The sequence below is a fragment of the Streptomyces sp. NBC_01551 genome (assembly GCF_026339935.1).
Taxonomy (GTDB): Bacteria; Actinomycetota; Actinomycetes; order Streptomycetales; family Streptomycetaceae; genus Streptomyces.
Genome location: NZ_JAPEPX010000001.1, coordinates 3,160,354 through 3,613,508 on the forward strand (window position 1 = coordinate 3,160,354; position 453,155 = coordinate 3,613,508).

At 71.8% G+C, this 453,155-nt stretch carries 410 protein-coding genes, 4 tRNA genes, 6 pseudogenes and 1 riboswitch (2 of these 421 only partly in view); of the genes and pseudogenes, 192 read left to right on the plus strand and 228 right to left on the minus strand.

Going from position 1 to position 453,155, the window contains the following annotated elements:
- Positions 1 to 171, plus strand: partial view of a tetratricopeptide repeat protein gene (locus tag OG982_RS14125; protein ID WP_266786853.1) — the final stretch only. Its footprint begins 2,871 nt before the window's first position; the window shows 171 of its 3,042 coding nt (coding positions 2,872–3,042); its start codon lies beyond the left edge, outside the window; it ends in the stop codon at positions 169 to 171.
- 53 nt (positions 172 to 224) lie between these two features.
- Here the strand turns inward: OG982_RS14125 and OG982_RS14130 are convergent, their stop codons facing one another.
- Positions 225 to 1,127, minus strand: a complete 903-nt coding sequence (locus OG982_RS14130) for an LLM class flavin-dependent oxidoreductase (RefSeq protein WP_266786851.1) — start codon at positions 1,125 to 1,127, stop codon at positions 225 to 227.
- A gap of 150 nt (positions 1,128 to 1,277) precedes the next feature.
- Between OG982_RS14130 and OG982_RS14135 the strand changes: the two genes are divergently transcribed.
- Positions 1,278 to 2,159 (plus strand): Cof-type HAD-IIB family hydrolase, encoded by an 882-nt coding sequence (locus tag OG982_RS14135; RefSeq protein WP_266786849.1) that lies wholly within the window; start codon positions 1,278 to 1,280, stop codon positions 2,157 to 2,159.
- 35 nt (positions 2,160 to 2,194) lie between these two features.
- Here the strand turns inward: OG982_RS14135 and OG982_RS14140 are convergent, their stop codons facing one another.
- Genes OG982_RS14140 through OG982_RS14155 form a run of 4 tightly spaced genes read right to left on the minus strand, consistent with a single transcriptional unit; the run spans position 2,195 to position 10,175 of the window.
- On the minus strand, positions 2,195 to 3,985 hold the full coding sequence (locus tag OG982_RS14140; protein WP_266786847.1) for a GAF domain-containing sensor histidine kinase: 1,791 nt from the start codon (positions 3,983 to 3,985) through the stop codon (positions 2,195 to 2,197).
- Positions 3,986 to 4,009: 24 nt separating this feature from the next.
- Entirely contained in the window at positions 4,010 to 7,612 is a 3,603-nt protein-coding gene (gene cydD / locus OG982_RS14145) for a thiol reductant ABC exporter subunit CydD (RefSeq protein WP_266948661.1), read from the minus strand.
- A gap of 37 nt (positions 7,613 to 7,649) precedes the next feature.
- A complete protein-coding gene (gene cydB / locus OG982_RS14150; protein WP_266786843.1) occupies positions 7,650 to 8,651 on the minus strand; it encodes a cytochrome d ubiquinol oxidase subunit II in 1,002 nt (333 codons plus the stop codon).
- 18 nt (positions 8,652 to 8,669) lie between these two features.
- Entirely contained in the window at positions 8,670 to 10,175 is a 1,506-nt protein-coding gene (locus tag OG982_RS14155) for a cytochrome ubiquinol oxidase subunit I (protein WP_266786841.1), read from the minus strand.
- Between the two features lie 212 nt (positions 10,176 to 10,387).
- On the opposite strand from OG982_RS14155, the gene OG982_RS14160 reads away from it, so the two are divergent.
- Entirely contained in the window at positions 10,388 to 10,756 is a 369-nt protein-coding gene (locus OG982_RS14160) for a cyclophilin-like fold protein (RefSeq protein ID WP_266786839.1), read from the plus strand.
- Positions 10,757 to 10,795: 39 nt separating this feature from the next.
- Here the strand turns inward: OG982_RS14160 and hisC are convergent, their stop codons facing one another.
- Positions 10,796 to 11,878: a histidinol-phosphate transaminase gene (gene hisC, locus OG982_RS14165; RefSeq protein ID WP_266786837.1), complete on the minus strand. Its 1,083-nt coding sequence runs from the start codon at positions 11,876 to 11,878 to the stop codon at positions 10,796 to 10,798.
- A 362-nt stretch (positions 11,879 to 12,240) separates the two neighbouring features.
- On the opposite strand from hisC, the gene OG982_RS14170 reads away from it, so the two are divergent.
- From OG982_RS14170 to OG982_RS14180, 3 genes are all read left to right on the plus strand, one after another.
- Complete coding sequence (locus OG982_RS14170) at positions 12,241 to 13,356, plus strand: LacI family DNA-binding transcriptional regulator (RefSeq protein WP_266786835.1); 1,116 nt, start codon at positions 12,241 to 12,243, stop codon at positions 13,354 to 13,356.
- A 246-nt stretch (positions 13,357 to 13,602) separates the two neighbouring features.
- Complete coding sequence (locus tag OG982_RS14175; protein ID WP_266786833.1) at positions 13,603 to 14,853, plus strand: metallophosphoesterase; 1,251 nt, start codon at positions 13,603 to 13,605, stop codon at positions 14,851 to 14,853.
- Between the two features lie 149 nt (positions 14,854 to 15,002).
- Positions 15,003 to 15,821, plus strand: a complete 819-nt coding sequence (locus OG982_RS14180) for a hypothetical protein (RefSeq protein ID WP_266786831.1) — start codon at positions 15,003 to 15,005, stop codon at positions 15,819 to 15,821.
- A gap of 82 nt (positions 15,822 to 15,903) precedes the next feature.
- Here OG982_RS14180 and OG982_RS14185 read toward each other — a convergent pair whose 3' ends face one another.
- Complete coding sequence (locus tag OG982_RS14185) at positions 15,904 to 16,962, minus strand: aldo/keto reductase (RefSeq protein ID WP_266949915.1); 1,059 nt, start codon at positions 16,960 to 16,962, stop codon at positions 15,904 to 15,906.
- A 191-nt stretch (positions 16,963 to 17,153) separates the two neighbouring features.
- On the minus strand, positions 17,154 to 18,941 hold the full coding sequence (gene thiC, locus OG982_RS14190; RefSeq protein ID WP_266786829.1) for a phosphomethylpyrimidine synthase ThiC: 1,788 nt from the start codon (positions 18,939 to 18,941) through the stop codon (positions 17,154 to 17,156).
- Positions 18,935 to 19,081, minus strand: a riboswitch (TPP riboswitch). It overlaps the preceding gene by 7 nt.
- Before the next feature lie 39 nt (positions 19,082 to 19,120).
- Here thiC and OG982_RS14195 point away from each other — a divergent pair.
- Complete coding sequence (locus OG982_RS14195; RefSeq protein ID WP_266786827.1) at positions 19,121 to 20,533, plus strand: YibE/F family protein; 1,413 nt, start codon at positions 19,121 to 19,123, stop codon at positions 20,531 to 20,533.
- Positions 20,534 to 20,666: 133 nt separating this feature from the next.
- On the opposite strand, the gene OG982_RS14200 is transcribed toward OG982_RS14195, so the two are convergent.
- The 4 genes from OG982_RS14200 to OG982_RS14215 all read right to left on the minus strand — a co-directional run bounded on the left by OG982_RS14200 (position 20,667) and on the right by OG982_RS14215 (position 22,955).
- Positions 20,667 to 21,116 (minus strand): SsgA family sporulation/cell division regulator, encoded by a 450-nt coding sequence (locus OG982_RS14200; RefSeq protein ID WP_266786825.1) that lies wholly within the window; start codon positions 21,114 to 21,116, stop codon positions 20,667 to 20,669.
- A 97-nt stretch (positions 21,117 to 21,213) separates the two neighbouring features.
- Positions 21,214 to 21,960 carry an IclR family transcriptional regulator gene (locus tag OG982_RS14205; protein WP_266786823.1) on the minus strand — a complete coding sequence of 249 codons (747 nt, stop codon included), beginning with the start codon at positions 21,958 to 21,960 and terminating at the stop codon, positions 21,214 to 21,216.
- Positions 21,961 to 22,241: 281 nt separating this feature from the next.
- Positions 22,242 to 22,469, minus strand: coding sequence for a DUF5326 family protein (locus OG982_RS14210; protein WP_266786821.1), 228 nt, complete (start codon positions 22,467 to 22,469; stop codon positions 22,242 to 22,244).
- Positions 22,470 to 22,637: 168 nt separating this feature from the next.
- Complete coding sequence (locus OG982_RS14215; RefSeq protein ID WP_266786819.1) at positions 22,638 to 22,955, minus strand: cupin domain-containing protein; 318 nt, start codon at positions 22,953 to 22,955, stop codon at positions 22,638 to 22,640.
- Between the two features lie 89 nt (positions 22,956 to 23,044).
- On the opposite strand from OG982_RS14215, the gene OG982_RS14220 reads away from it, so the two are divergent.
- The 5 genes from OG982_RS14220 to OG982_RS14240 all read left to right on the plus strand — a co-directional run bounded on the left by OG982_RS14220 (position 23,045) and on the right by OG982_RS14240 (position 26,831).
- Complete coding sequence (locus OG982_RS14220; protein WP_266786817.1) at positions 23,045 to 23,425, plus strand: phage holin family protein; 381 nt, start codon at positions 23,045 to 23,047, stop codon at positions 23,423 to 23,425.
- 9 nt (positions 23,426 to 23,434) lie between these two features.
- On the plus strand, positions 23,435 to 24,010 hold the full coding sequence (locus OG982_RS14225; protein ID WP_266786815.1) for a low molecular weight protein-tyrosine-phosphatase: 576 nt from the start codon (positions 23,435 to 23,437) through the stop codon (positions 24,008 to 24,010).
- Positions 24,011 to 24,024: 14 nt separating this feature from the next.
- Complete coding sequence (locus OG982_RS14230; RefSeq protein ID WP_266948663.1) at positions 24,025 to 25,188, plus strand: cystathionine gamma-lyase; 1,164 nt, start codon at positions 24,025 to 24,027, stop codon at positions 25,186 to 25,188.
- Between the two features lie 198 nt (positions 25,189 to 25,386).
- Complete coding sequence (locus tag OG982_RS14235; RefSeq protein ID WP_266786812.1) at positions 25,387 to 26,292, plus strand: LysR family transcriptional regulator; 906 nt, start codon at positions 25,387 to 25,389, stop codon at positions 26,290 to 26,292.
- A 59-nt stretch (positions 26,293 to 26,351) separates the two neighbouring features.
- Positions 26,352 to 26,831 carry an NUDIX domain-containing protein gene (locus tag OG982_RS14240; RefSeq protein WP_266786810.1) on the plus strand — a complete coding sequence of 160 codons (480 nt, stop codon included), beginning with the start codon at positions 26,352 to 26,354 and terminating at the stop codon, positions 26,829 to 26,831.
- Positions 26,832 to 26,879: 48 nt separating this feature from the next.
- Here the strand turns inward: OG982_RS14240 and OG982_RS14245 are convergent, their stop codons facing one another.
- Both OG982_RS14245 and OG982_RS14250 read right to left on the minus strand, forming a co-directional pair.
- Positions 26,880 to 28,286, minus strand: a complete 1,407-nt coding sequence (locus tag OG982_RS14245; RefSeq protein ID WP_323139254.1) for a globin domain-containing protein — start codon at positions 28,284 to 28,286, stop codon at positions 26,880 to 26,882.
- Positions 28,210 to 28,860: an HAD family phosphatase gene (locus OG982_RS14250; RefSeq protein ID WP_266786808.1), complete on the minus strand. Its 651-nt coding sequence runs from the start codon at positions 28,858 to 28,860 to the stop codon at positions 28,210 to 28,212. The genes OG982_RS14245 and OG982_RS14250 overlap by 77 nt, the downstream gene beginning before the upstream one ends.
- Before the next feature lie 198 nt (positions 28,861 to 29,058).
- Between OG982_RS14250 and OG982_RS14255 the strand changes: the two genes are divergently transcribed.
- Genes OG982_RS14255 through OG982_RS14265 form a run of 3 tightly spaced genes read left to right on the plus strand, consistent with a single transcriptional unit; the run spans position 29,059 to position 31,661 of the window.
- Positions 29,059 to 29,952, plus strand: coding sequence for a GNAT family N-acetyltransferase (locus OG982_RS14255; RefSeq protein ID WP_266786807.1), 894 nt, complete (start codon positions 29,059 to 29,061; stop codon positions 29,950 to 29,952).
- Between the two features lie 17 nt (positions 29,953 to 29,969).
- Entirely contained in the window at positions 29,970 to 30,431 is a 462-nt protein-coding gene (locus OG982_RS14260) for a GNAT family N-acetyltransferase (RefSeq protein ID WP_266786806.1), read from the plus strand.
- 54 nt (positions 30,432 to 30,485) lie between these two features.
- On the plus strand, positions 30,486 to 31,661 hold the full coding sequence (locus OG982_RS14265; protein ID WP_266948665.1) for a winged helix DNA-binding domain-containing protein: 1,176 nt from the start codon (positions 30,486 to 30,488) through the stop codon (positions 31,659 to 31,661).
- A 26-nt stretch (positions 31,662 to 31,687) separates the two neighbouring features.
- Here OG982_RS14265 and OG982_RS14270 read toward each other — a convergent pair whose 3' ends face one another.
- Both OG982_RS14270 and dnaB read right to left on the minus strand, forming a co-directional pair.
- Entirely contained in the window at positions 31,688 to 33,073 is a 1,386-nt protein-coding gene (locus tag OG982_RS14270) for a serine hydrolase (RefSeq protein WP_266786805.1), read from the minus strand.
- Between the two features lie 9 nt (positions 33,074 to 33,082).
- On the minus strand, positions 33,083 to 34,546 hold the full coding sequence (gene dnaB, locus OG982_RS14275; RefSeq protein ID WP_243629416.1) for a replicative DNA helicase: 1,464 nt from the start codon (positions 34,544 to 34,546) through the stop codon (positions 33,083 to 33,085).
- Positions 34,547 to 34,998: 452 nt separating this feature from the next.
- Between dnaB and OG982_RS14280 the strand changes: the two genes are divergently transcribed.
- A complete protein-coding gene (locus OG982_RS14280) occupies positions 34,999 to 36,336 on the plus strand; it encodes an MATE family efflux transporter (protein WP_266786803.1) in 1,338 nt (445 codons plus the stop codon).
- 132 nt (positions 36,337 to 36,468) lie between these two features.
- Here OG982_RS14280 and rplI read toward each other — a convergent pair whose 3' ends face one another.
- From rplI to rpsF, 4 genes are all read right to left on the minus strand, one after another.
- Positions 36,469 to 36,915 (minus strand): 50S ribosomal protein L9, encoded by a 447-nt coding sequence (gene rplI, locus OG982_RS14285; RefSeq protein WP_266786801.1) that lies wholly within the window; start codon positions 36,913 to 36,915, stop codon positions 36,469 to 36,471.
- A gap of 18 nt (positions 36,916 to 36,933) precedes the next feature.
- Entirely contained in the window at positions 36,934 to 37,170 is a 237-nt protein-coding gene (gene rpsR / locus OG982_RS14290) for a 30S ribosomal protein S18 (RefSeq protein ID WP_005315025.1), read from the minus strand.
- A 43-nt stretch (positions 37,171 to 37,213) separates the two neighbouring features.
- Complete coding sequence (locus OG982_RS14295; RefSeq protein WP_266786799.1) at positions 37,214 to 37,810, minus strand: single-stranded DNA-binding protein; 597 nt, start codon at positions 37,808 to 37,810, stop codon at positions 37,214 to 37,216.
- A gap of 72 nt (positions 37,811 to 37,882) precedes the next feature.
- Positions 37,883 to 38,173 (minus strand): 30S ribosomal protein S6, encoded by a 291-nt coding sequence (gene rpsF, locus OG982_RS14300; RefSeq protein ID WP_004950685.1) that lies wholly within the window; start codon positions 38,171 to 38,173, stop codon positions 37,883 to 37,885.
- A gap of 249 nt (positions 38,174 to 38,422) precedes the next feature.
- Here rpsF and OG982_RS14305 point away from each other — a divergent pair, with 249 nt between their 5' ends.
- The 3 genes from OG982_RS14305 to OG982_RS14315 all read left to right on the plus strand — a co-directional run bounded on the left by OG982_RS14305 (position 38,423) and on the right by OG982_RS14315 (position 41,088).
- Positions 38,423 to 38,728 carry a hypothetical protein gene (locus tag OG982_RS14305; RefSeq protein WP_266786797.1) on the plus strand — a complete coding sequence of 102 codons (306 nt, stop codon included), beginning with the start codon at positions 38,423 to 38,425 and terminating at the stop codon, positions 38,726 to 38,728.
- A gap of 138 nt (positions 38,729 to 38,866) precedes the next feature.
- Positions 38,867 to 39,985 (plus strand): peptidoglycan bridge formation glycyltransferase FemA/FemB family protein, encoded by a 1,119-nt coding sequence (locus OG982_RS14310; protein ID WP_266786795.1) that lies wholly within the window; start codon positions 38,867 to 38,869, stop codon positions 39,983 to 39,985.
- A gap of 71 nt (positions 39,986 to 40,056) precedes the next feature.
- Entirely contained in the window at positions 40,057 to 41,088 is a 1,032-nt protein-coding gene (locus OG982_RS14315) for an alanine racemase (RefSeq protein WP_266786793.1), read from the plus strand.
- 30 nt (positions 41,089 to 41,118) lie between these two features.
- Here the strand turns inward: OG982_RS14315 and OG982_RS14320 are convergent, their stop codons facing one another.
- Both OG982_RS14320 and OG982_RS14325 read right to left on the minus strand, forming a co-directional pair.
- Positions 41,119 to 42,597, minus strand: a complete 1,479-nt coding sequence (locus tag OG982_RS14320) for a glycosyltransferase family 87 protein (RefSeq protein WP_266786791.1) — start codon at positions 42,595 to 42,597, stop codon at positions 41,119 to 41,121.
- A gap of 87 nt (positions 42,598 to 42,684) precedes the next feature.
- The gene (locus OG982_RS14325) at positions 42,685 to 45,327 is read right to left on the minus strand and encodes a transglycosylase domain-containing protein (protein WP_266786789.1); all 2,643 of its coding nucleotides are present in this window, start codon (positions 45,325 to 45,327) and stop codon (positions 42,685 to 42,687) included.
- Positions 45,328 to 45,602: 275 nt separating this feature from the next.
- Between OG982_RS14325 and OG982_RS14330 the strand changes: the two genes are divergently transcribed.
- From OG982_RS14330 to OG982_RS14340, 3 genes are all read left to right on the plus strand, one after another.
- Entirely contained in the window at positions 45,603 to 46,205 is a 603-nt protein-coding gene (locus tag OG982_RS14330; RefSeq protein WP_266786787.1) for a PadR family transcriptional regulator, read from the plus strand.
- 49 nt (positions 46,206 to 46,254) lie between these two features.
- A complete protein-coding gene (locus tag OG982_RS14335; protein WP_189737960.1) occupies positions 46,255 to 47,337 on the plus strand; it encodes an inositol-3-phosphate synthase in 1,083 nt (360 codons plus the stop codon).
- A gap of 107 nt (positions 47,338 to 47,444) precedes the next feature.
- Positions 47,445 to 48,713: an MFS transporter gene (locus OG982_RS14340; protein ID WP_266786785.1), complete on the plus strand. Its 1,269-nt coding sequence runs from the start codon at positions 47,445 to 47,447 to the stop codon at positions 48,711 to 48,713.
- A 97-nt stretch (positions 48,714 to 48,810) separates the two neighbouring features.
- Here the strand turns inward: OG982_RS14340 and OG982_RS14345 are convergent, their stop codons facing one another.
- Entirely contained in the window at positions 48,811 to 50,277 is a 1,467-nt protein-coding gene (locus OG982_RS14345) for a CCA tRNA nucleotidyltransferase (protein WP_266786783.1), read from the minus strand.
- 184 nt (positions 50,278 to 50,461) lie between these two features.
- On the opposite strand from OG982_RS14345, the gene OG982_RS14350 reads away from it, so the two are divergent.
- The 7 genes from OG982_RS14350 to trxA all read left to right on the plus strand — a co-directional run bounded on the left by OG982_RS14350 (position 50,462) and on the right by trxA (position 59,957).
- Positions 50,462 to 52,723, plus strand: coding sequence for a DUF6049 family protein (locus OG982_RS14350; RefSeq protein WP_266786781.1), 2,262 nt, complete (start codon positions 50,462 to 50,464; stop codon positions 52,721 to 52,723).
- Positions 52,724 to 52,769: 46 nt separating this feature from the next.
- Positions 52,770 to 54,947 carry a murein biosynthesis integral membrane protein MurJ gene (gene murJ / locus OG982_RS14355; RefSeq protein ID WP_266786779.1) on the plus strand — a complete coding sequence of 726 codons (2,178 nt, stop codon included), beginning with the start codon at positions 52,770 to 52,772 and terminating at the stop codon, positions 54,945 to 54,947.
- 117 nt (positions 54,948 to 55,064) lie between these two features.
- On the plus strand, positions 55,065 to 56,783 hold the full coding sequence (locus OG982_RS14360; RefSeq protein ID WP_266786777.1) for a protein kinase family protein: 1,719 nt from the start codon (positions 55,065 to 55,067) through the stop codon (positions 56,781 to 56,783).
- Between the two features lie 23 nt (positions 56,784 to 56,806).
- The gene (gene sigM, locus OG982_RS14365; protein WP_266786775.1) at positions 56,807 to 57,520 is read left to right on the plus strand and encodes an RNA polymerase sigma factor SigM; all 714 of its coding nucleotides are present in this window, start codon (positions 56,807 to 56,809) and stop codon (positions 57,518 to 57,520) included.
- Positions 57,517 to 58,482, plus strand: coding sequence for a hypothetical protein (locus OG982_RS14370; RefSeq protein WP_266786773.1), 966 nt, complete (start codon positions 57,517 to 57,519; stop codon positions 58,480 to 58,482). The genes sigM and OG982_RS14370 overlap by 4 nt, the downstream gene beginning before the upstream one ends.
- Positions 58,483 to 58,606: 124 nt before the next feature.
- Entirely contained in the window at positions 58,607 to 59,566 is a 960-nt protein-coding gene (trxB, locus tag OG982_RS14375) for a thioredoxin-disulfide reductase (RefSeq protein ID WP_266786771.1), read from the plus strand.
- Positions 59,567 to 59,615: 49 nt separating this feature from the next.
- Positions 59,616 to 59,957, plus strand: a complete 342-nt coding sequence (gene trxA / locus OG982_RS14380) for a thioredoxin (RefSeq protein ID WP_266786769.1) — start codon at positions 59,616 to 59,618, stop codon at positions 59,955 to 59,957.
- A gap of 69 nt (positions 59,958 to 60,026) precedes the next feature.
- Here the strand turns inward: trxA and OG982_RS14385 are convergent, their stop codons facing one another.
- From OG982_RS14385 to rpmH, 9 genes and pseudogenes are all read right to left on the minus strand, one after another.
- Positions 60,027 to 60,644: a GNAT family N-acetyltransferase gene (locus OG982_RS14385; protein WP_266786767.1), complete on the minus strand. Its 618-nt coding sequence runs from the start codon at positions 60,642 to 60,644 to the stop codon at positions 60,027 to 60,029.
- Between the two features lie 108 nt (positions 60,645 to 60,752).
- Positions 60,753 to 61,859 carry a ParB/RepB/Spo0J family partition protein gene (locus tag OG982_RS14390; protein WP_266786765.1) on the minus strand — a complete coding sequence of 369 codons (1,107 nt, stop codon included), beginning with the start codon at positions 61,857 to 61,859 and terminating at the stop codon, positions 60,753 to 60,755.
- On the minus strand, positions 61,852 to 62,946 hold the full coding sequence (locus tag OG982_RS14395; protein WP_323139255.1) for a ParA family protein: 1,095 nt from the start codon (positions 62,944 to 62,946) through the stop codon (positions 61,852 to 61,854). The genes OG982_RS14390 and OG982_RS14395 overlap by 8 nt, the downstream gene beginning before the upstream one ends.
- A gap of 274 nt (positions 62,947 to 63,220) precedes the next feature.
- Complete coding sequence (gene rsmG, locus OG982_RS14400; RefSeq protein ID WP_266786763.1) at positions 63,221 to 63,937, minus strand: 16S rRNA (guanine(527)-N(7))-methyltransferase RsmG; 717 nt, start codon at positions 63,935 to 63,937, stop codon at positions 63,221 to 63,223.
- A 104-nt stretch (positions 63,938 to 64,041) separates the two neighbouring features.
- Positions 64,042 to 64,554 (minus strand): R3H domain-containing nucleic acid-binding protein, encoded by a 513-nt coding sequence (locus OG982_RS14405; RefSeq protein ID WP_266786761.1) that lies wholly within the window; start codon positions 64,552 to 64,554, stop codon positions 64,042 to 64,044.
- A 15-nt stretch (positions 64,555 to 64,569) separates the two neighbouring features.
- On the minus strand, positions 64,570 to 65,673 hold the full coding sequence (gene yidC / locus OG982_RS14410) for a membrane protein insertase YidC (RefSeq protein WP_266786759.1): 1,104 nt from the start codon (positions 65,671 to 65,673) through the stop codon (positions 64,570 to 64,572).
- Between the two features lie 30 nt (positions 65,674 to 65,703).
- Positions 65,704 to 65,958: pseudogene (yidD, locus tag OG982_RS14415) on the minus strand (membrane protein insertion efficiency factor YidD); the annotation flags it as partial.
- Positions 65,955 to 66,329 (minus strand): ribonuclease P protein component, encoded by a 375-nt coding sequence (rnpA, locus tag OG982_RS14420; protein WP_266786757.1) that lies wholly within the window; start codon positions 66,327 to 66,329, stop codon positions 65,955 to 65,957. The pseudogene yidD and the gene rnpA, both read right to left, overlap by 4 nt.
- Positions 66,330 to 66,350: 21 nt before the next feature.
- Complete coding sequence (rpmH, locus tag OG982_RS14425; protein WP_008741645.1) at positions 66,351 to 66,488, minus strand: 50S ribosomal protein L34; 138 nt, start codon at positions 66,486 to 66,488, stop codon at positions 66,351 to 66,353.
- 360 nt (positions 66,489 to 66,848) lie between these two features.
- Here rpmH and dnaA point away from each other — a divergent pair, with 360 nt between their 5' ends.
- From dnaA to OG982_RS14480, 11 genes are all read left to right on the plus strand, one after another.
- Positions 66,849 to 68,636, plus strand: a complete 1,788-nt coding sequence (dnaA, locus tag OG982_RS14430; RefSeq protein ID WP_266786755.1) for a chromosomal replication initiator protein DnaA — start codon at positions 66,849 to 66,851, stop codon at positions 68,634 to 68,636.
- A gap of 903 nt (positions 68,637 to 69,539) precedes the next feature.
- Positions 69,540 to 70,670 carry a DNA polymerase III subunit beta gene (gene dnaN / locus OG982_RS14435; RefSeq protein ID WP_266786753.1) on the plus strand — a complete coding sequence of 377 codons (1,131 nt, stop codon included), beginning with the start codon at positions 69,540 to 69,542 and terminating at the stop codon, positions 70,668 to 70,670.
- Positions 70,671 to 70,884: 214 nt separating this feature from the next.
- A complete protein-coding gene (gene gnd, locus OG982_RS14440) occupies positions 70,885 to 71,763 on the plus strand; it encodes a phosphogluconate dehydrogenase (NAD(+)-dependent, decarboxylating) (protein WP_266786751.1) in 879 nt (292 codons plus the stop codon).
- Positions 71,764 to 71,868: 105 nt separating this feature from the next.
- Complete coding sequence (gene recF / locus OG982_RS14445; protein ID WP_266786749.1) at positions 71,869 to 73,032, plus strand: DNA replication/repair protein RecF; 1,164 nt, start codon at positions 71,869 to 71,871, stop codon at positions 73,030 to 73,032.
- Positions 73,029 to 73,556, plus strand: a complete 528-nt coding sequence (locus OG982_RS14450) for a DUF721 domain-containing protein (protein ID WP_266786747.1) — start codon at positions 73,029 to 73,031, stop codon at positions 73,554 to 73,556. Before recF ends, OG982_RS14450 begins: the two co-directional genes overlap by 4 nt.
- Positions 73,557 to 73,914: 358 nt before the next feature.
- Entirely contained in the window at positions 73,915 to 75,975 is a 2,061-nt protein-coding gene (gene gyrB, locus OG982_RS14455) for a DNA topoisomerase (ATP-hydrolyzing) subunit B (protein ID WP_323139256.1), read from the plus strand.
- Between the two features lie 44 nt (positions 75,976 to 76,019).
- Entirely contained in the window at positions 76,020 to 78,644 is a 2,625-nt protein-coding gene (gyrA, locus tag OG982_RS14460; RefSeq protein ID WP_266786745.1) for a DNA gyrase subunit A, read from the plus strand.
- Between the two features lie 2 nt (positions 78,645 to 78,646).
- Positions 78,647 to 79,402 carry a DUF3566 domain-containing protein gene (locus tag OG982_RS14465; RefSeq protein ID WP_266948668.1) on the plus strand — a complete coding sequence of 252 codons (756 nt, stop codon included), beginning with the start codon at positions 78,647 to 78,649 and terminating at the stop codon, positions 79,400 to 79,402.
- 95 nt (positions 79,403 to 79,497) lie between these two features.
- A tRNA-Ile gene (locus OG982_RS14470) sits at positions 79,498 to 79,571 on the plus strand.
- Between the two features lie 214 nt (positions 79,572 to 79,785).
- Entirely contained in the window at positions 79,786 to 79,920 is a 135-nt protein-coding gene (locus tag OG982_RS14475; RefSeq protein WP_208809277.1) for a DLW-39 family protein, read from the plus strand.
- A 121-nt stretch (positions 79,921 to 80,041) separates the two neighbouring features.
- Positions 80,042 to 81,352: a hypothetical protein gene (locus OG982_RS14480; protein ID WP_266786743.1), complete on the plus strand. Its 1,311-nt coding sequence runs from the start codon at positions 80,042 to 80,044 to the stop codon at positions 81,350 to 81,352.
- A gap of 61 nt (positions 81,353 to 81,413) precedes the next feature.
- Here OG982_RS14480 and OG982_RS14485 read toward each other — a convergent pair whose 3' ends face one another.
- Together OG982_RS14485 and OG982_RS14490 are read right to left on the minus strand one after the other, a co-directional pair.
- On the minus strand, positions 81,414 to 82,700 hold the full coding sequence (locus tag OG982_RS14485; protein ID WP_266786742.1) for a serine/threonine-protein kinase: 1,287 nt from the start codon (positions 82,698 to 82,700) through the stop codon (positions 81,414 to 81,416).
- A 36-nt stretch (positions 82,701 to 82,736) separates the two neighbouring features.
- Positions 82,737 to 83,285 carry a DNA-binding protein gene (locus OG982_RS14490; RefSeq protein WP_266786741.1) on the minus strand — a complete coding sequence of 183 codons (549 nt, stop codon included), beginning with the start codon at positions 83,283 to 83,285 and terminating at the stop codon, positions 82,737 to 82,739.
- Between the two features lie 161 nt (positions 83,286 to 83,446).
- Between OG982_RS14490 and OG982_RS14495 the strand changes: the two genes are divergently transcribed.
- Both OG982_RS14495 and OG982_RS14500 read left to right on the plus strand, forming a co-directional pair.
- Positions 83,447 to 83,519: transfer RNA gene (locus OG982_RS14495), tRNA-Ala, on the plus strand.
- A 341-nt stretch (positions 83,520 to 83,860) separates the two neighbouring features.
- A complete protein-coding gene (locus tag OG982_RS14500) occupies positions 83,861 to 84,418 on the plus strand; it encodes a LysM peptidoglycan-binding domain-containing protein (protein ID WP_266786740.1) in 558 nt (185 codons plus the stop codon).
- A gap of 78 nt (positions 84,419 to 84,496) precedes the next feature.
- Here the strand turns inward: OG982_RS14500 and OG982_RS14505 are convergent, their stop codons facing one another.
- The gene (locus OG982_RS14505) at positions 84,497 to 85,183 is read right to left on the minus strand and encodes a DUF5324 family protein (protein WP_266786739.1); all 687 of its coding nucleotides are present in this window, start codon (positions 85,181 to 85,183) and stop codon (positions 84,497 to 84,499) included.
- A 176-nt stretch (positions 85,184 to 85,359) separates the two neighbouring features.
- Between OG982_RS14505 and OG982_RS14510 the strand changes: the two genes are divergently transcribed.
- Positions 85,360 to 85,893, plus strand: coding sequence for a peptidylprolyl isomerase (locus tag OG982_RS14510; RefSeq protein WP_266791956.1), 534 nt, complete (start codon positions 85,360 to 85,362; stop codon positions 85,891 to 85,893).
- Between the two features lie 206 nt (positions 85,894 to 86,099).
- A complete protein-coding gene (locus OG982_RS14515; protein ID WP_266786738.1) occupies positions 86,100 to 86,972 on the plus strand; it encodes a rhomboid family intramembrane serine protease in 873 nt (290 codons plus the stop codon).
- Between the two features lie 129 nt (positions 86,973 to 87,101).
- Here OG982_RS14515 and crgA read toward each other — a convergent pair whose 3' ends face one another.
- Positions 87,102 to 87,356, minus strand: coding sequence for a cell division protein CrgA (crgA, locus tag OG982_RS14520; protein WP_037797883.1), 255 nt, complete (start codon positions 87,354 to 87,356; stop codon positions 87,102 to 87,104).
- Positions 87,357 to 87,447: 91 nt separating this feature from the next.
- Between crgA and OG982_RS14525 the strand changes: the two genes are divergently transcribed.
- The 6 genes and pseudogenes from OG982_RS14525 to OG982_RS14550 all read left to right on the plus strand — a co-directional run bounded on the left by OG982_RS14525 (position 87,448) and on the right by OG982_RS14550 (position 91,383).
- Positions 87,448 to 88,236, plus strand: a complete 789-nt coding sequence (locus tag OG982_RS14525) for a DUF881 domain-containing protein (protein WP_266786737.1) — start codon at positions 87,448 to 87,450, stop codon at positions 88,234 to 88,236.
- The gene (locus OG982_RS14530) at positions 88,193 to 88,918 is read left to right on the plus strand and encodes a class E sortase (RefSeq protein ID WP_266786736.1); all 726 of its coding nucleotides are present in this window, start codon (positions 88,193 to 88,195) and stop codon (positions 88,916 to 88,918) included. Before OG982_RS14525 ends, OG982_RS14530 begins: the two co-directional genes overlap by 44 nt.
- 93 nt (positions 88,919 to 89,011) lie before the next feature.
- The gene (locus OG982_RS14535; protein ID WP_266786735.1) at positions 89,012 to 89,188 is read left to right on the plus strand and encodes a hypothetical protein; all 177 of its coding nucleotides are present in this window, start codon (positions 89,012 to 89,014) and stop codon (positions 89,186 to 89,188) included.
- A complete protein-coding gene (locus tag OG982_RS14540; RefSeq protein ID WP_266786734.1) occupies positions 89,185 to 89,823 on the plus strand; it encodes an aminodeoxychorismate/anthranilate synthase component II in 639 nt (212 codons plus the stop codon). Before OG982_RS14535 ends, OG982_RS14540 begins: the two co-directional genes overlap by 4 nt.
- A 128-nt stretch (positions 89,824 to 89,951) precedes the next feature.
- Positions 89,952 to 90,638, plus strand: a pseudogene (locus OG982_RS14545) (class E sortase); the annotation flags it as partial.
- Between the two features lie 13 nt (positions 90,639 to 90,651).
- The gene (locus OG982_RS14550; RefSeq protein ID WP_266786733.1) at positions 90,652 to 91,383 is read left to right on the plus strand and encodes a class E sortase; all 732 of its coding nucleotides are present in this window, start codon (positions 90,652 to 90,654) and stop codon (positions 91,381 to 91,383) included.
- A 163-nt stretch (positions 91,384 to 91,546) separates the two neighbouring features.
- On the opposite strand, the gene pknB is transcribed toward OG982_RS14550, so the two are convergent.
- The 6 genes from pknB to OG982_RS14580 form a co-directional block, all read right to left on the minus strand.
- Entirely contained in the window at positions 91,547 to 93,586 is a 2,040-nt protein-coding gene (gene pknB / locus OG982_RS14555) for a Stk1 family PASTA domain-containing Ser/Thr kinase (protein WP_266786732.1), read from the minus strand.
- A gap of 199 nt (positions 93,587 to 93,785) precedes the next feature.
- Positions 93,786 to 95,252 (minus strand): penicillin-binding protein 2, encoded by a 1,467-nt coding sequence (locus tag OG982_RS14560; RefSeq protein ID WP_266786731.1) that lies wholly within the window; start codon positions 95,250 to 95,252, stop codon positions 93,786 to 93,788.
- Entirely contained in the window at positions 95,249 to 96,673 is a 1,425-nt protein-coding gene (locus tag OG982_RS14565; RefSeq protein WP_266786730.1) for an FtsW/RodA/SpoVE family cell cycle protein, read from the minus strand. The genes OG982_RS14560 and OG982_RS14565 overlap by 4 nt, the downstream gene beginning before the upstream one ends.
- Positions 96,674 to 96,704: 31 nt before the next feature.
- A complete protein-coding gene (locus OG982_RS14570) occupies positions 96,705 to 98,168 on the minus strand; it encodes a PP2C family serine/threonine-protein phosphatase (protein WP_266786729.1) in 1,464 nt (487 codons plus the stop codon).
- Between the two features lie 138 nt (positions 98,169 to 98,306).
- Positions 98,307 to 98,810, minus strand: a complete 504-nt coding sequence (locus OG982_RS14575) for an FHA domain-containing protein (RefSeq protein ID WP_266786728.1) — start codon at positions 98,808 to 98,810, stop codon at positions 98,307 to 98,309.
- A 10-nt stretch (positions 98,811 to 98,820) separates the two neighbouring features.
- Positions 98,821 to 99,645 carry a DUF3662 and FHA domain-containing protein gene (locus tag OG982_RS14580; RefSeq protein ID WP_266786727.1) on the minus strand — a complete coding sequence of 275 codons (825 nt, stop codon included), beginning with the start codon at positions 99,643 to 99,645 and terminating at the stop codon, positions 98,821 to 98,823.
- A gap of 293 nt (positions 99,646 to 99,938) precedes the next feature.
- Between OG982_RS14580 and OG982_RS14585 the strand changes: the two genes are divergently transcribed.
- From OG982_RS14585 to OG982_RS14610, 6 genes are all read left to right on the plus strand, one after another.
- Positions 99,939 to 100,021: transfer RNA gene (locus tag OG982_RS14585), tRNA-Leu, on the plus strand.
- Positions 100,022 to 100,348: 327 nt separating this feature from the next.
- Positions 100,349 to 102,034 carry a sensor histidine kinase gene (locus tag OG982_RS14590; protein ID WP_266786726.1) on the plus strand — a complete coding sequence of 562 codons (1,686 nt, stop codon included), beginning with the start codon at positions 100,349 to 100,351 and terminating at the stop codon, positions 102,032 to 102,034.
- A gap of 20 nt (positions 102,035 to 102,054) precedes the next feature.
- Complete coding sequence (locus OG982_RS14595) at positions 102,055 to 102,702, plus strand: response regulator transcription factor (RefSeq protein ID WP_266791954.1); 648 nt, start codon at positions 102,055 to 102,057, stop codon at positions 102,700 to 102,702.
- 68 nt (positions 102,703 to 102,770) lie between these two features.
- A complete protein-coding gene (locus OG982_RS14600) occupies positions 102,771 to 104,345 on the plus strand; it encodes a DUF2252 domain-containing protein (protein ID WP_266786725.1) in 1,575 nt (524 codons plus the stop codon).
- A gap of 72 nt (positions 104,346 to 104,417) precedes the next feature.
- Complete coding sequence (locus OG982_RS14605; RefSeq protein WP_266786724.1) at positions 104,418 to 105,260, plus strand: hypothetical protein; 843 nt, start codon at positions 104,418 to 104,420, stop codon at positions 105,258 to 105,260.
- A 206-nt stretch (positions 105,261 to 105,466) separates the two neighbouring features.
- On the plus strand, positions 105,467 to 105,811 hold the full coding sequence (locus OG982_RS14610) for a rhodanese-like domain-containing protein (protein WP_266786723.1): 345 nt from the start codon (positions 105,467 to 105,469) through the stop codon (positions 105,809 to 105,811).
- A gap of 6 nt (positions 105,812 to 105,817) precedes the next feature.
- On the opposite strand, the gene OG982_RS14615 is transcribed toward OG982_RS14610, so the two are convergent.
- The 6 genes from OG982_RS14615 to paaA form a co-directional block, all read right to left on the minus strand.
- Positions 105,818 to 106,960, minus strand: a complete 1,143-nt coding sequence (locus tag OG982_RS14615) for an acyl-CoA dehydrogenase family protein (RefSeq protein WP_266786722.1) — start codon at positions 106,958 to 106,960, stop codon at positions 105,818 to 105,820.
- A 132-nt stretch (positions 106,961 to 107,092) separates the two neighbouring features.
- Positions 107,093 to 108,238 carry a 2Fe-2S iron-sulfur cluster-binding protein gene (locus OG982_RS14620; RefSeq protein ID WP_266786721.1) on the minus strand — a complete coding sequence of 382 codons (1,146 nt, stop codon included), beginning with the start codon at positions 108,236 to 108,238 and terminating at the stop codon, positions 107,093 to 107,095.
- Complete coding sequence (gene paaD, locus OG982_RS14625; RefSeq protein WP_266786720.1) at positions 108,239 to 108,748, minus strand: 1,2-phenylacetyl-CoA epoxidase subunit PaaD; 510 nt, start codon at positions 108,746 to 108,748, stop codon at positions 108,239 to 108,241. It lies immediately after the preceding gene.
- The gene (paaC, locus tag OG982_RS14630; RefSeq protein WP_266786719.1) at positions 108,742 to 109,476 is read right to left on the minus strand and encodes a 1,2-phenylacetyl-CoA epoxidase subunit PaaC; all 735 of its coding nucleotides are present in this window, start codon (positions 109,474 to 109,476) and stop codon (positions 108,742 to 108,744) included. Before paaC ends, paaD begins: the two co-directional genes overlap by 7 nt.
- Entirely contained in the window at positions 109,473 to 109,757 is a 285-nt protein-coding gene (gene paaB, locus OG982_RS14635) for a 1,2-phenylacetyl-CoA epoxidase subunit PaaB (RefSeq protein WP_266786718.1), read from the minus strand. The genes paaC and paaB overlap by 4 nt, the downstream gene beginning before the upstream one ends.
- Positions 109,754 to 110,722: a 1,2-phenylacetyl-CoA epoxidase subunit PaaA gene (gene paaA, locus OG982_RS14640; protein ID WP_266791952.1), complete on the minus strand. Its 969-nt coding sequence runs from the start codon at positions 110,720 to 110,722 to the stop codon at positions 109,754 to 109,756. The genes paaB and paaA overlap by 4 nt, the downstream gene beginning before the upstream one ends.
- Positions 110,723 to 110,950: 228 nt before the next feature.
- On the opposite strand from paaA, the gene OG982_RS14645 reads away from it, so the two are divergent.
- The 3 genes from OG982_RS14645 to OG982_RS14655 all read left to right on the plus strand — a co-directional run bounded on the left by OG982_RS14645 (position 110,951) and on the right by OG982_RS14655 (position 114,057).
- Positions 110,951 to 111,625, plus strand: a complete 675-nt coding sequence (locus tag OG982_RS14645) for a DUF5819 family protein (RefSeq protein ID WP_266786717.1) — start codon at positions 110,951 to 110,953, stop codon at positions 111,623 to 111,625.
- Complete coding sequence (locus OG982_RS14650) at positions 111,622 to 112,824, plus strand: HTTM domain-containing protein (RefSeq protein ID WP_266791950.1); 1,203 nt, start codon at positions 111,622 to 111,624, stop codon at positions 112,822 to 112,824. The genes OG982_RS14645 and OG982_RS14650 overlap by 4 nt, the downstream gene beginning before the upstream one ends.
- 462 nt (positions 112,825 to 113,286) lie before the next feature.
- Complete coding sequence (locus tag OG982_RS14655; RefSeq protein WP_266786716.1) at positions 113,287 to 114,057, plus strand: RNA methyltransferase; 771 nt, start codon at positions 113,287 to 113,289, stop codon at positions 114,055 to 114,057.
- On the opposite strand, the gene paaN is transcribed toward OG982_RS14655, so the two are convergent.
- Positions 114,054 to 115,736, minus strand: a complete 1,683-nt coding sequence (gene paaN / locus OG982_RS14660) for a phenylacetic acid degradation protein PaaN (protein WP_266948670.1) — start codon at positions 115,734 to 115,736, stop codon at positions 114,054 to 114,056. The two genes, OG982_RS14655 and paaN, sit on opposite strands and share 4 nt — an antisense overlap.
- 167 nt (positions 115,737 to 115,903) lie before the next feature.
- Between paaN and OG982_RS14665 the strand changes: the two genes are divergently transcribed.
- Positions 115,904 to 117,418, plus strand: coding sequence for a 3-hydroxyacyl-CoA dehydrogenase (locus OG982_RS14665; RefSeq protein WP_266786714.1), 1,515 nt, complete (start codon positions 115,904 to 115,906; stop codon positions 117,416 to 117,418).
- Positions 117,415 to 118,002: a TetR/AcrR family transcriptional regulator gene (locus OG982_RS14670; protein WP_266786713.1), complete on the plus strand. Its 588-nt coding sequence runs from the start codon at positions 117,415 to 117,417 to the stop codon at positions 118,000 to 118,002. The genes OG982_RS14665 and OG982_RS14670 overlap by 4 nt, the downstream gene beginning before the upstream one ends.
- 13 nt (positions 118,003 to 118,015) lie before the next feature.
- Here the strand turns inward: OG982_RS14670 and OG982_RS14675 are convergent, their stop codons facing one another.
- A complete protein-coding gene (locus tag OG982_RS14675) occupies positions 118,016 to 118,555 on the minus strand; it encodes an Lrp/AsnC family transcriptional regulator (RefSeq protein ID WP_266791949.1) in 540 nt (179 codons plus the stop codon).
- Positions 118,556 to 118,748: 193 nt separating this feature from the next.
- On the opposite strand from OG982_RS14675, the gene pdhA (OG982_RS14680) reads away from it, so the two are divergent.
- From pdhA (OG982_RS14680) to OG982_RS14690, 3 genes are read left to right on the plus strand one after another with little or no spacing between them, the layout of a single operon-like run.
- Positions 118,749 to 119,882, plus strand: a complete 1,134-nt coding sequence (gene pdhA, locus OG982_RS14680; protein WP_266786712.1) for a pyruvate dehydrogenase (acetyl-transferring) E1 component subunit alpha — start codon at positions 118,749 to 118,751, stop codon at positions 119,880 to 119,882.
- A 38-nt stretch (positions 119,883 to 119,920) separates the two neighbouring features.
- Positions 119,921 to 120,889, plus strand: a complete 969-nt coding sequence (locus OG982_RS14685) for an alpha-ketoacid dehydrogenase subunit beta (RefSeq protein ID WP_266791948.1) — start codon at positions 119,921 to 119,923, stop codon at positions 120,887 to 120,889.
- Entirely contained in the window at positions 120,889 to 122,190 is a 1,302-nt protein-coding gene (locus tag OG982_RS14690) for a dihydrolipoamide acetyltransferase family protein (RefSeq protein ID WP_266948672.1), read from the plus strand. Before OG982_RS14685 ends, OG982_RS14690 begins: the two co-directional genes overlap by 1 nt.
- A 75-nt stretch (positions 122,191 to 122,265) precedes the next feature.
- Here OG982_RS14690 and OG982_RS14695 read toward each other — a convergent pair whose 3' ends face one another.
- From OG982_RS14695 to OG982_RS14740, 10 genes are all read right to left on the minus strand, one after another.
- A complete protein-coding gene (locus OG982_RS14695) occupies positions 122,266 to 123,243 on the minus strand; it encodes an NAD(P)H-quinone oxidoreductase (RefSeq protein ID WP_266786710.1) in 978 nt (325 codons plus the stop codon).
- A 28-nt stretch (positions 123,244 to 123,271) separates the two neighbouring features.
- A complete protein-coding gene (locus OG982_RS14700; RefSeq protein WP_266786709.1) occupies positions 123,272 to 124,372 on the minus strand; it encodes a TrkA family potassium uptake protein in 1,101 nt (366 codons plus the stop codon).
- The gene (locus OG982_RS14705) at positions 124,360 to 125,745 is read right to left on the minus strand and encodes a molybdopterin molybdotransferase MoeA (RefSeq protein WP_266786708.1); all 1,386 of its coding nucleotides are present in this window, start codon (positions 125,743 to 125,745) and stop codon (positions 124,360 to 124,362) included. The genes OG982_RS14700 and OG982_RS14705 overlap by 13 nt, the downstream gene beginning before the upstream one ends.
- Positions 125,742 to 126,611: an NTP transferase domain-containing protein gene (locus OG982_RS14710; protein WP_266948673.1), complete on the minus strand. Its 870-nt coding sequence runs from the start codon at positions 126,609 to 126,611 to the stop codon at positions 125,742 to 125,744. Before OG982_RS14710 ends, OG982_RS14705 begins: the two co-directional genes overlap by 4 nt.
- A 376-nt stretch (positions 126,612 to 126,987) precedes the next feature.
- Complete coding sequence (locus OG982_RS14715; RefSeq protein WP_266786706.1) at positions 126,988 to 127,524, minus strand: bacterial proteasome activator family protein; 537 nt, start codon at positions 127,522 to 127,524, stop codon at positions 126,988 to 126,990.
- Between the two features lie 82 nt (positions 127,525 to 127,606).
- On the minus strand, positions 127,607 to 130,360 hold the full coding sequence (locus tag OG982_RS14720; protein ID WP_266949919.1) for an ABC transporter permease: 2,754 nt from the start codon (positions 130,358 to 130,360) through the stop codon (positions 127,607 to 127,609).
- Between the two features lie 101 nt (positions 130,361 to 130,461).
- Positions 130,462 to 131,193 (minus strand): ABC transporter ATP-binding protein, encoded by a 732-nt coding sequence (locus tag OG982_RS14725; RefSeq protein ID WP_266786705.1) that lies wholly within the window; start codon positions 131,191 to 131,193, stop codon positions 130,462 to 130,464.
- Between the two features lie 24 nt (positions 131,194 to 131,217).
- Positions 131,218 to 131,916: a PadR family transcriptional regulator gene (locus tag OG982_RS14730; protein WP_266948674.1), complete on the minus strand. Its 699-nt coding sequence runs from the start codon at positions 131,914 to 131,916 to the stop codon at positions 131,218 to 131,220.
- A 117-nt stretch (positions 131,917 to 132,033) separates the two neighbouring features.
- Positions 132,034 to 132,654 (minus strand): hypothetical protein, encoded by a 621-nt coding sequence (locus tag OG982_RS14735; protein WP_266786703.1) that lies wholly within the window; start codon positions 132,652 to 132,654, stop codon positions 132,034 to 132,036.
- A 243-nt stretch (positions 132,655 to 132,897) separates the two neighbouring features.
- A complete protein-coding gene (locus OG982_RS14740) occupies positions 132,898 to 134,556 on the minus strand; it encodes a protein kinase (protein WP_266786702.1) in 1,659 nt (552 codons plus the stop codon).
- 240 nt (positions 134,557 to 134,796) lie between these two features.
- On the opposite strand from OG982_RS14740, the gene OG982_RS14745 reads away from it, so the two are divergent.
- A complete protein-coding gene (locus OG982_RS14745; RefSeq protein ID WP_266786701.1) occupies positions 134,797 to 136,503 on the plus strand; it encodes a protein kinase in 1,707 nt (568 codons plus the stop codon).
- Positions 136,504 to 136,580: 77 nt separating this feature from the next.
- Here the strand turns inward: OG982_RS14745 and OG982_RS14750 are convergent, their stop codons facing one another.
- Both OG982_RS14750 and OG982_RS14755 read right to left on the minus strand, forming a co-directional pair.
- Positions 136,581 to 137,036, minus strand: a complete 456-nt coding sequence (locus OG982_RS14750; RefSeq protein WP_266786700.1) for a pyridoxamine 5'-phosphate oxidase family protein — start codon at positions 137,034 to 137,036, stop codon at positions 136,581 to 136,583.
- A 111-nt stretch (positions 137,037 to 137,147) separates the two neighbouring features.
- The gene (locus OG982_RS14755) at positions 137,148 to 137,810 is read right to left on the minus strand and encodes a response regulator transcription factor (protein WP_266786699.1); all 663 of its coding nucleotides are present in this window, start codon (positions 137,808 to 137,810) and stop codon (positions 137,148 to 137,150) included.
- 325 nt (positions 137,811 to 138,135) lie between these two features.
- Here OG982_RS14755 and pdhA (OG982_RS14760) point away from each other — a divergent pair, with 325 nt between their 5' ends.
- From pdhA (OG982_RS14760) to OG982_RS14775, 4 genes are all read left to right on the plus strand, one after another.
- On the plus strand, positions 138,136 to 139,329 hold the full coding sequence (pdhA, locus tag OG982_RS14760; protein ID WP_266786698.1) for a pyruvate dehydrogenase (acetyl-transferring) E1 component subunit alpha: 1,194 nt from the start codon (positions 138,136 to 138,138) through the stop codon (positions 139,327 to 139,329).
- Positions 139,329 to 140,309: an alpha-ketoacid dehydrogenase subunit beta gene (locus tag OG982_RS14765; RefSeq protein WP_266786697.1), complete on the plus strand. Its 981-nt coding sequence runs from the start codon at positions 139,329 to 139,331 to the stop codon at positions 140,307 to 140,309. Before pdhA (OG982_RS14760) ends, OG982_RS14765 begins: the two co-directional genes overlap by 1 nt.
- A 12-nt stretch (positions 140,310 to 140,321) precedes the next feature.
- Positions 140,322 to 141,779: a dihydrolipoamide acetyltransferase family protein gene (locus OG982_RS14770; protein WP_266786696.1), complete on the plus strand. Its 1,458-nt coding sequence runs from the start codon at positions 140,322 to 140,324 to the stop codon at positions 141,777 to 141,779.
- A 176-nt stretch (positions 141,780 to 141,955) separates the two neighbouring features.
- Positions 141,956 to 142,732, plus strand: coding sequence for a hypothetical protein (locus OG982_RS14775; protein WP_266786695.1), 777 nt, complete (start codon positions 141,956 to 141,958; stop codon positions 142,730 to 142,732).
- Between the two features lie 9 nt (positions 142,733 to 142,741).
- On the opposite strand, the gene OG982_RS14780 is transcribed toward OG982_RS14775, so the two are convergent.
- The 6 genes from OG982_RS14780 to OG982_RS14805 all read right to left on the minus strand — a co-directional run bounded on the left by OG982_RS14780 (position 142,742) and on the right by OG982_RS14805 (position 149,184).
- Entirely contained in the window at positions 142,742 to 143,158 is a 417-nt protein-coding gene (locus tag OG982_RS14780; protein ID WP_266948675.1) for a PPOX class F420-dependent oxidoreductase, read from the minus strand.
- 106 nt (positions 143,159 to 143,264) lie between these two features.
- Positions 143,265 to 144,494, minus strand: a complete 1,230-nt coding sequence (locus OG982_RS14785) for a DUF1266 domain-containing protein (RefSeq protein ID WP_266786693.1) — start codon at positions 144,492 to 144,494, stop codon at positions 143,265 to 143,267.
- Positions 144,495 to 144,603: 109 nt separating this feature from the next.
- Complete coding sequence (locus OG982_RS14790; RefSeq protein WP_266786692.1) at positions 144,604 to 145,365, minus strand: SDR family NAD(P)-dependent oxidoreductase; 762 nt, start codon at positions 145,363 to 145,365, stop codon at positions 144,604 to 144,606.
- 68 nt (positions 145,366 to 145,433) lie between these two features.
- Positions 145,434 to 146,915 (minus strand): MFS transporter, encoded by a 1,482-nt coding sequence (locus OG982_RS14795; protein WP_266948676.1) that lies wholly within the window; start codon positions 146,913 to 146,915, stop codon positions 145,434 to 145,436.
- A gap of 51 nt (positions 146,916 to 146,966) precedes the next feature.
- Positions 146,967 to 148,649 carry an FAD-binding oxidoreductase gene (locus OG982_RS14800; RefSeq protein WP_323139257.1) on the minus strand — a complete coding sequence of 561 codons (1,683 nt, stop codon included), beginning with the start codon at positions 148,647 to 148,649 and terminating at the stop codon, positions 146,967 to 146,969.
- 79 nt (positions 148,650 to 148,728) lie between these two features.
- Positions 148,729 to 149,184, minus strand: a complete 456-nt coding sequence (locus OG982_RS14805; protein WP_266786689.1) for a cupin domain-containing protein — start codon at positions 149,182 to 149,184, stop codon at positions 148,729 to 148,731.
- A 270-nt stretch (positions 149,185 to 149,454) separates the two neighbouring features.
- Here OG982_RS14805 and OG982_RS14810 point away from each other — a divergent pair, with 270 nt between their 5' ends.
- Both OG982_RS14810 and OG982_RS14815 read left to right on the plus strand, forming a co-directional pair.
- Positions 149,455 to 151,344 (plus strand): C1 family peptidase, encoded by a 1,890-nt coding sequence (locus OG982_RS14810; RefSeq protein WP_266786688.1) that lies wholly within the window; start codon positions 149,455 to 149,457, stop codon positions 151,342 to 151,344.
- A 17-nt stretch (positions 151,345 to 151,361) separates the two neighbouring features.
- On the plus strand, positions 151,362 to 151,664 hold the full coding sequence (locus OG982_RS14815) for a protease inhibitor I42 family protein (RefSeq protein ID WP_266786687.1): 303 nt from the start codon (positions 151,362 to 151,364) through the stop codon (positions 151,662 to 151,664).
- A 12-nt stretch (positions 151,665 to 151,676) separates the two neighbouring features.
- Here the strand turns inward: OG982_RS14815 and OG982_RS14820 are convergent, their stop codons facing one another.
- The gene (locus tag OG982_RS14820) at positions 151,677 to 152,873 is read right to left on the minus strand and encodes a S8 family peptidase (RefSeq protein ID WP_266786686.1); all 1,197 of its coding nucleotides are present in this window, start codon (positions 152,871 to 152,873) and stop codon (positions 151,677 to 151,679) included.
- A gap of 396 nt (positions 152,874 to 153,269) precedes the next feature.
- Here OG982_RS14820 and OG982_RS14825 point away from each other — a divergent pair, with 396 nt between their 5' ends.
- The 3 genes from OG982_RS14825 (at position 153,270) to OG982_RS14835 (ending at position 155,712) form a co-directional block, all read left to right on the plus strand.
- Complete coding sequence (locus OG982_RS14825) at positions 153,270 to 153,635, plus strand: protease inhibitor I9 family protein (RefSeq protein WP_266948677.1); 366 nt, start codon at positions 153,270 to 153,272, stop codon at positions 153,633 to 153,635.
- A gap of 83 nt (positions 153,636 to 153,718) precedes the next feature.
- Positions 153,719 to 154,390, plus strand: a complete 672-nt coding sequence (locus OG982_RS14830) for a GntR family transcriptional regulator (RefSeq protein WP_266786684.1) — start codon at positions 153,719 to 153,721, stop codon at positions 154,388 to 154,390.
- The gene (locus tag OG982_RS14835) at positions 154,387 to 155,712 is read left to right on the plus strand and encodes a nitrate/nitrite transporter (protein ID WP_266786683.1); all 1,326 of its coding nucleotides are present in this window, start codon (positions 154,387 to 154,389) and stop codon (positions 155,710 to 155,712) included. Before OG982_RS14830 ends, OG982_RS14835 begins: the two co-directional genes overlap by 4 nt.
- A gap of 32 nt (positions 155,713 to 155,744) precedes the next feature.
- On the opposite strand, the gene OG982_RS14840 is transcribed toward OG982_RS14835, so the two are convergent.
- Complete coding sequence (locus tag OG982_RS14840; RefSeq protein WP_266786682.1) at positions 155,745 to 156,569, minus strand: maleylpyruvate isomerase family mycothiol-dependent enzyme; 825 nt, start codon at positions 156,567 to 156,569, stop codon at positions 155,745 to 155,747.
- A gap of 137 nt (positions 156,570 to 156,706) precedes the next feature.
- Here OG982_RS14840 and OG982_RS14845 point away from each other — a divergent pair, with 137 nt between their 5' ends.
- Entirely contained in the window at positions 156,707 to 157,483 is a 777-nt protein-coding gene (locus OG982_RS14845) for a carbon-nitrogen family hydrolase (RefSeq protein ID WP_266786681.1), read from the plus strand.
- A gap of 145 nt (positions 157,484 to 157,628) precedes the next feature.
- Complete coding sequence (locus tag OG982_RS14850) at positions 157,629 to 157,940, plus strand: hypothetical protein (RefSeq protein ID WP_266786680.1); 312 nt, start codon at positions 157,629 to 157,631, stop codon at positions 157,938 to 157,940.
- On the opposite strand, the gene OG982_RS14855 is transcribed toward OG982_RS14850, so the two are convergent.
- A complete protein-coding gene (locus tag OG982_RS14855) occupies positions 157,912 to 158,460 on the minus strand; it encodes an LURP-one-related/scramblase family protein (protein ID WP_266948678.1) in 549 nt (182 codons plus the stop codon). The two genes, OG982_RS14850 and OG982_RS14855, sit on opposite strands and share 29 nt — an antisense overlap.
- A gap of 32 nt (positions 158,461 to 158,492) precedes the next feature.
- On the opposite strand from OG982_RS14855, the gene OG982_RS14860 reads away from it, so the two are divergent.
- From OG982_RS14860 to OG982_RS14875, 4 genes are all read left to right on the plus strand, one after another.
- Entirely contained in the window at positions 158,493 to 159,299 is an 807-nt protein-coding gene (locus OG982_RS14860; protein WP_266786678.1) for a hypothetical protein, read from the plus strand.
- 30 nt (positions 159,300 to 159,329) lie between these two features.
- Positions 159,330 to 159,854 (plus strand): DUF4240 domain-containing protein, encoded by a 525-nt coding sequence (locus tag OG982_RS14865; RefSeq protein WP_266786677.1) that lies wholly within the window; start codon positions 159,330 to 159,332, stop codon positions 159,852 to 159,854.
- A gap of 150 nt (positions 159,855 to 160,004) precedes the next feature.
- Positions 160,005 to 161,540: a recombinase family protein gene (locus OG982_RS14870; protein WP_266948679.1), complete on the plus strand. Its 1,536-nt coding sequence runs from the start codon at positions 160,005 to 160,007 to the stop codon at positions 161,538 to 161,540.
- Positions 161,541 to 161,658: 118 nt separating this feature from the next.
- Entirely contained in the window at positions 161,659 to 163,488 is a 1,830-nt protein-coding gene (locus OG982_RS14875; RefSeq protein ID WP_266786675.1) for an NHL domain-containing thioredoxin family protein, read from the plus strand.
- A 12-nt stretch (positions 163,489 to 163,500) separates the two neighbouring features.
- On the opposite strand, the gene OG982_RS14880 is transcribed toward OG982_RS14875, so the two are convergent.
- The 4 genes from OG982_RS14880 to OG982_RS14895 form a co-directional block, all read right to left on the minus strand.
- Positions 163,501 to 164,337, minus strand: a complete 837-nt coding sequence (locus OG982_RS14880) for an alpha/beta fold hydrolase (RefSeq protein ID WP_266948680.1) — start codon at positions 164,335 to 164,337, stop codon at positions 163,501 to 163,503.
- 133 nt (positions 164,338 to 164,470) lie between these two features.
- The gene (locus OG982_RS14885; RefSeq protein WP_266786673.1) at positions 164,471 to 165,763 is read right to left on the minus strand and encodes a M18 family aminopeptidase; all 1,293 of its coding nucleotides are present in this window, start codon (positions 165,761 to 165,763) and stop codon (positions 164,471 to 164,473) included.
- Positions 165,764 to 165,865: 102 nt separating this feature from the next.
- Positions 165,866 to 166,606 (minus strand): hypothetical protein, encoded by a 741-nt coding sequence (locus OG982_RS14890; protein WP_266792362.1) that lies wholly within the window; start codon positions 166,604 to 166,606, stop codon positions 165,866 to 165,868.
- Positions 166,607 to 166,847: 241 nt separating this feature from the next.
- Positions 166,848 to 168,677, minus strand: a complete 1,830-nt coding sequence (locus tag OG982_RS14895; protein WP_266786672.1) for an acyl-CoA dehydrogenase — start codon at positions 168,675 to 168,677, stop codon at positions 166,848 to 166,850.
- Between the two features lie 185 nt (positions 168,678 to 168,862).
- Between OG982_RS14895 and OG982_RS14900 the strand changes: the two genes are divergently transcribed.
- Both OG982_RS14900 and OG982_RS14905 read left to right on the plus strand, forming a co-directional pair.
- Positions 168,863 to 169,324, plus strand: a complete 462-nt coding sequence (locus tag OG982_RS14900) for an SseB family protein (RefSeq protein ID WP_099890461.1) — start codon at positions 168,863 to 168,865, stop codon at positions 169,322 to 169,324.
- A gap of 173 nt (positions 169,325 to 169,497) precedes the next feature.
- Positions 169,498 to 170,460, plus strand: coding sequence for a pirin family protein (locus OG982_RS14905; protein WP_266786671.1), 963 nt, complete (start codon positions 169,498 to 169,500; stop codon positions 170,458 to 170,460).
- A 24-nt stretch (positions 170,461 to 170,484) separates the two neighbouring features.
- Here OG982_RS14905 and OG982_RS14910 read toward each other — a convergent pair whose 3' ends face one another.
- Together OG982_RS14910 and OG982_RS14915 are read right to left on the minus strand one after the other, a co-directional pair.
- Complete coding sequence (locus OG982_RS14910; RefSeq protein ID WP_266786670.1) at positions 170,485 to 171,546, minus strand: AI-2E family transporter; 1,062 nt, start codon at positions 171,544 to 171,546, stop codon at positions 170,485 to 170,487.
- A gap of 82 nt (positions 171,547 to 171,628) precedes the next feature.
- The gene (locus tag OG982_RS14915) at positions 171,629 to 173,872 is read right to left on the minus strand and encodes a SpoIIE family protein phosphatase (RefSeq protein ID WP_266786669.1); all 2,244 of its coding nucleotides are present in this window, start codon (positions 173,870 to 173,872) and stop codon (positions 171,629 to 171,631) included.
- A 192-nt stretch (positions 173,873 to 174,064) separates the two neighbouring features.
- Between OG982_RS14915 and aspS the strand changes: the two genes are divergently transcribed.
- Entirely contained in the window at positions 174,065 to 175,891 is a 1,827-nt protein-coding gene (aspS, locus tag OG982_RS14920) for an aspartate--tRNA ligase (RefSeq protein ID WP_266786668.1), read from the plus strand.
- A gap of 90 nt (positions 175,892 to 175,981) precedes the next feature.
- Here aspS and OG982_RS14925 read toward each other — a convergent pair whose 3' ends face one another.
- Entirely contained in the window at positions 175,982 to 177,718 is a 1,737-nt protein-coding gene (locus tag OG982_RS14925) for a VWA domain-containing protein (RefSeq protein ID WP_266948681.1), read from the minus strand.
- 407 nt (positions 177,719 to 178,125) lie between these two features.
- Between OG982_RS14925 and OG982_RS14930 the strand changes: the two genes are divergently transcribed.
- Complete coding sequence (locus OG982_RS14930) at positions 178,126 to 180,207, plus strand: PhoX family phosphatase (protein ID WP_266786666.1); 2,082 nt, start codon at positions 178,126 to 178,128, stop codon at positions 180,205 to 180,207.
- An 81-nt stretch (positions 180,208 to 180,288) separates the two neighbouring features.
- Here OG982_RS14930 and OG982_RS14935 read toward each other — a convergent pair whose 3' ends face one another.
- The 4 genes from OG982_RS14935 to OG982_RS14950 all read right to left on the minus strand — a co-directional run bounded on the left by OG982_RS14935 (position 180,289) and on the right by OG982_RS14950 (position 185,232).
- Complete coding sequence (locus OG982_RS14935) at positions 180,289 to 181,548, minus strand: HAMP domain-containing sensor histidine kinase (protein WP_266948682.1); 1,260 nt, start codon at positions 181,546 to 181,548, stop codon at positions 180,289 to 180,291.
- 14 nt (positions 181,549 to 181,562) lie between these two features.
- Complete coding sequence (locus OG982_RS14940; RefSeq protein WP_266948684.1) at positions 181,563 to 182,273, minus strand: hypothetical protein; 711 nt, start codon at positions 182,271 to 182,273, stop codon at positions 181,563 to 181,565.
- Between the two features lie 39 nt (positions 182,274 to 182,312).
- Complete coding sequence (locus OG982_RS14945; RefSeq protein ID WP_266786663.1) at positions 182,313 to 184,331, minus strand: FUSC family protein; 2,019 nt, start codon at positions 184,329 to 184,331, stop codon at positions 182,313 to 182,315.
- 73 nt (positions 184,332 to 184,404) lie between these two features.
- Complete coding sequence (locus OG982_RS14950; RefSeq protein WP_266948686.1) at positions 184,405 to 185,232, minus strand: hypothetical protein; 828 nt, start codon at positions 185,230 to 185,232, stop codon at positions 184,405 to 184,407.
- Positions 185,233 to 185,443: 211 nt separating this feature from the next.
- Between OG982_RS14950 and OG982_RS14955 the strand changes: the two genes are divergently transcribed.
- Positions 185,444 to 185,854, plus strand: coding sequence for a hypothetical protein (locus tag OG982_RS14955; protein ID WP_266948687.1), 411 nt, complete (start codon positions 185,444 to 185,446; stop codon positions 185,852 to 185,854).
- A gap of 80 nt (positions 185,855 to 185,934) precedes the next feature.
- On the opposite strand, the gene OG982_RS14960 is transcribed toward OG982_RS14955, so the two are convergent.
- The 7 genes from OG982_RS14960 to OG982_RS14990 all read right to left on the minus strand — a co-directional run bounded on the left by OG982_RS14960 (position 185,935) and on the right by OG982_RS14990 (position 190,028).
- Complete coding sequence (locus OG982_RS14960) at positions 185,935 to 186,141, minus strand: hypothetical protein (protein WP_266949999.1); 207 nt, start codon at positions 186,139 to 186,141, stop codon at positions 185,935 to 185,937.
- 58 nt (positions 186,142 to 186,199) lie between these two features.
- Positions 186,200 to 186,562 carry a hypothetical protein gene (locus OG982_RS14965; protein WP_266786660.1) on the minus strand — a complete coding sequence of 121 codons (363 nt, stop codon included), beginning with the start codon at positions 186,560 to 186,562 and terminating at the stop codon, positions 186,200 to 186,202.
- Between the two features lie 115 nt (positions 186,563 to 186,677).
- Positions 186,678 to 187,397, minus strand: a complete 720-nt coding sequence (locus OG982_RS14970) for a class F sortase (protein WP_266948689.1) — start codon at positions 187,395 to 187,397, stop codon at positions 186,678 to 186,680.
- Positions 187,398 to 187,606: 209 nt separating this feature from the next.
- Positions 187,607 to 188,668 (minus strand): CdaR family transcriptional regulator, encoded by a 1,062-nt coding sequence (locus OG982_RS14975; RefSeq protein WP_266948691.1) that lies wholly within the window; start codon positions 188,666 to 188,668, stop codon positions 187,607 to 187,609.
- 86 nt (positions 188,669 to 188,754) lie between these two features.
- Positions 188,755 to 189,000 carry a hypothetical protein gene (locus OG982_RS14980; RefSeq protein WP_266786657.1) on the minus strand — a complete coding sequence of 82 codons (246 nt, stop codon included), beginning with the start codon at positions 188,998 to 189,000 and terminating at the stop codon, positions 188,755 to 188,757.
- 19 nt (positions 189,001 to 189,019) lie between these two features.
- Positions 189,020 to 189,778: a CbtA family protein gene (locus OG982_RS14985; RefSeq protein WP_266786656.1), complete on the minus strand. Its 759-nt coding sequence runs from the start codon at positions 189,776 to 189,778 to the stop codon at positions 189,020 to 189,022.
- A 34-nt stretch (positions 189,779 to 189,812) separates the two neighbouring features.
- Positions 189,813 to 190,028, minus strand: coding sequence for a CbtB-domain containing protein (locus OG982_RS14990; RefSeq protein WP_266786655.1), 216 nt, complete (start codon positions 190,026 to 190,028; stop codon positions 189,813 to 189,815).
- Between the two features lie 254 nt (positions 190,029 to 190,282).
- Between OG982_RS14990 and OG982_RS14995 the strand changes: the two genes are divergently transcribed.
- A complete protein-coding gene (locus tag OG982_RS14995; protein WP_266786654.1) occupies positions 190,283 to 190,816 on the plus strand; it encodes a histidine phosphatase family protein in 534 nt (177 codons plus the stop codon).
- A gap of 29 nt (positions 190,817 to 190,845) precedes the next feature.
- On the opposite strand, the gene pucL is transcribed toward OG982_RS14995, so the two are convergent.
- The 3 genes from pucL to OG982_RS15010 all read right to left on the minus strand — a co-directional run bounded on the left by pucL (position 190,846) and on the right by OG982_RS15010 (position 194,421).
- Positions 190,846 to 191,763 (minus strand): factor-independent urate hydroxylase, encoded by a 918-nt coding sequence (pucL, locus tag OG982_RS15000; protein WP_266786653.1) that lies wholly within the window; start codon positions 191,761 to 191,763, stop codon positions 190,846 to 190,848.
- Between the two features lie 230 nt (positions 191,764 to 191,993).
- The gene (locus OG982_RS15005) at positions 191,994 to 193,346 is read right to left on the minus strand and encodes an aspartate aminotransferase family protein (RefSeq protein WP_266786652.1); all 1,353 of its coding nucleotides are present in this window, start codon (positions 193,344 to 193,346) and stop codon (positions 191,994 to 191,996) included.
- A gap of 238 nt (positions 193,347 to 193,584) precedes the next feature.
- Positions 193,585 to 194,421: a SigB/SigF/SigG family RNA polymerase sigma factor gene (locus OG982_RS15010; protein WP_266786651.1), complete on the minus strand. Its 837-nt coding sequence runs from the start codon at positions 194,419 to 194,421 to the stop codon at positions 193,585 to 193,587.
- A gap of 325 nt (positions 194,422 to 194,746) precedes the next feature.
- On the opposite strand from OG982_RS15010, the gene OG982_RS15015 reads away from it, so the two are divergent.
- Complete coding sequence (locus tag OG982_RS15015) at positions 194,747 to 195,154, plus strand: SHOCT domain-containing protein (protein ID WP_266786650.1); 408 nt, start codon at positions 194,747 to 194,749, stop codon at positions 195,152 to 195,154.
- A 70-nt stretch (positions 195,155 to 195,224) separates the two neighbouring features.
- On the opposite strand, the gene OG982_RS15020 is transcribed toward OG982_RS15015, so the two are convergent.
- From OG982_RS15020 to OG982_RS15075, 13 genes and pseudogenes are all read right to left on the minus strand, one after another.
- Complete coding sequence (locus tag OG982_RS15020) at positions 195,225 to 196,301, minus strand: CE1758 family FMN-dependent luciferase-like monooxygenase (RefSeq protein WP_266786649.1); 1,077 nt, start codon at positions 196,299 to 196,301, stop codon at positions 195,225 to 195,227.
- 65 nt (positions 196,302 to 196,366) lie between these two features.
- Positions 196,367 to 196,786 carry a type II 3-dehydroquinate dehydratase gene (gene aroQ / locus OG982_RS30985; RefSeq protein ID WP_323139295.1) on the minus strand — a complete coding sequence of 140 codons (420 nt, stop codon included), beginning with the start codon at positions 196,784 to 196,786 and terminating at the stop codon, positions 196,367 to 196,369.
- A 42-nt stretch (positions 196,787 to 196,828) separates the two neighbouring features.
- Positions 196,829 to 197,935 (minus strand): annotated as a pseudogene (gene aroB, locus OG982_RS15025) (3-dehydroquinate synthase); the annotation flags it as partial.
- Positions 197,932 to 198,465, minus strand: coding sequence for a shikimate kinase (locus OG982_RS15030; protein WP_266786647.1), 534 nt, complete (start codon positions 198,463 to 198,465; stop codon positions 197,932 to 197,934). The pseudogene aroB and the gene OG982_RS15030, both read right to left, overlap by 4 nt.
- Complete coding sequence (aroC, locus tag OG982_RS15035; RefSeq protein WP_266791944.1) at positions 198,462 to 199,646, minus strand: chorismate synthase; 1,185 nt, start codon at positions 199,644 to 199,646, stop codon at positions 198,462 to 198,464. Before aroC ends, OG982_RS15030 begins: the two co-directional genes overlap by 4 nt.
- 60 nt (positions 199,647 to 199,706) lie before the next feature.
- Positions 199,707 to 200,372: an SDR family NAD(P)-dependent oxidoreductase gene (locus OG982_RS15040; protein WP_266786646.1), complete on the minus strand. Its 666-nt coding sequence runs from the start codon at positions 200,370 to 200,372 to the stop codon at positions 199,707 to 199,709.
- Complete coding sequence (locus OG982_RS15045; protein ID WP_266786645.1) at positions 200,369 to 201,550, minus strand: 3-hydroxybenzoate 6-monooxygenase; 1,182 nt, start codon at positions 201,548 to 201,550, stop codon at positions 200,369 to 200,371. Before OG982_RS15045 ends, OG982_RS15040 begins: the two co-directional genes overlap by 4 nt.
- A gap of 6 nt (positions 201,551 to 201,556) precedes the next feature.
- Positions 201,557 to 202,837, minus strand: coding sequence for a 3-phosphoshikimate 1-carboxyvinyltransferase (gene aroA, locus OG982_RS15050; protein WP_266949921.1), 1,281 nt, complete (start codon positions 202,835 to 202,837; stop codon positions 201,557 to 201,559).
- A 430-nt stretch (positions 202,838 to 203,267) separates the two neighbouring features.
- On the minus strand, positions 203,268 to 203,618 hold the full coding sequence (locus OG982_RS15055; protein WP_266786644.1) for a hypothetical protein: 351 nt from the start codon (positions 203,616 to 203,618) through the stop codon (positions 203,268 to 203,270).
- A complete protein-coding gene (locus OG982_RS15060) occupies positions 203,615 to 205,516 on the minus strand; it encodes an anthranilate synthase family protein (protein WP_266786643.1) in 1,902 nt (633 codons plus the stop codon). Before OG982_RS15060 ends, OG982_RS15055 begins: the two co-directional genes overlap by 4 nt.
- Entirely contained in the window at positions 205,513 to 206,157 is a 645-nt protein-coding gene (locus tag OG982_RS15065) for an isochorismatase family protein (RefSeq protein WP_266791940.1), read from the minus strand. Before OG982_RS15065 ends, OG982_RS15060 begins: the two co-directional genes overlap by 4 nt.
- 46 nt (positions 206,158 to 206,203) lie before the next feature.
- Positions 206,204 to 206,974 (minus strand): 2,3-dihydro-2,3-dihydroxybenzoate dehydrogenase, encoded by a 771-nt coding sequence (locus tag OG982_RS15070; protein WP_266786642.1) that lies wholly within the window; start codon positions 206,972 to 206,974, stop codon positions 206,204 to 206,206.
- A gap of 17 nt (positions 206,975 to 206,991) precedes the next feature.
- Entirely contained in the window at positions 206,992 to 208,197 is a 1,206-nt protein-coding gene (locus OG982_RS15075; protein WP_266786641.1) for a 3-deoxy-7-phosphoheptulonate synthase, read from the minus strand.
- Positions 208,198 to 208,393: 196 nt separating this feature from the next.
- Between OG982_RS15075 and OG982_RS15080 the strand changes: the two genes are divergently transcribed.
- Complete coding sequence (locus OG982_RS15080) at positions 208,394 to 209,365, plus strand: transaldolase family protein (protein WP_266786640.1); 972 nt, start codon at positions 208,394 to 208,396, stop codon at positions 209,363 to 209,365.
- 45 nt (positions 209,366 to 209,410) lie between these two features.
- On the opposite strand, the gene pabB is transcribed toward OG982_RS15080, so the two are convergent.
- Positions 209,411 to 211,603: an aminodeoxychorismate synthase component I gene (pabB, locus tag OG982_RS15085; RefSeq protein ID WP_266948693.1), complete on the minus strand. Its 2,193-nt coding sequence runs from the start codon at positions 211,601 to 211,603 to the stop codon at positions 209,411 to 209,413.
- A gap of 36 nt (positions 211,604 to 211,639) precedes the next feature.
- Positions 211,640 to 212,248 (minus strand): class I SAM-dependent methyltransferase, encoded by a 609-nt coding sequence (locus tag OG982_RS15090; RefSeq protein WP_266786638.1) that lies wholly within the window; start codon positions 212,246 to 212,248, stop codon positions 211,640 to 211,642.
- Between the two features lie 405 nt (positions 212,249 to 212,653).
- On the opposite strand from OG982_RS15090, the gene OG982_RS15095 reads away from it, so the two are divergent.
- The gene (locus OG982_RS15095) at positions 212,654 to 214,567 is read left to right on the plus strand and encodes a helix-turn-helix domain-containing protein (protein ID WP_266786637.1); all 1,914 of its coding nucleotides are present in this window, start codon (positions 212,654 to 212,656) and stop codon (positions 214,565 to 214,567) included.
- On the opposite strand, the gene OG982_RS15100 is transcribed toward OG982_RS15095, so the two are convergent.
- Positions 214,543 to 215,751, minus strand: coding sequence for a transposase (locus OG982_RS15100; protein ID WP_266948694.1), 1,209 nt, complete (start codon positions 215,749 to 215,751; stop codon positions 214,543 to 214,545). The genes OG982_RS15095 and OG982_RS15100 overlap by 25 nt on opposite strands.
- A 399-nt stretch (positions 215,752 to 216,150) precedes the next feature.
- On the opposite strand from OG982_RS15100, the gene OG982_RS15105 reads away from it, so the two are divergent.
- The 4 genes from OG982_RS15105 (at position 216,151) to OG982_RS15120 (ending at position 220,594) form a co-directional block, all read left to right on the plus strand.
- Positions 216,151 to 216,981 (plus strand): CPBP family intramembrane glutamic endopeptidase, encoded by an 831-nt coding sequence (locus tag OG982_RS15105; RefSeq protein WP_266786634.1) that lies wholly within the window; start codon positions 216,151 to 216,153, stop codon positions 216,979 to 216,981.
- A 26-nt stretch (positions 216,982 to 217,007) separates the two neighbouring features.
- Positions 217,008 to 218,348 carry a sensor histidine kinase gene (locus OG982_RS15110; RefSeq protein WP_266948695.1) on the plus strand — a complete coding sequence of 447 codons (1,341 nt, stop codon included), beginning with the start codon at positions 217,008 to 217,010 and terminating at the stop codon, positions 218,346 to 218,348.
- On the plus strand, positions 218,312 to 218,956 hold the full coding sequence (locus OG982_RS15115; RefSeq protein WP_266786630.1) for a response regulator transcription factor: 645 nt from the start codon (positions 218,312 to 218,314) through the stop codon (positions 218,954 to 218,956). The genes OG982_RS15110 and OG982_RS15115 overlap by 37 nt, the downstream gene beginning before the upstream one ends.
- 93 nt (positions 218,957 to 219,049) lie before the next feature.
- A complete protein-coding gene (locus OG982_RS15120) occupies positions 219,050 to 220,594 on the plus strand; it encodes an alpha/beta hydrolase (RefSeq protein ID WP_266948697.1) in 1,545 nt (514 codons plus the stop codon).
- A gap of 23 nt (positions 220,595 to 220,617) precedes the next feature.
- Here the strand turns inward: OG982_RS15120 and OG982_RS15125 are convergent, their stop codons facing one another.
- The 17 genes and pseudogenes from OG982_RS15125 to asnB form a co-directional block, all read right to left on the minus strand.
- Positions 220,618 to 221,049, minus strand: coding sequence for a MazG nucleotide pyrophosphohydrolase domain-containing protein (locus tag OG982_RS15125; RefSeq protein ID WP_266791939.1), 432 nt, complete (start codon positions 221,047 to 221,049; stop codon positions 220,618 to 220,620).
- Positions 221,050 to 221,421: 372 nt separating this feature from the next.
- A pseudogene (locus tag OG982_RS15130) lies at positions 221,422 to 222,300 on the minus strand (acetyl-CoA carboxylase biotin carboxylase subunit family protein); the annotation flags it as partial.
- 80 nt (positions 222,301 to 222,380) lie between these two features.
- Complete coding sequence (locus tag OG982_RS15135; protein WP_266786626.1) at positions 222,381 to 223,142, minus strand: PIG-L deacetylase family protein; 762 nt, start codon at positions 223,140 to 223,142, stop codon at positions 222,381 to 222,383.
- Complete coding sequence (locus tag OG982_RS15140; protein WP_266948699.1) at positions 223,139 to 224,461, minus strand: MFS transporter; 1,323 nt, start codon at positions 224,459 to 224,461, stop codon at positions 223,139 to 223,141. Before OG982_RS15140 ends, OG982_RS15135 begins: the two co-directional genes overlap by 4 nt.
- Before the next feature lie 4 nt (positions 224,462 to 224,465).
- Positions 224,466 to 225,776 (minus strand): hypothetical protein, encoded by a 1,311-nt coding sequence (locus OG982_RS15145; RefSeq protein ID WP_266948701.1) that lies wholly within the window; start codon positions 225,774 to 225,776, stop codon positions 224,466 to 224,468.
- Complete coding sequence (locus OG982_RS15150; RefSeq protein WP_266948703.1) at positions 225,773 to 226,855, minus strand: aminotransferase class I/II-fold pyridoxal phosphate-dependent enzyme; 1,083 nt, start codon at positions 226,853 to 226,855, stop codon at positions 225,773 to 225,775. Before OG982_RS15150 ends, OG982_RS15145 begins: the two co-directional genes overlap by 4 nt.
- Positions 226,852 to 227,697 carry a diaminopimelate epimerase gene (gene dapF, locus OG982_RS15155; RefSeq protein ID WP_266948705.1) on the minus strand — a complete coding sequence of 282 codons (846 nt, stop codon included), beginning with the start codon at positions 227,695 to 227,697 and terminating at the stop codon, positions 226,852 to 226,854. Before dapF ends, OG982_RS15150 begins: the two co-directional genes overlap by 4 nt.
- Before the next feature lie 10 nt (positions 227,698 to 227,707).
- Positions 227,708 to 228,766 (minus strand): iron-containing redox enzyme family protein, encoded by a 1,059-nt coding sequence (locus OG982_RS15160; RefSeq protein ID WP_266948707.1) that lies wholly within the window; start codon positions 228,764 to 228,766, stop codon positions 227,708 to 227,710.
- Between the two features lie 21 nt (positions 228,767 to 228,787).
- Positions 228,788 to 229,480, minus strand: a complete 693-nt coding sequence (locus OG982_RS15165; protein ID WP_266786614.1) for a 2OG-Fe dioxygenase family protein — start codon at positions 229,478 to 229,480, stop codon at positions 228,788 to 228,790.
- A gap of 78 nt (positions 229,481 to 229,558) precedes the next feature.
- A complete protein-coding gene (locus OG982_RS15170) occupies positions 229,559 to 230,644 on the minus strand; it encodes a diiron oxygenase (RefSeq protein WP_266786612.1) in 1,086 nt (361 codons plus the stop codon).
- 42 nt (positions 230,645 to 230,686) lie between these two features.
- Positions 230,687 to 231,505 (minus strand): ABC transporter permease, encoded by an 819-nt coding sequence (locus OG982_RS15175; RefSeq protein WP_266786610.1) that lies wholly within the window; start codon positions 231,503 to 231,505, stop codon positions 230,687 to 230,689.
- Entirely contained in the window at positions 231,502 to 232,515 is a 1,014-nt protein-coding gene (locus OG982_RS15180) for an ABC transporter ATP-binding protein (RefSeq protein WP_266786608.1), read from the minus strand. The genes OG982_RS15175 and OG982_RS15180 overlap by 4 nt, the downstream gene beginning before the upstream one ends.
- A gap of 2 nt (positions 232,516 to 232,517) precedes the next feature.
- Positions 232,518 to 233,321 carry an ABC transporter permease gene (locus tag OG982_RS15185; protein WP_266948709.1) on the minus strand — a complete coding sequence of 268 codons (804 nt, stop codon included), beginning with the start codon at positions 233,319 to 233,321 and terminating at the stop codon, positions 232,518 to 232,520.
- Positions 233,322 to 233,324: 3 nt separating this feature from the next.
- Entirely contained in the window at positions 233,325 to 233,609 is a 285-nt protein-coding gene (locus OG982_RS15190; protein WP_266786604.1) for a PqqD family protein, read from the minus strand.
- 3 nt (positions 233,610 to 233,612) lie between these two features.
- On the minus strand, positions 233,613 to 234,398 hold the full coding sequence (locus OG982_RS15195; protein ID WP_266786602.1) for a nucleotidyltransferase domain-containing protein: 786 nt from the start codon (positions 234,396 to 234,398) through the stop codon (positions 233,613 to 233,615).
- Complete coding sequence (locus OG982_RS15200; RefSeq protein WP_266948711.1) at positions 234,395 to 235,195, minus strand: CPBP family glutamic-type intramembrane protease; 801 nt, start codon at positions 235,193 to 235,195, stop codon at positions 234,395 to 234,397. Before OG982_RS15200 ends, OG982_RS15195 begins: the two co-directional genes overlap by 4 nt.
- A complete protein-coding gene (gene asnB, locus OG982_RS15205; RefSeq protein WP_266949923.1) occupies positions 235,195 to 237,399 on the minus strand; it encodes an asparagine synthase (glutamine-hydrolyzing) in 2,205 nt (734 codons plus the stop codon). The genes OG982_RS15200 and asnB overlap by 1 nt, the downstream gene beginning before the upstream one ends.
- A 441-nt stretch (positions 237,400 to 237,840) precedes the next feature.
- On the opposite strand from asnB, the gene OG982_RS15210 reads away from it, so the two are divergent.
- The 9 genes from OG982_RS15210 to OG982_RS15250 all read left to right on the plus strand — a co-directional run bounded on the left by OG982_RS15210 (position 237,841) and on the right by OG982_RS15250 (position 244,039).
- Positions 237,841 to 238,917, plus strand: coding sequence for a hypothetical protein (locus OG982_RS15210; RefSeq protein WP_266786598.1), 1,077 nt, complete (start codon positions 237,841 to 237,843; stop codon positions 238,915 to 238,917).
- 18 nt (positions 238,918 to 238,935) lie between these two features.
- Entirely contained in the window at positions 238,936 to 239,619 is a 684-nt protein-coding gene (locus tag OG982_RS15215) for a hypothetical protein (protein WP_266786596.1), read from the plus strand.
- Complete coding sequence (locus tag OG982_RS15220) at positions 239,619 to 240,350, plus strand: hypothetical protein (protein WP_266786594.1); 732 nt, start codon at positions 239,619 to 239,621, stop codon at positions 240,348 to 240,350. Before OG982_RS15215 ends, OG982_RS15220 begins: the two co-directional genes overlap by 1 nt.
- The gene (locus tag OG982_RS15225) at positions 240,347 to 241,093 is read left to right on the plus strand and encodes an alpha/beta hydrolase (RefSeq protein ID WP_266948713.1); all 747 of its coding nucleotides are present in this window, start codon (positions 240,347 to 240,349) and stop codon (positions 241,091 to 241,093) included. Before OG982_RS15220 ends, OG982_RS15225 begins: the two co-directional genes overlap by 4 nt.
- Positions 241,090 to 241,890, plus strand: coding sequence for a formyltransferase family protein (locus OG982_RS15230; RefSeq protein WP_266948714.1), 801 nt, complete (start codon positions 241,090 to 241,092; stop codon positions 241,888 to 241,890). Before OG982_RS15225 ends, OG982_RS15230 begins: the two co-directional genes overlap by 4 nt.
- The gene (locus OG982_RS15235; protein WP_266786588.1) at positions 241,887 to 242,909 is read left to right on the plus strand and encodes a nucleoside-diphosphate kinase; all 1,023 of its coding nucleotides are present in this window, start codon (positions 241,887 to 241,889) and stop codon (positions 242,907 to 242,909) included. The genes OG982_RS15230 and OG982_RS15235 overlap by 4 nt, the downstream gene beginning before the upstream one ends.
- Complete coding sequence (locus OG982_RS15240; protein WP_266948715.1) at positions 242,906 to 243,580, plus strand: HAD family phosphatase; 675 nt, start codon at positions 242,906 to 242,908, stop codon at positions 243,578 to 243,580. Before OG982_RS15235 ends, OG982_RS15240 begins: the two co-directional genes overlap by 4 nt.
- Positions 243,567 to 243,767, plus strand: coding sequence for a (2Fe-2S)-binding protein (locus OG982_RS15245; protein WP_266786584.1), 201 nt, complete (start codon positions 243,567 to 243,569; stop codon positions 243,765 to 243,767). The genes OG982_RS15240 and OG982_RS15245 overlap by 14 nt, the downstream gene beginning before the upstream one ends.
- A 95-nt stretch (positions 243,768 to 243,862) precedes the next feature.
- Positions 243,863 to 244,039 (plus strand): hypothetical protein, encoded by a 177-nt coding sequence (locus OG982_RS15250; protein ID WP_266786582.1) that lies wholly within the window; start codon positions 243,863 to 243,865, stop codon positions 244,037 to 244,039.
- 62 nt (positions 244,040 to 244,101) lie between these two features.
- On the opposite strand, the gene OG982_RS15255 is transcribed toward OG982_RS15250, so the two are convergent.
- Positions 244,102 to 245,112, minus strand: coding sequence for a LuxR C-terminal-related transcriptional regulator (locus OG982_RS15255; protein ID WP_266786580.1), 1,011 nt, complete (start codon positions 245,110 to 245,112; stop codon positions 244,102 to 244,104).
- A 170-nt stretch (positions 245,113 to 245,282) separates the two neighbouring features.
- Between OG982_RS15255 and OG982_RS15260 the strand changes: the two genes are divergently transcribed.
- Together OG982_RS15260 and OG982_RS15265 are read left to right on the plus strand one after the other, a co-directional pair.
- Positions 245,283 to 246,662, plus strand: a complete 1,380-nt coding sequence (locus tag OG982_RS15260; RefSeq protein ID WP_266948716.1) for an aminotransferase class III-fold pyridoxal phosphate-dependent enzyme — start codon at positions 245,283 to 245,285, stop codon at positions 246,660 to 246,662.
- Positions 246,663 to 246,807: 145 nt separating this feature from the next.
- Entirely contained in the window at positions 246,808 to 247,857 is a 1,050-nt protein-coding gene (locus OG982_RS15265; RefSeq protein WP_266786576.1) for a serine hydrolase, read from the plus strand.
- Positions 247,858 to 247,979: 122 nt separating this feature from the next.
- On the opposite strand, the gene OG982_RS15270 is transcribed toward OG982_RS15265, so the two are convergent.
- From OG982_RS15270 to OG982_RS15335, 14 genes are all read right to left on the minus strand, one after another.
- Positions 247,980 to 248,219, minus strand: a complete 240-nt coding sequence (locus tag OG982_RS15270) for a hypothetical protein (protein ID WP_266786574.1) — start codon at positions 248,217 to 248,219, stop codon at positions 247,980 to 247,982.
- Between the two features lie 11 nt (positions 248,220 to 248,230).
- A complete protein-coding gene (locus tag OG982_RS15275; protein WP_266786572.1) occupies positions 248,231 to 249,598 on the minus strand; it encodes a WhiB family transcriptional regulator in 1,368 nt (455 codons plus the stop codon).
- 130 nt (positions 249,599 to 249,728) lie between these two features.
- Positions 249,729 to 250,346, minus strand: a complete 618-nt coding sequence (locus tag OG982_RS15280; RefSeq protein WP_266786570.1) for a hypothetical protein — start codon at positions 250,344 to 250,346, stop codon at positions 249,729 to 249,731.
- Positions 250,343 to 251,365, minus strand: coding sequence for a hypothetical protein (locus OG982_RS15285; RefSeq protein ID WP_266786568.1), 1,023 nt, complete (start codon positions 251,363 to 251,365; stop codon positions 250,343 to 250,345). The genes OG982_RS15280 and OG982_RS15285 overlap by 4 nt, the downstream gene beginning before the upstream one ends.
- A 5-nt stretch (positions 251,366 to 251,370) precedes the next feature.
- A complete protein-coding gene (locus OG982_RS15290; protein WP_266948717.1) occupies positions 251,371 to 251,988 on the minus strand; it encodes a hypothetical protein in 618 nt (205 codons plus the stop codon).
- Between the two features lie 30 nt (positions 251,989 to 252,018).
- Entirely contained in the window at positions 252,019 to 252,633 is a 615-nt protein-coding gene (locus OG982_RS15295) for a hypothetical protein (RefSeq protein WP_266786564.1), read from the minus strand.
- 12 nt (positions 252,634 to 252,645) lie between these two features.
- Positions 252,646 to 254,907 carry a hypothetical protein gene (locus tag OG982_RS15300; protein WP_266948718.1) on the minus strand — a complete coding sequence of 754 codons (2,262 nt, stop codon included), beginning with the start codon at positions 254,905 to 254,907 and terminating at the stop codon, positions 252,646 to 252,648.
- Between the two features lie 132 nt (positions 254,908 to 255,039).
- A complete protein-coding gene (locus OG982_RS15305) occupies positions 255,040 to 255,573 on the minus strand; it encodes a hypothetical protein (RefSeq protein WP_266786560.1) in 534 nt (177 codons plus the stop codon).
- A 43-nt stretch (positions 255,574 to 255,616) separates the two neighbouring features.
- Complete coding sequence (locus OG982_RS15310) at positions 255,617 to 256,135, minus strand: hypothetical protein (protein ID WP_266786558.1); 519 nt, start codon at positions 256,133 to 256,135, stop codon at positions 255,617 to 255,619.
- 83 nt (positions 256,136 to 256,218) lie between these two features.
- A complete protein-coding gene (locus tag OG982_RS15315; protein ID WP_266786556.1) occupies positions 256,219 to 256,761 on the minus strand; it encodes a hypothetical protein in 543 nt (180 codons plus the stop codon).
- Between the two features lie 46 nt (positions 256,762 to 256,807).
- The gene (locus OG982_RS15320; RefSeq protein WP_266948719.1) at positions 256,808 to 259,813 is read right to left on the minus strand and encodes an ATP-binding protein; all 3,006 of its coding nucleotides are present in this window, start codon (positions 259,811 to 259,813) and stop codon (positions 256,808 to 256,810) included.
- A 7-nt stretch (positions 259,814 to 259,820) separates the two neighbouring features.
- Entirely contained in the window at positions 259,821 to 260,360 is a 540-nt protein-coding gene (locus OG982_RS15325; protein ID WP_266786552.1) for a hypothetical protein, read from the minus strand.
- A 103-nt stretch (positions 260,361 to 260,463) separates the two neighbouring features.
- The gene (locus OG982_RS15330) at positions 260,464 to 260,724 is read right to left on the minus strand and encodes a hypothetical protein (protein WP_266786550.1); all 261 of its coding nucleotides are present in this window, start codon (positions 260,722 to 260,724) and stop codon (positions 260,464 to 260,466) included.
- Positions 260,725 to 260,810: 86 nt separating this feature from the next.
- Positions 260,811 to 262,526 carry a conjugal transfer protein gene (locus OG982_RS15335; RefSeq protein WP_266948720.1) on the minus strand — a complete coding sequence of 572 codons (1,716 nt, stop codon included), beginning with the start codon at positions 262,524 to 262,526 and terminating at the stop codon, positions 260,811 to 260,813.
- A 273-nt stretch (positions 262,527 to 262,799) separates the two neighbouring features.
- Between OG982_RS15335 and OG982_RS15340 the strand changes: the two genes are divergently transcribed.
- The 7 genes from OG982_RS15340 (at position 262,800) to OG982_RS15370 (ending at position 270,433) form a co-directional block, all read left to right on the plus strand.
- Complete coding sequence (locus OG982_RS15340) at positions 262,800 to 263,270, plus strand: hypothetical protein (protein ID WP_266786546.1); 471 nt, start codon at positions 262,800 to 262,802, stop codon at positions 263,268 to 263,270.
- Positions 263,271 to 263,309: 39 nt separating this feature from the next.
- A complete protein-coding gene (locus OG982_RS15345) occupies positions 263,310 to 263,945 on the plus strand; it encodes a hypothetical protein (protein WP_266786544.1) in 636 nt (211 codons plus the stop codon).
- Between the two features lie 37 nt (positions 263,946 to 263,982).
- Entirely contained in the window at positions 263,983 to 264,375 is a 393-nt protein-coding gene (locus OG982_RS15350) for a DUF4913 domain-containing protein (RefSeq protein ID WP_266786542.1), read from the plus strand.
- A gap of 190 nt (positions 264,376 to 264,565) precedes the next feature.
- Complete coding sequence (locus OG982_RS15355; RefSeq protein ID WP_266948722.1) at positions 264,566 to 265,252, plus strand: hypothetical protein; 687 nt, start codon at positions 264,566 to 264,568, stop codon at positions 265,250 to 265,252.
- A gap of 6 nt (positions 265,253 to 265,258) precedes the next feature.
- Entirely contained in the window at positions 265,259 to 267,328 is a 2,070-nt protein-coding gene (locus tag OG982_RS15360) for a peptidoglycan DD-metalloendopeptidase family protein (protein ID WP_266948723.1), read from the plus strand.
- A 22-nt stretch (positions 267,329 to 267,350) separates the two neighbouring features.
- On the plus strand, positions 267,351 to 268,697 hold the full coding sequence (locus tag OG982_RS15365; RefSeq protein WP_266948724.1) for a PQQ-binding-like beta-propeller repeat protein: 1,347 nt from the start codon (positions 267,351 to 267,353) through the stop codon (positions 268,695 to 268,697).
- 2 nt (positions 268,698 to 268,699) lie between these two features.
- Positions 268,700 to 270,433 (plus strand): type IV secretory system conjugative DNA transfer family protein, encoded by a 1,734-nt coding sequence (locus OG982_RS15370; protein ID WP_266786534.1) that lies wholly within the window; start codon positions 268,700 to 268,702, stop codon positions 270,431 to 270,433.
- Here the strand turns inward: OG982_RS15370 and OG982_RS15375 are convergent.
- The 17 genes and pseudogenes from OG982_RS15375 to OG982_RS15455 form a co-directional block, all read right to left on the minus strand.
- Positions 270,393 to 270,899 carry a DUF5990 family protein gene (locus OG982_RS15375; protein ID WP_266786532.1) on the minus strand — a complete coding sequence of 169 codons (507 nt, stop codon included), beginning with the start codon at positions 270,897 to 270,899 and terminating at the stop codon, positions 270,393 to 270,395. The two genes, OG982_RS15370 and OG982_RS15375, sit on opposite strands and share 41 nt — an antisense overlap.
- 17 nt (positions 270,900 to 270,916) lie before the next feature.
- Positions 270,917 to 271,159, minus strand: a pseudogene (locus tag OG982_RS15380) (TetR/AcrR family transcriptional regulator); the annotation flags it as partial.
- A gap of 60 nt (positions 271,160 to 271,219) precedes the next feature.
- Entirely contained in the window at positions 271,220 to 271,390 is a 171-nt protein-coding gene (locus OG982_RS15385) for a hypothetical protein (protein WP_266786529.1), read from the minus strand.
- A 145-nt stretch (positions 271,391 to 271,535) separates the two neighbouring features.
- Positions 271,536 to 272,147 carry a hypothetical protein gene (locus OG982_RS15390; protein ID WP_266786527.1) on the minus strand — a complete coding sequence of 204 codons (612 nt, stop codon included), beginning with the start codon at positions 272,145 to 272,147 and terminating at the stop codon, positions 271,536 to 271,538.
- Between the two features lie 31 nt (positions 272,148 to 272,178).
- Positions 272,179 to 272,439: a hypothetical protein gene (locus OG982_RS15395; RefSeq protein ID WP_266786525.1), complete on the minus strand. Its 261-nt coding sequence runs from the start codon at positions 272,437 to 272,439 to the stop codon at positions 272,179 to 272,181.
- A gap of 86 nt (positions 272,440 to 272,525) precedes the next feature.
- Positions 272,526 to 273,425: an EamA family transporter gene (locus OG982_RS15400; protein WP_266948726.1), complete on the minus strand. Its 900-nt coding sequence runs from the start codon at positions 273,423 to 273,425 to the stop codon at positions 272,526 to 272,528.
- Positions 273,426 to 273,428: 3 nt separating this feature from the next.
- Complete coding sequence (locus tag OG982_RS15405) at positions 273,429 to 273,935, minus strand: flavin reductase family protein (protein WP_266949925.1); 507 nt, start codon at positions 273,933 to 273,935, stop codon at positions 273,429 to 273,431.
- Positions 273,936 to 273,978: 43 nt separating this feature from the next.
- Positions 273,979 to 275,289, minus strand: a complete 1,311-nt coding sequence (locus OG982_RS15410) for an MFS transporter (protein WP_266786521.1) — start codon at positions 275,287 to 275,289, stop codon at positions 273,979 to 273,981.
- Positions 275,286 to 276,368, minus strand: a complete 1,083-nt coding sequence (locus tag OG982_RS15415) for an LLM class flavin-dependent oxidoreductase (protein ID WP_266948728.1) — start codon at positions 276,366 to 276,368, stop codon at positions 275,286 to 275,288. Before OG982_RS15415 ends, OG982_RS15410 begins: the two co-directional genes overlap by 4 nt.
- Entirely contained in the window at positions 276,365 to 277,648 is a 1,284-nt protein-coding gene (locus OG982_RS15420) for an acetyl-CoA carboxylase biotin carboxylase subunit family protein (protein ID WP_266786517.1), read from the minus strand. The genes OG982_RS15415 and OG982_RS15420 overlap by 4 nt, the downstream gene beginning before the upstream one ends.
- Complete coding sequence (locus OG982_RS15425) at positions 277,648 to 279,000, minus strand: acetyl-CoA carboxylase biotin carboxylase subunit family protein (RefSeq protein ID WP_266948729.1); 1,353 nt, start codon at positions 278,998 to 279,000, stop codon at positions 277,648 to 277,650. Before OG982_RS15425 ends, OG982_RS15420 begins: the two co-directional genes overlap by 1 nt.
- 35 nt (positions 279,001 to 279,035) lie before the next feature.
- Positions 279,036 to 280,412, minus strand: coding sequence for an acetyl-CoA carboxylase biotin carboxylase subunit family protein (locus OG982_RS15430; RefSeq protein ID WP_266948731.1), 1,377 nt, complete (start codon positions 280,410 to 280,412; stop codon positions 279,036 to 279,038).
- Positions 280,413 to 280,532: 120 nt separating this feature from the next.
- Positions 280,533 to 281,297: a hypothetical protein gene (locus OG982_RS15435; RefSeq protein WP_266786511.1), complete on the minus strand. Its 765-nt coding sequence runs from the start codon at positions 281,295 to 281,297 to the stop codon at positions 280,533 to 280,535.
- A gap of 62 nt (positions 281,298 to 281,359) precedes the next feature.
- Complete coding sequence (locus OG982_RS15440; protein ID WP_266786509.1) at positions 281,360 to 281,659, minus strand: 2Fe-2S iron-sulfur cluster-binding protein; 300 nt, start codon at positions 281,657 to 281,659, stop codon at positions 281,360 to 281,362.
- A 47-nt stretch (positions 281,660 to 281,706) separates the two neighbouring features.
- Entirely contained in the window at positions 281,707 to 282,789 is a 1,083-nt protein-coding gene (locus tag OG982_RS15445; RefSeq protein WP_266948733.1) for an NAD(P)/FAD-dependent oxidoreductase, read from the minus strand.
- A 1-nt stretch (position 282,790) separates the two neighbouring features.
- On the minus strand, positions 282,791 to 283,822 hold the full coding sequence (locus tag OG982_RS15450; protein WP_266786505.1) for a 2-dehydropantoate 2-reductase: 1,032 nt from the start codon (positions 283,820 to 283,822) through the stop codon (positions 282,791 to 282,793).
- Positions 283,823 to 284,021: 199 nt separating this feature from the next.
- Positions 284,022 to 284,186 (minus strand): hypothetical protein, encoded by a 165-nt coding sequence (locus tag OG982_RS15455; protein WP_266786503.1) that lies wholly within the window; start codon positions 284,184 to 284,186, stop codon positions 284,022 to 284,024.
- 229 nt (positions 284,187 to 284,415) lie between these two features.
- On the opposite strand from OG982_RS15455, the gene OG982_RS15460 reads away from it, so the two are divergent.
- From OG982_RS15460 to OG982_RS15485, 6 genes are all read left to right on the plus strand, one after another.
- The gene (locus OG982_RS15460) at positions 284,416 to 285,396 is read left to right on the plus strand and encodes a hypothetical protein (protein WP_266786501.1); all 981 of its coding nucleotides are present in this window, start codon (positions 284,416 to 284,418) and stop codon (positions 285,394 to 285,396) included.
- Between the two features lie 168 nt (positions 285,397 to 285,564).
- A complete protein-coding gene (locus OG982_RS15465) occupies positions 285,565 to 287,184 on the plus strand; it encodes an MFS transporter (RefSeq protein WP_266786499.1) in 1,620 nt (539 codons plus the stop codon).
- An 88-nt stretch (positions 287,185 to 287,272) separates the two neighbouring features.
- A complete protein-coding gene (locus OG982_RS15470) occupies positions 287,273 to 287,749 on the plus strand; it encodes a cupin domain-containing protein (RefSeq protein ID WP_266786497.1) in 477 nt (158 codons plus the stop codon).
- Between the two features lie 482 nt (positions 287,750 to 288,231).
- On the plus strand, positions 288,232 to 290,394 hold the full coding sequence (locus OG982_RS15475) for an MMPL family transporter (RefSeq protein WP_266786495.1): 2,163 nt from the start codon (positions 288,232 to 288,234) through the stop codon (positions 290,392 to 290,394).
- A 16-nt stretch (positions 290,395 to 290,410) separates the two neighbouring features.
- A complete protein-coding gene (locus OG982_RS15480) occupies positions 290,411 to 291,604 on the plus strand; it encodes a sensor histidine kinase (protein ID WP_266786493.1) in 1,194 nt (397 codons plus the stop codon).
- A gap of 80 nt (positions 291,605 to 291,684) precedes the next feature.
- Positions 291,685 to 292,293, plus strand: coding sequence for a response regulator transcription factor (locus tag OG982_RS15485; RefSeq protein WP_266791933.1), 609 nt, complete (start codon positions 291,685 to 291,687; stop codon positions 292,291 to 292,293).
- A 93-nt stretch (positions 292,294 to 292,386) separates the two neighbouring features.
- Here OG982_RS15485 and OG982_RS15490 read toward each other — a convergent pair whose 3' ends face one another.
- The 3 genes from OG982_RS15490 to OG982_RS15500 all read right to left on the minus strand — a co-directional run bounded on the left by OG982_RS15490 (position 292,387) and on the right by OG982_RS15500 (position 295,709).
- A complete protein-coding gene (locus tag OG982_RS15490; protein ID WP_266786491.1) occupies positions 292,387 to 293,166 on the minus strand; it encodes an SDR family oxidoreductase in 780 nt (259 codons plus the stop codon).
- A 54-nt stretch (positions 293,167 to 293,220) separates the two neighbouring features.
- A complete protein-coding gene (locus tag OG982_RS15495; protein ID WP_266786489.1) occupies positions 293,221 to 294,117 on the minus strand; it encodes an RNA polymerase sigma-70 factor in 897 nt (298 codons plus the stop codon).
- A 71-nt stretch (positions 294,118 to 294,188) separates the two neighbouring features.
- Positions 294,189 to 295,709: a helix-turn-helix transcriptional regulator gene (locus OG982_RS15500; protein ID WP_266948735.1), complete on the minus strand. Its 1,521-nt coding sequence runs from the start codon at positions 295,707 to 295,709 to the stop codon at positions 294,189 to 294,191.
- Between the two features lie 329 nt (positions 295,710 to 296,038).
- Between OG982_RS15500 and OG982_RS15505 the strand changes: the two genes are divergently transcribed.
- A complete protein-coding gene (locus OG982_RS15505) occupies positions 296,039 to 296,758 on the plus strand; it encodes a DUF4232 domain-containing protein (protein ID WP_266948737.1) in 720 nt (239 codons plus the stop codon).
- A 300-nt stretch (positions 296,759 to 297,058) separates the two neighbouring features.
- Positions 297,059 to 297,844 (plus strand): hemolysin III family protein, encoded by a 786-nt coding sequence (locus OG982_RS15510; RefSeq protein WP_266948739.1) that lies wholly within the window; start codon positions 297,059 to 297,061, stop codon positions 297,842 to 297,844.
- A gap of 67 nt (positions 297,845 to 297,911) precedes the next feature.
- On the opposite strand, the gene OG982_RS15515 is transcribed toward OG982_RS15510, so the two are convergent.
- Positions 297,912 to 298,256 carry a PRC-barrel domain containing protein gene (locus OG982_RS15515; RefSeq protein WP_266948740.1) on the minus strand — a complete coding sequence of 115 codons (345 nt, stop codon included), beginning with the start codon at positions 298,254 to 298,256 and terminating at the stop codon, positions 297,912 to 297,914.
- A 522-nt stretch (positions 298,257 to 298,778) separates the two neighbouring features.
- On the opposite strand from OG982_RS15515, the gene OG982_RS15520 reads away from it, so the two are divergent.
- Positions 298,779 to 299,987, plus strand: coding sequence for a PP2C family protein-serine/threonine phosphatase (locus tag OG982_RS15520; protein WP_266791929.1), 1,209 nt, complete (start codon positions 298,779 to 298,781; stop codon positions 299,985 to 299,987).
- A gap of 36 nt (positions 299,988 to 300,023) precedes the next feature.
- On the opposite strand, the gene OG982_RS15525 is transcribed toward OG982_RS15520, so the two are convergent.
- Positions 300,024 to 300,362 (minus strand): MerR family transcriptional regulator, encoded by a 339-nt coding sequence (locus OG982_RS15525; protein ID WP_030755667.1) that lies wholly within the window; start codon positions 300,360 to 300,362, stop codon positions 300,024 to 300,026.
- Positions 300,363 to 301,358: 996 nt separating this feature from the next.
- Here OG982_RS15525 and OG982_RS15530 point away from each other — a divergent pair.
- Positions 301,359 to 301,718, plus strand: coding sequence for a hypothetical protein (locus tag OG982_RS15530; protein ID WP_030755669.1), 360 nt, complete (start codon positions 301,359 to 301,361; stop codon positions 301,716 to 301,718).
- 107 nt (positions 301,719 to 301,825) lie between these two features.
- Here the strand turns inward: OG982_RS15530 and OG982_RS15535 are convergent, their stop codons facing one another.
- The 5 genes from OG982_RS15535 to OG982_RS15555 all read right to left on the minus strand — a co-directional run bounded on the left by OG982_RS15535 (position 301,826) and on the right by OG982_RS15555 (position 306,119).
- Positions 301,826 to 302,137, minus strand: coding sequence for an SCO5918 family protein (locus tag OG982_RS15535; RefSeq protein ID WP_266786480.1), 312 nt, complete (start codon positions 302,135 to 302,137; stop codon positions 301,826 to 301,828).
- A 51-nt stretch (positions 302,138 to 302,188) separates the two neighbouring features.
- A complete protein-coding gene (locus OG982_RS15540) occupies positions 302,189 to 302,593 on the minus strand; it encodes a CBS domain-containing protein (protein ID WP_266786478.1) in 405 nt (134 codons plus the stop codon).
- 46 nt (positions 302,594 to 302,639) lie between these two features.
- Entirely contained in the window at positions 302,640 to 304,154 is a 1,515-nt protein-coding gene (locus OG982_RS15545; RefSeq protein WP_266948741.1) for a DEAD/DEAH box helicase, read from the minus strand.
- Positions 304,155 to 304,440: 286 nt separating this feature from the next.
- Positions 304,441 to 304,644 carry a cold-shock protein gene (locus tag OG982_RS15550; RefSeq protein ID WP_030647895.1) on the minus strand — a complete coding sequence of 68 codons (204 nt, stop codon included), beginning with the start codon at positions 304,642 to 304,644 and terminating at the stop codon, positions 304,441 to 304,443.
- 1,404 nt (positions 304,645 to 306,048) lie between these two features.
- Positions 306,049 to 306,119 (minus strand) — tRNA-Gly (locus tag OG982_RS15555).
- A 455-nt stretch (positions 306,120 to 306,574) separates the two neighbouring features.
- Here OG982_RS15555 and dcd point away from each other — a divergent pair.
- Complete coding sequence (gene dcd / locus OG982_RS15560) at positions 306,575 to 307,162, plus strand: dCTP deaminase (protein WP_266786441.1); 588 nt, start codon at positions 306,575 to 306,577, stop codon at positions 307,160 to 307,162.
- The gene (locus OG982_RS15565; RefSeq protein ID WP_266786439.1) at positions 307,159 to 307,659 is read left to right on the plus strand and encodes a phosphoribosyltransferase; all 501 of its coding nucleotides are present in this window, start codon (positions 307,159 to 307,161) and stop codon (positions 307,657 to 307,659) included. Before dcd ends, OG982_RS15565 begins: the two co-directional genes overlap by 4 nt.
- 112 nt (positions 307,660 to 307,771) lie before the next feature.
- On the opposite strand, the gene OG982_RS15570 is transcribed toward OG982_RS15565, so the two are convergent.
- Entirely contained in the window at positions 307,772 to 308,704 is a 933-nt protein-coding gene (locus OG982_RS15570; protein ID WP_266786437.1) for a Yip1 family protein, read from the minus strand.
- 281 nt (positions 308,705 to 308,985) lie between these two features.
- On the opposite strand from OG982_RS15570, the gene OG982_RS15575 reads away from it, so the two are divergent.
- Complete coding sequence (locus tag OG982_RS15575) at positions 308,986 to 310,005, plus strand: hypothetical protein (RefSeq protein WP_266786435.1); 1,020 nt, start codon at positions 308,986 to 308,988, stop codon at positions 310,003 to 310,005.
- Positions 310,006 to 310,708: 703 nt separating this feature from the next.
- On the opposite strand, the pseudogene OG982_RS15580 reads toward OG982_RS15575, so the two are convergent.
- Together OG982_RS15580 and OG982_RS15585 are read right to left on the minus strand one after the other, a co-directional pair.
- Positions 310,709 to 312,910: pseudogene (locus OG982_RS15580) on the minus strand ((Fe-S)-binding protein); the annotation flags it as partial.
- Positions 312,911 to 313,101: 191 nt separating this feature from the next.
- The gene (locus tag OG982_RS15585; protein ID WP_323139258.1) at positions 313,102 to 313,677 is read right to left on the minus strand and encodes a sugar transferase; all 576 of its coding nucleotides are present in this window, start codon (positions 313,675 to 313,677) and stop codon (positions 313,102 to 313,104) included.
- A gap of 288 nt (positions 313,678 to 313,965) precedes the next feature.
- Here OG982_RS15585 and dnaK point away from each other — a divergent pair, with 288 nt between their 5' ends.
- The 4 genes from dnaK to OG982_RS15605 are packed head-to-tail and all read left to right on the plus strand — an operon-like array spanning position 313,966 to position 318,177.
- Entirely contained in the window at positions 313,966 to 315,810 is a 1,845-nt protein-coding gene (gene dnaK / locus OG982_RS15590; RefSeq protein ID WP_266786433.1) for a molecular chaperone DnaK, read from the plus strand.
- Entirely contained in the window at positions 315,810 to 316,493 is a 684-nt protein-coding gene (grpE, locus tag OG982_RS15595; protein WP_266786431.1) for a nucleotide exchange factor GrpE, read from the plus strand. Before dnaK ends, grpE begins: the two co-directional genes overlap by 1 nt.
- Before the next feature lie 39 nt (positions 316,494 to 316,532).
- A complete protein-coding gene (dnaJ, locus tag OG982_RS15600) occupies positions 316,533 to 317,711 on the plus strand; it encodes a molecular chaperone DnaJ (protein ID WP_266786429.1) in 1,179 nt (392 codons plus the stop codon).
- Position 317,712: 1 nt separating this feature from the next.
- On the plus strand, positions 317,713 to 318,177 hold the full coding sequence (locus tag OG982_RS15605) for a helix-turn-helix domain-containing protein (RefSeq protein ID WP_266786427.1): 465 nt from the start codon (positions 317,713 to 317,715) through the stop codon (positions 318,175 to 318,177).
- A 93-nt stretch (positions 318,178 to 318,270) separates the two neighbouring features.
- Here OG982_RS15605 and OG982_RS15610 read toward each other — a convergent pair whose 3' ends face one another.
- Positions 318,271 to 319,299: a helix-turn-helix transcriptional regulator gene (locus tag OG982_RS15610; RefSeq protein WP_266786425.1), complete on the minus strand. Its 1,029-nt coding sequence runs from the start codon at positions 319,297 to 319,299 to the stop codon at positions 318,271 to 318,273.
- Between the two features lie 102 nt (positions 319,300 to 319,401).
- Here OG982_RS15610 and OG982_RS15615 point away from each other — a divergent pair, with 102 nt between their 5' ends.
- Both OG982_RS15615 and OG982_RS15620 read left to right on the plus strand, forming a co-directional pair.
- Complete coding sequence (locus OG982_RS15615) at positions 319,402 to 319,656, plus strand: hypothetical protein (protein ID WP_266948742.1); 255 nt, start codon at positions 319,402 to 319,404, stop codon at positions 319,654 to 319,656.
- Positions 319,656 to 319,970 (plus strand): (2Fe-2S)-binding protein, encoded by a 315-nt coding sequence (locus OG982_RS15620; protein WP_214931074.1) that lies wholly within the window; start codon positions 319,656 to 319,658, stop codon positions 319,968 to 319,970. Before OG982_RS15615 ends, OG982_RS15620 begins: the two co-directional genes overlap by 1 nt.
- A 170-nt stretch (positions 319,971 to 320,140) precedes the next feature.
- Here OG982_RS15620 and OG982_RS15625 read toward each other — a convergent pair whose 3' ends face one another.
- Entirely contained in the window at positions 320,141 to 320,572 is a 432-nt protein-coding gene (locus OG982_RS15625) for a pyridoxamine 5'-phosphate oxidase family protein (protein ID WP_266786418.1), read from the minus strand.
- Between the two features lie 113 nt (positions 320,573 to 320,685).
- Between OG982_RS15625 and clpB the strand changes: the two genes are divergently transcribed.
- Positions 320,686 to 323,271 carry an ATP-dependent chaperone ClpB gene (gene clpB, locus OG982_RS15630; RefSeq protein ID WP_266786416.1) on the plus strand — a complete coding sequence of 862 codons (2,586 nt, stop codon included), beginning with the start codon at positions 320,686 to 320,688 and terminating at the stop codon, positions 323,269 to 323,271.
- A 71-nt stretch (positions 323,272 to 323,342) separates the two neighbouring features.
- Here the strand turns inward: clpB and OG982_RS15635 are convergent, their stop codons facing one another.
- On the minus strand, positions 323,343 to 323,807 hold the full coding sequence (locus OG982_RS15635) for a hypothetical protein (RefSeq protein WP_266786414.1): 465 nt from the start codon (positions 323,805 to 323,807) through the stop codon (positions 323,343 to 323,345).
- Positions 323,808 to 323,925: 118 nt separating this feature from the next.
- On the opposite strand from OG982_RS15635, the gene OG982_RS15640 reads away from it, so the two are divergent.
- Entirely contained in the window at positions 323,926 to 324,474 is a 549-nt protein-coding gene (locus OG982_RS15640; RefSeq protein WP_266786412.1) for a YbjN domain-containing protein, read from the plus strand.
- A gap of 10 nt (positions 324,475 to 324,484) precedes the next feature.
- Here the strand turns inward: OG982_RS15640 and OG982_RS15645 are convergent, their stop codons facing one another.
- Both OG982_RS15645 and OG982_RS15650 read right to left on the minus strand, forming a co-directional pair.
- Positions 324,485 to 325,612, minus strand: coding sequence for a hypothetical protein (locus tag OG982_RS15645; protein WP_266786410.1), 1,128 nt, complete (start codon positions 325,610 to 325,612; stop codon positions 324,485 to 324,487).
- Positions 325,609 to 326,796 (minus strand): pyridoxal phosphate-dependent aminotransferase, encoded by a 1,188-nt coding sequence (locus tag OG982_RS15650; protein ID WP_266786408.1) that lies wholly within the window; start codon positions 326,794 to 326,796, stop codon positions 325,609 to 325,611. The genes OG982_RS15645 and OG982_RS15650 overlap by 4 nt, the downstream gene beginning before the upstream one ends.
- 657 nt (positions 326,797 to 327,453) lie before the next feature.
- Here OG982_RS15650 and OG982_RS15655 point away from each other — a divergent pair.
- The 10 genes from OG982_RS15655 to OG982_RS15700 all read left to right on the plus strand — a co-directional run bounded on the left by OG982_RS15655 (position 327,454) and on the right by OG982_RS15700 (position 337,429).
- A complete protein-coding gene (locus OG982_RS15655) occupies positions 327,454 to 327,996 on the plus strand; it encodes a DUF2617 family protein (RefSeq protein ID WP_266786406.1) in 543 nt (180 codons plus the stop codon).
- A gap of 102 nt (positions 327,997 to 328,098) precedes the next feature.
- Positions 328,099 to 329,739 (plus strand): polyamine aminopropyltransferase, encoded by a 1,641-nt coding sequence (locus OG982_RS15660; RefSeq protein WP_266786404.1) that lies wholly within the window; start codon positions 328,099 to 328,101, stop codon positions 329,737 to 329,739.
- 78 nt (positions 329,740 to 329,817) lie between these two features.
- Positions 329,818 to 330,651, plus strand: coding sequence for an SRPBCC domain-containing protein (locus OG982_RS15665; protein ID WP_266948743.1), 834 nt, complete (start codon positions 329,818 to 329,820; stop codon positions 330,649 to 330,651).
- Positions 330,652 to 330,682: 31 nt separating this feature from the next.
- Entirely contained in the window at positions 330,683 to 331,468 is a 786-nt protein-coding gene (locus OG982_RS15670; RefSeq protein ID WP_266948744.1) for an aldose 1-epimerase, read from the plus strand.
- A 21-nt stretch (positions 331,469 to 331,489) separates the two neighbouring features.
- Positions 331,490 to 332,029, plus strand: a complete 540-nt coding sequence (gene pyrE, locus OG982_RS15675) for an orotate phosphoribosyltransferase (protein WP_266786398.1) — start codon at positions 331,490 to 331,492, stop codon at positions 332,027 to 332,029.
- Between the two features lie 182 nt (positions 332,030 to 332,211).
- The gene (gene fbaA, locus OG982_RS15680; protein WP_266786396.1) at positions 332,212 to 333,234 is read left to right on the plus strand and encodes a class II fructose-bisphosphate aldolase; all 1,023 of its coding nucleotides are present in this window, start codon (positions 332,212 to 332,214) and stop codon (positions 333,232 to 333,234) included.
- Positions 333,235 to 333,370: 136 nt separating this feature from the next.
- Positions 333,371 to 334,102 (plus strand): ScbR family autoregulator-binding transcription factor, encoded by a 732-nt coding sequence (locus OG982_RS15685; RefSeq protein WP_266948745.1) that lies wholly within the window; start codon positions 333,371 to 333,373, stop codon positions 334,100 to 334,102.
- A 70-nt stretch (positions 334,103 to 334,172) separates the two neighbouring features.
- Complete coding sequence (locus OG982_RS15690; protein WP_266786392.1) at positions 334,173 to 334,850, plus strand: AfsR/SARP family transcriptional regulator; 678 nt, start codon at positions 334,173 to 334,175, stop codon at positions 334,848 to 334,850.
- An 87-nt stretch (positions 334,851 to 334,937) separates the two neighbouring features.
- Positions 334,938 to 337,010: a helix-turn-helix domain-containing protein gene (locus OG982_RS15695; RefSeq protein ID WP_266948747.1), complete on the plus strand. Its 2,073-nt coding sequence runs from the start codon at positions 334,938 to 334,940 to the stop codon at positions 337,008 to 337,010.
- Between the two features lie 143 nt (positions 337,011 to 337,153).
- Positions 337,154 to 337,429 carry a hypothetical protein gene (locus tag OG982_RS15700; RefSeq protein WP_266786388.1) on the plus strand — a complete coding sequence of 92 codons (276 nt, stop codon included), beginning with the start codon at positions 337,154 to 337,156 and terminating at the stop codon, positions 337,427 to 337,429.
- Positions 337,430 to 337,731: 302 nt separating this feature from the next.
- On the opposite strand, the gene OG982_RS15705 is transcribed toward OG982_RS15700, so the two are convergent.
- Together OG982_RS15705 and OG982_RS15710 are read right to left on the minus strand one after the other, a co-directional pair.
- Positions 337,732 to 338,946 carry a transposase gene (locus OG982_RS15705; protein WP_266948749.1) on the minus strand — a complete coding sequence of 405 codons (1,215 nt, stop codon included), beginning with the start codon at positions 338,944 to 338,946 and terminating at the stop codon, positions 337,732 to 337,734.
- A gap of 123 nt (positions 338,947 to 339,069) precedes the next feature.
- Entirely contained in the window at positions 339,070 to 339,489 is a 420-nt protein-coding gene (locus OG982_RS15710; protein WP_266786384.1) for a DUF3151 domain-containing protein, read from the minus strand.
- A 273-nt stretch (positions 339,490 to 339,762) separates the two neighbouring features.
- Here OG982_RS15710 and OG982_RS15715 point away from each other — a divergent pair, with 273 nt between their 5' ends.
- The 5 genes from OG982_RS15715 to OG982_RS15740 all read left to right on the plus strand — a co-directional run bounded on the left by OG982_RS15715 (position 339,763) and on the right by OG982_RS15740 (position 344,537).
- Positions 339,763 to 340,608 (plus strand): tryptophan 2,3-dioxygenase family protein, encoded by an 846-nt coding sequence (locus OG982_RS15715; protein WP_266786382.1) that lies wholly within the window; start codon positions 339,763 to 339,765, stop codon positions 340,606 to 340,608.
- Entirely contained in the window at positions 340,601 to 341,797 is a 1,197-nt protein-coding gene (gene kynU / locus OG982_RS15720) for a kynureninase (RefSeq protein WP_266786380.1), read from the plus strand. The genes OG982_RS15715 and kynU overlap by 8 nt, the downstream gene beginning before the upstream one ends.
- Positions 341,798 to 342,031: 234 nt before the next feature.
- Complete coding sequence (locus tag OG982_RS15725; protein ID WP_266786378.1) at positions 342,032 to 342,931, plus strand: S9 family peptidase; 900 nt, start codon at positions 342,032 to 342,034, stop codon at positions 342,929 to 342,931.
- Between the two features lie 530 nt (positions 342,932 to 343,461).
- Complete coding sequence (locus OG982_RS15735) at positions 343,462 to 344,298, plus strand: helix-turn-helix transcriptional regulator (RefSeq protein ID WP_266786376.1); 837 nt, start codon at positions 343,462 to 343,464, stop codon at positions 344,296 to 344,298.
- Entirely contained in the window at positions 344,295 to 344,537 is a 243-nt protein-coding gene (locus OG982_RS15740) for a DUF397 domain-containing protein (RefSeq protein WP_266948751.1), read from the plus strand. Before OG982_RS15735 ends, OG982_RS15740 begins: the two co-directional genes overlap by 4 nt.
- 7 nt (positions 344,538 to 344,544) lie before the next feature.
- Here the strand turns inward: OG982_RS15740 and OG982_RS15745 are convergent, their stop codons facing one another.
- Complete coding sequence (locus OG982_RS15745; protein WP_266948753.1) at positions 344,545 to 345,285, minus strand: polysaccharide deacetylase family protein; 741 nt, start codon at positions 345,283 to 345,285, stop codon at positions 344,545 to 344,547.
- Positions 345,286 to 345,849: 564 nt separating this feature from the next.
- Between OG982_RS15745 and OG982_RS15750 the strand changes: the two genes are divergently transcribed.
- Positions 345,850 to 346,215 carry a hypothetical protein gene (locus tag OG982_RS15750; RefSeq protein ID WP_266948754.1) on the plus strand — a complete coding sequence of 122 codons (366 nt, stop codon included), beginning with the start codon at positions 345,850 to 345,852 and terminating at the stop codon, positions 346,213 to 346,215.
- A gap of 42 nt (positions 346,216 to 346,257) precedes the next feature.
- On the opposite strand, the gene OG982_RS15755 is transcribed toward OG982_RS15750, so the two are convergent.
- The gene (locus OG982_RS15755) at positions 346,258 to 346,680 is read right to left on the minus strand and encodes a heme-binding protein (RefSeq protein ID WP_266786370.1); all 423 of its coding nucleotides are present in this window, start codon (positions 346,678 to 346,680) and stop codon (positions 346,258 to 346,260) included.
- A 116-nt stretch (positions 346,681 to 346,796) separates the two neighbouring features.
- Here OG982_RS15755 and OG982_RS15760 point away from each other — a divergent pair, with 116 nt between their 5' ends.
- The gene (locus OG982_RS15760; protein ID WP_266786368.1) at positions 346,797 to 347,225 is read left to right on the plus strand and encodes a MarR family winged helix-turn-helix transcriptional regulator; all 429 of its coding nucleotides are present in this window, start codon (positions 346,797 to 346,799) and stop codon (positions 347,223 to 347,225) included.
- A 485-nt stretch (positions 347,226 to 347,710) separates the two neighbouring features.
- Here the strand turns inward: OG982_RS15760 and OG982_RS15765 are convergent, their stop codons facing one another.
- Together OG982_RS15765 and OG982_RS15770 are read right to left on the minus strand one after the other, a co-directional pair.
- Positions 347,711 to 349,021, minus strand: coding sequence for an LPXTG cell wall anchor domain-containing protein (locus OG982_RS15765; RefSeq protein WP_266786366.1), 1,311 nt, complete (start codon positions 349,019 to 349,021; stop codon positions 347,711 to 347,713).
- A 290-nt stretch (positions 349,022 to 349,311) separates the two neighbouring features.
- Entirely contained in the window at positions 349,312 to 350,595 is a 1,284-nt protein-coding gene (locus tag OG982_RS15770) for an adenylosuccinate synthase (RefSeq protein WP_266786364.1), read from the minus strand.
- Positions 350,596 to 350,779: 184 nt separating this feature from the next.
- Between OG982_RS15770 and OG982_RS15775 the strand changes: the two genes are divergently transcribed.
- Positions 350,780 to 351,571, plus strand: coding sequence for a diacylglycerol kinase (locus OG982_RS15775; protein ID WP_266791926.1), 792 nt, complete (start codon positions 350,780 to 350,782; stop codon positions 351,569 to 351,571).
- 172 nt (positions 351,572 to 351,743) lie between these two features.
- On the opposite strand, the gene OG982_RS15780 is transcribed toward OG982_RS15775, so the two are convergent.
- Positions 351,744 to 352,241 (minus strand): GbsR/MarR family transcriptional regulator, encoded by a 498-nt coding sequence (locus OG982_RS15780; RefSeq protein WP_266786362.1) that lies wholly within the window; start codon positions 352,239 to 352,241, stop codon positions 351,744 to 351,746.
- Between the two features lie 75 nt (positions 352,242 to 352,316).
- Here OG982_RS15780 and OG982_RS15785 point away from each other — a divergent pair, with 75 nt between their 5' ends.
- Positions 352,317 to 353,234 (plus strand): ABC transporter ATP-binding protein, encoded by a 918-nt coding sequence (locus tag OG982_RS15785; RefSeq protein WP_266786360.1) that lies wholly within the window; start codon positions 352,317 to 352,319, stop codon positions 353,232 to 353,234.
- Entirely contained in the window at positions 353,231 to 354,826 is a 1,596-nt protein-coding gene (locus OG982_RS15790) for an ABC transporter permease (RefSeq protein ID WP_266786358.1), read from the plus strand. Before OG982_RS15785 ends, OG982_RS15790 begins: the two co-directional genes overlap by 4 nt.
- 4 nt (positions 354,827 to 354,830) lie before the next feature.
- Here the strand turns inward: OG982_RS15790 and OG982_RS15795 are convergent, their stop codons facing one another.
- Together OG982_RS15795 and OG982_RS15800 are read right to left on the minus strand one after the other, a co-directional pair.
- Complete coding sequence (locus OG982_RS15795) at positions 354,831 to 356,033, minus strand: cytochrome P450 (RefSeq protein WP_266786356.1); 1,203 nt, start codon at positions 356,031 to 356,033, stop codon at positions 354,831 to 354,833.
- 58 nt (positions 356,034 to 356,091) lie between these two features.
- The gene (locus OG982_RS15800; RefSeq protein WP_266786354.1) at positions 356,092 to 356,643 is read right to left on the minus strand and encodes an EF-hand domain-containing protein; all 552 of its coding nucleotides are present in this window, start codon (positions 356,641 to 356,643) and stop codon (positions 356,092 to 356,094) included.
- 137 nt (positions 356,644 to 356,780) lie between these two features.
- Between OG982_RS15800 and OG982_RS15805 the strand changes: the two genes are divergently transcribed.
- On the plus strand, positions 356,781 to 358,403 hold the full coding sequence (locus OG982_RS15805; RefSeq protein WP_266786352.1) for an aldehyde dehydrogenase: 1,623 nt from the start codon (positions 356,781 to 356,783) through the stop codon (positions 358,401 to 358,403).
- A gap of 19 nt (positions 358,404 to 358,422) precedes the next feature.
- Here the strand turns inward: OG982_RS15805 and OG982_RS15810 are convergent, their stop codons facing one another.
- From OG982_RS15810 to OG982_RS15835, 6 genes are all read right to left on the minus strand, one after another.
- A complete protein-coding gene (locus OG982_RS15810) occupies positions 358,423 to 359,082 on the minus strand; it encodes a response regulator transcription factor (RefSeq protein ID WP_266786350.1) in 660 nt (219 codons plus the stop codon).
- Positions 359,079 to 360,371: a sensor histidine kinase gene (locus OG982_RS15815; RefSeq protein WP_266786348.1), complete on the minus strand. Its 1,293-nt coding sequence runs from the start codon at positions 360,369 to 360,371 to the stop codon at positions 359,079 to 359,081. The genes OG982_RS15810 and OG982_RS15815 overlap by 4 nt, the downstream gene beginning before the upstream one ends.
- A gap of 136 nt (positions 360,372 to 360,507) precedes the next feature.
- Positions 360,508 to 361,179 carry a response regulator transcription factor gene (locus OG982_RS15820; protein ID WP_266786346.1) on the minus strand — a complete coding sequence of 224 codons (672 nt, stop codon included), beginning with the start codon at positions 361,177 to 361,179 and terminating at the stop codon, positions 360,508 to 360,510.
- Entirely contained in the window at positions 361,176 to 362,519 is a 1,344-nt protein-coding gene (locus OG982_RS15825; RefSeq protein WP_266786344.1) for a sensor histidine kinase, read from the minus strand. The genes OG982_RS15820 and OG982_RS15825 overlap by 4 nt, the downstream gene beginning before the upstream one ends.
- 22 nt (positions 362,520 to 362,541) lie before the next feature.
- Positions 362,542 to 363,747, minus strand: coding sequence for an acyltransferase (locus OG982_RS15830; protein WP_266786342.1), 1,206 nt, complete (start codon positions 363,745 to 363,747; stop codon positions 362,542 to 362,544).
- Positions 363,740 to 364,693, minus strand: coding sequence for an alpha/beta hydrolase (locus OG982_RS15835; RefSeq protein ID WP_266948756.1), 954 nt, complete (start codon positions 364,691 to 364,693; stop codon positions 363,740 to 363,742). The genes OG982_RS15830 and OG982_RS15835 overlap by 8 nt, the downstream gene beginning before the upstream one ends.
- Before the next feature lie 223 nt (positions 364,694 to 364,916).
- Here OG982_RS15835 and OG982_RS15840 point away from each other — a divergent pair, with 223 nt between their 5' ends.
- A complete protein-coding gene (locus OG982_RS15840; RefSeq protein WP_266786338.1) occupies positions 364,917 to 365,396 on the plus strand; it encodes an HIT family protein in 480 nt (159 codons plus the stop codon).
- Between the two features lie 46 nt (positions 365,397 to 365,442).
- Here OG982_RS15840 and OG982_RS15845 read toward each other — a convergent pair whose 3' ends face one another.
- From OG982_RS15845 to OG982_RS15860, 4 genes are all read right to left on the minus strand, one after another.
- Entirely contained in the window at positions 365,443 to 366,051 is a 609-nt protein-coding gene (locus tag OG982_RS15845) for a LysE family translocator (protein WP_266948757.1), read from the minus strand.
- A gap of 5 nt (positions 366,052 to 366,056) precedes the next feature.
- Positions 366,057 to 366,452 carry a nuclear transport factor 2 family protein gene (locus tag OG982_RS15850; protein ID WP_266786334.1) on the minus strand — a complete coding sequence of 132 codons (396 nt, stop codon included), beginning with the start codon at positions 366,450 to 366,452 and terminating at the stop codon, positions 366,057 to 366,059.
- A gap of 607 nt (positions 366,453 to 367,059) precedes the next feature.
- Positions 367,060 to 367,527 (minus strand): MarR family winged helix-turn-helix transcriptional regulator, encoded by a 468-nt coding sequence (locus OG982_RS15855; protein ID WP_266786332.1) that lies wholly within the window; start codon positions 367,525 to 367,527, stop codon positions 367,060 to 367,062.
- Positions 367,520 to 368,152 (minus strand): DJ-1/PfpI family protein, encoded by a 633-nt coding sequence (locus OG982_RS15860; protein ID WP_266786330.1) that lies wholly within the window; start codon positions 368,150 to 368,152, stop codon positions 367,520 to 367,522. Before OG982_RS15860 ends, OG982_RS15855 begins: the two co-directional genes overlap by 8 nt.
- 191 nt (positions 368,153 to 368,343) lie before the next feature.
- Here OG982_RS15860 and OG982_RS15865 point away from each other — a divergent pair, with 191 nt between their 5' ends.
- The 3 genes from OG982_RS15865 to OG982_RS15875 all read left to right on the plus strand — a co-directional run bounded on the left by OG982_RS15865 (position 368,344) and on the right by OG982_RS15875 (position 371,308).
- Entirely contained in the window at positions 368,344 to 369,696 is a 1,353-nt protein-coding gene (locus OG982_RS15865) for an aspartate aminotransferase family protein (RefSeq protein ID WP_266786328.1), read from the plus strand.
- Positions 369,697 to 369,803: 107 nt separating this feature from the next.
- A complete protein-coding gene (locus OG982_RS15870; protein ID WP_266786326.1) occupies positions 369,804 to 370,472 on the plus strand; it encodes a GntR family transcriptional regulator in 669 nt (222 codons plus the stop codon).
- A gap of 185 nt (positions 370,473 to 370,657) precedes the next feature.
- Complete coding sequence (locus OG982_RS15875; RefSeq protein ID WP_266786324.1) at positions 370,658 to 371,308, plus strand: hypothetical protein; 651 nt, start codon at positions 370,658 to 370,660, stop codon at positions 371,306 to 371,308.
- 427 nt (positions 371,309 to 371,735) lie between these two features.
- Here the strand turns inward: OG982_RS15875 and OG982_RS15880 are convergent, their stop codons facing one another.
- Positions 371,736 to 372,482 carry an SLATT domain-containing protein gene (locus OG982_RS15880; protein WP_266786322.1) on the minus strand — a complete coding sequence of 249 codons (747 nt, stop codon included), beginning with the start codon at positions 372,480 to 372,482 and terminating at the stop codon, positions 371,736 to 371,738.
- 271 nt (positions 372,483 to 372,753) lie between these two features.
- Here OG982_RS15880 and OG982_RS15885 point away from each other — a divergent pair, with 271 nt between their 5' ends.
- The 7 genes from OG982_RS15885 (at position 372,754) to OG982_RS15915 (ending at position 378,875) form a co-directional block, all read left to right on the plus strand.
- Positions 372,754 to 373,104 carry a YbaB/EbfC family nucleoid-associated protein gene (locus OG982_RS15885; RefSeq protein ID WP_266786320.1) on the plus strand — a complete coding sequence of 117 codons (351 nt, stop codon included), beginning with the start codon at positions 372,754 to 372,756 and terminating at the stop codon, positions 373,102 to 373,104.
- Positions 373,105 to 373,151: 47 nt separating this feature from the next.
- A complete protein-coding gene (gene recR / locus OG982_RS15890; protein WP_266786318.1) occupies positions 373,152 to 373,751 on the plus strand; it encodes a recombination mediator RecR in 600 nt (199 codons plus the stop codon).
- Entirely contained in the window at positions 373,744 to 374,400 is a 657-nt protein-coding gene (locus OG982_RS15895; RefSeq protein ID WP_266786316.1) for a DUF5063 domain-containing protein, read from the plus strand. Before recR ends, OG982_RS15895 begins: the two co-directional genes overlap by 8 nt.
- A 108-nt stretch (positions 374,401 to 374,508) precedes the next feature.
- The gene (locus tag OG982_RS15900; protein ID WP_266786314.1) at positions 374,509 to 375,783 is read left to right on the plus strand and encodes an aspartate kinase; all 1,275 of its coding nucleotides are present in this window, start codon (positions 374,509 to 374,511) and stop codon (positions 375,781 to 375,783) included.
- The gene (locus tag OG982_RS15905; RefSeq protein WP_266786312.1) at positions 375,780 to 376,853 is read left to right on the plus strand and encodes an aspartate-semialdehyde dehydrogenase; all 1,074 of its coding nucleotides are present in this window, start codon (positions 375,780 to 375,782) and stop codon (positions 376,851 to 376,853) included. The genes OG982_RS15900 and OG982_RS15905 overlap by 4 nt, the downstream gene beginning before the upstream one ends.
- Positions 376,854 to 377,022: 169 nt before the next feature.
- The gene (locus tag OG982_RS15910; protein ID WP_266786310.1) at positions 377,023 to 377,736 is read left to right on the plus strand and encodes a SigE family RNA polymerase sigma factor; all 714 of its coding nucleotides are present in this window, start codon (positions 377,023 to 377,025) and stop codon (positions 377,734 to 377,736) included.
- On the plus strand, positions 377,733 to 378,875 hold the full coding sequence (locus OG982_RS15915) for a hypothetical protein (protein ID WP_266786308.1): 1,143 nt from the start codon (positions 377,733 to 377,735) through the stop codon (positions 378,873 to 378,875). The genes OG982_RS15910 and OG982_RS15915 overlap by 4 nt, the downstream gene beginning before the upstream one ends.
- On the opposite strand, the gene OG982_RS15920 is transcribed toward OG982_RS15915, so the two are convergent.
- The 5 genes from OG982_RS15920 to OG982_RS15940 all read right to left on the minus strand — a co-directional run bounded on the left by OG982_RS15920 (position 378,872) and on the right by OG982_RS15940 (position 386,669).
- On the minus strand, positions 378,872 to 379,675 hold the full coding sequence (locus OG982_RS15920; RefSeq protein ID WP_266786306.1) for an SURF1 family protein: 804 nt from the start codon (positions 379,673 to 379,675) through the stop codon (positions 378,872 to 378,874). The genes OG982_RS15915 and OG982_RS15920 overlap by 4 nt on opposite strands.
- A gap of 78 nt (positions 379,676 to 379,753) precedes the next feature.
- On the minus strand, positions 379,754 to 381,559 hold the full coding sequence (locus tag OG982_RS15925) for a prolyl oligopeptidase family serine peptidase (RefSeq protein ID WP_266786304.1): 1,806 nt from the start codon (positions 381,557 to 381,559) through the stop codon (positions 379,754 to 379,756).
- Between the two features lie 4 nt (positions 381,560 to 381,563).
- Positions 381,564 to 382,742 (minus strand): acyltransferase, encoded by a 1,179-nt coding sequence (locus OG982_RS15930; protein WP_266786302.1) that lies wholly within the window; start codon positions 382,740 to 382,742, stop codon positions 381,564 to 381,566.
- On the minus strand, positions 382,742 to 384,835 hold the full coding sequence (locus OG982_RS15935) for a PIG-L family deacetylase (protein WP_266786300.1): 2,094 nt from the start codon (positions 384,833 to 384,835) through the stop codon (positions 382,742 to 382,744). The genes OG982_RS15930 and OG982_RS15935 overlap by 1 nt, the downstream gene beginning before the upstream one ends.
- A gap of 16 nt (positions 384,836 to 384,851) precedes the next feature.
- A complete protein-coding gene (locus OG982_RS15940) occupies positions 384,852 to 386,669 on the minus strand; it encodes a stealth family protein (RefSeq protein WP_266786298.1) in 1,818 nt (605 codons plus the stop codon).
- 290 nt (positions 386,670 to 386,959) lie between these two features.
- On the opposite strand from OG982_RS15940, the gene OG982_RS15945 reads away from it, so the two are divergent.
- The 7 genes from OG982_RS15945 (at position 386,960) to OG982_RS15975 (ending at position 396,126) form a co-directional block, all read left to right on the plus strand.
- Complete coding sequence (locus OG982_RS15945) at positions 386,960 to 387,949, plus strand: hypothetical protein (RefSeq protein ID WP_266786296.1); 990 nt, start codon at positions 386,960 to 386,962, stop codon at positions 387,947 to 387,949.
- Positions 387,949 to 390,783 (plus strand): stealth conserved region 3 domain-containing protein, encoded by a 2,835-nt coding sequence (locus OG982_RS15950; RefSeq protein WP_266786294.1) that lies wholly within the window; start codon positions 387,949 to 387,951, stop codon positions 390,781 to 390,783. Before OG982_RS15945 ends, OG982_RS15950 begins: the two co-directional genes overlap by 1 nt.
- Before the next feature lie 93 nt (positions 390,784 to 390,876).
- Entirely contained in the window at positions 390,877 to 392,211 is a 1,335-nt protein-coding gene (gene codA, locus OG982_RS15955; protein ID WP_266786292.1) for a cytosine deaminase, read from the plus strand.
- A gap of 6 nt (positions 392,212 to 392,217) precedes the next feature.
- Complete coding sequence (locus tag OG982_RS15960; RefSeq protein ID WP_266786290.1) at positions 392,218 to 392,811, plus strand: HD domain-containing protein; 594 nt, start codon at positions 392,218 to 392,220, stop codon at positions 392,809 to 392,811.
- Positions 392,812 to 393,588: 777 nt separating this feature from the next.
- Positions 393,589 to 394,137 (plus strand): DUF5956 family protein, encoded by a 549-nt coding sequence (locus tag OG982_RS15965; RefSeq protein WP_266786288.1) that lies wholly within the window; start codon positions 393,589 to 393,591, stop codon positions 394,135 to 394,137.
- Positions 394,138 to 394,698: 561 nt separating this feature from the next.
- Complete coding sequence (locus tag OG982_RS15970) at positions 394,699 to 395,130, plus strand: hypothetical protein (RefSeq protein ID WP_266786286.1); 432 nt, start codon at positions 394,699 to 394,701, stop codon at positions 395,128 to 395,130.
- 135 nt (positions 395,131 to 395,265) lie between these two features.
- Complete coding sequence (locus OG982_RS15975; RefSeq protein ID WP_266948759.1) at positions 395,266 to 396,126, plus strand: helix-turn-helix transcriptional regulator; 861 nt, start codon at positions 395,266 to 395,268, stop codon at positions 396,124 to 396,126.
- A 10-nt stretch (positions 396,127 to 396,136) separates the two neighbouring features.
- Here OG982_RS15975 and OG982_RS15980 read toward each other — a convergent pair whose 3' ends face one another.
- The 3 genes from OG982_RS15980 to OG982_RS15990 all read right to left on the minus strand — a co-directional run bounded on the left by OG982_RS15980 (position 396,137) and on the right by OG982_RS15990 (position 399,303).
- Entirely contained in the window at positions 396,137 to 397,216 is a 1,080-nt protein-coding gene (locus OG982_RS15980; protein ID WP_266948761.1) for a ParB N-terminal domain-containing protein, read from the minus strand.
- A gap of 324 nt (positions 397,217 to 397,540) precedes the next feature.
- Positions 397,541 to 398,380: an ABC transporter permease subunit gene (locus tag OG982_RS15985; protein WP_266786280.1), complete on the minus strand. Its 840-nt coding sequence runs from the start codon at positions 398,378 to 398,380 to the stop codon at positions 397,541 to 397,543.
- Positions 398,377 to 399,303 carry an ABC transporter ATP-binding protein gene (locus tag OG982_RS15990; protein ID WP_266786278.1) on the minus strand — a complete coding sequence of 309 codons (927 nt, stop codon included), beginning with the start codon at positions 399,301 to 399,303 and terminating at the stop codon, positions 398,377 to 398,379. The genes OG982_RS15985 and OG982_RS15990 overlap by 4 nt, the downstream gene beginning before the upstream one ends.
- Positions 399,304 to 399,531: 228 nt before the next feature.
- Here OG982_RS15990 and OG982_RS15995 point away from each other — a divergent pair, with 228 nt between their 5' ends.
- Positions 399,532 to 400,275, plus strand: coding sequence for a gamma-glutamyl-gamma-aminobutyrate hydrolase family protein (locus OG982_RS15995; protein ID WP_266786276.1), 744 nt, complete (start codon positions 399,532 to 399,534; stop codon positions 400,273 to 400,275).
- A 135-nt stretch (positions 400,276 to 400,410) separates the two neighbouring features.
- The gene (locus OG982_RS16000) at positions 400,411 to 400,863 is read left to right on the plus strand and encodes a carboxymuconolactone decarboxylase family protein (RefSeq protein WP_323139259.1); all 453 of its coding nucleotides are present in this window, start codon (positions 400,411 to 400,413) and stop codon (positions 400,861 to 400,863) included.
- A gap of 66 nt (positions 400,864 to 400,929) precedes the next feature.
- On the opposite strand, the gene OG982_RS16005 is transcribed toward OG982_RS16000, so the two are convergent.
- From OG982_RS16005 to OG982_RS16020, 4 genes are all read right to left on the minus strand, one after another.
- Positions 400,930 to 402,318: an NDP-hexose 2,3-dehydratase family protein gene (locus tag OG982_RS16005; protein WP_266948762.1), complete on the minus strand. Its 1,389-nt coding sequence runs from the start codon at positions 402,316 to 402,318 to the stop codon at positions 400,930 to 400,932.
- Positions 402,315 to 403,295 (minus strand): dTDP-glucose 4,6-dehydratase, encoded by a 981-nt coding sequence (gene rfbB, locus OG982_RS16010; RefSeq protein WP_266786270.1) that lies wholly within the window; start codon positions 403,293 to 403,295, stop codon positions 402,315 to 402,317. The genes OG982_RS16005 and rfbB overlap by 4 nt, the downstream gene beginning before the upstream one ends.
- Positions 403,296 to 403,515: 220 nt before the next feature.
- Complete coding sequence (locus tag OG982_RS16015; RefSeq protein WP_266948764.1) at positions 403,516 to 405,909, minus strand: excinuclease ABC subunit UvrA; 2,394 nt, start codon at positions 405,907 to 405,909, stop codon at positions 403,516 to 403,518.
- 153 nt (positions 405,910 to 406,062) lie between these two features.
- Positions 406,063 to 406,419, minus strand: a complete 357-nt coding sequence (locus OG982_RS16020; RefSeq protein ID WP_266786266.1) for a VOC family protein — start codon at positions 406,417 to 406,419, stop codon at positions 406,063 to 406,065.
- Between the two features lie 165 nt (positions 406,420 to 406,584).
- Between OG982_RS16020 and OG982_RS16025 the strand changes: the two genes are divergently transcribed.
- On the plus strand, positions 406,585 to 408,126 hold the full coding sequence (locus OG982_RS16025) for an alpha/beta hydrolase (protein ID WP_266786264.1): 1,542 nt from the start codon (positions 406,585 to 406,587) through the stop codon (positions 408,124 to 408,126).
- Positions 408,127 to 408,195: 69 nt separating this feature from the next.
- On the opposite strand, the gene OG982_RS16030 is transcribed toward OG982_RS16025, so the two are convergent.
- Positions 408,196 to 409,506 (minus strand): activator-dependent family glycosyltransferase, encoded by a 1,311-nt coding sequence (locus tag OG982_RS16030; protein WP_266786262.1) that lies wholly within the window; start codon positions 409,504 to 409,506, stop codon positions 408,196 to 408,198.
- 286 nt (positions 409,507 to 409,792) lie between these two features.
- Here OG982_RS16030 and OG982_RS16035 point away from each other — a divergent pair, with 286 nt between their 5' ends.
- The gene (locus OG982_RS16035) at positions 409,793 to 411,544 is read left to right on the plus strand and encodes an FAD-dependent monooxygenase (protein WP_266786260.1); all 1,752 of its coding nucleotides are present in this window, start codon (positions 409,793 to 409,795) and stop codon (positions 411,542 to 411,544) included.
- Positions 411,545 to 411,640: 96 nt separating this feature from the next.
- Here OG982_RS16035 and hemG read toward each other — a convergent pair whose 3' ends face one another.
- The 3 genes from hemG to OG982_RS16050 form a co-directional block, all read right to left on the minus strand.
- On the minus strand, positions 411,641 to 413,119 hold the full coding sequence (gene hemG / locus OG982_RS16040; RefSeq protein ID WP_266948766.1) for a protoporphyrinogen oxidase: 1,479 nt from the start codon (positions 413,117 to 413,119) through the stop codon (positions 411,641 to 411,643).
- A 130-nt stretch (positions 413,120 to 413,249) separates the two neighbouring features.
- Positions 413,250 to 414,713, minus strand: coding sequence for an FAD-dependent monooxygenase (locus tag OG982_RS16045; RefSeq protein ID WP_266948768.1), 1,464 nt, complete (start codon positions 414,711 to 414,713; stop codon positions 413,250 to 413,252).
- A gap of 32 nt (positions 414,714 to 414,745) precedes the next feature.
- Entirely contained in the window at positions 414,746 to 416,224 is a 1,479-nt protein-coding gene (locus OG982_RS16050) for an FAD-dependent monooxygenase (RefSeq protein ID WP_266948770.1), read from the minus strand.
- Between the two features lie 168 nt (positions 416,225 to 416,392).
- Between OG982_RS16050 and OG982_RS16055 the strand changes: the two genes are divergently transcribed.
- The 3 genes from OG982_RS16055 to OG982_RS16065 all read left to right on the plus strand — a co-directional run bounded on the left by OG982_RS16055 (position 416,393) and on the right by OG982_RS16065 (position 418,421).
- Complete coding sequence (locus OG982_RS16055) at positions 416,393 to 417,124, plus strand: SDR family oxidoreductase (RefSeq protein WP_266786252.1); 732 nt, start codon at positions 416,393 to 416,395, stop codon at positions 417,122 to 417,124.
- Between the two features lie 34 nt (positions 417,125 to 417,158).
- Positions 417,159 to 417,428: an acyl carrier protein gene (locus tag OG982_RS16060; protein WP_266786250.1), complete on the plus strand. Its 270-nt coding sequence runs from the start codon at positions 417,159 to 417,161 to the stop codon at positions 417,426 to 417,428.
- A gap of 138 nt (positions 417,429 to 417,566) precedes the next feature.
- Positions 417,567 to 418,421 carry an NmrA/HSCARG family protein gene (locus OG982_RS16065; RefSeq protein WP_266786248.1) on the plus strand — a complete coding sequence of 285 codons (855 nt, stop codon included), beginning with the start codon at positions 417,567 to 417,569 and terminating at the stop codon, positions 418,419 to 418,421.
- An 8-nt stretch (positions 418,422 to 418,429) separates the two neighbouring features.
- Here the strand turns inward: OG982_RS16065 and OG982_RS16070 are convergent, their stop codons facing one another.
- Both OG982_RS16070 and fabG read right to left on the minus strand, forming a co-directional pair.
- A complete protein-coding gene (locus OG982_RS16070) occupies positions 418,430 to 419,047 on the minus strand; it encodes a DsbA family protein (protein WP_266786246.1) in 618 nt (205 codons plus the stop codon).
- A gap of 33 nt (positions 419,048 to 419,080) precedes the next feature.
- Positions 419,081 to 419,863 (minus strand): 3-oxoacyl-ACP reductase FabG, encoded by a 783-nt coding sequence (gene fabG / locus OG982_RS16075; protein WP_266786244.1) that lies wholly within the window; start codon positions 419,861 to 419,863, stop codon positions 419,081 to 419,083.
- Positions 419,864 to 420,083: 220 nt separating this feature from the next.
- Between fabG and OG982_RS16080 the strand changes: the two genes are divergently transcribed.
- From OG982_RS16080 to OG982_RS16105, 6 genes are read left to right on the plus strand one after another with little or no spacing between them, the layout of a single operon-like run.
- Positions 420,084 to 421,112 carry a methyltransferase gene (locus OG982_RS16080; protein WP_266948772.1) on the plus strand — a complete coding sequence of 343 codons (1,029 nt, stop codon included), beginning with the start codon at positions 420,084 to 420,086 and terminating at the stop codon, positions 421,110 to 421,112.
- A 56-nt stretch (positions 421,113 to 421,168) separates the two neighbouring features.
- Positions 421,169 to 422,686, plus strand: a complete 1,518-nt coding sequence (locus OG982_RS16085; RefSeq protein ID WP_266948774.1) for an FAD-dependent monooxygenase — start codon at positions 421,169 to 421,171, stop codon at positions 422,684 to 422,686.
- Positions 422,683 to 423,642 carry an aromatase/cyclase gene (locus OG982_RS16090; protein WP_266786238.1) on the plus strand — a complete coding sequence of 320 codons (960 nt, stop codon included), beginning with the start codon at positions 422,683 to 422,685 and terminating at the stop codon, positions 423,640 to 423,642. The genes OG982_RS16085 and OG982_RS16090 overlap by 4 nt, the downstream gene beginning before the upstream one ends.
- Positions 423,639 to 424,838 carry an FAD-dependent monooxygenase gene (locus tag OG982_RS16095; RefSeq protein ID WP_266786236.1) on the plus strand — a complete coding sequence of 400 codons (1,200 nt, stop codon included), beginning with the start codon at positions 423,639 to 423,641 and terminating at the stop codon, positions 424,836 to 424,838. The genes OG982_RS16090 and OG982_RS16095 overlap by 4 nt, the downstream gene beginning before the upstream one ends.
- The gene (locus OG982_RS16100; RefSeq protein ID WP_323139260.1) at positions 424,814 to 426,301 is read left to right on the plus strand and encodes an FAD-dependent monooxygenase; all 1,488 of its coding nucleotides are present in this window, start codon (positions 424,814 to 424,816) and stop codon (positions 426,299 to 426,301) included. Before OG982_RS16095 ends, OG982_RS16100 begins: the two co-directional genes overlap by 25 nt.
- Positions 426,302 to 426,340: 39 nt before the next feature.
- The gene (locus OG982_RS16105; protein ID WP_266786234.1) at positions 426,341 to 427,081 is read left to right on the plus strand and encodes an antibiotic biosynthesis monooxygenase; all 741 of its coding nucleotides are present in this window, start codon (positions 426,341 to 426,343) and stop codon (positions 427,079 to 427,081) included.
- Between the two features lie 76 nt (positions 427,082 to 427,157).
- On the opposite strand, the gene OG982_RS16110 is transcribed toward OG982_RS16105, so the two are convergent.
- The 6 genes from OG982_RS16110 to OG982_RS16135 form a co-directional block, all read right to left on the minus strand.
- Complete coding sequence (locus OG982_RS16110) at positions 427,158 to 429,044, minus strand: hypothetical protein (RefSeq protein WP_266786232.1); 1,887 nt, start codon at positions 429,042 to 429,044, stop codon at positions 427,158 to 427,160.
- The gene (locus tag OG982_RS16115; RefSeq protein WP_353961816.1) at positions 429,041 to 429,274 is read right to left on the minus strand and encodes a 4Fe-4S dicluster-binding protein; all 234 of its coding nucleotides are present in this window, start codon (positions 429,272 to 429,274) and stop codon (positions 429,041 to 429,043) included. Before OG982_RS16115 ends, OG982_RS16110 begins: the two co-directional genes overlap by 4 nt.
- A gap of 141 nt (positions 429,275 to 429,415) precedes the next feature.
- A complete protein-coding gene (locus OG982_RS16120) occupies positions 429,416 to 430,210 on the minus strand; it encodes a DUF3050 domain-containing protein (protein ID WP_266948776.1) in 795 nt (264 codons plus the stop codon).
- A gap of 48 nt (positions 430,211 to 430,258) precedes the next feature.
- Positions 430,259 to 431,764, minus strand: coding sequence for a glutamine synthetase family protein (locus OG982_RS16125; protein ID WP_266786226.1), 1,506 nt, complete (start codon positions 431,762 to 431,764; stop codon positions 430,259 to 430,261).
- Between the two features lie 2 nt (positions 431,765 to 431,766).
- Positions 431,767 to 431,955, minus strand: a complete 189-nt coding sequence (locus OG982_RS16130) for a hypothetical protein (RefSeq protein ID WP_266786224.1) — start codon at positions 431,953 to 431,955, stop codon at positions 431,767 to 431,769.
- Between the two features lie 2 nt (positions 431,956 to 431,957).
- Positions 431,958 to 433,262: an amidase gene (locus OG982_RS16135; RefSeq protein ID WP_266786222.1), complete on the minus strand. Its 1,305-nt coding sequence runs from the start codon at positions 433,260 to 433,262 to the stop codon at positions 431,958 to 431,960.
- 295 nt (positions 433,263 to 433,557) lie between these two features.
- On the opposite strand from OG982_RS16135, the gene OG982_RS16140 reads away from it, so the two are divergent.
- Genes OG982_RS16140 through OG982_RS16150 form a run of 3 tightly spaced genes read left to right on the plus strand, consistent with a single transcriptional unit; the run spans position 433,558 to position 435,276 of the window.
- Positions 433,558 to 433,983 (plus strand): carboxymuconolactone decarboxylase family protein, encoded by a 426-nt coding sequence (locus tag OG982_RS16140; RefSeq protein ID WP_266786220.1) that lies wholly within the window; start codon positions 433,558 to 433,560, stop codon positions 433,981 to 433,983.
- Positions 433,984 to 434,001: 18 nt separating this feature from the next.
- Positions 434,002 to 434,664 (plus strand): sulfotransferase family protein, encoded by a 663-nt coding sequence (locus tag OG982_RS16145; protein ID WP_266786218.1) that lies wholly within the window; start codon positions 434,002 to 434,004, stop codon positions 434,662 to 434,664.
- Between the two features lie 18 nt (positions 434,665 to 434,682).
- The gene (locus tag OG982_RS16150) at positions 434,683 to 435,276 is read left to right on the plus strand and encodes a dTDP-4-dehydrorhamnose 3,5-epimerase family protein (RefSeq protein ID WP_266786216.1); all 594 of its coding nucleotides are present in this window, start codon (positions 434,683 to 434,685) and stop codon (positions 435,274 to 435,276) included.
- A 93-nt stretch (positions 435,277 to 435,369) separates the two neighbouring features.
- Here the strand turns inward: OG982_RS16150 and OG982_RS16155 are convergent, their stop codons facing one another.
- Positions 435,370 to 436,386, minus strand: a complete 1,017-nt coding sequence (locus tag OG982_RS16155; protein WP_266786214.1) for a Gfo/Idh/MocA family protein — start codon at positions 436,384 to 436,386, stop codon at positions 435,370 to 435,372.
- Positions 436,387 to 436,582: 196 nt separating this feature from the next.
- Here OG982_RS16155 and rfbA point away from each other — a divergent pair, with 196 nt between their 5' ends.
- Both rfbA and OG982_RS16165 read left to right on the plus strand, forming a co-directional pair.
- Complete coding sequence (rfbA, locus tag OG982_RS16160; RefSeq protein WP_266786212.1) at positions 436,583 to 437,452, plus strand: glucose-1-phosphate thymidylyltransferase RfbA; 870 nt, start codon at positions 436,583 to 436,585, stop codon at positions 437,450 to 437,452.
- Between the two features lie 57 nt (positions 437,453 to 437,509).
- The gene (locus tag OG982_RS16165; RefSeq protein ID WP_266786210.1) at positions 437,510 to 438,586 is read left to right on the plus strand and encodes a glycosyltransferase; all 1,077 of its coding nucleotides are present in this window, start codon (positions 437,510 to 437,512) and stop codon (positions 438,584 to 438,586) included.
- 203 nt (positions 438,587 to 438,789) lie between these two features.
- Here the strand turns inward: OG982_RS16165 and OG982_RS16170 are convergent, their stop codons facing one another.
- Complete coding sequence (locus OG982_RS16170; RefSeq protein ID WP_266786208.1) at positions 438,790 to 439,971, minus strand: glycosyltransferase; 1,182 nt, start codon at positions 439,969 to 439,971, stop codon at positions 438,790 to 438,792.
- 256 nt (positions 439,972 to 440,227) lie between these two features.
- Between OG982_RS16170 and OG982_RS16175 the strand changes: the two genes are divergently transcribed.
- The 3 genes from OG982_RS16175 (at position 440,228) to OG982_RS16185 (ending at position 442,213) form a co-directional block, all read left to right on the plus strand.
- On the plus strand, positions 440,228 to 440,491 hold the full coding sequence (locus OG982_RS16175; protein WP_266786206.1) for a hypothetical protein: 264 nt from the start codon (positions 440,228 to 440,230) through the stop codon (positions 440,489 to 440,491).
- Positions 440,492 to 440,556: 65 nt separating this feature from the next.
- On the plus strand, positions 440,557 to 441,846 hold the full coding sequence (purB, locus tag OG982_RS16180; RefSeq protein ID WP_266948778.1) for an adenylosuccinate lyase: 1,290 nt from the start codon (positions 440,557 to 440,559) through the stop codon (positions 441,844 to 441,846).
- Positions 441,812 to 442,213, plus strand: coding sequence for a GNAT family N-acetyltransferase (locus OG982_RS16185; RefSeq protein ID WP_266786202.1), 402 nt, complete (start codon positions 441,812 to 441,814; stop codon positions 442,211 to 442,213). Before purB ends, OG982_RS16185 begins: the two co-directional genes overlap by 35 nt.
- Positions 442,214 to 442,270: 57 nt before the next feature.
- Here OG982_RS16185 and OG982_RS16190 read toward each other — a convergent pair whose 3' ends face one another.
- The 7 genes from OG982_RS16190 to OG982_RS16220 form a co-directional block, all read right to left on the minus strand.
- Entirely contained in the window at positions 442,271 to 444,208 is a 1,938-nt protein-coding gene (locus OG982_RS16190) for a multicopper oxidase family protein (RefSeq protein ID WP_266948780.1), read from the minus strand.
- Positions 444,209 to 444,331: 123 nt separating this feature from the next.
- On the minus strand, positions 444,332 to 446,113 hold the full coding sequence (locus OG982_RS16195) for an ABC transporter ATP-binding protein (RefSeq protein ID WP_266786198.1): 1,782 nt from the start codon (positions 446,111 to 446,113) through the stop codon (positions 444,332 to 444,334).
- Between the two features lie 23 nt (positions 446,114 to 446,136).
- Entirely contained in the window at positions 446,137 to 447,357 is a 1,221-nt protein-coding gene (locus OG982_RS16200) for a ketosynthase chain-length factor (RefSeq protein WP_266786196.1), read from the minus strand.
- Positions 447,354 to 448,628, minus strand: a complete 1,275-nt coding sequence (locus OG982_RS16205; protein WP_266948782.1) for a beta-ketoacyl synthase — start codon at positions 448,626 to 448,628, stop codon at positions 447,354 to 447,356. Before OG982_RS16205 ends, OG982_RS16200 begins: the two co-directional genes overlap by 4 nt.
- Positions 448,625 to 448,951 carry a TcmI family type II polyketide cyclase gene (locus tag OG982_RS16210; protein ID WP_266786192.1) on the minus strand — a complete coding sequence of 109 codons (327 nt, stop codon included), beginning with the start codon at positions 448,949 to 448,951 and terminating at the stop codon, positions 448,625 to 448,627. The genes OG982_RS16205 and OG982_RS16210 overlap by 4 nt, the downstream gene beginning before the upstream one ends.
- 429 nt (positions 448,952 to 449,380) lie before the next feature.
- Positions 449,381 to 452,074, minus strand: coding sequence for an FAD/NAD(P)-binding protein (locus OG982_RS16215; RefSeq protein WP_266786190.1), 2,694 nt, complete (start codon positions 452,072 to 452,074; stop codon positions 449,381 to 449,383).
- Positions 452,075 to 452,078: 4 nt separating this feature from the next.
- Positions 452,079 to 453,155, minus strand: partial view of a sulfate adenylyltransferase subunit 1 gene (locus OG982_RS16220; protein ID WP_266948784.1) — the 3' portion only. It continues 285 nt past the right edge of the window; 1,077 of the gene's 1,362 nt are visible here — the last part of the coding sequence; the start codon falls outside the window, past its right edge; the stop codon is at positions 452,079 to 452,081.

Below are 453,155 nucleotides of genomic sequence, written 5' to 3' on the forward strand. Positions count from 1 at the left end.
TTCCAGTGCCTGAACGGCGCGGCCTGGACGGAGCGGGAACTCGGCCGCCCCGAGGAGGGCGCCGCCCGGATCTCGGCTCTGGTCGAGGAACTCCGCACCTGGCCCGAGGGCGCGGCGGCGGAGTGGATCCTGCCCCACGCGGAGCGGACCGTCGAGCATCTGACGGCCTGATCCGGGGAGACGGGTCCGGCCCCCACCACCGCAGGGGTGGCGGGGGCCGACCGTCAGCCCAGCTGGGCGAGCCCCTCGGTGGCGATCTTCTCGAAGACGTCCTCGTCGGCGGCGAAGTCGGAGTCCGGGATGGGCGCGTGGATTGCCAGCTCGGTGAAGCCGAGCTCGCGGTGCCGTCCCGCGAAGTCGACGAAGGCGTCCACCGAATCCAGCATGGTGTTGCGCTCCGGGGTGAACCCGGTCAGCAGGATCTTCTCGATGGACTCGGAGTTCCGTCCGGCGTCCGCGAGGGCCTTGTCGAGCTTGGCGAGCTGGCCGCGGATGGCTTCCAGGGAATCCGCGGGCGTGCCGTTCTCGAAGACCTTCGGGTCGCCGGTGGTCACCCAGGCCTGGCCGTGCTGGGCGGCGAGCTTGAGCCCGCGCGGTCCGTTGCCGGCGACCGCGAACGGCAGGCGCGGTGTCTGCACGCAGCCGGGGATGGTGCGGGCTTCGTCGGCGGAGTAGAAGGTGCCCTGGTGGGTGACCGCGCCTTCGGTCAGCAGCCGGTCCAGCAGCGGCACGAACTCGGCGAAGCGGTCGGCGCGCTCACGCGGGGTCCACGCCTCCTGGCCCAGCACGGTCGCGTCGAAGCCGTCACCACCGGCACCGATACCGAGGGTGACACGCCCGCCGGAGATGTCGTCGAGGGAGATGAGCTCCTTCGCGAGGGTCACCGGGTGGCGGAAGTTCGGCGAGGTGACCAGCGTGCCCAGGCGCATCCGCTCGGTGGCGGCGGCCGCGGCGGTGAGGGTCGGCAGCGCCCCGAACCACGGGCCGTCACGGAAGGTCCGCCAGGAGAGGTGGTCGTAGGTGTAGGCGGTGTGGAACCCGAGCCGCTCGGCCCGGAGCCACTGGTCGCGGCCCCCTTCGCGCCACGGACGTACCGGGAGGATCACAGTGCTCAGACGCAGACTCATGCCGTCGAGCCTACGGCGCGTCCCGCACGAACCTCGTCTCACACCGGCGATGTTTCACGTGAAACACGCGTCGGGGCAGCGACTGTTTCACGTGAAACATCGGCCGCCGGGAAGGGATCTTCCCGACACTGGTCCGGGTGGTCGGGGGCCATGGGCGAAGATGGAGCCGTGACCTCGGCTCCCCAGCGCCCGGACGGGCAGACCCCCGCGCCCCGGCTCATCGCCACCGACCTCGACGGCACCCTGCTCCGCGACGACAAATCCGTCTCGCCCCGCACGGTCGCCGCGCTCGCCGCAGCCGAGGAGGCCGGGATCGAGGTCTTCTTCGTCACCGGCCGCCCGGCCCGCTGGATGGACGTGGTCGCCGACCATGTGCACGGGCACGGCCTGGCGATCTGCGCGAACGGCGCCGCCGTCGTCGATCTGCACGCCGGCCGGGAATTCGTGCAGGTCCGGGAGCTGCCCCGGGACACCGCGCTGACCGTCGTGGACGCCCTGCGGGCCGCCGCACCCGGTACGTCCTTCGCCGTGGAACGGACCGACGGCATCAACTACGAGCCGACGTATCCGCCCTTCTTCCAGGATCCGGGCGCCACCGTCGCGACCGTCGAAAAGCTGCTGCGCGAGGAGCCCGACGCCTCCGCACCCGTGCTGAAGCTGCTCGCGCACCACGCCGAGCTGTCCCCGGACGAGTTTCTGATCCTGGCCCGGTCCGCCGCCGGCGCGTACGCCTCCATCACCCGGTCCAGCCCGACCGCCCTGCTGGAGATCAGCGGGCTCGGGGTGTCGAAGGCCAGCACCCTGGAGCTGTGCTGCGCCGAGCGCGGTATCTCCCCGGCGGAGGTCGTGGCCTTCGGGGACATGCCGAACGACGTGGAGATGCTCCGCTGGGCGGGCACCTCGTACGCGATGGGCAACGCCCATCCGGATGTGATCGCGGCCGCGTCCGGCCGTACCGTCGCGAACAACGAGGACGGTGTCGCCGTCGTCATCGAGCGCATCATCGCCGAGCGGACCGCGGCCCGGCCGTAACGGCGTCCGCCGCGGGCCTACGGCGACGACAGGGCCTAGAGCGGGGCCTCCCAGACCAGGGTGGTCCCGCCGCCGTCCTCGCCGATGCCGGGGCCGTACGAGCTCGAACCGCCCAGCGATTCCGCCCGGCGGCGCAGGTTCCGCAGTCCGCTGCGCCGGCCGCCCTCCTCGATGCCCACGCCGTCGTCGGCGACCTCCAGCCGCACTCCGGGCCGGCCGTCGGGCAAGGTGACCGTGGAGTCCAGGACCACCTCGATGCGGGACGCCTCGGAGTGCCGGAACGCGTTCGAGAGGGCCTCGCGCAGCGCGGCGATCAGGTTCTTGCCGACCAGCTCGCCGACGGCGGCGTCGATCGGGCCGAGGAACCGGTGCGCGGGCTTGAAGCCCAGCGGCACGGCAGCCATGTTGATCTCCCGTAGCACCCGGGTGCGCAGCCCCGACGGGGCTTCCGCCGGGCCCTGCTGGAGCGCGAAGATCGCCGTTCGGATCTCCTGGATCGTCACGTCCAGCTCGTCCACCGCCTTGCCGACCCCGTCCACCACCTCGGGGACGATGGACCGGCGCTGGGCGCCCTCCAGCATCATCCCGGTGGCGAACAGCCGCTGGATGACCAGGTCGTGCAGGTCGCGGGCGATCCGGTCACGGTCCTCGAACACCGCGAGCCGCTCCCGGTCGCGCTGCGCCTCGGCCATCATCAGCGCGAGCGCCGCCTGCGAGGCGAACTGGGTGGCCAGGGTCCGCTCGGCCTCGCTGAACGGCCGCGCGCCGCGGGCCCGGGGCGTGACGAGCGCACCCAGCACCCGCCCCCCGCTCTGCAGCGGGAGCATCATGCAGGGCCCGTACCGGTGGGTCAGCCGGCCCATCATCCGGGGGTCCGAGGCGGCGTCGTCCACGAAGATCGGCTCGCCCTGGAGCAGCTTCCCCACGACCGGGCTCTCGGCCGGAATCACCACCCCCAGCGAGGTGGCAGGGTCCTCGGAGGAGACGGCCACGATCTCCATCCCGCCCTCTTCAGCGGGCAGCATCACGATCCCGGCGGAGGAATCGGCCAGATGGCGGGCCTGCTCGGCCACGACCGCGAGCGCGTCGTCCGCGTCCCCGCCCGACAGCAGGGCGGTGGTGACGGCCACCGAGCCGTCGATCCAGCGCTCGCGCTGGGTGGCGGCCTCGTACAGCCGGGCGTTGCCGATGGCGATGCCGGCCTCGGTGGCCAGCACCCGCACCATGTGGACGTCGTAGTCGTTGAACTCGCCGCCGCCGTTCTTCTCCGCCAGGTAGAGGTTCCCGAAGATTTCCCCCTGCACCCGGATGGGGACGCCGACGAACGTCTTCATGGGCGGGTGGTGCGCCGGGAAGCCCGCCGAGCGCGGGTCCTTCGTCAGGTCGGCCAGCCGCACCGTGTCGGGGTGGGAGATCAGGGCGCCGAGCAGACCCCGCTTGCCGTCGGGGCGGTGCCCGATCTGGCGGGCCAGCTCGGGGCTGATGCCGTGGGTGACGAAGTCGGAGAGTCCGCGGCCCTCCGTGTCGACGACGCCGATCGCCGCGTAGCGGGCGTCCGCCAGCTCGGCCGCGGTTTCGCAGATGCGGTCCAGGGTGGAGTGCAGTTCGAGGCCGGTGCCGACCGATCGCATGGCCTCCAGCAGCTGGGGCACCCGGGCGGTGAGTTCGGTGGACAGCCCCTGAAGGCTCCGGGTGGCCTGAGTGGCGGCGTCCAGTGCACCCTGCGTCCCCACCACATCCGAAGTGCGCCCCGCCACCAACGCACCCGGCGAATCCGGTGAGCCCGGTGAAGGCTCCGGTGATTCCTGCGACTCCTGCACTGACATGCCCTTGAGCGTAGTTAGTCCCTTTTACAGGGGAAAGTCGGCCAAAGTCCTGTCCGCAGCGCGTTCACGCTCCAGCAGACTCCGCAGCGGCCCCTCGACGGCGGCCAGCTCCTCGTACGCGCCGCGCTGTACGACCTCACCATGATCCAGCACGATCACCTCGTCCACCGCCTCCAAACCAGCCAGCCGGTGCGTGATCAGCACGGTGGTGCGGCCCTCGGTCGCGGCCAGCAGATCCGCCGTCAGGGCGTCGGCGGTGGCCAGGTCCAGGTGCTCGGCCGGCTCGTCCAGGACGAGGACGGGGAAGTCGGCGAGCAGCGCGCGGGCCAGGGCCAGGCGCTGGCGCTGCCCCCCTGAGATCCGCGCACCGTGCTCCCCGACCAGGGTGTCCAGCCCGTCCGACAGCCCGTCGGCCCATTCCAGCAGCCGGGCCGCGGCCAGCGCGTCCCGCAGCTGCTGCTCGCTCGCTCCGGTCCGGGCGAGGCGCAGGTTCTCCCGTACCGAGCTGTCGAAGATGTGCGCGTCCTGGGCACAGAGCCCCACGAACCGGCGTACGTCGTCGCTGTCGAGCCCGCGCGCCTCGGTCCCGCCCAGGCAGTACGAGCCTTCGTGCGGGTCCAGGAAGCGCAGCAGGAGCTGCGCCAGCGTGGTCTTGCCCGAGCCCGAGGGGCCCACGACAGCGATGCGCCGGCCGGCCTCCAGCGTCAGGTCCAGCCCGTGCAGCGCGTCGCGCTCCTGACCGGGGTACCGGACGGCGATTTTGCTCAGCCGCAGCGGGAACGGCGACCCGGGCGTCTCCTGGGCGCGCTCCGGCTCGGCGACGGGCACCGGCGCGTCGATGACCTCGTAGACCCGCTCGGCACTGCGGCGTACCCGCTGCCGGTACTGGACGGCCAGCGGAAGTCCGTTGACGGCTTCGAAGGCGGCGAGCGGAGTCAGCACGACCACCGCCATGGCCACCCCGGAGAGCCGGCCGTCGACCACGGCGCCCGCCCCGGCGGCCGCGGCGAGCACCACGGTCAGCCCGCACACCAGGGCGGTCAGCCCGCTGCCGAGCCCGGTGGCGGCCGCTCCACGCGCGGCGATCGCAGTCAGCGTGCGGTCGCTCTCGCGGGCCCGGCCCTTCCGGTCCTCAAGCGCACCGGCGACGGTGAGCTCGGCGGTGCCGGTGAGCAGGTCGGCCACCCGGGTGGCGAGTTCGCCGCGGGCTGGCGCCAGCCGCCGCTCCGCCCGGCGGGCACAAACCCCGCTGACGAGCGGCACCCCGACCCCGGCGGCGAGCAGCCCGACGGCGAGGGCGGCCCCGGCCTCGGGCAGCAGCCAGGCGGTGAAGGCGACCGAGCCGGTTGCGACGATCAGCGCGGTGCCGACCGGCAGCAGCCAGCGCAGCCAGTAGTCCTGGAGGGCGTCGGCGTCGGCCACCAGCCGGGCCAGCAGGTCTCCGCGCCGCTGTTCGCGCAGCCCGGCGGGGGCGATCCGCTCCAGCCGGCGGAACACCGCGACCCGAAGATCGGCGAGCATCCGCAGCACCGCGTCGTGCGAGACGAACCGCTCGGCGTACCGGAAGACGGCCCGCCCGATCCCGAAGGCCCGCGTGGCGGTGACGGCCATCATCAGGTAGAGCACCGGCGGCTGTTCGGAGGCCCGCGAGATCAGCCACCCGGACACGGCCATCAGTCCGACACTGCTTCCGACGGCCAGCGCCCCGAGCAGCAGCCCAAGCCGGAACCGCCCCTGCCAGGCCCTGGCCACGTCGCGGACCCTGCGGAGCGGATCGCCCGCGCCCGAGGCGCTCCCCGCGGCCCGCTCCGCCTGCTCCGGCGCCGACCCGAGGATCCATTCCCCGGGATCCTGCACAGAGCCCGCAGACGCGGCCCTGAGCGCCCCGCCGGCCGTGGGCAGGGACGCACCCGCCGCAGCCGGGGACGCGCCGACCGGAGATACGGCGGGGGAGTGACCCGCAGGGTCCGCGACCGCCGCCAGACCCACCGTCACCACCCGGTCGGCCACGGCCAGCAGCGCCGGCCGGTGTACGACCAGCAGCACGGTCCGCCCCACGGCCAGCCGCCGGACCGCATCGACGACCCCGGCCTCGGTCTCCCCGTCCAGCGCCGCCGTCGGCTCGTCCAGCAACAGCACGGGCCGGTCCGCGAGGAACGCCCGCGCCAGCGCCAGCCGCTGCCGCTGCCCTGCGGACAGCCCGACACCGCCCTCGCCCAGCGGGGTCTCCATGCCCCGGGGCAGCGCGGCCACGAAGGCCGATGCCCCGGCGTCCTCCAGCGCCTCGGCCACCTCGGCGTCGGACGCCCCGGGCCTGGCCAGTCGTACGTTCTCGGCGATCGTCCCCGCGAACAGGTGCGGCCGCTGCGGAACCCAGGCGATCCGCTCCCGCCACTGCTCCGGCGACAGCTCCGCCAAGTCCACGCCCGCGACCCGGACCAGCCCCGCCGTCGGCGTCACGAACCCGAGCAACACGTGCAGCAGCGTGGACTTGCCCGCCCCGCTCGGCCCGGTGAGCGCCACGCACTCGCCCGGCTCCACGGTCAGCGACACCGGCCCGGGCGATGCCTCGCCGCGCCCGTCGTAGCGGACGGCGACCCCGTCCAGCTCGATCCGCAGCGGCGCCCCGGCCGGCAGGACAGCCGTGCCGCCCGTACCCGCTGCCGGGGTCTCCAGCACCTCGAAGATCTCTTCGGCGGCCGCCAAGCCCTCGGCGGCCGCGTGGTACTGCGCACCGACCTGGCGCAGCGGCAGATACGCCTCGGGCGCCAGGATCAGGATGACGAGCCCGGTGTACAGGTCCAGTTCCCCGTGGACGAGCCGCATGCCGATGGTCACCGCCACCAGCGCGACCGACAGGGTGGCCAGCAGTTCCAGCGCGAACGACGACAGGAACGCGATGCGCAGCGTCCGCATCGTGGCCTGCCGGTAGTCATCGGTGATCTTTCGGATCGACTCGGCCTGCGCCTTCGCCCGCCCGAACACCTTCAGCGTCGGCAGTCCGGCCACCACGTCCAGGAAGTGCCCCGACAGCCGCGACAGCAGCCGCCACTGCCGATCCATCCGGGACTGGGTCGCCATGCCGATCAGGGCCATGAAGAGGGGGATCAGCGGCAGCGTGACCACGATGATGGCCGCCGACACCCAGTCCTCGGTGACGATCCGGGCGAGGACCGCGGCCGGGACGACCACCGCGAGCCCCAGCTGGGGCAGATAGCGGGAGAAGTAGTCGTCGAGCGCGTCCACACCCCGGGTGGCCAGAGCCACCAGGGATCCCGTCCGCTGCCCGCTCAGCCAGCCGGGCCCCAGCTCCGCGGCCCGGTCCAGCAGCCGCCCCCGTAGCTCCGACTTGACCGCGGCGCTCGCCCGGTGGGCGGCCAGCTCGGTCAGCCACGCGACCAGACCCCGCCCGAGCGCCACCACCGCGAGCAGCAGCAGCGGTGTCCGCAGCGCCTGCCCGTCCAGCCCCTCCTCGAAGGCGCCGACCACGATCTCGGCGATGAGCATCGCCTGGCCGACGACCAGCCCCGCCCCGGCCAGCCCGAGGACCACCACCGCCGCCAGGAAGAGGCGGGTGGAGCGGGCGTACCGGAGCAGGCGCGGGTCGATCGGTTTCACGTGAAACATCCCCCGAAGCTGGGTGAGGCAGAAGGGTCAGGCGGTCTCAGTGCGCGTCGGCGATGTGCTGCGTGCCGATCCGCTTGCGGAACACCCAGTACGTCCAGCCCTGGTAGAGCAGGACGACCGGGGTCGCCACGCCCGCGCACCAGGTCATGATCTTCAGGGTGTACGGGCTGGACGAGGCGTTGGTGACGGTGAGGTTCCAGGCGTCGTTCAGCGAGGACGGCATGACGTTCGGGAAGAGCGTCAGGAACAGCATCGCGACGGAGGCCGCGATCGTGAGCCCGGACAGGGCGAACGACCAGCCCTCACGGCCCGCCAGGTTGCAGCCGAGGGCGCCGAGCAGGGCCGCCACGGCGACGATCATCGCGATCAGGCTCCAGCCGTCACCGCGCGAGACCTGGGTCCAGACGAGGAAGCCGAGGGCCAGCACCGCGGTGACCACGCCCAGCCGGGTGGCCAGGGCGCGCGAGCGGTCCCGGATGTCACCGACCGTCTTGAGCGAGGTGAACACCGCGCCGTGGAAGGTGAACAGGGTGAGGGTGACCAGCCCGCCGAGGAGCGCGTACGGGTTCAGCAGGTCGAAGAGACTGCCGACGTACTCCTTGTCCGCGTCGATCTTCACCCCGCGCGTGATGTTGGCGAAGGCCACGCCCCACATGAACGCGGGGATCAGGGAGGTCCAGAAGATCGCGTGTTCCCAGTTGGTCTGCCACTTGTCCTCGGGCCTCTTGTGCCGGTACTCGAAGGCGACGCCGCGGATGATCAGGCAGACCAGGATGAGCAGCAGCGGCAGGTAGAAGCCGGAGAAGAGGGTGGCGTACCACTCGGGGAAGGCGGCGAAGGTCGCGCCGCCCGCGGTGAGCAGCCAGACCTCGTTGCCGTCCCACACGGGTCCGATGGTGTTGATCAGGACCCGCTTCTCCTTACGGTCGCGGGCCAGCAGCTTGGTCAGGACGCCGACTCCGAAGTCGAAGCCCTCAAGGAAGAAGTAGCCGGTCCACAGGACGGCGATGAGTACGAACCAGACGTCGTGGAGTTGCATGGTGTGGTCTCCTCAGCCTCAGTACGAGAAGGCCATCGGCCTGTCGGCGGTGTTGTCGTCGCCGCCGATCTTGGTGGGCGGGTTGAGGTCGGCCTCCGTGAGCTCCGGCGGGCCGGCCTTGACGTACTTCACGAGGAGCCGGACCTCGATCACCGCGAGCACGGCGTACAGCAGGGTGAAGACGACCATCGAGGTGATGACCTCGGCCTGGGAGACGCCGGGCGAGACCGCGTCCCGGGTGCGCAGGACCCCGTAGACGACCCACGGCTGGCGGCCCATCTCGGTGAAGATCCAGCCCCAGGAATTGGCGATCAGCGGGAAGCCGAGGGTCCAGATCGCGGTGAGCCAGTACAGCCGGGTCAGACGCGGGCTGAGGGCCTTGCGGAAGGGGACCAGGTGCGGCCGCTCGTCCTCACCGGTGCGCAGCGCCGGCGGCAGCAGGAACTTGCGCCGGGTCAGCCACAGCCCCACGGCCCCGATGGTGAAGGAGGCCATGCCGAAGCCGATCATCCACCGGAAGCCCCAATACGCGACGGGGATGTTGGGCCGGTAGTCGCCGGGGCCGTACTTCTCCTGCTCGGCCTTGTTGACGTCGTTGATGCCGGGCACGAACGAGTCGAAGGTGCTGTCCGCCAGGAAGGACAGCAGACCGGGCACCTCTATGGCGACCTTGTTGTGGCCCTTGTCCACGTCCCCGTAGGCGAAGACCGAGAAGGGCGCGCTCTTCTCGCCGTCCCACAAGGCCTCGGCTGCGGCCATCTTCATCGGCTGCTGCTTGAACATGACCTTGGCGAGGGTGTCGCCGCTGATCGCGGTGAGCAGGCCGCCGATGACCACGGCGACGAGGCCGAGCCGCAGCGAGGTGCGCATCACCGGGATGTGCTTCTTGCGCAGCAGGTGGTAGGAGGCGATGCCGACCATGAAGGCGCCGCCGGTCAGGACGGCCGCGGTCAGGGTGTGGAACACCTGCGCGAGAGCGGTGTTCTGGGTGAGCACGTGCCAGAAGTCGGTCAGCTCGGCGCGTCCGGTCTCCTTGTTGATGCGGTACCCGACGGGGTGCTGCATCCAGGAGTTCGCCGCGAGGATGAAGTACGCGGACAGGACGGTGCCGATGGAGACCATCCAGATGCAGGCCAGGTGGATCTTCTTCGGCAGCTTGTCCCAGCCGAAGATCCACAGCCCGATGAAGGTCGATTCGAAGAAGAACGCGATCAGCGCCTCGAAGGCCAGCGGCGCCCCGAAGATGTCACCGACGAACCGCGAATAGTCGGACCAGTTCATGCCGAACTGGAACTCCTGGACGATGCCGGTGACGACACCCATCGCGATGTTGATCAGGAAAAGCTTGCCCCAGAACTTCGTCGCCTTGAGGTACTTCTCCTTCTCCGTCCGCACCCACGCGGTCTGCAAGATCGCGACCAGCGCGGCGAGCGAGATCGTCAGAGGAACGAAGAGGAAGTGATAGACGGTCGTAATGCCGAACTGCCATCGCGCCAGGGTCTCCGGCGCCAAAGCCAGATCCACGTCGTCGTCTCCTTCAGGTCGCCACGGTCACAGCCGAAGTTTGCCTGTGATGTCCTGCCCGATACGGCACAAAACAGGACACGCTTGTGAACGCGTTCACATTCACAAGCATTATGGCGCACAGCGTTTTCGATCTTTTGGGCGGGGGGGGGTCCCCAAGGGCAGGCCAGGGCCCTCTAGCCAAGAATTTCAACAGATTGTTGAATGAAGCCATGCAGATACGAATCTCCTGGCCCTCCGGCCAGCTCACCGCGACCCTCGACGAGACTCCGACCAGCAAGGCCCTGGCCGCCGTCCTCCCTCTCTCCGCCTCCGCCAATACCTGGGGCGAGGAGGTCTACTTCGACACCGGCGTCTCCGTGGCGCTGGAGCACGACGCCCGCCAGGTCGTCGACCCGGGCACGGTCGCGTTCTGGACCGAAGGGGACGCCCTCGCGCTCCCCTACGGCCCGACGCCCATCTCGCGCGGAGGCGAGAGCCGCCTGGCGAGCCCGTGCAATGTGCTCGGCTCGTTCGACGGCGACCCCCGCCTGCTGGCCACCGTCCGCGACGGCGACCCCATCCGCGTGGAGCTGGCGTAACAACCAGCCCCTGAAAAGCCCCTCCGGGGCCTGGAGCTCCTACAGCTCCTTGAAGAACGCCGCTGCCGTGTGCAGGAAGAGGTCGTTCGCCTCGGTCTCACCGATCGTGACCCGCAGGCCCTCACCCGCGAACGGCCGGACCACCACGCCGGCCTTCTCGCAGGCCGCCGCGAACTCGGCGGTCCGCTCCCCCAGCCGCATCCACACGAAGTTCGCCTGCGTCTCGGGGACCACCGTCCAGCCCTGGGCGAGCAGCGTCGCGTGAACCCGCGCGCGCTCGCCCACCAGCGACCCGACCCGGCCCATCAGCTCGTCCTCGGCACGCAGCGAGGCGACCGCCGCGTCCTGCGCGAGCTGGCTGACGCCGAAGGGCACCGCCGTCTTGCGCAGCGCCGCGGCCACCGGCTCGTGCGCCACCGCGAAGCCGACGCGCAGGCCGGCCAGCCCGTACGCCTTGGAGAACGTGCGCAGCACGCAGACGTTCGGGCGGTCGCGGTAGAGCTCGATGCCGTCCGGCACGTCGGTGTCGCGGACGAACTCGCGGTAGGCCTCGTCCAGCACGACCAGGATGTCCGACGGGACCCGGTCCAGGAACCGCTCCAGCTCGGCCCGGCGGACCGCGGTGCCGGTGGGGTTGTTGGGGTTGCAGACGAAGATCAGCCGGGTCCGGTCGGTGATGGCGGCGGCCATCGCGTCCAGGTCGTGCACATCGCCGTCGGTCAGCGGGACCTGTACGGACGTCGCACCCGAGATCTGCGTGATGATCGGATAAGCCTCGAAAGACCGCCAGGCGTACATGACCTCGTCGCCCGGGCCGGCCGTCGACTGGATCAGCGACTGCGCCACACCCACCGAACCGGTGCCGGTGGCGATGTGCTCGACCGGCACGCCGAACCGCTCGGCGAGCTCGTTCACGAGGCCGGTGCAGGCCATGTCGGGGTAGCGGTTGAACTGGCCGGCCGCGGTGACCGCGGTCTCCAGCACCCCCGGCAGCGGCGGGTAGGGGTTCTCGTTCGAGGACAACTTGTACGCCACGGCCCCGCCCGCGGCCGCGGGCTTGCCCGGCTTGTAGGTGGGGATGCCGTCCAGCTCGGCGCGCAGCTTCGGGCTCTTCTCGCTCACCGCAGGTCCTCCTCGACCGTCCCGTCCGACGTCGCCGTCGACTCAATACTGCTCACCTTATGAGGATTCCGCCGTTCGGAGAATGGAGGGCGCCAGGAATGCGGGGGAGCGCACGCATATATGCGCGCGCCGGTGGCCCGCGCCGTGGCGCGCATCCCTCGTGCAGGTGAGTTGAGACCGGCCCGAAACCGCTCCGTTTTGGCATGCTCGGACCCGCCGACAAGCCCCCCGATCACCCTGGGCAACGAAAAGCCTTTGTTTCCAAGGTCATTGGGGGTGGCGAACCATGCAGAAACGTGCCTGTCAACGCGTGCATATGCACCCGGACCACCCACCCCACCGAGCCCTACTATCGGCTCGCCATGACAGCAGCAGGGAAGCATCAGGTGAGCCGGACCGAGACCACCCGGCGGGCCGCCGGCCGACAGGGCCGGGCAGGCATCAGGGACGTGGCCGCCGCAGCGGGCGTCTCGATCACAACCGTCTCCGACGCGCTCAATGGCAAGGGGCGGCTGCCGGACGCCACCCGCCGCCACGTTCGCGAGGTCGCCGACCGACTGGGCTACCGCCCGTCCGCGGCGGCCCGCACCCTCCGTACCGGCAAGTCCGGCCTCATCGGCCTGACCGTGACCACGTACGGGGATGAACCTTTCACCTTCACCGAATTCGCGTACTTCGCCGAGATGGCCAGGGCGGCCACCTCCGCGGCGCTCGCCCGCGGCTACGCCCTCGTCATCCTCCCCGCCACCTCCCGACACGACGTCTGGTCCAACGTGGCCCTCGACGGCACCGTCGTCATCGACCCCTCCGACCACGATCCCGTCGTCACCGAGCTGGTCCGCCAGGGCCTGCCGGTGGTGTCCGACGGCCGACCGGCCGGCTCCCTCCCCGTCACCGCCTGGGTCGACAACGACCACGAGGCCGCCGTCCTCAACCTGCTCGACCACCTCGCCGCTGCCGGCGCCCGCCGTATCGGGCTGCTGACCGGCACCACCACCGACACCTACACCCGGCTCTCCACCACCGCGTACCTCAGCTGGTGCGAGCGCGTCGGCCAGGACCCCGTGTACGAGTCCTACCCCGCCCACGACCCGTGCGCGGGCGCCGTCGCGGCCGACCGGCTGCTCGCCCGCCCCGACCGGCCCGACGCCGTGTACGGGCTCTTCGACCCCAACGGCACCGATCTGCTCGCCGCCGCCCGGCGCTACGGCCTGCGCGTCCCCGAGGACCTGCTGCTCGTCTGCTGCAGCGAGTCCACCGTGTACGCCAACACCGAACCGCCCATCACCACCCTGTCCCTCAAGCCCCGTCGCATCGGAACCGCCGTCGTGCAGCTGCTGATCGACGCCATCGAGGGAGTCGACACCGGACGGCCCGTCGAACAGGTCGTCCCGACCGAACTGATCATCCGTACCTCCTCCCAGCGCAGGCAGCCCCGTACGACCGTCAGCCCACCGCGCTCCCCGGCGCAGGACTGATCACCCTCACCGACCCGGATTTGGGCACCACAACGGCGGGGCCGACGGCCCCGCCGAGATTTCCGCAGGGCCGATATCGGGAGAAATCGGCAGGAACGATCGGCTCCGGCCAGGATTCACCACCCCTGGTGCGTCACAGAGCGCGAGCCGCATTCCTATGATGGGCGCACGACATCACGGACCCTCCGACCCGGAGGTCAGGAGGGTCCGCAGGTGTACGGCAGCGCGACGGTGGTGGAGGGGTCGATGACTCAGGGGGCCGGTCAGGGACCCGCGATGCGGACGGAGACGCTGCGGGACTTCCGGGTTCCGGTCACCGAACCCGCCCCGTACGCCGTGCCCGTCGGCCTGGACGGGGAGACCCCCGGCTACGGCGAGTACCCCGCGTACTACGAGGAGGGCGCCGTCGTGCCCCCGCGACCCGCCTACGCCGCAGGCGTGGTGCCCCAGCAGCCCGCGCCCGCGCGGGCGGTACCCCCGCAAGCCGTACCCGCGCAGGCCGTGCCCCCGCAGCCCGACCACGCGCCGCCGACGCCCGGTCCGGAGCCCGAGGACGACAACCTCGACCAGGGCTACACCCCCACCCAGCGCGACCTCCCGATCATCGGCCGCGGCGGACCAGGGGACACCGTCCAGGTCCAGTACGTCCCCCAGGAGACCGTCGCCGCCGGCCCCGGGCCGCTCTACGTCGTCGGCGACGTGCACGGCTACCTGGACGAACTCGTCACCGAGCTCCGGGCTCAGAACCTCATCGACGCCGACGGCCACTGGTCGGCCGGCAACGCCCGGCTCTGGTTCCTCGGCGACTTCACCGACCGCGGCCCCGACGGCATCGGCGTCATCGATCTCGTCATGCGGCTGTCCGCCGAGGCCGCCGCCTCGGGCGGCTACTGCAAGGCCCTCATGGGCAACCACGAGCTGCTCCTCATCGGTGCCAAGCGGTTCGGCGACACCCCCGTGGTCTCCGGTGCCGGCACCGCCACGTTCCAGGCCGCCTGGCTCCTCAACGGCGGCCAGCGCACCGACATGGAGCGCCTGGAGGACGTCCACCTCCAGTGGATGTCCCGGCTCGACGCGGCCGTCCTGGAGGACGGGCACCTGCTGCTGCACTCCGACACCACGGCCTACCTCGACTACGGCGACTCCATCGAGGACGTCAACGACACCATCCACGAGCTGCTCAACCGCAACGACGCCGACATCACCTGGGACCTGTTCCGCAAGTTCACCAAGCGGTTCGCCTTCCGCGACGAGGAGAGCGGCCCGCAGGCCGTACGGGAACTCCTCGACACCTACGGCGGCGGCCGTGTCGTGCACGGGCACAGCCCCATCCCCTACCTGCTCGGCGAGGTCGGCACCGAGGACGGCGACGAGCCGCGCGGCCCGGAGGCCGTGGACGGCCCCCACGTGTACGCGCAGGGCCTCGCCATCGCGATGGACGGTGGTGTGACGATGGCCGGGAAGCTGCTCGTCGTACAACTCCCCCTCAACGACTGAGCGTCACCAGAGCGGGCTATTTCCGGAAAGCCCCTGTCACCGCGTGGCAAGGTCGCTCTACCATCGCTCTATCCGTAGCAGGCTCTCCTCCGTTTGTGCCGGTGCCCGGGTTCTACGCGGGAATACCGGCTCGTACGGAGCATCGGGGGATGCACATGACCAGCGCTCCGCACCTGCTGTCCGAAGACCGACCGGAGTTCGATCGGCTCCTCGAAGAGGCGCTGCGCACCGCGCACGACCGGCCCGAGCTCGCCACGCTCGGCGAACGTCTGAACGCCGAACAGCTGCGCACCATGGCCCTGGGGGCCCGCGCCCTGCTGACCGCCGCCGCGGCGGCCGAGTACGACCACTACGTGAAGGTCCGTGAGGACCTGCGCGATGAGGCCCTCTCAGCCCCCCGCACGGCGGGGGACGAGGACAGCGGCCAGGACACGGGCGGTGGAGCGGGCGCCGGCGCCGTCGTCGCGGTCCTCGCACCGGTTCTCGCCGGCACCGCGATGCTGATCTTCCTGCTGATCGGCTACAGCCTGAAGATGATCGAGCCCGAACCCGCCTTCGCCGAGACGATGCTGACGGCGGGTTGGCTCTTCGGCGCGCTCACCGTGGCCGGACTGCTCTTCGCGGTGATCGGGCTGCTGGTGACGGCCGTCCGCAACGGCGCCACCGAGGTGGCGGCGGACGAGACGGTGTCCATACCCGAAGAGCTCTCGCGGGCCCGCGAGGCCTGGCGCAACGCCCTGCTGGAGCGCGGCATCATGCCGTTCCTGCGGGACGCGCTGGCCGACCCGAGCGCGGGGCCGGGCTACCCGGTGCCGCGTACGCCGAGGGCCGGGCGCATCCCCGATCTGGGATACACCCGGCCCGACTTCACCAGTCCGGGATCCGCCTCGCAGGGACCCCGGACCGGCTATACCCCGCCGGACTTCACGAGCCCGGACTTCGGCGGCCCGGAGCACCACCCGGAGTAGGTCCTCGGGTTGTCGGCCGGTCGCCACCGTCCCTGTTTCACGTGAAACATCGAAGCGGCAGCTCCCCAGGAGGGCGCGACCCCTAGGCCGCCGGGCCGGCCGATCGGTCCCCGAGCGGCCTGCGCCTCTGCGCGGGGTCCGTCAGGGACTGCGGCCGCCAGACGCCATCAGGGCGGTAGAGGTTCGTGCCCGGAGGCACGATCTCGTCGATCCGGTCGAGAACCGCGTCGTCGAGGACCAGATCGGCGCCCTTGAGCAGTGATTCCAGCTGCTCCATGGTCCGCGGGCCGATGATCACCGAGGTGACGGCGGGGTGCGCCACCGGGAACGCGACGGCCAGCTCCGGCAGCGTACGGCCGATGGACTCGGCGAGTTCGACCAGCCGCTCCGCCGCTTCCAGCTTCGCGACGTTGCCCGGGATCGCCGGGTCGAAGCGCGCCGGCGTCAACGCTGCCCGCCCCGAGGTCAGGTCAACGGGGCCGCCGAGCCGGTACTTGCCGCTGAGGAACCCGGAGGCGAGCGGACTCCAGGTCATCACGCCCATCCCGTAGCGGCGGGCGACCGGGAGCACGTCGGCTTCGATACCGCGCGCGAGGATCGAGTACGGAGGCTGCTCGGTCCGAAACCGCGCGAGCGCCCGCCGCTCGGCGACGTGGTGCGCCTCGACGATCTCCTCCGCGGGGAACGTCGAGCACCCGAAGGCACGGATCTTCCCGGCCCGCACCAGATCGCCCAGGACGGACAGGGTCTCCTCGACGTCGGTCGAGTGGTCCGGCCGGTGCACCTGGTAGAGGTCGATCCAGTCGGTGTCCAGCCGGCGCAGGCTGTCCTCGACGGCGCGCGTGATCCAACGCCGCGAGTTCCCGCTGCGGTTGCGTCCCTCCCCCATCTGGAAGTGGACCTTGGTCGCGAGGACGACGTCGTCCCGGCGCCCCTTGAGCGCCTTCCCGACGATCTCCTCGGACTCCCCGGCGGAGTACATGTCCGCGGTGTCGACGAAGTTGATGCCCCGGTCGAGCGCGGTGTGGATGATCCGGGCGCACTCCGCATGGTCCGGGTTCCCCACCGCCCCGAACATCATCGTGCCCAGGCAGTGGGCGCTCACCTCTATGCCGGTGCCGCCCAGACTTCTGTATCGCATGGTCATGGGCCCGCACTGTAGGAGTTGGAGCACACTCCAGCGCAAGGGATTACTCGCACCGCGCCGCACCGCACCGCACTGCATCCCGCCGACCCGCGCGCCGCACCCCACCCCCGCGCATGCGGAAGCGCCGCTCTGGGGAACCCCCTCCTCCTCCCCAGAGCGGCGCGACCGCGAGACGGCCGGCCGGGTCAGTCGGCCAGCGGCAGGTACACCCGGTTGCCGCTCGCCGCGAACTCGGCGGACTTCTCCGCCATGCCCGCCTGGATCTCGTCGGCCTTCAGGTCACCACCGTGCTCACGGCGGATGTCCTGGGAGATCTTCATCGAGCAGAACTTCGGGCCGCACATGGAGCAGAAGTGCGCGGTCTTCGCCGGCTCGGCCGGGAGCGTCTCGTCGTGGAACTCGCGGGCCGTGTCCGGGTCGAGGGCCAGGTTGAACTGGTCCTCCCAGCGGAACTCGAACCGCGCGTCCGAGAGGGCGTCGTCCCACTCCTGCGCGCCCGGGTGCCCCTTGGCCAGGTCCGCCGCGTGCGCGGCGATCTTGTACGTGATGACGCCGGTCTTCACGTCGTCGCGGTTCGGCAGGCCCAGGTGCTCCTTGGGCGTGACGTAGCAGAGCATCGCGGTGCCCCACCAGGCGATCATCGCGGCGCCGATGCCCGAGGTGATGTGGTCGTACGCGGGCGCGACGTCCGTGGTCAGCGGGCCGAGCGTGTAGAACGGCGCCTCCTCGCAGATCTCCTGCTGGAGGTCGATGTTCTCCTTGATCTTGTGCATCGGGACGTGGCCCGGGCCCTCGATCATGGTCTGCACGTTGTGGCGCTTGGCGATCGTGTTCAGCTCGCCCAGCGTCTTCAGCTCCGCGAACTGCGCCGCGTCGTTGGCGTCCGCGATGGAGCCGGGGCGCAGGCCGTCGCCCAGCGAGTACGTGACGTCGTACGTCGCGAGGATCTCGCAGAGCTCCTCGAAGTTCGTGTAGAGGAAGTTCTCCTTGTGGTGCGCCAGGCACCACGCGGCCATGATCGAGCCACCGCGCGAGACGATGCCGGTCTTGCGACGGGCGGTCAGCGGCACGTACGGGAGCAGCACGCCGGCGTGGACCGTCATGTAGTCGACGCCCTGCTCGGCCTGCTCGATGACCGTGTCCTTGTAGATCTCCCAGGTCAGCTCCTCGGCCCGGCCGTCGACCTTCTCCAGCGCCTGGTAGAGCGGCACGGTGCCGATCGGCACGGGCGAGTTGCGCAGCACCCACTCGCGGGTGGTGTGGATGTTGCGGCCGGTGGAGAGGTCCATGACCGTGTCGGCGCCCCACTTGGTCGCCCAGGTCATCTTGTCGACCTCCTCCTCGATGGAGGAGGTGACGGCGGAGTTGCCGATGTTCGCGTTGACCTTCACCAGGAACTTCTTGCCGATGATCATCGGCTCGATCTCCGGGTGGTTCACGTTCGCCGGGAGCACCGCGCGGCCGGCGGCGATCTCCTCGCGGACGACCTCGGGGGAGACGTTCTCGCGGATCGCGACGTACTCCATCTCCGGGGTGATCTCACCGCGGCGGGCGTACGCGAGCTGCGTGACGGCGGCGCCGCCGCGGCCCCGGCGGGGCTGGCGGGGGCGGCCCGGGAAGACCGCGTCGAGGTTCTTGAGGCCACCGCGCGGCGAGGTGTGCTTGATGCCGTCGTCCTCGGGGCGCACGGGACGGCCCGCGTACTCCTCGGTGTCGCCGCGGCTGATGATCCAGTTCTCGCGCAGCGGCGCGAGGCCCCGGCGCACGTCGGTCTCGATCTGCGGGTCGGTGTACGGCCCGGACGTGTCGTAGAGCCTCACGTCCTTGCCGTTGGTGAGGTGGACCTGGCGGACCGGCACCCGGATGTCGGGGCGGGAGCCCGCGACGTAGCCCTTGTGCCAGCCCGGCTGGCGCTCGGTCTGGCCGTCGGCGTCCTGGCTGACGGCAGGCGTGCGTGCGTCCTGAATGGTCATGAGACCTATCTCCCTACGCCGGCATTACCCGGTAACAGGTTCGGCGGTCGGCGCAGCCTCTTCCCGTATGCGTCTGTCGACGCGCCTACGGTGATCAGCGCCCTCTCAGCCCGGTGCTCCGAGCTCCCGCGTTGTGCAAAGGTGCCCCCACGCTAGCGTCATCTATGGCGTGCTGAACAGTGGGCCCCCTCATCTCTTGCGATGATCAGGCAGTGACGTCCTCGCCGCAGCCCCCCATCCAGCACGCCGAACCCGCCGACCACTCGGGCCACTCGCACTCCGGTCCGGGGCACGGCCACGGGCATTCCCACAGCCACAGCCACGGCCCGGCGGCCCCTGTCTCGAAGCACCTGCGCAAGGTCATCGCGGCCGTGCTGATCCCCTTCGCCACCGCCGTCGTCGTCGGCCTGGTGGTGCTCTGGCCGGGCGGCGCTCCCGCGCACGAGCGCTCCGGTGTGGGGTTCGACCGGCAGACCCAGCAGGGCAAGGTCGTCTCCCTGGAGCAGGTCGACTGCAAGTCCGTGAACGCCGGGCAGGTGCCCTCCACGCCCAACCCCTCCACCCCCGAGGGGCGTGAGGCCCAGGCCGCGCAGACCGGCGAGTGCAAGAAGGCCACCATCGAGGTGGGCACCGGCCCGGAGAAGGGCCGGACCTTCGTCGAGATCGTCCAGCCCGGCGCACCGCGCCAGTTGGAGGACGGCCAGGGGGTGGTGGTGGCGTACGCGCCGGACGCGCCCCGGGACCTCCAGTACTCCGTGATCGACGTGAACCGCAAGCTCCCGATGGCGGTCCTGGCCGGCATCTTCGCCGTGGCGGTCGTCCTGGTCGGCCGGATGCGCGGCTTGTTCGCGCTGATCGCGCTCGCCGTCAGCTTCGCGGTGCTGACCCTCTTCATCCTCCCGGCGATCCTGCAGGGCTCGAATCCGCTGGTCGTCGCGGTCATCGGGGCCAGTGCCATCATGCTGATCGCGCTCTACATGTGCCACGGGCTGACCGCCCGCACCTCGGTCGCGGTCCTCGGCACGCTCGTCTCGCTGCTGCTCATCGGGCTGCTGGGCTCGGGGTTCATCGACTGGGCGTTCCTCAGCGGGAACACCGACGACAACACCGGGCTGATCCACGGGCTCTACCCGAACATCGACATGAGCGGTCTGCTGCTCGCGGGCGTCATCATCGGATCGCTGGGCGTCCTCGACGATGTGACGGTCACGCAGACGTCGGCGGTCTGGGAACTCCGCCAGGCCGACCCGACGATGGGGCCGCGCGCCCTGTACCGGGCGGGCATCCGGATCGGACGCGACCACATCGCGTCGGTCGTCAACACCCTGGTCCTGGCCTACGCGGGCGCGGCGCTTCCGCTGCTGCTGCTGTTCTCCATCGCCAACAGCAGCATGGGTTCGGTGGCCAACAGCGAGCTCGTCGCGGAGGAGATCGTACGGACGCTCGTGGGTTCGATCGGGCTGGTGGCCTCGGTCCCGGTGACAACGGCGCTGGCCGCGCTGGTGGTTTCCGCCGACCGGCCGGGTCTCCCGGACGCCGCGCCGGCCTCGGGGCCGATCCGCGGCGGCCGGGGCCGGCGGCGCAAGCGCTGAAAGCGGGCCCGGGACGAGCCGGCTCCGGCTCCGGCCAGCCCTGATCAGCCCGGGCCCAGCCAGGTCACCCAAAGGCCCAGCCAGGTCAGCCTGGTCCAGCCGGCCCAGTCCAGGTCCAGTCGGCCCGGCCAGGTCAGCCCGCGTTCTGCTCGTTCTGGCGCGACTCGGCGAGGATCTTGCCGAGCGCCACGTCCAGGGTCTCCTCGAAGTCACCGAGGTTGCGCTCCTGCCCCAGCGGGACCAGCCGGTCGGTGCGGTCGAGGAAAGCGACGAGCGGCGCCGCGCTCGCGCGGAACAGCGCCCTGTCACCGCCGACCTGGAGGCGAATGTGGACATCGGACAGGTCCTCGGGAGTGGTCGGCGCGATGTGCACATCGCCGTCACCGCATGGCTTGTTGATGCCGTCGAGGAGGAGTTCCCGACCGAACGCCCAGGTCACGGGCGCGTCTCCGGGAAGGTGGAAGGTAAGGCGGACCGCGTAGGGGTCACGGGCGTCGTACCCGAGTTCCACGGGAATCCGGAACGCGAGCTCCTCGGAAACGAGGAAGCTCATCATGACCTCTGCCTGTACCGACTCGCGCATTGCCTACCCCGCTGTAGTGGAAGTGGCCAAGATTGATCCCCCCAGGCTCTCTTGACAAGAGTGGTGGAAGCGCGAGCAGATCACAAGGAGTGAGTTTTCAGATACTGATAGAGAACGAGAGGGTGCTCAACAGCGCGCCTACTTCACTCCGTAGTCGATCGACTACATACAGCAATCGCTCTTCCTGGTGCAGGGGTAGAGAAATGGCCATGGTCGCGGCGGTGTCCCCGGCGGTGATCGGGATGGCCGCGCACACCGTGCCGAGTGCGTATTCCTGCCGCTCGACCACGGGCCGCATCCGCCCCATGGCGGCGATCCGGTCCTCCAGGGAGCGCGGGTCCGCCACCGTGTGGGGCGTGATGGCCTCGACCGGATGACGGTCGTAGTGGTCCTTGCGCGCCTTCTCGTCGAGCTGGCCGAGCAGGCACTGCCCGATGGCGTGCGCGTGACCGGTCGCGCGGAAATCGGCCCACTCCTCGCAGGCCGGGCCGGCCGGGGTGTCCGAGACGGCCACGATCTCGATCTCACCCTCGCGGTAGACCGCGAAGTAGACGGGAGCCCCGACCGCGTCCCGGAAGTGCGCGAGCGAGTCGACGATCATGCTGCGACGTTTCTGCTGGAGTCCCCCGTCGGCGAGCCTGCCGGCGGCGGGACCGAGCACGAAGACTCCGCCTTCCCGGCGCAGGTAGCCCTCGTGCGTCAGGGTGCGCAGCAGGTGGTACGCGGTGGGAAGCGGGAGCCCGGCTTCGCGCGCCAGCTGCTTCGCCGGGGCTCCCCCGCTATGGGAACCCGCCGCTTCGAGCAGCCTCAGCGCCCTCTGCACCGAACCGATCAGGGTCGGCACACCGTCATTGTGAACCGCAGCCAAAGCTCACCCCCAGGCGTGGCGGCGGGCCTTGGGGCCCACCCTGCGGGGGCCGCCCCCGCTCATGCCGCGGCTCCTGGGGGGTCGTTCTCGCCAGCTGCTCTGTACAACCGCAGGTCAGGGGCGGTGATACCGACTTCTCGGTGCCCAGGGATCGGCACAGATCGGCACTCTATCCACCGGTTCCCGGCCTGTGAGGCCTTTAGCCCCTCACGTTCCCTCACCTGGGTCAATCCCCGGACCGCCCGGACCGGGCGGGACTACCACTCCCCGGAGGAGGACTTCGTGCCGCCGCCGGTGAACTTCTTCACGATGAAGATCAGACCGCCGACGAGGGCCGCGAGCAGCAGCAGCTTGAAGACGAACCCGATCAGCGCGCCGATGATGCTGGTGATCACACCGCCGAACACGAAGAGCACGAGCAGCGGCACGGCGACCCACTTCACCCACCAGGGCATGCCCGCGAATATCTGCCGGATCCCGTCCATGTCCACTACCTCTTCCTCGTCCGTGACTTCCTGCTCTCGATGCTAGGAGGCCACCGGCTCGAGCGGGGGCCCGCGAGCCCCCGCACTCCCCTGATCCACCCCCTAGGGGGGCCGGGGGCCGACCCTCACTCCCAGGTACTCCCCGGCCCGGGCAGGCTCTTCGCCCGCTCAGCTCTCCGGCGGGGAGAAGACCACCATCACCTTCAGGTTCTCCGTGATGTGGTGGAACTTGTGGGGCACGCCGGCCGGTACGTAGACCACGCTTCCGTTCGCCACCGTCGTCGTCTCCTCCCCGACCGTGATCGAGGCGCGGCCGCTCACGACGAAGTACACCTCGTCCTGGCCGTGCGGCTGCTGGGGGTCGATCTGCCCCGCGTCGAGCGCGTAGAGCCCGACCGACATGTTCCGCTCCCGCAGGAACTGCAGATAGGCGCCGTCGTTGGCGACCCGCTCCGCTTCGAGCTCGTCCAGCCGGAAGGCTTTCATCCTCGTTGTGCCCCTTGTGCTCTCTTGTGCCGCGGCATCCGCTGATCTGCTGATGTCCCGCCGGGATCTTCTCTGCCACGATCAGACACATGACGAATTTCCTAGTCAAGACGCTCGCCAACGCGGCGGCCCTGGCCGTCGCCATCTGGCTGCTCGCGGGTATCACCCTCGACGACGGCAGCAGCATGGGCCGCCGCACCCTGACGCTGATCCTGGTGGCGCTGGTCTTCGGACTGGTCAACGTCATCGTCAAGCCCGTGGTGAAGCTGCTCTCGCTGCCGCTGTTCATCATCACCCTCGGGCTGTTCACGCTGGTCGTGAACGCGCTGATGCTGCTGCTGACCTCGTGGCTGGCCTCGAAGCTCGACCTCAGCTTCCACGTCGACGGCTTCTGGACCGCCGTCGTCGGCGGCCTGATCATCTCCATCGTTTCCTGGGCCGTGAACATGGTCCTGCCCGACAAGAGCTGACCGGCCGCCGTGTACCGCGTCTGTTTCGTCTGCACCGGCAACATATGCCGCTCGCCCATGGCCGAATCCGTCTTCCGCGCCCACGTCACCGAGGCGGGACTCGACGGCCTCGTCGAGGTGGACAGCGCCGGCACCGGCGGGTGGCACGAGGGGGACGGCGCCGACCCGCGCACCATCGCCGTCCTCGAAGCCGCCGGGTACGAGCAGGACCACCGGGCCCGGCAGTTCCGGGCCTCCTGGTTCGACCGCCTCGACCTCGTCATCGCACTCGATGCCGGACATCTGCGGGACCTCCGGGCCCTCGCTCCCACGCCCGAACACGCTTCCAAGGTCCGGCTGCTGCGGTCCTACGATCCGGCCGTCGCGGGCGTCTCAACCCCCTCGGCGCCCTCAGCGCCCTCAGCGCACTCGGCCCGCTCGGCCCCCTCGGCCCCCTCGTGCGCCGAGACCGACGTACCGGATCCGTACTACGGCTCCCTCGACGGGTTCGAGGAATGCCTGGAGCTGGTCGAGGCCGCCAGTCCCGGACTGCTCGAAGCCGTACGCGAGGCCGCGCTGGCAGCCGTGGAGTCCGCCACGCCGTGAAGGAGCACCTCCCCGTGACCGACCACACCCCCGACCCGGCCCCGGCAGACCGGATCGGCGACGGCACCCGCGCCGTGCGCGCCGGACTGCCCGAGCCCGTCAAGAACGAACCACCCCTGCCCGGGCCCGTCTTCGCCGCGCACTTCCACCTCCCGGGCGACGTCGAAGGCCCGTACACCTACGGCCGCGACACCAACCCCACCTGGACCCTGCTGGAGCAGGCCATCGGCGAGTTGGAGGCGCCCGGCCAGGACGGTGCGCAGACCGTCGTCTTCGCCTCCGGGATGGCCGCGATCTCCGCCGTCCTCCTCTCCCAGACGCGTACCGGCGACACCGTCGTCCTTCCCGACGACGGCTACCAGGCACTGCCCCTGCTCCGCGAGCAACTGGAGGCGTACGGGGTCCGCGTACGCACCGCCCCGACCGGCGGCGACGCCCAGCTCGCCGTCCTCGACGGGGCGCGGGTGCTGTGGATCGAGACCCCCTCCAACCCCGGGCTCGATGTCTGCGACGTGCGCCGGCTGGTCGAGGCCGCCCACGCCGGTGGCGCCCTGGTCGCCGTCGACAACACCCTCGCCACCCCGCTCGGACAGCGGCCCCTGGAACTCGGCGCCGACTTCTCCGTGGCCAGCGGCACCAAGGGCCTGACCGGCCACGGCGATCTGCTGCTCGGCTACGTCGTCTGCCGCGACCCGGAGCTCGCCGCCGGCATCCGCCGCTGGCGCAAGATCGTCGGGGCCATCCCGGGGCCGATGGAGGCCTGGCTCGCCCACCGCTCGCTGGCCACCATCCAGCTGCGCGCCCAGCGCCAGTGGGCCAACGCCCTGGCCGTCACGGAAGCGCTGGCCGGCCGCGCCGAGGTCACCGGGCTGCGCTACCCCGGGCTGCCCTCGGACCCCTCGCACAAGACGGCGGCCCTTCAGATGACCGGCTTCGGGTCGATCTTCTCCTTCACCCTGCCCGACCGCGGCCACGCGGAACGGTTCTTGAGCGCCCTGCGCCTGGTGGAGGACGCCACCAGCTTCGGCGGCGTTCGGTCCACCGCGGAGCGCCGCGGGCGGTGGGGCGGCGACGCCGTGTCGGAGGGGTTCATCCGCTTCTCCGCCGGCGCCGAGGACACCGAGGACCTGGTCAGGGACGTACTGCGGGCCCTGGACGCGGCGGGCCCGGCCGCCTGACGGGTGGGCCCGCAGGCGCCGCGGACAAGCGGACGGGCGATCCGAGCCTCCCCCCTAGTGGCTCGGACCGCCCCGGGTTCCGCGCGTGAAGAACCACGCGCACAAGGCTAATTGACTCTCTGTCAGAGTCCAATCACGGTAACGACAGGGGCCTATCGACATATTTATAGTTGTAGGCCCCCACCGAGAGGGGCCGCCATGGACCTGGCCCTGCTGCGCACCTTCGTCGCCGTGCACCGGGCAGGCTCGTTCACCCGGGCCGCGGCGCTGCTCGGGCTGTCCCAGCCCGCCGTCACCTCGCAGATCCGCACCCTCGAACGTCAGATGGGCCGGCCCCTGTTCCACCGCCGGGCGCGCGGCGTCACCCCCACCGCCGTCGGTGACGAGCTCGCCCACAAGGCCGCCCCCCACCTCGACGCGCTGCTGCGCATCACCGAGACCGAGCGGGAGGCCGTGGGCGCGCCCCGGACCCTCCACATCGCCGGACCCCCCGAGTTCCTGTCCCTGCGCGTGCTCCCCGCCCTCGCGCCCCTCGTAGGCCAGGGCCACACCCTGCGCACCGCCCTGCGGGCCGGATCCGAGGAGCTGCTCGACGCACTCGCCGCCGGCCACCACGACCTCATCGTCACCACCGCCCGCCCGCGCCCCGCGCTCTTCACCGCCACCGCCCTGTGCGACGAGGAGCACGTCCTGGTCGCCGCTCCCTACTGGGCCGCCCTCGTCGACCCCGACCGGCTGCGCGACACCGGTCCGACCGCCCTCGACGGCATCCCGCTCGTGGAGGTCCACGAAACGCTGCCGCTGGTCACCCGCTACTGGGCCGCCGTCTTCGACAGCCGGCCCGATACCCGGCCCGACGCCGCCACCGTCGTCGCCCCCGACCTGCGCGCCGTACTGGAATGCGTCCGGGCCGGCGCCGGACTCGCCGTCCTGCCCCGCTACCTGTGCCAGGACGCGCTGGGCCGCGGGGAGATCGTCGCCCTGCTGGAGCCGGCCGTACCGCCGCTGCGCACCTGGTTCCTCGTCGCGCGCGCCGGGAGTCTGGCCCTCGCCCACGTCTCCCGCGCCCACGACCGGCTGCTGCGCGCCGCCGCGCGCTGGTGAGCCCCCGGTTGTGCGGCCCGGCGCGTTTCAGAAGCGGAGTACTGGGCCACTCTTCTCCCATGACCGAACGTCCCGTGGTCAAACGCACCGCCCGCGCGATCCTGCTCGACGGTGACGACCTGATCCTCATCAAGCGCACCAAGCCCGGCGTCGATCCCTACTGGCTCACCCCCGGCGGGGGAGTGGAGGCCTCGGACGCCACCGTCATCGACGCCCTCCACCGGGAGGTCCACGAAGAACTCGGCGCGAAGATCACCGATGTGGTGCCGTGCTTCGTCGACACGGTCGAGCACATCGCCGCCGGCGGGGTGACCGGCGTGAAGGTGCAGCACTTCTTCGTCTGCCACCTCGAATCGATGGACCCCAGCCAACGGCACGGACCCGAGATCGACGAGCCCGAAGGGGAGTACGAGATCGTCCGGGTGCCCTTCAGCCGGGTCGGCATCGCCGCCGTCCATCTCGTCCCGCTGTCCCTGCGCCACTACCTCGACGGCAACATCGAGGGCGTACGCGCCATGCACGCCCCCGACCTGGGCTGATCCCTGTCCCGACCCGGGTACGTCTGAGGCCGGCGGGGGCCGCCGGCCTCAGCCCGCGATGCCCGCCAGCTCCTCCACGGCGTCGTGCCGGATCCGGTCCCCGGGGATCCCGATCCGCTTGAGGGCGTCCACACCGCTGCGGATCATCGCCGCAGGCCCAGAGATGAACGCGTCGTACGAGCTCCACGGCCCGTGCTCCCCGACCGCGTGCGGCAGCTGGCCGGCCAGCCCCCCGCCGATCACCGGCCGCACCGACAGCCACGGGTGCGAGCGCTGCAACCCCAGCAGGGTGTCCTTGTCGTACAGGTCGTTGTCACTGCGCGCTCCGACGAACACCTCCACCGGGCGCCGTTCGCCGTGCTCGGCGACGTCCTCGATCAGGGCCTTGATCGGGGCGATGCCGGTTCCGCCCCCCAGGCAGAGCATTCCGTTGTCGGTGCTGTGGTCCACGACCATCGATCCGGCCGGCGGTCCCAGGCGCAGCACGTCGCCCGGCTGGGCGTGGCGCACCAGGGCGTTGGAGACCCAGCCCGCCGGTACCGCCTTGACGTGGAAGGACAGCAGCCCGTCGGCGCGCGGCGCCGACGCGAAGGAGTAGTGCCGCCACACGCGCGGCCACCACGGGGTCTCCAGGCTCGTGTACTGGCCCGCGAGAAAGCTGTACGGCTGGTCCGGGCGCACCGTCAGCACGGCGATGTCCGGGGTGCGCAGATCGTGGGAGACCACCTCCGCGTGCCACCAGGCCGGGGCCTTCAGCTCGTCCTCCGCGGCGGCATCGATCATGATCTGGGAGATCGCGGTGTACGCGCGGACCCACGCGGCCTGGGTCTCCGGCCCCCAGGTCAGCTCCGAGTACCGCGCCAGCGCTCCGATCAGCGCCTCGCCGACCGCCGGATAGTGACCCGCCATGGTGCCGTACTTGCGGTGGCCGGTGCCCAGCCTGCGCAGATAGGGGATGAGCACGTCCGGGTCGTCGATGTGCTCGGCGGCCGTGAGGAGGGCCTTCAGCAGCCGGTCGCGCTGCACGTCCATGGCCGCGGGAAACATGCCGCGCACTTCCGGGTGCCCACTGAACACCAGGGCGTAGAAGTACGAGGTCACCTTGTCTGCGACGGGTCCGATCTCCGCCAGGGTCCGGCGGATGAGCAAGGCATCCGGGGAAGGCTCGATCTCACCGCCCCGGGAAGGTATCCGGCCCGTCCTCGGTCTTGCCGATCTGGTGGGCGCAGCGTCCATGCGGTGCCTCGCTTCGAGCATCTCGGTCGGGTCTGCACGCGCCACGGCCTCGTATCCGTGGTTCCGGATTTCACAGCGTGCCAGCCGACCGAGAGGCCTGCGGGGGAATGCGGAAATTCCGCGTTTCGAACCTCCTTTCCTCTTAAGATGTCTCAACTTCCGGGCGCGCCAACCCCAGGAGCTGGTATGCCTCCCGAAGGTCCCGCCCCTCATAGACATACGTCGCGCGCTCCGCCAGATACGGCCGCGCGTTGACCGCCACCGACTTCGGCACCGCTTCGAAGAGCACCGAGTCGGTCAGGGAATCCCCGTACGCGACGCAGTCGGCCCGGGTCACCCCGAACCGCGCGCAGAGCCGGTCCGCCACGTCGACCTTGCCCTCGGGCGTCAGGATCCCCGCCACGTCCAGCGGGCCGGTGAACGGCACCGTCGGGTAGACCGACCCATGGGCGGCGTGCGCTCCCCACTCCAGGAGCAGCTCCACGAAGAACGACGGCGACAGCGAGATCACCGCGCAGTAGTCCCCGCGTGCGTGGATCTCCCGCCACACCTCGCGGATCCCCGACAGCCACGGAGCCCCCTCGAACGCCGCCCGGACATGCGCGGGCGTCAGCTCCGCCCACAGCGCGTGTGCCGCGATCGAGAACTCCTGCGGTGTGAGCTCCCGCGCCGCGAACGCGCGCTCCAGCTCGCCGATCTCGGTGCTCACGCCGAGCTGACGGGAAATCTCGACCGGCGCCGCCGAGCCGTACATCAGCGTCCCGTCGAGGTCAAAGAGGTGGAGGAGAGTCATAACAGTGGAGGCTAACCCGTGCCTTTATCGGAGTCACCGCCCGGTCTCGGCTGCGGGAGAAGCAGCGTGTTTCACGTGAAACATCGAGCCCTTACGAACCATTTCGAGCCTTTCCAGGGAGGCGGGTGGATGATTCACGTGAAACATCCACCGCCAAATCCTCTGGACGGCCCCCGACCAATGATCCACTCTGGGGCCGTGACACCACCACACCTCACCGACCTGCCGATCCGCGCGCTGACGCCGGAGGACCTCCGCCACTGCGCCGACCTGTCCCAAGACCGCGGCTGGCCCCGCGAGGAGCACAAGTGGGGACTGCTCATCGCCGCCGGTGACGGGTACGGCATCGACGCCCCCGACGGCCAAGGCCTCGCGGCAGCCTGCGTCGTCACCCGGTACGGGCACGACCACACCGCGCCGGACCTCGCCGCCATCGGCATGGTTCTCGTCGCCGACCGCTACGCCCGCCAAGGCCTCGGGCGCCGCCTGATGACCCATGTCTGTGACGACGTCCTCAAGGGCACTCCGCTGACCCTGCACGCCACCCCGTACGGCCGACCCCTGTACGAGGAACTCGGGTTCGACACCACGGGCCGGGCCGAAATGCTCCAAGGCGCGTTCAGCCCCGATCCCGCGACCACCGGCCCCGCGCGGGATGCCGTCCAGGTCCGGTCGGCCACCGCCGAAGACCTCCCCCGGATCCTGCGCCTGGACGCCGAGGTCTTCGGCTCCGACCGGACCCACATGATCACGCGGCTCCCCGCCTTCGCGGACCGGCTCGTCGTCGCGGAAGACCCGGCCGGTGACCTCATCGGCTACGCCGCCCTCTGGCCCAACATGGAGACCCATGTCCTCGGCCCGCTGATCGCCCGCGACACCGCCGGCGCCCGGGCACTGGTCACGGCCCTCGCCACCACCACCGAACGGCCGCTGCGGACCGACGTCGACGTACGCCACGAGGAGCTCCTCGGCTGGCTCAAGGACCGCGGCCTCGGCTCCGTCGCCTTCAACGCCGTGATGACCCGTGGCATCCCCGGCCTGCCGGGCGACTGGACCCGTCGCTGGGCACCGATCACCGTGGCAGCCGGCTGAGAAAGGACATCCCCGCCATGACCGACACCCCCGAACTGCTCATCCGACCGGCCACCGAGGACGACCTGCCGGCCATCGTCGCCATGCTCGCCGACGACCCCCTCGGCGCCACCCGCGAATCCCCGGACGACCTCACCCCGTACCTGGCGGCGCTGAAGCAGCTGGCGGAAGACCCCCATCAGCACGTGGTCGTCGCCGTCCGCGCGGACCGGGTCGTGGGCACCCTCCAGCTCACCATCGTCCGCGGGCTGTCGCGCAAGGGAGCCACCCGCGCCATCATCGAAGGCGTCCGCGTCCACGCCGACGAACGCGGCAGCGGCCTCGGTACCCGGTTCATCGAATGGGCCATCGACCGGTCCCGCCGCGAGAACTGCCAACTCGTACAGCTCACCTCGGACGCGACCCGGACCGACGCCCACCGCTTCTACGAGCGGCTCGGGTTCACCGCCTCCCACGTCGGCTTCAAACTGCAGCTCTGACAGGTGCCCCGGCAGGCCGGGCCGCCGGCAGCGGCCCGGCCTACGATCCGGAGGATGAGCCCCAGCCTCCCCCTCGTCACCACCGCCGAGCGCCGCCACCGGCTCGGACGTCGACACCGCCTGGCTCCCTCCGCCCGCGCCACCACCGTGGCCCGGGCGGCGGACGCCGTCGTCGCCCTGCACGCCACCGACGCGGCGACGGTCTACCTCTCCGCCCGCGCCCGCCTCACCGAAGGCAGCCCGGCCACCATCGAGCAGGCGTTCTACAAGGACGTCAGCGTCGTCCGACTGCTCAGCATGCGCAACACGCTCTTCGCCGTCTCCGCCGAACTCGCCCCCTACGTGGACGCGTCCACCGCCCGGGGCATCGCCGCCAAGGAACGCCGGGCGTTCCTCAAGCACCTCGACGAGGACGGCCAGAGCCTCGACGCCGACTGGCTCGCCCGGGCAGAAGCCGCCGCGCTCGCGGCCCTCGACCTCCAAGGCGCCTCCACCGGCAGCCAGATCTCCGCCGCCGTACCCGCCCTGCGCCAGAAGATCACCATCGGCCGGGGCAAGAAGTACGAGACCGAGACCGGCGTCGCCACGCGCGTCATCCGCCTCCTCGCCGCCGACGGCAGGATCCGCCGCGACCGGCCCCGCGGCTCGTGGACCTCCAGCCAGTTCCGGTGGGTCCACACCCAGCCCCGGCCCGCCCTGCCCGCTGCCGAGGCCCGCGCCGAGATCGCCCGCCGCTGGCTGCACGCCTACGGTCCGGCCACCGAGGCCGACCTCGCATGGTGGACCGGCTGGACCCTCACCGACGTCCGCAAGGCCCTCGCCGCCGTCGGCCCCGACCAGGTCCGCCTCGACAACGGCAGCACCGCGCTCGTCGGCCCCGGCGACACTGGGCCCGAACCCGCCCCGGAACCCTGGGCCGCCCTCCTGCCCGGCCTCGACCCCAGCGGCATGGGCTGGGCCGACCGCTCCTTCCACCTCGACCCCGCCTACCGGCCCGCCCTCTTCGACTACGCGGGCAACATCGGCCCCACCGTGTGGTGGAACGGCGAGATCGTCGGCGGCTGGGCGCAGCGCCCCGACGGCGAGATCGTCTGGCGCCTGCTCGGGGCCGCCGGGCGGGCCGCCGAGACGGCCATCAGCGCCGAGGCCGCCCGGCTCGCCCAGTGGGTGGGCGACGCCCGCGTCACCCCACGCTTCCGTACCCCGCTCGAACGCGAACTCGTCGTCTGAACGCTCCGGGACGGACCGGCGGAGGCCTAGCCGATGCCCCGCCAGCCCTGCGGGTCGACTCCGCCGGGCACCGGGGCCTGGGCGTCGTACGGCTCCCGGGTGAAGACGAACGAGCCCAGATCGAGGTGGCTCACCGAACCGTCCTGCCGGCGCACGGCCCGCAGCGCCTCCCCCGCGTAGTAGCCGGACAGCCCCGTCCAGGTGCCGTCCGGCTCCGCACGGAACCGGGCGGCCCGGCCCGCCGCGCCCACCGGGCGCAGTTCCAGCAGTCCGTCCGCCGACAGCGTCACCACCTGCGCCGACGTACCCCAGTACCAGGGGCCGCACAGCTCCAGCGCCACCGGATCCGCCTCCCGGAAGGGCCGCCACGGCTCCGGGAACCGCGGCTCCGCGTCCGCGACGATCGCCACCAGGTCCGCGGCCAACGCCGTGGCGGGCAGTCCCGACGTGCAGTTGGCCAGCACCACCGCCGCCACGTCGTCCGCCTCGCTGAGCCACAGCCCCGCGACGAACCCCGGCAGCGAACCGCTGTGCCCCACGAGCCGGCGCCCGTCGCTGTCCATCAGCTGGACGCCGAGCCCGTAGCCGAGTTCGGCGAGGCCCGGCTCCGGCGGAGCGGCCGACGTCCGCATCTCCCGTACCGAATCCGCGTTCAGCACCCGCTCGTCACCACGCGCCAGAAACACCGCGAAGCGCGCCAAGTCCCTGGTCGTGGACCACAGCTGACCGGCCGGAGCCATCAGCCCCAGGTCCTCCAGGGGCTCCGGCATCATCACGTCCGCCCACGGATGCACCGCCCAGCCACCGGCGTGCGGGGCCTGCGGCGACAGGCTCGTACGGTCGAGCCCCAGCGGCTCCAGCACCTCGGCCCGCAGCACCTCGCCCCACGGCTTCCCGCGCACGGCCTCGATGAGCGAACCCAGCAGCGTGTAGCCGGGGTTGGAGTAGTGGAACCGCCGCCCCGGCCCGTGCCGGAACGGCTCTTCCCCCAGGACGTCGGACAGTTCCGGCCGCAGCGCGGCCGCGGACCGCTCCCACCACTGGCCCGGGGTCTCCGCGGCCAACCCGCCGGTGTGGGCCAGCAACTGGGCGACGGTCACCTCTCCGGCGCCCGTCCCCGGCAGGTGCTTCTCCAGCGGATCCCCGAGCGCCAGCAGGCCCTCGTCCCGCAGCCGCATCACCAGAACCGCCGTGAACGTCTTGCTGATCGAACCGATCCGGTACTGCACGTTCCCGTCGGGCCCGTGGCCCTCCACGGAAGTCCGGGAACCCTCCCAGACCACCTCGCCGCCACGCGCCACGGCCGCCACCACCGACGGCGCCCGCCCTTCGCTCTGCGCGACGGCGATCCGGTGCCTCAGCGCCCTCCGGGTCGCGGGCAGCAGTTCAAGATCCTCAGATACGGCATCCATGAGCGGATGCTACGTGTTGGCCATGTCCACGAACCGTGAATAGTGGCCCTGGAAGGCCACCGTGATCGTCGCCGTGGGGCCGTTACGGTGCTTGGCCACGATCAGGTCGGCCTCGCCCGCGCGCGGTGACTCCTTCTCGTACGCGTCCTCGCGGTGCAGCAGGATCACCATGTCGGCGTCCTGCTCGATCGAACCCGACTCACGCAGGTCGGAGACCATCGGCTTCTTGTCGGTGCGCTGCTCGGGACCACGGTTCAGCTGGGACAGCGCGATCACCGGGACCTCCAGCTCCTTCGCCAGCAGCTTGAGGTTTCGGGACATGTCCGAGACCTCCTGCTGGCGGCTCTCGGGACGGCGCGAGCCGCCCGACTGCATCAGCTGGAGGTAGTCGATGACGACGAGCGAGAGGTCGTTGCGCTGCTTGAGCCGGCGGCACTTGGCCCGGATCTCCATCATCGACAGGTTGGGGGAGTCGTCGATGTACAGCGGGGCGGCGGACACGTCGGGCATCCGGCGGGCCAGCCGGGTCCAGTCGTCGTCCGTCATGGTGCCGGAGCGCATGTGGTGCAGCGCCACCCGGGCCTCCGCCGACAGCAGGCGCATCGCGATCTCGTTGCGGCCCATTTCGAGGGAGAAGATGACGCTCGGCAGGTTGCTCTTGATGGAGCAGGCCCGGGCGAAGTCCAGCGCGAGCGTCGACTTGCCCATCGCGGGTCGGGCCGCGATGACGATCATCTGGCCCGGGTGCAGACCGTTGGTGAGGGAGTCGAGGTCGGTGAAGCCGGTCGGGACGCCGGACATCTGGCCGCTGCGCGAGCCGATCGCCTCGATCTCGTCGAGGGCGCCTTCCATGATGTCGCCGAGCGGCAGGTAGTCCTCGGAGGTCCGCTGCTCGGTGACGGCGTAGATCTCGGCCTGGGCGCTGTTGACGATCTCGTCGACGTCGCCGTCGGCCGCGTATCCCATCTGCGTGATCTTCGTGCCGGCCGCGACCAGCCTGCGCAGGACCGCCCGCTCGTGGACGATCTCGGCGTAGTACTCGGCGTTCGCCGCCGTGGGCACCGACTGGACCAGGGTGTGCAGGTACGAGGCCCCGCCGACCTTGCTGATCTCGCCGCGCCGGGTCAGCTCGGCGCCGACCGTGATCGGGTCGGCCGGCTCGCCCTTGGCGTACAGGTCGAGGATGGCCTGGTAGATCGTCTCGTGCGAGGGGCGGTAGAAGTCGTGGCCCTTGAGGACCTCGACCACGTCGGCGATCGCGTCCTTCGACAGCAGCATGCCGCCGAGGACGGACTGCTCGGCGTCGAGATCCTGCGGCGGGACGCGCTCGAAGCCGCCCCCTCCACCGTCCCAGGAGCCGCCCTCGCGGCCCCGGTCCTGCTGGTCGTCCCCGCGGCCGCGGCCTTCGCTGTTACGGCGCGGGCGGGCGGGCAGACGGTCGCCCGGACCGCTGTCGGCCCAAGGGTCGTCCATGGGCTCGGGCATACTCACCGGGCCGCCTCCTCCCGTCCGCAACGCGGACCTCGCCGTGCCACTCTTTCTACGACACGGCTCTGACATTTGGGGCGCCCGAATCGGCTCTCGGCGCGTCGGGCAACGCCCAACGGTAGGGCCGTTGGCGACGTCAGCCAATCTTGTTATCCACAGGGTGTGTGGATGAGATGTGGATGACGGCGCCAATGCTGTGGGTAACTCCTCCGAAGCTGTGCACGGACCAGGGGACGGGGCTGTGGACAAAATCACCTACCCCACCCTCCCACCCATCCTGACCTGCGATTCCTCCTTCCACCGAGTGTGGGGGAGAAAATTCTTGGCCACGGTCTCAAGATCGCCTCCAACGGGGTGCGGAGAACGCCCAAGTCAATGCGTCGGTAAGGATTGAAAGACCCTTGCATCTATTACCTGTGGAAGATTAGATTGAGCGCATGACTCAGGCCCCCGCAGCACCGAAGGCTGCCCCGAGACGGCACGACCGCGAGATACTCGCACTCGCCGTCCCCGCCTTCGGCGCCCTCGTCGCCGAGCCCCTCTTCGTGATGGCCGACAGCGCCATCGTGGGGCACCTCGGCACCCCCCAGCTCGCGGGTCTCGGCATCGCCGCCGCCCTGCTCACCACCGCCGTGAGCGTCTTCGTCTTCCTCGCCTACGCCACCACCGCGGCCGTCGCCCGCCGCGTCGGCGCCGGCGACCTCCAGGCCGCCATCCGGCAGGGCATGGACGGCATCTGGCTCGCTCTGCTGCTCGGCGCGGCCGTCATCGCCGTCGTCATGCCCCTCGCACCCTGGCTCGTCTCCCTCTTCGGGGCCTCCGACACCGTCGCCCCGTACGCGATCACCTACCTGCGGATCTCCGCCCTCGGCATCCCGGCCATGCTGATGGTGCTCGCCGCCACCGGCGTGATCCGCGGCCTCCAGGACACCCGGACCCCGCTCTACGTGGCCATCGGCGGATTCGCCCTCAACGGCGTCCTCAACGTCGCCCTCGTCTACGGCGCGGGCCTCGGCATCGCCGGCTCCGCCTGGGGCACGGTCATCGCCCAGTGCGCCATGGCCGCCGCGTACCTCTTCGTGGTCGTCCGGGGCGCCCGCGAGCACAACGCTTCCCTTCGCCCCGACGCGGCGGGCATACGCGCCTGCGCCCAGGCCGGCGCGCCCCTGCTCGTGCGCACGCTGTCCCTGCGCGCGGTGCTGATGATCGCCACGGCCGTCGCGGCCCGGCTGGGCGACGCCGACATAGCCGCCCACCAGATCGTGCTCGCCCTGTGGAGCCTGCTGGCCTTCGCCCTGGACGCGATCGCCATCGCGGGCCAGGCCATCATCGGCCGCTACCTGGGAGCGGGCGACACCCAGGGCGCCAAGGCGGTCTGCCGGCGCATGGTTCAGTGGGGGATCGTCTCGGGCATCGTGCTCGGCCTGCTGGTCGTCGTGGCCCGCCCGGTGTTCATTCCCCTGTTCACCAGCGATCCCGCCGTCGAGGAAGCCCTGCTGCCCGCCCTGCTGGTCGTGGCGGTCTCCCAGCCGGTCTCCGGCATCGTCTTCGTCCTGGACGGCGTCCTGATGGGCGCCGGTGACGGCCGCTACCTCGCCTGGGCGATGCTGCTGACCCTCGCCGTGTTCACCCCGGCGGCCCTGCTCGTCCCGACCCTGGGCGGCGGCCTGACGACCCTCTGGTGGGCCATGACGCTGATGATGCTGGTCCGGATGGCCACCCTCCAGCTGCGCGCCCGCTCGGGTCGCTGGCTGGTCGCGGGGGCCACTCGCTGAGCCGGCGGCTACCCACCGACCGATGTTTCACGTGAAACACGGCGAGGGGCCCGCTCGTGTTTCACGTGAAACATCGCCCGACAACGACGAAGGGCCGCACCCCATCGGGGTGCGGCCCTTCATGCGCAGCCCTTAGGCGGCGACGACCTCGATGCCCACGTTCGCGGCGACCTCGGCGTGCAGACGCACGGAGACCTGGTACGAACCGAGGGTCTTGATCGGGGAGCCCAGCTCAACGCGGCGCTTGTCGACCTTCGGGCCACCGGAAGCCTCGATCGCCGTGGCGATGTCGGACGGGGTGACGGAACCGAAGAGGCGACCGGCGTCACCCGCGCGGGTGGCCAGACGGACCTTCACGCCCTCGAGCTTGGCCTTGACCTCGTTGGCCTGCTCGATGGTCGCGATCTCGTGGATCTTGCGGGCGCGGCGGATCTGCGCCACGTCCTTCTCGCCACCCTTGGTCCAGCGGATCGCGAAACCACGCGGGACCAGGTAGTTGCGAGCGTAACCGTCCTTGACGTCGACGACATCGCCGGCGGTGCCGAGGCCAGAGACCTCGTGGGTCAGGATGATCTTCATTATTCGGTCACCCTTTCCTTATCGCGCGGTGGACGTGTAGGGCAGCAGCGCCATCTCACGGCTGTTCTTGACGGCCGTGGCGACGTCACGCTGGTGCTGCGTGCAGTTGCCGGTAACGCGGCGGGCACGGATCTTGCCGCGGTCGGAAATGAACTTCCGCAGCATGTTCGTGTCCTTGTAGTCCACGTACGCGGTCTTGTCCTTGCAGAACGCGCAGACCTTCTTCTTAGGCTTGCGCACAGGCGGCTTCGCCATTGTGTCTCTCCTGTGTGATCAAGAAGTTTGGATGCGAGCTGCCCTAGAAGGGCGGCTCGTCCGAGTAGCCACCGCCGGAGCCGCCGGAGCTTCCGCCCCAGCCGCCCCCGCCGCCGCCCTGCTGCTGGCCGCCGGCCGGCGCGCTGGACGCCCACGGGTCGTCGGAGGGAGCTCCGCCGCCCTGCGGGGCGCCGCCGCTGGGGGCTCCGCCCCAGCCGCCGCCACCGCCCTGCTGCTGCTGACCGCCGCCGCCGTATCCACCCTGACCGCCGCGACCGGTGGTCTTGGCGACCTTGGCCGTGGCGTTCTTCAGGCTGGGGCCGACTTCCTCGACGTCCAGCTCGTAGACCGTGCGCTTGACACCCTCACGGTCCTCGTACGACCGCTGCCTCAGCCGGCCCTGCACGATGACGCGCATGCCTCGCTGGAGGGACTCAGCGACGTTCTCCGCCGCCTGCCGCCACACCGAGCAGGTCAGGAACAGGCTCTCGCCGTCCTTCCACTCATTGGTCTGACGGTCGAAGGTGCGGGGGGTGGACGCGACACGGAACTTCGCGACCGCCGCACCCGAGGGGGTGAAGCGCAGCTCGGGGTCGTCGACGAGATTGCCGACGACCGTGATGACGGTCTCGCCTGCCATGGATGAACCTCTCGGCGGGGATTGCTGCTGGGCTGCTGTGCTACTCGATCCCGATTACCGCTGAACCGAAGTTCAGTGGGTCTCGGGGCGAAGGACCTTGGTCCGGAGAACCGACTCGTTCAGGTTCATCTGTCGGTCAAGCTCCTTGACGACCGCAGGCTCGGCCTGAAGGTCGATGACCGAGTAGATGCCCTCGGGCTTCTTCTTGATCTCGTAAGCGAGACGACGACGGCCCCAGGTGTCGACCTTCTCGACCTTTCCGTTGCCCTCACGGACGACGGAGAGGAAGTTCTCGATCAGCGGGGAGACAGCGCGCTCCTCGAGATCGGGGTCGAGGATGACCATCACTTCGTAGTGACGCATGTGGAACCCACCTCCTTTGGACTCAGCGGCCACGGTCGTTCCGTGGCAGGAGGGTCGTGATGCGTGGCACGGCGCCTGAGAACAGACACCGCGCAGACCGTACAGACTACCTGCTCGACTCCTTCCGGTTGAAATCCGGCAGCAGGAGGCCACAATCTGTACTCAACGGGTGTGCTCGGTGCTATGCCCCCGGCCCCTTCCGGAGGCGGCCCGGCTCACCGCTCTGCTTCAGCCAGGAGGTGCCTTCCGATGGCACAGGCAATGCGACGCCAGTCCTCCATCTCGCTCTTCGCGACCGACGGCAAGCCCCACCCCCTGCAGGACACCCTGCTGGCGGCCACGCTGGTCCTCGGGGCCGTGGCGTTCGTCACGGCGTTCTTCCACAATCTGCACCTGCTCAGCTCGTGGACCGGGCTGATCGGGATCCTGACCGGCGCGTACGGACAGTTCATCTCGGAAACGACACGCGAGCGCTTCGCACTGATCATCGGCCTTGGCGCCTCGGCCATCGGCTTCTACCTCGGCATGGCGCACGGCGGACTCTTCGGGGGCTGAGCGGGCTGCCCGGGAGTCTCCGCGACAAGGGCGCCGGCCTCCGCCGGCACGGCACGGCCCGTCCCCCAGATGGGTGGCGCCCTTGTCGCAGTAGGCTTCGCGCCATAGCCAGCGAAGCCGCCGGAGGAGACGCCCCGCATGAGCCTGTCCCTGAGGACCATCAGTCGAGAGCAGCATCTGGATTACCTCCAGAGCCTGCCCTCGGCGAGCCACTGCCAGGTCCCGGCGTGGGCCGACGTGAAGAACGAGTGGCGCTCCGAGAACCTCGGATGGTTCAACGAGTCGCAAGAACTCGTCGGCGCCGCCCTCGTGTTGTACCGCCAGCTGCCCAAGGTGAAGCGCTACCTCGCGTACCTTCCCGAGGGCCCGGTCATCAACTGGTACGCCCCGAATCTGGAGGAGTGGCTCCAGCCGATGCTGGCCCACCTCAAGCACCAGGGCGCCTTCACCGTGAAGATGGGCCCGCCCGTCGTGATCCGCCGCTGGAACTCGGCGGCCATCAAGGCCGGTATCCAGGACCCCGACGTCAAGCGCCTGCGTGACGTGGAGGCCTCGGTCATCGAGCCGCGCGCGTTCGAGGTGTCCGACAAGCTGCGCCGCATGGGCTGGCAGCAGGCCGAGGACGGCGGCGCCGGATTCGGCGACGTGCAGCCCCGCTACGTGTTCCAGGTGCCGCTGGCCAACCGCTCGCTGGACGACGTCCTCAAGGGGTTCAACCAGCTGTGGCGCCGCAACATCAAGAAGGCCGAGAAGGCCGGCGTCGAGGTCGTCCAGGGCGGCTACGACGACCTGCCGACCTGGCAGCACCTGTACGAGATCACGGCCGAGCGCGACAAGTTCCGCCCGCGCCCGCTCAGCTACTTCCAGCGCCAGTGGACGGCCCTCAACTCCGAGGACCCCAACCGGATGCGGCTGTACATCGCCACGCACGAGGGGGAGCCGCTGGCCGCCGCCACAATGCTCACCGTCGGCCAGCACGTCTGGTACTCGTACGGCGCCTCGGCCAACCACAAGCGCGAAGTGCGGCCCTCGAACGCGATGCAGTGGCGCATGCTGCGCGACTCGTACGCGCTCGGCGCGAGCGTGTACGACCTGCGCGGCATCAGTGACACCCTGGACGAGAACGACCACCTGTTCGGCCTCATCCAGTTCAAGGTCGGTACGGGCGGCGAGGCCGTCGAGTACGTCGGCGAGTGGGACTTCCCGCTGAACAAGATGCTGCACAAGGCCCTCGACATCTACATGTCGCGGCGCTGACCCACACCGCCCCACCCCCACACACCGCACCGCTGCACAGGCAGCTGTTTCCAGAGAGGCTCCGGACGGGCATGGCGCTCACGCTCTACGTCGACACCGCGCGCTGGCGTGCGCACCAGAAGCAGATCCAGGACCAGTTCCCCGGGCTGATCCCCGTCTGCAAGGGCAACGGCTACGGCTTCGGCCACGAGCGGCTGTGCGAGGAGGCGACCCGGATGGGCTCCGACATCCTGGCCGTCGGGACCACGTACGAGGCCGCGAACATCAAGGACTGGTTCGGCGGGGACCTGCTGGTCCTCACCCCGTTCCGGCGGGGCGAGGACCCGGTGCCGCTGCCGGACCGGGTCATCCGCTCGGTGTCCTCGGTGGACGGCGTCCGCGGTCTGGTCGGCGCCCGGGTGGTCATCGAGTGCATGAGCTCGATGCGCCGCCACGGCATCTCCGAGCAGGACCTGGGGCAGCTGCACTCGGCGATCGAGGACGTCCGCCTGGAGGGCTTCGCCCTGCACCTGCCCCTCGACCGCCCGGACGGCACGGACGCCGTCGAGGAGGTCATCGGCTGGATGGACCGGCTGCGCGCAGCCCGGCTGCCGCTGCACACCATGTTCGTCAGCCACCTCAAGGCCCAGGAGCTGGCCCGGCTCCAGCAGCAGTTCCCGCAGACCCGCTTCCGGGCCCGGATCGGCACCCGGCTCTGGCTGGGCGACCACGAGGCCACGCAGTACCGCGGCGCGGTCCTCGACGTCACGCGCATCTCGAAGGGCGACCGGTTCGGCTACCGCCAGCAGAAGGCCGCGTCCGACGGCTGGCTCGTCGTTGTCGCCGGCGGCACCTCGCACGGCGTGGGCCTGGAGGCCCCCAAGGCCCTGCACGGGGTCATGCCGCGCGCCAAGGGCGTGGCCCGGGCGGGTCTGGCCACCGTGAACCGCAACCTGTCCCCGTTCGTCTGGGCGGGCAAGCAGCGCTGGTTCGCGGAGCCGCCGCACATGCAGGTGTCGATCCTGTTCGTGCCCTCGGACGCCACCGAGCCGAAGGTCGGGGACGAACTGGTGGCGCACCTGCGGCACACCACCACGCAGTTCGACCGGGTGCTCGACGCCTGATCCACCGGGTGGGCGTGTGGCGGGGGCGGGTCAGTCCCTGAGGTCCGCGCCCCACTCGACCCGCTGACCCTCAGAAGGCGCCGCGTACTGCGGCGCCTTCGTCGTGTGCGCCAGCGTGAACACGTCCTCGGCGCCGTCCAGGACGCCGCCGGAGGGGTCGTCCGAACCGTCCCGGCGCACGACGTCCCGGTCGGGGAGCAGGATGTCGCGGACGACGACGGCGCACAGGTAGAGCGTCGCGATCAGGTGGGCCGCGATCGCCAGCTGGTAGCCCTCGACGGGCAGGCCCTGGTGCTTGTCCCCGCTGGTCGTGTAGGCGAGGTAGAACCAGATCCCGAGGAAGTACGCGATCTCGCCGGCCTGCCAGATCAAGAAGTCCCGCCAGCGCGGCCGGGCGAGCGCCGCGAGGGGGATGAGCCACAGCACGTACTGCGGCGAGTAGACCTTGTTGGCCAGGATGAACGCGGCGACGACGAGGAAGGCCAGCTGCGCGAAACGGGGGCGCCGGGGCGCCATCAGGGTGAGCAGGCCGATGGCCGCGCACAGCAGCAGCGTCAGGACCGTCGCGTACGTGTTCGCGCCGTCGAGGGGGTTCCCGGAGCGCTGGGAAATCAGCAGCCACACGGAGCCGAAGTCGATGGGCCGTTCCTGGCTGAAGACGTAGAACCGCTTCCAGCCGTCCCAGGCGGCGATCATGACGGGCCCGTTGACCAGGAGCCAGGAGCCGGCCGCGCCGAGGACGGCGGCGCCGAACGCCCGCCACTTGCCGGCCCGCCAGCAGAGCACGAACAGCACGCCGAGCAGCAGGACGGGGTAGAGCTTGGCGGCCGTGGCCAGGCCGATGAGCACGCCGAAGACGACCGGGCGGCCGCGGGACCACATCAGCATCGCGGCGGCGGTCAGAGCGACGGCCAGCAGGTCCCAGTTGATCGTCGCGTTGAGGGCGAAGGCGGGTGCGAGGGCGAGGAGCAGCGCGTCCCAGGGCCGGCGGCGGTGGGTGCGGGCGACGCAGTAGGCGATGACCGCGGCGCAGACCATCAGCATGCCCGCGTTGACCATCCAGTACATCTGCTCGCGGTGCTGGATCGAGCCGCTGCCGGGGGTGAGCCAGGACGCGACCTGCATGAAGGCCCCGGTGAGGACCGGGTATTCGACGTACTGCATGTCGCCGTACTTCGGGTCGCCGTCGGGGAACCGGTCGAAGTACGGGACGAGGCCGTCGGCGAAGCCGCGCGCGGAGTACAGGTGCGGGATGTCCGAGTAGCAGGCGTGGGTGTACTGCGAGCCCGCTCCCTGGAACCACGCCCAGTCGTAGCAGGGCAGCTTCTGCACCATGCCGAGGGCGAACATCCCGAGGGCGACGAGGACGACGACGCGCACAGGGCTGAGCCAGTGGCCGCCCAGCCGGGCGTGGCGGCCGAGCGGGCCGCCGATGAGTTCGCTGCCGGCCGCGGCGACCTCGTCCTGCTGGGTGGGCAGTACGGGCCGTTCCTCGTGCACCTTCGTCATGCGCACATCCTGCCGTACGGGGGCCGGGCATGAGGGAGGGCCGTCGCACGGGGTGCGACGGCCCTCCTCGGTGCGGTGCGGGGTGGGTCAGTTCCCCATGCCGGTGTCCGTGCCCGTGTTGGTCCCGGTACCGGTGTTGGTGCCGCCCCAGCCGGTGATCCCGCCCGGGCGGCCGGGCCTGCCGGTCGGGGGCTGCGACGGGCCCCCGGTGGTTCCGCCGTCGGTGGTCCCGCCGTTGACGCCGCCGTTGTCCTGCCCGCTCGTGTTGCCGCCGCTGGTCGTCGGGTCGTAGCACACCCGCCACGGCTTGCAGGAGGGCTTGCCGCCGTTGGACGGGGACGGGGAGACCGACGGCGAGGTGCTCGGCGACGGCGAGGTCGATGGCGACACGGACGGCGACGGGACGATCGAGGGGCTGGGGGACGGGGCGCCGGACGCGTCCGCGGTGACGCCGATGTCGTCGGGCTCGGGGAACTGCTTGAGCGGGGTCCCCTTCAGCGCCTCGCGCATGTACTCGGTCCAGATCGCGGCCGGGATGTCACCACCGTGGATGGAGTCGACACCGCCCACGTGGTTCATGGACATCAGCTTCTTGTCCGCCGAGGTCGGGTCGGTACGGAACAGGGTGACCGCGGTGGACAGCTCCGGGGTGTAGCCGACGAACCAGGCCGACTTGTTCTTGTCGGTGGTGCCGGTCTTGCCCGCGGCGGGCCGGCCGAGCTTCTTGGCCTTGGTTCCTGTGCCGTTCTGGACGACGTTCTGCAGGACCTTGGTGACGTTGTCGGCGATGGCGTTGTCCATGGCGCGCTGCGCCTTGGGCGCCTCGAAGCCGGTCAGCTCCTTGCCGTCCTTCTCGACCTTGGTCACCGAGAACGGCTCGTGGTGGGTACCGGAGGCGGCGAAGGTGGCGTACGAGTCCGCCATCCGGATGGCGCTGGGGGTGGAGGTTCCCAGGGCGAAGGAGGCGGTGTTGTCCGGGTCCATCGACTCGGTGAGGATGCCCGTCGACTTGGCCACCTCGCGGACCTTGCTGTGGCCGACGTCGAAGACGAGCTGCGCGAACGGCACGTTGATGGACTTCTCCATCGCCTCGTTCAGCGTCACGTATCCGTAGGGGGTCGTGCTCTCGTTCTTCTGCCGGAACGGCTTGCCGTCATTGCCGGTCAGCGGCTTGCCCTGCCGGTTGTTGATCACGGTGAGGTCGTTGGCGGGGTACTTGCTGTCGACCGAGATGCCCGAGCCGCTCGAGTTCTGGGTGCCGTACTCCAGCGCCGCCGCCAGCACGTACGGCTTCCAGGTCGAGCCGACCGGGACACCGATGGTGTTGGCGTTGTTGGTGAAGTGCTTCTTGTCCCAGCCCGGACCGCCGTACATGGCCACGATCGCGCCGCTCTTCACGTCCACGGAGGCGGCGCCGAACTGCACGAAGGTGTCGTACTCAGGGCGCTTCTTCTCGTCGAGGAAGTCGTCGCGGGTCTCCTCGACGGCCTTGACCAGGGCGTCCACCTTCGGCTTCTGGAAGGTGGTGTGGATCTGGTAGCCGCCCAGGGCCATCTTCTCGGCGGTGATGTCCTTGGTCTTCATCACGTACTGCTTGGCGGTCTCGACCAGGTAGCCGGTCTGACCGGACATGCCGCGCGCCAGCTCGGAGTCCACCAGCTTGGGGAAGTCCTTGACCTGGTCCCGGTCCGCCTTCTGCATCCGGCCGACCTCGACCTCGCGGTCCAGCACCCAGGCCCAGCGCTTGCGGGCGCGGTCGGTGTTGGCCTGCGGGGTGGCGGCGGTACCGATGCCGCCGTCCGGGTTGTACAGGTTGGGGCCCTTGAGCACGGAGGCGAGGAAGGCGCTCTCGGACGGCGTGAGCTCCTCGCAGTCCTTGCCGAAGTAGGCGCGGGCGGCCGCCTGGATGCCGTAGGCGTCCCGCCCGTAGTAGGCGGTGTTCAGGTAGCCGGCGAGGACGTCGTCCTTCTCCGCGCTCACACCCAGCTTTATCGCGATGAAGAGCTCCGTGACCTTGCGCTTGAGCGTCTGGTCGGAGTCCAGGTACGTGTTCTTCACGTACTGCTGGGTGATCGTCGAGCCGCCCTGGGTGGAACCGCCCTTGGCCATGTTCCACACGGCGCGGGCGATACCCATCGGGTCGACGCCCTTGTCGGTCTCGAAGGACTCGTTCTCCGCCGAGATCACGGCGTCCTGCATCGAGCGGGGGATCTTGGAGATGGGCACGATCTGCCGGTTCATGGAACCGCCGGTCGCGACCATCTGGGTGCCGTCGGCCCAGTAGAAGACGTTGTTCTGGGCCTGGGCCGCCAGGTTCGGGTTCGGCGTGTTCACCATGGCGATGCCGATGCCGGCCCCGGCCGTGATGATCGCGAAGAAGCCCAGGGCGGTGCCGCCGACGAACTTCCAGGACGGCACGAAGCGCTGCCAGCCGTCCTTGTCGGACCGCGGGTAGTTGATGAGCCGCTTGTCCTGGCGTCCCGCGCCCCTGCCCGCCTGGCCCGCGCCCCGGCCTCGGGATCCGGGCCCGCGCTGGGCGGCTCTGCGGGCGTCTGCGCGGCTGCCATGGCCGGGCCTGTCGGTGTAAGGGACGCTCGCGGACGCGGTGGGCACGTCGCGTCCGGCGCCGGGGGCGCCCCGGCCGGGGCGCTGCTGGGCAGCCCGGCGGGCCGCGGCGCGTCCGCCGCCCTGGGGCTCGGGCTCGGGCGGTTTACGGCGGTGCTCGCTCATCGAACGACTACTCCTCGGGCAGGCGAGTGGCCTGGAAGCGGCAGTTGAGTTCCGGTTCCCCCCGGTGTCATGGCGCACAGACTACGCACGCTCAAAACCCAATCAGTGCCGAAGTTCACCCCAAATCAGGCAACTTGCCTCGTACGAATTGGTGATGTGATGCCGGTCACTACGTCACCCCTTGTCGCCGACGGCCGCCCGTTCTATCGTCTGGATGTATCGAGTCGATACATCAGCTCGACATAAAGACTCAGGGGCGGAGGAGAGGCAGGCGGATGAGCAGGCGCTCAGGCATCCTCGAGTTCGCCGTCCTCGGCCTGCTTCGCGAATCCCCCATGCACGGCTATGAGCTGCGCAAGCGGCTCAACACCTCACTGGGGGTGTTCAGGGCGTTCAGCTACGGGACGCTCTATCCCTGCCTCAAGACGCTGGTCGCCAACGGCTGGTTGATCGAGGAACCGGGCAGCGCCCCGGAAGACGCTCTCGCCGCTTCACTCGCAGGGCGCCGCGCCAAGATCGTCTACCGGTTGACGGCCGCGGGTAAGGAGCACTTCGAGGAGCTCCTTTCCCACACAGGGCCGGACACCTGGGAAGACGAGTCCTTCGCCGCCCGCTTCGCCTTCTTCGGCCAGACCGAACGCGAAGTGCGCATGAGGGTGCTGGAGGGCCGCCGCAGCCGGCTGGAAGAGCGCCTCGAGAAGATGCGGGCCTCGCTCGCCCGCACGCGGGAACGCCTCGACGACTACACGCTTGAGCTGCAGCGACACGGAATGGAATCCGTGGAGCGCGAAGTCCGCTGGCTGAACGAGCTGATCGAGAGCGAGCGGGCGGGACGGGACAAGAGAAACCCCGGTCCGCCCGACGAAACTACAAAATGAGGTCTGCATCTCGCAGACCTCGTCCGAGAACAAACAGGGAGCAACCGGAATGGGTTCGGTTCGCGTAGCCATCGTCGGCGTGGGCAACTGCGCCGCCTCGCTGGTGCAGGGCGTCGAGTACTACAAGGACGCCGACCCGGCGGCCAAGGTCCCCGGTCTGATGCACGTCCAGTTCGGCGACTACCACGTGCGTGACATCGAGTTCGTCGCCGCGTTCGACGTCGACGCGAAGAAGGTCGGCCTCGACCTCTCCGACGCCATCGGCGCCAGCGAGAACAACACCATCAAGATCTGCGACGTCCCGAACGCCGGTGTGACCGTTCAGCGCGGCCACACCTACGACGGCCTGGGCAAGTACTACCGCATGACCATCGAGGAGTCCGCCGAGGCTCCGGTCGACGTGGTCCAGGTCCTCAAGGACCGCGAGGTCGACGTCCTGATCTGCTACCTGCCCGTCGGCTCCGAGGACGCGGCGAAGTTCTACGCGCAGTGCGCCATCGACGCCAAGGTCGCGTTCGTCAACGCCCTCCCGGTCTTCATCGCCGGCACCAAGGAGTGGGCGGACAAGTTCACCGAGGCCGGTGTCCCGATCGTCGGCGACGACATCAAGTCGCAGGTCGGCGCGACCATCACGCACCGCGTGATGGCGAAGCTGTTCGAGGACCGCGGTGTCCGTCTTGAGCGCACCATGCAGCTCAACGTCGGCGGCAACATGGACTTCAAGAACATGCTCGAGCGCGACCGCCTCGAGTCGAAGAAGATCTCCAAGACGCAGGCCGTCACCTCGCAGATCCCCGACCGTGAGCTCGGCGAGAAGAACGTCCACATCGGCCCGTCCGACTACGTCGCGTGGCTCGACGACCGCAAGTGGGCCTACGTCCGCCTCGAAGGCCGCGCCTTCGGCGACGTCCCGCTGAACCTCGAGTACAAGCTCGAGGTCTGGGACTCCCCGAACTCCGCCGGTGTCATCATCGACGCCCTGCGCGCCGCGAAGATCGCCAAGGACCGCGGTATCGGCGGCCCGATCCTGTCGGCGTCCAGCTACTTCATGAAGTCCCCGCCGGTGCAGTACTTCGACGACGAGGCCCTGGCCAACGTCGAGAAGTTCATCAAGGGCGAGGTCGAGCGCTAGTCGATCCCCAAGGGTCCGCTCAGGACACCTGGACTTCGACTGTTCTTCCGCGGAGGGTCCCCGGGCAATGCGCCCGGGGACCCTCCGCGTATGTGACCCTTGCCCTCATGCCTGTCGTACGTGATCTGCGCGTACTCCTGCGCTTGAGGGATTTCCGCAACCTGCTCGCCGTACGGCTGCTCTCCCAGGCCGCGGACGGCGTGTACCAGGTCGCGCTCGCCACCTACGTGGTCTTCTCCCCGGAGAAGCAGGCCTCGCCCGCGGCCATCGCCTCGGCCATGGCCGTCCTGCTCCTGCCCTACTCGGTGATCGGCCCCTTCGCCGGCGTGCTCCTGGACCGCTGGCGCCGCCGCCAGGTGTTCCTCTACGGCAACCTGCTGCGCGCGTTCCTCGCCTGCGTCACCGGCATGCTCATCGCCGCGAACGTCCCCGCCTGGCTCTTCTACGCCTCGGCCCTGTCCGTGACCGCCGTCAACCGCTTCGTGCTGGCCGGGCTGGCCGCCTCGCTGCCCCGGGTCGTCGGCCCCGACCAGCTGGTCACCGCCAACGCCCTCTCTCCCACCGCCGGGACCCTCGCGGCGACCGCCGGCGGGGGACTGGCCTTCCTCGTACGGCTAGTGGCCTCCGACTCCAATGCCCTCGTCGTCCTGCTCGGAGCCGGGCTCTACCTCGGCGCCGCCCTGATGTCCCTGCGCCTGGCCATCGGGCTCCTCGGGCCCGACCACCCCCGGGGCCAGTCCCACCCGTCCCTGACCGAAGGGGTCGCCCTCACCGTCCGGGGCATGGCCGAGGGCCTGCGGCACCTGGCCGAACGACGCGAGGCCGCCCAGGCGCTCACCGCGATGACCGCGATGCGGTTCTGCTACGGGGCCCTGACCGTCATGCTGCTCATGCTCTGCCGCTACTCATGGTCGGACAACGAGTCCGACGGCCTGGCCCTGCTGGGCCTCGCGGTGGGCGTATCCGGCGCCGGATTCTTCACCGCCGCCGTCATCACACCCGGGGTCGTGAGCCGCCTGGGCACCCGCGGCTGGATCACCATCTGCTCCGCCGGCGCCGCCGTCCTGGTACCGGCTCTCGGCTTGTTCTTCACCCCCGGCCCGATGCTGGCCGCCGCCTTCGTTCTCGGCCTCGCCACGCAGGGCGCCAAGATCTCCACCGACACCGTGGTGCAGTCCCGGGTGGACGACGACTTTCGGGGCCGCGTCTTCTCCGTCTACGACGTGCTGTTCAACGTCGCGTTCGTCGGCGCCGCCGCGGTCGCCTCCCTCATGCTCCCCACCGACGGACAGTCCGTCGTACTGATCATGAGCGTGTCCGTCGTCTACGCCGTGACCGCGGCGCTCCTGCTGCGGCAAGGACGACGTTTCACGTGAAACATCGCCGGGACCGACCCGCTGCGCGATGTTTCACGTGAAACGGGGTCGATGTTTCACGTGAAACATCGACCCCGCCGACCACCGCGCGCCTGTGTCAGGCCTGGGCGGCCCACCACTCCTTGAGGGCCGCGACTGCGGCGTCATGCCCCATCGGACCGTTCTCCAGGCGCAGGTCCAGCAGGAACGCGTACGCCTTGCCGATCACCGGGCCGGGGCCGACACCCAGCACCTGCTGGATCTCGTTGCCGTCCAGGTCGGGCCGGATCGCGTCCAGCTGCTCCTGCTCCTTGAGCTGGGCGATGCGCTCCTCCAGACCGTCATAGGTCCGGGAGAGCGCGTTGGCCTTGCGCTTGTTGCGGGTGGTGCAGTCCGAGCGGGTCAGCTTGTGCAGCCGCTCCAGCAGCGGACCGGCGTCACGGACGTAGCGCCGCACCGCGGAGTCGGTCCACTCGCCGTCCCCGTAGCCATGGAAGCGCAGGTGCAGCTCCACCAGCCGGGACACGTCCTTGATCATGTCGTTGGAGTACTTCAGCGCGGTCATGCGCTTCTTGGTCATCTTCGCGCCCACCACCTCGTGGTGGTGGAAGGAGACCCGGCCATCGCTCTCGAACCGGCGGGTCCGGGGCTTGCCGATGTCGTGCAGCAGGGCAGCCAGCCGCAACACCAGGTCCGGACCGTCCTCCTCCAGGGCGATCGCCTGCTCCAGCACGATCAGCGAGTGATCGTAGACGTCCTTGTGCCGGTGGTGTTCGTCACTCTCCAGCCGCAGCGCGGGCAGCTCGGGCAGCACATGGTCAGCCAGCCCGCTGTCCACGAGCAGACCCAGACCCTTGCGGGGGTTCTCCGACAGCAGCAGCTTGTTCAGTTCGCCCTGCACCCGTTCCGCGGAGACGATCTCGATCCGGTCGGCCATCGCCGTCATCGCGGCCACGACCTCGGGAGCCACCTCGAAGTCCAGCTGCGCGGCGAACCGGGCCGCGCGCAGCATGCGCAGCGGATCGTCCGAGAACGAGTCCTCGGGCGTGCCGGGGGTCCGCAGGACACCCGCCTCGAGGTCCTCCAGGCCGCCGTGCGGATCCACGAACTCCTTCTCGGGCAGCGCGACGGCCATCGCGTTCACCGTGAAGTCACGGCGGACCAGATCCTCCTCGATCGAGTCGCCGTAGGAGACCTCCGGCTTGCGCGAGGTCCGGTCGTAGGACTCCGAGCGGTAGGTGGTCACCTCGATCTGGAAGTTCCGGTGAGCGTCTCCGCTGCGGGCCACCTTCTGCGCGCCGACGGTGCCGAAGGCGATCCCGACGTCCCACACGGAGTCGGCCCACGGCCGGACGATCTTCAAAACGTCCTCGGGGCGGGCGTCCGTGGTGAAGTCGAGGTCGTTGCCGAGCCGCCCGAGCAGCGCGTCGCGGACGGACCCGCCGACCAGGGCGAGGCGGAATCCGGCCTCCTGGAAACGGCGGCCGAGCTCGTCGGCGACAGGCGCGACCCGCAGCAGTTCACTCACCGCGCGGCGCTGCACCTGACTCAGGGCACTGGGGTTGTCTTCATTGGCGTTCGGCACAACAGAAAAGGGTACGTGCCCGGCCCGGCGAGGGCTCCCTCGTTTGTTACCACCCCGGCACACTTCGGCGGCGGTGTGGCCCCGATCATGTGGAGCAAGGCGCGGCACTCGCGCCCAGCGGGTCTCGTTACCATGCGTGGACGCACAAACGACGACCACTGACACTTCGAGGACGGGCGGGCGCGTGGCCGAGGCGGCAGACAACCAGGGGGCAGTACCGGCCCCTGCCCGGCGTCGCTGGCTGCGGCGCGCGGTCGTCCTGCTCGCCGGGACGCCGGTGCTCGCCGCCCTGGTCTATGCCCCCGCCCCGCCGGCCCAGGCCGCGGACGCCGCCGTCGATGTCCAATTGGACACACTGACCCCTGCGGCTCCGGTCAAGGGCGACACCCTGACGATCTCGGGGACGGTGGTCAACAACACCCGCGAGGCGATCAACGACGCGCACGTGGGCCTGCGGGTCGGATCCCCGCTGGGGGACCGCAGCGCCATCGACGAGGTGGCGGACCGCACGGGCTTCCGGCCCGGCACGGACCCCGCGGAGATCGACTCGGCGTACGCCGTGAAGATCGACTCGCTGCCCGCGAAGGGCGCGCAGGCGTTCACCATCAAGGTTCCGGTGAACAAGCTCCCGCTGGACAAGGACGGCGTCTACCAGCTCGGCGTCTCCCTGTCCGGAGAGAGCGCGAACCGCCCGTACGAGCAGGTCCTGGGCATCGAGCGGACCTTCCTGCCCTGGCAGCCCGAGGCCGCCTCCAAGCGCTCCCACCTGGCCTACGTGTGGCCGCTGATCTCCACGACGCACCTGACGGCGGAGACCGGCTCGGACGAGACCCAGACGCCCGTCTTCCTCGACGACAACCTCGCCGACGAGCTGAAGCCCGGTGGCCGCCTGGAGCAGATGGTCACGCTCGGCAAGGAGCTGCCCATCACGTGGGTCATCGACCCCGACCTGCTCTACACGGTCGACGCGATGACCAAGGGCTACCGGATCCGCACCCCCGACGGCCGGACCGTGCAGGGCAAGAACAAGGCCGTGGCCGAGCAGTGGCTCAGCTCCCTGGAGGCCGCCGTCCAGGGCAAGAAGGTCGTCGCGCTGCCGTTCGCCGACCCCGACATCGCCTCCCTCGCGCACCGCGGCAAGGACGTGTCGGGCACCCTGGGCCAGCTGCGCCCGGCCACCGACAAGGCGAAGCAGGCCGTCGAGACGGTCCTGCACGTGCCCGCCTCCACCGGTTTCTCCTGGCCGGTGGCCGGCGCGATCGACCCGTCGATCGTCAACGTCGCCACCTCGGCCGGCGCCCACAACGTCCTCACCCGCAGCGACAGCCTCCGCGAGACCGGCTCCCTCGGCTACACCCCCTCGGCGGCCCGGCCCATCGGCGCGGGCAGCACCGCCGTCGTGGCCGACGCCGGCCTCTCCACCGCCTTCGAGGGCAACATGCTCAGCGCCGGGAACTCCACGCTCGCCGTGCAGGAGTTCCTGGCCCACAGCCTCGCCCTCAACCTGCAGGACACCGGCGAACAGCGCAGCTTCGTGGTCGCCCCGCAGCGGATGCCGTCGTCCAGCCAGGTGCAGACGATGGCCGCCGCCCTGCGCGGCCTCCAGAGCGGCCGCTGGACGCAGCCCACCGACCTGGAGGCCGCGGCCGCCGCGAAGCCCGACCCGGGCGCGGCCACCCAGGTGCCGGGGGCCGGTCAGTACCCCGAGTCCCTGCGCAAGCAGGAGCTGCCGGTGTCCGCGTTCGAGAACATCCGCACCACACAGAACACCCTCGACCACTTCAAGGTGATCCTCTCCGCGCCGGACCGCGTGGAGATCCCGTTCGGCAACACCATGAACCGCGAGATGTCCTCCACGTGGCGCGGCCGCCCGGAGGAGGCCAAGGTCTACCGGGACCAGGTGCAGCGGTACCTGATCGGCCTCACCGAGAAGGTCAAGGTCATCCCGAAGTCCGACGCCACCCTGTCCGGGCACAGCGCGACCCTTCCGGTGACAGTGCAGAACAGCCTCGTCCAGGACGTCCACGACCTGGTGCTGCGGGTGAAGTCCGCCAACCCCACCCGCCTGATGTTCGACGACAGCGGCACGGCCCAGCAGGAAGTCACCGTCCAGGCCGACCACAGCCAGACGCTGAAGTTCACCGCCAACGCCACGGCGAGCGGTCCGGTCGAGGTCACGGCGCAGCTCTTCACCAAGGACGGCGTGCCCTACGGCAAGGAACGCAAGTTCACCGTCGACGCCACGGAGATCACTCCCACCGTCATGCTGGTGATCGCCGGCGGCGTGCTCCTCCTCGTTCTGGCAGGCGTGAAGATGTACGCCAGCCGCAAGCGCGTAGCGGCCCGTGCGGCCGCCGAGGAGAGCACGCAGCCGAGTGACGAGTCCCCGGACACCGGACCGCAAAGCGCGAGCGGGTCCGGCACGAGTGAGACAGTGGACCGTTGAGCGAGCCGTGGCCGGTCGGGCCTGGGGACGATGAGGTGGGGTTTCGATGAACGCGCCGTACAACGGTGACCGCGCGCAGGGCACTGGCGGGCCCGCGCCCTCCCAGGGCACTGCCCCGGGCACACCGGTGCCCGGGCAGGTTCCCGCGCCTGCGCCCGCGCCGGATCACGACCCTTATGTCCAGGACGCCTACGATCACGACCCGTACCGGTCGCAGGACCTCTCGGCCCAGGACCCGGTGGCGGAGGTGCTCTACGACCGCGCCTCCCACCCCCCGCCGCCGCCCGGCACCTTCCAGGAGCCCGGCCCGCTCTACGCGGCCCCGGCCGCGCCCGTGCACGGCCCCGACCCGCGGGTGTGGGCCCAGACCCCGCCGCCGGAGCCCGACGGCCCGTCCCGCCACCTGCCCTACGGGGACCACGCCACCACCACCCAGTTCGTCGGTGTCGACTCACTCGTGACCAGCGCGGCGGACGAGCGGGCCGAGCCCGACGCGTTCGCGCACCTCTACCGGGACCAGCAGGCGGCGCCCCGCACCCCGGCCGAGGACGCCCCCGTCGCCGCCCCGGCACCGAGCAAGCCCGCCGGGCGCGCCGCCGGCCTGCTCAAGTCCAGCGCCCTCATGGCCGCCGGCACGATCGTCTCCCGCATTACCGGCTTCCTGAGGACCCTGGTCATCGCCGGCGCGATCGGCGTCGCCACCCTCAACGACAGCTACCAGGTCGCCAACACCCTGCCGACGATGATCTACGTCCTGGTCGGCGGCGGCGCCCTGAACTCCGTCTTCATCCCGCAGCTGGTCCGCGCAATGAAGAACGACGAGGACGGCGGCGAGGCCTACGCCAACCGCCTGCTGACCCTCGTCATGGTGCTGCTCGGCGCGGTCACCACGATCTGCGTCCTCGCGGCCCCGCTGTTCATCGGCATGATGTCGCAGAAGATCGCCGACGATCCGCAGCGGATGGACGTCGCCGTCGCCTTCGCCCACTACTGCCTGCCGACCATGTTCTTCATGGGCGTGCACGTGGTACTCGGTCAGATCCTCAACGCCCGCGGCCGGTTCGGCGCGATGATGTGGACCCCCGTCCTCAACAACATCGTCGTCATCGCCACCTTCGGCGCCTTCATCTGGGCCTTCGGCGGCTTCACCGCCACCGGCGTGACCGAGGGGAGCATCACCCCAGAGGGCGTCCGCCTGCTGGGCCTGGGCACCCTGCTCGGCCTCACCGTCCAGTCCCTCGCGATGGTCCCCTACCTGCGCGACGCCGGCTTCAAGCCCCGTCTGCGCTTCGACTGGAAGGGGCACGGCCTCGGCAAGGCGGCCGGCCTGGCCAAGTGGACGTTCTTCTTCGTCCTCGCCAACCAGCTCGGCCTCGTCGTCGTCACCCAGCTCGCCACCTGGGCGGGCCAGGTCGCCGCCAAGCAGGGCCACGGCGGTACCGGCATCACCGGCTACAACTACGCGCTGCTGCTGTGGCAGATGCCGCAGGCCATCATCACCGTCTCCGTCATGACGGCCGTCCTGCCGCGCATCTCCCGCTCCGCCCACGACGGGGACGCCGCCGCCGTCCGCGACGACATCTCCTACGGCCTGCGCACCTCGGCCGTCGCGATCGTGCCCTGCGCCTTCGCGTTCCTCGCGCTGGGCGTCCCGATGTCCACGCTGCTCTACGCCGGCTCCGGCACGCAGAGCGCCCAGAACATCGGCTTCATCCTGATGGCCTTCGGCCTCGGACTGATCCCCTACTCCGTCCAGTACGTGGTCCTGCGCGGCTTCTACGCCTACGAGGACACCCGGACGCCCTTCTACAACACCGTCATCGTCGCCGCCGTCAACGCCGGCGTCTCCGCCCTCGCGTTCTTCGTCCTCCCGGCCCGCTGGGCCGTCGTCGGCATGGCCTTCGCCTACGGCCTCGGCTACGCCGTCGGCGTGGGCGTCGCCTGGCGCCGGCTGCGCACCCGCCTGGGCGGCGACCTCGACGGCGCCCACGTGATGCGCACCTACACGCGCCTCATCGGTGCCTGCGTCCCGGCCGCGGCCGTCGCCGGCGCCGCCGCGTACGGGGTCACCCAGTGGCTGGGCAGCGGAGTCCTCGGTTCCGTCGTCGCCCTGGTGGCCGGACTCATCGCCTTGGCCGCCGTGTTCCTCGCCGCCGCCAAGCGCATGCGCATCGAAGAGCTCAACGCGATGGTCGGAATGGTCCGCGGGCGCATGGGGCGCTGATGCGCACAACCGTTGCCCCTCTTCGCGTGTCGTGCATAGCGCCAGACTGTGGGCACAATTGGCATGGCTTCGCAGACTGGCCGACAGCGCGCAACGGATGGGGAGGCAGGGACGACGGTGGCGGAACGTAGCACGGCTGCCGTCGACGTGGCCGACAACAGCGGCGACGAGCCGCTGGCCGCAGATGCGGCCAAGGCCACGGCCGACGGGGTGGACACCCAGAACCGACAAGCCGCGGACGGACCCATGCCCGAGAAGGACGGCGAACGCGCGAGCGCGGCCTCCTCGGCTGCGCCCGAACTCCACAGCGGCCACAAGCTCGCCAGACGCTACCGGCTCGAGGAGTGCGTCACCCGTCTGGACGGATTCAGCAGCTGGCGCGCGATGGACGAGAAGCTGCGGCGCGCCGTGGGCGTCCACCTGCTGCCCGCCGACCACGCGCGGGCCCGCTCCGTGCTGGCCGCGGCCCGCTCCTCCGCCCTCCTCGGCGACCCCCGGTTCGTCCAGGTCCTCGACGCGGTCGAGGAGAACGACCTCGTCTACGTCGTCCACGAGTGGCTGCCCGACGCCACCGAGCTCACCGCGCTCCTCGCGGCGGCACCCCTGGAACCCCACGAGGCCTACCAGCTCGTCAGCCAGGTCTCCCAGGCCATGGCCGCGGCCCACCGCGAGGGCCTGTCCCACCTGCGCCTGACGCCCAGCGCGATACTGCGCACCTCCACGGGCCAGTACCGCATCCGCGGCCTCGCCGTGAACGCCGCCCTGCGCGGCATCACCAGCGAGACCCCGCAGCGTGCGGACACCGAGGCCATCGGCGCGCTCCTGTATGCCGCCCTCACCCAGCGCTGGCCGTACGAGAGCGACGCCTACGGCCTCACCGGCCTGCCCAAGGGCGTCGGCCTGATCGCACCCGACCAGGTCCGCGCCGGCGTCCACCGGGGCCTGGGCGAGCTCGCCATGCGCGCCCTCGCCAACGACGGGGCCACCGCCTCCCGCCAGGAGCCCGCCTGCACCACCCCCGAGGAACTGGCCAAGGCCGTCGCCGCGATGCCGCGCATCCGGCCGCCGGAGCCCGTCTTCACGGCCCCGCCCGAGTACCAGCACACCACCTACCAGCAGGGCAGCTACGGCCGTCCCACGCCTCCCGGCGTACCCACCGCACAGCGCCTCGCCGTCGCACCCCCGCCGCCCCCGCTGCAGAGCCGTACCGGCCGGGCCCTCAAGTGGAGCGTCGCCGCCCTGCTCATCGCCGCCCTCGGCCTGGGCAGCTGGCAGCTCGCCGACACCCTGCTGGAGCGCACCAACCGGAACAGCGACAACCAGCACCAGCAGACGACGCCGGGCGACGACGCACCGCAGAAGAAGGAACCCGCGCAGATCGCCATCAAGCGGGCCGAGGAGTACTACCCCGACGGCACGCCCCAGGACCTCGACGGCGTCTCCAACACGTACGACGACGACAAGTCGTCCTTCTGGCGCACCCGGACCTTCTACGACGGCCCCGAGGTGAAGGTCAAGGACGGCCTCGGCATCGTCTACGACCTCGGCTCCGAGCGGGACGTCAGCGCCGCCTCGATAGCGCTGAAGTACGCCGGCAACCACACCACCGTCACGCTGTACGCGACCAAGAACATGTCCTCGCAGACACCGGTCTCGTCCATGAAGAAGATCGTCGGGGCCGCCACCTCGGAGAACCAGCTCAAGCTGACCACCGAAAACCCGGTCAAGACGCGCTACGTCCTGCTGTGGATCACCGCCATGCCGCAGGCCGGAGCGGACGACTACACCAAACCCGGCTACAAGCAGGCCATCACGGATGTGCAGTTCGCGGGCTGACTCAGCAGGGGAGGGGCTCACCGTTGGACGACGCCGCAACCGGCGGCCGCAGCGACCAGGAACTCCTGGCCCTGCACGCCGCCGGAGACCCCGACGCGTTCGGTGAGCTCGTCCGCCGCCACCGGGACCGGCTCTGGGCCGTAGCCCTGCGCACCCTCGGTGACCGCGAGGAAGCCGCCGACGCCGTCCAGGACGCCCTCGTCTCCGCCTACCGGGCCGCCCACACCTTCCGCGGCGAATCCGCGGTCACCACCTGGCTGCACCGCATCACCGTCAATGCCTGCCTCGACCGGGCCCGCAAGACGGCCTCCCGCAAGACCTCGCCCCTGGACGACACGGAGCGCCTGGAGCGCCTCCTGGAGCCCCACGAGTCCGCCGAGGCGCCCGCGGAGCGCCAGGACCTCCACCGCCAGCTCCTGGCCGCCCTCGGCACCCTCCCGGCCGAGCAGCGGGCCGCGCTCGTCCTCGTCGACATGCAGGGATACCCGGTCGCCGAGGCCGCCCGCATCCTCGACGTACCCACCGGCACCGTGAAAAGCCGGTGCGCGCGCGGCCGGGCGAAACTCCTCCCGATGCTCACCCATCTACGCACGAATGCCGGGGATAACACCGCCACCGAGCGGGGAAGGAACCGGACGCCGGGGACACCCGTCCCACCAGCGGCAAGCCCCATGCATCCGGCCCCGCATCCGGCCCCGGACCCAGACGCTGTGAAGGGCGGAGGTGGACGAGCGTGACTCCCACAACCGGCACGATCCGGCACCCGGACGTCTCGGAGATCTCCGACCTGACCGAAGGACTCCTCTCCCCGGTCCGTACAGCCGAAGTGCGCCGCCACCTCGGCGACTGCGTCCTGTGCGCCGACGTCCGGGCGTCCCTCGAAGAGATCCGCGCGCTGCTGGGCACCCTCCCGGGCCCGCCCCGCATTCCCGCCGACATCGCGGGACGCATCGACGCGGCCCTCGCCGCCGAGGCACTACTCGACGCCACCACCCCCCGCGACGAGCAGACGCCCGCCGCACGGGACGACCGTTCCGCTGATTCACCGGAGGCGCCCCCAGCGGCAGCCGGGGGAGGCACACCGGCCGCGCCGCCCACCGCGGGCGCCGGATCCGGCGGACAGCGGCCCGCCGGTCACCCGGTCGGCGCAACCGGCCCCGGCCGGCGTCGCGCCCGCCGACGGATCGCCATCGTCACGGGCCTCGCCGGAGCGGCCGCCTTCGCCCTCGCTGTCTTCCTGCTCAACGGACCCACCGGCACGCCCTCCCACGACACCGCCACCCGCGGCAGAACCGAGAGCAGCGCCGCCGCCCAGCCCTCGACCGACACCTACACCTCCGAGGGCCTGCGGAGCAGCGTCCAGCACCTCCTCGCCAACTCGGAGAGCCCCAAGGCCGCGACCAGCGAGGGCAACAGCACCTACGGCCTGGAGAACACCTCGCCGGCTCCCGGAGTCGCCCCGCAGGACCGCCGGGCCGCCTCCGTCCCGCCCTGCGTGCAGGACGCCACCGGCCGGCCGGAGACCCCGCTGGCCACCGAACGCGGCAGCTACCAGGGCGCCCCCGTGTACCTCCTCGTCCTCCCCCACCCCGGCGACCCCGCCCGGGTGGACGCGTATCTCGTCGGCGCCGGCTGTGCGGACACCCCCACGAGGGCCCCCGGAAAACCTCTGCTGACCAGCACCTACCCGCGAAGCTGACGCGTTCGGGACCTCGCGCGGCCAAGTGGGGAATGTGTGCGCCGTAGGATCCGTTGGGTGGGGTGAGAGTCCGCACCGGCCCCCGGTAGGCAGCACGCAGTCCGCAGAGACGAGGAAAGAACCCGTGAGCGACGTACGAAACGTGATCATCATCGGCTCCGGGCCGGCCGGTTACACCGCCGCCCTGTACACCGCACGCGCTTCGCTCAAGCCCCTCGTCTTCGAGGGTGCCGTCACCGCCGGCGGCGCGCTGATGAACACCACCGAGGTCGAGAACTTCCCCGGGTTCCAGGACGGCATCATGGGTCCTGACCTCATGGACAACATGCGTGGCCAGGCCGAGCGCTTCGGCGCCGAGCTCGTCCCCGACGACATCGTCTCCGTGGACCTCACCGGCGACATCAAGACCGTCACCGACACGGCCGGCACCGTGCACCGCGCGAAGGCCGTCATCGTCACCACCGGCTCGCAGCACCGCAAGCTCGGCCTGCCCAACGAGGACACCCTCTCCGGCCGCGGTGTCTCCTGGTGCGCGACCTGCGACGGGTTCTTCTTCAAGGACCAGGACATCGCCGTGGTCGGCGGCGGCGACACCGCGATGGAGGAGGCGACCTTCCTCTCCCGCTTCGCCAAGAGTGTCACCATCGTCCACCGCCGCGACAGCCTCCGCGCCTCCAAGGCCATGCAGGACCGCGCCTTCGCCGACCCGAAGATCAAGTTCGCCTGGGACAGCGAGGTCGCCGAGATCCACGGCGAGCAGAAGCTCTCCGGTCTGACCCTGCGCAACACCAAGACCGGCGAGACCTCCCCGCTCGCCGTGACCGGCCTCTTCATCGCCGTCGGCCACGACCCGCGCACCGAACTCTTCACCGGCCAGCTGGACCTGGACGAGGAGGGCTACCTCAAGGTCGACGCCCCCTCCACCCGCACCAACCTCACCGGTGTCTTCGGCGCCGGCGACGTCGTCGACCACACCTACCGTCAGGCCATCACCGCCGCCGGCACCGGCTGCTCCGCCGCCCTCGACGCGGAGCGTTTCCTCGCCGCCCTCTCGGACGCCGAGCACGCCCACGCGGCTGTCTGACCCCTCAGATCACCCCCACACCACACCCCGCAGGAAGAAGGAGGCCGCTGTGGCCGGCACCCTCAAGAACGTGACCGACGCTGACTTCGACACCGAGGTCCTGGCCAGCGACAAGCCCGTACTGGTGGACTTCTGGGCCGCCTGGTGCGGTCCGTGCCGCCAGATCGCGCCCTCGCTGGAGGCCATCGCGGCCGAGTACGGCGACCAGATCGAGATCGTCAAGCTCAACATCGACGAGAACCCGGCCACGGCTGCCAAGTACGGCGTCATGTCCATCCCGACGCTGAACGTCTACCAGGGCGGCGAGGTCGCCAAGACCATCGTCGGTGCCAAGCCGAAGGCCGCCATCCTGCGCGACCTCGAGGGCTTCGTCCAGGCCAAGGCCGTCTGACGCACCCCCGCTTGTTTCACGTGAAACGGGGCCGCCCCTTGTGGGGGCGGCCCCGTTTCACGTGACTGCTCACAGCGGACGCAGCACCGGTTCCTTCCGCGCCGCACCGAGCAGGCGATCCAACGCCAGCTCCACGTCTTCCTTCCACGACAGCGTCGAGCGCAGCTCCAGGCGCAGGCGAGGATGCACCGGATGCGGCCGCACCGTCTTGAAGCCCACCGACAACAGGTGGTCCGCCGGAAGCAGACAGGCCGGCCCCTCCCAGCGCGCGTCCCCGAACGCCTCGATCGCGCGGAAACCCCGCCGCAGCAGATCCTTCGCCACCGTCTGGACCATCACCCGCCCCAGGCCCTGCCCCTGATAGCCCGGCATGATCCACGCCGTGATCAGCTGCACCGCGTCAGGAGAGACCGGGCTGGTCGGAAACGCCGTCGAACGCGGCACGTACGCGGGCGGCGCGTACAGAACGAACCCCACAGGGACCTCGTCCACATAGACGACCCGGCCGCACGAACCCCATTCCAGAAGGACGGCGGAGATCCACGCTTCCTTCTCCAGCTCCGGAGTTCCCGCCTTCACCGCCGCATCGCCGCTGACGGGATCCAGCTCCCAGAACACACAGGACCGGCAACGCCGGGGCAAGTCCTGGAGGTTGTCCAGCGTGAGGGGTACCAGCCGACGGCCCATGACCGCATCGTATCCAGAGCTCGAATCAGGTGAAACCGCAGCAAGGCAAAGGGGCGGACCGCACCGGCTCGCACCGGCACAGCCCGCCCCCACGGCGGATCCAGGGCATCACTCCCCGGAGAGACCCTGCTCCAGCACCCGGCCCTCGCCCGGCGCCAGCGTCCCCAGGATCCGCTCCAGGTCCTCCATCGAAGCGAACTCGACGGTGATCTTGCCCTTCTTCTGACCCAGGTCCACCTTCACCCGCGTCTCGAACCGGTCCGACAGCCGCGTCGCCAGCTGACTGAGCGCCGGAGCCACGCGGGCACCCGCACGCGGACCCTTCGGCTTCACCGCGCTCTCCGGCTCCGAGGACATCAGCGCCACGATCTCCTCGACCGCGCGCACCGACAGCCCCTCGGCCACGATCCGGTGCGCCAGCTTGTCCTGGGTCTCGGAATCGTCCACCGACAGCAACGCCCGCGCGTGCCCCGCCGACAGCACACCCGCCGCCACCCGGCGCTGCACCGATGCCGACAGCTTCAGCAGCCGCAGCGTGTTCGACACCTGCGGACGCGAACGCCCGATCCGGTCAGCCAGCTGATCGTGCGTGCAGTTGAAGTCCCGCAGCAGCTGGTCGTACGCGGCCGCCTCCTCCAACGGGTTCAGCTGCGCCCGGTGCAGGTTCTCCAAGAGCGCATCCAGCAGCAGCTTCTCGTCGTCCGTCGCCCGGATGATCGCCGGAATGCGCTCCAGCCCGGCCTCCCGGCACGCACGCCACCGGCGCTCGCCCATGATGAGCTCATAGCGGCCCGGCGCCGACTGCCGCACCACCACCGGCTGGAGCAGGCCCACCTCCTGGATGGAGGTCACCAGCTCCGCCAGCGCGTCCTCGTCGAACACCTCACGCGGCTGCCGCGGATTCGGGCTGATCGAGTCCATCGGAAGCTCCGCGAACGTCGCCCCCGCCACCTCGTTCACCGGCGCCGAAGCCACCGGAGCCGTCGCCGGCTCCGACTCGCCCGGCGAAGGAACGGCGCCCAATGTTTCACGTGAAACATCAGCCTGCGCCAGCGAAGCCAGCTTCGCCGCCGCGATCCCCCGCTCCGACGTCAACACCGGCACCGCCGACGGAGACGTCGACCCCGCCCCCGTCGCCTGCGGAGTCTTCTCCTGCGGAGCGGCGGGAATCAGCGCGCCGAGCCCCCGCCCCAGACCCCTACGTCGCTCACTCACTGTGGATCCCCTCCGCCATGCTCTGCGTGCTGTTCATGCCCGCGCCCAGATGGGCCTGCGAGGCGTCGTACGAAATCCCGGCCCCCCGCAGCGCGATCTCCCGCGCGGCTTCGAGGTAGGACAGGGAACCACTGGAACCCGGATCATAGGTGAGCACCGTCTGGCCGTAGCTCGGCGCCTCGGAGATACGCACCGACCGCGGGATGCTCGTGCGCAGCACCTCCTTGCCGAAGTGCGTACGCACCTCCTCCGCCACCTGCGAGGCCAGCCGCGTCCTGCCGTCGTACATCGTCAGCAGGATCGTCGAGACGTGCAGCGTCGGGTTCAGATGCGCCCGCACCAGATCGACGTTGCGCAGCAGCTGGCCCAGGCCCTCCAGCGCGTAGTACTCGCACTGGATCGGGATCAGCACCTCCGCGCCCGCCACCAGAGCGTTAACCGTCAGCAGCCCCAGCGAGGGCGGGCAGTCGATCAGGATGTAGTCCAGCGGCTGCTCGTACGCCTGGATCGCCCGCTGCAGCCGGCTCTCCCGTGCCACGAGCGACACCAGCTCGATCTCGGCACCCGCCAGGTCGATCGTGGCGGGAGCGCAGAACAGGCCCTCCACATCCACCACCGGCTGGACGACCTCCAGCAGCGGACGGCTGTCCACGAGCACGTCGTAGATCGACGGCACATCCGCGTGATGGTCGATGCCCAGCGCCGTGGAGGCGTTGCCCTGCGGGTCGAGGTCGACCACCAGGACCCGCGCCCCGTGCAGGGCCAGAGAGGCCGCCAGGTTCACGGTCGTCGTGGTCTTGCCCACGCCGCCCTTCTGGTTGGCCACCACGATGACCCGGGTCTGCGCCGGGCGCGGCAGGCCCTCGCCGGCACGGCCCAGCGCCTCGACGGCCAGCTGGGCGGCTCGGCCGATGGGGGTGTCGTTGTCTACAAGGGGCGGAGGCGATGTTTCACGTGAAACATCGTCTCCCGCCGTTTCAGAGCGGGGACCGGGGACCGGATCGGCCATCGGCCCCGCGAGGTTGGCGTCGGACCGCACGGTGTCACTCTCCTCGACAGCAGGCTCGCGATGAACAGAGCCTGCCATGTCACCGGGGTCGCGAACCAGCGGGGCCCGTACTCCTGTGGATGAATCCACCGTTGTGGACAACTCCGTCCCCCCTGTTCCCTTGCGAGGACGGGGGGACGCGGCCGCACGGCCGCGACTGATGATTCCGTGCAGCAGAGAGCGACGTTTCACGTGAAACACGATGCCCGGGTCGAGTCATCCGACCCCTACGACACTCCGAAATGCATACCTATAGGGCGCAACAAGCCCTCAATCCCAAGGGAACAACCGAGGGAACAGAGGAACAGAGGTGTCAGCGACGCCGACGCGTGCGGCTCACCCGAGCCGCCTTCGCCCGCTTCGCCGCGAAGCGCACGCCGCCGGGGCTCTCCCCCACCTCGACCCGCACCACCGTCGACAGCGGATCCACGACGCCCTCGCCCACGTGCAGCACCGAGGTCTTCACCACACCGAGCTTCGTCAGCGCGACCTTCGCCGCCACCAGCTCCTCCTCGGCGGTGTCACCCTTCAGGGCCAGCATCTCCCCGTAGGGACGCAGCAGCGGCACACCCCAGCCGGCCAGCCGGTCCAGCGGAGCCACCGCCCGCGCCGTCACCACGTGCACCGGCTGCAGCTTGCCCAGAACCTCCTCGGCCCGCCCGCGCACCACCGTGACGTGATCCAGGCCCAGCAGCTCCACGGCCTCCTGGAGGAAAGTCGTCCGGCGCAGCAGCGGCTCCAGGAGCGTGATCTTCAGATCCCGCCGCACCAAAGCCAGCGGGATACCGGGCAGACCGGCACCCGAGCCCACGTCGCACACGGTGACGCCCTCGGGCACCACCTCCGACAGCACCGCGCAGTTCAGCAGGTGCCGCTCCCACAGCCGCGGAACCTCACGCGGCCCGATCAGGCCCCGCTTGACTCCCGCATCCGCCAGCAGCTCCGCATACCGCACAGCTTCCGGGAAAAACTCACCGAACACCGCGCGCGCCTCTTCAGGCGCCGGGGGAAGCTCCGCTGCCTCCGTCACGGGGACCGTCCTTCCGTACAGAACCGATGGTGTCGTCAACTGTTAGGCTTACAAACATCGGCCCCGCCTGCGATACAGACGGGGCCGACCACACACGCTTCCGGTCAGGCCGGGAGCACAACGACGAAGCGCTGCGGCTCCTCGCCCTCGGACTCGCTCTTGAGGCCGGCGGCCGCCACGGCGTCGTGGACGACCTTCCGCTCGAACGGCGTCATCGGAGCGAGCTTCAGCGGCTCACCCGAGGCCTTCACATCGGCCGCGGCCTGCGCGCCCAGCGCCGCCAGCTCCTCGCGCTTCTTCGCACGGAACCCGGCGATGTCCAGCATCAGACGGCTGCGGTCCCCGGTCTCCCGGTGCACGGCGAGGCGGGTCAGCTCCTGCAGAGCCTCCAGGACCTCACCGTCGCGGCCCACGAGCTTCTGCAGGTCGCGGCCGGCGGAGTCACTGACGATCGACACCGCGGCACGGTCGGCCTCGACGTCCATGTCGATGTCGCCGTCCAGGTCCGCGATGTCCAGCAGACCCTCAAGGTAGTCGGCCGCGATCTCACCCTCCTGCTCGAGGCGGGTCAGGGTGTCGCCACTCTCAGCGGCGGCGGTGGTGGTGCCTTCCGTCACGGGAGGGACTCCTTCTTACTTCTTGGAGGGCTTGCTGGGGGGCGTCTGACGCTGCGACTTCGACTGCCTCTTCGGCTGCTGTCGCTTCGGGGCACCGCCACTCGCCGCATCGGCGTCGGCCGTGGCCTCGGAACTCTTGATCACGGAACCGTCCGCCTGAGCGGCCATGCCCTGCTTCGTCAGCGCCGTGATGAACTTGCGCTCGTTGTCGTTGCGGTCCGGGCCCTTGGCCACGATCGCCGCGACGATCTTCTTCTTGCCCCGGCCCTTGACCTCACCGTGCGAGCTCACGTGCTTCAGCAGACGGGTCAGGTACTGGTCCTGGGCCTTGCTGCCCGGCGTCGGGTTCTGGTTGATCACGTACATCTGCTGGCCCATGGTCCACACGTTCGTGGTCAGCCAGTAGACGAGGACACCGACGGGGAAGTTGATGCCCATGACCGCGAAGATCACCGGGAAGATGTACATCAGCATCTTCTGCTGCTGCATGAACGGCGTCTTGACCGAGAGGTCCACGTTCTTCTGCATCAGCTGGCGCTGCGTGTAGAACTGCGACAGCGACATCAGAACGATCATGATCGCGGTGACGACACGCACATCGGTGATCGAGGCGTTCAGGCTCGCGACCTTCTCGGCGCTGTCCGTGAACTTGGCCGCCAGCGGGGCGCCGAAGATGTGCGCCTGCCGGGCGCTCTCCAGCAGCGACTGGTTGATGACGCCGATGGTCTCGCCGTTGGCAATGCTCGCGAGCACGTGGTAGAGCGCGAAGAAGAACGGGGACTGCGCCAGGATGGGAAGGCACGAGGAGAGCGGGTTGGTACCCGTCTCCTTGTACAGCTTCATCATCTCTTCGGACTGACGCTGCTTGTCGTTCTTGTAGCGCTCCTGGATCGCCTTCATCTTCGGCTGGAGCGCCTGCATACCCCGTGTCGCCTTGATCTGCTTCACGAAGAGCGGGATCAGACAGATACGGATCAAGACCACCAGGGACACGATGGACAGGCCCCAGGCCCACCCACTGTCCGCACCGAAGATCGCACCGTACAGCGAGTGGAACTGGACGATGATCCACGAGACGGGGTAAGTGATAAAGCTGAACAGACTGGCAATCGTGTCCACTAATCAGGCTCCTTGAGCATTGCGAGATCTACGCAACGCACTGCGCAGCTGCTCGTGCCAACGCGGGCGTTTACGGGGTGGGACATGATCCACACCACCCGCGGTCCACGGATTGCACCGAAGGATCCGCCAGGCGGTCAGGACCGTCCCCTTCACCGCACCATGCCGGTCGATGGCCGTGAATCCGTAGTGCGAGCACGACGGGTAATAACGGCACACCGGCCCGAGCAGCGGACTGATCGTCCACTGGTACAGCTTGATCAAAGCGAGCAGCGGGTACTTCATCGAGCCGTGCCTCCCAGCAGCCGCATCAAAGCGGCGTCCAGGTCACGGGCCAGCTCGTCGAGGCCGGCATCACCGGATCCGGGCAGAGCCCGTACCACCACCAGGCTACCGGCGGGCAGCTGAGAGAGCCGCTCCCGTACGAGGTGACGCAAACGGCGCTTCACCCGGTTACGGACGACGGCGTTGCCGACAGCCTTGCTGACGACGAAACCCGCACGCGTCGAGGGATCAATCTCCCCCGGCTCGTGCGGGTCCGTTGCACCGCTTGTACGTAGGTGGACGACGAGGAACGGGCGACCTGCCCGGCGCCCTCGGCGCACCGCGCTCGCGAAGTCCTCGCGCCGCCTCAGCCGATTTTCGGGAGACAGCACGACGTCACGGCCTGCGTGTTGTTACGCGGAAAGGGCGGCGCGGCCCTTGCCACGACGGTTCGCGAGGATCGCGCGACCGGCACGGGTACGCATCCGCAGGCGGAAGCCGTGGGTCTTGGCACGACGGCGGTTGTTCGGCTGGAAGGTGCGCTTGCTCACTCGGGGGCTCCAGAGAATGAATCGTTGTGGCGGGACATCGCCTGGCTGTCACCGTGCGCCCACGAGGAAACTCGCGTGTTCGCCCGAGTGGCACCGCTAAATGATCACAACTCGTGATCTTCGCCCATCGGTAGGCAGGCGGCAGCAGCCATCGACAACTCGACCTCGTTACGGTACGCGCGGCTACGCCATCCGGTCAAACCGAGCCCCGGGTGCCCCACACTGTGCACAGGCTGTGGACAACAACTTGAACCGTACCCACCGGCCTGACTACCGTTGTCTGATCCCGGATTCTTTTGTCCCGACCGTCCCAAAGAACCACACATTCGTGGGACCGGGACCTGTGAGAGAGCGTGCTCTGTGGCTGACGTACCTGCCGATCTTGCCGCAGTGTGGCCACGAGTGCTCGAAAAGCTCCTCGGTGAGGGCCAGCAAGGGATCGAGCCCAAGGACAAGCAGTGGGTCGAACGCTGCCAGCCCCTGGCCCTCGTCGCCGACACCGCACTGCTCGCCGTCCCCAATGAATGGGGCAAGCGCGTCCTCGAAGGCCGCCTGGCCCCCCTCATCAGCGACGCCCTCAGCCGCGAATGCGGCCGCCCCATCCGGATCGCCATCACGGTGGACGACTCCGCCGGCGAACCCTCGCACCCGTCCCAGCCCGCGCCCCCGCAGCGCGACGCCTACGAGCCGTACGGCGGCCAGCGCCCCGGCGGCCCGGGCGGGCACAACGGCGGGCACAACGGCGGCTCCGACGACCAGCTCCCCACCGCCCGCCCCGCCTACCCGGACTACCAGCAGCCGCGCCCCGAGCCCGGCGCCTGGCCCCGAGGCGGACAGCAGGACGACTACGGCTGGCAGCAGCCGCGCCTCGGCGGCTTCCCCGAGCGCGACCCCTACGCCTCCCCGCAGCCCGGCTACCTCCAGCAGCCCGAGCCCTCCGGCTACGACCAGGGCCCCTACGAGCAGCAGAAGTACGAGCAGTCCGGGTACGAATCCCAGCAGTCCCACCAGTACGAGCAGCAGCAGTACGAACAGCCCGCCCCGCGCCCCGCGCCCGGCCGGCCCGCGCCGCCCCCGGCGCCCTCCGGCGGCTCCACCTCGGGCCCGCTGGAGCCGACCGCCCGGCTGAACCCCAAGTACCTGTTCGACACCTTCGTCATCGGCGCCTCCAACCGCTTCGCGCACGCCGCCGCGGTGGCCGTCGCCGAAGCACCGGCGAAGGCGTACAACCCCCTGTTCATCTACGGGGAGTCGGGCCTCGGCAAGACCCACCTGCTGCACGCCATCGGGCACTACGCGCGGAGCCTCTACCCCGGTACCCGCGTGCGCTACGTGAGCTCCGAGGAGTTCACCAACGAGTTCATCAACTCCATCCGCGACGGCAAGGGCGACGCGTTCCGCAAGCGCTACCGCGAGATGGACATCCTGCTCGTCGACGACATCCAGTTCCTCGCGAGCAAGGAGTCGACGCAGGAGGAGTTCTTCCACACCTTCAATACGCTCCACAACGCCAACAAGCAGATCGTGCTCTCCTCCGACCGGCCGCCCAAGCAGCTCGTCACCCTGGAGGACCGGCTCCGCAACCGCTTCGAGTGGGGCCTGATCACCGACGTCCAGCCGCCCGAGCTGGAGACCCGTATCGCGATCCTGCGCAAGAAGGCCGTCCAGGAGCAGCTCAACGCCCCGCCGGAGGTACTGGAGTTCATCGCCTCCCGCATCTCGCGCAACATCCGCGAGCTGGAGGGGGCGCTGATCCGGGTCACGGCCTTCGCGAGCCTGAACCGGCAGCCGGTAGACCTCGGCCTCACCGAGGACGTCCTCAAGAACCTGATTCCCGGCGGCGAGGACAGCGCACCGGAGATCACGGCCACCGACATCATGGCGGCCACCGCCGACTACTTCGGGCTCACCGTGGACGACCTGTGCGGCTCCTCGCGCAGCCGGGTCCTGGTCACCGCCCGTCAGATCGCCATGTACCTCTGCCGGGAGCTCACGGACCTCTCGCTGCCCAAGATCGGGGCCCAGTTCGGCGGCCGCGACCACACCACCGTCATGCACGCGGACCGCAAGATCCGCGCCCTGATGGCGGAACGCCGCTCCATCTACAACCAGGTCACGGAGCTCACCAACCGCATCAAGAACGGCTGACGCGAGCCCCCAGGGGCCGTGCGAGGGTCCGTGAGGGCCTTCCGCGGCCCCTTCAAACGCTTCTACAGGGCGCTCCCGGAGCACTTCGGGGGCGCCCTTGCTCGTCCCCGCGCCCCCAACCTGTTCGAATACGCCCCCGCCGGAGCAAGTCATCCACAGATTCGCGGACTTTCTTCCGTCCACAACCTGGGGACGGCCTCCGTCACCCACAAACTATCCACAGGGGTGCGGGTTGAGGCCCCATCAGCCCTGGTCAGCCACCTGTGGAATTGTGAGCAAGGTTCATCCACAGGCTGTGGACAGAAAAATCATCCACAGGTTCATCCACGCCTCTGTCCACCGCCGACCCACAGGTTGCCGCATCCTGTGCACAGGATCCGATGACTTACCCACACCGTTGTCCACTGTTCGGCAACGAGCCACCCCATCTCACCGCCCCGAGTGAAAGCGGTCACACGGAAGACGACGTTTGGGCTGTGGAGTACTGGGGAAAAGCTGGGGACGCACCTGTGGAGTAGTACGGGTCACCTGGGGACGGCCTGTGCAGAAGTTTTCGTTCTCCACAGCACACCCCTGTTGTCCACCGGTCCCGCCCACAGGGTGTGGGGATAAAAAATGCGGCCTGACCTGCGAGAACGGGCTTATCCACCGTTTCCACAGGCCCTACTACTACCCCCATAGAGAGTTAGGCCGGTTTCGGTTTTCAAGCAGGTCCTGTGCACAACTCGGTGGGCAGCCGTCCCCGACACCTCGCTCCCGACTTGACCGCCGACAGCGACGACTGTCGGCGCCGTACGTCAGACTGGTCCCCGGCACCGAGGCCCCGGTCCGCCGAGACCGGGAGGCAGCGGGCCGACGACGAAGGCCGGCCAGACGAGCGAGCAACAGCAGGAGGCGGTTCCGGTGAAGATCCGGGTGGAGCGCGACGTACTCGCGGAGGCGGTGGCCTGGGCGGCCCGTAGCCTCCCGGCCCGGCCGCCGGTGCCCGTCCTCGCGGGCCTGCTGCTCAAGGCCGAGGACGGCACGCTGAGCCTCTCCGGCTTCGACTACGAGGTCTCGGCCCGCGTCTCCGTCGAGGCGGACGTCGAGGAGGACGGCACCGTCCTCGTCTCCGGCCGGCTGCTCGCCGACATCTGCCGCGCCCTCCCCAACCGGCCCGTGGAGATTTCCACAGACGGTGTACGGGCGACCGTGGTCTGCGGCTCCTCGCGATTCACACTCCACACCCTGCCTGTGGAGGAATACCCGGCGCTGCCGCAGATGCCGACCGCGACCGGCACCGTGCCCGGCGAGGTCTTCGCCTCCGCCGCGGCCCAGGTCGCCATCGCCGCCGGCCGTGACGACACGCTGCCCGTGCTGACCGGTGTCCGCATCGAGATCGAGGGCGACCGAGTCACCCTGGCCTCCACCGACCGCTACCGCTTCGCGGTCCGCGAGTTCCTGTGGAAGCCGGAGAACCCGGAGGCGTCCGCCGTGGCCCTGGTGCCGGCGAAGACGCTGCTGGACACCGCCAAGTCCCTGACCAGCGGTGACACCGTCACCCTGGCGCTGTCGGGCTCCGGTGCGGGCGAGGGCCTCATCGGCTTCGAGGGCGCCGGCCGCCGCACCACCACCCGCCTGCTCGAAGGCGACCTGCCGAAGTACCGCACGCTGTTCCCGACGGAGTTCAACTCCATCGCCGTGATCGAGACCGCCCCGTTCGTCGAGGCCGTCAAGCGCGTGGCCCTGGTCGCCGAGCGCAACACCCCGGTGCGCCTGAGCTTCGAGCAGGGCGTGCTGATCCTGGAGGCCGGTTCCTCCGACGACGCACAGGCTGTGGAGCGCGTCGACGCGGTCCTGGAGGGCGACGACATCTCGATCGCCTTCAACCCGACCTTCCTGCTGGACGGCCTGAGCGCGATCGACTCTCCCGCCGCGCAGCTCAGCTTCACGACGTCCACCAAGCCGGCGCTGCTCAGCGGCCGCCCGGCGGTCGACGCCGAGGCGAACGAGGCGTACAAGTACCTGATCATGCCGGTGCGCCTGTCCGGCTGACGCCTTCGTACGTCGGGCCCGGTCTCGCAGGCTGCGGGGCCGGGCCCGACGTCGTTCGCCGCCGCCGCGCGCGGCGCGCGGATCCTCGTACGACCGGCTCTGGAGCGCCCGTGGGGCCGGGCGGGGCAGCCGGGCGTAGGCTCGGGGCCGGGGGTGTCCCCGGGTAGCAGGGGAACCCCGGCACAGACGGCCACAACGCTTAAGGAACCACCTGATGGAGCTTGGTCTCGTCGGTCTCGGCAAGATGGGCGGCAACATGCGCGAGCGCATCCGCCGCGCCGGCCACACCGTCATCGGATACGACCGCAACCCGGACCTCGCCGACGTCCACAGCCTGGCGGAACTTGTGGACAGCCTGCAGGCCCCCCGCGTGGTGTGGGTGATGGTCCCCGCGGGCGCGGCGACGCAGTCCACCGTCGACGAGCTCGCGGAGCTGCTGTCCCCGGGCGACATCGTCGTCGACGGCGGCAACTCGCGCTGGACCGACGACGAGAAGCACGCCGAGGAGCTGAAGGCCAAGGGCATCGGCTTCGTCGACTGCGGTGTCTCCGGCGGCGTGTGGGGTCTGGAGAACGGCTACGCGCTGATGTACGGCGGCGACAAGGAGCACGTCGCGACCGTCCAGCCGATCTTCGACGCCCTCAAGCCCGAGGGTGAGTTCGGCGCCGTGCACGCGGGCAAGGTCGGCGCGGGCCACTTCGCGAAGATGGTCCACAACGGCATCGAGTACGCCATGATGCAGGCCTACGCCGAGGGCTGGGAGCTCCTGGAGAAGGTGGACTCGGTCACCGACGTCCGCGAGGTGTTCCGGTCCTGGCAGGAGGGCACGGTCATCCGCTCCTGGCTGCTGGACCTCGCGGTCAACGCGCTGGACGAGGACGAACACCTGGAGCAGCTGCGGGGCTTCGCGCAGGACTCGGGCGAGGGCCGCTGGACGGTGGAGGCGGCGATCGACAACGCCGTGCCGCTGCCCGCGATCACCGCTTCGCTGTTCGCGCGGTTCGCCTCGCGCCAGGACGACTCGCCGCAGATGAAGATGATCGCCGCGCTGCGCAACCAGTTCGGCGGCCACGCGGTGGAGAAGAAGCAGTAGGAACGGCGGCGCCGTCCACAGGCCGGACCGCACCCGCGGCCACACGGCCACAGCGGTAACACCGTAGGAAAAGAGCAGCAGGAAGCCGGGGGAGGTCGGCGCCGTATGCACGTTTCGCATCTCTCACTGGCCGACTTCCGCTCGTACGCCCGGGCCGAGGTTCCCCTCGACCCGGGCGTCACGGCTTTCGTGGGCCCCAACGGCCAGGGCAAGACGAACCTGGTCGAGGCGATCGGCTACCTCGCGACGCTGGGCAGTCACCGGGTCTCCTCGGACGCCCCGCTGGTACGGATGGGCGCGGACCGGGCGATCATCCGCGCGGCCGTCACGCAGGGCGAGCGCCAGCAGCTGGTGGAGCTGGAGCTGAACCCGGGGCGGGCGAACCGGGCCCGGATCAACCGGTCGTCGCAGGTCAGGCCCCGGGACGTGCTGGGGATCGTACGGACGGTGCTGTTCGCGCCGGAGGACCTGGCCCTGGTGAAGGGGGATCCGGGCGAGCGGCGGCGGTTCCTCGACGAGCTGGTGACGGCGCGTTCGCCGCGGATGGCGGCGGTGCGCTCGGACTACGAGCGGGTGCTCAAGCAGCGGAACACGCTGCTGAAGTCGGCGGCGATGGCGCGCCGGCACGGTGGCCGGTCCATGGACCTGTCCACCCTCGACGTGTGGGACCAGCACCTCGCGCGCGCGGGCGCGGAGCTGCTGGCGCAGCGCCTCGACCTGATCGCGACGCTGCTGCCGCTGGCGGACAAGGCGTACGAGCAGCTCGCGCCCGGTGGTGGCCCGCTGGGGCTGGCGTACAAGTCGTCCGCGGGCGAGGCGGGCGAGGCCAGTGAGGCCGGCGAGGCAGTGGACAGCGGCCGGGCGCGCACCCGCGAGGCGCTGTACGAGGTGCTGCTGGCCGCGCTGTCGGACGTACGCAAACAGGAGATCGAGCGGGGCGTGACCCTGGTGGGTCCGCACCGCGACGACGTGCTGCTGCGCCTGGGCGAGCTGCCGGCGAAGGGGTACGCGAGTCACGGCGAGTCCTGGTCGTACGCGCTGGCGCTGCGGCTGGCCTCGTACGAGCTGCTGCGCTCGGAGGGCGCGGAGCCGGTGCTGATCCTGGACGACGTGTTCGCGGAGCTGGACGCGCGGCGCCGGGAGCGGCTGGCGGAGCTGGTGGCTCCGGGTGAGCAGGTGTTGGTGACGGCGGCGGTGGACGATGACGTTCCGGGTGTGTTGACGGGGGCCCGGTTCGGGGTCTCCGGCGGTGAGGTGACCCGGCTGTGAGCGAGCAGGAACGGGAGCCGCGCAAGGCCCCGGAGCCGTCCGGGGTGGATCTGGCACGGCAGGCGCTGGCGGCGGCGCGCGAGCAGGCGCGGGCGCGGGGCAACGCGGTGAGCGGGAAGAAGCGGCAGCAGCATCCGGGGCTGCGGTCGGGCGCGCGGGCGGACGGCCGGGATCCGATGCCGTTGATGGCGGCGCTGGACCGGTTGCGGACGGAGCGCGGCTGGGAGATGCCGATGGCGGTGGCGGGCGTGATGGAGCGCTGGCCGCAGATCGTCGGGCCGGAGATCGCGGCGCACTGTGAACCGGAGCGCTACGAGGACCGTGAGTTGGTCGTGCGGTGCGATTCCTCGGCGTGGGCGGCGCAGCTGAAGCTGCTGGCCCCGCAACTGGTGGCGCGGCTGAACGCGGATCTGGGTCAGGGCACGGTGCGGCTGATCAAGGTGCAGGGCCCGGGCGGGCGGCCGAAGCGGTACGGGCCGTGGCGGGCGCCGGGGAGTACGGGTTCCGGGGACACGTACGCCTGAGCCGGGGCCGCCGCGGGCGCTGCGGAAGGCCGCCGGCGGGCCCCTGCGGTGGGTTGTCATGCCTCTGTCGTGGGCCGGCGCCGGGTGGCGTCCCTCACGGTAGCCGGAGGTTGACAGGCCGAAGCGCTGGATGCCCGCGTGAGCCTCTTTGAGCCCCTTCCCGGATATGGGGAGTCGGAGAGAGGAGGTTCAGGGCGGCACATGCGGACTCAGGTACCGGCAAACCCCCATTCATGTCCGTGGTACCGGTAGACTGAAGCGAATCCCGCCCGCTTGCGGGATCTAGCTGATACACGCTGACAACGCAGATCGACGCAGCCGCTCCTGCTTGCATGCCTGCTGGCCCGGAGTACGGCCTGTGCTGTGCCAGAAAGGGCGCTTCGTGGCCGATTCCGGCAACCCCAACGACAACCAGTCCACAGCCGGCGAGAACGGCGAGATCACCGCCTCGTACGACGCCAGCGCGATCCAGGTCCTCGAGGGCCTGGACGCGGTCCGCAAGCGGCCAGGCATGTACATCGGCTCGACCGGTGAGCGCGGGCTGCACCACCTCGTGTACGAGGTGGTGGACAACTCGGTCGACGAGGCCCTGGCCGGGCACGCGGACACCATCGACGTGACGATCCTCGCCGACGGCGGTGTGCGGGTCATCGACAACGGCCGAGGCATCCCGGTCGACATCGTGCCGTCCGAGGGCAAGCCGGCCGTGGAGGTCGTGCTGACGGTCCTGCACGCGGGCGGCAAGTTCGGCGGTGGCGGTTACGCCGTCTCCGGCGGTCTGCACGGCGTGGGCGTGTCCGTCGTGAACGCCCTGTCGACGAAGGTCGCGGTGGAGGTCAAGCGCGACGGCTACCGCTGGACGCAGGACTACAAGCTCGGCGCTCCGACGGCGGCCCTCGCGAAGAACGAGGAGACCGACGAGCACGGCACGTCGGTGACGTTCTGGGCCGACGGCGACATCTTCGAGACGACCGAGTACTCCTTCGAGACGCTGTCGCGGCGCTTCCAGGAGATGGCCTTCCTCAACAAGGGCCTGACCCTGTCGCTGACCGACGAGCGCGAGTCGGCCAAGGCCACCGTCGGTGCGGACGACCCCGACGCGGACACGGCCGAGCCCACCGCGCGCACGGTCAAGTACTACTACGAGGGCGGCATCGTCGACTTCGTGAAGTACCTGAACTCGCGCAAGGGCGAGCTCATCCACCCGACCGTCATCGACGTCGAGGCCGAGGACAAGGAGCGCATGCTCTCGGTCGAGATCGCGATGCAGTGGAACTCGCAGTACACGGAGGGCGTCTACTCCTTCGCGAACACGATCCACACCCACGAGGGCGGTACCCACGAGGAGGGCTTCCGCGCGGCGCTGACGGGTCTGGTGAACCGTTACGCGCGCGACAAGAAGCTGCTCCGCGAGAAGGACGACAACCTCGCCGGCGAGGACATCCGCGAGGGTCTGACCGCGATCATCTCGGTCAAGCTGGGCGAGCCGCAGTTCGAGGGCCAGACGAAGACCAAGCTGGGCAACACGGAGGCCAAGACCTTCGTGCAGAAGGTCGTCCACGAGCACCTCAACGACTGGTTCGACCGCAACCCGGTCGAGGCCGCGGACATCATCCGCAAGTCGATCCAGGCGGCCACGGCGCGCGTCGCGGCCCGCAAGGCCCGTGACCTCACCCGTCGCAAGGGTCTGCTGGAGAGCGCCTCGCTGCCGGGCAAGCTGTCGGACTGCCAGTCGAACGACCCGACCAAGTGCGAGATCTTCATCGTCGAGGGCGACTCGGCCGGTGGCTCCGCGAAGTCCGGCCGCAACCCGATGTACCAGGCCATCCTGCCGATCCGCGGCAAGATCCTGAACGTCGAGAAGGCCCGTATCGACAAGATCCTCCAGAACACCGAGGTCCAGGCGCTGATCAGCGCCTTCGGCACCGGTGTGCACGAGGACTTCGACATCGAGAAGCTCCGCTATCACAAGATCATCCTGATGGCGGACGCCGACGTCGACGGCCAGCACATCAACACCCTGCTGCTGACCTTCCTGTTCCGCTTCATGCGCCCGCTGGTCGAGGCCGGTCACGTGTACCTGTCGCGCCCGCCGCTCTACAAGATCAAGTGGGGCCGGGACGACTTCGAGTACGCGTACTCGGACCGCGAGCGCGACGCGCTGGTCGAACTGGGCAAGCAGAACGGCAAGCGGATCAAGGAAGACTCGATCCAGCGCTTCAAGGGTCTGGGCGAGATGAACGCCGAGGAGCTGCGCGTCACCACCATGGACGTCGACCACCGCGTGCTCGGCCAGGTCACCCTGGACGACGCGGCCCAGGCCGACGACCTGTTCTCGGTGCTGATGGGTGAGGACGTCGAGGCGCGGCGCTCCTTCATCCAGCGCAACGCCAAGGACGTTCGGTTCCTCGACATCTGAGTCGGCCTCCGCTGACCGCCGCCTGAAAGGACTTCTGACCAGCAATGGCCGACGAAACCACCCCCACCGCCGAGAACCCCGCGGAGGAGCAGCCGGTGCTGCGCATCGAGCCCGTCGGGCTCGAGACGGAGATGCAGCGCTCCTACCTCGACTACGCGATGTCCGTCATCGTCTCCCGCGCGCTGCCCGACGTACGGGACGGCCTCAAGCCGGTCCACCGTCGTGTGCTGTACGCGATGTACGACGGCGGCTACCGGCCCGAGAAGGGCTTCTACAAGTGCGCCCGCGTCGTCGGCGACGTCATGGGTACGTACCACCCGCACGGCGACAGCTCCATCTACGACGCCCTGGTCCGCCTGGCCCAGCCGTGGTCGATGCGGATGCCGCTGGTGGACAGCAACGGCAACTTCGGCTCCCCGGGCAACGACCCGGCGGCCGCGATGCGCTACACCGAGTGCAAGCTGATGCCGCTGGCCATGGAGATGCTCCGGGACATCGACGAGGAGACCGTCGACTTCACGGACAACTACGACGGCCGCAACCAGGAGCCGACGGTCCTGCCGGCCCGTTTCCCGAACCTGCTGGTGAACGGCTCCGCCGGTATCGCCGTCGGTATGGCCACCAACATCCCGCCGCACAACCTGCGCGAGGTCGCGGCCGGCGCCCAGTGGGCGCTGGAGCACCCGGAGGCCTCGCACGAGGAGCTGCTCGACGCGCTCCTGGAGCGCATCAAGGGACCTGACTTCCCGTCGGGCGCCCTGGTCGTGGGCCGCAAGGGCATCGAGGAGGCGTACCGGACCGGGCGCGGCTCCATCACGATGCGCGCGGTGGTCGAGGTCGAGGAGATCCAGAACCGCCAGTGCCTGGTGGTCACGGAGCTTCCGTACCAGACCAACCCGGACAACCTGGCGCAGAAGATTGCCGACCTGGTCAAGGACGGCAAGATCGGCGGCATCGCCGACGTGCGCGACGAGACCTCGTCGCGGACGGGCCAGCGTCTGGTGATCGTGCTCAAGCGCGACGCGGTCGCGAAGGTCGTGCTGAACAACCTGTACAAGCACACCGACCTCCAGACGAACTTCGGCGCGAACATGCTGGCGCTGGTGGACGGCGTGCCGCGCACGCTGTCGATCGACGCGTTCATCCGCCACTGGGTCACGCACCAGATCGAGGTCATCGTCCGGCGGACGAAGTTCCGTCTGCGCAAGGCGGAGGAGCGGGCGCACATCCTGCGCGGCCTGCTCAAGGCGCTGGACGCGATCGACGAGGTCATCGCCCTCATCCGGCGCAGCAACACCGTCGAGATCGCGCGCGAGGGCCTGATGGGCCTCCTGGAGATCGACGAGATCCAGGCGAACGCGATCCTCGAGATGCAGCTGCGGCGCCTGGCGGCCCTGGAGCGGCAGAAGATCGTCGCCGAGCACGACGAGCTCCAGGCCAAGATCAACGAGTACAACGAGATCCTGCGCTCCGAGGCGAAGCAGCGCTCGATCGTCAGCGAGGAACTGGCGGCGATCGTCGAGAAGTTCGGCGACGACCGGCGCTCCAAGCTGGTGCCCTTCGACGGCGACATGTCCATGGAGGACCTGATCGCCGAAGAGGACATCGTCGTCACGATCACGCACGGCGGCTACGTCAAGCGCACCAAGACCGAGGACTACCGCTCGCAGAAGCGCGGCGGCAAGGGCGTGCGCGGCACGAAGCTGAAGCAGGACGACCTGGTCGACCACTTCTTCGTCTCGACCACGCACCACTGGCTGCTGTTCTTCACGAACAAGGGCCGGGTCTACCGCTCCAAGGCGTACGAGCTGCCGGACGCGGGCCGTGACGCGCGCGGGCAGCACGTGGCGAACCTGCTGGCCTTCCAGCCGGACGAGAAGATCGCGCAGATCCTCGCGATCCGCGACTACGAGGCCGCGCCGTACCTGATCCTGGCCACCAAGGGCGGCCTGGTGAAGAAGACGGCGCTCAAGGACTACGACTCGCCCCGTTCGGGTGGCGTCATCGCGATCAACCTCCGGGAGACGGAGGAGGGCAGCGACGACGAGCTGATCGGCGCCGAGCTGGTGTCCGCCGAGGACGACCTGCTGCTGATCAGCAAGAAGGCGCAGTCGATCCGCTTTACGGCGACCGACGAGGCGCTGCGTCCGATGGGCCGCGCGACCTCGGGCGTGAAGGGCATGAGCTTCCGCGAAGGCGACGAGCTGCTGTCCATGAGCGTGGTGCGGCCGGGTACGTTCGTCTTCACCGCGACCGACGGCGGCTACGCCAAGCGGACGCCGGTGGACGAGTACCGCGTCCAGGGCCGTGGCGGCCTGGGCATCAAGGCCGCGAAGATCGTGGAGGACCGCGGTTCGCTCGTCGGGGCCCTGGTTGTGGACGAAACGGACGAGATTCTCGCCATCACGCTCGGCGGTGGTGTGATTCGCACGCGAGTCAACGAAGTCAGGGAGACCGGCCGTGACACCATGGGCGTCCAGCTGATCAATCTGGGCAAGCGGGATGCCGTGGTGGGTATCGCGCGTAACGCCGAGGCCGGTCAGGATGCTGACGAGGTCGACGAGAACGACATCGACATCGATACCGAGACGACCGAGGCGGCAGTCGAAGGACAGCCTGCCGAGGCCGCCGAGGGCACGTCGCCTTCGGCAGGGGAGCACGAGGAGTAAGCGTGAGTGGAGCCACGGGCGCCGGACCGGCCAAGACTGGAGCGGACGGTGCCCGTGGCCCCGCCGCAGACTCCCAGGGTGGGGACAGCACCGCCGATGGCAGGGGGACAACCGTGACGGATACCCGAGGACCGCAGCCGAAGCCGAAGACCGGCTCGAAGGCGGGCGCGGGCAAGAGCTCGGACGCGGGCAAGGGCTCGGGCACGGCGGCCGCCAGCGCCGGCTCCGGGGCCGGCGCAGCCGCGAGTGCGGGCGGCGCGCAGCCGTACCAGCCGCCGCAGGCCTACCAGGCGCCCTCGGGCCCGGGTGCGCCGCGCGTCGGCGCTGAGGGCCCGGCGGCCGCCGGGGGGCAGAAGAAGGCCCGTCCGGCGGTCCGTACGGCGCCCAGGACGCGCAAGGCGCGGCTGCGGGTGGCGAAGGCCGACCCGTGGTCGGTGATGAAGGTCAGCTTCCTGCTGTCCATCGCGCTGGGCGTGTGCACCATCGTGGCGTCGGCGGTGCTGTGGATGGTCATGGACGCCATGGGCGTCTTCTCGACCGTCGGCGGCACCATCAGCGAGGCCACCGGGTCGAACGAGGGCAACGGCTTCGACCTGCAGTCGTTCCTGTCGCTGCCGCGCGTCCTCATCTTCACGTCGGTGATCGCGGTCATCGACGTGGTGCTGGCGACGGCACTGGCGACGCTGGGCGCGTTCATCTACAACCTGTCGGCAGGGTTCGTCGGCGGTGTGGAGCTGACGCTCGCCGAGGACGAGTGACCCGCTGATTGACCTGCGCGGACGCCCGGCAGGAACGGATTTTGGCGGGACCGCGTCTGTGCGCTAATCTTCAGGAGTCAGCGCGCAGCGCGGATGGGGCTATAGCTCAGTTGGTTAGAGCGCATCCCTGATAAGGATGAGGCCACAGGTTCAAATCCTGTTAGCCCCACAGTGTCGAAGACCCCCAGGCCCACCGGCCCGGGGGTCTTTGTCGTTGGGTCAGTTGACGGCCGGCGGTGCTCGGCCGAGGGCCGGTCGGTGGGCGCGGTGGCGGACCCGGTGGTGTGCCCGGCGGAGGCTTCCCAGGTAACCGATCGGTATCGGTCGGTGTGTATTGTTGGCCGCCAGAAGTCCCCAACGTCAACGAAAGACGAGGTCGCGCGGTGAAGAAGCTGCTCCTGGTCGCACTGGCCGCCATCGGCGGGCTCCTCGTGTACCGCCAGATCCAGGCGGACCGCGCCGAGCAGGACCTGTGGACGGAGGCAACCGACTCCGTGCCTTCTGGTTCCGGTGTGTGAGACCCGAGATTGATCTCATGGAGCCCCGGTTGCCGCTGCGGCCGGGGCTTTGTGCTGTTCTGTGACGAAAAATTGCGGTATGCAAAGATTTGGCTTGCGCTAGCAAATGCGGGGTGGCGTGATGGGTCGGGTACGGGGAACAGCGCTGGCCGGGGCGATGGCCCTGGCACTGGCCGTGATCGGTCCGCCCGGAGCCGCGTACGCCGCGACGCCGTCCCCGCAGGCGGGCCCGGCCTACCGTCCGGCCGAGGACGCCAGGAAGGTCGAGGGAAAGCCCACCACCGCGGACGCCCCGCTGCTGGACGTGGGGGCGGTCTACGCGGACACCCTCGGGCCCGAGGAGCGTCTCTACCGGCTCAATCTCGACGACAAGTCCAGCGTGTACGTCTCCGCCGTCGTCCAGCCGCCGCAAGGCGCCAAGGTCGGCTACGGCGACGGCATCGAGGTGGAGATCATCACCACCGAGGGGCGGCGCTGCCAGAACAACGCCGGCCGGGCCGGTTTCGGTTACGACCCCGTCCCCATCAGCGCCGTGGCCGTACGGCGGCTGGAGGAGGACGCCGAATGCCAGGGCCAGGGCACCTACTTCGCGCGCGTCACCCGTACCGCCGCCAAGGACTCCGACCGGCGGGCGTGGCCCGTCGAGCTGAAGATCCAGCGCGAACCCGGCCTCGGCACCGGCAGCGCCCCGACCACCGCGCCCAGCGTCTGGCCCTCCGCCTCCCCCGCGCTGCCCGGCACCGACCCGGTGGCCCGCACCGGCGGCACCGGCTTCAACGACGCCCGGGCCCTGGACAGCGGGGTGTGGCGCGACGAGCTGCGGCCCGGGCAGACCCGCTACTACCGGGTCCCCCTCGACTGGGGCCAGCAGCTCGGGCTCAGCGCGGAGATCGCCAAGGCCAGGATGACCAAGGAGTACGGCTCCGCCTCCAACGGGCTCTCCGTCACGCTCTACAGCCCCTACCGCGCGCTGGTCGACTCCAAGGACACCTCCTACGACGGCAAGCAGGCGGGCGTGACCCTGCCGAAGACGGCGCCCGTCGCCTACGAGAACCGCTTCTCGGACGACGCCGAGGTGCGCGGGACGCGGCTGGCCGGCTGGTACTACGTGGCCGTGACCCTGGGCGGAAAGGTCGCGGAGTTCACCGAGGACGCGACGCCCGTTCCGCTGACGCTGCGCCTCCAGGTCAGCGGAGGCCCGGCCAAGGCGCCCGCGTACAAGGAGAGCCTGGGCGCGGCCGGGTTCGGGGTCGGCGCCGACGAGCGGTCCGCCGCCAAGGACGGGCTCACCGCGCCGGAGGCCGCAGAGGCCGCCGAGAACCTCTCGGTGATGCGGGTCGTGGCCGGGGCCGGGTTCGGCGCCGGGACGCTGCTGCTGCTCGTGCTGGGCGGGTGGATCCTGCTGGCACGGCGGGGGCGCGGGACCGCGTGACCGCATCTGCGTGACCTCGTCCGCGTGACCGCATCTGCGTGACCGCATCCGCGTGGCGTGACTACATCTGCGTGAGGGCCCAGACGCCGACGGCGAAGCAGAGCAGCGCCGCCGCGAGGATCCCGGCGGTGACCGGGCGCGGGGGCGGGGCGATCCCGCCGCGGCGGGGTGCCGGGGCCACCGGCGGTACGGGCAGGGGCGTCGTCGGGGTTGTCGGCGTCGGCGTCGGCGGCGGGAGGTGGAAGCTGCCCGTCAGGGACGGCTCGTACGCCGCCGCGGGCGGCGGCCCGAACCCGGCGGGCGGGATGGTGGGAGGCGCCGTGGGCGGTGCGGCGGGCGGTGCGGCGTAGGCCGTGGCGGCCGTGGCGCGCGGATCGGTCCGGGTCGGCTCGGCGGCGGCGGTGGTGGTGCCCGCCGGTGCCGGGACCGTGGCGGCCGTCGTCGCCTCCGGGGTCGGGGCGGCCGTGCTCGACGGCCCTTGGGGGCCGAATCCGGCCGGGAGCGGGCCGAGTTGGTCGAACACCTCCACCGGGAACTCGTCCGGCGAGGACGCGGGCAACAGCTCGGCGGCCTCGGCAAGGGCCTTGCGGGCCCCTGTGGCGGTCCGGAAGCGGCTGTGGGGCTCCGGCTGCAAGAGGTTCGCGATGACGTCCCACAGGGGCGCGGGGACGCCCTCGGGGGCGCCGGGGGTGCCATGGGCGAGGTAGTGCTCCACCAGGGCCTGGGAATCGGGCTTGCTGCCCGTCAGGAGGTAGAGCGCGACCAGCCCGACGGCGAAGAGGTCGGCGGGGAAGTCGGGCTCGGCGCCCAGCATTTGCTCGGGGGCGAAATAACCGGGAGTGCCCACCACGTAGTTGGTCTCGGTGAGCCGGGGCTCGCCCTTGCGCATCGAGATACCGAAGTCGGACAGCCGCAGGTGCGGCCGTCCGGTTCCGGTGGCCTCCATCAGGATGTTGGCCGGTTTGATGTCGCGGTGGACGACCCCCTCCGCGTGCACCGCGGACAGCCCGGACAGGAGCTGGTCGAGCAGCGTGCAGACGAACCGGGGAGGCAGCGGCCCGTAGTCCCCGATCACGTGGGCGAGGGATCCGCCGGCGACGAGGTCCATCGTGAACAGGACCTTGTCGTCGTCCGCGGCCCAGCTGGCGGGGGCCAGTACGTGCGGGTGGTCGATGCGCAGCGCCTGCTCGCGGACGAACCGCAGCAGGGTGTGGGCGTCGCTCTGCAGCAGCACCTTCGCGGCGACGTACCGGCGGCGCCGGTGGTCCCAGGCGCGCCACACGGCGCCGGCACCGCCGCGCCCGATCGGATCGACCAACTCGTACCGACCGGCGAAGACCTCACCCATCGCTGCGCCCGTCCCCCGTCACCCTCGTCGTCCGCGTCAGTTCTGGTGTGCCTCGTAGTGGGCCACCGCGTCGGCGGTGCGGCCCGCGCCGTACACCCGGAGGAACTCTGCCAGTTCCGGGTGGCTGGGAGCGAGGGTGTCCGCCGCGTCGATGATGTCGCCGGCCGCCGAGACCGAGCGGAGCAGCGACTGGATCTCCCGGACGACCCGCTTGACGGTCGGTGCGCCGGAGTTGGTGGCGGTCTGGCCGCTGTTGCTGAGGACGGAGCCCCCCTGGGTCTTCTTGATCTCGTCCATCCGGTCGGTGGCCTCCACCGCGCTGACGCTCCCGTCGGCCACCTGACCCGCGAGGTCCTGGAGGGCCTGGACCCGCTGGACCACGGCCGGGTTCCCGATCTTGGCGCGCTGGCCGCTCATCAGCTGGGACAGCATCGGCGCCGACAGCCCGAGGACGGCAGCGAGGCGAGCCTGGTTCAGGCCGAGGTCATCTATGAGCCGGCGGAAGAGCGCCCCCAGCGGCTCCCCGTACCAACTGCGCTGAAGCTCCCTGGCTCTGGCCGTGGCCTCTTGCTGTACTGCGTCCACTCTTACTACTCCCCTTCGCTGGTGCGAACCTCGCGAGCATCTTACGGAGAGTGGTCGCGCGTGGGGAGTCCCTATCATTTTGCGGGATGAGGGGGTACACCCGGTACTCTGTTCTGCGGAACGACCAATCCCTCCCGGGGGACGGTCGCGTCCGGTTCCACGGGGCTTTAGCTCAGTTGGTAGAGCGCTGCCTTTGCAAGGCAGATGTCAGGAGTTCGAATCTCCTAAGCTCCACAACGATAAAGGTCCCCTGACCTGCGGAAACGCGGTCAGGGGACCTTTCGTGTTTCACGTGAAACATCCGCCGCGGCGGGGGCCGGGTGAGCGGGTGGGCGCCGCCGGGCCAGGGCCAAGTGATGCCCGGCGCCGAGGGATTCGGTCGGGAGGCGACCGACGGAGGCCAGGGGCTGCGGAGCGCGCTGAGGCCCGGCCCCCCGAAGGCCCCCGGCGCCCTCGGCGGGCTCGTGCGGGGATCCCCCGGATGGGTCAGTCGTGGGGACGGGTGGGGTGGTGTGGCCGACAGTGGGGGGAGGCGCTCAGCCCAGGGGGCCACACCACGCCGGAGGCGTATACGCATGGGAATCTTCGACTTCCTGAAATCCGACAAGAAGAAGGCGCACGAGGCCGCCGACAAGACGAAGGAGCAGCTGGAGCAGCAGGCCGCCGCGACGTCGGCTCCCGCGGCGGGCTCACCCTCCGCCATGGGCGGGAAGTACGTGGACGCCGCCGAGGCCACCAAGGCCGCCGCCGAGCGCATGGCCGCGTCGGCGCCGCCGAAGCCCGTGACGCACACGCCCACCCCCGGGTCGGCCGCGCACAAGTCCGTCCCGGCGGCCCCCGAACCCCCCGCCACGCACTCCAGGCCGGCGCCGCCGCAGGCCATGCACGCGCCGCACACGCCCACGCCCGGGTCGGCGGCGCACAAGTCGGTCCCGGCGGCCCCCACGAAGCCCGCGCCCGCCGCCAAGAAGCGCACGTACACCGTCAAGTCCGGTGACTCGCTCTCCGCGATCGCCCGCCGCGAGCTCGGCAACGAGGCGCGCTGGCGCGAGCTCTACGCCATGAACCGGGGCGTCGTCGGTTCCAACCCCGACCTCATCCGGCCGGGCATGGTCCTCACCCTCCCGAATTGACCTTCCCCGCCCACGCCAAAGGGGCCCGGATGCGTTCGGGCCCCTGGCGTGGAGGTGCGGGAAGAGGTGCGGGGAGGGCTACTTGTCGTCCGTGGACGTGCGCGCCTCGCGTTCCTTCTCCGCCAGTTCGTCGTCGAAGCTCGCCGGCTCCGCGTCCTGCGCCGACAGCTCCGTCGCCGCGGGCGGCTCGACCAGCCAGTCCGGGTTCGACTGCTGGTCCCACCACCGCCACGCGAGGTAGGCGCCGCCCGCCACCAGGCCGATCACGGCCACGCCCTTGCAGAGCCGGCCCAGGCGCGCCCGCCGTTCCTGGCGCCGCACCAGCCGTCGTACCTCTTCGGCCGACACCTGGCCGCGCAGCGCCGCCATGGCCGCCACCGACCGCGACGCGGCCTCCTCGGCCATCGGCTGGGCCGCGGCGATCGCGCTCTCGATGCGCGGCTGGGTGTACTCGGCCGCCTGCCTGGCAGCCCGGCGGGTCTCGTGGACCGCCTTCGTCGCCGCCCGGTCCACGTGCGGCGGCACGTGCGCGCGGGCGGCCTGCATCCGGGGGTGCAGATGGGTGTCGTACGTCGTACGCGCGTGTCGCGAGGCTTCCGCGGCCGCGTGCGACACCAGCGGCGCCAGCCGCTCGTTCGCCTCCTGCGCGTACTGCACAGCCGCGCCCCTGGCGCTTTCCGCGTACGGCGCCACCACTTCCGCGGCGTGTTTCACGGTGTCCCTGGCGCTTTCGGCGGCCAGGCGCGCGCTGTCCTTGCGGGTCACGGGATCCTCCTCCTCGGTGGCGGACACAGTTCACCTTTCCACCCTTTGTCGGATCATGCCTGCCATATCGCTGAGAGGCATGCGCGACAGGGCATACGGGTGGACGAATTTCTGTGCCGGGATGCGCTCCGTGGGAGTATCTGAAACCGACAGTGCTGACTATGGAAGGCAGATCCGTGGCCGAGAAGCTCTACGCCACCCTGAAGACCAATCACGGCGACATCGAGATCGAGCTGCTGGAGAACTTCGCGCCGAAGACGGTCCGCAATTTCGTGGAGCTGGCCACCGGCGCCCGGGAGTGGACGCGTCCCACCGACGGCCAGAAGACCACGGATCCGCTGTACGACGGCACCGTCTTCCACCGGGTCATCTCCGGGTTCATGATCCAGGGCGGCGACCCGCTCGGGAACGGCACCGGCGGCCCGGGCTACCAGTTCGCCGACGAGTTCCACCCCGACCTGGCGTTCACCAAGCCGTACCTGCTCGCGATGGCCAACGCCGGCCCGGGCACCAACGGCTCGCAGTTCTTCATCACCGTCGCGCCGACCGCCTGGCTGACCCGCAAGCACACCATCTTCGGCGAGGTCACCGACAAGGCCAGCCAGAAGATCGTCGACGAGATCGCCGGCGGCCGGACGAACCCGCGCACCGAGCGGCCCCTGGACGACGTGATCATCCAGTCCGTCGTCATCGAGAAGCGCGGCGCCTAGGACGGTCGGCACCTAGGACGGTCGGCACCTAGGACGGTCGGCACCTAGGACGGTCGGCACCTAGGAGGGCCGGCGCCGCGCACCGGGCGGCCGCGCCACGCCCGTCCGCTCCACCTCCGCCCGGGAACCTTTCCGCCCCGCCCGTCCGTCCTGGATACATGGACCGGCGGGGCATCCGTGTATCCCGCCACTGATCGAGGGGACCGATGGACACCGACCGCCTCCCGGGCTGTTATCGCCACCCGGACCGCGATACGGGGATTCGCTGCACCCGCTGCGAGCGCCCCATCTGCCCGGAGTGCATGATCAGCGCCTCGGTCGGCTTCCAGTGCCCCGAATGCGTCCGCGAGGGTTCCGGCACGGGCCACCGGCCGGACGCCAACCGCCCGCGCACCCTCGCGGGCGGGGCGGTCGCCGCCGACCCCCACCTCGTCACCAAGATCCTGATCGGGATCAATGTCGCGGTGTTCGTGCTGGGCTTCCTCGCGCCGCCGCTGGTCGTGCAGGCGGAGTTGCTCGGCCGTTACGTGGAATTCCTCGGCGGGCCCGTCCAGGGGGTCTCGACCGGCGAGTACTACCGGCTGCTGACCTCGGTGTTCCTGCACGTGGAGTGGTGGCACATCGCGAGCAACATGCTCGGGCTGTGGGTGATCGGCGGCCCGCTGGAGGCGGCCCTGGGCCGGTCCCGCTACCTCGCCGTCTACCTGCTGTCGGGCCTGGGCGCCAGCGCCTTCGTCTACCTGCTGACTCCGCCGTACGTTCCGACGGTCGGCGCGTCGGGCGCCATCTTCGGCCTGCTCGGCGCCACCGTCGTGCTGGTGCGCCGGCTGCGGTACGAGATGCGGCCCGTGATCACGATGGTCGTGCTCATGCTGGTGCTGACCTTCGTGCCGTTCGGCGGTCTGAGCGTGTCGTGGCAGGCCCACGTGGGCGGTCTGATCACGGGCGCGCTGGTCGCCGTGGGCCTGCTGCGGCCCGCGACGGGCCGCAGCCGCACCCTCATCCAGTGGGGCACCTGTGCGGCGGTGTTCCTGCTGGCAGTCGCCCTGGTCCTGGTCCGGACGGCCGAACTCACCTGATCACACCGGCGTCAACTCTCCACAGAGTTATCCACAGATCTTCTGTCTTTTCCTCAGGTGTGGATGACGCTGTGGATAACTCATGGGGAGAGCTTTCGCGGGGGCCCCGGCTGCGCTACGGCGGCGGGCTTACTTCCACTGCGTGGAGACGCCGAATCCCGCTGCGATGAATCCGAAACCGACCACGATGTTCCAATTGCCCAGCGCCTCGATCGGCAGCTGGGTGTCGGTCACGTAAAAGACGACAATCCAGGCCAGACCGATCAGGAAGAAGGCCAGCATCACCGGGGCGACCCAGCTGCGGTTGGTCAGCCTGATGGTCTGCGCCTGCTTCGCCGGCGGCGGCGTGTAGTCGTCCTTCTTGCGGATACGTGACTTCGGCACGAGGGGCTCTCCTGTCGATGCGCTGGGGACCTTGCCTGCCCCGGGCGTCCGTTAGCGTAGTGGACCTGTGGCGTTGAAGGAGAAGGGTACGTTGAGCAATTCCGACGACTCCTCCGCGGGTCCCCGTCGCCGGCTGCGACCGGTCCGGTTGCTGACGGCCGCCGTTTTCGCCCTGGCAGGCCTGATTTTCGTCACCAGCTTCAACACGTCCAAGGGTACGAACATCCGGACGGACGCGTCGCTGCTGAAGCTTTCCGACCTGATCCACGAGCGCAGCCAGAACAACGCCCAGCTGGAGCAGAGCACCGCGGTCGCGCGCGGCCGGGTGGACGCCCTCGCCGACCGCGGCGACAGCAGCACCAAGGCCGAGGACGCCAAGCTGGCCGCCCTGCGCACCGCGTCCGGCACCGAGGAGCTCACCGGCAAGGGCCTGACCGTCACCCTCAACGACGCGCCGCCGGGCGCCACCGCCCGCATCCCCAACGTGCCCGAGCCGCAGCCCAACGACCTGGTGATCCACCAGCAGGACCTGCAGGCCGTGGTGAACGCCCTCTGGCAGGGCGGCGCCGAGGGCATCCAGGTCATGGACCAGCGCCTCATCGCCACCAGCGCGGTGCGCTGCGTCGGCAACACCCTGATCCTCCAGGGCCGCGTGTACTCGCCTCCGTACAAGGTGTCGGCGGTCGGCGACCCGGCGGCGCTGCGCAAGGCCCTGGCGGCCTCTCCGGCGCTCCAGAACTACCAGCTGTACGTGAACGCCTACGGGCTCGGCTGGAAAGTGGACGAGCACAAGACGCTGACACTGCCGGGCTACTCCGGCACAGTGGACCTCCACTATGCGAAGCCGGTTGGCCCCTCGTCCGCGACGAGTACGCCCTGACGCCGTACTGCGCCTGGTGGTACGGACGTTCAGCGAGGCGTGCCTGACCGTCGGCACGGTGATCGTGCTGTTCGTGGCCTACGTACTGCTGTGGACCGGGGTCAAGGCCGACCGGGCCATGGCCGGGGAGATGGCCGGGCTGCGCGACAGCTGGTCGGCGGTGGAGCGCGCAGGGAACCCCGCACCGGCGCCTGAGGCACCCGCCGGGTATCCGGCGGGGCGGGCCTTCGCCGAGATGTACATCCCGCGCTTCGGCCCCGACTGGAACAAGCCGGTGCTGGAGGGCACGGGCACCGAGCTGCTGAAGAAGGGCCTCGGCCACTACGCGGGCACGGCCCGCCTGGGCGGCACCGGGAACTTCTCCGTGGCGGGCCACCGCCGGACGTACGGGGACCCCTTCAAGGACTTCCCCGAGCTGCGCCCGGGGGACGCCGTGATCCTCAAGGACGCGACGAGCTGGTACACGTACACCGTCCGCGCCGCCCCGCTGCGCGTGCTGCCGACCGAGACCGCGGTGGTCGACCCCGTCCCGCGCCGGTCGCCGTTCACGGGCCCCGGCCGGTACCTGACGCTGACGACCTGCGAACCGGAATGGGGGCACAGCCACCGGCTCGTCGTCTGGGCGGAGCTGACCGCGACCCGGCCCGTCTCCCAGGGCGGACCGGAGGGATTGCGCAGCTGACCCCCCGGGCAGGGCCGCTGCCTTTAGTCTGTTGCGGTACCGCCTCCGCGGCGGTACGTGGGACGAACGTGGAACGGAAGGCAAGCAGACGGCATGTACGGCTGGATCTGGCGGCATCTGCCGGGCAACGCGTGGTTCCGCGCGCTGATCTCCCTCGTACTGGTCCTCGCGGTGGTGTACGTGCTCTTCCAGTACGTCTTCCCGTGGGCGGAGCCGCTGCTTCCGTTCAACGACGTGACGGTGGACGAGGGATCGGGAGCCACTCCGTGAGCGCGCGCATTCTGGTGGTCGACAACTACGACAGCTTTGTCTTCAACCTGGTCCAGTACCTCTACCAGCTCGGCGCCGAATGCGAGGTGCTGCGCAACGACCAGGTCGCGCTCTCGCACGCCCAGGACGGTTTCGACGGGGTTCTGCTGTCGCCCGGGCCGGGCACCCCGGAAGAGGCCGGGGTCTGCGTCGACATGGTGCGGCACTGCGCGGACACGGGCGTTCCGGTCTTCGGCGTCTGCCTCGGCATGCAGTCGATGGCCGTCGCCTACGGAGGGGTCGTGGGCCGGGCGCCCGAGCTGCTGCACGGCAAGACCTCGCCGGTGGTCCACGAGGGCCAGGGCGTCTTCGCGGGGCTGCCCTCGCCGTTCACCGCGACCCGCTACCACTCCCTCGCCGCCGAGCCGGGGACCCTGCCCGACGCGCTGGAGGTCACGGCGCGCACCGAGGACGGGATCATCATGGGGCTGCGGCACCGGGAGCACGACGTGGAGGGTGTGCAGTTCCACCCCGAGTCGGTGCTGACCGAGTGGGGGCACCGGATGCTCGCGAACTGGCTGGTGCGGTGCGGTGACGCGGGCGCGGTGGAGCGGTCGGTGGGGCTGGCCCCGGTGGTGGGCAAGGCCGTCGCGTGACCACGCTCGCGCCGTCCGCGCCCGCAGAGGGCCGGGCCGCGCGGCGCAGGGCGGCGCAGGAGGCCGCGAAGCGCGCCCGGAGGCGGGGCGGTGGCGGGCGGCGGCGGCGCCGTCCGCGCTCGGGCGGGCCGGTGGTGGTCGCCAGCCGGCTGGCCGGGGAGCTGTTCATCACGCTGGGCCTGGTGATGCTGCTGTTCGTGGCCTACCAGCTCTGGTACACGAACGTGCTGGCGGAGCGGACGGCGAACGGGGCCGCGGGCTCGCTGCGCAAGGACTGGGAGCAGGCGCCCGCGGACGGGTCCGGGGCGCCGCCGGTGACGGCGTTCGAGCCGGGGCAGGGCTTCGCGATCCTGTACATCCCGAAGCTGGACGTGAAGGTGCCGGTGGCGGAGGGGATCAGCAAGGCGAAGGTGCTCGACAAGGGGATGGTCGGGCACTACGGCGAGGGCGCGCTGAAGACGGCGATGCCGGCGGACAAGCAGGGCAATTTCGCGGTGGCCGGGCATCGGAACACGCACGGCGAACCGTTCCGCTTCATCAACCGGCTGGTGCCGGGCGACCCGATCGTGGTCGAGACGCGGGACGCGTACTACACGTACGAGATGACCTCGGCGCTGCCGCAGACGCCGCCGACGAACGTGTCGGTGCTGAAGCCGGTGCCGGTGGGTTCGGGGTTCACCTCGGCGGGGCGGTACATCACGCTGACGACCTGCACGCCGGAGTTCACGAGCACCTTCCGGATGATCGTATGGGGCAGGATGATCGACGAACGCCCCCGCAGCGAGGGTGCCCCACCCGCGCTGACCAGCCCGTAAGGACGGATCCGCAGTGTCTCGTTCCCGCCGCCGCGCCGCGGCACCGACGACCGGCAACCGCAGCGTGCTCGCGGGGTTCCTGAGCCTGCTGGGCGAGTTCCTGATCACCGTCGGCCTGGTGCTGGGCCTGTTCGTGGCGTACTCGCTGTGGTGGACGAACGTCCTGGCGGACCGGCAGGCGGCGGCGCGGGGCGACGAGATCCGCCAGGCGTGGACGCAGTCGCCGCCGGCGGGCGCGGCCGCGGGGCCGGGGGCGCTGGACACGCAGGGCGGGGTCGGGTTCCTGCACGTCCCGGCGATGAAGAACGGCGAGGTGCTGGTCAAGCGGGGCACGGCGCCGGACGTCCTGAACGACGGTGTCGCGGGGTACTACACGGAGCCGGTGAAGTCGGGGCTGCCGTGGGACGCGTCGGGGAACTTCTCGCTGGCGGCGCACCGGGACGGGCACGGGGCGAAGTTCCACAACATCGACAAGGTGAAGAACGGCGACGCGGTCGTCTTCGAGACGCGGGACACCTGGTACGTCTACAAGGTGTTCGCGGAGCTGCGGCAGACGTCGAAGTACAACGTGGACGTGATCTCCGCCGTGCCGAAGGAGTCGGGCAAGACGGCTCCGGGCCGGTACATCACGCTGACGACCTGCACGCCGGTGTACACCTCGAAGTACCGCTACATCGTGTGGGGCGAGCTGGTGCGGACGGAAAAGGTCGATGCGAAGCGCACGCCGCCGGCAGAACTGCGCTGACGAGCCTCCAGAAGGCCCCTGTGGGCGGCTGTGACACCCCTCGGGCAGCCGATGGCCAAGGCCTCACGCGCACACCCGCAGGCGGCCGCTCAGGGGGCCGCGTAGCCGGGAAGCGGAAAGCCCGGCTCCTCCCGTGGGAGGGGCCGGGCTTCTCGTGGGGTGGCTAGCGGCGGCCGCCGCCGGTGAGGCCGCCGAAGAAGCCGTTGCCGCCGCCGTCCTGCTGGCCGTTGCCGGCGATGGTGGTCACGTTGATCACCGTGCCCGGCGGGACCTGCTGGCCGGCCGGCGGGTCGGAGAGGACGACCCTGGCGTTCTCGTCGCCAGGGCCCCCGACGACCGCGCCGAAGGTCAGGCCCTTGCCGGCCAGGATGCCCCGCGCCTGGGCCACCGTCTTGCCGGCCAGGTTCGGGACGTCGGTCGTCGTCGCCGCGGCCTTGGCGACCGTGATGTTGACCGAGCTGCCCGGCTTGAGCTGCTCGCCGGGCGGGAACTGCTGCTGGAAGACCGTCTTCGGCGCCGTTCCGGCGGGCGCGTCGGCCTCGGTGGTGCTGCCGAGCTTCAGGTTCACCGCCTGGAGCGCCTTGGCGGCGTCCTCCTTGGTCTTGCCGGTGAGGTCGGGCACCTGGGTCTTGGAGACCTCCTTGGCGACGGTCAGCGTGATCACCGAGTTCTTCTCGGCCTCGCTGCCCGCCTTGGGGTCCTGGTCGAGGACCGTACCCGCAGAGCGCTCGGACTCCTGGGTCTTGCGATCGACCTGGAAGCCCTTCTCCTTGAGGGCCTTCTCGGCGTTCTCGTACGTCATGTTCAGGACGTCGATCACCGACACCTTGGGGGCGCCCGAGGAGACCTTCACCTTGATCGTGGAGCCCTTGTCGACCTTGGTGTCCGGCGCCTGGTCCTGCGAGCAGATCTTGCCCTTGGGCTGGTCGTCGCAGGGTGCGTCGGCTTCCTTCACCACCTTGAGGCCGACGTTGTTGGCGTCCCTCTGAGCGTTCTCCAGCGTCTCGCCGACCAGCTTGGGCACGGCGGGCCGGTTGTCGGCCTTCTCGTTGAAGAGGGAGCGGCCGATCAGGATGGCGCCGACCAGGACGAGCACGCCGGCGAGGACCAGCAGGATCGTCGAGGCGCGGCTCTTCTTCTGGCGGCGGCCGTGGCCCTGGTCGTAGCCGCCGTGACCGCCCTGGTCGCCGTAGCCGTAGCCGCCGTCACCCGGGGACATCGGCGGGAGCATGGACGTCTGGCCGCCGGAGTCGGCGGTGCGCAGGGCGGTGGTGGGCTGGTCGTAACCCTGGTGCCCGTAGCCGCTGTTCTGGTCGGGGTAGCCGTATCCGGCGGCGCCCATGGAGGCGGTGGCGGCGACGGGCTGGCCGTCGAGGCAGGCCTCGATGTCGGCGCGCATCTCGTCGGCGGACTGGTAGCGGTAGTCGGGGTCCTTGACCAGTGCCTTCAACACGATCGCGTCCATCTCGGGCGTGATCTCGGGGTCGAAGTTCGACGGGGGCTGCGGTTCTTCCCGTACGTGCTGGTAGGCCACGGCCACCGGGGAGTCGCCGACGAACGGCGGCCGGACGCTGAGGAGCTCGTAGAGCAGGCAGCCGGCGGAGTAGAGGTCGGACCGCGCGTCGACCTGCTCGCCCTTGGCCTGCTCCGGGGAGAGGTACTGGGCGGTGCCGATGACGGCGGCGGTCTGGGTCATGGTCATGCCGGAGTCGCCCATCGCGCGGGCGATGCCGAAGTCCATGACCTTGACCTGGCCGGTGCGGGTGAGCATCACGTTCGCCGGCTTGATGTCACGGTGGACGATGCCGGCGCGGTGCGAGTACTCCAGGGCCTGGAGGATGCCGATGGTCATCTCCAGGGTGCGCTCGGGCAGCAGCTTGCGGCCCGAGTGCAGGAGTTCACGCAGGGTGGAGCCGTCGACGTACTCCATCACGATGTACGGGATGGAGATGTTGTCGACGTAGTCCTCGCCGGTGTCGTAGACCGCGACGATCGCCGGGTGGTTGAGCGACGCGGCCGACTGGGCCTCGCGCCGGAACCGGGCCTGGAAGGACGGATCGCGGGCGAGATCGGCGCGCAGGGTCTTGACGGCGACGGTACGGCCGAGCCGGGTGTCGTGACCGAGGTAGACCTCGGCCATGCCACCGCGGCCGAGCACGTGGCTCAGCTCGTACCGGCCGCCGAGGCGACGCGGCTCTTCCATAACGTTGCAGCCCTCTCCGTCAGTCCCGACCGCACCCTCGTGTGGTCCGGCGGTGTGCTGTTCGCGCAAAGGCTACCGGCCGATCGTCGGTGATCGGTTCGCGGCCACAGGCTGATACCGGACCGGTACAGTACGCTCCGATCCGGCCGGGTTCAGTGGTCTGCGTCACGTCGGTGGGGCGGTTCAGCCGTTGCTCCGGTCAGCCTTTGTTCTTGAGTACGGCTTCCATGACCGCCTTGGCGACGGGGGCGGCGAGGCCGCCGCCGCTGATGTCCTCGCGGCTGGCGTCGCTGTCCTCGATGACGACGGCGACGGCGACGGGGGACGTGCCGTCGGAGTTCTCGGCGTAGGAGATGAACCAGGCGTACGGGCGCTTGGCGTTCTTCTCGCCGTGCTGGGCGGTGCCGGTCTTGCCGCCGACGGTGACGCCGTTGATCTTGGCCTTTCCGCCGGTGCCGTTCTCGACGACGTTGACCATCATCTGCTGGACCTTCTGAGCGTTGGCCGCGGTGAGGGGCCGGCTCATTTCCTGCGGCTCGTGCTTCTCGATGACGTCGAGGTTGGGCGCGGTGAGCGTGTCGACCATGTACGGCTTCATCAGCTTGCCGTCGTTGGCGATGGCGGCGGTGACCATGGCCATCTGGAGCGGGGTGGCGGCGGTGTTGAACTGGCCGATGGCGCTCTGGGCGTTGCCGTCCCTGCCCATGGTCTTGTCGTAGACGCTGGCGAAGGCGCGTACGGGGGTGTCGATCTTGTCGTTGTTGAAGCCGAACTTCTGGGCGGTCGCGACCATCTTGTCGCGGCCGACCTTGTCGCCGAGGTTCGCGAAGACGGAGTTGCAGGACACCCGCAGCGCGTTGTTCAGGCTGGCCTTCTCGCAGCCGCTGGCGTGGTTGACCATCGGGGTCTTGGTGCCGGGCAGGATGTACGGCTCGGGGGTGTCGGTCGGCGCGTCGATGTCGGTGACGACGCTGTTCTCCAGGGCCGCGGCCGCGGTGACGACCTTGAAGGTGGAGCCGGGCGGGTAGGTCTCGCGCAGGGCGCGGTTGACGAGCCTCTTGTCCTCGCTGTCCTTGAGGGACACCCAGGCCTTCTCGTCGTTCTTGGAGTTGCCCGCGAAGCTGGAGGGGTCGTACGACGGGGTGCTGACCAGCGCCAGGATCGCCCCGGTGCGCGGGTCGATGGCGGCGACGGCGCCGACCTTGTCGCCGAGCTTGTCGAAGGCGGCCTTCTGGGCGGCCGGGTTGAGGGTGGTGACGACGTTGCCACCCTGCTTCTTCTCCCCGGTGAACATGCCGACGGTGCGGTCGAAGAAGAGCCGGTCGTCGTTGCCGGTGAGGATGCCGTCTTCGAGGGATTCGAGCTGGGTGGAGCCGAAGGCCTGCGAGGCGTAGCCGGTGACGGGGGCCCACAGGGGGCCGTCGACGTAGGTGCGCTTGTACTTGTAGTCGCTGCCGTCGGTGGTGGCGGAGCCGGTGATGGGGTCGCCCCCGACGACGATGATGTTGCCGCGCTCGGTGGCGTACTGGGCGATCTGGACCCGGCGGTTTTCCTTGCGGGTGCTGAGTTCCTCGGCCTGGACGTACTGCAGCCAGTTGGTCCGGATCAGCAGCGCGAGGACGAGCAGCCCGCAGAACAGCGAGATGCGGCGCAGGGGCTTGTTCATGACGGGCGGACCACCTGGGTCATCTCGGAGTCGGGGGACGGGGCGGGGGCCGGGGCGGGGCGGCGTGCGGTGTCGCTGATCCGGATGAGGATGGCGATGAGCACCCAGTTCGCGAGGACGGAGGAACCGCCGGAGGCGAGGAAGGGCATGGTCATGCCGGTGAGGGGGATGAGGCCCATGACTCCGCCGGCCACGACGAAGATCTGGAGCGCGAAGGCGCCGGAGAGGCCGATGGCGAAGAGCTTGCCGAAGGGGTCCCGGGCGGCCAGGGCGGTGCGGACGCCGCGCTCGATGATCAGGCCGTAGAGCAGCAGGAAGGCCATGACCCCGGCGAGGCCGAGTTCTTCGCCGACGGTGGAGAAGATGAAGTCGGAGTTGGCGGCGAAGCCGATGAGGTCGGAGTTGCCCTGTCCCCAGCCTGCGCCGAGGACGCCGCCGGAGCCGAAGCTCATGATCGACTGGCCGACCTGCTCGCAGGCGCCGGAGGTGGTGTAGCAGGCGAAGGGGTCGAGCCAGGCGGTGACGCGGGCCTTGACGTGGCTGGCGGTGGCGCCGACGACGACGGCGCCGCCGATGCTCATGAGGAGGCCGATGACGATCCAGCTGGTGCGCTCGGTGGCGACGTACAGCATGATCACGAACATGCCGAAGAAGAGCAGCGAGGTGCCGAGGTCGTTCTCGAAGACGAGGACGAGCAGGCTCATCGCCCAGATCATCAGGATCGGGCCGAGGTCGCGGCCGCGCGGCAGGTAGAGGCCCATGAAGCGGCGGCTGGCCAGGGCCAGGGCGTCGCGCTTCACCATCAGGTAGCCGGCGAAGAAGATCGCGATGACGATCTTGGCGAACTCGCCGGGCTGGATGGAGAAGCCGCCGACGCTGATCCAGATCTTGGCGCCGAAGACGTCGGCGCCGAGGCCCGGGACGACGGGCAGGATCAGCAGGACGAGCGCGGCGGCCATGGAGATGTACGTGAACCGCTGGAGCACGCGGTGGTCCTTGAGGACCAGCAGCACGGCGGAGAACAGGGCGATGGCGACCGCCGTGTACATCATCTGCCGGGGGGCGGACTCGGAGAAGGTGCCGAAGCTGCGCTTGGCGAGGTTCTGGAGCCGCTCGGACTGGTCGAGGCGGTAGATCAGGACCAGGCCGAGGCCGTTGAGCAGGGTGGCGATCGGGAGCAGCAGCGGGTCGGCGTACTTCGCGTAGCGGCGCACCACGAGGTGGGCGATGCCGGCGAGTGCGCCCAGGCCGAGTCCGTAGACGAACATGCCGGGCGGCAGCTTGCCGTCGATCGCGAGGCCCACGTTGGCGTAGGCGAAGATCGGGATGACCACGGCGAAGCCGAGCAGCAGGAGCTCGGTGTTCCGCCGGCTCGGCAGCTCGATGGCTCCGATGGTGGTCGTGTTGGTGACAACGCTCATGGTGTGGCAGGCCCCCTGTGCCCGCGGGTTTCTACTTGCCGCAGAGGCCGACCAGCGCTTGCTCCGCGGGAGTCAGGCTGGGGCTGGGTGTCTGGGCGTTCTGCGATTCGGCGTTGCGGCGTTCTTCGTCCTTCTTGCAGGCGGAGACCTGCACGCCGAGTTCGTCGATCTTCTGACGGGCCCCGTCGAGGCTGCTTTCGGTGATGGTGGCCTCGACCTGCTTGCGCTTGAAGGGCGGCAGGTACTTCAGCTCGATCTCGGGGTGGTCCTTCTCGACCTGGTTGAGGTGGATCCAGCCGAGATTCTGGCTGATGCCGCGGTAGAGCGCGACGTGTTCGCCCTTGACGCCGACGTAGTACTGGGTCTGGGTCCAGCGGTGGGCGGCGTAGAGGCCGCCTCCGATGGCTCCGGCGATGATCAGCAGGAGCAGCGTACGCGTCGTCCACTTGCGCCCTTTTCCGCGGCGCCTGCGGGGGTGGTCGTACGTGTCGTCGTAGCGCGCGTCGGCGTCGTAGCCGGCGGTGTCGGGTTCGCCGAAGCTGCCGTACGCGCCGCCGCCCTGGTTCTGGTCGGGGTATCCGTACCCGGGGTTCTCGCCGCTGCCGGGGGGGCCGAAGGCGCCGGCGGGCGGGGGGGCCTGGCGGCCGAGGCCCGAGGCGCGGCCGGCCGGGGTCTGCATGGCGCCCGCGTCGAAGAGCTGGTGCTGGTTCTCGGCGACCGCTCCGACGACGACCGGGGTGTCGTTGAGCTGGGCGGCGAGGGTGTCGCCGCTGTCGGTGTCGAGGACGTCGGCGACGATGCAGGTGATGTTGTCGGGTCCGCCGCCGCGCAGGGCGAGCTGGATGAGGGCCTGCACGGTCTCGTGGGGGCCGTGGTAGTCGGCGAGGGTCTCTTCCAGGGTCTGGTGGGAGACGACGCCGGAGAGCCCGTCGGAGCAGATCAGGTAGCGGTCGCCGGCCCGGACCTCGCGGATGGAGAGGTCGGGTTCGACGGTGTCGCCGCTGCCGAGCGCCCGCATGAGCAGGGAGCGCTGGGGGTGGGTGGTGGCTTCCTCTTCGGTGATGCGGCCCTCGTCGACGAGGCGCTGCACCCAGGTGTGGTCCTGGGTGATCTGGGTGAGGAGGCCGTCGCGCAGCAGGTAGGCGCGGGAGTCGCCGACGTGGACGAGCCCGAGGCGCTGGCCGGTCCACAGGAGGGCGGTGAGCGTGGTGCCCATGCCTTCGAGCTGGGGGTCTTCCTCGACCATGACGCGCAGCTGGTCGTTCGCGCGCTGCACGGCGGTGGCGAGGGAGGTGAGGATGTCGGAGCCCGGGACGTCGTCGTCGAGCTGCACGAGGGTGGAGATCACCTCGGAGCTGGCGACTTCGCCGGCGGCCTGGCCGCCCATGCCGTCGGCGATCGCGAGGAGACGGGGGCCGGCGTAGCCGGAGTCCTCGTTCCCCTCGCGGATCATGCCTTTGTGCGATCCGGCGGCGAACCGCAGGGACAGACTCATGCGCACCTCGCCGGTCGGCTCCGGGTACAACCGGTCTCGAGCCACACTGCCCACCCTCCGGTCGGGAGCGCGCGCGGGTCCGTGTCCTGGGGGGGACGGACCGTCGCGGCTCGCTCGCTCCGCTCGCTCATTCTCGTACTACTTCCGCAGCTCGATGACGGTCTTGCCGATGCGGATCGGTGCGCCCGGCGGAATGGGCGTCGGGGTGGTCAGCCGGGTCCGGTCGAGATACGTGCCGTTGGTGGACCCGAGATCCTCGACGATCCACTGGCCGTCACGGTCGGGGTAGATCCTGGCATGGCGGCTGGAGGCGTAGTCGTCATCCAGCACGATCGTTGAGTCATGTGCCCGGCCGAGCGTGATCGTCTGCCCCGCGAGGGCGACGGTGGTGCCCGTGAGGGTGCCCTCCGAGACGACGAGCTTGGTGGGCGCTCCGCGGCGCTGGCGCTGCTGTGGCGGCGCGCTCTGCCGGGCGCCCCCCTGCTGCGGGGCGCTCGCGGCCCCGCCGCTGCGGCGGGAGCCGCGTTGCGTGACGCGCGTACCGAAGAGGTCGCTGCGGATGACCTGGACGGCCACGATGACGAACAGCCACAGAACGGCCAGGAAACCCAACCGCATGACCGTCAGGGTCAGCTCTGACATTGCCCCCGCTTCACCCTTCGGCTTGCCGGTAAATGATGGTGGTGCTGCCCACGACGATCCGCGAGCCGTCGCGGAGCGTAGCGCGGGTGGTGTGCTGCCCGTCCACCACGATGCCGTTGGTGGACCCGAGATCCTGGATCGTCGGAGGCGTTCCGGTCCGGATCTCACAGTGCCGGCGGGATACGCCGGGGTCGTCGATCCGCACGTCGGCTTCGGTGCTTCGGCCGAGTACGAGCGTGGGGCGCGAGATCTGGTGGCGGGTGCCGTTGATCTCGATCCAGCGCCGCGTGGTGCCGGGGGCGCCGGGTGGTACGGGTGCGGGTCCGCCGGGGGCGGGCCTGCGGGCGGCGCCGCCGGGGGGCGGTGCCGCGGGCATGGGGGGAGCGGCGGCCGGGGGGTAGCCGTAGCCGCCGGGCTGCTGCTGCTGGCCCTGGGGGGCCTGCGGCTGCGCCTGGGAGGTGCTGGAGGCGAGCGTGCGGCTGCGGACCCGGTAGAGACCGGTGTCGAGGTCGTCGGCCTTCTCCAGGTGGACCTTGATGGGGCCCATGAAGCTGTAGCGCTGCTGCTTGGCGTAGTCGCGGACGAGGCCCGCGAGCTCGTCGCCGAGCTGGCCGGAGTAGGGGCTCAGGCGCTCGTAGTCGCCGGCGCTGAGCTCCACGATGAAGTCGTTCGGGACGACGGTCCGCTCGCGGTTCCAGATGGTGGCGTTGTTGTCGCACTCCCGCTGGAGGGCGCCGGCGATCTCCACCGGCTGGACCTCGGACTTGAAGACCTTGGCGAAGGTGCCGTTCACCAGACCTTCGAGTCGCTGCTCGAACCGCTTCAGGACTCCCATGGGGCACCTCCTCCGTCGTTGTCGCCCTGTACTGCTTACTGATCGTATCCACGCGTGGCGGATTCGGCTGGTTCCCCATCGGTCCTGTGGCGAGGAGTGTTGGTCCTCACAAGGGATCGTAGGGGCGCTCCGGGGACAGTGTCCCGCACCGGGAGCGGAGTGCGGGAGGGGCCCGTCGTGGCGGGTGCGGGGGGTGCACGGAAAGCGATGTGAATCCACCCCGTCCGACGTGCTAATGTTCCGATGTCGCCAGGGGAACGGCCCGCAAGGGAAGAGCCACTGGGACGCTGCTCGGGCGAGTGGCGGAACGGCAGACGCGCTGGCTTCAGGTGCCAGTGTCCTTCGGGACGTGGGGGTTCAAATCCCCCCTCGCCCACATCGACGAGACGGTCGTCACCACGAAAGTGGTGGCGGCCGTTTCGTGTTTCCCGCCCGGGAGTTCGGGCTCCGGGTCCCCGGCGTCGCACGGGTGGTGCTCCGCTCGGTTTTTCGAGTCGTACGAGAAGTGGTGCGCGGGATGCGAGGGGCCGGGCCCCCGCCCGCCGGCCCGGTGGCGGCGTGTCCGGGGCGGGTTGGGGAGTGATCCCGGCCACATCCGGTCGGGCGGGGGCTGTTGACGGGGTGTCGGCTGTCCGACTTTCGTCGTGCGGGGCGCGACGAAAGAGGGCGGCGGCGGGCCGTCGCGGGTGTCTAGGGTCGGCGCGTGGACGTGACGGCGAGGGTGCGGGCGGGCTGGGACTGGCTGAAGGGGCCCGAGCCCTGGACCCGGCGGATGGTGGCGGGTGATCTGGCGCTGGCGACGGTGCTGGCGGTGCTGGGGCTCGGCGTCGAGGAGCTCGACCGGGGTTCGGGGCGGCGGATGCTGGCCAGCGTCGTGCTCGTCGTGGCGCTGACGCTGCTGCGGCGCCGGCTGCCGGCGGCCACGCTGGTGGCGGGCTCGGCGCTGAGCGCGGTCTTCCCCGGGGCGCTGTTCGTCACGAGCCTGCTCGGCTGGTCGGCGGGGCGCCGGATCGAGGGCGTGGGCCGGGCGATCGCCGCCTTCAGCCTGGCGTTCGTCGCGGCGGTCGGCTTCGGTGTGGTGAACGAGTGGTCGCAGATGCGGCCGCTGCTGGTGATCGTGTTCACCACGCTGATGTTCCTGGTGACGACCGTCATGCCGGGTCTGGCGAGCAGGTACTGGTCGCAGCGCCGGACGCTGCTGCGCGCGCTCCAGGAGCGCAACGCGCAGCTGATGCGGGAGCGGGCGATGATCGTCGGTCAGGCGAGGCTGGTGGAGCGGCAGCGCATCGCCCAGGACATGCACGACAGCCTGGGCCACCAGCTGGCGTTGATCTCGGTGCACACCGGGGCGCTGGAGGTGGATCCGAAGCTCACCGACCGGCAGCGGGAGGCGGTCGGCGTGCTGCGGCAGGCGTCGGTGGCGGCGATGCACGAGCTGCGCGAGGTCGTGGGGATCCTGCGGGACGGGGTGGCCGCCCCGGTCCCGGTGGAGGAGGCGGCGCAGCCGGCGGCGCGCGGGGTGGCCGGGATCGCGGGGGTCGTGGAGGCCGCGCGGGGGGCGGGGACCGACGTACGGCTGGCCACGACGGGGCAGCCGCGGCCGCTGGTCGCCGCCTGCGACCACGCCGCGTACCGGATCGTGCAGGAGGCGCTGACCAACGCCTACAAGCACGCCCCGGGCGCCGCGATCGCGGTCGAGCTGCGGTACGAGGACGACTCGCTGGTGGTGGAGATCGCCAACGGGCCGGCGGCCGGGCCGGGCGCGGGAGAGGTGGTCTCGGGCGGGCAGGGGCTGACGGGGCTGCGCGAGCGGGCCCGGCTGGTCGGCGGGATGGTGCACGCGGGCCCGACCGAGGGCGGCGGGTTCCGGGTGGCCGGGGTGCTGCCGTACGGCGCGGAGCCGGCCGGGGTGGTGGAATCGGCCGACGACTTCGGGCAGCAGCTGCCGGAGGGCGTGCTGGGCGGTACGCCGCCGATGGACTGGGCTGCGGTGAACCGGGAGTTGATCGTCCCCACGCGCAGCAGGCTCGGCGGGGTCGCGATGGGCTGCGGGATCGCGTTCGCGGCGGGGGTGGTGCTGCTGGTCGTGCTCGGGGTCGGGGTGGCGCTGATGGTGGGCTCGTTCAGTGATGCGATGGTCGACCAGGATCAGTACGACACGATCCGGGTGGGCACCGCCGAGCAGGAGGTCCGCGACCGGTTGCCGAGCGGGGACTCCATGCTGACGGCGGGGCTGGACCGCAAGGGGCCGGCCCGGCCGGAGGGCACGGAGTGCCTGGCGTACCTGGCCACGGACCAGCCGTCGGGGCTGACCACCGATCTGGTGTTCCGGTTCTGCTTCAAGGACGGCAAGCTCGTCGAGAAGCAGGCGTACGAGGTCAAGCAGTAGGAGCGCGGGTGACAGCCAAGGTGATCCGAGTGGTGATCGCTGACGATGAGCCACTGATCCGGGCCGGGATCAGGATGATCCTGACCTCGGCCCCGGACATCGAGGTGGTCGCGGAGGCGGCGAACGGTCGGGAGGCGGTGGAGCTCGCGCGGGCGCACACGCCGGACGTGATGCTGCTGGACATCCAGATGCCGGTGATGGACGGGCTGACGGCACTGGGTGAGCTGGGCCGGGCGGCGCCGGAGGTGCGCGCGCTGATCCTGACCACCTTCGGGGAGAAGGAGAACGTGCTGCGGGCGCTCGGCGAGGGCGGCGCGGGGTTCCTGCTGAAGGACTCGGCGCCCGGCGAGCTGATCGGCGCGGTGCGGGCGGCGGCCGCCGGGGACGCCTACCTGTCGCCGGCGGCGACCCGGCACGTGGTGGACCAGCTGGCCTCGGGGCAGGCCGCGGGGCGCGGCGAGGCGGCCCGGCGGCGGGTGGCGGAGCTGAGCGAGCGGGAGCGAGGGGTGCTGGCCCTGCTGGGCGAGGGCCTGTCGAACGCGGACGCGGGCCGGCGGCTGCACATGAGCGAGGCGACGGTGAAGACGTACGTGAGCCGGATCCTGTCGAAGCTGGGGTGCGAGAACCGGGTACAGGCGGCCCTGCTGGCCAGGGACGCCGGGCTCTAGATACGGTCAGGCCGCATCGGATGATGTTGGCCGGGACAGTACGACGGGTACGGGTGGGGGCGGCGCGGATGGTGGCGGTACCGGAGCAGCGTGTGGCGGAGCCGGACGTGGCGGTGGGCGGGACGACGGGTCCGGCCGGTCCGGCCGGTCCGGCGGGCGCGACGGTCCTGACGGCCGCCGCCCTGGGTCTGACGCCGGGCGGGACGGCCCCGGCGGCCGCCGCGGCGGTGGCCCCGGCGGTGGCCCCGGCGCCGGCCGGCGGGCGGATACCCGCCGTTGCCGGGTTCGCCCCCCGGGCCGTCTCGGGCTCGCCGCGGGCCGCCGGCAAGGCCCTGCGCGACCGCGTACCGCGCGCGGTACACGCGCGCTTCGAGGCGCCCGCCGGGCGCCCGGACGCCGTGCGGGCGGTCGAGGAGTCCAACGTCGGCCGGGTTCCCGAGCTGGCGCCGATCCGGGTGGGCCGGATGGCCGCGAACCCGTTCGCGTTCCTGCGCGGGGCGGCCGGGCTGATGGCGCACGACCTGTCCGGCGGGCCGGTGACCGGGGTGGGCGCGCAGATCTGCGGTGACGCGCACGCGGCGAACTTCGGCCTGTACGGGGACGCGCGCGGCCGACTCGTCATCGACCTGAACGACTTCGACGAGACCGTCTTCGGCCCGTGGGAATGGGACGTGAAGCGGCTGGCGACCTCGCTGGTGCTGGCCGGGCGGGTGGCGGGCGCGGACGAGGACACCTGCCGGGCGGCGGCGCTGGACGCGGTCGGCGCCTACCGGCGCACCATGCGGCTGCTGGCCAAGCTGCCGGCGCTCGACGCGTGGAACGCGATCGCGGACGAGGAGCTCGTCTCGCACACCGATGCCCGGGACCTGCTGGGCACGCTGGAGCGGGTCTCGGAGAAGGCCCGCAACAACACCTCCGCCCGGTTCGCCGCCAAGTCCACCGAGGCGGGCGACGACGGTGTACGGCGGTTCGTGGACGCCCTGCCGGTGCTGCGCCGGGTCGGCGACGGCGAGGCGGCGGCCGTGGCGGCCTCGCTGGGCCCGTACCTGGAGACCCTGCAGGGGGACCGGCTGCCGCTGCTGGCCCGGTACGCGATCCACGACGTGGCCTTCCGGGTGGTGGGCACCGGGAGCGTGGGCACCCGCTCGTACGTCGTGCTGCTGCTGGACCACCGGGGCGAGCCGCTGGTCCTCCAGGTGAAGGAGGCGCGGCCCTCGGTGCTGCTGCCGTACCTGCCGGCGCTGGGCTTCACGTCCGCTCCGGAGGAGCACGAGGGGCGGCGGGTGGTGGCCGGCCAGAAGCGGATGCAGGTCGTCTCGGACATCCTGCTGGGCTGGACCACGGTGGAGGGGCGGCCGTACCAGGTCCGCCAGTTCCGCAACCGCAAGGGCAGTGTGGACCCGGCGGCGCTGGCCCCCGACCAGATCGACGACTACGGGCGGATGACCGGCGCGCTGCTGGCGCGGGCGCACGCGCACAGCGCCGATCCGCGGGTGCTGGCCGGGTACTGCGGCAAGAACGACGAGCTGGACGAGGCGATGGCCACGTTCGCCGTGGCCTACGCGGATCGCAGCGAGGCCGACCACGCGGATCTGGTGGCGGCGGTGCGCAGCGGGCGGATCGCGGCGGAGGCCGGGGTCTGAGCAGGTCTCGGTCTCGGGTCGATGTTTCACGTGAAACATCGACCCGGGCGGGACCGGCCTTAGGCTGGCCGGGTGAGCGAGCAGCAGACTGAGCAGACAGTCCCCGGCGAGTCCGGCGAGCCGGGGGATTCCGGCGCCGAGCGCCCCGAGGCGCGCCTGGAGCGGGCCGTGCGGGCCGCGGAGCAGGCGCTGATCGAGTTCGAGATCGCGGTGGAGACCTTCCGGGTGGAGGTGGAGAACTTCTCCCGGCTGCACCACCAGAAGCTCGGCCCGATGTACTCGCGGCTCGACGAGCTGGACGCGCTGATCGCGGAGGCGAAGGCGGCGCGCAGCGGTGATCCGGAGGATCTGCGGCGGGCCCGTGAGGCGCGCTCGCTGGTGATGCCGATGCCGGGGGTGGACGAGCTGTTCCACGACTGGCTCGACTCCGACGGGATCTCCGACGACGCGGGCGCGATGCTCACGGAGCGGCCCGTGCGGCCGCCGGAGCGGGTGCGGCCGTCGGAAGAGGTGCGCAGGCTCTTCCGCGAGCTGGTCCGCCAGGCGCACCCGGACCTCGCCCAGGACGAGGCGGAGCGGACGCGGCGCGACGCGTTCATCGCGCGGGTCAACGCGGCGTACGGGCGGGGTGACGAGGGGCTGCTGCGCGAGCTGGCGGAGGAGTGGGCGGCCGGTCCCGCGCCGGAGGCGGCGGGGCCGAGCGAGAGCGAGGAGCTGTACGCGCGGCTGGAGTGGCTCTCGCGGCGCAAGGAGCTGCTGGCGATGGTCGCCAAGGAGCTGGAGGACAGCGCGATCGGGTCGATGCTGCGGATGGCGCCGGAGGATCCGGACCGGCTGCTGGAGGAGATCGCGGAGGAGTTGCTGGCGCGGGTCTCCGAGCGGGAAGCCGAGCTGGCGGGGTTGGGCGGGGCCTGACCCTGCCGGGGGCTGTGCGGGGTGTCCGTGCGGCGCCGCCGCGCCGGCGGCCCGGGCTGCGCCCGGCTTTCCGGGACTCCGCCCCGGACTCCGCGCCTCAAACGCCGGCGCGGCTGGATTTGGCCCGGGGCTGGATTCGGTCGGGTTCGGTGGGGGTGCGGTTCGGATAGGTTGGGGGTCTGATCTGCGATGAGAGAAGGCGACGTATGAACTTCGGACCGCTTCCCTCGGTGGACGCCGCCGCGGTGCCCTCCGAAGGCTTTGTCCTGGACGTCCGTGAGGATGACGAATGGGCGGCCGGGCACGTGGAGGGTGCGCTGCACATCCCGATGAGCGACTTCGTGGCCCGCTTCGGCGAGCTGACGGAGGCCATCGAGGACGGCCGCCGGGTCCACGTCATGTGCCGGGTCGGCGGGCGTTCCGCGCAGGTGACCCAGTACCTGGTGCGCCAGGAGATCGACGCCGTCAACATCGACGGCGGGATGCAGGCGTGGGCGGGCGTCGGGCGCCCGATGGTGACCGACAGCGGGAACCCGGCCTTCGTGCTGTAGGACCCGTTACGCGAGGGGGTGGGCGGCCAGGAGGTCGCCCAGGGCCTCCTCGTGTGCCGCGGCGGGGCCGAGCTGGAGCTCCAGTTGCTTGGCCCAGGCGTGGTAGCGGTGCAGCGGGTAGTCGGTGTCGGCGCCGAAGCCGCCGTGCAGGTGCTGGGCGGTCTGCACGACCCGGCGTACCCCCTCCGAGGCCCAGATCTTGGCGACCGCGACGTCGCCCGCGCTCGGCAGCGGTCCGCCGGCGCCGCCCGTCGCGGCGTCCAGCCGCCACGCGGCCTGCCAGAGGGTGACCTCCATGGCGCGCAGGTCGATGTAGCGGTCGGCGGCCTGGACGGCGACGGCCTGGAAGGTGGCCACGGGGAAGCCGAACTGCTCGCGCTTGCCGGTGTATTGGCTCGTCATGGCGAGCACGCTCTCGCCGAGGCCCAGGGCCAGGGCGCAGGTCCCGGTGGCGAGAACCTGGCGGAGCCGGTCCCAGGCGCCGGGGGTGTCGATGAGGTGGGTGGCGGGCACCCGTACGCCGTCCAGGGTGAGTTCGGCGAGCCGCTCCCCGCTGGTGGAGTACTGGTCGGCGAGGGAGAGCCCCGCCGCGGTCCGCGGGATCAGCGCGAGGACGGCGTCCCCTTCGCCGGTGTGGGCGGGTACGGCGATCCAGTCGGCGCTGTGGGCCCAGGGGACGGAGGTCTGGACGCCGTCCAGGGTCCAGTGCGCTTCGTCGCGGCGGGCGACGACGGCGAGTTCGGCCGGGTCGTGGCCGGTGCGGCCGTGGGCGGCGGCGGTGAGGACGAGGGCGCCGCGCCCGGCGCCGGGCAGCAGGGCGGTGGCCAGCTCGGGGCTGCCGTGGGCCTGGACGGACATGGCGGTGGCGCAGTGCTCCAGCAGCGGCACCCGGGCCAGTACCTTCGCGGCCTCGCGCAGGACCAGGCACAGGGCGATGGCGTCGAGCCCGGCCCCGCCGTGTTCCTCGGCGAGGACCAGGCTCAGCAGGTCGGAGCCGGCCAGCTTGGCCCACAGGGGCCGGTCGAACTCGTCGGCGACGGCCCCCGGACTGAGCGCGGGGCTGGGCACGCTGTCGGGCGCGACATCCGCGAAGACGGCCTTGGCCGCCTCGACGGCGGCCTGCTGTTCCTCGGTGAAGGTGAAGTCCACTGCCTGTCCTCCCGCGTGCACCGGATCCCGGATCCCGTTCGGATGTCCGCTCACATCTGACGGAGCGTCAAGATAGAGCAGGTTCCCGGAATTGCCCAGTGCGCGGGGCCCGCGGGCAGCGGACGGCGGGGCTCAGCGGTCGAAGTCGATCTCCACTTCCTCCGTCACCGGGTGCGACTGGCAGGCCAGCACGAACCCGGCCTCCGTCTCCTCGGTCTCCAGCGCGAAGTTGCGGTCCATCCGGACCTCGCCCGTGACCACGAACGCCCGGCAGGTGCCGCACACCCCGCCCTTGCAGGCGTACGGGGCGTCCGCGCGGTTGCGCAGCACGGCGTCCAGCAGGGACTCCCCCTCGCGCACCGGCCAGGTGCCCGAGCGGCCGTCGAGCCTGGCGGTGACCCGCGCGCGGGCGCTGGCGTCCGAGTCGGCGGCGGGGGCCGGCGGCGCGGTGTCCTCGACGTGGAAGATCTCCTCGTGGACCCGGGACCGGACGACGCCGAGGGCGCCCAGGGCCCGCTCGGCGCCCTGCACCAGCCCGTACGGGCCGCACAGGAACCAGCCGGTCACCTCCTCGACCGGCACCAGCGCGGGCAGCAGCGCCGTCAGCCGGGCCTCGTCGAGGCGCCCGGACGGCAGCCCGGCCTCCTGCTCCTCGCGGGAGAGCACCGTGACGAGCTGGAAGCGGTCCGGGTAGCGGTCCTTGAGGTCGGCGACCTCCTCCAGGAACATCGTCGAGGCCGCGCTGCGGTCGCTGCGCACCAGGCAGAACCGGGCCTCGGGCCGGGCCCGCAGCAAGGTGGCGGCGATGGACAGCACCGGGGTGATCCCGCTGCCGCCGACGATCGCCGCGTAGTGCCCGGTGGCCGGGGCGGCGGCCGGGTCCAGTACGAACCGCCCGGCCGGGACCATCACGTCCAGCACGTCCCCGGCGGCGATCTCCTTGTGCGCGAACGTGGAGAACTCGCCGCCCTCCACCAGCCGCACGCCGACCCGCAGCAGGGCCGGGCCCGGGCCGAACGGGTCCGGGGCGGGCGAGCAGATCGAGTAGGTGCGGCGGATCTCCTGGCCCCCGGGGGCGGTCCGGCGCAGGGTGAGGTGCTGGCCGGGCGCGTGCAGGTACTCGGCGCGCAGCTTCTCGGGGACGTCCAGGGTCAGGGCCACCGAGTCGTCGGTGAGGCGGTCGACCGCCGCCACGGTGAGCGGGTGGAACGCGCCGTGGCGTGCGGGGCGGGGGTTCACCAGCGCGGCTGACGGCGCGGACGGCGAGGTCGCAGCCATCTACAGCTCCTTGAAGTGGTCGAACGGTTCGCGGCAGGCGACGCAGCGGCGCAGCGCCTTGCAGGCGGTGGAGGAGAACCGGCTGAGCAGCTCGGTGTCGGTCGATCCGCAGTGGGGGCAGCGGACCGACAGGGTCAGTGAGACCGGTCCGCCGGCCGTGTGCGGGCGCGGCGGGGCGATGCCGAACTCGGCTAGTTTGCGGCGGCCTTCGGCGCTGATGTCGTCGGTGGACCAGGCGGGCGAGAGCACGGTGGTGACCCGCACCTCGGGTATGCCGTGCGCGGTCAGCGCCCGCTCGATGTCGGCGGACATGGCCTCGATGGCCGGGCAGCCCGTGTACGTGGGGGTGAGGGTGACCTCGGCGTGCCCGTCCTCGTGCATCCTCACTCCGCGCATCACGCCGAGCTCGGCGAGGGTGAGCACGGGCAGCTCCGGGTCGGGGACGGAGCCGGCGATCGCGGCCAGCTCCGCCTCCAGGCGGGTCATGCCCGTGTCGGCGGCGGTCACCATGACGCCCCCGGGTGGCTGCGGTGCAGGTGCTGCATCTCGGCGAGCATCCGCCCGAACGGCTCGGTGTGCAGGCCCTGGCGGCCCGCGCCGGCCGCCCAGGCCCCGGTGCGGGGCCCCTCGGGCAGCGTGAGCCCGGCCCGGTCCAGTACGCCGGTCAGCGAGGCCAGCCAGCGCTGCTCCAGGGCGGCCCAGTCCACCTCGACCCCGTCCACGGGCTGGAACATCTCGCCGGTGAACTTCCACAGCGCGTCCAGGGCGGCGCGCATCCGGCGCCGGCTCTCCTGCGTGCCGTCGCCGAGCCGCAGGGTCCACTGCTCGGCGTGGTCGCGGTGGTACGCGGTCTCCTTGACGGCCTTCGCGGCGAGCGGGGCGAACGGACCGTCCCCGGAGGCGAGTTCCGCGTAGAGCTCGTGCTGGTAGAAGGAGAAGTACAGCTGGCGCGCGATGGTGTGCGCGAAGTCGCCGCCGGGCTGCTCGACCAGCTGGAGGTTGCGGAAGGCGCGCTCCTCGCGCAGGAACGCCAGCTCGTCCTCGTCACCCACGAGGGAGAGCAGGACGCGGGCCTGGCCGAGCAGGTCGAGCGCGATGTTGGCGAGCGCGACCTCCTCCTCCAGGACGGGCGCGTGCCCGGCCCACTCGCCGAGGCGGTGGGACAGGATCAGGGCGTCGTCCCCGAGGGCGAGGGCGGCCGCCGTACGGACGACATCGGTGCCGGAGGTGCTGGTCACAGGTGGCTCACCCCCTCCGGGATGTCGTAGAAGGTGGGGTGCCGGTACGGCTTGTCGGCGGACGGGGCGAAGAACGGGTCCCGCTCGTCGGGCGAGGACGCGGTGATCTCGGTGGAGGGCACGACCCAGATCGAGACGCCCTCGTTGCGCCGGGTGTAGAGATCGCGGGCGTTGCGCAGGGCCATCTCCGCGTCGGGGGCGTGCAGGCTTCCCGCGTGCGTGTGCGAGAGGCCGCGCCGCGAGCGCACGAACACCTCCCACAGGGGCCAGTTCTGCGTCATACCCGTGCCTCACTTTCGGTTCGTTCGTGCTTGCGCGCATAGGCCGTGGCGGCGTCCCGCACCCAGGCGCCTTCCTCATGGGCGGTGCGCCGCTGGTTGATGCGCTGTTCGTTGCACGGGCCGTTGCCCTTGAGGACGTTCCAGAACTCGGCCCAGTCGATGGCGCCGAAGTCGTGGTGCCCGCGCTCCTCGTTCCACTTCAGGTCGGGGTCGGGCAGGGTCAGGCCCAGTGCCTCGGCCTGCGGGACGGCGATGTCCACGAAGCGCTGGCGCAGCTCGTCGTTGGAGTGCCGCTTGATCCGCCAGGCCATCGACTGCGCCGAGTGCGCCGATTCGTCGTCCGGCGGGCCGAACATCATCAGCGAGGGCCACCACCAGCGGTCGACCGCGTCCTGCGCCATGGCGTGCTGCGCCTCGGTGCCCTTGGAGAGGGCCATGAGGAGCTCGAAGCCCTGGCGCTGGTGGAAGGACTCCTCCTTGCAGATCCGGACCATGGCGCGGGCGTACGGGCCGTAGGAGCAGCGGCAGATCGGCACCTGGTTGGTGATCGCCGCGCCGTCCACGAGCCAGCCGATCGCGCCGACGTCGGCCCAGGTCAGCGTGGGGTAGTTGAAGATCGAGGAGTACTTCTGCTTACCGGAGTGGAGCTTGTCGAGCAGCTCGTCACGGCTGGTGCCGAGGGTTTCGGCGGCACTGTAGAGGTAGAGGCCGTGGCCGGCCTCGTCCTGCACCTTGGCCATCAGGATCGCCTTGCGGCGCAGCGAGGGCGCGCGCGTGATCCAGTTGGCCTCGGGCTGCATGCCGATGATCTCGGAGTGGGCGTGCTGGGCCATCTGCCGGACCAGCGAGGCCCGGTACTCGTCCGGCATCCAGTCACGCGGTTCCACGCGCTCGTCGGCCGCCACGGCCGCGTCGAAGGCCGCGGCGAGCTGGGCGCCGAGGTCCTGTCCGGCGGCCTCGGGCATGCCGAGGTCCTGCACGCCGGACTGCCCGGCGCCTGTCCCGGGGGCCGCGTTCGGCCCCGTCTCCGGGGTCACTGCCACCATCACGGCCCCCTGTCAGAGCGTGTCGTCCGTCCGCCGGTCCAGCCGACCGACCGATCGTTCGGTTCATCCTCTTCAATGGTGAGACGGCGGCCCGTAGGGTGTCAACCTCTGTGGTCAACCCTGTGGACACCGGATGATCGGGGCAGGATGGATTCGAACGAGCGCGAGCGTGCGGAAGGGGCCCCTCCGGCGGATGTCGCGCCGTCGCCCCGGGCGCCCGGGATCGCTGGTCTGTCCACCCCGTACCGGGTCGTCACCGCGCTGGCACTGGGCGCCGTGGCGGTCGCCGCCTGCTGGCACCTGGCGCTGGTGTTCCTGCACGTCGCCCCGTCGAACACGCTGAGCAAGCGGCACGCCGGGATGATCGACGGCTGGGTCTACCCCGAATTCGAACAGAACTGGAAGCTCTTCGCCCCCAACCCGCTCCAGCAGAACATCGCCGTCGAGGCCCGCGCCCAGGTACGGACGGAGGCCGGAAAGCTGGTCACCGGCACCTGGCGCGACCTGTCCGCCGAGGACGGCGCGGCGATCCGGCACAGCCTGCTGCCGAGCCACACGGAGCAGAACGAGCTCCGGCGGGCCTGGGACTTCTACACCGGCTCCCACGACGAGGACGAGAAGCCGGGCGGCGAGCGCGGCGAGCTGTCGGAGCAGTACCTGCGGCGGATCGCGGTGGACCGGCTGGCCCCCGTGCACACGGAGGGCCGGATCGTACGGATCCAGCTGCGCTCGGCGACCCGGGCGGTGCCCGCTCCGTCGTGGTCGACGGAGCGGACCGACACGCAGACCTATTACCGGGAGCTGCCGTGGTGGACGGTGTGACACGGCTGCGGGCCGCGGCGGGGCGCGGGCTGGCGAAGGCCACCGGGCAGGCGCTGGGGCCGTACCAGAGCGCGGTCGTGCGGATCGGGTTCTCCGCGACGTGGTTGTTCTTCCTGCTGCGGGAGTTCCCGAACCGCGGCGAGCTGTACGGGCCGGACGGGCCGTGGAGCTGGGAGCTGGCGCGGCGGCTGACGGACTCGAACGAGGCGTTCAGCGTGCTGATGTGGTCCGGCTCCGCGCTGTGGTTCGAGTGCGTGTACGCCGTGTCCGTGCTGGCGAGTGCGGCGCTGATGCTGGGCTGGCGGACGCGGACGATGTCCGTGGTGTTCATGGTCGGGGTGCTGTCGCTCCAGAACCGCAGCGTGTTCATGGGGGACGGCGGGGACAACGTCATCCACCTGATGGCGATCTACCTGGTGCTGACGCGGTGCGGGCAGGTGTGGTCGCTGGATGCGCGGGCCCGCCGGGGGGTGGCGCGGGGCTCGCGGGGTTCGCGGGACGTGGCCGGGCCGGTGCTGTGGGGGGTGCTGGGGGTCGTCGTCGGCTACGGGGCGGTGGCGGGGCGGCTCACGGCCGGGTGGCTGGTGGCCTTCGCGGCGGTGTGGGTGGTGCTGGGCCTGTGGTGGACGGTCGAGCGGTACGAGCCGGAGGGTGAGGGCCGGGCGGTCTTGGACGTCCTGGCGAACCTGCTGCACAACGCGGGGATGCTGGTGATCATGGCGGAGGTCTGCCTGATCTACGCGACGGCGGGCTGGTACAAGATCCAGGGCTCGCGGTGGCAGGACGGGACGGCGCTGTACTACCCGTTGCGGCTGGACTACTTCACGCCGTGGCCGGCGCTGTCGGGGGTGCTGGCGGGGAGCGGGGTGCTGGTGATGCTGCTGTCTTACGGGACGGTGGCGGTGCAGGTGGCGTTTCCGTTCACGCTGTTCAATCGGCGGATCAAGAACGTGCTGCTGGCGGTGATGATGCTGGAGCATGCGGGGATCGCGGTGTTGTTGGGGTTGCCGTTCTTTTCGATGGCGATGATCGCCGCCGATGCGGTGTTTTTGCCGACCGGGTTTTTGGTGTGGCTGGGGGTCATGGCCTCTGGGCGCGGGCGCGGGCGCGGGTGGGGGCGGCGGTCGGTGGCCGTGCCGGGGCCTGCGGATGGTGAGGCGGTCGGGGTGCCGGTGGAAGTGGGGCCGGGCGGGCGCTGACCGTCTGAGGGGGTGCCGGGTCCGCTGCGCGGAGCTGCTCCCCGCCCCGCCCTTTCTCCGTCTTCCCGGGCTCCGCCCGGACCCGGTTCGGGTGCGGCGCCGCTGTCGGGGGCCAGCCCCCGAACCCCCGCGCCTCAAACGCCGGCGGGGCTGGATGGGGCCGGCAGGGCCGGGTGGGGCGGCGGGCCGGATGCGTCGGCGGGGCCGTGGGGCTACCGGGATTCGATGGAGCGGCCGGGCTGGATGGGCCTACGGGCCACCGGGGCCACCGGGGCCACCGGGGCTACCGGGGCTACCGGGGCCACCAGGGCCGGTGGGGCCGGTGGGGCCGGTGGGGCGGCGGAGCCGGACGGGGCCGGCGGGGCTGTGGGGCCACTGGGGCTGGGTGGAGTGGCGGGGCTGGGTAGGGCGGTGGGGATCGGTGCGTCGGTGGGGATCGGTCGGGAACGTAGGGTCGGCGGTATGAGTGAGTGGCAGGGGTGTGAGGAGACCGCGCGGCGGTGGCGGGAGGACGTGGAGCGGGGGGATCTTGTTCTGCTCGACGGGTTTCACGCGCTGAAGCACGCCCTGCGGTTCGGGGCGGACGTGCGGGCGGTCGTCGCCGATGATCCGGATGCCGTGCGGGCGCTGGCCGAGGAGCTGGCTCCCGACGTGGCGGCGGAGGTGGGGCGGCTCGTGTGCGCGGCGGAGCTGCGGGCGCTCGTGACCCGGGTGCATCCCACCGGGGTGGCGGCGCTGGCCGTGCGGCCCGATCGGGAGGAAGGGCGGGCCCGGCTCGACCGGCGGCCGCGGAGCGCGCCCGTCGTGGTGCTCGACAATCCCCGGAATCTCGGCAATGTGGGGGCCGTCGTCCGGCTCGCCGCCGGGTTCGGGGCTACCGGCGTGGTGACGCGGGGCGACCTCGACCCCTGGCACCCGAACGTGGTCCGGGCCGGGGCCGGGCTGCACTACGCCACCACCGTGGACCGGGTGGAGATCGACACCCTGCCCTCCGGGCCGCTGTACGCGCTCGACCCGGAGGGCGAGGACATCCGTGCCCTCACCCTCCCGGACGACGCCCTGCTCGCCTTCGGCTCGGAGCGCCACGGGATCTCGCCCGAGCTGCGGGGGCGAGCCGATCATCTGGTGTCCCTGCCGATGCGGCCCCAGGTGTCCAGCTACAACCTGGCCACGAGCGTGGCCATGACGCTCTTCCACTGGGGCGGACCCCACGGCGGACCCCACGCCGGTTAGGCCTGGCGGCGGACCTCCACCACGCGGAAGCGGTTCGCGACGAAGGCGCCGTCGCACAGGGCGGCGTTCGCGGCCGGGTTGCCGCCCGAGCCGTGGAAGTCGGAGAAGGCCGCGGTCTGGTTGACGTAGACCCCGCCGGTCAGGTTGAGGGAGAGCTGCGCGGACTCCTCCAGGCAGACCTCCTCGATGGCCCGCTCGGTGTCCGGGGAGGTGGTGTAGGCGCCCACCGTCATCGCGCCCTTCTCGCGCACCGTGCGGCGCAGGAGGTCCAGGGCGTGCGCCGTGGAGTCCACCGCTACCGCGAAGGAGACCGGGCCGAAGCACTCCGAGAGGTACGGCGCCGAGTCGTCGGGCTTGGCGGCGTCCAGCTTCACCATCACCGGGGTGCGGACCACCGCGTCCGGGAACTCCGGGTTCGCCACCTCGCGGGAGGCCAGCGCGACCTCGCCGAGGCCGGCCGCCGCCTCCAGACGGGTCTTCACGTCCGGGTTGACCAGCGCGCCCAGCAGCGCGTTGGCGCGGGCGTCGTCGCCCAGCAGGCCCCCGACCGAGGCGGCGAGGTCGGCGACGACCTCGTCGTACGTCTTGTGGCCGGCGTCCGTCTCGATGCCGTCGCGCGGGATCAGCAGGTTCTGCGGGGTGGTGCACATCTGGCCGCTGTACAGGGAGAGGGAGAAGGCCAGGTTGGACAGCATGCCCTTGTAGTCGGAGGTCGAGTCGACGACGACCGTGTTGACGCCGGCCTTCTCCGTGTAGACCTGCGCCTGGCGGGCGTTGGCCTCCAGCCAGTCGCCGAACTCGGTGGACCCGGTGTAGTCGATCAGCTTGATCTCGGGGCGGACGGCGAGGGACTTGGCGATGCCCTCGCCCGGACGCTCGACGGCCAGCGCCACCAGGTTCGGGTCGAAGCCGGCCTCTGCGAGGACCTCGCGGGCCACCTTCACCGTCAGCGCGAGCGGGAGCACGGCGCGCGGGTGCGGCTTGACCAGCACCGCGTTGCCCGTGGCCAGCGAGGCGAACAGGCCCGGGTAGCCGTTCCAGGTCGGGAAGGTGTTGCAGCCGATCATCAGCGAGATGCCGCGCGGGACCGCCGTGAAGCTCTTGCCGAGCTCCAGCGGGTCCCTCTTGCCCTGCGGCTTGGACCAGTCGGCCTGGCCCGGGACGCGGGTCTGCTCCTCGTACGCGTAGGCCACGGCCTCCAGGCCGCGGTCCTGCGCGTGCGGGCCGCCGGCCTGGAACGCCATCATGAACGCCTGGCCGCTGGTGTGCATGACCGCGTGCGCGAACTCGTGCGTGCGCGCGCCGATGCGGGCCAGGATCTCGATGCAGACCAGGGCGCGGGCCTCGGGACCGGCGTCGCGCCAGGCGCCCATGCCGGCCTTCATCGCGGGCAGCAGCACGTCCGGGTCGACGTGCGGGTACTCGACGCCCAGCTTCGGGCCGAACGGGGACACCTCGGCGCCGGCCCAGCCGTCCGTACCGGGCTGGCCGAGGTCGAAGCGGGTGCCGCGCACGGCTTCGAAGGCGGCGAGGCCGTCGGCCGGGGCGGTCTCCCCGTACGCCTTGGGGTGCTCGGGGTGCGGGGACCAGTAGGCGCGGCTGCGGATGGCGGCCAGCGCCTGTTCCAGGGTGGGCCGGTGCTTGGCGGACAGCTGGGGGACGGTGAGCGCGGCGGCCATCAGGGACCAACTCCTCGTTGAGCCGGGCAAGATCAGGCTGGTTCGCAGACTGAGATCAGGCAAGGGCGGGTGAAGAAGAGCAGACTGGAGCTAGAGTAACCGAACGATCGGTCGGGACAAGAGGGCCCGGCAGACCTGTGGATAAGTCGGTGCGGGAGGATCGGGTCATGACAGCAATCGAGCGGTCCCGCACAGTGGCGGTCGTCGGCGCCGGCACTATGGGACAGGGCATCGCCCAGGTCGCCCTCCTCGCGGGTCACCGCGTGCTGATCTACGACATCAGCCCCGCGCTCGCCGTCGACGGCGTCGCAGCCGTGCGGGACCGGGTCGAGCGGATGGCCGCCAAGGGCCGCCTGGACCGCGCCGAGGCCGAGGACGCGGCCGGCCGAATCGGTTCGGCGGGCGAACTGGAGGAGCTCGCGGACGCCGCCCTCGTCATCGAGGCCGTCGTCGAGGACGTCACCGTCAAGCGCGCGCTCTTCGCCGCACTCGAAGAGGTGGTTTCGCCGGACGCGCTGCTGGCCACCAACACCTCCTCCCTCTCCGTCACCGAGCTCGCCGCCGGTCTCGCGCACCCCGGCCGCTTCCTCGGCCTGCACTTCTTCAACCCGGCCCCGCTGCTCCCGCTCGTCGAGGTGGTCAGCGGTTTCGCGACCGACGCGGCCGCCGCCGAGCGTGCGTACCGCACCGTGCTGGGCTGGGGGAAGACGCCGGTCCGCTGCGCCGACACCCCCGGCTTCATCGTCAACCGGATCGCCCGCCCCTTCTACGCCGAGGCCTTCTCGGTGTACGAGGAGCAGGGCGCCGACCCCGCCACCATCGACGCCGTGCTGCGCGAGAGCGGCGGCTTCAAGATGGGCCCGTTCCAGCTGACCGACCTGATCGGGCAGGACGTCAACGAGGCGGTCACCCGCTCGGTCTGGGACTCGTTCTTCCGGAGCCCGAAGTTCACGCCCTCCCTCGCGCAGCGCCGGCTGGTCCAGTCGGGCCGCCTCGGCCGCAAGTCGGGGCACGGCTGGTTCCCGTACGGCCCGGACGCGCAGGTGCCCGCCCCGCACACAGCCGGCCCCGAGGAAGCCCCGGCCAAGGTCACCGTCGTCGGCGATCTCGGCCCGGCGGCGGACCTGGCCGACCTCCTGGAGGAGGCGGGGATCGCGGTGACCGCGACCGAGCACGGCGGCCCGTACATCCAGCTGCCGGGCGAGGGCCAGCTCGTCCTCGCGGACGGCAAGACCTCGGTCGAGTTCGCGGACGTCGTCTACTTCGACCTCGCGTTCGACTACCGCGGCGCCACCCGGATCGCGCTCTCGGCCAGCGAGGACACCAGCGAGCGGACCCTCGCCGAGGCGATCGGCCTGTTCCAGAAGCTCGGCAAGAGCGTCTCCGTCATCGGCGACGTCCCCGGCATGATCGTCGCCCGGACCGTCGCGATGCTGATCGACCTCACGGCCGACGCCGTCGCGCGCGGCGTCGCCACCGCCGAGGACATCGACACGGCGATGCGGCTCGGCGTGAACTACCCGCTGGGCCCGTCCGAATGGCACGAGCGCCTCGGCCAGGACTGGGCGTACGACCTGCTGCACCACCTGGACGAACGCTGCCCGGGCGGCCGATACGCGCCCTCGCTGGCGCTGTTCCGGCTCGGCTACGCGGCCGGGGACGAGGGGGAGGAAACGGAATGACCACCGTCAGGCGGGACACGTACACCCCGGAGACGCTGCTGACCGTGGCGGTCCAGGTCTTCAACGAGCGCGGCTACGACGGCACCTCGATGGAGCACCTCTCCAAGGCGGCCGGGATCTCCAAGTCCTCGATCTACCACCACGTGGCCGGCAAGGAAGAGCTGCTGCGGCGCGCGGTCAGCCGGGCGCTCGACGGGCTCTTCGCCGTCCTGGAGGAGCCCGGCGCCGTCCGCGGCCGGGCGGTCGAGCGGGTCGAGTACGTCACGCGGCGCACGGTGGAGGTGCTCCTCGCGGAGCTCCCGTACGTGACGCTGCTGCTGCGCGTGCGCGGCAACACCCGCACCGAGCGCTGGGCCCTGGAGCGGCGGCGCGAGTTCGACCACCAGGTGGCGGACCTCCTGAAGGCCGCCGCGGCCGACGGGGACCTGCGGGCGGACGTGGACATCCGGCTCGCCACCCGCCTGCTGTTCGGCATGGTGAACTCCCTGGTCGAGTGGTACCGCCCGCACCCGGGCGCCGACCACGGCCAGCTCGCCGACGCGGTGGTCCACATGGCCTTCGACGGCCTGCGCACGGCGCCGTAGCAGCCCCAATGGCCTAGTCCTCCGTGATCGGCGGGCCCGCCGGCGTGCCCGGGGCCAGGAGGTCCGTTTCCTCGAACACCAGCAGGGTGCGCGTGGAGAGCACCTCCGGGATGGACTGGAGGCGGGTCAGGACCAGCTCGCGCAGGGTGCGGTTGTCCGGCGTGTGCACCAGCAGGAGGACGTCGAAGTCCCCGCTGACCAGCGCGATGTGCGCCGCGCCCGGCAGTTCGCGGAGCTTTTCGCGGACCGTCCGCCAGGAATTCTGGACGATCTTGAGGGTGATGTACGCCGACGCGCCCTGACCCGCGCGTTCATGGTTGACCCGGGCCGTGAAGCCCCGGATGACCCCGTCGTCGATCAGCCGGTTGATCCGGGCGTAGGCGTTCGCCCGCGACACGTGCACCTGCTCCGCGACCGACCGTATGGACGCGCGGCCGTCCGCCTGGAGCAGTCGCATGATCGACCGGTCGATCGAGTCCAGTGGGCGCGGTGGGACCTGAGGGCCCCCGGGGGCTCCCCCCGGTGGGACCGGTGCGGAACCCGTTCCGGCCATTTGTTCATCCGGCATTGCCCACTGCCTCCCTCTCTTGGACGTCCTGCATCCATCCCAGGGCCCCGGCGCCACTTTGTCCACAGCCTGGAGCCGCCTGTAGCCAAATTGCGTGGACAACCGAACAATCGGTTGGTGAGGCGCCTCACATCCGGGGTGCTCCCTGCCCGCTTCCCATGAGGAGGTGTACGCCGCCATGACGGTCCAAGAGCTGCCCGGTGCCGGTGCGTCCCACCGTTCGACCCCGCCGCCCGCCTGGAGTCCGCGTACGGATGCCGCCCCGCTGCTCCCGGACCCGGAGCCGTACCGGGTGCTGGGCACCGCCGCGGCCGACAAGCTCGACCCCGAGCTGATGCGCCGGTGCTACACCGAGCTGGTCCGCGGCCGCCGCTACAACGCCCAGGCCACCGCGCTGACCCGGCAGGGCCGTCTCGCCGTGTACCCCTCGACGGTCGGCCAGGAGGCCTGCGAGATCGCGGCCGCGCTGGTCCTGGAGGAGCAGGACTGGCTCTTCCCGTCCTACCGCGACACCCTCGCGGCCGTGGCGCGCGGGCTGGACCCCGTACAGGCCCTGACGCTGCTGCGCGGCGACTGGCACACCGGGTACGACCCGCGCGAGCACCGGATAGCCCCGCTGTCCACCCCGCTCGCCACCCAGCTGCCGCACGCGGTGGGCCTGGCGCACGCCGCCCGGCTGCGCGGGGACGACGTGGTCGCCCTCGCCATGGTCGGCGACGGCGGCACCAGCGAGGGCGACTTCCACGAGGCGCTGAACTTCGCGGCCGTCTGGCAGGCCCCGGTGGTCTTCCTGGTCCAGAACAACGGCTTCGCCATCTCCGTCCCGCTCGCCAAGCAGACCGCCGCCCCGACGCTGGCCCACAAGGCCGTGGGGTACGGGATGCCGGGCCGGCTGGTCGACGGCAACGACGTGGCCGCCATGCACGAGGTGCTGGCCGAGGCGGTCCAGCGGGCCCGCTCGGGCGGCGGTCCGACCCTGATCGAGGCGGTCACGTACCGGATCGAGGCCCACACCAACGCCGACGACGCGACCCGCTACCGGGGTGACGCCGAGGTCGAGGCGTGGAAGGCGCACGACCCGGTGGACCTGCTGGAGCGCGAGCTCACGGCGCGCGGCCTGCTGGACGAGGCCGGCATCCAGGAGGCCAAGGCCGCGGCCGAGGTGATGGCGGCGTCGCTGCGCGAGCGGATGAACGCCGAGCCCGTCCTGAACCCGATGGACCTGTTCGAGAACGTCTACGCGCGGCAGACCGGCCGGCTGCGCGAGCAGGCGGAGATGCTGCGCGCCGAGCTCGAAGCGGAGGAGCAGTGAGCACGGTGGCACAGAAGCGGGTCGCCAAGCCGGCGACGATGGCGCAGGCGCTGGGCCGCGCGATGCGCGACGCGATGGCGGAGGACCCGACGGTCCACGTCATGGGCGAGGACGTCGGCGCCCTGGGCGGCGTCTTCCGGATCACGGACGGCCTCGCGAAGGAATTCGGCGAGGACCGCTGTACGGACACCCCGCTCGCGGAGGCTGGCATCCTCGGCGCCGCGGTCGGCATGGCCATGTACGGACTGCGGCCGGTCGTCGAGATGCAGTTCGACGCGTTCGCGTACCCGGCCTTCGAGCAGCTGATCTCGCACGTGGCGAAGATGCGCAACCGCACGCGCGGCGCGATGCCGCTGCCGATCACCATCCGGGTGCCGTACGGCGGCGGGATCGGCGGTGTGGAGCACCACAGCGACTCCTCCGAGGCGTACTACGTGGCCACCCCCGGGCTGCACGTGGTCACCCCGGCGACGGTGGAGGACGCGTACGGGCTGCTGCGCGAGTCGATCGCGAGCGACGACCCGGTGGTGTTCCTGGAACCGAAGCGGCTGTACTGGTCGAAGGCCGACTGGAACCCGGACAGCCCCGCGGCCGTGCCGGGCATCGGCAACGCGCTGGTCCGCAAGGCGGGCACGAGCGCGACGCTGATCACGTACGGGCCCTCGCTGCCGGTGTGCCTGGAGGCCGCCGAGGCGGCGCGCGAGGAGGGCTGGGACCTGGAGGTCGTGGACCTGCGCTCGCTGGTCCCGTTCGACGAGGACACGGTCGTGGCGTCCGTACGCCGCACCGGCCGGGCGGTCGTGGTCCACGAGGCGAACGGCTTCGGCGGACCGGGCGCGGAGCTCGTCGCCCGCATCCAGGAGAAGTGCTTCCACCACCTGGAGGCGCCGGTGCTGCGCGTGACGGGCTTCGATATCCCGTACCCGCCGCCGATGCTGGAGAAGCACCACCTGCCCGGTGTGGACCGGATCCTGGACACCGTGGCCCGCCTGCAGTGGGAGAACTGATGCCGCAGGTCATGGAATTCAAGCTGCCGGACCTCGGGGAAGGACTGACCGAGGCCGAGATCGTCCGCTGGCTGGTGGCGGTGGGCGATGTGGTCGAGGTGGACCAGCCGGTCGTCGAGGTCGAGACGGCCAAGGCGATGGTGGAGGTTCCGTGCCCCTACGGCGGTGTCGTCACCGCCCGTTTCGGGGAGGAGGGCACGGAACTTCCCGTCGGCTCCCCGCTGATCACCGTGGCGGTGGGAGCGGGCACGGAGGCGGTACAAGCCGACGCCGACGAGCCCTCGGGCTCGGGGAACGTGCTGGTCGGTTACGGTACGGACCACTCCCGGCCGACGCGCCGCAAGCGGGTCGCCCGGCCCGTGGCCGCGGCCGTGACGCCCGCGCCGGCGGCCGCTCCTGCTCCGGCTCCCGTACGGGTCTCCGGGCCGGTCCCGGTGATCTCGCCGCTGGTGCGCAAGCTGGCCCGGGACAACGGGCTGGACCTGCGCGCGCTGAACGGGTCGGGGCCCGAGGGGCTGATCCTGCGGGCGGACGTGGAGGCGGCGCTGCGGGCGCCGGCCGCGCCCGCTCCGGTCGCCACCCCGGCCGCCGCCCCCGTCGCCGCGCCGGAGGGTGCGGTGCGGATCCCGCTCAAGGGCCTTCGCGGGGCCGTGGCGGAGAAGCTGTCGCGCAGCCGGCGGGAGATCCCGGAGGCCACCTGCTGGGTCGACGCGGACGCCACGGAGCTGATGGCGGCCCGGGCGGCGATGAACGCCGCGGGCGGCCCCAAGATCTCCGTACTCGCGCTGCTCGCGCGGATCTGCACGGCCGCGCTCGCCCGCTACCCGGAGCTGAACTCCACGGTGGACCTGGCGGCGAACGAGATCGTCCGGCTCCCGTCGGTGCACCTGGGCTTCGCCGCGCAGACCGAGCGGGGCCTGGTGGTCCCGGTCGTCCGGGACGCCCAGTCACGCAACCCCGAGTCCCTGTCGGCGGAGTTCGGGCGGCTGACGGAGCTGGCCCGGACCGGCAAGCTGGCGCCGGCCGACCTGACCGGCGGCACCTTCACCCTGAACAACTACGGGGTGTTCGGGGTGGACGGCTCCACGCCGATCATCAACCACCCCGAGGCGGCCATGCTCGGCGTGGGCCGGATCGTCGACAAGCCGTGGGTCCACGAGGGTCAGCTGGCGGTCCGCAAGGTCGTCCAGCTGTCGCTGACCTTCGACCACCGGGTGTGTGACGGCGGCGCGGCGGGCGGCTTCCTGCGCTACGTCGCCGACTGCGTCGAATCCCCGGCGGTGCTGCTCCGCACCCTCTGACCGGACCCCGTCCCGCCGCTGGGCCCCCGACCGCCACGGACGGTACGGGGGCCCGGCGGTGCCCGGCCCGCCCGGTCAGACCTTCAGCAGCAGCTTGCCCACGTGGGCGCTGGATTCCATGACGCGGTGGGCCTCCGCGGCGTCGGCCATCGAGAACGTGGCGTGCACGACCGGGGCGACGCGGCCCGCCGAGACCAGCGGCCACACGTGTTCCCGTACCGAGGCCACGATGGCGGCCTTCTCCTCCAGCGGCCGCGCCCGCAGCGAGGTGGCGGTGACCGCCGCCCGCTTCGCCAGCAGCGCGCCCAGGTCGAGCTCGCCCTTCACCCCGCCCTGGAGGCCGATCACCGCCAGCCGGCCGTTCACGGCCAGCGCGTCCAGGTTCCGGCCCAGGTACTTCGCGCCCATGATGTCCAGGATCACGTCCGCCCCGGCCCCGTCCGTCGCGGCCCGAAGTTCCTCGACGAAGTCCTGCTCGCGGTAGTCGATCAGGATGTCCGCGCCCAGCTCCCGGCAGCGCGCCAGCTTCTCGGGGCCGCCCGCCGTGACCGCGACCGTCGCGCCGACCGCCTTGGCGAGCTGGATCGCCATGGTGCCGATGCCGCTGGAGCCGCCGTGCACCAGCAGGGTCTCGGCGGGGCGCAGGTGCGCGACCATGAACACGTTCGACCAGACGGTGCACGCCACCTCCGGCAGCGCGGCCGCCGTCACCAGGTCCACGCCGTCCGGCACCGGCAGCAGCTGGCCCGCCGGGACGGCCACCCGCTCCGCGTACCCGCCGCCGGCCAGCAGCGCGCAGACCTCGTCGCCGACCGCCCAGCCGGACACGCCGGGGCCGATCGCGACGATCCGGCCGGAGCACTCCAGCCCGGGATGGGGCGAGGCGCCCGGTGGCGGATCGTAGAACCCCCGCCGCTGAAGGATGTCGGCGCGGTTCACGGCGCTCGCCACGACCTCGACGAGCACCTCCCCCTCGCCCGCCACCGGATCGGGTGCCTCGGCCCAGACGAGGGCCTCGGGACCGCCGGGCTCTTCGATGGTGATCGCATGCATGGCCCGGAGGGTACGCCAACTCCGACCGCTATTCGGCCGATCCCAGCGTCACCGGCGGCGAGGTGGGCGGCTTCGCGCGGACGATCGTGATCAGCCGGTCCGTCGACTGGATGGGGCTCGCGTGCGGATCGTCGTACGCCAGCAGCCGGTGGCCGCGCAGCACGCTGACCACCAGGTCGCCGGTGTCCCGCACCGACTTGCCGACCTCGGCCTTCTTGACGGGCCGTTCGACCATGTCGAGGCCCGTGCCCTGATGGATGAGGTCCTCCATCACGGTGCCCGCGCTCGGGCTGAGCACCGACAGGCCCAGCAGCCGGCCGGCGGCGCTCGCGCTCGTGATGACCGCGTCGGCCCCGGACTGCTTGATCAGTGGCGCGTTCTCCTCCTCGCGGACCGCCGCGACGATCTTCGCCCCCCGGTTGAGCTGGCGCGCCGTCAGCGTGACGAGGACCGCCGTGTCGTCGCGCTGGGTGGCGATGATGATCTGACGGGCCTTCTGGAGCTCGGCGCGCAGCAGGACGTCGGAGCGGGTGGCATCGCCGACGACACCCGTGAAGCCCTCCGAGTTGGCGATGTCGATCACCTTGGCACTCGGGTCCACGATGACGACCTGCTCCCTCCGGAGCCCGGTGGCCAGCAGCGTCTGCAGGGCCGAGCGGCCCTTGGTGCCGAAGCCGACCACGACCGTGTGGTCACGCAAGTTCTTCCTCCAGCGGTTCAGCCGCCACTCTTCCCGGGTCCGCTCCGTGAGCACTTCCAGGGTGGTGCCGACCAGGATGATCAGGAACAGCACGCGCAGCGGCGTGATCAGCAGGATGTTGACCAGCCGCGCGCTGTCGCTGTACGGGACGATGTCGCCGTAGCCCGTCGTCGACAGGGTCACGGTGGCGTAGTAGACGCAGTCGAGGAAGTCCACCTGTTCGTTGGCGTTGTCGTGGTAGCCGTCGCGGTCCACCCATACGAGCAGCACCGTCAGGAACATCACGAACAGGGCCATCAGCAGACGCCGGGTCACCTGCCGCAGTGGCTTCTCCACCACGCGGGTGGGCAGTTTGATGCGCCGCGAGACGAGCTTCTCGTCCGCGCCCCGCGCCATCGCGTCCGAGCCCTCAAGTTTCACGTGAAACATCCCCCCGCTGCCCACGGCAGATCGAGCATCTCCAGGTCCTGTCCGGCCCGCGCTCCGTGCGGCGGTACGACGGCCAGCGCGTCGGCGGTGGCCACCCCGCGCAGCATCGCAGGGCCGTGGTAGCGCAGCGGCACCGCGTGCTCGTCGCTCAGCACGACCGGGACGAGCCGGGTGTCGTACGGGTGGCCGGGCACGTCGTCCCGCACGGGCGCGGTGTACCGGGGGCGCCGGGCGCGGCCGGCGAGGGCGCGCAGCAGCGGTTCGGCGAGGGTCAGCAGCCCGGAGACGGCGGCGAGCGGATTGCCGGGCAGGCCGACCAGGTGGCGGCCGTCGGCGCGGTCCCCGAGCCGGGCGAGCAGCATCGGGTGCCCGGGCCGGACGGCGACCCCGTCGACGAGCAGCTCGGCGCCGGCCCGCTCCAGCACGGGGTGGACGTGGTCGACGGGGCCGGAGGCGGTGCCGCCGGTGGTGATGACCACGTCGGCCTCGGAGGTGGTGACGGCCTTGAGCAGGGCCTCGGCTCCGGCGGGATCGTCGCCGAGCCGCCGGGTGGCGGTGACCTCTGTGCCGATGCGGGTGAGCCAGGGGCCGAGCATCGGGCTGAGGGCGTCGCGGATCAGGCCGTCGTGCGGGAGGCCCTCGGTGAGCAGCTCGTCACCGAGCACCAGGATCTCCACGCGGGGGCGGCGCCGGGTGGGCAGCTCGTCGTAGCCGGCGGCGGCGGCGAGGCCGAGCACGGCCGGGGTGACGAGGGAGCCGGCGGGCAGCAGCAGGTCGCCGGAGCGGCATTCCTGGCCGCGCGGGCGGATGTCCTGGCCGGTGCCGACGGGGCGCGTGGCGAACAGCTGGGAGCCGGCCTCGCGGCAGTGCTCGCTGCGGATCACGGCGGTGGTGTCGGAGGGGATCCGGGCGCCGGTGGCGATCCGTACCGCCTGGCCGTCGGCGAGGGGCGCGGGGCGCTCGCGGCCGGCGAGCACCCCGTCGCCGGGACGGACGGTCCAGGGGCCGGGGCCGGCGACGGCCCAGCCGTCCATGGCGGAGGTGTCGAAGGACGGCAGGTCGGTGAGGGCGTCGAGGGGAGCGGCCAGGACGTCGCCGAGGGCGTCGGCGAGGGGCACCCGGTGGGTGCGGGGGCGGACGCCGGAGCCGGCGTACGCGGCGATCTCCCGGGCGCGGGGCCAGGGGGAGGCGCGGTGGCCCTCGGGGGCGGCGGGTCCTGTGGGGCCCGCGGAGCCTGTGTGGGGCGCGGCGGTGCCGGGTCCGCCGGGGGCGCGGCTGACCAGGGCGAGGGCCTCGTCGAGGGCCTGCTCGGCGGAGGTCTTCGGCGGGGTCGGGGCCGTCGTGGGGTCGGCGCCGGCGTCGGTGGGGGTCATCCGGAGCCGCTCTCCTGGGCATCGGCCTCGGCCTCGGCGGCCCAGCGCAGCGCCAGGTCGGCGGCCTTGCGGGAGGCGTCGGCGACGGCCTGGGCGGGGTCGGCGCCGGTGGCCGCCGCCTGGGCGGCCGCGTAGCCGACCAGGAAGGTGGTCAGCGGGGCGGCGGGGCGGGCGACGCCGTGGGCGGCGTCACGGGCGAGGTCGAGGAGGGTCTTGGTGTCGACGGCGACGTCGATGCCCAGCTCGTTCTTGACTGCGGTCATCCATTCGTCCAGCACGTTCCCATGCTCCCTGATCCGGGCGCGGGCGGCGGCGAGATCCTCCCAGGTGTCGCAGTCGAAGGAGGCGAGGGGCGCGGTGGCCGTGATGCTGACCGGGGTCAGGTCCAGCTCGGCGGTGAGGGCGCGCAGGGGGAGGTTGGCCAGGGTGCCGTGTTCGGTGGCGAGGAGGGCGATCTCGCGGCGCAGGGGTTCCGCGCGGTAGGCGGCGACGAGGGGCTGGTCGTGGCCGGTGGGGTCGCGCAGGGTGGCGCCGTCCGCGGAGGGGGTGTTCAGGAGAGCCTGGACCGTCGCCCGGTCGAGGAAGGGGAGGTCGGCGGAGAGGACGAGGACCAGGGGGGCGGTGGTCGCGCGGAGGCCTGCGTCGAGGGCGGCGAGGGGGCCGCCGCCGGGCGGGGTCTCACGGGTCCAGTGGACCGGGCGGGCGGTGGGGCGGCGGCTGCCGACGACGACGGTGGTGCGGGCGTCGGGGCAGGTGGCGAGGACGCGGTCGAGGAGGGTGCGGGTGCCGACGGGGAGGGCGGGTTTGTCCGCGCCTCCGAGGCGGGTGGCTGCGCCGCCGGCCAGGACGATCGCGTCGTAGGTCATACCCCGAGTATGAGGCGGCCATGTCCCCTGCGGGGTTGCGGACTTACGAGCCGCTTACGTGGGATGGGTGGGCGCTGCGCGGGCTTCTCCCCGCCCCGCCCTTCCTCCGTTCCCGGGGCTCCGCCCTGACCCGGTCCTCAAGCGCCGGACGGGCTGGGTGGACCGGCGGGGCCGGAAGCTCCCCGGGGCTCCGCCCCTGCCCCGCGCCTCAAGCGTCGGCGGGGCCGGGTGGGGCGGGGCCGGGTGTGGCCGTGCGGCGCCTTTGCGTGGGCCGGCCCCGGGCCCCGGTACTCAAACGCCGGACGGGCTGGGTGGGGCGGCGGGGCCGGGTGTGGAGAGGCCCGGAGCGCTTGGGCGGTCCGGGCCTGGGGTGGGGTTAGAGGTACGGGCCCGAGCGGATGGCGCCGTGGGGGCCGTCTTCGTCGTCGGTGGGGGCGCCGGGCGGGAGGGCGCGGCGCATCTGTTCGAGTTGGGCCCGCGCCGCCATCTGCTGCGCGAACAGGGCCGTCTGGATGCCGTGGAAGAGCCCCTCCAGCCACCCCACCAACTGGGCCTGCGCGATGCGCAGTTCCGCCTCGGAGGGAATGGCTTCCTCCGTGAACGGGAGGGAAAGGCGTTCCAGTTCTTCGACCAACTCCGGTGCCAGGCCGTCCTCCAGCTCCTTCACCGACGCGGCGTGGATGTCCTTGAGCCGGACCCTGCTCGCCTCGTCGAGAGGAGCGGCACGTACCTCTTCCAGGAGTTGCTTGATCATGCTGCCGATCCGCATGACCTTGGCGGGCTGTTCGACCATCTCCGTCACCGGGACCTCGCGCGACTCGTCATCGGCGCCGCCGACCGCCATCCCGTCCTGTCCCACGATCAGGACGTGCGGGGGACTGTCCTGCGACCGTTCACTCCTCGGCATCTCCATGCCGCCATTCTCTCGCACACCTTCGCTCTCACACGGTGTGCCCCCGTACGGGCGTGATCCACCCTGTACGGGGGCCCGGGGATTACCCCGCCGCGCGCCGGGCCAGGGCGCCGCTGGACTTCGTGACCAGCGCGGCCAGCAGCGCCGCGCCCAGCGGGACCAGGATCAGCAGCGCGCCCAGGGTTTCCCACGGCACCGCGATCGGCACGTACGGCGCGAGCTCCGACTTCCCGACGTACCCCTGCGCGATCCCGGTCTCGTACAGGGAGGTCGATTCCCGCCGCTCGGTGAGCCGCAGGCCGACCGCCGGCAGGATTCCGGCCGCCGAGCCCAGGACGACGCCCATCAGGGCCACCACGCCGCACTGGAAGCCGCTCAGGGCCCGCCGCACCCGCGGGGGCGCTCCGACCGCCGCCAGGGTCTTCAGGTCGGCCTCGGCGTCCGCCTGGGCCAGCCCGGTGGCGATGCCGGCCGCGCCGATGGTGACCAGGCCCGCGAAGACGGTGAGGGCGAGCAGGACCAGCGAGTTGTCGCCCTGGTAGCCCTTCTCGACGGTGACGTCGGTCTCCACGCCCATCGCGTCGAGCGCCCCGTCCAGCTTCTGCCGCTGCTCGGAGGTGGCCTCGCCGTCGAGGGTGAAGTACGAGCCGAACGGCGCGGTGGTCAGCCCCGCCGCCTTGGCGGCGGCGGGCGGCAGCACCAGCCGCAGGCCGTAGCCGTCGCTCCCGGCGGGTGCCTGGTAGGCGGCTATGACCTTGTTCTCGCCGGGCGGGTCCTCCCCGCGCCCCGAGAAGACCGAGGCGGCCTTGGAGTCGGCGATCAGCCGGACGTTGACCTTGCCGTCCTTCACGATCCGCTTGTCGAAGGAGACGGCCTTGCCGGACTTCAGCGCGGCGGCCGCGCCCGGGTCGGTGACGGCGAGGACGGTCAGCAGCTTCTCGTCGGCGACGACCGTGTCCTCGGCGACGCCGTGCCGGCCCTCCTGGCACCGCCAGTCGTCGCGCAGGGCCCGCTGCTGCTCGGTGGTGAAGGCTGCCGGCCCGCTCCCCTCGAAGAGCGGGCAGCGCTGGTCCTTCGGGGTGATGATCTCGGCCCGGCCGCAGCCGGGCTCTTCCGACCAGGAGTCGCAGCCCGGCTTGCCGACGACGAGCCTGTCCACGTCGGCCCGTACGGCGAGCGGGAGTTCCCTGGCCAGCGCCTGCCGTACGGCGGGCACCTCCTTGTGGCCGGAGTTCTCGGTGACCTGGGCCATCCCGCTGCCGTACGGCAGGGAGGCGACGTACTCGTGCCGGCGCTGGAGGTCGCCGCTGTGCTGGAACACGGCGATCGCGACGGTCCCGGCGACGGCGGCCAGCACGGCGGCCACGGCGGGGGCCGTACGTCCCCGGTTGCGCACGGCGTCGCGCAGCGCGAGCCGCGGCGACAGCGGCAGCCACCGCCCGATCCGCCCGAACAGGCCGACCAGCACCGGGGTGAGGGCGACGATGCCGAGCTCGGCGAGGGCGCTGCCGCCCGCGACGACCACGGAGCCCATGTCGGAGACGCTGCCGAACAGGGCGATGGCGGTGCCCCCGCAGATGGCGACGACGCCCATGACGGGCAGCACCCGGTTGGCCCGGCGGACGCCGCGGCGGCCGGTGAGCGAGGCCAGGACGGTCTGCCGGGAGGCGGTGACCGCCGGGGCGACGGCGGCCAGCAGCCCGGTGAGGACGGCGAGCAGCCCGATCCCGAGGAGTTCCAGGGGGCGGACGTCGAAGCTGCCGAAGCGGCTGCCGATCCGGCCTTCCAGCACCGGCCGGAGCCCGAAGGTGAGGGCCACGCCGACGACGGTGCCGATGACGGCGGACGCGGCGCCGATGACCAGGCCGCCCGACAGGACGATGGCCCGGATGTGGCGCCGGTCGCCGCCGTTGGCGCCGACGAGCCCGAGCTGGCGGCGCGAGCGGCGGGCGCCCACCGCGAAGGCGGGTCCGGCCAGCAGGCAGATCTCCAGCATGGCCAGGCCCACCACGGTGGCCAGGACGGCCAGTTCGGTGGCCCGCATCGCGGCGCTGCCGCCCCACTGGTCCTTCGGCTGCTGCTTGTACAGCGGCACGTCGGAGTCGGCGGGCGGGTCGAGCATCACGGCGCGGGAGGTGACGAGGACGCCCTTGGCGTTGGTCTCCTTCACCATGTTCCACGTGAAACCATCACCGCCGACCGTCACCAGGTAGCTGTGCTGGGCCCGCAGCCCCGGGTTGCCGGCGGCGACGAGCATCTTCTCCAGCGGGTCGATCAGGCTGCCGGGCGGCGCGATGAGCTGCGCCCGCCCCAGGGCGTCGGGGAGTTCGTACGCGCCCACGATCTTGTACGAGGTCGTCGAGCCGCGCGGGGTCACCGCGGACCCGACGAAGTACCCGGAGTCCTCCAGGAAGGCCTGGGTGGCGATGACCTCGCCCGGCGCCTGCGGCAGTCGGCCGCGGTCCAGCGTCAGGATGCCCTTGACCATCGGGCTGCGCGTGTCCAGTTCGCGTAGCTCGGTGTCGAGCAGCCCGTGCGTGGTGCGGACCTTGGTTCTGCCCACGCTGTCCTTCACGGACCGGCTCCCCGCCGGGAGGGCGGTGCCCAGCCGGTTCGGATCGTCCGGCTCCTGGGAGGACTGGTACTTGTCGTACCCGCCGACCGGCGCGTAGTTCTCGCCGTCGGGCTGCTGGTAGACGGGGCCCGTGACGTGGGGGAGGGTCAGTTTGGCGTCGGCCGCGCCGAGGACCCGCTCCATCTTCTGCTCGGTGGAGAGTTCGGCGCTGCGCAGGGTGAGGTCGGCCGCGCTCACGCCGACGATCGGCAGGGCGATCATGGCGAGGACGAGGGCGCTGCGGCCCTTGGAGCGCCAGGCGTCGCGGCGGGCGATCCGGATCGCCGCGACCCAGGAGTGGTACCAGCCTTGGGGCGAGGAGGTCACAGGCCGGCCGCCTGCCCCGAGAGCAGCGAGTCGGCGTGGCTGCGCAGGGTCTCGTCGACGACGCTGCCGTCGCGCAGGAAGACGACCCGGTCGGCCCAGGCGGCGAACCGCGGCTCGTGCGTGACGAGGACGCCGGCGGCGCCCGCGTCGCAGCGGGAGCGCAGCAGCGCGAGGACGGATTCACCGGTCTCGGAGTCGAGGGCTCCGGTGGGTTCGTCGGCGAGCACCAGCCGGCGGTCGCCGACCAGGGCGCGGGCGATGGCCACGCGCTGCTGCTGGCCGCCGGACATCTCGTCGGGGAACCGGTCCGCGAGGTGGCCGAGGCCCATCTCCTCCAGGGCGGCGAGCGCGGACACCCGGGCCTTGCGGGCGGATATCCCGTCGAGTTCGCGGGGCAGGGCCACGTTCTCGGCGGCGGTGAGGGCCGGGATCAGGTTGTAGTCCTGGAAGACGTAGCCGATGCTGCGGCGGCGCAGCGCGGCCAGCTCCTTGCGGCTCGCGACGGTGATGTCGGTGCCTTCGACGATCACCCGGCCGCTGCTGGGGGTGTCGAGGCCCCCGGCGAGGGTGAGCAGCGTGGACTTGCCGGACCCGGAGGGGCCCATGACGGCGACGAGTTCGCCGGGGTGGACGGACAGGTCGATACCGCGCAGGGCGTGCACCTCGGTGGCTCCGCTGCCATGGGTGCGGACGAGCTTGTCCAACTGCAATACGGGCTGGTCGGGCATGAAGGGTCCCCCTGGGACGGTGGTTCAGCCCCGCCGCGTGCGGGCGGTGCGGGGCCGGTCGGTGGCGGTGGCCGCGGGAGCCGCGGCGGCGGTGGCCGGGGTGGCGGTGGCCGGGGTGGCGGTGGCCGGGGTGGCGGTCGTGGCCCGGGTCGGTTCGGCTTCGGCTCTCCGGTCGGCCGGCTGGGAGAGCCGGACGAGCCGGGACTCGCAGTGATCGAGCCAGCGGGCCTCGGCCTCGGTCTGGAAGATGAGCTGTTCCACGACGAGCAGCCAGGCCAGGTCGTCGCGTTCGCCGGACCGGCCGCTCTCGATCTCGGTGAGTGCCTGGGCCTTGAGCCGGGTGTAGTCCTGCATCGCCTTGATCGTGGCGTGCCGCTGGGACTGGATGACGGCGCGGATGTCCACGCCAGGGGCGCCCACGGCCATGGCGAGCTTGATCGACAGCTCGTCACGGGGCGGGTTGGTGCGGTCGACGGGGCGCTCGTACCACTGCCGCAGTTCGGCGCGTCCGGTGTCGGTGATGGCGTAGAGGGTGTGCCCGGCGTCGTCCTCGCCGCCGGGGGCGACGAGTCCGTCGCGCTCCAGGCGGGAGAGGGTGGTGTACACCTGCCCGACGTTGAGCGGCCAGGTGGAGCCGGTGCGGGATTCGAACTCGGTACGCAGCTGGGAGCCGTACCGAGGACCCCGTTCCAGCAGGGCGAGAAGGCCGTGGCGGATCGACATACTCAGTATGTATACCGGGTATGCAGGCCCCCGCAACCATCCTGCGGCGTACATCCACAGGGGGACGCGCGCTTCCCCCTCCGCCTCAAGAGCCCTTCCGAGGCCGCCCGTTCGCCCCTACGGCCCGCGCCGCAGCCGCATCCCCATGAAGCCGAGACCGAGCCCCATCAGGGCGAATCCGGTGCCGAGGGGCAGCATGTGGGCGGCCAGGTCGGCGGCCCGGTCGTTCGGCTCGGTGCCGAGGGCGGCGGCCGGCCGGGACGGCTCCTGCGACACGCCGGGCGGGGTCTGCGGCCGTGGCGGGTCCGGCGGGCTCGACGGCTTCGACACGCTGGGCGGGTTCGGCCGGCCCGGGGGGCTCGGCGCGACGGGCCGCGCGGCCGGCGGCTCGGCGGGTTCCTGGAGCGGCCGCAGCCGCAGCGGCCGGGAGGCCAGCAGGGTCTCGGGGTTGGCGGGCTCGGCCGCCGGCCGCCCGGGCCGCTCCCGACCGGCCCCGGCGAGAGTGCCGGCGAGTCCCCCGTGAGCCGTGTCCGGTACGTCGCCCAGGGGCCCGGCGTCGTCGGGCGCGGCCGCACGGCTCGCCGGGGCGAACGCCGCCGTGCCGAACGGGGTCAAGGGAGTCAGGGCGATCCGCCCGGGGGCGCCGGGTGCCACGGCGCAGGCGGTCGCGGGCGCGAGCACCGCGGCGGCCAGCACGGCCCCGGCCAGCCAGTGCGGCGCGCGCGGGCGTCGAGTCACGGGATGCCCCTCCCGTCCCTGAGGGCCTCCCCGGACTCGGGGTCCCGGTGGAGGCCGTGCTGTTTCGCTCAGGTTCACATGGTGGGGCAAAACCGGCATCCCGGGCGGCCCATCAGAGCGGCCCGCCCGTTCGGGAGTGTCGCGGCCGGGCGTGTCGCGGCCACGACGTCACGCCGTCGACGGCGCGGCCGCGACGTCACGACCAGGACGTCACGACCGGGACGTCACGACCGCGACCGGCTCCTACTCCGGGTTGCCGGTGGACACCGTCAGCGTGAACTCGGTGCCCTCCTTGTCGACCTTGTCCGACGGCGCCGGGTTCTGCTCCACGACGATGTCCTCGCCGTAGACGGCCTCGTCCTTCTCCACGACCTTGTACTTCCAGCCGGCGGCCTGGATGCAGGCCTTCACCGAGAGGATGTCCTTGTAGCGGAAGTCAGGCGCCGTGTACTTGGTGGCGTCGTTGTAGTACTTCGTCGGGTTCTTGCACTTCGTGTCCTCGATCGTGCGCGACCGGTCCGGCCCCTTGTGGCCGGCCTTCGCCGACGCGGACGCCGAGGAGGAGCTCGAGGGACCGGCCTCGGTGCCGCCCTTGTCGTCGCCGTTGTTCGCGATCGCCCAGATCAGGCCGCCGATGGCGATCAGGGCCACCGCGATCGCGCCCACGACCACCGGGGTGTTCCGCTTGTCGCCACCGCCGCCGGAGTTCCCGGCCGGGACCTGGGGCGCGGCCGGGGAGATCGTGTACGGCGGCGGGGTCTGCGCGACGAACTGCTGCTGGTGGTGCTGTGCGGCCGGCGGCGGCGTGTGCTGCTGCTGCGGGTAGGCGTATCCGCCCTGCGCGTGCTGCTGCTGCGGCGCGTACGGGGACGGCGCCGGGGTGTGCGGCGCCTGGTACGGCTGCTGGAGCGACTGCGGCGGCGCCTGGAAGCCGGAGTCCACCGGCGGGAACACGGCCGAGCTCACACCGGCGCCGCTGCTCACGGGACCGACACCCGGGACGATCATCGGAGCACCGGTCTGACCGGCGGACATGACCCGAGCGATCTCGTCCCGCATGGCCGCGGCCGTCGGGAAGCGCTCGTTCGGGTTCTTCTTCAGGGCCCGCGCCACCAGCGCGTCCATCGCCGGGCTCACCGACCGGTTGATGGAGGACGGGGCGACCGGCTCCTCCTGGACGTGCGCGTACGCGATGGCCAGCGGCGAGTCCGCCTCGAACGGCAGCCGCCCGGTCAGCAACTGGAACAGCATGATGCCGACCGAGTACAGGTCGGAGCGGGCGTCCACCGCGCGCCCCAGCGCCTGCTCGGGCGACAGGTACTGCGGGGTGCCGACGACCATGCCGGTCTGCGTCATCGAGGTGACGCCGGACTGCATCGCCCGGGCGATGCCGAAGTCCATCACCTTGACGACGCCGCGCTTCGTCATCATCACGTTGCCGGGCTTGATGTCGCGGTGGACCAGGCCCATCTCGTGGCTGGTCTCCAGCGCGGCCAGCACGTCGGCCGTCACCTTCAGGGCCTTGTCGGCCGGCATCGCCCCGTACTGGTTGACGTCCGCCTGCAGGACGGAGCCGAGCGGCTTGCCCTCGACGTACTCCATGACGATGTACGGCATGAGGGCGCCGTCGAGGTCGCCTTCGCCCGTATCGAATACCGAGACGATGTTCGTGTGCGACAGTTTCGCAACAGCCTGCGCCTCACGGCGGAAACGCTCGCGGAAGGAAGCTTCCCGGCCGAGCTCGCTGTGCAGGGTCTTGATGGCGACCTGTCGGTCCAGTGCGGAGTCGTACGCGAGGTAGACGGACGCCATGCCGCCCTCGCCGAGCAAATCCCTTAGCTGGTAACGGCCACCGGCCAGGGAGCCGCCTGCGTACCGGCCCTGAGTGCCGTCCTGGCTCATGACTGTTGCTTCCCCTCGGGGTGTGTCCCTACGCCTCTGGCTGAGCGCATGTCGCGCCCAGTCTGCCGGAGGGCAAGCACACGTCAAGCCAGGTACCCGTTCCGTGACCACAAGGCCACCGCGCGCCATTGTCCGAACGGTGAGCGGTTCGGAGGCTGTAGCGTTCACCGGAGAACCCCGAAAAGGCCCTTGATGGGGGCCCACCGCACGTGCGGACGAGAGAGACGACGGCGAGGACTGATGGCACCCGAACCCGAGGGAAACGGCGCCGGGATGGCTGATGGTCCTGAGCACTGGGGCGCGGGCGGCCTGGTGGGCGACGGCCGTTACCGGCTGACCCACAGGCTCGGCCGAGGCGGCATGGCCGAGGTGTTCGCCGCGGAGGACGTCCGGCTCGGCCGGACCGTCGCGGTGAAGCTGCTGCGCGCGGACCTGGCCGAGGACCCGGTCTCCAAGGCCCGCTTCACCCGTGAGGCACAGTCGGTCGCCGGCCTGAACCACCACGCCGTCGTCGCCGTGTACGACTCGGGCGAGGACCGGGTCGGCCCGAACGTCGTCCCGTACATCGTGATGGAACTCGTCGAGGGCCTGACCATCCGCGAGCTGCTGCTCAGCGCGGAGGCGCCGGGGCCCGAGCAGGCGCTCATCATCGTGTCGGGCGTGCTCGAAGCCCTCGCCTATTCGCACCAGCACGGCATCGTCCACCGCGACATCAAGCCCGCCAACGTCATCATCACCAACACCGGCGCGGTGAAGGTGATGGACTTCGGCATCGCGCGTGCCCTGCACGGCGCGCAGTCGACGATGACTCAGACCGGCATGGTCATGGGCACTCCCCAGTACCTGTCGCCCGAGCAGGCCCTCGGCAAGGCCGTGGACCACCGCAGCGACCTGTACGCGACGGGCTGCCTGCTCTACGAACTGCTCGCGCTGCGGCCTCCCTTCACGGGTGAGACCCCGCTGTCGGTGGTCTACCAGCACGTCCAGGACGCCCCGGTGCCGCCCTCGCAGCTGCCGGAGGGCGGCGGGATCCCGGCGGAACTCGACGGCCTGGTGATGCGTTCGCTGGCCAAGGACCCGGACGACCGGTTCCAGAGCGCGGAGGAGATGCGCGGGCTCGTCCAGTACGCGCTCCAGATGCTCCAGGAGCAGGGGTCGAACACCGGTACCTGGAACACCGGTCCGGTCACCATGGCGCTGCCGCACGGTCGCGGCGCGGCCCCGACCTCGGCGATGCCGGTGGGCGGGACGGGCGGCCAGCAGCAGTACCCCTCGCACGCGACGACCTCGCAGTTCCAGGCGCCGATGGTGCCGCCGCTGAACCCGGACGACGGCTCGGCCTTCCCCGGCGGCGGGGGCGGCCCCGGCGGCGGTCCGGGCGGGAACGGCGGGCGCGGCGGGCACGGTGGTTACGACGGCTACGACGACCGCCGGGACGGCAACGGCCGCTGGAAGATGTGGCTGTTCGCGGTCCTCGCGGTCGTCGCGATCGCGGGCGGCGTCGCGTACGCCGTGAGCAACGTGGGCTCGAACAACGAGAAGGGCGGCAGCGGCGGCACGTCCGTGACGCCGCCCAAGAAGAGCAGCCAGGGCAGCGAGGAGAGCGCCCCGAGCGCGCCCGAGACCGAGGGGCAGCACAAGACGCCGGAGAACTCGCGCTCGTACGAGGGCAGCTACACGCCGTCCCCGAGCCGCAAGTACTCGCCGAGCTCCACCCCGTCGACCTCGCCGTCGGGGTCCCCTTCAGCATCCAAGTCGACGTCGCCGAAGCCCTCGTCGAGCTCGATCACGCCGCCGACCAAGCCTCCCGTCGACCCGCCGACCGGTGGCGGTACGGGTGGTCCCGGCGGCGGCGCCGGCGGTGCCGGCGGCGCGGGTGGTGCCGGGGGCACCGGCACCGTCGCCGGCGTGGCCGGCGGTGGCGGCGGAGGAACCGAGACCGAGTAGCGCGCTCGTGTGAAAAGGGCCCGGAGGGAGTAATTCCGCCGGGCCCTTTTTCGTATGCGTACAGTGATATCGGCTGATCAGAGTGCGTGCTGATACGGGCGGCCGCGCGCGGCCGCGGCATTACCGCCCAGCGTGTGGGCGGTCACCAACTGTGGCTCGATTCGCATGTGGACGGGGTCGAAGACCGCGCCGTCCACGAAATGCGGGCCCGGCCCGAATAGTTCCAGTTCGGCAGTGGTCGGTTCGACGATCCGCGCCGTGCCGGTGAACTGGACCGACCACAGGTGCGGGTCCCCGGAATTGAAGTTGTCGGCCCCGTAGGACACCACGCTTCCGTTGCAGGCGTGGTGGTGGCCGAAACCCGCGTGCATCCGCAGCACCACCCTGTCCTCCACCACGATGTGGCGGGCCAGGGCGAGGAAGGGCAGCGCGCGCACGCTGGTGGCGACCCGGCCGTACGGCACTCGCCGCAGCAGTTCGATCGCGTGGCGTTCCTCTGGGGACAGGCGGGACAGGTGGGACAGGCGGGACATGCCGTCCACTCTCCGTGACCGGCCGAGGCCGCGGAAGGGGATCACGCCCCGATGATCGAGGACGTTGGTCCCGATTCGCCCGGAACGTCGCCGGGTACGTCGCCCGGAACGTCAGCCGCGCTTCTCGGCCTGGAGGCGGGCCACGTACGCGGCGGCCTGGGAGCGGCGCTCCATGCCCAGCTTGGACAGCAGGCTGGAGACGTAGTTCTTGATGGTCTTCTCGGCCAGGTGCAGCCGCTCGCCGATGACGCGGTTCGTCAGGCCCTCGCCGATCAGGTCGAGGATCTTGCGCTCCTGCTCGGTCAGGTTGGCCAGCCGGTCGTCGCCCTTGCCGTTCTTGCCGTCGCGCAGCCGCTCCAGCACCCGGGCGGTGGCGACGGGGTCGAGCAGGGACCTGCCGGCCGCCACGTCCCGTACGGCGCTCAGGAGTTCATTCCCGCGGATCGCCTTGAGCACGTAGCCCGAGGCCCCGGCCATGATGGCGTCGAACAGCGCTTCGTCGTCCGCGAAGGAGGTCAGCATCAGGCACTTGACGTCCTCGTCCTGGGAACGGACCTCGCGGCACACCTCCACCCCGCTGCCGTCGGGCAGGCGCACGTCCAGGACGGCCACATCGGGGCGCGTGGCGGGGATTCGGACCAGTGCGTCGGCCGCCGTGCCCGCCTCGCCGACGATCTCGATGTCGTCCTCCACCGACAGGAGCTCGTAGACGCCGCGACGGACCACTTCGTGGTCGTCCAGGAGGAATACCTTGATTTTTCCGTTTTCGCGCACGGGGTCAGTTTCACACACTCACCCCTTCCCTGCCGGAGTTACCCGGGATAACGTGCCGTTGTTCCGGCCCCCTGCAAGGCTGTGACCAGTGGTTGTTCCCGCTTCCCCGGATTTACTTGGAAATCCAAGCAAAAACCCAGGTCAAGTGAGGTTTCGCAGTCATGCGAAGCACTGGGTAACGTGCATTGCGCAGGGCACTCGCCGGGGCACCTGTCACGCCTGAATCCCGTACGAGCCGCGCACCCACCCCGTGGGCGGGTACGGATACAGGTGAGCCGCACTGGACCCCGGAGAACCCGGGTGCCGGACCGACGGAGGAGCACACGTGACCGTGGAGAGCACTGCCGCGCGCAAGCCGCGACGCAGCAGCGGCACCAAGCGGGCGGCAGGCGCGGCCAGCGCCGCCAAGGCCGCCGCCGCCACCGCGCAGAACGCCGAGCCCCAGCTCGTACAGCTGCTGACGCCAGAGGGGGAGCGGGTCGAATCCGCCGAGAACGCGGAGTTCGCCCCCTTCGTCGCCGACATCACCACCGAGGACCTGCGCGGGCTCTACCGCGACATGGTCCTGACCCGCCGCTTCGACGGCGAGGCGACCGCCCTGCAGCGCCAGGGCGAGCTGGGCCTGTGGGCCTCGCTCCTGGGCCAGGAGGCCGCGCAGATCGGCTCCGGCCGGGCGCTGCGCGACGACGACTACGTCTTCCCGACCTACCGTGAGCACGGTGTGGCCTGGTGCCGTGGTGTCGACCCGACCAACCTGCTCGGCATGTTCCGCGGTGTGAACCACGGTGGCTGGGACCCCACGATCAACAACTTCCACCTGTACACGATCGTCATCGGCTCGCAGACGCTGCACGCGACCGGTTACGCGATGGGTGTGGCCAAGGACGGCGCCGACTCGGCGGTCATCGCCTACTTCGGCGACGGTGCCTCCAGCCAGGGCGACGTGGCCGAGGCGTTCACCTTCTCGGCCGTCTACAACTCCCCCGTGGTGTTCTTCTGCCAGAACAACCAGTGGGCGATCTCCGAGCCGACCGAGCGCCAGATGCGCGTGCCGCTCTACCAGCGCGCGCAGGGCTTCGGCTTCCCGGGCGTCCGTGTCGACGGCAACGACGTGCTGGCCTGCCTGGCCGTGACCCGCTGGGCGCTGGAGCGCGCCCGCCGCGGCGAGGGCCCGACCCTGGTCGAGGCGTTCACGTACCGCATGGGCGCGCACACCACCTCCGACGACCCGACGAAGTACCGGCGGGACGAGGAGACGGCGGCGTGGGAGGCGAAGGACCCGATCCTGCGCCTGAAGGCCCACCTGCTGGCCACCGGAGGCGCCGACGAGGCCTTCTTCGAGGGCCTGGAGGCGGAGAGCGAGACGCTGGGCAAGCGGGTGCGCGAGGTCGTGCGCGCCATGCCCGACCCGGACACCATGGCGATCTTCGAGAACGTCTACGCGGACGGGCACGCGCTCGTCGACGAGGAGCGCGCCCAGTTCGCCGCCTACCTCGCGTCCTTCGAGGAGGGTCACTGATGGCTGTCGAGAAGATGTCGATCGCGAAGGCGCTCAACGAGTCGCTGCGCAAGGCCCTGGAGACGGACCCGAAGGTCCTGATCATGGGTGAGGACGTCGGCAAGCTGGGTGGTGTCTTCCGCATCACCGACGGTCTGCAGAAGGACTTCGGCGAGGAGCGGGTCATCGACACCCCGCTCGCCGAGTCGGGCATCGTGGGTACGGCCATCGGCCTCGCGCTGCGCGGCTACCGGCCGGTCGTGGAGATCCAGTTCGACGGGTTCGTCTTCCCCGCCTACGACCAGATCGTCACGCAGCTGGCGAAGATGCACGCGCGGGCCCTGGGCAAGATCAAGATGCCCGTCGTCGTCCGCATCCCCTACGCCGGCGGCATCGGCGCGGTCGAGCACCACTCGGAGTCGCCCGAGGCGCTGTTCGCGCACGTCCCGGGCCTCAAGGTGGTCTCGCCGTCGAACGCGAGCGACGCGTACTGGATGCTCCAGCAGGCGATCCTCAGCGACGACCCGGTGATCTTCTTCGAGCCGAAGCGGCGCTACTGGGACAAGGGCGAGGTCGACGTCGACGCCATCCCGGACGCCCTGCACGCGGCGCGGGTGGCCCGTGAGGGCACGGACATCACCCTGGCCGCGTACGGCCCGATGGTGAAGGTCTGCCTGGAGGCGGCGGCCGCGGCGGCCGAGGAGGGCAAGTCGGTGGAGGTCGTGGACCTGCGCTCGATGTCCCCGATCGACTTCGACGGGCTCCAGGTGTCGGTGGAGAAGACCCGCCGGCTCGTGGTCGTCCACGAGGCCCCGGTGTTCCTGGGCACGGGCGCGGAGATCGCAGCCCGCATCACGGAGCGGTGCTTCTACCACCTGGAGGCGCCGGTGCTGCGCGTGGGCGGATTCCACGCCCCGTACCCGCCCGCCCGCCTGGAGGACGAGTACCTGCCGGGCCTGGACAGGGTGCTCGACGCCGTCGACCGCTCGCTGGCGTACTGAGGAGCCACGTTCATGACCATCCGCGAATTCAAGATGCCCGACGTGGGCGAGGGCCTCACCGAGGCCGAGATCCTCAAGTGGTACGTCCAGCCGGGTGACACCGTCACCGACGGGCAGGTCGTGTGCGAGGTCGAGACGGCGAAGGCGGCCGTGGAGCTGCCGATCCCGTTCGACGGCGTCGTGCACGCGCTGCGCTTCGAGGAGGGCACCACGGTCGACGTCGGCCAGGTGATCATCTCCGTCCAGACGGACGCCGGTGCGGCCGAGGCCGAGGCCGTGGCCCCGGTGGCGGCTCCGGTGGCTGCCGCCCCGGCCCCGGCGCAGGCCGAGGAGCCCGCCGCCGCGGCACGCCAGCCCGTGCTGGTCGGCTACGGCGTGTCCCAGGCCTCCACGAAGCGCCGTCCGCGCAAGGCGGCGGGCGGCGTGGCCACGCAGAACGGCACGTCGGCCCCGGCCGCCGTTCCGGCGCAGCCCCAGGCCGCCGCCGCGGTCCCGGCCGCGGTGAACGGCAACGGGCACGTGGCGGTCGAGCGCCCGCTGGCGAAGCCGCCGGTGCGCAAGCTCGCCAAGGACCTCGGCATCGACCTGGCCACCGTGGTTCCCACCGGGGACGGCGGCGTCGTGACCCGCGAGGACGTGCACGCCGCGGCCGCCGCGGCGATCGCCCCGCAGGTGGCGGCCCCGGTCGCGGCGGCCCCCGCGCCGGCCGCGGCCCCGGCTCCGGCTCCGGCCGGGGTTCCGGTCCAGGTCGCCGCCGCGGCGGCGACCGAGCGGGAGACCCGGATCCCGGTCAAGGGCGTCCGCAAGATGACCGCCCAGGCCATGGTCGGCTCCGCCTTCACCGCCCCGCACGTCACCGAGTTCATCACCTTCGACGTGACCCGGACGATGAAGCTCGTCCAAGAGCTCAAGGACGACCCGGACCTCGCCGGTCTGCGGATCAACCCGCTGCTCCTGATCGCCAAGGCCGTCCTGGTGGCCATCCGCCGCAACCCGGACGTCAACGCGTCCTGGGACGAGGCCGCCCAGGAGATCGTGCTCAAGCACTACGTCAACCTCGGCATCGCCGCGGCAACCCCGCGCGGCCTGATCGTCCCGAACATCAAGGACGCCCACGCCAAGACGCTGCGCGAGCTGTCCGAGGCCCTGTCGGGTCTGGTCGCCACCGCCCGTGACGGCAAGACGTCCCCGTCGGACATGCAGAACGGCACGATCACCCTCACCAACGTCGGCGTCTTCGGCGTCGACACCGGTACGCCGATCCTGAACCCCGGCGAGTCCGCGATCCTGGCGATCGGTGCGATCAAGCTCCAGCCGTGGGTCCACAAGGGCAAGGTCAAGCCGCGCCACGTCACCACGCTGGCGCTGTCCTTCGACCACCGCCTGATCGACGGCGAGCTCGGCTCCCGCTTCCTGGCCGACATCGCGGCGGTCCTGGAACACCCGCGCCGCCTGGTCACCTGGGCCTAGCCCGGTACGCCCCGCGCCGATGGCCGGTCTCCCTCCCGGGAGCCCGGCCATCGGCCGTTACCGGGCGAAACCCGCGCGCGGGATACGAGGTCACGCGGATCCGCCCGGTCCTGGAACAGCCGTCGCAGGCCTGGCGCGAGCGCGGTAGCCTCCTGCCCGGAGAGAGGGGGCTCCCGTTGCCGATCGCCGAGTTGCAGGTGTGCTCCGTCGAGGAGGCCGACGTCACGGGCGGGGTGTGCGTCGTCCGCGTCATCGGCGGGATCGCGCGCGCCGGGCAGGTGTACACCGCCGGCGGGGTGCGGCTCGGCCTGACCCGGATAGAGGCCTGGGGCCGCACCGCGGAGTTCGTCGACCCCCCGCACGCGGCGCGCGCCCACCTCACGGGGCCGATGGTCGCGCTGCTCGCCCGGGGGCAGGTGCTGACGGCCGTGCCGCCCGCCGGGCACACCCTGGAGGACCTGGAGGCCTGGCTGGCCACTGGTCCCCCGCTGCTGGACGAGCCGCATCCGGACACCCTGCGCAGCCTCGCCGTCGGGCGGATGCAGGACGACGGCCTGCCGGACGGGGTACGGCTGCGCTGGGGCCGGGTGGCGCTGGCCGCGGCCCGGCGCGCCGCCGAGTGGAGGGGCGCGGACCCGCTGGTGCGGGGCGCGGAGTTGGCCGCCGTACGGGGCTACCTGATCGAACGGTTCGGCCCGGGCCCCGCCCCCGACGGGGGCGGGGATCCGGCCGCGCTGTGCCGGGACCTGCTGGCCCTGATCGACCTGACCCCGCAGGAGGCAGCCGCGGCGGCCCGCACCTGGCGGGACCTGCCGCGGGAGCGCATCCTGCACCTGCGGCGCGTCAAGAACCTGCTGCCCTGGATGGCCCGGGTCCGGCCGCACCTGGCGGATACCGACCCGCTGGCCCGGGCGGTCGACGCCTGGACGGCGATCCGCCCGCAGCTTCCCTAGCCCGCTTCCCTAGCCCGCCCTCGAGGCGTTGCCGAGCACCTTGTCCGGGGTGATGCGCACGACCACCCGCACGTCCTCCGGCTGCGCCTCGGCGAACTCCTTGCCGCCGTCCGGGCCCAGGTACTCCTGGGCGATGCGCGTGGTCACCGCCCGGCCGGTGTCCTCGGAGAGGGTGGCGGTGCCGCGGATCTCGACGTAGAGGAAGGGGTTGGCCAGGTCGAAGACGGTCAGGCCGACCCGCCCGTCCCGCAGGAGGTTGCGTTCCTTGCGGCGGCCGCGCTCGGTGGACACCAGCAGGTCGGTGCCGTCGCGGGTCACCCAGACCACCGAACTCTGCGGTCCGCCGTCGGGGTTGAGGGTCGTGAGGACCGCCGGGTGCGGGGCGTCCAGGAGCTTGCGTACGGTGTCGTTCAGCTCAACAGTCATGACAGGCAGGCTAGTTCGCGCATCCGGCCGGGAGCGGGCGTTTTCCGCGTCCGGCCCGACTACGCGAGGTCCGGGGACAACTCCGTCAGGTCCGGGGCGGCGGCCGCTACGCCGCCTTCCAGGGGAGGTTCAGCCACGGGCTGGCGGGGTCGGTCGTCAGAGCCCGGTGCGTGGTGACCATCTCCTCGTACCAGTGCCCGAACTCCTCCTCGTCGAAGTGCAGGCAGCGCCCCAGGACGTAGGCGGCGGACAGGTCCTCCCACGACCGGTACGCCAGCCGGCACGCCTCGCCGGCGCGGACGACGGCGTCCTCGGTCTCCGCGAGCGTGCCGAGCCGGACGCCCAGGCCCCAGCGGGCCATCTGGGAGGCCCGCCCGTAGTCCCAGGCCTCCACGGAGCGGATGAACTTGCCCTCGCCGAGCAGTCCGTCGGCCCGGAAGCGCTGTTCGTAGCGGGCGATCCGGCCGATCAGGCGCTGCACGCCCGCGATCTCCCCCTCGACCTCGGCGTTCGGCCGGGGCGTGGCCAGCGTGACGCCCTCGGGGGTGAGCTGCGGTTCGGCGGCCTTCCTGGCGTTCGCGCGCAGGCTGTACTCGGCCGCGTGCCGCCAGTGCTCGACGTCGACCGGGCCCGCGAAGTCCTGGGCGAGGGCGCGGCGCACGCGCAGCGCGTACTCCCACACCGGGCTGACCAGGTCGGCCGCGAGCAGCTGTCGGGTGGTGTCCAGCCAGTCCTCGCGGGTGGTGACGCCCCACCACTTGTCGAGCTTCTCCCGCTCCTTGGTGTAGCCGTCGCCGTGGTACGCGAGGGCGTTCCAGAACATCCCGTTGTGGACGGACAGGTGCGCGCCGCAGGCCAGCCCGAACGCGACGGGGCCGTGCAGTGGGCCGCCGACGTGGAGCGCGTGGACCTTGCCCTGCTCCAGACCGGCGTAGCGCGGCTTGCGGCGGTAGTGGAAGTCCCAGGTGGCGCGGTGGGCGGGGGAGGCGGGCAGGAACACCTCGTAGGGGGTCCCGGGATTGACGGCCAGGTGCGTCGCCCCGCCGTCCGGGAAGTGGTCGACGAACCAGCCCAGGTTCTGGCCCTCGAAGACCAGATCGGGGGTGGGGACGGGCAGCATCCCGGAGGTGAACACGACGTACGCGAGCCCGCGGATCTGCGGGAAGTACGCGGGGTCCAGGCGCACGCGGGTGGGGTGCGCGTCCTGGTACGCGCGGGATTGCGGGACGTAGAGCAGGGCGAGGGAGAGCGCGTCGAGGTAGGCGGGCCAGTTCCCGGCCGCCTTCGCCTCGTCCAGCTCTCGTTCTACGGCGCTCGGCGCGGTCCAGGTCCCCATGCGCCACACCCTAACCGGGGCCCCGGACGGGCCGTTCGGGCCGGGGTGCGCACGCGCGGCGCCCGGCCGGGGAGGGGCCGGCCGGGCATCGGCGTTTGTCGGCGTGCGGTCAGGCGGTGACGCCGCCGTCGGCGACCAGGTCGTGGCCGACGACGAAGCTCGCCTCGTCCGAGGCCAGCCACAGCACCGCGGCCACGACCTCGTCCGTACCGCCGACGCGTCCGAGCGGGACGGCGCCCGCGAGGCGCTCGGCGCGGTCGGCCTCGCTCTCGCCCGGGCGGAAGGACATGGAGGTGTCGGTGGCGCCGGGGCTCACCGAGTTGATGCGGATGCCGTCCTTGATGTGGTCCAGCGCGGCGACCCGGGTCAGGGTGCTGACGGCGGCCTTCGAGGTGGCGTAGGCGGCCAGGCCCGGACGGCGGCCGTGGTAGCCGATGTTGGAGGACGTGTTGACGATGACGCCGCCGCCGTTGGCCCGCATGTGGACGATCTCCTGCTGCATGGCGTGGAGCGTGCCGTTCAGGTTCACGTCGAAGGTCTTCTTCCAGGTGTCCAGGTCGATGTCGCCGACCGGGCTGGGCTTGGTGAAGATGCCGGCGTTGTTGTGCGCGATGTGCAGCGCGCCGTGCTCGCGCACCACGGTCTCCACGAGGCGGGCCATGTCCTCGGGGACGCTGACGTCGGCGGTGACGGCGCTCGCCTTGCCGCCCTCCTCCTCGATGAGGCGGACGGTCTCGGCGATGGACTCGGCGCGGACGCCGGAGGCCACCACGGTGGCGCCCTCACGGGCGAAGGCCAGGGCGCTGGCCCGGCCGATGCCGGCGCCGGCTCCGGTGACCAGTACGACCTTGTCCGCGAAACGGTTCGTCATGACGGGAACTCCTCAGGCAATCGAGTGGTGTGGCGAGGGGAAAGCGGTACGGAGGGAAGCGCGCGCCCTCAGGCGCGGCGCGACCGGAACAGCAGGGTGGCCAGCAGCGCCGTCAGGGCGAACGCCCCGGCGGCCAGCGCGAAGGCGAAGCCGTAGCCCGACGCGAGGTCGGCGGCGCCGGACTCCCCGAGGGAACGGGTCCGGGCGGCGGCCAGGGTGACCAGCACCGAGAGGCCGAGCGCGGGGCCCGCCTCCAGCGCGGTGTTGGTGACGGCCCCGGCCATGCCGGCCTGTCCCGGGGCCACGTCCGCCATCGCGGAGACGGTGGATCCGGCGAAGACCATCGCGACCCCGGCGGCGAAGAACAGCAGCCCGGCCAGGATGAGGCCCGCGTAGGCGGTGTCCGGGCCGATCCCGCTGAGCAGGGCCAGGCCGACGGCCGACAGCCCGAGGCCGGTCAGCATCACGGTGCGCGGTCCGAAGCGCTGCACCAGGCGGCCGACCACGGAGCCGGTGGCGACCAGGGCCAGCCCGAAGGGCAGGAAGGCGGCGGCGGCCTCGGACCCCGAATAGCCCCGCACCTGCTGGAAGTACAGCGACAGCATGAAGAAGATCGCGGTGATGCCCGCCGATCCGAGGAACACCGCGGCCAGGGCGACGCCCCGGCGCGGCGACGCCAGGAAGGACAGCGGCAGGATCGGCCGGGCGGCCCGCATCTCGACCCTGACGAACAGCGCCAGCAGGACGATCCCGCACACCAGCGGTCCCAGGGCGCCCGGCGAGGTCCAGCCCCGCTCGGGGGCCTCCACCAGGCCGTAGCTCAGCAGCGAGATGCCGGCGGTGACCAGGACGGTGCCCGGCACGTCGAGCTGGCCCCGGCGCTCCGTGGGCTCTCCGGCGGGCAGCAGCCGGCCGGCGGACCCGGCCGCGACGGCCGCCACGAGGACGGGGACGACGAAGGCCCAGCGCCACGAGTCCGTGGCGGCGACGACCCCGGACAGCAGCATGCCCGCGGTCCCGCCGAAGGCGGCCAGGCCACCCCAGAGGGCCATCAGCCGCGCCTGCCGGGCCGGTTCCGGGTAGGTGATCCCCACCAGCGCGACCGCCGCCGGAACGGCGAGCGCCGCGCCCGCGCCCTGGGCGAACCGGGCCACCAGCAGGGTCCAGACCTCGGGGGCCAGGCCCGCCGCGGCCGAGGCCACGCCGAACACGGCCGTACCGGTGACGAAGGCCCGGCGGGCGCCGTAGAGGTCGGACAGCCGGCCGCCGAGGAGCAGCAGGCCGCTGAAGGACACCCCGTACGCGGCGTTGATCATGGCCAGCTGGGCCGAGTCCAGCCCGAGGTCGCGCTGGACCTCGGGGAGCACCACGTTGAGCACGCTCATCGCGAGGATCAGGGTGAACTGGACCGAGGCCAGGACGGCGAAGGCCAGGGACCGGCGGGGCGGGCGGCCCGGGTCCGGGGAGCCCGGGTCCGGGGAGCCCGGCTCCGGGGCGTCCGGGAGGAGGTCCTCCCGGGGGGCGGCAGCGACCGCTGCGTCCGACTGCATGTGACTGCCTTTCCTGCGGGGCGGGGGCGGGGCGGGGGCGGGGCGGGTGGCCTACTGGGGCAGGCCGATGGACTGGGAGTGCCGGAACACGTTGAGCGGGTCGTAGGCGGCCTTCACACGCTGGAGCCGCGGGTAGTTGCCCTTGTAATAGAGCGTCTGCCACGGCACCCCGGAGCGGTTCTGCGCCGGGTCGGCGATGTCGGCGTCCGGATAGTTGATGTAGCAGCCGTCCGTCTGGGCGCCCGGTACCGGATAGCCGCCGGTGCCGGCGAAGACCTCGCTGTAGACGTCGCGGGTCCAGGCGATGTTCTCGGCGTCGTCGGCCTTGTCGGGCCAGAAGCTCTGGAACAGCCCCTTGAAGATCGAGTCCCGCTGGGCCGAGGCGGTGGCGTCGGAGGGAACCGTGTTGATCTTTCCGCCGAAGGAGAGCAGCACCACCATCGACGCGGCGTTCTCGTGGTCGGTCCGCGTCAGGTGGCGGTACATCGAGCCGATCTGCGCGTCCGTGAACCCCTTGCGCAGGTACGCCGACTTGTGGTGGCCGCGCAGGACCGGGCTGGTCAGGGTGGGGTTGGACGTCCCCAGCAGCTTCGCGGCGGTCAGCCAGGGCAGCCGCTGCGGGGTGAACAGCTGCGGCATCGGGCCGTGTTCGCCCGCCGACTCCGTCATCGGGCGGGCCGCGTCCGTGCCCAGCGCGGCCGTGATCTCCTTCAGGTAGTCGGCGATCAGCCGCTCCGCGTCCGGCACGGTCGCGTCGATCTGCGTGAGCAGGCCGATGCTGCCGTTGGACTTGTGGTTCATCATCAGGAAGCTGCACAGGTTGGCGTACGGGGAGTCCGCCGAGGCGTTCTTCTGGTGCCAGTCGCCGAAGGCGCGCACCATCGCCGTGAACTTGTCCTTGCTGAGCGAGCTCCACGGCAGGCCGACCGCGCTGACCAGGACTTCCTTGGGCGGCTTGACGAGCTGCTCGGCGGGCGGCCGGTTCTCGGTCCCGGGGGTGCGGAACCAGTAGCGGGTGACGACGCCGAAGTTGCCGCCGCCGCCTCCCGTGTGCGCCCACCACAGCTCGCGGTGCGGGTCGTTCTTCTCGCGGGTGGCCACCACGGCCTTCGCCTTGCCGGACGCGTCGACGGTGACGACCTCGACGGCGTACAGGTGGTCGATGGAGAGGCCGTGCTTGCGCGAGAGCATGCCGTAGCCGCCGCCACTGAAGTGGCCGCCGGCGCCCACCGAGTAGCACATGCCGCCGGGGATGGTCACGCCCCAGCCCTTGAAGAGGGACTCGTACATGTGCAGCAGGGTCGCGCCCGCCTCGACGGCGAACGCCTTGCGCTGGGCGTCGTAGGAGACGGTGTTCAGCGCGGAGGTGTCGATGACGACGCGGACGTCGGGGTTGAACACGAAGTCGCAGTAGCAGTGGCCGCCGCTCTTGACCGACAGCCGCTTCTTGCCGTCCACCGCCTCCTGGACAGCCCGCACCACCTCGGCCGTGCTGCGCACGACACGGACGGAGTCCGGCCGGCCGACCCAGCGGGTGTTGTTGCCCACCACCAGGTCGGCGTAGCGCGGGTCGTCGGGGGTGACGACGATCGGCGCGGTGCCGGGCAGGGCCGCCGGGGGCTGGACGGGGGAAGTTTCCGCGGCGGCCGCGGCGGGAGCCAGGGCGCCCGCCTCCAGGGCGGTGGCGCCGGCGATGACCGCTGCCGTCGAGGCCAGCACGCTACGCCTGTTCATCGAGGTCATGATCTGCTTTCGGTCTTCCGGGAGAGTGGGGGTCGGCCGGCGGGTGCCGGGTCGGGTCAGCCTGACCGGGTCAGCCGGACCAGGTCAGTCCGAGTCCGAGCCGTTCGGCGAAGTCCTGGGTGCGGTCCACGGACCACTTGTCACCGACGGGAGCGTTCTCGCCCAGGCTCACGGGGTATCCGGCGAGGCTGAAGAACCGCTCGAAGCCGCCGGGCGTGGTGATGACGCGGAAGTCTGCGGTCGCGCTCTCCACCAGGTACGAGTGCGGGATTCCGCGGGGGAGGAAGAGGGCGCCCGATCCGGAGACCTCGAAGGTCTGGTCTCCGAGGGTCATCACCAGTTCCCCGCTGTTGACCAGGAAGACCTCGTCCTCCAGGGAGTGGGTGTGGCGTGGGCCGCGCTCGCCCTTGAGCGCCTGGAACCGGGTGACTCCCAGAACGCCGCCGGTCTGTTCGGCGGTGAGTTCGGTGGTCACGACCGAGCCCTTGCCCCAGAGCCTGGACCGGTCCTCGTGTGCTGTGGTCATGCTTCCCTTCGGCGAACGAATGGATGTCTCGTTGCCTTCTGTCCGGGGAGCGATCGGATGTCCCGCTCCCGTTTTCGCAGCCTCACACGGCGCGCGCGGACCCCGCGAAGCCCGCCCGGGGACTTCGTCAGGTGCGGGGCGGCCGGGGGCGGGCGTACTCCCCCCGTGCCACCGCGCGACCGGACGGACCCCCTTGACGGGCCGTCGCGGCAGGTGGACGCTCCCGGGTCTCGCTCGCATCCGTACGGGCGACAGCGCCTTGGGGGGCCAATGCCGCAGGAGTACGTCCAGACCGCGGGGGAGCTGCGGGCACGGCTCGCGGAGCTGGGGGCGAGGTGGTCGGTCAGCGAGCACGTCGCGGACGACGACCCCGTTCCGCGCCCGTCGCTCGGCCTGGAACCGGGGGCGAACCTGACGCTCGCCGAGGAGGTGGGGCCGGTCGATCTGCGGGGGCTGATCGGGCGGGCGAGCGGCAATGCGCACCTGACCCGGCGCAGGGCGGCGCACGGGCTGCTGCCCGGCACCCCGGGCGTGGCGGGGGCGGCGCGGCCGGCCGCCGTGGACTGGCGCAGCCGCTGGGGATGGCCGTGGATCACCCGGGTGAAGGACCAGAACCCCTGCGGCTCCTGCTGGGCCTTCGGGGCGGCCGCCCTGGTGGAGTCCATGGCCCGCATCGAGCACTGCGCCTGGGCCGAGCGCTCCGAGGGGGACGTCCACGACGGCCTGCGGTTCAGCTGCGGCCAGGGCAGCAACCCCGAGACCGCCCTCGACTGGATCCGGACCAACGGCGGTCTCGCCGACCCGGACTGCTGGCCGTACAGCACCCCGCCCGCGGGCCTGCCCGCCGACCGGCGCGACGCCTGGCGCGCCGAGTACACCCCGAGCTGGGACCGGTCCGGGCGGACCGTGCGGATCACCGATTACGTCCGGCTCGGCGACGTGGAGCAGCAGAAGGTGTGGCTGGACACGGTCGGCCCGCTGACGGCCTGCTTCGACGTGTACGACGACTTCTTCGGCCTGGGCTCGGGCGTGTACCACCGCACCAGCGACCGGCTCGCGGGCGGCCACTGCGTGCTGATCGTCGGCTACGACGACGCGGCGGGCTGCTGGCTGTTCAAGAACTCCTGGGGGACGGGCTTCCACGTCGGCGGCTACGGCCGGATCGCGTACGGCGAGGCCCGCATCGACCACTGGGCCAAGTGCGGGCTGCGCGGCACCAACATCGACCCGTGGACCAAGCGCCGGCTGCACGCGGGCAGCGTCTACGAGAGCGGCAACGGCCGCGCGCACCGCAACTTCGAGATGTCCGCGACCGCGGGCGGGGGCCGGCTCCAGCACTGGTGGCGCGAGGGCGACGCGCCCTTCGCGTGGGCCCGCGCCGCCACCTACGCGACCGACGCGTCCGGGCAGCCCGCCTTCACCGGCACCACGTACAACCGGAACATGGAGTCCCTGCACGTCACCACGGGCGGGCGGCTGCGGCACTGGTACTACGAGCAGTCCGGCGGCGCGTGGCGCGACGGCGGGGTCTTCGGCCCGGGCGACGCGGCGGTCGGCTCGACCCCGGCGTTCATCCAGAGCGACTACGGCAAGCCGGGCAACTTCGAGGTGGTCGTCCGCACCGCCGACGGCCGCCTGAACCACTGGTGGCGGATCAACGGCGCGCCCTGGACGTGGAACGACGGCGGCCGCTTCGCCTCGGGCATCGCCCACTACGGGCCCGCGCTCGTCCAGACCCGCTCCCGCCACCTCGACCTGGTCGCCACCCGCGCGGACGGGCGGATGCAGCTGTGGTGGCGGGACGACCCGAACGGCTTCGCCTGGCGCGCCGGGGAGATCTTCGGCAGCGGCATCACCTCCGCGCCCTGCCTGATCGAGGGCCAGTACGGGGCCGCCGACGAGGACACCGCCGGGAACTACGAGCTGTGCGCGGTCGCCGCCGGTGGGCGGCTCGAGCACTGGTGGCGCGCGAACGCGGGCGGCTCGTCCTGGCGGCGCGGCGCGGTCTTCGGGCACGACGCGCTCGCCGTCACCGGGATGCTCCAGGGCAGTTTCGGGTTCAACCTGGAGGTCATCGCCCTGCGCACGGACCGCCGGCTCCAGCACTACTGGCGCGACGGCGCGGGCTGGCACGAGGGGCCGGTGATCGGCCCCGCCTGAGGGAAGGGGCCGCACGGGTGGAGATACGGGAGGTCGCGCTGAGGGCCGGTGAGTCGTACGAGCTGCGGCTCACCGGGCGCGGCGCGCGCGGGTACGTGTGGACCTGGCAGGTGACGGGCGACACCGACGCGGTCGCGGTGGCCGAGGGCGGGGCGGCGCCCGGCGGGACCGTGCCGGGCGGGTCGGTGGAGCAGACGTACCTGGTCCGGGGCCGCTGTCCGGGCGGGCGGGCCCGGATCCGCTTCGCGCAGATCCGGCCGCCCTACCCGGACGAGGCCCCTTACGACGAGTTCGTCCTGGACGTGGAGGTCACGCCGTAGGAGCTCCGGGAATCAGAGGCCGTCGGTGAACAGGAGCTTGTTCGTGGTGTTCTTGCTGATGTTGCGCAGGACGTCCTTGGTGGACGCGGCCTCCAGGGCCTGGGCGACCTCGGCCGGGATCGCGGTGGGGTGGACGGCCTTGTAGAGGGCGGCGGTCCCGGTCACGTGCGGGGCCGACATGGAGGTGCCGTTCATGGCGACGCTGCCGCCGCCGAGGCGGGCGGAGTCGATGGCCTGGCCGGGCGCGTAGAGGGACACGCAGGGGCCGTAGTTCGAGAAGGCGGTCTCGTCGTCGAAGACGTTGGACGCCGCGACGGTCAGCACCCGGGCCGCCGAGGCGGGCGAGTACTCACAGGCGTCCTTCGCGTCGTTGCCCGCCGCGACGACGGGCAGCACGCCCCGGTCCGAGAGCGCGGTCGCCGCGTTGTTGAGCGCCAGCGAGCGGGGGCCGCCCAGCGAGGCGTTCAGCACGGCGGGCTGCCTCGCGTTCCTGGCCACCCAGTCGAGGCCGGCGATGATGCCCGAGAAGTCGCCGCTGCCGTTGCAGCCGAGGACGCGGACGCTGATCAGGTTGACCTTGCGGGCCACGCCGTAGGTCTTGCCGCCGACGGTGCCCGCCACGTGGGTGCCGTGCCCCTGGCAGTCCGCCCCGTTGCGGCCGTCCGCGATGGCGTCGAAGCCGGGCACGGCGCGGCCGCCGAACTCCGAGTGGCTGTAGTCGATACCGGTGTCGAGGATGTAGGCGTTGACGCCGGCGCCGCTTCCGAAGGTGGTGAAGGACTGGTCGAGCGGCAGGTTCCGCTGGTCGATCCGGTCCAGCCCCCAGGTCGAGGCGGGCGTGCGGGCGCCGGCGGCGGGAGTCCCGGTCGGGATCTGCGGGACGGTGACCTTGGCGTCCTCCTCCACCGACAGCACCCCGGGCGCGGTGCGGGCCTGCTGGAGCTGGGTGGCGTTCAGGGTCGCCGCGAACCCGCGCATGGCGGAGGTGTACGTGTGGTGCGGCTTGACCCCCACCTTCGTCGCGAGCGCCGCCGGGTCCGCGTTCCGGTCGAGGGTGACGATGTAGCGGCCCGGGATGGCGTTGACGGAGGTGAGCAGCGGGGCCGGGGTGGGCTCCGGTGCCTTGGCGGAGGCCGTGCCCGCGGCCATCGGGGCCAAGGGGGCCATCGCGAGGAGAACGGCGGTCGAGAGGCGCGCCAGCATGCGCATGAGGGGGACTCCCTGGGGTGTGTCGTCGGACGTCACGAGGGCGCCGTCCCGACTAGCCGGCGGCCGGCGGCTGGTGGCGGCCGGGCGGCGGGTGGGCGGCCCCTTCCTCCATCGGACGCGCCTCGCGCGCGGCTTGAGCGGGCCGCCTCCGCTTGGCCCAAGAACGCGCGGCGCCGGCGGGGTGGGCGCCGGGGCGTTCGCGGGGGCTTTTCCGGGCGGGCTGCGGAAAGGATTTTTCCGTGTGCCGGGGCGGAGTCCGGGGCGCGGGGCGGCCGGCGCCCGCGGCGGGGTCCGGCCGCCGGGCGAATTCACCCGTATGGCGGGAGCCTCAGGTATCACTCGCCGCGCCGGGGGCGGTCGTTGACTCGCCGGGCCCCGCGTGATGGCCTCCCGATCATGCGAAACCGAGAGTGGTTTGTCGGGTTTGTCCTGCCGGTCGTGGTCCTCGCGGCCGCCCTGACGGCCGGGGCGCCGCCCGCCGCGGCCGCCGTCACCCCTTCCGTTCCGGCCGGCCTCGCGGTGCCCCTGCCGCCGGGCGACGACGACCCGGCCGAGACCCGGCGGTACATCGTCACCGTCCGGCCGGACGCCGACCCGGCCGAGGTGGCCGCCATGGTCGAGGGCGTGCGGCCGCTGTACGTGTTCCGCTCCACGATCAACGGCTTCGCGGCGCGCCTCACCCCGGAGCAGCGCGACGCGCTGGCCGCGCTGCGGGAGGTCGAGGCGGTCGAGGAGGACGGGGTGGCCGGCGTACCGACGTAGGGCCGCGCAGGGAGGCGAGCGCCCGCCGTCCGGATGCTGGACGGCCGCTCAAGTTGTACCCCTCATGTATCTATCCTGTGCGCATGCCAGCTCCCGCCACCGCGCCGGCCGGCGCCACCACGCCCGCCACCGCGGCCGACCGCGTCTACGTCCACGTCAAGCAGGGCGTGCTCGACCGCCGCTACGAAGGCGGGGTCCTGCTCACCGAGGGCGAACTCGCCGACGCCGTCGGGGTGTCCCGCACACCGGTGCGCGAGGCGCTGCTGCGCCTGGAGACCGAGGGGCTGCTGAAGCTGTACCCGAAGAAGGGCGCGCTGGTCCTGCCGGTCTCCGCGCAGGAGATCGCCGACGTGATCGAAACCCGGCTGCTGGTCGAGGAGTTCACCGTCCGCAAGGCCGTGCCGGCGCCGCCCGGACTGCTGGAGCGGCTCGCCGCCCTGGTCGAGGAGCAGCGCCGGCACGCCGCCGGGGGCGACCTCGCGGCCGTGATGGCCGCCGACCGGGGCTTCCACGCGGAGATCGTGCGCAGCGCCGGGAACCAGATCCTGTGCCGCCTCTACGACCAGCTCCGCGACCGGCAGCTGCGGATGGGCGTGGCGCTGCTGCACGCCCACCCCGACCGGATCGAGCGGTCGCTGACCGAGCACACCGAGATCCTGGACGCGCTGCGCGCCGGGGACGCGCAGACGGCGGCCGCGGCGGTCCGGGCGCACGTGGGCCGCGTCGAGGCGCTGGTGCGGGGGTCGGCCCGATGAGCGCGGGGGCGGTGTTGAAAGACCCTCCGGGCGGACGCGGGGCGGTCGCCGTCTGGGGGATCGGCGTCGCCGTCTACTTCGTCGCGGTGATCTTCCGTACCAGCCTGGGCGTGGCCGGACTGGAGGCGGCCGACCGCTTCCACGTGAACGCCTCGGCGCTCTCCACGTTCTCGCTGCTCCAGCTGCTGGTCTACGCCGGGATGCAGATACCGGTGGGGCTGATGGTGGACCGGCTCGGCACCAAGAAGGTGCTGACGCTGGGCGCGGTGCTGTTCACCGCCGGGCAGATCGGCTTCGCGCTGGCCCCCTCGTACGGGATGGCCCTGGCGGCCCGCGCCCTGCTGGGCTGCGGTGACGCGATGACCTTCATCTCCGTGCTCCGGCTGGGCACCCGGTGGTTCCCGGCGCGCCGCGGCCCGCTGATGGCGCAGCTGGCCGGGCTGGTGGGGATGGCGGGCAACCTGGTCTCGACGCTCGTGCTGGCGCCCGTCCTGCACGGCGTCGGCTGGGTGCCGGCGTTCGCGGGGAGCGCGGTGGCGGGGCTGGTGGTGCTGGTGCCCCTGACGCTGTTCCTGCGCGACCACCCGCAGGGCCACGAGCCGGCGCCCCAGCCGCGCGGCGCGGGAGGTTTCGTGCGGCGTCAGATCGCGGAGTCCTGGCGCGAGCCGGGCACCCGGCTGGGGCTGTGGGTGCACTTCACGACGCAGTTCCCCGCGATGGTGTTCCTGCTGCTGTGGGGCATGCCGTTCCTGGTCGAGGCACAGGGGCTGTCGCGGACCACGGCGGGCGGGCTGCTGACGCTGGTGGTGGCCTCGAACATGGGGTTCGGCCTGGTCTACGGGCAGCTCGTCGGCCGCCGGCAGACGGCGCGGATCCCGCTGGCCCTGGGCACGGTCGGGCTGACGGCCCTGCTGTGGGCCTCGGTCCTCCTCTACCCGGGGGACCGGGCCCCGATGTGGCTGCTGGTCGCGCTGTGCGTGGTGCTGGGCACCTGTGGACCGGCGTCGATGATCGGCTTCGACTTCGCCCGCCCCGCGAACCCGGCGGAGCGTCAGGGGACGGCCTCGGGCATCACCAACATGGGCGGTTTCATCGCCTCGATGACGACGCTGCTGGCGGTCGGCCTGCTGCTGGACGCGACCGGCGACGACTACCGGGTGGCGTTCTCCTCGGTGTTCGTCCTGGAGGCGGTGGGCATCGCCCAGATCCTCCGGCTGCGGGGCCGCGCCCTCGCCCGCGAACGGGACCGCCTGACCCCGCACAGGGTCCCCGGCCTGCCGGGTCAGGCCCCGGCCCCGGCTCCGAGTCCGTCGCGGACGTAGCCGGGGTGCTCCCGCCGCCGGTGCCTACGGGGTCACGGGGTCACGGCGAAGTGCGCGAGGATGGCAGCGGCCAGCGCGGTGTCACCCTCCACCTTCACCCGGTCGGCGACGACGTGCGGCCGCACCCGGCCCGCCGCCAGCCGGACGTACGTCTCCCAGTCCATGGCCAGCGACACCGCCGGGCCCAGGGACGGCGCGTTGTCCAGGCTCCCGCGCCCGTTCGCGTCGACCCGTATCGTCCGCATGAACTCCACCGGCCCGTGCACGTCCAGGACGACCGCCGAGTTCGCCGGGGCGCCCGCCCGCTTGGCGACCGCCTTCGGCAGCTCCTCCAGCAGCACGTCCCGCGCGACGAAGGCCCCCGGCGAGTCCCAGTTCCCGGGCGCGCCCAGCGCGGCGCGCAGGTCCTGCTCGTGGATCCACATGTCCGACGCCCGCACCCGCATCGCGTCCTCCAGCGTCACCTGGTCGCCCAGCGGTCCGCGCACGATCGTCGACGGGTCCCGCTTCTCGTTGCGCAGCTGCCGCGAGCGCCGGATGACCGTGTACTCCAGCTCCGAGGTCATCTCGGGCGCGGTGTGGTGCCGGCGGACGTCAACCTGCACCTCCATGTACCGGGTGAACTCGTCCACCACGTGTCGCAGATCACGCGGCAGGGTGTGGATCGGGCGCGGGTCGCCGAGCTGCTCGCAGTCGATGCCGATGATGTGTGACACCACGTCACGGACCGACCAGCCGGGGCAGGGGGTCGCCCGGTTCCACTCGCCCTCGGTGAGGGGAAGGACCAGCTCCGATATCGCCTCGGCGGAGTGGGTCCACGCGTCGGCATAGGGCTGAAGGCTGGGATGGACGGTCAACGGGACCCCTCGCGTGCTGTTCAGTGGCTCGTTGTGGACTATTCCCAAAACTACGCTGCCGGTGAGCACCCCGGCAGTGCTTTCGTGTGACGATCGTAGGCCCGAGTTGACGACTCTCATGCCAGGACGGTGGTAGTGTGCGCGCCTCTCTGATCCAAATCGCGGTGAACGAAGGGGAGTCGGTGGCCTCCCGGCGCTCCCGCGCCGCCGAGCTGGTGCGGGAGCAGTCCGGATCCGACCTCGTCGTGCTGCCCGAACTGTGGACCGTCGGCGCCTTCGCCTACGAGCAGTTCGAGACCGAGGCCGAGCCGCTGGACGGCCCGACCTACCAGGAGATGGCCAAGGCCGCGAGCGACGCCGCGGTGTGGCTGCACGCAGGCTCCTTCGTGGAGCGCGCGGGCGACGGCTCCCTCTACAACACCGCCCTCGTGCTCTCCCCGGCGGGCGAGCTGGCGGCGACGTACCGCAAGATCCACCGGTTCGGCTTCGACCAGGGCGAGGCGGTGCTGATGTCGGCCGGCGAGACCCTGACGACGGTGGAGCTGCCGGAACAGACCCTGGGCCTGGCCACCTGCTACGACCTGCGCTTCCCGGAGCTGTTCCGGGGCCTGGTGGACGCCGGGGCCACCACGATGGTGGTGGCCGCGGGCTGGCCCGCCCGACGGCGCGCCCACTGGACCCTGCTCAGCCGGGCGCGGGCGGTCGAGGACCAGTCGTACGTCCTGTCCTGCGGGCTGGCCGGCACCCACGCGGGCGTCGAGCAGGCCGGGCACAGCCTGGTCGTGGACCCGTGGGGCGAGATCCTGGCGGAGGCGGGCCCGGGCGAGGACGTTCTCACGGTGGACCTGGACCCGGCCAAGGTCGCCGAGACCCGGGAACAGTTCCCGGCCCTGAAGGACCGCCGCCTGCGCTGAACACGGCGACGGCGCCGCCGGCCGGGCCGACGTCGGTCGCCGTGCCTCCCGGGCGCCGACGTCGGTCGGGGGGCCGCCGGTTGAAGTCGGGGCGCCTGGGTATGCGCGGTGGCGGCCGCCGGGGCCGTGACGAGGAGGCGTACGCGTGACCGAGGACACCGAGGCCGCGGTGGCGGCCGCCCTGGAGCCGCACGAGCCCTCCGCCGGGGAGATCGCGGCCCGCGAGCGGGTCCGGGCCGACGCCGCCGGCCTGACCCATGCCGGGGCCGAGGACGCCCTGGAGGCGGCGGTGGCGGCCGCCGGGGACCTGGCGTCAGCCGACGCGTCCACCCGGGCCGCGGTCGCGGAGTGGCAGCGCATCACCGACCTCCTCTTCGACCACGGCGGCCCGTACGCCCCCGACGCGGACGCCTACGTCCAAGGCCAGCTCAGGGCCCGGGAACACCACCGGAGGTGACCGGCACCTCCCGCCCCTCCTGCTCTTCCCGCCCCTCCCGTTCCTTCTCGGCCATCCGGATCACGCACACGGCGACGGCGATCAGCAGCGCCGCGTCCGAGTCCTCCCGGACCACGTCCACGGCGTACGTCTCCCGGATCCGGTACCACTGCCTGGAGACCAGCGCCAGCAGCTCCCCGTCGTACTCGACCTTGAACTCGCGGTCCAGGATCCGCCCGCTGACGTCGAGCTCCGTCCCCTCGACCAGCGTCACGCGGAAGTGGTTGCGCAGCAGCGACAGCCGCTTGCGCCGGATCACCGCGAGCCGGAGCTCGTCCCGCTCCAGCGTCATCGCGTCGCGCAGCGCGAACAGCTTCTCCCGCAGGGTGATCAGGATCCGCCCGTCGGGATCCTTCAGCTCCAGGGTGTCCCGGATCCGCAGGGCCTTCCCGTCGACCAGGAAGGCGTGCCGGCCCGCCTCGTCCTCGATCCGGTAGTCGTCGCCGATGGCCAGCATTTTGTCCTGTACGAGGTATTTCATGCGCTGATCGCTGCCCGCGATAGGTTGCGGCCATGCCTCTTCTCTACGTGACCGACCTGGCCTACCCGGCGCGCGGCCGCCGCTACTGCGACGAGGACATATTCCTCACGTCCCGGCTGCGCGAGCACTTCGACCTGGCCCTGTGCCACCCGAAGGACGCGCGGGCCATGCTGGCGCTCGGCTTCGACGCCGTCGTCGTCCGCAACAGCGGCCCCGTCCTGCACTACCAGCAGGCCTACGACGCGTTCCGCGCCGCCGCGCTCGCCGCCGGGACCCGCGTCTACAACCCGCTCACCGGCCGCGCCGACATGGCGGGCAAGCAGTACCTGCTCGACCTGACCGCCGCCGGCTACCCGGTGATCCCGACGGTCGACGACCCGGCCGACCTCGGGCAGCTCCCCTCGGTCCCCACGTACGCGGTCAAGCCGAAGCAGGGCGCGGACTCCATCGGCCTCACCTTCACCGACCGCCCGGAGGGACCGGCGGGCGAGGTCCTGATCCAGCCGCGCATCGACTTCGCGTACGAGGTGTCCTTCTACTTCGTCGACGACGCCTTCCAGTACGCGCTGTACGCCCCGGACCCGGCCCGCCGCTGGGAGCTGACGCCGTACGAGCCGACCGCGGCGGACCTGGACTTCGCCCGCGCCTTCATCGGGTGGAACACCCTCTCGCACGGCATCCAGCGCGTGGACGCCTGCCGGGCGCCGTCGGGCGAGCTGCTGCTGGTGGAGCTGGAGGACCTGAACCCGTACCTGTCGCTGGACCTGGTCGCGCCGGAGGTCCAGGCCGCTTTCATCACATCCCTCACGCAGTCCCTCCACTCCTTCCTGAAGGACTGATGTCAGACCGGGATGCGAGGCTCTGTCCCCATGGACAAGCAGACGTTCTGGAAGCTGATCGAGACGGCGCGGGCGGACGCGGCACCGGATGAGGTGGCGGCGCGGGCGTCGCAACTCCTCGCGCTGCACCCGGCGCAGGAGATAGCCGCGGCCCAGCAGGTGCTGTGGGACCTGCTCGCGGAGTCGTACCGCGCCCCCCTCTGGGCCGCGGCCTACGTGATCAACGGCGGCTGCTCCGACGACGGCTTCGACTACTTCCGCGGCTGGCTCCTGACCCAGGGCGAGGCGGCCTTCACCGCCGCCCTGAGCGACCCGGACTCCCTCGCGGACCACCCGGCGGTCCGCGAGGCGGCCACCGAGGGCGTGGAGCTGTGGGACGAGTCGGCCCTCTCGATCGCCTGGACGGCCCACGAGTCCGCGACGGGCAGCGCCCTCCCCGCGGACTCCTTCACGATCAGCTACCCGGACCTGGACCCCTCCTGGTCCTTCGACTTCGACGACAACGCCGAAACCGCCACCCGCCTCCCCCGCCTGACCGCCCTCTTCGCCACCTAGACCCCGCAGCGGCCCCGAGCTCCACCCCTGCGGGCGGGGGCGGGGCGGGGGTGGCTTGATGCACCCTCGCTGACCTGCGAGGGCGGATTGCCATTCTCGATTTCTGGATTTCCTGAACCAATGTGAGCACTTCTCGCTAGCGTTGGGAAGGTGCACCAACACGCCACTGCTGACCTGTACTTGCGCCTGTCCCTGGACCGGGAGGGCAAGACGGCGATCGACCGCCAGGAAGCCGACTGCCGCGCATGGGCGGAGCGCAACGGACTGACCGTCCGCAAGGTCCACATCGACCGTGGACGTTCCGGTTACAAGAACGTCAGCCGCAAGGGGTTCGATGCGGCGATCACAGCAGCCACGGCCGGCGTCGTGGGCGTCCTGATCGTCTGGAAGCTCGACCGCCTGTCCCGCAAGGGCATCGGTGAGGTCGGCAAGGCCCTGGACGACATAGGCCGGGTCGGCGGACGGCTGGTCTCCGTCATGGACGGCCTCGACACGAAGAACGACAGCGCCCGGGTCACCATCGAGATGCTGGCGGAACTGGCGCGCAACGAGTCCCACAACCTTGGGATGCGCGTCGGCAATGCCAAGCGGTACCTACGCCGGCGGGGCCAGTGGATCGGCGGACAGCCGCCTTACGGGCTGCTGGTGGACCCGGAGGCGAAGAAGCTCGTCCACGACCCCGAGACCGCCGTCTACGCCCGCCTGCTCGCCGACGAGGCGCTGTCCGGGAAGGCCCTCGTCCACATCGCCCGGCTGCTGAACGAGCACGGGGTGGAGTCCGCCCGTGGAGGCGAGTGGAACTCGTCCAGCGTCATGCAACTCCTTCGCTCACCGGCCTTCGCCGGTCTCATGCCGCAGACCGAGTACGAGGAGCAGCCGGACGGGACACGCAAGTACATGAACCGGGTCTCTCCTTACCGAGACCCGGAGACGCTCGAAACCGTGAGTATTGGCGAGGGGATCATCACCGTCGGGGAGCGCGAACTCATCCTCCGCCAGCTTGAAGCGCGTACGTTTCCTCTGGCCGGGAAGCGGCACGGCCACAAGCAAGGGAAGTCATTGCTCACCGGCATAGCGCGTTGTGGGCTCTGTGGCGCCCGGATGAGTAAGGCCGGCACGTCGTACCAGTGCTCCAGCCACCGCATGGGGCGAGGATGCTCCGGCGTCTCGGCTCGGGTGGAGAGCATCGACGACTACGTGACCCGGGCGTTCCTCTCACGCCTGCCTTCCCTGGAGCCTCAGGACCCGCTGCTCGCCGTGATCGCCGATCGCTGGGTACAGAGGGAGGCCCCGGAGGTTTTCGCGAAGCGGGACGCGATCGAGGCTGAGATCGCGGACGAGGGGGCTCGTCTGGCGGACCTGGAGGAGGCCAGGTACGTCCGTGGCGAGTTCACCGGCGCAGACGCGATCGACCGGTACAACCGGCTCGCAGGACGACTTCGTACCCGGATCGAGGGGCTGCGCGCGGACCTACTGCGGATGCCGACCCCTTCTGTGGACATCTCTCCTCTCCTGGATGCGGGCCTGCTACGTGAAGCTTGGGAAGCCGACGATGCGGCCGGAAGACGTGAACGCCTTGGCCTCGCAATCGATCGGGTGGAAGTCCGGCGAGGCAGGGTGGGCGTGAGGTTCGATGGCGACGAGCGCTGCCGGATCGTCTGGGCGACGAGAGACGGTGCTGGGTAGGAGTCAGCGGGTGACGAAGCTGCCACTGCGAACAGATCCGGAGCCAATAGCTGCTGCGCAGGCAGCCGCGTCGTACGGCTGTGATCCGGTGTTCATGGGCCAATGGCAAGCTTGAAACATGAACGATGCTGCCCCGGCGCCCACCCCCGCGCCCCGCCGTGCCCGTGTCCGTGCCCCCGAGCTGATCGGCAAGGGCGGCTGGATCAATACCGGCGGGAAGGACCTGAAGCTCGCCGACTTCCGAGGTCGCACATTGATTCTCGATTTTTGGACCTTCTGCTGCATTAACTGCCTGCACGTTCTCGACGAGCTGCGCGAGCTGGAGGAGAAGCACCGCGACACCGTCGTGATCATCGGGGTGCACTCCCCGAAGTTCGTGCACGAGGCCGAGCACGCGGCCGTCGTCGATGCCGTCGAGCGGTACGAGGTGCACCACCCGGTGCTGGACGATCCCGAGCTGGCGACCTGGAAGCAGTACGCCGTCCGGGCCTGGCCGACGCTCGTCGTGATCGACCCCGAGGGGTACATCGTCGCGCAGCACGCCGGTGAGGGGCATGCGCACGCCATCGCGCGGCTCGTCGAGGAGCTGGAGGCCGAGCACGAGGCCAAGGGGACGCTGCGGCGCGGGGACGGGCCGTACGTGGCGCCCGAGCCGGTCGCGACCGATCTGCGGTTCCCCGGCAAGGCGCTCATGCTGCCCTCCGGGAACCTGCTGGTCTCGGACTCGACGCGGCACCAGCTGGTGGAGCTCGCCGCCGACGGCGAGAGCGTCGTGCGCCGCATCGGCAGCGGGGAGCGCGGCTTCGGCGGCGACAGCTTCAGCGAGCCGCAGGGGCTGGCGCTGCTGCCCGACGGGTCCGTGGTCGTCGCCGACACCGTCAATCACGCGCTGCGCCGGTTCGATCCCGTCACCGGGGCCGTCGAGACCGTCGCCGGGACCGGGCGCCAGTGGTGGCAGGGCTCGCCGACCTCCGGCCCCGCGCTGGAGGTGGACCTGTCCTCCCCGTGGGACGTCGCCTGGTGGCAGGGCAAGGTGTGGATCGCCATGGCCGGCGTGCACCAGCTGTGGACCTGGGACCCCGCGACGCGGACGGTGGAGGTCGCCGCCGGCACCACCAACGAAGGTCTGGTGGACGGGCCCGCCGCCGAGGCCTGGTTCGCGCAGCCGTCCGGGCTCGCGGCCACCGAGGAGCGGCTGTGGGTCGCCGACTCCGAGACCAGCGCGCTGCGCTACGTCCACGCGACGCCCGACGGGTACGCCGTGGCCTCCGCCGTCGGGACCGGGCTGTTCGACTTCGGGCACCGCGACGGTGACGCCGGCCAGGCGCTGCTCCAGCACCCGCTCGGGGTGACCGCCCTGCCGGACGGCTCGGTCGCGGTGTGCGACACGTACAACCACGCCCTGCGCCGCTACGACCCGGCGACCGGCCAGGTCACCACCCTCGCCACCGATCTGCGCGAGCCCAGCGACGCGGTGCTCGCCGGGAGCGACATCGTGGTCGTCGAGTCCGCCCGGCACCGGCTGACCCGGCTGCGGCTGCCCGAGGAGGCGGTCCGGGTCGACGCGGTCGCCCACCGGACGCAGCGCGCCGCCACCGAGGTCGCCCCGGGCACGCTCCGGCTCGACGTGGTGTTCCAGGCGCCGAGCGGCCAGAAGCTCGACACCCGGTACGGGCCTTCGACGCGCCTGCTGGTGTCGTCCACGCCGCCCGAGCTGCTGTTGGGCGGGGAGGGCGCCGGGACGGACCTGTTCCGCGAGCTGGCGCTCAACCCGGAGGTCACCGAGGGCGTGCTGCACGTCTCCGCGATGGCGGCGTCCTGCGACGACGACCCGGAGAACGAGTACCCGGCCTGCCACGTCCACCAGCAGGACTGGGGTGTTCCGGTGACGGTGACCGCCGCCGGCGCGACCCGCCTCCCGCTGGTCCTCGCCGGGATGGACTCCTAGTACCGGAGCGCGCTACGGCGCCGACAGTACGCCGATCAGCCGGTCCGCGAACGCGGCCGGCTGTTCGGCGCACCCCAGGTGCCCGCCGGGGAAGTCGGTGACGGCGCTCCCGAGACGCTCCGCCAGGGCCTCGGCCGGGCGGCGCAGGAGCAGTCCGTACGAGTCCTCCCCGGCGGCCGGGACCAGCCGGTCGGCGTACGGGGCGAGGGCGTCGAGGTCCGGCATGTGGCCGGTGAACTGGAGCAGTTCGCGTTCCAGGAAGGACGGCAGGTTGGCGAGGACGCGGGCCATGACGTCGGCCGGCGGCGGGTTGTGCTCCCCGCCCGCCCCGCCCGCCCCGCGGCCGTCGTCCGTACCGGCCGCCATGACGGCCATGGCCGCCTCCAGGCCCTGCGCGCGGTACGTCTCCACGACGGAGGCGAAGAAGCGGTGTTGCTGCGCCGCGTCGGGCAACAGGCCCACCAGCGGCGGCTCGTGGGCCACGACCCGCCGGACCAGCTCCGGGTGGCGCTGGAGCAGGTCCAGCGCGACGACGGCGCCGGCGCTCGTGCCCGCGACGTACGCCGGTTCGTCGGTGAGGGCCGCGAGCAGCAGTGCCGCGTCCTGGCTCTGCCCCTGCGGGCTCTGGTCCTCGGGGGGACCGTCGAGCGGGCTGCGCGTGCGGCCGCGGGGGTCGTACGCGACGACCGTGAAGTGCCGGGCGAGGGCGTCGGCGACGCCGTCGAAGAGGGCCGCGTCGGCGCCGCCGCCGGGCACGAGCAGCAGGACGGGGCCAAAGCCCCGGGTCTCGTAGCGGAGCGTGGCACCGGGGACCTTGAGCGTCCGGACCGTCGTCGTCGCCTTCGGCATCGTCTTCGCACATCCATTTCCTAGGGGCTCTAGGTAAGACCCTAGAAGATCTAGGTTGCATTCGCACGTCAAAAACCCCGCCCCGGTGGTCCGGGACGGGGTTCGGGTGGAGCGGGCGCGCGCCGCGTGCGTCTCAGCCTTGCAGGAACGCCACCAGCGCGTTCGCCAGCAGGTACGGGTCATCCGCCCCGCACAGCTCGCGGGCGCTGTGCATCGACAGGATCGCCACGCCGATGTCCACGGTGTGGATGCCGTGCCGGGCCGCCGTGATCGGGCCGATGGTCGTGCCGCACGGCATCGAGTTGTTGGAGACGAACGTCTGCCACGGCACCCCGGCCCGCTCGCAGGCGGCCGAGAACACCGCGCGCCCGGTGCCGTCCGTCGCGTACCGCTGGTTGACGTTGACCTTGAGGATCGGGCCGGCGTTGACGCGCGGGTGGTGCGTCGGGTCGTGCCGTTCCGGGTAGTTGGGGTGCACCGCGTGCCCGGTGTCCGAGGACAGGCAGATCGTGCCCGCGAAGGCCCGCGCGCGGTCCTCGTAGGAGCCCCCGCGTGCGAAGACTGAACGTTCCAGCACGTTCCCCAGCAGCGGCCCGTCCGCGCCGGTGTCCGACTGCGAGCCGTTCTCCTCGTGGTCGAACGCGGCGAGCACCGGGATGTACTCCAGGCCCTCGGAGGCCGAGACGGCCGCCAGCGCCGCGACGCCCGCGTGCACCGACACCAGGTTGTCCATCCGCGGGCCCGCCACCAGCTCGCGGTCGCGCCCCAGGTACGACGGCGGTTCGATGGAGTGGACCATCAGGTCCCAGCCGGCCACCGAGCCCTGCGGCAAACCCTCTTCCTCCTCCAGGAACGCGATCAGGTCGCCCTCCTGGACCTCGCCCAGACCCCAGATCGGCTGCATGTGCCGCTGCTTGTCCAGCTTCAGGCCCTCGGAGTTCACCGACCGGTCCAGGTGCACGGCGAGTTGGGGCACGCGCAGCAGCGCGCGGTCCACGTTCACCAGCCGCTCGGTGCCGTCGCGCAGCGTCAGGCGGCCGGCCAGGCCCAGGTCCCGGTCCAGCCAGGTGTTGAGCAGGGTGCCGCCGTAGATCTCGACGGCGATCTGCCGCCAGCCCTGCGAGCCCGTGTCGGGAAGCGGCTTCACACGCAGGTTGGGGGAGTCGGTGTGCGCGCCGACGATGCGGAACGGGGTGTGCGCGGTGGCGCCTTCCGGCACGTACCACGCGATGAGCGCGCCCCCGCGGAGGACGAACTTGCCACCGGTTCCCGCGTCCCAGGCGTCCGTTTCCGACAACTGCCTGAAGCCTGCCTTCTCCAGCCGCTCGGCCGCATTGGCCACGGCGTGGTACGGCGACGGACTGGCCGCCAGAAAGGTCATCAGATCGTCGGTGTGGCCGCGGTCGAAGCGGGCGGGAGAGCTCATGTGGTTCACCTTAACGACGGTCGTGTTCGCCATGGCCGGACTGCGGCGGATAGCCCAAGGTCGGGGGCGCGTAGGGGGTGTGGCCCCGCGATCCCGGCGGTCTCAGCCCGGCGGACGCTCGAATCTGCGCTGCAACTGCCGGCGCTCGCCCCGCCGGATGCGCGGGAGCATCTCGGGGGTCTGCGCCGAGCGCTGCGCGCGCCTTTTGCGTCCGGCGCAGAAGATACAGGCCTCACCGGGGGGCGCGTCCGGGTCGATGGGGGCGCCGGGGTGTTCGGAGCATCCGGAGGCGTTGCGCGGCCGGGACAGTTCGCGGGCCACGATGAAGGCCCGGTGCAGGTCGTCCGCGATCCGTACGAAGTCCTCGGCGGGGGAGGAGATGCTCAGGTGGAAGCGGCGGTCCTCGACCGCTCGGAGCTCCGCGCGCAGCACGTCGTGCGTGTACGGGGGCTCGGGCACGGGGTATCCCAGCCGGCGCTGCTCCCCGGCGGGCGGGGCCGCGGCGGCCGGGCGGCGGCCGCCCTGGGAGCGCAGGCCGAGGCGGCGCCGGTCGTTGCAGATCAGGCAGCGTCCCCAGCCGTCGGGCGCCTCGGGGTCCAGGGCGCCGTTGGGGTGCTCGGAGCAGCCGGTGTAGCTCTTGGCGGGAGCGAGCCCGGCGGCGGTCTGGAACGCGGTGTAGAGGGCGTCGGCGATGCCCTCGTACTCGGCGGGGTGGGAGCCGTCGTACAGCTCCCGCAGGTGGTCGCCGAGGCTGCCCAGGCTCGCCTGCAGCTCCTTGAGGGCGTACGGCCGCCCGGTGGGGACGGAGTACCCCCTGCTGCCGTGCTGATCCTGTGGACTCATGCCACGAGCGTCCCATGAACGACTGACAAGGCGGGAAAGCGGCTGCTCAGGAGGTTCCGGAACCCCCTGGTCCGGAGCCCCGGGTCCGGAGCCCCCCGGTCCGGACCCCGGGTCCGGAGCCCGCTGAGCGGGGCACGCCGACGGCCGGGTACGCCGACGGCCGGACCCCCCGTACGGAGGTCCGGCCGTCGGCGTGTGTGACCGGGCGGGCGGTGTCGCCCGGAACCCGGCCGGAACGTGCCTAGAACGCGGCTTCGTCGAGCTCCATGAGGGAGTTGTCGACGGACTCGGCGAGCGAGCGCGCGACCGAGACGTTCGGCAGGATCTGCGACGCGAAGAACTTCGCGGCGGCGATCTTGCCGGTGTAGAAGGGGACGTCCTTCGCGGAGGCGCCGGCGGCCAGCTTCTCGGCGGCCACGGCCGCGCCCTTGAGCAGCAGGTAGCCGACGACCACGTCACCGGACGCCATCAGCAGGCGGGTGGTGTTCTGGCCGACCTTGTAGATGTTCTTGACGTCCTCGCCGGTGGCGGTGAGGTCGACGATCATCTGGCCGACGATGGCCTCCAGGTCCACGGCGGCCTTGGCGAGCGCGTCGCGGGCGCCGGCCAGCTCCTCGCCGCCGACGGCCTCGGCCAGGAACTTCTTGATCGTCTCGGAGAGGACGTTCAGGGAGGCACCCTGGTCGCGGACGATCTTCCGGAAGAAGAAGTCCTGGCCCTGGATCGCCGTGGTGCCCTCGTAGAGGGTGTCGATCTTGGCGTCCCGGATGTACTGCTCGATCGGGTATTCCTGGAGGTAACCGGAACCGCCGAAGGTCTGCAGCGACTGGGCGAGCTGCTCGTACGAGCGCTCCGAGCCGTAGCCCTTCACGATCGGCAGGAGCAGGTCGTTCAGGCCGATCTCGGCGGAGGCGTCCTCGCCCGCGGCCTGCTTGAGCTGGATCGCGTCCTGGACGGAGGCGGTGTACAGCACGAGGGCGCGCATGCCCTCGGCGTACGCCTTCTGCGTCATGAGCGAGCGGCGCACGTCGGGGTGGTGCGTGATGGTGACCTTGGGGGCGCTCTTGTCCATGAAGTTCGCCAGGTCCGGGCCCTGCACGCGCTCCTTGGCGTACTCCAGCGCGTTCAGGTAGCCGGTGGAGAGCGTGGCGATGGCCTTCGTGCCGACCATCATGCGGGCGAACTCGATGATCATGAACATCTGGCGGATGCCGTCGTGCTTGTCACCGATCAGCCAGCCCTTGGCGGGGTGCTGGTCGCCGAAGGTCATCTCGCACGTGTTGGAGGCCTTGAGGCCCATCTTGTGCTCGACGTTCGTCGCGTAGACCCCGTTGCGCTCGCCCAGCTCGCCGGTCTCCCAGTCGAAGTGGAACTTCGGGACGAGGAAGAGGGACAGGCCCTTGGTGCCCGGGCCGTGGCCCTCGGGGCGCGCGAGGACGTAGTGGAGGATGTTCTCCTCCATGTCGTGCTCACCGGACGTGATGAAGCGCTTCACGCCCTCGATGTGCCAGGAGCCGTCCTCCTGCTGGATGGCCTTGGTGCGGCCGGCGCCGACGTCCGAGCCGGCGTCCGGCTCGGTGAGGACCATGGTGGAGCCCCAGCGCTTCTCGACCGCTATCTGCGCGACCTTCTTCTGCGCCTCGTTGCCCTCTTCGAAGAGGATGCCGGCGAACGCCGGGCCGGAGGAGTACATCCAGATGGCCGGGTTCGAGCCGAGCAGCAGTTCCGCGTAGCCCCAGATCAGGGAGCGGGGCGAGGTGGTGCCGCCGATCTCCTCCGGCAGGCCGAGGCGCCAGTACTCCGAGTCCATGAAGGCCTCGTAGCTCTTCTTGAACGAGGCCGGGACCGGCGCGGTGTTGGTGGCCGGGTCGAAGACCGGCGGGTTGCGGTCGGCGTCCGCGAAGGACTCGGCCAGCTCGTTCTCGGCCAGGCGGGCCAGCTCGGAGAGGACGCTCTTGGCGGTGTCGGTGTCCATCTCCTCGAACGGACCGGTGCCGTACAGCTTGTCGCGGCCGAGCACCTCGAAGAGGTTGAACTCGATGTCGCGGAGATTCGACTTGTAGTGCCCCATGGCGACGGCTCCGTTAAGGCTCGGGGAGACAGGTTCCTCGTACATACCAATCGGTAATGTCATGATGCTACCCGCCGGTAATAAGACGCAACCCCTATCGGTCGACTGTGACCAGGGTCAAGCGCGCCGGGAAGTGGCCGGAACGCGTGCCCGGGGGGCCGCGGCCGCTCGGTAGGCTTCGCCCCATGTACGGCTACGACCAGAACGTGAGCGCGGGGCAGCAGCAGTACGCCGCCCCGCAGCAGATGGCCGGCGGGTACGGCGAGCAGCCGCTCTATCCCGAGCCCTCGCCGCCCTCGCTCGCCGACGCGGTGCGGGCCTTCACGACCGGGTCGCTGTCCGCCGAGGACTTCCAGCAGATCTTCGCGACGTCGAAGGTCTACTGCCCGCGCGGCGAGACGCCGGGGTTCCTGGCGCTGCACAACACGCAGCAGCCGGTGATCCCGATGTTCACCACGCTGAAGGAGCTCCGCCGGTACGCCGGCAAGGAGTCCAAGTACTTCGTGATCACGGGCGCCGAGGTGATCGACCTGCTCCCGACCGGGTACGGCTTCGTCCTCGACATGGAGGGCGACCACCGGATGGTGTTCGACGCGAAGGCGGTCGAGCAGATGGTCGACTACGCGATGCGCCGGATGTACGGCTAGCGGGCGCACGCGCGCGCCGCTCGACACCACCTTGAAGCCCGTCCCCGCCGCTCCCCGCGGCGGTGGCGGGCTTCTTCGCGAGCGGCGGGAATGACATCGCGGGGCGCGCTGTTCTGAGGGGTGGCAGAAAGTTCGAGTTTCAACTAAACTCGGCGCAGAAGGAGGTTCCGACCATGCCTGCAGTGACTGTGGAGAACCCGTTGACGCTCCCCCGCGTCGCGGAACCGGCCCCGGAGACCGCCGCCCGCAAGGTGCTGGCCGTCACGACCGCCCCCGGTGGTTTCGAGGGTGAGGGATTCCCGGTGCGCCGCGCGTTCGCCGGGATCAACTACCAGTACCTCGACCCGTTCATCATGATGGACCAGATGGGCGAGGTGGAGTACGCGCCGGGTGAGCCCAAGGGCACCCCGTGGCACCCGCACCGCGGCTTCGAGACCGTCACGTACCTGATCGACGGAACCTTCGTCCACCAGGACAGCAACGGCGGCGGCGGCGTCATCAACGGCGGCGACACCCAGTGGATGACCGCCGGCTCGGGCCTCCTGCACATCGAGGCCCCGCCGGAGTCGCTCGTCGTCAGCGGCGGGCTCTTCCACGGCCTCCAGCTGTGGGTGAACCTCCCCGCGTCCGACAAGATGATGCCCCCGCGCTACCAGGACATCGGCGGCGGCAAGGTCCAGCTGCTCTCCACCCCCGACGGCGGCGCCCTGCTCCGGGTCATCGCCGGCGAGCTGGACGGGCACGAGGGCCCGGGCATCACCCACACGCCGATCACGATGATCCACGCGACCGTCACCCCGGGCGCGCAGGTCACCCTCCCGTGGCGCGAGGACTTCAACGCCCTCGTCTACGTGATGGCCGGGCGCGGCAGCGTCGGCACCGACCGGCGGCCGGTCCACACCGGCCAGACGGCGGTGTTCGGCGAGGGCGGCTCGCTGACCGTCCGCGCCGACGAGTCCCAGGACTCCAACGCCCCCGACCTGGAGGTCATCCTGCTCGGCGGCCGCCCGATCCGGGAGCCGATGGCGCACTACGGGCCGTTCGTGATGAACAGCCGGCACGAGCTCCAGCAGGCCTTCGACGACTTCCAGGCCGGCAAGCTCGGGACCATCCCGACGACGGAGCGCAAGAAGTAGGCCGCACGGCCCCCGGGCCAGTGCTCAGCTCACGGGCCCGGCGGGCGCCTCGTCAGGCGTCCCGTACCGGGCCCGCAGCTCTGAGACCACCCCGAACGCCGCCGCGGTCATCGGTACGGCGAGCAGCATGCCCAGGATCCCGGCGACGCTCGCCCCCACCGTGATCGCCAGCATCACCACGGCCGGATGCATCTGCACGGTCCGGCTCTGGATCATCGGCTGGAGGACGTACCCCTCCAGTATCTGCACGGCCAGCACCACGCCCAGCACCCACAGCCCGATGACCAGGCCCCGGTCGGCGAGCGCGACGAGCACCGCGATCGCGCCCGACAGGATGGCGCCGAGGTAGGGGATGTAGGCGGTGATGAACACCAGCGCGCCCAGCCCGAGCGCGCCGGGTACGCGCAGCACCAGCAGGGCGGCCGTGATGAACACGGCGTCGATCAGGGCCACGAAGGTGGTCCCGCGCATGAAGCCCTCGACGGCCAGGAACGCCCGCCGGGCCATCGCCTCGACGGTGTCGGCGGTGGCGCGCGGGCCGAGCGCGCGCAGGGCGCCGGAGGCCCGGTCGGAGTCGCGCAGGAAGAAGAAGATCAGCACCAGCGCCAGGACGGCGGTCGCGATCAGCTCCCCGACCGCGCTGATGCCGGTGATGACGCCGGAGGCGGCCGTGCCGCCGAACCGGGCCAGCAGCTCCTTGGCGTTGGAGGCCAGGTCCTGCAGCGAGGTCCCGGCGGCCCCGAAGTGCTCGGCGAGGTCCTGGCCGGCCCTGATCAGGGAGTCGATGATCTGGTCGCCGGTGTCGATCAGCGCGCCCACCACGACGTACATGGCCCCGCCGACGACGGCCACGACCGCGAGGCAGGTCAGCGCGGCGGCGAGGGAGCGGTTCACGCCCATCCGGGTCAGCCGCCGGTGCATCGGGCCGAGCAGGGCCGCGCCGAGCAGCGCGAGCAGCGCGGGCGTGACGGCGGCCTGGAAGGTGATGCACAGCCACACGGCGACGGCGGCGACGCCGGTCACCAGCAGGCCGACGACACACCAGGCGGCGAGGCGGCGGACGGGTTCGGGGAGCAGGGTGAACATCCGGTCATCCAACCACGGCCCACGTCCCGCCGAACGTGCCCGGCCCGGCGGCGCGTTGTGCGCCGTCGCAGGTCAACGCCGGTTACGCGCGGACGTCGTTGTCGTCGGCGTTGTCGCTGCCCTCGCTGTCGTCGCCGGCGTCGTTGTCCTCGTTGGTTTCGGGCTGCGGCTTCGAGCGCTCGTACAGCTCGAACCAGGTCGACTTGCCCTCGCCGCGCGGGTCCACGCCCCAGTCGTCGGCGAGCATTTCCATCAGCAGGACCCCGCGTCCGCTCGACGCCATCTCGCCGGGGTGCCGCTTGTGCGGGAGCTCGTCGCTGGCGTCCGCGACCTCGATGCGCAGCCGCCGGGAGCCAGGTTCGCCCACCGCCTCGGCGACGAGCGCGGCGTCCCCGTCCGTGTGCATGAGGACGTTCGTCACCATCTCGGAGACCATCAGCACCGCCGAGTCCACCTGGTCCTCGTCCGCCCAGTCGTGCAGCAGCTCCCGGACCTGGCGCCGGGCGCCCGCGATGCGCTCGGGCTCCGCCTGGGCGACGGTCAGCATGGTGCGCCGGGCCGGGCGCGCCGGCGCGGCGCCGAGGCCGCGGTCCGCGCTCTCACGGCACAGCAGGACGACGGCTATGTCGTCCTCGCGCCGGTCGGCCAGCGGGCCGGTGGTGTGGTGCGAGGAGGGCCCGTGCACCGCCTGCACCAGCAGGTCGGCCAGCTTCTCCAGGCTCTCGGCGTCGTGCGTCTCGGACTCCAGGACGGCGCGCAGCCGCGCCCAGCCGGTGTCGAGGTCGTGGCCGCCGGTCTCGATGAGCCCGTCGGTGCACAGCATCATCGTCTCGCCGGGTTCGAGGATGAACCGGGTGGTGGGGTAGTCGGTGTCCGGGACGATGCCGAGCGGGAGGCCGCCCGCGGTGGGGCGCATCAAGACCGTGCCGTCCGTCATGCGGACGGCGGGGTCGGGGTGGCCGGCGCGGGCCACCTCCAGCACGCCGGTCTCCGGGTCGCACTCCACGTAGAGGCAGGTGGCGAAGCGGGGGCTCTGGAAGTCCGCGTCCATCTCGTCGAAGGCGTCGGGGTCCTCCAGGTCCCGTTCCCGCTCGCGCTCCTGGGAGGAGCAGAGTCCGGCGAGGAAGCGGGAGGCGCGGGACAGCACGGCGTCGGGCCGGTGGCCCTCGGAGGCGTACGCGCGGACCGCGATCCGGAGCTGGCCCATCAGGCCGGCCGCCCGGACGTCGTGGCCCTGGACGTCCCCGATGACCAGCGCGAACCGGCCCGACGGCAGCGGGATCATGTCGTACCAGTCGCCGCCGACCTGGAGGCCGCCGCCGGTCGGGACGTAGCGCGCGGCGATCGTCATGCCCGGGATCTCGGGGCCGAGCTGCGGCATCATCGACCGCTGGAGGCCGGTGGTGAGTTCCCGCTCGGATTCGGCCACCCCGGCGCGCTGGAGGGCCTGGGCCAGCATCCGGGCCACCGTGGTCAGCACGGAGCGCTCGTCGGGGGAGAAGGTCACCGGGTGCTTGAACGCGGCCATCCAGGCGCCCATGGTGCGCCCGGCCACGATCAGCGGGAGGAACGCCCAGGAGACCCGGCCGAAGCGCTGGGCGAGCGGCCAGGTGGCCGGGAAGCGCCGTTTGTACTCCTCGGGGCTGGGGAGGTAGATCGCCCGCCCGGTACGGACGACCTCGGCGGCCGGGTAGTCCGTGTCGAGCCGCATCTGCGCGAAGGGGCCGTCGTCGCCGGCGTCGTGCCCGTGGTGCCCGATGATCGACAGCCGGTCGCCGGCCATCCCGAAGACGGCCAGCCCGTCCGGACTGAAGCCGGGCATGGACAGGGACGCCGCCACCCGCAGCACCTCGGCGGTGGAGCGGGCCTCGGCGAGCGCGCGCCCCGCGTCGAGCAGGAAGGCCTCGCGGGAGCGCCGCCAGTCGCCGGTGATCGGGGTGTGCACGGCGGTGGTGCCGGGCTGGGGCTCGGCGATCTCCTGGATGGTGCCGATCAGCTCGTAGTCCACGCGGCCGTCGGCGCCGCGGTTCTCCATCGGTTTCGAGCGGCTGCGCACGGTGCGCAGCACCCGGCCGTCCTCGTCCATGATCCGCAGGCGGGCCTCGGCGAGGGTGTCCTCGGCGACCGCGAGGGTGACGATGCCGTTGATCTCGTTCCAGTCGACCGGGTGGAACCGGGACCGTACGGCGACCTCCGGGAGGGTGACCGGCTCCGCGGGCAGCCCGAGGAGCCGGGCGGCCACGCTGTCGAGGGTGACCGTTCCGGAGGCGTTGTCCCATCGCCACAGGCCCGTCGCGATGGCGGCCAGGACGTCCTCGGTGCGCACCCGGTCATCTTTACAGGTCCCTCCCGGGTCGTGCCTGCCGTGGTGGCGGGTGCGCGCCCCGTGCGGTCCGGCCGGGTGCCCGGCCGGGTCCCGTTCGGGGGGCGTCGCGGGCGTGCCCGCCCCGCCCCCGGCTCGGGCGGTAACCTTGGGAGGGTTGAATCCACCCTGGTATCGCGAAGAACTGGATGACTGATGCATCGGTACAGGTCCCACACGTGCGGCGAGCTCCGAGCCTCTGACGTCGGCGCCGACGTCCGGCTGAGCGGCTGGCTGCACAATCGTCGAGACCTGGGCGGCATCCTCTTCATCGATCTCCGTGACCACTACGGCATCACGCAGCTCGTCGCCCGCCCCGGCACCGCCGCCGCCGACGTCCTGGACAAGCTGTCCAAGGAGACCGTCGTCCGCGTCGACGGCAAGGTCGTCTCGCGCGGCACCGACAACGTGAACCCCGACCTGCCGACCGGCGAGATCGAGATCGAGGCCGCCGAGGTCGAGGTGCTCGGCGCGGCCGCCCCGCTGCCCTTCACGATCAACACCGACGACGGTGTGAACGAGGAGCGGCGCCTGGAGTACCGCTTCCTCGACCTGCGCCGCGAGCGCATGCACCGCAACATCATGCTGCGCTCGGCCGTCATCGCCTCGATCCGCTCGAAGATGGTGGCCCTCGGTTTCAACGAGATGGCGACCCCGATCCTCACCGCGACCTCCCCCGAGGGCGCCCGTGACTTCGTCGTCCCGTCCCGCCTGAACCCGGGCAAGTTCTACGCCCTGCCGCAGGCGCCGCAGCAGTTCAAGCAGCTGCTGATGATCTCGGGCTTCGACCGCTACTTCCAGATCGCGCCGTGCTTCCGCGACGAGGACGCCCGCGCCGACCGTTCGCCGGGCGAGTTCTACCAGCTCGACGTGGAGATGTCGTTCGTCGAGCAGGAGGACGTCTTCCAGCCGATCGAGCGCCTGATGACCGAGCTCTTCACCGAGTTCGGCAACGGTCGCGAGGTCACCTCGCCGTTCCCGCGGATCCCGTTCCGCGAGTCGATGCTGAAGTACGGCAACGACAAGCCCGACCTGCGCGCCAAGCTGGAGCTCGTCGACATCACCGACGTCTTCGAGGGCTCGGAGTTCAAGGCGTTCGCCGGCAAGCACGTGCGCGCGCTGGCCGTCCCGGACACCGCCGCGCAGCCGCGCAAGTTCTTCGACGGCCTGGGCGAGTACGCGATCTCGCTGGGCGCCAAGGGCCTGGCCTGGGTGCGCGTGGGCGAGGACGGTTCGCTGACCGGCCCGATCGCCAAGTTCCTCACCGAGGAGAACGTCAAGGTCCTGACCGAGCGTCTGGGCCTGGTCCCCGGTCACGCGGTGTTCTTCGGCGCGGGCGAGTTCGACGAGGTCTCCAAGATCATGGGCCCGGTGCGGGTCGAGGCTGCCAAGCGCGCGGGCCAGTTCGAGGAGAACGTCTTCCGGTTCTGCTGGATCGTCGACTTCCCGATGTACGAGAAGGACGAGGAGACGGGCAAGATCGACTTCTCGCACAACCCCTTCTCCATGCCGCAGGGCGGCATGAAGGACCTGGAGGAGAAGGACCCGCTCGACATCCTGGCGTGGCAGTACGACATCGTCTGCAACGGCATCGAGCTGTCCTCCGGCGCCATCCGCAACCACGAGCCCGAGGTCATGCTGAAGGCCTTCGCGATTGCGGGCTACGAGGCGGAGACCGTCGAGCGCGAGTTCGCGGGCATGCTGCGCGCGTTCCGCCTGGGCGCGCCGCCGCACGGTGGCATCGCCCCGGGTGTGGACCGCATCGTGATGCTGCTGGCCGACGAGCCGAACATCCGCGAGACCATCGCGTTCCCGCTGAACGGCAACGCGCAGGACCTGATGATGGGTGCGCCCACGGTCCTGGAGGAGTCGCGGCTGCGCGAGCTGAACATCGCGCTGCGCAAGCCGGTCGAGACGAAGTCGGCGGAGGCGAAGCCGGTCACCGAGGCCGTCCACCCGGACGCCGGGTCGCCGCGCGGCTGATCCCCGCTCGTACGGCAACGCCGAAGGCGGCGCCCCCTCCCGGGCAGGGAGGGGGCGCCGCCTTCTTCGTGTGCGCTGCGCTGCCGCCTGTCAGTACTCCTGGAGCAGGCCCTTGAGGAGGGCGGCCGGGGTCAGCTCGGTGGGCGCGGGGCCGGCGTGGAAGAAGCCGGCGTTGTCGGCGTCCAGCTTGCGCAGGAAGTCGAACGCCTTGTTGTCGTGGTCGCCGAAGGCGACGAACTGCCAGTGCACCTCCGGTGCGGTGGTGGCGGCGTCGGTGATCGCCTGGCGGGCGGGCTGGCGGTTGTCGGGCGCGCCGTCCGTCTGGAACACGACCAGGGCGGGGCCGGTGCCGCCGTCCTTCTGGTAGCGCTCCAGGACGGCCTCCACGGCCACGTGGTAGCTGGTGCGGCCCATGCGGCCGAGTTCGGCGTGGCGGGCCTCGACCCAGGTGTCCTCGTGGGAGTCGAGGGTCAGCTCGGCGGTGCCGTCCAGCTCCGTGGAGAAGAACACGGTGTGCACGGTCGCGTCGGCGTCGAGGTGCGCGGCGAGGGCCAGGGTGTGGTCGGCGAGGTGCTGGGCGCTGCCGTCCTTGTAGAACGGCCGCATCGACCCGGAGCGGTCCAGCACGAGGTACACCTTGGCCCGCGCCCCGGCCTTCCCCTTGCCCCGCAGCACCTGCCCCGCCGCCTTGTACGCGGCGGCGAGCCCGGGCGCCTGGCGCCGCACGGCGGCGAGCGCGTTGGCGGGCCCGTCGGCTTCCGCCGCGACCGGGGCGTCCGCCTCCGCCTCGGGCGCGGGTGCGTCGGCCTCGGCGGCCACCGCCTCCGCCTGGGCGGTGGTGTCCTGGTCGTCGGCCGGGGCCTCGGCCTGCGGCGCGGTGGCGGGTTCCGCCTGCGGCGTGGCGGCCTGGGCCAGCGGCTCCGCTGCTGCCTCGTCCTGCGCCTGCGGCGCGGCAACCTCGGCTGATGCGTCGGCCTCGGCGGCCACTGTCTCCGCCTCGGCGTCCGCCTCCTGCGCCTGCGGCGCGGCGGCCTCGTCGGCTACCGGCTCTGCCTCGGCGGTGGTGTCCTGGTCGTCGGCCGGGGCCTCGGCCTGCGGCGCGGTGGCGGGTTCCGCCTGCGGCGTTGTGGCCTCGGCGGGCGGCTGCGCCGCTGCCTCGTCCTGCGCCTGCGGCGCGGCAACCTCGGCTGATGCGTCGGCCTCGGCGGCCACTGTCTCCGCCTCGGCGTCCGCCTCCTGCGCCTGCGGCGCGGCGGCCTCCTCGGCTACCGGCTCTGCCTCGGCGGCGGTGTCCTGGTCGTCGGCCGGGGCCTCGGCGTCTGCCTCCTGCGCCTGCGGCGCGGCGGCCTCGTCGGCTACCGGCGCCGCTTCGGCGGTGGTGTCCTGGTCGTCGGCCGGGGCGTCGGCGTCCGGCGCGGTGGCGGGTTCCGCCTGGGCGGTGGTGTCCGCCTGCGGCGTTGTGGCCTCGTCCTGCGCCTGCGGCGCGGCAACCTCGGCTGATGCGTCGGCCTCGGCGGCCACTGTCTCCGCCTCGGCGTCCGCCTCCTGCGCCTGCGGCGCGGCGGCCTCAGCGGCTACCGGCTCCGCCTGGGCGGCGGTGTCCGCCTGCGGCGTTGCTGCCTCGGCCTGTGCCTGCGGCGGCGCGGGATCGGCCGGGGTGGGGGTAGGGAGCGGCGCCGCAGGCGAAGGGCGGCGGGCTTCCGGGACCGTGGGGTCCGGGGCGGGGGCGGTCAGGAGGGTGCCCGGTTCACGGTCGCGCGGAGCGGACTGTGGCGGGACCGTCGGGTTGTCGAAGGACGCAGCCACCAGTTCGTGGGCCGCCTCCATTGGGGTGCGTTCCGCCTGGCTCGGGACAGCCGCCGAAGTGGCGTCCGTAGTCTCCGGTACTGGCTCCGCAGACCGTCCGAACACCTTGCGCAACAAGCTCCGAATACCCATGGGCCAGGCCTTTCGCATGAGTGCGTGCGTCAATTTGTCCGTACTGCGCGGTAGATCCCTGCCCAGAGTGGACACGTAAGGTTATCGGCCCCGTGGCTGGATCTTCGGCAGGGTCGGCTTTCGTGGCGCCCAGCGCCCAAACACGCACAACCCCGGCCCGAACTTCCGCACCGACGTGCCGGGTTCACCGGTCGTTCATCCCAGCGCCGCCGCATCGGCGCAACCCCCGCCTACCGTCACGGCTGGATTTGTACCGACACGTTGTCGGCGCCCACGCAGCTACTCGGAGGACTCTCGTGCGCAAGCTCCTGCCGTTCATCGGCAACCAGCATGGTGGCGGCCGTTCCGCCCTCACCTGCCGCTACCGCTGCGGTGACGCCTGCTTCCACGAGGTGCCCAACACCAGCGACAACGAGTACGCCGGCGATGTCATAGCCCGCGCCTACTCCCGCCGCTCCATGCTGCGCTCCGCCGCCGTCGTGACGGTCGCCTCCGCCGCCGGTACCGCGATCACCCTCGGTGGTGACAGTACCTCCGCCAACGCCACTCCCGCCACCGCCGCGAAGGGTTCCGGTTCCGGCTCCGACGGCGCCCGCGGCCTGCGCTTCAAGCCGGTCGCGCCGAACACCGCCGACCAGGTCACCATCCCCGAGGGCTACGAGCAGAACGTGGTCATCCGCTGGGGCGAGCCGATCGTCAAGGGCGCCCCCGCGTTCAACGCCGACAAGCAGACCGCCGCCGCCCAGGCCGGTCAGTTCGGCTACAACAACGACTTCCTGAGCCTCCTCCCGTACGGCGACGACTACGAGCGCCGCCAGATCCTCGTGGCCAACCACGAGTACACGGACGAGAACCTCATGTTCAAGGCCTACGACCCGGCCAACCCCACCCGCGAGCAGGTCGAGATCGCCTGGGCCGCGCACGGCCTGTCCGTGGTCGTCGTCCAGGAGGACCACCGCAGCGGCAAGCTGACCGCGGTCTCCCGCCACCAGCTCAACCGCCGTCTGACCGCGACCAGCGTGTTCAAGATGACCGGCCCGGCCGCCGGCAGCGCGCTGCTGAAGACCTCGGTCGACTCCACCGGCACCAAGGTGCTCGGCACCCTGAACAACTGCGCCGGCGGCACCACCCCGTGGGGCACCACCCTCCACGGCGAGGAGAACTTCAACCAGTACTTCGGCAACGCCGCCCAGGTCACCGACCCGGCCCAGGCTGCCCGCCTGAAGCGCTACGGCGTGACCACCGGCGCCACCGAGCGCAAGTGGGAGCGGTTCGACAAGCGCTTCGACGTGGCGCAGGAGCCCAACGAGTCGCACCGCTTCGGCTGGGTCGTCGAGCTCGACCCGTACGACCCGAACTCCACCCCGCGCAAGCGCACCGCGCTCGGCCGCTTCAAGCACGAGGCCGCGCAGCCCCGCCTGACCGAGGACGGCCGCCCGGTCGTCTACATGGGCGACGACGAGCGCTTCGACTACTTCTACAAGTTCGTCTCGTCGAAGCAGATGAAGAAGGGCGACTCGCGCGCCGCGAAGGAGCACAACCTCACGCTGCTCGACGAGGGCACCCTCTACGTCGCCAAGCTCACCGGTGACTCCCCGGCCGCCGAGATCGACGGCTCGGGCAAGCTGCCCTCCGACGGCCAGTTCGACGGCTCCGGCGTCTGGATCAAGCTCGCCACCGGCAACGTCTCGCACGTCGAGGGCATGACCGCCGAGGAGGTGTACGTCTTCACGCGCATGGCCGCCGACAAGGTGGGCGCCACGAAGATGGACCGCCCCGAGGACGTCGAGCCGTCCCCGCGCACGGGCCGCGTCTACATCGCGCTGACCAACAACACCGACCGCGGCAAGGCCGGCAAGGAAGGCGCGACCGAGCCCAACCCGCGCAACCTGAACAAGCACGGCCAGATCCTGGAGCTCGCCGAGAACTTCGACGACCCGGCGGGCGACGGCTTCGCCTGGCGGCTCTTCCTGGTCGCCGGTGACCCGGGCGACCCGGCCACCTTCTTCGCGGGCTTCCCGAAGGACAAGGTCAGCCCGATCTCCTGCCCCGACAACGTGGCCTTCGACCCGCACGGCAACCTGTGGATCTCCACCGACGGCAACCAGCTCGGCTCGCACGACGGCCTGTTCGGCGTCGCGACCGCCGGTGACCGCCGCGGTGAGCTGAAGCAGTTCCTGACCGTGCCGCGCGGCGCCGAGACCTGTGGCCCGCTGATCCAGGACAAGCGCGTCCTGGTGTCGGTCCAGCACCCGGGTGAGATCGACGGCGCGTCCGTCGAGAAGCCGCAGTCGGTGTGGCCCGACGGTCCGGGCAAGATCGTCCGCCCGGCGGTCGTGTCCGTGTGGCGCAAGGACGGCAAGAACATCGGTGTCTGAGCAGTCGAGTTGACCGCTTGAACCACGGCCGCGGGCCATGTTCCACGTGGATGTTTCACGTGAAACATGGCCCGTCGGCGTTCAACTGCCGTCCGTCAGACGGCCGACGGGGAGGCCGAGAGTGGTCAGCGCGCCCCCGTCCGGGGCGTTGGCGAAGGTCAGGGTGATGTCCAGGACCGCCGCCTGCCCGACGACGATGGTCAGGCCCAGTCCGTGGCCGCGCCCGCGCCCCGGGTCCCCGGTACGGAAGCGCTGCGGTCCCTGCTCGATCAGCTCGGGCGGGTAGCCGGGGCCGTGGTCGCGGACCACCACGACCGGGCCCTGAACCGTCACCTCGATCGGCGGCCGGCCGTGCTTGTCGGCGTTGACCAGCAGGTTGGCCAGGATGCGGTCCAGGCGGCGCCGGTCGGTGAGCACCACCGCGTCCCGCAGCACCTCGACGGATGCGGGCAGCCGGGTGCCCTCGACGGCTCGCCGCACCGCCCGGCCGAGTTCCACGCGGGCCAGGTCGGCCCGCTCGACCCCGGACTCCAGCCGGGAGATCTCCAACAGGTCCTCGGTCAGCAGGTGCAGCGCCTTGAGCCGGTCGTTGATCATCTCCTTGGGGCGGCCCTCCGGCAGCAGGGCCGCCGCGGCCAGGGATCCCGTGAGCGGGGTCCGCAGCTCGTGCGCCACGTCCGCCGTGAAGCGCTTCTCGGCCTCCAGCCGCCCCTGGAGCGAGGCGGCCATCGAGTCGAGGGCCTGTGCCACGTCCCGCACCTCGTCCCGGGAGGGCGGGCGGCGCGGGTCCTGGCCCTCTTCCGGCAGGCCCACGCGCGCGTCGAGGTCGCCGGTGCTGATCCGGCGGGCCACGGCGGCCGTCCTGGCGAGGCGGCGGCTGATCTGGTTGGCGAGGAACAGGCCGGCCAGTGCCACCACACCGGCGGCGAGCACCGACGACGCCAGGATGGCGGTGTCGATGTCGCGCAGCCGGGCGCGGGTGCTCTCGTAGGGGAGCCAGACGGCGAGGGCCCGGTCGTCGGCGGGCCCGGCGGCCCACATCACGGGTTTGCCCGCCCGCTCGCCGACCATGCTGCCGGTCAGTCCCTTCGCGACGAGGGCGCTCAGCGGCTCCGGGAGGTCGGGCGGGTTCAGGGAGGAGTTCACGTCGCCGTGGGTGGTGCCGTACTGGTAGTGGCCGAGGGCGTGGTCCAGTTCGCGGTCGGCGTCCTTGCGGACCTCCCCGACGATCTGCCGGGCCACCACGTTGTGCACCAGGATCCCGAGCACGGCCGCGACCGCGCAGCACACCGCCGTGGTGGTCAGGGCGATCTTCCAGCGCAGACTGCTGATCACCCGCATCCGCCGCCGCCTCCTCAGACCGTGCTCGGGGCGCAGGAGTCGGGGCCGTCGGTGTGGCACGCGTCGAGGGTGAGCTGGGAGAGGTTCATGACTCCGGCCGCGGGGTCCCAGACGTAGTCGGAGACGGCGACCTGCTCCGGGTTCGAGGTCGGCTCGCGCACCGCGAGGTGCTCGGCGGCGACCTCCACGCCTTCCAGTACGGCCCGCCGGGACAGGATCCGGGCGATCACCCCGTCGTCGCGGACGGTGTAGACGCGCAGCTCGCTCAGCCGCCCGTCGAGGTCCAGGGCGGTGATCAGCTCCTCCTTGCCGTTGCCCGTCACGTCCCGCAGGACGGCGGGGCGCACCGGGCAGTCGGGACCGCCGTCCACAGTCTGTGTACAGAGCGAGAGCCGCTGGACCGCCCGGGGGTCCACCAGCCGCCCGGTGCCGCCGTCCTGCTCGGCGGAGGAGGTGATGTCGGCCCGTACGACCTCCAGGGCGTTCGCGTCCCGCATGCTGCCGCCGGCCACCTTGTCCAGGCCCGGCACCACGGCGGCGGTGCCCGGTTGCTGGCCGGCGGGCGGCGGGTCGGGGTGAATGTCCTTCCACAGGGTCTGCGGGGCGCGCACCGTGCCCAGGTCGCCCTCGCTGTGCAGCCCCTCGACGTCGGCGCAGCCGGCCGCCGCCGCGAGGGCGGCGGCGAGGGCCGGTACGGCCAGGACGCGGGGCAGGGGGTGCCGCATGTACCGATGCTCTCCCGCCCCGGGCCGGCGGGCCCGGGCTCAGGGCCGTTCGGGGGAAGGGGCGGCGATCGCGCGGGCCGCCGCGATCTCCTGGCGCACCGGGGCCAGCACCGAGGCGGGGTCCTCGTCCCCGCCGCCCGCGGGCGGGGTGCGGACGGCTGCCGGGGTCCGGCTGCTGCGCACGCCTTCCGCCAGGCCGTGCAGCTCGGTGACGGCGGCGCTCACCTCGCCGGGGCCGGGTGCCTCGGCCCCGTGGTTGACCCGGACCCGGGCGGCCGTCGTCGCGTCCACGATCCGCTCGACGGCCACCACCAGCGGCCACCACGCGGCGGCCCGCGCCCCCGTCGGGGGCGGTTCGGTCAGGGCCCGCTGGAACTCGCTCCGTACGCCCGACAGGTCCCGGTAGATCCGGCGCCGGGCCTGGAGCCGCGCCGTCCGCGCCGCCTGCCGTCCGCCCTCCGTGTCGGGGGTCACCCCGCCGAACGCCCGCTCCACGTACCGGGCGGCGTCGTCCACGGTGTCGGCGAGCCGGTCCCCGATCCGGGTGCGCCAGCTTTCCGGCCACAGCAGGTAGCCCGCGATCAGGGTGATGGCGCAGCCGATCAGACTGTCCAGCAGCCGGGGCCGGATCAGGTCGAAGCCCTGGTGGTTGAGCTGGTCCGAGAGCAGCAGGATCACCGGGGTGATCGCGGCGGTCTGGAAGGCGTACCCCTTCACGGAGAACACGGGGATCAGCGCGCCGAGCACCACCATCACCGGGACGTCCCACCAGCCGCGCGGCACCTCGGCGAGGACGGCGGCCGCGACGACCAGCCCGCCCGCCGTGCCCAGCGCACGCAGCAGGGCCCGCGAGAACACCGAGCCGAAGTCGGGCTTGAGGACGAAGGTGACCGTCAGCGCCACCCAGTAGGACCGTTCGAGCTCCACCACCGAGACCAGGATCTGCGCCAGCCCGATGCACAGCGCGAGCCGCAGCCCGTACCGCCAGGACGCCCCGGACAGCATCATGTCGCGCACGGCCCGCCGGGCCCGCACCCCCAGCGCGGCGGGCCGGCCGAGCCGGTCGTCCACGTTGTGCAGGTCCGGCTCGGGCAGCAGCACGATGGTCGCGGCGTGCCGCAGCGCGGCGTCGATGGCGCGCTCGGACGGGCTGTGCGCCGGGGGCAGCGACAGCGCGGGCGTCCCGGTGCGGCCCTCCTCCACGGCCACCGCCAGCTCCCGCACCGCGGCCGGGATCTGCGGCGGCAGCGGCCGGCCCCGCAGGTGCGCGGCGGGCGCGGCCTCCACCAGCGGGATCACCACGTTGAGCTGGGCCAGCATCCGCACCAGGGACGGGCTGCGGCCGTGCACCCGGGCGCGGCGGCCGAGCACCAGGTCGTAGGCCTGGTTGAGGGCGTGGGTGACCTGTTGGCGACACTCCTCGTACCCGGGGCCGCCGGCGGCCGCCAGGGTGTCGGCGAGTGCCCGGTAGGTGGCGGCGACGGCGGCCCGCTCGGGCTGTCTGCCGCGCAGCGGCCAGCCCAGCAGGCTCAGCGCGAGGACGAACAGGCCGCCCGCGCCGAGCAGCAGCGGCGCGGTCCACCAGGGCCGCGGCAGCGGCAGCCCGGCGCCGACGACGGCGTTGAGCAGGAGCAGCAGCCCGGACACGGAGGCGACCGTGCCGATCGAGGAGATCATCCCGGAGACGAGGGCGACCAGGGTGAGGACACCGACGGCGACCCAGCCGTGGCCGAACACCAGGGTGCCGAGGGCGACGCCGACCGCGCCGAAGAGCTGCGGCACGGCGATGTTCAGGACCCGCATCCGGTAGGCGTCGGCGGTGTCGCCGATCACCCCGGACAGGGCGCCCATGGAGACGAGCGCCCCGTACTCGGGCTCGTCCAGGGCGAAGCCGACGGCCAGCGGGGCGGCCAGCGCGATGCCGGCCCGCGCCGCGGCCGCCCACGGGACCGGGGCACTGCTCGGCCGCAGTCCTTTGAGGAGCCAGGCGGGCGGGGCGAGTGCGGGGTGCCGGGGTCGCCCGGACGGTATGTGCTCGGTGCGTCGTTCGGTGGTCATTCCCGTTTCCGTGCCGCCGCTCGCGAATCGGTTCTTCTGGGGTGTAGTGCGGAGTTCTCGGTACGTTCCGAGCTTATGGGGTGCGGCGCACCCGGCCGACAACCCATGCGGCAAGGGCGGCCGCGAGGCCGATGGCGAGGATCACCCAGGCGGTGGTGCGCAGGAACGCGGTCAGGGCGTCGTACACCGCCTCGGCCGCCCGCGGATCGATGTCGGCCGGCAGGTCGTCGAGGGTGAGCCGGCGGCACACGTACACCGCGATCCACAGCAGGACGGCGCCGGCGGCGACGCCGAGCCCGGTGGCGATCACGGCCCGGCGGCGCCGGACGGCGACGGCGATCGCCGCCGCGGCCAGCACCACGGTCAGCGCGGGAAGCCAGACACCGGAGACCTGGAGCATGCGGAAACCCTTCCGGAGCGCGCCGAGGTCGTCGTACTCCATGACCTTGACCGAGAGGTGGCTCACCGGGATGCGGTCGGCGAAGGGCACCTCGTCGGCGACGAGCTCCCCCTTGACCTGGGCTATGACGGGCGCGAGGTCGATGCTGACGGCGTCCCCGTGGCCGGTGGTGAGCGCGTTGAGGAACGCGGCGTGCGCGGCGCGGTTGGCCGCGTCCCAGGCGGTGCGGTAGGCGGGCGTCCCGGCGAAGGAGCGCAGGGCCTCGCCGAGCAGGGCGTCCACCCCGCCCTGGAAGGGGCCCGCGTCGATCTGCCCGGAGAGCCCGCGGGTGACCTGGGTGACGACGACGCCCTGCACGGCCGGGTTCCCGGCGAGCGGGGCCATGGCGGCGGTGTAGCGGTCGGCGTTTCCCAGCTCACGGTCGGCCCAGTACGCGACGGCGCTCGCGGGCACGAGGAGGGCCACGAGCGTGATGAGTACCGCCGACAGGAAGGTGCGCACGTCACCAGGGAAAGGCGGCCGGGCGCCGGGCGCGAGCGGTGTTGCTGCGGGCGGGTGGCGCCCCGGCGCGCCCCCGCCTCGCCCAATCCCGCCCCCGCCTCGCTCCGTCCCGCCCCCGCGTCGCCCCCGGACCCGGCGGGCCAGGGGGATGATCCAGTTGCCGGTCGGGGGCGACGGGTGTGCTCTTGAGGCTGGGAGAGAGGAGCCCGTCATGGCACATGCGGCACCCACCGCCTCGCAGCGGTACCGGCAGTCGTTGACGGACAACGCGAAGCACGTGAACGTCTTCTCCTTCGCGGGCCCGCTGGTCCTCGGACTCTTCTACGGGCTCTGGGCCGCCTTCCTCGAGCGCGACAAGGGTCCGGTCACCGTGGCCAACGTCTTCTACGGCATCCTGTGCGGCGTGCTCTTCGCCGCCTGCCTGTTCGGCCTCGACCGGATGGGCACCAAAATGCTCGCGGAGCTGCGCGCCGCCGCGTACGGAGCCTTCGGAGGCGTCGCCATGGGCTACCTGTACAGCCTCACCGGGCAGTCCATCCTCCGCTCCGTCACGATGGGCCTCGTGGTCGGCGCCGCCGTCGGAGCGGGAGCCTTTTACCGGTTCCACACGCGCGAGCCCTGACCGGGCCCGCTCCGTACCGCCGGCGGGCGGGAACCGGCGTACGCCCGAGGCGTGCGGCCGGTTCCCGCCCCGGTGTGCGGTTACGCGGCCGAGTCGGCGGGGGCGGTCTGGCGGCGTTCGCTCGTCTCGGACGAGCCGGACTCGGCGTTGGAGTCGGCACCCGGCTCGCACTCGCGGGCGGCCGGGGTGTTCGCCGCCGGGGCTTCGGCCTTGCGGACCTGCGGGGTGAAGCGGGCGGCCTCGGCGCGGATCATCGCGTTCAGGGCGGCGTACGGGTCGATGGGCATGGCGGAACCTCACGTGTTCGAGGGGGGTGTGGGGGGTGCGCGCTGCTGCTCGGCCCGCTCAGCAGCGCAGGACCACACTCCGCACCGTCCGCCCGGACAGCGCCGGTTCGGCCGTCCCGAACGAGGCCACCCGCGTGGGCCCGTTCGGGTGTTTCACGTGAAACACCGCCCGCGGCAGTTGCCGCGCACCCGGAAGCACCCGCGCGACCGTCCGTACGGCGGCCCGCACTTCGGGGTCCGCGGCGGGATCGGAGGGGCTCTCGGTGGGCTCGGCCGGGGCGGTGGAGGAGGCCGGACGGGAGTCCGCGACCGTCGTGGCGGCGGGTCCGGCACCGAAGACGCAGAGCAGCACGACACAGGCCACCGTCAGGGCCTTCGCCATCACCGCCCGGGTCTGCCGGGCATACCGCGCGCCGCTCATGCCCGCTCTGTGCCCCGCCGCGCCGCAGGACTTGCCGCCCGGGCCGTGTTCGTCCCCCGACCGGGGGAGGAAGACACCCCCCTCGGCTGACAGCGGGACGCCGCGCACCGCGCCGTCAGCCGGTGCGGTGACGGCCGGTGAGCCGCGCCAGCACGGCGCTCTCGCCGCCGAGCAGCCGCAGCCCGGCCCGCCGCTGACCTGGCGCGGACCTGGACCGGGACCGGGACGAGGACACCGGCGCGGAAGCGGGCCCGCCCGGATCCGCCTGGGCACCCGGGACACCGGCGGGCGAGACGCGCTCCACGGTGAACACGGCCGTACGGTGATCCGCGCGGGCGATCTCGATGGTGTCCCCGCGTCGCAGCCCGGCGAGGTGCAGCCCGTTGCCGGTGACGACGGCGATGCCGGCCGCTCCCGGCGTCGGGCCGGCGGCGTCCCAGATGACGCCGGACCCCTCCGCGAGCGCCGCCTCCCCGGCCCCGGTACCGGCCCCTGCTCCGGTCCCCGCTCCGGCTCCCGCTCCGGCCCCGGTTCCGGTTCCGGTCAGCGGTACGTCCACGCCCAGGCTCGGGATCCGCAACCGCAGGGGCCGCGCCGAGCGCAGGGGTGCGATCCCGCTCCGCGCGGGCCCGGCCCCCTTGCCGGGGGCGTGCTCGCCGGCCTGCTCGAACTGCCGGACCAGTCGCCGGTGCCCGGACAGGCCCAGCGCGTGCGAGGGGAGCGCGTCGGCGGTGGTGGCCGTGGGCGCGGCTCCCTCCGTGCCGCGCAACATCCCTACACCGGTGCAGAGCAGAGTGACCGTCAGCCCACCGACGACCCACTTGGCGCGGGGCATGGCATTCCCTCCTGGTCGTCCGGCCCGGGCGGCCGGGTCCTGTGAGCAGTGGACCGTCCTCTGCCCATCCGCACATCGGCAAACGCGTGGGACCGAGGGGACGTCACCGGTGTGTCGTACCCGGCGTCCGACGTCTCGGCAGGTCGCGGCGGGTGTGAGCGTGCCGCCCCGAGGGATCGCGGGCGTACCGCCGAACGGGTGAGGGGCGGCTACAACGGGCGCTCGGGCCAGTCCAGCAGGCGGGCGCCGATCACCGCGGTCTGGAGGGTGTAGCGCTGCACGGGGTCGCCCGGATCGGTCCCCGTCAGCCGGTGGATGCGCTCCAGCCGGTACGTCAGGGCCCGCACGCTCAGGTTCAGCCGCCGGGCCGCCTCGGCGCCGACGCAACCGGAGTCGAAGTACGCGGTCAGGGTGTCCAGCAGCGGGCGGGCCCCGCCGCGTCCGGCGCGCAGCGGCCCCAGCACGCTCAGCACCAGATCGGCCATCGCGGCCCGGTCCCGGGCCAGTACCGGGAAGACCAGCAGGTCGGCGGCGCGCAGCACGGGTCCCTCGAACCCCAGCCGGTCCGCGAGGTCGAGGGCGCCGCGGGCTTCCTCGTACGAGGTGACCACCCCGCCCGCGCCGGGGTGCGGGCGGCCGATCGCGATGAGCCCGCGTTCGCCGGCCGCCGCGTACGCCTGCTTCGCGAAGGCGCGCAGCACGTCATCCTGGTCGCCCGAGGCGACGCAGATGAGCAGCCCGTCCTTGGTGGCGAGGAGCACCGACCGGTCGCCGAACAGCCCGGTCAGCGCCGTCTCCACGCGCCGGATGGCCCGGCCGGTGTCCTCGTACGGCTCCGGTCCGCGCGCGACGGCCACCGCGTGGGCGTGCGCCAGGTGCAGGCCGAAGCGGGCCGCGCGTTCGCTGAGCCGGCCGAGGTCGCTGCGGCCGAGCAGCAGGTCGTCGATGAACTCCCGCCGGGCCGCCTCCTCCTGGCGCACCGCCAGCCGCTGGGCCCGCTCGTGGCCCTCGGCGAAGGCGTCGACGGCCTGTTCCACCGCGGCCATCACGTGGTCGGGGGTGATCCGCCCGCCGAGCGCCGCCCGGGTCGCGGCGAGGTGCGCGCCGACCAGGGCGCGGAGCCCGTATCCGGCCTCGGCGGCCTTCTCGCCGCAGGCGCGCCGGTCGTCGAGTTCGTCCCGCCCTGCCCGCCGGCCGGTCGCCGCCACCGAGTCGAGGATCCGGACGAAGCCCGCCACGTACTCCTCGGGTATCTCCTGCCCTGCCGCCACACCAGCCCCTGAACATCGCCCGAAACCCTCATTCTCGCCGGTCGCGGGAGGGCGGTCGGTTCAAGGGCACTTGAGGGGAGTGGGCGTCACACCACGACGACGGCGACCGTGGCCGCCCCCATCAGGGCGGCGGCGAGGTGCATCGCGGGGTGGCCGTAGTCGCCGAACCAGAGGTGGCGGGCCAGGCCGCCGAGTGCGGCCAGGGCCGCCACGACGCCGATCTGGGCGATCAGGGTGGCGGCGGTGAAAGGGGCCAGGAGCAGGAGGACCGAGTTCAGCCAGAAGGGGGCAGCGCCCGTCCAGCCTCGCCATGCGGAGATCTCGGTCTGCATCTGCTCCGGCCCCTTGTCGTCAACCCGTCGGCTGCACAGCCTCCTTGGCGGTGCCACCGGGCACAAGAGCACGTTCGGCTAGATAACCGAAGGCGAGGCCGAAAGTCGTCCAGAGCGCGGCCTGGATGGCCAGGGACGCGAGCCGGAACTGCCAGATGAGGACGGCCGGGAAGTCAGCCGGGACCTCGTTGATGCCGGGCAGGAACGCGTACGCGACGCCGATCACCGCGATGAACGCGAGCGCCGCGATGACCGAGGCGTTCCAGTTGCCCGTCTTGGGGGCGAGGCGGCGGCCCAGGATCAGGGCGCCCGAGGCGAGCAGCACGCTCAGGGCGATCATCAGCAGGTAGAGGACGGTGCGCCGGGTCGCCGTGTCCGGGTCGCCCACGGCCGGCGGGTTGGCGGGGTACTTGAAGAACGGCACCAGCGTGACGGTGACGAACAGGGCGCCGGTTACCAGGGCGGCCGTGGCCCGCGGGCCGAAGCGGCCGATCCGGCCCAGGGCGTAGCAGAAGACGAGCGCGGCGATGCCGCCGAGCGCGACGCCGTAGAGCAGGACGCCCGTACCGAGGCCGGCCGTGGCCTGGAGGGCCCGGCTGACCGGGGCCTCCTCGCCGTGGTCGTGCCCGCCGACGGCCGCGGCCGCCTCCTCGATCGCGATGGCAGCGTCGACCTTGGACTCGCCCAGCAGATACGCCACGAGGAACGCGGCGACACCGGCCAGCAGGCCGGCCAGCATGCCGCGCACCAGCAGTACGCGGGGGGAAATGGTGTTCACTTTTCGGTTTCCCTCGGGGAGATCGTGAGCGAGATCAGTGGCAAGGGAAGCCGAGCAGGTGGCGGCCGTCGTGCAGCCACTCGTGGATGGTCTCGCCCTGGAAGACCGCGGTGGCGCCCTGCTCGACGCCGACGAAGTACAGCAGGACCAGCGTCAGGACGGCGGCGAAGACGGCCCACGGGGTGAGGGCGGAGAGGGAAATCGGGGCGATGGCGGCGGGAGCCGTCGTGGGCACGGCGGAGTGGGCCATGGCAGAACCTCCAGAGGGAACACGCGTCCCGGTCAGTGGTGCTCTTGACGAAGGTGGCGGGTCTGACTTGCCTCTCTACCCAGCGTGCAGGAGGTTTCACAGTGGCGCGACCGTGCCGGAGTTTCACCGGTGCTTCCGTCATGCCTTCGTCATGTCGTCCGAGACCGTACCGCGCGCATGGCTTGAACACCACGGCGTGTGTCCGCTGTCTCACGCCGTGGGCGCGCCCTTCGCGCGCCCTCTACGCTCCCCCCATGTCCTCGCCGTCATCCCCGAACCCGACGCCCCCGATGCCCTCGAAGTCCCCGACGGCACCGCCACCCCCGGGTCCGTCCTCCGTGCGCGTCCGTCTCGTCACCCCGCCGCTCGGCCCCGCCGCCCGCGAGGGGCGGTTCGGGTACGGGGAGCCGTGTCCGGGCCACGACGGGCTGCGCGGCCCGGACACCGGTGCCTGGGCCGGCCGGACCCTGGAGGAGGTGGCGTCCGAGGACCCGGCGGCGGTCCGGCGCTGGCTCACGGACCCCTCGTACGCGCCGCCGGGCGGGGAGTCGTCGGCCGCGCTGATCGCGCGGGTCGGCGCGCACCTGGCCGGGCTGGCCCCCGGCACGCACCGCGTCGTGGTCGAGCAGGCCGTCGTACGGGCGGCCGTGGTGCACGCCCTGGAGCTGCCGGCGGCGGCCTTCTGGCGGCTCGACGTACGGCCCGGGACGGTGACCACGCTCAGCGGGCGCGCCGGCCGGTGGAACCTCCTCGTAGGACAGCCGGAGTTGGGACAGCCGGAGCTGTGAGGCGGCCGGCGCTGCTGTGACGACACTCCCTAGGCCACGATCCAGTCGCTCGTCGCGATCACCGGCCGCACGCCGTCGCGGTGGACGGTGCCCTCGATCAGGCCGTACATCCGGTCCGCCGCGAAGTACACCTCGTTGTCGTTCTTGAGGCCGAAGGGCTCCAGGTCCACGAGGAAGTGGTGCTTGTTGGGCAGGTTGAGGCGCACCTCGTTGACCTTGGGGCAGTGGTCGAGCACCCGCTCGGCCATCTGGTTCAGGGTCTGCTGGAGCGAGTAGGAGTAGGTCTCCGCGAACGCCTCCAGCATGTTCTTGCGGACCTTCTTGTACGCCTGGTCCCAGTCGTACGAGGAGTCGTCGGCGGCGAGCGCCGAGTGCGCCCAGCGCGCGGTGACCTTGGTCGCCAGGATGCGGTCGTACGCCTCCTGGAGCGTCGTGTACTTGTCCTTGATGTACCCGTGGAACTCGGAGTTCGTCGAGTTCATCACGGTCAGGTCCTTCAGCCCCGAGATGACCTGGAGGCCGGTCGTCTCGCTGTAGGTGATCTGCGCGGTGCGCACCTCCTGTCCCTTGCGGACGAAGGAGTGCTGCTCCTTGCGCGTGGGGACCGGGATGCGGTCCCAGACGTACTCCTCGATGCGGATCTGCGCCTCGCGGATCGGCTGCTGCGAGGAGACGAAGTGCTTGGCGAGCAGGATGCCGAAGGCCTCGGGCGAGTCGATGCCGTGCTCCTTGCCGAAGGCGTACACCGTGTTCTTGGTGGTGTCGGTCGGCAGGCAGTTGGCGTTGTCGCCGGTCAGGTGCACGTCGCGGAACTCACCGCGCAGGGCGACGGAGACGTTGAGGTCGCGGATCTCGTGCCAGGAACCGTCGTTGCCCTTGCGGGTGACCTTGACGATGCGGTTCTCGGCCTTGCCGTACTGGTTCTGGGCCAGGACGTGCTTGCTCATGGCTGTCTTCCTTCGGGTACACGGAGTCCGACTGACTGGATCCCGTACGCCCGGCGTCCAGCGGTCGGCCCGCTCCCCGCCGTTCGGTCACGGAGGACCGCCCCGGGACTGACGTGCATCCCGGTCCGTAGGTGCTCTCTCGGATTCCAGCACGTTCACGTGGTGTTCGGAATGGAGCGGAACGTCCAAGACGGGCACCCACGGATTGGGTGACGGTGCGTTCATACAGGTCAGAGCGCGTGCGCGTCCGCGACCGTCAGGGCCTCGTCGAGGATCGCGAGGCCCTTGGCGACGTCCTCCGGCGTGATGTTGCAGGCCGGGGCGACGTGGAGGCGGTTGCCGGCGACCAGCGGCCACAGGCCGCCCTTCTTGCAGGCCGCCGCGAACTCGGCCATCGGCGCGTTGTCGGCGCCCGCCGCGTTGTACGGGACGAGCGGCTCGCCCGTCCCCCGGCTCCGTACGAGTTCCAGTGCCCAGAAGGTGCCGAGCCCCCGGACCTCGCCGACCGAGGGGTGGCGCTCGGCGAGCGCGCGCAGGCCCGGGCCCAGCAGTTCCGCGCCGGTGCGGGCGGACTGGGCGACGATGCCCTCCTCCTCCATGACGTTGATCGTCGCGACGGCGGCCGCGCAGGCCAGCACGTGCCCGGAGTACGTCAGCCCGCCCGGGTAGGGCCGCCGGGCGAAGGTCTCGGCGATGGCGGCCGAGATGGCGACGCCGCCGAGCGGGACGTATCCGCTGGTCACGCCCTTGGCGAAGCAGATGAGGTCGGGGGTGACCTCCCAGTTGTCGGCGGCGAACCAGGTGCCGGTCCGCCCGAAGCCGACCATGATCTCGTCCAGGACGAAGACGATCCCGAAGCGGTCGCAGAGTTCGCGGACCCCGGCGAGGTAGCCGGCCGGCGGCACGAGCACGCCGGGAGCGCCGCCGACGGTCTCCAGGATGATCGCGGCGATGGACTGCGGGCCCTCGAAGACGATGGTGTCCTCGAGGTGGCGCAGGGCGCGGGCGCATTCCTCGGCTTCGTTGGCCGAGTGGAAGGGCGAGCGGTAGAGGTACGGGCCCCAGAAGTGCACGACCCCGGCGGTCGCGGTGTCGTTGCCGAAGCGGCGGGCGTCACCGGTCAGGTTGATCGCGGTGGAGGTGGCGCCGTGGTACGAGCGGTACGTGGACAGCACCTTGGGACGGCCGGTGTGCAGGCGCGCCATGCGGACGGCGTTCTCGACGGCCTCGGCGCCGGCGTTGGTGAAGAAGATCTTGTCCAGGTCGCCGGGGGTGCGCTCGGCGATCAGACGGGCGGCCTCGGAGCGGACGTCCACGGCGAAGCCGGGGGCGACGGTGCACAGCTTGGCGGCCTGCTCCGCGATGGCCGCGGCCACCTTGGGGTGCTGGTAGCCGATGTTCGTGTAGACGAGGGCGCTGGAGAAATCGAGGTAGCGCTTGCCCTCGTAGTCCCAGAAGTACGAGCCCTCGGCCCCGGCCACGGCGAGCGGGTCGATGAGCTCCTGAGCCGACCAGGAGTGGAAGACGTGCTTGCGGTCGGCGTCTTTGACGGCGGCGAGGGCGTCAGCGGCTTCTGCGTTCATATCCTGAGGGTAATTGTCCAGCATGTGGACGCCGGGGCGGCCGGGCCGCGCGGCGACCTGACGGATCCGGGGATCCCGGTTGGCGGGACGGATCCGGCCGTCCTAGCGTCGCGAAGGAGTCGCGCCGGCTTCTCCCCGCGGCCACAGGGGAGCCGCGGGGAGGGCCCGCGCACTCGGACGACGCGCCGGCCGCCCCCGCTGGTGAGCCCCCGGCCCCGGCCCCCGCCCCCCGCGCCCGTCAGGCCGTTTCCGTGACGTGCTCGTCCGCGTCCTCGTGTTCCGGATCGGTGAGCAGGCCGGTGCGCAGCCGGGCCAGGGTGCGGTTGAGCAGCCGGGAGACGTGCATCTGGGACAGGCCCAGCCGGTCGCCGATCTCGGCCTGCGTCAGCTCCTGCCCGAACCGCAGCGAGAGCAGGGTGCGTTCGCGGTCCGGCAGTTCGGCCAGGATCGGCTTGAGGGACTCCAGGCACTCGATCTTGTCGTACGCGGGCTCCTCCTCGCCGATGGCGGGCGCGCCCGCGTAGGAGGCGAGGTCGCCGTCGTCCTGGGCCGGTGCGTCCAGGGAACGCGCCGAGTACCCGTGCGCCGCCTTCTGCCCCTCGGCGAGTTCCTCGGGGCTCACGTGCAGCCGGCCGGCCAGCTCGGTGTCCGAGGGCGGGCGGCCGAGGTCCTGCTCCAGGGCGTCGTGCGCCTTGGCGGCGTCGATCCGCAGCTCCTGGAGTCTGCGGGGGACCTTGACGGCCCAGCTGGTGTCGCGGAAGAACCTCTTGATCTCGCCGGTGATGGTGGGCATCGCGAAGGTCGTGAATTCCACCCCGCGGCCGGGGTCGAACCGGTTGATGGCCTTGATCAGGCCGATCGTCCCGACCTGGACGATGTCCTCCATCGGCTCGCTGCGGGCGCGGAACCTGCGGGCGGCGTAGCGCACCAGGCTCAGGTTGAGCTCGACGAGGGTGTTGCGGACGTACGAGTACTCCGCGGTGCCCTCGTGCAGCTGCGCGAGGCGGGTGAACAGGGCGGTGGAGAGGGCCCTGGCCTCCTGCGTGTCGACGGCTGTGAGGTCTGTACGGTTCATCGCTCTGCGCTCCTCCGGCGGAGGGTCCCGGCCGTGGGGCCGTCGTTGCGCTGTCCTGGGGGATATACCCGGCCGCGCCGCGCCGTACCCGGGGGCGTTCCGTACGCAGTCCGGTGCGGTCCGTGTTCGCGCAGGTCAGAGCCTATTTAACGGAATGCTTCCGCGGAGTGGCGCAAGAGGCTGGGGCCGTCGGTGGGGGTGGTGGGGCGTACGGGGGGGGCGTGTCACGGCGGTCCGGCTCCCAGTGGCGATCTTGGGGGCTCGCTGCCATGGTGATCACGTCGGCTGACACCCAAGCGAGGAAACGAGCGGCAGGAGTGCAGCGATGAATGGTTCGGTCAACCTGGCCTACGACTACCCGGTACTGGGTGCGTTCTGGACCGTGATGTGGATCTTCCTCTGGGTTCTGTGGTTGATCCTGCTGTTCCGGATCATCGTGGACATCTTCCGGGACCACGAGATGAACGGCTGGCTCAAGGCCCTCTGGCTCCTGTTCATCATCCTCATCCCGTTCCTCGGCGCTCTGGTCTACGTGATCGCCCGGGGCCGGGACATGGGCAAGCGGGAGTTCAAGCACGCGCAGGAACAGCAGCAGGCCTTCAACTCCTACATCCGGGAGACGGCCAAGACGGGCACCGCGGCCGACGACCTGGAGCGGCTCTCGGAGCTCAAGGCCAAGGGCGTGCTCACCGAGGAGGAGTTCCAGCAGGCCAAGCAGAAGCTGCTCTCCTGACCTCTCCTGACCGCCGGCTCGGGCCGGTCCGGATGCCCCCCGGCACCCGGACCGGCCCGAAGCCGGGGCCTCAGTCCCGTGCCACCGCCGGGTGGACGGGGGCGTCGGGGACGCCGGGGCGGCGCACGGACTCCATCTCCTTGCGCAGCACCGGCACCACCTCGGTGCCCAGGATCTCGATCTGCTCCAGCGCGGCCTCCAGCGGCATCCCGCCGTGGTCCACGTGGAACAGCTGGCGCTGGTAGTCCCCGTAGATCTCCCGGAACTCCAGCGTCTTCTCGATGGCGTGCTGCGGACTGCCGACGGTCAGCGGCGTCCGCGCGGCGACGTCCTCCAGGGCGGGACCGCCCCCGTAGACGGGGGAGTTGTTGTAGTACGGGCGGAACCCGTTGATCGCGTCCTGCGAGCGGGGCTTGATGAACGTCTGGCCGCCCAGGCCCACGATCGCCTGCTCCGGGGTGCCGTGCCCGTGGTGCGCGAACCGCTCCCGGTAGTACTCGACGAGCGGCTTGTAGTGGCCGGTGGGCGCGAAGATGTTGTTGACGAAGAACCCGTCCCCGTAGAAGGCGGCCTTCTCGGCGACCTCCGGCGAGCGCACGGAGCCGTGCCAGACGAACGGCGGCACGCCGTCCAGCGGGCGCGGCGTGGACGTGAAGTTCTGGAGCGGCGTGCGGAACTCGCCCTGCCAGGTCACCCGCTCCCTCCTCCACAGGGTGTGGAGGAGCCCGTAGTTCTCGGCGGCGAGCGGGATCGCGTCGCGGTGGTCCTGGCCGAACCACGGGTAGACGGACGGGGTGTTGCCGCGGCCCGTCATCAGGTCCAGCCGGCCCTCGGCCAGGTGCTGGAGCAGCGCGTAGTCCTCGGCGACCTTCACCGGGTCGTTGGTGGTGATCAGCGTCGTGGAGGTGGAGAGGAGCAGCCTCTGCGTGCGCGCCGCGATGTTCGCGAGCAGCACCGGCGGGGCCGAGGGCACGAACGGCGGGTTGTGGTGCTCGCCGGTCGCGAAGACGTCGAGTCCGACCTCCTCCGCCTTCAGGGCCATCGCGGTCATCATGCGAATGCGCTCGTTCTCGGTCGGCCTGCGGCCGCTGACCGGATCGACCGTGACGTCCCCGATCGTGAAGATGCCGAACTGTACTGCCGTCATAGCCTGTTCTCCTGCGGTGAGTGCACCCGGGGGTGCCTGGGGGTGCGCACGGGCGCGCGCGGGTGTCAGCCGGCGGCGATCGCGTGCAGGGCCAGCCGGTACGACCCGATGCCCAGCCCGGCGACGGTGCCGCTGGCGACGGCGGAGACCACCGAGTGGTGCCGGAACGCCTCGCGGGCGTGCGGCTGGGAGAGGTGGACCTCGATCAGCGGGGCCGTGCGCTGCGCCACCGCGTCCCGGACCGCGTACGAGTAGTGGGTGAAGGCCGCCGGGTTCAGTACGACGGGCAGCTCGCGGTCGGCGGCCTCGTGGAGCCAGCGCACCAGCTGCCCCTCGTCGTCGGTCTGGCGCACGTCCACGTCGAGCCCGAGTTCCTTGCCCAGGGCCCGGCACTCCTCGACGAGCCCGGCGTACGTGGTGGTCCCGTAGATCCCCGGTTCGCGCGAGCCGAGCCGGCCCAGGTTGGGGCCGTTGAGGACGAGCACCGGCCGGGCGGCGCCGGCCCGCGCCGTGCCGGCGGGCGAGGTGGCGATGGCCGCGTACGCGGCCTCCAGCAGCCCGGGCGCCGGGTCCGCGAGGACGGTGGGGCGGCCGATCCCGTCGAGGACGATGAAGCGGAGGGTGGCGCCGCGTGCCTTCTTGTCCAGCCGCATCGTGCCCAGCAGCTCGCGCCAGCGGTCGCCCCGGTAGCCGGTGGGCAGGCCCACGGAGGTCAGGACGGCGCGGTGCCGCTTGACCTCCTGGGCCGACAACCGGCCGTCCAGGCGGGCGAGTTCGGCGGCGAAGACCAGGCCGACGGCGACGGCCTCGCCGTGCCGCCAGGAGTAGCGCTCGTTCTTCTCGACGGCGTGCGCGAGGGTGTGGCCGTAGTTGAGGATCTCGCGGAGCCCGGACTCCTTGAGGTCGCCGGAGACGACCTCGGCCTTGACCCGGATGGACCGCACGATCAGCTCGGCCAGGTGGGGCCCGGCGGGCGTGCGCGCGCCGGCCGGGTCGGCCTCGATCAGGTCGAGGATCACCGGGTCTGCGATGAAACCGGCCTTGATGACCTCCGCGAGCCCGCTGACGTGGTCGTCCTCGGGGAGGGTGTCCAGCGCCGCGAGGTCGCAGAGCACGCCCGCCGGGGGGTGGAAGGCGCCGACGAGGTTCTTGCCCTCGGCGGTGTTGATGCCGGTCTTGCCGCCGACCGCCGCGTCGACCATGGCCAGCACGGTCGTCGGGACGGCGATCCAGCGCACCCCGCGCAGCCACGAGGCCGCGACGAAGCCCGCCAGGTCGGTGGTGGCGCCGCCGCCGACGCCGATCACCACATCGGTACGGGTGAACCCGGCGCGGCCGAGCGCCTCCCAGCACTGGGCCGCCACCGCGGCGGTCTTCGCCGCCTCGGCGTCCGGGACCCGCAGGGCGATCGCCTCGTAGCCGAGCTCCTCGGCCCGGGCGCGCAGCGCGTCGGCGGTGCCGGCCAGCGCCTCGGGGTGGAGCACGGCCACGCGGTGGGCGCGCGGCCCGATCAGCCGGTGCAGTTCGGCCGGATCGGCCAGGACGCCCCGGCCGACGAGCACCTCGTAGGGCTCGGTGCCCTCGCTGCCGCCGACCCGGATGCGTGTCGTGTTCTCCTCGGTGGGCCCGGTCATGCCGTCACTCCTCGCTCGGTGTCCACTCCCATGGCCCCGGCGACCGTCCCCGCGACCTGCTCGGGGGTGCGGCCGTCCGTCCGTACGACGAACCGCGCGACCTCCAGGTACAGGGCGCGGCGCTCGTCCTGGAGCTCCTGCCAGCGCCGCACCGGGTCGCTCGCCAGCAGTGGGCGGCCGGTGTCCAGGCCGATCCGCCGCATGGCCTCCGCGACGTCCACGTCGAGGAAGACCACCGGGAGCCCGGCCAGCAGGGCGCGGCTGCCCGGGTGCCCGACGGCGCCGCCGCCGAGCGCGAGGACCCCGTCGAAGCCGGCGGCGGCGCGGGCCACCGCCTCGTGCTCCAGCTCGCGGAAGCGCGGTTCGCCGTCCTCGGTGATGATCTCCGCGACCGAGCGGCCGGTGCGGTGCACCACGTCCTGGTCGGTGTCGAGGAAGGGGACGCCGAGCCGCTCGGCGAGCAGCGCGCCCACCGTGGACTTGCCGACGCCCATCGGTCCGACCAGGACGATCAGCGGGCCGCCGCTCATCGGATGCGCAGGTGGTCGAGGTAGGACCGGACGTTGCGGCGGGTCTCGGCGACCGAGTCGCCGCCGAACTTCTCGATCACGGCGTCCGCGAGGACCAGGGCCACCATGGCCTCGGCGACGATGCCGGCGGCCGGGACGGCGCACACGTCGGAGCGCTGGTGGTGCGCGGCCGCCGCCTCGCCGGTCGCCACGTCGACCGTGGCGAGGGCCTTGGGGACGGTGGCGATCGGCTTCATCGCGGCGCGCACGCGCAGCAGTTCGCCCGTGGTGAGTCCGCCCTCGGTGCCACCAGAGCGGCCGGAGGTGCGCTTGATGCCCTCGTCCGTCGCGACGATCTCGTCGTGCGCCTGCGAACCCGGTACGCGGGCCAGCTCGAAGCCGTCGCCGACCTCGACGCCCTTGATCGCCTGGATGCCCATCAGCGCAGCGGCCAGCCGGGCGTCCAGCCGTCGGTCCCAGTGGACGTGCGAGCCGAGGCCGACGGGAAGTCCGTACGCCAGCACCTCCACCACGCCGCCCAGGGTGTCGCCGTCCTTGTGGGCCTGGTCGATCTCCGCGACCATCGCCTTCGACGCGTCCGGGTCCAGGCAGCGCACCGGGTCCGCATCCAGCTTCTCCACATCGGCGGGGGTCGGGTAGACGCCGTACGGGGCCTTGGCGGCGGCCAGTTCGACCACGTGCGAGACGATCTCGACGCCGGCGACCTCCTTCAGGAACGACCGGGCGATCGCGCCGAGGGCGACGCGCGCGGCCGTCTCGCGGGCGCTGGCGCGCTCCAGGATCGGGCGGGCCTCGTCGAAGCCGTACTTCTGCATGCCCGCCAGGTCGGCGTGACCGGGGCGCGGCCGGGTCAGCGGCGCGTTTCGGCCGGTCTCCTTCAGCTCCGAGGGGTCCACGGGATCGGCCGACATGACCTTCTCCCACTTCGGCCACTCGCTGTTGCCCACGGTGACCGCGATGGGGGAGCCGAGGGAGAGCCCGTGCCGCACCCCGCCCTGGAAGGTGACGACGTCCTGCTCGAACTTCATCCGGGCACCGCGGCCATAGCCGAGCCGGCGCCGGGCCAGGTGGTCGGCCACCAGCTCCGTGGTGACCGGGACCCCGGCCGGAAGCCCTTCGAGGACGGCGACCAGGGCCGGCCCGTGGGACTCTCCGGCGGTCAGCCAACGCAACCTGCTCAGCACTTTCTCACTGCTCCCTCTGTCGTCGGTCGGTGTCGGTGTCGGTGTCGGTGTCGGCGCTCAGGCGTCGCCGGACGGGTCGGAGCACAGGCGCAGCACCCGCTCCGCGAGCTCCTCCGCGGTGGCGGCGCCGTCGTCGAGCGCGGCGATCCGGACACCCAGGTCAGCGGACTCGGCGGCGGCGGTGGCCGTCAGGGTGGTCAGCGCGGCCGCGTAACCGGCGTACGCGCTGCGGCCGATGAGCCGCTCGGTACGCGGCACGGCGAGCGCGGTGTTCACGATGACGCCGCTGCCGCGTGCCTCCATGGGGGCCAGCTCGTGCTTCATCGCCGCGAACAGGCCCGTGAGGTGGGCGGCGAGGGACACCACCCAGTCGACCTCGACCAGACCGGTGCCGGACCCGGGCCCCTCCGGGCCGGTGACGCTCGCGTCGTTGAACGCGAAGTCCGGGGCCCCGAACCGCTCCACCGTCGCCGCCACCATCCGGGCGGCCGCGCCGACGCCGTCCCGCGCCACGTCCGCCACCACGGAGCCGGCCCGTCCGCCGGCGTCACGGATCAGCTTGACCGTGCCCGCCAGCTGCTCCTCGTCCGGTCCGGCGACCATCACGGTGGCGCCCTCGCGGGCGAACGCGATCGCCGTGGCCCGGCAGGCGCCGTCGCCAGCCCCGCTGACCAGGGCGACCTTTCCGGCGAACTTCTGTGCGTGTCCTGCGGTCGCCGTCATCGGAGCTTCTCCCCGTGGAGCCAGGCGACCTTGTCGTACATGTCCTCGGCCGACAGGCCCGACAGCATCGCGTTGCGTTCGCGGGCGCCCTCGCCCGCCGGGTGGTAGAGCTGACGCCCCATCTCGCGGGCCACCAGCTGGGTCCGCGCGGTGCGTTCGCGGCGTTCCGCGCCGTACTTCTCCAGGCGCTGCACGAAGTCCTCCGCGGCGCAGTCCAGCGCGTCGGAGATCACCACCGCGTCCTCCAGGGCCTGGCAGGCGCCCTGCGCCGCGTACTGGAGCATCGGGTGCGCGGCGTCGCCCAGGAGCGCCACCCGGCCGTCCGTCCACACGTCGACCGGGTCGCGGTCGCACAGCACCCAGGCCTTCCAGTCCCTGCCGAGCTCCAGCAGCCGCCGGGCGGTTTCGCCCAGCTCCGGGAACTCGCCGAGCACGTGCTCGCGGGCGGCCGGCTTGCCGACGACGGCCTCCCGGGCGTCGTCGTCGCGGGTCGCGGCCAGGTTCAAGAACGCGCCGCCACCGATCGGGTAGTGGACGAAGTGCCACTTGGGGCCCGCCCACAGGGTCACGGTGTTCCACCGCAGCTCCTCGGGCACCCGGTCCATGGGGATCACCGACCGGTAGATGGTGTGCCCGGAGACCCGCGGGTCGCCGTCGCCGACGAGCTGGCGGCGCACCGCGGAGCGGATGCCGTCGGCGCCGATCAGCGCGTCGCCGGTGATCCGCTCGCCGCTCGCCAGGACGGCGCTCACCCGGCCCGGGCCGGGGCCGCCGTTCTCGTACGCGACGACGGAGCTCTCGCCGCGCAGCTCGATCAGCGGGTGGGCGCGGCAGCCCTCCAGCAGCGGCTCGTACACGTCGGAACGCTGGACGACGGCGTACGGGTTCCCGAACCGGGCCCGGTAGTCGCCGGTCAGCGGCATGGAGGCGACGCGCTCGTCGGTCGTGCCGTCCATGAAGCGCAGTTCGTCGATGTAGACGGCCCGGGCGCGGACCTGGGCGCCGACGCCGAGCAGGTCGAGGGCGTGGAAGGCGTTGGGGCCGAGCTGGATGCCGGCGCCGAGTTCGGTGAAGCTGTCCCGGCGCTCCAGGACGGTCACCCGGTGGCCGCGGCCGGCGATGCCGAGCGCGGCGGCGAGTCCGCCGATGCCGCCACCGGCGATGAGTATGTTCGCCATCGTGGTTCAGATCCCTTGTGGTGTCGCGGCGCCGGGGAAGAGCCGGCGCAGTTCGTCGTGGAAGCCGGGGAACGTCTTGCTGACGCAGGCCGGGTCGTCGAGGGTGATGCCGTCGGCGCGCAGGCCGAGGACGGAGAACGCCATCGCGATCCGGTGGTCGCGGTAGCAGGCGATCTCGGCCGGCTTCGGGGTGCCGGGGTGGATGGTGATCCGCTCCGGGCCCTCCTCCGTGTGGATGCCGAGGGCGCGCAGGTTGCGGGCGATGGCCTCGATGCGGTCGGACTCCTTGAGCCGGGCGTGGCCGATGCCGTGGACGGTGATCGGGCCGTCGGCGAGCGGGGCGATGGCCGCGAGGGTCATGAAGGTGTCGGAGATGTTGCCCATGTCCACGTCGAACCCGCCGGTGAGGCTGCCGTCGGGGCGGCCGGTGACGGTGGTCGCGGACCCGGTGATCTCCACGTGGGCGCCGGCGCGGCGCAGCACCTCGACGAAGCCGAGGTCGCCCTGGGAGCTGCCGGTGCCGAGGCCGGGGACCGTGACGCGCTGCCCGGTGACGGCGGCCGCCGCGAAGAAGTAGGAGGCGGTGGAGGCGTCGGGCTCGATGGTCAGGTCCGCGGCGGTGTAGCCGCCGGGGTGCACGGTGATCGCGCCGTCGCCGTGGTCCTCGGTACGGGCGCCGAAGTGGTGCATCAGGGCGAGCGTCATGTCGATGTACGGGCGGCTGACCAGGCTCCGCGGGCGGACGGTCAGCGGGGCGGCCATCAGCGGGGCCGACAGCAGCAGTCCGGTGAGGTACTGGCTGCTGAAGGAGGAGTCGAGGGTGATGTCCCCGCCGGCCAGGCCGCGGCCGGTGACGGTGAGCGGCAGGACCCCGGCGGGGCCGGTCGCCACGTCCGCGCCCAGCGCGGTGAGGGCGTCGGCGAGGGGGCGCAGCGGGCGGGCGCGGAGCTGGTCGGTGCCGTCGAAGAGGAACCGGCCGTGGCCCGCGGCGGCGAAGGGGGGCAGGAAGCGGGCGGCGGTCCCCGCGTCGGCGCACCACACGCGGGCGCCGTCGGCGACGGGGCCGCGGCCGAGCCCGGCGACGTCCCAGGCGGGGCCGGCTTCGCCGATCTCGCCGACTTCGGTGACTTCGGTGATGCGGACGCCGAGGTCGCTGAGCGCGGTGCGGAAGGCGAGGGTGTCGTCGCTGACGAGGGGCGCCCGCAGACGGGTGACCCCGGCGGCCGCGGCGGCCAGCAGCAGGGCCCGGTTGGTGATGCTCTTGGAGCCGGGCACCCGCGCGGTCAGCGGGGCGAGGCCGTCGGTCCTCTGCGGTGGGGTACGCACGGCGCGGTGCTCCTTGGTGGGTGCGGTGGGCGGGGGCCGGCCGTCGAAGCGGCGGCCGTGAGACACCCTGCAACGCCCCACCGGGCGGCGGGCAGCCCCCGCCGGGCACTTCGTCAGGTACCCGACACTGCGTCAAACACCCGCCACCGAGCCCCTCCTGCCACGGGCGGCGCGCGGGCACGCCGAACCGGCCGGCGCCGTATCGGCGCCGACCGGTTCGAACCCACCCCGGTCGCGGGACGACCCCGCACGGCCGGCCCGGCCGGGGTGTGGGAAGCCCGCCCCGTACCGCCCGGCCCGGCCCGGCCCCGCACGGCCGGGGTTGTGGGGAGCCCGCCCCGTGCTGAGCCGGGCAGCCCCGGGGCGGGGCTCGGTTCGGGTGGGGCTGGGCTCAGGCCTCGGTCTGCCCGGCCAGGGAAAGGGCCAGGCCGTGGCCGGAGAGGGCGGCGATGGTGAAGGCGCCTTCGACCGTGGCCTCCACGTCGAACAGGGTGCGTTGCACCGGAGGGCGGCCGATGAGTTCCGCGGCCCGGGCCGGCAGCGGCGCGGCGGCCGCCTCGGCGGACTCCCACAGGAGCACCGCGCCCCACCGCTCGGTCTCCGGGTCGGAGATCCAGAACTTCAGGCGCAGGCCCGGCACCCCCGCGAAGCGGTCCACGGCCTCGTCCCGGAGGAACGTACGCAGAGAGGCGATGGTCTGGCCGGACCCGGCCAGGTCCCACCACACGACGGCGGCCTTCACCGGGCACGCTCCCGCAGCAGCCCGGTGAGCGCGTCCCCGACGATCCGGGGGCCGTCCTCGGTGAGCACCGCCTCCGGGTGGAACTGCATGGAGCGGAAGCCCCAGCCGCGCAGGGCGTGCACCTCGCCGGTCTCCGGGTCCCGGCTGACCTCGATCACGCCGACGTCGCTGTCGGCCTTCTCGCTGTCGCTGCGCGAGGCGAACGTGTTGTAGAAGCCGACGCGTTCGCGCCGCCCGAACAGGTCGATCTCGCGCTGCACACCCTGGTTGGGGTGCTCCCGCCGGACCAGGTCGAGGCCGAGCCGCGCGCTGAGCACCTGGTGGCTCAGGCACACGGCCAGGAACGGCCGCTCCTGCGCCAGCAGGGTGTCGACGGCCCCCCGCAGGTGCGCGATCTTCGGGTGGCCGGCGTCGCGCGGGTCGCCGGGGCCGGGGCCCATGACGACGAGGTCGTACGGCTCGAAGGCGTACGGCTCGTCGAAGCGGCGGACCGTCACCTCGGCGCCGAAGGAGCGCAGCAGGTGCTCGATCATCGCGGTGAAGGTGTCCTCGGCGTCGACGACGAGCACCTTGCGGCCGACCAGCTCCGGCAGCGGGTCCTCCCGGGCGGTGTCGTCGGCCAGCCAGAACGCGGAGATGTTCTCGTTCCGCTTCCCGAGCGCCGCGCGCACGCCGGGGTGGTCGGCGAACCGGGCCGGGCCGCTCTCGCCGAGGACGGCCAGCAGGCCGGCCGCCTTGGCGCGGGTCTCGGCGACCTCGGAGACCGGGTCGGAGTTGCGGACCAGCGTGGCGCCCACGCCGATCTTCATGCGGCCGCCGGCGTCGATGTCGGCGGTGCGGATGAGGATCGCGGAGTCCAGGGTGCGGGCACCCGCGCCGTCCTGGCCGATGAGGGCCAGCACGCCGCTGTAGTAGCCGCGGCCCTGCGGCTCGTACCGCTTGATCACCTCGCTCGCGCTCTCCAGCGGGGAGCCCGTGACGGTCGGCGCGAACAGGGTCTCGTGCAGGATCTCGCGCGGGTCCCGGTCGGTGCTGCCCTCGATGAAGTACTCGGTGTGCGCGAGGCGGGCCATCTCCTTGAGGTACGGGCCGACGACGCGGCCGCCGCTCTCGCAGATCCGGGCCATCATCTTCAGTTCCTCGTCGACGACCATGTACAGCTCGTCGCACTCCTTGGTGTCGGCGAGGAAGTCGAGGACGCCGGAGAGGGTGGGCCCGGAGGCCGGGTAGCGGTAGGTGCCGCTGATCGGGTTCATCACGGCCCGGCCGCCGCTGACGCTGACGTGCCGCTCCGGGGAGGCGCCGACCAGGGTGCGCTCGCCCGTGTGCACGACGAACGTCCAGTACGCGCCCTGCTCCCGCTCCAGCAGGCGCCGGAAGAAGCGCAGCGCCGAGCCCACGCTGTAGTCGGAGATGTCGGCGACGAAGGAGCGCTTCATGACGAAGTTGGCGCCCGCGCCGGTGCCGATCTCGTCGGCGATGACCTTGCGGACGGTCGCCGCGTAGGCGTCGTCGTCGATGTCGAAGGCGCCGCCCTCCGCGAGGTGCACGGGCGCGTTCGGGATCCGCCACAGCACCTCGGCCAGCGGCAGCGTGCGCTGCTCGGCGATGGTCATCGCGAGCAGCGGAGTCCCGTCGTCGGGCGCCTCGTAGCCGCGCTCGGCGATCTGCCGGTACGGCACGAGGGCCAGTACGTCCTGGTGGGCGCGCCCGGAGTCCGCACCGCCGGCGGCCGCCCCGGCGAGCTCCGGGAGCGGGATGCCGGCCAGCGTGGGGACCTCGGCGATGTCGCCCACGTACAGGTCGATCCGCTCGGCTCCGGTGCTCTCGGGCCGGTGCACGAGCGCGAAGGCGGGGGGCCGCTCGCCCAGCACCCTGCCCAGCAGGTCATCGGTCATGACGGCTCCTTCGCGCCGTCCTGGGCCGTCCCGGGTTTCGGGAGGGCGCCGAGGAGCGCCTTGGTGGAGGTGAGAGTCGCGCAGCGGGCCGCCGCGTACTCGAGGGCCATGCGGTGGTCGGCCCAGGTGAAGTCGGCGATGGCGTCGCCGACGAGGAACGGCTGGATGTCGTGGCTGAAGGCGTCGACGGTCGTCATCAGCACGCCGACGTGCGCGTAGACGCCGATGACGATCAGCTGGTCGCGTCCGGCGGCCCGCATGCGTTCCAGCAGGTCGGTGTGGTGGAAGGCGCTGTAGCGCCACTTGGTGAACACCCAGTCGCCGTCGGCGGGCGCCACCGGTTCGACGACCTGGCGGTGTTCGGGGCTCGGCGTCATGCCGGGACCCCAGAAGTCCTTGAGCAGGCCGCGCTGCTGGGGTGTCATGCCACCGGGCTGCGCGGTGTAGGCGACGGGGATGCCGAGCGCGGCGCAGCGGTCGCGCAGCAGCGCGGCGTGCGCGACCAGGTCGGTGACGGGCTGCTCGCCCGCCGGGAAGGGGGCGAGGAAGAACTTCTGCATGTCGTGCAGGAGCAGGACCGCGCGGTCCGGGTCGATCGTCCAGTCGGCCGGGCCGGTGGGCAGGTCGCCCTCGCCCGGCATCGGATACGCGTCGATCGCGGGGATGTACCGGGGAGGTGTTCCGGAATCAGACACCGAGCGCCGCACCGCCGTCCACTGTGAGGTCGTGCATCGTGATGTGCGAGGCCTCGTCGGAGAGCAGGAAGACGACGGCGTCGGCGACGTCCTTCGGCTGGGCGAGCTTGCCCAGCGGGATCCCGACGCGGAAGGTCTCGGGGTTGCCGTCGATGGAGACCTGGGCGTGGGACTTGTCCTCCCACATCGAGGTCAGCATCGGGGTGTCGGTGGAGCCCGGCGCCACGAGGTTGGCGCGGATGCCGTACTTGGCGACCTCCAGGCCGAGGCACTTGGTGAACATGGTCGCGGCGGCCTTGGAGGCGGCGTACGCGGACATCTCGGAGCGGGCCGTGCCGGCCGCGTTGGAGGCGACGGTCACGAGGGCGCCGCTCTCGCGCGGCACCATGCGGTTGACGACGGCACGGGACATGAAGAAGACGCCGGTGGTGTTGACGGCGAAGGTGACGGCCCAGTCCTCGTCGCTGAGGGAGCGGGCCGCGCCCATGCGCAGCACGCCGGCCGCGTTGACGAGGTAGTCGATCGGCCCGAGGGTCGATTCGACCTCGGCCACCACCTCGTCGACCTCGGAGCTGAGGGTGACGTCGGCGGGGAACGCGGTGACGTCCATCCCGTCCTCGACGGCTGCCTTCGCGGCCTCGCGCAGCGGTTCGGCGTTCAGGTCGACCGCGGCGACGCGGACTCCCCGGGACGCCAGGGCGCGGACGACGGCCTCGCCGATGCCACCGGCGGCGCCGGTGACCAGAGCGGTCTTTCCTTGCATGATCGTTCGATCCCTTCTCAGCCGCGCCAGGCGGAGGCGACCTCGATCGCCTGCTCCGGGTTGAGGCGCGGGTCGCAGAAACTGGTGTACTTCTCGCCCAGTTCGCCGACCCGGGAGGCGTTGGCGACGCATTCGTGCACCGGGTCGGGTGTGGTCTCCAGGTGCAGGCCGGCGGCGACGCCGCCGTTGTCGTTGACGGAGGCCTGGAACTCCTCGACCTCGCGGACGACGGTCTCGATGAACCGGGTCTTGTAGCCGCCGGCGCTCACGGTGTTGCCGTGCATCGGGTCGCACATCCACACCACGGGGTGTCCGGCGTCGCTCACCGCGCGGGCGAGTTCCGGCAGCCGCTCGGCGGCCTTCCCGGCGCCCATGCGGGAGATCAGCGTCAGCCGCCCGGGCTCCCGCTTCGGGTCGAGCCGCTCGCACAGGGCCAGCAACTGCTCCGGGGTGGTCTTCGGGCCGACCTTGGTGGCGACCGGGTTGGCGAGCTCCGCGAAGAACGCGACGTGCGCGCCGTCGAGCTCGCGGGTGCGCTCGCCGATCCACGGCCAGTGCGTCGACGTCAGCAGGGTGCTGCCGTCGGGTTCGGTGCGCAGCATCGGGCCCTCGTAGTCGAGCAGCAGGGCCTCGTGGCTGGTGTACACGGGCGGCTCGGCGGCGCTGCGGGCGCTGTCGCCGTACCAGCCGAGCAGCTCCATGACGTCGCGGGCGGCCTGGTAGCCGTCGTACAGCCGGCCGGGGTCGGGGCGGCGCAGCTCGGGGTCGGGCTCCGGGCTGTTGACCATGTGGCCGCGGTAGACGGGGAGCTCGACGCCGCCGATGACCTCGGTCGGGTTGGAGCGCGGCTTGCCGAACTGGCCGGCGAGCCGCCCCACGCGCAGGACGGGCTTGAAGGAGCGGGACTTCATGACGGCCGCGAGCGAGTCCAGGAGCGCGGCCTTGCGCGCGACGTGGCCCCGGGTCGATTCGGCGGGGTCCTCGGCGCAGTCCCCGCTCTGGACGATCTGGATCTCGCCGGCGGCGGCCTTGGCGAGGAGCGCGCGCAGGGCGCGGACGTCCTCGCCCCGGACGAGGGCGGGTGCGGCCGAGAGTGCGCCGCGCACTTCCTCCAGCTTGGCCGGATCGGGCCACTGCGGCTGCTGGCCTGCGGCCAGCGATCTCCAGAGTGCGGTGTCGAGCACGTGGTACCTCCCGGTGCGAAGCTGCCGACGTAGATGCACGAGGAGTCTGTGAACGGGCCGGAGCGGCGAACCACCGGCGGCGCACCACTTCGTCATGTGGGGGTCACTTGGTCAAGTCACGCGAAGTGGCCTGAAAATATGGTGGAATCGCGTGGGAGACGCATGAATTGGGCCGACCTGACAAGGCCTTGTTCGTATTCTGTTCATGATTGAAACGCCCTCCTACGCTCGCCGCATGCTGAGTCAACCGGCCATCGGGCTGCTGAAGCGGCTTGCTGCCGAAGGGGTTTCGCCCTGGCTGGTCGCGGCCAACGGGGACGAATTCCGTTCCGATCCCCCCTTCCATTCCGCGACGGCGGAACTCCTGCACGGTGCCGTGGCGCCGGTTCTCGACCGGGACACGGTCCGCCGGGCGTGCGACGCCTTGTGGAATGCGTTCGTGGAAAGCGGGGGCGGTGAGGGGCGGGTTTCCGTCCCGGTCGATCCCTGGCTCGTCCACGATGTGGAAGCCCTGGTGTCGGCGGCGCGTTCCGTGCACGACGAGGTGGGGCGCCCGAATCTGCTGGTCCGAATTCCGGCGACGCGCGCCGGGCTCGTCGCGCTGGAGGAATGCCTGTCGCTGGGCATCAGCGTGGACGCGGACCTGATCTTCTGTGCCGAGCGGTACGAGGAAGTACTGGCGGCCTATCTCTCCGGGATGGAGCGGGCGCTCTCGCGGGGCCTGCGGCTCCGGCAGATCGCGGCCGTGACGTCGGTGCCGGTCGGGATGCTCGACGCGGAGGTCAACTCCCGGCTCGCGGCCCTGCCGGGCCGGGGCGAGGCGGCCGCCGGGGCCCGCGACACGGCCGCGCTGGCGGTGGCCCGCCAGCTGTACCGGGCGCGGGAGCAGCGGCTCGACGGGGCGTGGTGGCGGGTGCTGCGGGCGGCCGGGGCGATTCCGCCGGGGCTGCTGTGGACCGAGGTGCGGCCCCGGCACGTCACCGCGCTGGTCGGGTGGAACACCGGGCTGGCCGCGCCCCGGGAGGTGCTGGAGGCGGCCGCCGCGGGCGAGCGGCTGTGCGGGGACACGCTGCTGAACGGGCACGCGGAAGCCCGCCGGGCGCTGGACGCGCTCGACGGGCTGGGGATCCGGATGGGCGAGGTGGCCCGGGAGCTGGAGACGGCGGAACTCGACCGCCTCCAGCGCGCCTGGACACTGCGCCCCTGACCGGGGCTCGGCCGGTCAGGCTTCGGTCGGCCCGGCCTCGGCCTGTCAGGCCTCGACCTTCTGCGTCCGGCGGCCGGGGAAGGGGCCGCCGGTCAGGGAGAGGAGGGGGCCGGCCTTGACCGCGGTCTCCTCGAACTCGGCTTCGGAGTCGGAGAGGGCGATGACCGCCCCGCCGACGCCGTAGCGGACCTTGTCCTCGGTGACCAGGGCGGTGCGGATCACGATGCTGAGATCGGCGGCGCCGGAGAGCGAGAAGTAGCCGATCGCCCCGGAGTACACGCCGCGCGGGCCCGCTTCGAGCCGGTCGATGATCCGCATCGTCCGTTCCTTGGGCGCGCCCGTCATGGAGCCGCCGGGGAACGCGGACCGTACGCACTCCACGGCGGTGCTGCCGGCGCGCAGCCGGGCCCGCACCGTGCTCACCAGCTGGTGGGCGTGGGCGTTGGTCTCGACCCGGAAGATGTCCTCGGCCTCGACGGAGCCGGGTTCGGCGCAGCGGCCGAGGTCGTTGCGGACCAGGTCCACGATCATCAGGTTCTCGGCGCGGTCCTTCTCGTTGGTCAGCAGGTCCGCGATCAGGGCCCGGTCCTCGGCCGGCGTGGCGCCGCGCGGGCGGGTGCCCTTGATGGGCCTGGACTCGGCGAGGCCGTCGCGGCCGACGCGCAGGAACCGCTCGGGGGAGGTGCTGAGCACGGCGAGGCCGTCGAACTGGAGCAGGGCGCCGAAGGGGGCGGGGCTGGTGCGACGCAGGTGCCGGTAGCCGGCCCAGGGGTCCATCCGGCCGCGGACCTCGGCCATGTTGGTGAGGCAGACCTCGTACGTCTCGCCGGCCGCGATCTCCTGCTGGCAGGCGTCGATGAGCCGCAGGTACGCGTCGCGGTCGTGGCGCAGCCGGATCTCGCCGGTCAGGACCGGGCCGTCGCCCGCGTCGGCGGGCGCGGGGCGGGGGAGTGGGGCGAGGCGCTCCAGCTCGGCGGCCATGGCGGCCAGCCGGCCGCGCGCGGCGGCCTCCGACGACGCGTGCGACGGCGCGGGCCGCGACGCGTCCGGGTCTTCGGCGGCGCGCTCGGCCAGGGCCAGCAGGTAGCTGGTCCCGGTGGCGTGGTCCAGGACCAGGGCCCGGTCGGCGAAGACCATCGCCGCGTCGGGGTCCTCGGACTGGTGGGCGAGGTCGCCGCCGCACTCGGCCTTCAGCTCGTAGCCGAGGTACCCGGTCCAGCCGAGCGCGTAGTCGAAGGGGAGCTCCGGGACCTCGGTGGCGAGCGAGCGCAGGTCCTGGTCGATCCACTCCAGGAAGGGGCCCGCGCTGATCTCCGTACCGGCCGCGGAGTCCACCCGGACCGTGCCGCTCCACACGTCGGCGCGGGCGACCCGGGCCAGCGGGCCCGTCGCGTCGCCCATCACCGAGAAGCGGCCGTTGCCCGTGTCGGGGCGGCTGCTGTCGAGCCAGAAGGCGTACGGGTTGCCGCGGAAGAGGCGGTCGTAGGCGACCTCGTCGTCCCATCGGGTGGGCAGCTCCTCGACGAGGACCCGGAGCCGGCGCGCGCCCGGACGTACGGCAGCGGTCGCGGCGGCGGATAGGGCGGCAGCCGAGGCAGCAGGTGCGGCGGCGGGCGCGGCAGCAGGTGCGGCCGGGGCGGGACGCCGTCGCGCCGCCCGCCGGACGCCGCCGCTCAGCTCGGCGAAGTTCCGCAGCAGCTCCACGCCGTACTGCGCGCGGATCGACTCCGGATGGAACTGGATGCCCCACAGGGGGCGCTCACGGTGGCGCAATCCCATCAGTACACCGTCCGGCGTCCACGCCGTGGCCTCCAGCCCGGCCGGCAGGTCGGTCACCGCGAGCGAGTGGTAGCGGACCACCTCCATCGGCGACGGAATCCCGGCGAACACCCCCTCGCCGTCGTGCCAGACGGGCGAGATCCGGCCATGGCGCGGCTCCGGCGCCCGCCCCACGGTGGCCCCGTACAGGTGGCCGATCGCCTGGTGCCCGAGGCAGATGCCGAGCACCGGCAGTTCGCCGTGCTCCAGGACCTGCCGGGAGATGCCGAGGTCGGCGTCGCGCGCGGGAGTCCCCGGTCCCGGCGAGACGATGACGTTGTCGAATTCCGCCAGCCGGTCCGGCGTCCAGAGCGGGTCGTCGTTGCGGACGACCTCGGGCTCGCGGCCGCCCACCTCGGTGATCTGGTGGAACAGGTTGTAGGTGAACGAGTCGTGGTTGTCGATCAGAAGCGTGCGCATGTTCTTTCCCCCGCAGAACTGGTGGTCGCGTGCCGGTTACCGCTCCCGGACGGGCCTGATCTCGATCAGCATGTGCTCGACCATGTCCTGGCCGTACTCCCCCTCGCGCACCCGCTCGCTGCGCAGCGTCCGCAGCTCCCGGCCGGTCTCGTCGGCGATCCGGTAGAGGGCGGGCAGATCGCCCCGGTCGCTGAAGTGCAGCAGCGCCGAACCGGTCGGGGTGAGCCAGCGCGGGGCCTGCTCCAGGTAGCGGCGGTGGGCGCGGTAGCCGGTGTCGACGTAGGCGCGCTCGTGGACCGATTCGTACTCGTACGTCTCGGGCGCCATCACGTAGTTGGAGCTCCAGAAGATGGTGTCGAACCGCTCGTTCTCGGCCAGGCCGGAGAACAGGTCGCTGTGCACCGCGCTGAGCCGGTCGCCGACCCCGTGGCGCTCGGCGTTGACGGCCGTGTTCTCCACCGCGCGCGGGCTGATGTCGGAGGCGACCACCCGGTCGAATCCGGCCAGTGCGGCCATTACGGCGGTTACCCCGGAACCGCAGCCGATTTCCAGGAAAGAGCCGGCCGGCTCGGCGGTGGCGGGCTCGTTCAACCCGAGGAATTCCAGCGCGATACCGGTGGACGGGGAGAACACGGGCGCGAACACCTCATCCAGTAGATCCCACTCACGACCGCACATCGTGAAGAGCTTCGGCCTGTCGGGCCGTGTCAACGACATACGGCTGCGGTGGATCGAGCGTTCGAAACTCTGGACCTGCGTCATCGGACCCCTCGTCACAAAAACGTCGGTGTAGCGCCTGGTCACGGCGCTGCTCCAAAGGTTTAACGTGCGAAGGCCGTCCGCCAGAAGGTGCTCCGGCAACAGCGTCGTTCACAGCGAGTGGTGCCCCAGGCACACTCTGCCCCATCTGACCTGGCATTCTTCCTTTTGCAGATTGTTGACCTCCGCAGCCGGACCGCACTACGTTCGCGGCGGGGGATTGCCGGTATGTGCCTTGAGGGGGGCCAAGTGACGGCGGAAGGCCGAGAGCCATACGCGGAAGTGTCCGGGATGCTGGAGCTACTGGCTCGGGAGGCGCACACGGAGGAGTTCGAACGGCTGGTCCGCTCGGCCCGGGACGCCGGGGCCGACGAGGCGGAACTCGCCCGCCTGACCAGGGCGAAGGACCTCTCGCTGAGCATCCGCAGCCTGTTCGCCCGCCGCCAGCAGCGCGAGGCGGGGCTGAGCGCGCTGGTCGACACCGCGCGGGACCTGACCCTCCCGTACAACCTGGACACCCTGCTCAAGGTGATCACGCGGCGGGCCCGGCTGCTGCTGGGGCTCGACATGTCCTGGGTGACGTTCCACGCCTTCGACGAGGGCGTCTCGTACGTCCGCGCCGCCGACGGCCACACCTCGGCGATCACCGTGGGCTTCGGCGTCCCGATGGGGGGCGGTGTCGGCCGGCAGGCTCACCAGCGCTCCGCGCCGTTCTGGACGGCCGACTACCTCCGCGACGAAACCTTCCCGCACTCCGATGTCATCGACGACGTGGTGCGCGCCGAGGGCCTGCACGCCCTGATGGCGATCCCGCTGCGCCACGAGGACACCGAGCTCGGCAACCTGTACGTCGCCGGGCGCGGCATCCGGCACTTCGACCCGGACGAGCTCTCGCTGATGAGCTCGCTCGCCGACCTCGCCACCGTGGCCATCGAGAAGACCCGGCTGCTGGACCAGGTCCGCAACGAGGTCGTCGGCCTGGAGCTCAACACCTCGCGCGCCATGAGCTCCTCCGCCACCGAGCACCACCTGCGCCGGGTCCACGGGAACCTGATCGACGTGGTGCTGGAGGGCGGCGGCCTGCATGCCCTGGCCTCCGAGGCGGCCACGCTGCTCGGCGGCCCCCTGCTGATACGTGACCAGGCCGGCCGGGACCTGCACACCACCGGGGAGTTCCCCGAGATGGACGAGAGCGAGATCCGCGCGGCCGGCCTGGACGCCCACACCGAGCGCCGCGCGGTCAAGTCCAGGGGCGGCTTCTGGATCGTGCCGGCCGTCGCCGGCCAGGAGATGCTCGGCACGCTGCTGCTCGCCCCCGACGCGCGCACCGAGGCCGAGGCCGACGCCGCGTACTGGAACCAGCTCCTGGCGCAGGTGGCGCAGGTCATCGCGCTGGTGCTGCTGATGCAGCGCAGCGCGGCCGCCGCCGAGGGCCAGGTGCGCGACGAACTCTTCAACGACCTGCTCAAGGGCAACGGTTCGGCGGCCAAGCTCGCCGAGCGGGCCCGCCGCCTCGGGGTCGACCTGAACGGCCCGCACGTGGTGGTCGTCGCCCGCCCCGAGGGCGGCTCGCTGGGCCGGGCGGTCATCTGGGCGTCCTCGTACGCCCACCAGCTGTCGGGCCTCAAGAGCGTCGAGGGCGGCTGCATCATCCTGATGCTGCCCGGCACCGACGCGAGCGCGGCGGCGCGCGCCGTCTCCGACGAGCTGTCCACGGCACTGGGCCACCCGGTGACGGTGGGCACGGCCGGCCCCGTCAAGGACCTGACGGGCATCAGCGGCACCTACCAGGAGGCCCGCTGCTGCCTCGACGCCCTCACCGCGCTCGGCGGCACGGGCGGTACGGCCTCCCCGCGCGAGCTCGGCTTCCTCGGGCTGCTGCTGTCCGACAGCCCCAACACGGGCCAGTTCATCAGCAGCACCATCGGGCCCGTCCTGGAGTACGACGCCCAGCAGCGCACCGAACTCGCCCGCACCCTGGAGGCGTACTTCGCCTCCGCGGGCAGCCCGACGCGCGCCGCCGAGAGCCTGCACGTGCACCCCAACACCGTCTCGCGGCGGCTGGAGCGCATCAGCGAACTGCTGGGCCCGGACTGGCTGGAGCCCGCGCAGGCACTGGAGGTCCAGCTGGCGCTCCAGATGCAGCGCACCCGCCGTGCCCTGCTCAGGCGGCGTCACGATCAGGCCGGCCAGGCCATCGGCTGAGGCCGCTGGTCGCGGTACTCGGTGGACAGCACGTGCGCGGCCGAGGCGAGGGTCGTGTGGCGGTGCCAGCCGCCGAAGGAGCGGCCCTCGAAGTCGACGATGCCGACGTGGGTGGCGACCTCGCAGAAGTCGGTCCCGACGCGGTGCGTGAGCTTCGCGAGACGCAGGAGGGCGCCCCAGGGCACGTCGGTCATGTCGGTGATCCAGCACTGCTGCGGCCAGCCGCTGGTGCCCGTCCACTCGCCGAGCAGCAGCAGCGGCCGGTGGACGCCGGGCAGCCGCACCTGGACGGCGGCGACCAGGCTCGTACGGCTCGCCAGGGTCTCGGGGTCCGACCAGGTCACGGGGCGGCGCAGCGTCCGTATCATCCGCAGCAGCTGGTGCGCGGAGGTCGGGCGGCCGTCGTTGCCGAGGACGGCCGGGGTCGCCGGGGCCACGGCGGTGGCGCCGCGTACGGAGGCCAGGTAGGGCATCCGGGCCGCGGCGAAACTCCGGGCCAGGGCGGTCGGGTTGATGTCCGGGAGGTCGACGACGACCGGGCGCGGCGCGGCGCCGCCCGTCCAGGACCGTACCTCGGCGGCGGCGCCGGCCACGCACTCCAGCGGGGTCGCGGCCAGGTGAGTGTGGTCCGGGAGGGGGACGGGGCCGAGCCGGTCGGTGTCGCGCCAGTCCTCGGAGAGCATGAGCCGCCAGTTGACGGGGCTGCTCGTCTCCTCGTTGGCGGCCCAGACCCCGAACGCCTCCTGGCTGTTGACCACCTGGCCGAGGCTGGGCACGAACCGGCGGGCGACGCCCACCGAGTGGCGGCCCGCCTTGGGGATGACCACCGGCTGCACCACCCAGGCGCGAGGGCGCAGGGAACGCTCCAGGTACCGGGCGAGGGCGGCGCGTACGGGGCTCCAGTCCCAGGTGGAGGCCGAGATGAAATGGTGCAGGCTCTGTTCCGCCGCGCGGTCGCCGACGTGGGTCGCGATGTTCCGCATGGACTTGCGGCCGCCGGCCGACAGCAGCCCGCGCAGGTACAGCTCGCCCTTGCGCCGCTGGTCGCTGCGCGGGAGCGGGGCGAAGATCTCCGCGCACAGGCGGCCGAGGGCGCCGTCCGGAACCCGGTGGCCGGTCTGCTCTTCGTAGACGAGCTGCATGTCCATGTACCCCCGTACGTCGTGTCCCGCGCCGGTTTCCACGGGCCTCCACCGTGCTTTCCGGGGCGGCGGCTTGCCCAGGTGTGCCCGTCACACACCTGGGAGGGCGGGCGCGCGTCCGGCCACCCGGGGGTGTCGCCGCGGGCCGTCGGGGGCCGCTTCCGCGCGCGTGTGCGGTCGTCGTGGGGGAGGGGCGCGCGGTGGCGGGCGGCGGATCCGGCGGCGGATGGTGGCCGGACCACACTCGCGGGCGCCCGTCATGGTGGTCCCGCCACCGCGTGGCAGGTCAGGGGGGCGGGTCAGGGGCGGCTCAGGGGGTGGAGCTGGGTACACCCCGCTCGGCAACCAGGTGCAATGGCCGCCGGCGCGGGAGGCGGCATCGTCGAGGACGTGTGGACGGGTGGAGACGTGTGGACGCGTTGCTCGACGGAGGCTGAGGACATGGGGAAGAGCACGGGGACCGGCGGCGCCGGGGACGGCCGGATCGGGGCGCCGGCGGGGGTGTTCCTGCTGGTGGCGTTCCTGGCGGCGGGCGCGCTGGGCGCGGCGCAGGCGGGGACGCCGATCCCGGGCGAGGTGATCCAGCTGACCCAGTTCGGGTCGGCGCTCGGGGTGGCGGCGGTGGCGCTGCTCTGGCCGGGGCGGACCCGGGCGCTGCTCGCGGGGGCGCTGCGGAGCGGGGAACTCCGGTGGGGGCGCGGGCTGTTGTTGCTGCTGACGGCTCCGCTGATCACGGCAGTGGCGGTGGGAGCCCACGGCGCCGTCACCGGCGGCGTCCGGTTCACCGGGCCGGGGGCGCTGGAGAGCCCGTTCGCGGTGATAGTGGTGGCGCAGCTGGCCGGCGCGTGCGGCGAGGAGATCGGCTGGCGGTGTCTGCTCCAGCCGCTGCTACGCACCCGGCTGGGCCCGTTGGCGGCGTCGGTGGTGGTGGGGCTGGTGTGGGGCGTCTGGCACGTCCAGGTCTTCACGCGGGCGCCGCTGTACGCGGGGGCGTTCCTGGTGATGGCCGTGTCGTTGTCGGTGGTGATGGGGCTGGCCCTGGAACGGGTGCGCGGCTCCAGGCTGCTGCTCGCGGGCGGCTTCCATGCGTTGATCAACCTGGGCATGCTGATGTTCATGGACGAGGAATCCGGGGCGGTGCTCCCGATGGCGCTGACCGCCCTCGCCGCGCTGGCGGCGGCGGTCGGGTGGACGGCGGCGACGGCGGTCGCGACCCGGCGCGAAGCCCCGGCCCGCGTCGCCGGGCCCGGGGAAGCGGTCCGGCTGCCGTGAGGCCCCGCCGGGGCCGGCCGGCCCTCATGCCCGAGCCGACGCCGGGGAGCCGCGATCTCCCGCCCGCGCGGCCGGTCGGCGGATCCCGCCGGGGCTGGGTGGCGCTCGGCCGGTGCCAGTTGCTGAGCTGGCACGCGCTCGCCGTGTCCTGGACCGGCGGGCTCGTGGTGGGGGCCTTGCTGTTGCTGCCCGTCGGGGTGGGCCTCTGGCTGCTGCCACCCGCCGCGGCGGCGCTACGACGCCGCTCGGACCGCGCACGGACGTGGGCCGCGGCGTGGGAGGGGGCACGGATCAGCCCCCCGGAGCCGTTGCCGGCGGCGGCGCCCGCGGCCGGACCCCGCCGGGCCTCGCACCGGCGGGCTCGGGCGGTGCTGGGGGACGAGGGGTTCTGGCGTGACCTGCTGTGGGCGTGGGTGGAGCCGGTCAGCGGTGGGGTTCTGGTGGCGGTGCCGCTCGCCCTCGTCGCGTACGGGGCCTTCGGCGCGCTCGCGCAGCCGTTCCTGTGGCGGCGCCTCGGCCCCGGCAACTGGTACGCGTTCGTCCCCGTGGACAGCACCCCGGCGATGCTCGCCGCCCTCGCGCTCGGCCTCGTCTTCGCCGCCGCGGGCATCGGCGCCGCGCCCGCCGTGCTCCGGCTGCACGCCCGCTGGGCCCGGCGGCTGCTGTCCGCCCCGCGCCGTACCGAACTCGCCCGCCGCGTCGAGCGGCTCACCGACACCCGGGCCGACGCCCTGGACCTCGCCGCCGCCGAACTGCGCCGCATCGAGCGGGACCTGCACGACGGGGCGCAGGCCCGGCTCGTCGCCCTGGGCCTGGCCCTCGACCGGGCCGCCCGCCTGATGGAGGCCGATCCCGGCCCCGCCGACCTGGCCGCCGCCCGCCGGCTCCTGGTCGACGGACGCGCGACCTCCGCCCGGGCCCTTCAGGACCTGCGGGAGCTGGTGCACGGCATCCACCCGCCGGTGCTCGCGGACCGCGGGCTCGGGGACGCCGTCCGGTCGCTGGCGCTCGACAGCTTCCTCGACGTCCGCGTCGAGAGCCGGCTGCCCGGCCGCTTCCCGGCCCCGGTCGAGTCCGCCGCGTACTTCGCGGTCGGCGAGCTGCTGGCCAACGCGGGCAAGCACTCCGGCGCGAGCGACGTCGCGATAGTCCTGGAACACCTGGAGGACACGCTGCTGCGCATCACCGTCACCGACGACGGCCACGGCGGCGCCGACGTCTCGCGCGGCACCGGACTGCGCGGCGTGCGGCGGCGGTTGGGTACCTTCGACGGAGTCCTCGACCTGCACAGCCCGCCCGGCGGGCCGACCACCGTGACGATGGAGATCCCGTGCGCGTTGTCCTCGCCGAAGACCTCTTCCTGCTGAGGGACGGGCTGGTCCGCACGCTCCGCGAGCACGGCTGCGAGGTGGTCGCGGCCGTCGACAACGGCCCCGCCCTGCTGCGCGCGCTGCTGGAGCTGGACCCGGACGTGGCGGTGGTCGACGTACGCCTGCCGCCGACCTTCACGGACGAGGGCCTGAAGGCGGCGCTTCAGGCCCGCCGCGAACGGCCGGGGCTGCCTGTCCTGGTGCTCTCGCAGTACGTGGAACAGCTCTACGCCAACGAACTGCTCGCGGACGGAGCCGGATCGGTGGGCTACCTGCTCAAGGACCGCGTCACCGACACCGGCCAGTTCGTGGACGCGGTCCGCCGCATCGCCGCGGGCGGCACGGTCATGGACCCGCAGGTCATCGCCAAACTGCTGCGCCGCGGCGACGCCCGCGGCCTGACGGGGGAGCTGACCCGCCGGGAGCACGACGTACTGGAGCTGATGGCCGAGGGGCGCTCCAACGCGGCGATAGCCGGCGGCCTGCACATCAGCGAGAGCGCCGTCGCCAAGCACACGGCGAGCATCTTCACCAAACTCCGCATCGCCCCCTCCCCGGACGACAACCGGCGCGTCCTCGCGGTCCTGGCGTACCTCAAACGCTGACGCGGCCGCCCCGGCGCGCCGGGGGTTAGCCCCCGGCAGGTGGCTCCGGGCTGCCGGATGGGGTGGTGGCGTTCCCTCAACAAGCATGGCCGCATGACCACTTACGCCCCGCACACCCGCAAGGCCGCCCTCCTCGCCCTCGCCGCCGCGGCCGTCGCCACGGCGCTCACCGGTGTCAGCGCCCCGACGGCGCGGGCCGCGTCGGAGGCGCACGCCGCGTCGGAGGCGCACGCCGCGTCCGCGCCGCCGCTCGCCTGGAAGCCCTGCGCCAAGCCGGACGGCCCCGCCGCGCAGGAGTGTGCCGAGCTCCCCGTACCGCTCGACTACGCGGACCCGTACGGCCCGCGCGTCACCCTCGCCGTGTCCCGGCTGCGCAGCGACCGGCCCGTGGCGCGCCGCGGCACCCTGCTGGTGATCCCCGGCGGCCCGGGCGGCTCCGGCGTGCAGCGCCTGACGCAGAAGGGGAAGGCGCTGTCCGCGGAGCTGGCCGGCGCCTACGACCTCGTCGCCCTCGACCCGCGCGGAGTCGGCGGGTCCACGACGGCGAGCTGCGGGCTCGACCCGGCGGACCGGCGCCTGGACACCCTGCGGTCCTGGGCCGGTCCCGACGGGGAGACCGGCGAGAACGCGGCCCGGGCCCGCCGGGTGGCCGACGCCTGCGCCCGCAACGGGGGCGCGGTGCTGCGGAGCCTCACCACCGCCAACCAGGTCCGCGACATCGACCGCTTCCGGCAGGCGCTGGGCGAGCGGAAGCTGTCCGCCTGGGGCACCTCGTACGGCTCCTACGTGGGCGCCGTGTACGCGCAGGAGTACCCGCACCGCACCGACCGCTGGGTGCTGGACAGCGTCGGCGACCCCGACCCGGCGCGCCTGGCCCGCGGCTGGCTCGCCAACATGGCGCAGGCGGCGGACGACCGCTTCCCGGACTTCGCGGCCTGGGCGGCCGACCCGGCCCGCGACGCCGAGGGGCTGCGGCTTGCCGAACGCCCCGAGCAGGTACGCCCGTTGTTCCTGGAACTCGCGGCGCGACTGGACCGGGAGCCGATGGAGTCGGACGTCGCGGGCACGCCGCTGACCGGCAACCGGCTGCGCCAGGCGCTCCAGAACGCCCTCTACGGCGACGCCCTCTTCCCCGGGCTGGCCCGGCTCATGCGGGAGGCGGGGGACCCGGCGGCCCGGCCGGCGCTGCCACCGGCGCTGGCCCAGCCGATGACGGACGCGGACGCGGCGGTGATGGTCGGCGTCATCTGCAACGACGTGCGCTGGCCGAAGGGGTCCGCCGGGTACGAGGAGGCCGTCGCCGCCGACCGGGCCGCGCACCCGCTGACGGCGGGCATGCCGGTGAACATCACCCCGTGCGCCTTCTGGAAGGACCGGCCGCAGGAGCAGCCGGTCCGGATCACCGCCGAGGGCCCGTCCAACGTCCTGGTGATCCAGAACCTCCGGGACCCGTCCACCCCGTACTTCGGCGCCCTGAAGATGCGCGAGGCACTCGGCGCCCGCGCCCGCCTGGTCACGGTCGACCACGGCGGCCACGGCGTCTACCTGGGCAACGGCAACGCCTGCGGCGACCGCACGGTGACGGCTTTCCTGACGACGGGCCACCGCCCGGCGGGGGACACGCGGTGCCCCGCGTGACGTGCCCGCCGGGGGTCAGCAGGTCATGCCCAGCCCTGCCCGCGCAGGACCCGGGGGACGTCCGGGGCGCGGTAGGCCGGGCCCTTGAGGACCTTGCCGTCCTCGCGCAGCTCCGGGCGGCCGTCGGGGCCCAGCTTGGACATGTTCGCCCGGTGGACCTCGGCGATGACCGCGTCCAGGTCGATGCCGTGCGCGATCGCCGTCCCGTACGCGATGTAGACGACGTCGGCCAGCTCGTGCGCGATGTGGTCGAGGCGGCCCTCGGCGCAGGCCTCCGCCAGTTCGGCGACCTCCTCCGCCAGCAGGTCCTGCCGGTGCAGCGACAGCGCGCGGGGGGTCTCGGCGGGCCGGTCCGGGGCGTCGAGCCCGAAGGCGTGGTGGAACTCGCGGACCAGCTCCTGTGCGGACGGGCCGGGCCGCGCGGCGGCGGCCGCCGCGTCCTTGTCGCCGGTCAGCAGGGTCAGGCCGAGCGTCCGCTCCAGCGCGGAGCGCAGCGCGGCGGCGCGGGCGGCGGCCGAGCGGCGGTCCGGGGCGCGCAGCACGAAGCGGGCCACGGTCTGACCGGCGGCCACCGGCTCCCCGCACCCCGTGCGGTACGCCTCGAAGCCGATGACCTCCAGTACGTCGGGGGCCGCGTCCAGGGGGTCGAGGCGGGCGTCGGCGGGCAGCGTGCCGCCGTCGCGCGCGGTGACCGTGAAGACGGCCGTACAGCCGGGGAGTCCGTCCGGCACCGGTACGGGCCCGCCCTCCAGCAGCCGCAGCAGCGCCGCGTGGATGTCCTCGCCGGAGGCGTGCCGGTAGGCGCTCGGCAGTCCGCCGCCCATGACGCGCGGGTTGAACTCGACCAGGACGGGACCCCGGTCGGTGACCATGATCTCCAGGTGGAAGATCCCCAGGTCGGCGCCGATGGCGCGGCAGACGTCCCGCGCGTACGCGACGCAGTCGGCCGTCTGCGCCGCCGTGAGGTCCGCCGGGATGCACGAGCCCAGCTCCACCACCTCGTCGTCCGGGCTGCGGAACCGGCCGGAGACGCAGAACGGGAAGAACTCCCCCTCCCGCACGCCGATCTCGACGGACACCAGCCGGCCCGTCAGGAGCTCCTCGACCAGCACGCCCCGGGTGAACTGGGTGCGCCAGTGGTCCGGTACGGAGCCCTGCCCGGCCAGGATCGCGGCGGCCGCGCGCGCCGCCTGCCCGGCGTCGTACGCCACGTGGCACAGCAGGCTGGCACTGCCGGACGGGGGCTTGAGCACCACCGGGTACCCGATGTGGGCCGCGGCGGCCAGTGCCCCGGCCTCGTCGGCGGCCAGGGCGTAGCGGGCGGAGGCCAGCCCGGCCGCCTCCAGCGCGGCCCGGCAGCGGTCCTTGCGGCGGGCCGTGAAGACGGCGTCGGGGGAGGTTCCGCGCAGTCCCAGCTCCCGGCACGCGGTGGCCACCGCCTCGGCGGCCAGCTCCTGGAACGTCACCGCCACGTCGACGGGCTCCTCGGCATGCACGGCGGCGAGCAGCGGCAGCACCACCTCGGGGTCCGTGGTGTCCACCCCGTCGATCAGCCGGTCCGCGGACTCGACGGTGCGCAGGTTCTCGCCGGTGAGCGCGTACTGGGTCACGGCGGGCTGTACGAAGGTCACCCGGTGACCGGCGGCCTTGGCCAGCCGGATCGCCGCGAGGGCCGGGGGATTGGCGTCGACGAATGCGATGTGCACGAACGGGGCTCCTGGGGCTGCTGTCGTGAGGGTGGGCGGCGGACCGGGGCGGGCCGCGGCCGGGCCGCCGGGTGGCGGGTTCAGCGGTAGTGGATCACGCCGTCGCGCTCGCGGTACGGGTCCCGGTGGAACAGCTCGAACGCGACGGCGGGTCGGCCGCCGTAGCGGGACCCGGCCGCCGCGAGGTTGCGGCCGAGGAAGCCCCGTACGTAGGCCTCGGGCTCCTCGTCGGTCAGGTCCTCCAGATAGGTGGCGTGCGCGAGCACGGTCTTGACCCCGCGCTCCACCGCCCAGGTCACGTCCACGGCATGCGTGGGGTAAGGGGAGTTGGCGACGGCCTGCCAGCGCACGCCCTCCCACGGCTCCAGGCCCTCCTGCGCGAAGAGGTGGCGGTTGGCCGCGTCGGCGGGGGCGTCCAGCGCGGCCCGGCCCACGTTGCGGTGGTCGGGGGTGTTCCAGGAGACGCCGCGCCAGTGGTCGTGGTGGTTGAGGGTCAGCACCAGTTCCGGGCGGTGCCGGCGGATCGCGTGGGCGAGGTCGCGGCGCAGCGCGGGGCCGTGCTCGATCAGCCCGTCCGGGTGGTCGAGGAACTCCACCGTGGTGACCCCGGCGACGGCCGCGGCGGCGCGCTGCTCCGCCTCGCGGACCGACTTGGCCTTCTCGGTGTCCATGCCGTCGATGCCGCACTCGCCCCGGCTGGCCATCAGGTAGACGACCTCCTTGCCCTGGTCGGTCCAGGTGGCGACGGCGGATCCGGCCGCGTACTCGACGTCGTCGGGGTGGGCGACGATGGCGAGGGCCCGGGTCCAGTCCGTCGGCATGTCCAGAAGTCGTTCGGTCACGGTGATTCCTTGTGGGTGGTGGGTACGGGGCGGGGGACACCCGCCGGGACGCCGCCGGGCGTCCCGGCGGGCGGATGGAAGAGGAGAGCGGGCAGCAGGGTTCCGGTGAGGAGGCAGAGCGCCCCCGCTCCGAGGAACACCGCGCCCGTCCCCAGGCGTTCGGCGGCGACGCCGCCCAGCAGCGCGCCGAACGGGGAGACGCCGAGGATCAGCCACCGGTACAGGGCGTTGACCCGGCCGAAGAGCGGGGCCGGGATGCTCGACTGGCGGTACGACATGCTGGTGACGTTGAGCTGCACGCTCAGCGCCCCGTAACAGGCCATCGCGGCGAGCGCGGCGACGACGCTCGGCACCGCGATCGTGGCGTGGGCGAGTCCCGCGGCGGGCGCGCAGCACATCAGGACGCGCCGCGCCCCGAACCGCCGCAGCAGGTGCGCGGCCGCCGTGCCCGCGAGCAGCCCGCCGACGGCGGGGGCCGCCGCGACGAGGCCCATGGCCGACTCGGGCAGTCCGAGCCGCCCGGGGGCCACGACCCACAGCGGCAGCATCGTGGTGACCGCCGCGAAGGCCAGGTTCCCGGACGCGGCCACCGCGGCCAGGCCCAGCAGGTCGCGGCGGTGCCTCAGGTGCGCCGCGCCCTCGCGCAGCTCGCGCCGCATGGACCGGTCCGGGACGGGCGCGCCGGCCGGCGGCGGAGCGGGCAGCCGCCGCCGCAGGACCTCCAGACCCGCCAGCGTGGTCACGTAGAGCACGGCGGCGACCGCCATCCCGGTGCCGGGGCACGCCGCGAGCAGGCCGCCGAGCGCGGGGCCGGCGAACTGGGCGGTCAGCAGCTGGCCGGTCTGGAGCCGCGCGTTGGCCCGGGGCAGCTGCGCGCGGTCCGCCAGGTGCGGCACCAGCGACTGCGCCGCGAGGTCCACGAAGGTGCCGCAGACACCGACGAGGAACGCGCCGGCCGCCAGCCCCCAGACGGGCAGCAGCCCGCACCAGGCGAGCACGGACAGGGCCACGACGAGCGGCAGCCGGGCCGCCGAGGCCCGCCGCAGCAGGCGCAGCGGCGGCAGCCGGTCGACGACCACCCCCGCCGGCAGCGTCATCAGCAGCCACGGCGCGCGCAGCGCGACGCCGACGGCGGCGACGGCGAGGGGGGAGCCGGTGAGGGACAGGGCGAGCAGTGGGACGGAGACGAGGTAGACGCCGTCAGCGAGGCCGGAGGCGAGAACGGCGATCCGGAACAGTCCGAACCGGCGGCCGAGCCCGGTTCCGCCGGCCCCGGGTGCGGGGGATCCGGGTGTGTGGGCCTCGTATGCGTGGGCCACGGCGCTACTCCCCGGCCAGCAGGACGGAGTTCATGACCGCGCCCTGGTGCGCCCCGAGCACCGGCCCGGAGCCCGGGGTCCCGTGCCGTACGAGGACTCCCGAGGGCCGCAACCGGTACAGGAACGGGCCCAGGACGAAGGGGACCTCGGCGTCGGCGCTCTCACCGGTCGCGGCGTCCGCGAAGCGCATGGGCACCGGATCGGGGTCCACGCGCCGTTGCAGCACCTGGAGGGGGGCCCGCCGCAGCGCGGCCTGCCACTGCTCGGCGCTGACCGCCGCGCCGATGACGACGCCGGAGCCGCCGAACCCGTCGGCGGGCTTGAGGACCCAGTCGGCCCGGTCGGCGGGGGGCACGGCCGCGGCCCGCTCCGCACAGCGCGTCCGGGGTATGTGGGCGTGGACGAACTCCCGCTCCTGCGCGTCCAGTTCGTCCACGTCGTCCCAGACCCAGGCCAGCGTCCGCTTGTTCGTCAGAAGCATCGTGGCCTCCGGCGTGAACATCCGTACGGTCCGGGCCGCGAGGGCCCGGGCCAGGGCCGTCAGTCCCGGCCCGGCGGGCTGGCCGTGGCTGACGAACGGCCGGAACACCGCGTCGACGGCCCGGCCGCCGGCCAGCAGGCGGCCGTCCCGGTCGTTCGCCAGGCCGTCCAGGGGGTGCGCGAACATCTCCATGCCGTGGCGGCGGGCGTGGCGGAAGACGGGCGCGAGCCAGTCCGCGAACCGCTCGGGGTCCTTCAGCGCGGGCAGCAGGCCCACGCCGAAGTGCGGGTACACGACGGCGGCCCCCGCCCCCGCTCCGGTACGGGGTCCGAGGAACGCCCGGACGGCGCGGGCCCTGGCCTCCACCGCCGAAGGCGGCGCCGACAGTCCCGGCCGGCGGCCGTGGCCGTGGATCCCGTGGAGCGCGTAGTGCCCGAGGAACCGCGTGGCGATCAGGTCCGACTGCTGGACCCCGCCCAGCGCCCCGTCGACGTTCAGCTCCACGAAGCGCGGCACTCCGCGTTCCATCAGGATGTCGGGCCGGATCGCCTCCAGCAGCCGCTCGTCCAGGGGCTGTTCACGGTCCAGGAGCGGAAAGTGCTCCGGCGGCGAGCCGAGCGCCGCCAGCAGCTCTCCCGCCGTCCGGGCGCGCCGACGGCAGGCCGCGAGCACCAGCCGCGCGGCCCGTACGGTCAGCTCCCCGAGGCGCGCGTGCCCCGAGGGGCTCAGCAGCAGCGGGCGCAGCGGCCGCCACGGCCCGTCGGCGCCGTGGACCCCGTCGAGCAGCGCGGCCGCGAGGTCGTCGCGCGCCGGCGCCGGGGCGGTGGTGATCACAGGGCGGCCCGCTCGCCGTCGAGCAGGGCCCCGATCCGCTCCAGGCCCTCCCGCAGGACGGGTTCCTCGCGGGCGAACGTGATCCGCAGCCCGTGTTCGGCGCCGAACACCTCGGCGGGCATCAGCAGTACGCGGGTCTCGGCGAGCACCCGGCGGCAGAACTCCAGGGACGGGGTCTGCCCCGCCAGCTCCAGCCACGCGAACGGCGTCCCCTCCGGCTCCAGCAGCCGCACCCGGTCCGCGTGCCGGGCCGCCCACGCGCGCAGCAGCGCGCCGCCCCGGGAGGTCAGCCGCCGGTAGCGCTCCAGGTGGGGCTCGCGCCGTTCCAGGACGTCCGCGGCCAGCCGCTCGGTGAGGACGGAGTTGGAGATGGTGGTGAGGTGCTTGTGCTCCATCGCCGCGCGCACCACGTCGGCGGGCCCGCACATCCAGCCCGTCCGGAGCCCGGGGAACCCGTACACCTTGGACACGCTGGAGACCGAGACCGCCCGCTCGTACCGGCCGAGGAGGGAATCGGCACCGAGGTCCACGACGTACTCCTCGTCGAGCACGAGGTGGCCGCCGTGTGCCCGCAGCGCCGCCGTCAGTCCGGCCGCGTCGATGTCGGCGGCGCGCCGCCCGGTCGGGTTGCAGGGCGAGTTCAGGATCACGGCCCGGGTCCTCGGCCCGACCAGCGTCGCGGCGCGCGCGACGTCCGGCCGGCCGTCGGGCGTGGCGGCGACGACGTCGACGCGGCAGCCGAGCGCGGCCGGGACGCTGTGGGCCTGCTGCCAGCCGGGGGCGAAGACCACGACGTGGTCGCCGGGCCGCAGCAGGACCCGGTACAGGAGGTACAGGGCTTCCTGGGCGCCGTGGGTGATGCCGACCTCGTCGGGGTCCCGCCCGTACATCGCGGCGACGATGCTCCGCAGCCCGGCGCCGCCGCGGTCGCTGCCGTAGTCCAGCACCAGGTCGGCGGGCAGGGTGAGGTCGGCGACCCGGCCGCAGGCCATGTTGCTGTCGCCGAGGTTGATGTCGTGGCGGCCCTTGGCGTCCTCGAAGACCCAGCGCCGCATCGGGTACGTGGCGGCGCCGGTCATCGCGCGTCCCCGGCGGGCTCCGGCCGTGCGAGCCGCAGGGCCGTCCCGGGCGCCCAGTGGCCCCGCAGCACGGCGCGTACCTCGCCGGTGAGGGAGACCCGCCCGGCGGCGTCGATCTCCACGGTGACCCGGCCGCCGGGCATCTCGACGGTGACCCGCGGGCCGGTCAGGCCGAGCGCGTGCGCGGCGACGGCGGCCGCGCAGGCGCTGCTGCCGGAGGCCAGCGTGTACCCGGCCCCGCGTTCGAAGATCTCGATGCGGATCCGGTCGGGACCCAGGACGTCCAGCAGTTCGACGTTGGTGCGGTCCGGGAACAGCGCGTGGTCGCGCACGGCGGGGCCCAGGCGCCGGGCGAGCGCCTCGTCGGCCACCGCCGGAGCCGTCTCGATGACGCAGTGCGGGTTGCCGAGGTCCACGCGGGTCGCGGTCCAGGTCGCGCCGCCGGCGGTCAGCGGCTCCCGCAGCCCCTCCAGCGCGGGCGCTCCCAGGCCGACGCCCACGATCGCGGACTCGGCGTCGAGGATCCGTACGGGGCAGGGGCCGGCCGGCGGGTGCAGCACGAAGGCGTCCGCGTCGGTGTGCCCGGAGTCGCGCAGGTACCGGGCGAAGATCCGCAGGCCGTTGCCGCTCTTCTCGCACTCGGTGCCGTCCGCGTTGAACGTGCGCAGCCGGAAGCCGTCGGCGGCGGGCAGCGGCCCGTACAGCACGCCGTCGCCGCCCAGCCCGTAGTGCCGGTCGCAGACCAGGCGGACGTTCTCCGGGGTGGGATCGAAGGTGGTGTGCCGGGGGTCGATGACGATGTAGTCGTTGCCCAGGGCCTCGTACTTGGCGAAGTCGTACACGGCGGCGCCCTCAGACCGCGGCGGGGGTCGCGGCGGACATCCGCCCCAGGAGGGCGTCGAGGTAGTCCGCCGAGGTGTTGAGGCGGATCATCGCGCCCAGGGCGATCTCGCGGCCGGCGCGCGGGTCGGCCCGCAGCAGCGGGTGCACCACGTTCTTGAACCAGCCCGCCGCGTGCTGCGCGTCCACCCCGATGTGCAGGTCGTGGTAGACGATGCCGACCTCGTCCAGGCCGTGGCGCCGCCAGGCGTCCACCACGCACCGGAACCGGCGCGGCGCGAGGTACTCGGTGACGCCGAAGTAGCCGACGGCCTTGTGGTAGTGCCGCCGGGACAGGGCCAGGCAGGCCGATACGTTCCCGGAGATCCCGGCCTCCAGCAGGAAGGAGTCCCGGATGTACGAGGGGTCGGCGCCGACCGCGTCGAGGGCCTGCCCGAACAGCGCGGAGTGCACGCGGGCCGGGTCGCCGTTGCCCATCTCGTCCCAGTAGTTCGCGGCGATCTCCAGCTTCTCCGCGCCCTGCCGGCCGATCTGCATGAAGGCGAGGATGTCGTCGAAGCGCGGGTCGAGGCTGGTCTCCTGCGCGAGCAGCAGCCGCAGGTCCTCGCGGGAGCCGGACTCGGCCAGGTGCCGGTGGTAGAGGGGATGCCAGCCCGCGGGGTGCTCGCTGACCACCGTCTTGAGCCAGCGGACGTACTCGGGGCCGGTGGTGGGGTGGCCGGTGACGCTGTCCTCGGATATCCGGGACAGTTCGTGACCGAGCACGGCCCGCTCCAGCCGGGCGCCGACGTCGCGCAGGATCGTCTGCCGTTCGTGGTCGACCTCGTCGAGGGTGGGGGCGCGGAACTCCCCGTCGTGGATCAGGGCGAGCGCCGCGTGCACCTCTTCCAGCGCGGCGCGGTCGCCGTGGCCGTAGGCGCGCTCGGTCGACGCGTCGCACAGGGCGGCGAGTTCACCGCGGAACGCGTAGTCGTCGCACAGGAGGGTCAGCTCGTCGGCGCGGAGGCCGGCCAGTGAGTGCAGCGCGGCGAGCAGGCCGTCGTCCAGGGAGGGTTTGGGGTTCGTACACATGCGCAGGGGTACCTGTTCCCGTCAGTTGTCGTCCTGGGCGAGCGCGGCCGCGTCGTGCGCGTCGCCGTACCACTTCTCGCTCCAGCGGGAGAACGCCACGATGAAGATGTCGCGGTGGCCCGGCCCGTCGGCGGCGCTGACGACGTCGGTGACGTCGTGCGCGAGGGCCCGGTCGTCGAGCAGCACGGCCTGGCCGGGTTGCAGCGTCCCGGTCCACAGGGGCCGGTCGGCGCCCGGCTTCCACAGCCGGGTCTCGCCGCCGCCCACGCGTTCGCGGCGCAGTACGCCGATCATCACGAACTCGTGCCCGTCGTGGTGGATGCCCTCGGGGGTGAGGGGGCCCGGGCGGCCGGGTTCGGCGCGGGTGCGGTTCTGGTGCAGGTTGAGCTGCCAGTGCTCGCCCGGGTCGAGGTCCAGGGTGTCGAGGCCGGCGGCGATCAGGGGGGTGAAGTCGACCGCGACCGGTTCGTACGCGCGGCGCATGCCGCCGCCGACGGCGTTGAACTTCTTGAACGCGGTGTAGTCCCGGTGCGGGAGCAGCTCGAAGGTCCAGCCGGTCCCGGGGGTGTGCGAGAGGCGGTACTGGGAGAACCGCTTGGACCGGGTCCCGTTGCCCATGTGGGCGTCGACGGGCAGGTCGTCGTAGCTCGCCGCCACGTCGGACGGGGCCTCGGGAAGGCCGATGACGGAGAATCCCTCGGGGCCGAGCGCCATGGGGATGTCCTTTCGCTTCGTCGTGGGTCGGGCGTGGGTCTCGGGTGGGGGGGAGGCGGTGTGAGGGCCGTCAGGCGGTCAGAGCAGGCCGTACGTACGGAACTCCTGCTCCACCCGCGGGTCGTCGAGGACGTCCAGCGAGGTGAAGTAGTGCAGGGTCCGCTTCGAGGTCATCCGGGTGTGCGCGGCGACGGTGCACTCGTCGTAGACCTCCGCCAGGACCTGCTCGGCCGAGTCCCGGGACAGCCCGTACCCCAGCAGCTCCTCGCGGATGGCGTCGGTGTCCGGCCGCAGGAAGGCGTCGATCAGGCGGGGCGCGAGCAGCGCGGCCTGTCTGCGCTCGGCCCGGCCCAGCCCGGCCCACAGGTAGCGCAGGAACGTGGCGAAGTAGGCGTGGTGGCGGCCCTCGTCCATGGCGTGGTCGCGGATCGTGTCGCGGACGGCGGGCATCACGTCGTCGTCCGCGGGGATCTCGGCGAGGCTGGCCGAGATCAGGGTCTCCGAGACCGTGACGAAGATCAGCTCGGCGAGGGCCCGGTGTTCCGGGGCGAGCGTGCTCTGGATCTCCTCCAGCCGCCGCAGGAAGTACGGCTGCGCGGGCAGCCGGGGCGCGATCCCGGTGCGGTCCCGGACCTGGCGCATCAGGTCCACCGAGAACAGCGCGTGGTACGCCTCGTCGCAGTAGATCTTGTACGCGTCGAAGCGCATCTCCTCGGGCAGTTCGACCCCGACGGAGCCGCCCGCGATGCCGAGGACGGTGCGGTTGACCACCAGGGTCTCCAGCTTGGCCGTGAAGTCGAGGTACCGGTACAGGTGCTGGATGAGCACCTGGTCGAACACCTCCGGCCGCAGCTGCGCGATGAGCGGGTGCCGGGCGACGGGCACGAGGTCGGGGGAGAAGTAGCGGACGGCCTCCGAGGAGGGCTCGTCGAGCGTCCGGCGTGGTGCCTGGCGCACGGAGGAGCGGTCCCACCAGCGCGCGAAGGGGCTGGTGTACGACTCGTCGCCGGACGGGTCCGGGGCGGCCGGGCCGATGCCGTCCGCCTCGGCCGTCCCCTCCGTCCCACCTGCCCCGGCCGTGGGGGCGCCGGGGCCGGAGAGTGCCTTGCGGGGGCAGTAGGCGAGGGCGGAGCATCCAACGAAGAGCCCAACTATCCCGCACATCGCGTGGTTCCCAATCGTGTCGTGATGGTGTCGGATCGCGGCTCAGAAGAGCCGGAGCTGGCCCGTCCGCTGGGCGCGGCGCTCGCCGAGGCGGAGCATCAGCGAGGCGAGGAGCAGCAGCGCGACGGTGACGGCGGCGAGGCTCGCGAGCGTCCCGGCGAGGTCGCCGACGTCCTTGCCCTCCAGCAGCGCCCCGCGGACGACCCGCAGGCTCCCGGTCAGCGGCAGTACGGTCCCGATCGCGGCGATCCCGCCGGGCAGGGCCGTGACGGGGATCCGCGCCCCGGACGCGAACGCCATGGGGTCGTCGAAGATCGTGAAGAGGAAGGCCGAGTCCCGCGAGAAGATCAGCAGGCTGTTGAGGAACGCGCCCCAGGCCACGGCCGGCAGCAGCAGCGCCAGGAACGCCACCAGGAACATCGCCGGATGGGCCGGCCTGACCACGTCGGTCACCAGGAACAGCGTCAGGCTGAAGCAGAGGAACAGCCAGGCGTTCTGCAGCAGGGCCCCGAAGCCGTTGGCGACGACCATGACCAGGCGGGGCACCGGCGACAGGAAGAGGAGTTCCAGGGTTCCGGTCTGCCGCTCGAAGGAGAAGTGCCAGGCGGACTGGACGAGCGCGAAGAAGAACGAGAAGCCGAGCGCGCCCGTCGCCAGGAACGCGAGCAGCTGCTGGGGGTCGGCGGCGGCCGACCAGTTCGAGCCCGCCGCGCCGCCCACGACCGGCCGCACCGTGTAGTACGTGGTGAGCAGCTGGAGCAGGGGCCACAGCAGCATCGAGAAGAACACCAGGTTGCTGCCGCTCATCCTGCGGTGCTGCTTGAGGATCTCGGCGGCGCCGATGCGTGCCATCGCCCTCATGCCGGCACTCCCTGGGCGGCGGCCGCCGGGGCCGCGGTGGAGTCCCCGAGGGCGAGGATGGCGTCCTCGAGCGAGGGAGTGCCCACGGACAGGGAAGCGACCGCTCCGCCCGCCGCCACGATCTCGGTGACCAGCGGGCCCGCGATGTCGTCGGGGTGGCTGAGGGTCACGCTGAGCGCGCCGTCCTCCATCGACCGGCCGGAGACCCGGGCGTCCACCCGGGTGGCGAAGTCGGCGATGGCGGTGTTGACGGCGGCCGAGGGGCTCGGCACGGTCACGGTCACCGTGCCGTGGCAGCCGGTGGCGGCGGTGATCGTGGCGGGGCTGCCCTCGGCGAGCATCCGGCCCTTGGAGACGACGTGGACGTGCTCGCACAGCTCCTCCACCTCGGCGAGGTAGTGGGAGGTGAGCAGGACCCCCTTGCCGTCGGCGGCCAGCCGGGCGACGACCTTGCGCAGGTCGCGGGCGATGGGCGCGTCGAGGCCGAGGGTGGGCTCGTCCAGCAGCAGGTAGTCGGGGTCGTTGATCAGGCCGCGGGCGATCGCCAGGCGCTGGGTCATGCCCCGCGAGTAGCGCTCGACGACGGTGTCGGCGGCCTCCGTCAGGCCGACGAGGTCCAGTAGCTCCCCGGCACGCTCGCGCAGCACCTGCTCGGGGACCCCGTACAGGATGCCGAAGTAGCGCAGGTTCTCGCGGCCGGTCATGCGCGCGTAGACCATGCGCTCGCCGCCCGCGATCAGGTTGATGCTGCGGCGCACGGCGCGGGCGTCGGCCACCGTCGAGAGCCCGTCCACGGTGACCGAGCCCGAGGTGGGCCGCAGCAGCGTGGACAGCATCTTGATGGTGGTGGTCTTGCCTGCGCCGTTCAGGCCGAGGAGCCCGGTGACCCGGCCGCGCGGCACGGTGAACGAGAGGCCGTCCACGGCCGTCTTCACCGTGCGGGGGCCGAACATGCGCTCGCGGACGGCGAACGTCTTGCGCAGGTCGCGGACGACGATTCCTTGGGTCACGGTCAGAAGGTCCTTTCGAGAGCACGCTGCTCCGCACGGGGGAGCAGCCACCGGCCCAGGGCGAGGTAGCAGGCGCTGACCACCGCGGCGACGCCCAGCCGGGGCATCGCCGTCGCGTAGTCGAAGTCGCCGGAGAGCGCCGCGCGCAGGCCGTCGAGCGCGGCGGTGACCGGGAGGAACTCGGCGAGCCACTGCGCGGCTTCGGGCAGGTACTCGCGCGGGAAGGTGAATCCGCACAGCAGCCCCATGCCGAGGAACAGGGTGTTCTGCGAGATGTGCGCCTCGCCCGCGAAGAGCATCACGGACGACAGGACGAGGGACATGGCGAACAGCGCGAGCGTGAACACCGCGAGGGAGAGCACCAGTCCGGCCGCGTGCGGCACGGGCAGCGTCACGTTCAGGAAGCCCGCGACGACGGCCAGCGCCCCCGTCTCCGCGAGGGTGCTGAGCACCGCGAACGCGCCGAAGCCCAGCAGGTACGGCATCCGGCCCGCCGGCGCGACGACGAGCGCCGCGATGGTGCCCTCCCGCTCCTCGGTGATCAGGGCCTTGGCGGTCCACAGCAGCATGCGCACGGCGAACGTGTAGGTGATGGCGCCGACGGCGACGTACCCCACGTAGTCGGACGAGCCGGTGGCCGAGGTGAAGGCGGAATCGACCTCGCCACCGCCGACCGCCTTGTAGGCGAGGTAGGCCAGGACGATGGTGAGCGCGCCGGTGAGCACGGTCGACGTGAAGTACGTCCAGGGGTAGGCGCGCCGGGTCAGGGCCCACATGCGCCAGAAGGTGGCGAGGACGACGGACACGGGTCAGGCACTCCCCATGTCGATGATGTCCGACTCGGCCAGTTCGGCGAGGAGTTCGAGCACGTCGGCGGTGGCCTCGTCGGCGTCGATGCCGTACTCGGCGGCCAGCAGTTCGCCGATCGCACGGGCTGAGCGGCTGCCGTCGACGTTCTGGAGGATGAAGGCCGCGGACTCGGAGAGCTCCAGGGCGCTCGGCCCGTTGGCCGCGAGGAGCTTGCCCCGGAACTTCCTGAACCGGGTCTCGGGCTTCGGGCGGGGTACGGCGTCCGCCGCGGGCGTGGTCGTCATCGCTCAGATCTCCACTTCCATGGAAAGGCTCTTGCACAGGGTGATTACGTCCTCGACCCACGCGCGGGGGGCCGCGGAGTCGAAGTCGCGCATGGTCTCGACGGCCCAGTACCGCTCGTACGGGAGGGCCTCGGGGCGGGCCGCGGCCATCCGCCGGGCGCGCCACTTGACGAGGCGCCCGCACTCCCCGTGGGAGGCGAGCAGGGCGTCCACGGCGTGCCCGAAGGCCTGCCGGACCGAGAGGACGGCGCTGTCCAGGTCGTCCACGGCCAGCTGGCCGAGCGCGTCCTCGACGAAGTCGTCGGCGTTGGTCAGGCAGTACGAGACGACGACCGCGCGGAACGCCGACTGCTCGATCTCCCGCTGCCGTTCGCGCACCCAGTCCTCGCCGGACAGCGGGCGGCAGGCGAGCAGCCGCTCCAAGAGCTGTTCCTCGTCGCGGGTGACCATCTGGCCGATGGAACGCCCGGCGTCGAACTCGGCCCAGGAGACCTTGGCGAGGACTTCCCCGATCTGGCCGTCGGTCCAGTACTTCAGCTCCCGGCGCCGGCCGTCCCCGGCCCCGGGGAAGTGCGCGGTGGGCACGTCGGGGCGGGTGAGCGGGACCCGGATGGATCCGGAGGCGGCCCCGGTCCACGGCTCGTCGGTGACGACGTAGATGTCGACGTCGCTGGAGGGGTTCGCCCAGCCGCGGGCGAGCGAGCCGACGACGAAGGCGGCGCGGTGGTCCGCGGGCAGCAGACCGCGGCCCGACACCTCGTCGAGGCAGCGGGTGAAGTCGAACGTCATGGGGTTGGCCTTCCGGAGCGAGCGCACTGGAACTGGAGCACCGCGGGCGGGATGTTGTTGAGGAGGTGGGCCAGCAGCGCGGGGTAGAGCGAGTGCGAGGCCGCGGTGAGGGCGAGCAGCGCCACCGCCGAGCCGATCTCCACGCCCATGGCGCGGGCCGAGTCGCGGCCGTTGGCGCCGGGCGGGATGTGGTGGCGGGCCACGAACGCGGCCGCCGCGAGCAGGCCGAGGGGGGCGGCCGGGCCGGCGGCGGCGCTCAGCACGACGCCGCGGAACAGGGCCTCCTCGCCGGCGGGGCCGACGAGGGTCGCGGTGGCCCGGGCGTACCCGTGGCCGGGGCGCGTCGGCCCGGCGAGGAACGCCAGCTCACCGGTGACCAGGGCGCGCGGGTTCATCCCGCTGGCCAGGATCAGGCAGCCGCCGAGCGCGGCGCCCGCCGCGAACCACCACCAGTCGGCCCCCCGGCCCAGCCAGGAGGCGCCGCTCCACGCGGCGACGGCGATGGCCCCGAGCGGTGCGATGAGCCCGCAGAGCGTCTCCGTCCAGAACCCGGCGACGGAGCGGGTGGTGCGGGGCAGCCGCCAGGGCAGGCACAGCAGCAGCGTCTCCGCCACGAGCAGCGCCGCCACGGCCCGCGCGGAGCCGCCCGTGCTCCACAGGGCGGCCGCGAAGGCGAGGACGCAGGCGGCGGCCGCCAGCCGCCCCCGGGACAGCGGCCACCGTGCCCAGTCGTAGACGCGGGGGAACGGCAGGGCGGTGTCCCGGGAACGGTCGGCGGCCGGGGCGGCGGACGTCATCAGGCCCGCGCCGCCGGCTCGGCCAGGGTGATGACACCGAGCTCGGCCGACTCGAACAGGGGCTCCTCGACCTCGGAGAGCGGGCAGCCGACGGCCGCGAGCAGCTCGTCGATGCCGCGCTCGCCGTCGATGGCGTCCAGCATCCGCAGCCACGCGGGTGTCTCGGAGCCGTCCACGACGTACTGGATCTCCCCGTTGACCAGGACGTAGCGCACGTCCGGCTCACCGGGCTCGGCCAGCAGCAGCACCGAGTCGTGCAGCGTGGGAACCAGGGCGCCGTGCCGCTCGGCCCGGTTCAGCACGTGTGCCTCGATGGCGCGGCGCTCGGCGTCCCAGTCGGTCACGGCCAGCGCGGTGGGAACGGCGGCGGGCCGGGCGTCCACGGGGGCGGCGGGCGGCTGCTGCGCCATCTGGTCCAGCAGGCCGAGGTTGACGACGCGCAGCAGGAACTCGACGTGCCCGGAGGTCGGGTCGTCCTGGAGGGCGCGGAGCGTGGCGCGGGCGTTGTCCGCGTCGATGTACTCCTTGGCGCGGGCGCCCGACAGGGCCTCCTCCAGCAGCGCGTCCCCGTTCGCGGCGAGCATGGCGGCGAAGGCGCGGTAGGTGTGGTGGACGCCGTCGCCGTAGAAGAACGGCACCTTGGGGCGGTCGGCGTACTCGCGCGGCAGGACGTCGGCCAGTCCGTCGCGCAGGATCCGCTTGTCCCAGATCAGGCGCGGGCGCAGCTCGGGCGGGACGGAGGCGGCCAGTTCCACCAGCCGGTGGTCGAGGAACGGGACGCGGGCCTCGATTCCGCTGCCGGCGGCGGTGCGGTCCTCGTGCCAGCAGTTGTACTGCTGGATGTCGCGGTACTTCCAGCGCCAGAAGCGCTGGTACGAGTCGTCGGCGCGGGCGCCGTCGCGCAGCACGTCCGCCCGTACGAGGGGGTGCGCGGCGGACTGCTCCCACCACGCGGCGGTGCCGCGCATCCGGTGGCGGTGGTCGCGCAGCGCCATCTCGTCGAGGTTGGACAGGAACCCGCCCCAGTCGCCGCCCTCGGCGGCGGTCACGGAGTAGCCGCCGTTGAACTCGTCGCTGCCGCCGCCCAGGAGCATGCCCTTGATCTCGGGGAACTCGCTCTTGACGTAGCGGTAGAGCTCGCGCTTGTAGAACACCTCGGGGCTGCACTGCGGGCTCTCCAGCAGCCACAGCAGGTCCTTCCACTCCTCGGCGGAGGGAACCCGCCGGGTGTCGAAGACGACCTGGTGGTTGTCGAGCCCGAGGAGCAGCGCGGCCCGGTGCCCGTGCTCGGAGTCGCCGTTGACGAGCGTGCTGCCGTTGAGCGCGGTGAAGGTCCGGGGGCGGATGGTGCTGAGCGCGGCGACGGCGGCCGAGTCGACGCCGCCGGAGAGGAACAGGCCCAGCTCCACGTCCGAGGTCTCGCATTCGCGGACCGATTCGGAGAGGAGTTCCCGGTACCGTCCGATGAATTCATCGGCGGACAGGTCGTCGCGGAATGCGCCGATATCCGGGAAGGACCAGTAACGGTGCGATGCGGAACTACCGTCGGCCAGGTCGAAGCTGAGAATGGTCCCGGCCGGTACGAGTTCGATTCCGCGGAACCAGGTGTTGGGCGGGCCGTCGACGAGATCGGGGGCGCCGCCCAGTGCCTGGTCCGCCAGTGCCCCGCTCCAGTCCACTTCCCGCGGGCAGGCGGGATCCTGGAAGAGCGCCTTCATTTCGGAACCGAATACGAGGCGTTCCCGGTTCTGGTGGTAGAAGAGCGGCTTCACGCCGAAGCGGTCGCGCGCGAAGAGGATCCTGTTGCGGGCCTTGTCCCAGAGGACGACGGCGAACATGCCGCGCACGTCGTCGAGGAAGCGCAGGCCCTTCTGCTGGTACAGGTGGACCAGGACCTCGCAGTCCGACCCGGTGCGCATGCGTACACCGGACGGGAGCCCCGCGGCGAGTTCGCGGTGGTTGTACACCTCGCCGTTGGCGATGAGCACCACATTGCCGTCGGGGCTGTGCAGCGGCTGGCCGCCGGCGGCCGGGTCAACCAGCGAGAGGCGCGTGAAGGCCAGCCCCACCGGGCCGGAGTTCAGCGTTTCCTGCTCGTCGGGACCGCGATGGGCCACGGCGTGGGCCATGCGACGCAGCAGGTCGTCCGTGTCCGCGGGAAGCATCCGCCCGTCGGTACGGGCCAGTCCGGCCAGGCCGCACATATCCACCTCACCAAAGTCTCGAATTTTCGTTCCGGGAAAAGGAAGGGCCGGGCCGCCCGCTCCCGAAAGAGCGGGCGTCCCGGCACTAGCGTCACGGAGAGACGCTCAGGACGGTACCGAAACCGACCTTCTTGGTGGAGGGCTTGATGTACTTCTTCATGGGGAATCACCTCCTTTCCCTTGGGGATTGCGGGCTTTGGGTGCCCCGTGACCGGGGCCCCGTCGGCCTGCTGAGACGACATTAGGCGGAAGATTCCCGGATGCGCTCCTTCATCAAGCTGCAATGCAGGTTGATGGCCTACGCACTGGGTGGTCGGCACAAGGGACGGCACCCACAATCGGTACAGGGCCACTTATCGATTGGGAGTTGTGCTCGTGAAATCCCCTGTAGAAGGCGCACCATGGCCGCACTCGGCTGACTTTCAGGACCGGTTGCCACCGGTGGAGGTCCACTGCCACGGGTTCGGCGACGTCGATTTCTCCGACTTCACCAAGGTCGACCTGGAGCGGCTCGACGCGTGGTGTGCCCGTGAGGGAGTCCTGAGCCTGCCCACCATGTACCTCCACCGCGCGCAGCTGGGGGAGTTCGAGGCGTTCGTCCGCGACTACGACCGCATGCGGAGCGAGGGCGGTCTGCGCCACATCGCCGGCATCGCGCTCGAAGGGCCGCTGCTCGCCAGCCACGGCGGCACGCCCGCCTCCACGGTGTGGGCGCCGTCCCGCGCCGAATGGGAACGCCTCGCCGCGCTCGGCGAGTTCGGGCTGAAGTACACCGTGCTGTCGCCGGACGCGTTCTCGCCCGCCTCCGAGCTCCACGATGCCCCCGGTGCGCGCGAGACGGGCTTCGAATGGCTCGTCCCGCTGCTGATGGCCCACGGCATCCGCCCGGCGCTCGGGCACTTCACCCGCGCCGACCCCGCGCGCAGCGCCGCGCAGGTGGACGAGATCGTGGAGCTCGCCTGGCAGTCGCAGTGGGCCGGCGCGGGAGCGCGCGTGGTCACCGACCACCTGTTCAACGACATGCCGCTGACGATCCGCCACGCCTTCCGCACCACCCGGGCGCGCAAGGAGCGGGACGAGATCATCGCCTCGTACGACCTGCCGAACTGGACGCTGCGCGGCATGGCCGACATCGCCGGACCGGTGCCCGCCGCGATCATGCGGCAGGCCGCGGCCGGCCGGATCGCCGCCTGCATCAACTTCGACGGCGAGCACGTGGACCTGGCCATCGCGGCCCGCGCGGTCCAGCTGATGGGCGTCGAGAACTCGATGATGATGACCGACCGCTGTGACTCGGCGCGCCTCGGTGGCCAGGACCTGCACCAGACCTCCGACAACGGGCTCTGGTACCAGGACGCCGGCGTCGTCGCCGCGGGTTCGGTCCCGCTGGCGCGCCAGATGGCGAACGCCCGCTCGCAGGGCCTGTCCGACGAGGACGTCCACGCCCTCGTCGCCGCCACCGCCCACCGGGTGTTCGGCCTGTCCGTCGGCGCGGATCTGCGCGTCTCCGCCGCGTAACCACACAAGGAGTCACAGATGCTCGACGAACTCGACCGGCTGGTCGTGGACTGGTCGGACCTGCCCAAGGCGCGGGCCCAGACGAAGGAGATCCTCACCGCCCTCAGCGAGGACAAGGCCGCGCTCACCCAGCTGCTGGAGCGCGCCCGTGAGGAGGAGGACCTGTTCGACAAGTGCGAGCACCACCGGCTGCTCGACAAGCTGGTCGTCTACGACGCCCTCGACCGCGGTTTCCGCATCCGGGTGCACGTCTCCACCGAGGACCACCGGGACCGGCCGCACGACCACCGGTTCTCCTTCACCTCGCTGATCGTGCGCGGCCAGTACAAGCACGTCCGGCACGAGCTGACCGGCCGGCTCTCCGAGGAGGACATCCCGGCGGGCGCGCAGGACGACTTCGACGCCGTCCCCACCGACCTGAAGGTGGTGCCCCGCTTCGTCACGCACGAGCAGGCCGGCAACTGCTACACCCTGCACCACAGCGAGATCCACACCACCTACACGACGCCGGACACCGTGTCGCTGTTCCTGCGCGGTCCCGTCGAGAAGGAGCGCTCGATCATCACCGAGCGCGAGACCGGCCGTGTGTGGTGGCGGTTCGGCGAGGACAAGGAGAAGGCCTCGCGCCGCGGCAGCAAGCGGATCAGCAAGGCGTACTTCGACGACCTCACCGGCCGGCTGCGCGCCATGGAGGTGCTGTGATGGCGACCCGACCGGGCGACGACCTGCTGTACCCGGCGTACGCCGAACTCCTGGAGCCGCCCACGGCCGGCGACGTCGCGGCGGCCGAGGCCTTCATGGCGTCACTGCCCGCGGTGCGCTGGGACGATCTGGAGGCCGCCGCGGAGATCACGCAGGCCGTCGCGCGCCGGATCGGCGACGACCGCCCGCTGCTGCGCGCCCTGCTGGCCCGGGCCGTCGCGGATCCCGTGCTGCGCGAGAAGTTCGAGTGCCACGCGCTCGACGACAAGATCGTGATCTGGGACGACCAGGCCAAGGGGCTGCGCATCCGCCTGCGGCTGGCCAACACCGACCAGTACGAGCGGGTGCACAACCACCGCTACAGCTTCACCGCGTACATCCTGCACGGCGCCTACCGGCACACGCTGTACGCGACGGACCAGCCGCTGGACGAGACCGCCGACGTGAGCCGCTTCTGGGCGCACTTCGTGCGCGAGGAGCCGGCGGGGCGCTGCATCACGCTCGACCACGAGCAGCTGCACACCACCATCACGGAGCCCGAGACCATCTCGCTGATGATCCAGAGCCCCGCCCGCAAGCAGCGCGCCTTCATGATCCGCCGCGAGGACGGCCACGTCTGGTACCGGTACGGGGCCGCGGACGAGACCTCGGAGCGCCGCGCGGAAGTACGCATGTCCGACGACCGGCTGCGGCACTGGCTGTCCCGCCTCGGCGCGCACGGCGTGCTGTGAGCACCGCCTTCGGCCACCTGAGGTACGGACCCTCCGCCTGGCAGCGGATCGACCTGTACGGGCCGCTCGACGAGCCGGCCGACGCCCCGGCGCCGGTCGTGCTCGTCCACGGCGGCTACTGGCGCCACGACCGGACGGCCCAGGACTTGGAGCCGCTGGCGTGCGCGCTGGCGGCGGCCGGGCACCGGGTCGCGGTGCCGGAGTACCGGCCGGGCTGGGACGGCGGTCAGTGGCCCGGGGCGGCCGAGGACTGCACGGCCGCGCTGCGGCTCCTCGCGCAGCGGGACCCGCGCTGGCTGGGGGCCACCCTCGTCGGGCACTCGGCGGGAGCGCACCTGCTGCTCAGCGCCGTCGCGGGGACCGGGGCCGGCGCCCGCCTGGTGCTGCTCGCGCCGGTCGCGGACCTCGTGGAGGCGGCCCGCCTCGGCGTGGGCGACGGCGCGGTGGACACGTTCCTGGCGGCCCATCTGCTGGGCGGCGGGAGCCACACGGACGCGACCCCGCGGCTCGGCCCCGGCGACGCGGCGTCCGTCACGGTGGTCGTCGCCGAGGAGGACCAGGCCGTGCCCGCGGCGCTGTCCGCGCACCAGCTCGACACCTGGACCGCCCAGGGGCTCCCGGTGACGGAGGTGCGCCTCGCGGGCGCCCGCCACATGCACCTGGTCAACCCCCGGCGCCCGGCCTGGGAGACGGTGCTGCGCCTGCTCGCGGGCGCGACCGGGGCCCCGGAGGAGTCGGCATGACGGACACGGCCGGCGCGCGTCCGCTGCGGATCGGCGTCCTCGTCTCCGCGACGGGCGCCAACCTCTCCACCCTGCTCGACCTGCAGCGCCGCGAGCCGGAGCGGTTCCAGGTCGCCCTGGTCGCCTCGCACGGCGAACGGGCCGGCGCGCTGCGCGTCGCCCGGGAGGCCGGAGTCGAGACGTGGACCGGAGACTTCGACGAGGTCTGCGGCCTGGCCTCGCGGGCCGAGGGCCCCGAGGACCGGACCCGCTACCGGGCGCTCGCCCGTACCTGGCACGACGGGCTGGACGACCGCATCCGCGCCTGGGAGCGCGGCAACGGAGACCTGGACCTGATCGTGCTGGCCTACCACCGCTGGATCGAGGGGCGGCTGCTGGAGCGCTACCGCGGCCGCATGATCAACCAGCACCCCGGTGACCTCAGCGTCCTCGACGCGCAGGGCAGGCGGGTGCTCGTCGGCAAGGATCCCGTGCGGACGGCGATGCGCCTGGGCCACCGCTCCACCCGGACGTCGTGCTTCCTGGTGGACGGGACCCGCGATGGCGGGCCGGTGCTGTGCATGGGCCCCGAGGTTGCGACGGGCGGGCGGCCGGCCACCGTCGAGGCCGCCTGGCAGCAGGAACTGGAGCAGAAGGAGCGCAGCGACCGGGCCTGCCTGGAGTGGACGGTACGGGCCTTGGCCGACGGGCGCGTGACGGTGTCCGACCGGACGCACCGCGACGGGAGCCGGGTCGTGCTGGTGGACGGAAACGAGACGCCGCTGGGCGGTATGAGGATGGCGGAGGAGGGGCGATGACGAGCACTGACGTCGTGACGGCCGAGGTGGCGGGGGACGCGGCGGCCACGCCGGGGGCAGCGGCAGCCGGCCCGGGCCCGCTGCCCGGGGACGGCCGTTCCGCAGTGTCCCCCCGGGCCTTCGACGCCCTCACCGCCGACCCGGCCAAGCGGGCGGCGTACCGCCTCGACACGTACGCGCGCGAGGGACTCGACCTGTTCCGCCCGCCCGGCGACCGGGCCTGGCTGTACGCGACGACGTTCGTGGTGCTCAAGCCGGACGCCTTCGCCGGCCGCCGGTGCGGCCTGATCCTCGACATCCTGGAGGAGGAGGGCTGGCTTCCGATCGCCGCCCACCCCCTGCGCTTCGACCCGCTCCTGACCCGCGAGATCTGGCGCTACCAGTTCAACGCGGCCTCGGCGCAGCGCATCGCCGTCGTGGACCACCTCCTGGGCTCGGGGCCCTCGCTGCTGGTGCTGCTGCGCGACACGCGCCGCGCGCCGGGGCTGCCCGCGAGCGTCCGGCTCACCGCGGCCAAGGGCGCCGCCGACCCCGGGGCCGCCCACGGCCGGGACCTGCGGACCCGGTTCGGGCGCGTGAACGGCCTGTTCAACTTCGTCCACACGGCCGATGAACCGGCCGACCTGGTACGGGAGTTGCGGCTGTTCGGCTACCGTACCGGCGCCTCGTTCCTGCGCTCGGCGCTCGGCGCGGCTCCGGCGCAGCAGGGCGAGCCCTGCCCGGCGCGCGCCCTGCTGCCCGAGCTGGAGCGCGAGATCCCGGCGCACGACCTGGACGTGACGCGGAGCCTGGACAGGCTGGCGGCCCGCGACGACGGCTGGGGCGAGCTGGCCCGGCTGCACGCGGCGCCGGAGCGGGTGGGCCGCTGGCTGGAGGAGCTGGAGACCACCGAGCTGCCCGAGGGCGGCGCGCGCTGGGACGTACTCTCCGTACTGACCGGCTGGATCGAGTGCAACGAGCCGGGCGTGGCGCCGCTGCTCGCCACCGTCGCGGCGACCGACTGGAGGAACAACGGATGAGGCCGCTCCCCGATGACGTGCAGGCCGTGGTCTTCGACTGCGACGGGCTGCTGGTCGACACCGAGGTCTGCTGGACGCGCGCGGAGACGGCCATCTTCGCCGCACACGGCCACGGGTTCGGCCCGGAGCAGAAGGCGCTGGTGATCGGCCGCACCCTGGCCGCGGCCGGCGACGCGATGGCGGACTACTTCGGCCGCGCGGGCGCGGGCGGCGAACTCGCCGCCGAACTCCTGGACGGGGTGCGCCGGGAGCTGGCGAAGGGCGCCGACGCGCTGCCCGGCGCGGTGGAGCTGGTGAAGGCGTGTGCGGCGGCCGTCCCGGTGGCGGTGGCCAGCAACAGCCCGCGCGAACTGCTCGACACGGCGCTCGCCTCGGCCGGACTCGCCGGCTTCTTCCCGGTGTCGTTCGCCGCCGACGAGGTGGAATCGGCCAAACCCGCGCCCGACCTCTACCTCGCGGCGTGCGCCGCGCTGGGCGCGGATCCGGCCAGGTCGGTCGCCTTCGAGGACTCCGCCACCGGCATCGCCGCCGCGCGCGCGGCCGGGCTGTACGTGGTGACCGTACCGTCGTTGAGCGGCGCCGAGCTGGATCACGACCTGCTGGCCGGATCCCTCGCGGAGCCCGGTCTGGTCCGGTGGTCGCAGGGGCTCGGTGCGCGTGCCGGACGTTGACGATCCGATGGTCTGCCTGTGCATGCGGGTGTCGGAGAGCGAGCTGGTGGCCGCGGTCCGCGTCGGCAACCGGGACCTGCCGGCGATCCGGGAGGCCACCGGCGCCAACACCGGCTGCGGGGACTGCGCGCCGGACATCGAGGACCTGATCGATGCAGCTAGTTGCAGTGCACCCTCCGGAGGCTGAAAGCCCTAGGTGAATCGATCATTCATGCCTGACTGTGGGGATCCGCACGGCGAAGAGAATTCGCCAAAGATTTTTGCCAAAGTGGAGTGCCCCTCATGTTCTCGTACACTTGTCGGCTTTCCCTCGCTGTCGCCACCGCCGCACTCGCCCTGATCTGCGTCCAGGCCGGGCAGCAGGCACCTGCCCGCGTCCAGGCCGACGGCGCCGCGGTCGTCTCCGAGCCGGCCGTGGTCACGGGGTTCGCGGCGCCCGGGGACATCCGCTGGGACTGATCCCGAGCGGGGGACGCCGACGGCACCCCATGCCGTCGGCGTCCCCTTCCGCCGGCCTTTCCTCAGAGGGAGGGCTCGCCGGGCCCGGAGTCGGGGCCCGGCGACTCCAGCAGCCCGGAACGCTCGATGAGGACGCCCAGTTCGCAGCGGCTCCGCGCGCCCAGCTCCTCGTAGATCTTGGAGATGTGGGTCCGGCACGTCCGCACGCTCACCCCCATCCGGCGGGCGATGCTCTCGTCGGTCTCCCCCTCCGCGAGCAGCTTGACGATGGACAGCCGGATGTCGGACAGCATGTGCTGCACCTCCGGTGCCCGGTTCTGCGCCGAGAACGGGGCGGCGAGCATCCAGGCCCGCTCGAAGGCGCCGACCAGGAAGTCCACCACCGCGGGCTGGTACACGGCGATCGCGATCTGCCGGTCGCTGCGCGCCGGGATGAACGCCACCTTGCGGTCGAAGATGATCAGCCGCTCGAAGAACTCGTCGAGCGTGCGGACGGCGCCGCCCGCCCGGACCACCTTGTTCACGTACTTGCGGGTGGCCGGATTGAACCGGGCGGAGTGCTGGTAGACCGTCCGCATCTGGACGCCGCGCTCCAGCATGGACTGCGTGGACCCCCAGGCCGCGGCGAGGCTCTCGGCGCTGCGGCCCCCTCCCGGCTGGGCCGTGAGCACCTCCTCCTGGCACTGCCCGGCCATCGACTCCAGCTCGGCGTTGATGGCCTCGATGCCGACGAACTCGCGGAACTCCCGGCCGTAGTCCGGTCCGTACTCCGCGTCCGCGTACACCTTCTGATAGCGCGTGAACTCCGTACGGACCTCGGAGACCTCGTGCTCCAGCTGCTCGATCTGGGTGTTCAGCGGCGCCAGCAGGTGCGAGACCGCGTCCCGCGGAGTGGAGATTCCGAAGCTCCCGTCATCCCCCTGCAGCGGCACCAGCAGCCGGTACTTGCACAGCCGCTCCACGGCCGTCGCCGTCCGCTCCGCGCTCCACCCCAGCACCTCGCTCGCGATGGCCGGACGCAGTATGTTCTGACGGACCGACAGACGATAGAGCTCCTCTCCGTCGGCTTCCAAATCGTGCTCTTTTGGCTGGTCAAGGCCACTTTTGCGCATCTTTTCCTCCCCCTGTTCCCCCCCTGTACCAATGACGATCGAAATTCGCCAGAGGTTCCGGAAGTTGCATTGCAGCATCCGGGCCCCGACAGGTATAGATCACTCATCGCGGCCGGACAATGATTCGGCTGATGACCATGCCCCACATCACACAGCAGCCCCCTGTCCACGCCGCCGTCCCGGCCGCCCACGCCTCCGTCCCGGCCTTCCTGTCCGGCGGGGACTTCACCTACCGGTGGGACCCGGCACCCGTCTTCGTCCGCGCCGAGGGCATCCGGCTCCACGACGACCAAGGGCGCGTCTACCTCGACGCCGAGGCGGCGAACGGAACGGCCGGACTGGGATTCGACGCCGCCCTGGCCACCGAGGCCGCCCGCCGCGTCGCCGCCGTGCCCACCCTGCCGTCCTTCTGCGAGTCCGCTCTGCGGCTCCGGGTAAGCCGCCGCCTCGCCGACCGGTTCGAGGCCGCGACGGGCGCCGCGGGCCGCGTCGCCTTCGAGCTCGGCGGCGCCCAGGGCATGGAACTGGCCATGCGGATCGTGGCCGCCAACCGCGGCAACGGCCCCGTGGTCACCTTCCAGGGCAGCTACCACGGCCGCAGCCCCTACACCGCGCAGCTGAGCGCGGACGCCCGCTACCGGGAGCTGCTCGGCAGCGGCTCCCTCGACGTCGTCCGGCTGCCCTACCCCGACTGCCGCCGCTGCCCGCACCGCACCGCGAGCGGCTGCAACCCGGCCTGCGCCGAGTCGGCGATCCGGCCGGGACGGGAGTCGGTCACCGGGGTCCCGGCGGCCGGGTCCCCCGTGCCGCTGGCCGCGTTCATCCTCGAACCCCTTCTGAACGTCGGTGGCATGGCGCTGCCCGACAGCGACCACCTGCGCCGGCTCGTCGACCACTTCCGCTCGCTGGGCGCGCTCATCGTCGTCGACGAGATCTTCACCGGCATGTACCGCACCGGCCCCGAGTGGGGGTTCCAGCTCCACGGCATCGAGCCGGACATCATCGTGGCCAGCAAGGGGCTCACCAACGGCCTCTCCGCGTTCTCCTGCGTCTGGGCCCGCGAGCCGCTCGCCGCCCCCGACGTGTTCCCGCCCGGCACCCACTCCTCCACCTACGCCGCGAACCCGTGGTCGCTCGCCGTCGTCGACACCGTCCTCGACCGCTACGAGGCCTGGGACGACCGGGAGGGGGCGGTCCGGGCACTGTCCGCCCGCCTGACCTCCATGGCCGAGGCCCTCGCAGCCGACCACCCCGTCATCGCGGCCGTCCAGGTCGTGGGCGCGGTCGCCCGGCTGGAGCTGAGCGGACCGTACGCGCCGCAGCTGCGCGCGATCGCCACGGACCGGGCCGCGACCGGGAAGCCCGGCCTGCTCCTCGCCAGTACCGGCATGGCCAAGGACGTACTGGCCCTCCACCCGCCCCTGATCACGACCGAAGCGGAGCTCGCGCTCATCCACGAGGGCCTGGACGAGGTGCTGCGCACCTTCGCGTCCCGGACGCCGGCCGCGTAGCGCGCCGCAGAGAAAAGGACAGAGGGACATGACCGCCGCACACACCGCCGCTCCCGGCGGCGGGGTGGCGCGGTAGAGCGCGACCGTGAGGCGCCGTCCGGCGCGGCTCCGGCCGCGCGGGCGGCGGTTTGGACAGGCTAGTGCCGTGACCGGGAACACCACCGAACCGGAGGCACAGATGAGCCAGGCCGTACCGTTCACCACCGCCGAGATCCACGGGCTGCGCGACGCGCTCGGCGAGATCGTGGCCGACGGCGCCACCCCGGGAGGCGTCGTCGTCTGCGGTACGGCCGCCGGCGACCGCACCGTCCTGACGGCCGGGATCGTCTCCCCGTACACCAACCCGAAGGCTCCCGACGAGCACACGGTCTACGACATCGCGTCCCTGACGAAGGTCACGGCCACGGTTCCGCTCGTCGGCCGCGCCGTGTCCGCCGGGCTGCTCCACCTCGACGCCCCCGTAAGGGAGTTCCTGCCGCCTATGGAGGGCCGGACGCCGGGCGGGCAGGCCACCGTACGGCAGCTGCTCTCGCACACCTCGGGCCTGCGCGCGTCCACCCGCCTCGACCTCTACGACCTGACCGAGCGCCCCCTGTACGAGCTGATCTGCCACGAGCCCATGGAGACGCTCCCCGGCACCCACCGGTACGTCAACCGCGGTTTCATCCTGCTCGGCATCGCCCTCGCCCACGTCCACGGGGAGCCGCTGGACGGGCTCGCGGCCGCGCTGTGGGCCGGGCTGGGCATGGGCGGCACCGCCTACGGCCCGCTGGAGCAGTCGCCCCACGTCGCGCCGACCGAGCAGCGCGACGGCCACGACCGGGTGTGGGGGGTCGTCCACGACGAGAACGCCGCCACGATGGGCGGCGTCGCCGGGCACGCCGGGGTCTTCGCGCCGGCCGCCGACCTCGCCACGTACGCCGAGCACCTGCTCGCCGGCGACGAGTGGTTCCGTGCCGGCCTGGTCCCGCAGGCCGAGATCGAGCCGGGCCTGCACCGCGGGCTGGGCTGGATCCTGGCCGCGGACGGCGCCGTCGCCTACCACCACGGCTTCACCGGCACCAGCCTCCACCTCGCCCCGGGCACCGGCCGCTACGTGGCCGTCACCACCAACGCCGTGCACAACGCCGCTTCCCGCACCCGGATCGCCCCGCTGCGCGAGCGCGCGCTCAAGACGCTCTGTGCCACCGCCTGACCTGGGAGTTTGCGGGAGCGATCGTGGTGGCCGCGCGGCATCCCGACCGGTCAGTCCGGGATCCGGTCCGGGATCCGGTCCGGGATCCGGTCCGGGATCCGGTCCGGAGGTCCAGCCCGGCCTCAGTCCAGCGGCTCGGTCCTGCCGTCGGGGTGGATGAGCAGCCGGATCGCGCCGCCGTAGCGGTCGTCGGTGATGACCGCCGGGGTGGGCGCGCCGAGCTGCTGGGCGCGCTGCTGGAGGATGCCGATCACGACGTCCTGGATGTCGCCGAAGGGCGGGGCGGTCACGGGAACGCCGTCGATCAGGCCCGCGTGGTGGGAGAAGACGCGGACTTCGGCGGCCGGATAGGTGGGCTGCAAGGCGCGGCCTTTCAGGTGTTCGGGGCGGCTTCGCCGGCGGACGGGGGGTTCGCGGTGTACGTACCGCGCGAGACCCGCCGCAGCCGGCCTGACTTGACCATGGCGGACAGGGCGTTGCTGACCGACTTCGCCGAGTCCTGGTACGCGCCGGGCGGCAGGGCCCGCACCACGTCCTGGCCGGTGAAGTGGCCGGGGAAGGAGGCCACCGCCGTCTCCACGGCCCGGCGCAGGCTGGGGGTGGTCCAGGAGGCGAGCCCGCTCGCGCTCGCGGTGGCGCCCTGCGGGACGTCGTGGTGGCTCCCGGCGGGGTCCTGGAAGCGGGGCGCGAGGACCTCGTACTGCTCCAGCCGGGAGCCGAGCTCGCGCACCGAGGAGAGTACGGACGCCAGCTCGGGGCCGTGCGGGACGCCGCCCGGGGACGTGCTGTCGGGGGCGGTAACGAGCACCGCCGTGATGGCCTCGACGCGGCGCAGCGAGTCCGCCAGGCGGCGCAGCAGGGGTTCGAAGATGTCCTGGCGCAGTGCGGCGACGGGGTCGCTGGTCGCGAGCTCGATGCTGACGGACCCGGTCAGGCTGCTGTCCGCGGCCGCGGCCGGGTACGCGGTGTCGTCGTCGCCGGCCGCCGTGCGCCACGACTCCAGGCTCAGGCGGGTCTGTCCCACGGCGACGAGGAGTTCGGGCGTCGGCGCGGCGGACGGGGTGTGCGCGAGCATCCCCGCGAGCTGCTCGGTGACCCTGAGGATGAGCAGCGTGGCGTGCGCCAGCGGACCGAGCACGGTCTTCTGTATGGCGAGAGCCGGATCACCGAGCGAGTAGGTGATCCGTTCGCCTGCCGGGGCCGGGGCGGCCATCGTCGATACCTCGTCTGTGTTGACGCGCTGGCGGCGGTGTGCCGGGAAGCGCTGTGCCGGGTCCTGCCGCGCCGCCACCAGCGATCCCCTGGCCGGATGGGACGGCCGGCGCGTCCGGTGCTCCTGGAGGGCGCTGAAGGCGTCCAGTACGGCGTTGGCCTCGATCATGTCACCTGCCGCGACGGCGGCGACGACCGCGGATGTCAGACGTCCCTGGCTGTCGCCGATGCCCAGTCGCCTGCGGATCCAGCGCCGCTCCTGCTCGGTGGTGGCGGCGGCGTAGCCACCCGGATCGGACCGGACGACGAAGGTCTGCAGGCACTCCGCCCACAGCGGGCAGGAGGAGCAGAGCTGCCGGGCGGCGTGGGCGAGCGCCTGGCTCCGGCGGGTCTGGAAAGGGAGTTCGGGAGTCCCCGCGGGCGGGTTCTCCAGGAGGGGCTGTCCGAATATGTCCGGTCGCCGTTGGCAGGGCAGGGCTGTGGTGGTGGCCGGTTGTATGGATCCCGGCAGGGTTCTGTGTGCTGTCATCGCCATGGAAGAAGTCCCCCGATGTGATCTGTAACCACCGGGGACTCTAGAACAAGCGAATTGGCAACGGCAAAGCCGTCCCAAGTGAAGGGACTCTCGCGCATCGGACGGAAACTGACCGGCCATTACCTCACCGTGCGTCCGAATCGGCGGCCGACGCGGCCCGACGGGCCCTCAGGCCCTTCACCTGCCCCACCCGCCGGCGCACCACGGCGAGCCCGCCCCCGCGCGCCGCCAACAACCCGACGGTGCACAGGAACCCGAGCGGAACGGCGGCGGGCGGCAGGAGCATCCCCACCCCGGAGACGACGACCAGCAGCATGTCGCCCATCACCACGGTGACGCCCCGCCGCCCGGGGTGCTCCTTGACCATCCAGGCGCCCAGCAGCACCATCCCGGCGAGCGCCCAGTAGCCGAACACGGCCTGACCGCTGAACATCCCACTGGCCGACCCGCGCGCCATGTCCCCGGCGGCCGCCAGGTACCCGGTCATCGCGACGGTGACGACCGTCGAGGCGAGCGCGAGCAGCAACTGCCCGCGCCGACGCAGCAGCCAGAGCATCGCGGAGAGGACCAGCAGCCCGGAGACGGTGACGAACGAGGCCATGCTGGACGAGGCGAGCATGAACAGCGTGTACGCGCCGGCCAGCCCGAAGACGATCCGGCGGAGCAGCTTTACGGCCCACGCGTCGTCGCGCTCCTGGCGCAGGAACCGACGTACGGAGTCGAGGGAGGGGCGAGGGATCATGCCGGACCGTCCATACCTGTGGCGGGTCGCGGTGCGTGGACCGGCGCGGCCGCGTGCCCGGCACCGGCGGCCGGTCCGGCGGGTGCGGCGGGTGCGGGCCGGGTGGTCGTGCGCGGCGGCTTGAAGCCCACCTGCCAGAGCGGGGTCCGCACGCTCTTCGGCGGGGCCTGCAGCTCGGGTGCCTTGACGGCCTCGGCCGCCGCCTGCGCCGGTGCGACGCTCTCCATGATCTTGTCGATCTGAGCCTTGCGGGCCTCGGGGGCGGCGGTCGCGAAGCCCTGCGGGTCGATGTAGCGAGGCAGGGTCGGATCGTTGAACTGCGCGACGGCGCGCACGGCGTCGGTACCGGCCTCGGCCCGGGTCACTTCCGGCCACTTCTGATCCGGCTCGTAGGCGAAGTGGATGTTGCGCAGGCCGACGTTGGGGTTGTCGCAGAGGGAGCCCAGTTCTTGCTGGTGGAGGATCGACCGGGTGTCGGCGCTCTGCCCGAAGACGACCACCCGGCCTTCGGCCAGCTCGGCGTACGTCCCGGAGATCTGCTTCCAGGTGGCCTTGGCGTAGCCGGCCTCGAAGCCAGCCTTCTCGCCACCGAGGGCTTCGAGGACTCCGTCTTCCCAGAGGAACATGTCGTCGAGTTCACGACCGGCCTGGGTGGTCTCCAGCGTCTGTGCGGCGCCGGGAGTGGTCTTGTTCCGCTGCTCCGCCCACTCCTCCGCGATGAAGCGCTGGGACAGGAACGGCTGCTTCCAGTCGTTCAGCGGCGCGTCCGGGTGCTCGACGCCGAACGACCAGAAGGCACTGATCGGCTTCGTCCCGTCGGGCGGAGTGAGCTTCCCCTTGTCTGTGGCCAATCCGTCGATGTAGGCCTTCGGCGTCATTCCCGCAGCCTTGGCGACGGCCTTGATGCGCCGCGCCACGCTCTTCGGGTCGCGCCTGGCCTCAACGGCCGCCTCTTCCCGGGCGTTCGCCCGTCGGAGGGCCCCCTGCTCGATGTACTTCGGTATCGGTTCCGGGCTCACCGCTGTCAGACCTCCAGAGGACGGGGATAGACCCGCAGGCTCATGTTGACCACTCCGGCATCGGAGCCGTCAGCGGTACCCAGGGCCGGCGTGATGCGCAGACTCACGAGGGCGCCCGTCGGAGCGGCGAGCTCCCAGTAGGCCATGTGGTAGGGGTCCTTCTCCTCGATCCGGTCCGCCTCGCGGGGGATCGCGTACTCGCCGAGCTCGTTCGGGAAGGAGGCGGAGTCCCAGGCGCCTTCCCAGGCCGGTTCGCCGAGCACCGAGGACACGGCGTCGCGGTAGAGCGGCCAGGCCTGGTCGGCCTCGGCCAGCACCTGGGGATTGCCCTCCGGCGTCTCGGCCGACGCTCCCCACACCCAGTGACGGAGGCTCTGGACGGGCGCCCAGCTGCCGCCCTGTGCGTTCAGGGTCATTTCGCCACCGGTGTCGGTGACCACGTTGAGCACGTACTCGAACTGGGTCGGCGTCCAGCCGAACTGGGCGCACCACATGTCCAGGCCCTGCCCCGGAAGGGGCGGGCCGTTCCACACCGTCTCCCAGTGCACGTCGGCCAGCCCGCGCAGCTCGGTGGCCAGCTCCTGCGGCGTGCGGTCCACCGGCGGCTCGAATGGAGTGCCCATGTCGCTATCTCTTTTCTCGCGTCTCGTTCGTCACAGCAGCCAGCCGGGGCCGGCGACCGGATCGGGGTCGGCCGGCCCGTGGAAGGTCAGAGCGATCGTCCCACCCCCCGCGCCCAGGCCGGCCCGGCAGTGCAGATCGAGCACGATCACCGGGGCGAGCGGGTTGGCGAAGCTCCACTGGGCGAGCCGGTACGGGGCCTGCTGCTCCAACCGCGCCTCGGCGTCGCCCCACCGGCCGGGGGCGGGCGGCTCCGGGAAGTCGGGCCTGTCCCAGGCACCCTCCCAGCCGGGCGCGCCCAGTGCGGGGATCATCCGGTCGAGGCAGGCCGCGTAGCGGTCGAGGGCGACCTCCATGAGGCCCGTGCCCTCCACCGACGGCTCCGCCCTGACCTTCCAGACGGCGTACGACGCGGAGGTCACGGGCCGGCCGGAGGCGGCCAGGTGCAGGCGGCCGCCCCGGCGCGTACGCACCCACAGACCCGACTCCGGCCACAGCGGCTGCCAGCCGAAACGCGCACACCAATCGCCGCGCTCCGCGTCGTCCGCCGGTATCCCCGGCCATACGGCGCGCCAGTCCACCCGCAGGAGCGCGCCCAGCTCGGCGGCGAGCTCCTGCGGCGTGTGGTCGGCGATGACGCTTGCCATGCTCGGGCCTTCCTAGCGGGACAACCGGCCACCGTCATCGCCCGACGACCGAGGCGTCGGCGGTGTCGGCTGCGTGGGCGGTGTCGGCCTGGTTCGGGGATCGGGCACCGCAGGCGGCCGCGGCTGCTGCCGCGCCGGACTGGGATCGGGGGCGTTGGCCCGTCCGCCGGTGGGCTGGGGGGCCTGCTGCTGCGGCACGGCGGGCGCGGCTGCGGGCGTCGACGCCGGAGCGGGCGTCGATGTCGACGGCTGCGTCCGGGGCCTCGGCTCGGGTGCGGCCGGCGTGGGCCCGGGCGGCGGCGGGATCCTGACACGGTTGCGCTCTGCCCGTTCCTGCTGCGCCTCCTTGGCCGCCGCGTACTGCTCCTTCTGGACCTCGGCCGCCTCGAGCGCGCTCTTGCGCTGTTCGCGCTTGGAGGGAGGGGCGGTGGCGATCTTGCCTTCCCTCTGCCACCGGCCGTCCTTCTTCTTGTTGTCGTAGCGCCGTACGCCGGCCATCGTGGCCTTCCCCACGCCGGTCATCGTGGCCTTCCCCACGCCGACCGCGGCCTTTCCGGCGACACGGCCGGTCGTCTTCGCCACGCCTCTGGCGGCGGCGGGGGCGTACTGGCCCAGCTTGCCGCCCACGGTGTTCGCCATGTCCCCGACGCCCAGAGCATCCTCCGCCCCGGCGATCTGCGGGCTGTAGGCACCCGAGAGCAGCTTCTTCAGCATCATCACGACGGCGACCGTGACCAGCAGCAGCATCAGCAGCTGCATGCCGATCGAGATCTGGGCGGGCAGGATCATCTGGTAGAGCACGAGCAGCACGGTCAGGATGACGCCGAAGCCCGCCCTGAGGACGAAGCTGTGGATGAACGTCTGCAGCCAGCCCTTCAACAGCTTCTGCTGCGAAGGATGGATGCCCAGCGTGGCGATCAGCGGCAGCATGATGATCATGATGAGGGTCACGGCGTGCCACAGCAGAGTGAGCGCACTGAGCACGATCACCATGATGCCCACGATCAGCGCGGCGACCACCGAGTAGACGGCGAGCCCCACACGGGACCCGGCGTTCTTCCCGGCCCATTCGTCGAAGGACACCGGGTAGATCCTCTGGTCCTCGAAGTCACCGGGCATTCCCTTGTTCGGGCCGCCCGCCATGTCCTGGCGGATGGGCATCCATTCCTTGACTTCCTTGTCCTCGCGGCTGACCATCTTCGCCGCGCCGTCCGCCCCGGGGAACACGTCCTTGTTGGTCCGCGACTGTGACACCGCCTGCCGGACCCGGACGTCCTCACAGCGAGCGCCCTTGCCCCAGTTGCAGGTGACACCGCCCTTCGGCACGCACTCGCCGTTGTTGATCGAGCCGCCGCCCTTTTTGAAGATGCAGTTCGCACCGTGTTCACCGAACTGACCCAGGGCCCAGGGGCGGAACACGAGCGTGTCGTACATCGAGCAGCTGGATATGCGCAGGCCCCGGTTGTCCCCCGCCTGAAGGTCGCAGGGAGGCTGTGGCTTGCCAGAGGCCCCCGCCAGCACCACTTCGGACAGCGCCGAGTTGACCTCGGCGATACCCGCGTCCGCCTCGTTGATGACCTGGCGGTAGTTGCCTCCGGTCAGGAGCACCACGACGGCGATCGTCGTCAGGGCCGCCCAGCCCACGCCCGCCCATGCCTCACGCATGTCGCCCTTGCGCCACTTGGTGAACACCCACAGGCCCGTGAGCGTGATCATGACGGGGACGGCAGGCACGAAGACGTGGTTCTTCAGGTTGTCCACGGCGCTGTTGCGACCCTCGTAGAGACCGCTGAGCGGACTCGGGTTGGACGCCAGTTCCTTGATGGAGATGGCGGACCGGGCCAGGTACTTGGTGCCCATGAAGACCATGTTGGCCACGCCATTGTTGACCATGTCCATGACCGAGCAGTGATCGGCGCCGCTGCCGTCCGTGCCGTTGGACTGGGCGGCGTTGCCCGTGCCCCTGTAGGTGCTCGACCAGTTCATGCCGCGCATGCCGTTGAGTTCGTACAGGGTGTAATTCTCAGGGGGGTCCGGCATCCTGACCGCGCCGGTGATCATCCCCGTCGTGTCATTGAGGTTCTTGGCGCGCTTTTCCTTGTTCTCCCACTGGTTGACAGCCGGTATGAGGAACTCGCCGCTGGCTCCCGGGCTGTCCAGGCTGTAGCTGTCGTCGCCGGTGAAATAGCACCCGAAGTCCTTGGCGTACGCCGTGCTGGGCACGGCGAACGACAGGGCGAACAGGGTGAGGACGAGGAAGACGCCGGCGCGCACGACACGGCCTGCTCCCTTCACCCGGTCGCGGAGCGACGGATTGGCGGCGGTTGCGCGCGGTTTGGCGCTAGGGCGCACGAACATCGGCTTCCTTCGGGAGTTCCACGGCGGAGGGGTGTGGGCAGTTGCCGGCTAGGAACGGCGGTAGTCCGTCAGGACGCAGCCTTCGACCAGTCCCCCGTGCTTCTTGTAGCCACTCGGGATCTCGTAGTTGCTCGCGCAGGTGAGGAGCAGCAGTCCGGCATCCATCAGCTTCTTGCCGGAGTCGCCGCCCACGGCGACGACCGCGAAGTCCTTGCCGGCCAGTACGTTGACGACTTTGCCGTCCTGAGCGGCCTTGTGATTGGCCGCCTGGAACTTCGCCATGTCGGAGATCGCCAGCAGGGTGACGATGTCGCCGTCGGCGTCGTTGCAGACCCCGCGCTCCTTGATGGCCCAGGCCGGGTCCTTGGCCTCGTCCGTCAGGATGCCTTCCGTCCCCTCTGCCTTCTTCGTCCGCAGGTTGTTGCACTGGGCGTGCTGGTTGACGAACTTCTCGACGGAGGCGAGGTCACCCGCCGAAGGAAGGCCGAGGCCGTCGTCCTTCGCGTCACTGCCGCAGCCGGTCAGCGCCGTCAGCGCGACGACGGCGGTGGCGGCGGTGGTGAGGGCCTTGGGAAGTCGCACGGTGTCTCCTGGTGGATGAGGTTCGAGAAATGGTTTCGGCGGGCTAGCCGGGAATGAAGTCCGTCATGACGCAGCCGTCGACCTTGCCTTCGTTCTTGGTGTAGCCGCTGGGGATCTCGCTGTTGAATTTGGCGCTGCACGACGCCACGAGCAGTCCCGAGGACTTCAGCGCGAGCATGGTGTCGCCGCCGGTGGGAACGACGGCGAAGTCCTCCCCGACCAAGGCGACCGCATACCTGTCCTTTCCGGCCGCCTCGTTCGCCTTGAGCGCCAGCTGGAACTTCTTCATGTCGGAGATGGCCACCAGAGCGATCGGGCCCCCTTGGGACTTGCAGTACGCCTGCTCCTTCACGCCCGCTCCGGCACCCTTGGGGACGTCCTTGAACCCCTTGCGGCTCTCCGAGTACTCGGGCAGCTCCGTCTCCACGTCGGCGCATGTCACGTACTGGCTGACAAAGCGTTCCATCGCGGCGACGTCCTTCGCCTTCGGCAGGCTCTTGCCACCGCCTCCGGCGACGGTCTCCCCGTCCCCGCCGCAGCCCGTCAGGGCAGCGAGCGCCATGAGAGAGGCTGTCGCGGTGAGGGTCCTGGACAAGCGCATGGTGTTCCTTGGGTAGAGCGAGCGAAATGGCTGAGGTACGCCGGTTACCCGGGGATGTAGTCGGTCACCAGGCAGCCCTTGACCAGGGGCTCGTCCTTCTTGTAGCCGCTGGGGATCTTCTCCTTGTGCTTGGGGTTGCACGTCATGACGGCGAACTTGGCGCCAACGAGCCCACGAGCCGCGTTGTCGCTCTCGGGGAGGATGGCGATGTTCTGGCCGATCAGGTAGGACGAGTCGAAGTCCTCGTCCGCGCCCTGGGCCTTCTTGTTCGCTTCCTGGAACTTCTTCATGTCGGACAGGAGCATCAGGTGCATCTCCTTGCCGCGGTCGTCCTCGCAGGTCGCGCTCTCCTTGACCCCGAAGGCAGGGTCCTTGGCGACCTTCGCGAGGTCCTCGTCGAAGTCCTGCGTGCCGCCTTCGAGCTCGCGGCAGACGCCCTGGGCGTTGATGATCTTCTCGACGCCGGCCATGTTGTCCGCCCTCGGCAGGCCGAGGGCGGCCAGCGGGCCGCCGCCGTCTCCGCAGCCGGTCAGCGCCGTCAGCGCGACCGCGGCGGTCACGGCGGTGAGGGTCTTGGTCAGTCGCACGAAAACTCCTGGAGTACGCGGTTGAAGAAGGGATGGGGGAGCGCGGCTAACGTGCGGCCGCCGCCTCGGCCTCGGCCGCCGCGTCCTCGCGGGCGGCCTCCTGCATGAAGGTCCAGTCCCACACGCTGAGCGGCGGGTCGATGGACTGGCGGCCCGGACGGGTGGTGCCGTTGGTGTCCGTGGCGGCGAGGATCTCCTTGAAGACGAGGTCCACCGCGACCGTGCCGACCCGCTTGTCGACGTCCCGCTGGAGGCAGACACCCGTCCGCAGCTCCTGCAGGGAGTTGGACACCTTGACGTCGCTCTCGGGCCGGCCGAGCAGCGGCGCCACCAGCGAGGCCTCCTGGGCGGACTTCTGCTTGAAGGCGAAGACGGTGTGGATCTGGTTGGCGCCACCGCTGCGGGCCTCGGAGTCCTCGATCTGCACGAGGTCGATGGCCTGCTGCGTGATCAGGACGATCACGGCCAGGTACGAACGGCCCTGCTTGAGCGCGCGCCGCATCAGGTCGCGGCCGCTCTCGGTCGCGGTGACGACGTACGCCTCGTCGACGAACAGTGCCTTGGGCCGCAGGCCGATCTCGCCCGTCACCGGGTTCTTCTCGTAGCCGACGTCGAGCATCTGGCTGCCCAGCTCGACGACCGCCATCAGCGCGGTCGCCGCCAGCCGCTCGGCCGGGTTCCAGCTGCGCGGGTCCGAGGCGGCCGGGGACTGGAAACCGCGCAGGGTGATGACCGTACGGCGCTTGCGCATCGCGGACAGCGTCTGCGGGTTCTCGGCGAAGGCGAGGCGGGCGTACGGCAGGGTGCGCAGCTCGGTGAGCAGCATCTGGGCGAGCTTGAGCTCCTTGACGGCCTCGCGGTCGCCCGAGGCCACCGCGTCGTCGTAGGCCCGTATGACCTCGTCGACGACCTGCCACAGCGACGGCCGGGCCACCTGGCGGTCGGCGTCGCGGGCGCTCAGGCCCTGCTCGGTGGCCTGCCGCATCGCGGAGTTGTACCAGCCGACGACCGTGGCCATGGCCTCGATGACGGGCAGGCGCACCCGCTGGTAGTCCTCGTCGCCGAGGAAGCCGCGCAGCATGTTCTCGGCGAGCAGCCGGCCGGAGGGGACGTCGCGGGCGATGACCCACGGGTCGAGGACGCCGGCCTGGCCCTTGAGGAGGTCGACGACCTCGGTCTCGGCCCAGAACTCCGGGTTGACCGGCTGGAAGCGGCTCTGCGGGGTCCCGAGGAGGCCCGTCTCGGCGTCGTAGGCGAACTCGGGGTCGTTCACCTGGGAGCCGAAGGCCAGGTAGTAGCAGAGCTGCGCGAAGTCGGTCTTGGGGTCGATGACCAGGCAGCGCACGCCCGACTCCGACTCCTCGTAGAACTTCTGCAGCGCGAGGGACGACTTTCCACCGCCGGAGGCGCCGACGATGGCGACGCCACCGCCGTCGTTGCGGGCGGGGCCGACGTGCAGGGAGTAGTGGACGGGCGTCTTGCCGGCCCAGCCGACGAGGTTGCCCACCCAGCCGAGCTGCTTGCCGGACCGGCGCTCGGGGTTGTCGCCCAGCTCGGTGCCCGCGGTGGGCAGCCCGGCGCCGAGCTGCTCGACCTCCTGGAGGCGCAGGTACGGGGCGATCGGCAGCTTGGGCGCGTCGCCCGGCAGCTGCGACTGCAGGAGGCGCCACTGCTGGCGGGAGGGGCGCAGCAGGGTGACCTTCAGGTCCTGCTTGAACTGCATCTCCAGGACGCGGCGGCGACGCTCCAGCTCGGCGACATCGGGCGCGGAGATGGTGAAGCGGATCTGCGCCTCCATGCCCGGCATCTTGTGTTCCTCGACGTCGTCGACGAGGTTCTGGGCACGGGTGACCTGGGCGGCGAGCTGGGTGCCGGGGGCACGGCCGGAGTTGGCCATGTCGTTCATCTCGTCGACGAGGTTGCCGCTGATCTTCTTCGCCCGGTCCTGGAACTTCAGGTACGGGATGAGGGTGAAGCGCATGTCGATCTCGACGGGGAAGTCGACGTGCTGCGCCGCGTAGCGGGCCCACGCGGTGGACTGGCGGAAGCGGGTCTCGATGGGCCAGCTGGCCGCGACGAGGGTCGTCGTGTAGCTGGTGTGCTGCTCGCCGGTCATCTCGTCGTACTGGTGCAGGACGATGTGCGTCTTGCGGTTCTCGCCGGAGAAGTCGACGACCAGGTCGAACTGGTCGGGACCCCAGGCGCGGCTGCCGAGCACCGGCTCGGCGGGGATCGGCAGGTCGCCGTGGAGCGGCTTGCGGATCAGCCAGACCAGTTCCTCACGGCTCAGCGCGGTGCCGCCGAGGGCGTCGAGGCTCTCGTGGACCTCGCGCGCGACCTGCGTCCACTGCGCCAGCATCTCCGGCGACAGGTGCTCGTCGTGCACGCCCGTCGCGCCGGCCGCCGCCTTGTCGGCGGCGCCGCGCATCGAGCTGGTCAGACCGCTCTCCTCGACCGGGTCGTCGCCGCCGGGGAGCACGCCGCTGTCGCCGGACTTCCGCTTCATGGAGCCCAGCTTGACCAGCAGGATGTTGCGCTCGCGCAGTGCGCCGATGCGCTCCTGGTAGTCGGCCTTGCGGAAGTTGTACGCCTTGTAGTTCTCGGTCGGGTCCCACGCCACGTTGTTGAGCTGCTCGGCCCAGTCCTGGGCGGTGATCGGCCGGTACACCTTGCGGTAGTGGCACTCGACGTTGCGGTCACCGCGGGCGAGGTTGAGCAGCGCGCGGGCCGGGGCCTCGGCCATGGCCTGGAGCTCGGTGGCGTTGAGGTACTCGTCGATGGCCGTGGGCAGGGCGATGCCGGTCCAGACGGAGTCGCCGTGGACGAAGATCATGTCGTCGGCGTACCGGTAGGGCAGCCGCATCTCCTCGCGCCGCTTGGCGGGGGCCTGGTTGCGGGAGGAGCCGCCGCCCGACTTCCCGGAGGAGCCGGACCTGCTGTTGCCGGAACCGCCCTTGGCGGAACCTTGGTTCTTCTTGGACGACGTTGCAGCGAGGAGCATGGCGATCAGGAAGAAGGCGACCGCCCCGCCAAAAAGGATCAGCACGAACATGGAGGAGTCATCCTGCGGTCTCGGAGTGTGCGGTCTCGGCGGGTGCGCTCGGTGACGGTGCGGACGCGGCATAGGACGAGCCGTGCCGGGCCGCCGTCTCGAGCGCGGCGTCGTACCGCTTGTGCCAGCGCGGCGCGTCCGGCTGCCAGAGGATGACCTGCCAGTGCAGTTCCTCCGGCTCGCGGTCCGCGGCCAGGCCCTGGAGGCGCTTGGGCTGGACCCAGTAGTCGGCCCACACCACCACTTGCTGGCTGAGGGTGAGGGCGGAGGGCAGCGGCCGGCCCCAGACGAAGTAGACGGCGACCGGCGGCCCGAGGTACAGGGGCGACGTCAGGATCGACAGGCCCAGGAAGGGTATGAAGGCGGACATCGAGAGCAGCGCCACGATCCACACCACGCCGGAGCCGAAGGCGGCGCCCAGGGCGGGCAGGAGCAGACCGGGAAGCGGGATGTTGCCCCAGTTCCAGATGCGCTTGGGCCGGTTGAGCAGATCCGTGTGGTCGTAGGCCACCATGGGCGCCGGTGCGTCCGGTGTGTCCTGCGTCATCAGTCGGTCCCCCTCTCTGGCGTGGTTGCGTGCTGCGCGTCGCGGTGGCGGCCGCGCTCGCGGTCGCGGGCCGCGCGTCTACGGTCGCGGCCCGATCCCGGGATCAGCCCTTGCCGCCGATCTGCTCGCCGAGGCTGATGAGGAGACCGGCGAGACCGGCCGCGCCACCGATGATGAAGGCGGCCAGGGCGATGACGCCGAAGCCCTGGAAGGCCTCGCGCATGCCGTCGCCGCGCTTCATCGAGAGCAGCATCCGGATGCCGAGGATGAGCAGGGCGCAGGCCGCGACGGTGCCGCCGAGGCCGGCCAGGATGGTCTGGATCTTGTTGAACATGCCGTCGAGGGTCGTCGCTGCCAGGTACATGGCGTGTGTCCTTTGCTGTGTGAGGTGCGTGTGTGAGCGGTGCGCTGTGAGGGGCGGTGAGTGGACCGCCTTCACGGGATGACGTGTCAGGAAGCCGGAGTGGCGCCCGGGGCCGAGGCCGACGGCGAGCCGGACGGTTTGGGCGAGGACGAGTTGGCCGGGGCGGGCGAGGACGAGTTGGCCGGGGCGGGCGAGCCGCTTGCCCCGGGGGCCTGGGAAGCGCTCGGTGAAGGGGTGTTCGGAGCGTCCGCGCGTCCGCCCGTCGGGTCCATGACGCCGCCGCGGATGTCCTTGATGAACCAGCCCTGCGCGGTGTTCACCACGGTCACCCGGTACGAGCGCTTGAGGGTCACAGCCGTCTTCGCGTCATCGGCCCCTCCGCCGCCCCAGACGACCGTCACCCGCGCCGGGACCGACTGGCCCTGCGTGTACGTGATCTTGTCGCCGGCCTCGGTGCCCTCCGGAGCCAGCGCCTGGACCTCCTGGACCACCGGTGTGGTCAACGCGCCGGCCAGGCCCGACACCGCCGCCGGGGTGGCGTCGGGGGTGGTGAACCGGGTCAAGGCGGTGATGTCGGAGGCGGCCCACGCCTTGAAGTAGCCGGCCAGGACCTGCTCCCTCAGCTGGGTGGAGAGTTCCTGGTCGACGATCTCCTCGGACTTCTCCAGCTCGGGCGCGGCGTCGCGGATCGGCAGTGGCATCTCGCCGACGTTGCCGGCGATCCGCAGCCCGGAGCCGCCGGCGAGGTCCTTGACGTACACCGGCACGGAGAGCGTGGTGGTGCGACCGCTCGTGTACGTGACCTGGACGTTGAGGTAGCGGCCGTTCTTCCCGTACTCGGGAAGCGGCTCGGCGGTCCCGTCCCAGCTCGCGAGCTTGACCTCCTGCTTGCCACGGCCGTTCCAGCCGCAGTCGCGGTCGACGCCCGCAGAGATGTAGCGGGCGAGGGACTCGCGGCGCTTGTCGGTGGTCTCCGGCGAGTACGTCATGCAGAGCGCCGCGTACTCCTCGGCGAAGACCGCCGCCGTCTGGATCGGGAAGTCGGTGAGCCGGTAGCGGCTCAGGTCCTGGCTGTCCAGGGCGGCGGGCTTGACGGAGACGGAGGACCTGCCCATGACCAGCCCCATGACACCGCAGGACCCCAGCGCGAAGGCGCAGGTGGTGATCAACAGGGTCGCGCGCAGGGCGACGTGGATGCTCCGGCCGTTCGCGGGCAGCCGGCCGCCGGGGCGCGGCACCTCGAACTTGGCGTCCGGGCCCTTGGCGCCGCTTCGGGCGGGTGCGGGTGCGGGTGCGGCGTCGGATGCGGAGGCGTTGGCCGCAGCGGCGACCGGGGAGGCGGAGGCAACGACGGAAGCCGTCCCGCCACCGCCCTTGCGGTTCTCGCGCGCGGCCTTCTTGCTCTCGTACTCGGCCTTGCGGACGGCCTTCTTGCGTTCGTACTCCGCCTTGCGATCGGCCTTCGCCTGCTCCCGCTTGTCCTTCTTCGACTCGGCGGCGGGCTGGTCCGCGCGCGGCGGAAGACTCGGTACGGCCGCCTGGCCCGGCGGCACGTTGGCCGACTGCGGGGCCACGCGGACCCAAGCCGCGGCCACCTGGTTGCGGGCCGCCTCCGCGGAGAGCTGGGGCGCGGCGGGGTACCCGTACGGACCCGGCGCCTGCTGGCCCTGCTGCGCGGCCCCTGACTGGGCTTGGGCCTGGGCCGACTGCCAGTCGACCTGGCCCGCGGCACCGGACTGTGCGGGGTGCCCGGCAGGGCGGCCCTCGCCGACCCCGTCAGCAGAACTGCTGTGGTCCGTCATCGACTCGGTTCTCTCCCCGCGTGTGATCCCCGTCCGCCGGTCGGGCGTGCGGCGGGCCCTGGCGAGACCAGGTGCGGACGGCAGTGTGGCAAACGGCGCCGACATTCCCGCCCAGGTTTTCCCCGAGGGGAGAGGTGAGGAAAGAGTGAGGAATCCTCGCGAGGAAAGCAGCGGAGCCGGCGGCGGGGCGATGCCCCTGCCGCTCCGTCACAATGCCGGGTTGTGCCCGGGTTACGGGTGCGCAGGCGCCCCCGACCTTACGAAGGACGAGAGTTGAGCGATCAGTACGTGCACCCGTGGCAGGACCCGGCCGTCCCCGCCGACTCCGCCGACGGTGGGCAACCGCCAGTGGTGGAAGCCGAACACGCCTGGATCGTCGGATACGAGCCGGGCAACCCATGGCAGGCGAAGCTCTGCCTGCGCACCCCGCACGGCACGGTCGCGTACCCCCTCACCCCGCACACCATGCCGGACCTCCTGGAGGGCCTGGTCGTGGTGGCCCAAGAGCAGCAAGGGGTAACGGGGGCCGACGCCTTGTACGCCACCGAGGCCGAGGACGACCTGGACGCCGAGCTGCCGGAGGAAGGGCAGGAACAGGACCCAGGCGCCCACAACGGCCGTGCCGCACGCCTGACCGGCTGGACGGTGGTCCACGATCTGTGGGAGCGGGAAGATCCGAGAATCCGCCTCATCATGGGTGCGATCGTGCTCGCCGTGTTCGTGCTGGGGATCTTCCTTTCCTGACGAGATACGGTCAAACACACCACGGACGAGGAGACGAGGATGCTGACGGAGACGACCGGCCGCACGCCTCAGGACCTTGCGGCCGAACTGGCGAACCTCCGGGCCGTCGACGACTGGCCGTCGGTGTGGTCGGGCCCGCCCGAGGGCGGGTCGGGGGAGTTCACCGAGTGGTGCGGGCGATACGGCTGGGAGCCGCTGACCTTTGACCGGCAGTTGCGCCTGCGGACGCCGGGTGGGGGGAGCTGGACGTTCTTCGACCGGGTGGGCGGCCAGTGGAGCCCGTTGGCGAGCCTCGTGCACTGGGCTTGGCAGCCGAAGGCCGATGCCGCCGCGGAGAACAGTGCGGTCTTCGACACAGCGGCCGCAACGTGGCCGGCGTACCTCAGGGCTGCCGAGGGCGTGCTCGGGACTCCCACGTGGACCGGAGCCTGGGACGCCGCCGATTTCCCTGAGCCGCCGCATCCCTCGTACTGGTCCGACCGCGAGGAGCGGGTGCTCGACCGCGAGCCCTATCGCTTCGCTTACTGGGCGCCCGGGAGTGGTGTTCCGGGGCTGCCGTTCATCGTGTTGACCCAGTCCGTGACCTTCCCCACCTGGACCACCGACATGCCGGGCGGGTCGGCCATCTCGCTTGAGGTGTATCCGCCCGCTGAGTTCACGGAGACCGGCCCGTGACGGAATCGACCGGCAACTTGCCCAAGGAAGGCAGCGTATGACCACGAGTCCCGAAGAGCGCCCGGCGTCCGGCGAGGAAGTGGAGTTGTACTTCGAGGACGTCTTCACCTTCGTCTCCGAGTACCTCTCCCCGATGGTGCGCCGCCGGGTGAACGGATCCTCCGCGACCTGGTGCCCCCGCTGGTGGGAGCACCCCGAGGCCGGCGCGCGGCTCTCCGCGCTGTGGCTGGCCTGGGAGCATCTGCGACTCGAACCGGACCTCGGCATGTCGACGTGGTGGCTGCACCACGCCGACCCGCACCTGCGCGTGCTCATGGACACGGATCTGGGCCCGTTCGCGGCCTGTTCGCCCAAAGTCGGCGGCCACACGGTTTATCCCTTCGAGCCGCTCCCCTTGGAGAAGTACGACCCCGACTCGGCGTCCGCGTGAGGGATCGGTGAGGACGCCCGAGGCGTTCCTCACCAATTCCCCACATTCATCAACGGCCCCTGAACCGGGCTGTTTTCCTCACCCCCTCCCCGCATTTTCCTCACCTTTCCCCGTGAGGAAAATGCGCCGTCCGGCAGCCGTTCCGCCACCTACCGTGTCTCGGCGACCTGACTGAGGGAGGCCCGGGACGGTGGATTCACCTGCCGAGAACAAGCGAAGTGCGGTACTGGCCCTGGTGTTGCTGGGTGCCCTGCTGATCGGCACCCTGGTCGTCTTCACCGTCTTCAACGGTGAGGACGACGACGAGGGCGATGCCAAGGCGGCGCCCGCGGCGACGGCCACACGACGCGCGGGCACGGCATCGGGCTCAGGTGCCGCTGCCGGCGGGGCCGCGCCGCAGTCCGGGTCCGCCGCCGCGGTGCCCCCCATCGTCACGCCGGACGATCTGGCCGCGGCCCACCGCGTGATGTCCGAGTACATGTCGGGCCTGAGCACCTTCAAGCACACCGATACGACGGCCTCCTGGGTGCCTCCGCTGCTGGAACGCACCTCGAGCAACGTGGAGATGAAGAAGCGGACCGTCCTCCCCTCCGGCAAGGCGTGGGCGGTGTGTCAGCAGGCCAAGTGTTCGTCCGAGGGGAAGGCTGTCGTGCTCCGGGACGCGCTGATCGCCGATGAACTCGCCCGCGGCAGCGGCCAGACGATCTCGAGCGTGGTGGAAGTGACCGCGACCCGCTCGGACGACGGCAAGAAGACCGAGGCCGAGACCAACACCTGGCTGGTGAGCGCCCGCAAGAGCAGCGGCGAGTGGCAGGTGACCGGCTTCGACATCTACGGCCTGGGCAACGTGGGCGCGCCCGAGCCGAAGGGGGAGTGAGCGCCCGTGGTGGCTCCTGCCGTACTGGCGGCCGCATCGAAGGCCGTCAAGGTGGCGAAGGCTGCCAAGGGCGCGGCCGAACTCGCCTCGGGACAGGGCGGCGGGAAGGGGGGCGGCGGAAAGAAGAAGAACAACCTCAAGTGGCTGCTCGTCGCCGGCGTCGGGGGCCTCCCGATCGTCGGTTTCGGTCTCGTCTTCGTCATCATGCTCACCGCCATGGTCGGCGGCCTGGGAAGCGGCGCCGCCATGGCGGCTTGCGGCGACTACGCGGACAACGCCGGAACGGGCAACACCGGAGACAAGGCTGCGACGAACCCGATCATGCCCGCCGGCAAGGTGTACATGCCGAGCGACACCGCTCGCGATGAGATACCCCCGAGGATGATCCTCGCCTCGATGCGGGCGGCCGCGCGCTACGAGGGCCTCGACTGGACGATCATCGCCGGGCAGATGTACCAGGAGACCAAGTACGGGCAGGACAAGTCGGCGGCCTCCGGCGGGGACAACGGCCTCGGCTACAAGGGCCTCCTCCAGTTCGGCGACGACGCGTGGCGGGGCTACGGCGACGACGGCAACGGTGACGGCAAGAAGGACCGCTACAACATCGACGACGCGGCCTACGCCGCGGCCAACTACATGCATGCCTTGAAGGTGGAGTCGGAACCCTGGGACGCGCTGCTGTCCTACTCCGGATCGCTCAAGAACAACACGGTTTACCCCCGCGTGGTGCTCACCCAGTCCGCCCGCTACCGCGGCACCCTCACCGGCGACAAGGACCTGATCAGCCGCTGGTACGCGCACCTGAAGAACACCGTCGACAAGAACCCGGACTTCCCGGTCCTCGGAAAGGCCTCGGACATCCCCGAGCCGGTCGGCAACAACGCGCAGCCGGCCGAGGCGCTGAGCATCCCCTCGGCCGGTGCCCGCAGCTGGTCCACCCCGCCCTTCGACGGCGGCGGCCAGGGCACGACGACGGCCATGGCGCCGGTCGCGTTCTCCCGCCCGCTGGCGGCCCCGTTCCGCCCGGACGACCCCCCCGCTTCGTCGGGCGGGAAGGACTGGCAGTGGCCGTTGAAGGAGGGCACGTACAAGATCGGAACGCCGTATCACAAGCAGGGTTCGGCGTGGAGCCTCGGCTACCACACCGGTCTCGACCTGGAATCCCCGGTCGGCACCCCGATCTACGCCCCCGCCGACGGCAAGGTCGTGAAGACCGCCAGCGGCGGCTCGTACGGCAACGAGACCCACATTGAGCACGCCAACGGCGTCATCACGCTGTACGCCCACCAGAGCACGGTCTCGGTGAAGAACGGTGACACCGTCAAGCGCGGTGACCAGATCGGCGCGGTCGGGCTCACGGGCAACACGTTCGGGCCCCACCTCCACTGGGAGGTGCGGCTCCCGGGCGTGGACAACCCCTTCATCAGTGGCCAGGACAACGGCCCCGGCATGATCGACCCCGAGGCATGGTTGGCCGGCAAGATCACGGCCAACCCGGACTACGGCACTGTGCCCGGGAGCAACGACCAGGCCAAGGATGCCGCGTACCGCGACTGCGCGGCGAAAGGCAAGGGCACCGCCGTCCTGCCGGACGGCGCGGGCTCCACCGGTGCGGTGCCCGACGTCGACGACGCGGTGGTGCGGGCGGCGCTCCGTTGGGCGCAGCGCGGCATCGGCAAGCCGTACGTCTGGGGGGCGACCCGTCTGCAGGGTGACAACCCCACGTCCTTCGACTGCTCCAGCTTCACGCAGTGGATGTACTACCAAGCCAGCGGCGGCAAGATCGATATCGGTACGACCACGTACGAGCAGGAACGCATCCTCCGAGGCAGCGAGATCGACCTCAGCCAGGCGAAGCCCGGTGACCTCATCTACTTCGGCCCCAGCAAGGGGAACTCGGACCACGTCGCCGTGGTCTGGGACCCGGCCACCAAGAAGATCCTCCACGCGCCGCGCCCCGGCAAGAACGTGGAGTTCAGCACCTGGGACGTCCAGTCCAAGATCGTTGCCGTGCACCGGGTGCCGATCCCGGCGGGAACGTCAGGCGAGGGCGCCGCCGAGAGTGGTGCGCACTGATGAGCAGGAAGACGAGACATTGATGAACAAGCGCAGCGCCTTCGCGCTGGCGACGGGGACCGCCCTCGTCCTGGGCCTCACGACCGGCTGTGGTCCGGACAGTTCGGACGGTTCCAAGGGCGGCGCCACCGCCTCGAAGTCGCCGTCCGCCGGGGCGTCCGCCTCGCCGATGGCCCCGGTGTACGAGGGCAAGCCCGACCCGGGACTGTCCAAGGAGCCGGTCTGGTCCCGCGCCAAGCTCGCGGACACCCGCACCACGTGCCCCATCGACGCCACGGAGACCCAGCGGGGCGGTGCCGACGTGGGCTTGTGCGCCGTCGGGGACGCCGTGGTGGTCACCGAGGAGCTCCGCCAGGAGACGGGCGACGGTGCCCAGGAGACCAAGTCGGTCACCCGCCTGCTCGATGCCGGGACCGGCAAGGAGCGCGCGGCCTTCGACGCCCTCATGTCGGGCGAGCCCGCGGCGGTCGGCCGCTGGAAGGACGGCTCGCCGGCCCTGCTGATCCGCTCGGTCCGCGCGCAGGACCCGACGCAGGTCACGTACACCATGTACGCCCCGGACGGCCGTGAGCTGGGCCGCTCCGTCTTCCGCGGCAAGGAGTACCTGAACCTGCCGGTCGTGGACGGGCACGTCAAGCTGCCGAGCTCAAGCAACTTCGAGGTCAAGTACGCCCCGATCGGCGGCGGCGCCGAGCTGACCGTCAATGACGTGAACCCGCAGAACAACATCGGCCCGGGCTTCGGCTACACCCCCGCGACCAAGGACCACTACGACACCAAGGGCGGCTACCTCGTCGTCACCGACCGCCGCACCGGCAAGCAGGCGTGGTCCACCCGGGACACGGAGCCGCCGAAGGCCATCGCGGAGATCAACCCCAAGGGCAATCACCCCACGGCCATCCTGAAGCCGCTCGGCGGCGACCGGGGCATCGTCCTGTGGACGGCGAAGTACGGATCCGACAAGGCGGTGATCGCCGTGGTCGACCTGGCCACCGGCCGCCAGGTGTCGCAGGGACCGTCGGTGCTCCTGAACAGCCCGGGTTCCGAAAAATTCACCGTGCTGTCCCCGGACGGGAAGACAGCTGTCGGCGAGTTCGGCAAGGAGACCGTGGCCTGGGACATCGAGACGGGCCGCGAACTGTGGCGCAGAGGTGAGGAGAAGCCGCTGCGTCCGGCGGCGATCTCGCCCTCCGGCGTGCTGTACGCGAGCGTCGACGGCCAGCAGACCCTGGACGCCCGCACCGGCAAGCCCCTCTCCACCTACGACCAGATCCCCCAGTTCACCACCAACGGATTCGGGATCCTGACCGACGCGAAGGCCCTCCACGTCTTCCGGTCCAACACTGCCCCGGCGGAAGGGACGTCCTGAGCATGGCCCCCGAACAGCAGAAGAAGCCCCGCGCGGACAACGACTGGACGACGGAGATCGTCCTCCTCGTCGTCGGCGTCCTCGCCCTCCTGTGCGGCGCGTGGCTCGCGGCCCGCCTCGGCGCGTCGTTCGCCGACGAACCGGAGCCCCCGGGCAACCCCTTCTCCTTCGCCATCGCCCTCGCCAAGGGCGACTACGGGTGGCCGGGCGGCGCCGCGAGCGCCATCGCCGCCGCCGAGGTGCTGCTCCTCGCCGGCCTGGTCACCGCCGGGTACCGGATCATCCAGCGGATGCGCAACAAGCCGGAAGTGGACCGTGCGGCCCGGCACATGGCGGGCGGCTCGGACCTCGGCAAGCTCACCATGAAGGGCGCCGCCGCGACCGCGGAGCGCCTCGGGGTACGGGGCCAGGTGCCCGGCGTCTTCATCGGCCGGTCGCTGCGCGGCCGGCAGCCGCTGTACGGCTCGTTCGAGGACATGCACGTCGACATCTGGGGCCCCCGTACCGGCAAGACGACCCGGCGCGCCATCCCGGCGATCCTGGACGCCCCCGGGGCCGTCCTCGTCACCTCCAACAAGCGGGACATCGTCGACGCCACGCGCGGCCCCCGCCAGGCCCGCGGCCAGGTGTGGGTCTTCGACCCGCAGCAGGTGGCGCAGGAGCCGACGGCCTGGTGGTGGAACCCGCTGTCGTACGTCACCGACGTCGCCAAGGCCCGCAAACTGGCCGACCACTTCGCCTCGGGCTCGCGCGACGCCGACGCGTCCACCGACGCGTTCTTCGACCCGGCGGGACAGGACCTCCTGGCCAACCTGCTGCTCGCGGCGGCCTGCGCCAAGGCGCCCATCACGCAGATCTACGGCTGGCTGGCCAACCCGAAGGACGACACCCCCGAGCGCATCCTGCGCGGCGCCGGGCACCACATGCCCGCCGACGCCCTCTCGGGCGTCATCACGGCCCCCGACAAGCAGCGCAGCGGCATCTACGGCGTCGCCCAGCAGATGGCGTCCTGCCTGATCAACCCCGAGGTCAACAAGTGGGTGACGCCGCTCGGCCCGGCCGACGACCGCCCGGAGCTCGACCCCGCCGAGTTCGTCCGCAGCGGCAACACCCTGTACTCGCTCTCCCGCGAGGGCAGTGACTCCGCCGGCCCGCTGGTCACGGCCCTGACCGTGGCCGTCGTCGAGGCGGCCGAGGAGTACGCCACCACGCAGCGCGGCGGCCGGCTGCCGCTGCCGATGGTCGGCGTCCTGGACGAGGCGGCGAACGTCTGCCGCTGGCGCGCCCTGCCCGACCTCTACTCGCACTACGGCTCGCGCGGCATCATCTTGATGACGATCCTCCAGTCCTGGGCCCAGGGCGTCGAGGTGTGGGGCGACCGCGGCATGGAGAAGCTCTGGTCCGCCGCGAACGTCCGCGTCTACGGCGGCGGTGTCTCCGACACCCGCTTCCTCGGCGACCTCTCGGAGCTGGCGGGCGAGTACGAGCTGCGCGACTACTCCGCGACGCAGGAGGCGGAGTTCGGCGGCTGGTCCGGCAACCGAACGGTGAACGAGTCCGTCCGCCGCGAGCGCGTCCTGCAGGTCTCCGACCTGGGCTCGATGCCCCCGGGCCGGGCCCTCGTCCTGGCCTCGGGCACCAAGCCGGTCCTGGTGGAGACGATCCCGTGGTGGGAGGGCCCGTACGCCCAGCAGGTCAAGGCCTCCCTGGCCAAGCACGACCCGGGCGCCGCCTGACGGCCGGGTCCGCGGACCATTCGACGAGCGGCGGCCGGACCTGTGCACACAGGGGCCGGCCGCAGCCGTCCGTGAGGCGCAGGCGGGCGTGCAGGACTCCGGTGTTCAGCGCGGCGGCGGCGGTGTCCGGGTCGATGGCGTCGAGCATCAGCTTGGCGCGGCGGAACATGGCGAAGGTTCCGGTTTCCCCGTCCACGCTGCCCCACGTCAGGTAGACGAAGCGGGCCCCGGGGCGGCCTTGGACGTACGGCCCTTTGAGGTCGACCCCCGAGCCGGTCGGGGTCGCGGTCGCCGTGCACTCCAGCGTCCAGAGCGCCGACACGGCGTCGCCGGGGTGCGGATCCAGCAGGTCGTCCGCCCGGCCCCGTCGCTGGACGGCGACGTGCACGTTGCCGTAGCCGGGGAACCCCGGCCCGGCGGGACACGTGCGCCCCGGCAGGTCGACGCCCTCGATCCGCATCTCCATGGCCCCATCCTGCCCGGCTAGGCGCTCGCCCCGGAGCCGGTGGGGGTGAAGATCCGGTCCAGGTGGTGGCGCAGCACCCCGGTGGCGGAATCGGGCCCGCGCCGGCCCACCAGGATGCTGGTGCCCATCGCCGCCGCCATGGCGAGCAGGCTGATCGCCTCCGTGCGCGCGTCGACGCCGGGGTCGGCCGGCGCGGAGTCCTGCGCCTGCCGGATCAGACCGGCGAGGGCGTCCTCGGCGGCGTCGGGGTTGTCGATGGGCGTTCTTGCGGCGCCGGGTACGGCCACCGCGTCTGCGTCGCCTCGCGGGCGGGCGCCGCGTCACCGGCCGCTCGGCATGCCGGGGAAGGCGATCGGGTACGAGACCGTCGGCTCCGGCCGGGGTGCCGGCTGCCCCGGGTCCGCATCCGCCCCGGCCGTTGTGGAGCTGTTGCCGAGGACGAAGACCCCGGCGACGATCAGGCCCGGCGGAGCGGTCTCCCGTCGGGCCACGGAGGAAGCCGGAGACGGCTGCCGGCCTTGGTGCCGTGCGACTTCACGTACGCGTTGATCCAGGGCACGGCCGCATCCCCCTCGTTGGTCGCGCTGCGCCTCCCCGCGCGACCGACCCATGAAAGCAGCTGCCACTGACCACACGTCACCGATCAGTCGCCATTCGTGACGATCGGCCGAAATGCGGGGCGTGCGCGGCGCAGGGAAGACAGACGCCGAGTGCGGCGTGGTGGGCGAGGGCCACCGGCGCGGGGCCGTGGTCCGGCAGGTCGGCGACCGCGAGGGCCGCGCGGGGGAGGTGCGGGGCGCGGGCGGTGGCGGCGGTCCGGCGGACGACGGCCCGCAGCCGCGCGGCGGCATCGGACGGCGGGCCGGGCGCGCCGACGGCCAGGGCGAGCGGGCCGTACGGGGCGAGTGCGAGCAGCCAGCGGTGGCCGTGGTGCGCGACGGCGACCACCGGCGCGCCGGTGCCGGGCGTATCGGGAGCGCCGGTCAGCCGGGCGGCGCGGAAGTCGCTCGCCGGGTCCCAGCGCAGCCCGATGCGCTCCGGGGGCACCCGCAGGTGCTCGGCCAGGGCGCGCCGGGCGCCGGCGCGGGCGGCGAAGAACCAGACCCGTTCCTCGTCGCGGGCGATGCGGGCGCCGCGCAGCTTCTCCTCCCGCCCGAGCAGCGCGACATCGGCCCGGCGGGCGGTGTGCTCCCCGCCCCCGACGCCGTACCAGACGTGCACCGCGTCCGGGGCCGGCGGCGTCACCACGCGGCCATCCACGCGGCCCGGCAGGCGGCCGTCACGCCCGGAACGGCGAGGCCAGGCGGACACCCACCGAGCAGGGCGCCAGGAACGCGTCGTCGGGGCGGCCGGCGACGAGCTGGGCGCCGAGCTCCCGGACGTGCTCCTCGGTCAGGATCAGCTCGACGTAGTCGCCGCTGTCCCGGATCGACACGTGCAGCGACACGTTGCCCTCGGCGTCACGGGACAGGCCCATGGTGCCGTCCACCACTCCGGGGATCATCGACGGCGTCTGGCGGGTCGGTGCGTACGAGCTCATCGTTTTCTCCAACGGGAACGGCGGGAACGGCGGGAACGGCGGGAACGGCGGGAACGGCGGAGCGGGTACAACAGGCAGGGGCGGGGTCAAGCGCGGACTTCCGCCCGCCGCCGCGCGGCGACGGCGGCGGCGATCCGCCCGCCGAACAGGCCGACGAGCAGACCGAGGACGATCAGCAGGAGCGACAGGGCCTTCGCGGCGGGCAGCTCCTCGTCGAAGAGCACCATCGAGCCGACGATGCCGAAGACCGGGACGAGCAGGGACAGCGGGGCGACGGTGGAGACCGGGTACTCCCTGAGCAGCCAGTTCCACATCCAGTACGCGAACAGCGTGTTCGGGTAGACCTGGAAGAGGACCGAGGCGACCGCCGTCAGGTCCGCCTGCTCGGCCAGCCGCGTGTAGCCGTCGGTGCCGTTGGCCAGCAGATCGAGGGCGAACAGCGGTACCGGCGAGAACAGGCAGGACCACACCAGGAAGCCGAGGACGTCCTTGGGGGCGGCCTTCTTCATGACGACGTTGGCCACGCTCCAGGCCGCCGCGCCGCACAGCACCAGGCCGATCCCGGCCAGGGTGACGCTGCCGTCGGTGATGAAGGCCGTGCAGGCCAGGCCGGTCAGGGCGACCGCGGCGCCCGCGAACTGCAGGCCGGTCAGCTTCTCCCGGAACACGAAGGCGCCGAGGAAGACCGTGAAGAACGCGCTGGCCTGGAGCACCAGGGAGGCGATGCCGGCGGAGAGCCCGACCCGCACGCCGAGGTTGACCACCCCCCACAGGCCGACCCCGAACACCAGCCCGTACCCGGCGAGATGCCGCCAGGGGACGTCGGGCCGGCGGATGAACAGGACCGCCGGGAACGCGCAGAGCGTGAAGCGGATGCCCGCCAGGATGAACGGGTCGACCGAGGTGAGGCCGATCTTGATGACCGAGAAGTTGACGCCCCAGATCGCGGTGATCAGTACGGCGAGTGCGATGTGCCGGCCCTTCACGGCTCACCCCACCTCTCGCGTGGAGTGGAACCCCCGGCGGTGCCACAGCAGCGGCTCGGTAACCCCGTGCGTGCGCACCCCGGTGACCTCGCCGATGAGGAGATGGTGGTCGCCGACCGGGATCAGGTCCGCGGTACGGCAGTGCAGTACCGCCGCCGCGTCCGCCAGGTACGGCAGGTCCGTGCCGGTCCAGTCCTCGAAGCCGAGGCCGGCGAACCGGTCGACGCCGCGCGAGGCGAACTGCCGGGCCGCCGCCGCGTGGTGGGAGCCGAGCACGTTGACGGTGAACCCCGCGGCGGCGGTGAGCGCGGCCCGGCAGCTGGAGTCGTTGGACAGTCCCACCAGGAGCAGCGGCGGGTCCAGCGACACCGAGGTCACCGCGGAGGCGGTGAAGCCCTTGCGGTGCCCGTGTGCGTCACGGGTGGCGACGATGGTCAGCGGGGCCGCGAGCAGCGCCATCGCCTCGCGGAAGGTGTGGCCGTCCACAGGTGTGGACGTGTCCTGGGCCATTACGGTCACGGTTTTTCCTCAGGTGTGGGTACGTACGGGCCGCTCAGGCGGCCGGAGCGGGTTCCGGGCTGGCCTTGTCGCCGGCCGCGTCGGCGCCGGCCTTGTCGCCCGCGTCGGCGTCGGCGCCCGCGTCGGCGTCCGCGTCCGCCGCGGCGACCGCCCGGCGGAAGCTGCGGATGGTCAGCGGCAGCGCGACCGCGCCGAACGCGCTGAGCAGCACGGCCAGTACGCTCACCAGCCGCTGCGGGCCGATGGCGGCGCCGACGCTGCTGATGAGCAGACCGCCGATCGGGTACGAGAGCAGGCCGATGAGGAAGAACGGCCCCATCACCTTGCCCAGGTGCTGCTGCGGGATGACCTTGACCCGCTCGGTCCGGTTGAACACGTTGAAGTACGCGACGCCGCACAGCGCGGCCACGAACGCGGGCGCGTACACCGTGAAGGTCGGGGCGAACCCGAGGACCAGCAGGCACGCGCACATCACGACGTAGCCGAGCACGCCCAGCAGCCACACCCCGAAGCGCTTCAGCAGCCGCGGTGTCATCAGCAGGTTGACCAGTCCGGCGACCCCCACCAGCATGTTCAGCAGGGCGAACGACGACTCCGGGGCCCCCAGGACGTCCGTGACGACCGCCGCGTTGGCGCCGAGCATGGTGGCGAAGACCAGGTTGATCGCGAAGTTCAGGCTCGCCAGCAGCATCACCGGGCGGTTGCCCAGCAGCAGCTTCCAGCCCAGCCCCAGCTCGCCCAGGTTGCCCCGTACGGTGCCGGCGCCCGCGGTGCGGGTGCCGCGCGGCAGCTTCAGCCAGCAGGCCGCGGCGGCCAGGAACATCAGCGCCGCCAGTCCCAGCAGCCAGATCTTGCCGAGGACCATCACCGCCAGGACCGCCAGCCCCGGACCGAGTGCCATCGCCAGCAGCTCCATGTTCTGGAACAGTGCCTGGGTGCGCGGCAGATCCTCCTTCGAGGCGAGCTGCGGCACGGTCTTCTCGATGGACATCCGCACCGGCGCCACCAGCGTGGACAGCAGCGCTCCGTTGACCATCAGCACACCGACCGTCCAGGACGGCGCGGCGAAGCAGAGCGCCACCGTCACGGCCAGGACCACGCCGCGCGCGGTGTTGGCCCGGGAGAACAGCCGGGTGCCGCCGTCCCGGTCCGCCATCAGCCCGGCGAACGGGTAGACCAGCAGGCAGGGCAGCCATTCCACGGCGTAGGCGAGGCCGAGCAGGGACAGCTTGCCGGACTCCTGGAAGATGATCAGCGGCACGCTGAAGAGCACCAGCTGCTCGGACATCAGGCCGAGCAGCACCCCGCCGGCGAACAGCGCCCGGCGCAGCCGCAGCCCGCTCATCGGACGACCGCCGCGCCCGAACCGGCCTCGGTCTTCTCCAGGTCGCGCAGCACCGGCAGCACGCCGGTGTAGAAGTGGCGCATCTCGTCGCGGGCCGGCCAGCCCGAGAAGATGAACTGCGTGACGCCCGCCGCCTTGTACGCCATGAGCTCGGCGGCGATCTCCGCGTGGCTGCCGACCAGGCACAGGGCGGGCCCGCCCCGGTAGGCGACCGCACCGGACCACAGGACCGGCGATATCCAGCCGTGGCCCGCCTCCTCGGCGAGGCGGAACGAGTTCTTCACCGCGGCCGAGTCCGCCGCGGCGACGAAGTCCGCCACGAAGGCCCGGTGGTTCTCGTCCGCGCCCCGCATGACCTCGGCGAGGTCGGCGAGCGCCTCCTCGCGGGTCGGGCGGCTCAGCACCTGCATCCGCAGGCCGACGCCCACGCCCCGCTCCCGGAACGGCCGGGCGGCCGCCGCGATGGCCTGCGGCGTGTCCCCGTACCGGAACCAGCAGTCGCCGTGGGTCAGCGCGGTCCGCTGGGCGATCTCGGAGGCGCCGCTGACGTAGATCTCCGGCCGGTCGCCGCCCCAGTAGCCGAGACCCAGCTGGGCGTCCTTGAGCCGGTAGTGCTCCCCCTCGTACGTCAGCGGGGTCTCGCCGCGCCAGAAGCGGTGCAGGACGTCGAGGAACTCGCCCGCCCGCGCGTACCTCTCGTCGTGCGGGAGGAAGTCCCCGTAGTACGCCTGCTCCACCGGGGAGATCCCGGCCACCAGGTTGAGCGCGATGCGCCCCTTCGACATCCACGAGACGGTGTTGACCAGCTGCGCGAAGAGCGTCGGGGAGAGCAGTCCGGGCCGGTAGGCCAGGATGAAGCGGACCTTCTCCGTCTCCCGCGCCAGCGCCCCGAGCACGGGCAGCGGGTCGGGCAGGCTGTAGCTCTGCGCCATCAGCAGGGACTCCACGCCGAGGGCGTCCGCCTCCTGCGCGTACTCCACCGCGCCGTCCAGGTCGAGCAGGTCCGAGCGGTACTTCTCGGCACCCTTCTTCTGCCCGCTGTCCAGCGATGAGCCCCAGTGGATCCTGAGCTCGGTCATGCCTGTACTCCGCTCTGCTGCTTCTTCGGGTTCCCGGCGGCGCCGGTGGTGGTCCGTATGCGCAGGGACCGGAACAGTCCCGCCATCCAGTCCCGGGTGCGCGCCGGGGACGCGGTGACCGCGATCCCGGCCAGCGCCGTCTCGTGGGCGCCGTAGGTGATGTGGCCGGGCAGCGGGCTGCCCGGGGTGAGTTCGTGCCAGGTGACGGTCTCGGGTGCGGTGCGGTACGCCCCGGCCCCGTCGAAGCCGTCGAACACCTCGCCCGCCAGGTGGTGTCCGGGGTGGACGAACCAGCCGTACCAGGAGCGCTCCGCCGGCGGCGGGGGCAGAGCGTCCGCGACCTGCTCGCCGAGCAGGATCCGCAGCTCCCAGGAGGGCAGGTGGATGCCGGTGGCCAGCTCGAAGACGGCGACCACGTCGGCGCCGCCGACCCGGTTGCCGACCTCCAGGAAGACCGGCTCCCCGTCGTGGACGATCGCCTCCAGGTGGAAGCTGCCGTCCTCGATGCGGACCGCCGCCAGCACGTCCGTCACCCAGTCGCGCACCTCGTCGGGGCAGTCGATCTGGAACGAGCCCATCGGCAGGCCCTGCGCGTACGCCAGGCAGGTCCCCAGGTACTCGCTGGCGCCCAGGGCGAGCACCTTGCCGCCCTCGACCAGGCCGTCGTAGTGGCGGACCGGCCCCTCCACGAACTCCTCGACCTCGAACCCGGACACCGCACCGGTGCGCTCGGCCGCGTCGAGTTCGCCGACGCCGGTGCGCCGTGCGGCCACGGCCTCGTGGGCCTCGGCGGCGCTGCTGAACACCGTCACGTCGACGCTGGAGGCGCCCCGGTGCGGCTTGAGCACGGTGGCCCCGGTCCAGGGCGCGGCGCCGCCCCGCTCCAGGAAGTCGGCCAGCGACAGGAACCGCGGCGCTCGCAGGCCCGCGTCGGCCACGGCCTGCTTCATCAGGATCTTGTCCCGGGCGAGCGTGACCTGCTCGACGGGGGCGCCGGGTACGCCGTACCGCTCGCGCAGCCGGGCCGCGTCGAGGAGTTCGTACTCGGAGAGCGAGATGATCCGGTCGAAGGGGCGCCGTACGCCGTCCAGCCAGGCCGCTGCCTCGTCGAACGCCGCGCCTTCGCCGGGCCGTTCGACGCGCTCGCACGGCAGGCCGACGGGCAGGGTGGCGAGCGCCGCCCGGGTGCCCAGGTAGGTGACGCGATGCCGGGCGTGGTCGATGCCCCGGGCGTACTCGATCTTCGGGTACGGGACGCGGTGCAGGATCAGGATGTCCATCAGCAGGCCTCCAGTTCGGTCGCGGGGTCGGGGAAGAAGGCCCGGTCGCGGCCGCAGGCCGCGTCGAGCGCGGTCGGCCAGGCCTCCCGCAGGGTCCGCACCACGTCCCGGATGTCGACCCGGTCGGTGTGCAGCGTCAGGCAGCCCTGGGCGGCGAAGTCCGCGTTGTCCCGCGGCTGGGCGTGCAGGGTCCGCCGGCCGGTCACCAGCCAGCCGAACTCGCGGGCCCGCAGCTCGCCCGGGCGCAGGTCCAGCGCCCGCGCGGTCTCGGCCAGCGCGTCCTCGAACGGCGTGGCCCCGGGGCGCAGGTCCTCGCGGGAGAACAGCCGGTCCGAGGAGACGCCCAGCATCACGGTGGCCGCCGAGCAGGACGGCTCGGGCAGGACGCCCGGGGCATCGCCGCCGAACGCCGAGTCCACCCACGCCGCGTACAGGTCGATCCCGTACACCCAGTGCGCCAGCGACCAGATCTTCATGCCGGCCGGGCGGCGGTTGGGCTCGACGACCGCCGCGTACCGGTCGTCGTCGCTCAGCTTGATCTCGTTGTGGAACGGCCCGTCGCACTGGCCGACCAGCACGTTGGCCCCCCGCCCGGCCCGCTCCAGGGAGGCCAGGCCGGTCTCGGTGACCCGGGCCGGCAGCACCTGGGCGAACTCGACCGGGTAGCGTCCGGCCGCGCTCAGCTTCTCGGTGACGAACGACAGCCGGCCCAGCCCGTCGTAGGAGTACTCGCGGCGGTAGGGGATGATCTGCTCGCAGATCACACCGTCCGCGAGGTAGGGCAGCACCTCGGCGAAGGCCGCCCCCAGGTCGTCACCGGGCCTCACCAGCACCACGCCGCGGTTGTTGCCCTCCTTGGTGGGCTTGACCACGAAACCGTCCGGATGGCGGGCCGCGAACTCGCGCAGCCCGTCCATCGACTCGATCCGGGCGAACCCGGGCACCAGGACGCGCTGCGCGGCGAGCAGCGCCCTGGCCCCGTCCTCCGCGCGACGGTAGGCCAGCTTGCAGAACGCGGCCTCCGCCAGGTCCGGGGAGTCCACCGCCAGGCCGAGACGGCGCAGCAGTTCGGCGCCGGCGCGCACCGCGTTGTCGGAGAAGACGATGCCCGCCGCGAATTCCTCGCGGCGCTCGCCGAGCAGCTTCTCGCCGGCCTCGGCGAAGTCCGGGCGCAGCGGGTCGAGGTCGATGACCTCGTCGCAGATGAGCCGGTCCGCGTCGGTGGGGTGGGCGCGGACCAGGGTGACCGCGGCGCCGTGCGCCCGGTGTACGTGGTCCCGCATGCGGCGGACGTCGTCGATGCGGCTCAAGTTGTAGTCGACTATCAGGAACCGCGTTGGTTCGAGCGGCATCGTGGTCTCCTGCCTGCCGGCGCAGTGCCGGGCGTTCACATCTCGTACTGGACTTCGATGGCGTCGTGGGACGCCCGGATGAGTTCGGGGAGCAGCCGCTCGCGCTCGTCGAGGGGCATGCTCCACAGCAGCTGGCCGAGGAAGACCTCGCGCGCCTCGGAGTCGATCAGGTCGCCCACCTTGGCGAGGATCTGCGCGACGACGGGCCGCGCGGGCAGGTCCTCGGCGAGTGCGATCCGCGCGATGCGGCCGCGCTCGCCGAAGAAGACCCGGAAGAAGGTGGCCCGGCGCGCGGGCGAGGTGCCGTCGGGGCGGTACGAGATCTCCGCGAGCCGCCGGTTCCAGACGCCGAGGGCGTCCGGGCCGGGCCGGGCGGCGGCCAGCAGCAGGTCGATCCACAGGCCGAGCAGGTCGTCCGTGCCGACCAGCGCCTTCACGCTGTGCGAGATCAGGCTGCCGCCGACCCGGGGGTTGACCTCGATCAGCTCCCAGCGGCCCTCGTGGTGGCGGGCCTCGATGTGGAAGCAGCCCCAGCGCAGGTCCAGGTGGGCGAGCAGGCCGAGCACCCAGGCGCGGCCCGCGGCGAGGTCCGCCGGGCCCAGGGAGCCGGGCGGGCTGACGCAGGCGTTCTCCAGGACCGCTCCGGCGGTCTCGGTGACCTCGGACTTCTCGTGTACGGCGACGAGATGCGCGCTGCCGTCGGCGACGAGCACCTCGAAGCTGAACTCCCGCCCCGGCAGGTAGTCCTCGACGAGGAACGGCACGCCCGCCGCGAACGCGGAGGCGTAGACCGGGTCCTGGCGGGCCTCGTCGGCGATGCGCTCGACGTCGGCCCAGGTGGTTGCGGCGGTGAGCGCGAAGGTGCCGAGCGACGCGATGCCGCTGACCGGCTTCACGAAGTACCGGCCCCCGCCGGCCTGGTGGGCGGCGAGCGAGTCGGGCGTGAGGGCGGTGGCCCGGGTGCGGCCGAGACCGGCGTCGGCGAGGCCGTTGCGCAGGGCGAGCTTGTCCCGCAGCGCCAGGACCTGCTCCTCGGCGAGGTCGGGGAGGTTCAGGAGGGAGTTGGCGTGCGCCATCAGGTGGCGGTAGCCCTCCCAGACGGTGAGGCAGCCGAGGACGCGTTCGCCGCGGCGGTCCAGTGCGGCGAGGTGGTCCTCGACGTCGGCGCGGGTCAGCACGTGGGAGTCGGCCGAGTGGACGTCGTACGCCTTGGCGGCCAGGTCGTCGAGGCGCTCGGGCAGGTGCTCGGGCAGCGGCCGGGACGTCAGGACGTACGTCTTGACGCCGCGGCTGTCGAGCGCGCCGATCAGGTCTTCCAGGAAGGAGAACCCGACGTGGCTGAGGAGGAGGACACCCCCGCGGTCGTCCGGGTCGGGCGCGGTGGTGTCACGCGGGGTACGGGGGTGGTTCACCCGGCCGTCCTTTCGCAGTGGGGTGGGAACCGGTGCACGGGGCGGCGGCGTGCGGGTGGGGGCGCGGCGGGCGCCGTTGGGGGTGAGTGGCGCCCGCCGCGCTCCCGGCCGGGCCGTCGGTCAGACGGCCGCGAGCTCCGCGGCCTCTTCGGCGCCGAGGATCGTGTCCTCGTAGAGCTCCTTGTAGTAGAGGGCGAGGATCGACTGGTGCTCGCGCAGGTAGGTGCGCAGCGCCGCGATGTCCTCGTCGCTGCGGATCAGGAAGCGCAGCGCGGCCCAGACCTCGCCCGGGTGGTCGTCGTTGATGTCGGTGTGGGAGTGGCTGATCTGGCCGGCCAGGTTGCCCTCGCCGACCGACTCCTTGAGCGCGACGAGCTTGCGCGGCTCCAGCTTCACGTTCACGTACTCGACGAGGTACGAGTACGCGACGACGCCGAGCGGGCCCTCGTGGTCGAGGAGGTAGGAGAAGTAGCCGGTGAGCAGCTTCGTCGACAGGTACGGCTCGATGGCGAGGAACTCCTCGCGGGAGACGCCGACCTTGGCGAGGTCGTCGATGAAGAGCTCGTCGTGGAGCATCTCCTCCTGCTCGTAGTTGGCCCAGATCTGCGCGGCTTCGGGGCTGCGCTTGGCGATCTCGGACAGGGCCTTGGACTCGGCGACGCGCAGCAGGCGGATGCGCCATGCCGTCTCGACGAGGTGGCGCTTGTAGTACGCGGAGTCGACGTTCTTGCCCTCCAGGTGCGCGGCGTGCGGCACGGACTCGTACCACTCCTGCACCTGCTGGTCGATCTGCTCGTCGATGGCGGCGCGCAGTTCGAGGGAGCGGGCGGCGTTGAGGAACGGGAAGCGGTTCTCGTAGCCGGCGTTGATGACGCGGTTGGTCATGGTGGTGACGGTTCTTTCTGTTGCGTGATGACGTGAACTGGTGTTCTGCGTGCGGTGATGGGTCAGTTGTCCGCGACGCGCAGGGTCGCGGCGTCCAGGAGGCGGCACTGGCAGGCCAGACGGTGGTCGCCGCCGGACTTGCCGAGGTCCTCCAGGAAGTCGATTTCGTCGGGGTCGGGTTCGCCCAGGGCCGCTACGCCGCCCTCCAGGACCTCGACCACGCAGGCGCCGCACGCCCCCGACCGGCAGCCGAAGGGGATGACGCGCTGCTGGATCTCGTACTCGAGGTCGGTGAGGCGGGAACCCGCCGGGAGCAAGACCTCCAGGCCCTGCGGCTGGAGCGTGAGCTTCTTGAGGTTCATCGGAGTTGGCGTTTCCTAGGGAGTGCCGGCGAAGCGGCGTCGGCCGGTCACCTCGTGGCGGGCACGCCGGGCGGGGTGAGCGGGGGCGGGACGGTGTCGGAGGAGTGCTCCGGGGCGAGCCGGGAGCCGGGGCGCAGGGCGACGGCCGCGTGGTTGACCGCGGTGGCCGCCTCGCCGAAGCCCACCGAGATCAGGGGGACGCGGCCGGGGTAGGTGCAGCCGTCGCCGGCGGCGTAGACGCCGGGCAGGCTGGTGCGCATGGCCTGGTCCACGGAGATCTGGCGGTTGTCGAGCGCCAGCCCCCAGCCGGCGATCGGGCCGAGCCGGCTGGTGAAGCCGAGCGCGGCGACCAGCGCCTGGGCGGGCCGCTCCAGGACGGTGTCGCCCGCGGTGATCCGTACCCGCTCCAGGGCGCCGCCGCCCTCGCAGGCGGTGACCCGGGCGTCGGTCAGGATCTCGACGGGGGAGTCGTGGAGCTGGCGGACGCTGTGCTCGTGCGCCCGGAAGGCGCCCCTGCGGTGGACGAGCGTGACGCTGCGGGCGAGCGGGGCGAGGGCGAGCGCCCAGTCGACCGCGCTGTCGCCGCCGCCCACGACGATGACGTCCCTGTCGCGGTGATCGTCGAGCCGGGCCACGTGGTACGCGACACCGCGGCCCTCGTACGGGACGGCGCACGGCAGGGTGCGCGGGCTGAAGCTGCCCAGGCCCGCGGTGATCACCACGGCCCCGGTGCGCACCAGCCGGCCCGCGTCGGTGCCGACCAGCCAGCCGTCACCGTCCCGTACCAGGGTGGTGGCGGTCTGCCCGAGCAGGTGCCGGGTCCCGAACGGGGCGGCCTGCGCGAGCAGGTTGTCGACGAGGTCGCGCCCCTTGATCGCGGGATGCCCGGCGATGTCGTACAGGAACTTCTCCGGGTAGAGCGCGGCGACCTGCCCGCCCGGGTGGGCGAGCGTGTCGACGACGGTGGTGCTCAGGCCGCGGAACCCGGCGTAGTACGCGGCGTACAGGCCGGCGGGTCCGGCGCCGATGACGGTCAGGTCGGTGGTGTGGTCGGGGATCGCGGGCGCGTCGGGCGCCTCGTGCGGGGCGGCCGCGTCGGGCGGGGCGGCCGCCTGGGGCCGGGTGGTCATGTCAGGCCTCCGCGCGGGCACGGTCCTCGCGCAGGGCGAGGAGCTGGTGGAGGAAGCCGTGGAGCGGCGCGGCGACCCCGGCACGGGCGGCGAGCCCCGCCACGGCGCCGGTCCAGGCGTCGAGTTCGGAGGGCCGGCCGGCGGCGATGTCGCGCTGCAGCGAGGACGTGCCCTCGGCGGGCTGCGCGTCCACGAAGGCGAGGGTCTCCTCGATGATTCCGGCGGGCAGGGTGACCCCGTGCGCCTCGGCGACCAGCCGGACCTCCGCCATGCCGTCGGCGAGCAGCTGCCGGGTGCCGGGGCGGGTGCGCAGCTCGCCGATGGTCGCGCCGGTGGCGGCGCCGAGTCCGCCGAAGGGCACGACGAAGAGCAGCTTCGCCCACAGTTCGGCCCAGATGTCCGCGGGCACGGTGACGGGCACGCCCGCCCCGGTGAAGGCATCGCGGATCCGGCGGACCCGCTCGCTGTCCCGGTTGTCCCACTCGCCGAAGGTGAGGGAGCCCGCGCCTCCGACGTGCCGGATCCGGCCGGGCCCGTCCAGCATGGTGATGATCTTCGCTACGGCCGGCAGGACGGCGGCGCGGCCGACCGCGGCGGCGGTCTCCTCCGGCGCGGTGACGCCGTTCTGCAGGGTCAGCACGGCGGTGCCGGGCCCGACCAGCGGGTCCAGCAGCGGGAGCGCGGCGCCCAGCTGCCAGGTCTTCACGGCGAGCAGCACCAGGTCCACCGGGCCGGTGCGGCCGCCGCCTTCGCTGCCGCCTGCGCCGTCGGTGCTGCCTGCGCCGGCGGTGTCGTCCGTGCCGTCCGTGCCGTCGGAGGCGGACACCCGTGGCAGGGTCGTGGTCCCGCCGGGTCCGGTCACCGTCAGGCCGTGCTCGCGCAGCGCCGCGAGATGCGCGCCGCGGGCCACGAAATGCACATCGTGTCCCGCCCCGGCGAGCCGGGCGCCGAAGTAGCCGCCGATGCCGCCGGAACCGATCACCGCCACCTTCATGCCGCCGATGCGGTTCGCCCTAATAGCGTCCGTTCCCATTTCAGAGCCCTCTGGTATAGTCCATTTGAAAGCGGTGCCCCGTCCTGCGTGCACCCGAATCGCGCCCGTACGGATCGTGCGCGACAATTCCGCAATCGGGGCAGGTGTCGGGTGGGCATTCACGTGACAAGCGCCGTGCTGCCGCTCTTATAAACCCGGTTTCCCGGTTGGTGTACAGCCGGTCCCGCACTCCGGCCGATCAGGCGCCCGGTGCGTGCCAGATGAGCTCGTAGGTCGCGTTCGCGCTGGCCAGAGCAGGTGCGTTGACCTCATCCGCGGTGGCCCCGGCGAAGCCGGCCTGTGCCGTCACACCGGCGAGGGCGAGCGCGAGCAGAAATACAGAAGTGATACGTGCGGTAACCACGGTAAAACGTCCCCCAAAGCAGCTGTTGATTCGAAGGGCGCAACCCCCTGCCCTTCTGGGATCAGCTTGCCGAAGCAATTGCCGGGGTGCCACCGAAACCCGGTGGTGACAAGTCGCAGACAACTTCCACTCACCCTCAAGGGAGGCCAGGAACGTGGAGAATCGGACAGATGCGACATCGGAATCCAAAATTCCGGAGTTTTGTGAACTTCATGTGACGCTCTACCGCATGGCTTTGGAGCGCGGCTCGCTGCACCCGGTCGTCGCCATGCTGGATCTGGACCGGACGGCGGACGAGATCGAGGCGGCCGTGGCCGACCTCGCGGCCCTCAGCCTGCTCCGCCCGCGGCAGGGCGCGGAGCTCGGCAACTGCGGGGGACCCGCTGACGGTCCGGTCGAGTACCTCCCGAGCAACCCCGAGGTCGCGCTGACCCACCTGGTCGGCCCCATCGAGGCCGACATCCGGCGGCTGCGCCGCCGGGCGGACGAGCTCGGCGCGCATGTGATGGCGATGAAGCCGGTCTTCGAGGAGGCGTGGCAGGGCCACTTCATGAAGGCACCGGTCGAGTACCTCACCAGCCTCGACGCCATCCGTGTCGCGCTGGAGCGGATCTCGGCCTCGATGCGGGTGGAACTCCTCGCTGCCCACCCCCACGTACCGCCGCCCGAGGCGCTGGACGACGCCTACCGCCGCACTGCCGAGCCGGTCGCCCGCGGCGTGCTGTGCCGCACCCTCTACCCGCATGCCGCGCTGTCCCACGGCTACATGCGCCAGCACCTGAGCCGCATGACCGAACTGGGCGTGGAGTTCCGCACGGTCAGCCACATCCCCGACCGCCTCCTGCTGATCGACGCCGCCACCGCGATCATCTCGGACCCCGAACAGCCCCCGGGTCAGGGCGCGCTCGTCGTGCGCGACCCGTCCCTGGTCCGCCACCTCTACCGCTCGTGGGAAAGCGTCTGGGACTCGGGCCGCCCCTTCGTGGCCGCCGACACGGCCGCCGCCCAGACGTCCCCGAAGGAGGAGCTCCGCCGCTCCATCCTCCACCTGCTCGACGCGGGCATGAAGGACGAAATGGCCGCCCGCCGGCTGTCGATGTCGACGACCACCTACCGCCGCCACGTCGCCGACCTGCTGACGGAACTGGACGCCCAGAGCCGCTTCCAGGCCGGCAGCTACGCCCGCCGCGCCGGCTGGCTGACCGACTGACCGGGACAGCGGATGCGCGCCGCCGTGCCGGCGGCACCGGGCCACCCAGGTGGTCAGTTGAACGGCGAGGGCACGGCCTTCCGCATGGAGCAGCACAGCCCGCCAATCGGTTGATATGCCTGGCGAGTCGCGGATCCGCCCTACGGGTTTGCTGGGACGATCCCACCCATGGCATCAAGGACAGGCTCGGTCGAGAGTTCGGCAACAGCGCGGGTCGTCCTGCTGACGCTCTCGGCCGGTCAGTTCCTGATGGCGCTCGACAGCTCGGTCATGAACGTCTCGATCGCGACGGTGGCCGAGGACGTGGGCACGACCGTGACGGGCATCCAGGGCGCGATCACCGCCTACACCCTCGTGATGGCCATGTTCATGATCCCCGGCGGCAAGGTCGGGGCGCTGATCGGCCGCAAACGCGCGTTCCTGATCGGCTGCTGCATCTACGGGGCCGGCTCCCTCACCACGGCGCTCGCACCGAACCTGGCGGTGCTCCTGCTGGGCTGGGCGCTCCTCGAAGGTCTCGGGGCGGCGCTCATCCTGCCCGCGATCGTGGCGCTGGTGGCCGGCAACTTCGTCCCTGAACGCCGTCCCGCCGCCTACGGACTCGTCGCGGCGGCGGGAGCCGTGGCGATCGCGGTCGGGCCGCTCATCGGCGGTGTGGCGACGACGTACTTCTCCTGGCGGTGGGTCTTCGCCGGTGAGGTGCTGGTGGTGCTCGGCATCCTGGTGCTGGCCCGCCGCATCGCCGACGCCCCGGTCGGCGAACGCAAGCGCATCGATCTCGTCGGCGCCGTGCTGTCCGCGCTGGGGCTCGGGCTCTTCGTCTACGGGGTGCTCCGCTCGGACGAATGGGGCTGGTTCCAGCCGAAGCCCGACGCGCCCTCGTGGCTCGGGATCTCGCTGGTCGTGTGGCTGATGCTGGCAGGTCTGCTGCTGATCTGGGTCTTCCTGCGCTGGGAGGCCCGCGTCGTGGAACGGGGCGGGGACCCGCTCATCGACCCGGCGCTGCTACAGAACAGGCAGCTCACCGGCGGGCTGACCATGTTCTTCTTCCAGTACCTCGTGCAGATGGGCGTGTTCTTCGTCGTACCGCTCTACCTGTCGGTCGCCCTCGGCCTGTCCGCACTGCAGACCGGTGCCCGCCTCCTGCCGCTGTCGGTGACACTGCTGGCGGCCGCGGTCCTGATCCCCCGCTTCCTCCCCGACGTCTCGCCGCGGCGGGTGGTACGGCTCGGGGTCCTCGCCCTGCTCGCCGGTGCGGTGGTCCTGATGGCCGCGCTCGACGCGGACGCCGGTGCGGAAGTCGTCACCGTCCCCCTCCTGCTGATCGGGCTCGGCATGGGCGCGCTGGCGTCCCAGCTCGGGTCGGTCACGGTGTCCGCGGTACCGGAAGACAAGAGCGCGGAGGTCGGCGGCGTCCAGAACGCCGTCACCAACCTCGGCGCCTCGATCGGTACGGCCCTCGCCGGATCGATCATGATCGCCGCGCTCGCCGCTTCCTTCCTGACCAGCATCGAGCAGAATCCGGCGATCCCGGACAGCGTCAAGAGCCAGGCGACCGTCAAGATCCAAAGCGGCGCACCCTTCCTGTCGGACGCCCAGCTCGAGACGGCCCTCGACGAAGCCGGCACCAGCAGCGAGGTGACCCAAGCCGCACTGGACGCCAACGCCGCAGCCAGGCTCGACGGCCTCCAGGCCGCCCTCGCCATCCTCGCCCTCGCGGCCCTGCTCGCGTTGTTCTTCACCCACCGCATCCCGACGGCCCAGCCCCGCTCGACGGCGCCGGTCTAAAACCTCGCAGCCCGGGCACCGAGGTAGGTGGGGTCCTGTGCGTATGAACCGTGTACCGCGTACCGCCTTCATTGACCGGGAGAGAAATATGACGATCAAGGACATCGGGCCGGAACCGCAAAGCTTCGACCTTGAGAAGGCGACGCTCGAGAACACGAACTATCGCGCGGTCGCCTGGTCCGGGAAGTTCCTTCAGCTGACCCTCATGTCGATTCCGGTGGGTGAGGACATCGGCTTGGAGGCGCACCCGGAGACCGACCAGTTCCTACGACTCGACGCAGGCCGGGGCCGCGTCCAGATGGGCCGCACGAAGGATCGACTCGACTTCGACCGCGAGGTCGAGGATGGCTGGGCGATCTTCGTGCCCGCCGGCACTTGGCACAACGTCACCAACATCGGTGACGAGGCCCTACAGCTCTACGCCGTATACGCGCCGGTCCACCACGCGCCGGGCAAGATCCAGGCGGCAGCCGCCGACGCGGAGCGCGACGAGGACTCGGGCGACGACGAGCCGCCAAGCTGGTCGGTCCAGCCTGTCCAGCAGCCCTCGGACGAGCACGCCTGACCAGCGCTCCCCACCGCGTAGAGGTCCTGGCGTCGCCGGACCGCCGGCTCCGGCCGGAGATCGCCCTTGTCGTCGAGGCCGTCTGCGAGCCGGAGCGGACGTACCTCTACTCGCTCGGCAGCCAGCAGGGCAATGCGCATCTGCACTGGCACGTGGCCCCCCTGCCGACTGGCGTCCCGTACTCGAAGCAGCAGTTCCACGCTCTGATGACGGAGAACGGTGTCCTGCCACTGCCGCCGGACCAAGCGGCCGAGACGGCTGGACGCCTGCGCGAGGTGCTCATCGCCAGAGGGCTCAAAGAGGGGTGACCGACGACGCGCAGCGTTACTCCCGGGGGAGTACGGGAGGGCCCGGGACACCCGGGGGAGTAGGGGTGATCTCCTGCGTCGGTGTGACGGAACGGTGCGTCGAAGACGGGACGCTGGATGCAACCGGGCGGGCCACCGCGGCCACCGGTCCGAATCCATGCGGAGGGGCCCGAGATGGGGCAGACAGCGCGAACAGCGCGAACAGGTGCACGCCGCAAGGTGGTTCCGTGGGGCGTACTGGCGCTGTGGGTGATCGTGATCGCCGTCGCCGGGTCGTTCGCGGGCAGGCTCGCGGACGTACAGCGTGACCGGACGGCGGACTATCTGCCGTCGGGCGCCGACTCGACGCAGGTGGCCAGGCTCCAGGAGAAACTGCCCGGCGGCGAGGCGACCGGCGTGCTGCTCGTCTACCACCGCGACGGCGGGCTGACCGCCGCCGACCGGGACACCGCCGAACGGCAGGTCGCGGCGGTCACGGTCCCGGCGGGTACCACGGACACCGGGTCCGCCAAGTCCCCCGCCCTGCTTGCCACGTCGAAGGATCCCCGGGACTTCGCCGCGACCCTCCGAGGACCCGGCGTTCCATCCGCAGACGGCACCACTCTCATGTACGCGGTGTCCACGGCCGCGCCCGGCACGGACGACGCCGCGAAGAAGGCCTTCGTCGAGGACGTACGGGCCCACACGCGCGGCACCGACGGGCTGACCGTGTGGGTCGGCGGCGACAGCGCCGTCGAAGTCGATGCCAAGGAGGTGTTCGGCTCCATCGACGGGACGCTGATGCTGGCGACCGGCCTGGTGGTGGCCCTGCTCCTGATCCTCACCTACCGCAGCCCGGTGCTCTGGCTGGTGCCGCTGGTGGTGGTCGGGGCGGCGGCCGTCTGCGCGCGGGCCGCCGTGTACGGGCTCGCCTCCGGCTTCGGACTCACCGTGACCAGCCAGAGCGCCGGGATCATGACGGTCCTGGTGTTCGGCGCCGGCACCGACTACGCACTGCTGCTCGTCGCCCGCTACCGGGACGAACTGCGCCGTACCCCGCATCCGTACGATGCGATGCGCACCGCGCTGCGCGGTTGCGGGCCGGCCGTGCTGGCCTCCTGCGGGACCGTCGTGGCGGGGTTGGCCTGTCTGTTCGCCGCCGACCTCAACAACATCCGTGGCCTCGGCCCGGTTGGAGCGGTGGGCGTGCTGTGCGCGCTGATCGCGATGACGACGCTGCTGCCGGCGATCCTGGTGCTGCTCGGACGGAGGGTGTTCTGGCCGCTGATCCCCGCGTACGGCAGCGAACCCAAGCGGCGCGCAACGAACGTCTTCGCCGTGATGGGGAGTTCGGCGGGCAAGCGGCCGGTCGCCGTGCTCGTGACAGGAGTCGTGCTGCTGGGCGCGCTGGCGCTCGGTGTGCTCAACCTGCCCGGGGCGCTCAAGAGGGAGGACAGCTTCACCGGCAAGCCCGAGTCGATCGCCGCCATGGGAACGCTGGCCAAGGCCTTCCCGGATCGCAGCAGCCGGCCGATAGAGGTCATGGCGCCTACCGAAGCCGCCGACCGGATTCTCGCCGGAGCCAGGTCCGTCGACGGCGTCGCGAGCGCCGAGCGGGGCCGCAGCGGCGGCGGCTGGACCGAGATCGCCGTCACCGCCGAGTCCGCGCCGGAGTCCGAGGGGGAGACCGCCCTCATCGAACGGCTGCGGGCCGATCTCGACGGCGCGCACGTGGGCGGCGCGAGCGCCCGGCAACTCGACCTGGCCACCACCAACTCCCACGACCGCCTGATCGTCATTCCCCTGGTCCTCGTCGCGGTGCTGCTCGTCCTCACCCTGTTGCTGCGCAGCCTGGTCGCCCCGCTGCTCCTGGTCGCCGCCGTCGTGCTGGTGTGGGGCGCGGCGCTGGGTATCGGCGGACTGGTCTTCGGCCCGGTGTTCGGCTTCACCGGCGTCGATCCGGGGCTGCCTCTGCTGACCTTCGTCTTCCTGGTCGCCCTCGGCGTCGACTACGGCATCTTCCTGATGCACCGAACCCGCGAGGAGACCCGGGGCGGCGCCGAACCGAGGCAAGCCGCGCTGATCGCGCTCCGCACCACCGGCGCAGTGATCGCCTCGGCCGGGATCGTCCTGGCGGCGACCTTCGCGGTGCTCGCCTCGCTGCCGCTGGTGATGTTCGTGGAAATGGGCACGGTCGTCGCGATCGGGGTGATCCTGGACACCTTCCTGGTGCGCACGTACTTGGTGACCAGCGCCAGTGTGTTGCTCGGCCGCAGGGTGTGGTGGCCGGGTCGGCCTTCCGGTACCTCGGCCCCGGTTTCCGGACCCGCACTGGAACTGGTCGGCGACCGGCGATGAGAGCGACGATGTCCGGGTGGCAGAAGTGATCGACCCCCCGAGCGCGGCCGGGCGCGTACTGCGCGTACTGCACCAGGACCCCCTGGCGGCCGGGCACCCAACGCGGAACGACGCGATGATCGCGGCCGGTGTCGCCCTGCTCTGCGGGGCGGTGGCGTACGCCGACACCGCGATGCGACCGGACGCGCTCGGGTGGGCCCTGCTCGCCTGCTCGGCCCTGCTCCTGGTGTGGCGGCGGCGGCACCCGCTCGGGGTGATGATCGCGACCGTCGCCTGCATCGCCTCGTACCAACTGCTCGACAACGCCCACGCCGCCCCCGTTCCGGCCGCAGTACTCGCCTTGTACACCGTGGCCGCCACCGGCACCGTCCGCCGGACGGTGGCGGTCGGTGTGTGCGTCGTGGCCTTCGCGGTGAGCGCCATGTCGTCCAACGGTGCCCACCGCGCCCTGGACGTACTGCGCACCTCCGGCTGGCTGGTGTCGGCCCTCGTGCTCGGCGTCGCCGTCCGCAACTACCGCAAGTACCTCGCCGAGGAGAGCGCCCGGGTCGGACAGGACGCCGACCGCAAGATCGCGGAGGAGCGTCTGCGCATCGCTCGCGACCTGCACGACTTGCTGGCCCACAGCATCACGCTGATCGGTGTCCGCACCTCGGTCGCCGCCCATGTGCTCGCCGTCGACCCGGACCGGCTCGACCGGGCGGCGATCGCCGAGGCGCTGGACTCCATCGCCGACACCTGCCGTGAGGCACGCGCGGAGCTCCGTACCACCTTGACCGTGCTCCGCGCCGACGAGCGCGGGCCGCTGCCGGACCTCGCAGGGCTGCCCGATCTGGTCCGTGCGGCCGACGCGGAACTGATCCTGGACACCGGCGGGATCCATGTCCCGCCGGCCGTGGGGGCCGCCGCCTATCGGATCGTTCAGGAGTCGCTGACCAACGCGGTCCGCCACGCGGGCCCCGAAACCACGGTCCGGGTCCGGGTGGCGGTGGCTGACGGGTCTCTTCGGGTCGCCGTCAGTGACGACGGCCAAGGCCCTGGAGCGGACTCCACCACTGCGGGTTTCGGCATCGTCGGTATGGGCGAGCGGGCCCGCAGTGTCGGCGGTACCTTGCGGACGGGCCCCCGCTCCGGCGGTGGCTTCGAAGTCGCGGCGAGCCTGCCGCTCCCACCCCGCTCCCCTTCCCCTTCCCTGGAGTCATCCGCGTGACCACGTCACCCGTCGGGCACGACCGCGTCATCCGCGTCCTCCTCGCGGACGATCAGACCCTCGTACGGGCGGCCTTCGCGATGCTCATCGAATCGGCTCCCGACATGGAGGTCGTCGGACAGGCGGGCAACGGGCGCGAAGCCTTCGACCTCGCCCACTCCGAGCGGGCCGACGTGGTCGTCATGGACATCAGGATGCCGGTCACCGACGGCATCGAGGCGACCCGGCTCATCGCCTCCGCCGAAGACCTGGCCGGGGTGAAGGTCCTGGTCCTCACGACGTACGACACCGACGAGAACGTCGTCGAAGCGCTGCGGTCCGGGGCTTCCGGCTTCCTCGTGAAGGACACCAGACCGGCCGAACTCCTGGCCGCCATCCGTACGGTGGCCGGTGGCGAGTCGCTCCTCTCGCCGGGCCCGACCGCCCGACTGATCGCCCGGGTCCTGCGCACCCCCAGCTCCACCACCCCGGCCCCCGCCGCCCTCGACCCGCTCTCCGCGCGCGAACGGGAGGTCCTCACCCTCGTGGCCCGGGGCCTCAACAACACCGAGATCGCCGACGCGCTGGCCCTGAGTCCCCTCACGGCGAAGACGCATGTGAGCCGGATCATGGGGAAGTTGGGGGTACGCGACCGGGCGCAGCTCGTGATCGTGGCGTACGAGTCGGGGCTCGTCGTTCCCGGAGACTGACCGCGACGGCGGCCCCGGGCCTGCGGCGGGCGCGAGGGCGGCGGGCGCCCCGCCTTGATCCCCCTTGCCGGTCCTCTCGGGGCGGCCCGGGGGTCAGGGGGCGACCCGTTCGGTGAGGTACTGCTCCCAGGTGAGTCGGCCGGTCGCGTGGTCGGGGGCCGTCAGGTGTCCGGCGCGCCAGGCGGCGCCGATCCTGCCGGGGACGTGGACGGGGAGGACGGCGCGGCGCTTGCCGACCGCGCGCAGCCAGTCCTTGGCGAGGCCGGCGGCCGGGTGCACGGCCGGGCCGGCGAAGTCGGACACCCGGCCGGCCGGTTCCCCGAGGGCCAGCTCGACGAGGCGGTCCGCCACTTCGCCCGGGTCCACCGGCTGGCAGTCCGTGCCGGACGGCACGAGGACCACCGGGAGCTTGGACAGCACCCCGAAGGCGAGGTCGAGCAGCGCGGGGAACTGCGTGGCCCGCAGGTTGGTCCAGCCGATCCCCGAGTCGGCGAGCAGCCGCTCGCCCTCCAGCTTGACCCGGTAGTACGGGTAGGGGATCTCGTCGACGCCGACGATCGAGATGTTGACGACGTGCTCGACACCGGCCCGCGCTCCGGCCTCCAGCAGGTGCCGGAAGCCGGGGACGTCGTTCTTGAAGTGCCGGATGTCGCTCGCGCAGTGGATCACGGTACGGACACCCGTGAGCGCCTCGTCCAGTCCGGTGCCGGTGGTCAGGTCGCCGGTGTACCAGGCCACCCCGGAGTCGTCCGGCACCTCGGCCCTGCGGGTGAGCGCGCGGACCGGGCGCCCGGTGCGGCGGGCCCGCTCCAGCACCTCGCGGCCGAGCGTGCCCGTCGCGCCGGTCACCATGATCGCGTCGTTGGTCGTCATCAGTCTCAGCCTCTCGCCGGTCGCCGTCGCTTTCACCGATGAAGAACCGACGGGTCAGGCGTTTTGTGACAGCTCCCGGAGCTGAGTCGCGAGGAAGGCCAGTTTGTCCGGGTTCCGGACGAGCCGGATGCCGGTGACCCCGTCCTCGCCGAGCTCCAGCGCCCCGAACGCCGTCAGCTCGCCGTCCTCCCAGCCGACCACCGCCGGAACGCCGTTCGCCTCGGCGAAGCCGATCTGCACGCCGTTCACCCACCGGGAGAAGAGGCCCACCAGGAAGCGGGCCGCGTTGTCCCGTCCGACCACCGGCCGAAGCGCCGCACTCACCTTGCCGCCGCCGTCCGACCAGACGACCACCTGCTCGGAGAGCAGCCGCTCCAGCTGGGCCATCGCCCCCTCGGCCGCGGCGGCCAGGAACCGGGCGAGCAGCTCTCCGTCCTGCTCCCGCGTGGTGGCGAACCGCGGCCGGCCGTCGTCGGCCAGGTGCTGCTTGGCCCGGCGGTAGAGCTGGCGCGCGTTCGCCTCCGAGCAGTCGAGGACGCCCGCGATGTCCCGGTGGCTGTACTCGAAGGCGTCGCGCAGCACCACGCAGGCCCGCTCGGGGGGCGACAGCCGCTCCATCATCGTCAGCACCGCGAACGACACCGCGTCCCGCTGCTCCGCCGTCTCCATCGGCCCCAGCGCCCCGGCGCCGGTCCCCACCGGCTCGGGGAGCCAGGGGCCGGCGTACTCCTCGCGCTGCGCCCGGGCGCAGGTGAGCCGGTTCAGGCACAGGTTGGTGACCACCTTGGCCAGCCACGGGCCCGGCGCGACCACCTGCCCGGGCTCGGTCCCGTGCCAGCGCAGGTACGCGTCCTGCACGGCGTCCTCGGCCTCGGCCGCCGAGCCGAGCATCCGGTACGCCAGCGAGAACAGCCGCGGTCGGTGGGTCTCGAATTCCTCTGCCGTGTCCATGACCACACGCTAGTGTCCGGGGCGGAGTGCCCGGACATCGGCCGCTTTTCGGACCGGGTGCAATGGGTCTTTCATTCCGTGTCCGGCAGCCAGGCGTTGTTGTTCTCGTTGTACCAGTAGCTGTGGCCGGGCTTCAGGGCGACCGTGCGGAACGGGCGGCCGTGGTCGTCGACGCGGGTGGTGCCCTGGCGGTCGCCACTGCTCCAGGCCAGCTCCAGGTACCAGCTGACGTCCTGACCGAGTGTGGCGGCGTCGATGTTCAGCACTTGGGGGTCGGTGGCGGAGACCTTGTACGGGAAGTCGGTCGAGGCCGTCGGCCGCTCGCCCTCCTTGCCGGGTACGGGCCTGGCCCTCGGGGAGGCGTCGTCCAGGTTCACGGCGAAGGACGCCGGCACCAGCGCGCCGCCGCAACCGGCGCCCATGGTGTAAGCGTTCCAGCCGGGAGCCTTGCGGCCGCTCACGACATGGACGTACAGCGCGTGCAGGACCGCGGCCTTGCCCTCGGTGCCCTGGACGGTCAGCTGCATGCGCAGGTGCCCCGCCGGGACGGCGTGCAGGGCCCGGGCCCACCCTTCGGTCGCCTGCCCGGCGGGGGGCGGGGGGACCGTGCCGGGTTCCTTGTCCAGGGCGAACCACTGGTCGCAGGGGCTGTCCCAGTTGTCGGGCAGGACGTTGACCGTGAACGGGGCGGTGGGGGAGGCCCCCTCCTTGGCGGTGGCCTGCGAGGTGGACGTGGTCGAGGGGGACGCGGACGTTGCCGAGGGGGACGACGGTCCGGGGCTGGACGGGGGTGCGGAATCGGCTGTGGGCGTGGGTGACGACGACCCGCCGGACGGCAACGCCGGGCCCGCCGCCGCCCGCTCGCGCGAGGACGGCTGGGCGGCGCCGCGGCGCGTGTCCCCGTGACCCGCATCTCCCATGGCGGAGACGGCGGCGGCGGTCCCCGCCACCGCGGCGGTGGCCACGGCGGCCGCAACGGCGAGCAGCAGCCGAGGACGCCGGGCCCTCGGTACGGAGGCCCGGGCGGGGCCCGGCTGGACAAGGGCGGCGAGGGCGTGTGCGGGTGCCTCCGTTGCCGTTGCCGTTGCCGTTGCCGTTGCCGGTGCAGGGGCGGGGGCCTCCGCCGCTGCCGACGCGGGAGCGGGGGTAGGCGCCGGGGCGGGTGCCTCCGCAGCGGGCGCCGGGGGCGATGCGGGTTCGGTCTCCGCCTGCGGCCGGACCTCCGAAGCCTCCCCATCCACCACCACCGCCGATGCAGGCGGCACCTCCGGGGCGGCGTCACCGCCCCGCGGCGCCACGGTGTTCGCCGCCCCCGACCCCGGGGCCTGCCCCTCCGTCACCGCCCGCCGCCGCTCCACCAGCGCCAGCAGCCACTGCTGGTGCAGCGCGACCAGTTCGTCGGCCGAGGCACCGCAGACTCGGGCGAACCGCTCCACCGGGGCGTAATCCGTGGGCACCGCCGCGCCGCTGCAATAGCGGTGCAGCGTCGAGTTGCTGGAGTGCAGACGCTTCGCGAGCGTGCCGTAGCTGCGCCCCGAGCGCTCCTTGAACTCGCGCATCAGATCCGCGAACCGCTCCGTCTCCGTGGCCATTCCACCCTCCCCCTCATCCCGGAACACGTTCCAGGCTCGCCCGATCGCCCAGGTGAGAAGGGTCGGGAGCGTTCCAGGGTTCCTACTATCCCCGTCGAGACGCCACTGGAACAAAACCGGCCCCACAGTTGCGTCATCAGCCCGTCGGTCCGCCGATCGGATCGGCGGTCGGATTCGGCGGTCGCAACGGGAGGGCCCCCACCCGCCCCACCGACCGCCCTCGGCCGCCTGCGGCAGCAGCCGACCGGAACAGCAGCCCCACCCAACGTCTCGTCAGACAGGAAGCGGAAGCCTCCGTCTGACGACCGCACCGACACGGAGAGTTCCCCATGCGCACCTACCGACTCCGCACCACCGCCCTGGTCGCCGCCACCGCCGGCCTCGCTCTGGCCCTGACCGCCTGCGGCGGCTCGGACAGCGCCGGCGGGCCGACCACGAACCCCGCCGCGACCAAGAGCGCGGACAAGTCGGTCTCGACCGGGACCGTGGCGCCGTCCGGGGAGGGCGCCTCCACCGCCCCGTCCGCCGGCAAGGCCACCGGAACCGGCACGGCCACCGCCACCCCGGCGAAGGCCGGTTCAAGCGGCAAGAACACGGGGAACACCACCGGTGACTCCTACGCCTACACCCACCCCTGCTCGGCGCGTGACCTGACCGTCAAGGTCACTTCCCCGACGGGCGCTCCGGCCACCGTCCGCGTCATCACCGTGACCAACAACGGTTCCACCTCCTGCGGTCTGGACTACTTCCCCACCGTCGGCTTCAGCGCCAAGGGCCGCGCGCTCGGTCTCCAGGCCACTGCCCCCGGTGGACTGGGCGGCGCCCCGGCGTACCCGGTGCACCCCGGCGCCACCGCGTACGCGGCCGTGGACCTCAACCCGTCGGGTGGCAACGGCCCCGTGGCCGACGAGGTCAACGTCCTGGCCGACAAGGAGCACATGCCGAACGCGGACGGCGTCAGCCTCCAGCTGTCCAAGCCGGGCAGCGTCGCCAACCCGAAGGTCGGCCTGTACCGCACCAACACCCGCGACGCGCTGAGCGCCTTCTGACGGAGTCCCGGGGGCCGCGGCCCCCGGCCGTCCTACGGGGTGTGTCGCCGGGCGGGCTCAACTGTCCTGGGCTTCGGAAGCCCTGATCGTTCCCATGGCCCGCCGACTTACACGACTTCCACGGCCCCAGTTGGGGGCAGGCCTCCAGGACCGGAACCATGGGCGGCTGAACAGACCATGTCCGGCGGTGCCGGCCCGGTGGTCCGAGGCAGCTCTCGGGCCATGCTTCTGCGGGCAGGCTCCTAACATGAGCACGTGGTTGCCAGTGACGCCCAGCAGTCCGAGGCAGGAAGGGAAGCAGTGTCCCGCGACGACGTCGAAACCGGCGGTGTGTCTTCCGCACCGACGGCCGGAGGATGCGACGCAAGTGGTCCTCCCTCCGGATCGCACCGTGACAAGGCCGTCGAGGACTTCCACCCGGTTGCCGACCTGGTCGAGCGAGCGGCCGATCTGGTGGAGGCGAACAAGCCGAAGCTACGAGGCTGGCTTCACGCCGGAATGATCCCCGCATCGCTGGCCGCGGGCATCGTCCTCATCTGCCTGGCGGGGACACCGCACGCCACCCTGGCCTGCACCGTGTACTCCGTCACCGCCTGGATGCTGTTCGGGACGAGCGCCGTCTACCACCTCGGCACGTGGGGACCACTCGGTGAGGCCGTTCTGCGTCGCCTCGACCACGCCAACATCTTCCTGATCATCGCCGGCACCTGTACCCCGCTTGCCGTGCTCCTTCTTCCCCCTGACCAGCGGTCCGTCCTGCTGTGGATCGTGTGGACGGGCGCTCTGGCCGGCATCGCCTTCCGTGTCCTGTGGGTCGGAGCTCCCCGCTGGCTGTACACCCCCTGCTATCTGGCCCTGGGTTGGGCACCGGTGCGTTACCTGCCCGACTTCCTGGACAGGGGTGGGGCGCCCGTACTCGCCTTGATCGTGACCGGTGGGCTTCTCTACAGTGCGGGCGCGGTTGTCTACGCCCTTCAGCGCCCCGACCCCTCGCCCCGCTGGTTCGGCTTTCACGAGGTCTTCCACGCCCTGACCGTGGCAGCCTTCACCGCGCACTACATCGCCATCTCCTTCACCGTCTACTGAGCACGGCAATGTTCTGCCGGGGGGCTGCTGTCGCCCTGGGGCGGGCGAGTTGCCGGCTGGCTTCGGGTCAGGGTGCGAGGGGGCGGCGGAGGGAGAGGTAGTAGTTGCCGACGGCGGACAGGTAGCGGTGGTCAGCCGTTTCGCTGTCGGTGGTGAACTGGGGAGCGGCTTTGATCTCTTCCCGGGTCCCTGTCACCCTTACCGTCCGTGTTTCGGTGTCGATGCCGGCGACGGCGCCGGCCGGGATCAGAATGCTCTTGCCGAACACCCACACGCCGGTGTCGACGACCAGGTGTTGCATGCCGGGCTGGTCCTGCTGGCGGTCCACGTGCCCGATCGTTCCGTCAGCCGCCTCAACCGTGAACCCCATCAGTGACTGCAGGGACGTGTAGCCGCTGTCCTGCGCGTACATCCACACACCGCTCACAACCCCGTCTCCTCACTCTCGGCTCGAAGGCGGCGGCCACAGCCACACGGCCGGCTTGGCTCGTCCATCCCCATGCCCCGGTGCTTGCCTCGTAACCGGGTCCTCAGAGGATTCCGGGCGCGCGTGCTATGCCGGTGGCCGGGCAGCGTCCCCGAGTAGGGCCGATGCCTGCTGTTCGGGTGAACCAGTCAGGCAGCGCGGCCTGCGCGGGCAGCAGCAGCCACCTGGCGTGCGGGTCCTCGGGCAGGGTTGAAGACGGTCGGCCCTGAGGGTTTCTCGGATCTGTGCCGGCTGTGGTCACAGGCTGCGACCCCAGATGGATGGCTTCGACGAGGCAGTGGGGGCCGACCGTAAGGCCTCGGGCGCTCGGAAAGAGCGTCAGGGAGCAGTTCTCGTGGAGGGCCGGTCCCACGGTGTCGGAGGAGGAGAGGAGCGGTCATGCCCCCAACCGAGGAGCGAGATCCAGGCGCCCATCAGGGACGCGCCGGCGGAGAGCAGCTGGTGGAGGTGGACCTTGCGGGCGTGCTCGCGGCAGCGGAATCCGCCTCCCCTGTGGAGTCACTGGATGTCGTCGCACGGATGCTCAGGGACCGCCTGAACGCTGCTGTGGTCTCGTTCCTGATCGTCGACTTCACCGGGTCGTCAGTGGTGCGGCTCGGGGCAGCCGACAGCGTCGAGTCCGACGAGCCCCCTGAGCGCGTCGCTCTGCCCGGCACCCTCTACGCGGACGCGTTGCGCACACAGCGGCCGGCCCTCCAGCGAGAGGGCAACAGTCGGGTCAGGGTCGTGGCGCCCGTCACCAACCGCGGCGACGCCATCGGCCTGCTCGAACTCTTCCTGCCGGATCACCCCGACGACTTCGCGATGAGGCAGATCGGCGCGACCGCTCACGCCCTGGCCTACATCGTGATCGCCAATCGGTCCTTCACCGACGTCTACCAATGGGGTCGCCGTACACGGCCCCTGAACCTGGCCGCCGAGATCCAGCACCGACTCCTGCCCACCTCACTGGCGTGTGAGGCAGCCCAGTTCACGGTCGCCGGAGCGCTGGAACCGGCCACGCACGTCGGCGGTGACACCTTCGACTACGTCGTCGACCGCGACACCATGCAACTCTCCGTCACCGATGCCATGGGCCACGACGTGGAAGCCGCGCTACTCGCCACCCTCGCAGTGGGCGCCCTTCGCAGAGCCAGGCGTGCCGGCGCCGAGCTCGAAGTACAGGCCTTGGAGGCCAACCGGGCCGTCATCGACCACGGCAGGCGGGGCTTCGTCACTGGGCAGCTGCTGCGCATCAGCCTGCTCGACGGGACCACCCAGTTCGTCAACGCCGGGCATCCCTGGCCGCTCCGCCTCAGGCGGGAAAGGGTCGAGCAGATGGTTCCCGAGGTCGATCTCCCCTTCGGTATCCAGCCACGTACCGCCTATCGGGTGCAGCGGCTGGACCTGCAGCCGGGTGACCGCCTCGTGATGCTCACCGACGGCATGCTCGAGCGCCGCGCTGTGGAGGTCGATCTGCCCTCCCTGGTTGTGCGCACGGGCGATCTCCACCCCCGCGAGGCCTCCCGCGCTCTGGTCGCCGAGATTCTGCGCGCGCATGGCGGCCGTCTCCAGGACGACGCGACGGTCATGTGCCTGGACTGGCACGGTACCCACCAGGTCACACGCAGCGCTGACGCCGGGGCGGACCCGGCGGAGGCGTCCGCACCCGAATAGCACTCCTTCGACGACCGAGGCCCGTCGATCCCGACGTCAGGCCGAGGACGGCGGCGCGGATGATTCGGCGGCGCGGCGGTACTCGGCGTTGATGCGCTGGGCTTCCTCGAGCTGATCTTCGAGGATGATGATGCGGCAGGCGGCCTCGATGGGGGTGCCCTGGTCGACGAGTTCCCGGGCGCGGGCGGCGATGCGGAGCTGGTAGCGGGAGTAGCGGCGGTGGCCGCCCTCGGAGCGGAGCGGGGTGATCAGGCGGGCTTCGCCGATAGCACGGAGGAAGCCCTGGGTGGTGCCGAGCATGGCGGCGGCCCGGCCCATCGTGTAGGCGGGGTAGTCGTCATCGTCGAGACGGCCGAACGAGTCGTCTGCTGTCATTGAACCTCTCTCATGGAACACATGGAGGGGCCCTGGTGCCGTACGGCACCAGGGCCCCGAAGGAACTACTACACCATCTGTCGGCCCTGATACTGCGCCGACGCTGTGTTTCCGCCGACCCGACCGAGATGCTGCCGGGAGTGCGGGGATCGCGGTTGCTTGACCGGAGACCACCTCACTATCGATGTCCTGCGGTACCCGGGCTCAAGGCTTCCGCCCGGGCGATCCTGATGGTGCTCGGCTCCTCCGTTCTTCCCTCGGTGATCAACTGCTTACTGCTGGTACTGCTGGTACTGCTGTATTGCGTACTGCTCAGTGGCCTGACCCAGCGCCACTCTTCGGCAGCCAGCCCCGTTGCCCATCCTGCGTCTGCTCTGGCTTAGAACCCCACTGCCGAACTTCCCGGTGCGCGCGTCCGCAGCCGACGCCTTCACCGAGGTGCTAGTCACTTACTTCACTGCTGGGTACTTCGAACTGCACTTACAGGTACTGCCACTGCGTTAACTGCTGGTACTGCCCACGGCGGCCCCTGATCACTGCGGGCCACCCGGTCCGGTCGTCAGTCCCGTCGCCGTCCTGTAACAACCCTGGCTTCGGAACTCCACCACCGCACCGTCCTGCGCACTGCAACTACAGGTACTGCTGCCCGGCAGTTCGTCTCTGCCAGGCCCTGCTGTCTCCCTGGGCTACGAGAGAAACCATAACCACGCCACAGCCCAATGTCTACTCTGGCCGTCATAGATTTTCGTTCCCGCCGAGGAGAGTTAGGCGTTCGCGGTCGGCCCAGATGCGCAGAGCAGCCTGCACAGCAGATCAGGGGCTCGGACGCCCTGTCCTGTACGGCCGTACCGGTGGATTCGGCTGGCCCATGGTCACCGCATCGCCCGAGCAACCGGTGTCACCCCTCGGGCCTCCGCGGGAAGGCGGTGAGTGCACTTCACGACCGAGTGCTACCGGTCGAGAGGACGGGACGACTGGTGCATAAAATCGGCTCTCATGTCGAAGCCTGACGAGCTGCTCGTTGACGTTGCCACCCTGGTGGAGTCCGGGCAGAGCAATCAGATGTCCCTGACCGTGGTCACCGGTGGCGCTGTCATCACCGGTCGGCTGGCACCCGAAGCCGTCTGGAGGCAGCGGGTGTCGGAGGTCCTGACGGATTCCGCCCGCCTGGGCGAGTTCGCCGCCATCTTCACCGCCACGACACCCCACGAGGGACCGCCCACTCATCTGCACTTCCATGTGGCCCGCATCCTTCAGGGCACGGTGGGGATCCCGGAGACGGGTGGGATGTATCGCGTCTCGATCGCGGATGTCAGCGCATGGACCATGGGCGACTTCAGCTACTCCGACCACTGACCCGACATCGCGTAAGAAACCCCTGGGCACGAGGGAGGGCCCGACCGGCGCGTGCCGGTCGGGCCCTCCTCGCTGTCCGGGTGTCGGCTCGCGCCCGGTCCTGTCCGTCAGACGGTCACCGGGATGCCGAGCATCGCGGAAGCCTGCTGGAGCGGGCTGAGGACGCGCGTGGGCATGGCGGCCCGGGGGAGGCCGCGGCAGGTGAACCCGAGCTGGGTCATGGCCCGGAGGACTTCACCGGTGCTGAAGTCGCGGCGGTCCTGGCGCGTGATGACCTGACCGACTTGCTTGACGGGGTAGGTACGGCGCCCGATGATCACGGACTCGCCGACGACCTGCTCGGGCTTGACGCCCTTCATCGACTCCAGGACACCGCTCTTGGTCAGGTCGAACGGGAAACGGGCGATGACACAGCGCATGTTGCCTCACAGGAAGAAGAAGGGGGGACGGCCGTGCCGCGGTGAGGCGGTTCAGCGGGCAAGGGCGAGGACGCCCAGAGCACTGCCCTGCTCATCGACGACCGGCAGGGCATCGAGCCGGCGGTAGCGCATCGCGTGTTCGGCTTCGGCCATCGTGGTTGCGGGTGAGGCGACCGGCCCGCGGTCCCCCAGCAGGTCGCGGAGACGGACCCGGTCGGTGTACGCCGCGCTGTCGTGGACAGCGGTGAGCTGGGCCTGCGTGACCAGCCCGGTGCACAGGCCGTCCTCGTCGCAGACGAGCAGATGATCCGCGCGGGCGCCGGCCATGACGGCCAGGGCCACCTCGACCGTCATGTCGTCACATACCTGTGGACCGGCCGCCTCCATCGCGTCGTCCACCGTCCGGTGCACAGCGTTGGCGTTCGCCGAGCGGGGCTGCATCTGGATCATCGTCAAAACGTGCCTCCTGCAGAGATGGGTCAGTTTCCTGATCACGTGGTTCTCAGGCCGCCGCATCGAAGGCAGACTGCCGCACGCTCACACGCCGGGCCGTCGAAGCGGGCCGTCGCGTGCCCCGGGAAGTGGCGCTGCGCTTGGCGCGTTCGACGACCGGTGCGGTGATGACGACGGGGACGCCGGAGGGTGCCTGGGCGCCGGTGATCCGGTTCAGGGCCTCTTCGCCCGAGCGGACCTGCGTGGTCTGCGGGGTGATCCTGGCGGCCTGCATGAGGCGGGTCATGTCGCGGCGCTGGTTGGGGGTGACGAGGGTGACGACGCTGCCGGACTCGCCGGCGCGGGCGGTGCGGCCGCCGCGGTGGAGGTAGTCCTTGGGGTCGGTGGGCGGGTCGACGTTCACGACGAGGTCGAGGTTGTCGACGTGGATGCCGCGCGCCGCGACGTTCGTCGCGACCAGCACGGTCACGTGCCCGGTCTTGAACTGGGCCAGGGTGCGGGTGCGCTGGGGCTGGGACTTCCCGCCGTGCAGCGCGGCGGCCCGTACGCCGCTGTTCAGCAGGTGGCTGGTGAGCCGGTCGACGGCGTGCTTGGTGTCCAGGAACATCATCACCCGGCCCTCGCGCGCCGCGATCTCCGTCGTCGTCCGGTGCTTGTCGGCGCCGTGGACGTGCAGCACGTGGTGCTCCATCGTCGTCACCGCACCGGCCGAGGGGTCCACCGAGTGCACGACGGGGTCGGTGAGGTAGCGCCGGACCAGCAGGTCGACGTTGCGGTCGAGGGTGGCGGAGAAGAGCATCCGCTGGCCCTCGGGGCGCACCTGATCGAGGAGGGCGGTGACCTGCGGCATGAAGCCCATGTCGGCCATCTGGTCGGCCTCGTCGAGGACGGTGATCGCGACCTGGTTCAGCCGGCATTCGCCACGGTCGATGAGGTCCTTCAACCGGCCGGGCGTGGCCACGACGACCTCCGCGCCTCCGCGCAGCGCTCCGGCCTGCTTGCCGATCGACATGCCGCCGACGACCGTGGTCAGGCGCAGCTTCACGGCGCGGGCGTACGGGGTGAGGGCGTCGGTCACCTGCTGGGCCAGCTCGCGGGTGGGGACGAGGACCAGGGCCAGCGGCTGGCGCGGCTCAGCGCGCTGTCCGGCGGTGCGGGCCAGCAGGGCGAGGCCGAAGGCCAGGGTCTTGCCGGAGCCGGTACGGCCGCGGCCGAGGACGTCGCGGCCCGAAAGGGTGTTGGGCAGGGTGGCTCCCTGGATCGGGAACGGCACGCTCAGGCCCTGCGCGCCGAGGGCAGCAAGCAGCTCCGCCGGCATGTCGAGGTCGGCGAAGGCCTCGACGGCGGGCAGCGCGGGAGTAATGGTCTTCGGCGGAGCGAACTCGCCCTGTACCGCTGCGGGTCGGCGGCCGTAGCCGCCCGAGCGGCGCGGACCTCCGGAACGGCTCGGGGCCGACGACCCGAAGCGGCTGCCCCGCTCCGAACCGGCGGCAGCGCCGAAAGCGGGGCCGCCGGTGCGGCTGCGGGTGCGAGAGGAACGGTCGTTCGTACGTGTGCGGTTCATTCAGAACCTTCCTTGATACGGCGCGTATCAAGGAATTTCCGCAGCGGAAACGTGGCGCTGGGAATCACAAGAACGTTGCCGAATGGAATGTGAAAGCGACTCTGACCCGCAGAGATTCTGTACGGGCGCATGCGCTGAGATGGCGTCACGGGGGGACGCGAAACCGAGAAATCGAGTGGGGTGAAGCGCCGAGCAGGCTGTAACCCTGAAATACTGCGGGAAATGCGTGCAGCTGGGGCCCGCACCCCGAGGGATGCGGGCCCCAGCTACGAAATGCGCGTCAGCGTCAGGCGGGAACGATGTTCTCGGCCGTCGGGCCCTTCTGGCCCTGCGCGATGTCGAAGGTGACCTTCTGGCCTTCCAGCAGCTCGCGGAAGCCCTGGGCGGCGATGTTCGAGAAGTGGGCGAAGACGTCGTCGCCGCCACCGTCCTGCTCGATGAAGCCGAAACCCTTGGCCGCGTTGAACCACTTCACGGTGCCAGATGCCATGTCATATCTCCTTTGGGGCAGTACACCAGCATCCGCACTGTACGGACACCGTGTCGCCGCGATGATGCCCCGCCGGAAAATGACCCGGAAATATGAAGCACTCGAATGTGACGCGGAGGCCGACTGGAGCGCTTGAAGTTTTTGGGTACCAAAACTGCAACCGAGATCGACAGTAGCACGCTGCAGCGGTTTGTGTGCGCTAAATATCTCCATCGTGTGCGGTGCGGAAAAACTCTCCCTGCGGGGTCCATTAAACTCTCTGACCGCGGGGATAGATATTGATTCCCTCCGAGTGCAGCGTTTCGCGAGCAAGGGCGTCCGCCAGCTGCGACGTGCAGTCCAGGGGACGTGAGCCTGCGGGGTGGGTCCGCAGCGCCCTCCCGAAGGGATCAGCAGCTCGCAGGGCTCCATGGCGGTCTCGGGGGCGTCCACGGCAAGGCAGCGCGGCCAGCCCCGCTCTCGCTACACGTCTGTTCCGCAGAGCCTGACCGTCACTGCGGTCGTTCGCGAAGCCGCTCCCGCAGGTGGAGGAGGACCTCGGTGTCGGCGATGTCGACCAAGGCTGCCAACAGGATCCGGATACGAACGTCATCGCCATGGTGCACAGCCCGCACGATGGCCTCGATGGTGGCGGCCGCCTCAGCGGGAAGACATGGTGGGCCGGCCGTGGCCCACACGTGAACGGCAGGACCGGCCGTGCCCGGCCGCTCTGCTGGAGTGTCCTGCTCAGGGTCACTGCCTTCATCCACCGGCACCCGTGGGAACCTCCTGACGAGATGGTCAGATCAACGGTGATCTCAGTGGCCATCTCACTGGCACGGCTGGACCAGGCCGCCCCCGAGTCCCGGTGCGCAGCCTTCTTCGAGACTTGCATCAGTGGGGACCGGTGTGTGGAGCCTGTCCCGCTGAGAGGCGTGGCACTCTCGTCGCGAGCACCGTTGGCGGGGAAGGTGGCGTAGGTGATGGCTGAGCTGAAGTTCGAAACCGTCGTGTGCCCGCACTGCGCGGCCTGCCCGGCCACTGGGCAGGCCCGTACCGTCACCGCCGACCGGTGTCGGGTGACGGTGACGTGGCACCTCCCTTCCTGCCCGCACTACGCCGCCGATCGCGTGTTGGCGGGGAGGGAGGACTAGGGAGACCCGTCGAGAGTCTGAGCCAACCCCTCCGACCAACCGCCCCTTTTGGAAAGCGAATTCACGCGACGGAGACAGCGGTGTGACGCAGGTCATCGAGGACGTGTCTCGCGACGCGAGACCGGCGGGGGCTCGTGTGGTGCAAGTGATGCGCGAACAGCCCTCCGGCCAGGGAGTTCCTGCGAGTTGGGGCACGCGGAGGGCACGGCGAGGGGTGAGAGGTCTAGATAACGAAGAAGGCCCAGGTCGCTGACCTGGGCCTTCTTGCAAGAGCGGATGACGGGAATCGAACCCGCGCTATAAGCTTGGGAAGCTCATGTTCTACCATTAAACTACATCCGCATGGTGGTCCAGTTGCCTGGAGCCTTACCGTTGCACACTCTACCTCATGATCGACCCCCGGTGAATTTGCCGCGGGGTCGTTGTTGTGTGTGGGGTGCAGCGAGGCGTGTGGGGGCGGGAGTTGGGGCGTAACGTACGGGTTCGGAGCGGCGGCTTGGGTGGGTCCCGATCATCCCCTAATGTGGCGATTCGTCGCAGGATGGCTCGTAGGGGAAAGGGACTCGATGGAGCACACCGTCGTCCGTTGTGCCGAAGGGCACGTGTTCAGCACCGCTTCGTTTCCGCTCCAGCAGCTCGGGGCCGGCCGGATCGGGCCGGGGCGGTTGCTGCGGTGTCCGCGGTGTGCGCGGCTGCGGCACGCCGTGCCCGTCGGAGGCGTGAAGCGATAGCCGCCACAGGCGCGCGGGGTCCGCTCCGATTGGGGGTGGCTCGCGCGCTCTGCGTATCCTCGGGACGTGCTTCTCTCTGACAAAGACATCCGGGCCGAGATCGACAGCGGACGGGTTCGCATCGACCCGTTCGAGGAATCGATGGTGCAGCCCTCCAGTATCGATGTGCGTCTCGACCGGTACTTCCGGGTGTTCGAGAACCACCGCTACGCCCACATCGACCCCGCCGTCGAGCAGCCGGACCTGACCCGCATGGTCGAGCCGGAGGGCGACGAGGCGTTCATCCTCCACCCGGGTGAGTTCGTGCTCGCCTCGACGTACGAGGTCGTCTCGCTCCCCGACGACATCGCCTCCCGCCTGGAGGGGAAGTCCAGCCTGGGGCGCCTGGGGCTGGTGACGCACTCGACCGCCGGGTTCATCGACCCCGGGTTCTCGGGTCACGTGACCCTGGAGCTGTCGAACCTGGCCACCCTGCCGATCAAGCTCTGGCCGGGCATGAAGATCGGGCAGCTGTGCATGTTCCGGCTCAGCTCGCCCGCCGAGTTCCCGTACGGCAGTGAGCGCTACGGGTCCAGGTACCAGGGGCAGCGCGGGCCGACCGCCTCGCGCTCCTTCCAGAACTTCCACCGTACCCAGGTGAGGCACGAGGCATGAGCGACGCAGTACGCGAGAACCTGACCTACGAGGGCTTCGGGCGCGCCGTCCGCGAGCTGGCGCAGACCATCGCCGACGACGGCTACGAGCCCGACATCATCCTGAGCATCGCCCGCGGTGGCGTGTTCGTGGCCGGCGGCCTGGCGTACGCGCTGGACTGCAAGAACATCCACCTCGTGAACGTGGAGTTCTACACCGGCGTGGGCACCACCCTGGAGATGCCGGTCATGCTGGCGCCGGTGCCCGAGGCGATCGACTTCACCGACAAGAAGGTGCTGATCGCCGACGACGTCGCCGACACCGGCAAGACGCTCAAGCTGGTGCACGACTTCTGCCTGGGCCACGTCGCCGAGGTGCGTTCGGCCGTCATCTACGAGAAGTCGCACTCGCTCGTGAAGTGCGAGTACGTGTGGAAGAAGACCGACGAGTGGATCAACTTCCCGTGGTCGGTCGAGCCGCCGGTGGTGAAGAGGGAGGGGCAGGTGCTCGACGCCTGACCCCTGTCCTCGACGGACGGATACGAGGAGGGGCCCGCCCCGCGCATGATGCGCGCGGGGCGGGCCCCTCCTCGTGCCTACGGCCGACGGTCGGTCGGCGGTCGGTCGGCTGCTAGAGCGTGCCCAGCTTGATGATCGACAGCAGGGCGATCAGCTGGATGGCGGAGGCGCCGAGCGCCTTCGGCCACGGCAGGTCGTGCGACTTGCTGATCAGCGAGGTGAACAGGGCGCCGGCGGCCAGCCAGGTCACCCAGCCGAGCACCTGCACGACCATGTTGTCGCCGCTGAGGAACACGGCGAAGAGCAGTCGCGGGGCGTCGGTGATGGACATGACCAGCATCGACAGGCCCACGGTCGGCTGCCAGGAGCCGTCGCCGCCCAGCTGGCGGGCCAGGGTGTGCGTGACCGCGCCGAGCAGCAGGCCGCAGATGACGAAGGCCACGCCGGTGGAGAGCACGATCGGGACGGCGTTGGCGAGGGTCGCGTTGATCGCGTCGTCGCGGGCCTCGTCGAGGCCGAAGACCGCGAGCAGGCCGTAGAGGAACGTCACGGTCAGCGCCGGACCCCAGACGGCGTAGTCGCGCATCTGCAGGAACGTCGGCCCGGGGCGCATCACGATGCCGCGCAGGAGCTCCTTCCAGCGCAGCCGCGGGCCGACGGGGCCGGCCGGGGGCGCGCCGGCGCCCGCGTGGTACGTCGCGGCCTGGCCGTACGGGTCCTCGCCGATGGCGAAGGCCTGGGTGTAGCCGGGGTTGTCCGCGTACGAGCCGCCGTGACCGCCATGGCCGCCGCCGTGGCCGCCGCCGCCCTGGTCGTACGGGGGCGGTTGCTGCTGACCGTACGGGTCGAAGTACTCGGGCTCGCCGTGCCCCCCGGCGGCGGCCTGCTGGGGCCACTGCTGCTGCGGGGGAGACCCGGCGGGCGGGTAGGGCTGCTGACCGTACGGCGCCTGCTGCGGTTGCTGCTGACCGTACGGCTGCTGCCGCGAAGGTTGTTGCGGGGTGCGGTTGTTGTCCCGGCCGCGTCCGATCCTGAATCCAGCCACGTGATCGAAAGTACCTGGTCCGGCGGGAGCCCGTGGACCGGCGGCCGGAAGCGGGGGCCTTTGCGGCTGAGCTGTGACATCCCTTAGGGGTACCCCGGGGGGATGTCCCCCGGGTGGTGGGGTGCGGGGCGGGCGCCGGGTGGGTGTCGGGTTTACGTGGCTGGGGGAAAGTCTGCGGGGGTTCGTTACGTTGCCGACGGAATACGTAGATATCGGGCACGTAGCTTCGTTGACGTCGCGCCGCAGCGAAGCAACGAACGACATCGAGGAGAGCCCCCACCATGCGCAGCACTCGCCGTACCGCACGTCGCACGACCCTCCGTACCGCCGCCGTTCTGACGGGGGCGGCCGCCGTTCTCGCCGTACCGGTGGGGGCCGCGTTCGCCGATTCGCCGGCGGGCCCGGGGGCGGAGTCGGAGGCGTCGCCGGGGGTTGAGCGGCCGACCGCCGAGCCGACGGACCCGACCGGGCCGGCCGTGCCGGAGACGACTCCGCCGGTGACGACTCCGCCGGTGACGACGCCGGCGGAGCCGACGCCGACGACGCCGACGACGCCCGCGAAGCCGACCAAGCCGACCAAACCGGTACGGGCCTTCGTGGCCACGGTGAAGTTGGCCGACGGGTCGGTCGCCAAGGTCTACAAGATCGGCGATCGCCACTTCGAGGCCGATATCCTCGCCGGCTCCACGAAGCTGGACACGCTGGTCAGCAGGGGCGGTGCGGCGGCGTACGGGCAGAACAACGGGCTGCACGTCGTGCTCCAGCCGGACGGCACCGTGAGGTCGTGGATGGAGGGCGGGGAGAAGCCGAAGCCGGTTGAGGACAGGGTGACCTCGGTGCGGGTGACGATGCCCGACGGGCGGATCGCGAAGCTGATCGACGGGCCCGGCGGCAAGCGGGCGGTCATCTCCACGCCGAACGGCAACGTGCTGGGCACGATCGACCTGAAGCACCCGAGCGTGCTGAACGACGGCTGGACGTACAAGCTCGTCCAGGACGGCAAGCGCGGCGTGAAGTTCGTCGTCATCGACGGGAAGAGCGGTGGGAACAGCTGGGTGTACGACTTCGGCAGCGGGAAGCTGATCGAGAAGTACACGGTCGGGGAGAAGCGGAAGAAGACGGTGCCGGTGCCGGTGCCGGCCGCTGAGGGGCGTGTCGTGCCGAAGGGTGGCGTGAAGGCCGGGGCGGAGGGTGTCGGCGGGGCCGGTGGGACGGACGCGCCGCACCTGGTGGCTGCGGGTGGGGGGATGGCGGCGGTCGGCGCGGCCGGGCTGGGCTTCGCCGTGCTGCGGCGGGCGTAGTCGGGGGCCGCTGCGCGGGGCCGTCCCCCACCCCGCCCCTTCCCGAAACCGGGGGCGAGCCCCAGGCCCCCGGAACACGGAACGGCCGGTCCCCCTGACGGGGACCGGCCGTTCCGGCGTTCCTGCCCGGCGCCTACTTCGCGCCCGACCCCTCCGAAGCCTCGACCTCGGCCTCAGCAGCAGCGCCCTTCGACTCCGCCGCGGCCTTGTCCGCCTCGGCCTCAGCGCCCTTCGCCTCAGCCTCGGCCGGCTCGGCCTCAGCCGCAGCAGCCTTCGGCTCCGCCGCGGGAGCGGCGTCCGCCTCCGGCGTGGCCGCCTCGGCGGCGGGAGCAGCCGCAGCCTCAGCCGCCGGAGCAGCTTCCGCCTTCGGCGCGGCCTCGGGCTCGGCGGCGGGAGCAGCCTCAGATTCCGCCTCGGCCGCAGGAGCGGCCTCGGCAGCGGCGGCGGCGTCCGCCTTCGCCGCGGGAGCGACGTCAGCGGCTGCCGTCGGCTCCGCCTCGGTCGGCTCGGCCTCCGCCTCGGCGGCCTCTGCCTCGGCGGCGGCCTTCGCCGCGGCCTCTGCTTCCGCCTTCGCGGCAGCGGCGGCGGCGGCCTTCGCGGCGGCGGCCTCGGCCTTGGCGGCCGCAGCCGCCTCCGCCTCGGCGGCAGCCGCAGCGGCCTCCGCCTCGGCCAGCGCCAGCGCAGCCGCCTCGGCCTCCGGGTTCTTCACCGACTCCAGGAGCAGCTGGGCCACGTCCACGACCTGGACGTGTTCCTTCGCCTGGCCGTCGTTCTTCTTGCCGTTCACCGAGTCCGTCAGCATGACCAGGCAGAACGGGCAGGCCGTCGAGACGATGTCCGGGTTCAGGGACAGGGCCTCGTCGACGCGCTCGTTGTTGATCCGCTTGCCGATGCGCTCTTCCATCCACATGCGCGCGCCACCCGCGCCACAGCAGAAGCCGCGCTCCTTGTGGCGGTGCATCTCCTGCTGACGCAGGCCCGGCACGGCCGACATGATCTCGCGCGGCGGCGTGTAGACCTTGTTGTGCCGGCCCAGGTAGCACGGGTCGTGGTACGTGATCAGCCCGTCGACCGGCGTCACCGGCAGCAGCCGGCCCTCGTCGATCAGGTGCTGAAGCAGCTGCGTGTGGTGGATGACCTCGTACTCGCCGCCCAGCTGCGGGTACTCGTTCGCGATGGTGTTGAAGCAGTGCGGGCAGGTCGAGACGATCCGCTTTGTCGACTTCGGCTTCTTCGTGGCCGGGTCGTCGTCGTCCTCGCCGAACGCCATGTTCAGCATCGCCACGTTCTCCTGGGCCAGCTGCTGGAACAGCGGCTCGTTGCCCAGACGGCGCGGGGAGTCACCCGTGCACTTCTCGTCGCCGCCCATGATCGCGAACTTCACGCCCGCGATGTTCAGCAGCTCCGCGAAGGCCTTCGTGGTCTTCTTGGCGCGGTCTTCGAGGGCGCCCGCGCAGCCGACCCAGTAGAGGTAGTCGAACTCGGAGAGGTCCTCCGCGTCCTTGCCGATGATCGGGACCTCGAAGTCCACCTCCTTGGTCCACTCCACGCGCTGCTTCTTCGCGAGGCCCCAGGGGTTGCCCTTCTTCTCCAGGTTCTTGAGCATCGTGCCCGCCTCCGACGGGAACGCGCTCTCGATCATCACCTGGTAGCGCCGCATGTCGACGATGTGGTCGATGTGCTCGATGTCGACCGGGCACTGCTCCACGCACGCGCCACAGGTCGTGCAGGACCACAGCACGTCGGGGTCGATGACGCCGTTCTCCTCGGCGGTGCCGATGAGCGGGCGCTCCGCCTCCGCGAGGGCGGCGGCGGGGACACCGGCGAGCTGCTCCGCCGTGGCCTTCTCGTTGCCCTCCATGTCCTTGCCGCCGCCCGCGAGCAGGTACGGGGCCTTGGCGTGCGCGTGGTCGCGCAGCGACATGATCAGGAGCTTCGGGGACAGCGGCTTGCCGGTGTTCCAGGCGGGGCACTGCGACTGGCAGCGGCCGCACTCGGTGCAGGTGGAGAAGTCGAGGATGCCCTTCCAGGAGAACTGCTCGACCTGGGAGACGCCGAAGACGTCGTCCTCGCCCGGCTCCTCGAAGTCGATCTCCTTGCCGCCGCTCGTCATCGGCTGGAGCGCGCCGAGCGCCGTCGCGCCGTCCGCGTTGCGCTTGAACCAGATGTTCGGGAAGCCGAGGAAGCGGTGCCAGGCGACACCCATGTTGGTGTTGAGCGAGACGACGATCATCCAGATCAGCGAGACGCCGATCTTGATCATCGCGGTGAAGTAGATGGCGTTCTGCAGCGCGCCGAGCGAGAGCCCCTTGAAGGCCAGGACCAGCGGGTACGAGGCGAAGTACGCCGGCTCGTACGAGTCCACGTGGTGGATCGCGCCCTCAAGACCGCGCAGGCACAGGATCGCGAGGCCGATGGTGAGGATCACGTACTCGACGAAGTACGCCTGCCAGGCCTTGGAGCCCGTGAAGCGCGACTTGCGGCCCGCGCGGGAGGGCAGCGACAGCAGGCGGATGGCGATCAGCACGGCGATGCCGAGGATCGTCATGATGCCGATGAACTCGATGTACAGCTCGAACGGCAGGAAGTTCCCGACGATCGGCAGCACCCAGTCCGCCTGGAAGAGCTGGCCGTACGCCTGCACCAGCGTCGGAGGCAGCGTCAGGAAGCCGATCGCGACGAACCAGTGGGCGAACCCGACGATGCCCCAGCGGTTCATGCGGCTGTGGCCGAGGAACTCCCGGACCAGGGTGATCGTTCGGGCCTTGGGGTCGTCCGTGCGGCTGCCTGCCGGCACGGGCTGACCGAGCTTCACGAACCGGTAGATCTGCGCCACGGCTCGGGCGAGCAGCGCGACGCCGACCACGGTCAGGACCAGCGACACGATGATCGCGGCGAGTTGCATGGAGGGGCTCCTCGGGCGGCATTACTAAGCGGTAACTTATTCAGTCAAGGCTTGAGGTTACCCATTCCCGACGCCGCAATGTAGCTGAGCGCGCGGTGATCTGTGTCGCTCAGGCTTGCCTATGCCGCGGCCCGCGCCGGCCTGTGCCGACCTACGCCGACCCACGCCGACCCACGCGGACCCGCGCCGGCCTACGCCGACCTGTGCCGACGGGCCGCCCGGGGGGTCTGGGCCAGGATCGCGAGATCCATCCCCAGCCAGTGGCTCTCCACATAGTGTCGGTCCAGGAGGGCCATTTCCTCCCACGGGAGGTCGGACCGCGCGCTCACCTGCCACAACCCCGTCATTCCCGGTTTTACGAGGAGCCGGTCCGGGCGGTCCGTACCCGGCCCCGGGCGCGGCCCGACCAGGGACATCTCACCCCGGAGCACGTTGACCAGCTGCGGCAGCAGGTCCATCGCGCACCGCTCCACCGCCGTCCCGACACGGCCCGCCCCCGCGTCCGTCCGCAGTCGCCAGGTCCGGAACGGCCGCCCCCCGAGTCCGACCGCCGGCTCCCGCAGGAAGACCCGCCCGCCCTGGCCGACGTACAACAGCCCGGCGGCCACCAGCAGCGGTACGGCGAACACGCCGAGCAGCAGCAGCGCCCCGAGCAGGTCCACGACCCGCTTGGCCGGGCAGGAGGGGATGCGCGCGGGGCGCATCCGCAGGGCGGGGGCGAGGCGCCGGATCGCGGGCGGTGCGAACGACGGCAACGACAACGGCATGCACGCACCGTGCCGTGTGTCTCCGACGGGTGGGTGGTGCCGCGCAGCGGCGGCCACCGAGCATCCCCCGCTCGGCCCCGCGCGGGCCGGCGTCGGGCGCCCCCTCGCGGCGAGCGTGCCCGGCCGCGCCCGGGCCGGCGGGTCCGGGGGCCGTCGGGGTGTGCGGGTGCGCAGGTGAGCGTAAGGCTGCCGTAAAAGTTGAGTCCCTTAGGCTCACCTCTGTTGACGCAAGCGCCGCGTTGCGGCATGGTTGAGTCCGTTGCACTCAAGTCAGCTGGAGGAATTGAAATGGCACGTGCGGTCGGCATCGACCTGGGCACCACTAACTCCGTCGTCAGCGTTCTCGAAGGCGGCGAGCCCACCGTCATCACCAACGCCGAGGGCGCCAGGACCACGCCGTCCGTCGTCGCCTTCGCCAAGAACGGCGAGGTCCTCGTCGGCGAGGTCGCCAAGCGCCAGGCGGTCACGAACGTGGACCGGACCATCCGCTCCGTCAAGCGCCACATGGGCACTGACTGGAAGATCAACCTGGATGGCAAGGACTTCAACCCGCAGCAGATGAGCGCCTTCATCCTGCAGAAGCTGAAGCGCGACGCCGAGGCGTACCTGGGCGAGAAGGTCACGGACGCGGTCATCACCGTCCCGGCCTACTTCAACGACTCCGAGCGTCAGGCGACGAAGGAGGCCGGTGAAATCGCGGGCCTGAACGTCCTGCGCATCGTCAACGAGCCGACCGCCGCCGCCCTGGCGTACGGCCTCGACAAGGACGACCAGACCATTCTCGTCTTCGACCTCGGTGGCGGCACCTTCGACGTGTCGCTGCTGGAGATCGGTGACGGCGTCGTCGAGGTGAAGGCCACCAACGGTGACAACCACCTCGGTGGTGACGACTGGGACCAGCGCGTCGTCGACTACCTGGTGAAGCAGTTCGCCAACGGTCACGGCGTCGACCTGTCCAAGGACAAGATGGCGCTCCAGCGCCTGCGCGAGGCCGCCGAGAAGGCGAAGATCGAGCTGTCCTCCTCCACGGAGACCTCGATCAACCTCCCCTACATCACGGCGTCCGCCGAGGGCCCGCTGCACCTGGACGAGAAGCTCACGCGCGCCCAGTTCCAGCAGCTGACGGCCGACCTCCTGGAGCGCTGCAAGACCCCGTTCCACAACGTCATCAAGGACGCCGGCATCGCGCTGTCCGAGATCGACCACGTGGTCCTGGTCGGCGGCTCCACCCGCATGCCGGCCGTCGCCGAGCTCGTCAAGGAGCTCACCGGCGGTCAGGACGCCAACAAGGGCGTCAACCCGGACGAGGTCGTCGCCATCGGCGCCACCCTCCAGGCCGGTGTGCTCAAGGGTGAGGTCAAGGACGTCCTGCTCCTCGACGTGACCCCGCTGTCCCTCGGCATCGAGACCAAGGGCGGCATCATGACCAAGCTCATCGAGCGCAACACCACGATCCCGACCAAGCGGTCCGAGATCTTCACGACGGCCGAGGACAACCAGCCGTCGGTGCAGATCCAGGTCTACCAGGGCGAGCGCGAGATCGCGGCGTACAACAAGAAGCTCGGCATGTTCGAGCTGACCGGCCTGCCGCCGGCCCCGCGTGGCGTCCCGCAGATCGAGGTCTCCTTCGACATCGACGCGAACGGCATCATGCACGTCACGGCCAAGGACCTTGGCACGGGCAAGGAGCAGAAGATGACCGTCACCGGCGGCTCCTCGCTCGGCAAGGACGAGGTCGACCGCATGCGCCAGGAGGCGGAGCAGTACGCGGACGAGGACCTGCGCCGCAAGGAGGCCGCCGAGTCCCGCAACCAGGGTGAGCAGCTCGTCTACCAGACGGAGAAGTTCCTCTCGGAGAACGCGGACAAGGTTCCGGGCGAGATCAAGACCGAGGTCGAGACCGCGATCACCGAGCTGAAGGACAAGCTCAAGGGTGAGGACGCGACCGAGATCCGCACCGCGACCGAGAAGCTCGCGGCGGTCAGCCAGAAGCTCGGCCAGGCCATGTACGCCGACGCCCAGGCCGCTCAGGCCGCGGGTGGCGCCGGTGAGGGCCAGCAGGCCAAGCCCGAGGACGACGTCGTGGACGCCGAGATCGTCGACGACGAGAAGCCGAAGGGCGGCGCTGCCTGATGTCGGAGGAGACGCCGGGCTTCGAGGAGAAGCCCGAAGTCCCCGCCGGCGCCACGCCTGACGACGCCGCCGAGCCGAAGGCCGCCGATTCCTCCGAGGAGGAGGCGGCGGCCCCGGCCGGGGACTCCACAGCAGCACGGCCCGCCGGCCAGGAGGCCGCCCTCCTGGCGCAGCTGGACCAGGCCCGTACCGCGCTGAACGAGCGCACCGCGGACCTCCAGCGGCTCCAGGCCGAGTACCAGAACTACCGTCGCCGGGTGGAGCGGGACCGCATCGCCGTCAAGGAGATCGCGGTCGCGTCCCTCCTGACGGAGCTGCTCCCGACTCTGGACGACATCGGCCGGGCGCGGGACCATGGCGAGCTGGTCGGTGGCTTCAAGTCGGTGGCCGAATCGCTGGAGACGGCCGCGGCCAAGATGGGCCTCCAGCAGTTCGGCAAGGAGGGCGAGCCCTTCGACCCGACGATCCACGAGGCCCTGATGCACTCGTACGCGCCGGATGTCACCGAGGACACCTGCGTGGCGATCCTGCAGCCGGGCTACCGGATCGGCGAGCGTACGATCCGCCCCGCGCGGGTCGCGGTCGCCGAGCCCCAGCCGGGTGCGGCCCCGGCCGCCAAGTCCGAGTCCTCGGAGGGCGAAGCACCGTCCGACAAGGACACGGATGCTCCCGAAAAGGGCTGACGCAGTACACGTAGGAGAACGAGAGGAGGGCCACCGGGGATGAGCACGAAGGACTTCGTCGAGAAGGACTACTACAAGGTCCTCGGTGTCCCGAAGGACGCCACCGAGGCCGAGATCAAGAAGGCGTACCGGAAGCTCGCCCGCGAGTTCCACCCGGACGCCAACAAGGGCGACGCCTCGGCGGAGGAGCGCTTCAAGGAGATCTCCGAGGCGAACGACATCCTCGGCGACGCCAAGCGGCGCAAGGAGTACGACGAGGCGCGCGCCCTGTTCGGCAACGGTGGCTTCCGCCCCGGGCCGGGCGGGGGCGGCGGCTCGTTCAACTTCGACCTCGGCGACCTCTTCGGCGGTCAGCAGCCGGGCGGCGCGGGCGGCGGCTTCGGCGGCGGCCTGGGCGACGTGTTCGGCGGCCTGTTCAACCGCGGCGGCGCCGGTCCCGGAACCCGGGTCCAGCCGCGCCGCGGCCAGGACATCGAGTCCGAGGTCACGCTGTCCTTCACGGAGGCGGTGGACGGGGCGACCGTCCCGCTGCGGATGTCCTCCCAGGCGCCCTGCAAGGCCTGTTCGGGCACCGGCGACAAGAACGGCACCCCCCGGGTGTGCCCGACCTGCGTCGGCACCGGCCAGGTCTCGCGGGGCAGCGGCGGCGGCTTCTCGCTGACCGACCCCTGCGCGGACTGCAAGGGCCGCGGTCTGATCGCGGAGACCCCCTGCGACGTGTGCAAGGGCAGCGGGCGCGCCCGCAGCTCCCGCACCATGCAGGTCCGGATCCCGGCGGGAGTCTCCGACGGCCAGCGGATCCGGCTGCGCGGCAAGGGTGCGCCGGGCGAGCGCGGCGGCCCGGCGGGTGACCTCTACGTCGTGGTCCACGTCGACAGCCACCCGGTGTTCGGCCGCAAGGGCGACAACCTGACGGTGACGGTCCCGGTGAGCTTCGCGGAGGCCGCCCTCGGCGCCGATGTCAGGGTCCCGACCCTGAACGGCCCGGCGGTGACGCTGAAGCTGCCGCCGGGCACCCCCAACGGCCGTACGATGCGGGCCCGCGGCAAGGGCGCGGTCCGCAAGGACGGCACCCGCGGCGACCTGCTGGTGACGGTCGAGGTGGCCGTGCCGACGGAGCTGTCGGACAAGGCGCGTGAGGCGCTGGAGATGTACCGCGTCGCGACCGAGTCGCACGACCCGCGCGCCGCGCTGTTCGAGTCCGCGAAGGGAGCATGACATGGACGGCCGCCGCAGACAGCCTCGATTCGGTAATGGGGCCTACGAACTCACTGACGAGACTCCGGTCTACGTGATCTCGGTGGCCGCCCAGCTCTCGGGCCTGCATCCGCAGACCCTCCGCCAGTACGACCGCCTCGGCCTGGTCTCCCCGGACCGCACGGCCGGCCGCGGCCGGCGCTACTCGGCCCGTGACATCGAGCTGCTCCGCACGGTGCAGGCGCTGTCCCAGGACGAGGGCATCAACCTGGCGGGCATCAAACGCATCATCGAGCTGGAGAACCAGGTCGCCGCGCTCCAGCAGCGGGTGGCCGAGCTCTCGGCCACCGTGGACGGCGCCGCGGCCGCCCTGCGGGCCCGTGAGGCCCAGGTGCACGCCTCGTACCGCCGGGACCTGGTTCCGTACCAGCCGCCGGTGCCGGGCAACGCCCTGGTCGTCTGGCGCCCCAAGCGCCCGACGGACTGACGGCGCCCGCACCCGCTCGTGACGAAGGCCCCGCCCGGGAATCCCGGGCGGGGCCTTCGTCACGCGTCGGTCCGCCCGTACAGCGGCCCTGGATCAGCACTTCGGCAGCTGTGAGGGGTCCCCGTGCAGGATCCCCGACTGGGCGATGAGGTAGCCCAGCTGCGCCCGGCTGCCGCTGCCCAGGGCGGTGGCCAGCTTCGCGATGTGCGCCCGGCAGGTCCGTACGTTCATCCCCAGCCGGCGCGCGATGGCCTCGTCGACGTGCCCCTCGATCAGGAGCTGCGCGATGGACCGCTGCACGCCGGAGATGCCCTCGGGCATGTGCGTGTACGTCACCTCGTCGCGCAACGGCACTGCACGGCGCCAGAGTTGCTCGAAGACCTTGATGAGATACTGCACGAGCCCCGGGTGACGCAGCTCCAGCGCCACCCGCCGGTCTTCGCTGACGGGGATGAAGGCGACGGTCCGGTCGAAGATGATGAGGCGCTCGATCAGCTCCTCCAGCGTGCGGATCTCAACCTTCCCGGTGGAGATGCGGTCCACATAGGCGAGCGTGCCCTGGCTGTGGCGCGCGGTGTGCTGGTAGAGGGTCCGGATGCTCACGCCCCGGTCGATCAGCGGCGCGTCGCGTTCCAGGGCCTCGCTGAGGACGAAGGACGGCCGGGCACCGCCCGGCTGGACGGTCAGCATCTCCGTGTGGCACTCGGCGGTGGCGAGGTCGAGTGCGGCGTTGATCTGGTCGAACCCCTCCAGCACGGTGATGGCGTGGGTGTTCGCGGGGCTCTGGGCGCTGATGGCGAGGAAAGGCTCGAATGCATCGGTGAGGTCGATGGCGGTGCGCCTGCGGTCCTGGATCTCACGTTCGAGTGGATGGAGGCGTTGGGCCAAAGCGACGGACGGGGGAACCGCGCGGAGCTGGTTCGCGTCATCCGGGTCGGGTCGCAGCAGACCGAATTCGAGCAGGCAGGGAGCGTTTGTCACTTCTCCCCTCGGCACCCGGCCGGTGCTCAGCGCCGCGGCGTACAGGCGTGCCCCGTCGTCGCACATGGCCGTCACGGGGTGGGGATGTGTCGGGTTTGTGTCGTTTATGGGCAAATCTCCACCCCCCAGGGTCCTGAACATGCAAGAACATGATGCATCGTCCCTGTGGCCGTAACGTGCCTGAATGAGCCATGGTCTGACGTGCGGGGGAGAGGATTCCATCAAGTGAGGACGAAGCCGACCATGTACAAGAGAATGCTTCGCTCGGCGCTTGCCGTTGTTTTCTCCGCTGTCGCGGTCTTTGGGGCAGTCAGCGTCGTCAATGGTGATGCGGGGAGCGCTCTGGCCAGTGACAGCGGTTGGAACACCACGCCGGCAGGGGAGTCGGACAGCGGTTGGAACATCGTGCCGACGGTGAAGTCGGACAGCGGTTGGAATGCCAAGCCGGCAGGCGAGGCGGACAGTGGTTGGAACACCACGCCCGTGAAGGCCGTCTGATGACCCCTGACGACCGTGACTTCCGGCGCGAGATGGCCTCGGCGTACCGGTCGGGATGGCAGTTCATCGACCTGGCCACGGCGATCCCGCACACCGGCGATTCGCTGATGGTCACCCTGTTCGGCCAGCCGATCGTCGTCGTGCGCGAGGAAGACGAAGACGTCCGTGCCTACCGCTGTCTGCGCCGCCCCCGCGGCGCGCCGCAGCCCGTCCGCTGCGAGGTCCGGTACGGCATGGTCTTCGTCAATCTCGATCAGCGCGACCACCAGCTCTTCGAACCCGACATCACCACCGCCACCCCCCGCAGTGCCTGACGCGATTCCCCCGTCGTTGCAGATCGCTCAGGCGCTTCCCCCACACAGCGGCGCCATCGTGGACCTGACCACGATGGCGCCGCTGTGATGTCCGCGTCCAGTGGTTGAACCGGACAATTAATCGAGGTCCTTTTCCGCCCGGTTCCACCCGGCCCGGTCGTACTCCCGCGTCACGCCCGTCCCATGGCCCGGTCCAGGGTGATCTCCACGACCACCCGGTCCGGGTTCGGCGAGGGCACCCGCCCGTACCGCTCCGCGTAGCGCGCCACCGCCTCGGCGACCGAGGCCTCGTCCGTGCGGACCACCGCGCGCCCCTCCAGGGTCGCCCAGCGGCGCCCTTCCATCTGGCAGACCGCGACCCGCGCCCAGCCGTCCGGGCCGGCCTCCTGCGCCGCCAGGACGTTGCGGACCTTCTTGCTGTGCTTGTTGCTGATCACCCGCGCGAGCCCGGCCTCCGGGTCGTACGTCACCCCCACCGGCACCACGTGCGGGCTTCCGTCGGGCCGCGGGGTGGTCAGGGTGCAGACGTGCCGCTCCCGCCAGAAGGCGAGGTACTCGGGCGTCGGGTTGAGTACGTCATGGCCTGGGTTCGAAACACGCATGCGCCGAAGCGTACGTCGGGCCGCCTTGAGTGGAATAGACTCAACTTTGTGCAGGTTGCCAATGTCAGAGTATGTGCACGACGCATGAACCGTACGGAGAGGAGAAGTCGCACGTGGATGCCGAGCTGACCAACAAGAGCCGGGACGCGCTGAACGCAGCCACCAGCAGGGCCGTCAAGGACGGGAACGCGGATCTGACCCCCGCACACCTCCTGCTGGCCCTGCTCGCCGGCCAGGACAACGAGAACATCACCGATCTGCTCGCCGCCACCGAGGCCGACCAGGCCGCCGTGCGCGACGGCGCGGAGCGGCTCGTCGCCGCCCTGCCCAGCGTCACCGGCTCCACGGTCGCGCCCCCGCAGGCCACCCGCGACCTCCTCGCCGTACTCGCCGAGGCCGACGCCCGGGCCGGGAAGCTGGGCGACGAGTACCTCTCCACCGAGCACCTCCTCATCGCCATCGCCGCCAAGGGCGGCGCGGCCGGTGAGGTCCTTTCCGCCCAGGGCGCGACGGCCGGCAAGCTGCTCGCCGCCTTCGAGAAAGCACGAGGAGGACGGCGGGTGACCAGCCCCGACCCCGAGGGCCAGTACAAGGCCCTGGAGAAGTTCGGCACCGACTTCACGGCCGCCGCCCGCGACGGCAAGCTCGACCCCGTCATCGGCCGCGACCACGAGATCCGGCGCGTCGTGCAGGTCCTGTCCCGCCGCACGAAGAACAACCCCGTGCTGATCGGCGAGCCCGGCGTCGGCAAGACGGCCGTCGTCGAGGGCCTGGCCCAGCGCATCGTCAAGGGCGACGTCCCCGAGTCCCTGAAGAACAAGCGCCTGGTCGCCCTCGACCTCGGCGCGATGGTCGCGGGCGCCAAGTACCGCGGCGAGTTCGAGGAGCGCCTCAAGACCGTCCTCGCGGAGATCAAGTCGAGCGACGGCCAGATCATCACGTTCATCGACGAGCTCCACACCGTCGTCGGCGCGGGCGCCGGCGGCGACTCGGCCATGGACGCGGGCAACATGCTCAAGCCCATGCTGGCCCGCGGCGAGCTGCGCATGGTCGGCGCGACCACCCTGGACGAGTACCGCGAGCGCATCGAGAAGGACCCGGCGCTGGAGCGCCGCTTCCAGCAGGTGCTGGTGGCGGAGCCGAGCGTCGAGGACACCATCGCGATCCTGCGCGGCCTCAAGGGCCGCTACGAGGCCCACCACAAGGTCGTCATCAACGACAGCGCGCTGGTGGCCGCGGCCACCCTCTCCGACCGCTACATCACCTCCCGCTTCCTGCCCGACAAGGCCATCGACCTCGTCGACGAGGCCGCGTCCCGGCTGCGCATGGAGATCGACTCCTCGCCGCTGGAGATCGACGAGCTCCAGCGCTCCGTGGACCGCCTGCGCATGGAGGAGCTGGCCCTGAAGAACGAGTCCGACCCGGCCTCGCTGGAGCGCCTCGACAAGCTCCGCAAGGACCTCGCGGACAAGGAGGAGGACCTGCGGGGCCTGACCGCCCGCTGGGAGAAGGAGAAGCAGTCCCTCAACCGGGTCGGCGAGCTCAAGGAGCGCCTGGACGACCTGCGCGGCCAGGCCGAGCGCGCCCAGCGCGACGGCGACTTCGACTCCGCCTCCAAGCTGCTCTACGGGGAGATCCCGACGCTGGAGCGCGAGCTGGAGGAGGCCACCGAGGCCGAGGCCGAGGCGTCCAAGGGGACGATGGTCAAGGACGAGGTCGGCCCCGACGACATCGCCGACGTGGTCGGCGCCTGGACGGGCATCCCGGCGGGCCGCCTCCTGGAGGGCGAGACGCAGAAGCTGCTGCGCATGGAGGGCGAGCTGGGCCGGCGCCTGATCGGCCAGGGCGAGGCCGTACGGGCCGTCTCGGACGCCGTGCGCCGCACCCGGGCCGGCATCGCCGACCCGGACCGCCCGACGGGCTCCTTCCTCTTCCTGGGCCCCACGGGCGTCGGCAAGACGGAGCTGGCGAAGGCCCTCGCGGACTTCCTCTTCGACGACGAGCGGGCCATGGTCCGCATCGACATGTCCGAGTACTCCGAGAAGCACAGCGTGGCCCGGCTCGTCGGCGCCCCGCCCGGGTACGTGGGCTACGAGGAGGGCGGCCAGCTCACCGAGGCCGTCCGGCGCCGTCCGTACTCCGTGGTGCTGCTGGACGAGGTGGAGAAGGCCCACCCCGAGGTCTTCGACATCCTGCTCCAGGTCCTGGACGACGGCCGCCTCACGGACGGCCAGGGCCGCACCGTGGACTTCCGCAACACCATCCTGATCCTGACCTCCAACCTGGGCAGCCAGTTCCTCATGGACCCGGCGACCTCGGCGGAGGACAAGAAGGCCAAGGTCCTGGAAGTGGTGCGGGGCTCCTTCAAGCCGGAGTTCCTCAACCGCCTCGACGACCTCGTGGTCTTCTCCGCCCTGACCCGGGACGAGCTGGCGCACATCGCCGAGCTCCAGATCGGCTCCCTCGCCAAGCGGCTCGCCGCCCGCCGGCTGACCCTGGACGTCACTCCCGACGCCCTCGCCTGGCTCGCGGACAAGGGCAACGACCCCGCCTACGGCGCCCGGCCGCTGCGCCGGCTGATCCAGACGGCGATCGGCGACCGCCTGGCCAAGGAGATCCTCTCCGGCGAGGTCAAGGACGGCGACACCGTACGGGTCGACGTGGCGGGCGAGGACCTGCTGGTCGGCAAGGCGCTCTGACGCCGTCTGATGCCGTCTGACGGCATCTGACGCCCCTGACGTCCTGACGCCCTCCGGCCGCTCAGGCGGCCTCAGGACGCCTCGAAGCGGACCTTCGCGGTGGTCCCGACCTCCGGGGTGATCCGCAGCCGCAGCCCGGCCGCCCGGCCGGGCTGCGGCTCGTCGTGGGCGAGGGTGAAGCAGCCCTCGTTCTCCGGGTCGTAGTTCTCCGGGTGGGGCCCCGGGCAGGCGACCTGCCGCGGCGCCTTCGGGAAGGACGCGACCCACGCCTCGACATCGGCGTGCTCCATGCGGAACGTCCCCAGGACCGTCGCGCGGCCGTCCGCCGCCTCGCTCCGGTCGCACGTGCCGTCCCGCAGGCCCGGCGGCGGGTCCATCCGGGCGAACGCCATCGCCTCCGTGCAGTCGGCCGTCCCCGCGGGGCCGCCGTCCTCCCCGGAATCCCCCGTGACCAGCCACAGCACCCCGGCGCCCACGCAGCCGACGACGGCCAGCGACAGCCCTGTGACCAGCTTGAACGCACCCGTCATCGCCACGTGCCCCCCTTACTCGGTTCTTACTCGTTCCGCCCGGAGCGGATCGTACGTGCGGGGCTGGACACGGGGTAGGACGGATGGGGGAGGATGACGTCATCCGCACGAAGGGAAGTACACGGTGAGCATCGACCCGGCCTCGATTCCGAACTTCGGAGGGCAGCAGCCCGATCCGCAGGCCACAGGACCGGCGGGCCCCGTCGTCCCCGACCAGGATCTGGTCAAGCAGCTCCTGGACCAGATGGAGCTCAAGTACGTCGTCGACGACGAGGGTGACCTCGCGGCGCCGTGGGAGGATTTCCGCACGTACTTCATGTTCCGCGGCGAAGACGAGCAGCAGGTCTTCTCCGTGCGGACCTTCTACGACCGCCCGCACAAGATCGACGAGAAGCCCCAGCTCCTCGAATCGATCGACGACTGGAACCGCCGCACCCTGTGGCCGAAGGTCTACAGCCACACGCACGACGACGGCTCCGTCCGCCTGATCGGTGAGGCGCAGATGCTGATCGGCACCGGCGTCAACCTGGAGCACTTCGTCTCCTCCACGGTCAGCTGGGTCCGCGCGTCCATCGAGTTCGACAAGTGGCTCGTGGAGCAGCTCGGCCTGGAGAAGGAGATCGACTCCGCCGACGGCGACGACGAGGGCGACGACGGCGAAGCGACCAACTAGCCGTCACCCGTCACAGTGGCACTTTGGCTACGAGGAGCAGGTACACCCCGTAGCCGTAGGAGAGCCCGGCCAGCCCCGCGGTCACCATGACCGCGGTGCCGTGCCGGGCTCTCGCCATCGCGGCCGCCACCGGCAGCAGCAGCGGGAACGCGGGGACCAGGAAGCGCGGCTTGGATTCGAAGAACCCGGCCCCGCCGTAGGTGATCACCATCAGGACCCCCGTGTACACGAGGACCGCCAGCGGCATGCGGTCCAGGGCCAGCAGGATCGCCAGCAGCCCCGCCGCCGCCAGGACGAACACGGTCACCGTGGTGGCCAGCGGCACGCTCCCCCCGGTGACCACCTTCTCGGCCGAGCGCAGCGCCCCCCCGCCGAAGTCGAAGCGGGAGCCCCACAGGCGCTGCACCTCGAAGTACCCGCCGAGGGGATCCCCCGTCCGCGCCCCCACGGCCACGACGTACGCCGTCCAGCCGGTCGGTGCGAGCAGCCCGGCCGCCCACACCTCGGGCGCGCGGGATCTTCGTACGACCACCTCGTGCAGGGCCATGACGGAGACGGCCGCGGCCACCGCGATCCCCGTCGGCCTGGTCAGCCCGGCGAGCATCGCGAGCCCCGCCGCCCACAGCCACCGCCCGGTCAGCAGGGCGTACAGGGTCCAGGCGGCCAGCGCGGCCAGCAGCGCCTCCGTGTAGCCGAGGGTCAGCACCACCGAGTGCGGCAGCACCGCCCACAGCGCCACCAGCAGCAGCCCGCCCCGCTGCCCCAGCAGCCGCTCCCCGACCTTGTAGACACCGATGGCGGCCGACGCGGCGGCCGACCAGGCGACCAGCAGTGCGGCGGCGTGGGTGCCGCCGGCCAGCCCCACCAGGTACGGGTAGAGCGGGAAGAAGGCGTAGTCGCTCTGTACGGACCCGGTGGCGGGCCACATTTGGGTGCGCCCGTACCCGTGGGCGGCGATGTGCAGGTACCAGACGGAGTCCCAGGATCCACCGAGGACCTTGACCGGGCTCTTGCCGGCCCACCACGCGCTGACGGCGAGCACCAGCACGCCGCCGCCGCGCACGGCGGCGAACACCCCGAGCGCGGCGACGGCGGCGGGCGTGGCCGTGCCGACCGCCCGTACGGAGACGGTGGTCACGTCAGCCGCTGAAGGCGCTCGACGGCCTCGTGCAGGACTTCGGTCTTCTTGCAGAACGCCCAGCGCACCTGGGTGGCCCCGGCGGACTTGTCGTCGTAGAAGACCTGGTTCGGGATGGCGACGACCCCGCAGCGCTCCGGCAGGGCGCGGCAGAAGGCGACGCCGTCACTCTCGCCGAGGGGGGCGATGTCGGTGGTGACGAAGTAGGTGCCCTGGGGGCGGAAGACCCGGAAGCCGGCCGCCGCGAGGCCGTCGGAGAGCAGGTCGCGCTTGGCGGCGAGGTCGGCGCGCAGGCCCTCGTAGTAGGCGTCGGGGAGGGCGAGTGCCTCGGCCACGGCGTACTGGAAGGGCCCCGAGGAGACGTAGGTCAGGAATTGCTTCACCGAACGGACGGCCGAGACCAGCTCGGGCGTGGAGGTGATCCAGCCGACCTTCCAGCCGGTGAAGGAGTACGTCTTGCCCGCGCTGGAGATGGTCACCGTCCGCTCCCGCATGCCGGGCAGCGAGGCCAGCGGGGTGTGGGAGCCCTCGAAGACGAGGTGTTCGTAGACCTCGTCGGTGATGACGAGCAGGTCGTGGCGGACGGCCAGCTCGGCGATCGCCGCGAGTTCGGCCGGGGTCAGGACGGTGCCCGTCGGGTTGTGCGGGGTGTTCAGCAGCAGCAGGCGGGTGCGCGGGGTGATGGCGTCGCGGAGGGCGTCGAGGTCGGGGCGGAAGTCCGGGGCGCGCAGGGTGAGGGGGACGCGGACCGCGCCGGCCATGGCGATGCAGGCGGCGTAGGAGTCGTAGAAGGGTTCGAGGGCGATGACCTCGTCGCCCGGTTCGAGGAGGGCGAGCAGGGAGGCGGCGATGGCTTCGGTGGCGCCGGCGGTGACCAGCACCTCGGTGTCCGGGTCGTAGGGGAGGCCGTAGAACCGCTGCTGGTGGGCGGCGATCGCGGTGCGCAGCTCGGGGATGCCGGGGCCGGGCGGGTACTGGTTGCCGTGGCCGGCGAGGACCGCGCGGGCGGCGGCCTCGGCGATCTCGGCCGGGCCGTCGGTGTCCGGGAAGCCCTGGCCGAGGTTGATCGACCCGGTGCGGGCGGCCAGCGCCGACATCTCCGCGAAGATCGTCGTGCCGAATGCGGCGAGGCGGCGGTTGAGGAAGGGGCGGCTGTTGCCCGCGGGTGCGCTCATGGGCGCCATCCTCGGGCGAACCTCTGGACTTGCTCAAGTGTGCTTTGGCACGGATGGCCTGAGGGCATCCCGTCAACACGCGGGACGCGGGGATCCCGCTCCTCGGGGGACCGGGGTGTGAGAGAGGGGCGAGCGCATGATGCTGGCCGTCGTGATCATCGTCAGTGTGGTGGTAGTCGTCTGTCTGGTGGCCGTGGGGTCGCGGAGCAACACGGGGTCCCGGCGCGGGCGGCGCAGCGGCAGCGGGTGGGTCGACGGCGGTTCCGGGGGGTGCGGTTCCTCGTCCTCGTGCGGCTCGTCCTCGTCCTGCGGGGGGTCCTCGTCGTCGTGCGGCGGCGGGGGTTGCGGTTCCAGCTGACACGGGGCAGCCGGGGACCGTGTGGAGAAGGCGCCCGGCGGGCACAACTTCCGTCGGGCGTCTTGTCGTCCGCTCGTCCCCGGCATGTCGTTGAACACGTGAACTGTGGAGCCCCCGGGGGGATGTAAACCCCGTCAAGTTGGGTAAAAACGCTGTGAGTGCCGTGCCTTTCATGATTCCCTCGGTTGAGTAGACCAGTCCTCGGACCTTCCTGGACTTCCTGTGGACCCGTGCCGGGTTCCCCCCACCCGTTGACTACCGCTGGCGGGCCCCGGCCCATCTCCCTCGCGCGTTTGCGGAGCCGACTCATGCTCACGACCCTCCAGACCACCTACACCGACACGCGTGCCGCCGATCTCGCCTGGGCCCTGGGACGGGAGCGGCTGCCCGCCCTGGCCGTGCTGAACCTCGACCTTTCGGGTGCGAAGGTGGAATTGCGCCTGCTCGGAGCCTCCCATCAGGTACTTCTGGAGGAGGGCGAGGTGCTCTGTTCGGAGACGGTCGCCTGTATGCCCGGCAGCAGTACGCCGCTGCCGCTCGGCGTCGCCAAGCGACTGGGCGACTGGGAGTACGAGTTCGCCGCGCGGGTCGAGAAACTGTCGCGCGGCTCCTTCGCCGGGCGCGCGCAGGAGTTGCTCGCGCTGGTCGCGGATCACCCGAACGGGCTCGCCGGAACCTTTCCGGGCAGCCCGCACGCCTTCACCGCCATGCTCGCCCAGCGTTACGAGGGCCAGGTGCGCTGGCGGACCTGGCACGCGTACCCGCAGGAGGGCCAATTGGTCGCCACCCGCACCCGGGTGGGCGTACGGACGGGGGCGCCGGCCGAAGCCCTGGAGTCCGCCGCGCGGTAGCCGCGCCCGGGGTCACCGTTAGGCCAACTGGCCGAATCAGTAAGCCACTTGCACCCATGTGGGTGACCGGGTGCAGGTGGGTGGTGACGTACGGTTCCCCACATGATCGACCGTTCCGCCCCCGGCGGGGTGCTCCCGGCACCGGAGCCGCGGGGCGTGGCGACCGTCCCGGCCGCCCTGCCCGTACGGCCCCGGACCGGCCGACTCCTCGTCCTGGCCACCGTGTTCGTCTGCGCTGCCTGCGGGCTCGTCTACGAGCTGGAGCTGCTCGCCCTCGGCTCGTACCTCATCGGCGACTCCGTCACCCAGGCGTCCGTCGTGCTGTCCGTCATGGTCTTCGCCATGGGCGTCGGCTCCCTGCTCGCCAAACGGCTCAGACACCGGCCCGCGCTCGGCTTCGGCGCCATCGAGGCCGGGCTCGCGCTGCTCGGCGGGCTCTCCGCCATGGCCCTGTACGCGAGCTTCGCCTGGCTGGGGGAGTCCCGGCCCGCCCTCGTCGCCTTCTCCTTCGCCATCGGGGTCCTCATCGGCGCGGAGATCCCGCTGCTGATGGTCCTCATCCAGCGGATCCGCCGGCAGGACGCGGGCGGGGCCGTCGCCGACCTCTTCGCCGCCGACTACGTGGGCGCGCTGGTCGGCGGGCTGGCCTTCCCGTTCCTGCTGCTGCCGGTGCTGGGCCAGCTCACCGGCGCCATGCTCACCGGCGGCGTCAACGTGGTCGTCGGCGGCGGGCTCGTGCTGTGGCTGTTCCGCCGCGACCTGAGCCGGCGCGGCCGCTGGCTGCTGGTCTGCGTGAACCTGACCGTGCTCGCGGTGCTCTGCTCGGCCACCGTGCTGGCCGACGACTTCGAGCGGGTGGCCCGCCGCGCCGTCTACGGCGGGGAGGTGCGCGTCGCCGTGCAGACCGGGGTGCAGGAACTGGTCCTCACCGGCCCCTCCACCGGCTCCCCGCGCTCCCTCGACCTGTTCCTCGACGGCCGGCTGCGGGTCAGCGGCTACGACGAGTACCGCTACCACGAGGCCCTCGTCCACCCCGCGATGACCGGCCCGCACGCCCGGGTGCTCGTCCTCGGCGGCGGCGACGGGCTCGCCGCCCGCGAGGTGCTGCGCTACCCGGACGTCACCTCCGTCACCGTCGTCGAGCTCGACCCCGGCGTCGTCCGGCTCGCCCGCACCGACCCGATGCTGTCCTCGCTCAACGGCCGGGCCTACGAGGACCCGCGCCTCGGCGTCGTCACCGAGGACGCGTTCCGCTGGCTGCGGGGCCCCGCGGCGCGGGACCGGTTCGACGTCATCGTCTCCGACCTCCCCGATCCGGGCATCACCCCGAGCACGAAGCTGTACTCGCAGGAGTTCTACGGGCTGGCCGCGCGGGCCCTGACCCCGGGCGGCCGCCTCGCCGTGCACGCGGGGCCCCTCGCGACCCGGCCGCGGACCTACTGGACCGTCGAGTCGACGCTGCGCGCGGCCGGGCTGCGGACCGCCCCGTACAGCGCGGGCGGGCGCCTGTCGGGCTTCGCCGCCGGGCCGGACCGGGCGCAGGGCTCCGGGGACGTACCGCCGCGCGACTGGGGCTTCGTCCTGGCCGCGCCCGGGCGGGCCCCCGCGCTGCGGGTGGACCGGGACACCCCGGCGCTGCGCTCGCTGTCCACCGGGTCGCTGCGGGACGCGGCCCGCGACGCCGAACGCACCAGGGTCCCCGGCCTGCCGCCGTCGACGCTGCCGCACCCGCGGTACTCCTGAGCCGTCGCGGCCCGCCGGCGCGAGAAGGTTCGCGCCGGACCGGGCACAGGGGCGCGACTCGTCGGTAGGCTCGGCCGCATGGAGCATCAGGTGTTCGTTCCGGTACCGGCCGACAGCCTCCGCGCCGTGCTGCGCGACCCCGTCCGGGTAGCCCGCTGCGTGCCGGGACTCCAGCAGGACGCCGACGCCGATTCCGGGCCGCTGGCGGGCCGGCTGAAGGTGCGGGTCGGCGGGCACACCGTGACCTACCGCGGGGCCCTCGCCGTCGCCGAGCGGGACCCGGGCGTGTTCGCCGTGGACGGCGAGGGCACGGAGATCCGGGGCAGCGGGACCGTGAAGCTCTCCCTGCTGCTGCGGCTGATCCCGGAGGGGGACGGGACCCGGCTGGACTTCACAGCCGGCGCCACCGCCGACGGGCGGGCCGCCTGCTTCGCGCCCGAGGCGACCGTGACCGCCGTGCGCCGGCTGCTGGACCGGGCCGCCGAGCACCTGGCGTCGGCGGCGGCCCCGGCGGACCCGGTCGCCGAGGCGGAGGAGGCCGCAGCCGGAACCGACACGGACACCGACACCGACGCCGATTCCGGTGACGGCTCCGAGGACGTGGGCGAGATCATCGCCTCCGTGTTCGAGACCGAGGTGCCGCCGCCGTCGCTGGACCCCTTCCTGGAGGGTGAGTTCGACGAGCTCGGCGCCTCCCCGCGCCCCCCGGCCGAGGCCGCCCACGCCCGCCGCACCATGATCGGCCGCAGCGCCGAGGAGGTGGACCACGCACCCCCGCGCGGCCGTTACGCCCCGGTGCCCGCGCCCGCCTCCGCCACCGCGGGCCAGAACCTGCGCTGGCTCGCCCCGGCCGCCGCCCTGGCCGTCGGCTCGGCGATCCTCCTCGGCCGCGCCCTGCGCCGCCGCCGGTAGAAGCCGCGCCGCACCGCCTACTCTCGATCACATGAGTACGCAACTGAGGGCCGGCGGGGCCGAGCTGACCATCGACCAGGAGAACGGCTGCCGGATCAGCAGCCTGCGCGTCGACGGGACCGAGCTGCTGCGCCAGGGCCCGGACTTCGGGGCCTTCCCCATGGTCCCGTGGTGCGGACGCACCGCGAACGGCCGGTTCCGTGACGGCGGAGTCCTCCACGAGCTCCCGCTCAACGCCGCCCCGCACGCCATCCACGGCTTCGGCCGTGAGCACCCCTGGCGCAAGGCTCGCCACGGTGACACCGATGCCGCCTTCGTCTACGACCTCGCCGACCCGTGGCCCTGGCCGGGCCGGGTCACCCAGAGCGTCGAGCTGACCCCCGAGAGCGTGACGCTCTCCATGGGCGTCGAGACGTACGGCGACTCCTTCCCGGCCCAGGCCGGCTGGCACCCCTGGTTCCGCCGCAACCTCGGCACCGGCGAGGACGCGCGCCTCGACTTCGAGGCCGAGTGGCAGGAGGAGCGGGGCGCCGACCACATCCCCACCGGCCACCGCATCGACCCCAAGCCCGGCCCCTGGGACGACTGCTTCGGCATGCCGCACGGCGTGGACGTCACCCTGACCTGGCCCAGCGCGCTGGAGCTGAGGGTCCAAAGCCGCGCCGAGTGGGTCGTCATCTACGACGAGCAGCCCGAGGCCGTCTGCGTGGAGCCCCAGTCCGGCCCGCCGAACGGGCTGAACAGCCTTCCCCGGCTGGTCACCCCGGTCGACCCGCTGGAGATCTCCACAACGTGGACCTGGCGGCGGCTCGGGTAGCTCGCAATTAAGCTCAGGGGCATGAGTGACGTACGCGATGCGCTTCTGCAGCAGATCAAGGACAAGGCCGTCGTGCACGGCAAGGTGACCCTCTCCTCCGGCCGGGAGGCCGACTACTACATCGACCTCCGCCGGATCACCCTCGACGGCGAGGCGGCCCCGCTGGTCGGTCAGGTCATGCTCGACCTGACCGCCGACCTCGACTACGACTGCGTCGGCGGCCTGACCCTGGGCGCCGACCCGGTCGCGACCTCGATGCTGCACGCCGCCGCCGCGCGCGGCGGGCGCATGGACGCCTTCGTCGTCCGCAAGGCGCAGAAGGCGCACGGCATGCAGCGCCGTATCGAGGGCACCGACGTGAAGGGCAAGCGCTGCCTGGTCGTCGAGGACACCTCCACCACCGGCGGTTCCCCGCTGACCGCCGTCGAGGCCGTCCGCGAGGCCGGCGGCGAGGTCGTCGCCGTCGCCACGATCGTCGACCGGGGCGCGGCCGAGGCCATCGCCGAGGCGGGCCTGCCCTACCTCACCGGCTACCTCCTTGAGGACCTGGGTCTGTCCTGACCTGCGCCTTTTGGACCGGGCGGAGTGTTTCACGTGAAACACTCCGCCCGGTTTGCGCCATGCGGGGTGGACAGGGGGGTGGAGTGTCCGGTGGAGTCTGGAAAGATGGAGCCGACGATGACGTCGCCCCCAGGTCAGGGCCCGCAATAAGCACACTCCCCGCACATCCAAGGAGCGGACAGATGCCCATCGCAACCCCCGAGGTCTACAACGAGATGCTCGACCGGGCGAAGGCAGGCAAGTTCGCCTACCCGGCCATCAACGTGACCTCGTCCCAGACCCTGCACGCCGCGCTGCGGGGCTTCGCGGAGGCCGAGAGCGACGGCATCATCCAGATCTCCACCGGTGGTGCGGAGTTCCTGGGTGGCCAGCACAACAAGGACATGGTCACCGGCGCCGTCGCCCTGGCCGAGTTCGCCCACATCGTGGCCGCCAAGTACGACATCACGGTCGCGCTGCACACGGACCACTGCCCCAAGGACAAGCTGGACGGCTACGTCCGCCCGCTGCTCGACATCTCCGCCGAGCGCGTGGCCCGCGGTCTGAACCCGCTCTTCCAGTCGCACATGTGGGACGGTTCCGCCGAGACCCTGGCCGACAACCTGGCCATCGGCCAGGAGCTGCTCGCCAAGGCCGTCGCCGCGAAGATCATCCTTGAGGTCGAGATCACCCCGACCGGCGGCGAGGAGGACGGCGTCAGCCACGAGATCAACGACGAGCTGTACACCACCGTCGACGACGCGATCCGCACCGCCGAGGCCCTGGGCCTGGGCGAGAAGGGCCGCTACCTGCTGGCCGCCTCCTTCGGCAACGTGCACGGCGTCTACAAGCCGGGCAACGTCGTCCTGCGCCCCGAGCTCCTCAAGGACCTCCAGGCCGGTGTCGGCGAGAAGTACGGCAAAGCCTCGCCGTTCGACTTCGTCTTCCACGGCGGTTCGGGCTCCACGGCCGAGGAGATCGCCACCGCGCTGGAGAACGGCGTCGTGAAGATGAACCTCGACACCGACACCCAGTACGCCTTCACCCGCCCGGTCGTGGACCACATGTTCAGCAACTACGCCGGTGTCCTGAAGGTCGACGGCGAGGTCGGCACCAAGTCGAAGTACGACCCCCGCACCTGGGGCAAGGCCGCCGAGGCCGGCATGGCCGCGCGCGTCGCCGAGGCGTGCGCCAACCTGCGCTCGACCGGTACCAAGCTGAAGTAGCCACCCGCCGGCTGCCCGAAGGGGCCCGCAGGTCCGTCATGGACCCGCGGGCCCTTTCGCTTGTGCTGATATCTTGCTTGGCACAAGAACATACCTGGGGGAATGTAATGGTCGGGGGCAGGAGAGGCGCCGTGAGATGAAGACAGAACGACCCCAGGTCAAGCAGGACCGGGCGGTCCGCACGCGCCGGGCGATCCTGGACGCGGCGGCCGTGGTGTTCGAGCAGCACGGGTACGACGCGGCCAAGCTCTCCGACATCGTCAACCTCGCCCGCGTCACCAAGGGCGCGCTCTACTTCCACTTCGACTCCAAGGACGATCTGGCGCAGGCGGTCATCGACGCCCAGATCCAGGAGGAGCCGGTGCCCCCGGCGCAGGAGTACAAGGCGCAGGAGTTCATCGACTTCGGCATGATCTTCTCGCACCGGCTGCGCCACTCCGTGCTGATGCGGGCCAGCGCCCGGCTCACGCTGGAGAAGGCCGGCCGGGCCGCCCTGGACCACGCGGGTCCGTACCAGGCGTGGATCGACCTGCACGTCGCCGTGCTCTCGGAGGCCAAGACCCGCGGCGAGCTGCTGCCGAACGTGGACCCGGTGGCGCCGTCGAGGATGATCGTCGGAGCGTACGCGGGGCTGAACATGATGTCCCAGGTGCTCGCGCTGGACTTGGACGAGCAGGTCTCGGAGCTCTACACGCACGTGATGCCGACCGTCGTGGTCCCGGCCGTGGCGATCCGCCTGGACACCGCGGCCGGTCGTGGGGCCCGGGCGCTGTACGGGCCGCAGGCCGTCCACGCTTGCGCCGCCGGCTGTCCGACGGGTGTGCCGGTCGAGGACGGGCCCGCGGAACAGGCGCGGGCTTCACAATAAAATCCTCCCGGGTATTATTTTTCGGGGCCTGCGGCGACGCGGTCCCGCGGCCCTGCCCAGGGAGAAGACTGTGGACATTGATGTACTCGGCGCACCCCGCGTCACCGAGAACGGCATGCCCATCGTGCCGCCCACACCCGAGTCCCGGCACGTCCTGGCGGTCCTCGCGGCCCACCCCGACCAGGTCGTCCCGGCGACCGTCCTCGCCGACGAACTCGCCCACTCCACCCCGCCCGAGCACACCCACGCCGCCCTGCAGGCCGGAGTACGGCACCTGCGCGAGCGTTTCGCGGAGGTACTGGGGCCCGACTCGGTACGTACTCCCGAGTCGGTACTCTCCGCGAGGCCCGGCGGGTATTTTCTCGACAGCGGCGGCGGCCGCTCCGACCTTCACGAGTTCGAACGCGAGGCGGGCGCGGGCTACCGGGCCATGAGCCGCGGCGACCACGAGCAGGCCGCCCGCCGGCTGCGCCGCGCCCTCGGGCTGTGGACCGGCCCCGCCCTCGACGGCATCCCCGCGGGCGCCTGGCTCGGCGGCCGCATCGCCGCCCTCGAATCCAGCCGCGTGTGCGTGCTCGGCCAGTGGGTCGAGGCCGAACTGGCCCTCGGGCGCGGACGGGAGCTGCGCCGTGAACTCGCCCTCCTGATCTCCTCCCAGGGCGGCCGGGAACGCCCCGACGGCACCTATCTGGCCGCGCTGCGGCGGGCCGAGGCGCGCGCGGCGGCCCCGCGTCACCAGGCGGCCTGACCGGCGCGTCCGGTTTGACCCTCTGCCGCAGTCGGCCTAGTTTTCGAGTGCCTGGCTGAAAACAGCTGGTCAGACGGGGGGACGGGCATGAGCGACGACGGTTCGGCAGCGGACGGCGACGGCGCCGCCGCCGATCCGCCAGCCCTTCTCACCCCGCCGGGCGCCCCGGCCCCACCCGGCTCCCTCGCCCCATCCGGCTCCCTCGATCCGTTCGATGCCCTCGGCCCGCTCGATTCCCTCGACCCGTTCGATCCCCTCGGCCCGCTCGGGGTCCTGCGGCTGCTCGCGGAGGGGGCCCCGCAGAGCCAGTTCGAAGCCCTGCGTCGACAGGCCCACCGCTCCGGCGCCGGCCCGGCCGGGCTCGCCGCCCTCGACGAGGCGCTCGAACTCGCCGGATCCGTCCGGGCGGACACCGCCCGCGGCCGCGACCGCGAGGCCACGCTCACCGCCCTCGTGGACACCGTGCACGACCTGACCTCCCCGTACGACCTCGACGGCCTGCTCCGCATGATCACCCGGCGGGCCCGGCGCCTGCTCGGCTTCGACATGGCCTGGGTCGCCCAGGCCCGCCCCGACGGCACCGCGTACGTACGCACCTCCGAAGGCGAGACCAGCGCCCTCAACGTCGGCCTCGAACTCGGCACCGGCCGGGGCCTGGGCAGCCTCGCCCAAGAGCGCCGGGCGCCCGTCTGGACCGCCGACTACCTCGCCGACGAGGGCATTCCGCACGGCGCGGGCATCGACACCGTGGTCCGCGCCGAGGGCCTGCGCGCGATCGTCGCCGTCCCACTGCGCCACGGCGACTCCTCGCTGGGCGCGCTGTACGGAGCCGAGCGCGCGGTCCGTCGGTTCACCTCCGACGAGATCGCGGCGCTGCTCTCCCTCGCGGACCTGACCTCCGTCGCCATCGAGAAGGCCCGACTGCTGGAGCGGACCCGGGACGAGGTCATCGAGCTGGAGCTGTTCGGCTCCCGCACCAACACCGCGCTCACGCGGGTCCGGTACCTGTGGGAATGCCACGCCCGGCTGGCCGGGCTGGTCCTGGACGGCGCGGGCCTCGCGACGCTCGCTCGGGCCACCGCCGACGCGCTGGACGGCGTGCTCCAGGTACGGGACCCGGGCGGGCGGCCGCTGACGGTGACCGGCGAACTCCCCGACCTGGACGAGGAGTCGGTGTGCAGGGCGGTCCTCCAGACGCTCTCCGTCCGGCGCCCGGTCGGCCTGCCGGGGGAGGTGTGGCTGGCGCCGGTCCTGGCGGGTGCGGAGGTGCTGGGCGTGCTGCTGCTGAGCGCGTCGGCGCCGCTCACCGACGAGGACGTACGGCTGTTGCAGCTGGCCGCGCAGTCCGTGGCCTCCCTGATGCTGATCCAGCGCGGAACGGCCGCCGCGGAAGGGCCCGTTCACGACGAGCTGCTGACCGACCTGCTGGAGCGGCCGCACTCCACCGACCTGCACCTGCTGGAGCGCACCCGGCGGCTCGGCATCGACCTCGACCGGCCGCACGTGGTCGTGGTGGCCCGGCCGGAGGGCGGCGAGCTGGGCAAGGCGGTGGCGTGGGCGTCCTCGTACGCCTACCGGATGGGCGGCCTCAAGGGCGTCCGCCGGGGCTGCATCGTCCTGCTGCTCCCCGGCACGGACGCCTCGGCGGCCGCCCGCGCCCTCTCGGCCGACCTGTCCCCGCTCCTCGGCCACCCGGTCTCCACGGGCGCGGCGGGCCCGACGGCCGGCCCCGGCCAAGTGGCCCGGGTATACGCGGAAGCGGTCCGCTGCCTCGACGCGCTGACCGCGCTCGACGGCGCCGGCGGCACGGCCTCCCTGCGGGAGCTGGGCTTCCTCGGGCTGCTGCTGTCGGCCGACCACGACGTGGAGGCGTACGTCGCCTCGACCATCGGCCCGGTCCTGGACTACGACGCGGAGCGCCTCACGGAACTGACGGCCACCCTCAGCGCCTACTTCGACTCGGGCGGCAGCCCCACGCACGCGGCGGAGGCGCTGCACGTCCACCCCAACACCGTCTGGCGCCGCCTGGAGCGCATCGCGGAACTCCTGGGCCCGGACTGGCAGAAACCCTCCCGCGCCCTGGAACTCCAAATGTCCCTGCGCCTCCACAAGGCCCGCACCTCCCTCCACTCCCGCCGCACGGCTCCACTGGGCGACTAGTGCCGTGACAGCACCGAGCCCCGCCGTCGCGGGCGGACGTGCGGGCGCCGGTGGCGTGCTCTAGCGTCGAAAGGGCGGGGGTGACCGTGCCCGCTCCGCGCCGCCCTCGCCCGTGATCCGACCGAGAGAGCAGGTGCATTCGCATGCGTCCGTCGGCCCGTATCCCCAGCATCCTGGCCGGCCTGGTCCTCGCCGCCGGCGGTGCCTTCTTCGCCGCCCCGGGCGCGAGTGCCGCCGCCCCCACCAGCGTCCAGGACTGCGAGCAGTACCTCGCGCAACACGGCGGCAAGCAGCCGGAGGGCGTCGGGCAGGCCTGTTACGAGGGCTCGATCGGCAACCAGACCAGCTGCGCCGCGAGCCTGCATCAGATCGGCATCCCCGCGAACACCGCCGACGGCGCCTGCCGCGCGGCCCACTAGCCGTCCACCGGGCGCTCCGGTGCGGCGCCGCCGCGACGCTCTGGGTCGGAGCCCCGGGACCCCTCCAGCCCGTCCGGCGTTTGAGGCGCGGGGTCTGGGTCGGAGCGCCAGGTCCATCCAGCCCGTCCGGCGTTTGAGGACCGGGTCCGGGCAGCGCCCGGGGAACGGAGGAAGGGCGGGGCGGGGAGAAGAAACCGCGCAGCGGAAGCCGGCCACGGGTGACGGCCCCGCCGGTCCGGGCAGCCACCGGCAGCAGGGCCTGCCGACCCGCCCCGGCCCCGGGCGCGGGTGGGAGTCGGCGGCTAGCGAGGGCCCCGTTCCCGCCCGGCCAGGGCAACGGCGGCGTGCGCCACCGACCCCAACGTCACATGCCGGTGCCATCCCCCCAACCCCCGCCCGGAGAAGTCCCGCAACCCCACGTCCCGCCCACTGCCGCAGGCCACCGCCTCCACCCGCCGCCCCGCCTTCGTCAGCCGGACCACCACCCCCACCGGCACCCGCACCAGGTCCGTGACCCACATCGCCACCAGCCGCCCGGACACCCCCCACTCCCCGACCAGCAGCAACTCCCGCCGCCGCGCCACCGCGGGATCCGGCATCATCACCCGCACCCCCACGGCCCACGACGACCGCGCCACACCGCCCGCGTCCGTCCACTCCACCGGCGCCCCGAGCCCCTTCACCGACCGCAGGATCTCCACCGGCCCCCGCGCCCCGCCCCCGAACCCCGGCAGCGCCGGATCCCGCACCACGAACCGCGCCTCCGCCCGCGCCTCCGCCCGCACCGGCGACACCGCCGCCGTCGGCGAACCCCCCACCCGCGCGACTACCGGCACCCCCGCCTCCGCGAACCGGTTCATCGTGCAGCGCGTCCCGATCCCCCGGATGTCCAGCACCACCGGCCGCGGCGCCAGCCCACTGCCCCGTACCGTGTCCAGCACCGCGCCGACCGCGCTCTCCTCGTACGGGCTGCCCGGCAGCAGCAACTCCCACCCCACCGGCGTCACCACCCCCGGCGACGTGAACCACGTCCCGAACGCCTGCTGCCCACGGAACATCTGCCCCTGGTGCGGATCGAAGCGGTGCTCCACGCCCACCGACCGCGCCCCGCTCCTCGGGATCGCCATCGGCTGCGCCACCCATGCGGTCAATGGAGCCGGCGCCGTCGCTTCCAGGTACCCCGCCAGCGCGGCACGGATCGGCTCCCACGCCCAGGTGGAGCCGGAGATGAAGTGGTGCAGGCTCTGCTCGGTGGCGGTCCCGCCGATGTCCCCCGCCATGTTCCGGAACGACTTCCGCCCGGGGGTGGCCAGCAGCCCGCGCACGTACCGCCGGGCCTTCTCCCGCTGATCCCGACGCCGCAGGGATTCACACACCACCGCGCACAGCCCGTCGGCGATCTCACCGACCGCCATCCGGTCCGGAAACGGGAACGGGAACGGGGACGGGGACGGGAACGGGAACGCGGGATCGAAGTGCGGGGCGACGCCGGCGGCGGCAGTGGCGGTGATGGTCACGCCACCCAGACTCCGCCGCCGCCCCCGCCCCGAGGGAGGTGCGCCGGACACCTCCGTCCCCCCGACGGGTGGTGCGCCGCGCACACCCCCTCCGGGGGCCCGGCGCGGCGCGCCGCCGTCCGCCTAGCCCTTGAGCTCGGCGTACGCCTCTTCGCTGCTGTCCTTCAGGAACTGCCAGCACCGCTCGGTCTCTTCGGTCTCGTTGATCGCCCCGGCCGCCCGCGCGAGCGCGGCCAGGCAGCGCAGGAAGCCCCGGTTGGCCTGGTGCGACCACGGGATCGGGCCGTGGCCCTTCCATCCGGCGCGGCGCAGCGAGTCCAGCCCGCGGTGGTAGCCGGTACGGGCGTACGCGTACGACTCGATCACGCGACCGCCCTCGAAGGCCTCCTCGGCCAGCGCGGCCCAGGCGAGGGAGAAGGTGGGGAAGGCGGCGGCGACCTCGGCCGGCGCGCCGGTCTTCTCGCCGAAGAGGGCGAACGCCTCTTCGTTCTCCCGGAGGTAGGTCGGGTCCGGTCCGCCCAGCAGGTTCTGGTGACTGTTCATGCCGCAAGTCTGCCAGGCGGCCCCCGGCCCGTACCCGGCTCAGCCGGTTCCCCGGCGACCGGTCGATCCGGCCCGGCGATCCGGCCCGGCGATCCGGCCCGGCGATCAAGCCGGACGATCAAGCCCGGCGCGTGTCGTTCGTCGCAACCTCGGCAAAGAGCCCTAGAGGGCTCCGCCATGTCGTGTTTATGATGCGGGCAGGGGACCGGGGCTCCACTTACCCAACCGGAAGGAGCGGACCGCTACCCGGAAGCACGTGTCGAGGAGACAGCGATGTCGCAAAACCTTGATGCCTCCGGAGCCGGTTCGGACACCCCGAACCTCGACTTCGATGGCACGACCCCGTACGAGGACTACGTCCAGGCGGACGTCCTCACCCACCTCCAGCACCTCCGCTCGGACGACCCGGGCGAGATGGTCTTCCTGGTGACGACCCAGGTCATGGAGCTGTGGTTCACGGTCATCGTCCACGAATGGGAAACCGCCGCCAAGGCACTGCGCGAGGACCGCGTGCAGGTGGCGATGGACGCGCTGAAACGTTCCCTCCGCGAACTGGAAGCCCTCAACGCCTCCTGGCGCCCGCTCGCCCAGCTCACCCCTGGCCAGTTCAACCAGTACCGCGCGGCCCTCGGCGAGGGTTCCGGTTTCCAGTCGGCGATGTACCGCCGGATGGAATTCCTGCTCGGCGAGAAGTCCGCCTCCATGCTGGTCCCGCACCGCGGCGCGCCCCGCGTGCACGCGGAACTGGAGAAGGCCCTCCAGGAGCCCAGCCTCTACGACGAGGTCCTGCGCCTGCTCGCCCGCCGCGGCCACACCATCCCGGCGGAGGTCCTGGACCGCGACCTCTCCCAGCGCTACGAGCCGTCCCCGCAGGTCGAGGCCGCCTGGACCGCCCTGTACGCGGACCCGGACTCCGAGCTCGACCTCCACCGCCTCGGCGAGGTCCTCACGGACGTCGCGGAACTCGTCTGGCGCTGGCGCAACGACCACCTGGTCGCCACCCGCCGCGCGATGGGCGCGAAGACGGGCACGGGCGGCTCGGCGGGCGTCACCTGGCTGGAGAAGCGGGCCCAGAAGAACGTCTTCCCGGAACTCTGGACGGCGCGCAGCTATGTCTGACGCTCCCGCGCTCCAGCAGCAGGCTGCCGACCTCGACGCCACCGACGACCTGGCCAAACTCCGCGACCGCTTCACCCTCCCGGACGGCCTCGTCTACCTCGACGGCAACTCCCTCGGCGCCCTCCCGGAGGGAGTCGCGGCGGCCACGGCCGACGTCGTGCACCGCCAGTGGGGCGAGCTCCTCATCCGCTCCTGGGACGAATCCGCCTGGTGGACCGCCCCGGAACGCATCGGCGACAAACTCAGCCCCCTGATCGGCGCGGCCCCCGGCCAGACGGTCGTGGGCGACTCCACCAGCGTCAACCTCTTCAAGGCCCTGGTCGGCGCGGCCCGCCTGGCCCCGCCCGGCCGCACGCGGATGCTGGTCGACGCGAACACCTTCCCCACCGACGGCTACATCGCGGCCTCGGCCGCCCGGATGACCGGCCTCCACGTCGTCCCGGTCGACCCGTCCGTCGCCGCGGAGGCGATGGGCGAGGACACCGCCGTCGTCCTCCTCAACCACGTCGACTACCGCACCGGCCGCCTGCACGACCTCCCCGCCCTCACCCGGGCGGCCCACGCGACCGGCGCGATCTCCGTCTGGGACCTCTGCCACAGCGCCGGCGCCCTCCCGGTCGGCCTCGACGCGCACCAGGTCGACCTCGCGGTCGGCTGTACGTACAAGTACCTGAACGGCGGACCCGGCTCCCCGGCGTACCTCTACATAGCCGCCCGCCACCAGGACGCCTTCGACTCCCCGCTCCCCGGCTGGAACGGTCACGCGGACCCCTTCGCGATGACCTCGGGCTACACCCCGGCCGACGGCGCGGTGCGGGGGCGGGTCGGGACCCCCGACATCCTCTCCATGCTCGCCCTGGAGGCCGCCCTCGACGCGTGGGACGGCGTCTCGATCGAGCAGGTCCGGGCGAAGTCGCTGGCCCTGACCGACTTCTTCCTCGACTGCGTCGCCGCGTACGTCCCGGAAGGCAAGGTCCAGGCCGTCACGCCGGCCGAGCACGCCCGCCGCGGCAGCCAGGTCTCCCTGCGCGCCGAGAACGCGGCGGAGATCATGCGCGAGCTGATCGCGCGCGGCGTCGTCGGGGACTTCCGCGCCCCGGACGTCCTGCGCTTCGGCTTCACCCCGCTCTACGTCGGTTTCGCCGACGTGGAGCGTGCCGCCCGGACACTGGGTCACATTTTCGGGTGACGTAGCGGCGAAACGTCACCTCGCGGGGTGACACCGGCGCGGGCGGGGCCTCTGGCTCCGCCCGCGCCCGTCTGAGCCCCTCCCCGGGCCCGTGATCACGCCCGTCCCGCCACGGAACGGCGTGTTCCAGCCTGATACGGTCCCGCTCTGCCGGAACACCGGAACACGTGTCCCGTGTGTACCTTCCGATGCCTCCTGTACCCCCTGTCCCGCGCGTTACCGAGAGGTTGAGCCATGACGGACCCCGCGGACCCCGCAGTCGAACGGGACGCCGCCGAGGCCGCCTCGGCCTTCTCCCACCCGCCGGTCCGGCCCGACGCCAGCGCCGCGTACGGGGAGCACCCCGACCAGGTGGTGGACTTCTACGCCCCGCGCGGCGAGACCACCCACGAGCTGGGGTCGGCCCCGCTGGTGGTCGTCCTGCACGGCGGCGCGTGGCGGGCCCCGTACGACCGCCAGCACGTCACCCCCTTCGCGGATTTCCTGGCCCGGCGGGGTTTCGCCGTCGCCAATGTCGAGTACCGGCGCGGGAGTTCCCTGCCGCACCAGGGGGGCGAGGGGCCGGTGGCGGGGCGCTGGCCCGAGACCTTCGACGATGTCGCCGCCGCCATGGACGCGCTCCCCGGGCTGGCGGGGAGCGCGCTGCCGCAGGCGGATGTACGGAGGGTCGTGGTGACGGGCCACTCCGCCGGCGGCCACCTCGCCCTGTGGGCGGCCGCCCGGCACGTCCTCCCGGCCGACGCTCCCGCCGGCTGGAGGCTGCCTTCCCCGCCGCAGCTGCGCGGCGTGGTGGCGCTGGCCCCCATCGCGGACTTCGCGGTGGCGGAGGATCTGGGAGTGTGTGGCGGGGCGTCGGCGCAGTTGCTCGGCGGGAAGGAGTACTTCGCCGGGCGCCTGCCGTACGCCGATCCGGCGGCGTTGCTGCCGACGGGGATCGCGACGGCGCTGGTGCAGGGGCGGGACGACATCGTGGTCCCGGAGCAGGTCGCGGAGTCGTACGTTGCTGCCGCCGCTCAGGCGGGCGAGCTGGTCGGGCTGACGCTGCTGGACGGGGTCGGGCACTTCCCGCTGATCGACCCGGCGGCGGATGCCTGCGCGGTGGTTTCCGAGGAGATCTCGCAGCTGGCCTGGTAGAGGCAGGCGGCGCGGTGGAGGAGGAGGGCGTGGACGAAGCGGTCTTCGGAGGTGGGCCTGCTCCTCCAGGTCAGCGGCCAGGACCCTTCCAGCGCGGGGATCGGGATGTACGTCTGCCGGCGCGGGCCTGAGGTCAGCCGGGTGAATCCGGGGGGCCAGATCCGGTACGCGGCGCTGCCGACCGGGATCAGGAAGTAGACCGGCCGCCTGCCGTTGCTCTGCGTGAGGATCGGGCCGGGGTCACCGCCCGTGAGCGTGACGAGGAGATCGGCGAGGTTCTGTCCGGTGTCACCGTCCACACGTAGAGCGTCAAATTGCACTCCTGCCTTGCGGATTCCGATGCCTGTTGCTGGAACCCAGCTGGGGACAGGGGAGTTGGGGGTGAGCGGGCGGTGACTTTCGGTGTTCATGGGACCAGCTTGAAGGTTCAGGTCTACCGTTTTCCAGAGCGTGGGCTCTACTGCCGAATCGGTAGGGTTTCGGGCCCCGCTGGTTGATTCTGGTTGAGTCCGGTTGAGTGGGGTGAGCCCGTGGCGAAGGCGGCCAACAAGGTGTCGGCGGGTGGGGTGGCGCGGCTCGTGTCCCACCTGGTGAGGGCGTTCCGGGAGCGGGAACGGCTGACCCAGAAGGAGCTGGGGGCGATGATCGGCTACTCGGCGGCGGCGATCAGCGCCCTGGAGACGGGGGCGCAGCCGCCGAGCGACGACATGCTGGTCAAGCTTGAGGCCGTCATCGGGGACGGGATGGGGGTGTTCGAGCTGGCGCGGGAGCTGCTTTTACTGGAGAAGTATCCGGTGCGCTTCCGGCAGTTCTCCCAGCTGGAGGCGACGGCGTTCGCCATCTCCTCGTATGAGACCCACGTGGTGGATGGCCTCTTTCAGACCGAGGACTACGCCCGGGCGCTGATCCGTGGCGGCTATCCGCCAGTGTCGGAGGCAAAGGTCGAGGAGCTGGTCGAGGCGCGGATGGTCCGCAAAGCGCTCTTCGATCGCGACCCGATGGCGATGATCGAGCTGATCCTCGACGAGTCCGTCCTGCTGAGGCCCTTCGGCTCGTGGGAGATCCATCGCGGACAGCTGCGGTCCCTCGTCAAGGATGCCCAGCGCGTCAACGTCACCGTGCAGGTCCTGCCCTTGGAACGCGGCCTGAAGGGCTCCTATGCGGGAGACCGCGGTGCCATGAAGCTGGTGGAGACGAAGGACCACGACCACGTGGTCTACATGGAAATCGAGGACGAGAGCATCCTCGTGAGCAACCGGGCCACGGTGTCCGGACTGGCCCATCGGTATGCGAAGATCCGCGCACAGGCCCTCAGCCCGGACGAATCCCTGGGCCTCATCGAGCGGTTGGCGGGAGAACCGAAATGAGCACCAGCACCCTGCGGTGGTTCAAGTCGAGCTACAGCGACAGCGGCGGCGCTGACTGCGTCGAGGTGGCCTACGACTGGCACAAGTCGAGCCACAGCGACAGCGGCGGCGGCAACTGCGTCGAGGTGGCGAGCTGCCCGCACGCCGTGCACGTGCGGGACTCCAAGGCCCTCGGCCCCACGTTCGCGGTAGCGCCAACGGCCTGGGCGGACTTCGCCGGCTGGGCCGCGCACGCCTGACCGGGTCCTATCTGCCGGGGCCCGGCAGCGCGGTGCGCAGGTCGGTGATTTCGTAGCCCTCGGAGTGGAGCAGGGCGATGATGTCCGGGAGGGCGAGGGCGTCGATGACGTCCGCGCCCGTGTTCTGCGTGCCCACGTGCATCTGCACGATCTGGCCCGGGGTCAGGGTGTCGGCGACGCGGGAGACGGCCTCCTTGACGGTCATGCCGCCCTCGGTGCCGAGGTAGCCCTTGGTGTCGAGGGTGAATTCGACGTTGGTCCAACCGCGTGCGTTGGCGGCGGCGATGCCCTGTTCCGTGACTTCGCTGTACGGGAAGCGGAAGAACGGGGCCGGGGCGGCGCCGCTCCCGGTGCGGATCGCCCGGTCGGCCCGGTCCATCTCCTGCTCGGCCTCGCGGAGCGTGATGTCGCGGAAGTGGGGGTGGGTGTGGGAGTGGTTGCCGATCCCGTGGCCGGCGGCGGTGATGTCGCGCAGGGCTTGGGGGTGGGCCTCGGCGAACTCTCCCGTGACGAAGAAGGTCGCGGGGGCGCGGCGGCCGCGCAGGGTGGCGAGGACGTCCGCGAGGCCGTCCTCGTTCCAGGCGGCGTTGAAGGTGAGGGCCGCGACGCGCCGGTCGGTGGGGATGCGGCGGACCTCCTCACCGTCGAGTTCACCCGCGGCGGCGGCGGCGGACGGGGCGGCGGTCGAGGCCAGCAGGGCGGTGAGGCCGAGGAGCGCGGCGCGGCGCGTGAGGGGGTTCGAGTGCACAGGGTCGATCGTGTCGCGGCCCGGGAGCCGGCCCCCGAACCCGGCCGGGACGCGCCGAGCGCGCTCGCCCGTTCGGGGGCGGGGAGGGGCGGGGTTCCCGTACCCGGGATCGCGCAGGACCCCCGGGGGCCCGGCCAGTCCGAGTGTTCTCCCGGGTCGGCGGCCGGCCTCAAGGGCGCTCCCTCCGGTCGCGTCGCTACGCGATGGCCTTCGGCCACCCTTGACCCCGACCACCGCCCCGGAACGACACAGACTGTCCGGGCCCCCGGGGGAGGCGGGCAGGGCGCACCGCCCGTCCGTTCCGTCCGCCGTCCCCTTTCGCACCCTTTCGCGGTGCGCGCGACCGATCGCTACGCGCTCCTGTCGGCTTGGCGTCCGCCGGCCGTCCGGGGCTGGACACAGACGTCCCGGGAGGGCCGGTTGGCGCTGTCACCGAGTAGGGACGGAATGGGGACGATTCCGTCGACGAATTGGCTTGCAGCGAGGGGAGTTGATGGGGGAAAGTTGCTGCTGCACATGATCAACAAGGCGCCCGCAAACGCGCCTGAACTCAGGGGGAAGACAGTGCAGATCCGCAGGAAGATAGCGACCGCAGCCGTCACGATCGCGGTGGCGGGAACCGGCATGATCGCCGGTACCGGTTCGGCCTTCGCCGGCACCAACGGCCAGCAGATCACGATCGACGACGCCTCCGGGCGGGCCCGGTCGGTCTACGTCCAGGGCAGCAACCAGAACGGCTCGTACGTGGGCCGGTGCTTCAACGTCAACCCGAACTCCTCCACGTCGCTGGGCGGCTGGTGGTGGAAGAACGACGTCAGCGTGACCGCGTTCTCGTACAGCAACTGTGGTGCCGGGCGCTTCTACTACAAGAACACCTGGATCAACACCACCCAGAGCTGGGGCGACTACCAGGTCGTCTCGGTTCACTGATCCCCTGCGCCCCGGCCGTGACCACGGCCGGGGCGTCCGGTTTCATGCGGGGATGACGGCCAGACCGGCCTCCGCGATCTTCACGTCGTCCGACCAGTGGCCGCCCGAGACGCCGATCCCGCCGACGAGCCGGCCCTCGACGACGATCGGCAGCCCACCGCCGAACGTGACGAGGCGGTCGATCCCGGTCCGGGCCCCCACCGACAGCTGGGGGTCGTTCTCGGCGAACTCGTGCCAGTCGGTGGTGCTCAACCCGAAGGCGGCCGCCGTGTAGGCCTTGTCCTGGGCGATCTGGATGGTCATCAGCCCCGAGCCGTCCATCCGCGCGAACGCGCTGAGGTGGCCGGACTCGTCGACCACGGCGACGGAGAACAGCAGGTCGGTCTCCCGTGCGGCCGCGAGGGCGGCGTCGACGATGGCACGGGCCAGTTCATTGCTGAGGGCGGGCCGAACGCGAACGGTCACAACAGACTCCTCGTAAAGGTGGGGTTCGTATGCATGCAGCTAACAGCATGCGAATAGCTCTACGCAAGCTGCCTGGTGTCTTGGCGGTTACTGGCCCCCGCTCCTACACTCGGCGCATGCACTACTCCGAGCGCCTGTTGGCCCACATCAAGCAGGCCGAACGCATCACGCAGGCCGCGAAGGAGGCCGCGGTGCGGGAGGCGGGGATCACCGCCGCGCAGCAGGCCGCGCTCGCCGTGCTCAGCGACAACCCGGGGATCAACGCGGCGGAACTCGCGCGGCGGCTCTCGGTGACCCCGCAGACGATGAACAGCCTGCTCGGCCGACTGGAGTCCCGCGGCCTGATCGCCCGCAACCCGCACCCGATACACGGCACGCTGATCGAGATCCGCATGACCGAGCGCGGCCGGGAGGTCTTCGCCGAAGCCGACGCCCTGGTGGCAAAGCTCGACGCCCGCCTGGCCGAGGGTCTCTCCGAAGCCGAGTCGGCCGCCGTCCGCGACCTCCTCGCCCGCATCGTCCGCAACGCCGAGTCCCAGCCCTGACCGCTTCCCCGTGGACCACGGGCGATTCGCAGTCGCGATCTCACGGGAGCGCGTAGCGATCGTTGGCGGCTTGTGCCCGGCCACAGCTGGTCCGCGGCCGCCGTCGCGCGGGAGCGCGTAGCGATCTGCGGCGTCACGCGTCTTCCGGCGACATGACGGGGTGCCGCCGCATGGCACACGTTCCCCCTGGGCGTCCTTTGTTGGGGCTGCCCGCCAGGCGTTCATGCCTGCCGGGCCGGCGCGGCCGGTCAAGGGTGGCCGCAGGCCATCGCGGAGCGACGCGAGCGCAGCGAGCGCCCTTGACGGGACGGGTCGGACCGGTGAACACCCTTGGCTGGCGGGCGGCCCCAACGCCTCGGCCGCTCGATGCGGCTCGGACGAATCCGGCCCCTCCGACGCCGCCCGGCCTCCGACGCCGCCCGGCCATACGGCGAAGGGGCCCGGCACACGCGTGGTGTGCCGGGCCCCTTCCGTGTTTGCGTGCCTCAGGCGCGGACGCCGCCGCGGCGGCGGGTGCCGAGCCAGGCGGCCGCGCCGCCGAGGGCGACGAGGACGGCGGCCAGGCCGGCGTAGAGGCCGGAGTTGGAGTCGGAGCCGGTGTGGGCGAGGGAGCCCGAGGCCTGGGTGGTGCCGCCTGCGGGCGCGGCGGCCGGGGAGGAGGACGCGGCCGAGGAGCCGGAGCCCGTCTGCGAGGACGTCTGGGAGGTCTGGGTGTTGGAGCCGGCCGGCTTGGCGGGCTTGGACTGCTCGGGCTTGGTGGCGGCCTGCTTGGCCGGGGCCAGCTTGAAGTCCGTGGCGGTGGTGGAGAAGGTCTTGGACCTGTTCTCCGCCAGGGCGACGTCCGCCTGAAGGGTGACAAGGGTGGGCTGGGTGACCTGCGTCTTGGGGCCGAGCTTGACCTGGAGCGCGAACGACTCGGCCGGGATCCCCTGGAAGTCCTTCTCCATGCGCGGCAGCAGGAAGGTGCCGTTGCTGTCGGCCGCGACGTCGGTCCAGTTGCCGTCGACCATCACGCGCACCTGGGTGTCCGGGTGCTTGACGTCGCCCGGGAACTTCACGGTCAGGCGGGTGACGAGGTCGGAGGTGAACGCGATGCCCTCGTGCCGGTACCAGAGCATGAGCTGCTTGCAGCGGGTCTCGTCGTTCGTGCCGTCGCAGGAGCCGTTGTTCTCGAAGTGGGTGGACAGCGTGGCCGCCGGGCCCTTCGCCGGGGTCGCCTTGAAGCCGATGGCGGCGTCGCCGCCCGGCGCCAGCTCCTTGGCCAGGGTCTTGGCGCGCAGCTCGAACATGTTGCTGTTGATCGGGAAGCTCTTGCCGAGACCGACGGTGACCTTCCACTTCAGCTTGCCGCCCGCCGGGACCTCGAAGCCCGCGGAGGCGTCCTTGCCGGCCGGGTAGAACAGGCCCTGCCAGCCGCCGTCCTGGTCGCCGATGAAGGACGCGGTGTCCGGCGCGTTGACCTCGTCCACCTTGAAGACGACGTCGTTCTTCTTGAGCGCGATCGGGCTGCCGAGGTTGCCGAGGAGCCAGGGGTGGAACGGGGCGGCCTTGTCGCTCGGGTTCGTGACCGTGAGGTCGAAGCTCTCGGTCGCACCGCCGCGGGTCAGCGGGCCGCTTGGGATGGGGGCGCCCAGCTCGATCCGCAGCGCGGGCTTGCCGCCTTCGGCGGGCGCGGCGTAGGCCGACAGCGGCGTCAGGGCCGTACCGGCGACGGCGGCGACGGCGGCGGTGGCGGTGGCGGCCGCGGTGCGGAGGGAACGGCGGGTGGTGACGGCGGCGGAGATGCGAGCGGACATGGTGGACTCCCCCCAAGGAATCAGCAAGGGCGTGCGGCGGAGGGCGGCAGGCCGGGCGACAGGGCAAAGCGACGGGTCGAACGAGAAGGTGTGTCGCTCTCGGCCGGTGTTTTCGTTCTTCCCCCGGGCTGCTGCGATGTGCTTATCCTCGCCCACCGACGATCTTGGAACGATCCTCTCTGTGTCACCGGACCGCAACAGCGGAAAGCGCCCTCGTAACGCCGTGACCAGGCATGACGAAGGGGTGGGGCGCGTCGCGCCCCACCCCTTCGACCGCTTCGCAGCGGGTCCTACAGGAACGAGTTGATCTCGATCGTCTCGGTCCGGCCGGGGCCGACGCCGATCGCGGAGATCGGGGCGCCCGACATCTCCTCCAGGGCCTTCACGTAGGCCTGGGCGTTCTTCGGGAGGTCCGAGAACGTCTTGGCCTTGGTGATGTCCTCGGACCAGCCGGGCAGGTTTTCGTAGATCGGCTTCGCGTGGTGGAAGTCCGTCTGCGAGTACGGGAGCTCCTCGACGCGCTTGCCGTCGATCTCGTACGCGACGCAGACCGGGATCTGCTCCCAGCCGGTCAGCACGTCCAGCTTGGTGAGGAAGAAGTCCGTCAGGCCGTTCACGCGGGTCGCGTAGCGGGCGATCGGGGCGTCGAACCAGCCGCAGCGGCGGTCACGGCCGGTGGTGACACCGCGCTCGCCACCGATGCGGCGCAGGTCCTCGCCGTCCTGGTCGAACAGCTCGGTCGGGAACGGGCCCGCGCCGACGCGCGTGGTGTAGGCCTTGAGGATGCCGATGACGCGGCTGATCTTCGTCGGACCGACGCCCGTACCGGTGCAGGCGCCGCCCGCGGTCGGGTTCGAGGACGTGACGAAGGGGTACGTGCCGTGGTCGACGTCGAGCAGCGTGCCCTGGCCGCCCTCGAAGAGCACGACCTTGTCCTCGTCGAGCGCGTTGTTGAGGATCAGGGTGGTGTCGGCGACGTAGCCCTTGATCTGGTCCGCGTACTGGAGCATCTCCTCCACGATCGCGCCGGCCTCGATGGCCCGGCGGTTGTAGAGCTTCGCGAGGAGCTGGTTCTTGCCCTCCAGCGCCGCTTCGACCTTCTGGGTGAGGATCGACTCGTCGTACAGGTCCTGGACGCGGATACCGATGCGGTTGATCTTGTCCGCGTAGGTCGGGCCGATGCCGCGACCGGTGGTGCCGATCTTGCGCTTGCCGAGGAAACGCTCGCCGACCTTGTCCAACGTCACGTTGTACGGCGTAATGAGGTGCGCGTTACCGCTGATGAGCAGCTTGGAGGTGTCGATTCCGCGTTCGTTGAGCCCGCGGAGCTCCGACAGCAGTACGGCCGGGTCGACCACGACACCGTTGCCGATGACCGGGGTGCATCCGGGGGAGAGGATGCCGGAAGGGAGAAGGTGCAGTGCGTACTTCTGGTCGCCTACGACAACCGTGTGGCCGGCGTTGTTGCCGCCCTGGTAGCGCACTACATAGTCAACGGATCCACCGAGCAGGTCGGTGGCCTTTCCCTTGCCCTCGTCACCCCACTGAGCTCCGAGCAGCACAAGAGCGGGCACAGGCGTACACCTCTTCCGGATGGGGCATGTCCAAGGTCAGGGGGCGTACGACGATGTACACCGCAGGCTGAGCCGTCGGACCGGTACCCCGGAATAGACGAAGGCCCTGGCGCAATAGCGCAAGGGCCTCTTGCACAAAGATGCTACCCGAGGAAGGACCGAGGTGTCGGCTCCAGAGCCCACCATGAGCCATGCGGGCGCGCCGGTCGGCGGCCTGCTCGTGCTCGTCGACCCGGTCGCCCGCCGTTTGGACGGCGAGTCTGTGCGGATCGCGAAAGATGTGTTGTCAGCCGGGGCAGCGGCGAAGATCTGCCTGCCCGACTCGCCGGAGGAGTTCGCGCGGGCCCTCGCCCGCCGGGGCCATCGCAGGCCCGTGATCGTGGGGGACGACGGGGCGCTGGTACGGGCTGTGACGCTGTTGCACCGATCGCGTGACCTGTCGGGTGAGGAAGCGCTGTCGCTGATCCCGGTCGGACCGGTCGGCTCGCTCGGCCTGGCCCGGTCGCTCGGCGTGCCGCTGTCGGCCGTCATGGCGGCGCGGGCCGCGCTCGACGGCGTGGTGCGGGCGCGGGACCTGCTGGTCGACGACAGCGACGGCGTGGTCCTGGGCGGGCTGCGGATCCCGCCGCTGGGGCCGCGGACGGTGCGGCGGTCGCTGCTGCGCACGCTGCTGGCGCCCGCCGGGGGTGCGACCGTGCGGGTGGCGCACCGGCTGCGGGTGGAGGCGGACGGGGTGGTCCTGGCGGACGTGGACCACGAGGTGGAGGACGTCGCGGTGACGACGCGGGAGCCGGGCGGGCTGGCGGAGGTCGTGGTCCGGCTGTCCGGCGCCCGCCGGGTGACGGAGCGCGCGGCGACGGTGACGGTGTCGGGCGCGGACTTCCGCTACCGCGCCGACCACGCCCCGGCGGGCCCCATCCGCCGCCGCACCTGGACGCTGCGCGGCGCGGCGTGGAGCCTGACGCTGCCGCGCTGACCTCGCGGGGGCGGAGCCGGTCCCGCCGGGGTCCGCCGGCCGGGGCTCCTGCCGGCCGGGCCGGGCGCGGCCCGCTCCGGGCCGGGTCGGGTCGGGCTCCGGGAGGTGCCGGGTGCCGGGGGGCGCCGGGTCTCGTCCCCGGCCTCCGGCCCGGCCCGGCGGTGGGCGCGCCCTACGGGAGGTCCAGCGTGGCCCGGTGAGCCCGCCAGCGGTCCATCATCGCGAGCATCTCGCCCTGGAGGAACTCGAAGAACGCCGCCGTCTCCGCCATCCGCGCGCCCGCCGGGGTGTCCGCGCCGAGGCCCGTCACGCCGTCGCGGAGGGTCTTCTCGAACATGGTCAGCACCTGGTCCCGCCGGGTGAACGTCTCGTACCAGAGCTCGTTGTGCAGCACGTACCGGTCGCGCCGGGAGCCCGGTTCGCGCTCCCGGCTGACCATGGTGACCTGCGTCAGGTAGGCCACCGCGCCCGACACCGCCGCCGGGCTGATCCGCAGGGCCTCGCTCAGTTCCGCCGAGGTCATCGCGCCGCTGTCGCTCGCCAGCAGCTGCGCGAAGACGCGGGCCGCCATGCGCTGCATGCCCGCCTCGGTCAGCTGTGCGGCGAACCGCTCCACGAAGCGGGAGACCGCCTCGTCGCTCCGTACGTCGTCCACGTCTCGTACATCCATGTCGTCCGCCACCCTCCCGACTTTACGTGATTTCCGAGGTTCACAATTTTGTGAAAGTAGCGTACGTTCGGAATCATGACGAAGGCAATCAGCGTTGCCGGCCTCCACAAGGCGTTCGGCCGCACCCACGCCCTGGACGGGCTCGACCTCTCGGTCGCCACCGGCGAGGTCCACGGTTTCCTCGGCCCCAACGGCGCCGGCAAGTCCACGACCATCCGCGTCCTGCTCGGCCTGCTGCGCGCCGACTCCGGCGCCGCCGAGCTGCTCGGCGGCGACCCCTGGGCCGACGCCGTCGCACTCCACCGTCGCGTCGCCTACGTCCCCGGGGACGTCACCCTCTGGCGCAACCTCTCCGGCGGCGAGGTCATCGACCTCTACGGGCGGCTGCGCGGCGGCCTCGACCGCGCCCGCCGGGCCGAGCTCGTCGAGCGGTTCGAACTCGACCCGACCAAGAAGGGCCGTACGTACTCCAAGGGCAACCGGCAGAAGGTCGCCCTCGTCGCCGCCTTCGCCTCCGACGTCGAGCTGCTCATCCTCGACGAGCCCACCTCGGGCCTCGACCCGCTGATGGAGGAGGTCTTCCAGAGCTGCGTGGCCGACGCCCGCGCCGCCGGGCGCACCATCCTGCTCAGCTCGCACATCCTCAGCGAGGTCGAGGCCCTCTGCGACCGGGTCAGCATCATCCGCAAGGGCCGCACCGTCGAGAGCGGCACCCTCGCCGAACTGCGCCACCTCACCCGTACGTCGATCAGCGCCGAGCTCGCCGGACCGCCGAACGGGCTCGCCCGGCTGCCGGGCGTGTACGACGTCGAGGTGCGCGGGCTGAAGGTCAGCCTGCAGGCCGACACCGACAAGCTGGACGCCGTCCTGCGCTCCCTCACCCAGTCGGGCGTACGGTCGCTGACCTCGACCCCGCCGACCCTGGAGGAGCTCTTCCTCCGCCACTACGCGGACGACGTCCGAGCCGGCGCGAACGCGGGTGCGTCCCGATGAGGAACCAACTGGCGGGCACCGGGGCCCTGCTGCGCCTCGCCCTGCGCCGCGACCGCGTCATGATGCCGGTCTGGATCCTGGTCGTGGCGATGCTCGTGCTGAGCCTGCCCGCCTCCCTCGAATCGGTGTACGGGACGGCCGCCGAACGGGCCCGCCTCGTCGCGACGATGACCACCAACGGCTCGCTCCGCGCCCTGTACGGACCCGTCTTCGGCGACTCGATCGGTGCCCTGACCGCCTGGCGCGGAGGGGTCTTCGCCGGTCTGCTCGCCGGGATCATGAGCCTGGTCATCGTGGTCCGGCACACCCGCGAAGAGGAGGAGTCGGGCCGTCAGGAGCTGCTCTCCGCCGCCATGGTGGGCCGCCGCGCCCCGCTCACGGCTGCCCTCCTCGCCGCCCTGACCGCCAACGCGCTGGTCGCCCTGCTCGTCACCGCCGCTCTCGCCGGGCGCGGCGCCGGCGGGGCACTTGCCCTCGGGCTGGGCATCGGCGCCACCGGCATGCTGTTCGCCTCCCTCGCCGCCATCGCCGCGCAGCTCACCGAGAGCGCGCGGCTCGCGAAGGGGCTCGCGGGGGCGTTCGTCGGCGCCGCGTTCGTCCTGCGCGCCGCCGGGGACGCGGGCACGGCCGACGGCGGCTCGGCGCTGACCTGGGCCTCTCCGCTCGGTTGGCTGGAACACGTACGGGCCTTCGCGGCCGAACGCTGGTGGGTACTGGCCCTGTTCGCGGCGGCCTCGGCGGCGCAGCTGGCGGCCGCGTACGCCCTGGCGGCCCGCCGCGACGTGGGCATGAGCTTCCTCCCCGCCCGGCCGGGCCCGGCGCAGGGCCGGCTCGGCACGGCCGGGGCGCTCGCCTGGCGGCTCCAGCGCGGCGGCCTGCTGGGCTGGAGCCTCGGATTCCTGGCCGCGGGCCTGGTGTTCGGCGGCATGACGGACGGTGCGACCGAGCTGGTCGGCGGCAACGACAAGACCCGCGAGATCATCGAGCGGATGGGCGGGCAGGGCGGCCAGAGCGCCGCCCAGGGCGCCCTCGCCGACACCTTCCTCGCCGCGATGGCCGGGATGCTCGGCATGGTCGCCGCCCTGTACATCGTCTCCTCCGTACTCCGCCTGAGCGGCGAGGAGTCGGGGCAGCGCGCGGAGCCGCTGCTCGCGGGCGCGGTCGGCCGGCTGCGCTGGGCCGGCGGTCATCTGGCCGTCGCCTTCGGCGGGTCGGCGCTGATCCTGCTGCTGGCGGGGCTCGGCCTCGGCATCGGGCACGGGCAGGACGTCGCCGGGGCGGTGGGCGCGACCCTCGGACAGCTCCCGGCGGTGTGGGTCATCGGGGCCCTCGCCGCTCTGCTGCACGGCGCGGCCCCCCGGTTCGCGGGCGCCGCCTGGGCCGTCGCGGGGACCGCGCTGGCCCTGGGCTGGGTCGGCCCGGCCCTGAACCTTCCGCAGGCGGTGCTGAACCTGTCGCCCTTCGCCCACCTGCCGAAGCTGCCGGGCGCGCAGGCCCTGGAGTGGGCCCCGCTCGTGGCGCTGACCGCCTTGGCGGCGGCCCTGCTGGCGGCGGGCCTGACCGCGCTGCGCCGCCGGGACCTGGCCGCGTAGCGCGCTAGAACTCGACGAGCAGCTCCTCCAGGCCCCGGATGACGTACCCGTCCCGCCACCGCGGCTCCCGTACGAGCCGCAGTGGCGGGATCCCCTCCGCCAGCAGCGCCCCGAACGAGGCCTCCAGCTCCCGCCGCGCGAGCGGCGCCCCCAGGCAGTAGTGGATCCCGGCCCCGAAGGTCAGGTGTGGGTTGTCGGCCCGTACGAGGTCCAGCGTGTCGGGGTCGGTGAAGCGCGCCGGGTCCCGGTTGGCGGAGCCGAAGAGCAGCGCCACCTCGGCCCCGCGCGGGATCACGGTGTCACCGATCTCGATGTCGTCGAGCACCCAGCGTTCGAACATCTGGAGCGGGGTGTCGTAGCGCACGAGTTCATCCACAGCTGTGGACAACTTTTCGGGATTGCGTCGGAGGTCCGCCAGCCGGTCCGGATTGCGCAAGAGCGCCCACCATCCGTTGACGGTGGTGTTGACCGTCGCCTCGTGCCCCGCGTTGAGCAGGAGCACGCAGGTGGAGATCATTTCCTGCTCGCTGAGGCGGCCCTCCTCATCGTGGGCGGCGATCAGTGCGGAGATCAAATCGGTGCCGGGGCGCCCCCGGCGCTCGGCGATCAGGCCGCGCAGGTAGTCGCTGAACTCCACGCTCGCCCGGACCGCGCGGCGCGCGGTCTCCTCGTCCGGCCGCAGCTCGAACATCCCGCAGATGTCCGCCGACCAGGGCCGCAGCGGCCCCCGGTCCGACTCCGGCACGCCGAGCAGCTCCGCGATCACCGCCACCGGCAGCGGTTCGGCGACGGCGGTGAGCAGGTCGCCGCCGCCGTCCGCGACCAGAGCGGCCGTCAAGTCCCCGGCCATCCGGCGGACGGCGGGCACGAGCCGCTCCACGGTGCGCGGGGTGAACGCCTTCGCCACCAGCCGCCGCACCCGCGCGTGCGCGGGGTCCTCCAGGTCCAGCAGCCCGTTCCCGTTGAGGACGTGGAACGGCTCGTGTTCGGGCGGTGGCGCCTGGCGCCCGAACTCCTCGTGGGTGAAGCGGTGCAGGTACGTCCGGCCGAGCCGGCGGTCGCGCAGCAGTGCGCTCACGTCGGCGTAGTGCGGCACCAGCCACTGGCCGGTCGCCTCCCACCAGATGGCGCGGCCCTGCTCGCGCAACTCCCGGTAGGCGGGGTACGGATCGGCGACGAAAGCGGCATCCCACGGATCAAAGCCCATCCCGGCACCCTAAAGGCGATCGCGGCGACGGGAGGGGCTTCGGGGCCGGACGGCTCGCTTACAGCCGGCCGAACAGGACGTTGCCCGCGGCCTGGTCGCTGGGGTCGGTGTAGTACTCGCGGATGGCGGTCTCGAACTCGTCCACCGTCAGCTGCCCGTCTCCGTCGGAGTCGATGCGGGCGAAGGCCTCCTGCGCGGCCGCCTCGCCGAGGCCGCCGTCGAAGACGCGCTGGGCGGTGTGGAACTCCTGCCGGCTGACGGTCCCGTCGCCGTCGGTGTCGATCAGCTCCACGACCGCCTGGGCGAGCGGGCGGAACGTCGTGTCGTAGGCCTTGCCCTCGACGTAGAGGCGGCGCATGCCCTGCTGGTACTCGGCGAGGTCGATGCGGCCGTCCTTGGCGCGGTCCAGCTCGGCGCTGAGCGCCGTCCAGAAGTCGACCAGCCCGCTCATCACGGCGGTGCCCTTGGGGGAGGTCGCCGGCTCGCCGAACGCGGCCAGCATGCGGGAGCCGAGGTCCACGAAGTCCTGGCTCTCCAGGTGGCCGCTCCCGTCGGTGTCGAAGTGGGCGAAGGCGCGGGACAGCTTGCGGTCGAGTACGTCGTTCGTCATGGGAACGCCTTTCATGGCACTTCGAGGAGCTGCGGAGATGTGCGGGGGTGCGGGGGGCACGCGGAGCGATCGCCCGATCACGTACCGTAGCCTGAATGTCGATCACCAACTCCCGCTCCCCATCAAGGACGTTGAGGATGCACTCGTACGAGGTATTCGTCGCCGGCGCCGCCGAACCCGGCACCCGCTGGGTCTACTGGCCGCGCATGGGCCGGCTGCTCCGGGAGCCCTACGAGGTGCTCGCGCTCAAGGCCCGGCTGGAGCGCGGCGAGGACCTGCCGTACGGCGAGGACGTCATCGCTGGGCGGGTCGCGCGGTCCACGCCCGAGCAGGGCCTGCGGGCGCTGGCCGCCGCCCGCGCCGCCCAGCCCGGCTGGGCCCGGGTGCCGCTCGCGGACCGGCTGGAGCTGGCGCACGGGGTGTACCGGGCGGTCGTCGAGCACGCCGACGAACTGACCGGGCTGCTGGTGGCGGAGGGGCACCCCGTCCGCCTCGCCCGGTGGGAACTCGCTTCCGTGCGCTGCGGGTTCGGCCCCGACTCGGTGGCCGACTTCGCCCGCCGGCTGGTGGAGCCCGAGCAGGCGGTCGGCGGCCGCCGCCTGCGGTTGGTGCGCAAGGCCGACGGGGTGGTCTGCCTGAGCCCGCCGCGCAACGCGCCGACCTCCAATTCCTTCTACGGGGTGATGGCGCTGGCGGCGGGCAACACCCTGGTCGTCAACGCGCCGCCGACCGCCCCGCTCGGCATCAGCTTCGTCTACCGGGAACTGGTACAGCCCCTGCTGGAGCGCCTCGGCGCCCCGCCCGGCACCCTGAACCTGATCTCCACCCAGACCCGCCCCGCGATCCGCCAGTGGCTGGACAGCCCCGACTGCGACGACCTCGTCTACTTCGGCCCCTCCGAGCAGGGCCTGAAGGTGGAGCGGGAGTGCGTGAGCGCCGGGAAGAAGCCGGTCCTGGAGCTGTCCGGCAACGACGCGGTGGTGGTGTGGGACGACGCCGAGACCGACCTGGCCGCCCGCGCCCTGTGCGAGCGCTTCTACGGCTCCGGCCAGATCTGTATGACCCCGAAGCACGCGATCGTCCACCCGGCCGTCGCGGACCGGCTGGTCAAGGAGCTCGCGGAGCTGGTCGCCGATCTCCGCCCGGGGCCGCCGGAGGATCCGCGGACCCTGCTGAGCCCGGTGGTCAAGCGCGCCGAGTTCAGCGAGTTCCTGGCCGAGGCCCTGGCGGCGGGCGCCGAGCTGGTCGCGGGCGGGGAGTTCGTGGACGTGGACGACCGGCCGTCCGACGCGGGCCCGTTCATCCGCCCCACCGTGCTCCGCGTCCCGGGCCTTGCCCTCGCCGACCGGCTGCGGGCGGTCCGCGAGGAGACCTTCTTCCCGCTGCTCTGCCTGGTCGTCCCGGACCCGCCGTCGGGCGCGGAACCCGCCGAGGGCGACCTCCTCTGCGAGGTGATCGCCTTCCTCAACGGCAACCGCTACGGCCTGCGCAACTCCCTCTGGGCGCAGGACGGGCAGGTCATCGACCGGTTCTGCGCGGAGGTCACCAACGGCGGCATGCTCAAGGTCAACGACTCCCACATCGGCGGTGTCCCCGTCCTCCCCTACAACGGCGGCACCGGCGCGACCGGCGGCATTTTCGGCGAGGCCAACCAGCCCGCCGTCCGCACCACCCACCTCCAGTCGCTCAGCATCGCCACCGCCGTCCGCCCCCGCGCCTCGGTCTTCGACCACGACGCGGCATCCCGGCCCTCCGCCTAGGTCCTGTGCTGTGACCGCACTAGGTCGGCGTCACCAGCCGGGTCTCGTAGGCGAACACCGCCGCCTGCGTGCGGTCCCGCAGGCCCAGCTTCACCAGGATCCGGCTCACGTGCGTCTTGATCGTGGACTCCGCGACGATGAGCCGGTCCGCTATCTCCGCGTTGGACAGCCCCTGCGCGATCAGCACCAGCACCTCCGTCTCCCGCTCGGTCAGTTCCCCCACGCTCCCCGGGTCCCCGAGCCTCGGCGTCTCGGACAGCTTCGAGAACTCGGAGATCAGCCGCTTCGTCACCGAAGGGGCCAGCAGCGCCTCACCGGACGCCACCACCCGCACGCCCTCCGCCAGCTGGCGGGCCGACGCGTCCTTGAGCAGGAACCCGGACGCCCCGGCCCGCAGGGCCTGGTACACGTACTCGTCGAGGTCGAAGGTCGTCAGGACCAGCACCTTCGCGTCCGTGTCGGCCGCCACGATCTCCCGCGTCGCCTCCAGCCCGTTCATCTCCGGCATCCGGATGTCCATCAGCACCACGTCCGGCCTCAGGGCCGCGACCTGCGCGATGGCCTGGCGGCCGTCCACCGCCTCGCCCACCACCTCGATGCCGTCCATCGCGTTCAGGAGGACCGAGAAGCCCTCGCGGACCATCATCTGGTCGTCCACGATCAGCACCCTGATCGTCATTGCGCCGCCTCCACCGGCTCATCGCGGGACTCCGTCCGGCTGCGGACCGGTATGAACACCGCGACCTCATAGCCTCCCGCCGCCGTCTCCCCGGCCGTCATCTCACCCTCCAGCATGGCCACCCGCTCCCGCATCCCGGTGATCCCGTGCCCCGCGCCCGGCGAGGGCCGCACGTCCCCGGTCGGGGCGCCGTTGACCACCCGTATCCCCAGGCCGCCCAGCACGTACGACACCTCCACCCCGGCCGTCGCGCCCGGCGCATGGCGCAGGGTGTTGCTCAGGGCCTCCTGGATGATCCGGTACGCCGACAGCTCCACGCCCTGCGGCAGCTCCCGCACCGAGCCCGTCACCGTCTTGTCCACGCTCAGCCCGGCCTCCCGCACATTGGCCAGCAGCCCGTCCAGCGAGGCCAGCGTCGGCTGCGGGGCATCCGGCGCCTCGTAGTCCGCCGAGCGCACCACGCCCAGCACCCGCCGCAGCTCCGTCAGGGCCGCCACCGCGTTCTCCCGGATGGTGACGAACGCCGCCTCCAGCTCCGGCGGCGGGTTCTTCACCCGGTACGGGGCGGCCTCCGCCTGGATCGCCACCACCGACATGTGGTGCGCCACCACGTCGTGCAGCTCGCGGGCGATGGTCGTCCGCTCCTCCAGCAGCGTCCGCCGGTCCCGCTCGACCGCCGTCACCTCCTGCTGCGCGGAGACCTCCGCCTTCGCGTGCCGCCGGACCTGGATGCTGCTCGCGAGGGCCAGGGCGATCGCCGAGACCACGAGCATCGGGCCGAAGGTCGCGCCGTACCGGTTGCCGATCATGAACGTGAATACGAGGCCGAACGTCACCGTCAGCGTCCACATCCACGCCGCCACCCGAGGCCCGGTCCGCAGCGTCACCAGGACCATGACGGCGATGTACGCGACGAAGCTGCCCGGAGTCCACGGCCAGGTCAGCGACGGGCCGTCCAGCAGGCCCAGCACCATCGTCACCGCCACCGCGGCCCACCACGCGGCGATCGGCCGGACCAGGGTCATCAGGACCGGCACGGTCGCCAGCAGCGCCGCGAAGAGCCGGCCCGGATCACCGAGGAAGGAGGCCTGCGTGACGGCCGTCGTCGCGAAGGCGATGGCGGCCATCGCCCCCACCACCGCGTGCGGGGCCCACCCCGCACGCCGGCGTATCCCCCGGGGCAGGAGCCGCACCAGCGGTCCGTCCGTCCCCGCCCGCGGCAGTGGCCGGAAGGCGAAGGCATCGTCGATGAGGTCACGGCGCAGGGTCTTCAGCAACCCCGACGCCATTCTGAATTCCGGTGTCCGGGCTGTCCCCCCGGTGGTCGTCTCGCTCACATACAGAACCGTAGGTCCGCCGCCCCGTCGTCCGCGTCGCCGCTGATGGGGATTTCCCTGGATCCCCCTCAAGTACTACGAGGGCTGCTCAGTACCCCGCCGGACGGACCAGCCCCGTCTCGTACGCGAACACCGCCGCCTGCGTGCGGTCCCGCAGGCCCAGCTTCACCAGGATCCGGCCCACATGCGTCTTCACCGTCTGCTCGGCCACGATCAGATGCCCCGCGATCTCCGCGTTGGACAGGCCCTGGGCGATCAGCGACAGCACCTCCGTCTCCCGCTCGGTCAGCTCCCCGAGCCGCGCCTTCGACGGCCCCCGCGGCGCCCCCATCCGGGAGAACTCGGTGATCAGCCGCTTGGTGATGTTCGGCGACAGCAGCGCCTCCCCGGCCGCCACCACCCGCACCGCCTCCGCGAGCTGGTCGGCCGAGGCGTCCTTGAGCAGGAACCCGGACGCCCCGGCGCGCAGCGCCTCGTACACGTACTCGTCGAGGTCGAAGGTGGTCAGCACCAGCACCTTCACCGCGGCGGCCGGGTCGCCGGTGATGACGGAGGTGGCCTCGATGCCGCCCATCCCGGGCATGCGGATGTCCATCAGGACCACGTCCGGGCCGAGCTCGGCGACCTTCGCCACCGCGTCGGCGCCGTCCACGGCCTGGCCGATCACCTCGATGTCGGGCTGGGCGTTGAGGAGCACGGTGAAGCCCTGCCGGACCATCATCTGGTCGTCGGCGATCATCACCTTGATCGGGGTGCTCATACGTCCTTCTTCGGGTCGGGGGAGGAGCCTGGGGCGCCGTCCCGGGCATCCGTGCGGGGGTCCATGGGGAGCACGGCGGACACTTCGTACCCACCGTCGGGGCGCGGGCCGGCCGCCAGCTCGCCCCCCAGCATGCCCGCCCGCTCGCGCATCCCGAGCAGCCCGTGCCCCGCGCCGTGCGAGGGCGGGGCCGGCCGGGTCGGCGCGCTGTTGGCGACGCACAGGTGCAGGTCGCGCGGCCCGTAGGCGACGCCGACCTCCACCCGCGAACCGGGCGCGTGGCGCAGACAGTTGCTCAGCGCCTCCTGCACGATCCGGTACGCGGTGAGCTCGACGCCCGGGGTCAGCGGCCGCCGGACGCCGGCTATCTCGGTGGTGACCTCCAGCCCGGCGCCGCGCACGTTGTCGACGAGCCCGTCCAGCTCGGCGAGGGTGGGCTGCGGGTGGTGGGGGTTCGCGGGGTCGTCGGGGTGCTCGGAGCGCAGCACGCCCAGGACCCGGCGCAGTTCGGTCAGGGCCTCCAGAGCGTTCTCCCGGATGCCGGTCAGGTTCTCCTTGAGTTCCGCGGACGGGTTCTCCACCAGGTGTGGGGCGACCTGCGCCTGAATGGAGATCACCGACATGTGGTGGGCGACCACGTCGTGCAGTTCGCGGGCGATCCGGCTGCGCTCCTCCAGCAAGGTCCGACGGGCGCGCTCCTCCTCCGTGAGGGTCTCCTGCTCGACGAGTTTGCCGCGGGCCAGGCGGGTGGCCCGCAGGGCGTAGCCGAGGAGGCCCACGAACCCGAAGAGGATGGCCACGCCCGCGATGATCGTCTGGCTGTGCGGCGGTCTGAGGACGGCCTCGGCCAGCCCGGAGAGGGCGAGCGTGATGCCGATGACCCAGACGGTCACCCGGGGCGGCACCCGCAGGGCGACCATCAGGATCAGGGGCGCGAACGTGAACGGCCCGGCGGGCGTCCACGGCCAGGACTGTCCCTGGCCGACGTGGTCGTGGATGACCCAGGCGATCAGCGCGGCGGCCGCGAGCCCGAGCCACCAGGCGGCGATCGGCCGGAACATGCTGAGCAGGATCGTCGCGGACGTCAGCAGCGACAGCCCGAGCACGGCCGCGCCGGTGACCTTGTAGTGGTCGTTCAGCTGCATCCCCGTCAGGACCCCGCAGGGTATGGCCGCGTAGGTGAGGACCACATGCGGCAGCCAGGCCAGCCAGCGCGGCCGGGACATCTTCGGGAGGGGATCCCGCTTCAGCGTGAACAGCTCCCGGGCCAGGCCGCCCGGCAGGAAGGCGCGGTCTTCGGCGTCGGCGGCGGAGGAGGGCGGCTCGGTCGACTGGGTCACGCGGTCCAGGCTAAGGCGGGTCCTAGACATGGTTGATCTCCTTGGCGGGGCCCGTCCTGGGGCGGGGGACGGCGGCGGTACGGGTGGAGCGGGACGGCTTCGGACGCCGGGAGGCCTGTTCGTAGGTACGGAACGCGGCCCAGCAGACCCCCAGCGCGGCGGCGAACACCGGCAGCCACAGCAGCCGGGCCGCTATCCACCGCGGGGAGTCGGGGACGGTGTGCAGCCCGGGCAGGTCGAAGGGGGCCAGCAGTCCCAGCGCGGTGACGGCCATCAGGGCGGTCTGATGCCACAGGAAGATCGTCATCGCGGACAGGTTCACCAGGGCCACCTTCGCCCAGGCCGTCGGGCGGCGCATGGCCCGGGCCAGGGGCTCGCGCACCAGCAGGGCCAGCCCGCACTGGGCCAGGCCGAAGGCCACCGCGGCCAGCGTCGGCGGGTTCAGGTTCGATATCGCGGCCCCGGGGACACCCACCATCGACGCCGGGTACCCGCCCCACAGGACGAGGGCGGCGGTGGCGAGCACGCCCCCGCCGAGCAGCAGGGCGGCCGGGGTGCGCCGGGCGAACGCCCCACGGGACCAGGCAGCCCCCAGGGTGTAGGGGACGAGCCAGCCGGCGGCCACGTTGATCCAGCCCAGCCACCCGGGAGCGCCGCCGAAGCCGAACCGCCACACGTCCACGCCCGCCACCACCGCCAGCGGCGCCACCGGATGCAGCCGCGCCACCAGCGGGGTGGCGGCCGTCAGCGCCGCGAACACCAGCAGGAACCACAGCGGCGACAGGACCAGCGTGAGCAGCGTGTGGACGGTGCCCAGTTCCACCCCGCCGAGCAGCATCCCGCCCGCCGTGACCGACCACAGCCCGAGCACCGCCGCGACCGGACGGAACAGCCGGCTCAGCCGCTGCCCCACCCAGACGCGGTACGGGACCCCGCGCTCCCGCGCCGACGCGAGACCGCGCGCCCCCACGTGGCCCCCGACGAGGAAGAACACGGACAGGGTCTGGAACACCCAGGAGACCGGCGCCAGCGGGCTCATGTGCGCCAGCGGACTGGTGGTGCTCAGGCCGCCGTCGGCGGTGGTCAGCGCGGTGACCAGCCAGTGGCCCAGCACCACCCCGAGGATCGCGAGGGCGCGCAGCGCGTCCACCGAGCGGTCCCGGCCGGCCGGGGTACGGGCCTCCACCCGGTCCGCGAGGGCGGACCAGCGGGCACGGAGCTCAGCCATGGGAGACCTCCGGGGCGGCGGCGAGGACGATGCGGGCCAGCTGGTCGAGGGAGGTGGTGCCGGGCTTGAGGTAGTCGCTGTGCCCGGCGCCGCCGGCGGCGAACTCGCGGGCGCCGAAGGCGGGATCCACGGGGTCGGTTCCGAAGCCGACGCCGCCGACCCGGACGTGCGGCACGCCCCCGATCCAGTCGCCGCTGCCCCGCCCGGCCCATATCCGGGCGCCGGTCGGCAGCTCACCGGCGGTGTCGGCGCCGGTCCCCGGGCTGCCGAACAGGACGACGTCGGTGACCTTGGGCCCCGTCTCCGTCCGGGCGCAGACCACCGAACCGTAGGAGTGGCAGAGCAGCGAGAGCCGGGCCCCGGGCGGGGTGAGCTCTCCCAACCCGGTCAGGAAGGGCTCCAGTTCGGAGGCCGCCTCATCGGCGCGGCCGGCGGTCAGGACGGTCGGACTGACCGTGCCGGGGGTGTCGTATCCGAGCCAGGCGACCACGGCGGAGCGGGCGTGCTCGGCCTGGAGGCGCTGCTGCAGGGCGACGGCCCCGGCACGGAACCTTTGGTAGGTGTCCAGCGTGGTGTCCGACCCGGGCACCAGGACGGTGACCCGGTCGGCGGTCTCCAGATCGCCGAACACCTCGACGGCGCGGCCCTTGCCGCGGCCGTCGAAGGTGAGGAAACGCGGCGCCTGCGAAGCCCCGGGCGTGCCCTCGGCCATCGCCCGCAGCTTCGCGGCCCGGCCCGTACGCCCCGCGTCCTGCGCCATCCGGGCCGCCTCGCCGAGGTTGGCGAGGTTCTCGGCGTACCGGACTCGTGGTGCGGTGTGCGCGGGGAAGGACGCGGGGGCGGGCGACGGGGTGTTGGGGGCCGAGGCCGCGGCGGACAGGGGGAACACGACGGCCGCGGCGACGAGACCGGCCAGAAGGGTGCGGTGCAAGCGGGCGCGGGTCATGGTGTGTTGTTCCTCCGGTCCAAAGGGGCGCTCGGGCGCTCGGTTGCTCGGGCGCTCGGGTGCTCTGTGTCGAGCGTTCGTCTCTGGTACCGAAGTTAGGAATCCGGCCCCCTCGTCGGCGTCACGCTGCGGAGCCGCCTTTGGCCGTAGCTCTCAGGTATGACGGGGGCTACCTGAGAGTCAGGTCACTTATGGAGCGCGCTCGTTCGGCTAGGGTCCCGGGATGATCGACACCGACTGGCGCCACGACCGCATCGGCAGCGCGCACCGGGGCGAGAACCCCACCGTCATGCGCCGCCTCGACTCGGGATTCGCCGCGATCGGGGACCGGCAGTTCCTGCCGGGGTACTCGGTGCTGCTGACCGACGATCCCGCCGTCACCCGGCTCTCGGACCTGCCCCGGCCGCGCAGGCTCGCGTACCTCACCGACACGGAGCGGCTCGCCGAGGCCGTCGAGCGGGCCTGCCGGCGGCTCGACCCGGCCTTCCGCCGCGTGAACATCGAGATCCTGGGCAACACCGACCCGTACCTCCACGCGCACGTCTGGCCGCGCTACGACTGGGAGCCCGCCGACCTCGTCCGGCTGCCGGTGTGGCTGTACGAGGAGGTCGAGTGCTGGCGCGGAGAGCGGCACGCGCTGGGCCCCCGGCACGACGCGCTGCGCGCGGCCATCGGGGAGGAGCTGGACGGGCTCGGGGGCTAGTGCTGTGACCGGAAAGGTTCACCGGGTCGCGGCGCCCGGCACGGCACTAGGAAGCCGCCGTCGCGACGCGGATGCCGAAGGCGATCAGGACCACGCCCGTGAGGCGGTCGAGGGTTGCGCGAACGCGCGGGCGGGCGAAGAAGTGCCGGGCGCGCGAGAGGACGTACACGTACGAGCCTAGCCAGAGCACGGACAGCAGTACGTGGACCAGTACGAGGAGCGCCATGCCGGCGGCGGGGCGCAGGCCGGACGGGGCGAGGGTGGGCAGCAGGCCGGTGTAGAAGACGGCGATCTTGGGGTTGAGGGCGTTGGCGAGGAGGCCGGTGCGCCAGGCGCTTCTGGTGCCTTGGCCGCTGGGGAGGGGGCGTTCTCTGCCCGCGTGGCGCAGGGACTGGAGGCCCAGCCAGGCGAGGTAGGCGGCGCCCGCGAGTTTCACCGCGAGGTACACCCCGGCGGAGGCGGCGAGGAGGGCCGCGAGGCCGGCGACCGTGAGGGTGCCCCAGAGCAGCAGGCCGAGGGCGATTCCGCCGACCGTGCGCAGCCCGTCGGCGCGGCCGCGCGAGACGGCGCGCTTCGTCACGATGGCCATGTCCGGGCCGGGGACGAGGGTGAGGAGGGCCAGGACCCCGGTCGCGGTGATCAGTTGCGTGAGCACGCGGGTCAGTCTGCCAGGAGGGGTTCCACGTGGCCGGCGCGCCAGCGGGGCGCGGGGTCCTGGCCGGGGCTGGTCCAGTACTCCCTGGCGCCGACGATCTCTCCGTCGCGGACGGTCCAGAGGGAGACGGCGCGGTAGACGACGTGGTCCTGAGGTATCTCGACCTCGGTGACGACGAGGTTGCCGTCGGCGAGGATGCGGAGCAGGTCCACGGGGTGTTCGTCCGTGTAGGTGTAACAGTCGTCGCTGTTCACGGCGATGAAGTTGGCGCGGCCGACGATGCGTTCGCCGCTCACGGGCCATTCGATGACGGCGTCCTCGGCGATGAGCTTGCCGACGCCGTTCCAGTCACGTGCCGCGATGCGCTCCCAGAGTTGTGCCACTACGGTCAACGGCTCCATGTGCGGCAGTGTGCGGTGGGGGTGGCAGGGGCAACAAGCTTTGCCTGCAGGCTTATTGACTTCGACACAAAGGGGGTGGGGGGTGCCGGGGGGAGGGGGGTGCGGCGGGTGGGCTTGCCGGTCATGACGGCGTAGACGGTGCCGCAGGCGGCGATGGTGACGATGAGGGCCACGGCCAGGAGGAACACGGTCGTGGTGGTTGGGGGGCGGTTGCGGGGTGGCGGTTCCATGCGGGTGTCCCTCCCCCTGGGGCCGCCGGTGGGCCGCCGGCGGCCTTTGGTGGGGGAGACGGCGGGGGCGGGGGCGATGGTTGCCTGTGGCTCCGCCGGTTGGGCCGGATTGGCCGGATCCGCCCGCCCGGGGCGCTGCCCCGCCTCCGTGCCTCAAGCGCCGGCGGGGCTGGAGGACCCTGGGTCTCCGCCCCAGACCCCGCGCCTCAAACGCTGGCGGGGCTGGATTTGCCGACGGGGCTGGAGGGGGCGGCGGGGCTGGAGGGAGGGGTGGCGGAGCCCGGGAGGGGGCGGCAGGGCTGGAGTTGCCGGCGGGGGCCCGGGAGGGGCAGGGGGTGGCTGGTGCCGCGACCCGGTGAACCTTTCCGGTCACAGCACTAGGTGTCCTGTTGGGCGAGGGTGTCCAGGGCTGCCGACAGGCGGGCGAGGGTGGCGGCCGTTTCCGTGAAGGCGGGTTCGCCGAGGTGGGCTGCCAGGCGGGTGGCCAGGGTGGCGTGGCCCGGGTTGATGCGGGCGATCGCGGCGCGGCCCGCTTCCGTCGGGCGGAGGAGTTTGGCGCGGCGGTGGGCCGGGTTCGGGGCGTACTCGGCGAGGCCCTGGGCCGCCAGCAGGTCGGCGATGCGCTGGACGCTCTGCCGGGTGATGCCCATGGCCCGGGCGATGCCCGCCACCGGCAGCGGTTGCGTGAGGACCGCGCCCAGGACCTGCCAGCGGGCCGCCGTCAGGCCCGCCGGCTTGGCCAGTTCCTCGGAGACGGAGAGGAATTGGCCGTTCAGGTGGAAGACGGCGAGGGCTGTCCGGCTCAGCAGGTCCTGCTTTTCGCGCAGGGTGAGGGGCTCAGGCATCGCCGGATTCCGCCGCCGCCATCAGGACCGGGTACGCGTCGGCGTCCGAGTCGTGGAAGAGCCGGTACCAGGCGTCCAGTACGTCCGGCTTGTAGACGCCGAGGCGGGCGAAGACCTCCCGGGCGAAGGCGACCGGTTCCGTCGGGCCCGCCGTGATCAGGTCGCCGTCGGTGACCGCGTCGGCTTCGACGTAGCGCTCGGCGCCCCCGTAGCCGGGCTGCTCGGCGAGGTAGAAGGAGACCGCGCTGGTGTGCGCGCGTCCGTCCAGCAGGCCCTCGCGGGCCAGGCCGGCCGTGGCCCCGCAGATCGCGGCCACCGGCACCCCGGCCGCCAGGAACTCGCGGGCCTTCGCCGCGAACGGCGCCAGGTCGTCGCCGGTGTCCCACAGCGACGCGCCCGTCAGGATCAGCAGCGAGGAGTCCTCGGGACGCAGGTCGGCCAGGGCCTGGTCGGGCAGGACGCGGACGCCGCCCATGGTGGTGACCGGCTCTCCGGCGGCGAAGCCGACCGTACGGACCGTGTGGCCGCGCTGCGTGAGGTGCGCGGTGGTGTGGCCGGTCTCCCAGTCCGCGTAGGTGTCGTAGACCGCGAGGTGGACGGGCTTGGGGGTGGTGTCGTTGCTCATGGTGCTCGCCTCCGAGTGCGTTTTCGAGCGCGTTCGCGCGTACGTGGTCGGGCCGGGCTTATGACAGAAGGCTGTCATCTTGGGAGGGTGCTGTCAATGGTCGGCGGGCGGACAGAGTGCCGAGGGCGGTAGCCGACCCCCATACAGTCCGCCGATATCCCTCCCCACCTGCGCACTTCTAGCGTGACGACATGACCCCTCATGTCACCGGCGCGACCGTGAAGGCCGCCGACCGCGCTCACGTCTTCCACTCCTGGTCAGCCCAGGCCCTGATCGACCCGCTCGCCGTGGCCGGGGCCGAGGGCTCGTACTTCTGGGACTACGACGGGAACCGCTTCCTCGACTTCTCCTCCCAGTTGGTGAACACCAACATCGGGCACCAGCACCCCAAGGTCGTCGCCGCGATCCAGGAGCAGGCCGCCAAGCTCTGCACCCTGGCCCCCGGCTTCGCCGTGGAGGCGCGCTCCGAGGCGGCCCGTCTGATCGCCGAGCGGACCCCCGGCGACCTGGACAAGATCTTCTTCACCAACGGCGGCGCCGAGGCCGTGGAGAACGCCGTACGGATGGCCCGTCTGCACACGGGCCGCCAGAAGGTGCTGTCCACCTACCGCTCGTACCACGGCGCCACCGCCGCCGCGATCAACCTGACCGGCGACCCGCGCCGCTGGCCCTCGGACACCGCCGCCGCCGGTGTCGTGCACTTCTGGGGCCCGTTCCTGTACCGCTCGCCGTTCCACGCGACCACCGAGGCCGAGGAGTGCGCCCGCGCGCTCGCGCACCTCGCCGACACCATCGCGTTCGAGGGCCCGCAGACCATCGCCGCGATCATCCTGGAGAGCGTGCCGGGCACAGCCGGGATCATGACCCCGCCGGCCGGGTACCTGGCGGGCGTGCGCGAGCTGTGCGACCGCCACGGGATCGTCTTCGTCCTGGACGAGGTGATGGCCGGCTTCGGGCGGACCGGCAAGTGGTTCGCGGCCGAGCACTGGGATGTCACCCCCGACCTGATCACCTTCGCCAAGGGCGTGAACAGCGGGTACGTGCCGCTGGGCGGTGTCGCCATCTCCGCCGAGATCGCCGAGACCTTCGCCACCCGGCCCTACCCCGGCGGACTGACGTACTCCGGTCACCCCCTGGCCTGCGCCGCCGCCGTGGCGACGATCAACGTCATGGAGGAGGAGGGCGTCGTCGAGAACGCCGCCCACATCGGGGAGAACGTGATCGGCCCGGCGCTCGCCGAGATCGCCGAGCGGCACCCCTCGGTCGGCGAGGTGCGCGGTCTGGGCGTGTTCTGGGCGCTGGAACTCGTACGGGACAAGGAGACGCGCGAGCCGCTCGTCCCGTACAACGCGGCGGGCGCCGACAACGCGCCGATGGCCGAGTTCGCGGCGGCCTGCAAGAAGTCCGGGCTGTGGCCGTTCGTGAACATGAACCGGACCCACGTCGTCCCGCCGTGCACCGTCACGGAGGCGGAGGCGAAGGAGGGCCTGGCGCTCCTCGACGAGGCGCTGACGGTCGCGGACCGGCACGCGGTCGCGGGGTAGCGGCCGGATAACGGGCCGTTCATCCTCATAACGGTCGCGAATCGATCGGTTTCAGCCTCGCTGCCTGGCCTAAGGTGTCCGAAGTTCTACAGAGGAGACGGACCCCTATGCCAGGCAGCGGCGCTGTCACCCGCAACACACTTCGCCGGCAGATCGCGGACGCGCTGCGTGACGAGGTGCTCGCGGGACGCCTGCCGCCGGGGACCGAGTTCACGGTCAAGCAGATCGCGGAGCAGTACGAGGTCTCCGCGACCCCGGTGCGCGAGGCGCTCGTGGACCTCGCGGCGCAGGGGCTGCTGGAGTCCGTGCAGCACCGGGGGTTCCGGGTCCGGGTCTACTCCGTGGCCGATTTCGTCGGGATGATCGAGGCCCGGACGCTGATCGTGGACGGGATCTTCCGCCGGCTCGTCGAACGCGGGACCGCGCCGGGCGCGGCCGAGATGCTGGTGTCGGTACGGCGCCGGGCCGAGGAGGCGCGGCGGGCGGCGCAGAGCGGTTCGCTCGAAGTGCTGATCGGCTACGACCTGCGGTTCTGGCGGGAGCTGAGCGGGCTGGTCGGGAACGCGTACATCTCGGAGTTCCTGCACCGGATCCGGGTGCAGACCTGGGTCTTCGCCGTGCCGCACCTGCAGCGGCGGCCGGAGCTGATGCGGGAGGCCCTGTGGGACGGGCACCGCGAGCTGGTGGAGGCGGTGACGCGGGCGGACGCGGAGGAGGTACGGCGGCTGGTGCACGCGTACAACCAGCACGGGCTGGAGTGGGCGGCGGGGTTGTGAGGGCCGGGCCCGGTGGCGGGGCCTTTGGCGGGGGTCATGGCAGGGCTCGTGGCGGGGCTCATGGCGGGGCTCGTGGCGGGGCCGGTGGCGTGCGTCCGCCGCGTTGAGTTCTGCGCACCCCTTCGCGGAGGGTGTTCGGCGCACTACGCTGGCCCGATCGGCGGCAACGACTGATCGGAGGCCGCGTGGCCTGTGACCTGTGGCTGGTCCCCCTTGTCGACGTGCTGTGCCACAGCCCCGACAACCCCTTCGCGGAAGAGATCGCCTCGTACGACAAGGCGCTGGGTGAGGCGGGGCTCCCGTCGGTGCCCGTGTTCGCGTACATGCCGGGGCTGTCCGGGGACGTCGCCCCGGTGGCCGGATTCGACTACGACGCCCTGCACTTCCTGCGGCGGGCGTACCTGTTGCAGATCTGCGGGCTGCCGGTGACTCCGGTGGACGAGCTGGGCGGGGACTACGAGCAGCTGCTGGAGATGTTCGAGGCGACGGCGCAGCAGTCGCACCTGGTGTGGCACTACGACCATGCCGGGGCGTACGTGCCGGTGGACTTCGCGGCGCCGCTGGCCAATGAGGAGCTGTTGGCGGGGGGCGGGCCGCTGGGGTCGGCGCAGGGGTTGCTGCGGGAGCTGGGGTTCGTCGCGCCGGCGATCGGGATCGACCCGTTGAATCCGCCGGCGGCGCCGGCGCCGCCGGGGAGGCCGACGTCGTTGGAGGAGCCGGCAGGGCCGATTCCGTATGACGACAGTCCGTTCGCGCGGGAGCGGCATGTGTGGCTGGGGTTGCATGCGGCGGCGACGCGGAGTCTTGGGCAGGGGTCGATGATCATCTTCAGCTGACGCCGGTTCCGTCCCGGGGGTGCGGCGGCGCCGGTCCAGGGTTACGGGGCTCCAGCGGTCCCGGTCCCGGTCCCGGGGTGGCCCCCGCTGCGCGGTGCCGTCTCCCCGCCCCGCCCTTTCTCCGTTTCCCGGGGCGAGCCCCGGCCCCCGTGCCCGTCTGCGGAGCCATTGCCGGGGGGTCGGCCCCCGGACCTCCGCGCCTCAATCGCCGGCGGGGCTGGGGTGGGGCGAGCCCAGGCCCCCGTGCCGGTCTGCGGCGCCGTTGCCGGGGTGTCGGCCCCCCGGACCTCCGTGCCTCAATCGCCGGCGGGGCTGGATGGGGCGAGCCCAGGCCCCCGTGCCCCGCGCCTCAAACGCCGGCGGGGCTGGGTGGGCCGGCCCCGGGACCCGGTGGCAGGGGGTGGGTGCCCGGCCCCGGTGGGGGTGGTCAGCGGGGTTGTTCCGGGGGGCGTTGGCGGGGCATGTTCGGGCGGGTGCCCGGGGGGAGGGGGAAGCGGGTCGGGGGGGTGGTGGCGTCCGGGCGGGTCGCGGAGGCCGTCAGGGACTGCATCAGGAGCGGGGCGGGGCCCGGGGAGAACTCGACCATCCATTCCGCCGTCTCGGAGCGCACCAGCTCCGAGACGTCCTCCGAGAAGCGCCGCAGCACCGTGAGGCAGCGTTCCGCCGCCTCGCTCGCCGTGCCCTCCGTCGGGCCCAGGATCTCCCGTACGTTCTCCGAGGCCCAGTCGAACTGGAGCGTCTGCAGACGGCGCTGGACCGCCTGCGCCGTGGCGACGTCCCGCATCCAGCCCGCCGTCAGGCCGAAGAAGCGGTCGCAGGCCAGGCAGGCCGCGGCGAGGAGGAGGGACAGGTAGCCGTAGGACGCCGCGCCGGGGGCGGAACCGGTCAGTTCCAGCAGTGGCATCGCGGCGCCCACGACGGCGCCCCCCGCCGCCCCCGCCCGCAGGATCCGCGCGCCGCGGCGCTTCCACGCCCGATCCGACAGATACCACTCCGCCGTGCGCAGCGCATCGGCCTCTACTCGCCGGTAGAGCTCGTCGAGCCGCTCCGCGGGCTCGCCCCAGTCTCCCAGGGGGAACGGCCCGCCGGTCAGATCGCCCGCCGCCATCGGCCCGCTGCCCTCCTCCCGGGGATCCCGGGGTGGCCCCTCGGGCTGCATCTCCGGCTGGCTCACCCGGCACTCCCTCTGCCTGCGCTGACGTGTGGTGGTGCGCGTGTGCGCAATGGTGCGCATGCTCTTCCTACCTTCGAATGACGGGCCATGGGCGACGAATCCCCGGTTTTCCGCTCGCAAGGAGGTCTCCAGCAGGTACGCGTACGCCCCGACCTTCACTCGAAAGAGTTGGTCCTCACGGCGTAGGGCGCGCCGCCCGGGGAGCACGTAGGCTCAGATTGACCAAGCGTTGCGAGGTCGCGACGTCCCGACGGTATTGGAGTGAGTACCTGTGATTCCCGGTGGTGGCCAGCCCAACATGCAGCAGCTGCTCCAGCAGGCCCAGAAGATGCAGCAGGACCTCGCGGCGGCCCAGGAGGCCCTGGCGCTGGCCCTGGTCGAGGGCCAGTCGGGCGGCGGCCTCGTCAAGGCGACGGTCACCGGTTCCGGCGAGCTGCGGGCCCTGGTGATCGACCCGAAGGCCGTGGACCCCGAGGACACCGAGACGCTGGCCGACCTGGTGGTCGCGGCGGTGCAGGCCGCCAACGAGAATGCCCAGGCGTTGCAGCAGGAGAAGCTGGGTCCCCTGGCCTCCGGGCTGGGCGGCGCCGGCGGTAGCGGTATCCCCGGTCTTCCGTTCTAGTCAGTCGTCAGCCAGCCCCCCAGCCCCCTAGCGAAAGAAGGCAGTCCGTGTACGAAGGCGTGGTCCAGGACCTGATCGACGAGCTGGGCAGGCTGCCCGGCGTCGGGCCCAAGAGCGCGCAGCGGATCGCCTTCCACATCCTGCAGGCCGAGCCCACCGACGTCCGCCGCCTCGCGCACGCGCTGCTTGAGGTGAAGGACAAGGTCCGGTTCTGCGCGGTGTGCGGGAACGTGGCGCAGGAGGAGCGGTGCAACATCTGCCGCGATCCGCGCCGCGACACCACGGTCATCTGTGTCGTGGAGGAGCCGAAGGACGTAGTCGCGATCGAGCGGACCCGCGAGTTCCGGGGCAGGTACCACGTCCTCGGCGGTGCGATCAGCCCGATCGAGGGCGTCGGGCCGGACGACCTGCGCATCCGCGAGCTGCTGGCGCGCCTCGCGGACGGGGTGGTGACCGAGCTGATCCTGGCCACCGACCCGAACCTGGAGGGCGAGGCGACCGCCACGTACCTCGCCCGCATGATCAAGCCCATGGGCCTGAAGGTCACCCGCCTGGCCAGCGGGCTCCCCGTCGGGGGAGATCTGGAGTACGCGGACGAGGTCACGCTCGGGCGGGCCTTTGAAGGAAGGCGACTTCTCGATGTCTGACGCAACGCTGCACGCCCTGGGCCAGGATCCGGACGACTTCGCCGTCCAGATCGCGGACCAGATCGAGTCCTTCATCGTCGCGGTCACCGAGGTGGCCAAGGGCGAGGACCCGGACAGCGCGGTGCCCTTCCTCCTCCTGGAGGTGTCGCAGCTGCTGCTGGCGGGCGGCCGGCTGGGCGCGTACCAGGACGTCGTGCCGGACGAGCGCTACGAGCCCGACCTCGGCCCGGAGCCGGACGTCGACGAGCTGCGCGAGCGGTTCGCGTACATGCTGGAGCCGGTCGACGTGTACTCCGAGGTCTTCGACCCGTACGAGCCGCGCAAGACGCCCGTCGCGCACCGGATCTCCGACGACATCGCGGACGTGGTGACCGATCTGCGGCACGGGCTGGCGCACTACCGGGCCGGGCGGACGACCGAGGCGCTGTGGTGGTGGCAGTTCTCGTACTTCTCCAATTGGGGTTCGACGGCCTCGGCCACCCTGCGCGCCCTGCAGTCGCTGGTGGCGCACGTGCGCCTGGACCAGCCGCTGGAGGCCCTGGACGGGCTGGACACGGACGAGGACCTGGCCGAGGAGGAGCTCGCCGAGCAGGCCGGGCGGGTGATGGCCGAGGAGATCGGTGCCCGGCTGGGTCTGCCCGGGAAGTAGGGAACCCGGATTCTGATCTTTTCGTCTCATGATGTGGTACGTGGCGGTCGGATCCCGGTCGCTCGTTACACTGCACCAGCAATGAGACGGACTGAGCGAGGAGCGCACGTGGGCCTTGTCGTGCAGAAGTACGGAGGCTCCTCCGTAGCCGATGCCGAAGGCATCAAGCGCGTCGCCAAGCGGATCGTGGATGCCAAGAAGAACGGCCACCAGGTGGTCGTCGTGGTTTCCGCGATGGGCGACACGACGGACGAGCTGATCGATCTCGCCGAGCAGGTATCCCCGATGCCTGCCGGGCGCGAATTCGACATGCTGCTGACCGCCGGAGAGCGGATCTCCATGGCCCTGCTGGCCATGGCGATCAAAAACCTGGGCCACGAGGCCCAGTCGTTCACCGGTAGCCAGGCAGGCGTCATCACCGACTCGGTCCACAACAAAGCGCGCATCATCGATGTCACGCCGGGCCGTATCCGGACTGCGCTGGACGAGGGCAACATCGCCATCGTCGCCGGCTTCCAGGGCGTGTCGGCGGACAGCAAGGACATCACCACCCTCGGCCGGGGCGGCTCGGACACCACCGCCGTCGCGCTCGCCGCGGCGCTGGACGCCGAGGTCTGTGAGATCTACACCGACGTCGACGGCGTCTTCACCGCGGACCCCCGCGTCGTGAAGAAGGCCAAGAAGATCGACTGGATCTCCTCCGAGGACATGCTGGAGCTCGCGGCCTCCGGCTCCAAGGTGCTGCTGCACCGCTGCGTCGAGTACGCCCGCCGCTACAACATCCCGATCCACGTGCGGTCGTCCTTCTCCGGACTGCCGGGCACCTGGGTCAGCAACGAGAATCCGCAAGGGGACGCGCAGGTGGAGCACGCCATCATCTCCGGAGTCGCTCACGACGTCTCCGAAGCCAAGATCACGGTCGTCGGCGTTCCGGACAAGCCGGGCGAGGCCGCGGCGATCTTCCGCGCCATCGCGGACGCCGAGATCAACATCGACATGATCGTGCAGAACGTGTCGGCCGCCTCCACGGGTCTGACCGACATCTCCTTCACCCTCCCCAAGACCGAGGGCCACAAGGCCATCGAGGCCCTGGAGAAGGCGAAGGGCAAGATCGGCTTCGACTCGCTGCGCTACGACGACCAGATCGGCAAGATCTCCCTGGTCGGTGCGGGCATGAAGACGAACCCGGGCGTCACCGCCTCGTTCTTCCAGGCGCTGTCCGACGCGGGCGTCAACATCGAGCTGATCTCGACCTCCGAGATCCGCATCTCGGTCGTGACCCGCCAGGACGACGTCAACGAGGCCGTCCGCGCCGTGCACACGGCCTTCGGCCTCGACTCCGACAGCGACGAGGCCGTCGTCTACGGAGGCACCGGACGATGACGGCCGACCGGTCCTCCGGCCCGGCGCTCGCCGTGGTCGGGGCGACCGGGGCAGTCGGTTCCGTACTGCTCCAGATCCTGTCCCAGCGGGCGGACGTCTGGGGCGACATACGCCTGATCGCCTCCGCGCGCTCGGCCGGCCGGATGCTGGCCGTGCGCGGGGAGGAGGCCGAGGTGCTCGCCCTCACCGAGGACGCCTTCGACGGCCTCGGGGCGGGCGACGTGGTGCTGTTCCTGACCCCGGCCGAGGTCTCGGCCCAGTGGGCCCCCGTCGTCACCGCGCGCGGGGCGGTGGTCGTCGACCAGTCGGCCGCCTTCCGCCAGGACCCCGAGGTGCCGCTGGTGGTGCCCGAGGTGAACGGGCACGCCGTACGGCTGCGGCCGCGCGGGATCGTCGCCGGACCCGACTGCGTGACGGCCGCGATGATCGCGGCCGTGGGCGCGCTGCACGCCGAGTACGGGCTGGCCGACCTGGCCGTCTCCTCGTACCAGGCCGCGAGCGCGGCGGGGCGGGCCGGCGCGGAGGCGCTGCGCCGTCAGGTGTCGCTGGTCGCGGGGACCGACCTCGGGGAGAAGCCCGGGGACGTGCGCCGCGCCGTGGGCGAGGACACCGGGCCTTTCGCGGGCCCGCTCGCCCTCAACGTGGTGCCGTGGTCCGGGGAGCTGCGAGAGGGCGGCTGGTCCTCTCACGAGCTGGCCGTACGGGCGGAGACCCGGCGGATCCTGGAGCTGCCGGACCTGCCGGTGGCGGTGACCTGCGTACAAGTACCGGTCCTGGCCGGGCATTCGCTCACCGTCCGGGCGCGGTTCGAGACCCGGGTGGACGCCGCCCGCGCGCGCGAGGTCCTTGAGGCGGCGCCCGGGGTGGTGCTCGTCGACGATCCGGCGGCCGGGGAGTTCCCGACTCCGGCGGACGCGGCCGGGACGGACCCGGCCTGGGTGGGCCGGCTGCGGTCCTCGCTCGATGACGACCATGCGCTGGAGTTCTTCGTCTGCGCGGACAATCTGCGCAAAGGCGCGGCCCTGAATGCCACTCAGATCTCGGAACTGATCGCGGGTGAATCTGCGTAATTCACTTTGTAGGATCGATGCCGATCCCTTGATCAAGGTGATGGCCCGACTGCCGTCTCAAAAGACGGGGCAATCGGGAAGAGCGGGTACGCATGAGGGCAATGGGGATATTGCTGAACGATCTGCCTCGCGCGTACAACCCTGACGGGGGGACGCGTGTCCAACTGGCGTGGCAGAAGCATTGCTCGACTTCGCCGTCGTACCGGCGCGCACCGGAATCGTTCCGTCGCGCCGGCGCTCCCGGCTCCCCGGCGAGATCACGGTGATCGTGCCCGTCCCGCCCGCCGGAGCGGCTCCCGTCACGCCGCTGCCCGCGGCACCGGACCGGGGCGGCCGCGTGCCCGCACCCCGCGATAGCGCGGAGGGCGCCGAGAAGGCCGTGGTGGCCGGCACCACCGTCGACCACCTCACCGAGACCTACCAGGCGCACTACCGCTCCCTCCTCGGCCTCGCCGCGCTGCTCCTCGACGACACCGCCTCCTGCGAGGACGTCGTCCAGGAGGCCTTCATCCGCGTCCACTCGGCCCGCAACCGGGTCCGGGACCGCGACAAGACGCTGGCGTACCTCCGCCAGACCGTCGTCAACCTCTCGCGCTCCGCGCTGCGCCGCCGCATCCTCGGCCTCAAGCTGCTGTCGAAGCCGATGCCGGACATGGCCAGCGCCGAGGAGGGCGCGTACGACCAGCTGGAGCGGGACGACCTGATCAAGGCGATGCGGGGACTCCAGCGGCGCCAGCGTGAGGTACTGGTGCTGCGGTACTTCGCGGACATGACGGAGTCCCAGGTCGCGGAGACGCTCGGCATATCGCTCGGCTCGGTGAAGGCGTACGGATCGCGGGGCATTGCCGCGCTGCGGGTGGCGATGGAGGCTGCGCAGTCATGATGGACGACCACAAGAACGCCCCGGCCGGGAGCACCGAGAGCGGCGCGGCGGGCGAGAGCGGCGAAGAGCAGGCGCTGCGCGTCCTGCTGAGCGGCGCCGTCCAGGACCTGCGGCCCTCCGACGGGGCGTTGGACCGGCTGCGGCACGCGGTCCCCGCGCGCCGGGCGCGCACGCGCAGGCGGCAGGTGCTGGTCGGCGCCGCCGCGGCCGCGGTGCTGGCCGGTACGGCGATCCCCGCCGCGATGCGTCTGACGGGTGCCCAGGGCGCCGACGCCGGGCACTCGGCCATCGCCGGGCACGGCCAGCAGCAGGGCGGCAAGCTGGGCGCCGCCTCCGACCCGCACCAGAACGGCTCGGGCGCTCTCGCGCCGAAGTCCCCGAAGGCGCCCGGCAAGAGCGGCGAGGACGCGGGCGGCACGGGCGCTCAGCCCGACCCGCAGGCGGGCTCCTCCTCGGGCGGTACGGGGGTGGAGCCGGCGAGCCCCGGCGCCGCGACCGGCAGGAACCCGCTGCCTCCGGCCGCCCCGCCGGGGGTGCCCGGGTGCGCCGCCGGGCAGCTCGGCGTGCAGGCCAGTGCGCGTTCCCCGCAGGTCGACGGCAAGGTGTTCGGCAGTTTCAAGGTCACCAACGTCTCGGACAAGGGCTGCTCGATCACCGGCCCGGACACCGTGACGGCGGCCGCGGCGCCCGGTACCGCGACCGGCCCGGCTCCCTCGGTGAGCGTGGTGGGCCACCGGCAGGGGGACCCGGCGAGCGGGCTGCTGACCGATCCGTCGGCGGAGGCACCGGTCTTGGCGCTCCAGCCGAACGCGGCGTACGAGGTCCAGTTCGCCTTCGTCCCCTCGGGCGAGTCCTGTTCGGCGACCAGCCCGGAGCCGGGGGGCGGCAAGCCGCCGGCGAAGCCGTCGGCGGAGGCGGGCGCCGCGGCGGCGAGCGGCGCCGGGACGGCGAGCGGTACCGACTCGGCCGCCGACCCGCACACCGGCGGCGGCGGAGCGCCTTCCCCGGAGCCGAAGGGTGTGGAGGTTTCGCACACGCCGGTGCCGGGTGCGCCGACCACGCAGACCACCATCCCCGGCGCCTGCGGCGGCACGGTCTACCGGACGGGCGCGATCCCGCTCGACGTGCCGAAGCCCTAAGGGTTCGCGGGCTCGGGCGCGGCGACGGCCGTAGCGGGCGCCGGTTCCTCCGGCAGCAGTCCCGCCTCGGCGTCGCGCAGGGTCTCCGCCTCGCGCCGGTACAGCCGGAACCACATGAACAGCACGAACGCGGCGAAGACGAACCATTCGCCGGTGTAGCCCAGGTTCTGGAAGGCCTTCAGGTCCAGCCCGGTGTTGGCCGGCGCCTGCGCGGGCACCGGAGTCAGCCCGTCCGCCGGGCTCTGCACCGTCAGCCAGGCGTCGTACAGGTCGTACGGGACGATGTTGACCAGCGAGGCCGCGCCGATCACGCCGAGCTGACCGGCCGGCAGACCACCGACCGCGTGCACGCCCTTGCTGCCGGAGGTCTCCGAGGCCTGGAGCGCGCCCGTCACCTCCACCCGCCCGGTCGGTGCGGCCGGCGCCCTGGCCGCGTCCGGCGCGCCCGGCAGCCAGCCCCGGACCACCGGGACGGCCTTGCCGGAGTCGGTCTTCAGCAGGGTCAGGACGTAGAAACCGGACTTCCCGTCGAGCGTCCGCTCCGGGACCAGCAGTTGCTCGCCGTACTCCCCGCTCGTGGAGGCGAGCCGGCCGGAGGTGTTCTTGTCCACCGGGAGCAGCGAGTCCAGCGGTGCGGCCGTCCGGCCCGCGGGCCGCTCGGCGGTCGCCTCGCGGTGGCTGTCGACGCGGTCCTCGAACCGGCCGAGCTGCCAGGACCCCATGAACAGGCAGAAGGGGACGCCGAGCGCGACGAAGACGTTGATCCCCCACCAGCGCGGGGTCAGGAGAAACCGGTGCACCCCACCACCGTACGGGGGGTGCACAGGATCACGGCTGCCGGGGTTCGGCGGGAGCCGCCCGGAGCCTGCCGCGAGGGTCTACTTCGGCAGGTGCTTCAGCGCGAACTCCAGCTCCATCCGGACCTGCTTGATCCGCTCCTCCACGACGAGCGAGCCGTGCCCGGCGTCGTAGCGGTACACCTCGTGCACGGCGCCGCGCGCCGCCAGCCGGTCGACGTAGTTCTCGATCTGCCGGATCGGGCAGCGCGGGTCGTTGACGCCGGCCGCGATGTGCACCGGGGCCGTCACCGCGTCCACGTACGTCAGCGGGGAGGACACCTCGAAGCGCTCCGGGACCTCCTGCGGCGTGCCGCCGAAGAGGGTGCGGTCCAGGGCCTTCAGGGCCTCCATCTCGTCGTGGTACGCCGTGACGTAGTCCGCCACCGGTACGGCGGCCAGCCCGACCGCCCAGGCGCCCGGCTCCAGGCCGATGCCGAGCAGGGTCAGGTATCCGCCCCAGGAGCCGCCCGACAGCACCAGCCGCGCCGGGTCCGCGAGGCCGGAGGCCACCGCCCATTCCCGGACGGCGCCGATGTCCTCCAGCTCGATCAGGCCGACCCGGTGCTTGAGGGCGTCCGTCCACTCGCGCCCGTAGCCCGTGGAGCCGCGGTAGTTGACGCGGACGACGGCGAAGCCGTGGTCCAGCCAGGCCGCCGGGGTCGCCGCGAAGGCGTCGCTGTCGTGCCAGGTGGGCCCGCCGTGGATCTCGAAGATCGTCGGGAAGGGGCCGTCGCCGTGGCCCACCGGCCGCTGCGCGAGGGCGTGGATGCGCCCGCCCGGGCCGTCCACCCACACGTCCTCCACCGGCACCGAGGCCGGCGGCCTGAAGCCCGGGGGATCGAGGACGACGCCGCCCGCGGTGGACCGTACGGCGGCGGGCTCGGCGGCGGAGGACCACTGGTACTCCACCGTCCCGTCGGGCCGCGCGGTGGCGCCCGAGACCGTCCCCGGCGGGGTGTCCACGCGGAGGAGTTCCCGCGCGGTCAGGTCGTAGCGCCACAGCTCGCTGCGCGCCTCGAAGCTGTGCGCGATGAGCAGCGCCGAGCCGTCCGGGTACCACTCGGCGCTGACGTCGCCCGGCAGGTCGATCGCCAGGTCCTCCTCGGTGCCGGAGGTGACGTCCCACACCATCGGCTCCCAGCGGCCGCGCCGCTGGTGGCCGATCAGCAGCCGGGTGTCGCCGGCGACCGGGGCGAAGCCGAGCACTTCCAGGCCGAGCTCCCGCGTGCCGCCCCGGGAGTCGTCGAGCTCCGCGACGGTGGTGCCGTCGAGGGTGACCACGCGCAGGGACGAGTGCATGGCGTCGCCGTGCTCGGTGTGCTCGATGGCGATCAGGGTCCCGTCGCGGGAGAGGTCCCCGACGCCGGCCGACTCGCGGTGGCGGTAGATCACCACGGGCTCGGCGCCGCCCGGCCGCACCACGTGGATGGTCGAGCCGTCCTCGTCGGTGGAGCGGCCGACGACCGCCGTGCCGTCCCGGCCGATGGCGAGCCCGGCGGGGTACGACGGCTCCAGGCCCGGGGTGGCCGGCTCGTCGGGGCCGCCTGCGAAGGGCTGGCGCACCCAGGTGCCGAACTCGTCGCCGTCGGTGTCGGAGAACCACCAGATCCACTCGCCGTCGGGCGAGAGGGTGCCGTCGGTGGTGCCGTTGGGGCGGTCGGTGGCCTGCCGCTGCGCGCCGGTCTCGCGGTCCCAGGCGTAGAGCTCGAAGGTGCCGGTCGCGTTGGAGACGAAGAGCGCCCGGTCCGGGGCGTCCTCGGCCCAGTCGGGCAGTCCGACGCGCGGCGCACGGAACCGCTTCTCCCAGTCGGGCCAGTCGGGGGTCACATCGCTGTCGCTGGTCATGCCCTCATTCTTGCCGCACGGAGACCATCGGTGCGGACTGGGCCGGACGGGCGCCCGCGCGGGGGGCGGGACCCAGCCATTTCTTGAGGGCCTTGGCGACGGGGCGTTCGATGTAGCGCTGGACGAGCCAGGACGCCCCGAGGAAGAGCGTGACGAGGAGCGTGATCAGCACCCAGGGCGGCATCGCGTCGTGGAACGCCCGGATGAGCTCCCAGCCGAGTATCTCGTGGAGCAGGTACAGCGGGAAGGTGAGCGCGCCCGCGGTGGCGAGCCAGCGCCGGTTCAGCGACTTCAGGCCGCCCAGGGCCACGGTGAGCACGAGCAGGAAGAACACCGTGATGATCGCCAGTGACACCCGCCACAGCAGCGTGTGGCCGGTGGAGTGCACGCCCCCCCGCATGATGATGCTCAGCTGGTCCTTGGCCACCAGCCAGGACGCGGCGAGTAGGACCCACAGCACCGGATTCGGGCGGAACCGGTGCATCAGGTACATCACGATGCCCGCGATGAAGTACGGGGCGGCGTCCGGGACCGTCCACAGCCGCAGCCACGCGATGCCGGAGTAGGGGACCCACATCGCCAGCGCCAGCCAGACGGCGCAGAACGCGACGACGCGGCGGTAGGTGAGGCCGAAGGCGGCGACGATCGCGAAGAGCAGGTAGAACCGCATCTCCGTCCACAGGGTCCAGTAGACCGGGTCGATGTCGCGGATGCCCATGAGCTCCTGGAACATCGTCAGGTTCGCCAGGAACTTGCCCAGGTCGATCCCGCTGTCCTCGCCGTACGTGAGGACCAGGACGCCGGAGGTGAGCAGGACGGCGAACCAGTAGGCGGGGTAGAGGCGGCTCACGCGGGAGACCGCGAACTGCCGCAGGGACCGCCCCCAGCTCGACATGCATATGACGAATCCGCTGATCAGGAAGAACAACTGGACCCCGAGCCAGCCATAGGCGGCGGCGTAGTGCGCGACGGGGAAGAGCTCGGGGGTCGGAGCCCCCCAGATCGGTGAGGACCAGTTGTTGAAACCTATGTAGTGGAACGCGACGACCATGAGCGCCGCGACCAGCCGCAGTCCGTCAAGGGTGTACAGGCGCCCCCCGTGGGCCGGGACCGGTGGGGCCTCGCGGGGGGTGTCCTTGGCAGGCGCGTCCTTGGTAGGGCTGGGGTGGGGGGATCCCGACATCAGTGACCATTCTGGGGTATCCGCACCGTTGTGAGGGTCGCGTCGGGCGCCAGGCGCGCGAGGACGGGGCGGTCGGCGGAGTCGGAGGCGAGGGAGACCTGACCGACTGTGGCGCCCTTGATACTGCTCCAGCGGGGGGTTTCGCTGGTTTCGAGGGTGGCCAGGCTGGTTCCACCCTCGTTGTTGCGGGCTGCGAGGAGCACACCCTCGCGAACGGGGTGAAGCGCGAGCGGCCCGTAGCCGCGGCCCGCGAGGTCGAGTTTATGGTCCGTCCAGTCGCCCCCGTCAACCCGGCGTCCGTACGCCTGCGGCCGGGCGGTCTTCTGCTGGCGGAAAACCAGGAGCAACGAGCCGTCGGGGCGGGCCAGTACGGTGGGCGGGTCCGCGGGGGCGGGCAGGCCGGTGCGGACCGGGGCGAGCTCCTGCTCGGGCCGGTCGTGCGTCCAGTGGTGGACGGTGTCGTGCCCGGCGGCCAGGAGGTGGACCCGGCCCTGGGTGTCGGTGGTGGCCGTCAGGCCTTCCTGGACGTCGGCGCCGCCCAGGTCGCGCCAGCCGCTCCAGGCGCCGTCGCCGACGCGGCTGCGGGTGGAGACGCCCTTGGACCAGTTGCGGGCGAAGAGGTGGACGGTGCCGTTGCCGGCGATCGCCACCACGGGGGCGCCGACACGACGGCCGTGCTCCGGGTCCTTCTCGGGGTTGCCGAGCGAGCTCCAGGCGCCGAAGGGGCCGCCGCTCTTCTGCTGCTCGGCCATCACGAGCTCGCGCAGGTTCTCGCGGGCGCCGGGGCCGAGGCCGGCGACGCGCTGGGAGTACAGCTGCCAGCGGCCGTCCTTGGTGAGGACCGCGGCGAGCCCGGGCAGCAGTCCGTCGCCGCCGAGCATCGTCGGCTTGCCCCACTTGCCGCTGCCGGGCGCGGACTCCTGCCACATGGCCGCCTGGCCGCCGAGGACGCCGAACGCGGTGAGCCGGCCGTCGGGGGCCTGCTGGATGCGGGGTGCGGCGGTGGACTGGCGCTGCGAGGTGCGCTGGAGCCAGCCGGTGCCCTTGGACCGGTTGCGGGCCACGTCGTAGTCGCCGCAGCCCGCGACGAACTGGCAGGAGTCGGGGGAGCCGCCGTAGGCGTTGAGGGCCTCGGCCTTGTTGTTCACGATCTGGGGCGGCAGATTGTCCGGCCAGCGCTCGTTGTAGTACCCGCGGTAGCTCATGACGGCGTACGAACGGCCGTCGCCGGGTCCCTTGTAGCGCTCCAGGGCGGCGTACGTGAAGAGGGCCGTGGCCGTGTGGTCCGGGTGGTCGGAGTAGCCGGGCTGGTCGTGGTGCGGCCGGTGCTTCGAGTCGTGGGCCTGCATGTCGGGGTCTGGGTCCAGGGTGCGCACGAGCGTGGGCTTGTACTCGTCCAGCAGGGCGGCCAGGTTGGCGATGAGGCCCTCGCGGGTCACCTCGTGCGTGGCGGTGACGGGCGAGCCGGTCGCGATGAGGGTGCTCGTCGAGGCCTCGGGGTCCGCCCACATGCGCGGGAGGGCGTTGGAGACGCCCCGTACGCGGGGGCCGTGCTGCCCGACGCCGAGGAAGACCAGCCGCACGCCCGGGTGGTCGACGAGGACGTCGACCTCGATCTGGGTGCCGTCGGGGAGGGTCTGGACCTTCACCTCCCACGGCGCGTGGGCGTTCTTCGTCGCCATCAGCGCGTAGGCCTGGCGCAGACCCTGCCGACGGGAGCCCGCGTAGCCCGGGATGTCGGGCTTGGGAGGCGTCTTGCTGCCCGGGATCTTGTTGACGCCGCCGCTCTCGCCGGAGGTGACGTAGACGCTGACGACGAGGTCGTTGTCCTGGATCGACTGCCGGACCTCGGGGTTGATGAAGTACAGGTCGTCGTCCGGGTGCGCAACGATCTGCATGACGCGGGCACCGCTCGTGCCGTCCTGGGCCCGCGTCACCGCTTCCCGCCCGGTGGCGGTGACCTTCGGTGAGGGTTCGTGGGTGGCCTTGGTACGGGGCTTCGCATCGGAGGTGCACCCGGCCGTGGCGGCGGCGGAGGCGGCAACGATGAGACCAGCGATGACAGCGCGTCGGGTGGGGCGCGGTGGTGTCACGAAAACCCTCTTGAAGTTACAAAGGCCGCTCGTATCGGCTCGGCACCGGGAAGTAGGACTCCAGGAAGGGGTGCAGAAGCCGGGTACTGCGGTCGAAATCCTCTTCCGTCGAGAGAGTGTCGTTCAGGCAGAACACGTCTCTGTCACGTGAGAGGAGCAAACGGTCCAATCGGTTGCCTGCGTTGGGCAGCGAAACGTCGATGTAGACGTACTCGAGGTCGCCGGCCAGCGCGCGCCCGGTATGGAACGCGTAGTAGTGGTACAGCGAAGAGGGGATGGCGATGTCGTCGGGGCTGCGGAAGCGCTGGGCGGCCGTGGCCCGGTGCTGCTCCGCGAACTCCTCCTCGATCTCGCTGAGGATCGTGCGGTTCAGGGCGTGCGGGACGTGCCGCATCTTCTGCACCGGGGTGGTGCCGAAGCGCTCCTGGATCAGCGCCCGGTTGTTCTTGCCCGCGATGGAGACCGGCACGTCGTCGGAGGACGGCGGGCCGAGCGGCACCAGGGCCGGGGACGGGAAGAACTGGGTCAGGCCGTTGGCGACGAAGAACCCGCCCGGGGCCATCTCGCGGCCCAGGAACACGTCGTCGTTGAAGTAGAGGAAGTGCTCGGAGAGGCCCTCGATGTGGTGCAGCTGGCTCTCGATGGCGTGCGAGTTGAAGGTGGGCAGCGCCGCCTGGTCGGAGAAGATCTCGCGGTGGCTGACGACCTTGATCCCGGGCTGGGTGGTGTCCAGCCACTCGGGGGTCTGGTCGTCGGTCACCAGGTAGACGGTGCGGACCCAGGGGGCGTACATCGCCAGCGAGCGCAGGGAGTAGCGCAGTTCGTCGTGGTTGGCGTAGCGCGCCGCGTTCGCCGCCTCGGCGTGGTAGTCCGCGCCGGTGAACCCGGCCCTGCGGCGCAGCCACTCCGGGTCGGAGCCGTCCACCCAGGTGTAGACGACGTCGATGGGGAAGGAGATGTCCCGGGGGAGCGTGGTGGTGAACTCCGGGCGGGTGCGCACCGTCATGGCGGTGGTGGTACGGGTGCCCCAGGGCGCCGTGAACGTGGTCGCCGGGACCTCCACGGAGGGGGCGTCGGCCGGCACGGACTCGGTGATGGAGTTGCGGCGCGGTGCGACGAGGCGGTCGCCCTCGCGGGCCCAGAACTCGATGTCGCAGCCGTGCTCCGGCCCCAGGACCACGTTCTGGCCCGGGTCGGTCCGGTACCAGAACAGGCGCAGGCTGCGGGCGCGCGCGTACCGGCGCCAGTTGGCGGGCTGGTAGGCGGGGACGATGCGCTTGTTCTCCGGGCCGCGGGGGCCGAAGTAGGCCGGCAGCGTCCGGCTCAGCTCCTGCAGGGCGGCCATGGCGGGGGCGCGGTCGGAGGCGGCGACGGCCACGGTGGTGGCCTGGCGCTCCTGGTTGCGGACGCAGAAGTAGTCGACACCCGCGGTTTCGAGGGCCGCGGTGACCGCGCCGAGGCCGGCGCGGCGGGTGGTCTCGGGCGACAGGCCGTCATCGGCGAAGGCGATGCGCGGACGTCCGCCCACGGTTATGACGAGCGCGCCGGCGCCGGCGACGAGGGAGCGGCGCAGGGTGGCCAGGCTCGCGCCGCGCACCTTGCCGGGCATCTGGCCGACACCGCCGGAACCGATGGACTGCTTGATGCGGCGGCGGGTCTCGGGGGAGTAGCGGGCGGCGACCACGCGGCGCAGGCGGGTCGGCATCACCTTGCGGTAGACCCCGACCAGGGCGGAGCCCTCGGCGTTGGGTCGGCCGGTGGCGCCGGCGGGTGCCGCGGCCTGTGCGGTGGCCGTCGCGGGGGTCGTCCCCTGCTTCAGCGACGGTACGGTCACGATGTGCTGCGCCTCATCCCTGCTCCTCGGTGGGCCCCAACCGTCGCATATCATGCTGAGCTAAAGGAAACCCATGTGCGAGGTAAGGGTCAAGAAAACCCCATGGAAATGCAACCCGTCACAGTGGCGCTCTGAGAGCGGGACGTAGCGGGATTTCTCTGCATTCTAGTGGTGGGCATGGGTCGTCGGACGTGGTCGTCGGACGTTGGACGGGCTGGGCCGGGCGGTCGCGCCCGGCAACGCCGCCGAGTGACACGTGGTCATCACCACACGAAGGATGTTGGAGCGCCATGAGTGAAACCTTGCTGTCCCATGCGGTGGGGGCGGTCAAGCGCGCTCGGCGTACGGCGGGCCGCATCCGCCGTCGCGTGGAGCGGATCAACACGGTCCCGGCGCTGGGCACCAGAGGGCGGGCCCGGCCGACCCTGAAGCCCGTGCACCTCTCCGTGCTCGGCGGCCGCACCTTCAACCTCGCCGTGCCCTCGCCCCGGCGTTCCGCCGACGTCGCCTCGGCGTTCCTCGTCTTCGAGCGCGGTACCCAGCGGCACGTCGTTGCGATGGAGCTGGAACCCCAGCCGCACGGCCCGACGCTGCTCACCGCGACGGCCGGGCTGCGGCACGCCCGTCACGACGGCCCGGAGGCCTCCGGGCCGCGGCTGACCGACGGTGTGTGGCGTCTCACGGTGGAGATATCCGACACCAACGGCCGCCGGGCCCGCTTCGGGATCACGGCCCCGACCCCGCACGTGGCGGACGGCCCCACCCTCTCCGCACCGCCGAGCCCCTCCTCGGGCGCCGTGTTCCGGCCCATGCGGTCCGTGGACGGGCAGTCGATGATCAAGGTGACCGGCCCCCGGCTCGGCGCCGAGCTGATCGCCTTCGACCTGCGATGGGACCGCGTCTCGGTCCGCGGCCGGCTGCTCGCCGGCGGTTCCCCCGCCGAGTTCACGACCGAGGCCGTGCGCCGCGGCGGCGGTATGAATCCCGTCACGATCCCCACCGAGTGGGACGGCGACCGCTTCGCCTTCGACGTACCGCTCGACGCCATGGCCAAGGGCCGTGCCAAGGGCGTGTGGGACATTCAGATGCGGTCCGGGCGGAACCGGATCAAGATCGGCCGTCGTCTTAGCGACGTACGCCATCCCAAGAAGGTCTTCCGCACTCCTTTCCGGACGATCGCCACCGAGGGCGGCGCGCTGCTCCGCGTGCACGCGCACCTCACGGCCGCCGGGAACCTCGCCGTAAGCAGCACTGTCATCTCCACCAAGGAAACCGTCTGATGAAGATCACCTTCCTGCTCACCTGGGGCGACGAGATGGGTGGCACCGAGATGGCCACCTACACCCAGGCGGCACACCTGGCCCCGCGCCACGAGGTCGAGGTGATCAGTGTCTTCAAGACCAGGCCCGCGCCCTTCTTCTCCGCCGGCCACGCCATCCCGCGCCGCTACCTCGTCGACCGCACCGGCCCCTACGGGCGCCCGGTGCGCGAGAGCGGTCTGAACGAACAGGCGTGCCGCACGCTGACCTCGCTGCCGAGCGAGATCATCCGCCCCGCCTGGGAAGCCACCTTCGACCGGCTCTCCGACATCGAGATGACCAACGCGCTCGGTTCGCTCGACACCGACGTGCTGATCACCACCACGCCCGCGCTGATGGCCGCCGTCGCCGAGCTGGTGCCCGCCCGCGTGATCACCGTGCACCAGGAGCACCGCGCGTCCCAGCTCCGCGGCGTCAGCGGCGAGCCGCTGCTGGTCTACGCGCCCCGGATCGACGCGCTGGCCTCGCTCACCGAGCGCACCAACGACTGGTTCGCCGACTCGCTGGGCGCCACCGCCCCCGAGCTCGTCGCGATACCCAACGCCGTCCCCGACGGTTTCCGGCCGCGCGCCGACCTGGACAGCAAGACCATCGTGCTGGCCGCCCGCATGACGCCCGAGAAGCAGCTCGACCACGCGATCGAGGCCTTCGCCTCCATCGCCGACGAGCACCCCGAGTGGACGATGCGGATCTTCGGCGACGGGCCGCAGGAGGTCCGGCTGCGCCGGATCATCGACGGCCTCGGGCTGCACGACCGCGTCATGCTGCTCGGCCGCTCCTCCGAGATGGAGCAGGAGTGGGCCAAGGCCGGCCTGGCCATGCTGCCCTCCCGCAACGAGGCGTTCCCCCTCGTGCTCCTGGAGGTGTTCGCCGCCGGCGTCCCGGTCATCGCCTACGACATCGTCACCGGCCCCGCCGAGATCATCCGGCACGGCGTCGACGGCCTGCTCGTCCCCGCGGGCGACAAGGACTCCCTGGCCGTCGCCATGTCCAAGCTGATGGGCGACGACGAGACCCGCCGCGCCTACGGCAAGGCCGCCCGCGAGGGCGTGCACCAGCGCTTCAGCGCCGAGCGGATCACCAAGCAGTGGGAGGAGCTCTTCGAGCGCCTCGTCGCCCGCCGCGACTCGCCCGCCCGCCTCGCCGAGCGCGCCGACCGCACCGCGCTGCGGATCGCCGCGGGCGGCACCCGCAGCTTCAACGTGGCCGCGCCGATCAGCGTGCTCGCCGGCTCGGCCGACGAGCAGAAGGCCCGCGAGGTCATGATCCAGGCCCAGGACCGCTCCGGCGCCCTGGTCCGTTCCGCCGGCCGGCTGGCCGAGGTGCGCGACGACATCCTGGCGCCCCGCATGGCCGAGTGGAACCTGGAACTCACCACGGCCGCGCTGAAGGCGCACGGCATCCCGTACATCCTGCTGCGCGACGGCGGCACCTCGTACCGCATCGCGGTCGAGGTCGAGCGCCGCGAGGCGGTACTCGCCGCGCTCGCCGCCGACCTGCACGGCAAGCCCGTCTACGCGGAACTCGTGACCCCGCGCGGCGCGGCCCCCGGCGCGGTCCTCGCCGAGCGGCTGAAGTCCGTCGGCGACGTCGCCGGCCTGCGCGTCTTCAAGCCCGTCGTCACCGAGAGCCGGACCCTGCGCTACGGCCCCGCGTTCGCCTGCGCCGTGGAGTTCTGGACCGAGGAGCCCGAGGGCTCCGAGCTGCCCGGCTGGCGCGCGGCCCCGCGCGGCTCCACGCTCGTCGGACCGCGCCTGCCCTCGCTGGAGGCCACCGCCACGCTGCGCGTCGCCGAGCGCGAGTACCCGACGGCGGCCGCCTTCACCGACCACCTCATGTGGGAGGTCGACTTCCCGATCGACGTCGTCTACACCTGGGTGGACGACAGCGACCCGAAGTGGCGCGAGCGCCGCGACGACGCCAAGCGCGCAGCGGGCATCGCCACCGACGGCGGCGCGGACAGCGGTGACGTGCGCTTCCGCAACCGCGACGAACTGCGCTTCTCCCTGCGCTCGCTGGCCATGTACGCCCCCTGGGTGCGCAACGTCTACATCGTCACCGACGACCAGACGCCGGACTGGCTGGACACCACCCAGCCGGGCATCAAGATCGTCAGCCACCGCGAGATCTTCGCCGACGAGAACTGGCTGCCGACCTTCAACTCGCACGCCATCGAGAGCCAGCTGCACCGCATCGAGGGCCTCTCCGAGCACTTCCTCTACCTCAACGACGACGTGTTCATGGGCCGCCCGCTCAGCCCGTCCTCGTTCTTCGGCAGCAACGGCATGGCGCACTTCTTCCGGTCGCCCACCGCCGTTCCGCCCGTCGAACTGGCCGAGGGCGACGAGGGCTACTTCGCCGCCGCCAAGAACAACCGCGCGCTGCTCCAGCGGAAGTTCGGCCGCACCGCCACCCACGGCTTCCTGCACGCACCGCACCCACTGCGCCGCAGCGTGCTCCAGGAGATCGCCGAGGAGTGCCCCGAGGAGATCGGGGCCACGGCGGCGAGCAAGTTCCGGGCGACGACGGACCTGTCCGTCACCTCCTCGCTGCACCACCACTACGGCTACCTGACCGGCCGGTCGATGCCGTCGTCGATCTCCTGCTCGTTCATCAACGCGGGCAACTACGAGCACCACACGCGGCTCAGCCGCCTGCTGGCCACCCGCAGCCACAGCGTGTTCTGCATCGGCGAGTCGGCGGACGCGGCGGTGCCGGTCGACGAGCAGGACCGGGTGCTGCGCGCGTTCCTCAACGCGTACTTCCCGGTGCGCTCGCCGTTCGAGAAGCCGTAAGGACCCGCTCCGCCCGGGCGTGTTCCGGTGATCCCCGTTCCCCTCCGCGAGGGGAGCGGGGATCTCGCGTTCCGGGGCCTTAGGGTGCCCCGTATGCGGATGATCGTCCGGGGCGCCCGGGTGTGGGGAACCGAAGGTCTCGCCGACTCTCTCGTCGACGTGGAGGTCGGCGAGGACGGCCGGATCGCGCGGGTGGTCCCGTACGACGACCAGAAGGAACCGCCCGCGACCGGGGTGCTGATCGAGGCGCACGGCGGGCTGCTGTCCGCCCCGTTCGTCGAGCCGCACATCCACCTGGACACCGCCCTGACCGCCGGGGAGCCGCGCCCGAACGCCTCCGGGACGCTGTGGGAGGGCATCGCCTGCTGGAGCGAGCGCAAGCGGACGCTGACCCGCGAGGACGTCATCGCGCGGGCCACCGAGGTGCTGCGCTGGCAGGCGGCGCAGGGCGTGCTGCACGTGCGCACCCACTGCGACACCACCGACCCGGGGCTGACCGCGCTCGACGCGCTGCTGGAGGTCCGCGACCGGGTGCGGGAGTTCATGACCCTGCAGATCGTCGCGTTCCCGCAGGAGGGCATCGTCTCCTTCCCCGACGGCGAGGCGCTGCTGCGCGAGGCCGTCCGGCGCGGGGCGGACGTCGTCGGGGCGATCCCGCACTTCGAGGACACCCGGGAGGACGGGGTCGCGTCGCTGGGGACCGCGTTCGCGCTGGCCGAGGAGCACGGGCTGCGCGTGGACGCCCACTGCGACGAGATCGACGACGACCAGTCCCGCTTCGTGGAGGTGCTGGCCGCGCACGCGCTGCGCTCGGGGCTGCGCGAGCGGGCGACCGCCTCGCACACGACGGCGATGGGGTCCTACGGCGGCGCGTACAGCTTCAAACTCCAGCGACTGCTGGCCCGTTCGGGGATCAACCTGGTCTCCAACCCGTTCGCCAACCTCAACCTGCAGGGCCGGTTCGACGCCTACCCCAAGAGGCGCGGCCTCACCCAGGTCAAGGAGATGCTGGCGGCGGGCGTCAACGTGGCCTTCGGGCACGACGACGTGATGGACCCGTGGAACGCCCTGGGCACCGCGAACCCGCTCCAGACCGCCCTCGTCGGGCTGTACGCGGCCCAGCTGACCGGGGCGGACGACATCCCGGTGGCCTTCTCGATGGTGACGGACCGTGCGGCGCGCGTCCTCGGCCTCGACGCCTCGGAGTACGGCATCGCCGAGGGCGCCCCCGCCTCCTTCGTCCTGCTGCCGGCCGAGACCCCGGCCGAGGCGATCCGCCGCCAGGTCCGCCCCCGGTACGTCGTCTCGCGCGGCAGCGTCCTGGCCGAGACGCCACCGGCTCCGACGCGGCTGAACTGGCCGGGGGAGGCGGGGTCACGGGACGTCTGGGAGGTGGATTTCAGCCGCCGGGGCGGGGCCGTAGGGTGACTGCGCATGACGACATGGACATATGACACCCCCTCAGGGCGAGCTGCCCTGGAGATCGCCTCCGAGTACGCGGACGCGAGCCTGCTGGGCCACTCCGTGCGCTCCTACGCCTTCGCCGCCGAGTACGCCGCCACGCACGGTCTCTCGTACGACGAGGAGCTGCTGTACGTCAGCGCGCTGCTGCACGACCTGGGGCTGACCGCCCCGTTCGACAGCCACACCCTTCCCTTCGAGGAGGCGGGCGGTCATGTCGCCCGCGTGCTGACGGCGGGCCTGGGCTGGTCGGCGGAGCGGCGGGCGCGTGCCGAGGAGGTGATCGTCCTGCACATGCGGGACGACGTCGACGCGGCCGTGGACGTGGAGAGCCACCTCCTCCAGGTCGGCACCAGCGCGGACGTCTCCGGGCTCCGGGTGGCCGAATTCGACCCCGCCTTCCGGGCGGCGCTGCTGGCCGAATACCCCCGGCTGGGCTTCGGCGCGGCGTTCCTCTCGCTGGTCGAGGCCCAGGCGGCACGCAAGCCGGCCTGCGCGGCGGCGGCCTACGTCGCGGGCGGCGCGGCGGCACGCATCGCGGGGAACCCGCTGGACGCGGCGGAGTAGGCCGACCGCCGCGCAGGTCGGCTTGCGGGCGAACGGTCGGGTTGGTGGGTGCCGGGGGGCAGGCGTGACCTGCGAGGAGAGGCTGGGGTCGGGGGCGCTCCGGTCCGACGCACCCAGCCGGCCGGTGGGGTGCTGAGGTGCAGACGTGACCTGCAAGGAGAGGGTCCCGGGGCGCTCGGGTGGGGTGTGACCTCCTGGCCGGTGAGGTGCTGGGGTTCAAGCGTGACCTGCAAGAAGAGGGCTCCGGGGCGCTCTGGTCCGACGTACCCAGCCGGCCGGTGGGTGCTGGGGTTCAGACGTGACCTGCAAGGAGAGGGTCCCGGGGCGCTCGGGTTCGACGTACCCAGCTGGCCGGTGGGTGCTGGGGCTCAGACGTGACCTGCAAGGAGAGGGTCCCGGGGCGCTCTGGTTCGACGTACCCAGTCGGCCGGTGGGTGCTGGGGTTCAGACGTGACCTGCAAGGAGAGGGTCCCGGGGCGCTCTGGTTCGACGTACCCAGTCGGCCGGTGGGTGCTGGGGTTCAGACGTGACCTGCAAGGAGAGGGTCCCGGGGCGCTCCGGTGGGATGTGACCGTCAGGTCGGTGGGGCGCTGGCGTTCAAACCTCACCTGCGAGGAGAGGGCCGGGGGCGCTCCGGTCCGACGTCAACCGTTGGCTGGGGGGCCTGGGGCCTGGGGCCTGGGGGCTGGGGTGGGGCGTTGGCTGCCGGGTTGGCCTCCGGGGTGGGTACCGCGTCGTCGGAAGGCCTCGGGGTGGGGGCGGGAGTAGCCTGCGGGCATGTCGAGGGACTCGCGTGACGCCACGGGCTCGTGGGACGAGGACGGCACCCCGCACCCGCTCGCCCTGCGCCGGAGCGGCCGCAGTGAGCAGGAGCCGGACCGGCTGCCGGAGGTCCGGGAGCTGGAGGTACTCGGCTGGGAGCCCGCGCCCGAGGAGCTGGCCTGGGTGTTCCTGCCGTACGTCTGGCCCCCGGCCGACCGCACCTGGATCCCGGACCGCTCCACCCACTGGGCGGTGGAAACCCGCCTGGACGGCCACGGCCACATCACCGGCGTGGAGGCCGCCCCGCTCGCGGAGCCCGACCTCCACGACCTCGACCGCGAGAGCGAGGAACTCCTCGCCGGCCTCGGCCTGCCCCACCGCCCCCCGGGGAGACTGTGGCTGCTGCGGCCCGTCGGCTCCTTCCCCACCGTCGAGGCGGTCCTGGACCACCTCCGCGCACGGTCGGAGGAACGCGGAGTCGAACTCCGCGCCTCCCCCGAACTCCTCGCCCTGACCTACACCGAACTCGCTGCCTTGGCCAACTCAGACGCCTCGGAGGCCTGACAGCCCTTGCTCCACCCCCAAACCCGCAGTCAACGGCCCCCCTCCCCCCCCCAGGCCGCTCCACGACCGACGTTTGACGTCGGACCGGAGCGCCCCCGGCCCTCTTCTTGCAGGTCACGTTTGAACCTGGGCGCCCCGCGGGCCTGGCGGTCGCGTCGGACCGGAGCGCCCCCGGCCCTCTTCTTGCAGGTCACGTTTGAACCTCGGCGCCCCACGGGCCTGGCGGTCGCGTCGGACCGGAGCGCCCCAGAGCCCCCGCCTCACAGGTCACGTCTGAACCCCAGCGCCCCGCCGGCCTGGCGGTCGCGTCGCACCGGAGCGCCCCAGGGCCCCCGCCTCGCAGGTCACGTCTGAACCCCAGCGCCCCGCCGGCCTGGCGGTCGCGTCGCACCGGAGCGCCCCAGGGCCCCCGCCTCGCAGGTCACGCTTGAACCCCAGCACCCACCGGCCGGCGCCGGTTCGGAATGCCGACCAGGGGTCACCGTGCCACGCTGACTACGGGGGGTGGCGCCGGTCTCACCGAATCGGGGACCGGCGGTCCTGACACCCAAGGAGGCCGGCATGGCCACTGACGCCGCCCGAACCCGCCCGCACCACGCGCCGGTATCCGGTACCACCACCTTCGCCGCAGCGCTGATGATCTTCGCCGGTGCGATGGGGATCCTGGAGGGGATCTCGGCCCTCGCCAAGGACGACCTGTTCGTCACGACGCGGCACTACGTGTTCGAGTTCAGCCTGACGGGGTGGGGGTGGGTCCACGTGATCGTGGGCATCGTGCTCCTGTTCGCGGGCTGCGCCGTGCTCACGGGAGCCCTGTGGGCGCGCTACTTCGGCGTGTTCGTCGCCTCGCTGGGTGCGATCGCCAACTTCCTGTGGATCCCGTACTACCCGCTCTGGGCGACGATCCTGGTCGCCGTCAACATCTTCATCGTCTGGGCGCTGTGCCACGGCATGCACACGGAGGCCGATACCGCCCACGCCCGCCACACCTGACGCAGACCGTTCAGCACCGGAGCGGCGCCGCCGCCGCTCCGGTGCTGAACGCTGAACAGCGCGAGCGTTACTCGAGTTACGGCCGACGTTTCCCCGTCACACTGCTGCGTGGGTCCACCACGTAGTGAGGTGCATATGGAAAACGCAGTAGAAAGGGCGATCGAGTGCATTCGGGAGCGCTACGGCAAGCCGCTCACCCTCACGGACATCGCCGAAAGCGCCCTGCTCAGCCGCTTCTATTTCACACGACTATTCAAAGAGGAGACCGGGCTCACTCCCGGAAGGTTCCTGGCCGCGGTCCGCATTTTCCATGCCAAGCGGCTGATCGAGACCACCGCGATGAGCATCACCGACATTTCCTACGCGGTCGGGTACAACAGCCTGGGTTCGTTCACGAACTCCTTCACGGCCAGCGTCGGCGTGTCTCCCAGCCGGTTCCGGCGGCTGGCGCGGGACGGCGGCGAGGGCCTGCCGGGGCCGGAGCCCAACGCGCGGGCCGAGTTCGGCACGGTCGCGGGGACGATCAGTCTGCCGGAGGGCCACGGGAACGCCCGGGTGTTCCTGGGAGCCTTCCGTACGCCCGTGGTCCAGCATCCGTCCGTCGCCGCGACCCTCGTCGACGTGCCGAGCGGCCGTCCGTCCTGCTACACCCTCAAGAACGTCCCCGAAGGGGACTGGCACCTGCTCGCGGTGGCGGTCGCCGACGGCATCGGCCCTGACGCGCGGGCCCGGCGGACCTCCCTCGTCGGGGGGCACGGCCTGGCGACCGTGAGCGTGAGCGCCGACGGCGTCACGAGCGCGGCGGTGCGGCTGCGCCCGCACGTGCCGACGGATCCGCCGGTCCTGCTCGCGCTGCCCGAGCTCGAACCGCCGGCCTCCGTCACGGCGCTCCCCGGGTGCGCCTCCGTCACCCCCGCTCCCGAGGGCGACGGACGCCGCCAGGCCGCGGGCCACCTGTGGGTGGCGTCCGCGGCGCCGGCGGTGTCACGGGCGTGATCGCGAGGGATCACGGCACCATTTCCTGCTTGGACTTGAGCTGCTCGGCGAGCAGGTTCCACTCGCGGCCGATGCGTTCCGCGATCGGGGCGATGACGCCGAGCCAGTGCGGCGGCACGGCATCGACGAGTTCCCGGCGGTCTTCGTCGGGGTCGATGGCGTGCAGCTGCATCCAGCGCAGGAACTCCCTGCCGCCCGCGTTGTAGCGGATGGTGGGGTCGCCGGCCATCTTGGCGGCGACCGTCGCCCACGAGGGCGGCGCGTCGGTGTGGTTCCTGCGGGGCGCCGGCGCGGCGTCGATGCTCGGAGCCACGCGCAGCGGGACACGGGGCCCGCCGTCGCACATCGCGGCGGCGGGCCTCGTCGCCTCGTCGGCCTGCCGTACGGAGCGCATGGCCGGGACGGCCTGCACGGACTGTACGGACTGCATCGGCCGGAAGGCCTGCACGGGCTGGACGGCCTGCACGGGCTGGACGGACGACTGCGCGGCGGCCGGCTGGCGGCCGTCCCGCTCGGGGCTGTCGCCGCGCCGCAGGCGCGCGCTCACGTCGTGGACGGTGCCGAGGGAGACGTCGGTCTCCTTGGCGACCTGACGGAGCGGGGCGTTGGGGTGGGCGGTGATGTACTCGGCGGCCCGGCGCCGGCCCTCGCCCGCGTCCACCGGGCGCCGCTTGCCGTCCCGGCCGATCCGCTTGCCGTCGAGCGGCGCCCCGTCCGCCGACCGGTCGCGCAGCGACGCGATCGTCTTCGCGCTCAGCCCGGTGATCCCGGCGATGGCGCGGTCGGACCAGTCGGGGTGGGAGCTGAGGACCCGCTGGGCTCCGGAGACGCGGTCGGCCTTCGACAGCGGCAGTCCGTGCGAGCCGTTCGCCTTCATGGCGATGACGAGCGCCTCGGAATTCGAGCAGTCGAGGAAGCGCGCCCTGATGCTGTCGTCACCGCGGAGCCGGGCGGCCTCCAGCCGGTGCAGCCCGTCGATGATGCGGTAGCCGTCCATCTGGACGAGAATGGGCGGCAACTCCGACGAGCCGGCCGCGTCGATGAGGAGCTGGATGTGAGAGGCGTCCGTACCGCCTTGGCGCAGGGACACTCCCGGCGACAGCGCGTTGACCGGGACATCGCGTGTCGGCAGTTTCTCGAAATTCTTGAGATCGAATTCACTGCGGGTCGATGATTCGGCGCTCTCCGTCCTGACGGGGCTGAATGCACTCGTAATCAAGACGGCTTGCGCGTTGCTCTGAGCCATTCTGATACTCCCTCTCTGCTGCCGCTGTCCACGAGCGTCGCAGGAGGGTCTTTAGCTGTAGTCGAGGGCAGGTGGACGCTCCCTGGAAGCACGACACCGCGGGTGTCCGCCGGTTCGGCGGGCACCCGCGGTGGTCGCGGCGGCGGTCGCGCTGGTCGGTCGTGGGGCTCAGGCGTCCCTGCGGCGCAGCAGCACCGCCGCGATGACCAGCAGGACGGCCGTCCAGAGCGCGAGGACGCCGAGGCCCTGCCAGGGCCCGAGGACGTCGTCCACGCGGGAGTGCTGCTGGGTGATCAGGTAGCCGGCCTCGGTGGGGACGGCGGCGTGGATGTGCTTGCCCACGCTGCCGGGCAGCAGCCGGGTCATCGGGGCGATGACCAGGACGAAGGCGACGACGCCGGTGATGCTCGCAGCGGTGTGCCGGATGATCGCGCCGATGGAGAGCGCGAACAGGCCGAGCAGGGCCAGGTAGAGGCCGGTGCCGACGACGGCCCGCAGGACGCCGGGGTCGCCGATCTCGACGGGAGCCTTCTCGTGCAGGATCGGCGCGCCGATGAAGAAGGAGGCGAACGCGGTGAGTTCGCCCACCGCCAGGACGACCAGCGCGAAGACGGTGCCCTTGGCGGCCAGTACGGGTACCCGCTTGGGCACGGCGAGCAGGCTGGCGCGGATCATGCCGGTGGAGTACTCGGAGGCGATGACGAGCACACCCAGCACGCAGACGGCGAGCTGGCTGAGCAGGAGTCCGCTGCCCAGGATGGTGCCGGTGGGGTCGAGCCGCATGGCGGCCTGCTGGGAGGCGTCGCTCTTGTCCCAGTTGGCGACGCCCATCTGCATGAACAGCACGGTGAAGATGAGGCTGAGCACGACCAGGATGGCCAGCGACCAGACCGTGGAGCGGACGGAACGGATCTTGGTCCACTCCGAGAGCATCAGTCGCCCGAAGCTCGGCTTGTGCGCCTCGACGGCGGGTACGGACGTGCGGGCGGACGCGGTCGCGGTGGTCACTTCACACCTCCGGCGGAGGGCACGGCGGCGTCGTATTCGACGGCGTCCTTGGTCAGTTCCATGAAGGCTTCCTCGAGCGAGCCGCGACGGGTCGAGAGCTCGTGGAGGACCAGGCCGCCGGCGGCGGCGAGCTCGGCGATGCGGGGCGCTTCGAGCCCGGTGACCTCCAGGTCGCCGTCCTCGGTGTCGGCGACGCCGGCGCCCTCGGCCTTCAGCAGTACGGCGAGCCGTTCCCGGTCGGGGGTGGTGACCAGGACGGACTGCTCGGTGCTGCGCTCGATGAACTCCTGCGTGGAGCAGTCCGCGACGAGCTTGCCGCGGCCGATGACGATGAGGTGGTCGGCGGTGACGGCCATCTCGTTCATCAGGTGGCTGGAGACGAAGACGGCGCGGCCCTCCGCCGCGAGCGACTTCATGAGGTTGCGGATCCAGAGGATGCCCTCGGGGTCGAGGCCGTTGACCGGCTCGTCGAGGATCAGTGCCGCCGGGTCACCGATCAGCGCGGCGGCGATGCCGAGGCGCTGCCCCATGCCGAGCGAGAAGCCGCCCGCCCGCTTGCGGGCCACCGAGGACAGGCCGACCTGCTCGATGACCTCCTCGACCCGCCGCTTGCCGAAGCCCTGGGTCTGCGCGAGGCAGAGCAGGTGGTCGTAGGCGCTGCGGCCGGTGTGGACGGCGCGCGCCTCCAGCAGGGCGCCGACCACCCGCATGGGCTGCGGGAGTTCGGGGTAGCTCACGCCGTTGATGGTGGCGGTGCCGCCGTCGGGCCGGTCGAGTCCCAGCAGCAGCCGCATCGTGGTGGACTTGCCCGCGCCGTTGGGGCCCAGGAAGCCGGTGACCCGGCCGGGCGCGACGGTGAACGACAGGTCGTTCACCGCGGTCTTGTCGCCGTAACGTTTCGTGAGGTTCTTGGCCTCGATCATGGTCACCTTCGTTGAATCGGCTGCGAGGGATTTCCGGGAGATAAAATTTTTCCCACCCGCCCTTGGTATCAGGAATGTGGCTCTGTTCAGTAGGGTCCGCCGGCCGGGATTTGAACGATGGCCTCCGCTTCACCCGCGGGGCTATTTTGACGGCGATGGCCGTCCGCGGCGGCGGATGTTTCATCTGCTCATTTTCCTCAGTTGAACACGGACTCCGTGAGGGTGGTCATGAATTCAGCCGTGAACGATCCGGCGGGCGCCGGTCGGCCGGTGATCGGGATCTGCGCGCGGACCGCGCCGGTCACGCTCCAGGGCAGCGACATGGTCGTCAGCCTCGCGCTCCAGTCGCACGTGGCCTTCCTGGCCGAGGCGGGCTGCACGCCGGTGCTGCTCCCGCTGCTGCCCGGCGTGGAGCACCTGGTCGGCGCCCTGGACGGGCTGCTGGTCCCCGGCGGCCCCGATCTGGACCCGGCGCTCTACGGTCAGGCCGCCCACCCGGTGACCCGGGCGATGACCCCGGACGCCGACCGCGCCGAACTGGCGTTGGTGCGGGCGGCACTTGACGCGAAGGTGCCCGTTCTGGCCATCTGTCGCGGCATGCAGCTGCTCAACGTGCTCCACGGCGGCACGCTCCACCAGCACCTTCCGGAGGTCACGGGCGGCGACGGCCACCGGCCGAACACGCCGTCCTTCACCCTCGGGCACCACCGGCTGAAGCTCCGGCCGGACAGCCGGATCGCCGGCGTCCTCGACGAGGACGAGCCGGAGACGGCCTGCCACCACCACCAGGCCGTGGCCCGCCTCGGCGACGGCCTCACCGCCACCGGCTGGGCCGAGGACGGCACCGTGGAGGCCGTCGAGGTAACGGACCACCCCTTTGCGATCGGCGTGCAATGGGAATCCGGGCAAACGGCCGACAAACGACTTCATCACGCACTCGCACAAGCCGCCGGTTGCCCGAAAAGCAGTTAGCCGCTGAAATTCGAAATACTTGAGAAAAGGCGGCCCTGAGGGCACGCTGTTTCCTGATCCCAATCCGAAGGAGAATTGCAGATGTCGCCGCGGATGCCTAACCCGTCGCTGGTCGTCCCCGATGTTCTTCCGCCCATGCGCGAGCTGGTGAAGGCCATCAACAATGTCGGTGTGCCGTTGCAGACGCTCGTGCTCATCCACCTGCGGGTGAGCCAGATCAACGGCCGGCCGGTCCAGATCCCCGTGAAGAAGAAGGAGTTCGAGGAGGCCGGCGAAGAGGACCACCGCCTCCCCGTCGTGGCGACCTGGCGGGAGCAGGACTGCTTCACCGACGCCGAGCGCTCGGTGCTGGCGCTGGCCGAGGCCGCCACCCGTATCAACGACAAGGAGGACCCGGTCCCGGACGAGGTCTGGGAGGAGGCCGCCAAGCACTGGAACGAGGTGGAGCTCGGCGCCGTGGTCCTGCACATCGGACTGGTCAACCTCTGGAACCGCGTCAACGTCGTCACCAAGCAGGAGCCGGTGGACTGGCGCATCAACCCCAAGAAGTGGACGCCGATGACCACGCGGCTCGCCGCGACCCGCTGACGCACCACGTTCTCAGGCCCTGTCCGGTGGAGGTTCCACCGAACAGGGCCTAGTGCTGTTGCGGACTCAGGCGGACAGCGGGGTGCGGCCGGCCGCACTGGTGTTGAGCATCGCGAGCAGGGTCCTGGCCTGGACGTTGACGTAACGGGTGTGTCCGGAGAGCCAGTTGAGCTGTCCGGGGGTGACCCACTGGTATCCCGGGGGCGCCTGGTCGGGCGTCGTGGCCTCGTCGGTCTCGACGATCAGGTACCGGCTCTCGGCGTTCAGGAACCGGCCGCCCTCCTCGGAGTGGACCGCCGAGTAGCGGATCCGGTCGGGGGAGGCGTTCAGCATCAGGTCGAGGAACGGCGGCCGGTCCCGCGCCGCCAGACCGGCGTAGTTGGCCGGTGTGTACTGCACGGTCGGCGCGAGCTCGGCGGTGTCGAGGAAGCCGGCCTCGACGCGGGCGTGCGCGAGGACGTGCGGGACGCCGTCGAACACGCGGTACGCGAAGCCGACGACCCCGGGGCCCACCGGCTCGATGATCGGCTGGGTCCAGCCGGCGACCTCACGGCCCGCGCCCTCGACGGACACCGCCACCACCCGGAAGAACCGCTCGTCCTCGCGGTGGACGGAGTGTTCGTCACGCCGCCACCCGTCGATCTCCCGCAGCGGCACGCGGGTGGTGCGGATGTCGTGGCGGGCCCGCTCCCCGGTGAACCAGGCCAGCAGGTCGAAGTCCGAGGACAGCGCGCCGGGTTCGGGCGGCGCCGTCGGCGCGCTCGCGAGGACGGTGCGCGCGTCCATGTTGACCACGTTGTCCAGCCGCAGCAGCGCCACGATCTGCCCGAGGGTGAGCCAGCGGAACGCGTCGTCGGCCGCCACGTCGCCCTCCACCTCGACGATCATGTTGCGGTTGCGCTTGCGGTAGAACCAGGCGCCGTGCTCGGACTGCAGGACGTCGGTGAGCACCCGCTCCCGGTCCGGGTCGAGGAAGTGCTCCAGGTACTTCACCTCGGCCCCGCCGTGGGCCTTGGTGTAGTTGCTGCGGGTGGCCTGCACGGTGGGGGAGAGCTGCACCAGGTTGGGGTTGCCGGGCTCCATCTTGGCCTGCATGAGGAAGTGCAGGACCCCGTCGAACTCCTTGGCCAGGATGCCCAGGATGCCGATCTCGGGCTGCACGATGATCGGCTGCTGCCACTCGGCATCCGGCCGGACGGCGTGCAGGCCCTCGATGGTGAAGAACCGTCCGCTGCGGTGACCCAGGTTCCCGCTCTCCGGCGCGAACGACCAGTGGTCGAGTTCGGCGAAGGGGATCCGCCGGATCGCCGTCCCGCAGGAGAGCCGGTCGAAGTCCAGCCAGCCCGGGACGTCGGAGGTCGCCATGTGGACGCCCTCGGCCGTCGCGGCGGACAGGGCCAGCCGCTCGGCGGTCCCGGGGGCGGTGCGCGCGACGAGTCGCGCCGGCGCGCTCACGGCCGATCACCGCTCTCCTTGACCGGCTTCCACCACTGAGGATTGTCCTGGTACCAGGCGACGGTCTGCGCGAGCCCCTTGTCGAAGGCGGTGAGCGGCCGGTGGCCGAGCTCCCGCTCGATCTTGCCCTGGTCCAGCGCGTAGCGGCGGTCGTGGCCCTTGCGGTCGCCGACGTGCCGGATCAGGCCCGGGTCGGCTCCGCACAGCTCGACGAGCCGGTGGGCCAGCGTCAGGTTCGCCGCGTGCGTGCCGGCGCCGATGTTGTAGGCCTCGCCGGCCCGGCCCCCGGTGAGCACCCGGTGCACGGCCCGGCAGTGGTCGTCGACGTGCAGCCACTCGCGGATCTGCTGCCCGTCGCCGTAGACGGGTATGGGGCGGCCTTCGAGCAGGTTGGTGACGGAGAGCGGGATGAACTTCTCGGGGTGCTGGAAGGGCCCGTAGTTGTTGGAGCAGCGGGTGACCGAGACGTTCAGCCGGTGCGTGCGGAAGAAGGCCAGGGCGATGAGGTCGGACGCGGCCTTGGAGGCGGCGTACGGGGAGTTGGGCAGGAGGGGGGACTCCTCCGTCCAGAACCCCTCGTCGATGGACCCGTACACCTCGTCCGTCGAGACGTGCACGACCCGCTCCACGCCGACCGCGAGGCAGGCGTCGAGGACGGCCTGGGTGCCCTCCACGTTGGTGCGGACGAACGCGGTGCCGCTCTCGATCGAACGGTCGACGTGGCTCTCGGCCGCGAAGTGCACGACCGCGTCCTGGCCGTCGAGCACCGAGCGCAGCAGCTCGCGGTCGAGGATGTCGCCGCGCACGAAGGTGAGCCGCGGGTGGGAGGCCGGGAGGTTGTCACGGTTCCCGGCGTAGGTCAGCAGGTCCAGGACCGTGACGTGGGCGTCCTCGTATCCCGGATATCCCCCGTCGAGCATGGTCCGTACATAATGCGAGCCGATGAATCCGGCTCCACCGGTGACGAGGATTCTCATGAGACCACATCGCAGCCGGAATTCCACGGTCGAAGCATATGCCTTTACCCTTTTCAGCGAGGGGGATGAATGCCGTGCAATTCACGCTAGAGAATTGCTTGAAACCGGGCATCTTTCAGATTGCCGGTTCAACCGCTGAAAAAAGTCACGGGTGAAAGGACCGGGGGTGGTGGCGGGTCGATCCCGCCACCACCCCCGATGCCCGGCTCACCGCCGGGACTCACCCGCCGACGTAGGCCGCGAGGTGCTGTCCGGTGAGGGTGGTGCCGTCCGCGACGAGGTCGGCGGGCGTGCCCTCGAAGACGACCCGGCCGCCGTCCTGGCCGGCGCCGGGGCCGAGGTCGACGATCCAGTCGGCGTGGGCCATCACGGCCTGGTGGTGCTCGATGACGATCACCGACTTGCCCGCGTCGACGAGCCGGTCGAGCAGCCCGAGCAGGTTCTCGACGTCGGCGAGGTGGAGGCCGCTGGTGGGCTCGTCCAGGACGTAGACGCCGCCCTTCTCCGCCATGTGGGTGGCCAGCTTGAGCCGCTGGCGCTCGCCGCCCGACAGCGTGGTCAGGGGCCGGCCGATGTCGAGGTAGCCGAGGCCCACGTCGGAGAGGCGCTCCAGGATCCGGTGGGCGGCCGGGACGCGCGCCTCGCCGGAGCCGAAGAACTCCTTGGCCTCGTCCACCGGCATCGCGAGCACCTCGCTGATGTCGCGGCCGCCCAGCGTGTAGTCCAGGACCGACGCCTCGAAACGCCGGCCCTCGCAGTCCTCGCAGGTGGTGGCGGTGCCCGCCATCATCGCCAGGTCGGTGTAGATGACGCCCACGCCGTTGCAGGTGGGGCAGGCGCCCTCGGAGTTGGAGCTGAACAGCGCGGGCTTGACGCCGTTGGCCTTGGCGAAGGCGCTGCGGATCGGGTCGAGCAGGCCGGTGTACGTCGCCGGGTTGCTGCGGCGCGACCCCTTGATCGGCGACTGGTCGACGGCCACCACACCGTCCCGGCGCGCCACCGAGCCGCGGATCAGCGAGCTCTTGCCGGAGCCGGCCACCCCGGTGACGACGCACAGCACGCCGAGCGGGATGTCGACGTCCACGTTCTGGAGGTTGTGGGTGGCGGCGCCGCGGATCTCCAGGTGGCCCTCGGGCCCCCGCACCGTCTCCTTGAGGGCGGCCCGGTCGTCGAGGTGGCGGCCGGTGACGGTGCCGCTGGCCCGCAGTCCGTCGAGGGAGCCCTCGAACATCACCTCGCCACCGCCGGCGCCCGCGCGCGGGCCGAGGTCGACGATGTGGTCGGCGATCGCGATGGCCTCCGGCTTGTGCTCCACGACCAGCACCGTGTTGCCCTTGTCGCGCAGCCGCAGGAGCAGCTTGTTCATCCGGCCGATGTCATGGGGGTGCAGGCCCGTGGTGGGCTCGTCGAAGACGTAGGTGGTGTCGGTGAGGGAGGAGCCGAGCTGGCGGATCATCTTGACGCGCTGCCCCTCGCCGCCCGACAGGGTGCCCGCGGGGCGGTCGAGCGAGAGGTAGCCGAGGCCGATCTCCACGAACGAGTCCAGCGCGTGCAGCAGCTTGGCCAGCAGCGGAGCCACCGACGGCTCGTCCAGCGCGCGCATCCAGGCCGCCAGGTCCCTGATCTCCATCGCGCAGGCGTCGGCGATGGAGATCCCGCCGATCTTCGACGACCGGGCTTCCTCGCTGAGCCGTGAGCCGTCGCACTCGGGGCAGGTGGTGAAGGTGACCGCCCGCTCCACGAACGCCCGGATGTGCGGCTGGAGCGAGTCGATGTCCTTGGACAGCATGGACTTCTGGATCTTCGGGATCAGGCCCTCGTACGTCAGGTTGACGCCGTCGACCTTCACCTTGACCGCGTCGCCGTGGAGGAAGTCCCGCATCTCCTTCTCGGTGAAGTCGCGGATCGGCTTCTTCGGATCGAGGATGCCCGACTCGGCGTAGACGCGGGTGGTCCAGAAGCTGTCCTGCTTCCAGCCGGGGATGGTGAACGCGCCGTCGCCGATGGCCTTGGAGTCGTCGTAGAGCTGGGTGAGGTCGATGTCGGAGACCGTGCCGCGGCCTTCGCAGCGCGCGCACATGCCGCCGTGGTAGACGGCCTTGCGGACCACGATCCGCTTGCCCTTGCCCTTGTCGACGTTCATGGACCCGCTCGCCGTCCGCTTGGGGACGTTGAACGCGAACGCGCTGGGCGGGCCGACGTACGGCTGCCCGAGCCGGCTGAAGAGGATGCGCAGCATCGCGTTGGCGTCGGTGGCGGTGCCGACCGTGGAGCGGGGGTCGGCGCCCAGCCGCTGCTGGTCGACGATGATCGCGGTGGTCAGCCCTTCGAGTACGTCCACCTCGGGGCGGGCGAGCGTCGGCATGAAGCCCTGGACGAAGGCGCTGTACGTCTCGTTGATCAGCCGCTGCGACTCCGCGGCGATGGTGCCGAACACCAGCGAGCTCTTGCCCGAGCCGGACACCCCGGTGAAGACGGTCAGCCGTCGCTTGGGGATCTCGACGCTGACGTCCTTGAGGTTGTTCACGCGCGCGCCGTGCACGCGGATCACATCGTGATGGTCGGCGACGTGGGGCTCGGACGAGCGAGCGTCCGCGGCGGTGTCCTTGGTCATCGTGTCTCCGTCTCTGAGGATGGGGACCCGTCCTCGCCCGGTTCCCCATCCGGCGAGATTACGACGCTGCCCTCGAGTCCCCCTCAAGGCGGGCTCGAGTGGGAGTCGAGGCAACTTGAGGGGGACTCGAGGGCCGGGGGGAACGCCCGGGTCTCAGCTGTCCTGGAGCAGGCCGAGTTCGTTGCCGTCGAGGTCGGTGACGGTGGCCACCAGACGGCCGCCGCCGACGTCGGCGGGGGCGTTCTTGACGGCGCCGCCCGCGGCGGTCACCTCGGCCAGCTTGGCCTCGATGTCGGCGACGTGCCAGTAGGCGACGGGGGAGGTCATGCCCTGCGTTCCCGCGCCCGGGACCAGGCCGATGTGCTGGCCGGCGATGTCGAAGCCGACATAGAAATCGGAGTCGGTCTGCGGTTCGATGCCGAGCAGGGCGGCGTAGACCGTCTTGGCTTTTGCGAGGTCCGTGACGGGATGCAGCACGGTCTTGATTCCCTGGATGGCTTGCTCAGCCATGATCACTCCATGGGGGTCGGGATCTCTTTCCTTCATGCTAGGAAAATTCCAAGACGGGGCGCTTCTCCGTTTGTGCTCACTCCAGTGGGGTTCCAGCCATCTTTGACCGGAATTAAAGAGACCCTTGTCAGGCTGCGAGCGCGTTGCATCCAGAAGGGGAATCACGTGAGAAAGCTCGCATGGGTCACAGCAGTGATCGTGACCGGTCTGGTGGGTCCGAACGTCGCCCCGGCGGCGGCCGCGAACGCGCCCGCACCGGCCGTCGGAAGTGTCGCCTGGGCGCCGTGTCCTGAGAACGACCCGGTCCTCGGCGCCTTGCTCAAGGGCCTGGAGTGCGGCTCGGTGCAGGTGCCGCTCGACTACGCCAAGCCCCAGGGCCAGAAGATCAGCCTGGCGCTGACCAGGGCCAAGCACACCGCCCCCGACGCCGAGTACAAGGGCGTCGTCATATTGAACCGCGGCCAGTGGCCGGGCGGCATAGGCCGCGACCTTCCCACCCGGTACGCCAAGGGGACCACCGGGCTGGCGAAGGACGTGGGCGCCGCCTACGACTGGATCGGCTTCGACCCGCGCGGTGTCGGGGCCAGTGAGCCCTCGGTCGTCTGCGACCCCTCGTACATCAACCCGGGCCAGGCCCAGCCCGACCCGGTGCCGACCTCGCCCGCCGCCGAGAAGGCGTGGGTGGACCGGGCCCGCGCGTACGCCAAGAGCTGCGGCGAGAAGTACGGTGACGTGCTCAACCACCTCACCACCAAGGACGCGGCGCGCGACCTGGACCAGATGCGCATCGCGCTCGGCCAGGAGAAGATCACCTACTTCGGCACCGACTGGGGCAGCTACCTCGGCTCGGTCTACGCCTCGATGTTCCCGAACCGGTTGCAGCGGCTGCTGCTGGACAGTGTGGCCAGCCCGGCCGGCGTCGGCTTCCTGAACCAGCTCGGCAAGAACTTCACGACCGAGCAGAACGCGGACATCTTCTTCGCCTGGGTCGCCAAGTACGACTCGGTCTACCACCTCGGCACGACCGCCGCCCAGGTCAAGGCCAAGTACTACGAGGCCCAGGACCGGCTGCGCGACGCGCCGCTCGACGGCAAGATCGGCGCGGCCGAGTGGGCCGACGTGTTCGAGCCGGTCGTCTACCGCCACTGGATCTGGATCAGCCGGGCGCGGATCCTCTCCGACTTCGTCGTGAAGAACGACACGGCCTCGCTGAAGGCCAACTTCTCCGAGCCGGGGTTCCCGCACCAGAACCGGCACACGATGACCAACGCGGTCAACTGCACCGACGGGCCCTGGCCGCGGGACTGGAACACCTACAGCGCGGCCTACTCCAGCCAGTACGCCCTCGGAACCAAGTTCCTGACCTGGAACAACGCCTGGTACACCGCGCCGTGCGCCTTCTGGCCGGCGGCCTCCCAGACGCCGCAGAAGGTCGGCAACAACTCGGTCGACGTCCTGCTGATCCAGCCGCAGTTCGACACCGCGCACGGACTCCTCGGCGCCTTCGAGACGCACCTGCTGTTCCCGAACTCCCGGCTCATCCTGGAGCAGGGCGGTCACAGCGTGGGCGCCGCCCTGTCGGCGAACAACAACGCCTGCCTGAACGCCTACGTCAGCGACTACCTGCGGGACGGCACCCGTCCGTCCTCCAAGTGGGGCGTCGACGCGACCTGCCAGGCGGCCCCGGACCCGGTGCCGACGGCCTGAACCGCCGCCACCACACGAGGAGCGGGCCCCGCATGGACAGCATGCGGGGCCCGCTCCTCGCGTGGGGGGTCAGCGCTTGCCGGCCCGGTGGGCGAGGACCAGCACCTCCAGGGTGCGGGCCAGTTCGTTGGGTGCGGGCATGGCGAGCACGTCGTCGCGCAGCCGCCGGGCGTTCGCCCGGATGCCCTCGTCCTCCAGCAGCCGCACGATCGCGTCCCGCACCCCGGGCCCGTCCACGTCGGCGGGCTTCATGGAGAGCCCGGCCCCCGTACGGTCGAGGCACTGGAGCTTCAGGGGGACGTCGAACGCCCGGCTGATCAGCAGCTGGGGTACGCCGTAGCGCAGGGCGCAGCCGAACGACCAGGTCCCGCCGTGGTGCACCATGGCCGCGCAGGTCGGCAGGATCTCGGAGAGCGGCACGGACTCCACGAGGCGGGTGTTGGCGGGTACGTCGCGCAGCTTGCGCTGGGACTCCTCCGGCAGGGTCAGGACCAGCTCCATGTCCAGGTCGCCCACGGAGTCGAGGATCTCCTGGATGCGCTCGACGGGCAGCAGGTGCTGGACGGGGCCGTCGTTGACGGAGTCGCCGAACGTCATCAGGACCCGGGGGGCCCGCGGTGGTTCGGTGAGCCAGCGCGGCACGACGGTGGGCCCGTTGTAGGGGACGAACTGCATGGGGAGCGTGGTCGGCCGGGGGTCGGGCCGGAACGCCTCCGGCAGCGGGTCGATCGTGAACTGCCCGTTGACCAGGTCCTCCGAGAACTCGCCGCCGAACTTCTCCACCCAGCCCGAGAGCCAGTCGCGCAGCGGGTCGACGCGGTCCTCCTCCGGCTGGAGGGCCTGGGCGTGCAGGAAGTCCTCGCGCATGCGGGTGTAGACGTCGACCGAGTACAGGATCCGGGCGTGCACCGCTCCGACCGCTTCGGCGGCGACCGCGCCGGCGAAGGCCTTCGCGCCCCAGAGCACCAGGTCGGGCCGCCATTCGAGGGCGAACGCGACCAGGTCCTCCATCATCGAGTCGTTGGAGCGCCGGGCCTGCGGCAGCACCAGGTTGTCGAAGACCTTGGTGACCTGCTCCCAGCTCAGCCGTTCGCGGTCCGGCCGTACGTCGAATAACGGGCCGAGGCCGCCTTGCAAGGGCCCGCCCCCGGCGGGCGTGGGTGCGGGAGTCGGCCGCCGTTGGTCCCGCGCCTTGCGTTCCTCGGCGGTTTCGCCGGGGCCGACGCCCATGCCGGTCAGGCCGGCCCCGGTGACGGCGTCGAGCAGGTCGGGCCAGCCGGCCACCCGTACCTCGTGTCCGGCGGTCTGGAGCGACCACGCCAGCGGGACCAGGTTGAAGAGGTGGGTCTTCCAGGGAAACGGCACAATGAGGACGCGCATTGCGGACTTCCTTAGAGTCAGGGGCCAGGGGAATTCACAGGCGAACGCCAGGTTTTCCGACCCCTGCCATCTTGATCACGCGTTGCGTACGGGTCTTCTCCAGGTTTGCCGGGTCGTTCCGCTCGCGCCGTTCGACCGCTGGCCGGCCGCAGTTGAACGCACGGACTCCGCCCCCGCTTCCCGCCCCCCGCCCGCAGAGGCGGAGTCCAGCCGTTCTTGACCGGAGCTGAAGAGGGCTTTGCCAGGCTGCGAAGGCAAGGCATCTGTCAATTCTGGAAGGGCGAACATGCGAGCAATCGAGGTTCCGGTCCTGATCGTGGGCGGCGGCGGATGCGGTCTGTCCGCCTCTGTTTTCCTGTCCGACCAGGGCGTCGAGCATCTGCTGGTGGAACGGCATCCGGACACGTCGAGGATCCCGAAGGCGCACTATCTCAACCAGCGCACGATGGAGATCTTCCGCCAGCACGGCGTCGCCGAGGACGTGCTCGCCGAGGCGGCGCCGCTCGACAAGTTCGGCAAGGTGCGCTGGCAGACCACGCTCGCGGGCGACGGCCCGCTGGAGCGGCGTCTGATCCACGAGATGGACGCCTTCGGCGGCGGCGAGCTGCAGGAGACCTACGCGGCGGTCGGGCCGGTGCTGCCCGCCAAGCTGCCGCAGATGTGGCTGGAGCCGATCCTGCGCCGCCACGCGGAGCAGCGCAATCCGGGCCGGATCCTCTTCCACCACGAGCTGACCGGTTTCTCGGACGAGGGCGACCACGTCATCGCCGAGGTGCGCGACGTCGAGACCGGCGAGACCATCTCGGTCAAGGCGCAGTACCTCCTCGGCGCCGACGGCGGCAAGACGGTCGGCCGCGCGGTCGGCATCGAGATGCAGGGCCCTCCCGGGCTGGTCAACACCACCACCGCCTACTTCTCCGCCGATCTCTCCGAGTGGTGGGAGGAGGGCACGCTCATCACGCACTTCCTCAGCCCGGAGGACCCCGACCTCTCCAGCAACCTCATCGAGATGGGACCGAGCTGGGGCAAGGACTGCGAGCAGTGGGGCCTGCACTTCGCCCCCGGCCCGCCCGGACGCTGGGACGCGGAAACGGTCATCCCCCGGATCCGCGAGCTGCTGCGCCTGCCCGACCTGGAGATCACCGTCCACAAGGTGACGGACTGGATCGTGGACGCCCACCTCGCCGACCGCTACCGGGTCGGCAGGGTGCTGATCGCCGGCGACGCCGCGCACCGCCAGCCGCCCGCCGTCGGCCTCGGACTCAACACCGGCATCCAGGACGCGCACAACCTCGCCTGGAAGCTGGCCGCGGTGACCAGCGGCCGCGCGCCCGACAGCCTGATCGACACGTACGAGGCCGAGCGCCGGCCCGTGGGCCGCGAGAACGTCGACTGGGCGGTGTCCGCCGCGCAGCACCACCAGGTGGTCATCGACGCCATCGGCGCCGGCCACAACATCCCGGCGGGCCGCCGCCGGCAGCGGCTGGAGGCGTACTTCGACCCGTCCCCGCTCGGCGACACCGTACGGGCGCGCGCCCTGGAGATCTTCCACACGCACCGGGGCGGATGCCAGTCGCTCGACATGGAGGTCGGCTTCGCCTACGAGGCTGGCGCGATCCTGTCCGACGGCAGCGAGCGGCCGGTCCCCGTCCCCATGCGCAACGAGCACCGGCCGACCTCCCGCCCCGGACACCGGGTGCCGCACGCGTGGATCAGCCGCGACGGTCACCGGCTGTCCACGATCGACCTCACCGGCACGACCGGCTTCGCGCTGATCACCGGCCCGGAGGGGACCCCGTGGGTCGAGGCGGCCGCGCGGGTGGCGGAGAAGTTCTCCGTCCCGATCGTCACGGCCCGGATCGGTGAGGGCGCCGAGTTCACCGACGTCGACGGCGGCTGGGCGGCCGTCCGGCAGATCGGCGACGCCGGCGCGATCCTGGTGCGCCCCGACTCGCACGTGGCCTGGCGCAGCACGGACGGCAGCGCGGACGCCGAGCAGGTGCTGGCGGACGTGTTCGCCACCCTCCTGGACCGCTGATCCCGGGAGGGACGACGAGAAGTGGCCGTACCCGACGATCGGGCACGGCCACTTCTCTGTTTCCCGCAAGCACCGAGGCGCTCGGACCGGGTCCGTTCAGACCGCGCCGGCGACGCTGCGCGCGGCCGCGTCCTTCTTCAGCCAGGCGAGCACCTGGTCGGCGGCCTTGCGCGCGGTGGCCATGCAGACACCGACGCCCACGCCGTCGTACAGCGCGCCGCACACCGCGAGGCCGGGCTGGGCCGCCACCGCCTCGCGGATCCGCTCCACCCGGGCCAGGTGGCCGACGGTGTACTGCGGCAGGGCGTCCTGCCAGCGGCTCACCCGGGACGCCACGGGAACGCCGGTCACACCGGTCGCCTCGGCCAGCTCGGCCGCCGCCACCGCCACGAGGTCGGCGTCGTCGCGGCCCAGCAGGTGGTCCTCGCCGAACCGCCCGAGCGAGCAGCGGACGATCTCCACCTCGCCCGCCAGGTGCGGCCACTTCACGGTCGTGAAGGTGACCTCCTTGACGACCTTCCCCTCCACCGCGGGCACCCGGTACGCGGAGTAGCCCCGGCCGGAGAGCCCGCCGGGGAACGCCTCGCGCGGGTAGGCGAGCGTCACCATCGCCACGCTGGAGTACGGGACTTCGGCGAGCGCCGAGACCGCCTGGCCCGCGCCGGTGACCCCGGCGAGCAGGCCGCTCGCGGGGCCGGCCGGAACGGCGACGATGACCGCGTCCGCGTCGATGTACTCCGGGTCGCCGGCCGTACCGACGGTCACCCGCCAGCCGTTCGCGCTCCGCGCGAGCTCCCGCACGGGGGCGTCGGTGCGCAGGGACGCGTCCGGCGCGGCGGCCAGCACCTCCCGTACGAGCGCGGGCGGCAGCGAACCGAACCCGCCGTCGAGGGTGGCGACGCTCACCGGCGGCGGCTTCTCCCCCTCGGCGAGCTGCGGCACCAGCGAGCCGGCCGCGTCCGCGAGCGAGGTGTGCTTGCGGGACGCCATGGCCAGCGGGCCCAGCGTGGCCTCGAAGGAAAGGTCCTCGGCCCGGCCGGAGAACACGCCGGCGAGGAACGGCTCGACGAGGCGGTCCACGACCTCCCGGCCGAGCCGCCCGCCGACGAAGTCCGCGACCGAGACGTCGCCGTCCCGGTCGAACGCGGGCAGCGCCAGGTCCTGGCGCGCCCGGTCGAGCCCGGCGGCGGACAGCACGCCGGACCGGGCCAGGTCGTCCATGTCGCAAGGGACGCCCATGAACTGACGGTCCGGCTGGTTCCGGACCTCGTTCCCGGTCCGGATCGCCGACGCGGTGACGCCCGCCGACATGATCCGGTCGCCGAGCCCGGCCTCCTTGATCAGGCCGGTGGTCTTGCGGCGGTTCAGGTAGAGCGACTCGGCGCCCTCGTCGACCGCGACGCCCGCCACCTCGGAGACCGACAGCTTCCCGCCGATCCGCGAGGATCCCTCCAGGAGCGTCACCCGGACCGGCTCGCCCCGCAGACAGAAGGCCGCCGACAGTCCCGCGATACCGCCCCCGATGATGACCACATGGGGCTTTCCGCTCGCCTGATCCCGTTCGCTCCCAGCCATTCCACCAGCTCCTTCATGGTTACGGTGTCGTAGAGCCCGTCGTGGCGCCCACGGTCGGCGCCGACACGGGTGGTGGAAGTCTGGCCGGGAGCCCCGCAGCCCCGGTCGAGGGCGGCTGGACCCCGCGGCGCTAAGGCTTGCGGGTGGTGGCGAACCAGCGGTCGAGGGCTTCGGTGAGGTCGTCGGTGTTGCCGGGGGCGGCCCAGGCGACGTAGCCGTCGGGGCGGACGAGGACGGAATCGGTCGTGGGGGCGGCGTCGGTGGTCCAGGTGCCGGTGACGACGTCGACGCGGCCCGCGAGCCCGTCGGCGAGTTCGGCGGCCAGGGCGGGGTCGGTGGTGATGAGGACGCCGTGTCCGGTGTGCAGGAGTTCGGCGACGCGGGTGCGGGTGCCGTCGGGGAGGGTGAGTTCGCGCTCGGGCGGCATGCGCAGGCCGAGCAGCGGGTGGTCTCCCTTGCCGAGGTCGTAGCGGATGCCGAGACCGCTCAGCATTCCGGCCAGGTGCGCCGCGGCGTCCGGGTGCGAGACCAGCTCGGCCATGACACCGCGGACCGGGTCCATGTCCTCTCCGGTCAGCCGCAGTTCGATCGCCGCGCGGGCATTGCGGGCCAGCTGCTCCCCGACCGGGTGGCGTTCGGCGTGGTAGGTGTCGAGCAGGTCCTCGGGGGCCCAGCCGTTGACCGTCGCGGCCAGCTTCCAGCCGAGGTTCACCGCGTCCTGGACGCCCACGCTCAGACCCTGCGCCATGGCCGGGGGCTGTACGTGCGCGGCGTCGCCGGCCAGGAAGACCCGGCCGCGCCGGTATTCGGCGGCGGCCCGGGAGGCGTCGGTGAAGCAGCTGATCCAGCGGCACGCGCCGGCGTGGATGGACTCGCCGGTGAGCCGCTGCCAGGCGTCGGCGAGGTCGGTGTAGGTGAGCGAGTCGCGATCGCGCGGCGGGGTCCCGGCCTCGTGGACGACGACGCGGGTGACGCCGTTCTCCAGGTCCATCGCCATGATCATGCTGCCGCCCGGCAGGTCCTCGCCGATGCGCCGCTTGCGGGTCTCGATCCCGGTGACGTCGGCGGTGAGGAAGCCGCGCCGGCCGTCGGATCCGGGGAAGCCGATCCCGGCCAGCTTGCGGATCGAGCTCCGCCCGCCGTCGCAGCCGACGAGGTAGCCGGCGCTCTCCTCGACGGGGCCGTCGGGGCCGGTGACGGTCACCACGACGCCGTCGGCGCTCTCGCGGAATCCGGTGACCTCGTAGCCGCGCAGGATCGGCACGCCGAGCTCGCTCACCCAGCCCTCCAGCATCCGCTCGGTGCGGAACTGGGAGATGCCGCGGTGCCCGTAGTGGTCCTCCGCGAGCGTGCCGAGGTCGATCGGGACCCCGCCGAAGTGGCTGTCGGCGGGTTCGGTCGCGCCGAGCCGGCCGAGCAGGCCGCGCTGGTCGAAGCACTCGGCGGTGCGCTTGGTGAAGCTCGCCCCGCGCGACTCGCGCGGCGGGGTGGGCAGCTTCTCGTAGACGACGACGTCCACGCCGCGGAGCCTGAGTTCGCCCGCCGTCATCAGACCGACGGGGCCCGCGCCGACGACGATTACATCCCTGGCCATGTGTAACGCTCCTGTGTGATCGTGGCCGCCGGTCACCGGCCGGCGGGCTGAGTGGTGGCGAACCAGCGGTCGAGGGCTTCGGTGAGGTCGTCGGTGTTGCCGGGGGCGGCCCAGGCGACGTAGCCGTCGGGGCGGATGAGGACGGAATCGGTCGTGGGGGCGGCGTCGGTGGTCCAGGTGCCGGTGACGACGTCGACGCGGCCCGCGAGCCCGTCGGTGAGTTCGGCGGCCAGGGCGGGGTCGGTGGTGATGAGGACGCCGTGTCCGGTGTGCAGGAGTTCGGCGACGCGGGTGCGGGTGCCGTCGGGGAGGGTGAGTTCGCGCTCGGGCGGCATGCGCAGGCCGAGCAGCGGGTGGTCGCCCTTGCCGAGGTCGTAGCGGATGCCGAGACCGCTGACGATCCCGGCGACCTGCTCCGCGGCCCCCTTGTGGGCCAGCAGCTCGCCCATGACCTCGCGGACCGGGTCCATCGGCGCCTCGCCGAGGTAGATCTTCGAGGCCGCCCGGGCGTTGCGGATCAACTCCCGTCCGACTGGTTGGCGTTCGGCGTGGTACGTGTCGAGCAGGCCCTCGGGGGCCCGGCCCTTGACCGTCGCCGCCAGCTTCCAGCCGAGGTTCGCGGCGTCCTGGAGTCCGGCGCTGAGCCCCCAGGCGGCCAGCGGCGGGATCTCGTGCGCGGCGTCGCCCGCCAGCAGGACCCGGCCGCGCCGGTACTCGTCGGCCAGCGCGGCGGAGTTGCCGCAGGCCCACAGCCACTGGGGCTCGGCGTCGTCGATCGACTCACCCGTCAGCCGCCGCCAGGCGTCGGCGACTTCGGCGAAGGTCAGCGCACCCGGGTCCGGGCGGGCCGGCAGCGAGAGGTCGTGGATGACGATGCGCAGGCGCCCGCCGCCCAGCGGGGTGCACACCACCATGCTGCCGCCGGGCAGTCGCTCCCCGATGGGCCGCGGGCGCAGCGCGACGCCGGTGATCTCCGCGGTGTACATGCCGCGGGTGGGCTCCCAGCCGGGAGCCGGGATCCCGGCCAGCGTGCGGACGGTGCTTCCCGCGCCGTCGCAGCCGACCACGTACGCCGCGTTCTCCTCGCCGGGGCCGTCGGGGCCCGCGTAGGAGACCACGACGCCCTCGGGGGTCTCGCGCAGTCCCGTCACCTCGCGGCTGCGGCGCACCGGGACGCCGAGCTCGGCCAGCCAGCCGCCGAGCGCCTCCTCGGTGCGGGCCTGGGAGAGGCCGAGCACTCCGCTGTGGTCCTCGTCGAGCATGCCGAGGTCGAAGCGGACCCCGCCGAAGTGCCCCATCGGGCCCCACCGGAACTCGCCCAGCCGGGGGAGCAGCCCGCGCTGTCCCAGCGACTCGGCGGCCCGCCGGTTGAAGCCGAGGGCGCGCGATTCGCCGCTCGGCGCGGGCAGCTTGTCGTAGACGACCACGTCCACTCCGCCCAGGCGGAGTTCTCCGGCCAGCATCAGGCCGACCGGCCCGGCACCCACCACGATGACGTCAGTAGTTTTCATAATTCAGGCCTTCTGCGCTCAGGCAATGGTTGGCCAGGGTGAAGCTACCCATTGGCGTTCGACCGAGGAATCACCGTGCTTGAACACCGATATTGAACGGTTGAACACGGAACCCGAATGGCAATGTCGGAGGTGCTCCCGGGTTTTGACCCTTACTACGGTGCAGGCATGAGGAATTCCGAAAAGGTGGCGCTCATTACGGGCGCCAACAAGGGCATCGGCCTTGCCATCGCGCGGCAGCTCGGTGAGCAGGGCGTCGTCGTCCTCGTCGGCGCGAGGGACGAGGTGCTCGGCAAGCAGGCCGCCGACACGCTGTCCGGCGACGGCATCAACGCGGTGCCGCTGCGGCTCGACGTGACGGACCCGGCCTCCGCGGCCGAGGCCGCCGGCGAGATCGAACGGCGCTACGGACGCCTGGACATCCTCGTGAACAACGCCGGTGTCGCGGGCCGCTTCACCGGGACCGCCGACGAGGCGACCGCCGCCGACCTGCGGGAGGTCTACGAGACCAACGTCTTCGGCGTGGTCACCGTGACCCACGCGATGCTGCCGCTGCTGCGCCGCGCCGCGGCCGGCCGGGTCGTCAACCTGTCCAGCCACGTGGGGTCGCTGGCCCTGAACTCGGATCCGCGTTCCCCGCTGGCGGGCGTCAGCATGATCGCCTACCAGTCCTCGAAGACCGCCCTGAACGCGGTCACGGTGGCGTACGCGAAAGAGCTCCGAGGGACCCCGATCAAGGTCAACGCCGCCCTCCCCGGAGTGGTGGCGACGGACATCAACCACCACCGCGGTCACCGGACACCCGCCGAAGGAGCGGTGATCGCGGTCCGGCTCGCCCTGCTGGACGAGGCCGGCCCGTCAGGCGAGTGCCTGGCGGACGACGGACCCGTTCCGTGGTAGCGCGGAACGCGCCAACAGAGAAAGAGGGACGGTCTTGTACCAGATCACGATCAGCGACCTCCAGACCATCATGCGCCAGTGCGCGGGCGAGGACGAGGACGCGCTGTCGCTCGAACAGGCGCCCGACCGTCCCTTCGAGGAGCTGGGGTACGACTCCCTCGCGCTGCTCGAAACGCTCAGCAGGATCGAGCGGGACTACGGCGTCGAGCTCTGTGAGGACAAGGTCGGCGGGATAGACACCGCCGCGGAACTCGTCGACTTCGTCAACTCGCTGTTGCAGCTGAAGGTGATGTCGGCGGTCTGATCCACCGAGGGGTCGCGCGTGGGAACGCGCGGGGCAACGCGGCCGTTCGCGGCCTTCACATCTGATCGTCATGCCGGGCGGGGACCCGGCCGGCAAGAGACATGGAGACAGACAGTGGCGGTTGAAGGATCGATTCTGGTGCTGGGCGGTACCGGCCGGCAGGGCGGGGCGGTGGCCCGCGAACTGCTGCGGCGCGGGCGTACCGTGCACGCCCTGGTCCGCGACCCGGGCAAGGCGCAGGCGCGGGCCCTTCAGGAGGCGGGCGCGGTCCTCGTCCGCGGTGACCTGGACGACGAGGCGTCGCTGCTCGCGGCGATGGAGGGCGTCCACGGGGTGTTCAGCGTCCAGACGTTCCGGGGCCCCGGCGGGTGCGAGGCGGAGGAGCGGCAGGGCAGGGCGGTCGCCGACGCGGCCGTGCGGGCCGGCGTCGGGCACTTCGTCTACAGCTCGGTCGGCGGCGCGGACCGCGACACCCGGGTCCCGCACTTCGAGAGCAAGCTGAGGATCGAGGAGTACCTGCGGACGCTCGACCTGCCGACCACGGTGCTGCGGCCGGTCATGTTCCACGACATCCTCCTCGACATCGCCCCGCGTCCGGTGGAGGGCGAGCTCGTGCTCTCCCTGTGGCTGGACCCCGGGACCTCGGTGCAGCTCATCGCGACCAGCGACATCGGCGCGTTCGCCGCGGACGCCTTCGAGAACCCGGACGCCTGGCTGGGCCGGGTGGTCGAGATCGCCGGCGACGACCTGACCGGGCCGCAGATGGCCGCGGCCTTCGAGGCCGTGTCCGGGGTCCCGACGCGGTTCCAGCAGCTGCCCATCGAGCCGCTGCGCGCGAACCGCGAGGACCTGGCGAACATGTTCGACTGGTTCGAGCGCGACGGTTACCACGCCGACCTGCCGGAACTGCGCCGGAGCAGGCCGGACCTCGTCTCGCTGGAGGCATGGCTGAGCGACAACTGGACCTCGCCCCTGGTCACGTCCGGAACCTGACCCGGATCTCAGGTGAAGATCGGATCGCGGGTGCGGGTGCGCTTGAGTTCGAAGAACCCGTCGGTGGCGGCCATGGCGAGGAAGCCGTCCCACAGCCGCAGCGCGGCGTCGCCGCGCGGGGTCGGCGTCACCACGGGACCGAAGAACGCCACGTCCCCCACCGCGATGACAGGGGTGCCCACCTCGGTGCCGACGCGGCCGATGCCGTCGTTGTGCGAAGCGCGCACCGCGGCGTCGAACGCGTCGGACCCGGCCGCCTCGGCCAGCGCCGGGTCCAGGCCCGCGGCGGCGAGGGCGGCCGCGTAGGTGGCCCGCTCCTTGGGCGCCTTGTGCGGGTGGAACCGGGTGCCGAGTTCGGTGTAGAGCCGGCCCAGCACCTCGGACCCGTACCGCTCCTCGGCGGCGGCGCAGACCCGCACCGGCTCCATGCGCAGGGCCAGGTTGCGGTGCCAGCGCTCGGGCAGGTCGGGGCGCCCCTCGTTGAGCACGCTCAGGCTCATGATGTGCCAGCGGACTTCAAGGGGCCGTTGCCGGGCGACCTCCAGGATCCAGCGGGAGGTCAGCCACGCCCAGGGACAGGTGGGGTCGAACCAGAAATCCACCGGTATCGGGGTGTCGTCCCGCACGGCGGCCTCCTTGAAGTGTCGGTGGGATCGGGATCAGTAGTTTCCGAGGCCGCCGCAGACGTTGATCGCCTGGGCTGTCACGGGCGCCGCCGCGTCGGAGACCAGGTAGGCGACGAGGCCGGCCACCTCCTCGGCGGTGGAGTAGCGGCCGAGCGGGATCTTCGCCTCGAAGCGCTCCAGGATCTCCGCCTCGGTCGTCTCGAAGTGCGCGGCGTAGCCCTGGCGCACGCGCTGCGCCATCGGGGTCTCGACGTAGCCGGGGCAGACGGCGTTGACCGTGACGCCGGTCTTCGCCAGCTCCAGCCCGAGGGCCTTGGTGAAGCCGATGACGCCGTGCTTGGATGCCGAGTAGGGGGCGCCGAGCACGACGCCCTGCTTGCCGCCGGTCGAGGCGATGTTGATGATCCGGCCCCAGCCGCGCTGCACCAGCCCCGCGTTCAGCACCGCGCGGGTCATCAGGAAGACGCTGTTCAGGTTGGTGTCGATCACGTCGTACCAGAGCTCGTCCGCGATCTCCGCGGTCGCGCCGCCGCCGCTGCGCCCGGCGTTGTTGACCAGGATGTCGACCCGCCCGTAGCGCTCGACGACCGTCTCGACGAGGCGCGCGACGTCGTCCGGCTTGCGGACGTCCGCGGCCAGGCCGTCGACGTCGTGGCCGTCCGCCCGGAGCTTGTCGACGGTCTCCCGGACGGTCTCGGCGCTGCGCGCGCAGAGGAAGACGCGGAGCCCCTGGCTCGCGAGGTTCTCGGCGATCGCCAGGCCGATTCCGCTCGTCCCGCCGGTGATGAGCGCTACCTGCTGTCCGTTCTCGGCCATTCCGCCTGCTCCTTCTGGGGGTGTATGGGGGGCGCGGCACAATCTGACAAGGGGGGCCGGATTCCCGGTCGAGCGCCGGTAGAGGTGGGGCTGTTCAACCGCCCGGATTCTTCGGTTGAACGTTCAGGCAAAAATTCCGCATAGAGCCGGAGTTGCGGGTCGCAGAAGCGTCGACCTATCGTCCTGGAATCCACGAAAAAGGCGCTCTGAAAGGAAAGTCATGTCCGCAATTCCCGAAGTCCGTGACCAGTCGGACTCGTATGCGCTGCTCGATCTCATTCAGGGTGCCGTGATCACCCAGGCGCTTTCCGTCGCGGCCAAGCTCGGCATCGCGGACGTCCTCGCCGACGGGCCGCTGTCCGCCGCCGACATCGCCGCGCGGGTCGGTTCCGACGCCACGGCGACCCACCGGATCCTGCGTGCCCTCGCCGGCCACGGCGTGTTCGCGATCCGCCCCGACGGCCTGATCGAGCAGTCGCCGCTGTCCGACAAGCTCCGTGACGACGCGCCGGACTCGATGCGCGGCTTCGCCCTGCTGATGAACCACCCGCTGCTGTGGGAGGAGTGGGGCCAGCTGTTCACGACCGTGGAGACCGGCGAGCCCAACCTGCCGAAGCTGCGCGGCATGGGCGCGCTGGACTTCTTCCACGCGACCCCGGAGTACGCGGCCGTCTTCTTCCACGCGTTCGGCAAGCTCTCGGAGTCGGAGACCGACCCGATCCTGGCCGCCTACGACTTCTCCCAGTTCAACACCGTCGTCGACGTCATCGCGGGACGCGGCAACCTGCTGGCGGGCATCCTCAAGCAGTCGCCGAACGTCAAGGGCGTGCTGTACGACTCCGAGGTCGCGACCGTCGACTCGCCCTCGCTCTTCGAGGCGGCCGGTGTCGCGGACCGGCTCACGATCGAGCACGGCGGTTACCTGGACAAGCTGCCGACGGGCGGCGACGCCTACCTCTTCAAGCACATCATCCACGACTTCTCCGAGGCCGACGCCATCACGGCGCTGCGCAACGCCCGTGAGGCGATCGGCCCCGACGGCAAGCTCCTCGTCATCGAGTACGTGCTCCCGGAGAACGGCGAGCACCACCTCGGCAACACCATCGACCTCTGGCTGATGCTGATGCTCGGCGCCCAGGACCGCACGCTCGCGCAGTACACCGAGCTGTTCGCGAAGGCCGGCTTCAAGGTCACCCGGGCCGTTCCCACCAGCGCGCCGATCTCCGTCATCGAGGCGATCCCGGCCTGATCCCGGCGGGCTAACCCGGTCCCCCATCACAGGACTCGAGGGTCAGGACAGGAAAAATGGATACCGATGTCATAGTGATCGGCGCAGGTCCCGCGGGCCTGACGCTCGCGGCCGAGCTCCGCCTCGGCGGCGCCGACGTCATCGTCTTCGAGCAGCGGGCCGAGCGGAGCTGGGAGTCGCGTGGCATCGGCTTCACCGCGCGCGCCACCGAGATGTTCCACCAGCGCGGGATCCTCGAACGCCTGGAGAACATCGAGATCACCCGCCAGGGCCACTTCGGCGGCATTCCGATCGACTACGGGGTGCTGGAGGGTTCGCACTTCGGAGTGCGCGGCGCGCCCCAGTACAAGATCGAGGAGATGCTGGAGACCCGGGCGCTGGAGCTGGGCGTGATCCTGCGCCGCAGCTACGAGTTCCACGGCGTGAGCGAGAGCGCGGACGGCGTCACCGCGAGCGTGCGCGGGCCGGCCGGGCCCGAGGAGTACACCGCCCGCTACCTGGTGGGCTGCGACGGCGGGCGGAGCACCGTACGGCACCTGACGGGCTTCGAGTTCGCCGGCTCCGACGCCACCCGCGAGATGTACCTGGCGGACGTCAGCGGCGCCGACATCAAGCCGCGGATGATCGGTGAGCTGCTGCCGAACGGCATGATCATGGCAGCGCCGCTGGAGAAGGACTACACCCGCATCATCGTGTGCGAGAACGGCACGCCGCCGGACCGGGGCCGCGAGGTGACCTTCACCCAGGTCGCCGACGCCTGGCAGCGGCTGACCGGCGACTCGATCCACCACGGCCACGCGCGCTGGGTGAGCAGCTTCACCGACGCGACCCGCCAGGCCACCGAGTACCGGCGCGGCCGGGTGCTGCTCGCCGGGGACGCCGCGCACATCCACCTCCCCGCCGGCGGGCAGGGACTGAGCGTCGGTGTGCAGGACGCGTACAACCTCGGCTGGAAGCTGGCGGCGACGCTGGGGGGCTGGGCCCCCGAGGGCCTCCTCGACACCTACCACACCGAGCGCCACCCGGTGGGGGAGCGGGTCCTGCGCAACACGCTCGCCCAGGGGACGCTCAACCTGACCGGCAGGTCGGTCGAGCCGCTGCGGGCGATCATGGCGGAGATCATCGCGATCCGGCCGGTCGCGCGGCACCTGTCCGGCATGGTCAGCGGTTTCGACATCCGCTACGCGATGGACGGACCCGGCGCCGGCCGGCCCGCGCACCCGCTGCTCGGCACCCGGATGGCCGACCGCGAGCTGGAGCTCGCCGGCGGCGGCCACGACCGAACCGCCCGGCTGCTGCACCCGGCCCGCGGTGTCCTGATCACCGCCGACGCCTCGGGCGAGACGAGCCGGGCGGCCGCCGGCTGGGCCGACCGCGTGGACGTGGTCCGGGTGGCGGGCTTCCCCGCCGGACCGGAGGAGAACGGCGCCGCGACCGAGTCGGTGCTCGTCCGCCCCGACGGCTACATCGCCTGGACCGCGCCCGACGGGGGCGACCTCGAAGCCGCGCTGCGGCGCTGGTTCGGCGAGGCCGGCCACAAGCTCCGCAACCCAGAGGAGAAGAAGGAAACGTGACCGAGAACGCGGTACGTGAAACGGAACACGAGATCAACGTCTGCGCCCCCGCGGACCTGGTGTACGCGCTGGTCGCGGACGTCACCCGGTGGCCGGAGGCCTTCCCCCCGACCGTGCACGCCGAGGTCGTCGAGCGGGAGGGCGACGCGGAGCTGATCCGGCTCTGGGCGACCGCCAACGGCACCGCCAAGACCTGGACCTCCCGGCGCGAACACGACGCGGCCGCCCGGACCGTGACGTTCCGTCAGGAGCGTTCGCAGCACCCGGTCGGCGGCATGGGCGGCGCGTGGGTGGTGGAGCCCGTCTCCGCGACCTCGTGCCGGGTGCGCCTGCTGCACGACTTCCACGCGGCGACCGACGACCCCGCCGACCTCGACTGGATCAGCCAGGCGGTCGACCGCAACAGCGCCTCCGAGCTCCAGGCCCTGAAGGCGAGCGCCGAGGCGGCCGGCCCCGACGACCTGATCACCTTCGACGACACCGTCACGGTCGACGGGAGCGGCAAGGACGTCTACGAGTTCCTCAACGAGGCGCAGCTCTGGCAGGAGCGGCTGCCGCACGTCGCCCGGGTGTCGCTGGAGGAGGACGAGCCGGGTCTGCAGATCCTGGAGATGGACACCCGCACGAAGGACGGCAGCACCCACACCACGCGCTCCGTGCGAGTCTGCAAGCCGGCGACGACGATCGTGTACAAGCAGATCGTCCTGCCCGCGCTGATGACGCTGCACACCGGGCGCTGGCTCATCGAGGAGCGCGAGGGCGGCGGGGTGTCGGTGACCTCCCGCCACACGGTGCGGATCAACACCGAGAACATCGCCAAGGTGCTCGGCGAGGACGCGACCGTGCGCACCGCCCAGGAGTTCGTCCGCACCGCCCTGAGCGGCAACAGCCTGGCCACCCTCGGCCTCGCCAAGGCCTACGCCGAAGGCGTAGGCGGCGGGCGCACCCGGTCGTGAACCCGTCCCGGGAGGCCGCGCCGGTCGTGATCGTCGGCGCGGGCCCCGTCGGGCTCCTGCTGGCCTGCGAACTGCGGCGCGGCCGGGTCCCGGTGGTGGTCGTGGAGCGGCTGGCCGCTCCCATGACCGAGTCCCGGGCCAGCCAGCTCACCACGCGCACCGCCGAGCTGCTCCACGAGCGTGGGTTCGAGGAGCTGCTGGCCGGGGCGGCGCACGAGCCGCGCACCCACTTCGGCGGGCTGGGCTTCGCCCTGTCGGCCGTGGACAGCGCGTACGGGGGCAACTGGAAGGTGCCCCAGTACCGCACCGAGGCCGCCCTGGGCGAGCGCGCGGCGCGGCTGGGCGCGACCCTGCTGCGCGGGCACGAACTGACCGGGATCAGCGAGCGGTCGGACCACGTCGCCTGCGCGATCGAGGGCCCCGACGGGCGCCTGCTGCTCCGGGCGGAGTACGTGGTCGGCTGCGACGGGGCCCACAGCACGGTGCGCCGGCTGGCCGGGATCCCCGTGACCGCCACCGCGGCGACGAAGGAACTGCTGCGGGCCGACCTCACGGGACTGAGCGTCCGCGACCGCCGCTTCGAACGGCTCGCGGGCGGGTTCGCCGTGGCGGCGACCCGCGACGGCGTCACCCGCGTGATGGTCCACGCGTTCGGCGCGGACCTGCCCGAGCGCTCCGGACCGCCCGCCTTCGAGGAGGTCGTCGACGCCTGGCGGCGGGTCACCGGGGAGGACGTCTCCGGCGGCACCCCCCTGTGGCTGGACGCCTTCGACAACGCCAAGGGCCAGGCCGACGCCTACCGGCGCGGCCGGGTCCTGCTGGCCGGCGACGCCGCGCACTGGCATCCGCCGGTCGGCGGCCAGGCGCTCAACACCGGTCTCCAGGACGCCGTCGACCTCGGCCGCAAACTCGCCGAGACCCTGCACGGCCGGGCCGCGCCCGGACTCCTCGACACCTACCACGACGAGCGGCACGCCGTCGCGGCCCTGGTGCTGCGGCACGTCGCGGCCCAGGAACAGCTCATGCTCGGCGGCCCCGAGAGCGAGCCGCTGCGCGCGGTCCTCTCCGAGCTGATCGGCCTCGACCAGGTCCGCACCCATCTGACGGCGGTGGCGAGCAACCTCGACCACCGGTTTCGAAGAACGGATACGCATGGAAGGCAGGAGAGACAGTGCAGGACTTTGACACAGACGTGATCATCGTGGGGGCGGGCCCCACGGGGCTCATGCTCGCGGGCGAACTTCGCCTGGCGGGCGTCGAGGCCGTCGTCCTGGAACGGCTGACCGAGCCGATGCGCCAGTCGCGCGCCCTCGGCTTCTCGGCCCGGACCATGGAGGAGTTCGGCCAGCGCGGGCTGCTGGAGCAGTTCGGCGACATGGGCGTGATCCCGTTCGGCCACTTCGGCGGCATGCCCCTCGACTACACCATCGTGCCGGGCGGCAACTTCGGCGTGCGCGGGGTACCGCAGGCCTTCACCGAGGCGATCTTGAACAAGTGGGCCACCGGTCTCGGCGCCGAGATCCGCCGCGGCTGGGAGCTCACCGGGCTGACCGCCGGGGACGACGGCGTCGAGGTGCGGGCGGACACCCCGCAGGGCCCGCGCACCCTGCGCGGCCGCTACGTGGTGGGCGCCGACGGCGCGCGCAGTGCCGTCCGCAGCCTGGCCGGCATCGACTTCCCCGGCTACGAGGCCACCCTCGAAATGCTGATGGCCGACGTGACCGACGTACAGGTGCGGCTGCGGCCCACCGGCGAGCTCGGCGACGCGGGCATGGTCGTCGTACTGCCCGTCGGCCCGAACACCACCCGCGTCGTCGTCTTCGAGCGGGGCGCCGGCGTCCGGCCGACGTCCGAGCCGCCCGCCTTCCAAGAGGTGGCCGAGGCCTTCAAGCGCGTGACCGGCGACGACATCAGCACCGGCACCCCGGTGTGGCTCAGCTACTTCACCGACTCCAGCCGCCAGGCCGCCGAGTACCGCAAGGGCCGGGTCTTCCTCGCGGGCGACGCGGCGCACATCCACATGCCGATCGGCGCGCAGGGCATCAGCGCGGGCCTGGGCGACGCCGTCAACCTGGGCTGGAAGCTGGCCGCGGAGATCCACGGCCACGCCCCGGACGGGCTGCTCGACACCTACCACAGCGAGCGGCACCCCGTCGGGGCCCGCATCCTGGCCAACACGCTCTCCCAGCGCAGCCTGTACCTCGGCGGCCCCGAGATGGAGCCGATGCGGGCGGTCTTCGCCGAGCTGATGGCCTACGAGGACGTCCAGAAGCTGCTGGTCGGCATGGTCACGGGCCTCGACATCGGCTACGACGCCGGATCCGACGACCACCCGCTGCTCGGCCGGCGCCTGCCGGACTTCGGGCTCAGCGCCGCCCCGGACGACGGGGCGACCGCCTACGGGCTGCTGCACGGCGGCCGCGGCTTCGTCCTCGACCTGCGCGGCGACGACGCCGTGAGCGCCGCGGCCCGGCCGTGGGCCGACCGGGTCGACGTGGTCACCGCCGCGTCCCGCCCGCAGGGCGCGCTCGCGGACGTCGAGGCGGTGCTGGTCCGCCCGGACGGCTACACCGCCTGGATCGGCTCCGGCGGATCCGGGACGGCCGGCCTGACGGACGCCCTCGGCCGCTGGTTTGGCGCTCCCCGCGACAGCCACTAGACGAGCACGACCGCCCCGATCTTTGACCAAGGAGAAACCATGCCGTTCATCAACCCCGAGGCCGGGCACCTGACCGTCCTCAACCTGTTCAAGACCGACACCGTCGCGCGCGTGGACACGCTCGTCACGGAGATGAAGAAGATCGTCGACACCGCGGCGTACCCCGGCTGGATCTCCAGCACGGTGCACCGCGGCGAGCAGACGCCGGGCACCTTGAACTTCATCCAGTGGCGCGGCATGCAGGACCTGGAGTCGCGTTACAACGACAGCGAGTTCAAGCACCACACCGTGCCGGTCTTCCGGGAGATCACCTCCTACGTCCGCCTGATGCAGACAGAGGTGGAGCTGAGCCAGCGCCACCCCGGCGTCGACGTCACCGAGGTCTCGCCCGACCGCGACGACTACACGGTCGTCGAGATCCTCGGCGTGACCCCCGGCGACCAGGCCGGCCTGGTCGCCGCGCAGGGCACCGCCCACTCCTGGCTGCTGGACGTCCCCGGCTACCGCTCGCAGAGCGTGATGCGCGGCATCCGCTCCCGCAACCTGGAGGGCGGCGCGGGCACCCTGGCGACCGTCGGCACGGACAACGACTTCGTCGTCGTCTACTCCCAGTGGGACGGCAAGGAGTCCTACGACGCGTACCGCACCCTGGCCGAGTCCGAGTGGTCCTCCGCCCGGCGCGCCTTCCAGGCCAAGCGGGACGGGCTGACGACGAGCGTCGACTGGAACAGCTACCGGGCCGTTCACACCCGGTCCGCGACGCAGCCCGTGGCGGCCTGATCCCCCGGACGCCGCAAGCACGTGGGGCCCCTGGCTGACAGCCAGGGGCCCCACGTGCTTCCCGGTCTCCCGGGCGTCACTCGCCGATCTTGTCCCAGTGCCACGGGGAGTCGAACGAGGTGACCTCGACGTCCGTGCCGCCGGCGACCAGCGTGGCGGCCAGGCTCGTCGCCCCCGCGATGAACCCCGAGGTCCGGTGCGCCGCCAGCAGGTCCTGCTCGTCGAACGGCAGCCCCTCGCAGCGCAGCAGCCGCAGGTCCATGAACCCGTTGAACTTCCGGCCCAGCACCTCGACCGCCTGCGGGCTGCGGACGGTGAAGCGCACGCGGGCCGCGACGTGGCCGTTGTGGTGCTGGTCCGAGTAGTACGCGATGTCCGGGATCACCGGCGGTACGAAGTGGTCCCGCGCCGCGATCTCGGGGACCTTCGGGAGGTTCCCGACGAGGAAGTGCCACGAGTTGTACTGCATCCGCGAGGAGATGGCCCACGAGGTGTCGGCCAGGTGCGCGGCGGAGCCGCCGAAGAGCCGGCGCGCCTCGGGCGACGGTACGACGCAGCAGAAGAAGTGCGGGATCTCCCAGCCGGCGATCTCGGAGAACGACTCCGAGCGCAGCGCCGCGACCAGCGCGGGCAGCGAGCGCATCCCGCGGCTCATCGCGAAGTCGGCGTCGAAGACCTCCGCCGCCGCGCGCACCGTCTCGTAGACGAGGGACTCCAGGCCCGTGCCGAACTCGCCGTGCGGGACGGCCAGCCAGCCGGGCGCCGCCTCCAGGCCGGCGGTCTGCCCGGCGAGGGTGTCGCCGGTGACCGGGAGCCGCTCGCGCAGGCGTGCGCAGAGCTCCGCCTCCAGGCGCAGCGCGTCGTCCTTGACGGGGCCGGCGACCCGCTCGATCTTGTGCATGAGCGGGCCGTAGATCTCACGGTAGAGCTGTACGCCGCTCCCCATGAGCTCTCCGCGCCGTCCGGCCAGCGCACGGGCGAGCTCGCCGAGCGCGGCCACCCCGTGCGAGGCCGGGGCCGGCACCGGGGGCAGCGCGCCGGAGGCCGCGTTGTAGGCCGTGCGCGTGCGTTCGAGGAGGAGGGCCACGTGGTCCAGCGTGAGCTGGGTCCCGTTGGCCTCCTCGATCCGGCCGTACCCGGCCGACCGCACCAGCAGCGTGAGGCAGACCACCAGCAGCACGTCGCTGTCCGACCAGAGTTCGAGCGGCACCGTCGCGAGGCTGCTCAGCACGCAGTCGGGGTGACCCGGCCGCAGTGTCTTGCCCGTCAGGTTGTTCTGGTCGCGGAAGTTGGTGTACCGGCGGCCGCCGGCGTAGAGGATGAACGGCGCCGTCCTGAGCGCCGCCTCCGTCAGGACGTCCAGCAGTGCGCGGCGGCCGTCGGCGTCGGCCGCCATCAGCCACTGGCGGCAGTCGGAGACCGAGGCGTACCAGCGGTCCTTGGCCAGGGCCAGTTCGACCTGGTAGTCCGCGAGGTCCTCGGCGGACCACGGCACCCGCAGCACGCCGTCGACCAGGTCGGCCTCGCTGCCCAGCGGCCCCTTGGAGGGGACCCGGACGACGAGCCGGCCGCTCTTGTCCAGCCCGATCTCGCCGAGGAACGCCGTCGCGGCGTCCTCGGCCCGGTCGACCGGCCGGCCGTCGTCCCGCCAGGACCTGCCGACCAGGACCTTCAGCGCGGTCTCGTCCTCCAGCGGGAGCGCCCGCAGCTGGATGTCCGCCGGGACGTGCCCGGCGAGCGTGAGGAGCGTGTCCACGGCCGTGGCCAGGTCCGGCGCGGCGGTCGCCCGCTGCCAGGTCTGCTTGAGCAGCGCCGGGAACCCGGCGTCGCTCTCCGTCATGTAGTCGGGCTCGCCCGCGGCGCCGGCGGGCCGGCCGAGGCGGCTGGGCCGCCGGCTCTGCCGTGCCTTCGCCAGGGCGGCCCGGCGGGGGAGCGCGCGGTCGCGTTCGGTGGGGAAGGTCATGCCGTTCCCCTGGAGGTCAGGTCGATGTGGTCCCACATCCGGGCCTCGGTCTCGGTCCAGTCCTCGTCGACGTAGATGCAGTCGACGGGGCAGACCATCACGCACACCGGGCAGCCGGAGCAGAGCTCGGGGACGATCACGACGTTGAGCCCGTCGTCGAAGATCGCCCCGAACTCGGACGGGCAGGCCCGCAGGCACGTGTCACATGTGATGCATTCCGACGTCTCGATGCGACGCGGTGGCTTCTTCCAGTTCTCGTCGCGGGACTGCCGCGCGATCCGCTCGCTGCGGCCGCCGCGTCCGGTGGTGGCTACGGAAGGAGTGTCTTTTACCCACGGCATGGTCTGTTCACCCTCACAAGAGATGGCCCGTCAGCGGGACTGCGCGGTGACGGCGTTCGAGATGCCGTCCCACAGCCTGGTCCGGGCGTCGAGCGCGCGGTCGATGGTCTCCTTGCACTCGGACCACTTGACCTCGTCGTCGCCGCACAGGTCGGCGAGCATCTGCATCGCCATCGGCGTGTGCTCCTCGGCGTCCACCTGGATGTGGCGCCGCAGGTAGTCGACGAAGGTGGACAGCGAGCCGAGGCCTGCGTTGAGCGCGGCGACCTGGTCGAACATGTCGGGGATCAGGTCCTCGCGACCGAAGGCGAACGCCGCGGCCTGGCAGTGGACGGGGGAGTGCTCGATGAACTCCCAGGTGGTCCCCACGAATTCGGCGACCGGGTGCGGCACCCCGGCCTCCTCCAGCGCGGCCGGGACGGGACGCCCCTCGCGCAGCAGGCCGACGAACGCGTCGATGCGCGTGGTGTCTGCACCCGACTGGCGCATGCCGTCGAGGTATAGCTCGAAGTGGCTGGTGAAACCCTCGCCGAGCTCGTCGCTCTCCTCGACGAGGACGATGTCGTTGATGAGCCGGCGGCTGCCGGTGGCGGCGGACGGCACCCACGGCACCTCGACGCAGGTCAGCTGCCGCTGGAGGGACTTGAGCAGCGACATGAAGTCCCACACCGCGAACACGTGGTGCTCCATGAACGTGACGACCGCGTCCACGGTGTTCAGCTGGTGGTAGAGCGGGTGGCTCAGGACCTTCTGACGGGCCGGCTCGATGGCGTCCTTGAGCGTCTCGATCGCCGGATCGGTGCCGTTCCATTCGTAGCGGGACATGTCTGTCTTCTCCTTGTGGTGAGGGGCGTGCGTGAGCTGGTGGATCGCTCAGAAGGCACCGAAGTACTCGCGGTGCTCCCACTCGGTGACGTCGCCCGGGGCGCCCGGGGCGGCCTCGGCCGCGCTCCAGGCGTCGAACCGGTCGGCCTCGCTCTCCTTGAGCTTCGCCAGGCAGGACTTGAGGGGCGCGCCGAGCAGCCGCTCCGCGCGCTCGCTCGCGCGGAACGCCTCCAGCGCCTCGCGCAGGGTCCTCGGCAGGGGCGGCTGCGGCGCGCGGTCGGCGGGGACGCCGGAGAGCAGCCCGTCGAGGCCCGCGTGCAGCTGGGACGCGATGGCGAGGTACGGGTTGGCGCACGGTTCGCCGACGCGGTTCTCTACGTGTGTCGAGCTGCCCCCGCTGAGGACGCGGACCATGGCGCTGCGGTCCTCGAACCGCCAGTCGACGGAGGTCGGGGCGAGCGTGAACTCCGGGGACATCCGCCGGTATCCGTTCACGGTCGGGACGGACAGCAGGCTGAACTCCCGCGCGTGGGAGAGCAGGCCCCCGATGTACGCCTGGCCCGCCTCGGAGATGGCGTCCTGGAGGCCGTCGCCCTCGGCGAACAGGTTGAGGTTCGTCTTCGTGCTGGTGACGGACTGGTGCAGGTGCCAGCCGCTGGGGTCGAAGCCCGCGAGGCGCGGCAGGGTCATGAAGGAGGCGTGGTGGCCGAGGCGCCGGCACTCCTGCTTGAGCTGGGTGCGGAACAGCAGCATCGCGTCGGCGGCGTCCAGCGCCAGCATCGGGTTGAACGTCGTCTCGAGCTGACCGGGACCCGACTCGTGCTCGAACGAGCGTAGGGGCAGGCCGAGTTGCATGAGCAGGGCGGCCAGCGGGTCGGCGATGTGGGACACCGAGTCGTAGGCGCTGTCGAGGTTGAACTGGTAGCCCGGGTTCACCGCCTCGACCTCGGGGGCGGCGCCCTGGAGGCCGAATCCGTTGCCCTCGTTGCCCACGGGGCCGCCGCCGGTCAGCCGGGTGAGGTACCACTCGACCTCCAGGCCGACGACCGGGGACAGGTCGTGCCGCGCGTACTCGGCGCAGACCCGGCGCAGGACGTTGCGCGCGGAGAGCGGGTGCGGCGTGCCGTCGCGCAGGTACTCGGTCCCGAGCACCCAGGCCGTCCTCGCCCCGGCCCGGGGCAGTACCTGGAACGTGCGCGGATCGGGGACGAGGACGAAGTCGCCCGCGCCGCGCAGTTCGCCGACGCCCACGCCGGCGTCCTCCAGGAAGTCGACGGCGACGGCGTGGCCGGTGTCGAAGAGGAACGGCCCGGCGCTGAAGTCCATGCCGTTGCGCAGCACCGAGCGGAACACGTCCGCGGGCACGGTCTTGGACCGGGCGAGGCCGTGCGGGTCGCAGAACACGACCCGGACGAGGTCGACCTCGTCCAGCTGGAGTTCGACCTGCTCGGCCGCGGCGGCCTGCCGCTCGTCCCAGAGGCCGAACTCGGCGACGAAGGAGGGCCGTCCGACGCTGCTGTCACCGCCGTGCAGGGACCAGGATCGGGAAACCATGCTCATCTTCCTTTCGTTGTGAGGGCGGAGCGCGTCAGGGTGAGGCCGAGCACCACCTCCAGGAGTTCGGCCGCCGAGAGCACGAGGTCGTCGTCTTCGCCTTCGACCCGGCCCGCGGGCTCGGCGGAGTACGAAGGGCGCACGGCGCCGCCCTCGTCGTCAGGCAGGGGCCACCACGATCTGAAGTCCATGATCATTTTCCTTCCGCTGTGATGCCGGGGGCTGACAGGGTGAGGCCGAGCGCCGTCTCCAGGAGGCCGGCGGCCGAGAGCACGAGGTCGTCTTCGCCGACCCGGCCCACGAGTTGGAGCCCGACCGGCAGCCCGGCCGGCGTGAGGCCGACGGGCAGCGACAGGGCGGGCTGGCCGGTGAGGTTGAAGGGGTAGGCCGCGGGGGCCCAGGCGAGCCATCGCAGGTCCCGCGGGTCGGCGGCCCACGGCGGGGCGATCGCCTCGGCCGCGAAGGCCTCGACCGGGACGGTCGCCATGACCAGCAGGTCGTAGGACTCCATCACCGAGGCGAGCCGCGCCCGCAGGGCGAGCCGGGCCGCCTCGGCGCGGGCCACCGAGGCGCCGCTCAGGGAGCGCCCGTAGCGCACGACCGCCAGCCGGCCCTCGTCGCACCACGCCTCGTCGCCGGGCGCGGTGCCGTGCGCGTCGGCGGCGGCGAGGATGTCCACCAGGGCGCCGTACGGGTCGGGGAACGGGGCCTCGATGCGGTCGACGCGGTGTCCCAGCGCGGCCAGCACCGGCAGGACGCCCTCGGTGACGTCGCGGACCGCGGCGGAGGTCCCCCGGAACTCGACCCAGCCGACGCGCAGCGGGGCGAGCGCCGCCCCGGACACGGACGGGGTCGTCGCCGAGTCGGGGTCCCGGTGGTCGGGGCCGCCCAGCACCGCCATGAGCTCGGCGACGTCCGCCACGCTCCGCGCGAGCGGCCCGACGTGGGACAACCGCTCGGCGCAGGGCGGCACGTAGGGGATCCGCCCGTAGGAGGGCTTGAACCCGACCACGCCGCAGAACGCCGCGGGAATGCGGACCGACCCGGCCCCGTCGGTGCCGAGCGAGGCGGTGCACAGGCCCGCCGCCACGGCGGCCGCGGAGCCGCCGCTGGAGCCGCCGGCGGTCCGGTCGAGCGCCCAGGGATTGCGGGTGGGGGCGGACACGCGGCTGACGGTGCTCGCGCTCCATCCGTACTCCGACGTGGTCGTCTTCCCCACGACGATGGCGCCCGCGGCCCGCAGCCGGGCCACGGAGGGCGCGTCGGCCGCGGGCCGCGGGTTCGGCAGCAACGACCCCCGCCTGGTAGGGATGTCCTGTGTCTGGATGAGGTCCTTCACCGACACCGTGACGCCGAGCAGCGGCCGGCCGCGGAAGGCGGCCTCGCCGAGACCGGCGATGAGGCGGTCGGCCGCCTCGGCCTCCCGCAGCGCGCGGGCCTCCGCGACCTCGACGTACGCGCCGAGCGCCGGGTCCGTCGCACGGATGGCGGTGAGCACGTCGACGACGTGCCCGGCGACCGTGGAATGCCCATCGAGAAGAAATTGCCGTGTTTCGTGAATGCCACGGCGGATCGGCTGTCTACTCTTCGTTGTTGTCGTGGAGTCTGACACGAGACCACTACAAGTCACCGGCTGAATTCCGTGCAACTTGCGGATTGCGGAGGGTGTTACATCTGCGCGCATTCCGCAGTTGAACGGGATTTCTTGCGAATGGGGCGAGCGGCGAGCAGCATGTTTCGGAGCTAATTCACACTCACTTATCGCACAGGAGAAGAACCCGATGACTCCACGGATGGACAACCCTTCCCTGGTCGTTCCCGGCGCCCTGCAGCCCCTGCTCGACCTGACCGAGGTCATCGGCAAGGTCGGCGTGCCGCAGACGACCCTCGACCTCGTCCGGCTCCGCGTCAGCGAGATCAACGGCCGCGTCTACACGCTCGCGCAGGACGCCGAGCAGGCGGACGAGCGGCTGCCGCTGGTGAAGAGCTGGCGGACCGAGTCCTGCTTCGCCGACGCCGAGCGCTCCGCGCTGGCGATGGCCGAGGCCGTCACCCTCATGACCGACCCGCAGGACATGGCGTCGGACGAGATCTGGGAGGACTCCTCCCAGTACTACAACGACGAGCAGCTCGGCGCGCTGGTCATGCACATCGGCCTGGTCAACTTCTGGAACCGCGTGAACGTCGCCACCCAGCAGGAACCCGCGGCCTGGCGCTGAGGAAGGGGACGCATCACCGTGCTGAAGCTCATCAACGCCGGCCTGGGCCGGACCGGTACGACGTCACTGCAGGTGGCCCTGGACCAGCTCGGTCTCGGTCCCTGTTTTCACATGTTCGACATCGTCGGCGACGAGGGGCGCCTCGCGCAGTGGGAGAAGATCGTCTGCGACGGGGAGAGCCCCGACTGGGAGGCCGTGTTCGACGGGTACACCTCCGCGGTCGACGGCCCGTGCGCGGTCTTCTACAAGCAGATCAGCGAGGCGTTTCCCGAGGCCAAGGTGATCCTCACGGTGCGCGACGCGGAGGGCTGGTACCGCAGCACCTACGACACGCTCTACCAGTTCGCGCTGCGGACCGCGGAGCACCCGCCGGAGCCGGGTTCGCGGCAGGACCGGCTGTTCCGGATCGTCTCCACCATGGTCTGGGACGGCCTCTTCGAGGGCCGGTTCGGCGACAAGGACCACGCCATCGAGGCCTACCACCGGCACAACGCGGAGGTCGTGCGCGCCCTCGGCGCGGACAAGGTCCTCGTCTTCGACGTGAAGCAGGGGTGGGAGCCGCTGTGCGCGTTCCTCGGGGTCGAGGTGCCCGAGGGGGAGTTCCCGCGTGCCAACGACAGCGATTCCATGCGCCGGCGGATCGCCGAGGCGGCCGGGGCCGGTCCGGTCCCGGCCGGCTGAGGCAGCGAGGAGCACGAGGTGTTGATCTCGGAAATGACGGTGCCCGGCGCGTTCCGCGTCGAGCCCGAGCCCCTGAGCGACCGGCGCGGCCACTTCTTCGAGTCGGTGAAGGCCAGCGACCTGCTGGCCGCCTCCGGCTGGGAGTTCTCGGTCCGCCAGGTCAACTACTCGGTGTCCAGGCGGAACACCCTGCGGGGCATCCACGGCACCAAGGTCCCGCCCGGCCAGGCGAAGTTCGTCACCTGCGTGCGCGGGAGCGCGCTGGACATCGCCGTCGACCTGCGCGTGGGTTCGCCGACCTTCGGGCACTACGACGTCACGTACCAGAGCCCGGAGTCGGGGACGGCCGTGTACCTGCCGGACGGGGTCGGCCACGCCTTCCTCGCGCTCACCGACGACACGTGCATGAGCTACCTCTGCTCGCAGGAGTACGTGCCGGGAACCATGATCGACGTGGACGCGCTCGATCCGGCCCTGGCGCTGCCCTGGGACCTGAAGGAACCGCCGATCCGCTCGGACAAGGACGCCGCGGCCCCCACCCTGGCCGAGGCGGCGGCGGCGGGTCTCCTGCCGACGTGGGAACAGTGCCCGCCGCGGCTGGTCACCTTCTGATCGGCTCCAAAAGAAACGCGGAAAGAAAAGCGTGAAAAGAACGGCAGCCGGCGTCACAGACGCCGGCTGCCGTTTTCCGCTTTCGCGGGGTCCTCACCCGTTCTCGTTCGCCGAATCGGCCCGCGCGCGGATCCGGGCCATCAACGTGGCTTGCCGCACCAATTGCCGGTGGTGCACCCGGCGCGCCGCCGGATCGCGAATGGCGTCGTGGAACGCGCTGAACACGCCGAAGAACTGGTCCGACGCCGGGGCGAGGATCGTGGTCTCGCGGTCCTTCTGCTGGAGCCGCAGGAGCGGGCGGGCGTCCCGGGAGGGGGTGAACGCCCATTCCAGGATCAGCCGGCCCTCGCTGCCCCACAGGTCGTAGGTCGAGCGGTAGCTGTGGGACAGCCCGAAGGAACAGTTCGCGGTGACGCCGGCGCCGTCGCGCAGCAGCGCCGCCCCGGAGACGTCCACGCCCAGTTCCGCGTCGAACTCCAGGCCGGCCCCGAGGACCCTCGTCGCCGCCCCGAGGTACTCCTGGGCCGCGCGCACCGGGTAGCAGCCGACCTCCCACAGCGCCCCGCCGCCGAGGTCCGCCTGGTACTTGATGCCCTGCGGGTCGGTCGGCGGGATGCCGAACGAGCCGTTGAAGGCGCGCAGTTCCCCGATGGCCCCGTCGGCCAGCAGGGACCGCGCCAGGTCGTGCTGGGGGTGCCGCAGGAACGCGAAGTTCTCCATGATGAGCAGTCCGCGCTCCTCGGCGAGCGCGACCAGGGCCCGGGCGGTTTCCTCGCTGGGCACGGCCGGCTTCTCGATCAGCACGTGCTTGCCCGCGCTCAGCGCCCGGTTCGCCCACTCGGCGTGCTCGCTGTTCGGCAGCGGGATGTAGACCGCGTCGACGTCAGGCATGTCGAGGAGGCGGTCGTACCCCGCGACGGCCTCGCAGTCGAACGCGGCCGCGACGCCCTTGGCCTTCTCCTGGGACCGGCTCGCGACCGCCACCAGGTCGAACGCCGACTCCCGGATCGCCGGGAGCGCTCGCCGTACGGCGATGTCGGCGCACCCGATGACACCTATGCGGGTCCTCCGCTCGGATTCATGGACGGGTGCCAGATCTTCGTTTTTCACAGGTCCACCTAAACGACATAGGAATTCGTGTGCCTGAACGGGGATGACGCCAGCGTGGGCGGGCGGCGCTTTGTTCGTCAACACCCTTCGACTTACACGGCTCGTGGCATCGGAGGTGACTATCGGGCGCGCGTTCTCCCGATATAAAGTGCGGGCGTCCGCCTAATTGGCGCGAATAGACTGAGGAGGCGTCACGGTGAAGGGAATCATCCTGGCCGGCGGCAATGGTACGAGGCTCCACCCGATCACGCTCGGTGTATCAAAGCAAATGCTCCCGGTTTACGACAAGCCGATGATTTACTACCCGCTGTCGGCCCTGATGCTGGCGGGGATCACCGAGATCGAGATCATCACCACCCCTGAGGACCAGGAGATGTTCCGCCGGCTGCTGGGCGACGGCTCCTGGCTCGGAATCTCCCTGACCTACGCGGAGCAGGACAAGCCCCGCGGGGTCGCCGACGCGTTCCTGGTCTCCGCCGAGCACATCGGCGACGACTCCGTCGCCCTGGTGCTGGGCGACAACATCTTCCACGGCTACGAGTTCGGGCCCATGCTCCAGCGGGCCGCCCAGGACATCGAGGGCTGCGTCCTGTTCGGCTACCCGGTGCGCGACCCCGAGCGGTACGGCGTCGGCACGGTCGACGAGCGGGGCCGGCTCGTCTCGCTGGAGGAGAAGCCCGCCAACCCGCAGACCAACATGGCGGTCACCGGCCTGTACCTCTACGACAACCAGGTCGTGGACATCGCCCGGGAACTGCGGCCCTCCGACCGCGGCGAGCTGGAAATCACCGACCTCAACCGCGTCTACATGGAGCGGGGCGAGGCCACCCTGATTCCGCTCGGCCGCGGTTTCGTCTGGCTGGACACCGGAACGCACGACGCGCTGATGGAGGCGGGGGACTACGTACAGGTCCTGGAACACCGTCAGGGCGTGCGCATCGCCTGTCTCGAAGAGATCGCCTGGCGCATGGGATACATCGACCGGGAGGCCTGTTACCGGCTCGGAAGCCGCCTCGCGAAATCGGCGTACGGCCAATACATCATGGAAATGGCCCAGGCGGGCTGAGCGCGGACGGCGCACCGAGGAACGCATCCACCCTCTCACCGAAAGAAGTCCCCTCGCATGAAAATCCTCTTCACCGTCGGTGGCAGCCAGGCGGCCGTCTTCGGCGTCTCCCCGCTCGCCGCGGCCGCGCGCAACGCGGGCCACGAGATCCTGGTGGCCGCCGACGAGCCGCTGATGGCCGCCGCGGCGTCCGTGGGGCTCCCGGCCGTCTGCATCACCCCCGAACGCATGCGGTACGGCCAGGAGTCCATGACGGCCGCCGTCCGGCTCGACGCGCTGCTGGAGCTCACGCGGGCGTGGACACCGGATCTGGTCGTCGGCGGCCTCTCCCACGTCCCGCGGGTGCTCGCCGCCCGTCTCAAGGTCCCCTACGTCCGCCACATCTGGCACATCGCCCCGATGGCCCGCCGCGACCGCAAGGCGGTGGAGGAACTCCAGCCGGAGCTGCGGCGCCTGGGCCTGTCCGAACTGCCGGAGCCCGACCTCTTCATCGACCTGTGCCCGCCCTCGCTGCGCCCGCCGGGCGCCCCGGCCGCGCGGTCCATGCGCTGGGTCCCCCGGGTGAGCCAGAGCCGGCTGGAGCCCTGGATGTACACCCGTCCCGAGGGCCGCCACCGGGTGCTGATCACCGCGGGCACCCGCAACCTCATGCTCGACACCCCCGGCAATTCGCTGCGGGGGCTGGTGGACGGCCTGACCGGCGCGGGCGCCGAGGTGCTGATCGCGGCGCTCCCCGAGGCCGCCGAGCGGTTCGGCCCGGAGCTGGGCGACGTCCGGATCGGCTGGATACCCCTGGACGTGGTCGCCCCCACCTGTGACCTGGCGGTCCACCACGGCGGCGCGACCACCGCCATGACGCTGATCAACGCGGGCGTGCCCCAGCTGGTCATCCCCGACAACGGCTACGGCAAGGCCGTCGCCGAGGCCGTCAGCGGCTTCGGCGCCGCCCTGATGGTGGACCGGCACCGGCCGGAGGCCGGCCAGGACCCCGACGAGGTGATCGCGGCCGGCTGCCGGGAGATCCTCTCGGACCCCGGCTACGCCGAGCGGACCCGGACCCTGGCCCGGGAGAGCGCGTCGCTGCCGACCCCCGGCGAGGTGCTGCGCGAGCTGGAAGCCCTCGTCGCACCCTGACCGACGGCGTCGCACCCCGACCGACAGCGCACCCCGACCGACAGCGTGGCGGCCGGTGCCCGACGGGCACCGGCCGCCACGCATGCGCATCGCCCGGGGCCACACGCGAATCGCCCTGAGACCGACGGAGCGGGGCTCCGTGGTCTCAGGGCGATTCGCTGTGCGGGGGGTGACCGGCGGGCGGTCCGCCGGGTACGGGGTGCTTAGCGCGAAGCCAGGGCCTCCAGCTTGGGCACGATCTCGGCGGGCGTGGGCAGCGTCGAGATCTCCTTGGCGAGGAACTGCGTCCGCTCGGTGTAGCTCGGCTCCTCCAGCAGCTCCTTGCAGGCGGCGGCGATGACCTCGCCGGGAGCCTTGTCGGGCTCCTGCGCCTGCGGCCACAGCGTCTTGCCGGCGCCGAAGCCGCTGATGGCCTTGGCGATGGCCTCCCGGTGGTAGTTCGGCGGGAACTCCGGCGGGTTCTCCGGGATGATCAGCTGCGGCACGCCGTTGGCCATCAGGGTCGTGGCCGTGGTCGCACCGCCGTGGTGGACCGCCAGGTCACAGGTGGCGGCGGCGACGTCCATCGGGATCCAGCCGACGCGGGCGTCGCCCAGCTCCGAGCCGAACCGCTCGGCCGCACCCGGGGACGCCGCGATCAGCACCTCGGCGTTCAGCTTGCCCAGCTCGCTCACCAGCAGCGGCATGGACCAGCCCGGGTCGCGGAACATCAGGCTGCGGAAGCCCGAGGTGACCAGGACGCGGCGGCGCCCCTCGGGGCGGGTGTACATCCAACGCTCCAGCCGGCGCTGCGGGTTGCTGGGGATCCAGCGCAGCGGCTGAGCGGTGGGGTCGTGGGACGGCCGCAGAGACGGCGGGGTCGAGTCGAGGAGCAGGTCGGGCTTGAGCAGCCCGTCCAGGCCCAGGCGCTCCAGCTCGGGCCGGAGCTCCTCCTCGGCGCCCGGGTCGATGCCGGTGAGCGGGATCCCCAGGTACTCGACCTGGCGCACGTACGGGACGCGCAGGTGGGCGGCGAGCAGCATCGCCGCGTAGCTCTGCGAGCTGCCGACGACCACGTCGGGCGTCCAGTCCTTCGTCAGCTCCAGCAGGGACTCCAGCCCCGCCAGACCCATCCGCGCGAAGCCGCGACCCTGGCCGAACATCTCCTCGTCGCCCAGTTCGCGGGGGAAGCGCAGGCCCCGGCCCGGGTTGGTGATCCGCATGAAGTGCCGGATCGGGTCGACCGTGTAGCAGAACGTGGGAAGTCCGATGGCTTCCGCGGTTTCCACCCACGGTTCGTGGCCGGCCAATATGACCTGATGGCCCGCGTTCCGCGCGGCCGTCGCCAGGGGGGCGGCGGCGTAGAAGGTGGCCTGGCTGCCCGTGGTGATGAACAGGATTTTCATGGCACTCCGGATGCTTTTCGTGAGACGCGGCCCAACGGATTTGTGAACGCCACCGATGTTCCCCAGCGCGCTGTTTTTCTGTCAATCGCCCTTAAAAGGCGACCCCGTTCGAATGCGGATTTCGCGCAGTTGAACAGGGCGACTCCATGGCGACTCCATGGCAATGTCGGAGATGCCGCGACGTCCGGCGGCCGGTCACCATGAGATCAGGACGGGAAACCCTCAAGAACGCGGATATCGAAAGTCGGTGGCACTCATGAACAACCTGATCTACAACGCCCGAATGGCTCTGCGGGACATCATGGAAGTCAACATCTTCACGCAGGGGAACGACAAGGTCTATCTGACCGTTTTCCCGGACCTGGTCTGGGAGGGCACCGAGGACACGCACACGGAAAAGGTCATCCACTCCGTGATCGGCCGTCTCCACGACATGGACCTGGACGTCGTCGGCGGCGACGCGGCCGTCACCACCCTCCTGGAGGCCGGCTCCGTGGAGATCGTGCGGAAGGTCGCCTGAGAGCCGGTGCGCCGCGCTTTCGCGTCCCGCGGGCCGGTGGTCATTCCTGAGGAGGTTCGACGGTAGTGATATCGCGTTATTCATTGCCCGAGATGGCGGAGCTCTGGTCCGATCAGGCCCGCTATGACACCTGGGCCGAGGTGGAGGTCCTCGCCTCCGAGGCGCAGGTGCTGCTGGGCCGGGTTCCCGAGGCGGCGCTGGCGGACATCCGGCGGGCCCGGGTGCCTTCGGCGGCGCGCGTCGCGGAACTCGAACGCGAGCGGGACCACGAGATCCTCTCCTTCCTCGCCGCGTTCTGCGAGGACATGCCGGACGACTCCGCCCGCTGGGTGCACCTCGGCATGACGAGCTACGACCTCGTGGACACCGCCCTCGGGTACACCCTGGCCCGCGCCTGCGACGTCCTCACCGGCGCGGTGGTGCGGCTGCGCGCGGTCCTGGTGGAGAAGGCGGTCGAGCACTGGGACACGGCGTGCATCGGGCGCACCCACGGGATGCACGCCGAGCCCACGACGTTCGGCCACAAGCTCGCCGGCTTCGCCTTCGCCATCGACCGCTCGGTCCGCCGGCTCGCGGACGCCCGCGAGCAGGTCGCGGTGGGCACGATCTCCGGCTCCGTCGGGACGTACGCGCTCATCGACCCGTTCGTCGAGCAGCACGTGTGCGGGGCGCTCGGCCTCGGCGTGGAGCCGGCGCCGAGCCAGGTCGTGGCCCGCGACCGGCACGCCCAGCTCGTCCAGGCGATCGCCACGCTCGGCGCCTGCGTGGAGCAGATCGCCACCGAGGTCCGGCACCTGTCCCGCAGCGAGGTACGGGAGGTGGAGGAGCCCCGTACGGCCGCCTACCAGGGGTCGAGCGCCATGCCGCACAAGCGCAACCCGACGACCAGCGAGCGCCTGACCGGGCTGGCCCGGCTGCTGCGCGGGTACGCCGGGATGGTGTTGGAGGACGTGGCGCTGTGGCACGAGCGGGACCTGTCCCACTCGTCCGTCGAGCGGGTCGCGCTGCCGGACGCGCTGATCGTCGCGCACTACCAGGCGACCGCGGCGGCGGATCTCGTGCGGGGGCTCCAGGTGTTCCCCGACCGGATGCGCGACGCGATCGACCAGACCAACGGGCTGGCCTACAGCTCGGCGGTGCTCGCCGACCTGCTGGAGGGCGGCAGCGAGCGCGAGCGGACGTACCGGATGATCCAGGACGCCGCGAACGGGGAGGACTTCTTCACCCTGCTCAGTGCCGAGGGCGTCGAGGCCGAGCTGCTGGGGCCCGAGCGCTTCCTGGTACACCATGACGTCATTCACAAGCGATTGGAGCACCTTCGTGAGCCGGAGCATTCAGCGGGAGAACGGCCCTGACCTCGATCTCGGGGAGGTTCTGCGGGTCTACCGGGAGTCGGGCCTGGGAGAGCGGCGCCCGATCGACGAGACCGACCGCATGGCCGCGATGGTGCGGGGCGCCAACCTGGTCGTCACCTGCCGCGTCGACGGCGAGCTCGTCGGCATCGCGCGCAGCGTCTCGGACTTCGCGTACGTGACCTACCTCTCCGACATCGCCGTCGTCCGCGCCCACCAGCGCTCGGGCATCGGGAAGGAACTCATCGACGCCACCCGCAAGGAGGCGCCGCAGGCCAAGATCGTCCTGCTGTCGGCGCCCGCCGCCGCGGAGTACTACCCGCACATCGGCTTCACCGCGCACCAGTCCGCCTGGGTCCTGAACCCCTGAGCGGATGATCCCCCCGAGTGCCCGCGCCGTCATCGGCGCGGGCACTCGGCGTTCGCGTCAGTGGTGCCCGCCGGCGTGCAGGTGCGCGGCCGGGCTCACCACGAGGGGCCGCACCATGTGCTGCTCGTGCTCCAGCATGTGGCAGTGGTGGACGCCCCGGCCGACGACGGGGAACCGGACCACCACGGTGACCAGCTCGCCCGGCGTGCCGTTCGGCCCGGGGGTGATCTGGCCGGCCGTCCCCACCCGGATGACGTCCTTCTCGCCGAGCTCGTGCGCCTCCAGCACCGAGGCCGCCTTGAACGCGACCGGCCTGGTCGAGCCGCGGGCGACCCGGTCGAAGCCGGTGACGTCGTAGTTCTCGCGGGACAGCACCTGGAAGTGGGCCAGGTGGATGTGCATGGGGTGCGGGGCGGCGGCGAGGTTGAGGTACTTCCAGACCTCCACGCCGTGCTGCGAGGCGGTGAGCGCGTTGCCGTCGTCGTAGGCCATCGCCGTCCTGCGCAGCGTCTTGACGGCGCCCTGCGCGTCTTGGACCTGGACGATCCCGGCGGACGGGAACGTCAGCCCCGCCGCGTCGACCTCCTCCATCTCCCACAGCTCGGGCAGGTTCCCCGAGCCGGGGCCGGCCACCACGATCCAGCGGGTGGGGTGGCCTTGGGGGAGGTCCGCGTCGGTGACCCGCTTGAAGGTCGGGGAGAGCGCCGCGGGCAGCGTGAACTTGGTGTTCGGCTTGCGGTCGACGACGCGGAACTGCATCACGTCCGGTTCCAGCAGGTCGTTGCGCTTGTCGGAGGCCCCGGGCGTGACGCCCTGGAGGGTGTTGACCAGCTTCAGGGCCTGCCCGCGGAACGCGCTGAAGTCGACCAGCACCTCGGCGCGCTCGCCGGGGGAGAGGTTGAGCGCCCCGTCGACCGGCACCGGCTTGTCGAGCAGGCCCTGGTCACCGCCGATCACCTGGAACGCGCCCGCGACGGGCCGGCCGTCCGCCAGCAGCATCAGCCGGTACATGCGGGAGTTCGCGGTGTTGACGATCCGGAAGCGGTACCAGCGCGGCTCGACCTTGAGGTAGGGCCACACCACCCCGTTGACCAGGGTGTACGGGCCCGCGTGCGCGCGCATCAGCCGCTGCGCGCCGACCATCTCGACCTTGTGGAGGAGCCGGCCGGTGAGCGCGCCCGACGCGTCCGCGGCGAAGTTGCGGTCGGCGAGGATCAGCGGCACGTCCTGGTCGCCCTTGGGCAGGTTCAGCGCCCGTTCCTCCGCGTTGCGGGAGACGAACATGCCGGCGAGCCCCGCGAACACGCTGAAGCGGCTCACGTGGTGGGTGTGGTCGTGGTACCAGAGCGTCGTCGCGGCCTGCTTGTTCGGGTACGCCGACAGCTGCACCTCGCCGGGGGCGATGAGGTTCTCCATCCAGCCGTCGTTGCCGCCCCCGGTCAGCATGCCGTGCAGGTGCACGGCGGCCCACGGTGCCAGGGCGGACACCCCGGCGACCTCCTGGCAGCCCTCCGTGCCGGGGTAGTTGGACAGCGGGTCGGGCAAGGGGCCCTTGGCCTGGCCGAAGTCGACGGCGGTGACCGGGATGCTGCCGGTCAGCTGGTTCTCCCAGGCGACCCGCAGCGGGCGGCCGCTGACCGTCTCGATCGTCGGGCCCGGATAGGCGCCCTCGTACGTCCACATCGTCACCGGCGGGAGTTCCGAGTGCACGGTGACGTCGGCGGTGCGCAGGCGCACGGTCAGCTCGTCGTGGCCGCCGTGCTCGCGGGGGCGCAGCACCGGGGGTATGCGCAGGGGGTCCTTGAACTTCGTCAGCTTCAGTTCGGGCGCCGACGGCTCGGGCCCGCCGGGAGCCGCGGCGGCCGCGGCCGGCGACTTGGCGAAGAGCGGGACGGAGGTCACGAGGGCGCCCAGGCCGACGATGGTGCCGGCGCGGATCAGGTCTCGACGGTTCAGCCCGGTCCCGTCGTTTTCTTCGGCGTGTGTGGGTTCCATGTCGCGCGACGCTAGGGACCGCCGCTCTCGCCGGGCTCGAGTGCGGCTACGGCGCGGCGCGGCCGCACGCGCGCGACCGCGTGACGGCCGGCGCGGCGACCGACGCGACCGCCTGCGCGCGACCTACGCGACGACGACCATCTCGGTGTCCCGGTTGACGAGCGTCGCGTAGTGGCCGCCGAGGCCGAGCAACTCGTCGTGGGTGCCGCGCTCGGCGACCTTCCCCCGCTCCAGGACGATGATCTCGTCGGCGTCGCGGATGGTCGACAGCCGGTGCGCGACCGTGATGGTGGTCCGGCCCGCGCTCGCCGCGTCGATGGCTGCCTGGACCGCCTGCTCGGTCTGGGTGTCCAGGGCGCTGGTGGCCTCGTCGAGCACCAGGATGGGCGGGTCGCGCAGGATGGCACGGGCGATCGCGAGCCGCTGCTTCTCCCCGCCGGAGAACCGGTACCCGCGCTCGCCGACCACCGTGTCGTAGCCCTCGGGCAGCGACATCAGGTAGTCGTGGATGTGCGCGATCCGCGCCGCCGCGACGAGTTCCTCGTCGGTCGCGTCGGGCTTGGCGAAGCGGAGGTTGTCGGCGACCGAGGCGTGGAAGAGGTACGTCTCCTGGGAGACGACGCCGACCGCCGCGGCGAGCGTCGCGAAGGACAGGTCGCGCACGTCGACGCCGTCGATCGTGACGGCCCCGGCCGTCGGGTCGTACAGGCGCGGGATGAGATAGCTCAGCGTGGTCTTGCCCGAGCCGGTCTCGCCGACGATCGCCAGGCTGTGCCCGGCGGGCACGGTCACGTCGACGCCGTCCAGCGTCGGCCGCTCCGCCCCCGCGTACGAGAACCCGACCCCGCGCAGGCTCACCTCGCCCCGCAGCTCCTTCGGCGCGACGGGCCGCTCCGGCTCGGCGACGTCGACGGGCAGGTCGAGGTACTCGAAGATGCGGGCGAACAGTTCGAGCGAGCTCTGGATGTCCAGCCCGATGGTCAGCAGCCGCTGCGCCGGCCGGAACAGGGTCTGCTGGAGGGTGGTGAAGGCGACCAGGGAGCCGATGGAGATGGCCATGTGGCCGCCGCTGCCGGTCAGGCCCGCCACCCAGTAGATCACCGCGGGCATGGAGGCCATGACGATCCAGATCGTGGACTGGTACCACAGGCCCGCCGTGCTCGCCCGCACCTCGATGTCGGTGAGCTTGCGCGACTGCTCGGCGAAGGTGTCCGTCAGCGAGCGGGAACGGCCCATGGTGTGGCCGAGCATGATCCCGCTGACGGACAGCGACTCCTGCACGTTCGAGGAGAGTTCGGCGAACTGGCGCTGGCGCTCACGGGTGATGACGCGGCGTTCGTCCCCGACGTGCCGGCTCACCCAGACGAAGGCCGGGAGGATCAGCAGGGACGCGATCGTGAGCCGCCAGTCGAGCAGCGCCATGGCGGTGGTCGTGGCGATGACGATCGTCAGGTCCGCCACCAGCGCCGTGGCGGTGGTGGTCACGGTGACCTGCATCCCGCCGATGTCGTTGGCGATGCGCGACTGCACCTCGCCGGTGCGGGTCCGGGTGAAGAAGGCCAGCGACATGCGCTGGAGGTGCGAGTACACGGCGGTGCGCAGGTCGTGCATGACCAGCTGGCCGACCTTCGCGGAGACGTGGGTCTGGAAGACGTTGAACGAGCTCGTGGCGACCGACACGACGATCATGCCGAGCGCGAGCAGCGACAGCAGCCCCGTCCTGCCCTGCGGCAGCGCCACGTCCATGATCTCGCGGATCAGGAACGGGTTGACGAGGGCGACCAGGGAGGAACCCCCGACCAGGCACGCGACGAACAGCAGCCTCCTGCGGTACGGACGGAACAGGCGGAGGATGCGTCGTTTCTGTACGGGGAGATGGGCGGTGGCCGACCCGGTGGTTCTCACCCTGGTCTCTCCTTCTCTTTCGGTCAGTTCCAGTCGACGGAACGCAGGACGACGGCGGAGTTGAAGCCGCCGCGGCCCCGCGCCAGGACGAGGGCCGTGGTCACGGGGGTGTGCCGCGGCGCGGTGACCAGGTCGAGGTCGTAGTCGGGGGAGAGGGTGACGTTCGCCGTGGGCGGGATCACCCCGTCCCGCATGGCCAGCAGGGCGGTGGCGACGTCCAGGGGGGCGGCCCCCGAGCCGAGCCGGCCCGTCATGGTCTTGGGCGCCGTGACGGGGACCGCGCGGGGGCCGAAGACCCCGGTGATCGTCGTCGCCTCGATCCGGTCGAGCTCCGCGGTGCCGGCCGCGTCGGCGAAGACGACGTCGATCGCGTCCGGGGTCAGGCCCGCCTCGTCCAGGGCGATCTCGATCGCCTTGCGCAGCGTCGGCTCGCGCCCGCTGTCCGGATGCGGGTCGAAGGTGGACCCGTAGCCGCAGATCTCCCCGTAGACCTGGCTCGCACCCCGCCGGCGCGCGGCCTCGGCGTCCTCCAGGATCAGCAGGGCGCCGCCCTCGCCGGGCACGTAGCCCGAGGCGTCGGCGTCGAAGGGGAGGTAGGCCCGGTCGGGCCGCTCGTCGGTGCTCAGCTCCCCGGTGGTGAGCTGGGCGACCCATCCCCACGGGCAGATGGCCGCGTCGACGCCGCCGGACAGGATCAGGTCGCTGCCCTTGCGGATCAGGCGGCGCGCGTGCGCGAGGGCGTCGAGGCCGCCCGCCTGGTCGCTGACCACGACGCCGCTGGGGCCGCGCATGCCGTGCCGGATCGAGATCTGGCCGGTGTTGACCGCGTAGAACCAGGCGAAGGACTGGTAGGCGCTGACGTACTGGCTGCCCTGGCTCCACAGGTTTTGGAGCTGGCCCTGGCCGAACTCGAAGCCGCCGGAGCTGCTGGCGGTCATCACGCCCATGCCGAACTCGTCCGCCTCGGCCGTGCTCACGCCGGCGTCGGCCAGGGCGTGATCGGCGCCGACGAGGGCGAGCTGGGTCATGCGGTCGGTCTGCGGGATGAGTCGGCTCGGCAGGTGCTCCTCGACGGTGAACCCGTCGACCTCACCGGCGAGCTTCGACGGGTAGCGCTCCGGATCGAAGCGCGTGATCCGGCCGATGCCGCTCCTGGACGCGCGGGTGGCGTCCCAGTAGGCGTCCACGCCGAATCCGTTGGGGGAGACGATGCCGATGCCGGTCACCACGACCTGGGTGCTCATGCCGTCGTTTTCCTGTCGGGTCGGGCGAGAACCATCGCGCTCTGGAAACCGCCGAACCCGCTGCCGACCGTCAGCACCGTGTCGGTGCGCCAGTCGCGCGCGGTCAGCGGCACGTAGTCGAGGTCGCATTCGGGGTCGGGCTTGTGCAGGTTCGCTGTAGGGGGCACCACGTTGTTCTCCATGGCCAGGACGGAGGCGGCGATCTCGATCGAGCCGATCGCGCCGAGCGAGTGGCCGACCATCGACTTGATCGAGCTCACGGGCGTACGGCGGGCGTGGTCGCCGAGGCTGCGCTTGAAGGCGCTGGTCTCGTGCCGGTCGTTCTGCTTGGTGCCCGAGCCGTGCGCGTTGATGTAGTCGACCGCGGCGGGGTCGATCCGCGCCTCGTCCAGCGCCGAGCGGATGGCCTCGGCCATCTCCCGGCCGTCGGGGCGCAGTCCGGTCATGTGGAAGGCGTTGCACCGGCTGGCGTACCCGGCGATCTCGGCGTAGATGTGGGCGCCGCGCCGGCGCGCCGACTCCAGCTCCTCCAGGACGAACATCGCGGCGCCCTCGCCCAGCACGAAGCCGTTGCGCGTGAGGTCGAAGGGCCGGGAGGCGTGCTCGGGGTCGTCGTTGCGCGGTGTGGTCGCCTTGATCGCGTCGAAGCACGCCACGGTGATCGGCGAGATCGGCGCGTCCGAGGCACCGGTGATCATCACGTCGGCCGAGCCGTCGCGGATCAGTTCGGCCGCGTAGCCGACCGAGTCGATGCCGGAGGTGCAGCCGGTGGAGACCACGGTCGAGGGCCCCTCGGCGCCGACCGCCCAGGCGACCTCGGCGGCGAAGGAACTCGGTACGAAGTAGTTGTAGAGGTGGGGGACGGCGTACTCGTGGTCCACGAGGTCGAGCCGGCCGCCGTCGCTGACGACCCGGTACTCCTCGTCGAGGCCCATGGTCGCGCCCACGGCGCTGCCGACCGCCACGCCCACCCGGTGGGGCGCGAAGCCCTGCAGGTCAAGGCCGCTGTCCGCCATCGCCTCACGTGCCGTGACGAGGGCGAACTGCGCGGCCCGGTCGGTGCGCCGGATCTCCTGCGCGCCGAGCCCGTGCTCGTACGGGTCGAAGTCGATCTCGGCCGCGACCCGGGAACGGAACGGCGCCGGATCGAAGAAGGTGATCCCCCGGGTCGCCGTCCGTCCCTCGCTGAGCAGGCTCCAGAAGTTCTTGGTCCCGATGCCGCCCGGAGCCGCGACGCCCACTCCGGTGACGACCACGCGCCGGCCGGTCACTGCGACTCCCAGGTGTAGAACCGCTGCGCCATGGCGTCCGCGGGGGAGCGCCAGGTCGCCGGGTCGTAGGCCTCGATGAACGGCTTGAGGTCCTGGCTGATCCGGACGAAGCGCTCGTCGGACTTCGCCTGCTCGATGAGCTCTCCGCCGTTGTCGACGTCGAAGTCCTGAAGATGGAAGTACAGACCGTTGAACATGAAGAGCTGACGTCGTCGCGTCCCCATGAGATGTGGCATCTCGGTCTCGTCGAAAGCGCTGAAGAGCCTAGCCACGTCAGCACTCGAACGAGAATCCATTCTGGCCACTATTAGATTGCTGTGCATTCGACCGCCTCCTCGAGGGTTTGCCCCGCCTATCGCAGATGCTTGACCAGTGCCGCCCATGTGGCGAGCTCCTCTTCCGACAGTGGTGGCAGGCAGGGCTGGTCGGTAGGCGGGACTCTGATGTCCCTCCATTCGTAGGGGGGATAGAGTCCGTTCCATGCGAATCCCATCCACATCAGGCCCTCGCCGAAGTCCTTCCATATGGATCGCATGGCGGACCTGAGCCTCGCGCCCATGTCAATCTCCATTCGCCCGGAAACCACCCATCGCCACCTTGCGTGGCGGCCCTCAAGGAAGGGTCGGGAATGCGTCAAATTCCGCTGGAGGCGTGTGGGGCGCAAGAAAGGGCGGTTCCGGGAAGGAACCGCCCTTTCGGCTGGTCGGGGCGGCGGGGGTGCCGCGCCGCGCGGCGGCTCGGGCCGCCGGCGGTCACCGCAGGGCGGCCTCCAGCGGCTGACTCGCGCCACCGACCGTGGCCAGCCGCCGGCGGTCGAGCGGCGAGGCGCGGCGCTCCAGGCGGGCCGACAGCAGGCGGGCCGCCCGGTCGTGGTCGTCACCCGAGATCAGGGCGTGCAGCAGGGTCTCCTCGACGACCTCGTGCTGCGCCTTGCTGCCGCCCACCCGGGCGATCAGCGGCAGCAGCGGCCCGAGCCGCAGCGCCGCCTCCTGCCAGCGCTGCCCGACCACGGCCGTCAGCGCCTCGCACAACGGGGCGATGACCAGCCGGAAGGCCTCTTGGCGGTTCGTCAGGGCGTGCAGCCGCAGCCGCCCCAGCCCGTCGAGGTCGCCGGCCGCGGCGAAGGCCAGCGCGCCGTGCAGCGCGGCGAAGGCCGTCTCGGGCGCGTCGAGCCACTGATCGGGAGCCGCCTCCAGCAGCTCGCCGAGCGGTAGTTCGCCGCTCCAGCTCCCCGTCATGCGGGCGCGCCACAGCAGCGAGGCCGAATCCACCAGCAGCCGGCCCCCGCTCACCCGGGAGGCCACCAGCTCGCAGCGGTAGCGCCGCAGCACCGCGGCCCGGTCGTCGAGCGTCAGCTCGTGCAGCGCGGCGTGCCAGGAGAGGTGGGAGCGGTGGCCGGCCCCGGCCCCGTGCCGGCGCATCCACTCGTCCAGCCAGGCCAGACCGGCCCGGTGCTCGCCGGTCTCGTAGAAGACGTGGGCCCAGGCATGGACGGCGTGCCCGGCCGCGGGGTGCGCGGCCAGCGCCCGTGCGGACAGGGACTCGGCCTCCTGCCAGCGCTCCTGCTCCTGCCGGACGAAGGCGAGCTGGCCCAGGTACCACCAGTCGTCGCCGTAGGTCGGGGACAGCCCCTCGACCAGGGCCCAGGACTCCTCGGCGCGGGTGACCCCGTTGAAGGAGACGGTCGGCACGGCGGCGCTCACCACCAGCGCGTCCCGGGGATGCCCGGCGATGTGGCCCAGCAGGGCCGCCTTGCCCGCCTCCTCGGTGCCCGTCAGGCGCGCCCGCACCGCGCCGACCAGGCTGCGTTCGCGCTCGTCCGCGCCACGGGACGCGGCCCGCCCGGCGGCCGCGAGCGCGGCGGCCGTGTTCGCGCCGACCCCCGACTCGTGGCACAGCAGCGCCAGCGCCGCGTGCCCGACGGCGAAGTCCGGGTCGACGCCGACCGCTTCGGCCAGCAGCGCCTCGGCGCCGAGCCGGCCCGCCAGGATCCGCTCCAGCGCCCGGTCGTACAGCTCGGCCGCCTCGGGGGTCGTGGTCAGGCGCAGGCCGTAGCGGTCGGTGGGCCTGGACGCGTGGCGGTCGGCGAGGGCGCCCAGCACGCTGCTCGCGACCTCTGCGGCCTGCGTGCGGATCTCCGGGATAGCGGTGCTCTCCAGCAGGTTCCCGCGCCGCGCGACCCCGATCGTCCACAGCCGCAGGGCCGGGGCGCCGGGCGCGGGCACCAGGCGCCCGCCGCTCCACGTGTCGAAACCCAGGTCGGCGGGGCCGGTCCGGGCGTAGCCCCGGTCGAGCAGGCAGCGCACCAGGGGGTCGGCGGTGCGGCGCAGGTCCGCCTGGGCCCCCGTGCAGTTGACCACCGCGGCGACCCGCAGCTCCCGCCCGTCGCTCAGCCGCACCGCCACCGCGCCTTCGTCCGGCACGGCGCGGACCACCTCGGCGGCGCCGATCCGCAGCCGGCCCGAGGTCCGCAGCGCGCCGATCCTGGCGGCCGTGACGGGCGCGATGCGGTGGCGGTGCACCTCCCAGGCCCGCAGGTCCTCCTGGAGGAAGCGGATCCGGTCGGCCGGCGACAGCTGCTGCCACAGCGTGGCCGTCACCGGGCGCAGCCCGTCCATGCCGGCGCGCCAGTCGCCGCAGGCACGGCGGCTCGCGGCGAGGTGGCGCCGGACGTCCCGGCGCAGCGCGTCGAGGCCGCGCGTGCCGTCGAGGCTCGGCGGCTCGGCCGACGGCAGCGGGTCCTCCAGGTGCTCCCGGGGCACGTACCCGTGCCGGGACACCGCGTGCAGCACCCGGTCCGGGCGCGCCAGGGTGACGGCCAGGTCCGCCATGGTCAAGCCGGTGCCGACGAGCAGGACGTCACCCTCCTCGGGCAGCGCCTCCAGCGCGCCGGGCGCCCACGGGTCGGCGACGAAGCGTCCGGATTCCCGCAGTTCGGGGCCGGCCCAGTCCTGGCCGGGGGCGAAGTTGCCCAGCGCGAGCACGGCCGCGTCCACCCGGAGCTCGCCGCCGCCGGTGAGCCGCAGCGTCACCCCGGCGCCGTGCTCGCGGACGGCGCTGACCCGCTCCCGTACCCGGTGCGGGCGGGTGCGGCGGCACGCTTCGGCGGTGCGCTCCAGCACCTCGGTCAGGTACCGCCCGTACTCCTGGCGCGGGACGTAGTCGCCTGGCGCGGCGCGCGGGTGCCCGTCGGCGAGCCAGCGCAGGAAGTGCTCGGGGTCGTCGGGCAAGGCGCTCATCCGGCCGGCGGGCACGTTGAGCAGATGGCGTGGGTCGGACGTCCTGTAGGCGACACCCGGACCGGCCTGTTCGGCCGGGTCGACCAGCCATACCTCCAGCGTCCGGCCGAGGTCTTCGGCCTGCCGCATCAGCTGAACCGCCGTCAGTGTTCCGGCCGCACCGGCGCCGACGACCGCGATGTGACGCGGGGGCGAATTCCGGCTCATGGTCTCACTCCCTGATTGGTTCGACTTCGTCTCTGGATACGTCGATGTCCTCCGCCGGCGGGAACGTGATGGAGCGGAACGCCTCGCCCGCCATGCCGGCGGTGAGTGTGGTGCCGTCGGCCGGGTCGATCAGCAGGAACGAGCCCGTGCGGCGGTTGTCGGTGTAGCGGTCGAGTGCGAGGGGTTCGGCGGTGCGCAGCACCACGCGGCCGATGTCGTTGCCGCCCAGCCCGTCGGCGCCGGAGCGCCGTTCGAGCGTGCCGATGTCGATCCGGTACGAGATGTCCTTGACCAGTGCCCGCACGGTACGGGTGGTGTGCCGGAGCAGCACCTTGGCGCCGACGCGCAGCGGGCGCTCGTCCAGGTGGCAGACGTGGGCCTCGATGTCCCGGGTGGGCACCGGGGTCGGGCTCCCGGCCGCGATCAGGTCGCCGCGGCCGACGTCGACGTCGTCGGCGAGCCGGACGGTGACCGACTGCGGGGCCCAGGCGATCTCCGTCCGCCTGCCGAGCGCGTCGATGGCCGCGACGGTGGTGGTGCGGCCGGAGGGCAGGACGGTGACGCCGTCCCCGACCGTCAGCACGCCGGAGGCCAGCTGGCCCGCGTATCCGCGGTAGTCGCGGTACTCCTCGCCGTGCGGGCGGATCACGTACTGGACCGGGAAGCGCGTGGGCTCCCCGCCCGGGTCGCCGCCGGCGGGAACGGTCTCCAGGTGCTCCAGCACGGTCGGTCCGCCGTACCAGTCCATGCGGGCGGAGGGCTCGACGACGTTGTCACCGGCCAGCGCGGAGATCGGGATCGCCACGACGTCCTCGACGCCGAGGGAGGCCGCGTACGCGGTGAACTCCTCGGCGATGGCGGCGAAGACGGGCTCGGCCCAGTCGACCAGGTCCATCTTGTTGACGGCCAGCACCAGGTGCGGGACGCGCAGCAGCGCGGCGACGGCGGCGTGCCGGCGGGTCTGCTCGACCACGCCGGCCCGGGCGTCGACCAGGACGACGGCGAGCTCGGCCGTGGAGGCGCCGGTGACCATGTTCCGGGTGTACTGCACGTGCCCGGGGGTGTCGGCGAGGATGAACCG

Excerpts from the sequence above, each read along its gene's own strand:
- OG982_RS14130 (WP_266786851.1), bottom strand. The coding sequence starts at position 1,127 with ATGAGTCTGCGTCTGAGCACTGTGATCCTCCCGGTACGTCCGTGGCGC.
- OG982_RS14135 (WP_266786849.1), top strand. The coding sequence starts at position 1,278 with ATGGGCGAAGATGGAGCCGTGACCTCGGCTCCCCAGCGCCCGGACGGG.
- OG982_RS14140 (WP_266786847.1), bottom strand. The coding sequence starts at position 3,985 with ATGTCAGTGCAGGAGTCGCAGGAATCACCGGAGCCTTCACCGGGCTCA.
- cydD (WP_266948661.1), bottom strand. The coding sequence starts at position 7,612 with ATGTTTCACGTGAAACCGATCGACCCGCGCCTGCTCCGGTACGCCCGC.
- cydB (WP_266786843.1), bottom strand. The coding sequence starts at position 8,651 with ATGCAACTCCACGACGTCTGGTTCGTACTCATCGCCGTCCTGTGGACC.
- OG982_RS14160 (WP_266786839.1), top strand. The coding sequence starts at position 10,388 with ATGCAGATACGAATCTCCTGGCCCTCCGGCCAGCTCACCGCGACCCTC.
- OG982_RS14170 (WP_266786835.1), top strand. The coding sequence starts at position 12,241 with ATGACAGCAGCAGGGAAGCATCAGGTGAGCCGGACCGAGACCACCCGG.
- OG982_RS14175 (WP_266786833.1), top strand. The coding sequence starts at position 13,603 with ATGACTCAGGGGGCCGGTCAGGGACCCGCGATGCGGACGGAGACGCTG.
- OG982_RS14180 (WP_266786831.1), top strand. The coding sequence starts at position 15,003 with ATGCACATGACCAGCGCTCCGCACCTGCTGTCCGAAGACCGACCGGAG.
- OG982_RS14185 (WP_266949915.1), bottom strand. The coding sequence starts at position 16,962 with ATGCGATACAGAAGTCTGGGCGGCACCGGCATAGAGGTGAGCGCCCAC.
- thiC (WP_266786829.1), bottom strand. The coding sequence starts at position 18,941 with ATGACCATTCAGGACGCACGCACGCCTGCCGTCAGCCAGGACGCCGAC.
- OG982_RS14200 (WP_266786825.1), bottom strand. The coding sequence starts at position 21,116 with ATGCGCGAGTCGGTACAGGCAGAGGTCATGATGAGCTTCCTCGTTTCC.
- OG982_RS14210 (WP_266786821.1), bottom strand. The coding sequence starts at position 22,469 with ATGGACGGGATCCGGCAGATATTCGCGGGCATGCCCTGGTGGGTGAAG.
- OG982_RS14215 (WP_266786819.1), bottom strand. The coding sequence starts at position 22,955 with ATGAAAGCCTTCCGGCTGGACGAGCTCGAAGCGGAGCGGGTCGCCAAC.
- OG982_RS14220 (WP_266786817.1), top strand. The coding sequence starts at position 23,045 with ATGACGAATTTCCTAGTCAAGACGCTCGCCAACGCGGCGGCCCTGGCC.
- OG982_RS14235 (WP_266786812.1), top strand. The coding sequence starts at position 25,387 with ATGGACCTGGCCCTGCTGCGCACCTTCGTCGCCGTGCACCGGGCAGGC.
- OG982_RS14240 (WP_266786810.1), top strand. The coding sequence starts at position 26,352 with ATGACCGAACGTCCCGTGGTCAAACGCACCGCCCGCGCGATCCTGCTC.
- OG982_RS14245 (WP_323139254.1), bottom strand. The coding sequence starts at position 28,286 with ATGTCTATGAGGGGCGGGACCTTCGGGAGGCATACCAGCTCCTGGGGT.
- OG982_RS14250 (WP_266786808.1), bottom strand. The coding sequence starts at position 28,860 with ATGACTCTCCTCCACCTCTTTGACCTCGACGGGACGCTGATGTACGGC.
- OG982_RS14260 (WP_266786806.1), top strand. The coding sequence starts at position 29,970 with ATGACCGACACCCCCGAACTGCTCATCCGACCGGCCACCGAGGACGAC.
- OG982_RS14265 (WP_266948665.1), top strand. The coding sequence starts at position 30,486 with ATGAGCCCCAGCCTCCCCCTCGTCACCACCGCCGAGCGCCGCCACCGG.
- OG982_RS14270 (WP_266786805.1), bottom strand. The coding sequence starts at position 33,073 with ATGGATGCCGTATCTGAGGATCTTGAACTGCTGCCCGCGACCCGGAGG.
- dnaB (WP_243629416.1), bottom strand. The coding sequence starts at position 34,546 with ATGGACGACCCTTGGGCCGACAGCGGTCCGGGCGACCGTCTGCCCGCC.
- OG982_RS14280 (WP_266786803.1), top strand. The coding sequence starts at position 34,999 with ATGACTCAGGCCCCCGCAGCACCGAAGGCTGCCCCGAGACGGCACGAC.
- rplI (WP_266786801.1), bottom strand. The coding sequence starts at position 36,915 with ATGAAGATCATCCTGACCCACGAGGTCTCTGGCCTCGGCACCGCCGGC.
- rpsR (WP_005315025.1), bottom strand. The coding sequence starts at position 37,170 with ATGGCGAAGCCGCCTGTGCGCAAGCCTAAGAAGAAGGTCTGCGCGTTC.
- OG982_RS14295 (WP_266786799.1), bottom strand. The coding sequence starts at position 37,810 with ATGGCAGGCGAGACCGTCATCACGGTCGTCGGCAATCTCGTCGACGAC.
- rpsF (WP_004950685.1), bottom strand. The coding sequence starts at position 38,173 with ATGCGTCACTACGAAGTGATGGTCATCCTCGACCCCGATCTCGAGGAG.
- OG982_RS14305 (WP_266786797.1), top strand. The coding sequence starts at position 38,423 with ATGGCACAGGCAATGCGACGCCAGTCCTCCATCTCGCTCTTCGCGACC.
- OG982_RS14310 (WP_266786795.1), top strand. The coding sequence starts at position 38,867 with ATGAGCCTGTCCCTGAGGACCATCAGTCGAGAGCAGCATCTGGATTAC.
- OG982_RS14315 (WP_266786793.1), top strand. The coding sequence starts at position 40,057 with ATGGCGCTCACGCTCTACGTCGACACCGCGCGCTGGCGTGCGCACCAG.
- OG982_RS14320 (WP_266786791.1), bottom strand. The coding sequence starts at position 42,597 with ATGACGAAGGTGCACGAGGAACGGCCCGTACTGCCCACCCAGCAGGAC.
- OG982_RS14325 (WP_266786789.1), bottom strand. The coding sequence starts at position 45,327 with ATGAGCGAGCACCGCCGTAAACCGCCCGAGCCCGAGCCCCAGGGCGGC.
- OG982_RS14330 (WP_266786787.1), top strand. The coding sequence starts at position 45,603 with ATGAGCAGGCGCTCAGGCATCCTCGAGTTCGCCGTCCTCGGCCTGCTT.
- OG982_RS14335 (WP_189737960.1), top strand. The coding sequence starts at position 46,255 with ATGGGTTCGGTTCGCGTAGCCATCGTCGGCGTGGGCAACTGCGCCGCC.
- OG982_RS14340 (WP_266786785.1), top strand. The coding sequence starts at position 47,445 with ATGCCTGTCGTACGTGATCTGCGCGTACTCCTGCGCTTGAGGGATTTC.
- murJ (WP_266786779.1), top strand. The coding sequence starts at position 52,770 with ATGAACGCGCCGTACAACGGTGACCGCGCGCAGGGCACTGGCGGGCCC.
- OG982_RS14385 (WP_266786767.1), bottom strand. The coding sequence starts at position 60,644 with ATGGGCCGTCGGCTGGTACCCCTCACGCTGGACAACCTCCAGGACTTG.
- OG982_RS14395 (WP_323139255.1), bottom strand. The coding sequence starts at position 62,946 with ATGGCAGGCTCTGTTCATCGCGAGCCTGCTGTCGAGGAGAGTGACACC.
- gnd (WP_266786751.1), top strand. The coding sequence starts at position 70,885 with ATGGAGCTTGGTCTCGTCGGTCTCGGCAAGATGGGCGGCAACATGCGC.
- recF (WP_266786749.1), top strand. The coding sequence starts at position 71,869 with ATGCACGTTTCGCATCTCTCACTGGCCGACTTCCGCTCGTACGCCCGG.
- gyrA (WP_266786745.1), top strand. The coding sequence starts at position 76,020 with ATGGCCGACGAAACCACCCCCACCGCCGAGAACCCCGCGGAGGAGCAG.
- OG982_RS14480 (WP_266786743.1), top strand. The coding sequence starts at position 80,042 with ATGGGTCGGGTACGGGGAACAGCGCTGGCCGGGGCGATGGCCCTGGCA.
- OG982_RS14485 (WP_266786742.1), bottom strand. The coding sequence starts at position 82,700 with ATGGGTGAGGTCTTCGCCGGTCGGTACGAGTTGGTCGATCCGATCGGG.
- OG982_RS14500 (WP_266786740.1), top strand. The coding sequence starts at position 83,861 with ATGGGAATCTTCGACTTCCTGAAATCCGACAAGAAGAAGGCGCACGAG.
- OG982_RS14515 (WP_266786738.1), top strand. The coding sequence starts at position 86,100 with ATGGACACCGACCGCCTCCCGGGCTGTTATCGCCACCCGGACCGCGAT.
- OG982_RS14530 (WP_266786736.1), top strand. The coding sequence starts at position 88,193 with ATGCGAAGCCGGTTGGCCCCTCGTCCGCGACGAGTACGCCCTGACGCC.
- OG982_RS14535 (WP_266786735.1), top strand. The coding sequence starts at position 89,012 with ATGTACGGCTGGATCTGGCGGCATCTGCCGGGCAACGCGTGGTTCCGC.
- pknB (WP_266786732.1), bottom strand. The coding sequence starts at position 93,586 with ATGGAAGAGCCGCGTCGCCTCGGCGGCCGGTACGAGCTGAGCCACGTG.
- OG982_RS14560 (WP_266786731.1), bottom strand. The coding sequence starts at position 95,252 with ATGAACAAGCCCCTGCGCCGCATCTCGCTGTTCTGCGGGCTGCTCGTC.
- OG982_RS14565 (WP_266786730.1), bottom strand. The coding sequence starts at position 96,673 with ATGAGCGTTGTCACCAACACGACCACCATCGGAGCCATCGAGCTGCCG.
- OG982_RS14570 (WP_266786729.1), bottom strand. The coding sequence starts at position 98,168 with ATGAGTCTGTCCCTGCGGTTCGCCGCCGGATCGCACAAAGGCATGATC.
- OG982_RS14575 (WP_266786728.1), bottom strand. The coding sequence starts at position 98,810 with ATGTCAGAGCTGACCCTGACGGTCATGCGGTTGGGTTTCCTGGCCGTT.
- OG982_RS14580 (WP_266786727.1), bottom strand. The coding sequence starts at position 99,645 with ATGGGAGTCCTGAAGCGGTTCGAGCAGCGACTCGAAGGTCTGGTGAAC.
- OG982_RS14600 (WP_266786725.1), top strand. The coding sequence starts at position 102,771 with ATGGTGGCGGTACCGGAGCAGCGTGTGGCGGAGCCGGACGTGGCGGTG.
- OG982_RS14610 (WP_266786723.1), top strand. The coding sequence starts at position 105,467 with ATGAACTTCGGACCGCTTCCCTCGGTGGACGCCGCCGCGGTGCCCTCC.
- OG982_RS14620 (WP_266786721.1), bottom strand. The coding sequence starts at position 108,238 with ATGGCTGCGACCTCGCCGTCCGCGCCGTCAGCCGCGCTGGTGAACCCC.
- paaD (WP_266786720.1), bottom strand. The coding sequence starts at position 108,748 with ATGGTGACCGCCGCCGACACGGGCATGACCCGCCTGGAGGCGGAGCTG.
- paaB (WP_266786718.1), bottom strand. The coding sequence starts at position 109,757 with ATGACGCAGAACTGGCCCCTGTGGGAGGTGTTCGTGCGCTCGCGGCGC.
- paaA (WP_266791952.1), bottom strand. The coding sequence starts at position 110,722 with ATGCCCGAGGCCGCCGGACAGGACCTCGGCGCCCAGCTCGCCGCGGCC.
- OG982_RS14645 (WP_266786717.1), top strand. The coding sequence starts at position 110,951 with ATGGATTCGAACGAGCGCGAGCGTGCGGAAGGGGCCCCTCCGGCGGAT.
- OG982_RS14655 (WP_266786716.1), top strand. The coding sequence starts at position 113,287 with ATGAGTGAGTGGCAGGGGTGTGAGGAGACCGCGCGGCGGTGGCGGGAG.
- paaN (WP_266948670.1), bottom strand. The coding sequence starts at position 115,736 with ATGGCCGCCGCGCTCACCGTCCCCCAGCTGTCCGCCAAGCACCGGCCC.
- OG982_RS14665 (WP_266786714.1), top strand. The coding sequence starts at position 115,904 with ATGACAGCAATCGAGCGGTCCCGCACAGTGGCGGTCGTCGGCGCCGGC.
- OG982_RS14670 (WP_266786713.1), top strand. The coding sequence starts at position 117,415 with ATGACCACCGTCAGGCGGGACACGTACACCCCGGAGACGCTGCTGACC.
- OG982_RS14675 (WP_266791949.1), bottom strand. The coding sequence starts at position 118,555 with ATGGCCGGAACGGGTTCCGCACCGGTCCCACCGGGGGGAGCCCCCGGG.
- pdhA (WP_266786712.1), top strand. The coding sequence starts at position 118,749 with ATGACGGTCCAAGAGCTGCCCGGTGCCGGTGCGTCCCACCGTTCGACC.
- OG982_RS14685 (WP_266791948.1), top strand. The coding sequence starts at position 119,921 with ATGGCGCAGGCGCTGGGCCGCGCGATGCGCGACGCGATGGCGGAGGAC.
- OG982_RS14690 (WP_266948672.1), top strand. The coding sequence starts at position 120,889 with ATGCCGCAGGTCATGGAATTCAAGCTGCCGGACCTCGGGGAAGGACTG.
- OG982_RS14695 (WP_266786710.1), bottom strand. The coding sequence starts at position 123,243 with ATGCATGCGATCACCATCGAAGAGCCCGGCGGTCCCGAGGCCCTCGTC.
- OG982_RS14700 (WP_266786709.1), bottom strand. The coding sequence starts at position 124,372 with ATGTTTCACGTGAAACTTGAGGGCTCGGACGCGATGGCGCGGGGCGCG.
- OG982_RS14705 (WP_266786708.1), bottom strand. The coding sequence starts at position 125,745 with ATGACCCCCACCGACGCCGGCGCCGACCCCACGACGGCCCCGACCCCG.
- OG982_RS14710 (WP_266948673.1), bottom strand. The coding sequence starts at position 126,611 with ATGACCTACGACGCGATCGTCCTGGCCGGCGGCGCAGCCACCCGCCTC.
- OG982_RS14715 (WP_266786706.1), bottom strand. The coding sequence starts at position 127,524 with ATGGAGATGCCGAGGAGTGAACGGTCGCAGGACAGTCCCCCGCACGTC.
- OG982_RS14720 (WP_266949919.1), bottom strand. The coding sequence starts at position 130,360 with ATGATCGCCCTGCCGATCGTCGGCGTGAGCGCGGCCGACCTCACCCTG.
- OG982_RS14725 (WP_266786705.1), bottom strand. The coding sequence starts at position 131,193 with ATGCCCGACCAGCCCGTATTGCAGTTGGACAAGCTCGTCCGCACCCAT.
- OG982_RS14730 (WP_266948674.1), bottom strand. The coding sequence starts at position 131,916 with ATGTCGATCCGCCACGGCCTTCTCGCCCTGCTGGAACGGGGTCCTCGG.
- OG982_RS14740 (WP_266786702.1), bottom strand. The coding sequence starts at position 134,556 with ATGAGCCAGGACGGCACTCAGGGCCGGTACGCAGGCGGCTCCCTGGCC.
- OG982_RS14745 (WP_266786701.1), top strand. The coding sequence starts at position 134,797 with ATGGCACCCGAACCCGAGGGAAACGGCGCCGGGATGGCTGATGGTCCT.
- OG982_RS14750 (WP_266786700.1), bottom strand. The coding sequence starts at position 137,036 with ATGTCCCGCCTGTCCCACCTGTCCCGCCTGTCCCCAGAGGAACGCCAC.
- OG982_RS14765 (WP_266786697.1), top strand. The coding sequence starts at position 139,329 with ATGGCTGTCGAGAAGATGTCGATCGCGAAGGCGCTCAACGAGTCGCTG.
- OG982_RS14770 (WP_266786696.1), top strand. The coding sequence starts at position 140,322 with ATGACCATCCGCGAATTCAAGATGCCCGACGTGGGCGAGGGCCTCACC.
- OG982_RS14780 (WP_266948675.1), bottom strand. The coding sequence starts at position 143,158 with ATGACTGTTGAGCTGAACGACACCGTACGCAAGCTCCTGGACGCCCCG.
- OG982_RS14785 (WP_266786693.1), bottom strand. The coding sequence starts at position 144,494 with ATGGGGACCTGGACCGCGCCGAGCGCCGTAGAACGAGAGCTGGACGAG.
- OG982_RS14790 (WP_266786692.1), bottom strand. The coding sequence starts at position 145,365 with ATGACGAACCGTTTCGCGGACAAGGTCGTACTGGTCACCGGAGCCGGC.
- OG982_RS14795 (WP_266948676.1), bottom strand. The coding sequence starts at position 146,915 with ATGCAGTCGGACGCAGCGGTCGCTGCCGCCCCCCGGGAGGACCTCCTC.
- OG982_RS14800 (WP_323139257.1), bottom strand. The coding sequence starts at position 148,649 with ATGAACAGGCGTAGCGTGCTGGCCTCGACGGCAGCGGTCATCGCCGGC.
- OG982_RS14805 (WP_266786689.1), bottom strand. The coding sequence starts at position 149,184 with ATGACCACAGCACACGAGGACCGGTCCAGGCTCTGGGGCAAGGGCTCG.
- OG982_RS14810 (WP_266786688.1), top strand. The coding sequence starts at position 149,455 with ATGCCGCAGGAGTACGTCCAGACCGCGGGGGAGCTGCGGGCACGGCTC.
- OG982_RS14820 (WP_266786686.1), bottom strand. The coding sequence starts at position 152,873 with ATGCGCATGCTGGCGCGCCTCTCGACCGCCGTTCTCCTCGCGATGGCC.
- OG982_RS14825 (WP_266948677.1), top strand. The coding sequence starts at position 153,270 with ATGCGAAACCGAGAGTGGTTTGTCGGGTTTGTCCTGCCGGTCGTGGTC.
- OG982_RS14830 (WP_266786684.1), top strand. The coding sequence starts at position 153,719 with ATGCCAGCTCCCGCCACCGCGCCGGCCGGCGCCACCACGCCCGCCACC.
- OG982_RS14835 (WP_266786683.1), top strand. The coding sequence starts at position 154,387 with ATGAGCGCGGGGGCGGTGTTGAAAGACCCTCCGGGCGGACGCGGGGCG.
- OG982_RS14855 (WP_266948678.1), bottom strand. The coding sequence starts at position 158,460 with ATGAAATACCTCGTACAGGACAAAATGCTGGCCATCGGCGACGACTAC.
- OG982_RS14860 (WP_266786678.1), top strand. The coding sequence starts at position 158,493 with ATGCCTCTTCTCTACGTGACCGACCTGGCCTACCCGGCGCGCGGCCGC.
- OG982_RS14865 (WP_266786677.1), top strand. The coding sequence starts at position 159,330 with ATGGACAAGCAGACGTTCTGGAAGCTGATCGAGACGGCGCGGGCGGAC.
- OG982_RS14875 (WP_266786675.1), top strand. The coding sequence starts at position 161,659 with ATGAACGATGCTGCCCCGGCGCCCACCCCCGCGCCCCGCCGTGCCCGT.
- OG982_RS14880 (WP_266948680.1), bottom strand. The coding sequence starts at position 164,337 with ATGCCGAAGGCGACGACGACGGTCCGGACGCTCAAGGTCCCCGGTGCC.
- OG982_RS14885 (WP_266786673.1), bottom strand. The coding sequence starts at position 165,763 with ATGAGCTCTCCCGCCCGCTTCGACCGCGGCCACACCGACGATCTGATG.
- OG982_RS14890 (WP_266792362.1), bottom strand. The coding sequence starts at position 166,606 with ATGAGTCCACAGGATCAGCACGGCAGCAGGGGGTACTCCGTCCCCACC.
- OG982_RS14895 (WP_266786672.1), bottom strand. The coding sequence starts at position 168,677 with ATGGGGCACTACAAGTCGAATCTCCGCGACATCGAGTTCAACCTCTTC.
- OG982_RS14900 (WP_099890461.1), top strand. The coding sequence starts at position 168,863 with ATGTACGGCTACGACCAGAACGTGAGCGCGGGGCAGCAGCAGTACGCC.
- OG982_RS14905 (WP_266786671.1), top strand. The coding sequence starts at position 169,498 with ATGCCTGCAGTGACTGTGGAGAACCCGTTGACGCTCCCCCGCGTCGCG.
- OG982_RS14910 (WP_266786670.1), bottom strand. The coding sequence starts at position 171,546 with ATGTTCACCCTGCTCCCCGAACCCGTCCGCCGCCTCGCCGCCTGGTGT.
- aspS (WP_266786668.1), top strand. The coding sequence starts at position 174,065 with ATGCATCGGTACAGGTCCCACACGTGCGGCGAGCTCCGAGCCTCTGAC.
- OG982_RS14925 (WP_266948681.1), bottom strand. The coding sequence starts at position 177,718 with ATGGAGGCGGCCCACGAACTGGTGGCTGCGTCCTTCGACAACCCGACG.
- OG982_RS14935 (WP_266948682.1), bottom strand. The coding sequence starts at position 181,548 with ATGCGGGTGATCAGCAGTCTGCGCTGGAAGATCGCCCTGACCACCACG.
- OG982_RS14940 (WP_266948684.1), bottom strand. The coding sequence starts at position 182,273 with ATGCGGCACCCCCTGCCCCGCGTCCTGGCCGTACCGGCCCTCGCCGCC.
- OG982_RS14945 (WP_266786663.1), bottom strand. The coding sequence starts at position 184,331 with ATGACCACCGAACGACGCACCGAGCACATACCGTCCGGGCGACCCCGG.
- OG982_RS14955 (WP_266948687.1), top strand. The coding sequence starts at position 185,444 with ATGGCACATGCGGCACCCACCGCCTCGCAGCGGTACCGGCAGTCGTTG.
- OG982_RS14960 (WP_266949999.1), bottom strand. The coding sequence starts at position 186,141 with ATGCCCATCGACCCGTACGCCGCCCTGAACGCGATGATCCGCGCCGAG.
- OG982_RS14965 (WP_266786660.1), bottom strand. The coding sequence starts at position 186,562 with ATGAGCGGCGCGCGGTATGCCCGGCAGACCCGGGCGGTGATGGCGAAG.
- OG982_RS14970 (WP_266948689.1), bottom strand. The coding sequence starts at position 187,397 with ATGCCCCGCGCCAAGTGGGTCGTCGGTGGGCTGACGGTCACTCTGCTC.
- OG982_RS14980 (WP_266786657.1), bottom strand. The coding sequence starts at position 189,000 with ATGCAGACCGAGATCTCCGCATGGCGAGGCTGGACGGGCGCTGCCCCC.
- OG982_RS14990 (WP_266786655.1), bottom strand. The coding sequence starts at position 190,028 with ATGGCCCACTCCGCCGTGCCCACGACGGCTCCCGCCGCCATCGCCCCG.
- OG982_RS14995 (WP_266786654.1), top strand. The coding sequence starts at position 190,283 with ATGTCCTCGCCGTCATCCCCGAACCCGACGCCCCCGATGCCCTCGAAG.
- pucL (WP_266786653.1), bottom strand. The coding sequence starts at position 191,763 with ATGAGCAAGCACGTCCTGGCCCAGAACCAGTACGGCAAGGCCGAGAAC.
- OG982_RS15005 (WP_266786652.1), bottom strand. The coding sequence starts at position 193,346 with ATGAACGCAGAAGCCGCTGACGCCCTCGCCGCCGTCAAAGACGCCGAC.
- OG982_RS15010 (WP_266786651.1), bottom strand. The coding sequence starts at position 194,421 with ATGAACCGTACAGACCTCACAGCCGTCGACACGCAGGAGGCCAGGGCC.
- OG982_RS15015 (WP_266786650.1), top strand. The coding sequence starts at position 194,747 with ATGAATGGTTCGGTCAACCTGGCCTACGACTACCCGGTACTGGGTGCG.
- OG982_RS15020 (WP_266786649.1), bottom strand. The coding sequence starts at position 196,301 with ATGACGGCAGTACAGTTCGGCATCTTCACGATCGGGGACGTCACGGTC.
- OG982_RS15030 (WP_266786647.1), bottom strand. The coding sequence starts at position 198,465 with ATGAGCGGCGGCCCGCTGATCGTCCTGGTCGGACCGATGGGCGTCGGC.
- OG982_RS15040 (WP_266786646.1), bottom strand. The coding sequence starts at position 200,372 with ATGACGGCGACCGCAGGACACGCACAGAAGTTCGCCGGAAAGGTCGCC.
- OG982_RS15045 (WP_266786645.1), bottom strand. The coding sequence starts at position 201,550 with ATGGCGAACATACTCATCGCCGGTGGCGGCATCGGCGGACTCGCCGCC.
- OG982_RS15060 (WP_266786643.1), bottom strand. The coding sequence starts at position 205,516 with ATGACCGATGACCTGCTGGGCAGGGTGCTGGGCGAGCGGCCCCCCGCC.
- OG982_RS15065 (WP_266791940.1), bottom strand. The coding sequence starts at position 206,157 with ATGCCGGGCGAGGGCGACCTGCCCACCGGCCCGGCCGACTGGACGATC.
- OG982_RS15070 (WP_266786642.1), bottom strand. The coding sequence starts at position 206,974 with ATGCAAGGAAAGACCGCTCTGGTCACCGGCGCCGCCGGTGGCATCGGC.
- OG982_RS15080 (WP_266786640.1), top strand. The coding sequence starts at position 208,394 with ATGCTGAGTCAACCGGCCATCGGGCTGCTGAAGCGGCTTGCTGCCGAA.
- pabB (WP_266948693.1), bottom strand. The coding sequence starts at position 211,603 with ATGCGCACGCTTCTGATCGACAACCACGACTCGTTCACCTACAACCTG.
- OG982_RS15095 (WP_266786637.1), top strand. The coding sequence starts at position 212,654 with ATGCTGGAGCTACTGGCTCGGGAGGCGCACACGGAGGAGTTCGAACGG.
- OG982_RS15105 (WP_266786634.1), top strand. The coding sequence starts at position 216,151 with ATGGGGAAGAGCACGGGGACCGGCGGCGCCGGGGACGGCCGGATCGGG.
- OG982_RS15110 (WP_266948695.1), top strand. The coding sequence starts at position 217,008 with ATGCCCGAGCCGACGCCGGGGAGCCGCGATCTCCCGCCCGCGCGGCCG.
- OG982_RS15120 (WP_266948697.1), top strand. The coding sequence starts at position 219,050 with ATGACCACTTACGCCCCGCACACCCGCAAGGCCGCCCTCCTCGCCCTC.
- OG982_RS15150 (WP_266948703.1), bottom strand. The coding sequence starts at position 226,855 with ATGACCGGCGCCGCCACGTACCCGATGCGGCGCTGGGTCTTCGAGGAC.
- OG982_RS15160 (WP_266948707.1), bottom strand. The coding sequence starts at position 228,766 with ATGTGTACGAACCCCAAACCCTCCCTGGACGACGGCCTGCTCGCCGCG.
- OG982_RS15165 (WP_266786614.1), bottom strand. The coding sequence starts at position 229,480 with ATGGCGCTCGGCCCCGAGGGATTCTCCGTCATCGGCCTTCCCGAGGCC.
- OG982_RS15170 (WP_266786612.1), bottom strand. The coding sequence starts at position 230,644 with ATGTGCGGGATAGTTGGGCTCTTCGTTGGATGCTCCGCCCTCGCCTAC.
- OG982_RS15175 (WP_266786610.1), bottom strand. The coding sequence starts at position 231,505 with ATGAGGGCGATGGCACGCATCGGCGCCGCCGAGATCCTCAAGCAGCAC.
- OG982_RS15190 (WP_266786604.1), bottom strand. The coding sequence starts at position 233,609 with ATGACGACCACGCCCGCGGCGGACGCCGTACCCCGCCCGAAGCCCGAG.
- OG982_RS15195 (WP_266786602.1), bottom strand. The coding sequence starts at position 234,398 with ATGACGTTCGACTTCACCCGCTGCCTCGACGAGGTGTCGGGCCGCGGT.
- OG982_RS15200 (WP_266948711.1), bottom strand. The coding sequence starts at position 235,195 with ATGACGTCCGCCGCCCCGGCCGCCGACCGTTCCCGGGACACCGCCCTG.
- asnB (WP_266949923.1), bottom strand. The coding sequence starts at position 237,399 with ATGTGCGGCCTGGCCGGACTGGCCCGTACCGACGGGCGGATGCTTCCC.
- OG982_RS15215 (WP_266786596.1), top strand. The coding sequence starts at position 238,936 with ATGCTCGACGAACTCGACCGGCTGGTCGTGGACTGGTCGGACCTGCCC.
- OG982_RS15220 (WP_266786594.1), top strand. The coding sequence starts at position 239,619 with ATGGCGACCCGACCGGGCGACGACCTGCTGTACCCGGCGTACGCCGAA.
- OG982_RS15230 (WP_266948714.1), top strand. The coding sequence starts at position 241,090 with ATGACGGACACGGCCGGCGCGCGTCCGCTGCGGATCGGCGTCCTCGTC.
- OG982_RS15235 (WP_266786588.1), top strand. The coding sequence starts at position 241,887 with ATGACGAGCACTGACGTCGTGACGGCCGAGGTGGCGGGGGACGCGGCG.
- OG982_RS15240 (WP_266948715.1), top strand. The coding sequence starts at position 242,906 with ATGAGGCCGCTCCCCGATGACGTGCAGGCCGTGGTCTTCGACTGCGAC.
- OG982_RS15250 (WP_266786582.1), top strand. The coding sequence starts at position 243,863 with ATGTTCTCGTACACTTGTCGGCTTTCCCTCGCTGTCGCCACCGCCGCA.
- OG982_RS15260 (WP_266948716.1), top strand. The coding sequence starts at position 245,283 with ATGACCATGCCCCACATCACACAGCAGCCCCCTGTCCACGCCGCCGTC.
- OG982_RS15275 (WP_266786572.1), bottom strand. The coding sequence starts at position 249,598 with ATGACAGCACACAGAACCCTGCCGGGATCCATACAACCGGCCACCACC.
- OG982_RS15280 (WP_266786570.1), bottom strand. The coding sequence starts at position 250,346 with ATGATCCCTCGCCCCTCCCTCGACTCCGTACGTCGGTTCCTGCGCCAG.
- OG982_RS15290 (WP_266948717.1), bottom strand. The coding sequence starts at position 251,988 with ATGGGCACTCCATTCGAGCCGCCGGTGGACCGCACGCCGCAGGAGCTG.
- OG982_RS15295 (WP_266786564.1), bottom strand. The coding sequence starts at position 252,633 with ATGGCAAGCGTCATCGCCGACCACACGCCGCAGGAGCTCGCCGCCGAG.
- OG982_RS15310 (WP_266786558.1), bottom strand. The coding sequence starts at position 256,135 with ATGGCGCTCGCTGCCCTGACGGGCTGCGGCGGGGACGGGGAGACCGTC.
- OG982_RS15320 (WP_266948719.1), bottom strand. The coding sequence starts at position 259,813 with ATGTTCGTGCTGATCCTTTTTGGCGGGGCGGTCGCCTTCTTCCTGATC.
- OG982_RS15325 (WP_266786552.1), bottom strand. The coding sequence starts at position 260,360 with ATGACGCAGGACACACCGGACGCACCGGCGCCCATGGTGGCCTACGAC.
- OG982_RS15330 (WP_266786550.1), bottom strand. The coding sequence starts at position 260,724 with ATGTACCTGGCAGCGACGACCCTCGACGGCATGTTCAACAAGATCCAG.
- OG982_RS15335 (WP_266948720.1), bottom strand. The coding sequence starts at position 262,526 with ATGACGGACCACAGCAGTTCTGCTGACGGGGTCGGCGAGGGCCGCCCT.
- OG982_RS15345 (WP_266786544.1), top strand. The coding sequence starts at position 263,310 with ATGCTGACGGAGACGACCGGCCGCACGCCTCAGGACCTTGCGGCCGAA.
- OG982_RS15350 (WP_266786542.1), top strand. The coding sequence starts at position 263,983 with ATGACCACGAGTCCCGAAGAGCGCCCGGCGTCCGGCGAGGAAGTGGAG.
- OG982_RS15365 (WP_266948724.1), top strand. The coding sequence starts at position 267,351 with ATGAACAAGCGCAGCGCCTTCGCGCTGGCGACGGGGACCGCCCTCGTC.
- OG982_RS15370 (WP_266786534.1), top strand. The coding sequence starts at position 268,700 with ATGGCCCCCGAACAGCAGAAGAAGCCCCGCGCGGACAACGACTGGACG.
- OG982_RS15375 (WP_266786532.1), bottom strand. The coding sequence starts at position 270,899 with ATGGAGATGCGGATCGAGGGCGTCGACCTGCCGGGGCGCACGTGTCCC.
- OG982_RS15395 (WP_266786525.1), bottom strand. The coding sequence starts at position 272,439 with ATGAGCTCGTACGCACCGACCCGCCAGACGCCGTCGATGATCCCCGGA.
- OG982_RS15405 (WP_266949925.1), bottom strand. The coding sequence starts at position 273,935 with ATGGCCCAGGACACGTCCACACCTGTGGACGGCCACACCTTCCGCGAG.
- OG982_RS15410 (WP_266786521.1), bottom strand. The coding sequence starts at position 275,289 with ATGAGCGGGCTGCGGCTGCGCCGGGCGCTGTTCGCCGGCGGGGTGCTG.
- OG982_RS15415 (WP_266948728.1), bottom strand. The coding sequence starts at position 276,368 with ATGACCGAGCTCAGGATCCACTGGGGCTCATCGCTGGACAGCGGGCAG.
- OG982_RS15420 (WP_266786517.1), bottom strand. The coding sequence starts at position 277,648 with ATGGACATCCTGATCCTGCACCGCGTCCCGTACCCGAAGATCGAGTAC.
- OG982_RS15425 (WP_266948729.1), bottom strand. The coding sequence starts at position 279,000 with ATGCCGCTCGAACCAACGCGGTTCCTGATAGTCGACTACAACTTGAGC.
- OG982_RS15435 (WP_266786511.1), bottom strand. The coding sequence starts at position 281,297 with ATGACCAACCGCGTCATCAACGCCGGCTACGAGAACCGCTTCCCGTTC.
- OG982_RS15440 (WP_266786509.1), bottom strand. The coding sequence starts at position 281,659 with ATGAACCTCAAGAAGCTCACGCTCCAGCCGCAGGGCCTGGAGGTCTTG.
- OG982_RS15445 (WP_266948733.1), bottom strand. The coding sequence starts at position 282,789 with ATGACCACCCGGCCCCAGGCGGCCGCCCCGCCCGACGCGGCCGCCCCG.
- OG982_RS15450 (WP_266786505.1), bottom strand. The coding sequence starts at position 283,822 with ATGGGAACGGACGCTATTAGGGCGAACCGCATCGGCGGCATGAAGGTG.
- OG982_RS15460 (WP_266786501.1), top strand. The coding sequence starts at position 284,416 with ATGGCTTTGGAGCGCGGCTCGCTGCACCCGGTCGTCGCCATGCTGGAT.
- OG982_RS15465 (WP_266786499.1), top strand. The coding sequence starts at position 285,565 with ATGGCATCAAGGACAGGCTCGGTCGAGAGTTCGGCAACAGCGCGGGTC.
- OG982_RS15470 (WP_266786497.1), top strand. The coding sequence starts at position 287,273 with ATGACGATCAAGGACATCGGGCCGGAACCGCAAAGCTTCGACCTTGAG.
- OG982_RS15475 (WP_266786495.1), top strand. The coding sequence starts at position 288,232 with ATGGGGCAGACAGCGCGAACAGCGCGAACAGGTGCACGCCGCAAGGTG.
- OG982_RS15485 (WP_266791933.1), top strand. The coding sequence starts at position 291,685 with ATGCTCATCGAATCGGCTCCCGACATGGAGGTCGTCGGACAGGCGGGC.
- OG982_RS15490 (WP_266786491.1), bottom strand. The coding sequence starts at position 293,166 with ATGACGACCAACGACGCGATCATGGTGACCGGCGCGACGGGCACGCTC.
- OG982_RS15495 (WP_266786489.1), bottom strand. The coding sequence starts at position 294,117 with ATGGACACGGCAGAGGAATTCGAGACCCACCGACCGCGGCTGTTCTCG.
- OG982_RS15500 (WP_266948735.1), bottom strand. The coding sequence starts at position 295,709 with ATGGCCACGGAGACGGAGCGGTTCGCGGATCTGATGCGCGAGTTCAAG.
- OG982_RS15505 (WP_266948737.1), top strand. The coding sequence starts at position 296,039 with ATGCGCACCTACCGACTCCGCACCACCGCCCTGGTCGCCGCCACCGCC.
- OG982_RS15515 (WP_266948740.1), bottom strand. The coding sequence starts at position 298,256 with ATGTACGCGCAGGACAGCGGCTACACGTCCCTGCAGTCACTGATGGGG.
- OG982_RS15525 (WP_030755667.1), bottom strand. The coding sequence starts at position 300,362 with ATGACAGCAGACGACTCGTTCGGCCGTCTCGACGATGACGACTACCCC.
- OG982_RS15530 (WP_030755669.1), top strand. The coding sequence starts at position 301,359 with ATGTCGAAGCCTGACGAGCTGCTCGTTGACGTTGCCACCCTGGTGGAG.
- OG982_RS15535 (WP_266786480.1), bottom strand. The coding sequence starts at position 302,137 with ATGCGCTGTGTCATCGCCCGTTTCCCGTTCGACCTGACCAAGAGCGGT.
- OG982_RS15545 (WP_266948741.1), bottom strand. The coding sequence starts at position 304,154 with ATGAACCGCACACGTACGAACGACCGTTCCTCTCGCACCCGCAGCCGC.
- OG982_RS15550 (WP_030647895.1), bottom strand. The coding sequence starts at position 304,644 with ATGGCATCTGGCACCGTGAAGTGGTTCAACGCGGCCAAGGGTTTCGGC.
- OG982_RS15565 (WP_266786439.1), top strand. The coding sequence starts at position 307,159 with ATGAGCGACGCAGTACGCGAGAACCTGACCTACGAGGGCTTCGGGCGC.
- OG982_RS15575 (WP_266786435.1), top strand. The coding sequence starts at position 308,986 with ATGCGCAGCACTCGCCGTACCGCACGTCGCACGACCCTCCGTACCGCC.
- OG982_RS15585 (WP_323139258.1), bottom strand. The coding sequence starts at position 313,677 with ATGCCGTTGTCGTTGCCGTCGTTCGCACCGCCCGCGATCCGGCGCCTC.
- dnaK (WP_266786433.1), top strand. The coding sequence starts at position 313,966 with ATGGCACGTGCGGTCGGCATCGACCTGGGCACCACTAACTCCGTCGTC.
- grpE (WP_266786431.1), top strand. The coding sequence starts at position 315,810 with ATGTCGGAGGAGACGCCGGGCTTCGAGGAGAAGCCCGAAGTCCCCGCC.
- dnaJ (WP_266786429.1), top strand. The coding sequence starts at position 316,533 with ATGAGCACGAAGGACTTCGTCGAGAAGGACTACTACAAGGTCCTCGGT.
- OG982_RS15605 (WP_266786427.1), top strand. The coding sequence starts at position 317,713 with ATGGACGGCCGCCGCAGACAGCCTCGATTCGGTAATGGGGCCTACGAA.
- OG982_RS15610 (WP_266786425.1), bottom strand. The coding sequence starts at position 319,299 with ATGTTCAGGACCCTGGGGGGTGGAGATTTGCCCATAAACGACACAAAC.
- OG982_RS15615 (WP_266948742.1), top strand. The coding sequence starts at position 319,402 with ATGTACAAGAGAATGCTTCGCTCGGCGCTTGCCGTTGTTTTCTCCGCT.
- OG982_RS15620 (WP_214931074.1), top strand. The coding sequence starts at position 319,656 with ATGACCCCTGACGACCGTGACTTCCGGCGCGAGATGGCCTCGGCGTAC.
- OG982_RS15625 (WP_266786418.1), bottom strand. The coding sequence starts at position 320,572 with ATGCGTGTTTCGAACCCAGGCCATGACGTACTCAACCCGACGCCCGAG.
- OG982_RS15650 (WP_266786408.1), bottom strand. The coding sequence starts at position 326,796 with ATGGCGCCCATGAGCGCACCCGCGGGCAACAGCCGCCCCTTCCTCAAC.
- OG982_RS15655 (WP_266786406.1), top strand. The coding sequence starts at position 327,454 with ATGCTCACGACCCTCCAGACCACCTACACCGACACGCGTGCCGCCGAT.
- OG982_RS15660 (WP_266786404.1), top strand. The coding sequence starts at position 328,099 with ATGATCGACCGTTCCGCCCCCGGCGGGGTGCTCCCGGCACCGGAGCCG.
- OG982_RS15665 (WP_266948743.1), top strand. The coding sequence starts at position 329,818 with ATGGAGCATCAGGTGTTCGTTCCGGTACCGGCCGACAGCCTCCGCGCC.
- OG982_RS15670 (WP_266948744.1), top strand. The coding sequence starts at position 330,683 with ATGAGTACGCAACTGAGGGCCGGCGGGGCCGAGCTGACCATCGACCAG.
- pyrE (WP_266786398.1), top strand. The coding sequence starts at position 331,490 with ATGAGTGACGTACGCGATGCGCTTCTGCAGCAGATCAAGGACAAGGCC.
- fbaA (WP_266786396.1), top strand. The coding sequence starts at position 332,212 with ATGCCCATCGCAACCCCCGAGGTCTACAACGAGATGCTCGACCGGGCG.
- OG982_RS15685 (WP_266948745.1), top strand. The coding sequence starts at position 333,371 with ATGAAGACAGAACGACCCCAGGTCAAGCAGGACCGGGCGGTCCGCACG.
- OG982_RS15695 (WP_266948747.1), top strand. The coding sequence starts at position 334,938 with ATGAGCGACGACGGTTCGGCAGCGGACGGCGACGGCGCCGCCGCCGAT.
- OG982_RS15700 (WP_266786388.1), top strand. The coding sequence starts at position 337,154 with ATGCGTCCGTCGGCCCGTATCCCCAGCATCCTGGCCGGCCTGGTCCTC.
- OG982_RS15710 (WP_266786384.1), bottom strand. The coding sequence starts at position 339,489 with ATGAACAGTCACCAGAACCTGCTGGGCGGACCGGACCCGACCTACCTC.
- OG982_RS15715 (WP_266786382.1), top strand. The coding sequence starts at position 339,763 with ATGTCGCAAAACCTTGATGCCTCCGGAGCCGGTTCGGACACCCCGAAC.
- kynU (WP_266786380.1), top strand. The coding sequence starts at position 340,601 with ATGTCTGACGCTCCCGCGCTCCAGCAGCAGGCTGCCGACCTCGACGCC.
- OG982_RS15725 (WP_266786378.1), top strand. The coding sequence starts at position 342,032 with ATGACGGACCCCGCGGACCCCGCAGTCGAACGGGACGCCGCCGAGGCC.
- OG982_RS15740 (WP_266948751.1), top strand. The coding sequence starts at position 344,295 with ATGAGCACCAGCACCCTGCGGTGGTTCAAGTCGAGCTACAGCGACAGC.
- OG982_RS15760 (WP_266786368.1), top strand. The coding sequence starts at position 346,797 with ATGCACTACTCCGAGCGCCTGTTGGCCCACATCAAGCAGGCCGAACGC.
- OG982_RS15765 (WP_266786366.1), bottom strand. The coding sequence starts at position 349,021 with ATGTCCGCTCGCATCTCCGCCGCCGTCACCACCCGCCGTTCCCTCCGC.
- OG982_RS15775 (WP_266791926.1), top strand. The coding sequence starts at position 350,780 with ATGAGCCATGCGGGCGCGCCGGTCGGCGGCCTGCTCGTGCTCGTCGAC.
- OG982_RS15780 (WP_266786362.1), bottom strand. The coding sequence starts at position 352,241 with ATGGATGTACGAGACGTGGACGACGTACGGAGCGACGAGGCGGTCTCC.
- OG982_RS15785 (WP_266786360.1), top strand. The coding sequence starts at position 352,317 with ATGACGAAGGCAATCAGCGTTGCCGGCCTCCACAAGGCGTTCGGCCGC.
- OG982_RS15790 (WP_266786358.1), top strand. The coding sequence starts at position 353,231 with ATGAGGAACCAACTGGCGGGCACCGGGGCCCTGCTGCGCCTCGCCCTG.
- OG982_RS15795 (WP_266786356.1), bottom strand. The coding sequence starts at position 356,033 with ATGGGCTTTGATCCGTGGGATGCCGCTTTCGTCGCCGATCCGTACCCC.
- OG982_RS15800 (WP_266786354.1), bottom strand. The coding sequence starts at position 356,643 with ATGACGAACGACGTACTCGACCGCAAGCTGTCCCGCGCCTTCGCCCAC.
- OG982_RS15805 (WP_266786352.1), top strand. The coding sequence starts at position 356,781 with ATGCACTCGTACGAGGTATTCGTCGCCGGCGCCGCCGAACCCGGCACC.
- OG982_RS15810 (WP_266786350.1), bottom strand. The coding sequence starts at position 359,082 with ATGACGATCAGGGTGCTGATCGTGGACGACCAGATGATGGTCCGCGAG.
- OG982_RS15815 (WP_266786348.1), bottom strand. The coding sequence starts at position 360,371 with ATGGCGTCGGGGTTGCTGAAGACCCTGCGCCGTGACCTCATCGACGAT.
- OG982_RS15820 (WP_266786346.1), bottom strand. The coding sequence starts at position 361,179 with ATGAGCACCCCGATCAAGGTGATGATCGCCGACGACCAGATGATGGTC.
- OG982_RS15830 (WP_266786342.1), bottom strand. The coding sequence starts at position 363,747 with ATGGCTGAGCTCCGTGCCCGCTGGTCCGCCCTCGCGGACCGGGTGGAG.
- OG982_RS15835 (WP_266948756.1), bottom strand. The coding sequence starts at position 364,693 with ATGACCCGCGCCCGCTTGCACCGCACCCTTCTGGCCGGTCTCGTCGCC.
- OG982_RS15840 (WP_266786338.1), top strand. The coding sequence starts at position 364,917 with ATGATCGACACCGACTGGCGCCACGACCGCATCGGCAGCGCGCACCGG.
- OG982_RS15850 (WP_266786334.1), bottom strand. The coding sequence starts at position 366,452 with ATGGAGCCGTTGACCGTAGTGGCACAACTCTGGGAGCGCATCGCGGCA.
- OG982_RS15855 (WP_266786332.1), bottom strand. The coding sequence starts at position 367,527 with ATGCCTGAGCCCCTCACCCTGCGCGAAAAGCAGGACCTGCTGAGCCGG.
- OG982_RS15860 (WP_266786330.1), bottom strand. The coding sequence starts at position 368,152 with ATGAGCAACGACACCACCCCCAAGCCCGTCCACCTCGCGGTCTACGAC.
- OG982_RS15865 (WP_266786328.1), top strand. The coding sequence starts at position 368,344 with ATGACCCCTCATGTCACCGGCGCGACCGTGAAGGCCGCCGACCGCGCT.
- OG982_RS15870 (WP_266786326.1), top strand. The coding sequence starts at position 369,804 with ATGCCAGGCAGCGGCGCTGTCACCCGCAACACACTTCGCCGGCAGATC.
- OG982_RS15895 (WP_266786316.1), top strand. The coding sequence starts at position 373,744 with ATGTCTGACGCAACGCTGCACGCCCTGGGCCAGGATCCGGACGACTTC.
- OG982_RS15905 (WP_266786312.1), top strand. The coding sequence starts at position 375,780 with ATGACGGCCGACCGGTCCTCCGGCCCGGCGCTCGCCGTGGTCGGGGCG.
- OG982_RS15915 (WP_266786308.1), top strand. The coding sequence starts at position 377,733 with ATGATGGACGACCACAAGAACGCCCCGGCCGGGAGCACCGAGAGCGGC.
- OG982_RS15925 (WP_266786304.1), bottom strand. The coding sequence starts at position 381,559 with ATGACCAGCGACAGCGATGTGACCCCCGACTGGCCCGACTGGGAGAAG.
- OG982_RS15930 (WP_266786302.1), bottom strand. The coding sequence starts at position 382,742 with ATGTCGGGATCCCCCCACCCCAGCCCTACCAAGGACGCGCCTGCCAAG.
- OG982_RS15945 (WP_266786296.1), top strand. The coding sequence starts at position 386,960 with ATGAGTGAAACCTTGCTGTCCCATGCGGTGGGGGCGGTCAAGCGCGCT.
- OG982_RS15950 (WP_266786294.1), top strand. The coding sequence starts at position 387,949 with ATGAAGATCACCTTCCTGCTCACCTGGGGCGACGAGATGGGTGGCACC.
- codA (WP_266786292.1), top strand. The coding sequence starts at position 390,877 with ATGCGGATGATCGTCCGGGGCGCCCGGGTGTGGGGAACCGAAGGTCTC.
- OG982_RS15960 (WP_266786290.1), top strand. The coding sequence starts at position 392,218 with ATGACGACATGGACATATGACACCCCCTCAGGGCGAGCTGCCCTGGAG.
- OG982_RS15965 (WP_266786288.1), top strand. The coding sequence starts at position 393,589 with ATGTCGAGGGACTCGCGTGACGCCACGGGCTCGTGGGACGAGGACGGC.
- OG982_RS15970 (WP_266786286.1), top strand. The coding sequence starts at position 394,699 with ATGGCCACTGACGCCGCCCGAACCCGCCCGCACCACGCGCCGGTATCC.
- OG982_RS15975 (WP_266948759.1), top strand. The coding sequence starts at position 395,266 with ATGGAAAACGCAGTAGAAAGGGCGATCGAGTGCATTCGGGAGCGCTAC.
- OG982_RS15990 (WP_266786278.1), bottom strand. The coding sequence starts at position 399,303 with ATGATCGAGGCCAAGAACCTCACGAAACGTTACGGCGACAAGACCGCG.
- OG982_RS15995 (WP_266786276.1), top strand. The coding sequence starts at position 399,532 with ATGAATTCAGCCGTGAACGATCCGGCGGGCGCCGGTCGGCCGGTGATC.
- OG982_RS16000 (WP_323139259.1), top strand. The coding sequence starts at position 400,411 with ATGCGCGAGCTGGTGAAGGCCATCAACAATGTCGGTGTGCCGTTGCAG.
- rfbB (WP_266786270.1), bottom strand. The coding sequence starts at position 403,295 with ATGAGAATCCTCGTCACCGGTGGAGCCGGATTCATCGGCTCGCATTAT.
- OG982_RS16015 (WP_266948764.1), bottom strand. The coding sequence starts at position 405,909 with ATGACCAAGGACACCGCCGCGGACGCTCGCTCGTCCGAGCCCCACGTC.
- OG982_RS16020 (WP_266786266.1), bottom strand. The coding sequence starts at position 406,419 with ATGGCTGAGCAAGCCATCCAGGGAATCAAGACCGTGCTGCATCCCGTC.
- OG982_RS16030 (WP_266786262.1), bottom strand. The coding sequence starts at position 409,506 with ATGCGCGTCCTCATTGTGCCGTTTCCCTGGAAGACCCACCTCTTCAAC.
- OG982_RS16035 (WP_266786260.1), top strand. The coding sequence starts at position 409,793 with ATGCGAGCAATCGAGGTTCCGGTCCTGATCGTGGGCGGCGGCGGATGC.
- hemG (WP_266948766.1), bottom strand. The coding sequence starts at position 413,119 with ATGGCTGGGAGCGAACGGGATCAGGCGAGCGGAAAGCCCCATGTGGTC.
- OG982_RS16045 (WP_266948768.1), bottom strand. The coding sequence starts at position 414,713 with ATGGCCAGGGATGTAATCGTCGTCGGCGCGGGCCCCGTCGGTCTGATG.
- OG982_RS16050 (WP_266948770.1), bottom strand. The coding sequence starts at position 416,224 with ATGAAAACTACTGACGTCATCGTGGTGGGTGCCGGGCCGGTCGGCCTG.
- OG982_RS16055 (WP_266786252.1), top strand. The coding sequence starts at position 416,393 with ATGAGGAATTCCGAAAAGGTGGCGCTCATTACGGGCGCCAACAAGGGC.
- fabG (WP_266786244.1), bottom strand. The coding sequence starts at position 419,863 with ATGGCCGAGAACGGACAGCAGGTAGCGCTCATCACCGGCGGGACGAGC.
- OG982_RS16080 (WP_266948772.1), top strand. The coding sequence starts at position 420,084 with ATGTCCGCAATTCCCGAAGTCCGTGACCAGTCGGACTCGTATGCGCTG.
- OG982_RS16085 (WP_266948774.1), top strand. The coding sequence starts at position 421,169 with ATGGATACCGATGTCATAGTGATCGGCGCAGGTCCCGCGGGCCTGACG.
- OG982_RS16105 (WP_266786234.1), top strand. The coding sequence starts at position 426,341 with ATGCCGTTCATCAACCCCGAGGCCGGGCACCTGACCGTCCTCAACCTG.
- OG982_RS16110 (WP_266786232.1), bottom strand. The coding sequence starts at position 429,044 with ATGACCTTCCCCACCGAACGCGACCGCGCGCTCCCCCGCCGGGCCGCC.
- OG982_RS16120 (WP_266948776.1), bottom strand. The coding sequence starts at position 430,210 with ATGTCCCGCTACGAATGGAACGGCACCGATCCGGCGATCGAGACGCTC.
- OG982_RS16125 (WP_266786226.1), bottom strand. The coding sequence starts at position 431,764 with ATGGTTTCCCGATCCTGGTCCCTGCACGGCGGTGACAGCAGCGTCGGA.
- OG982_RS16130 (WP_266786224.1), bottom strand. The coding sequence starts at position 431,955 with ATGGACTTCAGATCGTGGTGGCCCCTGCCTGACGACGAGGGCGGCGCC.
- OG982_RS16140 (WP_266786220.1), top strand. The coding sequence starts at position 433,558 with ATGGACAACCCTTCCCTGGTCGTTCCCGGCGCCCTGCAGCCCCTGCTC.
- OG982_RS16165 (WP_266786210.1), top strand. The coding sequence starts at position 437,510 with ATGAAAATCCTCTTCACCGTCGGTGGCAGCCAGGCGGCCGTCTTCGGC.
- OG982_RS16170 (WP_266786208.1), bottom strand. The coding sequence starts at position 439,971 with ATGAAAATCCTGTTCATCACCACGGGCAGCCAGGCCACCTTCTACGCC.
- OG982_RS16175 (WP_266786206.1), top strand. The coding sequence starts at position 440,228 with ATGAACAACCTGATCTACAACGCCCGAATGGCTCTGCGGGACATCATG.
- OG982_RS16190 (WP_266948780.1), bottom strand. The coding sequence starts at position 444,208 with ATGGAACCCACACACGCCGAAGAAAACGACGGGACCGGGCTGAACCGT.
- OG982_RS16200 (WP_266786196.1), bottom strand. The coding sequence starts at position 447,357 with ATGAGCACCCAGGTCGTGGTGACCGGCATCGGCATCGTCTCCCCCAAC.
- OG982_RS16210 (WP_266786192.1), bottom strand. The coding sequence starts at position 448,951 with ATGCACAGCAATCTAATAGTGGCCAGAATGGATTCTCGTTCGAGTGCT.
- OG982_RS16215 (WP_266786190.1), bottom strand. The coding sequence starts at position 452,074 with ATGAGCCGGAATTCGCCCCCGCGTCACATCGCGGTCGTCGGCGCCGGT.